The following is a 421,919-nucleotide window of genomic DNA, read 5'->3' as shown; positions in this document are numbered from 1 at the left end:
TGCGTGACCTGCGCCTTCTGCTGACCCACCAGCAGACCACGCCCACGCGGCGCGCCAGCGGCGTCCGCGATCGCGTACGCGGCCTGCTCAGCGGCGTCCGACGTGGTGGCCGACTTGTTGGCGGTCTCCAGTTGGGTCCTGAGCGTGGCCAGGTGCTTCTTCGCCGCCGCCTGGGCGTTGGCGATGCTCTTCTTCGCCCGGTCGAACTGCGCCTTGTCCGGGTACGAGAGGCTGTCGGTGCCCTTGTGGCCGGACGGCTTGATCAGGAACTTCTGCGTACTCGCGTCCTTGCAGTCCCACAGCCGCGCGTCCGTGCTCTTGGTGAAGACGCGCAGATCCAGGCACTTGCCCGTGGAGACGCTCTTCAGGGGCGAGGTGGCGCGGACGTCACCCTTCCACGACTGGCCCTTGGACTTGTAGCAGTCCGAGATCTGGATCTTCGTGCCGTTCGCCGACGCGTTCCCCGCCACGTCCAGGCACTTCTGCGAGCCGACGTTGCGCAGGTGGAGGTTGTCCTCACTGCCCTCGAGCGTCCACTGCTGGGCCGCGCCGCCGTTGCAGGTGTAGATCTGGACCGGCGTGCCGTTGCTCTTCCCACCACCTGCCACATCGAGGCAGCTGCTCTTCGCGCCGGGCACCTGGATCGTCACCTGGCTGTCGCCGATCCAGCCCACACCGCCGGCGGCCCAGTAGTCCTGCCAGCGGGTGTGATAGTCCGCGAGCCACGACTGGCCGACGATCTGCCCCAGGGTGAACGTGCCGTCCTGCAATGCCTTCGTGGCGGTCGCGCCGGCCGCGAGGATCTGCTGCCGCTGCGTGGCCTGTGCGGCGATCTCCTGCTGCCACTCGGCGGATGCCTGCGCCACCTCCTTGCCGAGCACCCGGTTCGGGTCGATCGGGTCGTGCCACGCGCACGACGCGAAGCGGGCCTTCAGGTCCTCGACGGCGATGCGGAACTCCGGCGTGCCCGGTGCCGGTGCCGTGCGGGGGAAGCCGCCGGAGGCGAGAAAGATGCGGGCGTCATCGGCGAACACCCTGGGAACGAAGAACTGGTTGGGTTCGGCCTTCCCGGAGTTCTTCTTCCACAACTTCCACGCCTCCTGCTCCTTCGGCGTCCCACCTGTGGTGTACAGCGGGTCGCCGATCGCGAGCGCGGCGGCCTTCGTCTTGTCGTCAGCGGTCGGCGACGGGTCCCAGAACGGGTTGAGAACCCCCTCCACCGCACTCGAATACGACTGCCACAACCACGGCAACAGCCCGATCCGGTCGTAGATCTTGTCCGCGTCACGCGGTTCGCCGGGGTAGGACTCCAGGCCGCTCGTGGCGCTCGACCACGCGTACCCCTGCTTCTGGACCTTGTCGACCCACTGGTCCGTGAGCGCGTTGTCCGCTCTATAGGCCTGGTGCAGCGGGGTCTTGTCGCTGAAGATGTCCCGTTCGAGCTTCTCGTGAAGCTGATCGGGCGGCAGCGCGATCGCTCCCTGAGCGAGCGCGTACATGTTCGGCCCGCCCTTGCGCAGGGCTTCACCGGCCAGGCACTGGTCCTCACGCAGCCGTTCGGCCGCCTTGGCGTCATAGCCGTCGTACGAGTCGGCCACGAGGTCCACGGGCAGTTCGGCGCTTGGGCCCAGCGGGCCGGGCTGGACGGCCAGGCCACCGAGGACGGCCAAGGCGGTGACGGACGTGACGGCAGAGGTGAGGGCCGCGGATATTCGGGATCTGGGCTTGCACAACCCTGGTCCAAGTCGCAAAGGATCATCCTTCGTAGCGAGCGAGGGCAGGCGGGGGTGACCGCCCAAGGAGGCGGTGGTGTTGAGCTGTTGAGCCGGGTCAGCCCGCTGTCCCGGCGAGGGGACGGCGGGTGCGGTCAGCGGCGACCAAGGCGGCGTTCACAGTGAGCCGGTATCGCGGCATGACGAAACATCCCTCCCCCACGGCGGCACTGTTCCCCCGGCCGCCTACTGATGTGTGCGCGTCTGGTGGAGTGGTCAAGATCCACCGCGTGCGGGAGCACCATAGGCATAGGCCAACTGGTCGATACAAGAGGATATTTCGGCGAAGAGGTCCCATGGCGCGAACATGAGTGCGGGAAGAATGTCGACATCGCGACCCCGCGCCCTGTGTTCATGGTGGGGACAGCCTGTGCGCCGGCTGTGAAGGCCGGTGGAAGGTGCGGTGCCTGTTGGCCGGAAATCGACGGGATGGTCCGCACTCTCCCGGAGGTCCGGCGCGCCGCCCTGCCGTGCCGCTTTCGACTCGTCCTCGTCGTCACACCGGGTGACCCGTACGGTCCACCTTCCGTGCGGGTACACGACTGGACGTACGCACGTCTCCTCTGGTCAACGGCGTAGACCGGTACTGGAAGACGCTGCGCACCATGGCGCCCGCCGAACCCGACGACATCGTCCTCGTCGGCGACACCCACCAGTGGATCTACGACAACCAGGTCACCCCTCGGCAGCCTCGGCGTCCATGTCCTGCGGCCGCTCCTCCCCGGGACTCCCACCTACCCGCACCACCCGGGAATCCTCCGCGACGGCGGCCCCGCCGCCCGCCGTGGTGTGCGTGGTCGGGGGTCGGCCGACGCACCCCGCGCCTCCCACCGCCCGCCCCGTTTCACGCCCCGTCGCGCTCCACCCGTACCCCCTCCGGCACGCCCCGCACCGGCCCCACGTGCCGGCCCAGCCGAAGCGTGGTCAGCCGGGGGAAGGCGCCGAGCGGGCCGAGGTCCTGGCGGGCGTCGTGGACCAGCAGGTATAGGTGGGTCAGACGGTCCGCGACCAGGCCCTCGACGAGCTGGCCGGGGGTCAGCGGTTCGGCGACCTGGATGCGCTCGCGGCCGCCGAGGCGGCGCAGCTCTGCCATCTCCTCCGGGCCGGTCACCGTGAAGTACAGCTCCTCCGGGTCCAGATGGGCGATCACCTCCTCCGCGTACCGCTCGGTCTCGAACCGCCGCCACGCGCCCGCCAGTTCGGCCCGTACGGCGAGCGAGCGCCGGTCCCGCAGCCGGACCAGGTAGTCGATCGACGCGTCGTCCCGTACCCCGGCCGCGGTCGCGGCCAGCAGCAGGGCGCGGTCGTCGGAGACCTTCTCCGGGTCCGGCAGCAGCTCCAGGGCTATCGGCCCGATCCAGCCCAGCCCGCGCGCGCTGTCGAGACTGTCCGGCTGGGCGATGAAACGGGTCCGCTGGCGCACCATCTCCCGTGTCTCCGGGCTCATCTCCGTGGCGTGCTCCAAACACGCGGAGGCCAGCAGCTTGCAGTACTTGGCCTCAGCCGCCGTCAGCCCCGGCCGGGCCGAGACCAGCTCCTCCATCATCTGCGCGCACTCGTCGGGCCGGGCGAGGGAGACCGCCATGCGGATCACCTCGTCCCAGTCGGAACGGTGCGCGTTGTTGACCAGGAAGCGGATGTCGTGCCGCTCCACGGCCTCCTTGGCGCTCAGATAGTCCTGGAAGGTCCGGTGCACGAAGTCGACCACGCCGGGCGTCGGCATCCGCAACAGCCCTGTCCGGTGCAGGAGATGGTCGAACAGCTCACCGGACGTGCCCTGCCGCCCGGCGCTGGGGATGGCCGGCAGATAGAGGTCGAGAATGCTGACCGCCGTGGTCCGGTCCACCTCGGTCAGGTCGTTCAGCAGCATCCAGTGCGCCAGCTTCTGCAGCAGCCGTTCCTTGGCCTCGCGGTCGATCACGATGCCGTCCGCGTCCACCTCGCGTTCCGGGTCGCGGCGCTCCAGCAACATCGCCAGCGCCGCCTTGTACAGGGCCTTGCGGCCCCGCGGCAGGATGCCGCTGCGGTCCCGGTTCAGCGCGCAGATCAGGCTGCACATCAGCGGATTCGTGGCCAGCCCGCGCAGTTCCCTGATGAGCCGCACCGAGTGCAGCAGCCGCTGCTCGTAGCGGGGGAGGCGGGAGTGGTCCGTCCCCGGGTCGGAGGCGGCGGCCGCGTGCCAGGAACGGATGAACCGCGACACCTGGTCGCGAGTCATCGGCGCGAGCGTCAGCTCCGTGAACCCCTGGGCCGCGAGCCACCGTTCACGTACCGCCGTCGGCCGGGACGTCACCACCCAGCGGTTGCCGGGGAACGTGCGCTGCAGCGCGTCGATCTGCCCGCGCACCAGCTCGCGCCGCTCGGCGGGCGCCTCGTCGACGCCGTCGATCAGCATCAGCGCCCGCCCGGAGGAGAGCACCCGTACCGCCCAGCCGCTCGGCTCCGAGCCGGCCATCGGGTGGTGCGCCGCGGACAGGAACTCGGCCGGAGCGGGCACGTCCTGGTCGGAGAAGCGCCGCACCGGCAGGACGAACGGCACCAGCCCGCGCAGCGCCGCCAGCTCGTCGGGCAGCCGGTCGGCGGCCGTCGACACCGCCAGCCACTGGATCAGCGTCGTCTTCCCGGACCCCGCCGTCCCGCGTACCAGCACCTGCGGCTGCCCCGCGAGCGCGTGATCCACCGGCACCGGTACGGGCGGACGTGGCCCGGAACCGTCGAGCGGCCCCGTCGGCTGGTCCTCGTCGGCGATCTCCGCGCCGAGCCCGATGTACGTCGCGTCCAGCGGCCAGCGCCCCGGCGAGTTGATGAAGTCGACGCCGACGATGGTCACCTGGCTGTAGAGCTGGACCAGGCTCGCCAGATATCCGGACTCGAAGCGCGCGTCGACACCGCCGGGCGACGGATGCCGCTCCAGCAGCCGTACGACCTCCTCGATCCGCCGGCTCTGCTCGACCGCCGTCCGGGCCACGAACGTGGACCGCTGGGTGAAGAAGTGCAGGACGTGCACGCTCGCCGTGTCCACCAGCCGGTCGTGGAACCACGACGCGTCCGCCGACAACTCCCGGCAGGCGTCCGGCACATGGCGGCGCAGCCGCCGCGCGAACTCCTCGGGCCCGAGACCGACCGCCTGGACGTCGTCCATGTCCAGCTCGCCCAGCCCGTAGAGGGTCCGCACGACCGCGTCCACGACGGCGGAGTGCTCGTCCTCCGGGTAGCGCTCACGCGGACCGGCCTCCCGCCGGGCGCGGCGTACCAGTTCATCGGTGAGCCGGTGGAGGTCGTCGTGGGAGAGCGCCCGTTTCTCCCCGCCGAAGGACACCAGCCCGGACAGCCGTACGCCCCGCTCGACGAGCCCGGCGCCTGCTCCTTCCCGTACGAACAGCCGCTTGACGAGGGGGGTGACCACGCTCGCCCCGATGCGTAACCCGATGCCGGCAGGATCCATCGTCCCGACCGTAGGGGAGGGGAGAGCGCCGCTCAAGGGGTGCGCCCCGCGGGCCCGTTCGGCGCGTCCGCCCGGCGGCCGCGGCTTCGCGGCGGTGCGCCCGGGGGCGGTGCGCCACGGCCGTGCGTCGGGGGAGCGGTTCCTGCGGCCATGGGCACGGGGGCGGTTGGCACCGGCCGTGCGCCCCGTCGCGCCGGGCCATCGGACCACGGCACGTACCCACGGCATAGTCCCAGGTCCCGCCCGGTAACGGTGCCCGTCGACCAGTGCGCCCGCTCTGCGCCCTTCTGCCGGGCGCGTCGGCGGGTGAGCCTGGGACACACGGGGGCCGGTGCCGCCTCACGGCGGCACCGGACAATACCGCGAAGGAGGCAGGGGCATGCTCGAGGAACTGACGGTCACCGCATGGCAGTACTTCGGGCACGACCGGCTGTACGTGAACCTGCCCGACGGCACGCCCATCGGCTGGGCCGACCGCAGGACCGGCGGCATCACCGTCGTCCACGCCCGCTACCGCGACGACGTGACCGACATGCTGGCCCGCCGCGCGCCCGAGCTGCTGGCCCGCGCACTGCCCGAGGTGCGGATCCACCCGGGGGCGTTCGACGACGAGGCCGACGACCTTGCCGGCGCCGACGCCGCCGAGAGCCGCCCGGTCGCGGGACCGCCGCCCGCCGACCGGGCCGGCAGCACCCCGGAACGGGCCGGGACCGAGCCGCCCGTACGCCCCGGCAGGCGGGACCGGCTGCCCCTGCTGACCCCGGAGAACGACCTCGCCTCCCGCCGCCCCGGCGCGACACTGCGCGAGAACTCCCCGCCGCCCGACGCCGGCACGGCCCCCGACTCGGGCCGCCTCGAACGCCTCAGCTCCCGCATCCTGCGCCGCCGCCCGATGCCCGAGGCACGCCGCAGGGAACTCCTCGGCGAACGCAGATCCGGCGCCGAACTCGGCCGCCTCACCCGCCACGGCTGGCGCGTCCTGCACTCGATCCCGCTCGCCGACGGCACGGACATCGACCACCTGCTGATCGGCCCGGGCGGCGTCTTCACCGTCCGTACCGAATACCACCCGCAGCAGTCCGTACGGGCCGACGACGACACCGTCCGCATCGACGACGGCGACCCGCTCCCGTACATCGCCGAGTGCCGGGCGGAGGCCGCCCTCGTCCGCAAGACCCTGGAGAGCCACTGCGACTTCGCGGTCCGCGTTCAGCCGGTGCTCGTCTTCGTGGACGCGGCGTCCCTCGACGTGGCGGCCACCCAGACCGACGTACGCGTCTACCGCGAACGCCAGGTCTCGGCCCTGGCCCCGCTGTCCGGCGAACTCACCGCACGCGAGGCGGACCGCCTCTACGACGTGGCGCGCCGGGCGGAGGTGTGGGCGGGGAAGTGACGCGGGGCCGGGGGCGGCCGGCGCGGGGACGGCCGCGGCCCGGGCCGCCCCGCCTTGGCAGGCGGCCCGGTGCAGGCGCACGCCTCACCGTTCCGCCTCAGCCAGCCGGGAGGGCGTACAGCCGCTCGGCGTGCATTGTGACGAGCCGCTTGCCCGCCCCGACCACGTACGGGCCAGGCGGGCGTCGCGTGGCCCGGAGGCTCTGCGCCGCGCGGACACCGTGGCGGTCCGGGGCTGGACCCCGCACCTGCGGGACCCGCTGCCGTGCTCGACCCGCCGGCCGAGGCCCACGCGCCGAGGCCCACGCCAGGGGCCGGCGGCTGGTCTCCGTCTGCACCGGCGCGTTCGGCGCCGGCCGCCGTCGGCGTCCTCGACGTGGCCCGGCGCCGCGGAGGGGCGGCGCCGGGCCGGTCGGTCGGGCCGGATCAGACGGCGAGGGTGGTGCCGTCGAAGCGGCTGAGGGTGAGGACCGCGTCCTCCAGCGTGGCCTCCTTGGCCTCGCGCAGCACACCGATGGCGACGTCCTCGCCCAGCCGCATCGACTCGGTGTAGTCGGTGCGCCAGTGCACGCCGGCCATGTTGCGGCCGGAGGCGATGTTGGCGGCGAGCTTGTTGAGCTCGCCGCCGACGGTGAGCCGGCCGGCGTCCGGGCCGGTGTACGGCTCCAGGGCGGTGCCGTCCGTGGTGGGGACGACCGGGTCCGCCAGACTGTGCGACTCGTCGAACCACGCCTTCAGGACGGTCACGCACGCCGCGGCTACCGCGGCATGTCCGGAACCGTACGAGGGATGCACCGGGCTGCCCTCCGGGAACGCCTGCGGCAGCAGGTAGCTGCCGTGCTTCTCGAAGACCCGCTTCACGGCCACGCAGTCCAGCACCCCGGAGTCGATCGGGTACTCGCGCTGCCCGCGCAGCTGCTGGTGGACCCGGCCGCCGAACTCCTCCGGCCGCAGCCGCCGGTGCACGTACCACTTCTGGAACCACACCGCCTTCAGCGCGCGCGTCGCCACCTCGGTCACCAGCGACAGGACGTGCGGTCCGCCGTATGTCCCGAAGCCCACCTGGTTGGCGGAGTAGCGGTACGGATTGCCCGCGTCCACCGGCGCGTTCATGCCCAGCAGGATGAGCGCCGCGTTGAGGTGGGCCTCGTACAGCGCGTCGACGTGCACGTAGTGCGTCAGGTCGCGCGGTGTCTGGATGTACCGGCGGTCGGTGAAGTCCCGCTCGTCCGCCTCCGGTTCGGAGCCGTTCTGCACCTCGAGCCAGTCGCCCCACGTGGTGAGGTGGTCGACCGGACGGACCAGTGTGTCCTGCCGCTGCGAGATCAGCAGCGTGCCGTACGGGATGTCCCTGAGCAGAAACTGCGACAGGTACGGCCCGGCCAGGTCACCCCGGGCGTTACCCCGGAAGAGCGTCTGCGGGGTGACCCGTCCGTCCAGCTTGGGCGCCCGGAAGTCCGCCAGCCCGCTCAGTTCACCGGCCGCTTCTGCGACGAGTTCACTGTCGCCGAAGCGGGTGAACAGCACATCGCGGCACAGCGCCATCCAGTAGAGCTCGACGGCCTCCGCGGAGTTCTGGGCGCTGTCGATGCGCGGGGCGGGCGGCATGGTCAGCGCCTGAGCGTCCGGCCCCTGCGGGTCGAAGGCCGCTCCGGCCTGCGGGTTGACCAGCCTGGCGGTGTCCCCGAGCGGGATCCGCTCGAAATCCTCCTGGGATCCCGTGGCCAGCGCCCGGCGCAGCAGGCGGTACGCGGCCGGATCGACCTCGCCGAACTTGTCGTGAGGTAACGCCTTGGTGTGGTTCGCGATGAACGGGTGGTCCGTCTCCTCCCCGTTGGCGACGTGGACGGGGACCTGGCGGTGGAACTCCGCCTCGGCCGCCCGGACCCGCGCGTCACGCGCCGCGGAACGACGATCACTCATACGAAATACCCCCGGATTTCCTCATGAGCAGTGCGTGGTGTCGCACTCCCTCCCTAAGACACGGAGGACCGCCCCATCGTTGCGGAGATGAGGACGGCCGGTCATATCTGCACATGCGGGATACGGGATTCCCCATGGCCTCGCCCGGGACCGGTCGTGCGCGGCGCCCAGCGCGACCAGCCGGCCGCGGGCCGGACCGGGCCGGGCCGAGACATGCCGCCCCGTGGCGGCGACGGTGGGCTGCGCGAGGACCCGCGCGAGTTCCCGCAGGTCTCCTGCGGTGTACGTGGCCAGGACCCCGCTTACGCCTCGTCCGCAGACCCCGACATGCGCTGGCTCCCGGGGGACGTACGGCTGCACACGCAAGAAGACCCCGGCCTCAGCGTTTCCGCTGGTGACGGGGTCTTTGGGCACCTCATGCAGGGTGCCCCCGGCAGGATTCGAACCTGCGCACACGGCTCCGGAGGCCGTTGCTCTATCCCCTGAGCTACGGGGGCGTGCGCCGCGCTGTTGCGGGGCGACGGGTAGAACCCTACCAGCTCCCGATGGGTCTCCGTGAACAGGTATTTAGAGCCACCGGGCAGGTCCCGAGGGGTGGTCGGCCGATGATCGTCCGGTGATCCACAGCGGACCAAGAAGCCCCCGTACGCGGTCACCCCCGCTCTGCGCCCCCGTGGTGCCTCAGCGTGCCCCCGCTTCGCCCGCACGGGTCGGAAGTGGGGAAAACCCGGACGCGGCGCGGGCGGCGGACCTACTCTCGAGTTGTGTCCGGCGCGTCCGGCCGAGTGCTCGTTGTCGATGACAACCGGGTGATTCGGCAGCTGATCAGGGTCAACCTCGAGCTGGAGGGCTTCGAGGTCGTGACCGCGGCCGATGGTGCCGAGTGTCTGGAAGTCGTGCATCAGGTGCAGCCCGACGTCATCACGCTCGACGTCGTCATGCCCCGCCTCGACGGTCTGCGGACCGCCGCACTGCTGCGGGACGATCCCCGGACCAGCCACATCCCCCTCGCGATCATCAGCGCCTGTACGCAGTACGAGGTCGACAGCGGCGTCGAGGCCGGCGTGGACGCTTTTCTCGCCAAGCCCTTCGAGCCGGCCGAGCTCGTGCGGATCGTGCGGCAGTTGACGCACCCGGAAGCCGGGGAGGACCCGCCGTCCGTAGACGGCAGGCATGGGGCCGGGCGGGCGGGGAGCGCGACGGGCTGACGGCCCCGTCGACGGCCCCTGTCCCTGCCTGCCCCGCACCGAGCCCACCGGCGCCCGAACCCGCCGTTGCCCGCATCGCGAAACCGGTTCGCGAAGTGCCCCCCTTCCTCCCATACGCTTGTCCCGTGACCCCCGCCGAGCTCTCCCGTACCGTGCGGCACGCCGTGTGCCGTGCCGTGGAGGACGGTGTGCTGCGCGTCGACACCCTCGACCACGTTCCCGACCGCGTGAAGATCGAGCGGCCCCGGCCCGGCGGGCGCGGGGACTACGCCACCGGGATCGCGCTGCGCCTCGCGAGCCGGGCCGGGCGGCCCGCGCTGGAGGTGGCCGAGGCGATCCGGCAGCGCGTCGCGGACGAGCCCGGCATCGCGTGCGTCGAGGTCACCGGGCCCGGGTTCCTGAACTTCACGCTCCACGGCAGTGCGCAGGACGAGCTCGTACGGAAGGTCCTGCGCGACGGGCCCGGCTACGGTGCCCCCCGCCGGCCCGGCGGGCCGTTCGCGCACTCCGGCGAGCTGCGCGCCCGCGTCTGGGCCGATGCCCTCGTACGGCTGGGCGCCGAGCCCCGCCCGGGGGAGGCCGTACGGGTCGTGCCCGCCGCCGACCAGGGCCTCTGCGAGCGCCTCGGTACCGACGCCGCCCGCTGGGCCCTGCTCGCCGCCGCCGCGCACGACAGGCCGAAGGCGGGGGCGGACCTGCTCACGCAGCACGAGCGCAATCCCCTCTTCCGCGTGCGCTACGCCCACTCCCGCACCCGCGCCCTCGCCCGTAACGCCGCCGCGCTCGGCTTCGGAGCGTCCCCCGGCGAGCCCCCCGACGCCCCCGACGAGCCCGCCGAGGCCCCCACCGCTCCCGCAGAGCCCGCCGGGACCCCCGGCCTCACGGCTCTCACCAGCCCCCTCGCCGCCGCCCTCGCCGACCATCCCGCCGTCGTCGCCGACGCCGCGCGTCTGCGCGCGCCCGACCGGCTCGTCCGGCATCTGGAGGTCACGGCGGACCACGTCCTCGCCTTCCAGCACTCCGTGCTGCCCGTCGGCGACGAGAAACCCACGGCCGCCCACCGTGCCCGGCTGGCCCTCGCCGAAGCCGTCGGGACGGTGCTCGCCGGTGGCCTGTCCCTGCTCGGCGTCAGCGCGCCCGAATACCTGTGATGTGAGAGAGAACAGATTCCGATGAGCCGATCCGCACACCCCGCCGGCCCCCGCCACGCCGACGTCGTCCCCGAGGGCCACTACACCGCCCCGCCCGCCGACCTCAACGCCCTCGACCCCAAGGTGTGGGCCGACACCGTCACCCGGGACGACGACGGCGTCGTGACCGTCGGCGGGCTCCAAGTGACCCGGCTGGCCGAGGAGTTCGGCACCCCGGCGTACTTCCTCGACGAGGCCGACTTCCGTGCCCGCTGCCGTGCCTGGGCCGACGCCTTCGGCAAGGAAGCGGACGTGTTCTACGCGGGGAAGGCGTTCCTCTCCCGCGCGGTCGTCCGGTGGCTGAAGGAGGAGGGGCTCAACCTCGACGTCTGCTCGGGCGGCGAGCTGATCACCGCCCTCGACGCCGGGATGCCCGCGGAGCGCATCGCCTTCCACGGCAACAACAAGTCGGTGGCGGAGATCCGCCGCGCGGTCGAGGCCGGGGTCGGGCGGATCGTGCTCGACTCGTTCCAGGAGATCGTCCGCGTCGCGCACATCGCGCAGGAGCTGGGGCGGCGGCAGAAGGTCCAGATCCGGGTCACGGTCGGGGTCGAGGCGCACACCCACGAGTTCATCGCGACCGCCCACGAGGACCAGAAGTTCGGCCTCGCGCTGGCCGGCGGGCAGGCGGCGGAGGCCGTGCGGCGCGCGCTGCGGCTCGACGGTCTGGAGCTCATCGGCATCCACTCGCACATCGGCTCGCAGATCTTCGACATGGCCGGTTTCGAGGTCTCGGCCCGCCGCGTCGTCCAGCTGCTGGCCGAGATCCGGGACGAGCACGGTGTCGAGCTGCCCGAGATCGACCTCGGCGGCGGCCTCGGCATCGCCTACACCTCCGAGGACGATCCGCGCGAGCCGCACGAGATCGCCAAGTCGCTCACCGAGATCGTCACCCGTGAGTGCGAGTCGGCGAGCCTGCGCACGCCCCGCATCTCCGTCGAGCCGGGCCGCGCCATCGTCGGCCCGACCGCGTTCACGCTGTACGAGGTCGGCACGGTCAAGCCGCTCGAAGGGCTGCGGACGTACGTGAGCGTCGACGGCGGCATGTCGGACAACATCCGCACCGCGCTGTACGACGCCGAGTACAGCGTCGCCCTGGTGTCCAGGACCTCCGAAGCCGCTCCCATGCTCAGCCGTGTGGTCGGCAAGCACTGTGAGAGTGGCGACATCGTGGTCAAGGACGCGTTCCTGCCGGCCGACCTGGCGCCCGGCGATCTGATCGCCGTGCCGGCCACCGGCGCGTACTGCCGATCCATGGCCAGCAACTACAACCACGCACTTCGCCCGCCTGTCGTCGCCGTCGCGAACGGCGAGGCACGGGTGATCGTCCGGCGTGAGACGGAGGAAGATCTCCTGCGTCTCGACGTCGGATAGTTGAGATAGATGTCTCGTATCGCGGACGAGGTATAGAAACTCTCGTCCGGTAAGTGAGACTGGTCCCCATCGTAGAAGTGATGAGAAGCGAGGTCGGATGATGCGTACGCGTCCGCTGAAGGTGGCGCTGCTGGGCTGTGGAGTGGTCGGCTCAGAGGTGGCGCGCATCATGACGACGCACGCCGACGACCTCGCCGCGCGGATCGGCGCCCCGGTGGAGCTCGCCGGGGTCGCCGTGCGCCGCCCCTCCAAGGTGCGTGAGGGCATCGACCCGGAGCTGGTCACCACGGACGCCACGGCGCTCGTGAAACGCGGGGACATCGACGTCGTCATCGAGGTCATCGGCGGCATCGAGCCGGCCAGGACCCTCATCACCACCGCTTTCGAGCACGGCGCGTCCGTGGTCTCCGCCAACAAGGCGCTGCTCGCGGAGGACGGGGCGTCCCTCTACGCCGCGGCCGAGCAGCACGGCCGCGATCTGTACTTCGAGGCCGCCGTCGCCGGCGCCATCCCGCTGATCAGGCCGCTGCGCGAGTCCCTCGCCGGCGACAAGGTCAACCGCGTGCTCGGCATCGTCAACGGCACGACCAACTTCATCCTCGACCGGATGGACAGCTCCGGGGCCGGTTACACCGAGGCCCTGGACGAGGCCACCGCTCTCGGTTATGCGGAGGCCGACCCGACCGCCGACGTCGAGGGCTTCGACGCCGCCGCCAAGGCCGCCATCCTCGCCGGGATCGCCTTCCACACCCGGGTACGGCTCGACGACGTCCACCGCGAGGGTCTGACCGAGGTGACGTCCGCCGACATGGCGTCCGCGCGGCGCATGGGCTGCACCGTCAAACTGCTCGCCATCTGCGAGCGGGCGGCGGACGGGCAGTCGGTCACCGCCCGCGTGCACCCCGCGATGATCCCGCTCAGCCACCCCCTGGCCTCCGTCCGCGAGGCGTACAACGCCGTCTTCGTCGAGGCCGAGGCCGCCGGCCAGCTGATGTTCTACGGCCCCGGCGCCGGCGGTGCGCCGACCGCGTCGGCCGTGCTCGGCGACCTCGTCGCCGTGTGCCGCAACAAGCTCGCCGAGGCAACGGGGCCCGGCGAGTCCGCGTACACGCAGCTGCCCGTCAGCCCCATGGGCGACGTGGTGACGCGGTACCACATCAGCCTCGACGTGGCCGACAAGCCGGGCGTTCTCGCCCAGGTCGCGACGGTCTTCGCCGAGCACGGCGTATCCATCGATACGGTGCGCCAGCAGGGCAAGGACGGCGAGGCCTCTCTCGTCGTCGTCACCCACCGCGCGCCCGACGCGGCCCTCTCCGGGACCGTCGAGGCGCTGCGCAAGCTCGACACCGTGCGCGGTGTCGCCAGCATCATGCGTGTTGAAGGGGAGTAAGGGACCCATGACCACCAACGGCACCCACCAGTGGCGCGGCATCATCGAGGAGTACCGGGACCGTCTCCCGGTCACGGACACGACGCCGGTCGTCACGCTCCGCGAGGGTGGGACGCCGCTCGTCCCGGCGCAGGTCCTCTCCGAGCGCACGGGCTGCGAAGTGCACCTCAAGGTCGAGGGCGCCAACCCCACCGGCTCCTTCAAGGACCGCGGGATGACCATGGCCATCACCAAGGCCAAGGAGGAGGGCGCGCAGGCCGTCATCTGCGCCTCCACCGGCAACACGTCCGCCTCGGCCGCCGCGTACGCGGTGCGCGCCGGGATGGTCTGCGCCGTCCTCGTGCCGCAGGGCAAGATCGCGCTCGGCAAGATGGGCCAGGCCCTGGTCTACGGCTCGAAGATCCTCCAGGTCGACGGAAACTTCGACGACTGCCTCGACCTGGCCCGCAGCCTCTCCGAGAACTACCCGGTGGCGCTGGTCAATTCGGTCAACCCGTACCGGATCGAGGGCCAGAAGACCGCGTCCTTCGAGATCGTCGACGCGCTCGGCGACGCCCCCGACATCCATGTGCTGCCCGTCGGCAACGCCGGCAACATCACGGCGTACTGGAAGGGGTACAAGGAGTACTCCCGCCCGTCGCCCGCCACCGCCCTTGGCGGAGGCGCTCCGCGCCGCACCCTCCCTGGCATGTCCTCCCGTACGCCCCGGATGTGGGGCTTCCAGGCGTCCGGCTCCGCGCCGATCGTGCGCGGCGAGATCGTCAAGGACCCGTCGACGATCGCCACCGCGATCCGGATCGGCAACCCGGCGTCCTGGACCCAGGCGCTGGCCGCGCGCGAGGAGTCGGGCGGCTTCATCGACGAGGTGACGGACCGTGAGATCCTGCGCGCCTACCGGCTGTTGGCCTCCCAGGAGGGCGTCTTCGTCGAGCCCGCCTCCGCCGCGTCCGTCGCCGGTCTGCTGAAGGCGGTCGAGCAGGGCAAGGTCGACCGCGGTCAGAAGATCGTGTGCACGGTCACGGGCAACGGCCTCAAGGACCCCGACTGGGCGGTCGCCGGAGCGCCCCAGCCGGTCACCGTCCCGGTCGACGCCGCGGCGGCGGCCGAGCGCCTCGGCCTGGCGTAACGGTCCTGCCGGACGTCCCGCCGGCCGGTCCGGGCGCCGGGAAACGCGCCGGTCCGGCCACCGGGAAGTGCGCAACCCGGGCGACGCCACACGTAGGGGCACAGGAGGCTCGCGACACGCATCGTGCGCCTCCTGTGCGCCCTATGTCGCAGGTGAACTTTCCTTCGATAGGCTGTACCCGAACCCGGCCCGGCCGCATATGCGCGGTGTCGTTGCCGTCGCGGTGTTTCCGCCGCCGAGGCCCACGGGTATCCCTGCCTCTCGAACCCATCTTGTACATCCCGCAGTTCAGAACCAAGGAGAGTCGTCGAGCGATGGCCGGTCCAGCGTTCCGCGCCGCCGCCGTCCGGGTGCGCGTCCCCGCAACCAGCGCCAACCTCGGTCCGGGCTTCGACGCCCTCGGGCTGTCGCTCGGTCTGTACGACGACGTGGTCGTCCGGGTCGCGGACTCCGGTCTGCACATCGACATCGCCGGTGAGGGCGCGTCGACCCTGCCCCGCGACGAGAACCACCTGCTCGTACGGGCGCTGCGCACGGCCTTCGACCTGCTCGGCGGTCAGCCGCGCGGCCTCGAGGTCGTCTGCGCCAACCGCATCCCGCACGGCCGCGGCCTCGGCTCCTCCTCCGCCGCCATCTGCGCCGGCATCGTCGCCGCGCGCGCCGTGACGATAGGCGGCGACGCGAAGCTCGACGACGCGGCACTGCTCGAGCTCGCCACCGAGATCGAGGGGCACCCCGACAACGTCGCGGCCTGCCTGCTCGGCGGTTTCACCCTCGCCTGGACCGAATCGGGAGCGGCGCGCGCGATCAGAATGGATCCCGCCGACTCGGTCGTTCCGGTGGTCTTCGTCCCCAGCAATCCGGTGCTCACCGAGACGGCCCGCGGACTGCTGCCGCGCACCGTCCCGCATGTCGACGCCGCCGCCAACGCCGGCCGGGCCGCCCTCCTCGTCGAGGCACTGACCAGGCGTCCCGAACTGCTGCTGCCCGCCACGGAGGACCGTCTCCACCAGGAGTACCGGGCCCCGGCGATGCCGCAGAGCGTCGATCTGGTGAACCGACTGCGCGCCGACGGCATCCCCGCGGTCATCTCCGGCGCGGGCCCCACGGTGCTCGCACTGGCCGAGGACAGTGCGGCCGACAAGGTCGCACGGCTGGCGGGCGAGGGCTGGGCGGCCAACCGGCTCGCCTTCGACGCCGCGGGTGCGAGCGTGCTGCCGCTCGCGCCCTGAAGGGACACACCATCGCCACGATTGCCGGTGAGAGAGAGGGGGAATGTTTGTTGGAGCCGGTAGTGTTAACCTCAAGTCAGCAGCCGTCGTCTACGCGACGCGGTGCTTTGCGTCCCCCATCGGGACCACCATTCTTCCGGGAGCCTCCCCAACTGCCTGAGCAGCCTGCCTGAGCAGTTTCGAGCACGCTCCGGAACCGGCACGACACCCCTCGCTTTTCCAGGAGTGGGCCGAGCAGGGGGACCTCGAGCCGGGCCTTGCACGTATGCATGTATCTCTCCGCCGTCAATTTCCCGGCGGGACCACCGCTCCGGCACGGTCCACACCCAGGACCGACAGCCGGACAGCACAACCGGTCGCCGAGCCAGAAGGCCGACGTCCGCTCCAGGGAAGGACCCTTCGTGAGCGACACCACCGATCTGATGGGCGTGAGTGCCGACAACAACGTCGACAACACCGCGTCCGCCGCAGGTGCTGCCTCCGGCACCACCTCACGGCGCCGCCGCTCCGGCACCGGCCTCGACGGCATGGTCCTGGCCGAGCTGCAGCAGGTCGCGTCCGGCCTCGGCATCAGGGGCACCGCGCGTATGCGCAAGAGCCAGCTGATCGAGGTCATCAAGGAGACGCAGGCCGCAGGGACCTCCCCGGCGAAGAGCGCCGAGGAGGGCACCGACGCCGCGGCCAAGCCGAGGCGCCGCGCCACCTCCAAGGCCCGTACGGGTGACGAAGCCGCTGCTCCCGCCGCCGAGAAGGCGCAGCCCGCCGAGAAGGCCGGCAAGTCCGACAAGGCCGTCGCGCAGCAGCAGATCGACATTCCGGGACAGCCGGCCGGGGGCCCCTCGCAGGCCGCAGGCTCCGGGGGAGACGACCAGCCGGCCGGTGAGCGCCGTCGTCGTCGCGCCACCGCGCAGGCGGGCAGCCCGGACGCCCGTACCGAGGCCCGTGGCGACACCGCCGTCGACGTCAAGACCGACGTCAAGACGGACGTGAAGACCGACGCCAAGGCCGACGCGCAGCCCGAGGCCGCCGTCGACACCGCCGAGGGCCGCCGCGACCGCCAGGACCGCGGTCAGCGCGGAGACCGCGGCGACCGCCAGGACCGCGGCGAGCGTGGAGACCGCGGGGACCGTGGCGAGCGAGGCGAGCGTGGAGACCGTGGCGAGCGCGGTGAGCGCCGCGAGCGCCAGCGTGACCGCCGGGGCAAGGGCGACGACCAGCAGCAGGGCGGCGGCGGCCAGCGCCAGCAGCGCCAGGGCGGCCCGCAGAACACCGGCCCGCAGGACGACTTCGACGAGGACGGCAGCGGCCGTCGCGGCCGTCGCGGCCGCTACCGCGACCGCCGTGGCCGCCGGGGCCGTGACGACTTCCAGGCCGGCGAGCCGCAGGTCTCCGACGACGACGTCCTGATCCCCGTCGCGGGCATCCTGGACATCCTCGACAACTACGCGTTCATCCGGACCTCCGGCTATCTGCCCGGCCCGAACGACGTGTACGTCTCCCTCGCCCAGGTCCGCAAGAACGGCCTGCGCAAGGGCGACCACGTCACCGGCGCCGTGCGCCAGCCGAAGGACGGCGAACGCCGCGAGAAGTTCAACGCGCTGGTGCGCCTGGACTCGCAGAACGGCATGGCGCCCGACTCGGGCCGCGGCCGCCCCGAGTTCAACAAGCTGACCCCGCTGTACCCGCAGGACCGGCTGCGCCTCGAGACCGACCCGGGCGTGCTGACGACCCGGATCATCGACCTCGTGTCGCCGATCGGCAAGGGTCAGCGAGGTCTGATCGTGGCCCCGCCGAAGACCGGCAAGACCATGATCATGCAGGCGGTCGCCAACGCGATCACCACCAACAACCCCGAGTGCCACCTGATGGTCGTCCTGGTCGACGAGCGTCCGGAAGAGGTCACCGACATGCAGCGGTCGGTGAAGGGCGAGGTCATCTCCTCGACCTTCGACCGCCCCGCCGAGGACCACACCACCGTCGCCGAGCTGGCCATCGAGCGGGCCAAGCGCCTCGTCGAGTTGGGTCACGACGTGGTCGTCCTGCTGGACTCGATCACCCGCCTGGGCCGTGCGTACAACCTGGCGGCCCCGGCCTCCGGCCGCATCCTGTCCGGTGGCGTCGACTCGACCGCGCTCTACCCGCCGAAGCGCTTCTTCGGCGCCGCGCGCAACATCGAGGACGGCGGCTCGCTGACCATCCTGGCCACCGCGCTGGTCGACACCGGTTCGCGGATGGACGAGGTGATCTTCGAGGAGTTCAAGGGCACCGGCAACATGGAGCTCAAGCTCGACCGGAAGCTCGCCGACAAGCGCATCTTCCCGGCGGTGGACGTCGACGCGTCCGGCACCCGTAAGGAAGAGATCCTGCTCGGCAGCGACGAGCTCGCCGTCACCTGGAAGCTGCGCCGTGTGCTGCACGCACTCGACCAGCAGCAGGCGATCGAGCTGCTGCTCGACAAGATGAAGCAGACGAAGTCGAACGGCGAGTTCCTGCTGCAGATCCAGAAGACGACTCCGTCCGCCGGCAACGGCAACGACTGAGAGAGCTTCACCACAGCCGCCGGGCCCCGACAGGGCCCGGCGCGGGCTCCCGGGGCCACCTGCTCCACCGGCTGAAGACGCTGGTGGGGCGGGGGAACCGGAGCCGGGGAACGCTCCGTCGGGCCCACCGCGCGTCGCGCGGTGGGCCCGACGCGTTTCTCAAGGTCCTCTCATCCGGCCGTGCGACGCTTCTCGCTGCTCCGACGTCCGGACGACCTTCGGCACCGAACGGCCTTCGACGTCCGGGCGTCCACCGGCGAACCGCGCCTGAGCACCGCCGGCGCGGGTAACCGAGTAGCGAGAGCCGAGGAGAGCATGAGCGAGCAGAGCAGCGGCGGCCGAATACTCCCCCTGCGCCCAGGGGGCGCGGGGGGACCCCCACGCCGCGGGAAGCCCGCCAAGGCGCGCCGGGCATGGACGTTCGTCGCCTGGATCGCGGCCGCCCTGGTGGTCGTCGGCGGCTCCGGGCTGGGTCTGCTCTGGTTCAAGCTCAACGGAAATCTGCAGGGCGTCGACATCAACCGCGTCCTCGGCGCGGACCGGCCGAAGAACGTCGACAACGGCTCCATGGACATCCTCGTCCTCGGCTCCGACTCGCGGGCCGGCGCGAACTCCGAGTACGGCGCCGACGAGGGCGCCGCCCGCTCCGACACCGCGATGGTCGTCCACGTGTACCAGGGCCACAGGACGGCGAGCGTCGTCTCCGTACCGCGCGACACCCTGATCGAGCGGCCCGCGTGCACGGACCGTGAGGGCGCCGAAGTCCCGGGTGAGCAGCGGGCGATGTTCAACACCGCGTACCAGGTCGGCGGCCCGGCCTGCGCGGTGAAGACGGTCGAGGCCATGTCGGGCATCCGCATGGACCACTACATCGAGGTCGACTTCACCGGCTTCACGCAGCTCGTCGACGAGCTCGGCGGCGTCGACATCACCACGACCCGGCCGATCAACGACAGCAAGAGCCGGCTCGACCTGCCGCCCGGCACCCACACCCTGGACGGCGAGCAGGCCCTCGGCCTGGTCCGCACCCGGGGGAGCGTCGGCGACGGCAGCGACCTGGGGCGCATCCAGCTCCAGCAGGCGTTCGTGAAGGCGTTCATCGAGCAGGTCAAGGACGTCGGGGTGTTCAGCAGCCCGAAGAAGCTCCTCGACCTCTCCGACGCGGCCACGAAGGCGATCACGCCCGACTCGGAGCTGGACTCGGTGAACGAGCTGATGGGCTTCGTCAGGGGGCTGGGCTCCCTCGGCGCCGAGGACGTCCACATGGTCACCATGCCGGTGCGCTACGACCCCGACGACCCGAACCGGGTCGTCCCCGTCGAGAGCGGCGCCCGCCAGGTGTGGAACGCGCTCAAGCGGGACCGGCCGATCCCGGCCTCCGCGCTCACGGACTCGGCGGGCGACAAGGGCGATGCCGCGTCCGTCGTCGGGACCGCCGGCCGCACCGCGGGGCAGGGCGCCGGGCAGGGCACAGGGCAGGGTTCGTAGGGCCGGGGGAGCGGGAGGGTGCCGCGAGGGCCCAGGTCATACCCACTCCGGCCGCGAGGAATACTTCCGCCCCTACCCCGGTTTTGGGAGATACGGCCTGTCCTGGCAGACTGGTACGTCGGCCCCGGTTCACGTACGAGCATCCCGCCCGTACGACCCGGCGCCCTCCCGAAACTAGGAGACACCTTGAAGCGCGACATCCACCCCGAGTACGTCGAGACCCAGGTCAGCTGCACCTGCGGTGCGTCGTTCACCACCCGCAGCACCATCGAGAGCGGCAACGTCCGCGCCGAGGTCTGTTCCGAGTGCCACCCGTTCTACACGGGCAAGCAGAAGATCCTCGACACCGGTGGCCGTGTGGCCCGCTTCGAGGCCCGCTTCGGCAAGGCTGCCGGCAACAAGTAGCGAGCCACTGCGCCGGTCTTTGGCCGCCCTCTCCCGGGTGGCCGAGACCGGCGCTTTGTCCGTTCTGCGCACCCCCTCCGCGCAGTCACCGCAGCCACCCTTCGCGTACGAAACCAGGAGCCCCCGATGTTCGAGGCGGTCGAGGAACTGATCGGCGAGCACGCCGATCTGGAGAACAAGCTCGCCGACCCTTCGGTCCACGCCGACCAGGGGAACGCGCGCAAGCTCAACAAGCGCTACGCCGAGCTGACCCCGATCGTCGGCACGTACCGCTCCTGGAAGCAGACCGGTGACGACATCACCACGGCGCGTGAATTCGCCCAGACCGACCCGGACTTCGCCGCCGAGGTGAAGGAGCTGGAGAAGGAGCGCGAGGCGCTCACCGAGAAGCTGCGGCTGCTGCTCGTCCCGCGCGACCCCAGCGACGACAAGGACGTCATCCTCGAGGTCAAGGCCGGCGCGGGCGGCGACGAGTCCGCCCTGTTCGCCGGTGACCTGCTGCGGATGTATCTGCGCTACGCGGAGCGGGTCGGCTGGAAGACCGAGATCATCGACGCGACCGAGTCAGAGCTCGGCGGCTACAAGGACGTCCAGGTCGCGGTCAAGACCAAGGGCGGCCAGGGGGCCACCGAGCCCGGACAGGGCGTCTGGGCGCGGCTGAAGTACGAGGGCGGGGTGCACCGCGTCCAGCGCGTGCCCGCCACCGAGTCCCAGGGCCGTATCCACACCTCCGCGGCCGGTGTGCTCGTCACGCCGGAGGCCGAGGAGATCGACGTCGAGATCCACGCCAACGACCTGCGCGTGGACGTCTACCGCTCGTCGGGCCCCGGCGGCCAGTCCGTCAACACCACCGACTCCGCCGTCCGCATCACGCACCTGCCGACCGGCATCGTCGCCTCCTGCCAGAACGAGAAGAGCCAGCTCCAGAACAAGGAGCAGGCCATGCGTATCCTGCGCTCCAGGCTGCTCGCCGCGGCCCAGGAGGAGGCCGAGTCCAAGGCCGCGGACGCCCGCCGCAGCCAGGTACGGACGGTCGACCGGTCGGAGAAGATCCGGACGTACAACTTCCCGGAAAACCGGATCTCGGACCACCGGGTCGGTTTCAAGGCGTACAACTTGGACCAGGTGCTCGACGGGGACCTGGACGCCGTGATCCAGGCGTGTGTAGACGCGGACTCCGCAGCCAAGCTCGCGGCCGCGCAGTAGCGCGCGACGGGTTTGCAGACGGTCCGCACGAGCGTCACAGGAAGGGTAGGCGCGTGAACCTGTTGCTTGCCGAGGTGGCCCAGGCCACCCAGCGGCTGGCGGACGCCGGCGTGCCGTCTCCGCGTTTCGACGCGGAGGAGCTCGCCGCGTTCGTGCACGGCGTGAAGCGCGGAGAGCTCCACAACGTCAAGGACACCGACTTCGACGCCCGCTACTGGGAGGCCGTCGCCCGCCGTGAGGCCCGCGAACCGCTCCAGCACATCACCGGCCGTGCCTTCTTCCGCTATCTGGAACTCCAGGTCGGCCCCGGCGTCTTCGTCCCCCGCCCCGAGACCGAGTCGGTCGTGGGCTGGGCGATAGAGGCCGTACGCGCCATGGACGTCGTGGAGCCGCTCATCGTCGACCTGTGCTCCGGCTCCGGCGCCATCGCGCTCGCCATGGCCCAGGAGGTCCCGCGCTCGCGCGTGCACGCCGTGGAGCTGTCGGAGGACGCCCTGAGGTGGACCCGGAAGAACGCGGAGGGGTCCAGGGTCGCCGTCCACCAGGGCGACGCCCTCACGGCGCTGCCCGAGCTCGACGGCCAGGTCGACCTGGTGATCTCCAACCCGCCGTACATCCCGCTCACCGAGTGGGAGTACGTCGCGCCCGAGGCCCGCGACCACGACCCGCAGATGGCCCTGTTCTCCGGCGAGGACGGCCTGGACACCATCCGCGGCATCGAACGCACCGCGCACCGGCTGCTGAGGCCCGGCGGGCTCGTCGTCATCGAGCACGCCGACACCCAGGGCGGCCAGGTGCCGTGGATCTTCAACGAGGAATCCGGCTGGGCGGACGCGGCCGACCACCCCGATCTGAACAAGCGGCCGCGGTTCGCCACCGCCCGCAAGGCCATGCCATGACCAAGCACTTGACGAAGCACGTGTACGAGGAGGCCCGCTGATGGCTCGGCGATACGACTGCAACGATGCGACGGATCGCACCACCGGCCTGCGCGAGGCCGCGTCGGCCGTCCGCCGCGGCGAGCTCGTCGTGCTGCCCACCGACACGGTGTACGGGATCGGCGCCGACGCCTTCACCTCCGAGGCCGTCGCCGACCTGCTCGACGCCAAGGGGCGCGGCCGCAACATGCCCACCCCCGTCCTCATCGGCTCCCCGAACACCCTGCACGGGCTGGTCACCGACTTCTCCGAGCAGGCGTGGGAGCTCGTCGACGCCTTCTGGCCCGGCGCGCTGACCCTGGTCGCCAAGCACCAGCCGTCGCTGCAGTGGGACCTCGGCGACACCCGTGGCACCGTCGCGATCCGGATGCCGCTGCACCCGGTCGCGATCGAACTCCTCACCGAGGTCGGCCCGATGGCCGTCTCCAGCGCCAACCTGACGGGACACCCCTCGCCCGAGGACTGCGACGCCGCGCAAGAGATGCTCGGCGACTCCGTCTCCGTCTACCTCGACGGCGGTCCCACCCCCGGCATCGTGCCGTCGTCGATCGTCGACGTCACCGGCAGGGTCCCGGTGCTGCTGCGGGAGGGAGCCCTCTCCGCGGACGAGCTGCGCAAGGTGGTACCAGACCTCGAGGTGGCCAATTGACCGCCCCGCAGGGGCGTGGCATAGCGGAAACCAGCAGTACGGGCAGTACGGCGTCGACCTTCCGCATCCTCCACGTCAGCACCGGCAACGTCTGCCGCTCGCCGATCACCGAGCGGCTGACCCGCCATGCCCTGAGCGACCGCCTCGGCGATCCGCTCACGGGCGGCCTGATCGTGGAGAGCGCCGGCACGTGGGGGCACGAGGGCGCCCCGATGGAGGCCAACGCCGAGGTCGTCCTCGCCGACTTCGGCGCGGACGCGACCGGGTTCGTGGGGCGTGAGCTCCTCGACGAGCACGTCATCCGCGCCGACCTGGTCCTCACGGCGACCCGCGACCACCGGGCGCAGGTCATCTCCATGGGCCACTCGGCGGGCCTGCGGACCTTCACGCTCAAGGAGTTCACCCGCCTGGTCCGCGCCATAGACCCGGCGACGCTCCCGGACCCCCGGGACGAGGGCGTCGTCGAGCGCGCCCGTGCGCTGGTGCGGGCGGCGGCGGCGCTGCGCGGGTGGCTCCTGGCGCCGAGCCCCGACGCGGACGAGGTCTTCGACCCGTACGGGGCGCCGATCACGTTCTTCCGCTCGATCGGCGACGAGATCCACCAGGCCCTGGACCCGGTCGTCACCGCCCTGACGGGCGTCCCGACCCGCCGCTGACCCCCCGCCGTCCACCGGTCTCACCGGGGCGCTGCACCCGCGCCCCTGCGCCTCAATCGCCGGCGGGGCTGGAGCTTGCCGGTCTTGTCGGGGCTCCGCCCCGAGCCCCGCGCCTCGATCGCCGGTGGGGCTGGAGTTGCCCGGCTCGGGCTGGTTGCCGCGCAGCGGCAACTCAAGGGCCTGGGGTCCACCCACCGCCGCCAGGCCGTAGGGGGAGGTTGAGGCCACCGCGCGGCGCGCGGTACCGGTCCGGGCGGAGCCCGGCCCCGCCCCCCGCCCGCAGGGCGTACCGGGGGTGGGAGCCTCTCCGCGGCCGCCAGGCCGCAGGGGGGAGGTCGGGGAACAGGCCCGTGCAGCGGACGCGGCCGGTCGCGCATACACCGCGCGCGCCCCGCCCCGCCCGGTCCTACATTGGAGTGGCCGCACAGGCCCGAGGACCCGGAGCCGTCATGTCCGTAACACGTGCACGTGAAGCGCCCGCCCACCCCGCCCCCGCCCTCGACGCGTTGCGCCGCCAGGACCCCCAGATCGCGGACATCCTCTTCGGCGAGGCGCAGCGTCAGTCCACCACGCTGCAGCTCATCGCCGCGGAGAACTTCACCTCGCCCGCGGTCCTCGCCGCCCTCGGATCGCCGCTCGCGAACAAGTACGCAGAGGGCTATCCCGGCGCCCGCCACCACGGCGGCTGCGAACTCGTCGACGCCGCGGAGCGCATCGCGATCGAGCGGGCCACCGCGCTCTTCGGCGCGGAGCACGCCAACGTGCAGCCCCACTCCGGCTCCTCCGCCGTCCTCGCGGCGTACGCCGCCCTGCTGCGCCCCGGCGACACCGTGCTCGCCATGGGGCTCCCGTACGGCGGTCACCTGACCCACGGCTCGCCCGCGAACTTCTCCGGCCGCTGGTTCGACTTCGTCGGGTACGGCGTCGACGCCGAGTCCGGGCTGGTCGACTACGACCAGGTGCGCGTCCTGGCCCGCCGGCACCGGCCGAAGGCGCTCGTCTGCGGGTCGATCTCGTATCCCCGGCACCTCGACTACGAGCGGTTCCGCGACATCGCGGACGAGGCCGGCGCGTATCTGATCGCCGACGCCGCGCATCCGATCGGCCTGGTCGCCGGCGGCGCCGCGCCCAATCCGGTGCCGTACGCGGATGTGGTGTGCGCCACTACGCACAAGGTGCTGCGCGGCCCGCGGGGCGGGATGATCCTCTGCGGTGCGGAGCTTGCGGAGCGCATCGACCGGGCGGTGTTCCCGTTCACCCAGGGCGGCGCCCAGATGCACACGATCGCCGCGAAGGCCGTCGCGTTCGGCGAGGCGGCGACGCCGGCCTTCACCGCGTACGCGCACCAGGTGGTCGCCAACGCGCGGGAGCTGGCGGCGGCGCTCACGGCCGAGGGGCTGACCGTCCTGACGGACGGCACGGACACCCACATCATCGGCGCCGACCCGGCACCACTGGGCGTCGAGGGCAGGACGGCCCGCGGCAGGCTGGCCGCGGCGGGCATGGTGCTCGACACCTGTGCGCTCCCGTACGGGGACGGCCGCGGCATCCGGCTCGGCACCGCCGCGGTGACCACGCAGGGCATGGGCCGCCCGGAGATGGAGCGGATCGCGGCCCTGTTCACGGCGGCCCTGCGGGACGAGTCCGCGGCGCGCGACATCCGCGCGAAGGTGGCGGAACTCGTCGCGGGACACCCGCCGTTTCCCGGGTAGTCGCATTGGCGTGCTCTTCCTGTGCAACCATCGCGGGCCGGCGCATGTCCTCAAGCATGTGGCCACCACAGCTAAGGTGTGGGGCTGAGATGGCCAGCGATTCCTGTGGGGCAGCCCGTGCGTGATTACCTGCTGACGCTATGTGTCACGGCCGCGGTGACGTATCTGCTCACCGGGCCGGTGAGGAAGTTCGCCATCGCCAGTGGCGCGATGCCGGAGATCCGTGCACGCGACGTGCACCGCGAACCGACGCCGAGGCTCGGCGGGATCGCGATGTTCTTCGGTCTGTGCGCCGGACTGCTGGTCGCGGACCATCTGGAGAATCTGAACAGCGTCTTCGAGCTGTCGAACGAACCGAGGGCGCTGCTGTCCGGCGCCGCCCTGATCTGGATCATCGGCGTGCTGGACGACAAGTTCGAGATCGACGCCCTGATCAAGCTGGGTGGCCAGATGATCGCCGCCGGAGTCATGGTGGTCCAGGGTCTGACGATCCTGTGGATCCCGGTGCCCGGCGTGGGCACGGTCTCGCTGACGAGTTGGCAGGGGACCCTCCTCACGGTCGCCCTGGTCGTCATCACCATCAACGCGGTCAACTTCGTCGACGGGCTGGACGGTCTCGCGGCGGGCATGGTGTGCATCGCCGCGGCGGCGTTCTTCATCTACGCGTACCGGATCTGGGTCAGCTACGGCATCGAGGCCGCCGCCCCCGCCAGCCTGTTCACCGCGATCCTGATGGGCATGTGCCTGGGCTTCCTGCCGCACAACATGCATCCCGCGCGGATCTTCATGGGCGACTCGGGCTCGATGCTCATCGGCCTGGTGCTCGCCGCGGCGGCGATCTCGGTGACGGGCCAGGTCGACATGGACGCCATGAGGATCCACGAGGGCGGTACGCGCGAGGCGACGCACGCGGCGCTGCCGGTCTTCATCCCGCTGCTGCTGCCGTTCACGATCATCGCCATCCCGGTCGCGGACCTGCTGCTGGCGATCGTCCGCCGCACCTGGAAGGGCCAGTCGCCGTTCGCCGCGGACCGCGGTCACCTGCACCACCGGCTCCTGGAGATCGGCCACTCCCACAGCCGGGCCGTGCTGATCATGTACTTCTGGTCGGCGCTGATCGCCTTCGGCGTGGTGGCGTACTCGGTGCACTCGGTGATCTGGATCGTGTTCGTCGTCGTCGGGCTGAGCGCGGTCGGCCTCGTGCTCCTGCTCCTCCCGCGCTTCACCCCTCGCGCCCCCGGCTGGGCGGAGGGCTTCGTCCCGCCCCGCTACCGCCGCAGCCGCCGGGCGGCCGCTGCCGAGCAGCCCGAGCCGGCGGCGTCCGGCGCTGAGGAGCCGCGGGTGCCGGTCGCGGTTGGCGTCAGCGGTGTCAACGGCGCGACGGCCGTCGGAGCGCGCTCCCGCTTCCCTGACCGGGACCGCGCGGGCTCCCGCCGCTGATCCGCGGCCGGTCCGCCTGTACTCCCAAAGAGGCATGTCCGTCGCGGTTGGCTGACGCGGAGCGGACAGAACGGTGCATTACCACGTGAAACCCTTGGTTGTCGTGCACACACGGGCGCGTTCACTCTCATGTGTGAGAGTTGGCACACCACTGGGTAAAGACCTCATCAAATAGTTTGTGATACCGTTCACGAGACCCGGAGACAGCGCCGAAGGACCGTAGTGCGACGGTCCGTTGGCCCCCGAGGCCCATCTCGGGACCGGGCATACGCTCGTCCATGACGACACCACTTTGCCCCCACCAGCAAGCGGAGATGCCGCCATGCCGTCCACCGACGCACGCACCCTTGTTCATGCCGCCGTACCCACCGCTGCCGCCGGCGCTGTTGCCGCCGTCGTCAGCGCCGTGGTCGCGGGTGGCAAGGGCGCGATCGGGGCGATCGTGGCCACGCTGGTGGTGATCCTCTTCATGGGCATCGGGCTGTACGTCCTGCAGCGCGTGGCGAAGTCGCTGCCGCAGCTGTTCCAGGCGATGGGTCTGATGCTCTATACGGCACAGTTGCTGTTGCTGTTCATCTTTGTCGCGATGTTCAAGAACACGACGTTGTTCCACCCCAAGGCCTTCGCCATCACGCTGGTCGCACTGACCCTCGTCTGGATCGGTGCGCAGACCCGCGCACACATGAAGGCCAAGATCCTGTACGTCGAACCCGACTCCTCGACCGGCGGCAAGCCCGGAAACAAGGGGCCGTCATCGTGAGGGGTAGGGCCGGTATAAGGGCGAGTTCGGGATCCTGCTATCGTCCGGTGCCAACTGCGGCATCGCGGGCGCGGGCATCTGAGCTGACGCCTGCTCATTCGCGAGGCTTGATGCCCCACTGCCGCCCCATCATTCGAAACACCAGTCCAGTGCCGACCCGCGGCTGTGTGCCGCGCCGACACAACGAGGTTGCCGTACCTATGCGCCACGCTGAAGGAGCCCGCGGTGAGTGCTGACCCGACGCAGGTGCTCGCCTTCGAGACCGACTGCCACATCTTTGACGGTTGTGGCTTTCCGGCACCGGGCCTGCACTCGTTCCTGTTCGAGCCGCTCTGGGGCGACGGGGACAGCAATCTGTACTTCAACAAGACGATGCTGCTGGCGCTTCTGGGCTCCGTCATCATCGTCGGGTTTTTCTGGGCTGCCTTCCGCAACCCGAAGGTCGTCCCGGGCAAGCTGCAGATGGTCGCCGAGTCCGGTTACGACTTCATCCGCCGCGGTGTCGTCTACGAGACGATCGGCAAGCGTGAGGGCGAGAAGTACGTCCCCTTCGTGGTCGCGCTGTTCTTCTTCGTCTGGATGATGAACCTCTGGTCGATCATTCCGGTTGCGCAGTTCCCGGTGACGTCGATCATCGCTTACCCGATGGTGCTGGCCCTGCTGGTCTACATCACCTGGGTCAGCCTCACGTTCAAGCGTCACGGTTTCGTCGGAGCGTTCAAGAACTTCACCGGCTTCGACAAGTCGCTCGGCCCCGTGGCCTACCTGGCCGCGACGATCGAACTCTTCTCGAACCTCCTGGTCCGTCCCTTCACGCACGCCGTGCGACTCTTCGCGAACATGTTCGCGGGGCACACGCTGCTGCTGCTCTTCACGATCGCCAGCTGGTACCTGCTGAACGGCATCGGGATCGCCTACGCCGGCGTCTCGTTCGTGATGGTCATCGTGATGACGGCCTTCGAGCTCTTCATCCAGGCAGTTCAGGCATACGTCTTCGTGCTCCTGACCTGCACCTACATCCAGGGCGCGCTCGCCGAGCACCACTGAGCCCCCTCGCTGAAACCCAGATTCGTCCGGTGGCCAACCCCCACCGGTCCGTAAAGAGAAGGAAGAACTGGCATGTCTACGACCCTTGCTGCCGTCACCGGTGACCTCGGCTCCGTCGGTTACGGCCTTGCGGCCATCGGCCCCGGCGTCGGCGTCGGCATCATCTTCGGTAACGGCACCCAGGCTCTTGCCCGCCAGCCCGAGGCTGCCGGTCTGATCCGCGCCAACCAGATTCTCGGCTTCGCGTTCTGTGAGGCCCTCGCCCTCATCGGTCTGGTCATGCCGTTCGTCTACTAGGACGAACTGCGACCAGTCGAACCGACGAAAGGCACTGATGTGAACCCCATGGTTCAGCTCGCGGCCGAGGGAGCGGAGAATCCGCTTATCCCGCCGATTCCCGAGCTCGTCATCGGCCTGATCGCCTTCGTCATCGTCTTCGGCTTCCTCGCCAAAAAGCTCCTCCCGAACATCAACAAGGTTCTGGAAGAGCGTCGCGAGGCGATCGAAGGCGGTATCGAGAAGGCCGATGCGGCCAAGACCGAGGCCGAGAGCGTCCTTGAGCAGTACAAGGCGCAGCTCGCCGAGGCCCGTCACGAGGCCGCTCGGCTGCGCCAGGAGGCGACCGAGCAGGGCACCGCGATCATCCAGGAGATGAAGGCGGAAGGCCAGCGGCAGCGTGAGGAGATCATCGCGGCCGGCCACGCCCAGATCGAGGCCGACCGCAAGGCCGCGGCCGCGGCGCTGCGTCAGGACGTGGGCAAGCTCGCCACCGACCTGGCCGGCAAGCTGGTGGGCGAGTCCCTCGAGGACCACGCCCGCCAGAGCCGCACCATCGACCGCTTCCTCGACTCGCTCGAGGACGGCGCTTCGAAGGCCGAGGCAACCCGATGAACGGAGCCAGCCGCGAGGCGCTGGCCGCCGCGCACGAGTCGCTCGACGCGCTGACCGACAACACGTCGGTCGACGTGGCGAAGCTCGCCGGTGAGCTGGCTGCCGTCACCACGCTGCTCGACCGTGAGGTGTCCCTGCGTCGGGTCCTCACGGACCCGGCGCAGGCCGCCGAGGCCAAGGCCGAGCTGGCCGGACGCATCTTCGCCGGTCAGGTCGGCGGCGAGACCGCCGACCTGCTGAAGGGCATGGTCCGGTCCCGCTGGTCGCAGTCGCGCGACCTGGTCGACTCGCTCGAGGAACTGGCGAACACCGCAGACCTCACGGCGGCCCAGCAGACCGGTGCGCTCGACAACGTCGAGGACGAGCTGTTCCGCTTCGGCCGGATCCTTTCGTCCAGCACCGAGCTGCGGTCGGCACTGACCAACCGGTCGGCCACGGTGACCGCCAAGGGCGAGCTGCTGCGCAGCCTGCTCGGCGGCAAGGTCGACCCGGTCACCGAGCGTCTGATCGTCCGTCTCGTCACACAGCCGCGGGGACGTAGCCTGGAGTCGGGACTCGACTCCCTGTCCAAGCTCGCCGCGGCGCGGCGGGACCGGATGGTCGCCGTCGTCACCTCGGCGGTTCCGCTCTCCGAGGCGCAGAAGCAGCGCCTCGGAGCGGGTCTGGCGCGGATTTACGGCCGTGACATGCACCTCAATCTCGAAGTGGACCCGACGGTCCTCGGCGGGATCACGGTGCGGGTCGGCGACGAGATCATCAACGGCACCGTCGCGGAGCGTCTCGAAGAGGCGACCCGCCGGATGGCCGGCTGACGCGCGCAGCGCACCAAAAGAACGCAAGACCAGCGGCCCGGTTGGGCCGTGCAGAGATTGCAGAAGATTCCTGGGGGTCGGCCCCCAGACCCCCAAAGAAACTTCGGGCCCAACAAGGAGAGCAGGGAACCCAGATGGCGGAGCTCACGATCCGGCCGGAGGAGATCCGGGACGCGCTGGAGAACTTTGTCCAGTCGTACCAGCCGGACGCGGCCTCGCGCGAGGAGGTCGGCACGGTCAGCCTGGCCGGCGACGGTATCGCGAAGGTCGAGGGTCTTCCCTCGGCCATGGCGAACGAGCTGCTGAAGTTCGAGGACGGCACCCTCGGTCTCGCCCTCAACCTCGAGGAGCGCGAGATCGGCGCGATCGTCCTCGGCGAGTTCAACGGTATCGAGGAGGGTCAGCCGGTCACCCGCACCGGTGAGGTCCTCTCGGTCGGTGTCGGCGAGGGCTACCTCGGCCGTGTCGTCGACCCCCTCGGCAACCCGATCGACGGTCTCGGCGAGATCGCGACCGACGGCCGTCGCGCCCTCGAGCTGCAGGCCCCGGGCGTCATGGCCCGTAAGTCGGTGCACGAGCCGATGCAGACCGGTTACAAGGCCGTCGACGCCATGGTGCCGATCGGCCGCGGCCAGCGTCAGCTGGTCATCGGCGACCGCCAGACCGGCAAGACCGCACTGGCCGTCGACACGATCATCAACCAGCGCGACAACTGGCGCTCCGGCGACCCGAAGAAGCAGGTTCGCTGCATCTACGTCGCCATCGGCCAGAAGGGCTCGACCATCGCGTCCGTGCGCGGCGCCCTGGAAGAGGCCGGCGCGCTCGAGTACACGACGATCGTCGCCGCCCCGGCGTCCGACCCGGCCGGCTTCAAGTACCTCGCCCCGTACACCGGCTCGGCCATCGGCCAGCACTGGATGTACGACGGCAAGCACGTCCTCATCATCTTCGACGACCTCTCGAAGCAGGCCGACGCCTACCGCGCCGTGTCCCTGCTGCTGCGCCGCCCGCCGGGCCGTGAGGCCTACCCGGGTGACGTCTTCTACCTGCACTCGCGTCTGCTGGAGCGCTGCGCCAAGCTCTCCGACGACATGGGCGCCGGTTCGATGACGGGTCTGCCCATCGTCGAGACCAAGGCGAACGACGTGTCGGCGTTCATCCCGACCAACGTCATCTCCATCACCGACGGTCAGTGCTTCCTGGAGTCCGACCTGTTCAACGCCGGTCAGCGGCCGGCCCTGAACGTCGGCATCTCGGTCTCCCGTGTGGGTGGTTCCGCCCAGCACAAGGCCATGAAGCAGGTCTCCGGCCGACTGCGCGTGGACCTCGCCCAGTACCGCGAGCTGGAGGCGTTCGCCGCCTTCGGTTCCGACCTGGACGCGGCCTCCAAGGCTCAGATGGAGCGCGGCAAGCGCATGGTCGAGCTGCTGAAGCAGGGCCAGTACCAGCCGATGCCCGTCGAGGAGCAGGTCGTCTCCGTCTGGGCCGGTACCACCGGCAAGATGGACGACGTCCCGGTCGCCGACATCCGTCGCTTCGAGTCGGAGCTGCTGGAGCACCTGCGCCGTGAGCGCAAGGAGCTGCTCACCAGCATCGCCGAGGGCGGCAAGATGTCGGACGACACCCTCCAGTCCGTCGCTGACGCCATCGCCGCGTTCAAGAAGCAGTTCGAGACCTCGGACGGCAAGCTTCTGGGCGAGGACGCTCCGGTCAGCACCGCCAAGTAGACGACGGAAGGGACCTGACTCATGGGAGCCCAGCTCCGGGTCTACAAGCGTCGCATCAAATCCGTCACCGCGACCAAGAAGATCACCAAGGCGATGGAGATGATCGCCGCCTCGCGCATCGTCAAGGCGCAGCGCCAGGTGGCGGCCTCCACGCCGTACGCGACCGAGCTCACCCGTGCGGTGACCGCGGTGGCGACGGGGTCGACGACGAATCACGCCCTGACCACAGAGGCTGAGAACCCGACGCGGGCCGCGATCCTGCTCATCACGAGCGACCGCGGTCTGGCCGGCGGCTACTCCGCCAACGCCCTCAAGGCGGCCGAGCAGCTCACCGAGCGGCTCCGCGGCGAGGGCAAGGAGATCGACGCCTACATCGTCGGTCGCAAGGGCGTGTCGTACTACGGCTTCCGTGAGCGCAAGGTCACGGAGTCGTGGACGGGCTTCACCGACAACCCGACGTACGCGGACGCCAAGATGGTCGCGGCCCCGCTGATCGCGGCGATCGAGAAGGACACGGCCGAGGGTGGTGTGGACGAGCTCCACATCGTCTTCACCGAGTTCGTCTCGATGCTGACGCAGACGCCGGTGCAGAACCGGCTGCTGCCCCTCAGCCTCGAGCAGGCGAAGGAGGAGACGGCCAAGAAGGACGAGATCCTTCCGCTGTTCGACTTCGAGCCGTCGGCCGAGGACGTCCTCGACGCCCTCCTGCCGCGCTACGTCGAGAGCCGGATCTACAACGCGCTGCTCCAGGCGGCTGCTTCCAAGCACGCCGCCACCCGCCGCGCGATGAAGTCGGCGACCGACAACGCCGGAGAGCTCATCAAGAGTCTCGGCCGGCTTGCCAACGCGGCCCGCCAGGCCGAAATCACCCAGGAAATCAGCGAGATCGTCGGTGGAGCCAGCGCCCTGGCCGACGCGACCGCGGGGAGTGACAAGTAATGACGACGACAGTTGAGACGGCCGCTGCCACGGGCCGCGTCGCCCGGGTCATCGGCCCGGTCGTCGACGTGGAGTTCCCCGTCGACGCAATGCCGGAGATCTACAACGCGCTGACCGTCCAGGTCGCCGACCCGGCTCTGGAGGGCGCGCTCAAGACGCTGACCCTCGAGGTCGCCCAGCACCTGGGCGACGGTGTGGTCCGTGCGATCTCGATGCAGCCCACCGACGGTCTGGTCCGCCAGGCTCCGGTGACCGACACGGGCAACGGCATCACCGTTCCCGTCGGTGACTTCACCAAGGGCAAGGTGTTCAACACGCTCGGTGAGGTGCTGAACGTCCCCGAGGAGAACGGCAACGCCACCGAGCGCTGGCCGATCCACCGCAAGGCCCCGAGCTTCGACCAGCTCGAGTCGAAGACCGAGATGTTCGAGACCGGCGTCAAGGTCATCGACCTTCTCACCCCGTACGTCAAGGGTGGAAAGATCGGTCTGTTCGGTGGTGCCGGTGTCGGCAAGACCGTGCTGATCCAGGAAATGATCTACCGCGTCGCCAACCTCCACGAGGGTGTGTCGGTGTTCGCGGGCGTCGGTGAGCGTACCCGTGAGGGCAACGACCTCATCGAGGAGATGAGCGAGTCGGGCGTCATCGACAAGACCGCCCTGGTCTTCGGTCAGATGGACGAGCCCCCGGGCACCCGTCTCCGTGTCGCCCTGGCCGGTCTGACCATGGCGGAGTACTTCCGCGATGTGCAGAAGCAGGACGTGCTCTTCTTCATCGACAACATCTTCCGGTACACCCAGGCCGGCTCCGAGGTGTCCACCCTGCTCGGCCGTATGCCGTCCGCGGTGGGTTACCAGCCGAACCTGGCCGACGAGATGGGTCTGCTGCAGGAGCGCATCACGTCGACGCGTGGCCACTCGATCACCTCGATGCAGGCGATCTACGTCCCCGCGGACGACCTGACCGACCCGGCCCCGGCCACCACCTTCGCCCACCTCGACGCGACGACGGTTCTCTCCCGTCCGATCTCCGAGAAGGGCATCTACCCGGCCGTGGACCCGCTGGACTCCACGTCCCGGATCCTGGACCCGCGCTACATCACGCAGGAGCACTACGACACCGCCACGCGGGTCAAGGGGATTCTGCAGAAGTACAAGGACCTCCAGGACATCATCGCGATTCTCGGTATCGACGAGCTGGGCGAGGAGGACAAGCTGGTTGTCCACCGTGCCCGTCGCGTGGAGCGCTTCCTGTCCCAGAACACCCACGTCGCCAAGCAGTTCACCGGCGTGGACGGTTCGGACGTGCCGCTCGACGAGTCGATCTCCGCGTTCAACGCGATCTGCAACGGTGAGTACGACCACTTCCCCGAGCAGGCGTTCTTCATGTGCGGTGGCATCGAGGACCTCAAGGCGAACGCCAAGGAACTCGGCGTCTCCTGAGCCGGCGACTCGGCTGAAGGGGGCGGGCGCGTCCCGCCCCCTTCGGTCCGCCTCTCGCTCCACCTCCGGGGGACCGATCCCCCGACCCCGGTCCTGCGCCGGGGGCGGGCCGGGACGCTTCCGCATCCCGCGCCCCATTAGACTTATGACCCAACACCCGGCATGACCGCCGGGTGGTGACCCGAGGAGCCAACCTTGGCTGCTGAGCTGCACGTCGAGCTGGTCGCCGCGGACCGCAGTGTCTGGTCCGGCGAGGCCACCCTGGTCGTCGCGCGCACCACGTCCGGCGACATCGGCGTCATGCCCGGTCACCAGCCGCTGCTCGGTGTGCTGGAGTCGGGCCCGGTGACCATCCGTACGAGTGAGGGTGGAACTGTCGTCGCCGCGGTGCACGGCGGATTCCTCTCGTTCGCGGACAACAAGCTGTCGCTGCTGGCGGAGATCGCCGAGCTGTCGGACGAGATCGATGTCCAGCGCGCCGAGCGTGCGCTGGAGCGCGCCAAGTCGGACACGGACGCCGCCGCCGAGCGGCGCGCCGACGTCCGTCTGCGTGCGGTGGCGGTGCGCTAGTCGCACCGACTCCGCGGATAGGTTTGTCCCTCAGCCGCGGCCGGCCCGGATCTCCTCCGGGCCGTGCCGCGGCTGAGGCGATGCGGGTGCACGTGATATTCGGTTACGGGACGATGCGAGGAGGTCGGTGGAGATGGTCCTCGCTCTGCTTGTGAGCGGTTGCGTTGTCGCCCTGGTGGTGGTCGGGCTGTTCGTCTTCGGACTGCGCAGGAGGCTGATCCAGCGGTCCGGCGGCACCTTCGACTGCAGCCTCCGCTGGAACATCCCGGAGGGGCAGGACGTCTCCGGCAAGGGCTGGGTGTACGGCGTCGCGCGGTACAACGGGGACCGGGTCGAGTGGTTCCGGATCTTCTCGTACGCCCCGCGCCCCCGTCGTGTCCTGGAGCGCTCGGCGATCGAGGTGCTGGCGCGCCGCACGCCCGAGGGCGAGGAGGAGCTGGCGCTGCCGGCCGGCGCGGTCGTGCTCGCGTGTCTGCACCGCGGGACGCGGCTGGAGCTGGCGATGAGCGAGGACGCGCTGACCGGTTTCCTCGCCTGGCTGGAGGCGGCGCCGCCCGGCCAGAGGGTCAATGTGGCGTGACGACGCCCCCGCCGGACCGGGTGACACAGCCCAGCCGGACCGGGTGACACAGCCCCGCCGGACCGGGTGACGTTGCACCGGGCCGTATGAGCGTGCGTGACGAAGCCCGGGAGAGGTGACTTTCCCGGGCTTCGCCGTCAGTGGGCCCCTGGCTTACTGGAGGCCGCTGTTGATCGCGCCGACCAGCTCGCCGTTGGCCGTGTCACCGCTGAACTCCCAGAAGAACGCGCCTCCGAGTCCCTGGTTGTTCGCCCAGTTCATCTTGGAGGTGACGGTCGCCGGGGTGTCGTAGCTCCACCAGTTGGTGCCGCAGTGCGCGTACGCCGTGCCCGCGACGGTTCCGGTGGCCGGGCAGGTGTTCTTGAGGACCTTGTAGTCCTCGATGCCCGCCTCGTACGTGCCCTGGGCCGCGCCCGTGGCCGTGCCGCCCGGCGCGGACTGGGTCACACCGGTCCAGCCGCGTCCGTAGAAGCCGATGCCGAGCAGCAGCTTCGCCGACGGCACGCCCTTCGACTTGAACTTGGCGATCGCCTCGGCCGAGTTGAAGCCCGCCTGCGGGATGCCCGGGTACGAGGTGAGCGGCGAGTGCGGGGCCGTCGGACCGTCCTTGGCCCAGGCGCCGAAGAAGTCGTACGTCATCACGTTGTACCAGTCGAGGTACTGCGCGGCGCCGCCGTAGTCGGCCGCGTCGATCTTGCCGCCGTTGCTGGCGTCCGCCGTGACCGCCGCCGTGACCAGGTTGTTCGCACCGAACTTGGCACGCATGGCCTGCATCATGTTCTTGAAGGCCGCCGGACCGGAGGTGTCGCAGGTCAGACCGCAGGCGTTCGGGTACTCCCAGTCCAGGTCGATGCCGTCGAAGACATCGGCCCAGCGCGGGTCCTCCACCAGGTCGTAGCAGGACTGGGCGAAGGCGGCCGGGTTCTGCACGGCCTGGCCGAAGCCGCCGGACCAGGTCCAGCCGCCGAACGACCACAGCACCTTGATGTGCGGGTACTGCGCCTTGAGCTTGCGCAGCTGGTTGAAGTTGCCGCGCAGCGGCTGGTCCCAGGTGTCGGCCTTGCCGTCGACGCTCTGGTCCGCGGTGTACGCCTTGTCGTAGTCGGCGTAGGCGTCACCGATGGTGCACTTGCCGCCGCTGACGTTGCCGAAGGCGTAGTTGATGTGCGTGATCTTCGCGGCCGAGCCGGAGGTCACCAGGTTCTTGACGTGGTAGTTGCGCCCGTAGACGCCCCAGTTCGTGAAGTAGCCCAGCTTGACCTTCGAGCCCGGGCCGGGGCCGCCGCCACCGTCGTCGCCGCCGGTGGTGCGGACCGCGACCGCGCCGCTGACCGCTCCGGTCTGGTCCGCGGTGTCGCGGGCCTGGACCGTGTACGAGTAGTCGGTGCCGGCCGTCAGGCCCGTGTTGGTGTACGTGGTGCCGGTCACCGTGGCGACCTTGGCGCCGTCGCGCAGGACGTCGTAGTTCTTGACGCCGTTGTCGTCGGTGGCCGCGCTCCAGCTCAGCCTCACCGAGGTGTCGGTGATGTCGGAGGCCGTGGGGGTGCCGGGGGCGGAGGGCGGGTTGTCACCGGGGACGCTGCCGCCGTCGCAGGAGGCGCCGTTCAGCTTGCAGTTGGACGGCGAGCCGGTGCCGCTGCCGTTGAAGCCGAAGGAGACGGAGGCGCCGGGGGAGAGCGTGCCGTTCCAGCCGCTGTTCTTGGCGGTCCAGTGGTCGCCGGAGTTGGTGACCGTGGCGTCCCAGGCGGAGGTGACCTTGGTGCCGGAGGGGAAGTCCCACTCGACCGCCCAGGAGCTGATCGTCGTGGTGCCGGTGTTCTTCACCGTCCACTTGCCCTCGAAACCGGTGCCCCAGTCGGCGGACTTGACGTACGTGGCGGTCGCCGAGGTGGCCGCCTGCGCCGGTGAGGCGAGGCCCACCATGGCGGCGAGAGGCAGGAGCAACGCGGTCAGGCCGGCGGTGGCCCTGGCTGTGAACCTCGGTCTCGTGCGGGGGGTTGGTGGCGCTTGAGTGCTCAAGGATGCTCCTCGAGTTGAGTGCGGACATGTCAGGGGTGGTCCATGCACTGGCGCACACCGCGTGGCTCGTCGAGGCATGCTGGGTGGAGATTAGGGTGGTCTGGACCAATCGTCAATAGGTCCAGACCAAAGGTGTCGCCCCTGCTGCCCGCTGGAGCGTCAGACGCCCAACTCCTGAGCCAGCACCGCCGCTTGCACTCTGCTGCGCAGCTCCAGCTTCCCCAGCAACCTGCTGACGTGCGTCTTCACCGTGGCCTCGGCCATCGACAGCCGCTCCGCGATCTCCGCGTTCGACAGTCCCTGGCCCAGGCACGACAGCACCTCGCGCTCCCGCCGCGTCAGCGCCTCCAGCACCGCGGGGTCCGCGGCGCCGGCCGACCGTACGGCCCGTGGCGCCGCGAACTCCGCGATCAGCCGCCGGGTCACAGCCGGGGCGATCAGCCCCTCACCGGCCGCCACCGTCCGCACTGCCCGCAGCAGATCACCCGCCTCGGTGTTCTTCAGCAGAAAGCCGGCCGCCCCCGCGCGCAGCGCCCCGAAGACGTACTCGTCCAGGTCGAAGGTGGTCAGCACCAGCACGTCGGCCAGCCCCTCCGCGACCACCTGGCGGGTCGCGGACACCCCGTCCAGCCGGGGCATCTGAACATCCATCAGCACCACGTCCGGGCGCAGTTCGCGGGCGAGGCGCACCGCCTCCTCGCCGTCCGCGGCCTCCCCGGCGACTGCGATGTCCGGCGCGCTCCCCAGGATCAGGACCAGTCCTGCCCGTACCGCGCCCTGGTCCTCCGCGACCAGCACCCGGATCGGCGGCGCGTCGCGCCCGGTGTCCGCTTCCGCCGTCATGCAGAGGGCTCCTCGTCGTTCACCACGGGCAGTACCGCCCGTACGCACCAGATCTTCTCCGGACCGCCGTCGGGGCCCGGGGCCGGGCCCGCCTCGAACGTCCCGTCCAGCAGCGCCACTCGCTCCTCCATGCCCACCAGTCCGGCGCCCGACCCCGGCGCGCGGGGCCCGGGGCGCCGCCCGAACGGGCTGGTCACCGTCACCCGCAGCGCACCGCCCGGCGGCCGGGAGACCTCGACGCGCACCTCGCCGGCCTCCGCGTGCTTGATCGCGTTGGTCAGCGACTCCTGGACGACGCGGTAGGCCGCGAGCTCCACGGGCGCCGGCAGCCGGGTGCCGCTCTCCCGGTCGTCGTGCAGGACGAAGCGCAGCCCGCTCTGCAGGCCGTTCGTCCGTGCCTGCTCCACCAGCGCGTCCAGGCCGGCCAGGGTGGGCGCGGCGGCAGGCTCCATGTCGCCGCTGCTGTCGCGCAGCAGTCCGATCAGCCGGCGCATCTCGGCGAGCCCCTCGACGCTGTTCTCCCGGATCACGGTCAGCGCCTGCCTGCTCGTCGCCCCGTCGTCCAGCGACAGCGCCGCCGTCGAGTGGATCGCGATCGCGGAGAGGTGGCCCGCGACCAGGTCGTGCAGCTCCCGGGCCATCCGGGCGCGCTCGGCCGCGATCGCCTGGGTACGGTCCATCTCCGCCAGCAGCGCGGTCTGCTCGGCCCGCAGCCGCGCCGCGTTCGCCGCCTCCCGGTGGTTGCGCACGATGGCGCCGGTGGTGGCGGGACCGAACGACACCATCGCGGTCACCAGGCCGACCAGCAGGGCGACGGGCTCCCGCAGCCAGGCCAGGAAGCCGATGGTCACCGCGATGGTGATCATCCCGGTGGTGACCGGGATCCGGCGGGCCGACGCGGGAGTGCCGTAGACGACCGCGGCGTACACGACGTCCGCGAACATCAGCAGGGTCACGATGCTGCCCGGCGTGAACGGGTCCAGCACGACCGCGGCGGTGCCGGCGGTCAGGGCCACGGCGGGCTTCGTCCGGCGCAGCAGCTCCAGCCCGGACATCACCGCCAGCGGAAGCAGCGCCACCCAGGCCGGCAGCGGGGCCAGGTGCCCGTTGGTGTGGAGCCCGAGCGCCCACAGCAGCAGGCCCCCGAGCAGGCCGGCGGCCGCGATGAGCACGTCGTCACGGTGGGGGCGGGGGAGCGTCACCCGACCATCAAACACGGCCCCGCCGCCCCGCCGCCTCGGCGTACGGGGTGAGCCCTCAGTACATCCAACGATGCAGTCGCACCTCGTCACCGCCGACGACGAATCCGCCCGCGCCTCACGACACGCTGGAACCGTACGAAGGGAGAGCTGACGTGATCGTCACGCTGATCGTGCTCTGCGAGATCGGCTTCTGGGTGCTGCTGGCCGCCGGCCTCGCCGTCCGCTACCTGCTGAAGATGCCCCGCACCGGCGCCGCGCTGCTGTTGTGCGAACCGCTGCTGGAGGTCCTGCTGCTGGTGGTCACGGCGATCGACCTGAAGAACGGCGCGGATCCGAGCTGGAAGCACGGCCTGGCCGCGCTGTACATCGGCTACACGGCCGGCCACGGCCACCGCACCGTCAAGTGGCTCGACGGCCACGCCGCCCATCGCCTCGCCGGCGGCCCGCCCCCGATGAAGCCGCCGCGCCACGGCATGGCCCGCGCCCGGCACGAGGGCAGGGTCTGGCTCGGCACGCTGGTGGCCGCGGCCGTCGCGACGGCTCTGCTGCAGATCGCGATCTGGTACGTGGGCGACGCGGGGCAGAGCCAGTCGCTGCGGGACTGGATGTACGGCGCGTGGCGCGTGGCCGGCATCCACGGCCTGATCGCGCTGACTTACGCGATCTGGCCGAAGAAGGCCCCGGCCCCCGCCGCCGAGCGCGAACCGGCCCGCGTCGAGCGTGGTTAGCGCTCCCCGCCGGGCACCCACAGCACGTCCCCGACCTCCTTGTTCGCCACCCTGGCCAGGATGAACAGGAGGTCGGAGAGGCGGTTGAGGTACGTCGCCGTCAGCGCGTTCATCGTTTCGCCGTGCACCTCCATGGCCGCCCACGTCGAGCGCTCCGCGCGCCGTACGACGGTGCACGCCTGGTGCAGCAGCGCGGCGCCCGGCGTGCCGCCCGGGAGGATGAAGCTGCGCAGCTTCTCCAGCTGCTCCAGGAAGTGGTCGCAGTCGGCCTCCAGCTTGTCGACGTAGCTCTGCTCGACCCGCAGCGGCGGGTACTCCGGGTTCTCCACGACCGGTGTGGACAGGTCCGCGCCCACGTCGAACAGGTCGTTCTGCACCCGGACGAGGACCTTCACGACCTCCTCGTCCAGCTTTCCCAGCGCGATGGCCGAGCCGATGACCGCGTTGGCCTCGTTGGCGTCGGCGTACGCGGAGATCCGCAGATCGGTCTTGGCGGTGCGGCTCATGTCGCCGAGGGCGGTGGTGCCCTGGTCGCCGGTACGGGTGTAGATACGCGTCAGATTGACCATGCCGCCAGCCTAGTTACGCCACGGCCCGGCGGCGGGCACGTGTGCCGGCCGTCACGGCGTGCGTCGCGGAACCGGCCGTCCCGGGGCCTTCGCGGCCCGTCCCGGTGTGATGTCCGCCATGTGGGACGTGACGCGCATCTCTTAGCGGTCACACGGGCGCCTCACGGACGCTAATCTCCGGCAGAGAGCGCACATGTAAACAGTCGTTAAGGCCCTCGGGGCCGTTAAGGAGTGCCGTAGTGGCCAGGAAGCTCGCCGTCATCGGTGCCGGACTCATGGGTTCCGGAATCGCGCAGGTCTCCGCCCAGGCGGGCTGGGACGTCGTACTGCGTGATGTGACCGACGAGGCTCTGACCCGCGGCAAGGACGGCATCAAGGCGTCCTACGACAGGTTCGTCTCCAAGGGGAGGCTCGAAGCCGCCGACGCCGAGGCGGCGTTGGCGCGCATCACCACCACGACCGACCTGGACGCCGTCGCCGACGCGGACATCGTCGTCGAGGCGGTCTTCGAGAAGCTCGAGGTCAAGCACGAGATCTTCCGCGCGCTCGACAAGCTGGTACGGGACGACGCCGTCCTCGCCTCCAACACCTCCGCCATCCCGATCACCAAGATCGCGGCCGTGACGGAGCGTCCGGAGCGCGTCGTCGGCGCCCACTTCTTCTCGCCCGTACCGATGATGCAGCTCTGCGAGCTGGTGCGCGGCTACAAGACGAGCGACGAAACCCTCGCCACCACGCGGGAGTTCGCCGAGTCGGTCGGCAAGACCTGCATCGTGGTCAACCGTGACGTCGCGGGCTTCGTCACCACCCGCCTCATCTCGGCGCTCGTCGTCGAGGCCGCGAAGCTGTACGAATCGGGCGTCGCGACCGCCGAGGACATCGACATCGCCTGCAAGCTGGGCTTCGGGCACGCCATGGGACCGCTCGCCACCGCCGACCTGACGGGCGTCGACATCCTGCTGCACGCCACGAGCAACATCTACACCGAGTCGCAGGACGAGAAGTTCGCGCCGCCGGAGCTGATGCGCCGGATGGTGGACGCCGGTGACATCGGGCGCAAGAGCGGGCAGGGCTTCTACAAGCACTGACGTCGCCACCGGCGTTATCAACCGGTTCGGTATCACCCGCCGGGGTGAATTCGGTATCGGTTCGCTTACAAGTAGCAACCCCTCCGCCTATGCGGCAGTCAGTTGTTGCAAGACGGAGAAGAGAAGAAGAACAGCCGGCCGCACAGTGGACACGGGTCGACACGGGGCACTGCGAGCAAACTCGGGGAGCGCATATGCACATCAGGGGCGACCATGCCGAGCTGGTCGTCGGGGGCCGCCTCGACGTCCGCAGCGCGGCGGACGCCCGTACGGTCCTGCACTCGGCCGTCGACGACGGCGCCGGCGACCTGGTGCTCGACCTGACCCACCTCGACTCCTGGGACGCCACCGGGCTCGGGGTCATCATGGGCGCGCACCGGCGGGCCGGCCGGTGCGGCCGCCGGCTGGTGCTGCGCGGGGTGCCGCCGCAGATGCAGCGGCTGCTCGTGGCCACCCGGCTGCACCGCATCCTCGCCATCGAGGGCGGCCTCGCGGCGGAGTCGCTGCCGCGGGTCTGACGCCGGCCGCCCGCTCCTGAGCGCGGCAACCGGCGGGGTGCGGATGCCGGGGTGCGGGCGGCGGCGGGTCGGATGAATCGGCCCGACAGGTGCGAGCGGGGCAGCAACCGGGCGAGCCGCGCAATCCTCCCGAGACCGTGACGTCAGGGACCGGGAAGCACCCCGAAGGTTTCGCGATCAGTGGCGAACGTCTAGGGTTCGATCGCCCGCCCTTTCGACACGCCCGTCGACACGCCCCTGAGGCGGGCTCCGGACCGAGGCGGCGAAGCGTGCGGGAAGGCCGGGAGGGCACCGCACGCGGCCTCGGCACCAGGAGCGCAGTGATCTTGGCGGCGGCAGGCCGAGCGAACCTTATCTGGGAGCTTTGACGATGGACAACGACAGCTTCGGCGAGGGCACCGGACCGGCACGGCCGCCACGCGACGCCATCACGCCCGCGCAGGCCACGTCCGCGCCCCGGCGCACCGTCCAACTCGTCTCCGGCGACTTCCTGCTCACCGTCAACCCCGTCGACGGCAGCGAGATCGAACCCTGCCCGCCCGGCGAACAGCCCGGCCGTCCCACCCGCCGCAGCGCCGCCGACCGCGCCGAACTCCTCCGCGCCGCGCAGCCGCCGGTGCCCCCCGGCCCGGCCGCGCCCAGGCCGCCGCTGCTGGAGCGCGACGAGGAGCGGGAACGGCTCGTACGGCTCCTCGGGCGCGGCCGCTCCGTCCGGCTCACCGGCCCGTCCGGCTCCGGCCGCACCGCACTGCTCGACGCCGTCGCCGCGGAGTGCGGCGACTTCGCGCCGGACGGCGTCGTACGCCTCAACGGCTGCCACCGCACCCCCGCCGAGCTGATCCAGGACCTGTTCGCGGTCGTCTACGACGCGCCCGGGCACCGCCCCGACCGGAACGCGCTCGCCGGTTTCGTACGCGACATCGGCGCCGTCGTCGTCCTCGACGACCTCGAGTTCGGCGGCGCGGGCCTCGACGAACTGCTCGTCGCCGCCCCGGAATGCGCCTTCCTCGTGGCCGCCACCCCGGACGTGCCCGCGCCGACCGCCGACTCCCACCTCGAAGAGGTCTTCCTCAGCGGCCTCGGCCGCGCCGCCGCGCTCGACCTGCTCCAGCAGACCGTGGACCGGCCGCTGACCGAGGACGAGTCCAACTGGGCGGGCGACCTCTGGTTCGAGTCGGAGGGCCTGCCGCTGCGGTTCATCCAGGCCGCCGCGCTGCTGCGCCAGTGCGACGAGCTGCGGGCGGACCCGGAGGCATTCGAGGAGTTCGCGCCGTTCGCGGCGGCCGGGGGCAAGGACGTACCCCTGCCGACGCTCGGCGAAGGGGCGGCGCCCGCCGCGCTGCTCGCCTCCCGGCTCAGCGACTCCGCCCGGCGGACCCTGCGCATCGCCGTCGCCCTCGGCGGCGAGATCCCGCACCAGGCGCATCTGCCGGCGCTCGTCGGCGACACCCACGCGGACGCCGCGCTCGGCGAACTGATGAACTGCGGACTGCTCTCCCCGGCCGGCCCGCGCTACCGGCTGGCAGCCGGCGTGATGGCCCAGCTCCGCGAGAAGGGCTACGACGAGGACACGGTGGGCCACGCCCACACCGCCGCCCAGCACTACGCCTGGTGGGCCGGACACCCCTCCGTCACGCCCGAGCGGGCCGTCGCCGAGGCGGACGCCGTCCTGGCCGCGCTCAGCGCGCTGGTGCCGGGCCGGGAGTCGGGCCACCCCAGCACGGCGGTGCTGCTCGCCCGCAGCGCCGCGCCCGCGTTCGCGGCCGGACGGCACTGGACCGGGTGGGAGCGCGCCCTGCGGGTGGGCTCCGAGGCCGCCCGGATCGCCGGAGAGGTCGCCGAAGAGGCGTACTTCCACCACGAGTTGGGCATCCTCGCGCTCTGCACCGGCAGTCTGGACCGGGCCCGTGCGGAACTCGAGACGTCGATAGGCATGCGCGGCGCGCTCGCCGACAAGAGCGGCACCGTCGCGGGGCGCCGGGCGCTCGCCCTCGTCGCCGACCGCGAGTCCGGGCCGGCGCCCGTGCCGCCCGTCGCGCTGGGCGACGGACCCGTCTCTCCCCCTCGGGGAGTGCCGGCGCTGCCGCTGACGCAGCGGCTGTCCGCGCCGGTCGAGGTGGTCTCCTCGGACGGTCCCGCGGAGCGGCCGGGGGAGCGGCGCATGGCCGCCCTGCTCGGCGGCGCCCGCCGCAACCTGGTCGCGGCGGGCGCGGGCACGCTGCTCGCGGCGGTCCTCGGCACGGTGGTCACGCTGGGCATGACCTCCGACCAGGAGGAGCCGCCCGGCGGGGTACGCAACGGCCAGAACGTGAACGAGGACGACGTCGACGTCGACGACGACTGGACCGCGGAGGAGCCCACGGCCGACCCGTCCGACGACCCGTCGGGGGACGAGGACGACCCGAAGAAGCCGACGGACTCCGCGACCCCGACCATCCGGCCGTCCACGACGGACCGCGCCCCGGCCCCGGGACAGAGCCCGTCCCCGAGCCCGACCCGCCCGGGAAGCCCGTCGGAGACGAAGTCTCCACCGAAGTCGACGACGAGCCCCAAGCCACCGACCAGCCCGAAGCCGCCGACGACCCCGCCTGCGGAGTCTCCGGACCCCACGCCCCCGGAGAGCCCGCAGCCGAGCGAAACGGCGACGGACGAGCCCCCGCCCGCGGAGAGCGACACGGCAGCGGCCCCCTCCGGCTCCACGGAGGCGTCCATGACCGGGAGCAGCACGCCGGAGTCCCCGCGCGCGTCGGTCATCTGATGCGCGGGGTCGCTGCGGCGGCTGGATCCCCCACCCCGCCCCTGCCCTGAGTCCTGCGGGACCGAGGGCTGCGCCCCTGACCCCGCAGCGGGCGGCTGCGTGCCGCGCCCGCCCAGGTCCTGCAGCGGTGCGGCCGCACTGCGCCGCGGACCCTGCGGCCCTGCCCCGTGTCCGTGGTCCGTACTCGCGGCGGGCAGCCGCGGTTCCGGGGCCCGGCCGCCGGCCGAAGGCGGGCCCCGGACCTTGCCGCTCCGGGCGTCGGCGGCGCCGCGCCCGGGCGCTTGGACAGCCCTGCTCACGTGGGTGATCCGAGCCTTCCACCGGGTCGGTGCTCCACCATCGGCGCGGGCGACCGCAGCGGACCGGCCGCGCCGGCGCTTTGAGAAGTGCCTCTGTCGTCGCGTGGCACAGCCGCCGGTGGGCCGACCCGAGCCGGCGGAGCCGTGGGCGTGGCCACCTCTCCCCACGACCCCAGTCGCGCGCGGCACCGCACCCGTGGACGGGACCGGCCCCGGGCCAGGGCAGGAGCCCTCGCCGCAGGCCGTCGCGAGGGCACGGCGGGCGCGACGCGGCCCCTGGGCCGGGCACAAGGCGCTCGCCCGGGCCGGCCCGGTGGCGTCAGAACAGACGGAGTTTGTCGTCCTCGATGCCGCGCATCGCGTCGTAGTCGAGGACCACGCAGCCGATGCCCCGGTCCGTCGCCAGGACGCGGGCCTGGGGTTTGATCTCCTGGGCCGCGAAGACGCCCTTCACCGGCGCCAGGTGGGGGTCGCGGTTGAGGAGGTCGAGGTAGCGGGTGAGCTGCTCGACGCCGTCGATCTCGCCGCGGCGCTTGATCTCGACCGCCACCGTCGCGCCGTCGGAGTCCCGGCAGAGGATGTCGACCGGGCCGATGGCCGTGGGGTACTCGCGGCGGATGAGGCTGTATCCCTCGCCAAGTGTCTCGATCCGGTCGGCGAGAAGCTCCTGGAGGTGCGCTTCCACGCCGTCCTTGATGAGTCCGGGATCGACGCCGAGCTCGTGGGACGAGTCGTGGAGGATTTCTTCCATCGTGATGATCAGTTTCTCGCCCGCTTTGTTCACCACGGTCCAGACGCTGTCGTCGCCCTCCTTCAAAGTGCAGGGAGGGGACATCCAGTTCAGCGGTTTGTATGCCCTGTCGTCGGCGTGGATCGAGACGCTGCCGTCCGCCTTGACCAGGATCAAACGAGGGGCGGAGGGCAGGTGGGCGGTGAGCCGGCCGGCGTAGTCCACGGAGCAGCGGGCGATGACGAGACGCATGGTCCGCAACGCTACTCGACTCACGCCACACCGCGCGATTCGCCCCGTAAGCGCCCCTCGTTATTTGGCCGGTTGTGTTCCCAATCTCCTGGTGCGCTCAAGTCGGCGCACTTACCGTGGAAGACGGGAGGTTGTCGGCCGTGCACTCTGCGTCGCCGTACAGCATTGGTATGCCGTCGTTCGGTCTGCTTCCTCCTTCCCTGCCCGTAAGGCCCCGTTTCGCGGGGCCGCGAGAGGAGAACCCATGTCGCTCGACGTCTCACCGGCGCTGTTGGAACAGGCCGAGCGAGGCGAGGTCGACGAAGCAGCTTTCGTCGACTGCGTCCGGACCTCCCTGCCCTACGCATGGGAGATGATCAGTTCTCTGGTGGCTCAGCTGAAGGTGGACGGCGGCGAGTTCGCCGACAACCAGACGCCTCCGCCGGACGAGCAGGCACGTGGTCAGCTGCTGCGCGCACTCGCGAGTGACGCCATTCGCGGAGCGCTTCAGCGGCACTTCGGAGTGCGTCTGGCATTCCAGAACTGCCACCGCGTCGCGGTGTTCCCGCTGGACTCCTCGGTCGACGAGCGGCTCGCCCGCTTCACCTCGATCCGGGGACAGTTGCTCAATCAGTCGCCCGAACTGCGCGACTGCTGAAGTCTTCTGCTGCCGCTCCGCACCGAGGGACCGTCGACCGGTGTCGGAGCGGCGGCACCTGACCTTCGACATGACGAGGCATCCAAGGGATTCAGCCGAGCAGCGGCAGTACCTCCGCGCCCAGCCGTCGTACGTTCTCCTCGGTGGCGGCGAGGTCGCCGGAGCCCTCGGCGAGCAGCGCGAAGCGGGTGATGCCGGTGCGCTCCGCGGTCGCCGCGAGGCGGTCCGCGGCCAGCCGCGGCGGCCCCACCGGATGCAGCGAGCAGAGCAGTTCCGTGTACGCGACGGGGTCGCGCATCGCGCGGTGCCGGCCGTCGACCGTCACATGCGCGTCCAGCCCCTGCTTCAGCCAGCCCGGCATCGCCTTGACGAGGGTCTCCGTGGCCTCGTCGGCGCGGTCGGCGATCTGGACGACGCCGGCCGACACATGGCCGGCCGCCCGGACCCGGTCGGGGCAGTGCCCCGCCGCGAGCGCCTGCCTGCGCCACAGGGCGATCATGTCCGCCTTGTCCTCGTCGCCGCAGTGCATGCCGAGAAGCATCGGCAGCCCGCGCTCCGCCGCCAGCCCGACGCTCTTCGGGGACGTGCACGCGACGACGACCTCGGGTCCGCCCGGCGGCCCGTCGATCAGCTCGTCGGGCCGGGGGACGACCGCGACCTCCCGGAAGGCGAACCGCTCGCCGTCCGCGCCGACCCGTGGCTCGCGCAGCCAGCGCAGCAGCAGGTCCAGGGATTCCGGGAAGCCCTTGTCGTAGGCCGCCGTCCCGGTGCCGAAGACCTCCAGATCGACCCACGGGCCGCCGCGCCCCACCCCGAGCACGAACCGTCCGCCGGAGGTGAGGTGGAGCAGCGCGGTCTGCTCGCCGAGCGCCACGGGGTGCGCGGTCGGCAGCACGCTCACCGCGGTGCCCACCTGGATTCGCCGGGTGCGGCCGAGCAGCAGCGCCGCGAGCGTCACCGCGGACGGGCACACCCCGTACGGTACGAAGTGGTGCTCTGCCAGCCACACCGCGTCCAGCCCCGCTTCCTCCGTCAGCTCGGCGGTGCGCACCGCTCGGTGCAGTGTCTCCCCCTGCCCCTGTCCCGGGAACTGTGCCGCCAGTACGAACGTTCCAACGCGCATCGCCTTCTGCCTCCTTGCGGCCGACGCGTCACTCCCCCACAGGCAACAACGCCTGACACGTGCCAAAGGCACGGCCGCTCGCGAAGTTCTTGCGATTTTCCGGTAACTGCTCCTGATGGGGCGGGCGGCTGCCCCCGCCGTGGGACGGCCACCGGTCCCCGGGACCGTACGCTTGACGGGCAACTGTCCCGTCCCGCCCCGTGAGGTGTCCCGTGTCCCCGCGCCGCAACCGCCCCCGAGGCGGCGAGAAGCCGACTCAGCGAGCAGGCGACACAGCCGACCGGTACGGCGGGTTCGGGAGCAGCGAGTCCTGGCAGGGCGAGGACTGGTCGGTGCGCCACGTCGCCGGGGCAAATGCCGCCGGCAAGAGATACCGGTGCCCTGGATGCGACCAGGAGATCCCCTCCGGCATGCCGCACGTGGTCGCCTGGCCCGACCACGGAGGGGTCGACGACCGGCGCCACTGGCACAAGGCGTGCTGGAACGCGAAGGACCGCCGCACCACGAAGGTGCAGCGGTCCCGGAACGCGCCGCGGTACTGAACCGCGCCGGGCTCACACGTCGCGGCTGCTCATCGTCGCGTACGCCCCGACGAGGGCCGTGAGCGAGACGCCGAGCATGATCCACACGGGCACCCAGCCGGTCGCACCGGATTCCCCGCCGGCCGCCGCCTCGCCGTAGATGCCGATGAGCTGGCTCGGGATCGCCCACTCGAGCAGGAAGTTCTGCACGTCCTCCAGGGACTGCGTGAACATGAACATGGCGGCCACCAGCGGCAGCAGCATCAGACCGATCATGGTGGTGATCGCACCCGCCGAGTGCCGCAGCATCGCGCCCACGGCCAGGGAGAGCAGCCCGAGCGAGGCGATGTAGAGGCCCACGCCGACGGTGGCGCGCAGCCACTCGGCGCCGGTCGGCTCCCCGGCGTCCACCATCGCGTTCTGCATGACGGCCGTCAGCCCGGCCGTCACCGTCGTGAGGGCGAAGACGAGCAGGAAGAACACCATCGCCTTGGCGGCCAGCACCCGGCCCCGGCTCGGGCAGGCCGTCAGCGTGGTGCGGATCATGCCGGTGCCGTACTCGGACGAGATGGTGAGCACGCCCAGGGTCATCACGCAGATGGAGCCGGGCAGTACGCCGAAGAAGCCCATGCCGAGCACGGACTCATCGCCCAGGTCCGCGGACTCCCCGGCCGCGGAGACCAGCGCGGCGACCGCGAGACCGATGCCGAGCACGAGCACGATCATCACGCTCAGCGTCCAGATCGTGGAGCGCACGGAACGGATCTTCGTCCACTCGGAGGCGAGCGCGTCACCGAGGTGGGCCCCGCGCACCGGGATCGGCGAGGCGTACGAACCGGGCTGCTGGTGCGGGGTGCTCATCGGGCGTCCTCGGGCTTGGTCAGGTCGGCGGGGGCGGCGGCCGGGGGAGCGGCGGGGGCGTCCGGAGCGGAGGGCGCCGCCGGCGCCGCGTACGGGTTCTGGCCGGGCTGGGGAGGCGGCGGGGCGTAGAAGCCCTGCTGCGGCACATCGGGGACGTGCGGCTGCGGCGGGACGTACCCCATCGGCGACTGCTGCATCAGGCCCGACTTCTCGTCCGCGGTGGAGCGGTAGTCCACCGCGCCCTGCGTCATCCGCATGTACGCCTCCTCCAGCGAGGCCTGGTGCGGCGAGAGCTCCCACAGCCGGACGTCCGCCTCGTGCGCCACGTCGCTGATGCGCGGCAGCGCCAGCCCGGTCACCCGCAGCGCGCCGTCGGGCTCGGACAGCACCTGGCCGCCCGCCTCGGTCAGCGCCGAGAGCAGTTTCTCGCGCTGCTGGGGCTCCGTCTGCGGCGTGCGCACCCGGGCGAAGTCCGCCGAGTTGTGCGAGATGAAGTCCTTCACGCTCATGTCGGCCATGAGCTGGCCGCGGCCGATCACGATCAGGTGGTCGGCGGTCAGCGCCATCTCGCTCATCAGGTGCGAGGAGACGAAGACCGTCCGGCCCTCGGAGGCCAGCCGCTTCATGAGGTTGCGGACCCACAGGATGCCCTCGGGGTCGAGGCCGTTGACCGGCTCGTCGAAGAGCAGCACCTTCGGGTCGCCCAGCAGTGCGGCGGCGATGCCGAGCCGCTGGCCCATGCCGAGCGAGAAGCCCTTGGACCGCTTGCGGGCGACGTCGTGCAGGCCGACCACGCCGAGCACCTCGTCGACCCGGCGCGCCGGGATGCCGGAGAGCTGCGCGAGCGACAGCAGATGGTTGCGGGCGCTGCGGCCGCCGTGCACGGCCTTGGCGTCGAGCAGGGCGCCGACCTGGCGGGGCGCGTTCGGCAGCTGCCGGAAGGGGCGGCCCTCGATCGTCACCTGCCCCGACGTCGGACGGTCCAGGCCGAGGATCATGCGCATCGTGGTGGACTTGCCGGCGCCGTTGGGGCCGAGGAAGCCGGTGACGGCCCCCGGCCGCACCTGGAAGGAAAGGTTGTACACGGCCGTCTTGGCGCCGTAGCGCTTCGTCAGGCCGACTGCCTCGATCATTCTGCAGCCCCATCGACTTTCGGGTCGTCGGGGCACAGGCAGTGCAGCCGTACGCCCCCGTAAGTGCTAGGAGGATAACCGGGGCACGGCGGTTTCGGCGAAGGCGTAACGATGGGGCCTCGGTCACCCCGGCCGGGAACCGGTCCGCCGGACGGGTCCGCACGTCGCGCGGGCGGCCTACGCGTCGCGCTTCTTCAGTACGAGGAAGCCGCCCGCCAGCGCCGCGACGACCCAGACGACCATGATGCCGAGGCCCGCCCATGGACCGTACGGCGACTCCCCGCTGTTCATCGCGTTCGGGACCACCTGCATGATCTTCGAGCCGGCCTGGTCGGGGAAGTAGCGCGCGACGTCCTTGGCGCCGGGCACCGCGGCGAGGATCTGCGAGACCAGGAAGAAGAACGGCATCAGGATGCCCAGCGACAGCATCGAACTGCGCAGCATCGTGGCGACGCCCATCGAGAAGAGCGCGATCAGGCCCATGTAGAGGCCGCCGCCGACGACGGCCCGCAGCACGTTCTCCTCGCCGATCGACGTGCGGTGCTCACCGAGCAGCGCCTGGCCGAGGAAGAAGGTGAGGAAGCTGGTCGCCATCCCCACCGCCAGCGCCAGCAGCCCCGCCACGGCGATCTTGCTGAAGATGAAGGCGGCGCGCTGCGGCACCGCGGCCAGCGAGGTGCGGATCATGCCGGAGCTGTACTCGGTGCCGACGACGAGCACCCCGAAGACGACCATCGCGAGCTGTCCGAGCACCATCCCGGAGAAGCTGACCAACGTCGGGTCGAAGGTCAGCCGCTCGGCCGGGGGCAGGTCATCGAACGTCGCGTTCATCAGCGCGCACAGGGCCGCGCTCATCGCGACCGTCACGGCGAGCGCGCTGATCAGCGTCCAGCGCGTCGACGCGACCGTACGGATCTTGGTCCACTCGGACCGCAGGACGGCGGGTGTCGAGGCCATCGGTCAGGCTCCCTTGTCGCGCGGGGCCCACTGGGGGGCGCCCTGGCCGGCGGGGTGGGCGGCGGCGTCCGGCGGTGGCACGTGCGCGGTGTCGAAGGCCTCGGGGCCGGAGTGCGCGTGGTACTCCACCGAGCCCGCCGTCATCTGCATGAACGCCTCCTCCAGCGAGGCCCGCTGGGCGCTGAGCTCATGCAGCACGATCCGGTGCTCGGCCGCCAGCTCGCCGAGTTGCTCCGTGCTCGCGCCGTCGATCTCCAGCGTGCCGCTGCCGGTCTCGACGGCCGTCATGCCGGCGGCGTGCAGCAGGTCCCGCAACTGTTCCTGCTGCGGCGAGCGCACCCGGACATAGCTGCGGGAGTTCTCGTGAATGAAATCGGCCATGGAGGTGTCGGCGAGCAGCTTGCCCTGCCCGATGACGATCAAGTGGTCCGCGGTCAGGGCCATTTCACTCATCAAGTGAGAGGAGACGAAGACCGTCCGGCCTTCCTGCGCGAGGGTTTTCATCAGATTGCGGATCCAGTGAATTCCCTCGGGGTCCAGGCCGTTGACCGGTTCGTCGAACATCAGGATCTCCGGATCGCCCAGCAGCGCGGAGGCGATTCCCAGCCGCTGGCCCATCCCCATCGAGAAACCCTTGGACTTCTTCCGCGCCACCGGCGTCAGCCCGACCAGGTCGAGCACCTCACCGACCCGGCGCTCCGGGATCCGGTTCGACTGCGCGAGGCAGAGCAGGTTGTTGTACGCGCTGCGGCCGCCGTGCATCGCCTTGGCGTCGAGCAGCGCGCCGATGTACTTCAGCGGCTCGTCCAGGTCCCGGTAGTGCTTCCCGTCGATCCGGACCCGTCCACCGGTGGGGTTGTCCAGGCCGAGCATCATGCGCATCGTGGTGGACTTGCCCGCGCCGTTGGGGCCGAGGAAGCCGGTCACCACGCCGGGGCGGACCTTGAACGAGAGATGGTCGACGGCGACCTTCGTACCGAAGCGTTTGGTGAGTCCCTCGAGCTCGATCATGCGTTCACGCTACGGGCGCCGCCGGGGCCGCGCCACCCTGTTCCCCCCAACTTGAGGGCCGGTTCCGCGCGGACGCACGGATGCCCGGCGCCGAAAGGCACCGGGCATCCGTGTGAGCGACACGAGCCGGAAGGCGTCAGCGCGTCTGCTGCGCCGGGACGCCGCGGGAGACGGGCTCCTCGTCGGCGGGCGTGCCCGCCGCGGCCACAGCGGCGCCCGTGAGCGTCGCCAGCATCTCGCGGACGTTGGTCAGCTGGGCGTTGATGGAGTCGCGGCGGTTGGTCAGCGCCGCCAGCTCGCGCTCCGATTCGCTGCGGATCCGGTCGGCCTTGGCGTTCGCGTCGGCCACGATGTCCTCGGCCTGGCGCTGCGCCGTCTCCACCGTCTGACGGGCGCGGCGCTCCGCGTCCGTACGCAGCTTCTCCGCCTCGAGGCGCAGCTGCTCGGCACGGTGCTCGATCTCGGCCAGGCGCTTCTCGGCCTTGGCCTGACGCGACGCCAGGTCGCGCTCCGACTGCTCGCGGCGCTTGGCGAGGTTCGTCTCGAAGTCCGCGGCGGCCTGGGCGGCCTTGGCGCGGGTCTCCTCGAAGAGCGCGTCGGCCTCCTCGCGCTTGGACTGCGCGTCCTTCTGCGCCTCGCTGCGCAGCGTCTGCGCCTCGCCCTTGGCCTTGTCGACGATGCGGACGCCCTCGTCCTCGGCCTTGGCCTTGCGCTCGGAGGCGAACGACTCGGCGTCGTTGCGCACCTGCTGGGCGGCGGACTCTGCGAGCTCACGGTGCTGGTCGGCGGCGCGACGGGCCTCCTCGCGCAGGTCCTTCGCCTCCTCCTCCGCGAGACGGAGGATTTTCTCGACACGCGCACCGAGACCGGCGTACGACGGCTCGGCGTCGCTGACCTGGGCCTGGGCGTTCTGCGTCTCGAGGTGGAGCTCCTCGATGCGCTTTTCCAGAGAGGTGATTCGGGCCAGAGCACTATCACGGTCGGCGACGAGTTTGGTAATGCGGTCGTCCACCTGACCGCGGTCGTAACCACGCCGCACGAGCTCGAAGCCGAAGGGGGAGGAAGTGTCGCTCATGGGGTTCCTGTCAATGAGACCGGTGAGGTGTTAGAGGGAATCCTAGGGGTCGAAGCGGCGTGTCATCGAGCGGATGCCGGTTTGATCTGGAGAATGTCCAGCCTTTTGAGTGGCTAGCCGTCGGATGACTTGCCACTCGAACGTGTACCCCCTGCTGACGCACCGGCCTTGACGCCGGTGGAGCCGCCGGCCGGCGTCTTGCCGCCCGACGGGGCCTCGAAGGACTCCAGCGCCTCCAGGACGTCCTGGACCCGCGAGATCTCCGTCTGGATGTCCTCGCGCCTGCGCACCAGCACGTCCAGCTCCCGCTTGCCCTCCTCGACGGTGCGCACCGCCTCGCGGTCGGCCTCCGCCTTGGCGCGCTCGCCCTCGCGGATCAGCTCGGCCTTCTTCTGCTCGGCCTCCTTGAGGAGCCCCTCCGCCTTCTTCACGGCGGCGATCCGCACCTTGCTCGCCTCCGAATTGGCGTCGGCCAGCAGGTCCTTGGCCTTCGCCTCGGCCTCCGCGCGCTGCTCCTCGGCCGCCTTGACCAGATTGTCGACGCGCTCGCCGGCGGTCTTCAACTGCTCCGAGGTCTCCCGGCGGGCACGCTCGTGCAGCTCCTCGACCTCGCTCTCCACACGGGCCCGCAGCTCCTCGCCGCGCTCCCTTATGGCCGTCGCGTCACGCCGGGCGCCCACGAGCAGCTCGTCGGCGTCCGTACGGGCCTTCTCCACCAAGGAGTTGCCCTCGACCGTCGCCTCCGCGACCAGCCGCTCCGCCTCCTTGCGGGCCGCGCCGACCATCGTGTCGGCCTGCTCCTCGGCCTCGGTGGCGGCGCGCAGCGCCTCCTCCTGGGCCTTGGCGATGAGCTGGTCGGCCTGCTCCGCCGCGTCCGCACGGCGCTTGGCGGCCGCCTCCCGCGCCTCGTCGAGCAGCCGGTCCGCCTCCGCGCGGGCCTCGGCGCGCAGCCGCTCGACCGCCGCCTCCGTCTCGGCCCGGTGCCGCTCGGCCTCGGCCCGGATGCGCTCCGCCGCCTGCTGCGCGGATCCCACCGTCTCCGCGGCCTCGGCCCGCAGCCGCTCCGCGTCGCTGTTCGCCTCCGCCCGCAGCCGCTCCGCGTCGCTCGTGGCGTCCGCCAGTAGCCGCTTCGTCTCCGCGGCGGTCTCCGACGTGATCCGCTCCGCCTCGCCGCGCGCCTCGCCGATGAGCTGGTCGGCCTGCTCGGCCGCGTCGGCACGCCGCTTGTCCGCCGCCTGCCGCGCCTCGTCGAGCACCTGCTCGCGGTCGGCCCGCACGGCCGCCCGGAGCTCCTCGATCTCGGCCTCGCCGTCCGCCTTGATCTGCTCGGCCTCGGTGAGCAGCCGGGTCGCCTCGGCGTCGGCCGACGCACGCAGCTCCGCCGCCTCCGAACGCAGCCGCTCGCTCTCGCTCGTGGCCTCGTTGATCAGCAGGTCCGCCTGCGACGCGGCCTCCGAACGGATCCGGTTGGCGTCCTCCCGGGCCTGGGCCCGGGTCCGTGCCGCGTCCTGCTCGGCGGACGCCGCGGCGTCCGCCGCCTCGGTCCGCATCCGCTGCGCGTACTCGGCGGTCTCCGCACGCAGCCGGTCCGCCTCGGTGATGGCCTCCGTGACGGTCCGCTCGGCGAGCGCCTGCGCGGCGTCCGTCTCCTCCTGGGCGCGGGACCGCAGCCGGCCGGCGTCCTCCGCGGCGCGCTCCCGCTCCGCGTACGCGTCGGCGCGGACCCGGTCGGCCTCCTCCTGCGCCTCTGTCCTGGTGCGCTCCGCCGAGTGCTCGGCGGCGCTGCGCAGCCCGGCGATCTCGAGCTCGGCCTGCTCCTGCAGCCCGGCGACGGAGTCCCGCACCTGCTGGGCCGTCTGCTCGGCCGACGACACCATGTCGGTGGCACGCCGGTCGGCCTCCTCGACCAGCCGCTGCGCCTCGGTCTGCGCCTCCTCGACCCGGTTGCGGGCGGACGCGAGGAGCTCCTCGCTCTGCTCGCGGGCCCGTTCGCGCTCCTGGCCGGCCTCCGCGCGCGCCGAATCGAGGGTCTCCTCGGCCTCCCGGCGGCGGCGGGCAGCCTCTTCCTGCGCGGCCGCCAGCGCCTCCGCGGCCTCCGTGCCGACCCGCTCGGCGGCGGCCGCCGCCTCGGCCCGTACCCGGTCCGCGGTCTCCTGGGCCTCCGTCTTGAGCCGCTCGGCCTCCGCGGCGGCGTCGCTGTGCAGCCGTACGGCGACGGCCTCGGCCTCGGCGCGGGCCGCGGACGCGTCGGACGCGGCCTCGGTCCGCAGCCGCTCCGCCTCCTGCTCGGCCTGCTCCTGGAGCGCGCGCAGCCGCTCGCCGGCCTCGGCGCGCAGCCGCTCGGTCTCCTCCGCCGCCTCACGGCGGATCCGCTCGCCCTCGCCGCGGGCCTCGGCCAGCCGCTCCTCCGCGGCGGCGAGCCGTGCCTCCGCCTCGGTGTGCAGCCGGGTCAGTTCCTCGGCCGCCTCCGCCTGGCGGGCCGCTATGCCGCGCTCGGTCTCCTCGCGCAGTTCGGCCGCGGCCGTCTCCGCGGCCGTGCGCACGCCGTCGGCCTGCTCCTCGGCCTCCGCGCGCAGCCGGTCGGCCTCCGCGCGGGTGCGCTCCAGCGTCTCCTCGGCCTGCTTGCGCAGGGTCGTGGCGCGCTCGATGGCCTCCGTACGGACCTTCTCGCTGTCGGCCCCGGCCTTGGAGCGCAGTTCGTCGGCGTCGGTACGCGCCTTGGTCAGCAGCTCCTCCGCGGTGCTCGCTGCCTCCTCGATCTGCTGGACGGCCTCCCGGCGGGCCTCGCCGCGGATCCGCTCGCCCTCGGCGACGGCCTCCGCGCGCAGCTGCTCGGCCTCCCCGCGCAGCCGGCGGGCCTCCTCCTGGAGCTCGACCGTCTTGGCGCGGTACTCCTTGGTGTCGTCCTTGGCGGCGCCCTTGAGCTGGTCGGCCTGTTCCGCGGCCTCGCCGCGCAGCCGGTCCGCCTCCGCCTCGGCCTCGCGCCGGATGCGCTCGGCCTCCTCGCTCGCCGCGCGGGTGGTGGCCCTGGCGTCCTCGGACGCCTTGGTCAGCACCTCCTCCGCGGTGCGGGCGGCCTTCGCGAGCGCCGCGGCGGAGTCCTCCGCGACGGCGGCCCTGGCCTTCTCGGTGGCCGCCTCGACCATCTTCTCGGCCTCGGCGCGGGCGTCGGCGAGCGCCTGCTCCGCCTCGGCCTTGAGGGTCTCGGACTCCTTGGTCGCCTCTTCGACGAGCCGTGCGATCTGCGCCTTGGCCGTACGGGTGCGCTGCTCGTTGACCGACTCGGCCGACGAAAGCTGCTTGGCCGCCGACTCCTTGGCCTCGTTGAGGAGCTTGTCCGACTCGGCGCGCGCCTCGCGCAGCTTCTCCTCGGCCTCCTGCATCCGCTGCTCGGCCGCGCGGCTGAGCTCCGCGGCGTGCTGGCGGGCCTGGTCGGACTCGGCGGTGGTCGACGAACGCAGCTGCTCGGCGTGGGTGGTGGCCTCCTGCGCCTGGCTGGACGCGGCGTTCAGCAGCCGCTCCGCGTCCTTGCGGGCGCGCAGCAGGATCGCCTCCGCCTCGGCGCGGGCGGTCTCCGCCTCCGAGCCGAGCCGCCGGCGGGCCTCCTCGGCGATACGGGCGGCCTCCGCGCGGGCGGCGGCGAGCGACTGCTCGGCCTCCGCGCGGGACTCCTCCAGCAGCCGGTGGGCCTGCGACTCGCTGCGCGCGCGCAACTGCTCGGCCCAGGCGACGTTCTCGTTGACGTGCGACTCGACGGTCTGGCGCCGTTCGGCCAGCTCCTGGTCGAGACGCTGCCTGCGCTGCACCGCCTCGGCGTGCAGCTCGGCCTGGAGCCTGGCCTGGTGCTCGGCGTGCTCCTGCAGGATCCGCTGGGTCTGCGCCCGCACCTCGCGCAGCTCACGCTCGGCGTCCTGGCGGAGCTGGTCGGCCTGGATCTGGGCGTTCCGCAGCAACTGCTCGGCCTGGTAACCGATGTCGGCGCTGTCGTAGGCCGGACGGGAGGCGAGATTGCGCCGTGCCTCATGGAGTTTGGCGCGCAAGACCTCGACCTGGTAACCGAGGTCCTCGGCATGCTGGACGGCCTTCTCCCGCTCGGTCTTCAGCCGGTCCATCTCGGCTTCGAACCGCGAGAGGTGGTCGTCGTCAGCTCGGTGGCTCTCCTGGCGTTCGTAGCCCCGCACTGCGCGGTCCCATCCGTCCCCTGGTCGCAACTGTCTCCAAGCGAGCACCGTTCGCCGGCGAACGGCCCCCCGGGGAATGGTGACAGATCAACGACGGAGACGCGGCACGGCCCCGACCCGGCCCCGGCCCGGAACGGCCTACTCTACCGGGCCGGGAATCCTCAGGTCAGTGCTCCGTTGCAGACGTGACGAGTTCGGTGAGAACGCCGTGGCAGTCCTTGGGGTGGAGGAAGGTGATCCGGGACCCCATGGAGCCGGTCCGCGGCTCGTCGTACAGCACCCGTACGCCCTTGCCGCGGATGTCCTGCGCGTCCCCGTCCACGTCGGCCGTGCCGAAGGCGATGTGGTGGACGCCCTCGCCGTTCTTGGCCAGCCACTTGCCGACCGCGGAGTCCTCGCGGGTGGGCTCGAGCAGCTGGAGGTAGGAGGCGCCGCCGTCGGACGTCTCGTTGATCTTGAGCATGGCCTCCCGCACGCCCTGCTCCTCGTTGATCTCCGAGTGGAACACCTCGAAGCCGTATGTGGCCCGGTAGAACTCGACGGTCCTGTCGAGGTCGAAGCAGGCGATCCCGATGTGGTCGATTCGCGTCAGCATCCGACCAGTGCAGCGCCACCGGGGGTGGTTACGCAACGTGCGCGCCGTCACACCGGTCGGCCGGTGACCCGGAGCAGTACCGCTCAGTACATTTGAGTAAACCCTCGTTCACTCCTCAGCCTCGGCTGAAAGGGGATCGTCCTCATGTCAGGAACGACCGGCACCACCTCCGTGATCGTCGCGGGAGCCCGTACTCCCATGGGCCGTCTGCTCGGCTCCCTCAAGTCCTTCTCCGGTGCCGACCTCGGCGGCTTCGCCATCAAGGCCGCGCTCGACCGGGCGGGCATCGGCGGCGATCAGGTGCAGTATGTGATCATGGGCCAGGTGCTCCAGGCGGGCGCGGGCCAGATCCCGGCACGCCAGGCCGCCGTCAAGGCGGGCATCCCGATGAACGTCCCCGCTCTCACCGTCAACAAGGTGTGCCTGTCGGGCCTCGACGCCATCGCCCTCGCCGACCAGCTGATCCGTGCCGGCGAGTTCGACATCGTCGTCGCCGGCGGCCAGGAGTCCATGACCAACGCGCCGCATCTGCTGCCGAAGTCCCGGGAGGGCTACAAGTACGGCGCGATCGAGATGCTCGACTCGATGGCGCACGACGGCCTGACCGACTCCTTCGAGAACGTCGCCATGGGCGAGTCCACGGAGAAGCACAACACCCGCCTCGGCATCCCCCGCGACGTCCAGGACGAGATCGCCGCGCTCTCCCACCAGCGGGCCGCCGCCGCGCAGAAGAACGGCCTCTTCGAGGCGGAGATCACGCCCGTCGAGATCCCGCAGCGCAAGGGCGACCCGATCCTCTTCGCCAAGGACGAGGGCATCCGCGCCGAGACGACCGCCGAGTCGCTCGGCAGGCTGCGCCCCGCGTTCGCCAAGGACGGCACCATCACCGCCGGCACGTCCTCGCAGATCTCCGACGGCGCCGCGGCCGTCGTCGTGATGAGCAAGGCCAAGGCCGAGGAGCTGGGCCTCGAGTGGATCGCCGAGATCGGCGCCCACGGCAATGTGGCCGGTCCGGACAACTCGCTGCAGTCCCAGCCGTCCAACGCCATCCGGCACGCGCTGAAGAAGGAGAACCTGGACGTCTCCGACCTCGACCTCATCGAGGTCAACGAGGCGTTCGCGGCCGTCGCCCACCAGTCAATGAAGGACCTCGGCGTCACACCGGAAAAGGTGAACGTGAACGGCGGCGCGATCGCGCTCGGCCACCCCATCGGCATGTCCGGCGCGCGCGTGGTGCTCCACCTCGCGCTGGAGCTGAAGCGGCGCGGCGGCGGCGTCGGCGCGGCGGCGCTGTGCGGCGGCGGCGGTCAGGGCGACGCGCTGATCGTCCGCGTCCCGGCCAAGTAGTCCTACAGAAAACGGAGCAGCACGATGGTGGACGTCCCCGAACTCGTCGCCCAGGCACGTGAGGGCAGGCCACGGGCCGTGGCCCGGCTGATCTCACTCGTCGAGGGGGCGTCCCCGCAGCTCCGGGAGGTCATGGCGACGCTGGCGCCGCTGACCGGAGGCGCGTACGTGGTCGGCCTGACGGGCTCGCCCGGCGTCGGCAAGTCCACCTCCACCTCCGCGCTCGTCTCCGCCTACCGCAAGGCCGGGAAGCGGGTCGGCGTCCTGGCCGTCGACCCGTCCTCGCCCTTCTCGGGCGGGGCGCTGCTCGGCGACCGCGTCCGGATGTCGGACCACGCGTCCGACCCGGGCGTCTACATCCGCTCCATGGCCACCCGCGGCCACCTGGGCGGCCTGGCCTGGTCCGCGCCGCAGGCCATCCGCGTCCTCGACGCGGCCGGCTGCGACGTGATCCTCGTCGAGACGGTCGGCGTCGGCCAGTCCGAGGTGGAGATCGCCTCCCAGGCCGACACATCCGTCGTGCTCCTCGCGCCGGGCATGGGCGACGGCATCCAGGCCGCGAAGGCGGGCATCCTGGAGATCGGCGACGTGTACGTCGTGAACAAGGCCGACCGGGACGGTGCGGACGCGACGGCCCGCGAGCTCAACCACATGCTCGGCCTCGGCGAGGCCCGCGGCCCGGGCGACTGGCGTCCACCGATCGTGAAGACGGTCGCCGCGCGGGGCGAGGGCATCGACGAGGTCGTCGAGGCGCTGGAGAAGCACCGGGCGTGGATGGAGGAGCACGGCGTCCTCGCCGAGCGCCGTGCGCGGCGGGCGGCGACGGAGGTCGAGACGATCGCGGTCACAGCCCTGCGGGAGCGCATCGGCGACCTGCACGGCGACCGCCGCCTGGGTGCGCTGGCGGAGCGCATCGTCGCGGGCGAGCTGGACCCGTACCGGGCGGCGGACGAGCTGGTGGCGGGGCTGACGGAGTCGTAGGCGGGGGTCCGCTGCGCGGGGCGTGGTCCCCTGCCCCCTCTTCCCGCTGTACCGGATGTGCGGCTCCTGTACCGGATGTGCGGCTCCGCCGTGTGGCGGGGCAAGCCCCGGGCCCGGTGACCGCCCTGCGGGCGGGCGGGCCGGGCTCCACCCGGGCCCGGTGCCGCGCTCCGCGCGGTGGCCTCACTCTCCCCCTACGGCATGGCGGCCGTCGGAGGTACCCCGCGACATCAGCCTCGCCGGCGTTTGAGGCGCGGGGGTGCGGGGGCGGAGCCCCGGAACGCCGCGCGGAGCGCGGTCCACGCCCCGGCCCCGGCAGCATCAGCCACGCTGGGGGCACTCCCCTACGCCTGGCGGCGTGGGAGGTACCCGCCCACGGCCGCCAGGCGTAGGCGAGATCGAGGCGCGGGGTTCGGGTCGAGCCCCGACAAGACCGTCGTGCCACGCCCCGTCGGCGTTCGGGGCGCACGGGCAGGGGGCCGACGCCCCCGTACGTCCGGCCCGGTCGGCTAGAGCTTGCCGCGGCGGCCACGGAGGTGGTCGGCGACCGGGGTCAGGGACTCCCGCAGGTCGGCCAGGGCCTCCGGCGACAGCAGGTCGATGAAGTGCCTGCGTACCGACGCCACATGGTGCGGCGCGACCTTCTGCATCGTCGCCACGCCCTCGTCGGTGAGCACCGCGTACAGCCCGCGCCGGTCCGACTCGCAGTTCGCGCGCCGTACGAGGCCGGCGTTCTCCATGCGGGTGACCTGGTGCGAGAGGCGGCTCTTGGACTGGAGCGTGGCCGCCGCGAGGTCGCTCATCCGCATCCGCCGGTCAGGGGACTCGGAGAGGTTGACCAGGATCTCGTAGTCGTTGATGGTCAGGCCGAACGGCTGGAGGTCCTTCTCGAGCTGGTGCATCAACAGTTTGTTGACTTCCAGATGCGTGCGCCATGTGCGCTGCTCGTCATCGGTCAGCCAGCGAGTGGCCGTCTCGGTCTCCATGTATGGATTCTACCTAAGAAGTTGAAAAGCGGACGAAGTCAGGGGCTGTGACGTCTGGCACCCCGTACGCCCTGGGGGTGTACGGGGGCGCAGACGTTCGACGTCACACTCCGCAGACTACCGCTCACAGCCCGAAGCGACGCTGGAGGTCCCCCAGCTGGCCGGGAAGGCGTGGTTGCGCACCGGGCCGTCCGCCCGCACCGCCCGCCCCGTGGCCGCCCGGAACGCCCGGCTCCGCACCGACCCGGCCGGTCGGCTGCTCGGGCATCAGCGCCTCGCTGGACTGCAGCAGCACCGTCCCCGCGCCGGCGAACTCGAACTGGTGCTCCTCGCCCGACGCCCCGCCGATCCCGGTCAGCGCCCGCACCCCGCCCATGACCCCGGTCATATAGCCGTGGTCGTAGTGGTGGCAGGGCGACGGGCAGTCCGCCCAGCCCACCAGGGCCTGCGGATCCACCCGGATCGGCGGCTCCATGAAGACCACCGGCCCGTTCGACGCGGCCACGAACTTGCCCGTGCCGATCAGCGTCAGGAACCCCGGCACGATCGACTGCTTCAGCGCCAGCGACGGCTGGTACGCCAGCAGATTGCCGGACCGGATGGTCAGGTTGCCGTCGTCGAGGTCGAAGGAGTTCACGTCGAACGCCCGGTCCGCCAGCAGCATCTTGCCGCTGCCCTCGGCCACCACCCAGTCGCTCGCGTGCAGCGGCGAGTGGAACGACGTCCGCAGCAGCCGGTCGAGACGGCCGTGGCCGATTCCGTTGAAGTCGATCCGCCCGTAGTAGGCGATCATCTTGCCCTTCTGCAGGAACCACTGGGAGCCCTTGAGCTCCACGCAGAAGGTGTACGAGTTGACGTTGTCGTCGCTCGGCAGCGTCATCGGGTCGTAAATCACCGGGGTGTTCACCTGTTTCTTGCGAGGAGGCTCTGGCGTTTACGCCGGGGAGGAATCGCATCCGGTTCAGGGCGCGGAGTGCCCGTAGTGCTGGCGGTGTCGCCGTGGTGATGCGAATGTGTGTGCCTGTGGTCGCTGGTCGGGGTGGTGGGTGGTGGGTGGGGGATCAGGGGGCGTTTGTGCGGCTGTCGTACGTATGGTCCTTCGAAGGGTTTGGGACGGCATTGTGTCCCGGCCGGGCCTTGAGGGAGCTAGATGGCGCAGGGGGCGGCGGGTGCGGGGGCCGGGCATGCCCGGTGTACGTACCGGTTGCGTGTGTCGTCCGCTGCCCGCACCGCCCTGGTGACGGAGTGGGGTCGATGTCGCTGGGTGTGGAACGAGTGTGTTGCCAAGTCCAGGGCTGTACACCTGCACAACAAGGCCACCGGCCGGAAGGCGACGTGCGGCCCGGCTCAGCTTGACAGGATGCTGACCGAGGCCCGTGCCCGTACTCCGTGGCTGCGTGAGGGCTCGTCGGTTCCCCAGCAGCAGACCACCCGTGACTTCGGCCGCTCCCGTGCCAAGGCGCACAAGGACATCAAAGAGCGTCTGCCCATGGCGCGCCGGGCGGGGATGCCCAGGTACAAGAAGAAGCGTGAGGCACTGCCGACGCTCAACTACACCAAGCGCGGGTTCCGGCTGAAGGACAGCCGGCTGCACCTGGCGGGCGGCATCGTCGTGGCGGTGGTGTGGTCGCGGGAACTGCCGGCCGAGCCGTCCTCGGTGCGCGTGTACCAGGACGGCCTCGGGCATTGGTACTGCTCGTTCGTCGTCCCCGCCCACATCCAGCCGCTGCCGCGGACCGGCCGCGCGCTCGGCGTCGACTGGGGCGTGAAGGAGACCGCGACCACCACGTCCGACGCGTACGACCTGCCGCACGCCGGGCATGGCAGGAAGGCCCGGGCGGAGCTGGCCCGGTATGACCGGATGATGGCCCGCCGCAGGCCGAAGAAGGGCCGCCCCGGGTCGAAGGGCCACCGTGAGGCGAAGCGGCTGCGGGCCAAGGCGTACAAGAAGGTAGCGAGGCAGCGTGAGGACACCGGCCGCAAGTGGGCCAGGAAAGTGGTCCGTGACCATGACGCCATCGCCGTGGAGGACTTCCGTCCGAAGTTTCTCGCCAAGAGCACCATGGCCCGCAAGGCCGCTGACGCCGCCATCGGCGCCACCAAGGCCGCTCTGATCACGATGCGCCGCAAGCACGGGCGGGACATCCGCCTCGTACACCCCGCGCACACCACGATGGACTGCGCGCGCTGCGATGCGAGAGCCAAGCACGCACTGCCGCTGGGTGAGCGCACCTACATCTGCATCGCGTGCGGAACCGTGTCCCCACGGGACAAGAACTCCGCACGCGTCATGCTCGTCCGGGCTGGTCTCAACCCGGCTGGTGCCGATGGCGCAAGACCTCCTGGAGCGCAGCTCCAGGAGGCGGCCTGAGCCAGGAATCCCCTTCCCCTCAGGGAGGGGAGGATTCAAAGTCTCTCCTCCGACGCCTGGACGTACACCGCACCGCTGCCGCTCAGCTCGAGCTGGAACGCCTCGCCCGAGCCGCGCCCCACCATGTCGCGCCAGCCGAGCGCCGTGGAGAGCTTGTTCCGTACGTCGCCGTGGTGCGCGACGTACGCCTGCGGGTCCACGTGCACCGGCCGCTGGGGCGTGATCGCCAGCTCGACGACACCGCCGTGGGCCATCACCGCGACCGCGCCGTGCCCCTGGAGGGTCGTGGTGAACAGGCCCTGGCCCGTCACCTGCCCGCGCACCATGCCCATGACCCCGCCCTCGGAGCCCATGAACATCGTGCCCTCGTGGAGGGTGCCGTCGAAGGCGAGCAGCCGGTCGGCCTCCACGTAGAGGGTGTCGCCCGACAGCTGTATGACCTGGATGTGGTGGCCGCCGTGTCCGAACAACACGGTGCCGTATGGGGTCTCCCCAGGGCCGCCGGGCCCGAGGGGAACCTCGACGGTCATCAGTGGTGTCGCCTCGTTCGCCACCCGGCGGCCGATCATCGACGACAGACCGCCCTGGCCGCCGGTCAGGTTCGGGGTGAAGGTGACGTCGCCCTTGTAGGCGAGCATCGCGCCGCGCTGGCTGAACATCTTCTGGCCGGGCATCACGGTCGCCTCGACCATCCTGGAGTTGATCTCGCGGAACGGCATCAGACGTCGCCTCCGAGGGTGTTGCGCTCGCTGGGCTGCACGTAGACCAGCCCGTCGCCCTCGAACCGGATCTGGAACGCCTCGCCGCCGCCCTCGCCGAGGAAGGTGCGGAACGTCACACCGGACTGGAAGTCCTGTCGCAGACTGCCCTGGTGGGCGATGTACGCGCCGGGGTCGACGGAGAGCGGGTACTGCGGCGTCACCCGGAGCACCACGGCCGTGCCGTCGGACATGATCGCCACCTGGCCGGTGCCCTCGACGGTGGTCGTGAACAGGCCGTTGCCGCTCGCGCCGCCGCGCAGCCCCGTGAACGTCGTGCCGGTGCGCAGCGCGCCGTCGGTGCACAGGAGGTTGCTCGACTCGACGTAGAGCGTGTCGCCGTGCAGCTGCACCAGGTTGATCTCGCTCGCCCGGTCGGCGAAGTAGCAGGTGCCCTGCCCCTTCACCTCCATCATGGTCATCTGCTCGCCGGTGAGCCGGCGGGTGACCATGCCGCGGATTCCCTCACCGCCCCCGGTCATCTTCTTGAAGGCCATCTGGCCGTCGTACGCGACCATCGACCCGTTCTTCGCCTTGACGGTGTCGCCGGCCAGGTCGACCGCGAGCACCTTGCTCTCTTGGAGCCGGAACATTGCCACGGACCGACGTTATCGGGTCACAACGGCGCAGGGCAGGGGCCCGGAGGAGGATCCCGACCCTGACAAAGAGTTCGTAAAGTGGGCTGCCACAATGGTCCGAAGTTTGTGCATGCATTCACAAGATCCATGCCGCCGACCCTCCATCCCCAACGAAGGTGAACCGTGGACATCAAGACCGCCGCCTCCCTCCACCGCCTGCGCCTGGTCTCCGCACCGGAGGCCGTCTCGTTCCTCCTGCTGCTCGTCTGCTCGGTGCTCAAGCGCACCACGGACTTCAACGCGGTCCCGGTGATGGGCGCGGTCCACGGCCTGCTCTTCGTCCTGTACGTGCTCTTCTGGCTGGACGCCTGGAACCGCACCAAGTGGGACCTGAAGACCGCGGCGCTCTACTTCGTCCTCTCCGTCCTGCCCTTCGGCGGCTTCTTCGCCGACCGCAGGCTCAGGCGCGAGGCCGACGACGCGGTCGCCGCCTCCCGCGCCCGCCGCGAGGACGCGGTCGAGGCATGATCGTCGCCTTCTCCGTCACGCCCCTGGGGGTGGGCGAGGACGTGGGGGAGTACGTCGCCGACGCGGTCCGCGTCGTGCGCGAGTCGGGGCTGCCCAACCGCACGGACGCGATGTTCACCTCGATCGAGGGCGACTGGGACGAGGTGATGGACGTGGTGAGGCGCGCGGTCGCCGCCGTCGAGGCCCGGGCGCCGCGCGTCTCCCTCGTCCTCAAGGCAGACGTCCGGCCCGGCGTCACCGACGGTCTCACCTCGAAGGTCGACACCGTCGAGCGGCACCTCTCCGCCTGACCGCCGCCGCCGAGCCCCCGGACCCGCACGCACTGCGGGCCCGGGGGCTTTCCCATGGGTCAGGACCCGCCCGGCTGCGGTCCCGCGAGGGCCATGCCCAGCGGCGTCCGCTCGTACAGCGCCTGGTGTCCGTAACGGCGCGAGGCCGGCAGGCCCGCCCGCAGCACCGACAGATGCGCGGACACGGACGAGGCGGTCCCCGAGGAGCTGCGCGGCCGGGCGATGACGCTGCTGACGGCCGGGCTGATGACGGTCCAGGGCGTCGGGATGGCGCCGGCGGGTCTGGCCGCGGAGTTCTGGCCGGTGCACGGCGTCGTCACCGGGGCGGGAGTGCTGGGCACCCTCTGCTCGCTGGTGCTCGTCGTCCAGGCGCGCCGGGTCGGTCAGTCCGGTAGGACCGTCGGATCAGAGGATGGAACGACCGAGGCGCGAGACGGGGCTGACCACCATGTGACCAGTCGGTAAGGTCGGTGCCGTGCCGAAGCCGCTCAGTCTTCCCTTCGATCCCATCGCCCGCGCCGACGAGCTCTGGCAGCAGCGCTGGGGGCCCGTGCCCTCCATGGCGGCGATCACCTCCATCATGCGCGCCCACCAGATCCTGCTCGCCGAGGTCGACGCCGTGGTCAAGCCGTACGGGCTGACCTTCGCCCGCTACGAGGCGCTGGTGCTGCTCACCTTCTCCAAGGCGGGCGAGCTGCCGATGTCCAAGATCGGCGAGCGGCTGATGGTGCACCCCACCTCCGTGACGAACACGGTCGACCGGCTCGTGCGCTCCGGCCTGGTCGACAAGCGCCCCAACCCGAACGACGGCCGCGGCACGCTCGCCTCGATCACGGACAAGGGCCGCGAGGTCGTGGAGGCGGCCACCCGCGACCTGATGGCCATGGACTTCGGCCTGGGCGCGTACGACGCGGAGGAGTGCGCGGAGATCTTCGCGATGCTGCGCCCGCTGCGGGTCGCGGCGGCGGACTTCGAAGAGAAGTAGCCGGCGGATTCCGAGGGGCGGTGCCCGGGCGAAGATCGCCCCTTGCGCCCGGTTACGCTCGAAGCCATGAAAGCGAATGTGCTGACCCGCTACCGGGTGATGGCCTACATCACCGCCGTGTGGCTCCTCGTGTTCACCGGCGCGATCGTCCTGAAGTACGGGTTCGACACCGGCGACACCATGCTGATCTCGCAGATCCACGGTGTGCTCTTCATCATCTACGTGATCTTCGCCTTCGACCTCGGCTCCAAGGCGAAGTGGCCGTTCGGCAAGCTGCTGTGGGTGCTGGCCGCGGGCTGCATCCCGTTCGCCTCGTTCTTCGTCGAGCCGAAGGTGACGCGCGAGGCGCGGGCCCTGATCGCCGGCGAGCCGGCCGCCGCGGCGGCGGGGGCGTAGCAGCCGGGAAAGAGCGCCGCGAGAGGCTCGCGGCGCTTTGCCATCGACATTTACTAGGACGTCCTAGTAAATTTGAGGTATGGACGCTGACGCGATCGAGGAAGGCCGCCGACGCTGGCAGGCCCGTTACGACAAGGCCCGCAAGCGGGACGCAGACTTCACCACCCTCTCCGGGGACGAGGTCGAGCCCGTCTACGGCCCCCGCCCCGGGGACACGTACGACGGATTCGAGCGCATCGGCTGGCCCGGTGAGTACCCCTTCACCCGCGGGCTGCACCCCACCGGCTACCGCGGCCGCACCTGGACCATCCGGCAGTTCGCCGGCTTCGGCAACGCCGAGCAGACCAACGAGCGCTACAAGATGATCCTCGCCGCCGGCGGCGGCGGGCTCTCCGTCGCCTTCGACATGCCCACCCTCATGGGCCGCGACTCCGACGAGCCACGCTCCCTCGGCGAGGTCGGCCACTGCGGTGTGGCCATCGACTCGGCCGCCGACATGGAGCTCCTGTTCAAGGACATCCCGCTCGGCGACGTGACGACGTCGATGACGATCTCCGGACCGGCGGTCCCGGTCTTCTGCATGTACCTGGTCGCCGCGGAGCGCCAGGGCGTCGACCCCGGCGTGCTCAACGGCACGCTGCAGACCGACATCTTCAAGGAGTACATCGCGCAGAAGGAGTGGCTCTTCCAGCCCGAGCCGCACCTGCGCCTCATCGGCGACCTGATGGAGCACTGCGCGCAGGGCATCCCCGCGTACAAGCCCCTGTCGGTCTCCGGCTACCACATTCGCGAGGCCGGTGCGACGGCCGCGCAGGAGCTCGCGTACACCCTCGCGGACGGCTTCGGGTACGTGGAGCTGGGCCTGTCCCGCGGCCTGGACGTCGACACCTTCGCGCCCGGCCTGTCCTTCTTCTTCGACGCGCACCTCGACTTCTTCGAGGAGATCGCCAAGTTCCGTGCCGCACGGCGGATCTGGGCGCGCTGGATGAAGGAGGTGTACGGCGCGCAGACCGACAAGGCGCAGTGGCTGCGCTTCCACACCCAGACCGCCGGTGTCTCCCTCACCGCCCAGCAGCCGTACAACAACGTCGTCCGCACGGCGGTCGAGGCGCTGTCCGCGGTCCTCGGCGGCACCAACTCGCTGCACACCAACGCCCTCGACGAGACCCTCGCCCTCCCCAGCGAGCAGGCCGCCGAAATCGCGCTGCGCACCCAGCAGGTGCTGATGGAGGAGACCGGCGTCGCCAACGTCGCCGACCCGCTGGGCGGTTCCTGGTACGTCGAGCAGCTCACCGACCGCATCGAGGCCGACGCGGAGAAGATCTTCGACCAGATCCGCGAGCGCGGCCGCCGGGCGCACCCCGACGGGCAGCACCCGATCGGTCCGATCACCTCGGGCATTCTGCGCGGCATCGAGGACGGCTGGTTCACCGGCGAGATCGCCGAATCGGCCTTCCGCTACCAGCAGTCCCTCGAGAAGGGTGACAAGAAGGTCGTCGGCGTCAACACCGCCACCGGCTCGGTCACCGGCGACCTGGAGATCCTCCGGGTCAGCCACGAGGTCGAGCGGGAGCAGGTGCGGGTGCTGGCCGAGCGCAAGGCGGCCCGCGACGACGCGCTCGTGCAGTCCTCGCTCCGGGCCATGCTCGCCGCCGCCCGCGACGGCTCGAACATGATCGGCCCGATGCTGGACGCCGTACGGGCGGAGGCCACGCTGGGCGAGATCTGCGGCGTGCTGCGCGACGAGTGGGGCGTCTACACGGAGCCGCCCGGCTTCTGAGCCGGCCCGGCGGACCGGCTGCTTCACTCGCGCTCAGCCGGTCAGGGAGCCCAGCCCCGACACCAGCAGGCCGGTGAAGCGGCGGGCCCACTCCTCGTCCACCGGCTCCGCGCTCACCAGCGCCCGGTGGACGACGGCGCCCGCCACCACGTCGAAGATCAGGTCCGTGTTGCGGGCTGCCGCCTCGGGATCGTCCTCGTAGGGCAGCTCGCCGCGGGCCTGAGCGCGTTCCCGGCCCTCGAGGACGAGGCGCTTCTGCCGCTCGACGATCGCCGTGCGGATACGTCCGCGCAGCGCCTCGTCCGTCGTCGACTCGGCGATGACGCCCATCAGCGCCGTCTTGGTCTCCGGCTGCCCGAGCAGATCCGCGAACTGCAGGACGACGCCCTCGACATCCGCGGCGAGGCTGCCGCAGTCCGGGAGTTCGAGCTCGTCGAAGAGGACCGCGACGGCGTCGACGACCAGTTCGTTCTTGTTCGCCCAGCGGCGGTACAGGGTGGTCTTGGCGACCCCCGCCCGCGTGGCCACGTTCCCCATGGTCAGTCTCGACCAGCCCAGTTCGACGAGGGAGGCGCGGGTCGCCTCCAGGATCGCGGCGTCGGCCTCGGCGCTTCGGGGGCGTCCGGTACGACCCGTACGTGCGGGTTCGGGGCAGGTGCTGCTGGACATGCCCGTGACCATACCGGTCGGTAACGAGAAAGTCGGCTGTGAGGCAGCTCACCGGAAAAGCTCTCACACCGCCAACCGCGCGCCGATACGCTACGGCTCGTAGCGAAAGCCGTAACCGGCTCGACGCGACAGCCACGAGGCGCTGAGGTGGGGACCAGGCGCCGTCTTTTTCACATGGGCGCGCGGAAGGGGGAGGATGTACGCATGCAGCCTAGGAACATGTCCATGAGCGGCGTCGTCGACCTCGCCGCGGTGAAGGCGGCCAATGAGGCCAAGACCAAGGCGGAGCAGGCGAGGGCCGAATCCGCCCGTCAGGGGGGCGGCGGTGCCGTGTCCCCCGCCGCCCTGGTGATCGACACCGACGAGGCGAACTTCGAGCGTGACGTCCTCCAGCGCTCCACCGAGGTCCCGGTCGTCATCGACTTCTGGGCCGAGTGGTGCGAGCCGTGCAAGCAGCTCGGCCCGCTGCTGGAGCGCCTCGCCACGGAGTACAACGGCCGTTTCGTCCTCGCCAAGGTCGACGTCGACGCCAACCAGATGCTGATGCAGCAGTTCGGTATCCAGGGCATCCCCGCGGTGTTCGCGGTGGTGGCCGGCCAGGCGCTGCCCCTCTTCCAGGGTGCGGCCCCCGAGGCCCAGATCCGCCAGACGCTGGACCAGCTCGTGCAGGTGGCCGAGGAGCGCTTCGGCCTGACCGGTGTCGCGGTCGACGCGGCCGGTTCGGACGAGGTGGCCGAGGCCCCGGTGCCGGCCGGCCCGTACGACGCGCTGCTGGAAGCGGCGGTGCAGGCACTGGACGCAGGCGACTTCGGTGGCGCGATCCAGGCGTACAGGAACGTGCTCTCGGACGATCCGGGCAACACGGAGGCCAAGCTCGGCCTCGCGCAGGCCGAACTGCTGGGCCGCGTCAAGGACATGGACCCGGCCCAGGTCCGCCAGGACGCGGCCGGCGATCCCTCCGACGCCGCCGCGCAGATCGCCGCGGCCGACCTGGATCTCGTCGGCGGTCATGTGGAGGACGCCTTCGGCCGGCTCGTCGAGGCGGTGCGGCGCACTGCGGGCGACGAGCGTGACGCGGCGCGGGTGCGGCTGCTGGAACTCTTCGAGGTGGTCGGCCCCGACGACCCGCGGGTGACCGCGGCGCGGCAGGCGCTGGCGCGGGTGCTCTTCTGAGGTCGGGTCGGGGCGGCGCCGGGGGGATCCTGTGGAGTCCCTGATGTTTCACCGGACGCTCAGGGGCGTTTTGTTGACGCTTCATTGACAGCCGTTATGACAAGGGTGTCCTGAGGATGCCGTTCTGACGGATTTGTGGCGGTGGCGCTGACGAGGCGTCACCGCCGCTTTGGCGACACAGTGACACATCGCGGCCCGCCTTTGCCAAAACTTGGCAAACGCCCGGCCGGGTTACTCGGAGTACAGCAAACCCCGAGGTCTGTCCGTAAATCGCCGCCTATCGACCTGTCTGGGTACGGCCCGGGCGGCACCGTGCGTGCTCGCGCGACATCGCGCGGTCGTGGCGGGGTTATCGCGCCATTACTGCCCAGTAACGAACCCCCTTGTGCCGTGGCCTGGAATGGACAACGATCGGCGACGCTCGGTCCAATACCGCACCAGCCCGGCTTCCAGCCGTGCCGCGGCCCCTTGGGTCCCCACCGGGCCGGCCGGTGGCAGTGGCACCGGTCGCGGACAGGGGGGTTCCTGCCACAGGAACGGCAGGGCCTGTCCGATCAGGTTGTGCGTGACGAGTCAGGCGCGACCAGTGGTTGTCGCTCGGGGGTGATCGCCGGTGTCTTTCGGACGCACATCGTGCCCGGGAGAGCGGGCGCTCTCCTTCCCGAGGACGTAGCACTTCTCCCATCCCAGGACGGGCCCACGCCCGGACCGGAGATGTACGTCCGAGAAGGAGGAAAGTCATGGAGTCTATGGCTCGTGGTGGAACCAGATGGAAGCGGTTCGCCCTCGTCATGGTGCCGAGCGTGGCCGCGACGGCCGCGATAGGCGTCGGCCTGGCACAGGGGGCGCTCGCCGCGTCCTTCGCGGTGTCGGGCCAGGAGTTCAAGGTCACGGCCGGAAAGCTCGTCGGTGATGGGTTCGCCCAGTACGGCGGCGTCGACATGGGGTACAAGGACCTCAAGGGTGACGAGAAGGTCGCGCACCCCGTTGCGATCTCGACCTTCAAGAACGCGTCGATCACCAAGATGTGCCAGTCGGTCGTCACCGACGTCCCGTTCGTCGGCAAGGTCACGCTGCGGCTGACCGCCGGCGACAAGGGCACCGACGTCCGGGCAGAGAAGCTCTACCTGGACATCTCCGAGCTGGACGCGAACGCCAAGTTCGAGAACATCGACATCGGCGTCGCGACCAAGGACACGGACAACCCGGCAGGCGGCCCCGGCCCCGCGGGCAAGGGCCCGGCGGTCAAGGACGCCTCGGTCCTGCCCAACGGGTTCGCCCAGCAGGCCGACCGGGCGACCCTGACCGGCGTCAAGCAGAAGGCGTGGGCGACGACCGCCGGCACCTTCGAGCTCAGCGGTCTGAGCATGCGCCTGCACCAGGGCGACGGTCCAAAGGTCGAGTGCTACTGACGGTAGCCCCGTCCGGGCGGGCGGGTGAAACTCTGGCAGCTTCGCCCGCCCGCCACTCTCTTCACACAGCAACGCCAGTACCAGGGAGCTGTTTTCCATGAGCGCCGAGACTGCAGTGGCACAGGGCCAGGACGAGCACTACATCCGCGTCCTTCGGCGGAACTTCCGTATCTGGCGGGGACAGCGGCCGTTCTGGGCGGGTCTGCTGACCCTGCTCGGTGGGATCCCCATCGCCTACATCCCGTACGCGACCTTCAAAATCGGCCACATGAACCTCGCGATGCAGACGACGGCGGGGGCCGGCTCGCTGATCATCGGCGTGCTGCTGGTCACGCTGGGTCTGACGATGTGGTTCCAGCACATCGTACGGGTGTTCGCGGGCGTCGCCACGATTCTCCTGGCGCTGGTCTCCCTGCCGATCGCCAACTTCGGCGGCTTCTTCGTCGGCTTCGCCCTCTCGCTCACCGGCGGCGCCCTCTCGCTGTCGTGGGTGCCGGACAAGACCCCGCGGTCCGCTGCCGAGGCCGAGGAACCGGTCTCGGGCGACGACGCCGACACCCCGGCCGTACCCGAGCAGTGGGACGGCCACGGCACGGACACGCACGAGACATTCATCGAAGGCAACGGCGGGAGGAACAGTGCCGGGTGACGTGACACCACCGCTGACCGCGACCGCGGGCGGCGACGGCTCGCGGGAGAGAAAAGGGCCGCGGCACGCCGCCCCCAGGAAGTCGCTGCTCACCAAGCTCCAGTTGCCCGCGAGCAGGGCGATAGCCCTGGCCGCGATGCCCACCGCCGTCTTCGTCGGCATGGGACTCACGCCCAAGCTCGCCCTGGCCGACGACAAGGAGATCCCCTTCGCGCCCGGCCCGTGTGTGACCCGCTCGGACGAGCCGTCGGAGTCCGCCTCGCCGTCCGCCTCGTCGTCGGCGAAGCCGTCCGCGTCGCCGTCACCGACGGACACAGCCGCACCGGAGCCCACTCCGAGCGCCACGTCCTCGTCCGGACCGGACGGTCAGGCCGAGGAGCCGAAGCCCGCAGAGAGCCCGTCCGCCTCCGCGGCCGGCACGGAGCCGGAGGTGCTCGCGCCCGAGCCGTCCGCGAGCGAGACCAGGAACCCGCTGGACCCGCTGGGCGTGGGCGACAAGGTCAAGGACTTCTTCGACGGCGTCGGCGACACGCTGCGGGGCGAGACGGAGCCGGCGCAGACGCCGTCCCCGAGCGAGACCGCGACGAAGCCGGCCGAGGAGCCGGCGGAGAAGCCCGCGGCCGCGGCGCCCGCCGACGAGCCGGCGGACACGCCGGTGGAGAAGGCCACCGACGCGGTGGACGGCACCGTCGACAAGACCAAGGAAGCGATCAAGGACGCCGCCGAGAAGGCCGGCGCCGAGGTCGAAGAGCTGGACGAGGACGTCAAGGGACTCGACCCCGTCAAGGACGAGGCCATCCCCGACGGCGCCAAGCCCCGCTTCCCGTGCCCGACCCCGGACCCGGACGCCCTGGCGGCCGCCGAGGTCGAACCGGGCCTGCCGCTGCTCCCGGACGAGCCGTGGATTCTCGAGAGCTCGATGCTCACCCTGACGGGCCTGGACTACCACGGCATCGTCGAGGTGAAGACCGGCAGCGGCAAGATCAAGAAGGTCCTGAAGTTCACCGCGACGGGCGTGGACATCAAGGACCTGCACCAGCTCACGGTCGGCCCGGCCGGCACGACCGGGCATGTCGAGGCGCGCAAGGGCTCGACCTCGACCATCCGCGACGGCACGGTGACCATGTACACGGAGGAGCTGAAGGGCAACCTCTTCGGCATCATCCCGATCACCTTCAGCCCCGAGACCCCGCCGCCGGTGAACGTCCCCTTCGCGATGTTCACCAACGTGAAGGTCACCCAGGCCGGCCAGTTCGGCGGGACGCTGACGGTTCCCGGCCTGCACAACTACTTCACCGGCGGCAACGCCTGAACCCAGGACCACCGGGAGCCGCGAAAAGGCTGTGGGTCGCACCCGTTCAGGGGGGTGCGGCCCACAGTCGTCGCCGGGCCCGGCCGTCGCGTACGGGGAAGCCGGACTCAGGTCGTGACCTCGACCCCGTCCGTGTCCCAGGCGCGGGCGAACCCGGTGCCACGTGCCGAAACGGTCACCGTCCCGGCATCGTGGTCGATGTCACCCGCGACCCCACCGGGGGCGACCGGCGGCCATTCCTCATCAAGCAGGTGTATCAACCTCCTGAGGCAGTTGCCCATCGTCCGCATGTGTGTCAGGGGGGTGACACAGTCGCGACGAGAGAGACGAAAGAAGGGCGGCCTCCCTACCCCGCAGGGTCCGGAGGCCGCCCGTGAGGCGACGGAGGGTGTCGTCAGTCGTTGGCCTGGCCGCCCAGGTGGTGGACGCGGACCATGTTCGTCGTGCCGGGGACGCCGGGGGGCGAACCGGCCGTGATGATCATGGTGTCGCCCGCGTTGTAGCGCTGGAGCTTCAGCAGCTCCGCGTCCACCAGGTCGACCATCGCGTCCGTCGTCTCGACGAACGGCACCAGGAAGGACTCCACGCCCCAGCTCAGGGTCAGCTGGTTGCGGGTGGACTCGTCGGTGGTGAAGGCCAGGATCTGCTGCTCGGCGCGGTAGCGGGAGAGGCGGCGGGCCGTGTCGCCGGACTGGGTGAAGGCGATCAGGGCCTTGCCGCCCAGGAAGTCCGCGATCTCGGCGGCCGCGCGGGCGACCGAACCGCCCTGCGTGCGGGGCTTCTTGCCGGGGACCAGCGGCTGGAGGCCCTTGGAGAGGAGCTCCTCCTCCGCCGCGGTGACGATCTTCGACATCGTCTTGACGGTCTCGATCGGGTACGCGCCGACCGACGACTCCGCGGAGAGCATGACCGCGTCCGCGCCGTCCAGGATCGCGTTGGCGACGTCGGACGCCTCCGCGCGGGTCGGGCGGGAGTTGGTGATCATCGACTCCATCATCTGGGTCGCCACGATCACCGGCTTGGCGTTGCGGCGGCACAGCTCGATGAGGCGCTTCTGCACCATCGGGACGCGCTCGAGCGGGTACTCGACGGCGAGGTCGCCGCGCGCCACCATCACCGCGTCGAAGGCCGCGACGACGTCCTGCATGTTGTCGACCGCCTGCGGCTTCTCCACCTTGGCGATGACGGGGACCCGGCGGCCCTCCTCGTCCATCACCTTGTGGACGTCCTTGACGTCGGCCGCGTCGCGGACGAAGGAGAGGGCGACCATGTCGCAGCCCATGCGGAGCGCGAAGCGGAGGTCCTCGACGTCCTTCTCCGACAGGGCGGGGACGTTGACCGCCGCGCCCGGCAGGTTGATGCCCTTGTGGTCGGAGATGACGCCGCCCTCGACGACGATCGTCTTGACGTGGGAGCCGTCGACCTCGACGACGCGCAGTTCGACGTTGCCGTCGTTGATCAGGATCTGGTCGCCCTTGGAGACGTCCTGCGGCAGGCCCTTGTAGGTGGTGCCGCAGATGGACTTGTCGCCGGCGACGTCCTCCGTGGTGATGGTGAACTCGTCGCCGCGGACCAGTTCGACCGGTCCCTCGGCGAAGGTCTCCAGGCGGATCTTGGGGCCCTGTAGGTCGGCGAGCACGCCCACGGCGCGGCCGGTGTCCTCCGACGCACGGCGGACGCGGTGGTACCGCTCCTCGTGGTCGGCATGGGTCCCGTGGCTGAAGTTGAAGCGGGCCACGTTCATACCGGCCTCGATGAGCGCTTTCAGCTGCTCGTATGAGTCGACGGCGGGGCCCAGTGTGCAGACGATTTTGGAACGGCGCATAAGGCGGATCCTATCGGTTTGTTTCCCTGCGGAATATTCCGTCTGGTGGAATGTACAAATGGGCGCCAGCCCGCTCAGGCGTTCATCAATTCACTTCACCAGCTCGAAGGTCTGACGCGCGATCTCGAGCTCCTCGTCCGTCGGGACCACGGCCACCGCCACCCGCGCGCCCACGGGCGAGATCAGCCGTGCCTGGCCCGGTGCCACGGCGTTCAGCGCGGCGTCCAGCGCCAGGCCGAGGCTCTGAAGGCCGGTGATCGCGGCCTCCCGCACGGGCGCCGCGTTCTCCCCGACGCCGGCCGTGAACGCCACCGCGTCCACCCGCCCGAGCACCGCGAAATATGCGCCGATGTACTTCTTCAGCCGGTGGACGTAAATGTCGAACGCCAGTTGTGCGCGCTCGTCGCCCTGCTCCATACGGCGGTGGATCTCCCTCATGTCGTTGTCCCCGCACAGACCCACCAGACCGCTCTTCTTGTTGAGCAGCACGTCGATCTGGTCCGTGCTCATCCCGGCGACCCGCTCGAGGTGGAACGTCACCGCCGGGTCGATGTCCCCGGAGCGCGTACCCATCACGAGGCCCTCCAAGGGCGTCAGCCCCATCGAGGTGTCCACGCACCGGCCGCCGGCCACGGCGGAGGCGGACGCGCCGTTGCCGAGGTGCAGCACGATGACGTTCACCTCCGACGGGTCCTTGCCGAGCAGCGCGGCCGTGGCCCGGGAGACGTACGCGTGCGAGGTGCCGTGGAAGCCGTAGCGGCGGATCCGGTGCGCGTCCGCGGTCTCGACGTCGATCGCGTACCGGGCCGCCGCCTCCGGCATCGTCGTGTGGAAGGCCGTGTCGAAGACCGCGACCTGCGGCAGGTCCGGGCGCAGCGCCCGCGCCGTACGGATGCCGGTGACGTTCGCGGGGTTGTGCAGCGGCGCGACCGGAATGAGCCGCTCGATCTCCGCGAGCACTTCGTCCGTGACGACGGTCGGGGCGCTGAACCGCAGCCCGCCGTGGACGACGCGGTGGCCGATCGCGGCCAGCTCGGGGGAGTCCAGGCCGAGGCCGTCGAGCGCCAGCTCGTCGGCGACCGCCTTGAGCGCCGCCTCGTGGTCGGCGACCGGACCGGAGCGCTCGCGGCGTCCGGAGCCCTTGCCCTCCGGCGGCGTGTGCACCAGGCGGGACGTCGCCTCGCCGATCCGCTCGACCAGCCCGACCGCCAGCCGGGACGAGTCCCGCATGTCGAGCAGCTGGTACTTCACCGACGACGAGCCGGAGTTGAGGACGAGGACGCGGGTGGCGGTCATACGGAGGGCTCCTGGGCCTTCGACGGGTCCTGGGACTGGATCGCGGTGATCGCGACCGTGTTGACGATGTCGCTGACCAGCGCGCCGCGCGACAGGTCGTTGACCGGCTTGCGCAGGCCCTGGAGGACCGGCCCGACCGCGACGGCGCCCGCCGAGCGCTGCACGGCCTTGTACGTGTTGTTGCCGGTGTTCAGGTCCGGGAAGATCAGGACCGTCGCCCGGCCGGCGACCTCCGAGTCCGGCAGCTTGGTCGCCGCGACGGACGGCTCGACGGCCGCGTCGTACTGGATCGGGCCCTCGATCCTCAGATCCGGACGGGCCGCGCGCACCAGCTTGGTCGCCTCCCGCACCTTGTCCACGTCGGCGCCCGACCCCGAGGTGCCCGTCGAGTACGACAGCATCGCGATCCGCGGCTCCACCCCGAACCGGGCCGCCGTCGCGGCCGACTGGACGGCGATGTCGGCGAGCTGCTCGGCGTCCGGGTCCGGGTTGACCGCGCAGTCGCCGTACACGAGGACCTTGTCGGCCAGGCACATGAAGAACACGGACGAGACGATCGACGCCTCGGGCTTGGTCTTGATGATCTCGAACGCGGGGCGGATCGTGGCGGCCGTCGAGTGGACCGAGCCCGACACCATGCCGTCGGCCAGGCCCTCCTGCACCATCAGGGTGCCGAAGTAGTTCACGTCCGCCACCACGTCGTACGCCAGCTCGACGGTCACGCCCCGGTGGGCCCGCAGCCCGGCGTACCGCTCGGCGAGGGACTGGCGCAGCTCGGAGGTCGCGGGGTCGATCAGCTGGGCGGCCGACAGGTCGATGCCGAGGTCGGCGGCCTTCTTGCGGATGGTCTCCGTGTCGCCGAGCAGGGTCAGGTCGCACACGTCCCGGCGGATCAGCACGTCGGCCGCGCGCAGCACGCGCTCCTCGGTCCCCTCGGGCAGCACCACCCGGCGGCGCTCGGCGCGCGCCTGCTCCAGCAGCTCGTGCTCGAACATCATCGGTGTGACCCGGCTGCTGCGGGCCACGGCGAGCCGCGCCAGCAGGTCGGCGGTGTCCACATGGCGCTCGAAGACACCGAGCGCGGTCTCCGCCTTGCGTGGTGTGGAGGCGTTCAACTTGCCCTCCATGGCGAACAGTTCGCCCGCGGTGGGAAAACTGTTGCCCGCCACGGAGACGACCGGGGTGCCGGGGGCGAGACGCGCCGCGAGCGTGAGGATCTCCTCGCTGGGCCGCTCGTTCAGCGTCAGCAGGACGCCCGCGATGGGCGGAGTCCCCGCCGAGTGCGCGGCCAGCGCGCCCACCACCAGGTCTGCGCGGTCGCCCGGCGTCACGACCAGGCAGCCGGGGGTCAGCGCCGGCAGGAAGCTCGGCAGCATCGCCGCGCCGATGACGAAGTCGAGGGCGTCACGCGCCAGGCCGGAGTCGTCGCCGAGCAGGACCGTGCCGCCGAGGGCGTGGGTGATCTGGGCGACCGTGGGCGCGGAGAGCGCGGGGTCGTCGGGGATCACGTAGCAGGGCACCGGGAGGCGGGCCGAGAGCCGCTCGGCTATGCCCGCGCGCTCGTCGGGGGCGACCCGGTTGGCGACCATCGCGAGGACGTTGCAGCCCAGGCCGTCGAAGGCGCGGAAGGCGTTGTGCGTCTCCGCCCGTACGGACAGGGGCGGCTGGTCCTTCCCGCCCACCACCGCGATCACACTGGCGCCGAACTCGTTGGCGAGCCTGGCGTTGAACGCCAGCTCGTCCGGAAGCTGGGTGCCCGCGTAGTCGGTGCCCAGGACGAGGACGACCTCGTACTGCCTGCCCACCGCCAGGAAGCGTTCCACCAGGCGCGCGACCAGTTCGTCCGCGCCCTTCTCCGCCTGGAGCGCGGCCGCCTCGTGGTAGTCCATGCCGTAGACCGAGGCGGGGTCCTGGGAGAGCCGGTAGCGCGCCCGCAGCAGTTCGAAGAGGCGGTCGGGGCCGTCGTGGACGAGGGGGCGGAAGACGCCGACCCGGTCCACCTGGCGGGTCAGGAGCTCCATGACCCCCAGCTCGACCACCTGCCGTCCGTCGCCGCGGTCGATCCCGGTCACGTACACGCTCCGTGTCACGCGTGCTCTCCCGTCCGTGCTCATGACGTTGCCGACGTCCCCGATGCCCCGACGTCCGGAGCCCGGGCGTGCCACCGCCCCGAGCGCTCCGACGCGGCCCGCCCGCGGCGCTCCCCGGGCCGTGGGGCCGGTCGGCGGGACGGGCGCGCCGGAGAGCCGCTCGGGGCGGCAATGCCTCTTGACAATACCTCCGAGGGTGGCTAGGACGCCCGCCGGGCGAGCGGGGCACGGCGGCGGGCGCGGAGTAGCCGGGAGCGCGGCCGCTCCCGGGTGCGTGGGACAATCGGACGTGGCTCACCCGGAGGACCGACGAGCAGGAGAGACGGCACGATGCGCATCGGAGTTCTCACCGCAGGCGGCGACTGCCCAGGTCTGAACGCTGTGATCCGGTCGGTCGTGCACCGCGCCATGACGGGTCACGGCGACGAAGTCATCGGTTTCGAGGACGGCTTCAAGGGCCTCCTCGACGGCCACTACCGTCCGCTCGACCTCAACGCCGTCAGCGGCATCCTCGCCCGCGGCGGCACCATCCTCGGCTCGGCACGCCTGGAGCGCGGCCGGCTGCGCGAAGCGGCGGAGAACGCGGCCGAGTTGGCGAAGCAGCACGGCCTGGACGCGCTCATCCCGATCGGCGGCGAGGGCACGCTCACGGCGTCCCGGATGCTGGCCGACGCCGGGATGCCGGTCGTCGGCGTCCCCAAGACGATCGACAACGACATCTCCTCCACCGACCGCACCTTCGGTTTCGACACCGCGGTCATGGTCGCCACCGAGGCCATCGACCGGCTCAAGACCACCGCCGAGTCGCATCAGCGGGTCATGGTCGTCGAGGTCATGGGCCGGCACGCCGGCTGGATCGCGCTGGAGTCCGGCATGGCGGGCGGCGCGCACGGCATCTGCCTGCCCGAGCGGCCCTTCGACGTGAGCGACGTGATCAAGATGGTCGAGGAGCGGTTCGCCCGCGGCAAGAAGTTCGCCGTCATCTGCGTCGCCGAGGGCGCGCACCCGGCCGAGGGCTCGATGGAGTACGCCAAGGGCGAGATCGACCAGTTCGGCCACGAGCGGTTCCAGGGCATCGGCAACCGGCTCGCCACCGAACTGGAGCGCCGGCTCGGCAAGGAGGCCAAGCCGGTCATCCTCGGCCATGTGCAGCGCGGCGGCACGCCGACGGCGTACGACAGGGTGCTCGCCACGCGCTTCGGCTGGCACGCGGTGGAGGCCGCGCACCGGGGGGAGTTCGGCAGGATGACCGCCCTGCGCGGTACGGACGTGGTGACGGTGCCGCTGGCGGAGGCGGTCACGCGGCTCAAGACCGTCCCGGCGAGCCGGATGGTCGAGGCGGAGTCCGTGTTCTGACAGTGTTCCGCGGCTCCGCACGGGCGCGCGGGCGGTCTCGGGCGGAAGCGGGAGGCCGCCGCGTCAGACCTGACGGCCCGTCGCGGCCCCCCGGCCGCGTGCCAGTTCCCAGAAGTGGTCGACGATCCGGGCCAGGAACTCCCGCCCCGGCTCGCCCGTGTCCTGGGCCGCGTCGCCCCAGCTGAGCGTGGCGACCATCCGGGCCTGGTAGTCGGTGTGGAGTTGCTGGAGCACGTCCTCGATGTGGTCGCGCTCCAGTGGAAGCATCTTGCCGACCGGCCGTACGTACGCCTGCCAGCGCGAGGTCACCGCGCTCTGCAGCAGCTCGGCCAGCTGCCGGTCGAGGCCGGTGGCGGCGAGTAGTTCGCGGGGGGCCAGGCCGAGCGCGCCGGCGAGGGCGGCGGTCTGCCGCTCGTTCCCCCGCCACCGGCCCGACTCCTCCATCTGCAGATACGCGGAGGCGTCCATGCCCACCCGCCGGGCCAGCTCGTCCGGCGCGAGGCCGCGGGCGATCCGGTGTTCGCGCAGGGTCGTCGCGGCGGCCAGCAGCTCACCGGGCGAGCACCACAGGACCCCGGCGAGCGCGGTCAGCTCCCGGGCGTCCGGCGCGGCGTGCCCCCGCTCCCAGGCCGCGACCGTGTCGGGGGTCACCTGCATGCCGTACTGGGCGCGCAGCCCGTACGCCACATGACCGGGCGCCATCCCCAGGGCCTCGCGCAGACGGCGCGCGGCGGGGGCGTTGAAGGGCGGGGAAGGGGTGTGCTGCACGCGCACAACCTAGAGGCGGCGGACCGTCCGTGACTACGGTGCGTACGCATAAAGCCACGATTCGTGGAAACATCCGACTCGGGCACGCCGGGAATATGTCGACGGTGGTTACCGGCCGGTCGGCGGCGGCGATCCCCGGAACGGCCCGCCCGGGTTCAGCGGACCGTGCTGATCCAGCGGTACTGGAGCTCCGGGCGGCCGATCTGGCCGTACTGGGGCGCGCGGACCGCCCGCCCGGCGGTGACCAGGTGTTCCAGATAGCGGCGGGCCGTGATGCGCGCGACGCCGACGGCGGCGGCGGCCTCCGTGGCGGTGAGCCCCTGCGGCGACTCGCGCAGCGTCCGCGTGACCGCTTCCAGCGTCGGGCCGCTGAGGCCCTTGGGGAGCGTCGCGCCGCTGCGGGGGGTGCGCAGGGTGGCGAGCGTGCGGTCGACCTCGTCCTGCCCGCTGGCCTCGCCGGCGGAGGAGCGGAACTCGGCGTACCGCGCGAGCCGGTCGCGCAGGGTGGCGAAGGTGAACGGCTTGAGGACGTACTGCACGACGCCGAGGGACACGCCCTCCCGGACGATGGCCAGGTCGCGGGCGGAGGTGACGGCGATGACGTCCGCCAGATGGCCGGCCGCGCGCAAGGACCGTACGAGCGCCAGGCCGTGGCCGTCCGGGAGGTAGAGGTCGAGCAGCAGCAGATCCACCTCCTTGCGCTCCAGGACCCGTACGGCCTCGGCGCGCGAGTGGGCGATCCCGGCGACCTCGAAGCCGGTGACCCGGCCCACGTACAGGGCGTGCGCGTCGGCGGCGACCGGGTCGTCCTCGACGACCAGCACCTTGATCGTCACGCGGTCACCTCCACGGGTCTCAGCGGCAGACGGACGGTGAACTGGGCGCCGCCGTCCGGGCCCTGGGCCAGCTCGACGGTGCCACGGCCGCGGTGCACCGCCTGCCGCACCAGCGCGAGCCCGAGCCCGCGGCCCGCGCCGTGCGTGGACCAGCCGCGCCGGAACACCTCCGAGGCGTCCTGGGGGTCGACGCCGGCGCCGGTGTCGCCGACCCGCAGCAGCACCTCACCACCGTCGACCCGGGCGGTGACGGTCACCCGCGGGCGCTCGCCGCGGGGCGGCGGCACGTCCTCGGCGCCGGCCGGCGGCTCGGAGGCCGCGTCGACCGCGTTGTCGATCAGGTTGCCCAGGATGGTCACCAGGTCGCGGGACGGGAGGGTGCGGGGGAGGACGCCGTCGTCGATGCGGCTGTCCTCGGTGAGGACCAGCTCCACACCGCGCTCGTTCGCCTGCGCCGCCTTGCCGAGCAGCAGCGCCGCCAGCACCGGTTCGCCGACGGCGTCGACGACGCGGTCGGTCAGGGCCTGGGCGAGCTCCAGCTCCGCGGTGGCGAAGTCGACCGCCTCGTCGGCCCGGCCCAGCTCGATCAGGGAGACGACGGTGTGCAGCCGGTTGGCGGCCTCGTGGGCCTGGGAGCGCAGGGCCTGGGTGAAGCCCCGCTCGGAGTCGAGCTCGCCGGAGAGCGCCTGGAGCTCCGTGTGGTCCCGCAGGGTGACCACCGTGCCGCGCCGTTCGCCGCCCACCACCGGCCGGGTGTTGACGACGACGACCCGGTCCGCGGAGAGATGGACCTCGTCGACCCGCGGCTCGGAGGCCAGCAGCGCACCGGTCAGCGGCGGCGGCAGCCCGAGGTCGGCGACCGGGCGCCCCACCGGGTCCTCGCCCAGCCCGAGCAGCTCCCGCGCGCCGTCGTTGGCGAGCGCGATCCGGCGGCTGCCGTCGAGCATGACGAGTCCTTCCCGTACGGCGTGCAGGGCGGCCTGGTGGTAGTCGTGGACACGGCCGAGCTCGGTCGCGTTCATGCCGTGGGTGTGGCGGCGCAGCCGCGCGTTGATGACGTACGTGCCGAGCCCGCCGAGCGCGAGCGCCGCCCCGGCCATGGCGAGCAGCGCCGTGACCTGGTCGCGTACCTGCTCGGTGATCTCCTCGACGGTGATGCCGGCGCTGACGAGCGCGACGACCTTCCCGCCGTCGTACACCGGGGCCACCGTGCGTACGGACAGGCCGAGCGTCCCCACGTACTGCTCGCTGTAGACCCGGCCGGCCAGCGCGGGCTCGATATGACCGAGGTAGGTGCGTCCGATCCGCTCGGGCACGGGGTGCGTCCAGCGCCGTCCCGCCGGGTCCATGATCACGACGAAGTCCATGTCGGCGTCCTCGCGCAGACCCTCCGCGTACGGCTGGAGCGCCGCCGACGGGTCGGGGGAGCGCACGGCGGCGGCGACCGACGGCGAGCGGGCGGCGGCCGCCGCGGTGGCCCGCGACTGCAGGCGGGCGCTCTCCTCGGCCTGCGACCGGTCGGTCAGATACGCGAAGAGCGCGAAGCCCGCCACGATCGCCGCGACGAGCACGGCCTGCATCGCGAAGAGCTGGGCCGCGAGGCTGCGAGGACGGGGTATGCGCATGGGTTCAGTCTGCCTGGCCGGATTTGTGTGAACGAAAGGAACGCAAGGGTGACCGGCGTCACGCCCCGATGGATAGTCGCTGAGATCCACCGGGACGTGGACGCACAATCCAACGAGGAGGCACCCCGTGGCGACTACAGCCGCAGGCCGGCGAGACCGTACCCATTATCTGTATCTGGCAGTCATCGCCGCGGTGGTGCTCGGCATCATCGTCGGGTTCGCCGCCCCCGGGGTGGCCGTCGAGCTGAAGCCCATCGGCAAGGGCTTCGTGAATCTCATCAAGATGATGATCTCGCCGGTCATCTTCTGCACCATCGTGCTCGGCATCGGCTCGGTGCGGAAGGCGGCCAAGGTCGGCGCGGTCGGCGGACTGGCCCTCGGCTACTTCCTCGTCATGTCGACCGTGGCCCTCGCCATCGGCCTGGTCGTCGGCAACGTGCTGGAGCCGGGCTCCGGTCTCCACCTGACCGACGCGGCACGCGAGGCGGGCGCCGAGCAGGCGGCCGGCGGCGGGGAGAGCACCGCGGACTTCCTGCTGGGCATCATCCCGACGACGCTGGTCTCCGCCTTCACCGAGGGCGAGGTGCTGCAGACGCTGCTCGTCGCGCTGCTGGCCGGCTTCGCGCTCCAGGCCATGGGGTCGGCCGGCGAGCCGGTGCTGCGCGGCATCGGACACATCCAGCGCCTGGTGTTCCGCATCCTGGCCATGATCATGTGGGTCGCGCCGGTCGGAGCGTTCGGCGCCATCGCCGCCGTGGTCGGCGAGACCGGTCTCGACGCGCTGAAGTCGCTGGCCGTCATCATGATCGGCTTCTACGTCACCTGCGCCCTGTTCGTCTTCGTGGTGCTGGGCCTGCTGCTGCGCCTCATCGCCGGGATGAACATCTTCACGCTGCTGAAGTACCTGGGCCGTGAGTTCCTGCTGATCCTGTCCACCTCCTCCTCGGAGTCCGCGCTGCCCCGGCTGATCGCGAAGATGGAGCACATGGGCGTGAGCAAGCCGGTGGTCGGCATCACGGTCCCGACCGGCTACTCCTTCAACCTCGACGGCACCGCGATCTATCTGACGATGGCCTCGCTGTTCATCGCCAACGCGACGGGTGCGCCGCTCAGCGCCTCCGAGCAGATCTCGCTGCTCGTCTTCATGATCATCGCCTCGAAGGGCGCGGCGGGCGTCACCGGAGCGGGCCTCGCGACGCTGGCCGGCGGTCTGCAGTCGCACCGGCCGGACCTGGTCGACGGCGTGGGCCTGATCGTCGGCATCGACCGCTTCATGAGCGAGGCGCGCGCCCTGACGAACTTCGCGGGCAACGCCGTGGCCACCGTCCTGGTCGGCACCTGGACGAAGGAGATCGACAAGGACCGGGCCGCCCAGGTGCTCGCGGGCAAGGTCCCCTTCGACGAGAAGACCCTGGTCGACGACCACGCCGCGCACGGCGGCGACGACGCGGCCGAGGTTCCCGCGCCGCGGGACGACGAGCGCGAGCCCGTGAAGGTCTGACCGTTCCTAGTCAGTGGGCAGGAGTGGGTCTTGGACCCATTCCTGGTCGCTGCGGGCACCCCGAACGGTGTTGGGTGGCCTGGTTCCCCGCTTTCGCGCCGCGTCCGGTGGCACGCATCGTGTGCGTGGTCCGGGGATGCGGGGGCGGGGTCCCTCACGCCCGAGGGTGCCCGGGTCGGCCTGGACGGTCCGATGCCCGTGCACATCGCTTGGGTGTGCACGGGGCGGTGTCGTCCGTCGCCGGATCGGGTGCCCCTGGGCGCGTCTGCCGTAGGGCCCCCGTCCCGCGGGCCCTGGAGGCCCCGTCGAGCCGGGTGCGTGCCAGGTCGCTCACCGGGGCCGGGAGGAGGTCCTCTTGAGGGACAGCGACACGCGCTCGCGGCCGTCGCCGTCCTCCGTCTCGACGCTCAGGACGGTGAAGGCCAACTCCTGGCCCTCACTGATGACATCGGCCGGGGAGTCCACATGGCCCCAGGACACCTCGGGGATGTTCAGCACGGCCACCACGCCGCCCAGTTCCACGAAGGTGACGCCGAAGCCGGCGATGACGGACACCACTCCGGTGACCACGTCGCCCTGTCGGAGCCCGCGCAGAAACGCCCGGCGTTCCTCGCCGCGCAGGGTGAGCACGTCGCGGGCGTCCGCCTGGGCGGGCTCGCTCAGCAGGGGGCGCCATGCCGTGAACAGCCGCAGCAGCGCCCCGCCGTGCTCGGCCCGGCCGGCGGCGCTGACCTCGGCCAGGTCGAGTTCGTTGGCGGCCGTGAGTTCGGCGAGGTCCTTCCGCTGCTGGAGCGTCGGCGCGAAGGTGGAGCCGGTGAAGCGGTTCCGGAACGGGCCGTCCGCCTGGGGCAGCGCCCGGTACGAGACCTTCCGGTCGCAGCCGGCGTAGAAGTGGACCAGCTCCTCCGCCTCCGCGCCGATCACCGCCGACAGCTCGCCGCGCCGCCCGAGCGGCAGCAGCGACTGCGGGAAACCGTCCGTCCCGTAGAACGCGTGGCACAGGCCGGCGAGTCGCAGCGCGGGGCGTGCGCTCCAGCCGTCCAGTCGTGCCCGTACCCGCTCCAGATGGGAGAGCAGCGTCCCGCCCGGATGCTGCAGGTCCTGCGCGCCGCACGCGCGCAGAAGCGCGCGGGCCTCGTCCGTCCCCATTGATGCCCCCGTGGTCAGTGGACACAAGAAACCCCGGTCCGAATTGACGGCCGGGGTATTTCGCTGCGTATATTTGGGGTTTCCGTGTTCGTGAATGCATAACGTCACGGAGAAGTTCAATAAACGTACCTTACCGCGTCAGGAGCTGAATTGTCAACCGAGGAATTGCGACGGGAACAGCAATTCGTCTCCCTCGTGCACGAGCGGCTCGATCAGCTCCGTGGCGAGGCCGAGGCCGCTCTGAGCAGCACGATCGCGCAGGGCGGGACCGGTCGGCAGGCGCGGGTGGAGCGGGACATCGGGGTCGTGGAGCACTCCGCGACACTCGCCGCGCTGAATGCCGCCGACACCGGGCTCTGTTTCGGGCGCATCGACCGGCGGGACGGGGTGACGCATCACATCGGACGTACCGGAATCCGCCGTGACGACGCGGAAAGGACGCCGCTGCTGATCGACTGGCGGGCTCCGGTCGCGCGACCGTTCTATCTCGCCACCGGTTACGAGCCGATGGGGCTGCGCCGCCGCCGGCACATCACCACGCAGGGGCGGACGGTCACCGCGCTGCACGACGAGATCATGGATCTCGCCGACACCACCCGCACCGGACACGAGTCCCACGACGCGGACGAGGTGCTGCTCGCCGCGCTGAACAGCGCCCGAACCGGGCGGATGGGCGACATCGTGTCGACCATCCAGGCCGAGCAGGACCGGATCATCCGCGCCCCGCAGAGCGGCGTGCTCGTCGTGGAGGGCGGGCCGGGGACGGGGAAGACCGCCGTGGCGCTCCACCGGGCCGCGTATCTGCTGTACGCGCACCGGGAGCAGCTCGCCAGGCGCGCGGTGCTGATCGTCGGGCCCAACCCGGCCTTCCTCGGCTACATCGGGGAGGTGCTGCCCTCGCTCGGCGAGACCGGCGTGCTGCTGTCGACGGTCGGCGAACTCTTCCCCGGCGTGCACGCCACCGGCGCCGACACCCCCGCCGCCGCTGCCCTCAAGGGCGGCGCCGCCATGGCAGACGTACTGGCAGAGGCGGTACGGGACCGGCAGCGGGTGCCGGACAAGGACGCGCCGCTCGTCGTCCCGCACGACGACGGCGATCTCGTCATCGACTGGGGCATGGCCGTCGAGGCGCGCCACAAGGCCCGCGAGACCGGGCTGCCGCACAACCTCGCCCGGCCGCATTTCGTGTTCCGGATCATCGACGACCTGACCGCCCAGCTCGCGGACCGTATCGGCGCCGACCCCTATGGCGGCCCCAACTTCCTCGGCCCCGACGACATCGCGCAGCTCGGCAAGGCCGTCGCCGCCAGCGCCGACGTGCACGCCGCGATCGCCACGCTGTGGCCGCCGCTCACCCCGCAGGAGTTCCTCGCGGACTTCCTCGCCGAGCCGGTCCATCTGCCCGAGGAGGAGGCCGCGCTGCTGCGGCGCGAGACGGGCCCGTGGACCCCCGCCGACGTGCCGCTCCTCGACGAGGTCGCGGAACTCCTCGGTGAGGACGACTCCGCCGCCCGCGCCCACGCGGAGGCCGAACGCGCACGGCAGATCGCCTACGCGCAGGGCGTCCTCGACGTCTCGTACGCGTCGCGGACGTACGAGTTCGAGGACAAGGAGGACGAGGACTCGGAGATCCTGGCCGCGCACGACATCATCGACGCCGAGCGGATGGCGGAGCGGCAGGAGGAGGCCGACCACCGCAGCGCCGCGGAACGCGCCGCCGCCGACCGGACCTGGGCCTTCGGGCACATCATCGTCGACGAGGCGCAGGAGCTGTCGCAGATGGCGTGGCGGCTGCTGATGCGGCGCTGCCCCACCCGTTCGATGACGCTGGTCGGCGACCCGGCGCAGACCGGGGACGCGGCGGGCTGCGCCTCGTGGCAGGACATCCTCGAGCCGTACGTCGGCGACCGCTTCGAGCACACGACGCTCCGCGTCAACTACCGCACGCCCGCCGAGATCATGGAACTGGCGGCCGAGGTGCGGCGCGTCGAGGACCCCGGGTTCCGGCCGCCGCGCTCCGTGCGGTCGACGGGCGTCGATCCGTGGCAGGTCGCCGTGGAGCCGGCGGGTCTGGCCGAGACCGTCGCCGCCCGGGTCGCCGGCGCGCCCCACGAGGGCCGGATCGCGGTGATCGCCCCGACCGCGCTGCACACCGCCCTCGCCGACGCCCTCCCGGGCGTGACCGCCACCGGTGAGCCCGACCTGACGCAGCCGGTCGTGCTGCTCGACGCGAGGGCCGCCAAGGGCCTGGAGTTCGACACCGTGATCGTGGTGGAGCCGGAGCTGATCCGCTCCGGCTCCGTACACGGCGTGAACGACCTGTATGTGGCCTACACCCGGGCCACTCAGCGCCTGGGAGTGGTCCGCACCGCCCGGTAGGCGCCGGGGACGGTCACGGGCCGAGGGCCGTGACCGTCCCGGAGCGCCTCACGCCGGGCGGAACCAGACCGTCGCCAGCGGCGGCAGCGTCGGGGCGATCGACGTACGGCGGCCGTGCGACTCGACCTGCTCGGGCTTCAGCGGGTCCGGGTTGAGCACGCCGGAGCCGCCGAAGCGCTCCTCGTCGGTGTTGAGGACCTCGCTCCAGGCGGAGACCGACTCGGGGACGCCGAGGCGGAAGCCGTGCCGCACCACCGGCGAGAAGTTGCTCACCACGAGCAGCGGCGCGCCGTGCCGGTCGAAGCGCAGGAAGGCGAAGACGTTGTCCTCCCAGGCCCCGCCGTCCACCCACGCGAACCCCTCGGGCACGGTGTCCTGCTGCCACAGCGCGGGAGTCGCGCCGTACACCCCGTTCAGCTCGCGCACCAGGTCCCGTACGCCGCGGTGGTCGGGCTCCGCCGAGTACGACGGGTCGAGCAGCCACCAGTCGGGGCCGTGGCCCTCCGACCACTCGGCGCCCTGGGCGAACTCCTGCCCCATGAAGAGGAGTTGCTTGCCCGGGTGGGACCACATGAAGCCCAGGTACGCGCGGTGGTCGGCCCGCTGCTGCCACCAGTCGCCGGGCATCTTGCTCACCAGCGCCCGCTTGCCGTGCACCACCTCGTCGTGCGAGATCGGCAGCACGTAGTTCTCGCTGTAGGCGTACACCATCGAGAACGTCATCTCGTTGTGGTGGTACTTGCGGTGCACCGGCTCCTTGGAGACGTACACCAGCGAGTCGTGCATCCAGCCCATGTTCCACTTCAGGCCGAAGCCGAGCCCGCCGTGGTCCGTCGGCCGGGTCACCCCGTTCCACGCCGTGGACTCCTCGGCGATCGTCACGACACCCGGATTGCGCCGGTAGACGGTGGCGTTCATCTCCTGGAGGAACGCGACGGCGTCCAGATTCTCCCGGCCGCCGTGCTCGTTCGGCGACCACTGGCCGTCCTCGCGGGAGTAGTCGAGGTAGAGCATGGAGGCGACCGCGTCGACCCGCAGCCCGTCGATGTGGAACTCCTCGCACCAGTACGTCGCGTTCGCCACCAGGAAGTTGCGGACCTCCTTGCGCCCGTAGTCGAACTCGAGCGTGCCCCAGTCGGGGTGCGCCGCCCGCGCCGGGTCGCTGTGCTCGTACAGGGGACGGCCGTCGAACTCCGCCAGCGCCCAGTCGTCCCGCGGGAAGTGCGCCGGCACCCAGTCCACCAGCACCCCGATGCCCGCCCGGTGCAGACTGTCCACCAGGTGCCGGAAGTCGTCGGGGGTGCCCATCCGGGACGTCGGCGCGTAGAAACCGGTCACCTGGTAACCCCAGGACCCGCCGAACGGATGCTCGGCCACCGGCATGAACTCCACATGCGTGAAGCCGAGGTCCTTCACGTACTGCGGGAGCTGCACCGCGAGCTGGCGGTACGTCAGCCCCGGCCGCCAGGACGCGAGATGCACCTCGTAGACCGACATCGGAGCCTCGTGGAGCGGCCGGTCGCCACGGTGCGTCATCCACTCCTGGTCGCCCCACTCGTGGTGCGACTCGGTCACGATCGACGCGTTGGCCGGCGGCACCTCGGTACGCCGGGCCATCGGGTCGGCCCGCTGCGTGTACGAGCCGTCCGGGCGCATGATCTCGAACTTGTACAGCGCTCCGTCGCCGATGCCGGGCAGGAACAGCTCCCACACCCCGGTCCCGCCGAGCGAGCGCATCGGGAAGCCGGTGCCGTTCCAGAAGTTGAAGTCGCCGACCACCCGCACGCCGCGGGCGTTCGGCGCCCAGACGGTGAACCGCGTGCCGGTGACCTTCTGGTGGGTCATCGGGTGGGCGCCGAGCGCCGTCCACAGCTCCTCGTGCCGGCCCTCGCCGATCAGATGCAGATCGAGATCGCCGAGCGCGGGCAGGAAGCGGTACGGGTCCTCGACCTCGAAGCCGTCCTCGTGGCCCTCGTAGGTGACGAGAAGGCGGTACTCGGGGGTGGAGGTCAGCGGGAGGACACCGGAGAAGAGGCCGTCGCCGTCGTCGTGCAGCTCGGCCCGCAGGCCCTTGGCGAGAACGGTGACGGTCAGCGCGTGCGGCCGGAGCACCCGCAACTGGACGCCGCCGCGCACCGGGTGGGCGCCGAGCAGGGCGTGCGGGTCGTGATGGCCGCCGCTCAGCAGCCGGGCCCGGTCCTCGTCGCCGAGCGGCTGCGCCGTACGGACCCCGCGCTGCCCGTCCCGCGGCCGGGGCGCACCCGCCGGCGCGGCGGCTGCGGTCCCCTCGACCCGGTCCGCTCCGCCGCCGACTGCACCCGCGGCACCTTCCGCCGCTCCGGCGCCGGCGGCCGTGGACCGGTCGGCCCCGGTCCCGCTCGCGCCGGCGGCTACGGCCTCGGCCGCCGTGCCGGCCGAGGCGCGGCCCGCGCCGGTGGGTGCGTTCTTGCCGGCCGCAGCCGGGCGGCTCGCCCCGGTCTTCCCGGAGCCGGCCCGTGCGGCCTTCGCCCGTGCGGCGCCCTTGCGCGCGGGCTTCCGGCCGGCCCCCGTGGCCGCCCGGCCTGCCCGCTCCGCTTCGGCGGAAGCGGAGCGGGCGGCGCGCGCCGTGTCGGCGGAATCCGTCTCCTCCGAGCTGGGCCCGACCGGCTCCGGCACGGTCGCGACCGCCTCGGCGGTGACGACCGCGGAACCGGCCGTGTCCGCCCGCGCCCGCTTTGTACGGCCGGACCCCCGGGCCCGCCCCGTACCGGCCACCGGCTCGCCGCCGTCCGGCACCGTCCCGGCACGTGCGCGGGTCCCGGCCGCCAGGGAGTCACCGGCCTGGCGCTCCGGGCCCGCTCCCGCCCCGTCCTGCGGGTCGGCGGCATCCGCCGCATCGGCCGCGGCGGTGCCCGCCCGCCCGGCGCGGCGGCGCCGCGTGCCGGACCCGGCCGCCTCCGTGGTGGCGGAGCCGGTCGGCGTGTCGTGTTCGGCGCCGGGCTCGCCCGGCCCGGCGGAGGCGGGGCGTGCTCCCGTGCCGCGCACCGGATCCGGCCCGGCCGGCACGGCGGGGTCGGTTTCTGCGCTGTGCGTCTCGGTCGGCTGGTGCGGGACTTCCGGTCCCGAGGACTTGCGGGACGACGGTCGGGCGGTCACGGATTCTGCCTCCTCAGGCGGCCAACTGCGGTAACGGCGGTAACTGCGGCGGAGCGCGGGCGAACTGACGGCGGGACAGGGCGGGTCGGCCGGTCGGGGACGGGCGGTCGGTCAGTCCGGTGCGGCGAGACGTTCGATCGCGGCCATCGGCACCGGCAGCCAGTCCGGCCGGTGCCGTGCCTCGTAGACGGCCTCGTAGACGGCCTTGTCGGTCTCGTACGCGCGCAGCAGCTCGGGCTCCTTGCGCGGATCGTCGCCGCCGGCCTCGGCGTACCCGTCGCAGTACGCCTCGCGGCACCGCTCGGCCCAGGCCGGGTTCCAGGGCCGGTGGGTGCGGGCCGCGTAGTCGAAGGACCGGAGCATGCCCGCCACGTCCCGTACGGCGGGCTGCGGCCGGCACCGTTCGGTGAGCGGCTTGGCGGGCTCGCCCTCGAAGTCGATGACGGACCACGGGGTGTCCTCGGGGCCCCGCAGTATCTGGCCGAGATGCAGGTCCCCGTGGACCCGTTGGGCGGCCCAGGTGCGGCCGCGCGCGCCGAGCGCCTCGACCGCGTCGAAGGCGGCGCGCAGCCCCGGTACGTACGGCAGCAGTGCCGGCACCGCCTGCGCCGCCGCGTCCAGCCGGCGGACCATGGCCGCCGCCAGCCGCTCGGTGTGCGGGCCGCCGAGCTTGACCGTGGGCAGGGCGTCGGCGAGCGCCGTGTGCACCTCGGCGGTGACCCGGCCCAGCGCGCGGGCCTCGCCGAGGAAGGGCCGGCCGTCCGCCAGGGCCTCGAGCGCCAGCACCCAGCCGTCGCGCGAGCCCGGCAGGAACGGCTGGAGCACGCCCAGGGTGAAAGGTTCCGGCGCGGCCGCCTCGTACCAGGCGACCGGTACCGGCACCCGTCGGCAGCCGGCCCGGGCGAGGGCGAGCGGCAGTTCCAGATCGGGGTTGGGGCCGGGATGGATACGGCGGAAGAGCTTGAGGATGTAGGCGTCGCCGTAGACGAGTGAGGAGTTGGACTGCTCGGCGTCCAGGGGCCGGGCGGCCAGCTCCGCCGGGATCGCGGGCGCGCCGTCGAACCGGTCGAAGCGCAGCGGCCCGAGCGAGCCGGGGGTGCGCAGCCGTTCCAGCAGCAGCTTGGCGAGCCGGGGGTCGCGGGTCCCCTCGTACACGGTCCGCCCGGCCAGCGGTCCTTCGGTGAGATGGCCGATCAGCGCGGGGGCGAGGGCCGGTGGCAGGGTCTCGCGGACGCCGAGAAGCAGCTGGTAGCAGTCGTCGGACGAGGGCGACGGCGATTCTTGCTGCCGGACCCGTACGAGCAGATGCAGCAGTCCGGGACCCGGCCCGTTCATGGGCAGCAGCTCCGTCGCGGAGACGAGCGAGAAGCCTGCGACCGCGCAACCCTTGCCCGCGAACCAGCGCTGGCCGGGCAGCCATCGGCGCAGCAGTGGGGCGAGTGAGGGAAGCAGACCGAGCGGAGTCCGGGTGGATGCAGCCTCCGACATGGGCATCGCGTCCTTTCCCCGGGTACACCACGAATGCGCAAAGTGTCCCGGATTGCAGCTGTGGCTGTCCGGCGGCGCGCGGGGATGAGGGGGGAGTGCCCGGTGCGGGGCGGCGGAAACCGCCCCGCCGGAGTAGGGGGGCGCCTTTCGGACGGGACGGATTCCCCTTGCAGGCACGTCAGGATTTGGTCACGACGGCCTTCGTCTCCCCGATGGCCTTCGCGTCCTTGCGCAGCCGGAACCAGTAGAAGCCGTGCCCCGCGAGGGTCAGCAGATACGGCCACTGCCCGATGGGCGGGAACCGCACGCCGCCGATGAGCTCCACCGGATGCCGTCCGGCGAACGTCCGCAGATCGAGCTCCGTCGGCTGGGCGAACCGCGAGAAGTTGTGGACGCACAGCACCAGGTCGTCGCCGCCCTCCTCCTGGGAGGGCGCCTCCCGCAGGAACGCGAGCACGGCCGGATTGGACGACGGGAGCTCCGTGTAGGACCCGAGCCCGAAGGCCGGATTCTGCTTACGGATCTCGATCATCCGCCGCGTCCAGTGCAGCAGCGACGACGGCGACGACATCGACGCCTCGACGTTGGTGACCTGGTAGCCGTAGACCGGGTCCATGATGGTCGGCAGGTAGAGCCGTCCCGGGTCGCAGGAGGAGAAGCCCGCGTTGCGGTCGGGCGTCCACTGCATCGGGGTGCGGACCGCGTCCCGGTCGCCGAGCCAGATGTTGTCGCCCATCCCGATCTCGTCCCCGTAGTAGAGGATCGGTGAGCCGGGCAGCGACAGCAGCAGCGCGGTGAACAGCTCGATCTGGTTGCGGTCGTTGTCCAGCAGGGGGGCGAGCCGCCGGCGGATGCCGATGTTGGCGCGCATCCGCGGGTCCTTGGCGTACTCCGCGTACATGTAGTCGCGCTCTTCGTCCGTGACCATCTCGAGCGTCAGCTCGTCGTGGTTGCGCAGGAAGATGCCCCACTGGCAGTTCTTCGGGATGGCCGGCGTCTTGGCCAGGATTTCCGAGACCGGGTAGCGGGACTCGCGCCGGACCGCCATGAAGATGCGTGGCATCACCGGGAAGTGGAACGCCATGTGGCACTCGTCGCCGCCGACCCGGTAGTCGCCGAAGTAGTCGACGACGTCCTCCGGCCACTGGTTGGCCTCGGCCAGCAGCACGGTGTCCGGGTAGTGGGTGTCGATCTCCTTGCGCACCCGCCTGAGGAAGGAGTGGGTGCGCGGCAGGTTCTCGCAGTTGGTCCCCTCCTCCTGGTACAGATACGGCACGGCGTCCAGCCGGAAGCCGTCGATGCCCAGGTCCAGCCAGAACCGCAGCGCGGAGATGATCTCCTCCTGCACCGCGGGGTTCTCGTAGTTGAGGTCCGGCTGGTGGGAGAAGAACCGGTGCCAGTAGTACTGCTTGCGCACCGGGTCGAAGGTCCAGTTCGACGCCTCGGTGTCGACGAAGATGATCCGGGCGTCCTGGTACTGCTTGTCGTCGTCGGCCCAGATGTAGTAGTCGCCGTAGGGCCCGTCCGGGTCGGTGCGGGACTCCTGGAACCACGGGTGCTGGTCGCTGGTGTGGTTCATGACGAAGTCGATGATGACGCGCATGCCGCGCTGGTGGGCGGCGTCGACGAACTCGACGAAGTCGGCCAGGTCGCCGAACTCGGGCAGTACGGAGGTGTAGTCGGCGACGTCGTAGCCGCCGTCCCGCAGGGGGGACTTGAAGAACGGCGGCAGCCACAGGCAGTCCACGCCCAGCCACTGCAGATAGTCCAGTTTCGCGGTGATGCCCTTCAGGTCGCCGACGCCGTCGCCGTTGCTGTCCTGGAAGGAGCGGACCAGGACCTCGTAGAAGACGGCCCGCTTGAACCAGTCGGGGTCGCGGTCGCGTGCGGGTGTGTCCTCGAACGTGTCGTGGACGGGCTCATTCACGATCATGATGTGGGTGACCCTCCGGTCGGCTGGGACGGTCGCAGGGTGAGGATGTGCGCGGGCGCGGTACCCGGCTCGAGGCGCACATAATTGGCCCTGCCCCAGTGATAGGTCTCGCCGGTGAGCTCGTCGCGCACCGGTACGGTCTCGTCCCCCTCGAGACCGAGTTGCGGCATGTCCAACGAGACCGTGGCCTCCTGGGTGTGGTGGGGATCGAGGTTGGCGACGACGAGGACGACGTCCGGTCCGGAGCGCTTCGAGTAGGCGATCATCCGGTCGTTGTCGATGTGGTGGAAGTGGACGTCGCGCAGTTGCTGGAGCGCCGGATGGCGGCGCCTGATCCGGTTGAGCGTGGTGATCAGGGGTGTGATCGTGCGGCCCTCCCGTTCGGCCGACTCCCAGTCACGGGGCCTGAGTTGGTACTTCTCCGAGTGTCGGTACTCCTCGCTGCCGACCCGCAGCGGGACGTTCTCGCAGAGTTCGTAGCCCGCGTAGAGACCCCAGGACGGGGACAGCGTCGCGGCGAGCACGGCCCGCACCTCGTAGGCCGGCCGGCCGCCCTCCTGGAGATAGGCGTGCAGGATGTCGGGGGTGTTCACGAAGAAGTTGGGCCGCATGTGGGCGGCGGCCTCGCCGGACAGCTCGGTGACGTACTCGGTGAGCTCGTGCTTGGTGTTGCGCCAGGTGAAGTACGTGTACGACTGCTGGAAGCCGATCGCGCCCAGGGTGTGCATCATGGCCGGCCTGGTGAACGCCTCGGCCAGGAAGATGACGTCGGGGTCGGAGCCGTTGATCTCCGCGATCACCTTCTCCCAGAAGACGACCGGTTTCGTATGCGGATTGTCGACCCGGAAGATCCGTACACCGTGGTCCATCCAGAACCGCAGCACCCGCACCGTCTCGCGGACGATGCCCTCCATGTCCGCGTCGAAGGCGATGGGGTAGATGTCCTGGTACTTCTTCGGCGGGTTCTCCGCGTACGCGATGGTCCCGTCGGCCCGGTGGTGGAACCACTCCGGATGCTCCTTCACCCAGGGGTGGTCGGGGGAGCACTGCAGTGCGAAGTCGAGCGCCACCTCCATCCGCAGCGACCGGGCGGCCGTCACGAAGTGGTCGAAGTCGGCGAGGGTGCCGAGGTCGGGGTGGACGGCGTCGTGCCCGCCGAATGCGGAGCCGATCGCCCAGGGCACGCCGACGTCGTCGGGGCCCGCGGTGAGCGTGTTGTCGGGGCCCTTGCGGTGGGTGGTCCCGATGGGGTGGATCGGCGGCAGATACACCACGTCGAAGCCCATCGCGGCGACGGCGGGCAGCCGCTCCGCGGCGGTGCGGAAGGTGCCGGAGACCGGCGGCTCGCCCTCCTTGACGACGGCGCCCTCGGACCGGGGGAACAGCTCGTACCAGGAGCCGTAGAGCGCCCGTCGCCGCTCCACCAGTAGGGGCAGCGGCGGGGAGGCGCTGACCAGTTCGCGCAGCGGGTGACGGGACAGAGCGGCGTCCGCGTCGGCGGCGAGCGCCGCGGCGAGCCGCGCCTTCGCCGGCCGCGCCGTGTCGCGCAGCGCGTCGACGGCGGCGAGCACGGCCTCCCGGCCGTCCTTCTTGGGCACCCCGGCGGCGGCGCGTTCGTAGAGCTCCGCGCCCTCTGCCAGCACCAGTTCGGTGTCGATCCCGGCGGGGATCTTGATGCCGGCGGTGTGCCGCCAGGTGGCGACGGGATCGCTCCAGGCCTCGACGGTGTAGGTCCAGTGGCCTTCTGCGGCGGGGGTGACCTCCGCTCCCCACCGGTCGGTGCCGGGGGCGAGCTCCCGCATGGGAGTGAAGGGACCGGGGCGGCCCTTCGGGTCGTACAGCACGACATTGGCGGCGACAGCGTCATGGCCCTCGCGGAAGACCGTGGCGGTGACCTGGAAGGTCTCACCCGCCACGGCCTTCGCGGGCCTTCTGCCGCAGTCGACGAGTGGGCGGACGTCCAGGACGGGGATGCGACCGATGAGCGAGTTCACAACATCACCTGAGGGCTGTGCGGGCAGGTCGGATGGAGCGGAATGTCTCGTTTGTGCGGGCCCAGTCTCATTTGACTAGGTTTTATTTGTATCTGCTGAGTCGGTGACTGGCGGGCTGCGGGCATGTCCGCTCCTGTCCGCGTTCACTCGGTTGGACGGTCGGGAGGCCGATCGGGGGGTGCTCTCGCCTGCGTTCCGGGTGAGGCTTACCCACGCCGTTCGGGTGGGCAATCCGGTGATGTGTTAACTACTAGGACGTACGGGGTCGCACAAGACACACGTGAAGGGACCGGCCCGACACGAGGCCGGAACCGGTCTTTTCCGACGGTCGTCGCGCGCCGGGTGCGCCAACGCGCCGGGCGCACGTCAGTGCGCCGTGGTTACGTACGGCGCGGACCGATACCGTCGGAAATGACGGAAAAGGACGCACCGTCGTGCGTCCCCTCGGATGCGTACCTCCCCTGCGAAGGTGGAACTTGTGAAGGCCATTCGTCGATTCACCGTCCGCCCCGTCCTCCCCGAACCGCTCGGGCCGCTCAGCGATCTCGCGCGCAATCTGCGCTGGTCCTGGCACACCGAGACGCGAGAGCTCTTCCGTTGTGTCGATCCCGAGGGGTGGCGGGCCGTCGGCGGCGACCCCGTGCGGCTCCTCGGGAACGTCTCCGCCACCCGCATGGCCGAACTGGCCAAGGACCGGCGGTTCCTCCGCCGGCTCACCGCCGCCGCCGACGACCTCGACGACTATCTGCACGGCCGCAGGTGGTACCAGTCCCACGGCGGTGACAGCGGCCCCGGCACCCCCGCCTTCCCGGCCGCCATCGCCTACTTCTCACCGGAGTTCGGTGTCACCGCCGCCCTGCCGCAGTACTCCGGCGGCCTCGGCATCCTCGCCGGCGACCACCTCAAGGCGGCCAGCGACCTCGGCGTACCGCTCGTCGGCGTCGGCCTGCTCTACCGCCACGGATACTTCCGCCAGTCGCTGTCCCGCGACGGCTGGCAGCAGGAGCACTACCCCGTACTCGACCCGAACGAGCTGCCGGTCGGCCTGCTGCGCGAGGCGGACGGCATCCCGGCCCGGGTGTCCCTCGCGCTGCCCGGCGGCCGCTCGCTGCACGCGCACATCTGGGTCGCCCAGGTCGGCCGCGTACCGCTGCTGATGCTCGACTCCGACATCGAGGACAACGGGCCCGGCGCCCGCGACGTCACCGACCGGCTCTACGGCGGCGGCAGCGAACACCGGCTGCTCCAGGAGATGCTGCTCGGCATCGGCGGCGTCCGGGCCGTCCGCACGTACTGCCGGCTCACCGGCCACGCCGCGCCCGAGGTGTTCCACACCAACGAGGGCCACGCCGGCTTCCTCGGCCTCGAACGCATCCGCGAACTGGGCGGGGCGCCCGAACACGGCGGCAGCGGCCTCGGCTTCGACGCCGCGCTGGAGGCGGTGCGGGCCGGGACCGTCTTCACCACCCACACCCCCGTACCCGCGGGCATCGACCGCTTCGACCGCGAACTCGTGGCACGCCACTTCGCCGAGGGCGCCGAACTGCCGGGCGTGCCCGTCGACAAGGTGCTCCAGCTCGGCATGGAGACCTACCCCGGCGGCGAGCCCGGCCTCTTCAACATGGCGGTGATGGGCCTGCGGCTCGCCCAGCGCGCCAACGGCGTCTCCGAACTGCACGGTGCGGTCAGCCGCAGCATGTTCGCCGGACTCTGGCCGGGATTCGACGCCACGGAAGTGCCCATCACCTCCGTCACCAACGGGGTGCACGCCCCGACCTGGGTGGCGCCCGAGGTGTTCCGCCTCGGCGCCCGCCAGATCGGCGCCGCCCGCGCGGAGGACGCCCTGTCCGTCGGCGGCTCGGGGCGCTGGGACGCCGTCGGCGACATCCCCGACGCCGACATCTGGGAGCTGCGCCGCTCCCTGCGCGAGCAACTGGTCCACGAGGTGCGGGACCGGCTGCGCGCCTCCTGGCGCCAGCGCGGCGCGGGGTCCGCCGAACTCGGCTGGATCGACGGCGTACTCGACCCGGACGTGCTCACCATCGGCTTCGCCCGCCGGGTCCCCTCGTACAAGCGGCTCACCCTGATGCTCCGCGACCGTGAGCGCCTCACCGAGATGCTGCTCCACCCCACCCAGCCGATCCAGATCGTCGTCGCCGGCAAGGCCCACCCGGCCGACGACGGCGGCAAGCGGCTGGTGCGGGAACTGGTCCGCTTCGCCGACGACCCGCGGGTGCGCCACCGCATCGTCTTCCTGCCCGACTACGGCATGGCGATGGCGAAGAAGCTCTATCCCGGCTGCGACGTCTGGCTGAACAACCCGCTGCGCCCCCTGGAGGCCTGCGGCACCAGCGGAATGAAGGCCGCGCTGAACGGGGCGCTCAACCTGTCGGTCCTCGACGGCTGGTGGGACGAGTGGTACGAGCCCGACTACGGCTGGGCGATCCCCACCGCCGACGGCGCGTCCACCGACGAGGACCGCCGCGACGAACTCGAGGCGGCGGCGCTCTACTCACTGATCGAGGACCGGGTCGCCCCCCGCTTCTACGACCGGGGCAGCGGCGGCCTGCCCGACCGCTGGATCGAGATGGTCCGCCGCACCCTCACCACCCTCGGCCCCAAGGTCCTCGCGGGCCGCATGGTGCGCGAGTACGTGGAGCGGCTGTACGCGCCGGCCGCGCAGGCGCACCGGTCCATGGACGCCACCAGCGCCCAGGAACTCGCCGCCTGGAAGTCCCGGGTGCGCGCCGCGTGGCGGCAGGTCGCCGTCGACCACGTGGAGGCCGTCGACCAGGACGCGGCGGCGGGCGCCGCCGCGACGGCCGGTCTCGGCTCGACGCTCACGCTGCGCGTCCAGGCGGCGCTCGGCGAACTGCAGCCGGAGGACGTGGAGGTCCAGGTGGTCGCGGGCCGCGTCGACTCCGACGACGCCATCCGCGACGCCCGCACCTTCCCGCTGAAACCGGCGAGCGGCCCGGACCTGGAGGGCCGCTGGGCGTACGAGGGCCCCCTCGCTCTGGACCGTACCGGCCCCTTCGGCTACACGGTCCGCATCCTCCCCTCCCACCGCCTCATCCCGTCGGGCGCGGACCTCGGTCTGGTCACCGTCCCGACGGAGTCGGCGACGGAGGAGTCGGGCGGCGTGCTGCTGCGGTGACGGTTCCCGGGACGGCGTCTCCCGCCCGGGTGACCGGACAGGGAGACGCCGTCTCCCTGTCCGGACCCGTACGTGTGCGTCCCGGTCCAGCAAGACGGCGGCGCGTGATGCGCCCTCCACGCGTCACGGTGAGGTGGACGACCGGGCCGCAGGGCGCCAGCCGGCCGGCCAGACGACGTCCTGGGCGACGGCCCCCGGCACACCGAGACTGGTCCGGGCCCGCTCGACATAACGGCTCCGCGCGTCCCGGAACTCCTGATACGCCTGGTCCCAGCTCTGTTCGACCTCCATGGCCGTACCCCGGGCCAGGCACTCCAGCCGCCACAGACAGTGGTCCAGGGTCTTGGACGCCGTGTTCGCCTCCGTGTCACCCAGCAGCCCGAGAGTCTCCGACAGGGCGGACCGGCGGGACTCCGACGTGGCGAGTTCCGCCAGGACTTCGGGCGTCGGCTCCAACGGCACGGGGCCGGACACCAGACCGCGCGCGGCAGCGATCCGCTGGTAGCCCGCCGCCAACTCCTTGACGGCGTGGGCGTACTCGGCATAGGCCGCCAAGCGGTGCTCGTCCCACCGCACGGCCTGCTGCCTGCGCCACCTCGTCCGTTCGTTCATGCTGCTCACCAGGAACGACGTGGCAGCGCCGAGGGCGACGCCCACGAGCGGAAGTATCTGGCCGGTCAGACTCACCATGGACCCCGATCAGTAGAGGGCAATCCCCCCATCCTCTCCTCCCAGCGACCACCGGTCACCGCCACACCACCGCCGACGGACCACCGCCGAGGTGGCGTCTCAGCGCCAGAGCAGTCCGATGCAGCCGAGGACGAGGAACACGAGGCCGTGGACGCTCAGGACGGTGCGCATGATCGCCCCGGTGTCGGCCTTCTGCTCGGTCTTCTCCTGCAGGGCCACGCCCCCACCGCCGGACGGCGTTCGGGGCTGCGGCTGGGGGGTGGGGCCGGGGGAGTCCTGGGCGAGCTGGGCGGCCAGGACGATCCGGGCGACGGCGGCGCCCGACGCGAGAGCGGCGGACACGTTCTGCATGCCGACCAGTTGCACCGCCGGATACCCGAGGGCGTGGGCGGTTGCAGCCTGGGAGGCGGCGAACATGGCGTTGGCGCCGGTGTTGGATCCGGTGAGGAATCCGCTGGCCGCCCCGATCCAGGGCGCGAGCAGCAGATAGGCGGGGCCCAGGGCTGCGGCCGCGTGGGCCAGGGCATCGCTCATACCGGTGGCGGTCAGCAGCGTGCCCAGGGCGACGAACACGGCGGTGGTCAGCGCCACCTGCCACCAGCGGGCCACGGCGGTCCGCAGTGCCGGGGCCAGCACGGCCGCCTCTTCGCCCAGCAGCCAGGGAGTCAAGGCGCACGTCACCAGCAGCCAGCCGCCGGGGCCGGCGAGCACGGCCCACCAGCCCTCGTCGATTCCGGCGGCGTCCAACGCGGCACGGCTCACCAGCAGCCCGGCCACAAGGAAGCCGTACGGAGCAAGAGCGCGCCACGCCGACTGCGTTGGTACGGCGCGGTCAGGGGCACTGGCCGGCTCGCGAAGACGGGCGGTCACCAGCAGCACCGAGATCACGGCCAGCGCGCCGAGGACGCCTGCCAGTGGGGGGCCGACGAAGACGTTGACGGCCCAGACCGTCACCCACAGGGTGCCGACTGCCAGCAGCAGGTCGGCGAGTGAGCGCCGCAGCCCGAAGGTGACGGCCAGGGCAGCGGTGGCGCAGATCGCGAACACCGGCGCCGACAGCAGCGCCGAGACGACGCCCAGATGCTGGAAGTCCACACCGCCGAGCTGGGCCGCCACCAGACTGCCGGGTGCAAGCGAGCCCCATGGGACGGTGACCAGGCCCAGCAGACCGACGACGGCTGCCTTCACCGGTGCCAGTCCCAGCTGTCGCAGCAGTGGGATCGCGACCACGACGCCGATACCGAAGCCGGTGAGCGACTCGGCGAACGGCGTCACGCCCAGCATGATCAGCAGCAGGGCGCGGGTCGGCGTGCCGCAGGCTCCGGAGATCCACTCGCCCAGCCGCTGCTGTGCGCCTGTACGAGTCATGAGCTCCGACAGCAGGATCCCGCCGAGGAGGATCGCCGCGAGTTCGACCATGGTGGGGAGCATGTGCGCCCCCGCGCGGCCCAGCATCGCCGGCGCGGTGGGGAAGGCGAAGAGGGCGACGAGGGCTGCGGCGGCGAGGGCCGCGCCACCTGCGTAGAGGGCTTTCACGCGGGCGGCGAGCAGACCGAGGGTCACCAGGATGGGCACGGCGGCCAGCGCGGCGTTCATCGGCCCGCCCCCGCCGGCGCGGCTGCTGCGAGCATGGCCGATACACAGCGGTGCGCGTCCACCAGTGCCCGCGAGGAGCCACCCGGGGACGGGACGTAGTGGTTGTAGAACGTGGCGCCCTCGGTCAGCGGCCCCAGGATCCATATCCGTTCGTCCACCGTGCCGTCCGTGCCGACCGGGTGCTGCTCGGCGGTGATGTCCACGCCGCGGCCGCAAGTGGCGGCTCGGTGGCGGCGGATGCGACCGGTGCCCGCCAGGTCCAGCAGCAGGTCGCTCGCCGTGTCCTGGATGTCGGGCTGCGGGGAGCTGGCGTGGACGAGCCAGTCGGCCGTCGTCGTGTGCGGTCGGCCGAGCCGGGTCGAGGACAGCTCCCACACCTCGGCGTCCTGCTTCCAGACCACCGCCGGCCGCGGGCCGAGCGGGACCGAGACGATTCCGGCGCGCAGCAGAGCGAGGAGTTCCTGGTGCCGCTCCAGCTGCGGACCGGTCACCGACCGGTTCAGCACGCCGGTGAAGGACCCGTAGAACTCCCGATGGGACGCCTCCTGCAGGCCGTGGAAGTCTACGGCGTGACGAAGCGCGTCCCGCTGGCTGCGCAGCACCTCGAGAGCCGCCTTGAGCGGACTGCCCGCAAGGCCCCGGGACGCCTCGCGCAGATCGCTCGCCAGGTGGTTCGCGTACCAGTCCTGGTAGGAGTGGTGGTCCTGCAGCCCGCCGGGCCGGGGGAAGAGGACCTGGTGAGGGTCGAAGTCACCGTAGTGCTGCGCGTGTTCGTCGTCGAGCCGGGCGAGCTCGGTCTCCATCGTGCCCGTGGCGTGCGCCTCACTGAGCACCTTGACGGTGGTCTGTTCGGCTTCGTGGCCGCCGAGGAGGCCGGCTGCGCGGCGGTGGAAGGCGATGCGCATCTCGGTGCACACCAGCGGCAGGAGATCGGCATGCAGGTCCAGAGCACCGCTCTGCGCTGCACTGCGGGCCCGGTCGACACCGGCCGGTGTCAGTACCAGGGACCGGTGGGCGGGGGCCTCGTGGCAGGCCCCCGGCCGGGCCCGGAAGGGCAGACCGGAGCGGGAGAAGAGCACAATGCGGGGCTCGCGCCCGCTGGGCCGGTAGGTGCGGCTGCCGTCCTCGGCGACGGTGTAGGAGCCGCCGCGGCCGAGGGTCAGGGCCGCCAGCGCGTCCATGCCCGACAGGCCGGTCCCGGCAAGTGCCACGCTCTGCCCGGCCGCGATGGCGGCGAGCCGCTTCTGGGGCGGGTAGACGTCCCGCACCCGGCGGTACTCCCCGGGCCGACGGGCGTCGCGGGGCGGCGAGGGAGTGTGGCCGGTCGTCAGGAACACGTGCCGGGTCACGAGGACGACGCCGCCTGTCAACGTGAGTGACCGGGTGCCGTCACCGTCCGCGGCCATCTCGATCGCCGCGGCCCGGTGGAAACGGATGGTCAGGTGCTCGGGGGCACGGTCGAGGAGGTGCTGCAGGTACCAGTTCAGGTAGTCGCCGAGGATGCGGCGTGGCAGGTAGTCGTCGGGGCGCGTCTCACGGCCGTCGCGGCCGAGGGTGTATCCGTCGGCGCCGATACGCAGGCCCCGTTCGCGTACCCAGTCGTACAACGTGGGCCCCGGCCCGGCCACTGCGGCGCCGACGGAGGCTTCTTCGGGGAAGGGGGAGACCTGGCAGCAGATGGTGTTCAGCAGCAGGTAGTCAGGCTGGTCGGCACGGTGGATGCCGCGTCCGTCACACGCCGGGTCGACGATGTCGAGGGTGAACGGACGTCCTGCCCAGGCGCTTCGGGAGGTGAGGGTGACCACGCGTTCCAGCACACTCAGGCCCCGGGAGCCCAGGCCGACGATGCACGCGGACGACGGCTGACGGAGAAAGTCGCTCACGCCTACCACCGGGTCTTCTCGCCGAAGAAGTCATCGATGGCAACCGCTTCGCCGGAGTCCTGGGCGGTGCGATAGACGTGCATGCCCACGGCGAGGTCGAGTACGCCCAGGCCGAAGGGGGAGAAGATCACCGGCTTCTCGGAGTTCACCTCGAGCTCGCCGCGGATGACCTCGGCGAGCGTGCCGTCGATGAAGTCACGGTGCCCGTACTTCTGTTCCGCCAAGTGCGGGGAAGTGTTCGCCGTCATGCAGTGCTCGACGTCGTCGAGAATGTTCTGCGCTCCGGCGATGATCTCCGGCCCGATGTCCCTCAGCGAGACGTTCAGCACGACCTGTCCCGGCCCGAACGTCGCCGTATCGAGAATGTAGGGCTCCCCCGATGTGGTGGCCAGCACCACCACATCGGCATCGGCGAGAGCCGTGCCGAGGTCGGCCTCGAAACGGGCGGTGCAGCCGAGCTCCCCGTCCGCGTAGCCGGTGAACTTCTTCCCGTACTCGGGAATCTGGTCGTGGATGACCAGTTCGCCGATGGACCACTTCTGGGCGGAGAAGAATTCCAGGATGTTCCGGGCGATGATGCCCGCCCCGACAATCGTCATCCGCCGAGCGGTACGTCCACCGCTGAGCTGTTCGGCTGCCAGCACCGCGGAGGCCGCCGTACGCGCCGCGGAGATCTGGGACGCCTCCAGGCACGCGAACGGGTAGCCGGTGGCGTAGTCGTTGAGCAGCAGAGCCGCCGAAGCGCGCGGAATGCCGGACTTGATGTTGGAGGGGAAACTGGAGATCCATTTGATCCCCGCAACGTCGTGCCTGCCGCCGAGGTAGGCGGGCAGCGCGATGATCCGGGAGTCGGGCTTGTCCGGGAACCGCAGGAAGTAGCTGTTGGGGTTGACCGAGTGACCGGCCTGATGGGTGAGGTAGGTGTCGTGGACCTCGGCCACGATCTGCCGACGGGTCCGCTCGATGATGCCGCGGGCCGTCTTGCCCCCGATGACGCTGAATTCAAACATGTCTTTCTCCTCGCGCTCAGGCGGCTCGTTGCTCAGGCGGCCAGATGGCGGCTGATGTCCCAGGGGTGGTCGGGGAAGTGCGCCCAGACCCACAGGTCGTCGTAGATGGTGTTGAGATAGCGCTCGCCGGTGTCGGGGGCGATCGCCACTACGCGCGCCCCCGCCGGCAGGGCGTCCGCCTTGTCGGCGACAGCCGCCAGAACGGACCCGGTCGATCCGCCCAGCGCGATACCGCGACGGGTGGCCAGGCGCCGGCACATGGCGATGGCGTCGGCCTCTGGAACCAGCAGCACCTCGTCGGGGCCCTCGACCCGGCAGATCTCCGGCCGCCGGCTGGTCCCCAGGCCAGGGATGTGCCGCTTGCCGGAGGGGTGCCCGAACGTGACGGATCCGGTGGTGTCGACCGCGATGACTCGCGTGTCCGGGGAGTGCTCACGGAAGTAGTCGAGGCAGCCCATCAGCGTGCCCGTGGTGCCGGCGCCGACGAACAGGTAGTCGACGCCCAGGCCGAGCTTGATGATCGAGGGCGCCGTGCGGTCGTAATGTGCGCGCGGGTTGGCCGGGTTGGCGTACTGGTTCGTCCACACCAGCGACGGGTCCTCCTTCAGCCGGTCACCGATGTAGTCGATACGCGTCTGCAGGAACCCGCCGTTGGCATCGCGCTCGGAGACCATCGTCACCTCCGCGCCGAAAGCCCTCATCAACGCGGCACTCTGCTGGGAGGTGTTCGGGTCGATCACGCAGGTGAAGCGATAGCCGCGCGCCGCGCACACCGATGCCAGGGCTATACCGAGATTGCCGGAAGAGGACTCGATCACATGCCCCCCGGGCCGCAGCAGCCCACGGTTCTCGGCGTCCTCGATCAGCCCGATCGCGGCTTTGGCTTTGATGGAGCCGGCCGGGTTCAACCCCTCCAGCTTGAGGACCAGACTGACGCCTGGGATGAATCCGTCCAGGTCCAGGAAGATGTCGTCCAGGATCAAATCATGGCTGTGCCTGTAAAGCATGGGAATAACCCCCCCGGTGTTCGGGGCGGGTTCAGGTCGACATGCCGTCGGACCGCCCCCTGTGAACGACTGGCACCAGGGCCATTTGCACGTACCTACGACAGGTGATCAACGCACTCGGTCATATTTGGTCAGGTACGCAGGGCCCGTCACCTGGGCTGATGCACCTGACGGCTGACGCCCGAATCGGCGCGGCGACCTCCTGCCGTGGCATGGGGTCCGGAATCCGGACGCCATGCCTGAGGGTCCGAAGCCGGGCGATGCAGGTCAGCCGACCGGCAGGCTCCGTCGCGGGATGGCGGTACTCCACCTCGACGTGCGACATTCTCGGAGTCCGAGATGACTTCTCGTCCAGCAGCCCGCGTGCCACGGTGTTCACGCCGGACCGCGTACAGCACTGGACGGGGCAGCGGTGATTCTGCACGCAGGACCTGTTCCGACGGCGCACGCCGGGTGGCCGCGGGCCTCGCCGACGTCAGCCCTGCGCAGGCACGACTGTGTCACCGCCCCGCCGCGTACCCTTGCGGCGTGACGATGCGCAACACCGTCGATGTGAATGTCGACGCGATGCTCGAAGACCTCAGGACACTCGTCGAGACCGAGTCCCCCTCGCGCGACCTCGACGCCTTGACGGCGTCGGCCAAAGCCGTCGCGGCGATCATCGAGAGCCGCCTCGGCGGGCAGGCCGTCCTCGTCGGAAGTGAGGCCGGGCCGCACGTCCACTGGTCTGGCGGCGGTGAGCCGGCCGTACTGATTCTCGGTCACCACGACACGGTGTTCCCGCTCGGAACCCTTGAACGCCGTCCGTTCACGGTGAAGGACGGGCGGGCGACCGGACCCGGAGTCTTCGACATGCTCGGCGGGCTGGTGCAGGCCGTGCACGGCCTGGCGACGCTGGAGGACCGGTCGGGGGTCGAGATCCTGGTGACCGCCGACGAAGAGGTCGGCTCCCATTCCTCCCGGGCCCTGCTCGAAGAGCGAGCGCTGGCCTGCGGCGCGGTGCTCGTGCTGGAGGGGGCCGCCGACGGCGGAGCGCTGAAGACCGGGCGCAAGGGCTGCGGCTCGTTCAAGGTCTCCGTCACCGGCCGTGCGTCGCACGCGGGCCTCGAGCCCGCGGCCGGGGTGAACGCCCTGGTGGAGGCGGCACACCAGGTGCTGGACATCGCCGCGCTCGGGCGCCCCGAGATCGGGACGACGGTCACTCCGACCGTCGCGACCGCGGGAACGTCGGACAACGTGGTCCCGGCGGAGGCGACCGTCCTCGTCGACGTCCGCGTCGAGTCGGCCGGTGAGAAGGAGCGCGTCGAAGCCGCCTTCGCGGCACTGGCCCCGCATCTCGACGAGGCCCGGATCGCCGTTCAGGGGTGCGTCGGCCGGCCCCCGATGTCCGAGTCGGCGTCGGCCGGGCTTTTCACGCTGGCCAAGCGGCTGCTTCCCGGCATCGAGGGCCGGGCGGTCGGCGGCGGCAGTGACGGCAACTTCACGGCCGCGCTCGGGGTGCCGACGCTCGACGGCCTCGGAGCGGTCGGGGGCGGTGCCCACGCCGACCACGAGTATCTGGTGGTCGACGCGATGGCCGAGCGGGCGCGCCTGGTGGCCGGACTGGTGACGGCCCTGAGCGCTCAGAGGCCCTGACCAGGCCGCTGGACGTGCCGGTGGGTGACCCGACCCGGCGGCGAACTCGACGTACTTGCTGCCGAAACTCTTCGCCACGGCGAGGCCGCGCTCGACGTAGAACTGCTTGCTCCGGGCCACATCCGCGACCCCCAGCAGAAGCACCATCTGGTCGATCCGCCGGGTGGCCGGGCCGGGTGACGGATTCGATGGAAGTCATGATGACGACGCTAGCCGCGGCTTCGGGACCTGCGCTTCTCGAATCCTGACCGGAATCCCGGCAGTGTCCTTCGGCCGCCGGCCGCAGGCCACCGTGATCCGCACGCTGCGCCGGGACGACGGTCCGGGCGGGTGCCCGGTCGCGCAGACGGTATCCGGCGCGGGTCGGCCCGTCGGGTTGACCTTTACGCAGCGTCAACTTCTACCGTTCACGTCATGGAGTGGTCGATCCAGGACATCGCGCGGCGCGCCGGCACCACGAGCCGGACGCTGCGGCACTACGGCGAGCTCGGGCTGCTCGTCCCGAGCCGAATCGGAAGCAACGGCTACCGCTACTACGGCCAGGACGAGCTCGTGCGCCTGCAGCGGATTCTGCTGCTGCGTCAGCTGGGGCTCTCGCTGCCCGCGATCGCCGAGGTGTTAGCGGGGCAGCAGGAGACCGCCGCCGCCCTGCGGACGCACTTGGAGCTGCTGGAACAGGAGCGCGAGCGCATCGGTCGGCAGATCGCCGCGGTGCGGACCACTCTCGACAAGACGACGAGAGGAGAACAGCTCATGCCCGAGGAAGTATTGGACGGCTTCTACCACACCCGGTACGAGCAGGAGGTCACCGAGCGCTGGGGCCGGGACGCGTACGTGAAGGGCGACCGCTGGTGGCGGTCGCTCACGGACGCGGAGAAGCGTGACTTCAAGGATCGGCAGACGGCGATCGCGACGGACTTCGCCGCCGCCTTCGCCGCGGGCAGTGCCCCGGACGACGACGAGGTGCAGGACATCGCCCGGCGCCACTGCGAGTGGCTGTCCGGACCGGTGCGTGTCAGCCGCTCGTACGTCATCGGTCTCGGTGAGATGTATGTCGCCGACCCGCGGTTCGCCGTGCTGTACGACCAGCACGCCGAGGGCGCGGCCGAGTTCGTCCGCGACGCGCTCAAGGTCTACGCGGAGCGGCATCTGACCGACTGAGGAGCCGTGGGCCGGTCCGTGCTCAGCTGCACACGTCTTCTGAGCCGATTTGGCTCGTTGCACCTCGGTGTCCTCGCGCATTTTCGTCTTACGGCACACCGCCAGCAGCACCGCCGTGCGGTTCGGGGGGCAGCCAGTAGGTGATGCGTATCGGCGCCCCATCGATCGTCGGGCGCAGTTCACGCACGCCGTCGCCGAGGTGGTGGGCGTAGGGCTCGCCACGAACCATGCTGTATGTCGCCTACGACACAGTCCGGGTGGACGCGAACTGTCTGACGAGTGGCGGAAGCCGCCCCGGCCGGGGCCGCTCGGCCCACAGGAGTCCGGGGTCGGCGCGCGGAGCGCCGTCGTGGTCGCGGGGTGCCGGCGGAGGTCGGGTCAGTGGTCCGGGAGGTGGGACCAGAAGTGGTCGACGATCTCCTCGACGTAGCGATGGCCGGCCTCGCCCGAGGCCGTGGTGCCGCCGGCTCGGCTGAGGGTGACGGCCATGAGGGTCTGGTACTCCTGTTGCATGGCGCGCAGGGGATCCTGCAGATCGCGGCGTTCCATGGCGACGAGCTTGGCGATGGGCTTGATGTGCGCCTGCCAGCGGGTGGAGACGGCTTCGGTGAGGAGGCGGGCGAGTTCGTCCTCGAGGCCGGTGATGGCGATGAAGTCCCGCGGGGGAAGGCCGAGGAAGCTGCCGAGCGCGGCGGACTGCCGCTTGTCGCCGGTCCACCGGCCGGTTTCTTCCATGTGGTGGTACGCGTCGAGCGTGAGACCGGTGGCGCGCGCCACGTCCTCGGCGGGGAGGCCGCGGGCGAGGCGGTGCTCGCGCAGCGTGCGCGGGTGGCCCATGAGTTCGGCGGGGGCGCACCACAGCGCGCCCGCCAGGGCGGTGAGTTCCTCGGACGTCGGCAGGGCTGCGCCGCGTTCCCATGCGGCGACGTGCTCGGGGGTGATGTGGGTCATGCCGAACGAGGCACGCATGCCGTAGGCGACGTGGCCGGGCGTCATCCCGAGTTTCTCGCGCAGAGTCCGGGCGGCGCGCGCGTTGAAGGGGAGGGGTGGATGCACGGTGTGAGAGTAGGCAGTTACTCGGCGCTACTCCATGGCCGTTGTCGCCTGCATCCCGTTATGCGGAATAGGTCGTCGGCGATTTCGTAGGAACCGACAGGGGTGCTCGGAGAGGGTCAATTTCCGTTCACTGTAGGTCAGTTGCGGATCACGATGTGACCCGTATGATCCGCTCGCGAGGTGTCGCATGTGCGTTCGCACAACAGTGGTGAACGCGCTCTCACCGCGGCGCCCGTCATGCTTCCGCACCCCCACCAGCAGGTCCAGGAGACCCCGTCATGCAGAACAGCGCGACCAGACCGGTCGATTCGCCGCCCGCCGGAACCGGCGGCCCGTTCGACCGGTTCTTCCGCATCACCGAACGCGGCTCGACATACGCCCGCGAGATACGCGGCGGTTTCGCCACGTTCTTCACCATGGCGTACATTCTCGTGCTCAACCCGATCATCCTCGGCAGCGCCGAGGACAAGTTCGGTGAGCAGCTGGACCCGGGCCAACTGGCCACCGCCACCGCACTGGTGGCCGCGGTGATGACTCTGATCATGGGTGTGGGCGGCAATCTGCCGCTCGCCCTCGCCGCGGGCCTCGGCATCAACGCCGTCGTCGCCTTCCAGGTCGCTCCCCTGATGGGCTGGGACGACGCGATGGGCCTCATCGTGCTCGAGGGCCTCCTGATCTGCGTACTGGTCATGACCGGTCTCCGCGAGGCCGTCATGCACGCCATCCCGCAACCGATGAAACAAGCGATCAGTGTCGGCATCGGCCTCTTCATCGCCTTCATCGGCTTCGTGGACGCCGGGTTCGTCACGCGTATCCCGGACGCCGCGAACACCACCGTTCCCGTGCAGCTCGGCACCGGTGCGCTCACCGGCTGGCCGATGCTCGTCTTCTGCGTCGGTGTGCTGCTGACCATCGTGCTGCTGGCCCGCAAGGTCAGAGGCGCGATCCTCATCAGCATCGTCCTGATGACCATGGTCGCCGTCGTCGTCGACGCCCTGGCCGACGTCAAGTCCTGGGGCCTGACCTCGCCGTCCGTGCCCGACGAGCCCTTCGCGGCCCCCGACTTCGGGCTGCTGGGCAACTTCGACCTGTTCGGCTCGTTCGGTCAGGTCAGCGTGCTGACCGTCGTTCTGCTCGTCTTCACCCTGATCCTGTCGGACTTCTTCGACACCATGGGCACCGTCGTCGGCGTCACCGCCGAAGCCGGACTCCTCGACGAGCGGGGGCAGGTGCCGGATCTGGGCCGCGTGCTGCTCATCGACGGTGCGGCCGCCGTCGCGGGTGGCGCCGCGTCCTCGTCGTCGGCCACGACGTACATCGAGTCCGCGGCCGGCGTCGGCGAAGGCGCTCGTACGGGCTTCGCCAACCTCGTCACCGGCGGACTGTTCGCCCTCGCGCTCTTCATCGCGCCCGTCCTCACGATCGTGCCCCTCCAGGCCGCGGCCCCCGCCCTCGTCGCCGTCGGATTCCTGATGATGACGCAGGTCAAGCACATCGACTGGGACCGCTACGAAGTGGCCGTCCCGGCCTTCCTGACCATCGTCGTCATGCCGTTCACCTATTCGATCACCAACGGCATCGGCGCCGGCTTCATCGCCTACGTGGTCATCAAGGCGTGCCTGGGCAAGGCCCGCGAGGTGCACTGGCTGCTGTGGGGCACCGCGGCGCTCTTCCTCGTCTACTTCGCCATCGACCCGGTGGAGCAGCTCCTCGGCATCTGACGGCCGCAGGTCCCGGCCGGGCTCAACGGGCCCGGTCTTCCCGACGGTCCCACCGCAGTGCTCCGCGCATGGCCCCCACCCCGCCACAGGGTCCCGAACGGGCCCCTGGTGAAGGCGGGGGCCATGGCGGACCTGCTCACTTCTCCTGCGTGCCGAGGAACGGTGCGAGCAGCTCGGTGACGTGCTGCTCGATCGCGTCCTTGGTCAGGCCCAGGCCCGACAGGGGGCCCGTGCCGTTCTCCGCCTCCAGCAGGGCCAGCAGGATGTGCTCCGTGCCGATGTAGTTGTGGCCGAGGCGCAGGGCCTCGCGGAAGGTGAGTTCGAGAGCCTTGCGCGCCCGCGCGTCGTACGGGATGACCTCGGGCAGTTCCTCGGCCGGGGCCGGCAGCGCCGTCGTGGCGGAGCCGCGGACCATGTCGAGGGTCACGCCCTGCGCGACGACCGCCCTGGCGGCGAGGCCGTCGGGCTCGGCGAGCAGGCCGAGTGCGAGGTGTTCCGGGCCCACGTGGGCGTTGCCGGCGGAACGGGCCTCGTTCTGCGCGGCCATGACCACGTTCCTGGCGCGGTCGGTGAAGCGTCCGAAGCCCTGGCTCGGGTCGAGGTCCAGCGGCTGGTCGGACTCCTTGGTGACGAAGCGCTTCTGGACGGCCTGCTTGGACACCCCCATGGAACGGCCGATGTCGGTCCAGGAGGCGCCGGAGCGCCGGGCCTGGTCCACGAAGTGGCCGATGAGGTGGTCGGCGACGTCGCCGAGGTGGTCGGCGGCGATGACGGCGTCGGAGAGCTGGTCGAGCGCGTCGGTGTGCGCCTTCTTGATGGCGTCGATCAGATCGTCGAGCCGGACGGGATGAGTCATGCGGACTGGATCTGTCATGCGACAACCTTAGGTTGACGAAGCGCTAATCGTCAACCCGGGGTTGTCGCGTGTGTGTGGTCGTCAGTCTTGACCAGGAGCCCCGCCTCGTACGCCCGTATCGCCGGCTGTGCGCGGCTTCGCAGTCCGAGCCGCCCGGTTCCCGGGGTCGGAAATCCGCTCCCAGGCCCCGAGCGTGACCGTACGGGGCAGGGCCGGTGTCCGTGGGTCGGCGGCGGTGGTCATCGCGTCGCCCCAGACACTCCGTCAGTCGCGGCGGATCAGCTCCGGGTCGACCGTGCGCCCGACCGGAGGCAGGGTCGCCACGGCCGCCACCACGAGGACGCCCGCCACGGCCGACGCGAGCACCGGCACGCCCGCCGTGTCCCACTGGACCTCGCCGCCCGCGTGATCAGGTAGCAGGACTCGGCCAGTTGCGAGGACTTGCCGGAACCGCTCTGGCTGGTGATGGCGGCCACCTCACCGCGGTCCACGGTGAGATGGGCGCCGCGCACGGCCGGGTGCGCGCCGCAGGAGAGGTTCAGGAAGACGGACTTCTTCGGGGTCCCGTTGTAGCGGCTCCAGCTGTAACCCTCGACCTTCACCTGCACGTACACGTTGTGCCCGTCCCGGTGGTCGGTGTCCTTGAGGTTGCCCTTCCACTCGAACGCGCCGTGCTTCGTGCCAGGCCGGGTGGAAGGTGTACTGGCCGCTGTCGAACTCCGCGCCGACTGGTGGTGAGTTTCGGAATGGTCTTCCACGACGCGGCGACCGCAGAGGTCGCTCCGGCAAGTAAGAGGCCGGCGGTGAGGACGCCGATGGCCGACTTGCGCATTGGTGAAGGGGCGCTGCTCGGGAGCCTTGGTGGCGTCCCGGGCAGCGCCCCTGGATCATGCGGGTGGCGTCAGCCTCAGAAGGTGAGCTTGAAGCTGTTGATGTAGCCGGTGTCGTAGCGGGCCACGTCCTGGACCCGGAGCTTCCAGGTGCCGTTGGCGGTCTCGCTGGAGGCGTTGACCGTGTAGGTCTCCTTGACGTCGTTCGCGGAGTCGGAGCCGCTGGAGTTCTTCAGGCGGTACGCCGTGCCGTCGGGGGCGACCAGGTCGATGACGAGGTCGCCGCGCCAGGTGTGCACGATGTCCACGCCGACCTTGAGGGCGGACGGGGCGTTGCCCGTGCGGCCGGTGACGGTGACGGACGAGGTCACCGCGGCGCCGCGGTCCGGGATGGCCACGTCGGTGGTGTTCTCGAAGACCGTGCCGTCGCCCGGGTCGCCGCCGCCGTCACCGGGGCGGGAGCCGACGTTGACGCCGGCCCAGGCGTCGGTCACGGCCTTGACCTCGGCGCTGGCCGCTCCGTACAGCTCCGTCGCGACCGCGAGGGTGCCGGCGCGGGCGCCCGCGTAGTCGGTGCGGGAGCTGAACTTGGTGGTGAGCGCCTTGTACCAGATCAGCGCGGCCTTCGCCCGGCCGATGCCGGTCACCGGCAGACCGTCGGAGGTCGGCGAGTCGTAGCTGACGCCGTTGACGGTCTTGGCGCCGCTGCCCTCGGAGAGCAGGTAGAACCAGTGGTTCGCCGGGCCCGAGGAGTAGTGGACGTCGACGTTGCCGATGCCGGAGTACCAGTAGTCCTTGGAGTTGCCGTCCCGGCTGGGCTTGTCCATGTAGCGCAGCGGGGTGCCGTTGCCGCGGATGTCGATCTTCTCGCCGACGAGGTAGTCGCCCACGTCCTGGGAGTTGTTCGCGCTGAACTCCACGGCCGCGGCGAAGATGTCGCTGGTGGCCTCGTTGAGGCCGCCGGACTCGCCGCTGTAGACCAGGCCGGCCGTGCTGGAGGTGATGCCGTGCGTCATCTCGTGCGCGGCGACGTCGATCGAGGTGAGCGGCTTGGCGTTGCCGTCGCCGTCGCCGTACGTCATGCAGAAGCAGCTGTCCTGCCAGAACGCGTTGACGTAGTTGTTGCCGTAGTGCACACGGGAGTACGCGCCGACGCCGTCACCGCGGATGCCGCTGCGGCCGTACTCGTTCTTGAAGAAGTCCCAGGTGAGGGCCGCGCCGTAGTGGGCGTCGGCGCCGGCGGTCTCCAGGTTCGACGGCGAGCCGTTGCCCCAGATGTCGTCCGGGCCGGAGAAGAGGGTGCCGGTGCCCGACGTGCCGCGGTTGAGGTTGTACGTCTTGTGGCTGCCGCGGGTGGTGTCGGTGAGCGTGTACGAAGGGGCCGTGCCCAGCGTGACCTGGCCGCTGTACTGGGTGTTGCCCGTGCCGTTGTGGACGGCCTGCCACTCGTAGAGCTTCTCGCCGGTGGCCGCGTCGGTCACGACGTGCAGCTCGTTCGGGGTGCCGTCGTGCTGGAGTCCGCCGACGACGGTCTCGTAGGCCAGGGTCGGGCTGCCGGTGCCCATCCAGACGACCTTGCGCGGCGCCCGCTCGGCCTTCGTCGCCTTCGAGCCCTCGGCCTTGGCGGCGCCGAGGGCCTGCTTCTCCGCCGTGCCCGCCGTGACGTCCGCGCGGGTGTCGACGTTCTTCAGGGCGGCGCGGGACGCCTTGGTGACCGCCTCGGTCGCGCCCGTCGCGGACTCGGCGACCACGAGGTCGCCGCCGAGGACCGGCAGGCCCTCGTAGGTGCGCTCGTAGCGGGTGTGCGTGGTGCCGTCGCGGTCCTGGGTGACGTCCCGGACGACGAGCTTCTCCTTCGCGGTCAGGCCGAGTTGCTTCGCGGTGGCGGCCGTGGTGGCGGACGCCTCGCGTATCAGCTCCGCGCGCTGGGAGGGGGACAGACTCTTGGGCAGCGCGCCGGGGTCGGCCTTGCCCGCCTTCGCGGCGGCGGGGGTGGTCGGCTGGGCGGCGGCGGAGGCTCCCGTCTGGAAGCCGACCGCGAGCATGGCGGCTGCGGCGACAAGAGCTCCGGTCGCGGTGGCGCGCCGGCGATGCGTGGGTCTCACGCGGACTCCTTCTGCGAGGGGGGTACCGGTCGGCTGGGTGGGTCGACCGGGCAGAGCATGCGGAGCGGTGGTGCGTGGATCGATGTCTGGATCGGGGGAAGACTGGCAGCCGTGACCGTGCCTGTCAGGAGCGCGACAAGAAGTTGGCCGGAATTCGTCCGTTGCCCGAGAGGTCATGTTCGTTAAGCGGACGTTTCGCGGGCCGTCGTCGCGGGGAGTCGGTCATTCCTCCGGGCCCGCCCCGGAAAGCGAGTGGATGTTCACGCGCAAGTACGCGGCTGTGAACGGGACGTTGAGCGGAAGGTGCTCGGCGGTCCGGAGGGCGTTCCCGGGTGTGGCTCATTCCGTTCCCCGAGCAGCGCGGGGTGCCGGCGTCGATCTCGACGCGGAGTGCGGCGCGCCGCAGCGTTCAAGTGGCCTGGCGGTGCCCCGGTCGGCGCGGGGCGTCACTCCATGAAGGCGTGAGTCCGGGCGGCGGCCTGCGGGCCGCAGCGGGCCGGCAGGGTGATGCGCCAGGACAGCAGGGCCGTCATGGTCACGCAGACGAGATCGAAGACCAGGACCCCCGCGCCGAACCCGCCCCTGGCGATGTACGCGAAGAACGCCACGGTGAAGACGCCTGAGGCCAGGCCGAACGCCGACACCAGAGCCGGGACCGCGTGCCGCACCGGCAGGACTGCCGCCACGGCGAGGGCGGCGGTCACCAGTACGTCCGGGACGACGAAGGCCGCGTCCACGCCTCGTACCAGGAGGTTCAGCAGGGTCCCGAGGGCGATGAGGGCGGCCACGCAGCGGGCGGCGGAGGTGAGGATGGTGCGCACGGATCCTGTCTCCTTCGACGGTGGAGCGGAGGGGCGGCGGCAAGTTGTCTACAGCGTAGACTTACTGCGTGGCAAAATGCCAGGCATGGGCAAGACACGCTTCCTCAATCCGGGACTGATCGTCCGCACCGCCCTGGACGTGGGCGACCGTGGCGGCGGTGCCGACGCCATGACGATGCGCCGGATCGCCGGCGAACTCGGCTGCGACCCCATGGCGCTCTACCGCCACTTCGCCAACCGCGACGCCCTGCTCGACGCGGTCGCCGACCTGGCCCTCTCGGAGGTCGAGGACCCCGACCCGGCGCTTCCGTGGGACGAGCGGGTCGCGGCCACGGCAACCGCCGTACGGGAGGCAGCCGTCCGGCACCCCGGGATCACGGCGCACATGGCCGCGCGCCCGCCGCTGGGGGAACACGGGCGGCGGCTCGCCGCGGGGATGCTGGAGGCGCTCACCACCGCCGGACTGCCGCCCGCCACCGCCGTACGGAGCTTCCAGACGCTCGTCGCCCACCTGGCCTCCTCCCTGGCGATGGCCGTGCAGGCCGGGACGCGGGACCGCCGCTGGGACCAGGTGCGGGACATGGTCGACGCGCTGCCCGGGGCCCGTGCCGCCGGGGACGAACTGTTCGCCGTCGGGGGCGTCGAGCAGTTCCGGTTCGGGCTGCGGCTGTTGCTGGTCGGCATCCGGGCGGAGGCCGCGGCCGCTCGTCAGTCCTGACTCACGGCCCCGGCCGCCGTGTCCGCGAGGACCGGCCCTTCCTCGTACCGGACCGGCGCACGCGGACCCTGGAGCTCAGCTCACCACGCTGTCGCGCCATGCCCGGTGCAGGCCCGCGAACCGGCCCTCGCCGCCGATCAGTTCCTCCGGAGTGCCGTCCTCGACGATCCGGCCGTGCTCCATCACCAGCACCCGGTCCGCGATCTCGACCGTCGACAGCCGGTGCGCGATCACCACCGCCGTACGGCCCTGGAGCACCGTGTCCATCGCCCGCTGCACCGCCCGCTCGCCGGGGATGTCCAGCGAACTCGTCGCCTCGTCGAGGATCAGCACCGCCGGGTCGGCCAGCAGCGCCCGGGCGAAGGCCACCAACTGCCGCTGGCCCGCCGAGATCCGCCCGCCGCGCTTGCGCACGTCCGTGTCGTACCCCTCCGGCAGCGACGCGATGAACTCGTGCGCGCCGATCGCCTTCGCGGCCTGTTCGATGTCCGCCCGCGTCGCCTCCGGCCGGCCGATCGCGATGTTCTCCGCGACCGTCCCGGAGAACAGGAACGCCTCCTGTGTCACCATCACCACGCCGCGCCGCAGTTCGGGCACGGCCAGGTCGCGCAGGTCGGTGCCGTCGAGCAGCACCCGGCCCTCGGTCGGGTCGTAGAACCGGGCCAGCAGCTTGGCCAGCGTCGACTTGCCGGCGCCGGTGGAGCCGACAACCGCGACGGTCTGCCCGGCCGGGACGGTCAGATCGAAGCGGGGCAGCACCTCGCCGCCCGTACGGTAGGCGAAGCGGACCTGCTCGAAGACGACCTCGCGGCCCGGCCTGCCGGAGTCACGCTCGGGCAGCGTGCGGGGCTCGGGCGCCTCCGGCACGGTCGGCGTCTGGGCCAGCAGGCCCGCGATCTTCTCCAGCGAAGCGGCCGCCGACTGGTAGGAGTTGAGGAACATCCCGAGCCGGTCGATCGGGTCGTACAGCCGCCGCAGATACAGCACCGCCGCCGCCAGCACGCCGAGCGCCAGCGTGCCGTCGGCGACCCGGTACGCGCCCCACAGCACGATCGCCGCGACGGCGGTGTTGGCGACGAGCCGGGAGCCGACGACATAGCGGGCCATCTCCAGCAGCGCGTCGCCGTTGCGGCGCTCGTGGTGGTGGTTGAGCACCTCGAAGGCGGCTTCGTTGGCCCGCTCCCGCCGGAAGGCCCGCACCGGGCGGATGCCGTTCATCGTCTCCGCGAACTTGACGATGACCGCCGCGATCGCCGTCGAGCGGTTCATGAACACCGTTTTGGCCCGGCGCTGGTAGAGCCGTACCAGCAGGTAGAGCGGGACGAACGACAGGACGGCCAGGCCGCCGATGCCGAGGTCCAGCCAGAGCAGCATCGCCGAGATGTACACGAAGGCGAGCACCACGCCGATGAGTTCCTGCAGCCCTTCGCTCAGCAGCTCGCGCAGCGACTCGACGTCCGTCGTCGAGCGGGAGATCAGCCGGCCGGAGGTGTACCGCTCGTGGAAGTCGACGCTCAGCGCCTGCGCGTGACGGAAGATCCGGCCGCGCAGATCGAGCAGCACGTCCTGGTTGACCCGGGCGGAGGCGCGGATGAAGGCGTACTGGAACACTCCCGCGGCCACCGAGCACAGTGCGTACCCCGCGCCGACGGCGATCAGCGGGCCGTAGTCGTCCGCGCGCAGCGCGGGGACGCCGCGGTCGATCGCGTACGCCACGAGCAGCGGGCCCGCCTGCACCGCCGCCTGCTGGAGGAGCAGCAGCACGGCGGCGAGCACGACCCGGGCGCGGCGGGGCGCGAGCAGGGAGCGCAGCAGCGCGCCGGTGGCGCCGGGCGGCGCGGGGAGGGCGTCCTTGTCGAACGGGTCCTCGACGGCGGGGGCGTCCTTACGGCCGGGAGCGGTCGCGGGGTCCTGGACGGCGCCGGGGCCGTCCGGCACGGTCTCCGCGGGCGGCGGAGGCGTCGTCGGGGGTGTCGTCGTCACAGTGTGATCCCTTCGGCGTCCGCGCTTCGCTCGGCGTCCGCGCCGGACATCAGCCATGCGTACTCCGCGTTCGTACGCAGCAGTTCCTGGTGCGTGCCCACCGCCGCGATGCGGCCCTGGGACAGCAGGGCGACACGGTCCGCGAGCATCACCGTCGACGGCCGGTGGGCCACCACCAGCGCGGTGGTGTCCGCGAGGACCCGGCGCAGCGCCGCCTCGACCAGCGCCTCCGTGTGCACGTCGAGCGCCGAGAGCGGGTCGTCGAGGACCAGGAAGCGCGGCCGGCCGACGACGGCGCGCGCCAGCGCGAGACGCTGGCGCTGACCGCCGGACAGGCTCAGGCCCTGCTCGCCGACCTGGGTGGCCGCGCCGTGCGGCAGCGCGTCCACGAAACCGGCCTGCGCGATGTCCAGGGCGCGGCGCAGGTCCGTGTCGCCGGCGCCGGCCGGGGCGCCCATCAGGACGTTCTCGGCGACGGTCGCGGAGAACAGCGTCGGCTCCTCGAAGGCGACCGACACCAGCTCCCGCAGCCGCTCGCGCGGGACGGCGGTGATGTCCTGCCCGTCGAGCGTGATCCGGCCGCCGGTCGGCTCGTACAGCCGCGGTACGAGCGCGGTCAGCGTGGTCTTGCCGCTGCCCGTGCCGCCGACCAGGGCCATCGTCTCGCCGGGGCGCACGTGCAGGTCGATCCGGGCGAGGACGGGCTCGCTGTCCTCGGCGGCGTCGGGGTAGCGGAACTCGACGCCGTCGAAACGCAGCCCGCCGTCCGCCCCTGTCCCGGCCGGGGCGGCACCGGCGCGGTGCGTCTCGCGCTCCTCCTCGGAGTCCAGCACCTCGAAGTACCGGTCCGCCGCGGTCGCCGCCTCCTGGCTCATGGCCAGCAGGAAGCCGATCGACTCCACCGGCCAGCGCAGCGCCAGCGCCGTCGACAGGAACGCCACGAGCGTGCCCGCCGAGAGGCCGCCGTCCGCGACCTGGACGGTGCCCAGCACCAGGGCCGCGCCGATGGCCAGTTCGGGAATGATGGTGATCAGCGCCCAGACGCCGCCCAGCAGCCGGGCCTTGCCGAGCTCCGTGCCGTGCAGCCGCTGCGACAGGGCGCGGAACGCCCGGGCCTGACTGCGGTGCCGGCCGAAGCCCTTGATGATCCTGATGCCGAGGACGCTCTCCTCGACGACCGTCGTCAGATCACCCACCTGGTCCTGCGCCTTGCGCGCGACCAGGGAGTACTTCGCCTCGAACAGCGAGCAGACGAGGACCAGCGGCAGGACCGGAACGAGCAGGACCAGTCCGAGCGTCCACTCCTGCCCGAGCAGGATGACGAACCCGACGAGGATCGTGGTGCCGTTGACGAGCAGGAAGGTCAGCGGGAACGCCAGGAACATCCGGAGCAGCATCAGGTCCGTCGTGCCCCGCGACAGCAGCTGGCCCGAGGCCCAGCGGTCGTGGAAGGCCACCGGGAGGCGCTGCAGATGCCGGAACAGGTCGGCCCGCATGGCCGCCTCGACGCCGGCGAGCGGCCGGGCCACCAGCCACCGCCGGAATCCGAACAGGACCGCCTCCGCGACGCCCAGCACCAGCAGGAGGAGCGCGCCGAACCAGACCCCGCCCGGGTCCCGGCCGGCGACGGGGCCGTCGACGATCCACTTCAGCACCAGCGGGATGACAAGGCTCAGGCACGAGGCCACGACGGCGACGAAAGCCGCACTGAACAGGCGCGTACGGACCGGCCGGACATACGGCCACAGCCGCAGGAGCGAACGCACGGCGGAGCGGTCCTCGGTAACGGAATGTGTGGTGGGCATCAGGTGTGAGCCTACGATTCACCACTGACACCGCTCATGTGGTTTTCCGCCGGACGGGGCAGCTTCGGGCCAAGGTCACCCTGGCCGCCACCATGGTCGCAGGCCCTGTCAGTCGTAGACCCGTGTCAGTCGTAGGCCCGTGTCAACCGATCGGCCGATGCCGCTTCGAGCGCGATGGACGATGTCCCGGGCGCCCGCCGCGCGGGAGGCTGCCCGGCATGACGATCGTGGAAGTGAAGGGCCTGCACAAGGCCTACGGCGGCCGCCCCGCCGTCGACGGAGTGGACTTCGCCGTCGAGGAGGGTGAGATCTTCGGGATCCTGGGGCCGAACGGCGCGGGCAAGACCACCACCGTCGAATGCGTCGAGGGGCTGCGGATCCCCGACGCGGGCACGGTCAGGGTCGCCGGGCTCGACCCGGTGGCCGACCACGAGCAGGTCACCCGGCTGCTCGGCGCACAGCTCCAGGAAAGCGAACTGCAGCCCAAGCTGACCGTGCGGGAGGCGCTGGAGCTCTACGCCTCCTTCTACGAACACCCGGCCGACTGGCGGCCGCTGGCCGAACGGCTCGGCCTGGCGGACAGGCTCACCATCCGGTTCGCGAAGCTGTCCGGCGGCCAGAAGCAGCGGCTGTCCATCGCGCTGGCCCTCATCGGCAACCCGCGCGTCGTCGTCCTCGACGAGCTCACCACCGGCCTCGACCCGCGCGCCCGCCGGGACACCTGGCGACTGATCGAGGAGGTGCGGGACTCGGGCGTCACCGTTCTCCTCGTCACGCACTTCATGGAGGAGGCGCAGCGCCTCTGCGACCGGATCGCGGTCATCGACAAGGGCAGGGTCGCCGCGCTCGACACCCCGGCCGGGCTGATCGGCCGGTCCGCCGCGTCGACCGTCATCTCCTTCACGCCGTCCGCCCCGCTCGACGAGCGGGAACTGGCCGCGCTGCCGCACGCCGCCTCCGTCGAGACCAAGGACGGCCGGGTCGTCGTCCACGGCACCGACGAGACCGTCACCGCCGTGACCTCGCTGCTGGCCGGGCGCGGCATCACCGCCGGCCGGCTCCGCGTGTCCGAGACGACCCTGGACGACGCGTTCCTGGACCTCACGGAGGAGAACGCACGATGACCGCCACGACCACCACGAACGCTCCCGCCCGCACGTCCGCGTCCGCCGCCGTGCTGCGGACCGAGGCCCGGCTGTTCCTCCGCGAACCCGGCTCGCTCTTCTGGATCCTGCTCTTCCCGACCCTGCTCATGACGATCCTCGGCCTGATCCCGTCGTTCCGTGAGGCGTCCGACGACATCGGCGGCCGGCGCGTGATCGACCTGTACGTGCCGATCGCGGCGCTGCTCGCCATGATCATGGCCGGACTGCAGGCCATGCCGCCGATCCTCACCGGCTACCGCGAACGCGGCATCCTGCGCCGGATGTCGACCACCCCGGTCCGGCCGGCCGCCCTGCTGACCGCCCAGCTCGTGCTGCACGGCGCGGCCGCCGTCGCCTCCGCCCTTCTCGCGCTGGCCGTGGGCCGCCTCGCCTTCGACGTGCCGCTGCCGGGGCGGCCCGCCGGCTACGCACTGGCCATGCTGCTGACCGCCGGCTGCGCGCTGGCGCTGGGCGCGACGGTCTGCGCGGTGTCCCGCACCCAGAAGATCGCGACCGCCGTCGGCTCGGTGGCCTTCTTCCCGTCCATGTTCACGGCCGGCGTCTGGCTGCCCGTGCAGACCATGCCCGGCACCCTGCAGCGCATCGTGGAGTTCACCCCGCTGGGCGCCGCGTCCCAGGCCCTCGACCGGGCCGCCGCGGGCAGCTGGCCGGCCTGGGCGGATCTGGGCGTCACCGCGCTGTGGACCGTCCTGCTCACGGCGGCGGCCGTCCGCTGGTTCCGCTGGGAGTGAGGGCGTGCCGGTACGCGAGACTTGGCGCATGAAACGGTCCCACACGGCGCCCGAGCGGGAAGCGGCCGTACCGGTCGACGAGCGCTGGACGCAGTTCTACCGCTACGGACCCTTCGCCCTGCTCGCACTCGCCGTCGTGGTCGGCGGCGCGGTCGCCGGCGGATTCATGTCCACCGGCGAGCTGTACGCCGCCGCCGTACTGGCTGTCGCGGCCGCCGCCCTGCAAGGGTGGTGGGCGCTGCGGCCGCCGGACGAGGGCGACCAGGCGCTGCCCGGCCGGATCTACTACGTGCTGCGGGCCGTGCTCGCCTTCGGGCTCACCCTGCTCAACCCGCTCTTCTCCGTCTACGCCGTCGCCGGATACTTCGACACCGGGCATCTGCTGCCCCGCCGATGGGTCTATCCGGGGCTGCTGTTCACGGCGCTCACGATGGCCGGGGGACAGTCGGGCGGACTGCCGCCCGTCTCGGCGTCCCAGGGCATCCTGTTCGGCGGTCTCTACGTCCTCAACGCCGCGCTCTGCGTGCTCTTCACCCGCCTCGGCACCCATGAGGCCGAACGGGCCCAGCAGCGCGTGGCCACCATCCAGGCGCTGGAGGACACCAACGCCCGCCTGGAGCGCGCCCTCGAGGAGAACGCCGGGCTCCACGCACAACTTCTCGTCCAGGCGCGCGAGGCGGGCGTCGCCGACGAACGCGGCCGCCTCGCCGCCGAGATCCACGACACCATCGCGCAGGGCCTGGCCGGCATCATCACCCAGCTCCAGGTCGTCACCTCCACCGACGATCCCGATCTGGCCGCACAGCACCTCGCCCGGGCCTCCGCGCTGGCCCGCCACAGCCTCGGCGAGGCCCGCCGCTCGGTGCAGAACCTCGCGCCGGCGGCGCTGGAGCACGCCGCGCTGCCGGAGGCGCTGAAGAGGACCGTCGCCGAGTGGTCCGAACGCACCGGCGTCCGGGCCCGGTTCGCCGTCACCGGCACCGAGGAGGGCCTGCACGACGAGGTGGCCGCCACCCTGCTGCGGATCGCGGAGGAGGCCCTCGCCAACACCGCAAGGCACGCGGAGGCGACCCGGGCCGGCGTCACCCTGTCCTTCATGGGCGACGAACTCACCCTCGACGTCCGCGACGACGGCCGCGGCTTCGACCCGTCGGCGGTGCCGCCCCGTTCGGGCTCCGGCGGCTTCGGTCTGAACGGTATGCGGGCCCGCGCGGAACGGATCGCGGGCACCGTCACCGTCGAGTCGGAGCCCGGCCAGGGGACCGCCGTCTCGGCTCGCGTACCGTTGGTCCGCCATGGCTGACGAGACCACCGGGACCACCGCGTCCACCGCGTCCACCGAGACGACGACCGGGACCGGGACGACGATCACCCTGATCGTCGTCGACGACCACCCCGTCGTACGGGACGGCCTGCGCGGCATGTTCGACTCCGCGCCCGGCTTCCGCGTCCTCGGCGAGGCGGGCGACGGCGAGTCGGGTGTCGAACTCACGCTCCGCCTCGACCCCGACGTCGTCCTCATGGACCTGCGGATGCCCGGCGGCGGGGGAGTGGCCGCCATCGCGGAGCTGGCCCGCCGCGGCGCCCGGTCCCGGGTCCTGGTGCTCACCACGTACGACACGGACACCGACACGCTGCCCGCCATCGAGGCCGGCGCGACGGGCTACCTCCTCAAGGACGCGCCCCGCGACGAGCTGTTCACGGCGGTCCGGGCCGCCGCGGAGGGCCGTACGGTGCTCTCGCCCGCGGTCGCCTCCCGGCTCGTCTCGCATGTGCGCACGCCCCCCGCACCGGGCGGCGAACAGCTGTCGGCGCGCGAGCGGGAGGTGCTGGCGCTGGTGGCGAAGGGCACCTCCAACCGCGAGATCGCCCGCGAACTGTTCATCAGCGAGGCCACGGTCAAGACCCACCTCACCCACATCTTCGCCAAGCTCGGCGCCAAGGACCGCGCCGCCGCGGTGGCCCTGGCGTACGACCGCGGCATCCTCGGCTGACCGGCCGCATCCCTCAGGGCCCGCACCCGCAGGCCCGTACTGCTCACTCCCGCACCCGCAGCAGCAGCACCGACCGCGCCGGCACCCGCACCGCCGCACCCCCCGTGTGGACCGTGCCCGGCGCGGCCGTCTGCTCCTCCAGCGAGGTGTCGACCACCAGCTCGTACGCCTCGGCCCACGGCGGGCCCGGCAGACGGAAGTCCACCGGCTCCGCGCCCGCGTGCAGGACCGTCAGGAAGCTGTCGTCCGCGACCTGTTCCCCGCGCGCGTCCCGGCCCGGGATGTCCCGCCCGGAGAGGTACAGGGCGAGCGTGGCGGACCGGGCGTACCAGTCGCCCTCGGTCATCTCCCCGCCGTCCGCGGTGAACCAGGCGAGGTCCCGCAGCCCGTCCGCCGCCTGCGGGCGGCCGGAGAAGAAGGCGCGCCTGCGCAGCACCGGATGGGCGTGGCGCAGCGCGAGGAGGCGCCGGGTGAGCTCCAGCAGACCCGCCGGCCCCGGCTCGTCGAGCAGTGACCAGTCCAGCCAGCTGATCTCGTTGTCCTGGCAGTAGGCGTTGTTGCTGCCGTGCTGGGTGCGGCCCATCTCGTCGCCCGCGACGAGCATCGGGACACCCGTCGACAGCAGCAGCGTGGTCAGCAGGTTGCGCAGCTGCCGGCGGCGCAGCGCGTTGACGTCCGGGTCGTCGCTCTCGCCCTCCGCGCCGCAGTTCCAGGACCGGTTGTCGTTCGTCCCGTCCCGGTTGCCCTCGCCGTTGGCCTCGTTGTGCTTGCGCTCGTAACTCACCAGGTCGCGGAGGGTGAAGCCGTCGTGGGCGGTGATGAAGTTGATCGACGCGTACGGCCGCCGGCCGCCCCAGGCGTACAGGTCGCTGGAGCCCGACAGCCGGTAGCCGAGGTCGCGGACGTCGGGGAGGGCGCCGCGCCAGAAGTCCCGTACGGCGTCGCGGTAGCGGTCGTTCCACTCGGTCCACAGCGGCGGGAACGCGCCGACCTGGTAGCCGCCGCTGCCGACGTCCCACGGCTCGGCGATCAGCTTCACCCGCCGCAGCACCGGGTCCTGCGCGATGACGGCGAGAAAGGGGGACAGCATGTCGACGTCGTGCATCGAGCGGGCCAGCGCCGCGGCCAGGTCGAAACGGAAGCCGTCGACGCCCATCTCGGTCACCCAGTAGCGCAGCGAGTCGGTGATGAGCCGCAGCACCTGCGGCTGCACCACGTGCAGGGTGTTGCCGCACCCGGTGTAGTCGGCGTACCGCCGGGCGTCCTGCTGGAGGCGGTAGTAGCCGCGGTTGTCGATGCCGCGCAGGGACAGCATCGGCCCCAGCTCGCCCGCCTCCGCGGTGTGGTTGTAGACCACGTCGAGGATGACCTCGATGCCGGCGGCGTGCAGCGCGCGCACCATCCGCTTGAACTCGCCGACCTGCTGCCCCGCCGTGCCCGACGCCGCGTACGCCGCGTGCGGGGCGAAGTAGCCGATGGAGTTGTAGCCCCAGTAGTTGACGAGCCCGCGCCGCAGCAGATGGTCCTCGTGCGCGAACTGGTGCACCGGCAGCAGCTCCACCGCCGTCACCCCGAGCCGCACCAGGTGCTCGACCGCCGCCGGGTGGGCGAGCCCCGCGTACGTGCCGCGCAGCTCCTCGGGGATGCCCGGGTGGCGCTTGGTGAACCCGCGTACGTGCACTTCGTAGATGACCGAGTCCGCCCACGGCGTCTTGGGCCTGCGGTCGTCCATCCACTCGTCGCCGCCGGCGTCGTCGTGGACGACCACGCCCTTGGGCACGTACGGGGCGGAGTCCCGGTCGTCGCGCACGGTGTCGGCGACATGCTGCTCCGGCCAGTCGCGGACGTGCCCGTACACCTCGGGCGGCAGCCGGAAGTCCCCGTCGACCGCGCGCGCGTACGGATCGAGCAACAGCTTCCCCGGGTTCCAGCGTGCCCCGGTCCAGGGGTCCCAGCGGCCGTGCACCCGGTAGCCGTAGCGCCGGCCGGGGCCGACGCCGGGCACGAAGCCGTGCCAGATCTCGTGGGTCAGTTCGGTGAGCGGCAGCCGGGTCTCCGCCCCGGACTCGTCGAAGAGGCAGAGCTCCACCCCTTCCGCGCCGCCCGCCCACAGGGCGAAGTTGGTCCCCGCGACCCCATCGGGCCCCACCCGGTACCGCGCGCCCAGCGGCGTCGGCGCCCCCGGCCACACCGGTGGCCGGCCACGGGCCGTGTCCGGCCCCGGGCGGCGCGCCGCCTCGCCGGCCACCGCCGAACGGGTGCCGGGCGGTTCGCCCGGCACCTCCTCCCGCACCGTTTCCTGCTCGGCTGCGCTCGACACCTGCCGGCCTCCCGCGGCTCGTCGGGCCCTGCTGGAGGTACTCCCAGGCCCCGGGGCTCCGGTGGGCTGGCCCGCGGCGTCCCGGCCGCGGCACCCCACGCGTGGTCCTCCCACCATTTCTGCCCGCGCCGCCCGACTCCCAACATCGCCCGCCGCCGTCGTTGCCCGCGCGGGGTGGTCGTCGTTGACCGGTACGTGAGACATGTACTGATGCGGGCAGGGCGCAGGGCCGCGGTCGCCCTGGCAGGGGCAGGACTGATCGTGGGCCTCGCCGGCTGCTCCGGCGGGACCCTCGGTGTCGGGGACAAGCCGGGAGTGGAGGACACGATCCGGGTGACCCCCGAGGACGGGGCGAAGAAGGTGCGTCCCGACGACCCCGTCGAGGTGCGGCTGCCGAGCGGCCGGCTGGAGCGGGTCACCGTCACCCGGATCGAGGACGCCACCAGGACCGAGGTGGCGGGGGAGATCTCCGAGAACGGGCTCCGGTGGAGACCCAGGAAGGGAAGCCGGCTGAAGCCCGCCGCCAAGTACAGCGTGGACGTGGTGGCACTGGACGGGCACGGTCGCCGGACCGCCCGCCACACGACGTTCACGACCCTGGTGCCGGAGAGCCGGTTCATCGGCTACTTCAAACCGGAGGACCGCCAGACCGTGGGCACCGGAATGATCGTTTCCTTCGCGTTCAACCGGAAGATCGAGAACCGGGCGGCCGTCGAGCGCGCCATCCGCGTCACCTCCGACCCGCCGGTGGAGGTCGTCGGCCACTGGTTCGGCAAGGAGCGGCTCGACTTCCGGCCCCGTACGTACTGGCAGCCGGGCACCGAGGTCACCGTCGACATGCGGCTGCGCGACGTGGAGGCGGCGCCCGACGTCTACGGCATCCAGCAGAAGACCGTCTCCTTCACCGTCGGCCGGTCCCAGGTGTCCCAGGTCGACGCCGAGGCGCACACCATGCGGGTGGTGCGCGACGGACGGCTGCTGGCGACCCTTCCCGTCACGGCCGGTGCGCCGAAGTCCACGACGTACAACGGGAAGATGGTGGTCACGGAGATGTACGACGTGACCCGGATGGACGGCGCGACGGTCGGCTTCACCAAGAAGGACGGCACGAGCGAGTACGACATCAAGGACGTGCCGCACGCCATCCGGCTGACCACCTCCGGCACCTTCCTGCACGGCAACTACTGGGAGTCCGCCGACACGTTCGGCTCGGCCAACGTCTCGCACGGCTGCGTGGGACTGCGGGACGACAAGGGCGGCAGCAGCGAGTCGCCGGCCGGCTGGTTCTACGACCGGACCCTGATCGGCGACGTGGTGGAGGTCCTGCGCTCCAAGGACAAGACGGTCGCACCGGACAACGGCCTCGGCGGCTGGAACCTGGACTGGCGGCTGTGGAAGGCGGGTTCCGCGCTGCGCTGACCCCCCTGCGGCCCCGCCGCCTCCGTGACCTGACGCCTCCGCGGCCCCCGCCGCTCTCCGACCTGACGCCTCCGCGGCCCCCGCCGCTCTCCGACCTGACGCCCCCGCGGCCCCCGCCGCTCTCCGACCTGACGTCCCCGCAGGTTTGGGACCGAACGGTGACGTCCGGGTGCGCAAGCGGTGACCTGCGGTGTGATTGTCTGGCTCATTGTGCGCGTGTGAGGCGCGCGGGGGCGGGCCATGGCGCTGCCAGGCCGTGCGAGGGGAGATCACGACGGTGAACGGGCAGCCGATATCGGGGGCATCGGCCGGAACCGGACGAGTACGCGGGCGTGGGGGCGCCGCGCTGTCCGGTCTGGTCCTGGGGGCGATGCTGGTACTGACGGCCTGCGGGGGCGGCGGCTCCGGCAGGACGGACGTCGATCCCGGACCGAAGGGCGGCGCCGGGACGGTCGAGAACGCGGCCTCCCAGGCGGTGGTGACCATCATGCCGAAGGACGGCGCGGACGCGGTGGCGACCAGCGGCGCGCTCAGGGTCACCGCGGCGAAGGGCAGGCTGACCACGGTCGTCGTCCAGGACGACAAGGGCACGAAGATCGACGGCAAGCTGTCGGCGGACGGCGCGAGCTGGGAGCCGGTGCACCACCTGGCCGGCTCGACCAAGTACAAGGTGCACGCGATCGCCGAGGACGCGGAGGGCCGGGAGTCCGCCAAGGACACGACCTTCACCACGCTCGTGCCGAAGAACACCTTCATCGGTCACTACACGCCGGAGCACGGCACGACCGTCGGCGTCGGCATGCCGGTCTCCATCAACTTCACCCGCGGCATCACCGAGCCGGAGGCCGTCGAGAAGGCCATCACGGTCACCGCGGAGCCGTCGGTGCCGATCGAGGGCCACTGGTTCGGCAACGACCGTCTCGACTTCCGCCCCGAGAAGTACTGGGCCCCCGGCACCGAGGTGACCGTCAGACTCAACCTGGACGGCGTCGAGGGCCGCCCGGGTGTGTACGGCATGCAGTCCAAGAGCTTCTCGTTCACCATCGGCCGCAGCCAGGTCTCCACCGTCGACGCGAGCGCCAAGACCATGAAGGTCGTCCGCGACGGCAAGGAGATCAAGAGCATCCCGATCACCGCGGGCGCTCCGTCGACCACCACGTACAACGGGCAGATGGTCATCAGTGAGAAGTACAAGGTGACCCGGATGAACGGCGCCACCGTCGGCTTCGGCGGCGAGTACGACATCAAGGACGTGCCGCACGCGATGCGGCTGTCCACCTCGGGCACCTTCATCCACGGCAACTACTGGGCCTCGCCCGGCACGTTCGGCTCCGCGAACGTCAGCCACGGCTGCGTCGGGCTGCGCGACGTGCGCGGCGGGTACGACAAGAACACCCCGTCCGCCTGGTTCTACAACAACTCGATCATCGGCGACGTGGTGATCGTGAAGAACTCCAAGGACAAGCAGATCGCCCCGGACAACGGCCTCAACGGCTGGAACACGCCCTGGTCGGAGTGGACGAAGTAGCACGCCCCGACGGGCCCGGCGCTGTGAGCAACAGCACCGGGCCCGTCCGCGTTAACGCGGACTAACCTCTCCCGCATGACCGTTTCATTCGAAGTCTCCGAAGGCGTCGGCACCATCAGGCTCGACCGCCCCCCGATGAACGCCCTCGACATCGCCGTCCAGGACCGGCTGCGCGAGCTCGCCGAGGAGGCCGGCCGGCGCGACGACGTGCGGGCCGTCATCCTCTACGGCGGCGAGAAGGTGTTCGCGGCGGGCGCGGACATCAAGGAGATGCAGGACATGGACCACACGGCGATGATCGTGCGCTCCCGCGCCCTGCAGGAGTCCTTCACCGCCGTCGCCCGTATCCCCAAGCCCGTCGTCGCGGCCGTCACCGGCTACGCGCTGGGCGGCGGCTGCGAGCTGGCGCTCTGCGCCGACTACCGGATCGCCGCCGACGACGCCAAGCTCGGCCAGCCGGAGATCCTGCTCGGCCTGATCCCCGGCGCGGGCGGCACCCAGCGCCTGTCCCGGCTGATCGGCCCCTCGCGCGCCAAGGACCTGATCTTCACCGGCCGCATGGTGAAGGCCCAAGAGGCCCTCGCCCTCGGCCTGGTGGACCGGGTCGTTCCCGCCGCCGAGGTGTACACGCAGGCGCACGCCTGGGCCGCGGCACTGGCCAAGGGCCCCGCGCTGGCGCTGCGCGCGGCGAAGGAGTCGGTGGACACCGGTCTCGAGACGGACATCGAGACGGGGCTCGCGGTGGAACGGAACTGGTTCGCGGGCCTGTTCGCCACGGAGGACCGGGAGCGGGGGATGCGCAGCTTCGTCGAGGAGGGGCCGGGCAAGGCCACGTTCCTCTGACCCCCTCGGCCGGGCCGCCCGTCGCGTCCGGCCCTGGTTACCTGTGCGTACCGCATGTTCGGAAGGTGACAGCGGTGACTGTCGGGCGCCTGGCAGCGCGTGACAACGTCATCCCTGTCACCGACCGAGGGAGTGCGCGTGAACAAGGGGTACGCGGTCTTCTGCGACGCCGACCGGCACTTCTACGACGCGCCGCACCGCCTGGCGTCCGCGGCGGGAACCACCGGCAGCTCTCTGTACGAGGCGGCGCGGCTGCCGGTCCCCGAGGGCTGGCTCAGCCACCGTACGGGTGACTGGCTCGCCCTGCGGCCCGCGGACCGGGTCCTGCCGTCCCAGGGCTGGAAGATCCACGTCTCCGCCTCCCTCGGCAACGCGGAGTCGGTGCTCGCCAAGGTCCGGACGTACTGCCTGGCGCACGAGGTGGCCTTCAAGTTCGTCCCGAGCCGCTACCTGCTGCACCAGCGCAACGCCAAGTACGCCGACCGGGCGGCGAGCGGCAAGTTCATCACGGTCTACCCGGCGGACGAGGACCGGTGCGGACAGATCGCCGGCGACCTCGCCGCGCTCCTCGAGGGCGAGCCCGGCCCGTACATCCTCAGCGATCTGCGCTGGGGCGCGGGGCCGGTGCACCTGCGCTACGGGAGCTTCACCCGCCGCCACTGCTACGACGAGCGGGGCGAGCTGCGCCCCGCCATCGAGAACGGTGCCGGCACGCTGGTGCCCGACCCCCGTGAACCGGTGTTCCGGATACCCGAGTGGATCACCCCGCCCGGCTATCTGCGGCCCCATGTCGAGGCCCGCGGAGCGGTGGCCGTCACGGACCTGCCGTACGCCGTCGACAAGGCGCTGCACTTCTCCAACGGCGGCGGTGTCTACGAGGCACACCACAAGACCACCGGCACGCGGGTCGTGCTCAAGGAGGCCCGGCCGTACGCCGGCCTCGCCGCCGACGGCGCCGACGCGGTGACCCGCCTGGAACGGGAACACCGTGCGCTGCGGCAGCTGTCGGGGCTCGCCTGCACGCCGGAGGTCGTGGACAGCTTCGTGCTGGGCGAGCACCACTTCCTCGTTCTCGAGCACGTGGCCGGCCGCCCCCTCAACTCCTTCTTCGCCCGCCGGCACCCGCTGATCGAGGCGGACCCGTCACCCGAGCGGCTGGACGAGTACACGCGGTGGGCGATACGGATGCACGGCCTGGTCGAACAGGCGGTGGCCGACGTCCACGCGCGCGGAGTGGTCTTCAACGATCTGCACCTGTTCAACATCATGGTCGCCGAGGACGAGGGTTCCGTCGTACTGCTCGACTTCGAGGCGGCACGCCCCGTGGAGGAGCGCGGCCGGCAGATCGTCGCCCACCCGGCGTTCGTCGCACCCGCCGACCGGCGCGGCATCGATGTGGACCGCTACGCGCTCGCCTGCCTGCGGATCGCCCTGTTCCTGCCGCTCACCAGCCTGCTCGGCGTCGACCGGGAGAAGGCGGCGCACCTGGCCGACCTCGCGGCACGGCACTTCCCGGTCCCCCGCGCCTTCCTCGACGAGGCCGTACGGGAGATCGGACGCGACCCGGCCGGCGGCCCCTCCCGGACAACGGCGAGGCGAACGGGGCGGTTCCTTCCCGTGGAACCTGACGACTGGCCGCGCAGCCGTGACTCGATGGCCGAGGCGATCGCGGCGTCGGCGACGCCCGAGCGCGAGGACCGCTACTTCCCCGGCGACATTGCACAGTTCGCGACCGCGGGCGGTGGAGCGAGCTTCGGCTACGGCACCGCGGGAGTGCTCCACGCGCTGCGCGAGAGCGGCTCCCCGGCCTGCCCCGCCGCCGAGGAGTGGCTGCTGCGCCACGCCAAGGCACCCGACTCGGGTACTCCGCTCGGGTTCTACGACGGCCTCGCCGGCATCGCCTGGACCCTTCACCGGCTCGGACACCCCGGCCCGGCCCTGGAACTCGCCCACCGGATCCTCGAACAGGACTGGTCGGCGCTCTCACCCGACCTGCACAGCGGTACGGCCGGAATCGGCCTCGCCTTCGACGCACTCGCCGCCGCGACCGGGGAGAGCGCCCTGCACGACGCCGCCCTCCACTGCGCGGAGCTGACTGCCCGCCCCGTCCCTGCCGGAGCCGGGACCGGGCGGAGCGCACGGCGCACCGGGCTGCTGCACGGTTCCGCCGGACGGGCGCTGCTCTTCGTACGGCTGCACGAGCGCACCGGGGACACCGGGCTGCTCGACCTGGCGGCCGACGCGCTCACCGACGACCTGTCCCGGTGCGTGCACGGTGCCGCGGGCACCCTTCAGGTGGACGAGGGCTGGCGCACGATGCCCTACCTGGGAGCGGGCAGCGCCGGCATCGGCATGGTGCTCGACGACTACGCGGCCCACCGCCGCGACGAAACCTTCGACCAGGCACGCCGCGAGATCGTCCGGGCCGCGCAGGCCACGTTCTACGCACAGCCCGGCCTCTTCCGCGGCGCCGCCGGCATGGTCCTGCACCTCGCGCGCACCACCACGGGTGGCCCCGGCACCACAGCGGAGGACGTACGCCGTCAGATCCGCTCGCTGGCCTGGCACGCCATGTCCTACCAAGGCCGACTGGCCTTTCCCGGCGAGCAGATGATGCGGCTGTCGATGGACCTGTCCACCGGCACGGCCGGCTGCCTGCTGGCGCTGGCGGCGGCGCTCGGCGACCGCCCGGCGCAGCTGCCGTTCCTGCCGCCGCTGCACCACCCCCAAGAACCGGCCCCGTCACGGGGTCGTCAGTAGCACCGTCCCCAACCGAGAGGAAAGATCATGACACTGCTCGACCTGCAGTCGATGGACACCCCGAAGGAAGAGGCCATCGGCGACGTCGAGACCGGCAGCCGCGCCAGTCTGCTGCTGTGCGGCGACAGCAGCCTCAGCGTGACCACCTGCAACTGACCCGGCGCGGCTCCGCGAGCGGCGACAGTCGCGGCGGAGTCCCGGCGCCCCCGGAGCACGTCTCCGGGGGCGCCGCGGCGTCCGGGACGCCGGGCCACAGCGGCGGACGGTTACGCCCCGCCGGGCCCGGGACGGCCCCGGGGACGTATTCCGGAGCGGGGCGCCGGGACGAGTGCCGGAGAGGAGTGCCGAAGAGGGGTGACGAGGCTGGAGCGGACAGAGCGACCGCGGGGCAGGCGGCGGCGTGACGAGAAAAGGCGGGACCAGGCCCAGCGGGCCGCGAGGCCCTGGCGAAGGAGCCGACCGGAGAAGGACGGTACGGCGCCGGTCGGCGGAGGAGACGCACTCCTGCGCGGCACGGTGCGGCGCACCTGGTTCATCACGACCCTCCTCGGCATCTGCTCGACGGCCGCCGCCGGGTGCGCGCTCGCGGTGCCCGCCGTCATCGGGTACGCGCTGGACCTGATGCTGGACCGACGCCCAGGGGCCGGGCCGTGGCTCGCGCTGAGCGCCGTGCTGCTGGCCGGTGAGGTCCTCCTGGAGGCCGCACGCGTGCTGCTGAGCCAACTGGCGAACGCGCGCGCCACCGCCTGGGTACGCATCCGGGCGTTGACGGGCCTGCTCGGCAGTCCGCTCGAGAGGGCGGCCCCGTACTCTCCCGGTGACGTCGCCGCTCGGCTGTGTGTGAACGCGACGGACAGCGGCGCCGCGCCTGCGGCGCTCGCCACGATCGCTTCCTCACTGCTCGCCCCCGTCGGCGCCCTTGTCGTCCTCGCGCTCATCGATCCGTGGGCCGCCGCTGTCTTCCTGGCCGGTGTTCCGCTGCTGCTTCTGCTGCTGCGTGCCTTCGCCCGTCACTCCTCCGACAGTGTCGGCCGCTACCAGCGGGTGCAGGCGGACATCGCCGCCCGGCTGGCGGAGGCACTGGAGGGCGCCCGTACGGTCGCCGCGGCAGGCACCGTCGAACGCGAGGCCCGGCGCGTCCTCGCCCCACTCGGCGAACTGGCCCTGCACGGACGGCGTATGTGGACCGTCCACGGCCGTGCCGTGGCGCACAGCGGCGTGCTGCTGCCACTGCTCGTCACAGCCGTCCTCGCCGTGGGCGGGATCCGCGTCTCCCAAGGCGCCCTGAGCGTCGGGGAACTGCTGGCAGCCTCGCGCTACGCGGCGCTCGCAGCGGGCGTCGGCGGGGTCGCGTCCCCGCTCGGAGCCCTCGTACGGGCCCGCAGCGCGGCCCGTCGCACGGCCGACCTCGCGGACCTGGAACCGATGTCACACGGCGGCGCGGTCCTGCCGGCCGCCGGAACCGGTGCCCTGGAACTCAGCGGGGTCGGTGTGGTGCGCGGCGGTGTGCCGCTGCTCACGGACGTGTCGCTGAAGGTGCCCGGAGGCGCGACCGCCGCCGTGGTGGGCCGGTCCGGTTCCGGCAAGTCCAGCCTCGCCGCGGTCGCCGGCCGGCTCGAGGACCCGGACGTGGGACAGGTGCTCCTCGACGGCACACCACTGTCCCAGGTGGCGCGGAGTGATCTTCGCGCCTGCGTCGCCTACGCCTTCGCACGACCGGAATTCCACGGCGGCACGGTGGCCGAGGCCGTGGCGGCCGGAGCCGTCTCCACGAGCGGGGAGCAGGTCCGGCACGCCGCAGTCCTCGCGCACGCCGACGACTTCGTACGGCTGCTGCCCCAGGGATACGAGACACCGCTGGCCCAGGCGCCGTTGTCCGGGGGCGAGCGGCAACGGCTCGGACTGGCCCGGGCCTTCGTACGCCGAGGGCGTCTGACGATCCTGGACGACGCGACCTCGAGCCTCGACACGGCCACGGAACGGCAGGTGGAACTCGCACTGTCGCGTTCCTCGCTCACCGGCACGCGGCTGGTCGTCGCGCACCGGGTGTCCACCGCCGCCCGGGCCGACCTGGTGATCTGGCTGGAGGCGGGCCGCGTCCGGCGCGTCGCGCCACACGGCGAGCTGTGGCGGGACCCCGACTACCGTGCGGTGTTCGCCCCCGAGCCCACGCCGGAACAGCCGGCCACCCCGTGTCCGCCGACTCTCGAGGACCCTGCTCCGGCGCCGGATCCGCCCGCCGAGGGAGGCCCCGTGCCTGCGGCGGCTCCGTCGGCCGCGGCTGGGCGCATGCCGACGCCGGGCCCGTCACGACCCTCGGGCGCGACCCCGGTCCCATGGACCGGTGGGCCGCCGGCCGCGTCGGTCGTGCGCCGCGACCGGGGGGCCGGGCGATGAGCCGGTCCGTCGCCCGGCCCGGCCACGGGTCCGCCGTCACGGACCGGGTGGCCGCCCGCCGACTGGCGGGACCGGCCCGTCGTTTCCTCCTGGGCAGGAAGCGGACCCTTTTCGGGCTCGTGGCACTGTCCGCCGCCGAGTCCGTGCAGACCTTCCTCGGTGGCTACTCAGTGGCCAGAGCACTCGACGACGGATTCCTGCGGCGGGACACCCTGACGGGCCTGCTCTGGCTGGCGCTGGCGGCCGGAGTGATCGTGCTCGGCGCCCCCGTGACCCGCGGGGTCTTCGCCCTGCTCGCCGACCTGACGGAGCCGCTGCGCGACGCTCTTGTCCGCCGCGCGGTGGTGCACGCGCTGCGGAAGGCCACCGCCCCCGGCGGCGCGGTCGACGGCACGGCCGTCTCCCGGCTGACCAGCCAGACGGAGATCGCCCGGGACAGTTTCGCGGGGCTTGTGCTCACCGCGCGTTCCTTCGTCTTCGTCGCCGCCGGGGCCGCGGTCGGCCTGCTGTCGCTGGCACCGCAGTTCCTGCTGATCGTGCTGCCGCCGCTGCTGCTGGGAGTCACGCTGTTCGTGATGTCGTTGCTGCCGATGGCCCGCGCCCAGCACCGCTACCTCGACGCCGACGAGGCGATCGGCCGGCACGCGCAGGACGTACGGACGGCCCTGCGCGACATCGTCGCCTGCGGCACGCAGGGGGCGGCAGCGGCGAGGGGACGGATCGACGTCGTCGAGGCCGCCGCCGCGGCACGGTCGATGGCCCGCTGGGCGGCAGTGCGCACGCTCGCCGTGGCCGTGGCCGGTCAACTGCCGGTCTTCCTGCTTCTGGTCTGTACGCCGTGGCTGTTGGCGCAGGGTGTCACGGCGGGAGCGCTGGCGGGGGCCCTCACCTATCTGCTTCAGGCCCTGCTTCCCGCCCTGCACTCACTGATGACCGTGCTGGGCACCGCGGGCGCCCGGCTGCTCGTGGTTCTGGGCCGGCTCACCGAGCCGTTCCCGGACACGGCCGTCGTCCCTCCTGCCACCGCCTCCGAGCCCGGTCCCGCGGCCGGCCGGACAGCGGTGGAGCTGCGGGGCGTCCGGGTCTCCTTCGGGTCGCGGGCGCGTCCCGTCCTGGACGGGCTGGACCTGTCCGTCGCCGAGGGGGAGCACCTCGCGGTGGTCGGGCCGAGCGGCATCGGCAAGTCGACACTGCTCCAGGTGGTGGCCGGCACGCTGGTCCCGTGCGAGGGGTCGGTGCGGCTGGCCGGCCGTTCACCCTTGCCTGCGCCGGCCATGGACCTGACGGGCCTGCGTGCCCTTCTCCCCCCGGACGCGTACGTGTTCACCGGCACGCTCCGGGACAACCTGTGCTACCTGCGCCCGCGGGCCACGGGGGCCGCCGTGGAGGAGACCGTGCGGGCACTGGGGCTGGAGCCGCTGGTGGCCAGGGCCGGCGGCCTGGACGCGATGCTGACGCCGCGGACCCTCTCCCAGGGCGAGCGGCAGCTGATCGCCCTCGGTCGTGCTCATCTCTCGCCGGCGCCCCTGCTGTTGCTCGACGAGGCGACGTCCCACCTCGACCCCTCGACGGAGGCGGTGGTGGAGCGGGCCCTCGCCGCTCGGCACGGGACCCTGGTGGTGGTGGCCCACCGGCTGTCGTCGGCGCTCCGAGCGGACCGCGTCCTCGTCCTCGACGGCACGCGGGCCCGGTACGGAACGCACGAGGAACTGCTCGTGCGTTCCGCTCTGTACCGGGACCTGGTGGGGCACTGGCACGGCACGGACCGATGATCCGGCCCCCCGGGCGGCGGCCGCCGCCCGGGGGGCCCGAGGCGGCCGGTCCGCCGGCCCGGATCAGGTCCAGCCGGCTCCCTGCGCGATCCGGATCGCGTCCACTCGGTTGCGGGCCCCGACCTTGCGGATGACACTCGCCATGTAGTTGCGGACCGTCCCCTGGGACAGGTGCAGCGACGCGGCGACCTCCGCGATCGGCTCGCCCTTGGCGGCCAGCGCCAGTACGCTCAGCTCCCGCTGAGTGAGCGGCATTTCCGCCGCTGCCAGGAAACCTGGGGCGAGCGCCTCGTCCACGAACCGGTCGCCCTTCGCGGCGCGGCGCACTGCGGTGATCAACCGGCTCTTGGAGCCGTCCTTGTCGACGAACCCGAGGGCGCCGGCCTCATGGGCCCTGCGCAGCACCCCCGGCCGCTGTGCGGGGACGAGTGCCACGAGGGCGCTTCCGGCCGTCCGGTCGGCGGCCTCGGCCGGCTCGAGGCACTCGGCGTCGACGACGTACACGTCCGGCACCGGAGTGCCGGGGGCGGGTCTCTGTGGCCAGTGCGCCACCGAGAAGACCTCGAACTCTCCGCCGCAGCGCAGCAGTTCCTCCAGCGCGGCTCGTAACAGCCTGGCTCGGTACACCACGGTCACACGTGTCATTTCCCACCCCTTGCGTATGCCCGCCGCACCTGTCCGGCGTGACGTTCGTGATTCGCCCCTCCTCTGAGTGCCCCCGCGAGGGTCCAGGGAACGGGGCTTTCGGGAGCACAGGGGTGCACGAGGTGGCGGATTGGCCGGATGCGTACCCGGGCCGCTCCGTCGGTGCAGGCCATTGGGGTCCGTCGCGGTCGCGCTCCGTACCGCAAATGGCCTGATACAGAGCCAAGGTGAGCGGTGCACGGGGGGACGGTGGGCCGAAGCCGGTGCGCTGCAGGTGCTGCCGGCGTCACTCTTGAGCGTGGCGTTCACCCAGGTCCGGGCGGATGGGCGGCGTCTTGCGGCGCCTGGGCCGGATGCCGTGCGAGCCGGTCGGACCGTCCTGCTCCGAGGGCGTCCGTACCGCGGGAACGGTCACGCGGACGGGCGGCAGGGGCCATGATGGAGGCATGTCGGGCCTCGAGGGTGTGGGACAACCGCGGCAGCGCGTCGGCGCGACCGCCGCACGGTGGGCATCTGCCGCCGACGATCAACAGGCCCTTCAGGCCCTGGAGTTGTACGGAAATCCGGTCGACGCCGAGGTGCGTCTCCCCTCCCGTCCCGAATCCGCCGCCACCGCGCGTCGGCTCACCCAGTGCGTGGTGGTGCGCCAGTGGTCGCTCCCCGCGCAGACCGGCGAGTACGCGGTGCTGCTCGTCTCCGAACTGGTCGGCAACGCGGTCCGCCACACCGGCGCCCGGGTCTTCGGGTTACGGATGGTGCGCCGCCGCGGCTGGATCCGGGTCGAGGTGCGCGACCCGTCCCGGGGGCTGCCCTGTCTGATGCCCGTCGCCGAGATGGACACGAGCGGCCGCGGCATCTTCCTGGTCGACAAGCTCGCCGACCGGTGGGGTGTGGACCTGCTGCCGCGCGGCAAGACGACCTGGTTCGAGATGCGGATCGCCGAGCGCTGACGGGCCGGCTTCGCTGCGACGCGGTGGTGCGCGGCGCGGTGGGCCCCTGGGTGTGCACCGGGGTGCGGTGGGCCCGGGTGCACAGAAGCCCCCGCACGCCGGGGGGACGGCGCCGGGGGCTTCTGTGTGGAGCGCCGTGGATTCGGGGGGTGTATCCACGGCGGTCTGCGTCGACCTGGCCCGGGTCGAAGAGGAGGTCGTGTCATCGACTATGGCAGACGGACGCCTCATCTCCAAACCCTCTAATCGGATGTTTTCTGAACAACCGGACATCTCTCTGGAGGATCGTAGGTGAGGTGCCCCACTCGCCTGGCAATCCATGCATAAATATCCCGGATGGAGAGTGATCCATCGGTCGGTGGCCGAGAGGTCGATGCGACCGCGCGACCCGCGCGAGTGCCTGAACTGGGTGAATAATTACTTTTCTGCTCTCTGCGCCCTACTGTGCACTTCCGTGAAGACACCCCTGACGAAGCGGACCGCCGCGCTCTTCGCGGGCACCGTCCTCGCGCTGCTCACGGGCTGCGGCCCGGGCGGCCAGGCCGGCGAGGGAACGAAGGACCGCGGCACCCGGGCCGACTCCGCGACCGCCACGCCCCGGCAGGCGGCGGCCGCCGGCGCCCTCCCCGGCATGCCACCGGTCCTCGACCCCGACGACGTCTACGCCGCCGACCGGCCCGGCATGCTCTCACCGGTGGTCGAGGACTTCCCGTCCCGGGTCTATGTGCCGAACACCAACTCCAACACGGTCTCGGTCATCGACCCCAAGACGTACAAGGTCATCGACACCGTCCCGGTCGGGGTGCAGCCGCAGCACGTCGTGCCGTCGTGGGACCTCAAGACGCTGTGGGTCAACAACAACCGCGGCCACACGCTCACCCCGATCGACCCCGCGACGGGCAAGGCGGGCAAGCCGGTCGACGTGCACGACCCGTACAACCTGTACTTCACGCCCAACGGCGAGTACGCCGTCGTCATGGCCTCCCTCGACCGCGAACTCGTCTTCCGCGACCCGCACACCATGGAGATCAAGCACACCGAGCCGGTCTCCTGCTACGGCGTCAACCACGCCGACTTCTCCGCCGACGGCCGGTACTTCATCGTCTCCTGCGAGTTCTCCGCCGAACTCCTCAAGGTCGACACCGAGAAGATGAAGGTGATCGCCCAGCAGAAGCTGCCCTTCGAGGGCGCGATGCCGCAGGACGTGAAACTCTCACCGGACGGCAAGACCTTCTACATCGCCGACATGATGGCCCACGGCGTGTGGGTGCTCGACGGCGAGAAGTTCACCCAGCCCAAGCTGCTCCCCACCGGCAAGGGCGCCCACGGCCTCTACATCGGCCGTGACTCCAAGGAGATGTACATCCCCAACCGCGGCGAGGGCTCCGTCTCGGTCTTCGACTTCGCCAAGGACGATCTGACGAAGAAGTGGTGGCTGCCGGACGGCGGCAGCCCCGACATGGGCGGCGTCTCCGCGGACGGCAAGGTGCTGTGGCTGTCCGGGCGCTACGACGCGGAGGTGTACGCCATCGACATCCGGACCGGCAGGCAGCTGGCCCGCATCCCGGTCGGCAGCGGCCCGCACGGCCTCGCGGTCTACCCCCAGCCGGGCCGCTACTCCCTCGGCCACACCGGAGTCTTCCGCTGACCGCGGCGCCGGTCCTCTCCCAGGCCCTCCCGTTCGGATCTTGCCGGGCTCGCGTGCCCCGGCGCCGCACCTCGCTGCGTTGTCGTCAGTCGCCTACGCTCCGCGTGGACTCCTTCCTCCGCCTTGCGATGTAGGCACCAGACCCCGCTCACTGATCCGGCCGGATCCAAACGACAGACCCTGGCGCCGTGGACCTGGCGCCCAACTCGCCCACGTGCGGGTGACGGTGCGCGGTCCGGCGCCGCGGTAACGGGATGGTGGTCGTCATGATCATCACTCGTCTGCGGCGCCGGGCCGCCGTGCTCGCGCTGTCCGTCGCCACCCTGCTCGTCCCGGCGGCCGTCTCCACCGCCGCCGCGCCTGCCTCGGCCCCCGCCCCCGCCGCCGCGGCTGCGGTCACCTGCCCCGTCGTGGGGGACCGGCTCTACGCGGCCGCGGACCACAGCGTCGACGTCGCCCGGATCACGCCGGAGCCGTCGTACCGCACCAACTGCAAGCAGCTGTACCGGGCCGACGGGCGCGGTCCGGAGATCATCTTCGAGCAGGGCTTCCACCCGAAGGCGCCGCAGGACGGCCAGTACGACATCGAGAAGTACGTCCTGGTCAACCAGCCGTCTCCGTTCGTCTCCACCACGTACGACCACGACCTCTACAAGCAGTGGAAGAGCGCCTGGAACTACTACATCGACGCCCCCGGCGGCATCGACGTCAACGAGACGATCGGCGACACCCACAAGTGGGCCGCACAGGTCGAGGTCGCCTTCCCCGGCGGCATCGCACGGGACTTCGTCGTCGGCGCCTGCCCCGTCGACAAGGAGACCAAGCGCGAGATCATGAGCGAGTGCCGGGACAACCCGAACTACCTGCCCTGGCGCCTCTGACCAGTCTCGCCGTCCGGTGTTTCAGCGGGCAGTGAGGACCGCCTCCGAGGCCACCGGCCGGTAACCGGCCCGCTGGAACGCCCGTACGCTGCGCGCGTTGCCCGGCGACTGCTGGGACCACACCACCGGGCCCGGCGCCGGATGCCGGGCCGCCACCGCGAGCCGGGGCCCGAGGCCCCGGCCGCGCGCCTCCTCGTCGATCTCCACCGCCACCTCCCACCGGCCGGTCAGCCCCCGGCCCAGCACCAGCACCCCGCCGTCCGTCACCCACACCCGCACGTCGCCACGGCGCTTCGACGCGGCCTTGACGCACGGGTGTTCGCGGTCCTCGATCTCCCGCAGCGCGATCTCCGGCGGGCCGGGCAGCGCGTCCGCGACGGTCACCAGGTCGAGGGTGTCCATCCTGCGGCCGGTACGGGCCATCAGCGCGGCGCGGAAGCCCGGATGCATCGCGGCGGCGAGCCGGTCGGAGTCGGTGGCCGCGAGCTCGGCCCGTAGCCACTCGGGGTCCAGCGCGGTGAAGACGACCGAGTGCGCGGTGAACGCCACGACCCCCTCCTCCCGGACATCCGGCCGGCCCACCACCGTCACCTCGCCGTCCGCCGGCGGGAAACGCCCCTCCGCCGCCTCCGGCAGAATCCCCCCAGCGGCTTCGCTCACCACATGCCTCCCCGGGTCGCCCTACCGCCCTCCCCTCCATGATCGCCGACGCGGGCCGATAATCTGAGCCCCGTCAGCAATGCACCAAGAAGGGGTGGACCTGTGGCGGACATCGAGGAAGCACGCAAGGCGTTCGACCGTTACGACGCGGACGGCGACGGCTTCATCACCGCGGCCGAGTACAAGACGGCCATGGCTCAGATGGGCGACTGGAACGTCACCGAGGCGGTGGCCGAGGCCGTGATCGCCGCGCAGGACGCCAACAGCGACAAGCTCCTGTCGTTCGACGAGTTCTGGGCCCACCTCAACAAGGCCTGATCCGCACGCCGCTGCGCAAGAGGGCCCCCGGCGTTCCGTACGCCGGGGGCCCTCCGCATGCCGGGACCGTGATCGGTCAGCACTCGATGATGTTCACCGCGAGCCCGCCCCGCGCCGTCTCCTTGTACTTGACCGACATGTCCGCGCCCGTCTCCTTCATCGTCTTGATGACCTTGTCGAGGGACACCTTGTGGCTGCCGTCGCCGCGCATCGCCATCCGGGCCGCGGTGACGGCCTTGACCGCCGCCATGCCGTTGCGTTCGATGCAGGGGATCTGGACCAGGCCGCCGACCGGGTCGCAGGTGAGGCCGAGGTTGTGCTCCATGCCGATCTCCGCCGCGTTCTCGACCTGCTCGGGGGAGCCGCCGAGGACCTCGGCGAGTGCGCCGGCGGCCATCGAGCAGGCGGAGCCGACCTCGCCCTGGCAGCCGACCTCGGCGCCGGAGATGGAGGCGTTCTCCTTGAAGAGCATGCCGATCGCGCCCGCGGCGAGCAGGAAGTCGACGATGCCCTCCTCGTCGGCGCCCGGGACGAAGTTCATGTAGTAGTGCAGGACCGCCGGGATGATGCCCGCGGCGCCGTTGGTCGGGGCGGTGACGACGCGGCCGCCGGCCGCGTTCTCCTCGTTGACGGCCATCGCGTAGAGCGTGATCCACTCCATGGCCAGCGCCTTCGGGTCGCCCTCGGAGCGCAGCTTGCGGGCCGTGGTCGCGGCGCGGCGGCGGACCTTGAGGCCGCCGGGGAGGATGCCCTCGCGGGCCATGCCGCGCGCCACGCACGCCTGCATGACGCGCCAGATCTCCAGCAGGCCCTCGCGGATCTCGTCCTCGGTGCGCCAGGCCTTCTCGTTCTCCAGCATCAGCGCCGAGATCGACAGGCCCGTCTCCCTGGTGAGCCGCAGGAGCTCGTCGCCGGTGCGGAAGGGGTGCTTCAGGACGGTGTCGTCGGGGACGATCGGGTTGTCGCCCGCCACCCCCTCTTGAGAAAGCACGGTCTCGTCGACGACGAACCCGCCGCCCACCGAGTAGTACGTCTTCTCCAGCAGCGTGGCGCCCTCGGCGTCGCGCGCGGTCACCGTCATGCCGTTGGCGTGGTACGGCAGGGCCTTGCGGCGGTGCAGGACCAGGTCCGCGTCGAAGTCGAAGGCGATCTCGTGGGCGCCGAGCAGATTGAGCCGCCCGTCGGCCTTGATCCGCTCCACCTGCTCGTCGGCGCTCTCGACGTCGACCGTGCGCGGGGAGTTGCCCTCGAGTCCCAGCAGGACGGCCTTCGGCGTGCCGTGGCCGTGGCCGGTCGCGCCCAGGGAGCCGTACAGCTCGGCGCGTATCGAGGCGGTGTGGGCCAGCAGGCCCTCGTTCTTCAGGCGCCGGGCGAACATCCGGGCGGCGCGCATCGGGCCCACCGTGTGGGAGCTGGACGGGCCGATACCGATCGAGAACAGGTCGAAGACCGAGAGGGCCACGGGGAACTCCTTGTGGGGTGGTAGACGCCGTTGTCTGCCGGTGGTGCAGAGGCATTGCGTGGGTGCGTGATGCTGCTGACGTCGGTGCCGACGTGGTGCGGGGCACCGCGCTCACGGTCCAGTGTGCGCGGTGCCCCTTTTGTTTTGCTCCGGGCTGTTACGGGAGATCCGTCACAGACCGGGGTAGAGCGGGTGCTTCGCGGCCAGGGCGGTGACCCGGGCGCTCAGCGCCGGCACGTCGTACGACGGCTTCAGCGCCTCGGCGATGATGTCCGCGACCTCGCGGAAGTCCTCGTCCTGGAAGCCGCGGGTGGCGAGCGCCGGCGTGCCGATCCGCAGACCCGAGGTGACCATCGGCGGCCGCGGGTCGTTCGGGATGGCGTTGCGGTTGACCGTGATGCCGACCTCGTGGAGACGGTCCTCGGCCTGCTGGCCGTCCAGCTCGGAGTTGCGCAGGTCCACCAGGACCAGGTGCACGTCCGTGCCGCCGGACAGGACGGAGACGCCGTGCTCGGCGACGTCCGCCTGGACCAGGCGCTCGGCGAGGACGCGGGCGCCGTCCAGCGTGCGCTGCTGGCGCTCCTTGAAGTCCTCGGAGGCGGCGATCTTGAAGGAGACCGCCTTGGCCGCGATGACGTGCTCCAGCGGGCCGCCCTGCTGACCGGGGAAGACCGCGGAGTTGATCTTCTTGGCGAGCTCCTGCGTCGACAGGATCACACCGCCGCGCGGACCGCCGAGGGTCTTGTGCGTGGTGGTGGTGACGACGTGGGCGTGCGGCACCGGGTTCGGGTGCAGACCCGCGGCGACCAGGCCCGCGAAGTGGGCCATGTCGACCATGAGGTACGCGCCGACCTCGTCGGCGATCCGGCGGAAGGCCGCGAAGTCCAGCTGGCGCGGGTACGCGGACCAGCCGGCCACGATCAGCTTCGGCTTGGACTCCTTGGCGAGCCGCTCGACCTCGGCCATGTCGACCTGGCCGGTGGCGTCGTCGACGTGGTACGCGACCACGTTGTAGAGCTTGCCGGAGAAGTTGATCTTCATGCCGTGGGTCAGGTGACCGCCGTGGGCCAGGTTCAGGCCCATGATCGTGTCGCCCGGCTTCAGCAGCGCGAACATCGCGGCCGCGTTCGCCTGCGCGCCCGAGTGGGGCTGCACATTGGCGTGCTCGGCGCCGAAAAGCGCCTTGATGCGGTCGATCGCGATCTGCTCGACCACGTCGACGTGCTCGCAGCCGCCGTAGTAGCGGCGGCCGGGGTAGCCCTCGGCGTACTTGTTGGTGAGGACGGAGCCCTGGGCCTCCATGACCGCGACCGGAGCGAAGTTCTCCGAGGCGATCATCTCGAGGGTGGACTGCTGACGGTGGAGCTCGGCGTCGACAGCGGCGGCGACGTCCGGGTCCAGCTCGTGGAGAGGGGTGTTGAGAAGCGACATCACTCGGTCCCTAAGGTCTCAGGTCAGCGCTTGGGGCGGCGCTTGGGTCAGCCGGCGAATTCGGTGTACTCGTCCGCGGAGAGCAGGTCGTCCTGCTCCTCGCTGACGCGTACCTTGAACAGCCAGCCGCCCTCGAACGGGGCGGAGTTCACCAGCGACGGGTCGTTCACGACGTCCTCGTTGGCCTCGGTGACCTCACCGCTGACCGGGGAGTACAGGTCGCTGACCGACTTGGTGGACTCGAGCTCGCCGCAGGTCTCACCCGCGGTCACGGTGGCGCCGACCTCGGGGAGCTGGACGTACACCACGTCGCCGAGCGCGTTCGCCGCGTGCTCCGTGATGCCGACCGTCGACACGCCGTCCTCGGCGGCCGACAGCCACTCGTGCTCCTTGCTGTAGCGCAGCTGCTGGGGGTTGCTCATGACCTGAATTCTCCTGTACGCGGGGGAGTGCTGGTGAACGGGGAGAGGGTGCGGACGATCACTTCCGGACCCGGATGATCACTTCTGGCGCTTGTAGAACGGCAGCGCGACGACGTCGTACGGCTCGTGGGTGCCGCGGATGTCGACGCCCACGCCCTGGGTGCCGGGCGCGGCGTGGGCCGCGTCGACGTACGCCATGGCGATCGGCTTGCCGAGGGTGGGGCTCGGGGCGCCCGAGGTGACCTCGCCGACGACCTGCCCGCCGGCGACGACCTGCATCCCGGCGCGCGGGACGCGGCGGCCCTGGGCGATCAGCCCGACGAGCTTGCGCGGCGGTGCCGTCTCGGCGCGCTTCGCGGCGGCCGTGAGCGCCTCACGGCCGACGAAGTCGCCCTCCTTCTCGAACTTCACGACCCGGCCGAGGCCGGCGTCGAACGGGGTGAGCGCGGTCGTCAGCTCGTGCCCGTACAGCGGCATGCCCGCCTCCAGGCGCAGCGTGTCGCGGCAGGAGAGGCCGCAGGGGATCAGACCGGCGGGCGCGCCCGCCCCGGTCAGCGCCTGCCAGAGCTTCTCGGCGTGCTGCGGCTCGACGAACAGCTCGAAGCCGTCCTCACCGGTGTAGCCGGTACGGGCGATCAGCGCCGGGACGCCCGCGACCGTGCCGGGCAGGCCCGCGTAGTACTTCAGACCGTCCAGGTCGGCGTCGGTCAGCGACTGCAGGATGCCGGGGGACTCGGGGCCCTGGACGGCGATCAGCGCGTACGCGTCACGGTCGTCGCGGACGGTGGCGTCGAAGCCCTCGGCGCGCTCGGTGAGGGCGTCGAGCACGATCTGGGCGTTGCCGGCGTTGGCGACGACCATGTACTCGGGGGCCTCGCTCGCGCCGAGGCGGTAGACGATCAGGTCGTCGAGGATGCCGCCGTCGGCCCGGCAGATCATCGTGTACCGGGCGCGGCCGGGGCCGACGGTGGAGATGTTGCCGACCAGTGCGTAGTTCAGCAGGTCGACCGCCTGCGGGCCGCTGACGGTGATCTCGCCCATGTGGGAGAGGTCGAAGAGGCCGGCCTTGGTGCGGACCGCGGTGTGCTCGTCGCGCTCACTGCCGTAGCGCAGCGGCATGTCCCAGCCGGCGAAATCGGTCATGGTCGCGCCCAGCGACCTGTGCAGGGCGTCGAGTGCGGTCAGACGGGGGACGTTGCTCATAGGTGTGGCTCCCAGGGCATGGCTCGAGGACAATCCTCCCCATCTGTCATCGGAACCTGAGAGGTTCGCCCCGACCACGCGTACGGGTAGTCGTGACTTGCACCTTGGGTGGAGCGCGCTCGACGCGGCTCGCTTTTCAGATCTGCCTCATCGCGCGCGGTACGGGGCCTGAGAGATTCAAGGGAGGAACTTGCTCCTTCGGCGCCCGCCACACAGGTGGCAGGGACTCTCCCGCGCGGATTCAAGCGGCCGGTATGGAGTTGGCGCGCACATCATTGCACGCATCGGGGAAGAGTGGAGCGAGAGGCGCCCTGAAATCGCTTGAGCCGCATTACCAATTCTTTACACTTCATGGGCAAGGGTGTGGGACGACCCGAAGGGGGAGGGGATGACGTTGCCGCCGACCGGTGCATACGCCGCCACGACCGCGGGGGTGCCGGCGCCGCCGGGTATGTCCGCCGTCCCGTCCCAGGCGGGGGCCGCGATACCTCTCGCGCCGGTCGCGCCCGCCGCGCCGCCCGTCCTGCGCGATCTGCGCGAGCGCGCCGGGCGCAGTCCGCGCAGCCTGCTCTTCGCCGCCGGCGACGTGGTCGTCGTCTCCGGCCTCCCCGGGAGCGGGAAGTCCACGCTGATGCGGCGTGCGGCGCAGGGCCTCGGCATCGACTCCCAGGACACCCGGGACCGGTGGGACGCCCGTGCGCCCCGCTTCCTGCCGTACGCCGTCTACCGGCCGCTCGTCCGGCTGGCCCACTACGCCGGGCTGTGGCGCGCGCTGCGGTCCGGCGAGAGCGTCGTCGTGCACGACTGCGGTACGCAGGCGTGGGTCCGACGCTGGCTCGCGCGCGAGACGCGGCGGCGGGGCACGTCGCTGCACCTGGTGCTGCTGGACGTGACCCCGCAGGTCGCGAGAGAGGGCCAGCGGGAGCGGGGGCGCGGCGTCTCGGGTTACGCCTTCGCCCGGCACCGCCGCGCCGTGTCCCGCCTGGTCGCGGACGCGGAGGCGGGGCGGCTGCCGTGGGGGTGCGCGTCGGCGGTCCTGCTGGACCGGGAGGCGGCGGGGGTGTTGGGACGGCTGGGGTTCGAGTGACGATGGGGGCGGGCGGCGGTCGGCCGCCCTGTCCCCTCCCGCTCCTTCCCGTAACCGGGCTCTGCCCGGACCCGCGCCCGTACCGCGCACGCGCCCGGCGCTAAGGTCGGCCCCGGCGCACCGCACCGTACGAAGGACGACCCGCATGGAGACACCCGCCCCCGCCTGGCCCGCCAACGAGCTCGAAGAGGTGCTCGCCGCCTCTCTCGGCAACCCCTCGGCCGGAGGCCGCCTCGTCGAGGTGCTCGGGCGCAGCCCGGTATGGATTCCGCTTCCGAACGGCGGCGGGCCCGACAGCCGTGACCTCGATCTGCCGACGATGGACATCGGCGGCGCCGCCTTCGTCCCGGTCTTCAGTTCGGAGCAGCAGTTCCTCCAGTGCGTCGGCGCGCACATGTCGTTCACCGTCGCCCCGGCCAGGGACTTCGCCCGCGGTCTGCCTCCACAGCTCGGCATCGCCGTCAACCCGGGCGGCGCCGTCGGCGTGCCGCTGCCGCCGCCCGCCGTCGCCGAACTGTGCCGGGCCGGGCGGACGCCGCTCGACGGCGCAGCGTCCGGCGGCCGGGTCCGGCTGTTCGAGCCGGACTGGAAGGAGGAGCCGGTCGATTTCCTGTCCGCCGCCGCGGGCGAGTTCGAGAGCACCGGGGTCGTCGTGACCGCCCGCCGCGCGCTCGCCTCCGTCGAGGGCGACGCGCCGGCGCTGTTCATCGGCGTCCAGCTCTCGTCGTGGGAGGGCGCCGACCGCGACGCTCCCATGGACGCCCTCGGTCGGGCCCTCGGCCGGGTCCAGCTCCCGTGGCCCGTCAACCTGGTGCTTCTCGACATTGCGCAGGACCCGGTGGGCGACTGGATGCTGGAGCGCGTACGGCCGTTCTACGAGCGACAGCACGCGTAGTGGCCAAGTCTTTGCCGACACGGCCGATTAAGCTGGTTTGATGGCCTGACCAGCCTGACAGCGGCCGTGCGAAACGGTGCGCGAAACGTTGTGTGAACCGGCGGGCGGGACGGCAGGCGGGACGGTGGGCGAAACGGTGGGAACGAAGAGGGGCGGAACAGGGTGAGTGCGTCAGGCACCGCGGCGGCCGGGCAGGTCGAGCACATGCTGCGCCAGGTGACTCCGGGCCGCTACGACGCGTACGAGGCGCTGCTGCATGCCCTCGCCGAGCCCTCGGGCGGCCGGATCTGGATGCTGCTGTGGCACGGAGAGCCCGGCTCGGCCGACGCCCAGTACGGAAACATGGAGGTCGACGGCGTCTGCTACGCGCCGTGCGTCACCTCCGCCCAGGAACTCGCCGTCTCCGGCTGGAACCGCGCGCACGAGGTCACCGGCGGCCGCGACATCGCCCGCGCCCTCTACCCGGACCGCTGGGGGATCTGGCTCAATCCGCACGCGCCCGGCGGCGGAGTCGGCGTCCCGTGGCTGGATCTGCGCCGTATCGCCACGGGCCTGGACCGGATGCCCGCCGGACCGCTGCGGCTGACCGAGCCCGCGATCGAGATCCCGCAGTTCTACGCCCTGCTGACGCAGAACGCGCACCGCACCTCGGCCGTCCGCTCCCTGCGGCGCGCCTGGGTGCAGCCGTCGATCGGGCCCGCGTACCTCGCGATCGGCCTGGACCTCTACGACGCCGCTCCCCAGTCGGTCGACGCGGTGCACGCGATGATGCGGCAGTCCGTCGCCGCGGTCCCGGACGGCCTGCCGGTGTCGACGGTGGCCATGTCCGACGAGTACGACCCGGTCACCATGTGGATGCGGGTCAACGCGCGCCCCTTCTACGACCGCGACGCCCACGCCGGCGCCCCGGCCGCCGGCGGCGGCTACGGCTATCCGCCGCCGCACACCCGCTGAGCTGCGACGCGGCGGCGGATGTCGGTCAAGAACTCCGCCAGATGTCAAGGGCGTTAACTCGCCGGGTGAGGATGTCCCGTATCTGCCCGGTTTGTTGAGTGTCCGGGTCTCGAGTAGGTATCACCGCTATCCGGACTGTTCTCCCAGGTGTCTCCCGTCTGTAGTGTTCGGCCGTCAAGACCTCTCCCACGGCGGAACCTCGGGGTGGACCCATGCGAATATTCAAGTCCGGAGCTGTCCGGGCGATCACGGCGGCGGTGGCCGTCGGCCTGATCGCCACCGGCTGCGCCAGCGAGCGGAGCGAAGGGGACAAGGGGGGCGACAAGGACACGTTGGTGTTCGCGGGCGCCGGTGACCCCGGTTCCCTCGACCCTGCCCTCGCGAGTGACGGTGAGACCTTCAGGGTCACCCGTCAGGCCTTCGAGGCGCTGCTCGAGCACGAGTCGGGAGGCAGCGAGCTCGTCGGCGGCCTCGCCGAGAAGTGGTCGAGCAACCCCGAAGGCACTGTCTGGACGTTCGACCTGCGCAAGGGTGTGAAGTTCCACGACGGAGAGGCGTTCAACGCCGACGCGGTCTGCGCGAACTACGACCACTGGTTCAACTGGAAGGGCACCTACCAGTCGAGCGCGGTCTCCTACTACTGGCAGACCATCATGGGCGGCTTCGCCAAGAACGAGGACAAGGAAGCGCCCAAGCCGAATTACAAGTCCTGCACGGCCAAGGACGAGAACACGGCGGTCATCGAGGTCAACGAGCCCTCGGCGAACCTGCCCGGCGGCTTCTCCCTCCAGGCGCTGGCGATCCACTCGCCGAAGGCCATCGAGGAGTACGAGAAGCAGGACGCGACCGCCAAGGGCGACGCGATCACGTACCCCAAGTACAGCCAGGAGGCCGGCACGGTCGCCGGCACCGGCCCGTACAAGATCGTGAAGTGGAACAAGGGCAACAAGGAAGTCACCCTTGAGCGCTTCGACGACTACTGGGGCGAGAAGGCCCACATCAAGAACCTGGTCTTCCGCACGATCGACACCGAGGCCGGCCGCCGTCAGGCGCTGCAGGCCGGTGACATCGACGGCTACGACCTGGTCGCGCCCGCCGATGTGAAGACGCTCGAGGACGCGGGCTTCGAGGTCCCGACCCGTGACGTCTTCAACATCTTCTACGTCGGCATGACGCAGTCGAAGAACCCGGCGCTGAAGAAGCTCGAGGTCCGGCAGGCCATCTCGCACGCCATCGACCGCGAGGGCATCGTCAAGACGCAGCTGCCCGAGGGCGGCAAGGCCGCGACCCAGTTCATGCCCGACACGGTCGCCGGCTTCTCCGACAAGGTGAAGACCTACCCGTTCGACACGAACAAGGCGAAGGACCTCCTCAAGAAGGCCGGCGAGGAGAAGCTCAAGATCGAGTTCTGCTACCCGACCGAGGTCACCCGCCCGTACATGCCTGCCCCGCAGGACATGTTCGAGCGTATGAAGGCCGACCTGGAGAAGGCCGGCATCACGGTCACGCCGAAGGCCATGAAGTGGGCCCCGGACTACCTGGACGCCACCGAGGCCGGTTCCTGTGCCCTGCACATGCTCGGCTGGACCGGTGACTTCAACGACGGCTACAACTTCATCGGCACCTGGTTCGCCGGGCCGGACAAGCAGTGGGGCTTCAACGACAAGAAGGTCTTCGAAGCCGTGAACGCCGCCTCGAAGATCACCGACCCCGCGGGTCGCACGGACGCCTACAAGAAGGCCAACGAGGCGATCATGGAGTACGTCCCGGGCATCCCGATCTCGTCCTCCCCGCCGGCCATCGCGTTCGCCAAGAACGTGAACCCGCCGAAGGTCTCCCCGCTGACGCAGGAGAACTTCGCCGAGGTCTCCTTCAAGTAATCGAAACCCATGCGGGTCCGCCCGGCCACAGAACCTCGGTGGCCGGGCGGACCCGCATCGACGCACGTAAGAAAGGGGCATGCGGGGTGCTGCGACTCGTCGTACGAAGACTGCTACAGCTCATACCCACCCTGCTCGGCCTGTCGGTTCTGCTCTTCCTCTGGCTGAACCGGCTGCCCGGCGGACCCGCCTCAGCGATCCTGGGCGAGCGGGCGACCGAAGCCGAAGTGGCGCGCATCAACCGGGCCCTCGGGCTCGACGAGCCCGTCTACGTCCAGTACTGGCGCTTCATCAAGCGCATCTTCGAACTGGACCTGGGTACCTCGGTCCAGACCGGTCAGCCGGTGTGGGAGGAATTCACGACGCGGTTCCCCGCCACGGTGGAACTCAGCATCGCCGCGATCCTCATTGCCATCGTTGTCGGCATCCCGCTCGGCTACCTCGCGGCCAGGCGCCGCGGCGGCTGGCTCGACGTCGCCGCGGTCTCCGGATCGCTGATCGGCATCTGCATCCCGGTGTTCTTCCTCGCCCTGATGCTCAAGGCCGTCTTCGCCGTGGAACTGGGCATCTTCCCGAGCTACGGGCGGCTGTCGACCGGTCTCAACGCCACCGACATCACCGGGTTCGCCATCCTGGACGGTCTGCTGACGGGTGAACTCGACGCCGCCTGGGACGCGATCACCCATCTGATCCTGCCCGCCGTCGCGCTCTCCTCCATCCCGCTCGCCGTCATCGTCCGGATGACCCGCGCCAGCGTCCTGGAAGTGCTCGGCGAGGACTACGTCCGCACCGCCGAGTCGAAGGGCCTCCACAAGAGAGTCGTCCGCGGCCGGCACGTGCTGCGCAACGCGCTGCTGCCGGTGGTCACCGCCGTCGGTCTGCTGACCGGAAGCCTGCTGTCCGGCGCGGTGCTGACCGAGTCGGTCTTCTCCTTCAACGGCATCGGCAACTTCATCCGCACCTCGATCGACGCCCGCGATTACCCGGTGCTCGTCGGGTTCATCCTCTTCATCGCGATGGTGTACGTCCTCATCAACCTGCTGGTCGACCTCGCGTACAGCATCATCGACCCGAGAGTGCGGGTGCACTGACGTGACGACCATGACGAAGAAGGCCGACAAGATCGATCGGCTCGCCGAGTTGATGCAGACGTCGGAGGTCACCAGCGGCGCGAGCCTGTGGCGCGAGGCCATGCGGCGGCTGCGGGCCAGCAAGATGGCGATCATCGGCGCCGTCATCATCGCGCTGTTCGTGCTCCTGGCGCTCATCGGACCGTGGCTCGCCCCGCACAGCCCGTCCGCCCAGCTCTGGCGCAGTGAAGTCTTCGCCAACAAGGGCGAGTTCGTCGGCGCGCGCGGCGAGAACTGGTTCGGCCTCGACCACCTCGGCCGGGACATGTTCTCCCGGATCCTGGTCGGCGCGCGGCAGACCCTGCTGGTCGGCATCGTGTCGATGCTCATCGGTCTGATCGTCGGCGCCCTCGTCGGCGTGCTCTCCGGCGCCGCCGCGACCCTCGGCGGCCGGACCGGGCAGCGCATCGACACCGTGGTCATGCGCTTCACGGACATCATGCTGTCGCTGCCGTCGCTGCTGCTGGCGGTCTCGATCGCCGCGGTGATGGGCCAGTCGCTGACCACCGTGATGATCGCCGTCGGTGTCGTACAGATCCCGATCTTCGCCCGACTGCTGCGCGGTTCGATGCTGGTGCAGGGCGGGAGCGACTACGTCCTCGCGGCCAAGGCGCTCGGCATCCGCAAGAAGCGGATCGTGCTGACGCAGATCCTGCCGAACTCGCTCAGCCCGGTGATCGTCCAGGCGACGCTCAGCCTCGCCACCGCGATCATCGAGGCCGCGGCCCTGTCCTATCTGGGCCTCGGCAACCCCGACCCGGCGACCCCGGAGTGGGGCGTCATGCTCGCCCAGGCCGAACGGTTCTTCGACAACGAGCCCATGATGGCGGCCTACCCCGCCATCGGCATCATCATCACCGCCCTCGGCTTCACCCTGCTCGGCGAGGCCATGCGCGAAGCCCTCGACCCGAAGCTGCGAGGCTGAAGTCCCATGGCACTGCTCTCAGTTGAAGAACTCAGCGTCACCTTCACCGCGAAGGGCCGCAAGGACGCGACGGCCGTGGACGGCGTCTCCTTCGACGTCGACCAGGGCCAGGTCGTGGGCCTCGTCGGCGAGTCCGGCTGCGGCAAGTCCGTCACGTCGCTCGCCCTGATGGGGCTGCTCCCGCGCAAGGGCGTGAAGATCGGCGGACGTGCCGACTTCGACGGCCGGAACCTGCTCGGCATGAACGAGCGCAAGCTGCGCGACATGCGCGGCAGCCAGCTCGCGATGATCTTCCAGGACCCGCTGTCCTCGCTGAACCCGGTCATTCCCATCGGGATCCAGGTCACCGAGATCCTCGAGCGGCACCGCGGCATGAAGGGGGAGGCCGCCCGCAAGGAGGCCGTCAACCTGCTGGACCGGGTCGGCATCCCCGACCCGGACCGCCGGCTCAAGGAGTACCCGCACCAGCTGTCCGGCGGTATGCGCCAGCGCGCGCTCATCGCCATGGCGGTCGCCTGCGCGCCCCGGCTGCTGATCGCGGACGAGCCAACGACCGCGCTGGACGTGACCATCCAGGCGCAGATCCTCGAACTCCTCAAGGAACTGGTCGACGAGGAGGGCACCGCCCTGCTGATGATCACCCACGACCTGGGCGTCGTGGCCGGTCTCTGCGACCAGGTCAACGTCCTGTACGCGGGCCGGGCCGTGGAGTCCGCGGGCCGCCGCGAGCTGTTCGCACACCCCACCCACCCGTACGCGCACGGACTGCTCGGCTCCATCCCGAGGCTCGACGCGCCGCGCGGTGAGGCGCTCACCCCCATCCGCGGATCCATCAACGACCGGATCGCGTGGGCCGACGGCTGCGCCTTCGCGCCCCGCTGCGACCGGTACACGATGGAGTGCCTGACCGGCACACCCGAACTGACCGAACCACGCGCGGCCGGACACCAGGTCCGGTGCGTCAACCCGGTCCTTCCCAAGTCCAAGGCGGAGGTCTCGGCATGAGTCTGCTCGAACTCGACGACGTCAAGGTCCACTTCCCGGTCAAGAAGGGCATCATCTTCGACCGCACGGTCGGCCACGTCTACGCGGTCGACGGCGTCTCGCTCAAGGTCGAGGCCGGCCAGACGTACGGACTGGTGGGCGAGTCGGGCTGCGGCAAGACGACGCTCGGCCGCAGCGTGCTGCGGCTGGTGGACATCACCGACGGCGAGGTCGTCTTCGACGGGACCGACCTGGCGAAGCTGCCCGAGGAGGAGATGCGCCGGTTCCGCCGGCGTCTGCAGATGGTCTTCCAGGACCCGCTCGGCAGCCTCAACCCGCGGCAGAACATCGAGTCGATCCTCAGCGAGGGCATGGCCGCGCACGGGATCGGCAAGGACCAGGACGAGCGCCGGGAGAAGATCAAGGCGATCCTCGCCAAGGTCGGCCTCCCCACCAACGCGCTCTCCCGCTATCCGCACGAGTTCTCCGGCGGTCAGCGCCAGCGCATCGGCATCGCCCGCGCGCTGGTCCTCGAGCCCGACGTGATCATCTGCGACGAGCCGGTCTCCGCGCTCGACGTGTCGGTGCAGGCGCAGGTGATCAACCTGCTGGAGGAGCTCCAGGAGTCGCTGGGCCTGACCTACCTCGTCATCGCCCACGACCTCGCCGTCGTCCGCCACATCTCGGACGTCATCGGCGTCATGTACCTGGGCTCGCTGGTGGAGGAGGCCCCGAGCGACGCGCTGTACGCGGAGCCGAAGCACCCGTACACCAAGGCGCTGATGTCGGCGGTGCCGGTGCCCGACCCGGAGGTCGAGGACCGGCGCGAGCGCATCCTGCTCCAGGGCGACCTGCCCTCCCCGGCGAACCCGCCGACGGGCTGCCGCTTCCACACCCGCTGTCCCTGGGCGCAGGACAAGTGCGCGGTCGAGCGTCCGGTGCTGACGGACGTCGGCGACGGACACAAGGTGGCCTGCCACTTCGCGGCCGAGATCGAGGCCGGCACGATCGGGATGACGCGGGAGACCGGTATCGAGGCCGTCACGCGGACCGAGGAGGTCGCGGCGGAAGGCCCCGACGAGCCGAAGGCGGAGGTGCCGGCGCAGGCGTCCGGCAAGGACGGGTCGGCGGCGACCGCGGTGGCCGCCGACGCGGACACCGACGAGGAGCCCGACGGCGACGGCAGCGACTCGGACGCGGCGGCCGCTTCCGACGAGGACGAGGCCGAGGCCGAGGAGACCGGCCAGACCGCCGCTTCGGCCGAGGACAAGGGCGTGGACGAGGCCGACGAGACGGCTCAGGCCGTCGAGGCCGGCGAGACGGCAGCGGACGGGGGCGACGCTCCGCAGTCGGACGCCTCCGCCAAGGAGTCGAGCACGACCGCCTGACGGACCGCCGCGCGGCTTGGAGCACCGGGCGTTGTAGAACTGTCCGGTGCTCCAAGAACTCTTCACGCCCTCCGTCCAGCATGCGCTCGAGCTCGTCGGGATCTTCGTCTTCGCGATCTCGGGGGCGCTGCTCGCCGTGCGGAAGAACTTCGACGTCTTCGGCATGGCGGTCCTCGCCGAGGTCACGGCGCTCGGCGGCGGTCTGCTGCGTGACCTGATCATCGGGGCCGTGCCGCCCGCCGCCTTCACCGATCTCGGGTACTTCGTCACGCCGCTCGTGGCGACGGGCCTGGTGTTCTTCCTGCATCCGCACGTCGAGCGGATCCAGGTGGCCGTCAACGTCTTCGACGCGGCCGGCCTCGGCCTGTTCTGCGTCTCGGGTGCGACCAAGGCGCACCAGTACGGCCTCGGGCTCACCGCTTCGGCGACCCTGGGGCTCGCCACGGCCGTCGGCGGCGGCGTACTGCGCGACGTGCTCGCCAACGAGGTGCCGTCGCTGCTGCGCTGGGACCGCGACCTGTACGCGGTGCCCGCGATGGTGGGCGCGACGATGGTGGTGCTGTGCATCCGGTTCGACGTGCTGAACCCGGCGACGAGCGGACTGGCCGCGGCGACCGCGTTCCTGCTCCGGCTGCTGGCCATGCGCTACCACTGGCGGGCGCCGAGGGCGTGGAACCGGCGCTCCGAGGCCCGTGACGACGAGCACAAAGCTACCGCTTAGTAGTTGCCTGTTGTACCGTATCGCCCATGGCAGAAGCATTGGTTCGGGCGACCGTCGGCAACAGCGAGTTCGACCGCGACACGGCGGTCTCCCTGCGTGAGGCGGGCGTCTACGACGCGGAGCTCTCCGCGGGCTGGACGATCATCCACGCCGTCAACGGCGGCTATCTGCTGGCGCTCATGGGCCGGGCGCTCGGCGACGCGCTGCCGCACCCCGACCCGTTCTCGGTGTCGGCGCACTACCTCACCGCCTCACAGCCCGGGCCCGCGGTCATCCGCACGGAGACGATACGCACCGGCCGCACGCTCTCCACCGGCCAGGCGTCCCTCTTCCAGTACGCGGAGGACGGCACCGAGGTCGAGCGCATCCGGGTGCTCGCGACGTACGGCGATCTCGACGCCCTCCCCGACGACGTCCGCACCACCGCCGAGCCGCCGGCGATCCCGCCGATCGAGCGCTGCCTCGGGCCGGCCGACGGCCGGCCCGAGATCCCCGGCAGCTCCGCGATCACCGAGCGGCTGGACATCAAGCTGGACCCGGCGACGGTCGGCTGGGCGGTCGGCGCGCCGTCGGGCAAGGGCGAGATGCGCGGCTGGTTCGGTCTGGCGGACGGCCGTGACGCGGACCCGCTGTCGCTGCTGCTGACGGTGGACGCCCTGCCGCCGACCTCGTTCGAGCTGGGCCTCTCCGGCTGGACCCCGACCGTCGAACTGACCACCCACATCCGCTGCCGCCCGGCGCCGGGCCCGCTGCGCGTCTCGATCACGACGCGGAACCTGGCGGGCGGCTTCCTGGAGGAGGACGCGGACGTCTGGGACTCCGCGGACCGCCTGGTCGCCCAGTCCCGCCAGCTGGCCAAGGCTCCCCGGAGCTGACGAGTCCCGCCCCGGGGCGCGGGGTCGGCCGACGCCCCGGGGCGCCGCACCCACCGGCCCGCGCTGCCGGGCCGGTTCACACGTCGCGCCCCAGCCACGCCGCCAGCCGGTCGTAGGCGTCCGCGTCCGCGGGGGCCTCGCGCACGGCCGCGAACGGCACCTCCTCGCCGCGGCGGTCCGCGGGCAGCGCCTGGCCGGCCAGCGGCAGGACCACGAGCGCCAGTTCCTCGTCCAGCGGCTTGCGGTGCCCGAGCGCCTTGGACAGGTCCCAGGTGTGGGCCAGGGTCTCCATGACGTACCCGCCGACCACCGCACCGCCCGGTACGCGGCCCCACGGCACCGTGTACTCCCCGGCGAGTTTCGCGTCGTCCGCCCAGGCCGCGGTCGCCTGTCGCAGGACGTCGTCGAAGGCGGCGCTCCAGCCGTCGTCCGCCACGCCGTCCGCACGGAGGGGCACCGCCATGCCGTCGCCACCCTCCCCGACCACGGCGAACCGGCGGGTGACGCCCACGACATGGGAGATCAGCTGCCGTACGTCGTACTCCGCGCACGGCGTGGGCAGGGCCAGCTCCTCTGGGGCGACGGTCCCCAGGAGGCCCGCGAACTGGGCGGCGGTGCGGGCGTACAGGGGGCGTGGGTCGTTGGTCATCTGCGACTCCTTCGGTCGGTGGCGAGGGTCCGTGCGACGGCTGCGTACGACGGCTGCGTACGACGCGTCCGTGCGGCGGTGACGGGCACCACGATGCCCGGATAACCTGACATCCCCCGTCAGGTTTACCGGAGGGCCCCGTGAAGTCCGACCGGCTGCTGTCGATCCTGCTGCTCCTGCAGACCCGCGGCCTCGTCCCCGCCTCCGCACTCGCCGAGCGGCTCGAGGTGTCCGTACGCACCGTCTACCGGGACGTCGAGGCGCTGTCGGCCGCCGGCGTCCCCGTGTACGCCGAGCGCGGCCGGCACGGCGGCATCGCGCTGCTGCCCGGTTACCGCACCGACGTCACCGGGCTGACGGCGGACGAGTCGCGGGCGCTGTTCGTCCTGGCCGCCCAGGGCGCCCACCGTGCCCTCGGGCTCCATGAGGCGCTGGGCTCCGCGCTGCGCAAGGTCATGGCGGCGCTGCCGGAACCGCACCGGCCCGCCGCCGAGTTGACCAGCCGCCGCGTCCTCGTCGACCCGGACCGGTGGATGGCGGCCCCCGGCGCGGCGGTCGAACTGGACACGCTCAGCGCCGCCGTCTTCGCCGACCGCCGCCTGGTGCTGCGCTACCGCCACAGCGGTACGACGCGGCCGCGCGGGTACACCGTCGACCCGTACGGCCTCGTGGCGAAGGCGGGCGTCTGGTATCTGGTGGCCGACCACCGGGGCGCGCCGCGGCTGTTCCGCGCCGACCGGGTGCGCTCCGCGCGGATGACCGACGAGCCCGTGCGTCGCCGGCCGGGGCTCGAACTGGCCGACGTGTGGGAGGTGTTGCGCCGCCAGGTCGAGGAGCGTCCGGCCGGGATGCGGGCCACCGTCCTGGTGCGGGACGACCGGCTGGACCTGTTCCTGCGCATCCAGGCGGCCCAGGTGGCGGGCACCCCCGAGCCGCGCGGCGACGGCTGGTCGAAGGTGCCACTGCGGCTGCCCGCCGAGGGGGCGGTGCGGTCGCTGCTCGCCTTCGGCGAGAGCGTCGAGGTGCTGGAACCGGCGGCGGCGCGCGAGACCCTCGCGGCGGCGGCCGCCGCCGTCGTGGACCTGTACCGGGGCGGGGGTGCCGGTGCCGTGCCGCCGAGTCCGGCCGGCGCTCACGGGCGCACGGCGGTCAGTCCAGCCAGTGACGGCGCCCCAGGCTGATCAGCCGGAGCTGACGCCGCGCGGTGCGGGCCACCTCTTCCTCGCCCTCCGGGCCCGCCTCCAGGAAGGCGTAGCCCGCGGCCATCATGTGGTCGACGTACACGGCGGCCAGCATCCGCAGGTCCTCCTCCGCCCAGCCGGCCGACTCGGGCTCGTCGGCGAAGGCCTGCGTCACCTCGTCGGTGAACCGCCGCAGCTGCTCGGCTATCGCCGCGCGCACCGGGGCCACGCCGCCGTGCCGTTCGCGGGCGACGAAGCGCACATGGAGCGGCGAGGTGCGGACCAGTTCGGCGATCAGGCCGACCGCGTGGTCGATGCGCTGCTCGTCACCGTCCTCGTGGAGCGCCCGGCCGATCGGTACGTGGAGACTGCCGAGCGTCTCGTCCACCAGCGCCACCCCGAGGTCGGCCATGTCCCTGAAGTGCCGGTAGAACGCGGTCGGTGCGACGCCCACGGTCCGGGTGACCTCCCGCAGCCCCAGGCTGCTCAGGCTCTGGTCCTCCAGCAGCCGGAGCGCCGCGTCGAGCAGGGCCTGGCGGGTCTTCTGCTTCTGGGCCTGCCGGACGCCCACCGTGTGACTCATGACATTCAGTAAACAACCGTTCTCCGGAGAAGGGAAGAGTAGACTCACCAGTCAGTGAACACTCGTACCGACAAGTGTTCACCGAGAAGTCGCCGAAAGGATGACGATGATCGCCCTCGTAGCAGCGCTTCTTCTGATGGGAATCATGCTGGGCGCCGTGGTCCAACTGCCCACGTCCGTCTCGCTGGTGGCCGCGTCCGCCATCGGCTGCTGGCTGCTCGTCTTCGCCGTGCGCGAGCGCGGCCGCGCCCGCCGCGACTGAACCGCCCGCACGATCCTCGTACCGGCACCGGAAGGAGAGACGTCATGCAACTCGCCGAACTCGTACGTCCACCACGCCGCGGCGGCAGCCGCACAGCAGCCGCGTCGCGCACCGAGAACCCCGACGGGACGCCGGCGGCCGCGCACGGCCCGGCCGACCGCCCGTCGAACTCTGCCGAAGGCACCGCGACCGGCGCGGTGGGCAGCGCCGCGGAGGCGCGGCGCAAGGACGCCGACGGCATGGCCGTCGCCGCGTTCGTGCTCGGCCTCGTCGGACTGCTCGCGATGAACATCGTGCTCGGCCCGGCCGCCGTCGTGCTCGCGGCCCTCGCCCTGCGGCGCGGCACCACCCGCCGTGGCCGCGCCCTGTTCGGCCTCGCCCTCGGCGTCGCCGATCTCGTCGTGCTCGCCGTGCTCGTGACCGTCAACGGGGCGGTCGTCTGGAGCTTCGGCGGCTGACGCGGCCCACGCCTGCCGGGACCGAGCCGCTCCCGGCGCGCACCCGGGGTGCGCGTGTGCACCCCTGCGCCGCGTCCGTGCCCCCACCGGGCCTCGTAGAATCGGGGCCACCATGGCTTACCTCGACCACGCCGCGACGACTCCGATGCTGCCGGAGGCGATCGAGGCGATGACCGCCCAGCTCGCCGTCACCGGCAACGCCTCCTCCCTGCACGCCGCCGGGCGCCGGGCCCGCCGTACCGTCGAGGAGGCCCGCGAAGCCCTCGCGGAAGCCCTCGGCGCCAGGCCCAGCGAGGTGGTCTTCACCTCGGGCGGCACCGAGGCCGACAACCTCGCCGTCAAGGGCCTGTACTGGGCCCGCCGCGACGCCGACCCCGCCCGGACCCGCGTCCTCGCCTCCCCCGTCGAACACCACGCCGTCCTCGACGCGGTGGACTGGCTCGGCGAACACGAGGGCGCGACCGTCGAGTACCTGCCGGTCGACCCCTACGGCAGGGTCCACCCCGAGGCGCTGCGCGAGGCAATCGCACGCAACCCGGACGACGTCGCCTTCGCCACCGTCATGTGGGCCAACAACGAGATCGGCACGGTCCTGCCGGCCCGTGAACTCGCCGACGTGGCGGCCGAGTTCGGCGTCCCGCTGCACGCCGACGCGGTCCAGGCGTTCGGCCAGCTCGACATCGGCTTCGCCGCCTCGGGGCTCGCCGCGATGACCGTGTCCGGCCACAAGATCGGCGGCCCGTACGGCATCGGAGCCCTGCTGCTCGGCCGCGAGTACAGCCCGGTCCCAGTGCTGCACGGCGGCGGCCAGGAACGCCACGTACGCTCCGGCACCCTCGACGCGCCCGCCATTGCCGCCTTCGCGGTGGCCGGTCGGCTGGCCGCCGAGCGCCGGGAGGACTTCGCCCGCGACGTCGGCGGGCTGCGCGACGACCTCGTACGCGCCGTGCTCACCGCCGTCCCCGACGCGATCCTCGGCGGCGACCCGGTCGACCGACTGCCCGCCAACGCGCACTTCACCTTCCCCGGCTGCGAGGGCGACTCCCTGCTTCTGCTGCTCGACGCCCAGGGCATCGAATGCTCCACCGGCTCCGCGTGCACCGCGGGCGTCGCCCAGCCGAGCCACGTCCTCCTCGCCACCGGCACCCCGCCCGACCTCGCCCGCGGCACCCTGCGCTTCAGCCTCGGCCACACCTCGACCAAGGCCGACGTGGACGCCGTCGCCCGGGCCATCGGCCCGGCGGTCGAACGGGCGCGCACGGCGGGCCTGGGTTAGCGGCGCCCCTGCCGCGCCCGCGCAGGGGAGGCGGCCGGCTCCGCGGCCCCAGCGGCGTGACGCCGGGCCGGATGCTCAGTCGGGCCCCGCCCAGTCGAAGGTGATGTGCTTGCTGGACTGCCCCTCGCGGCTCCACTGGAACCCATAGGCGTCGGCCCGGTCGGCGGTGGCGCGGCCCCAGGTCGAGACCTGGCCCGGTCCCGTCTCGGAGCCCGGCAGGTTGGTGGTCTGGACGCGAGCGCCCTCCGGGGTGGTCGGGCCGGTGAGCGCCTCGGCGCGAGCCTCGACGCGGCCGGGCACGCCGGCGCTCCAGGAGCCCATGTCGTCGTCGATCCGGAATTCGACGGGGGCGAACTCCATGCCCCGCACCTCCATGTCGGCGACCTTCACGAACTCGCCGGGCCAGCCGCCCGCCCGGCCACCGAAGATGGTCTGCATGGCGGCGCGCTGCCCGTCGTCCGCCCGCTCGTCGAGGAAGAGCGCGGCGTACGAGTCGGAGTGCTCGCCCCAGATGTTGCCGACGAAGGAGCCGAGCATCAGTACGTTGAGGCCGTCGAGGGAGACGTCTCCGTAGCTGCCCTCACGGATGTGCCAGACCAGGACTCCGTCGCAGTCGCCGAACGTGGGCGGCTGCGCGAAGGAGCACGGGCACGGGATGTTGCACTTGCATGTGTCGAACCAGTCGCCCGCGAGGTGCCAACGGGGAACGGTCTGCGGTGTCTGGGCCGTGTCAGTCATGTTCGGACCTCCTCCACCTCCTTTCCATCGTGCACCCGCCATTGCACCCGAGGCCAGGGCCGCGGGTGCAGGGCATGCGGTGGCGTGCTGTCCTGGAAGAAGATCTCCTGTCCTGGCGGCCCCGCTGTGGAGGAGCCTCGTGAACCGCTCCCGGACGACCACCGCGCTTCACCGGCGCATCCCCGACGTGTCGCCGCTGTGCCGGGGGAACCTGCTGCCGCCCCGGATGCTCGTGACCGGCTGGTCCCTGCTCGTGCTGCTCGCCGTCCTCGCATGGGCGCTGACCGTCGGGCAGGCGGGCGACATGGGGATCGAGCCGGGAACGATGGGGCTGGGCATCCCGCTGTTCCTGCTGCTGTGGCTGGTGATGATGGCGGCCATGATGCTGCCGTCGGTCGCTCCGGTGGCGATCACCTGGGCGCGGTGGATCGGCCGGCGCTCGACGGGCCTGGCACGTGCGGCGCGGACGGCCGCGTTCGTCGGGGGCTACCTGTTCGTCTGGACGGCGTTCGGGCTCCTCGCGTACGGGGCCCTCGCCGCCACCGGAGACCTCGTACACGATCACCCCGGCGCGGGGCGCTGGATCGCCTTCACCGCATTCCTGCTGGCCGGGCTCCAGCAGCTCGGGCCGCTGAAGAACGTCTGCCTGCGGCACTGCCGCGCCCCGATGAGCCGGCTGATGGCCTACGCCCAGTTCAGGCCGTGGGCCCGGGACTTCCGCGTGGGGGCGCACCACGGCCTGTACTGCGTGGGCTGCTGCTGGGGCCTGATGGCCGTGCTCGTCCCGCTCGGGGTCATGAACATCGCGGCGATGGCGGCGGTGGCGGCGGTGATCTTCGTCGAGAAGCTGTGGCGGCTGGGGCCCGTGTTCTCGACGGTGGTCGGGGTGGTCTTCCTGGTGCTCGCCGGTCTCGCACCGTTCCAGGACTGGCTGCTGCCGGGGCTGCAGCCGTCGGACGCGCCGATGGGCATGACCATGTCCCTGCACTGACGGGCCCGTAAGCCTCAGGCGCTCGCCTCCGCCGCCTTCGCCGCCTCCGCCGCTTTGCGCGCAGCGGGCATCGCCGCCCTCACCAGCTTCATGTACTTCGGCCAGTCCCAGTGCGGTCCCGGGTCGGTGTGGTCCGTGCCCGGGACCTCGACGTGGCCGATGATGTGCTCGCGGTCGACGGGTATGTCGTAGCGGACGCAGATACCGGCCGTCAGTCTCGCCGACGACCGGTACATCGCGTCCGTGAAGTCCTGTGGTCGGTGCACGAAGCCCTCGTGCTCGATGCCGATGCTCCGCTCGTTGTACGAGCGGTTCCCCGCGTGGAACGCGACGTCCAGCTCGCGGATCATCTGCGCCACATGACCGTCCTTGCGGATCACGTAATGCGTCGCAGCGCCGTGGCCGGGGTCCTTGAAGACCCGCAGGGCCGAGGGATAGCTGCCCTGGACGACATGGATCACCACCATGTCGATGCCGAAGTCGTCGGGGCGGTCGGCGAGCCGCCAGTTCTCCCGCGACGCGGCCGTCCACTCCGCGCCCGCGTGGTCCAGCTCACCCTCCTTGCGCGGCCTGGTCATGCCCGGCAGCCGCCACCAGGCCTGCCGCAGCTCGTCCTGTGCCAGCAGGCCGCCGCCCGCGAGCACCGCGCCGGTGCCGATCAGCACGGCCCGCCGGCTCACGCCGCGACCGCCCTCGCCGTGCTTCTTGTCGCTCCCCATGACGGTGACAACGCTTACTCACGAGCGTTCGGTTCCCCGGGGCCCGTACCCTGGTACCGCTATGACTGAGACCTCCCCGCGCCCCCTCCGCGTCCTTGCCGCCATGTCGGGCGGAGTCGACTCCGCCGTCGCCGCCGCCCGCGCCGCAGAAGCGGGTCACGATGTCACCGGCGTGCACCTGGCCCTCTCCGCGAACCCGCAGTCGTTCCGGACCGGGGCGCGCGGCTGCTGCACCATCGAGGACTCGCGCGACGCCCGCCGCGCCGCGGACGTCATCGGCATCCCGTTCTACGTGTGGGACCTGGCCGAACGCTTCCGGGAGGACGTGGTCGAGGACTTCGTCGCCGAGTACGAGGCGGGCCGCACGCCCAACCCGTGCCTGCGCTGCAACGAGAAGATCAAGTTCGCGGCGCTGCTCGACAAGGCGCTCGCGCTCGGCTTCGACGCCGTGTGCACCGGGCACTACGCCACGGTCGTGACGGGCGAGGACGGCACCCGCGAGCTGCACCGGGCCAGCGACATGGCCAAGGACCAGTCGTACGTCCTGGGCGTGCTCGACGAGAAGCAGCTCGCCCACGCGATGTTCCCGCTCGGCGACACGCTGACCACCAAGGACGAGATCCGGGCCGAGGCCGAGCGGCGCGGGCTGGCGGTCGCCAAGAAGCCCGACAGTCACGACATCTGTTTCATCGCCGACGGCGACACCCAGGGCTTCCTCACGAACCGTCTCGGCCGGGCGGAGGGCGACATCGTCGACGAGGGCGGCGCGAAGCTCGGCACCCACGACGGCGCGTACGGCTTCACCATCGGCCAGCGCAAGGGCCTGCGCATCGGCCACCCCGCCCCCGACGGCAAGCCGCGCTACGTCCTGGACATCTCCCCGGTCGACAACACCGTGACCGTCGGTCCGGCGGAGGCGCTGGACGTCATCGCCCTGACCGCGATCAAGCCCCGCTGGTGCGGCACGGCCCCGACGGGCCCCGGCACGTACACGGCTCAGCTCCGCGCCCACGGCGGCGAGACACCGGTCACGGCGGAGCTCGTCGACGGCTCGGAGCTGCGGGTCTCCTTCGGCGAGCCGGTGCGCGGCGTGGCCCCGGGCCAGGCGATCGTGCTCTACGACGGCACCCGCGTGGTCGGCTCCGCGACGATCGCGACGACGACCCGCCGGGCGGCCGCGGTCGCGTGACCGCGGCACGGACCTGACCAGGGGCGCTTCACCGCGGACGTTCCCGCTCCGGCCACGCGTAGCCCAGCGCCTCGGCATGCTCACGGGAGCCGCCGATGGGCTCCGCGTACGACTTCGGGTCCTCGGCGGCCAAGCGCCGCAGCGCCGCCGCGGCGCGTTCGACGGGGGGTGTGCCGTCGTCGGTAAGACGCCACGTGAACTGCAGCCACGGCCCGTCCCTGTCCTTCTGCCCGGCGGCGAGCCCCGGCCAGAAGGTGAACGACAGGACCGTCGTGTCCGGGTCATGGAAGTCCGTGCCGATCCACCCCTTCGCGGCATCCCACCGGGTGAGGAGATCGCGCTCGCGCAGCCCTGACGCGATCAGCCGGGCCGTGTCCCGGGCACCGTACGGCGGCGTGGACGTGACCGGTCCTCACCCGGAGGTCGCGCAGGCGCCGCGCGGTCTCTTCCGCCGCCCTTGCGGTGTCCGGCTCGGTCAGCACGGACTCGAGCACGTCCCGCGCCGCGTCCCGGGACTCCCGCTTTCGGCAGTGCCGGGAGTGCGGGCGTCCGGAGGGTCGTGGGCCGCGGGTCATGGGCCGAAGAAGCCCGCCAGGGCCGGCGCCAGGACGTGCGGAGCCACTTCATGGGTCTGGCCCGTCAGGGTGCGGTGGCGGCCGCGGGGGAGCGCGCGGGAGACGGCGCGGGCGGCGTCCCGCATACCGGCGGGGCTGGCGCCGCCGTCGACGGCCAACACGGGGACGGAAACCGTGGCGAGCAGGCCCGTCGGCACCATGCCGTCGCCCATCACCTCGTGGTCGTACGCCAGGGTGTGCGCGAGCGCCTCCATGCCGGACCACATCGGCAGCAGCCGCAGCCCGGCCAGCGCCTGCGGCGGCATGCCGACCGCCTCGAGGAACGCGGCGAGCGCGTCGCCCCGCCGGCCCTGGGCCAGCAGCTGCCTCATCCGCCGGACATACCGGCTGTTCCGGTCCCGGGCCGCCGGGTCGGTCTCGAACGGGGGCTCGTAGAGCGAGAGCCGGGTGATCGGCAGCCCCGCCGCCGCGGCGCGCAGGGCGAGCGCGGCGCCGGAGGACGTGCCGTGGACGGCGGCGCTGCCCCCCGTCGCCGCGATGACGGCGGCCAGGTCCTCGATCTCGCGCTCCACCGCGTACGGCAGGAGGTCGCCGCTCGCGCCGCGGCCCCGGCGGTCGTAGGTGAACACCGTGAAGTGCGGCGACAGCAGCTCCGCCAGCGGGGCCTCCGACGCGGACGTGCACAGCGCGCCGCTCACCAGCACCAACGGGGCGCCGTCGCCCCGGTGTTCGTACGCGATGAGGGTGCCGTCCGCGGATTCGGCCTTCTTCACAGCCATGCTCGTGGTGTCCATGAGAGGGGTGACCGGGCCGGTCGCGGGAACTCATCGCTCGCGGCGGAGAAAACTTTCCCGGGGTTGTCGGTGGTCGCCCGTACCGTGGGATCCATGAACATCTGCGTCTTCCTCTCGGCCGCCGACCTCGACGAGTGCTACACCCGCCCCGCACGTGAATTCGCCGAGCTGATCGGCAAGGGCGGGCACACGCTGGTGTGGGGCGGCTCCGAGAGCGGGCTCATGAAAGTCGTGGCGGACGGCGTGCAGGAGGCCGGCGGCCGGCTCGTCGGGGTGTCCGTGGAGTTCCTCCAGGCCAAGGCGCGGGCGAACGCAGACGAGATGGTGGTCGCCAAGGATCTCGCCGAGCGTAAGGCGCTGCTGCTCGCCAAGTCCGACGCGGTCGTGATCCTGGTCGGCGGTACGGGGACGCTCGACGAGGCGACCGAGATCCTGGAGCTGAAGAAGCACGGCCACCACGACAAGCCGGTCGTCCTGCTCAACACCGCCGGGTTCTACGACGGTCTGAAGCAGCAGTTCCAGCGGATGGAGGACGAGGGGTTCCTGCCGCTGCCGCTCACCGAGCTGGTCTTCTTCGCCGAGGACGGCGCGGGCGCGATGGCCTACCTCGAGGAGATGGCCGGCGTGCAGTAGTGCGAGCATGGCGGGCATGACCACGCATCTGATCACCGGCGCAGGATCCGGCATCGGCGCGGCCGTCGCGCGCCGACTGCACGAGCGGGGCGACGACCTCGTCCTCGTGGCGCGCGACGCGGGCCGGGCCAAGGAGTTCGAGGCGCGGTACCCGGGAGCCGGCACCGTCGTCGCCGACCTGGCGAACCCCGACCGGATCTCCTGGGCCCTCGGACACCAGTCCATGCCCGAGAGCGTCGACTCGCTGTTGCACATCGCCGGCATCGTCGACCTCGGCCCGATCGCCGAGCTGCGCCCCAAGACCTGGCACCAGCAGCTCAACGTGAACCTGATCGCCCCGGCCGAGCTGACCCGGCTCTTCCTCCCGCAACTACGGGCCGCCCGGGGCCACGTGGTCTTCGTCAACTCGGGCGCCGGCCTCAACGCCCACGCGGAGTGGGGCGCGTACGCCGCCTCCAAGCACGGCCTCAAGGCGCTCGCCGACTCGCTCCGCCACGAGGAGCACGCGAACGGCGTGCGGGTGACATCCGTCTATCCGGGCCGCACGGCGAGCCCGATGCAGGCCAAGGTCCACTCGCAGGAGGGCAAGGAATACGACCCCGCCCGCTGGATCGACCCCGAGTCGGTCGCCACGGCGATCCTCACGGCCGTCGACCTCCCACGCGACGCCGAGATCAACGACCTGACGGTCCGCCCGGGCCACTGACGCCGCGCCTGCGACGGGCCGTTTCCCCTCCCCGCCCCTTCCCGAACCGGGCTCTGCCCGGACCCGCGCCTCAATCGTCGGCGAGGCTGCCACAGCCAGCCAGCCAGCCAGCCAGCCAGCCAGCCAGCCCGGCCGCGCCGGTCACGCCGCCCGCGCCCCGGTCGCGCCGGTCCGGTCCCGCCGGGCTCGCCCGGCCCACGTACGCTTCCCGCGTGAGCGAGAAGAACGAGTTTCCCTGGGGCCCCGCCACCGGTGTGGGGTCCATGCCCGGCGGTGACGCGCGTGAAGCTGCGAGGACGGTCACCGGGACGTTCGAGCAGTTCGCGCATCTGACCGAGCTGCCCGCCCGTGGACCCGGCGCGGACATGATCGGCCGGACGGTCGGGCTGCTCGTCGAGATGTACGCGCATGTGGAGCCGAGCGGCTGGCGGATCAGCGACCGGCCCGGCCGGGACACCCGCCGCGCCCGGTCCTGGATGGGCGAGGACCTCGACGCGCTGGAGGAGTTCACCCAGGGCTACGAGGGCCCGCTGAAGGTCCAGGCGGTCGGCCCGTGGACGCTCGCCGCCGCGCTGGAACGCCGGGGCGGCGAGGCGGTCCTCGGCGATCACGGCGCCTGCCGTGACCTCACGTCCTCCCTCGCCGAAGGGCTGCGCGACCATCTCGCGGAGGTGCGCCGCCGGGTGCCGGGCGCCCACGTCGTGCTCCAGCTCGACGAGCCGTCCCTGACCGCCGTGCTGAGCGGGCAGGTCAGGACCGCGAGCGGCTACCGCACGTACCGCGCCGTGGACCGGCAGGTCGTCGAGGCCGGGCTGCGGGAGGTCATGGCCGTGGCGGACGGCCCGGTCGTCGTGCACTCCTGCGCGCCCGACGTGCCGTTCGCGCTGCTGCGCCGCGCCGGCGTGCAGGGGATCTCGTTCGACTTCGATCTGCTCACCGAGCGTGACGAGGAGTCGATCGGCGAGGCGGTGGAGGCCGGGACCAAGCTCTTTGCCGGCGTCGTCCCCCCGACCGACGCCGCGGCGGCGGGATTGTCGGTGGGCGCCGATATCGTCAAGGGTGTACGGACACTGTGGCGCAGGCTGGGGCTGAATCCGGGGACTCTCGCCGAGTCGCTGGTGATCACCCCGACGTGCGGGCTCGCGGGCGCCTCGCCCGCGTACGCGCGTGCGGCCCTCGCCCACTGCGTCCGTGCCGCGACATCACTCGCGGACAACCCTGAGTAACGGGTGCGCGGACAACGGGAGGACGAAACGGTGGCCGGCGAACAGCAGACGACCCTGCCCGCACAGGCACGGGAGCAGCACGCGCTCCTCGCGGAGCAGATCGAGGAGCACCGCTTCCGGTACTACGTGAAGGACAGCCCCGTCGTCTCCGACGCGGAGTTCGACAGGCTGCTCCGCGAGCTCGAAGAGCTCGAGGAGCGGTATCCGGAGCTGCGCACGCCCGACTCCCCGACCCAGAAGGTCGCGGGGGACTACGAGACCGAGCTGTCCAAGGTCGAGCACCGCGAGCGGATGCTCTCCCTGGACAACGCGTTCGACGACGAGGAGCTCGCCGCCTGGGCGGACCGCGTCGCCCGCGAGGTGGGCGCCCCCGGGTACCACTTCCTGTGCGAGCTCAAGGTCGACGGCCTCGCGGTCAACCTCACGTACGAGAAGGGCAGGCTGACCCGGGCGGCGACCCGGGGCGACGGCCGCGTCGGTGAGGACATCACTCCGAACGTGCGCACCATCGCCGGCATCCCCGACCGGCTGAAGGGCGAGCGCATCCCCGGCCTCGTGGAGATCCGCGGCGAGGTCTACTTCCCCATGGAGGGGTTCCAGGAGCTCAACGCCCGCCGCGTGGCGGCCGGTGAGCAGCCGTACGCCAACCCGCGCAACTCCGCCTCCGGTTCGCTGCGCCAGAAGGACCCCCGGGTCACCGCCAAGCTGCCGCTCCACATGGTGGTGCACGGCATCGGCGCCCGGCAGGGCCTGACCATCGACCGCCTCTCGCAGGCGTACGACCTGCTGCGCGAGTGGGGCCTGCCCACGGCGAAGCACAACAAGGTGGTCGGCTCCCTGGAGGAGGTGCGCGAGTTCATCGCGTACTTCGGCGAGCACCGGCACTCCGTGGAGCACGAGATCGACGGCGCCGTCGTCAAGCTCGACGAGATCCCGCTGCAGGGCCGCCTCGGCTCCACGGCCCGGGCCCCGCGCTGGGCCATCGCCTGGAAGTACGCGCCGGAGGAGGTCAACACCAAGCTGATCAACATCCGGGTCGGCGTCGGCCGCACCGGCCGTGTCACGCCGTACGCACAGGTGGAGCCGGTGACGGTGGCCGGCTCCGAGGTGGAGTTCGCCACCCTGCACAACCAGGACGTGGTCAAGGCAAAGGGCGTCCTCATCGGCGACACGGTGGTGCTGCGCAAGGCCGGTGACGTCATCCCGGAGATCCTCGGCCCGGTGGTGGACCTGCGGGACGGCAGCGAGCGGGAGTTCGTCATGCCGGCCGAGTGCCCCGAGTGCGGGACGGCGCTGCGCGCGATGAAGGAGGGGGACATCGACCTGCGGTGCCCCAACGCCCGGTCGTGCCCGGCGCAGTTGCGGGAGCGGGTCTCCTATCTCGCCGGCCGGGAGTGCCTGGACATCGACCACTTCGGCGAGGTGGTCGCCGCCGCGCTGACCCGGCCGCTGGAGCCCGCCGAGCCGCCGCTGAGGGACGAGGGCGATCTGTTCGACCTGACCATCGAGCGGTTGCTGCCCATCAAGGCGTACGTCCTCGACCAGGACAGCGGCCTGCCCAAGCGCGACCCCAAGACGGGCGATGAGAAGGTCGCCACGGTCTTCGCGAACAAGCAGGGCGAGCCGAAGACCAACGCGCTCAAGATGCTCGCCGGGATCGAGGCCGCCAAACAGGCGCCGCTGGCCCGGTTCATCAACGGTCTGTCCATCCGTCATGTCGGCCCCGTCGCGGCCCGGACGCTCGCCCGCGAGTTCCGCTCCCTCGAGCGGATCGAGCAGGCGACGGAGGAGGAGCTGGCGGCCACCGAGGGCGTGGGGCCGATCATCGCCGCCGCGCTCAAGCAGTGGTTCGCGGAGGACTGGCACCAGGAGATCCTGCGCAAGTGGCGTGCCGCCGGCGTCCGGTTGGAGGAGGAGTCCGGCGAGGACGAGGGCCCCCGGCCGCTCGCGGGACTGACCGTCGTCGTCACCGGCACGCTCGAGAACCACACCAGGGATGGCGCAAAAGAGGCGCTCCAGGGCCTCGGAGCGAAAGTGGCCGGTTCCGTATCGAAGAAGACGAGCTTCGTGGTGGTCGGTGACAACCCCGGTTCGAAGTACGACAAGGCCATGCAGTTGAAGGTGCCGGTTTTGGACGAGACGGGCTTCGCCGTGCTGCTCGAACAGGGGCCGGACGCGGCTCGTGAGGCTGCTGTGACTGAGGAGACGTGACAAAAGGGGCTCGGACGGGCGCTTCACGGGGGCGCGCGAAGAGCGCCAACACCCCACGAGGGTCGGTATCCGGACGCCGTCCGGGCCTCAGGAACGCCTGGTACGGGTCACCCGTTCAGCGCATACCAGATGGTTAAGGGTGGCCGGGTCGCATTCGGGCAAGAGCTGTAGAGCGCTGCCTGTACGAGCCTCCTGCGGCCTACTGTTGAGATGCGCGCCTGTCGTGCACGGCTGCGTGGTGGGAATTCAGTCGTGGTGGCACGACAACGGGAGCCATCGCGAGGGCAGGCACCGCCGGCTGTGAGAGGGACGGGAATGAAACCGACCGAGAGCGCCGCCCCGGTCTCACGGCCGCGTGCACTGGCGGCCCTGGCGGGCCGGGTCGGCCTGCCCGCCGCCGTTGTCGCGTGTGCCGCGCTCCTGCTCGCCACCGGGGCCGTGCAGACCGTCGCCGAGGGCCACGCGCTCTTCCCCGCGGGAACCGTCGGCTGGTCGCTCGCCCTGCTCACCGGGATCATCGTCGGCCACCTCGTCGCCCTCGGCCGCGACCGCTGGTGGGGCGGCACCGGCTCCGGGGCCGCGCTGACGCTCGCCACGCTGCTGCTGTACGGCTGGGTGCCGGCCGGTCTCGTCAGCCTCGCCGTCGTCGCACTCGTCGGCACGGCCTGCCGCAACCGCTGGCGGCAGGGCGTGCTGCACGGCGCCGTCGACGTCCTCGGCATCGGCGCGGCGGCGCTCGCCCTCGCGCTCTTCGGCGTCGTCCCCAGCGTCGAGCGGCCCTGGGACCCGCTCGGCTGGGAACTCGAGGCCGCGCCCGAGGTGATGGTCGCCGCCGCGTCGTATCTCGGCGTCACCCGGCTGCTGCTCTGGTACGTGCTGGCGCCCCAGGGCGGCGGGCTGCCGACCGTCGCCCGCACGGCCCTGCTCAGACAGGGGCTGGTCGCCGTCGCGCTCGTCGGCATCGCGCCGCTGATCTGCGTCGTCGCCGTCGCCATGCCGCTGCTGCTGCCCCTGTTCGCCGTGGCGCTCATCGCGCTCGACTCGACGCTGTGGATCGCCAGGGCCAGGGCGGAGGAGCAGCTGCGGGACCCGCTCACCGGTCTACCCAACCGCCAGTGGCTGCTCGAACGCACCTGGTCCGCGCTCGAGGACGCGGAGAACAGCGGTGCGCGTGCCGCACTCGTACTGATCGACCTCGATCGTTTCCGGTCGGTCAACGACACCCTCGGTCACCTCGCGGGCGACCGGCTCCTGCTGCAGATCGCCGAACGGCTGCGGCAGGCGCTGCCGCGCGGTGCGGAGGCCGCCCGGCTCGGCGGCGACGAGTTCGCCGTGCTGCTGCCGACGGCGGACTCCACGACCTCCGCCCAGCGCATCGCCCGGCACCTCGTGTCCGAACTGTCCTCGCCCCTCGACCTCGACGGGCTCACCCTCGTCCTGGAGGCCAGCGCCGGACTCGCCGTCTTCCCCGACCACGCGCTCGACGCCGAAGGACTGCTGCGCCGCGCCGACGTGGCGATGTACCAGGCCAAGCGCGACCGCACGGGCGTCGAGGTGTACGAGTCCAAGCGCGACAGCAACACCCCCGACCGGCTGGGGCTGCTCGGCGACCTGCGCCGGGCGCTGGACGCCGGCGACGTGGAGCTCCACTACCAGCCCAAGGTCCGCTTCGACGGGCACGTCGCCGGGCTCGAAGCCCTCGTCCGCTGGGTCCACCCCGAGCGGGGGCGCGTCCCCCCGGACGAGTTCATCGCCATCGCCGAGTCCTCCGGGCTGATGCCGCACCTGACCGAGTACGTCCTGGAGACCGCTCTCGGCCAGGTCGCGAAGTGGCGCGCGCAGGGGCTCGAAGTGCCGGTCGCCGTCAACGTCTCACCGCGCGACGTCCACGCGCCCGGCTTCGCCGGCGCCGTCGCCGCGCGGCTCGCCCGGCACGGGGTCCCGCCGGGCGCGCTCCAGCTGGAGATAACGGAGCACGTGCTGCTGGAGGACCCGCAGCGCGCCGCGGACACGCTGGCCGGTCTCGCCGACCACGGCGTCAAGATGTCGCTCGACGACTTCGGCACGGGCTACTCGTCCCTGGTGCATCTGCGCCGGCTGCCGGTCAGCGAGCTGAAGATCGACCGCTCCTTCGTGGCCCGGCTCGCCTTTGACAACGAGGACGCGGAGATCGTCCGCTGCACCGTCGACCTGGCGCACTCGCTCGGCCTGCTGGTGGTCGCGGAGGGCGTCGAGGACGACGAGACGTGGGAGCGGCTGCGGGACCTGCGCTGCGACGCGGTGCAGGGCTGGCTGGTCGCCGCGGCGATGCCGCCGCAGGAGACGACGGCGTGGCTGCTGGCCCGCGGCGAGCGCGGCTGGCACCGCCCCGCCCTCCCTGCCGGTGAACTCCCCCCGCCCCAGCCGCACGCCGACCGCACCCCGGGCCGCGCGGTGACGTAGCGGCCCTGCCGGGGGCCGTCCCACGGCACGGCTGGGCCGGACTGCCCCTGGCCGGCCGGTCCCGTGCACACGGGTACGAGACCTGTACCGGCCCGGCCGCCGCCGGCTGCGTGTTGGGCCTGCTGTCCTGGTTGGGCCCGCGGCCCCGGGTGGGGCGGACCCCCTGCGCCGGGATCCGGCCCGCCCGGGGGAACACCGGGGAGGCACACCCGGCCGGCCGGTGGCTGACGGGCCGCGGAGGCGCGCTCGGGCTTCGGCCGGGACGGCATCCCACCGCCCCGGCGTCCGGCCGGACCCGCACCCGCCCCCGCTCGGTGCGGGCGGCTGACGCCCGGGAGGGGGCGTGCGTCGGGCTTCGGAGACGGTCGGGGCGCAGGGCGGCGCGGTGCGGAGCGTGGGTTCGCGGGGCTGTCCGGGGAGGGGTGCGAGGGGGCCGGGACCGGTGGCCGGGGAGGGGGAAGGCAAACCGTTTCACGGTCGGCGGCGCCGGCCCCATAGGATTGGGCCAAAACCATCGCACTCACCCCAGAGGATCGCTGCATGCCTGGCATCACGCGCGAGGAGGTCGCCCACCTCGCTCGGCTGGCGCGTCTGGAGCTGTCCGGCGAAGAGCTCGACCACTTCGCCGGACAGCTCGACGACATCATCGGCGCGGTCGCCCGCGTCTCCGAGGTCGCCGACCAAGACGTACCCCCGACCTCCCACCCGCTGCCGCTGACCAATGTCATGCGCGCGGACGAGGTCCGTCCGTCGCTCACCCCCGCGCAGGCACTCTCCGGCGCCCCGGCCCAGGAACAGCAGCGTTTCAAGGTGCCGCAGATCCTGGGGGAGGACTAACCCGTCATGACGGAAAGCATCATCAAGCTCACCGCCGCCGAGATCGCCGCCAGGATCGCCGCCGGCGAACTCACCGCCGTCGAGGTCACCGAGGCGCACCTGGCCCGTATCGAGGCCGTCGACGAGAAGGTCCACGCCTTCCTGCACATCGACCGTGAGGGCGCCCTCGCGCAGGCCCGCGCCGTGGACGAGAAGCGGGCGAAGGGCGAGAAGCTCGGCCCGCTCGCCGGCGTGCCGCTCGCGCTGAAGGACATCTTCACCACCGAGGGCATCCCGACCACCGTCGGTTCGAAGATCCTCGAGGGCTGGATCCCGCCCTACGACGCGACGGTCACCCGGCGGCTCAAGGCCGCCGACGTGGTCATCCTCGGCAAGACCAACATGGACGAGTTCGCCATGGGGTCCTCCACGGAGAACAGCGCGTACGGCCCGACGGGCAACCCCTGGGACCTGACCCGTATCCCGGGCGGCTCCGGCGGTGGCTCCAGCGCCGCGCTCGCCTCTTACGAGGCGGCGCTCGCCATCGGCACGGACACCGGCGGCTCGATCCGCCAGCCCGCCGCCGTCACCGCCACGGTCGGCGTCAAGCCGACGTACGGCGGCGTGTCGCGGTACGGCATGGTCGCGTTCAGCAGCAGCCTCGACCAGGGCGGGCCCTGCGCCCGTACCGTCCTCGACGCCGCCCTGCTCCACGAGGTCATCGCCGGGCACGACCCGCTGGACTCGACGTCCATCGACGCCCCGGTCCCGCCGGTCGTCGAGGCCGCGCGCAACGGCAGCGTCCAGGGGATGCGGGTCGGCATCGTCAAGCAGTTCCGCGGCGAGGGCTACCAGGCCGGTGTCCTGCAGCGCTTCGACGAGTCGGTCGAGCTGCTCAAGGAACTCGGCGCCGAGATCGTCGAGCTGGACTGCCCGTCGTTCGAGCTGGCGCTCTCCGCGTACTACCTCATCGCGCCGTCCGAGTGCTCCTCGAACCTCGCCCGCTTCGACGCCATGCGGTACGGCCTGCGGGTCGGCGACGACGGCACGAAGTCGGCGGAGGACGTCACCGCGCTGACCCGCGAGGCCGGCTTCGGCGACGAGGTCAAGCGCCGCATCATGCTCGGTACGTACGCGCTCAGCTCCGGCTACTACGACGCCTACTACGGCTCCGCGCAGAAGGTCCGCACCCTCATCACCCGGGACTTCGAGAAGGCCTTCGAGCAGGTCGACGTGATCGTCTCCCCGACGACGCCGACCACCGCCTTCCCGATCGGCGAGCGCGCCGACGACCCGATGGCGATGTACCTCGCGGACCTGTGCACCATCCCGACCAACCTGGCCGGCAACGCGGCCATGTCGCTGCCCTGCGGTCTCGCACCGGAGGACGGCCTGCCCGTCGGCCTGCAGATCATCGCCCCGGCCATGAAGGACGACCGGCTGTACAAGGTCGGTGCCGCCGTCGAGGCCGCCTTCGTGGAACGCTGGGGCCACCCGCTGCTCGAGGAGGCTCCGTCGCTATGAGCGCCATGGCAAAAAAGGCCAAGAACTTCAAGAAGTCCAGGACCGGGCTGTACGTGTCGCTGGGCAGCACCGCGTTCGGTGCGATCAGCGTCGCCAAGCAGGCCAAGCTGGCCCGCGAGGACGGTGACATGCTGCGCCTGGCCGACGCCGTCGTGTCCGCCGCGGCGATCGTCACCGGTCTGGCCATCCTCTACCGCGAGCTGAAGCGGCTCGGCGACGACGACGTTCTGCTGGGCTGAGAGGGAAAGTTGCATCGTGACCGTCACTGAACTGGTGTCGTACGAGGACGCCCTCGCGTCCTACGACCCCGTCATGGGCCTCGAGGTCCATGTCGAACTCGGCACAAAGACCAAGATGTTCTGCGGGTGCTCCACCGAGCTGGGCGCCGAGCCCAACTCGCAGACCTGCCCCACCTGCCTCGGCATGCCGGGCTCGCTCCCGGTCGTCAACGCGGTCGCCGTCGAGTCCGCCGTCAAGATCGGCCTCGCCCTGCACTGCGAGATCGCCGAATGGTGCCGTTTCGCCCGGAAGAACTACTTCTATCCGGACATGCCGAAGAACTTCCAGACCTCGCAGTACGACGAGCCGATCGCCTTCAACGGCTATCTGGACGTCCAGCTCGAGGACGGCGAGATCTTCCGTGTGGAGATCGAGCGCGCCCACATGGAGGAGGACACCGGCAAGTCGACCCACGTCGGCGGCTCAGGCGGCCGTATCCACGGCGCGTCCCACTCCCTGCTGGACTACAACCGGGCCGGTATCCCGCTGATCGAGATCGTCACCAAGCCGATCGAGGGCGCCGGCGAGCGCGCCCCCGAGGTCGCCAAGGCGTACGTCGCCGAGCTGCGCGAACTCATCAAGGCGCTCGGGGTGTCCGAGGCCCGGATGGAGATGGGCCAGATGCGCTGCGACGTGAACCTGTCGCTGCGCCCCCACGGCACCGAGAAGTTCGGCACGCGCTCCGAGACGAAGAACGTCAACTCGCTGCGCAGCGTCGAGCGCGCGGCGCGGTACGAGATCCAGCGCCACGGCGCGGTGCTCTCGTCCGGCGGCACGATCGTGCAGGAGACCCGTCACTTCCACGAGGAGGACGGCTCCACCACCTCCGGCCGGGTCAAGGAGGAGGCGGAGGACTACCGTTACTTCCCCGAGCCCGACCTGGTCCCGGTCGCGCCCACGCGCGAGTGGGTCGAGGAGCTGCGCGCCACGCTGCCGGAGCTGCCGCGGGTGCGGCGCAACCGGCTCCGTGAGGAGTGGGGCGTCTCCGAGCACGACATGCAGTCGATCCTCAACGCGGGCGCGGTCGACCTGATCGTCGCCACGATCGAGGCCGGCGCGGCGGCGCCCGCCGCCCGCAAGTGGTGGATGGGCGAACTGGCGCGCAGCGCCAACGAGTCGGGCAAGGCGCTGGACCAGCTCGCGATCACCCCGGTGCAGGTCGCCCGCCTGGCCGCGCTGGTCAAGGAGGGCTCACTCAACGACAAGCTGGCCCGCCAGGTCATCGAGGGCGTGCTCGCCGGCGAGGGCGACCCGGACACGGTCGTCGAGAAGCGCGGCCTCAAGGTCGTCTCCGACGAGGGTGCGCTGGGCACGGCCGTCGACGAGGCCATCGCGGGCAACCCGGCGATCGCGGACAAGATCCGCGGCGGCAAGGTCGCGGCGGCGGGCGCGCTGGTGGGCGCGGTCATGAAGACCACGCGCGGCCAGGCGGACGCGGCTCGCGTCAAGGAGCTGATCCTCGAGAAGCTCGGCGTGACCGAGGGCTGACGGCCTGACGTTCCGCGAGGGGCGGCGCGCACCGAAGGGTGCGCGCCGCCCCTTCGTCGTCACCGTGGCCGGACGCCGGTACACGGCGGCGGCGTTGCGGTGCCGGGGCGCGTTTCTCGTACGGGTGGACGGCACCGTGACCGATCGCCGGGGCGCGCCGTTGTCATCGCATGACCCAAGCACAGCGTGTCCTCGCCGCTCTCGCCCTCGCCACCGGCGCCTCCGCGCTCGCAGCGCCCGCTGCGAGCGCCGCCTCTCCGCTTCCCACCGGGACGCTGTCCGTCATGGACACGGTCGACACCCTCGCGGGCAGCTCCGTCGCCCCGCAGCACCGCGAGCAGATGCCGAGCGCGTCCCAGCAGCTGTCCGGCCTCAACCGGCTGGCCGGGGTGCCCCACGACCTCGACCCGCTGACCGGCCAGCTGGCACCCGTGACGGGCCTGCTCGGGGCGTAGCGCCCGCGACCGGGCGGCGGCCCCGGGGCGGGAGTGGCCGGTCTTGTCGGGGGCTCCGCCCCGAGTCCCGCGCCTCAATCTCCCCCTACGGCCTGGCGGCCGTGGGAGGTGCCCCCAGCGGGGCTGCAGTTGCCTGGTACGCCCGGTCCGGGCAACTCAAGCCCGGCCGGCGTTTGAGGCCACCGCGCGGAGCGCGGTACCGGGCCCGGGCGAGGCCCGGCCCGCCGCCCGTGCCCGGGGCTTGCCCGCCACGCGGCGGAGCCGCACATCCGGTACAGCGGGAAGAGGCGGGCAGAAGACGCCCCCTGGGCCGGCCCGCGGCGTACCCGAGCACGAACACGGCCCCGTGCTCGGCGCGGACGCGGGCCCGGGCGTGCGCCATGGTCAGTGGCGCAGGCCCGGGCCGGCGGCATCGCCGGCAGACGCGTACACGAGCGCCGGGACCGCCGGCAGGCCCGTACGCGGCCCGCGGCCCGGTGGTCGTCAGTGGCGGATTCCCAGGCCCGGGAGCCACAGTTCGCCGCGGTCCTTGCAGCTCACGTCCCGTGCCCGCAGTTCCTCCGGCGCCCTGGTGCCCCGCGCGTACAGCTCGGTGACGACAAGGGCGGCCAGGGCCGCGGCGGACTCGCGTCCCGGGTCGGTGAAGTCGGTCTGCCACCAGCCGCGGTCCCGGCTCTGCCAGCCGCGCGACAGCATCATCCGGGCCCGGTCGTCGTTGTTCTCCCCGTCGCGGTCGTCGATCGAGGCGTGCAGGCCGTCCTCGACGCTGTAGGACACGAGGAGTTGACGCCCCCGGTCCGCGGAGCTGGTCAGGCAGAAGCTGGCCCAGTCGGTCCCCACCTGCACCGCCAGCTGCTCCACCCAGGCGCCCAGGAGCAGCTCCAGCCCGTACTGGAACTGCGTCAGGTCCGCCGCCAGCCGGTTGCCGGGGCCCGCCGTCGGCCGTTCGCCGGGGCCGCTGCGGTCCAACTGCCAGACGTACGGCAGAAACGCCTGGTCGTACGGCTGGCCACCGGACCAGGGGCCGCGCCATTCGAAGGCGCGCCGCTCCTCGGCCTCCAAGGTCAGCGTGTCGTGGACCGACAGCCCCACCTGCTGCGCGTCCCCGGCGAGCAGCAGAATGCGGTGGCCGTCGCGCCAGCGCACGCTCGGGCCGGCCGCGGAGCCGCCGTACAGCGTCGGCTCCCCGATCCGGGCCACGATCGCGTCGTACACCACCTGGAGCGCGCCGCGCCGCCCGGCCGGGGTGGTGCCCGGCTCGTGGACGAGGACGGGCACGGGGGCGCGGCCCAGATGCGGGCCGGGCGCGTCATGGAGCATGCGGGCGAACTCCGCGGCGTCCGCGGGCGTCAGGGCCGTCTCGTGTATCCCCCTGTATTCCATGTCGGCCATCGTGCCAGCCGGCGCCCACAATTCCTCCGGACTTGGGGACCACGGCCGATTCCCGTCGCCCGGGGCCGATCGGGCCCCTGCGGCGGGCCGGGCGCGGGGAAGCGACGCCCGGCGAGGCCCTGACCCGCCGCGTACGCGGAGCGATCGCGCCCCGGGCGGGGAACCGCGGCGGACGCCCGGCCGGACTTCCGCCACGGCCTCTTGGACGTTCACCGCGCGGATGTCACCAGGTCTTCTCACCGCCATCCGCACTGGCTACCGTCCCAGCCGAGCAATGGATCGATGACGATCGTTTGCCGTCGACGGGAGGTCGGTCGTGTCACCGGAGATTTCGCGCAGAAGAGTGCTCGCGCTCGGAACCGGCGCGGTCGGCGCCGCCACGGCAGGTTCGCTGCTGCCGCCGTCCCTGCGGGCCGCGCTCGCCGCCGCACCGCCGAGCGGCGGGCTGCGCGCGGTCAGGCATGTGGTGATCCTCATGCAGGAGAACCGGTCATTCGACCACTACTTCGGGACACTGCGCGGCGTGCGCGGCTTCGGTGACCGCAACGCCGTCGAACTCCCCACCGGCAGGCCCGTCCACGAGCAGCCCGCGCCCGGCGGCGGGACGGTCCTGCCGTTCCCGGTGCGCGACGCCGCGGAGGCCCAGCGGAAGGACCTCCAGTACATCGGCGATCTCGACCACTCGTGGGGCGGCGGCGCCAGGGCGTGGCGCGAGGGCTGGATGGACGGCTGGGTCTCGGCGAAGACCGCCGCGACCATGGCGTACTACGACCGCCGCGACCTGCCACTGCACTACGAGCTCGCGGACACCTTCACCGTCTGCGACGCCTACCACTCGTCCGTCCACACCTCGACGAACCCGAACCGCAACCACCTGTGGAGCGGCTGGACCGGGTACGAGGCCGACGGCAGCCGCGCCGTCACGAACGCGGCGTACGCCGAGGGCACCCACCCCGGCTACCCGTGGCCGACGTACGCGGAGCGCCTGGAGAAGGCGGGGCGGAGCTGGAAGACGTACACGGAGTGGGAGAACTTCACCGACAACAGCATCGAGTTCTTCACGAGCTTCAAGAAGATCGCCCGCAAGGCACTGGCCAGGACCGGTGACGCGGGGGCCGGGGACTTCACGTACCTGGAGGCCTTCTACGCGAAGGTCCGCGCCACCCGGGACCCGGAGGAGCGGGCCGCGCTGCTCGCCGCGCTCGAGGAGGGCGTCGCGACGCTGACGCCCGGCGAGCGGTCGCTGTTCGAGCGCGGACTGCGCCGCGTGGAGAGCGGCGCCCTCGCCGACAACTTCCGCGCCGACGTCGCCGCCGGCCGGCTCCCCGAGGTCTCGTACCTGGTGCCGTCCGCCGTCGACTCCGAGCACCCCGGCGCCTCCTCGCCCGTCGCCTCGGCCTCCCTCATGTACAAGATCCTCGACGCCCTCGCCTCCCACCCCGAGGTCTGGCGCCACACCGTCGTCCTGATCAACTACGACGAGAACGACGGCTTCTTCGACCACGTCCCGCCGCCCGTTCCGCCCGCGGACGACACCGACGAGCGCTGGCAGGGGCTACCGACGGGCCTGGGCATCCGCGTCCCGATGCTCGTCGTCTCCCCCTGGTCCGTCGGCGGCCATGTGTGCTCGGAGGTCTTCGACCACACCTCCGTGATCCGGCTGCTGGAGAAGTGGACCGGTGTCGAGGAGCCCAACATCACGCCGTGGCGGCGTACCGTCACCGGCGACCTGACGTCGGCCTTCGACTTCGGCCGCGCGGCGCCGCAGCCGGAGGTGGAGCGGCCGGGGGAGATCCCGCCGTTCACGGGCCGCTGGCGGCCGCTGCCGCCGGCGGTGCAGTCGATGCCCGTCCAGGAACCCGGCACCCGGCCCGCCCGCCCTCTTCCGTACCAGCCCGACGCCGACGCCGTGGTCTCCGCGGACGCGGTCACCGTCGCGCTCCGCAACAGCGGCCGGGCGAGCGCGCACTTCGCGCTCTACCCGTACGCCGGGGAGTTCGAGGTCCCGCAGCACCGCGATGTAAGGGGCAGCGCTCAATGGAGGGTGCCCCTTACCGGGGACGCCTACCGGTTCACCATCACCGGCCCCAACGGCTTCCGCCGGGAGTTCGCCGGGCCCGCCGGTGGTGCGGCGGAGGTCGCCTCCGCCGTCGACCACCACGACCGCGACCTGCATCTGGCCCTGCGCAACAACGGCGGCACGCCGCTCACCTTCACGGTGCGGCCCCTGGGCTATGTCGAGGAGGCCGATCTGCACGGCTGGACCCGCCGCGTGACGGTCAAGGCGGGCCGCAGCCGCACGGTCGTCCACTCGGCGGCCGACGCCCACGGCTGGTACGACATCGAGGTGACCGCCGAAGGGGTGGAGCCGGGCCGGCAGCCGGACCCGCAGCCGGACCCGCGTCCCGAGCCGGCTTTCCGGCGCCGGCTGATGGGCCACATAGAGAACGGCCGGGCCAGCGTCTCCGGGTGACGAGCGGTGGCCGGGCCGGGCGGCGGGCACGCCATGTGAGTAACACCACGAATGGGACAAATGATCACGATTGGCTGCCAGAGTGTCTCCTTGCAGGTCATGAGTTCTTTGCGGGCTGTTCCCGACCAAAGATCCGCGAACCACCCAGGGAGCCGGTCCGTTGGCAGCAATCGCCCGGTGGTGCGTCAGCCACCGCCTCGTCGTCGTCCTGCTCTGGCTCGTCACCCTGGGCGGCGCCGCGGCCGCGGCGGGCATCGCGGGAACCGCGTACTCCAACGACTACAAGGTCCCGGGCACCGAATCCGGCCGTGCCACCGCCGTGCTCCAGGAGGGCTTCGACGGACGGGGCGGGGACAGCGACACCATCGTCTGGCACACGGACCGGGGCAGCGTCAGGGACCCCGACGTCGAGAAGCGCATGTCGGCGATGCTCGACGACGTCGCCGCACTCGACGGCATCGCCCTCGTCGTGAGCCCGTACGGCAGCGACGGCGCACCGCAGATCAGCTCCGACTCACGGACCGCCTTCGCCCACGTCACCTACGACCACCGGGTCAGGGACATCCCGCCGGCCCAGGCACAGGCCGTCGTGGACACCGCGAAAGCGGCCACCGCCGACGGGCTCGAGGTCGAGGTCGGCGGCGGAGCCGTCGCCATGACGGAGGCTGCCGGCGGCCATCTCGCGGAGACGGTCGGCGTGGCCGTCGCGGGCGTCGTCCTCTTCCTCGTCTTCGGCTCCCTCGCCGCGAGTGCGCTGCCCATCGCCACCGCGCTCGTCTCCGTCGGCACCGCCTACGCGGGCACGGTGCTCCTCGGCCATGTGATGACCGTCGCCGACTTCGCTCCCATGCTGGGCCTGCTGGTCGGCCTCGGCGTCGGCATCGACTACGCGCTGTTCATCGTCACCAGACACCGCCAGGGCCTCAAACGCGGGCTGCCCGTGGACCTGGCCGTGCGCGAGGCCGTGACCACCACAGGCCGTGCCGTCGTCTTCGCGGGCGCCACCGTCTGCATCGCGCTCCTCGGCATGCTGATCCTGCGGCTCGGCTTCCTGAACGGCGTCGCGATCGCCGCCTCCCTCACCGTCGTGCTCACCGTCGCCGCCTCCGTGACGCTGCTGCCCGCCCTGCTGTCGCTGATCGGCACGCGGGCGCTGAGCCGCCGCGAACGGCGCCGGCTGGCCGAGCTGGGGCCGCAGCCCGAGCCGCCGACCGGCTTCGCCGCCCGCTGGTCCGCCTTCGTCGAACGCCGGCCCAAACTGCTGGGCGCCCTCGCCGCGGCCGTCATGCTGGTGCTCGCCCTGCCGACGTTCTCCCTCCACCTCGGCACCTCCGACCAGGGCAACGGCCCCGAGAGCGTTACCACCCGGCAGGCGTACGACCTGCTCGCCGAAGGCTTCGGCCCCGGCGTCAACGGGCCCCTCACGCTCGTCGCCGGACTGGAGGGCCCGGACGACCACGTGGCCATGGACCGGCTCCGCGGCGACCTCCAGGACACCGAGGGCGTCTCCTCCGTCGGCCCGGTCGTCTACAACGGCAGCGGCGACACGGCGCTGCTCTCCGTCGTCCCGGAGACCGCACCCCAGTCGAAGGCGACGAGCGAGCTCGTCGACCGGCTGCGCACCGATGTCCTGCCCGTCGCGGAGAAGGGCACCTCGCTCCAGGTGCACGTCGGCGGCGTCACCGCGAGCTACGACGACTTCGCCGAGGTCATCGTCGGCAAACTGCCGCAGTTCATCGGCGTCGTGATCACCCTCGGGTGCCTGCTGCTGCTTCTCGCCTTCCGCTCCGTCGGCATTCCGCTGAAGGCCGCGGCGATGAACGTGCTCGCCGTCGCGTCCGCCTTCGGCGTCGTCGTGGCGATCTTCCAGTGGGGCTGGGGGAGCGAGCTGCTGGGCCTCGGCAGAGCGGGCCCCATCGAACCGTTCCTGCCCGTGATCATGGTCTCGGTCCTCTTCGGACTCTCCATGGACTACCAGGTCTTCCTGGTCAGCCGGATGTACGAGGAGTGGCTGGAGACCGGCGACAACCGGCGTGCCGTACGGGTCGGACTCGCGGAGACCGGCCGGGTGATCAACTCCGCGGCCGTCATCATGATCTCGGTGTTCCTCGCCTTCGTGCTCAGCGGCGACCGGGTGATCGCCATGTTCGGCATCGGCCTGGCGGCCGCGGTGGCTCTGGACGCGTTCGTCCTGCGCACCCTGCTGGTGCCCGCGCTGATGCACCTGCTCGGCGGGGGGAACTGGTGGCTGCCGCGCGGTCTCGACCGGGTGCTGCCCCGCATCAGCATCGAAAAGCCGGCGTCCCGCGAGGCCGCGCATGCGAGGATCCCGCAGGGGCGCGTGCGCGAGGACGGCGAGCTCGTGCCCTAGCAGCCCGCAGGCCGTCGAAGGAGCAGTGTGTTCGCGACAGACCTCGGCGGCGACGGAGCACAGCTGCGTCCGCTGGAACCCTGGCAGGCACAGGAGTTCTTCGACCACATCGAGCGCGGCCGTGAGTACATCGGCCGCCACGTGGGCCTGCCGGACATCGTCAAGGACGCCGACTCCGCCCGCGGCTTCCTGCGGCGCTTCGCCGACAAGGCGGCCGCGGACACCGGCCGCATCTACGGCATATGGCTGGACGGCATCCTCGTCGGCGGCGTCATGTTCCGCACCATGGACGTGGAGCAGGGCACCTGCGAGGCGGGCTGCTGGCTCGAGCCCTCGGTGTCCGGCCGCGGCCTGGTCACCCGCGCCGTGACGGCCCTCGTCGACTGGGCGGTCGACGTACGCGGCATCCACCGCGTCGAATGGCTCGTCGCCCCCGCCAACCAGCCCAGCATCAACGTCGCCAAGCGCCTCGGCATGACCCACGAGGGCACCCGGCGCGAGGTCTACCTGTACCGCGGCGAGCGCCAGGACGAGCAGATCTGGTCGGTCCTGGCCCCGGAGTGGCGCGAACGGCGGGCGCAGCGGTAGCCGGGGCGGGCCGGCGGCCCGGCACGGTCACCGGTCGACGACGGCCGTCCACGCCTTCCAGCACCCCGTGAGCAGCCGTCGAGGCTCAGCTCGGTCAGGGGCGGAAAACCGCTGGTGGACGGCGGCCTTCGGTGTTGGAATGCGCGGATGGAACCACAGGATCACGCGGACGTTCTCGGCCTCTTCGACCGGCAGTTGCGGCGCGGCGCCGATCCCGGCGAACGGGACGGGGACGTCGTACGGCAGTCCGGTGACGGCGGGGCGTGGAACGGCGTCGTCTGGTCCAAGCTGCGGGCGGAGACGGCCGACGCCGTGATCGAGCGGCAGGTGCGGCACTTCTCCGCGCTCGGCCGGCCCTTCGAGTGGAAGCTGTACAGCTACGACACCCCGACGACCTCGGGGAAAGGCTGCGCGCCGCCGGGTTCGTGCCGGAGGCCGAGGAGACCGTGATGGTCGGCGAGGCGGCGCGGATGGCCGGCGACGTCGAACTGCCCGGCGGCGTACGGCTGGAGCCGGTGACCGGTCCGGCCGGAGTCGAGCTCGTGGTGCGGGTGCACGAACAGGCCTTCGGCACCGGCGGTGAGCGGCTGCGCGAGCAGTTGCTCGTCCAACTGGCCGAGGAATCCGACACGATAGACATCACCCTCGCCCTGGCCGGCGACCTCCCGGTGTGCTCCGCCCGCATGGAGCGGTACCCGGGCACCGACTTCGCCGGCCTCTGGGGCGGCGGCACCCTCGCCGCCTGGCGCGGCCGCGGCATCTACCGCGCCCTGGTCGCCCACCGGGCCCGGCTCGCCGTCGCCAAGGGCGTCCGGTATCTGCAGGTGGACGCCTCCGACGACAGCCGCCCGATCCTCGAACGGCTCGGCTTCACCGCGCTGTGCACCACGACGCCGTACGTCTACCTCCCGTCTTGGCCAGTGCTCCCCCCTTCAGGGCGGGAGTGAAGGCGATCCGTTCGGAGGCCCGGAGTGCTCGGCGTCTCCGTTGTGGCGGTCAGGTGGGGCGCTGATGGTTCTCGATGTACTGCGTGACGGCGGCCGGGGGTGCTCTGCTTCAAGAGCCCTGAACCGCGATCGGGTCCGGGCCCTGGACCCGTACCAGCACGTCACCGGCGGCGGTGCGGTAGTAGAGCACCGACCGTCCCGCGCGCCGGCGGCGCACCATCCCGGCGTCCAGCAGCACCTTGAGATGACGGCCCACCGAGCCGAGGCCCTGGCCCGTCACCGCCACCAGGTGCGTGGTGCTCAGCGGGGCGTCGAGCAGCACCAGCACATCCGCCCGCCCGGCGCCCAGCAGTCTGGCCAGCGCCTCCGGGGCCGCGGCCCGGCCCGGTTCCGCCAGCGCGCCCGAGCACGGGTACACGACGGCGTACCGGTGCACGGCCCCGTCCGGGCCGGGCCGGTCCGTGGAGATCCAGCCCGTGCGCGGCGTGACCGGTACGAACAGCAGTTGCGCGCCCATCAGCCGACGGGGCGGATAGGCGCGGGTGTTGACCTGCAGCCGGTTGCCGCCCAGCCACCGCATCTCCGGATGCATGTCGTCCAGTGCGGCCGCCCAGCCCGCCCGGCTCAACCGGTCGGTGCGCGCCACCACATCGGCCTCGACGACACGCCGCCGCCGCGCCCAGGACGGCGCCACGGTCTCGCGCCACACCCAACGCAGCAGATCCGCGACGCGTTCCGGCAGGTCGTCGCGGCGCAGCACCGCGGGGAGCGGTCCCCGGTGCGCGACCTCCAGGTCGGCGAGGGCGGTGCCGGACGGCGTCTCCCTGAGCCGCGTCAACTCCTGGTCGAACGCCGCCTCGCCCTTCCGCGCCTCACCCTCCGGGGGCGGCACCGGCGTCACGAAGTCGGCGATCCACCGGTGCCTGCCCAGCGCCACCGGCACCAGCAGCGCGGTGACCGGGTCGGCGGCCAGCCGCTCCCGGTACGCCGGCCGGTGGGTGTCCAGCCAGCGGCGCTCCGCGGGGTGGGCGGCGGTGCCGCTCTCCAGCAGCATCAGGGCCGCCGCCGTCTCCAGCAGCGGGGACGCGACGAAGCGGCTGTTCGCGAGCGTGTCCGCGTTGACTTCCCACCAGCCCAACGGTTTCGCCTCCCCGCGAAACATTAACGCCCACGGGGCGGCTCTGCGGAAGCTGCTTCGCATGCGCACGTACCAAGAACTCTTCAGAACCCCGGAGTTCGTCCCGCTGCTCGCGGCGTCCGCCGCGCACGTGGCGGCACTGACGGTGAGCGGCCTCGCCCTGGGCACCCTGGTGTACGACGCGACGGGGTCACCGCTCCTCGCCGCGCTCAGCATGTTCGGCCCGCTGCTGGCGCAGATGACCGGGGCGAGCCTCCTGCTGTCGGCTGCCGACCGCCTGCCGCCGCGCACCGCGACCGTCGGGCTGGCGCTCTGCTTCGCCGCCGGCACCGCGACCCTCGCCCTGCCCGGCCTGCCGATCGCCGCGGTCTTCCTGATCCTCGCGGTGCAGGGCATGCTCGGCTCCATCGGCGGCGGTGTGCGGTACGGGCTCCTCACCGAGATCCTTCCCGCCGACGGCTACCTGCTCGGCCGGTCGGTGCTCAACATGTGCGCGGGCAGCCTGCAGATCTGCGGCTACGCCCTCGGCGGCGTCCTGGTCGCCGTGGTGTCGCCACGCGGCGCGCTGCTCACCGGCGCCGCTCTGTACGTGCTTGCCGCGGCCGTCGCAGGCTGCGGCCTGGCCGGGCGGCCGCCACGCGCCAAGGGCCGTCCGTCGGCCGCGGAGACCTGGCGGACCAACGCCCGTCTGTGGTCGGCGCGCCCCCGGCGCCACATCTACCTCGCCCTGTGGGTGCCCAACGGCCTCGTCGTCGGCGCCGAGTCCCTCTTCGTCTCCTACGCGCCCCGTCACGCCGGTCTGCTGTTCGCCTTCGCCGCGGTGGGCATGCTGGCCGGTGACACCCTGACCGGCCGCTTCCTGCCGGCGCGGTGGCGGGAACGGTTCGGCGCGCCGCCACTGCTGCTGATGCTCGCCTTCCCGTACCTCGTCTTCGCCCTGCGTCCGCCGCTGCCCGTGGCGCTCGCCGCCGTGACCGTGGCGTCGATCGGCTTCTCCGCGAGCCTGCTGCTCCAGGAACGGCTGATAGCCCTGACGCCGGGCGAACTGAGCGGGCACGCCTTCGGGTTGCACTCCTCCGGGATGCTCACCATGCAGGGCGTCGCGGCGGCGATCGCGGGCGGCATCGCGCAGTTCACCTCGCCCGCGACGGCGATGACCGTCATGGCCGCCGCGTCGGCCGCCGTCACCTTCGCTCTGGCCCCCCGCCTCAGGCGCCTCCGGCCGACCGCGGCAGACGTCGCGCCGGGACCGGAGGCGGACATGCAGCCCGCGGACCGGGCCTGAGCTGTCACGTCCGAGGTGGAGCGCCGCGTCCCCGCGCGAAGCGAACCGCCGTGCCGGGCGCCGCCCGTCCGGCGGGGACGGACCGGGGGACCGGTCGGGCCGCCGGCGGGCCCGGACAGGACCCGGTTGCCCACCGCCGCCACCGTCGGGCCGCGCTCCGCCGGTGCCGCGGTCCCCCACGGGGCGTCCGGCGCGTTGCGGGGCCGCGGTGTTCGCCGGGTGGCCGGCGGCTTCGGCCGCGGACGCCGCGACCGGGCTTGCCTGCCGCCGCCTGCCTCCGGGCCGGTCTACGGCCGGGCCGCCGCCCCGCTCCCGTCGCCGTCCCGGCCTTCGTCGTGCGTCCGCCCGGCGCGGGGCGGGTGCGTCGTGGGTCGCGGCGTCCGCCGGCTGACCGGGCCGGGGCTCGCGGTCCGGTGCCCTGCCGCCTTCGGGGGGCGTGTCCGCCGGGATGTCGTCCGCGTCGTGCGTCCGCCCGGGGCCGGGCGGGTTTGGTGCGTCGTCGTCCACGGCGTCCGCCGACAGCCCGGGCGGGGGCTCGCGGTCCGGTGCCCCGTCGCCATCGGCGGAGTCCGCGTCCGGCCGCGACGTCTGCGTGCGGACCGTGACCTTGCCCGAGGAGAGGTCTATCGGGCCGCGGCCCGGGTCCCCGTCCGCCGTGTCGACCCGTGTCAGCGCGAGCCGGTTGCGCTCGTCGTCGGCGTGCTTGCGGCCCGGCGCGAAGATCTCCTCGAAGGCGTTGAACACCGGCCATCACCCCTTATCGCACCTCCAGCTGGAGGATCCTGTCGTCACCCGCCTCGGGCGTGCCCCGGCCGTCCGTCTCGCTGGTGACCAGCCAGAGCCTGTTGCCGCCCGCGGAGACGACCGTGCGCAGGCGGCCGTGCTCCTCCTCCAGGAACGGCTGGGGGTCCGCGGAAGGTTCCGCACCGGCCAGCGGGATGCGCCAGAGCCGCTCGCCCCGCAGCCCCGCCATCCAGATCGAGCCCTGGGCGTAGGCGATGCCGCTCGGAGAGGCTTCCGCCGTCTTCCACTGGGCCACCGGGTCGACGAACCCGGACCCGCCGCCCTTGCCCTCTGCCTCTGGCCAGCCGTAGTTCTTGCCGGGCTCGATCAGATTCAGCTCGTCCCAGGTGTTCTGCCCGAACTCCGCCGCCCACAGGCGCTTCTCGGCGTCCCAGGCGAGCCCCTGCACATTGCGGTGGCCGTACGAGTAGACGACGGAGTCGGCCTCCGGGTTGCCGTGGACCGGCTCCCCGTCCGGGGTCATGCGGAGGATCTTGCCGCCGAGGGACTCCTTGTCCTGGGCCAGTCCCGTGTCGCCCGTCTCGCCCGTGCCCGCGTACAGCATCTTGTCCGGGCCGAAGGCAATCCTGCCGCCGTTGTGGATGACGCCCTTGGGGATGCCGCGCAGCACCGTGTCCGGCGCGCCGAGCTGCTGGCCGGCCGGCTTCTGTTCGTCGTACAGCAGGCGGGCGATGCGGTTGTCGGAGGCGGTGGTGAAGTAGGCGTAGATCTGGTGGTCGGAGGCGAACGAGGGGGACAGGGCAAGGCCCATCAGGCCGCCCTCCCCGCCCGGTTCCACCCCGGGCACGGAACCGACCTCGGTCTTCTTGCCGCTCGCCGCGTCGATCCGGGTGATCGTGCCCTTGTCGCGCGAGGAGACCAGCAGGTCGCCGCCGGGCAGAGCGGCCACGCCCCAGGGCGTGTCCAGATCCTCGGTCAGGGTCGAGACGACCTTCACCGACCCCTTCGCGGGCGGCCCGGCAGGGCTCGGCGCGCTGTTCGGGGCCGTGGCCGACGGGGCGGCGTCCTGGGAGGGGCCGGGCGTCCCGCCGGCCGGGCCGTTCTCCCCGCCGGACGAGCACCCGGCCGCGAAGAGGAGCACGAGGGCGGCCATCACGGCCGTCACTGCAGGACGGTGCACGGTTCTGATCCCTTCGACGGCGGCGGTGCTGCTGCCTTCCTGTTCTTCTTACACCGCGGTCGCCCTCCAGGTTCCCGATCTTGCCGAGAACCCGGCTCACGCGTGAGGAAACCGGGTCGCGTCCGCCGGACCCGCTTCCGCCGGTATCGCACCGCGCCCACCCGGACCCGCCCCGGCCGGCTCAGTCCCACGACCCGCGTGCCGCCGGCAGCCCCGCGATCTCCGCCAAGTCGTACGCCGTCAGTTCCAGCTCCCCGGCGCCCGCGTTCTCGACCGCCCACTCGGGCCGCTTCGTCCCCGGCACCGGCACCACGTGCCGCCCCTGGCCCAGCACCCAGGCCAGCGCCACCCGCGCCGGCGTGGCGCCCCCGCCGTGCCGCTCGGCGATCCGGCGCAGGCCCGCCACCACGGGCTGGTTGGCCGCCATCATCTCGGCCGTGAACCGCGGATGGCGCGCGCGTACGTCGTCGGGCTCGAAGCCCTGGCCGGGCGTGAGCGTCCCGGTCAGATAGCCGTTTCCGAGCGGCATCGCGGCCAGGAACCCCACGCCGCGCGCCTCGCACCAGGGCAGCAGCCGCTCCAGGGCCTCCGGCGACCACACCGACAGCTCCGCCTGCACCGCGCTGACGGGGAACACGTGCTGCATCCGCTCCAGTTGGCGGATCGTTCCCTCGTACAGATGGCCGCCCGACCGGCGGGGCGCCCGCGCACCGACGGCGCACATCCCGAGCGCGCGCACCTTCCCCGCGCCCACCAGTTCGGCCATCGCGCCCCACGTCTCCTCGACGGGGACCTCGGGGTCGGCGCGGTGGAGCTGGTACAGGTCGATCACGTCGGTCTGCAGACGGCGCAGCGAGGCGTCGCAGGCGCGCTTCACATAGCCGGGGCGTCCGTTGGCGACGATGTGCTGGTCACCCACGAGCAGGCCGGCCTTCGTCGAGACGAAGGCGTCCGCGCGCCGCTCCTTGAGCACCCTGCCGAGCAGCAGCTCGTTGGTGAACGGCCCGTACATGTCGGCCGTGTCCAGCAGGGTCGAACCGGCGTCGAGGGCACTGTGGACGGTACGGACAGAGCGGTCGCCACGCTGCTGGGAGCCGCTGTAGCCCCAGCTCATCGGCATGCACCCCAGCCCCACAGCGCCCACTTCGAGGCCCGCCGCACCGATCGCCCTGCGCTCCAACTCCCCGTACCTCTCCCTCGGCCGCCCCCAAAACTAACCAATGATCAGCAGGGGCCTTCGCATAGCCTCCTGAGCATGACTGCTGATGTGTGGCTTCCCATCCCGGCCGACGAGATCGACGGCCTCCCCGCGCCCGCGGAGTCGGGCCTGAACTACCGCTTCTGGGACGGCGGCCCGGACTTCCCGGCCGACCCGGCGGACTGCGCCTTCTACGTCGTTCCGTACCTGAAGGGCATGGAGGTGGCCATACGGCCGCTCGCCGCCATGAGCTCCGTACGGGTCGTCCAGACGCTCTCCGCGGGCATCGACCATGTGGAGCCGGGGCTCGCCTCGCTGCCCGCCGGCGTGCGGCTGTGCAACGCCAAGGGTGTCCACGAGGCGTCGACCGCGGAACTCGCCCTGGCGCTGATCCTGGCCTCCCTGCGCGGCATCCCCGGTTTCGTCCGCGGCCAGGACGCCGAGGACTGGCGTGCGGGCTTCTACCCGGCGCTCGCCGACAAGTCGGTGCTCATCGTCGGGTACGGGTCCATCGGCGCCGCGATCGAGGACCGGCTCGCGCCCTTCGAGTGCGCGCGGGTGGCGCGCGTCGCGCGCTCCGCACGGACAACGGAGCGCGGGGAAGTGCGCGCACTCACCGATCTTCCCGCGCTGCTTCCCGACGCCGACGTCGTGATCCTGTCCACGCCGCTGACCGAGCGGACGAAGGGGCTGGTGGGGGCCGATTTCCTGAGCCGGATGAAGGACGGGGCGCTGCTGGTCAACGTCGCCCGTGGTCCGGTCGTCGACACAAAGGCGCTGATCGCGGAGGTGGAGAGCGGCCGCATCACCGCCGCGCTCGACGTCACCGACCCGGAGCCGCTGCCCGCCGGGCATCCCCTCTGGCATCTTCCGGGTGTGCTGATCAGCCCCCATGTCGGCGGCTCCACCTCGGCGTTCATGCCCCGCGCCAAGCGGCTGCTGGCGGCTCAGATCACCGCGTACGCGGCGGGCGCACCCCTGCGGAATCTCGTCGTGACGACCGGATAACGACCCTCGGACGAACAGTGTCGGGAACGCTCCGCAGTCACTCGAATGCACCGCGTGCCTTAATCGCCCCAGTCGGTCACGCAGAGTAGAGGCGCTATGTCCCTGAGTGACGATATTGGTGTATCGTCCCGACCTGGGGGCTGCACCGGTGAGGGGTGGTGCTGTGGCGCGAACTGATTGCCGATCAGACGTGAGGGGGGCGACGGGCGATGCAGGGCCGATGGACCGAATCGACGCGGCAGGGCGGCCGCCGACGAATCCCGCGGACTCCGCTGTGCGGAGCGACTCCACCATCCGCGATTCCCCGACCCGTGACGACGCCGCCCGTGACGACGCCACCCGCGGCCCCGCCGCCCGCACCTCCGCGGCCGCCCGCTCACCCCTGGACCGCGCGATGACCGCGCCCGGGGCGTTCGTCCTCGGGGACGCGGTGCCGCGCGGCGGCCCGGGGGCTGCCCGTCAGCTCCTCCTGGCGTTCGTCTGCGCCGGTTACGGGGTGGGGGCGGCCTTCGGCTGGGGATCGACCCGACTGGCGCTGGTCATGGGGGACTTCGGGCTCAGCCTCGCCGCCCTGATCGCCGCCGTCTCCTGCCTGCTCTACGCGCGTTCGACGGCCTGCCGCTTCCGGCCCGCGTGGCTGCTGTTCGCGCTGTCCTCGGCGATGGCGTCGGCGGGGAACGCGATCTGGGGCTGGTACGAGGTGGTGCTGGGCCGCCCGGTGCCGAGCCCGTCCGTGGCCGACCTGTTCTTCCTCTGCTTCGCGCCGCCCGCCATCGTCGGGCTCCTGGTGCTCGCCAAACGGCCCGTGTCCAAGGCCGGCTGGGTCTGCCTCGGGCTCGACGCCTGGCTGATCGGCGGCTCGCTGCTCACCCTCTCCTGGAGCCTCGCGCTCGCCCACACCGCCCACGCGCAGGGCGAGAGCGTGGCCCCGGCGGCGCTCTCGCTCGCCTACCCGCTGCTGGACATCGTGCTGGTGAGCATGGTTCTCGCGCTGCACTTCCGCCGCTCGTCGGCCAACCGGTCGGCGGTCAACACGGCCATCGCCGGTCTCGCGCTCACCGTCCTGTGCGACGCCCTGTTCACCTCACCGCTGCTGCGCGAGAGTTACCGCTCCGGCCAGCTGCTCGACGCCGGGTGGTTCGCGGGCTCGCTGCTGCTCGCGTACGCCCCCTGGGGAGCGCGCAGGGTACCGGACGCCGCACGGCCCCCGCTGGGCGTGCGGCATCCGGGCCGGCCCATCACCAGCTCCCTGTCCGCGCTCACTCCGTATCTCGCCGCGGCCGTGTGCACCCTCGGCATCCTGTACAACGTCATCGAGGGCCGCCGGGTCGACCGGGTCGTCGTCCTCACGGGCTGCACCGTCGTCCTCGCCCTCGTCGTACGGCAGGGCATCATGCTGCTCGACAACATCGCCCTCACCCACGAACTGGCCCAGAAGGAGAACCACTTCCGCTCGCTGGTGCAGGGTTCGAGCGACGTCATCATGATCGCCGCGCCCTCCGGGGTGCTGCGGTACGTCTCGCCCGCGGCGGCCGGGGTCTACGGGCGCGAGGCGGAGGAGCTGGTGGGCTCCGAACTGGCCTCCCTCATCCACCCGGACGACCTCGGGCGCGTCGTCCACGAGCTGCGCCGCTTCCTGGCCGCCGAACCGGCCCAGGAGCCGACCACACGCATGGAGTGCCGGTTCAAGTCCGGCTCCGGCGACTGGCTCAACGTGGAGTCGACCGTCAGCCGCCACCAGGGCGGTCTGATCCTCAACAGCCGCGACGTCACGGAACGGGTGCGCCTCCAGGCCCAGCTCCAGCACAACGCGGAGCACGACCCGCTCACCGACCTGCCCAACCGAGCCCTGTTCACCGAGCGGGTCCGGGGCGCCCTCACCGGCCGCAGGGCGGGCGACGAGGGCACCGCCGTGCTCTTCATCGACCTCGACGGCTTCAAGGGCGTCAACGACCGCCTCGGCCACCAGGCGGGCGACGAACTGCTGATCCAGGCGGCCCGGCGGCTCGCCGACTCCGTGCGGGCCGGGGACACGGCCGCCAGACTGGGCGGAGACGAGTTCGCGGCCCTCATCGTCGGCGACGGCTCCGGCGACAGGACCGCCCGCGAGTCGCAGGTGCTGGAGATCGCCGACAGGCTGCGGCTCATGCTCTCCCAGCCGTACCGCATCGACGCCGGCGAGGTGCGCGTCGCCGCCTCCATCGGCGTCGCCTTCGCCGAGCCGGCGATGAGCCCCACCGACCTGATGCGCAACGCGGACCTCGCCATGTACCGGGCCAAGGCCGGCGGCAAGGACCGGGTCGAGCTGTACGCGCCCCAGATGCAGGCCGAGGTGGTCCGCCGCACCGAGCTGGCCGCACGGCTGCGCAGCGCCCTGCACGAGGGCGAGTTCGCGCTGCTGCACCAGCCGGTCGTGAGCCTGGCCACCGGCCGTATCGCGGCGGTCTCGGCGCAGGCCCGCTGGCGCTCCGCCCAGGGCATCCTGTTCACGCCTGCCGAGTTCCTGCGGGTCTCCGAGGAGGGCGACCGCAGCGCCGAACTCGGCCGCTGGCTGCTCGAGGAGGCCGTCGGGCAGGCCGCGGAGCGGCGCCGGCTCGGGCACGGGACAACGGTGTCGGTGCGGCTGTCCGCCCGGCTGCTGCTGGACAGATCCCTGCCGCTCGGCTCCATCGAGGCCCTGCTCACCCGGCACGGCCTGCCGTCCGGGGCACTTGTCATCGAGCTCGCGGACAGCGACCCGCGGATCTCCTTCGACGAACTGGAACAGCGGCTCACCGCGCTGCGCCGGCTGGGCGTACGGATCGCGCTGGACGGTTTCGGCAGCGGCTACGCGGCGATCAACGCGCTCCGCAGACTCCCGGTGGACGTGCTGAAACTGGACAGAGGGCTGGTCGAGGGCGTCGTCGAGTCCGCCAGGCTGCACAAGATCACGAGCGGGCTGCTCCGTATCGCGGGCGACCTCGGAATGCAGTCCGTCGCGGACGGGGTGGACGTCCCCGAGCAGGTGCTGGCGCTGCGCACCATGGGGTGCACGCACGCCCAGGGGATGGCCTTCTCCGGGCCGCTGGACGAGTACCGGCTGAGGCGCGCGCTGGTCAGAGGCGAGTACCCGGTGCCCGCGGCCCTCGCGCTGCCGGTGCTCACTGCAGGCATCATCCCACCCGCCCGGAACGGTTCAAATAGTGAGACTCGCGTCCCACCCACTTGACAGTGGTAGCGCGCCGGGGGGAGGGTCAATGCCATGCGCACCCGAATTCTCGTACTTGGAAAGCGCGTCGGCTAGCAGGGCCGCACAGTCAGCTCTGCGAACACCCCCGACGCGCTCCCCTCGCTTGCCTCACGGCACGAGGGGTTTTTTGTTGCACCGGCACGATGTGAATCCGTACCAGACCCTCGCGAAAACCTCAGCTTCGAGAAGAGAACGCCGATGACCGAGCAGGCCTCCGGGGCCCACCATCCGCAACCGCGGGCCCGTAGCGGCGGACAGCCGTCCGCCACCGTCGAACACGTCACGGGTGCGCAGTCCCTGATTCGCTCTCTCGAGGAAGTAGGGGCCGACACGGTGTTCGGCATCCCGGGCGGCGCCATCCTCCCGGCGTACGACCCGATGATGGACTCCTCGAAGGTCCGCCACGTCCTCGTCCGCCACGAGCAGGGCGCCGGCCACGCAGCCACCGGTTACGCGCAGGCCACCGGCAAGGTCGGCGTCTGCATGGCCACCTCCGGCCCCGGCGCCACCAACCTGGTCACCCCGATCGCCGACGCGCACATGGACTCCGTGCCGCTCGTCGCGATCACCGGTCAGGTCGCCTCCAAGGCGATCGGTACGGACGCCTTCCAGGAGGCGGACATCTGCGGCATCACCATGCCGATCACCAAGCACAACTTCCTGGTGACCCGGGCGCAGGACATCCCGCGCACCATCGCGGAGGCCTTCCACATCGCCTCCACCGGCCGCCCGGGCCCCGTCCTCGTCGACATCGCCAAGGACGCCCTCCAGGCGAAGACCACCTTCAGCTGGCCGCCGCAGACCGATCTGCCCGGCTACCGCCCGGTGACCAAGCCGCACGCCAAGCAGATCCGCGAGGCCGCCAAGCTGATCATCGGCGCCAAGCGCCCGGTCCTGTACGTCGGAGGCGGCGTCCTCAAGGCCGGCGCCACCACCGAGCTGAAGGTTCTCGCCGAGCTCACCGGAGCCCCCGTCACCACCACCCTGATGGCGCTGGGCGCGTTCCCCGACAGCCACCCGCTGCACGTGGGAATGCCGGGCATGCACGGTGCGGTCACCGCCGTCACCGCGCTGCAGAAGGCCGACCTGATCGTCGCCCTCGGAGCCCGTTTCGACGACCGGGTCACCGGCAAGCTGGACAGCTTCGCGCCGTACGCGAAGGTCGTCCACGCCGACATCGACCCGGCCGAGATCGGCAAGAACCGCACCGCCGACGTCCCGATCGTCGGCGACGCCCGCGAGGTCATCGCCGACCTGGTCCAGGCCGTCCAGGCCGAGCACAGCGACGGCAACGCCGGGGACTACAGCGCCTGGTGGAAGGACCTCAACCGCTGGCGCGAGACCTACCCGCTCGGCTACGAGCAGCCGGACGACGGCAGCCTCGCCCCGCAGCAGGTCATCCAGCGCATCGGCGAACTCGCTCCGGACGACACGATCTTCGCGGCGGGCGTCGGCCAGCACCAGATGTGGGCCGCGCACTTCATCAACTACGAGAAGCCGGCCACCTGGCTGAACTCCGGCGGTGCCGGGACGATGGGCTACGCGGTTCCCGCCGCGATGGGCGCCAAGGCCGGCGCACCGGAGCGCACGGTCTGGGCGATCGACGGCGACGGCTGCTTCCAGATGACCAACCAGGAACTGGTCACCTGCGCGCTGAACAACATCCCGATCAAGGTCGCGATCATCAACAACGGCGCCCTCGGGATGGTCCGCCAGTGGCAGACCCTGTTCTACAACCAGCGCTACTCCAACACCGTGCTGCACTCCGGCCCGGACGCCACCGGCCTGGAGAAGAGCGCCGGGACCCGCGTCCCCGACTTCGTCAAGCTGTCGGAGGCCATGGGCTGCCACGCGATCCGCTGCGAGTCCCCGGACGAGCTGGACAAGGTCATCGCCGAGGCCAACGCGATCAACGACCGCCCGGTCGTCATCGACTTCATCGTCCACGAGGACGCCCAGGTGTGGCCCATGGTCGCCGCCGGCACCTCCAACGACGAGGTCATGGCCGCCCGCGGCGTCCGCCCCGACTTCGGCGACAACGAAGACGACTGAGAGAGAGCGACCAGAAACATGTCCAAGCACACGCTCTCGGTCCTGGTCGAGAACACCCCTGGCATTCTCGCCCGGATCGCCGCGCTGTTCTCCCGCCGCGGGTTCAACATCGACTCCCTCGCGGTCGGCGTCACCGAACACCCCGACATCTCCCGCATCACCATCGTGGTGGGCGTCGAGGACCTGCCGCTCGAGCAGGTGACCAAGCAGCTCAACAAGCTCGTCAACGTCCTGAAGATCGTCGAGCTCGAGCCCGGCGCCGCGATCCAGCGCGAGCTCGTGCTGGTGAAGGTCCGCGCCGACAACGAGACCCGCTCGCAGATCGTCGAGATCGTCCAGCTCTTCCGCGCCAAGACCGTCGACGTCTCGCCCGAGGCCGTCACGATCGAGGCCACCGGTTCGAGTGACAAGCTCGAGGCGATGCTGAAGATGCTCGAGCAGTTCGGCATCAAGGAGCTCGTCCAGTCCGGCACGATCGCCATAGGGCGTGGCGCCCGCTCCATCACGGACCGGTCGCTGCGCGCCCTGGACCGTTCCGCATAGCCCTCGCACCGCCCCCGCACCACCCCCGTTCTCGCCTGGCGAGACCGCGAATCTTTTCCCGCCGATCCCGCCGTACGGTGGGACGCAAAGCGTCATTCCAAAGACGTGCACACCAAGGAGACAACCAAGTGGCCGAGCTGTTCTACGACGACGACGCCGACCTGTCCATCATCCAGAACCGCAAGGTCGCGGTCATCGGCTACGGAAGCCAGGGCCACGCCCACGCGCTGTCGCTGCGTGACTCGGGTGTCGACGTCCGCGTCGGTCTGCACGAGGGCTCCAAGTCCAAGGCCAAGGCCGAGGAGCAGGGCCTGCGCGTGGTGACGCCCGCCGAGGCCGCCGCCGAGGCCGACGTCATCATGATCCTGGTCCCGGACCCGATCCAGGCCCAGGTCTACGAGGAGTCCGTCAAGGACAACCTGAAGGACGGCGACGCCCTGTTCTTCGGCCACGGCCTGAACATCCGCTTCGGCTTCATCAAGCCGCCGGCCGGTGTCGACGTCGCCATGGTCGCCCCGAAGGGCCCGGGCCACCTGGTCCGCCGCCAGTACGAGGAGGGCCGCGGCGTCCCGTGCATCGCCGCCGTCGAGCAGGACGCCACCGGCAAGGCCTTCGACCTGGCGCTGTCGTACGCCAAGGGCATCGGCGGCACCCGCGCGGGCGTCATCAAGACGACCTTCAAGGAAGAGACCGAGACGGACCTCTTCGGCGAGCAGGCCGTCCTCTGCGGTGGCACCGCGGCGCTGGTCAAGGCGGGCTTCGAGACCCTGACCGAGGCCGGCTACCAGCCGGAGATCGCGTACTTCGAGTGCCTCCACGAGCTGAAGCTGATCGTGGACCTCATGTACGAGGGCGGCCTGGAGAAGATGCGCTGGTCGGTCTCCGAGACCGCCGAGTGGGGCGACTACGTCACCGGCCCGCGGATCATCACGGAAGACACCAAGGCCGAGATGAAGAAGGTCCTCACCGAGATCCAGGACGGCACCTTCGCCAAGAACTGGATGGACGAGTACCACGGCGGTCTGAAGAAGTACAACGAGTACAAGACCCAGGACTCCGAGCACCTGCTGGAGACCACCGGCAAGGAGCTGCGCAAGCTCATGAGCTGGGTCGACAACGAAGAGGCGTGATCCTTCGGGCGAGGGGGCCGGTCCGCGGCCCCCTCACCCGTACGTCCGGCCGCTTCTCCACTTCGTCCAGCCACGGACGGGTGATCCTGCCGCTGAGGCGCATGACGCGCCGCGGCGCACCACTACACTCATCAACACACGCGTCAGGCCCACAGTGTCGTGCGTCTTCCACGCGGCTGACCCCCTCCACCGCTGCGGCCGTCGGGACGGCCGTCTGCACCGGACATGTGAGGACTCACGTGAGCTCGAAACCTGTCGTACTCATCGCTGAAGAGTTGTCGCCCGCCACCGTCGACGCGCTGGGCCCGGATTTCGAGATCCGGCACTGCAACGGCGCCGACCGCGCGGAGCTCATCCCCGCGATCGCCGACGTGGACGCGATTCTGGTCCGCTCGGCCACCAAGGTCGACGCGGAGGCCATCGCCGCCGCCAAGAAGCTGCGGGTCGTCGCCCGCGCCGGTGTGGGCCTGGACAACGTGGACGTGTCGTCCGCCACCAAGGCCGGCGTGATGGTCGTCAACGCGCCGACGTCCAACATCGTCACCGCCGCCGAGCTCGCCTGCGGCCTGCTCGTCGCCACCGCGCGCAACATCCCCCAGGCCAACACCGCCCTCAAGAACGGCGAGTGGAAGCGCTCGAAGTACACGGGCGTCGAGCTGAGCGAGAAGACCCTCGGCGTCGTCGGCCTCGGCCGGATCGGCGTCCTGGTCGCGCAGCGCATGTCCGCCTTCGGTATGAAGGTCGTCGCCTACGACCCCTATGTGCAGCCCGCGCGCGCCGCGCAGATGGGGGTCAAGCTGCTCACGCTCGACGAGCTGCTCGAGGTCTCCGACTTCATCACCGTCCACCTGCCCAAGACGCCCGAGACGCTCGGTCTGATCGGCGACGAGGCGCTGCACAAGGTCAAGCCGGCCGTCCGCATCGTCAACGCCGCGCGTGGCGGGATCGTCGACGAGGAGGCGCTGTACTCGGCGCTGAAGGAGGGCCGGGTCGCCGGCGCGGGCCTGGACGTGTACGCGAAGGAGCCGTGCACCGACTCCCCGCTCTTCGAGCTCGACCAGGTCGTCTGCACCCCGCACCTGGGCGCTTCCACGGACGAGGCCCAGGAGAAGGCCGGCATCGCCGTCGCCCGCTCGGTCCGTCTCGCCCTCGCCGGTGAGCTGGTCCCCGACGCGGTCAACGTCCAGGGCGGCGTCATCGCCGAGGACGTGCGTCCCGGTCTGCCGCTCGCCGAGAAGCTCGGCCGCATCTTCACCGCCCTCGCGGGCGAGGTGGCGGTCCGTCTCGACGTCGAGGTGTACGGCGAGATCACCCAGCACGACGTCAAGGTGCTGGAGCTGTCCGCGCTCAAGGGCGTCTTCGAGGACGTGGTCGACGAGACGGTGTCCTACGTCAACGCGCCGCTGTTCGCGCAGGAGCGCGGTGTCGAGGTCCGGCTGACGACCAGCTCCGAGTCCCCGGACCACCGCAACGTCGTGACCGTGCGCGGCACGCTCTCGGACGGCGAGGAGGTCGCGGTCTCCGGCACGCTGGCCGGTCCCAAGCACCTCCAGAAGATCGTCGCCATCGGCGAGCACGACGTGGACCTGGCCCTCGCCGACCACATGGTCGTGCTGCGTTACGAGGACCGTCCCGGCGTCGTCGGCACGGTCGGCCGCATCCTCGGCGAGGCCGGTCTGAACATCGCCGGTATGCAGGTGTCCCGCGCGGAGGAGGGCGGCGAGGCGCTCGTCGTCCTCACCGTGGACGACACGGTGCCGGTGCCGGTGCTCGCGGAGATCGCCGAGGAGATCGGCGCCGCCTCGGCCCGCACGGTGAACCTCACGGACTGACCCTTACGCTCCGTCGCCCCGGCCCCCGGCCGCTCGCCCTTGTGGCAGCGACCGGGGGCCTTCGCGTGTCCGGGGTTCGCGCCGCCGCCGCCCGCGGAACAGGAGCCGATGCGGCAAATGGGTAAAATTACTTCAAATCGGGCATAGGCCGTGTGAGGCCGCGGTGCCTTTCGTATGGCCCTGCTCGTTCCGCGGGGTTGCCGGGGGCTGCGCGGCACTCCCGTACGGGCGGCCCGGGTGATGGTCCGCCCATTCGCTCACCTGCACAGGTCAGGAGGGGCACGCGATGGACGCATGGCTGATCTGGTTGATCGTCGCAGCGCTGCTGGCTGTGGCGGAGATCTTCACGCTCACCGCCTCGCTCGGCATGCTGGGCGGGGCCGCGCTGGTCACGGCGGGAGCCGCCGCGATCGGGCTTCCGGTGCCCTGGCAACTCCTGGTCTTCACCGTCGTCGCCACGGCGAGCATGCTCTTCCTGCGTCCCCTCGCACTGCGCCATGTGCTCAAGCCGCAGAAGGAACGATTCGGTGTGGACGCGCTGGTCGGCCGGGGCGCCTATGTCGTCTCCGAGGTGTCGGGCCTGGGCGGCCGGGTCCGTATCGGCGGCGAGGAATGGACCGCCCGCCCGTACGACGAGACGCTGGTGATCCCTCCGGGAACGACCGTCGACGTCATCGAGATCAGCGGCACCACAGCGCTCGTCTACCCCCGGGAGTGACCCATGGAAGCCTCGGCAGCCCTCGTCGCCGGCCTGATCGTCGCCCTGATCGCCGTCTTCACCGTGGTGCGGGCGGTGCGGATCGTGCCGCAGGCCCGCGCCCGCAACGTCGAACGGCTCGGCCGCTACCACCGCACGCTGCAGCCCGGCCTCAACCTCGTCATCCCCTACATCGACCGTGTGCATCCGGTGATCGACCTGCGCGAGCAGGTCGTGTCCTTCCGCCCGCAGCCGGTCATCACCGAGGACAATTTGGTCGTCGAGATCGACACCGTCCTGTACTTCCAGGTCACCGACCCCCGGGCGGCCTTCTACGAGATCGCGAACTTCCTCCAGGCGGTCGAGCAGCTCACCGTCACCACCCTGCGCAACGTCGTCGGGTCCATGGACCTGGAGAAGACCCTGACCTCCCGCGACACCATCAACAACCAGCTCCGCGGCGTGCTCGACGACGCCACCGGCAAGTGGGGGCTGCGGGTCAACCGGGTCGAGATCAAGGCCATCGACCCGCCGCAGTCCATCAAGGACGCGATGCAGAAGCAGATGCGCGCCGAGCGCGACAAGCGCGCCGCGATCCTCGGGGCCGAGGGCCAGCGCCAGTCGCAGATCCTGACCGCCGAGGGCGACAAGCAGTCCGCCGTCCTGCGCGCGGAGGGCAACCGCACGGCCGAGATCCTCAAGGCCGAGGGCCAGTCCCGGGCCATCGACGAGGTGTTCCAGGCCGTGCACCGCAACGACCCCGACCCGAAGCTGCTCGCCTACCAGTACCTCCAGATGCTGCCGCAGATCGCCCAGGGGCAGGGCAGCACCTTCTGGGTGATCCCCAGCGAGGTCACCTCCGCGCTCGAGGGGATCTCCCGCGCCTTCGGCGAAGTGCTCCCGCAGTCGCCTGCCACCCGCGAGACCTCCGCCGACGACCGGTCCGCCCAGGCCGCCGACGACGCGGCGCAGGCCGCGGAGGCCGCCGCCGAAGCACTCGCCGACGCGGCCAGGGCGGACGAGTCCGCGACCGGCCGCCGTCCTCCCGGCCCGCCCGCCGTGCGCTGACAGGCGGCGAACCGGGTCACGGCCGGGCCGGGCACGCGGTCAGGGGGCGACGAACCGTTCGATCCGACCGGCCCGCATCCGCGCGGTCCGGTCGGCGAAGTGGCGCACCAGCGCCACGTCGTGGCAGATGAACAGGTAGCCGAGACCGAGCCTGTCCTGAAGGTCCGCGAGGAGGTTCAAAATCCCGGCGCGCACGGACGGGTCCAGCGCGGAGACCGGCTCGTCGAGGACGAGCAGGCGAGGCTCGCTCGCGAGAGCGCGGGCGATACCGGCCCGCTGGCACTGTCCGCCGGACAGCTCGTACGGCAGCCGGTCGCCGTGCGACGCGTCGAGACCGACCATCGCCAGCAGCTCTGCCACCCGGCCCGGGCCGGACGAGGCGTCCCAGCGTCCCTGGACACGCAGCGGTTCCGCGACCGCGTCGCGGATTCGCTGACGGGGGCTCAGCGACCCGTACGGATCCTGGAACACGGGCTGCATCGCCGGGCGCAGCGGGCGCAGTGCGCGCTCGTCCAGCGAGGTCAGTTCGCGCCCGTCGAACCACACCTCGCCGGCGTCCGGACGGCGCAGTTGCAGCACGGCCGCGGCGGTGGACGACTTGCCGCACCCCGAGGGGCCGACGAGGGCGAGGGTCTCCCCGGCGGCCAGCTCGAAGGAGACGTCGTCGACGGCGAGGGCCGGTCCGTACCGGACGATCAGGCCGCGTACGTCCAGCAGCGCACTCATACCGTCTCCAGGAACAACTCGGCGGGGCGGCCGGGAAGCCGGGCCCAGTGGTGGCAGGAGACCTCCCGGCCGTCCACGGGTCTCGGCTCGGGCCGCTCGGCCCGGCAGCGGCCGTCGGCGAGCGGGCAGCGCGGGGCGAACCCGCACCCGGCGGGAGCCTCCCCGAGCGCGGGGGGCGTCCCGCCGATCGCCGGCAGCCGGCGGCCACGGCCGGGCACGGGTCCGGTGGACGGGAGAGCGGCCAGGAGACCGGCCGTGTACGGGGCGCGCGGCCGGGCGAACACCGCTCCCACGGCTCCGGACTCGACGTGCCGGCCGGCGTACATGACCAGCACCCGGTCGGCGTGCTCTCCGACGCTCTCCAGGTCATGGGTGACCAGGACCAGCGCGGCCCCGGTCGCCTCGCGCTGCTCCCCGAGCACCTGGAGGGTCTGCTGCCGCATGTCCGGGTCGAGAGCGGTGGTGGGCTCGTCGGCGACGACCAGTTCGGGTTCGTTGATCAGGGCCATGGCGATGACGGCCCGCTGGCGCATCCCGCCGGAGAACTCGTGCGGAAAGGCGCGGGCCCGGGCCGCCGGCACGCCGACTCTCTCCAGGGCCGCGGCCGCCATGGACCGGGCGTCCCGGCGGGACAGTCCCCGCACGGACCGTACGGCGGCGGCCAGCTGGTCGCCGACCGGGTGCACCGGCGACAGCGCGGACAGGGAGTCCTGCGGGACGAAGGCGATGCGACGCCCCCACAGCGCGCCGAGCACCGGGGCCTTCGCCCCGACGAGTTCGACGCCGCCCGGGGAGCGGCCGTCCGCGCGCAACCGGACGCTGCCGCGCACCACCGCCTCCCGCGGCGCCATGCCCAGCAGCGCGCGGGCGGTGAGCGACTTCCCGGCGCCCGACTCGCCGACCAGCGCGAGGACCTCGCCCTGCCGGACGTCGAACGACAGCCCGCGTACGGCCTCGCCGCCGTCGAACGCGACGCGCAGGCCGCGCACGGACAACAGCGGTTCCTCCCGTACGGGCGGGCGCTGGTCGGTGTCAGGTGGTCGCACGGGTCAGGGCCTTCCGGGTACGGGTGGTGGTACGGGCGCCGGCCGTCCGCGTGTACGAGGCCAGGGACACCGCCAGCGCGGCCAGTGCGGTGAGCGCCACGGCAGGGGCGAGGGCCGCCCAGGGAGCCCGCTCCAGATAGGCGCGTGACTCCTCCAGCAGCAGCCCCCACTCCGGAGCGGGCGGCTGGGCGCCCAGCCCGAGGAAGCCGAGGGAGGCCAGCGCCAGTGCGACGCCGGGCAGCCGCAGCACCGCGTGCCGGGCCACCGGTCCGGCGACCGAGGGCAGGACGTGCCGGGTCAGGATCCACGCCGGGCCCGCGCCCATCGCCTGCTGGGCGAGGAGGAAGCCGGAGGCCCGTACCTCCTGGACGAGCGCCGCGGCGTGCGCGGCGAGCGGGGGCCACGAGATCAGGGCCACGGCGAGCGCCGCGCCGCCCGGGCCGGGACCGACGACCGCGGCGACCAGGATGCCCGTGATCACCGGGGGCAGGGCGTTGGCGATGTCGGACATGCCTGCGGCCGCGTTCGGGACGAAGCCGAGGGCCGTCGCGGCCACGAAGCTGAGTGCGCAGACCGCGGCGGCGGTGCCCGCGGTCGCGGCCGCGCCGTGCCCGAGCCGGGCCAGGACGTCCCGGCCGAGACCGTCCGTGCCGAGCGGGTGGGTGAGCGAAGGCGCGGCGAGCCGGGCGGCCGTGTCCACGCCGTACGGGTCGCGCAGCAGGCCCCACCCGATCACCGCCAGCAGGACGGCGGCCAGCGCCGCCGGCAGCAGCAACCCGGTCCGTAGCGGCGGGGGAGCGGGCAGCGTCAGACGGGCGTCGCGGAGACCGCGGCCGAGCAGCCGCCGCCGGACGAGGGCCGCGAGCGCGCCCGCCGTCAGCCCGAGGACGAGCAGCGCCAGCACCGAGCCCTGGAGCAGCGGCAGGTCCTGGGACTTGGCGGCGCCCAGCGCCGTACGGCCGATGCCGGGCACCGCGAAGACCGTCTCCACGGCGATCGCGCCACCCGTGAGACCGACGACGACCATGCCGAACTGCGGGACGAGCGGCGGCAGGACGCGCCGGAGGGCGGCCAGGGCGACGAGCGACGGGCGGACGCCCGAGCCGCGCCACAGCTCGGCCCACCGTTCACCGAGTGCGCCGGGCAGCGCGTCGGCGACGAGCCGCCCGAGCAGACCGCCCGCCGGCAGACCCAGCGCGACGGCGGGCAGCACCAGATGGGCCGGGCCCTGCCAGCCGGAGGTCGGCAGCCATCCCAGCCACACCCCGCCCACGATCAGCAGCAGGGTCGCCAGCAGGAACTCGGGGAGTGCGGCGAGCACCGCGGCGACGGCGCCCGAGGTGCCCCGGCCGCGGACCAGGACCGGTGCGCAGGCCGCCGTCGCCACCACCACCGCCACGGCGAGGGCCGCGCCCATCAGCCCCAGCGACACCTGCAGGCCGGCGAGGACGGACGGCAGCACGTCGGTGCCCGACACCCACGAGGCGCCGAGATCACCCCGGACCAGACCGGACGCCCAGCCTCCCAGGAGCGCCAGGGGACCGGCGTCGAGCCCGAGATCGGCGCGGACGGCGGCCAGCGCCTCCGCGGTGGCCTCCTGCTCGGCGGAACGGGCCCGCAGGACGGAGAGCGCCGGGTCCTTGCCGGAGAGCCAGGGCAGCAGACCGACGACCGCGAGGACCGCGGCGAGGCCGGCCGCCCGCGTGGCCCCCGCCCTCACTTGATGTACGTGTCGACGGTGACGAGCTGCCGCTCGCGCGGGTCGTGCGCCGCGCCGACGACCGAGGCCGCGTCACCCTGGATGACCCGCTCGTGCAGCATCGGCACGGCGGCGTCGGTGGCCAGCACCGCCGCCTCCGCCTCGATGACCGCCCTGCGGCGGGCGTCGCCCGCCGTTGTCGTCGTCGCCTTCTCCAGCGCCCTGTCGACGGCCGGGTCGGCGAGCTGCGCGATGTTGAAGGAGCCCTGGGAGGCGAAGTCGCTGTAGAGGTACGCGGCGGGATCGCCGGAGTCGAGGACCGTCGCCCGGGACAGGACGAACGCGTCGAAGGCGCCGGCCAGCGCGTCGGATTCGATGTTGGCGTACTCGCGGACCTCCAGCTCCACCGTGAATCCGGCCTTCCGGAGCTGCTGCTGGAGGGTCTGGGCCACCTCCGGGAGCTCGGCCCGGTCGGTGAAGGTGCCGATGGTGACCGTGGCGCCGTCCGGGTCGCCGGGTGCGGTCCGCCGCGGCGCGGTGCGCAGCCCGTCCGCCCAGGCGAGGGCGGGACCGAGCAGACCGCGGGCGGTATCGGCGCGGCCCTCGTACACGCCCCGGACGATCGAGCCGGCGTCGACGGCCTCCCGCGCGGCGGCGCGCAGCGCCGGGTCCTTGAAGGGGCCCTTTTCGGTGTTGAGGTAGAGGGTGTTGGTGCGCGGCATGGGGACCTCGTGGATCAGGTCCTCGTCGAGCAGCGCGGCCTGCGACACCGGGACGGCCTCCACGATGTCGGCCTCCCCGCTGCGCAGGGCGGCGGCGCGGGCGGTGCCGTCGGGCACGAACCTCACGTCGATGCCCGGCGCCTCGGCCTTCCTGCCCCAGTAGCCGTCGTAGCGGTCGAGGGAGGCCGAGGAGGTGCCGTCGACCTTCGTCAGCCGGAAGGGTCCGGTGCCGGTGCCGACCGGGTCGACGGCCTTCCCCCGGTACGCCTTGGCGGAAAGGATCGACAGCTGGGGGGAGCTGAGCCGCTGGGGGACGAGCGGGTCCTCTGCGGCAGTGGTGACGGTGACGGTCGTCCCCTCCGCCGTGACCGTGAGGTCGACCCCGTCGAGGATGCGCGGCTTGGGGGACGCGGTGGCGGCGCGGGTCAGGGAGCGGCGGACGTCGTGCGCCGTCATCCGGCTGCCGTCGTGGAAGGTGACGCCCTCGCGGAGGGTGAAGACCCAGCTGGTGCCCTTCTGCTGCCACCGGGTGGCGAGGGCGGGAACGGCGTCGCCGTCGGCGTCGAGCGTGACGAGCGTTTCCGCGGTGGACCAGCGCGACAGCTTGAAGGCGTCGTCGGAGAGCGGGGAGAGTCCGGAGCGCGGCGGGTTCATCATCGCGACACGCACGCGCTTGCCCCCTGCTTCCGAGGTGTCGCCGGAGGCGGCGAAGCAGCCGGTCAGCAGAAGGGATGCCGAGGCCAGGGCGGCGGAGGGCAGGAGACGGACGGTCAGGCGGCGCACGGGGGCACCCTTTCGGGCATGGGTTCGACGGGATGCCCGAACTTAGCATAATGATTATTATTTTCAATAACGAGCGCCACGTCAGAGGCGCGCGCTCTTCAGCGCCATGTGCAGCAGCAGCCGGTGCTCGCCGTCGTCGAGGTCCAGACCGGTGAGCTGCTCGACCCGGGAGAGCCGGTAGTAGAGGGTCTGTCGGTGGATCCCCAGTGCCGCCGCCGTCCGCCCGGCCTGGCCTGCGCAGTCGAGGAACACCTCGGCGGTACGGGCCAGTTCGGCGTGCGAGGGCGCCAGCAGCTCCGCCACCGCCGGGTCGTGCAGCACGTCGGCGGGCAGCGCGGTGAGCATCCGGTACGGGCCGAGCCCCGACCACGGGGCGACCGGCCCGAGCCGGGGTTCGGCCAGCGCGGCGCGGGCCGCCGACGCGGCCTCCCGCCAGGCGGCGCCGAGCCCGGCCAGTCCCCGCCGCGCCGAGGCGACTCCGGCTGCGGCCGCCGGTTCCCCGCCCGCCGCGTCGCGCAGCCGGGCGGCCGCCGTCAGCGCCGGGCCCGGAGCGTCCGCGGAGCGCAGCCGCACCAGCGCGGCCAGCGCGGGACCGGGGGCCGGGCCGCCGTGCGGCAGCGGGACCGTGCACAGCGCCGCCGCGCCCGGCAGGGACCGGGTCGAAGGCGCGTCGGACTCCGGCCACGGGGCCACGCACACCACGGTGTGCGGGCCCTCCGCGTCCGGGCCGAGCGCCGACCGCAGCGCGGTGAGGGCCATGTCGTACTGCCAGCCCCGCTCCGCCGTGAGCACCGCCCGCAGCTCCCGCGACAGGTCCGCCCCGGCGCGCTCCTCGTCCGCGAGGAGGGTGCCGATCCGCTCTGTCACCTCCATCGCGGCCGCGAGCTGCTCCGCGGTCGGCCCCGGATCCGTGTCGAGCAGCCACACGTAGCCGAGCGCGACGCCCCGGTGCCGCACCGGCAGACAGATCCGGCCGCGGTTGACGCCCGCCTCCGGGGCGGCGGGGATACGGACCGGGCCGGTCGCGCGGGTGATGCCGAACCCCTCGAACCAGGCGCGGACCGCCGGGGTGGACTTCCTGGTCAGGATCGAGCGGGTGCGGACCGGATCGAGCGTGGTCTCGTCGAAGGCGCTGTCGCTGTCGTGCGCCCCGAAGGCGATCAGCCCGAAGTCGCGGTTCTCCAGGGTCGCCGGCATGGCCAGCAGCGCGGAGATCTCGTCGACGAGGTCCTGGTAGTCGCCTTTCACTCCGCCATTCTCGCACCCTTCAGACATATGTCTGAGATCCCGGACACGGATGCGTGACAGCTGTCGATGGCAGCCGGCCGGGGCCATCCTTAGGTTTCAGGGTGGTTCTCCGTGCTGTTTCCGAATCGTTCGGTTCCGGCCACTTCAACACACCTGTTCCGTGGAGGTGCCCCGTGCTGGGTCCCGTGATCCTCGCCGCTTCGCGCAGCGACAAGATGCGCCGCTTCGTGTCGGCCGCCCCGGGGACCAAGCAGGTCGTCGCCCGGTTCATCGCCGGCGAGACGGTCGAGCAGGTCATTCCGATCGTCCAGGACGCCGCGGCCAAGGGCCTCGAAGTCACCCTCGACGTCGTCGGTGAGGACATCACCACCCCCGAGCAGGCCGCCGCCGCGCGGGACGCCTACCTCGACCTGGTCGAGCACCTGGCCGAGCTCGGCCTCGGCGCCAGGGCCGAGATGTCCGTGAAGCTCTCCATGTTCGGCCAGGCTCTCCCGGGCGGCCACGAGCTGGCGCTCGCCAACGTACGCCCCGTCGTCGAGGCCGCCGCGGCCATCGGCACGACGGTTACGCTGGATGCGGAGGACCACACCACCCTCGACTCGATGTTTGCCATCCACGAGGAGCTCCGCAAGGACTTCCCGCAGACCGGCTGCGTGATCCAGGCCTATCTGTTCCGCACCGAGAACGACGCCCGCCGCCTCGCCCGGGCCGGCAGCCGCGTCCGTATCGTCAAGGGCGCGTACAAGGAGCCCGCCTCCGTCGCGTACCAGGACAAGACCGAGATCGACAAGGCGTACGTCCGCATCCTCAAGATCCTGATGGAGGGCGACGGCTACCCGATGATCGGGTCGCACGACCCCCGTCTGATCGCCATCGCCCAGGAGCTGGCCCACCGCGCCGGCCGCAAGCTCGACGAGTACGAGTTCCAGATGCTGTACGGCATCCGCGGCGACGAGCACCTGCGACTGGCGGCCGAGGGCCACCGGATGCGCGTCTACACCGCGTACGGCACCGACTGGTACGGCTACTTCATGCGCCGCCTCGCGGAGAAGCCGGCCAACCTGCTCTTCTTCGCCCGCTCGATTCTCACCAAGGGCTGAGCCCCTCCCACCCCTCGCTAAGGAGCAACGGAACCCATGGACGCTGTCACCCAGGTCCCCGCCCCGGTCAACGAGCCGGTGCACGGCTACGCCCCCGGCTCGCCCGAGCGCGCCCGTCTCGAGGCCAAGCTCAAGGAGCTGGCCGAGAACCCGATCGAGCTGCCGATGACGATCGGCGGCGTGCGGCGGATGGGCGGCGGCGAGCGCGTCGACGTCGTACAGCCGCACAACCACAAGGCCGTCCTCGGTACCTTCGCCACCGCGACCCAGCAGGACGCGCAGGACGCGATCGACGCCGCCCTCGCGGCCGCGCCGGGCTGGCGCGCCATGTCCTTCGACGACCGCGCCGCGATCATCCTGCGCGCCGCCGAGCTGCTGGCCGGCCCGTGGCGCGAGACGCTGGCCGCCTCCACCATGCTCGGCCAGTCGAAGACCGCCCAGCAGGCCGAGATCGACACCCCCTGCGAGCTCGTCGACTTCTGGCGCTTCAACGTCAAGTACGCCCGTGACCTGCTCGCCGAGCAGCCCGTGGCCAACTCGCCGGGCGTGTGGAACCGCCTCGACCACCGGCCGCTCGAGGGCTTCGTCTACGCGATCACCCCGTTCAACTTCACCGCCATCGCCGGCAACCTGCCGACCGCGCCCGCGCTCATGGGCAACGTCGTCGTCTGGAAGCCGTCCCCGACGCAGACCCACGCCGCCGTGCTGCTGATGCGGCTCCTGGAGGAGGCCGGTCTGCCCAAGGGCGTCATCAACCTGGTGACCGGTGATGGCATCGCCGTCTCCGAGGTGGCCCTCGAGCACCCGATGCTCGCCGGTATCCACTTCACCGGCTCGACCAGGACCTTCCAGCACCTGTGGAAGACGGTCGGCAACAACATCGAGAAGTACCGCTCCTACCCGCGGATCGTCGGCGAGACCGGCGGCAAGGACTTCGTCGTCGCCCACCCGAGCGCCGACCGCGCCGTCCTCAAGACCGCGCTGACCCGCGGCTCGTTCGAGTTCCAGGGCCAGAAGTGCTCCGCGTCCTCGCGGGCGTACGTCCCCGCCTCCATCTGGAACTCCGGCTTCAAGGAGGAGTTCGCCGCCGAGGTCGACGCCATCGCGATGGGTGACGTCACCGACCTGTCGAACTTCATCGGCGCCGTGATCGACGAGCGTGCCTTCGCCAAGAACAAGGCCGCGATCGACCGGGCGAAGGAGGACCCGACCTGCACGATCCTCGCGGGCGGCAGCTACGACGACTCGGTCGGCTACTTCGTCCGCCCGACCGTCATCGAGTGCTCCGACGCCGACAACGAGGTCTTCACGACCGAGTACTTCGGCCCGATCCTCGCCGTCCACGTCTACGAGGACGACAAGTACGAGGAGATGCTGGAGCAGATGGAGTCGGTGTCGGCGTACGCGCTGACCGGCTCGATCATCGCCGGTGACCGGGCCGCCGCGGCCGACGCGATGGAGAAGCTCCGCTACGCGGCGGGCAACTTCTACATCAACGACAAGTCGACCGGCGCCGTCGTCGGCCAGCAGCCCTTCGGCGGCGGCCGTGCCTCCGGCACCAACGACAAGGCGGGCGCCCCGCAGAACCTGATGCGCTGGACGCTGACCCGCGCCATCAAGGAGACGCTGGTCGCACCGACCGACTACACCTACCCGCACATGGGCTGACCGGACGGCCGCCCCCAGTCTCCGCCCCCGTACCGGCCCCCACGCCGGAACGGGGGCGGCTTCGGTCGTCCACGCGAGCAACGGGGTTGACGAGGGCTCAGTTTGCGGCGGCGCGTGCCGGATACCCGGATGGCATGGCTGAGACCAAGAAGAACACGACCAGGGCCCGTACGAGCAGCGCCGGCACGCGAGCACAACAGGCCAAGGACACGGCGGAGGACACCGCCGGGAGCACGGCGCAGGACACCGGCCGGCGGACCGCCGAGTCCGTACGCGGCATCGGCGACGCCACCACCCGGAAGGCCGCGGCCGCCGCGCGGACCGTCCAGCACACGGCCGTCTCCGCGGCCGGGACCGCCGTGGACAAGGCGGGCGTCGTCTGGACCGTCGTCAAGGCCCGCAAGGCCGTCGCGGCCGGGGCGGGCACGGGTGTCGCCACCGTGGTGGCCGGCTCGTACGCGCTCGGCCGCCGGGTCGGGCTGAGGCAGCGCGGCCCGCTGTCCCGCCTGACCGGCGGCAGGCTCTGAGAATCCGGCGCAGTCCTGCGTGGCGGTTTTCCGACAGCGCGGCCGGTCCGAGGGTCAACTCGTTACCGCCCGGCCGGCGTTGCCTGCCACAGTGGCCCGCATGACCGATCACGCGACCGACGCGCTGCGCACGGCCCACACGTATGAGCTCTCCGGGGCGGGCCTCGCCGGCATCCGGACCATGCTGGAGACCGCGTTCGACGGTGACTTCGGCGACGTGGACTGGGCCCACGCCCTGGGCGGTGTCCACGCCTTCGTCCGTGACGGAAAGGGCGTGGCCGCCCACGGCAGCGTGATCATGCGGCGGGTGCTGCACGCCGGCCGGTCCTGCCGGGTCGGGTACGTGGAGGCCGTCGCGGTCCGCGCCGACCGCCGCCGCCAAGGGCTGGGCGGGCGGGTGATGGCGGCCCTCGAGACGGTGATCGACGGGGCGTACGACCTCGGCGCGCTCTCCGCGTCGGAGGACGGGGCCCCGCTCTACCGGGCCCGCGACTGGCAGTTGTGGCAGGGCCGCATCGAGGTCATGGGGCCGCGCGGAACGGTCCGCCTCCCCGAGGAGGAGGACTCGACCTATCTGCGTCCGGCGGCGGGCGCCGGGCTTCCCGGTCCCGCCGCCGGCCCGCTGGTCTTCGACTGGCGGGACGGGGACGTGCTCTGACCGCCCCGGCCCGCCGGCCGCGTCAGACGGCGTCGCCGCTGCTCCTGGCGACGGTGCGCCGGACCCAGTAGGTCATGCCGAACGTACCTGCCAGCAGCACCGGGAACGCCACGGCGAAGTCGAGGCCGCGGCTGTAGTACGCCGTGAGGATCGCGGCCGTGACCACGAGCCGGCCCGCGCTCACCGCCCAGCCCTTCGCGCCGATGTACCAGGAGCGCGCCGGACGGTCCGGCGGCGCGTCGAGCGTGGCGGTCGGTCCCGCGCTCGCCGCCAGAGGCCGTTTGAAGGAGGCGTAGAAGAACCACTCGCCGCACGGCTCCCAGCCTTCCGGGACGAGCCGCCCGAGGTGCGCGTCCACGGTGCGCGGCTGCTGCCGCCGGTCACGGCCGGGACGGGCTCACCCGTACCGCCGCGGCTGGCCGGGGAGGCGCTCATGGAGGAGGAGTGCGCGCTCGTGCATCCCGCCGGACACGCCCAGCCCCAGGCCGCCGCCGACGAGGGCGAGGCATGATCGCGTCTCAGATAGTAGGAAGTCCGAGTAATTGTGGAGACAGACCGGCGGAGCTGTCCTACTTTTGTAGGAGCCGAACGTCTCGCTCGATCCAGCGAATGGCGGTCGTGAGCCCGTGCCCCGTGCAGGCAACCCCTGCGGCACCGCTCCCCGCCCCTTCCGGCGCCTCGAAATCTCTTCTGATCTCAAGGAGTCGATCACCATGACCGCTGTGACCGTCCGCCGAGTCCGTCACGCCTCCCGCACCACCGAGTCCGACCGCAAGAACGCCGCCGCGGCCCTGCAGCGCGCCCTCGACCGCCGGGACAACGGCGGCGCCACCGGCCACTGAGCGCCGGACCCCCGCCCGAGCGGCGCACTCCGCCGCGTCCGAATGCCCCGTCCACATGGTGGACCTCGCATGTCAATGCATGGGACGGGGAGTAGGGTGCCGACATGTCTCGCAGCATCGATCTCGCAGTTGTCCCCGGTGACGGCATCGGCCAGGAAGTAGTGGCGCAGGGCCTGAAGGTCCTTGCCGCGGTCCTGCCCCAGGATGTGAAGCTGGAGACCAAGGAGTACGACCTCGGCGCCCGGCGCTGGCACCGCACCGGGGAGACCCTTCCCGACGCGGAGCTCGACTCCCTCAAGAGCCACGACGCGATCCTCCTCGGCGCCATCGGCGACCCGTCGGTGCCGTCCGGCGTGCTGGAGCGCGGTCTGCTGCTGAAACTGCGGTTCGCCTTCGACCACTACGTCAACCTGCGTCCGTCGAAGCTGTTCCCGAACACGGCCACCCCGCTCGCCGGCCGCCCGGACATCGACTTCGTCGTCGTCCGCGAGGGCACCGAGGGCCCGTACACGGGCAACGGCGGTTCGCTGCGCACCGGCACGCCCGCCGAGGTCGCCACCGAGGTCAGCCTCAACACCGCGTACGGCGTGGAGCGCGTCGTCCGCGACGCGTACGAGCGGGCCAACGCCCGCCCCCGCAAGAAGCTGACGCTCGTCCACAAGAACAACGTGCTCGTGTACGCGGGCCACATGTGGAAGAACATCTTCGACCGGGTCGGCCAGGAGTACCCCGAGGTCACCACCGACTATCTGCACGTCGACGCCGCGACGATCTTCTTCGTCACCCAGCCGGAGCGCTTCGACGTCATCGTCACCGACAACCTCTTCGGCGACATCCTCACCGACCTCGCCGCTGCCGTGACCGGCGGCATCGGCCTGGCCGCCTCCGGGAACATCAACCCGACCGGTGAGTTCCCGTCGATGTTCGAGCCGGTGCACGGCTCGGCGCCGGACATCGCGGGCACCGGCAAGGCCGACCCGACCGCGACCGTCCTCTCCGTCGCCCTGCTGCTGCGGCACCTGGGCTACGAGAGCGAGGCCGTCCGCATCGAGGACACGGTCGCCGCCGACCTGGCGGAGCGGACGCCGGACACGGTCCGCACGACGGACGAGATCGGCGACGCGCTCGCGGTACGAGTAGCGAGCTGACCCGCCGGAACACTGACTCCGGGGTGTCCCCGGACACCCCCAGAAGCCGCCGGGTCGCATTTCACATCGCACCCGGCGGCTTTTCCTGTGCGGCTCCCGGGTGCCACCATCGAACCCTGGGCCGCAATCACGACGTTCCCTGCACGGTCTTTCACGGGCGATAATCGGACGTGGACCGTGGTGGTGCACGGCGATGCTCGGACGTCCAAGCAGTCGGCGTGAGCGCGGTCCGTCACAACAACCGGTGAAGGACACTGCACTCATGACGACGCCCACGATCGAGCTCAAGCCCTCCTCGCACCCGCTGTCCGACGCGGAGCGCGAGGCGATCCTGGCCAACCCGGGATTCGGCCGCCACTTCACCGACCACATGGTGACGATCAAGTGGACGGAGGGGCGCGGCTGGCACGACGGCCAGCTCGTTCCGTACGGGCCGCTGTCCATCGATCCGGCCAACATGACCCTGCACTACGCGCAGGAGATCTTCGAGGGCCTCAAGGCGTACCGCCGCCCCGACGGCTCCGTCGCCACCTTCCGGCCCGAGGCCAACGCCGAGCGCTTCCAGCGTTCCGCCCGCCGGCTGGCGATGCCCGAGCTGCCGGTCGACACCTTCATCGCCGCCTGCGACGCGCTGGTCCAGCAGGACAAGGCGTGGGTTCCGGCGCACGGCGGCGAGGAGTCCCTCTACCTCCGCCCGTTCATGATCGCGAGCGAGGTCGGCCTCGGTGTGAAGCCGGCCAACGAGTACCTCTTCCTCGTCATCGCCTCCCCGGCGGGCGCGTACTTCCCCGGCGGCGTCAAGCCCGTCTCGATCTGGCTCTCCGAGGACCGGGTCCGCGCCGTCCCCGGCGGCATGGGCGACGCCAAGACCGGCGGCAACTACGCCGCGTCCCTGCTGGCCCAGGCCGAGGCCGCGCAGCGGGGCTGCGACCAGGTCGCCTACCTCGACGCCGTGGAGCACAAGTGGGTCGAGGAACTGGGCGGCATGAACCTGTACTTCGTCTACGAGACCGGTTCCGGCGGCGACCTCAGGATCGTCACCCCCGAGCTGACGGGCTCGCTGCTCGCGGGCATCACCCGTGACTCGCTCCTCACCCTGGCCAAGGACCTCGGCTACGGCGCGGAGGAGGGCCGCGTCTCCATCGACCAGTGGCAGGCCGACACCGAGAACGGCACGCTCAAGGAGGTCTTCGCCTGCGGCACGGCCGCGGTGATCACCCCGGTCGGCACGGTCAAGTCCGCGCGCGGCGAGTGGCAGCAGTCGGGCGGGCGGCCGGGTGAGGTCACGATGAGGCTCCGCGCGGCGCTGCTGGACATCCAGACGGGCCGCGCGGAGGACATCCACGGCTGGACGCACGAACTGGCGTGACGGCCTTCCGGGTCCGGGCGGACGCGTTCCTTGTCACGGGGGCGCCGCCGCCGCCCGGACCCCTGCGCCTCAGACGCCGGCGGGGCTGGAGCTGCCCCAGCTGGGCCGGGTGGGAGGCGGCGGTCTTGTCGGGGCGCTGCCCCGAGCCCCGCGCCGCAATCGCCGGCGCGGCTTGAGTTGCCGGGCCACACGTCCCCGCGTCCCCATCGCCGGCGAGGCTTGAGTTGCCCCCATGGGGGGGTGCTGTTTCGCGCAGCGAGGTCAGGCTTGCCCGGCCAGGGCTGGGTTGCCGCACAGCGGCATGTCCAGCCCCGGCCGGGCGGTACTCCCCCCACGCCTGGCGGCCGTGGGACGTGCTCCCACCCGCGGCCGCCAGGCCGTAGGAAGGTTGAGGCCACCGCGCGAAGCGCGGTACCGGGACCCGGGCGGAGTCCGGCCCGCCCACCCAGTGGCACGGGCCCTGGGGCGGAGCCCCGAACGACACCGCGCGAAGCGCGGTGAACGGGTCCGGGCGGAGCCCGGCTTCGGGGCGGGGTGGGGCGAGGGACGGACCCGCCCAGCGGCCCACTCACCCACCTGCCGTCACGACACCGCGGTCCCGGCCCCGGCCACCGATCCCTCTGCCGCAGCCTCGTGCGCAGCCGGACCAGCCGGACCAGCCGGACCAGCCGGCCGCGTCCGGACCGCCGCGTACGCAAGCCCGCCCACCACTCCCGACAGCACGAAGCTGCAGTCCACTCCGCCCGTCAGGGCCAGCAGCGGCCCTTCGTACAGCGGGGTGGAGACCGCCGCGAGGCCGACCGTCGCACCGAGCGCCCACGAGAGCGTGGCGTGCGCGTTCCAGCCCGCGCGGAACCAGTAGACGCCGCCGCGGGCGCGGCGGTTGTAGACCTGGAGGGCCTCCGCGTCGTAGACGCCGCCGCAGCGGACGTGGGCGGTCAGGGTGATCACCGCCCACGGCGTGCCCACCGCGGTGAGCAGCAGCACGAACGAGGTCATGGCCGACTGGGCGTCCCACACGAAGTGGCCGAGGAAGACGAACGCCGTCGCCACCACGGCCACCACCAGGGTCGCCCGGGTGCGGGTGGTGCGCGGCAGGATGGCGTCGAGGTCGAGGCCCATCGAGTACAGCATCAGGCCCGCGTTGCCGACCGACCCGGCCGCCGCGGCGAGCAGCAGCGGGACGAGGTACCAGGCGGGGGACGCGGCGACCAGGGGTCCGGCGTAGTCGAGCCCGGCGCGGGCCGCCAGCGCCGTGTACGTGCCGAAGAGCTGGGGCACGAGCAGCCCGGCCACCAGCCCCACGCAGGTCGCGGCCAGTACCCGCCGCGAGCTGTGGCGCAGCGGCGAGATGTAGCGGGTGTAGTCGCCGAGCAGGGTGATGAAGGCGATCGGCCCGCTCAGCCCGGCGGCCACCGCGGACAGCACCCAGGTCGGCCAGAACGAGCCCAGCAGGTACGGGGTGTCCGGCGGCGCGGCCGTGGTGAGGTCGGGTGCGTAGGCGACGACGCCCAGCAGCAGGAGCGCGGTCATGCCGACGGCGAGAACCTTGCTGAGACGCAGCAGCAGCCGGTATCCGTACACGGCGCAGACGACGGTGCAGGCGGCGAGCAGCGCGTAGACGAGGGTGTGGGCGACGCCGCCGGTGGGGAGGCCGGCGAGCCGCGCCAGCGTGCCGATCACCACGTCGCCGCCGATCCACAGGGTCAGGGCGGTGTAGCCGAGCGAGAGCAGCAGGCCGACGACGGAGCCCACGAGGCGGCCGCGGACGCCGAAGGCCGCGCCGCTGGACGTCGACAGGTTGGTCGCGGTGCGCAGCGAGACGAGGGCCAGCGGGGCGGTGACGGCCACACCGACGAGCGTGCCGGCGACGACGGAGGTGACCGACGGCCACAGGCCGAGCCCGAAGGAGACGGGCAGCCAGCCGAAGACGATCACCCCCAGGCAGAGGTTCGAGCCCAGCAGGATCGAGACGAGATCGCGCGGAGTGCTGGTGCGCTCCGACTCTGGGACGGTGTCGACTCCGCGCTGTTCCACCGGCATGGGCTGCCCTGCCTTCGCAGTTTGAGTGACGCTCTAATTGAACGCTGCTCAATGTGAGTCATGCCTCGCTTGAAGTCAATGCTTGTCGTGGTTCCGTTTCCTGGGTCGACATTGTTAGAGTGGCGCTCAAATCTGGAGGTGTGGTGACGTGCGACTGACCCCGACCGAGCGCGACCGGCTGCTGCTCTTCGGCGCCGCCGAGCTGGCCCGGGCACGCAGAGCCCGGGGCCTGCGGCTCAACGTCCCGGAGGCGACGGCGCTCATCGCGGACACCGTCTGCGAGGCGGCCCGTGACGGCCGCCGGCTGGCCGAGGCCATCGAGGCCGCCCGCTCGGTGCTCGGGCCGGACGACGTCCTTCCGGGCGTCGCGGACGTGGTGACCGAGGTCCATGTGGAGGCCGTCTTCGACGACGGGTCCCGGCTCGCGGTCGTCTCCGACCCGTTCCGCGGCGCGGCGACGGACCCGAGCGCCGCCACCCCCGCTCCCGGCGCGCTGCTCCCCGGCCCCGGTTCCGGCTATGCCGACCTCCCGCCCTCCCTGCGGCTGACCGTGCGCAACACGGCGACCGTGCCCGTCAGCGTCACCTCGCACTTCCACTTCTTCGAGGCGAACCCACGGCTCCGTTTCGACCGCGCCGCGGCGTACGGAATGCGGCTCGCCGTCCCGGCCGGTTCCTCGGTCAGGTTCGACCCGGGCGGCGACGTGGAGGTCGGGCTGCTGCCCATCGGCGGCGAACGGATCGCCATCGGCTTCGCGGGCCTGGTCGACGGCCCGCTGGACGCGCCCGGCACCAAGGAAGAGGCCCTGCGCAGGGCCGTGGCCTGCGGCTATCTCGGAGCGGAGGAGAACTGATGGACCCGTACGAGTACGCATCCGTGCACGGACCCCGGACGGGGGACCGCGTCGTCCTCGGCGACTCCGGGCTCGTCGTCCGGGTCGAGGCCGACGCGCAGAAGCCCGGCGACGAGTTCCTGGCCGGCTTCGGCAAGACCGCCCGCGACGGTCTCCACCTCAAGGCCGCCGCCGTGCGCGAGACCTGCGACGTCGTCATCAGCAACGTCCTGGTGATCGACGCCGTCCAGGGCATTCGCAAGGTGTCCATCGGCATCCGGGAGGGCCGGATCCACGCCGTCGGCCGGGCCGGGAACCCGGACACCCTCGACGGGGTGGACGTCGTCGTCGGCACCGGCACGTCGATCGTCTCCGGCGAGGGGCTGATCGCCACGGCGGGCGCCGTCGACACCCACGTACATCTGCTCTCCCCGCGGATCATGGAGGCGTCGCTCGCCTCCGGCGTCACCACCGTCATCGGCCAGGAGTTCGGCCCGGTGTGGGGTGTCGGCGTCAACTCGCCCTGGGCGCTGAAGCACGCCTTCAACGCCTTCGACGCCTGGCCCGTCAACATCGGGTTCCTGGCGCGCGGTTCGTCCTCCGACCCGGCGCCGCTCGTCGAGGCGCTGGCCGAGGGCGGCGCGTCCGGATTCAAGGTCCACGAGGACATGGGCGCGCACACCCGCGCGCTGGACACCGCGCTGCGGGTCGCCGAGGAGCACGACGTCCAGGTCGCCCTGCACAGCGACGGCCTCAACGAGTGCCTGTCCGTCGAGGACACCCTGCGGGTGCTGGACGGGCGGACGATCCACGCCTTCCACATCGAGGGCTGTGGCGGCGGACACGTGCCGAACGTCCTCAAGATGGCGGGGGTGCCGAACGTCATCGGCTCCTCCACCAACCCCACCCTCCCCTTCGGCCGGGACGCGGTCGCCGAGCACTACGGCATGATCGTCTCCGTCCACGACCTCAAGACCGACCTCCCCGGCGACGCCGCCATGGCCCGCGACCGCATCCGGTCCGGGACGATGGGCGCGGAGGACGTGCTGCACGACCTCGGCGCGATCGGCATCACGTCGTCCGACGCACAGGGCATGGGACGCGCGGGCGAGACCGTACGGCGCACTTTCGCCATGGCCGGGAAGATGAAGGCCGAGCTCGGCCCCATGGACGGCGACGGCGCGCACGACGACAACGCGCGCGTCCTGCGTTACATGGCCAAGCTGACCATCAACCCGGCCCTCGCCCACGGCCTCGCGCACGAGATCGGGTCCATCGAGGTGGGCAAGATGGCCGACATCGTGCTGTGGCGGCCCGAGTTCTTCGGCGCGAAGCCGCAGCTGGTGCTGAAGTCCGGCTTCCCCGCGTACGGGGTGGTCGGCGACCCGAACGCGGCGACGGACACCTGCGAACCGCTCGTGCTGGGGCCCCAGTTCGGCGCGTACGGGGCGACGCCGGCCGACATCTCGGTCGCCTTCGTGGCACAGGCCGCGCTCGACGCCGGCTCCGACCTGATGCCCACGCGGCGCCGCCGCGTCGCCGTGCGCGGCACCCGCGGCATCGGCCCCCGCGACCTGCTGCTCAACTCCCGCCTCGGGGACGTCTCCGTCGACGGGCACACGGGTCTCGTCACCCTCGACGGCGACCCGATCCGCTCCGAGCCCGCCGAGTCGATCTCCCTCAACCGCCTCTACTTCCTCTGAGGAACCCTCGATGACCTTCCGCATGCCCCCCGAGTGGGCCCCGCACGAGCGCACCTGGATGGCCTGGCCCGGCCCCAACCCGACGTTCACCAACGACGCGGAGCTGCTGGAGGCCCGTACGGCCTGGGCGTCGGTGGCCCGCGCGGTGCGGCGCTTCGAGCCGGTGACCGTCGTCGCCGGCACGGGCCAGTCCGGCTCCGCACGCGAACTCCTCGGCCCGGGCATCGACATCGTCGAACGGGACCTGGACGACGCGTGGATGCGCGACATCGGCCCCACCTTCGTCACCGACGGCTCCCGGCTGGCGGCCGTCGACTGGGTGTTCAACGGTTGGGGCGCGGCGGACTGGGCGCGCTGGGAGCACGACTCCAAGATCGCCCGCCATGTCGCGGACCTCGCCGGCGTCCCCGTGCACCCCTCGCCGCTGGTCAACGAGGGCGGCGCGATCCACGTCGACGGCGAGGGCACCGTCCTGCTCACCGACACCGTCCAGCTCGGCCCCGAACGCAACCCCGGCTGGTCCCGCGCGGAGGTCGAGGCGGAGATCCACGCCCGGCTCGGCACGAAGAAGGCCATCTGGCTGCCGCGGGGCCTGAGCGGCGACTACGGGATGTACGGCACCCGCGGCCACGTCGACATCGTCGCGGCCTTCGCCCGCCCGGGCGTCGTCGTCGTCCACACCCAGCCCGACCCGTCCCACCCCGACCACGAGCTGTGCAAGGCCAACGTCGCCCTGCTCGCCGGCCAGACGGACGCCAGGGGGCGCCGCCTGGAGGTCGTCGAGGTCCCCGCCCCGACCGTCCTCGTCGACGACGAGGGCGCATGGGTCGACTACTCGTACATCAACCACTACCTCTGCAACGGCGGCGTGGTGCTGTGCGGCTTCGACGACCCCCGGGACGAGATCGCGGCCGGCATCTTCCGGCGGCTCTTCCCGGAGCGGACGGTGACGCTGGTCGACGCGCGGGCGATCTTCGCGGGCGGCGGCGGCGTCCACTGCATCACCCAGCAGCAGCCCCGGGTCTGACTCCGGGCCACCGGTCCCGCACACGCATCCGGTAGAACGTACCCGTGACCAGCTCCAGCCCCGCCGGCCCCCGGCGCCGCAACCAGTCCGCACCGCCGCGCGAGGCGCTGCTCGCCGCCGCCATGGCCACCATCGCCGAGCGCGGGCTCGACGGGCTGACCATGGCGGGCCTCGGCCGGCAGGTCGGGATGAGCAGCGGGCACCTCCTCTACTACTTCGGCAGCAAGGACGAGCTGCTGCTGCAGACCCTGGAGTGGAGCGAGGGCCGCCTCGGCGCGGAGCGCAGCGCGCTGCTGTCCCGGCAGGCGCCGGCCCGTGAACGGCTCGACGCGTACATCGACCTGTACGTCCCCGACGGTCCGCGCGACCCGCACTGGACGCTCTGGCTCGAGGTCTGGAACCGCTCGCAGAACGCGGACGCCGACATGCACGGCCGCCAGGCCGCGATCGAGGGTGCCTGGCACCGGGACCTGGTCGCGCTCCTCGCGGAGGGCGTCTCCCGCGGCGAGTTCCGCGCGGTGGACCCGGACCGGTTCGCCACGAGACTGCGGGCGCTGCTGGACGGCTTCAGTGTGCATGTCGCCGTGGGCATACCGGGGGCGGGGCGTGAGCGGGTGCTGGCGCATGTGGGGGAGTTCGTGGGGGAGACGCTGGGGTGACGGGCGGCCGCTGCGCGGTGCCTGTTCCCCACCCCGCCCCTTCCCGCTGTACCGGATGTGCGGCTCCGCCGCGTGGCGGGGCAGGCCCCGGACCCCGGTGACCGCCCTGCGGGCGGGCGGGCCGGGCTTCGCCCGGGTCCGGTACCGCGCTCCGCGCTCCGCGCGGTGGCCTCGATCTCCCCCTACGGCCTGGCGGCCGTGGGGGGAGTGCCCCCGGGCCGGGCTTGAGTTGCCCGGCCCAGCGCAGCCTCGCCAACGCTCAAGGTGCCGGACCCGGCACCTTGAACCGCGCAACTCCCGACGTGACCGGTCACATCCAGCCCCGCCGGCGTTTGAGGCGCGGGTCCGGGCAGAGCCCGGTTTCGGGAAGGGGCGGGCGGGGGACAAGCCCCGCGTAGCGGCGCGACCACATCGTGAGACCCGCGTCCACGCCGTGGTGAACCTGTGGCAGACTGCCCCCGTGCTCTCGTTCGCCATGATTATCGGCAACAGCGCGCCGGTCCGCAGTGACCGCTGAACCGTGGACAGCAATCCCGCGGCAGGCGGCACCGTGCCCCAGACCCGCGCGCAGACCTCTCGCACCCGCGAGGGGTTTTTTCGTTTTACGGCCTCACCCACGGCCGAAGGCGAGCGGCGCGCGATGATGGGGGCAAGTGGAGCCAGACATTCCGGAGCCACTCATCCGACAGGAGTCAGGACAGCATGACCACCAACGCAGGCGCCCAGGATCGGCAGGCCGACGACAGTTTCCATGTCTTCGACACGACGCTGCGCGACGGCGCCCAGCGTGAGGGCATCAACCTCACGGTCGCGGACAAGCTGACCATCGCCCGGCACCTGGACGATTTCGGCGTGGGCTTCATCGAGGGCGGCTGGCCGGGGGCGAACCCGCGGGACACCGAGTTCTTCGCCCGCGCCCAGCAGGAGATCACCTTCCGGCACGCGCAGCTCGTCGCGTTCGGCGCGACCCGCCGCCCGGGCGCCAAAGCGAGCGACGACCCCCAGGTCAAGGCGCTCCTGGACTCCGGCGCGCCGGTGGTCACGCTGGTCGCCAAGTCGCACGACCGCCATGTCGAGCTGGCGCTGCGCACCACGCTCGAGGAGAACCTGGAGATGGTCCGCGACACCGTCTCCCACCTGCGCGAGCAGGGCCGCCGCGTGTTCGTGGACTGCGAGCACTTCTTCGACGGCTACCGCGCGAACCCCGAGTACGCCAAGGCCGTCGTGCGGACCGCGCACGAGGCCGGCGCCGACGTCGTCATCCTGTGCGACACCAACGGCGGGATGCTGCCCGCCCAGGTGCAGGCCGTGGTCTCCACCGTCCTCGCCGACACCGGCGCCCGCCTCGGCATCCACGCCCAGGACGACACCGGCTGCGCCGTCGCCAACACCCTGGCCGCCGTCGACGCCGGGGCCACGCACGTCCAGTGCACGGCCAACGGCTACGGCGAGCGGGTCGGCAACGCCAACCTGTTCCCGGTCGTCGCCGCGCTGGAGCTCAAGTACGGCATGAAGGTGCTGCCCGACGGCGCGCTCGCGGACATGACCCGCGTCTCGCACGCCATCGCGGAGGTCGTCAACCTGACGCCCTCCACCCATCAGCCGTACGTGGGTGTCTCCGCCTTCGCCCACAAGGCCGGTCTGCACGCGTCCGCGATCAAGGTCGATCCGGATCTGTACCAGCACATCGACCCCGAGCTCGTCGGGAACACGATGCGGATGCTCGTCTCCGACATGGCGGGCCGCGCCTCGATCGAGCTGAAGGGCAGGGAGCTCGGCATCGACCTCGGCGACGACCGCGAACTGGTCGGCCGGGTCGTCGAGCGGGTCAAGGAGCGCGAGCTCCAGGGCTACACCTACGAGGCCGCCGACGCGTCCTTCGAGCTGCTGCTGCGCGCGGAGGCGGAGGGCAGGGCCCGCCGCTACTACCGCACCGAGTCCTGGCGGGCGATCGTCGAGGACCGCCCCGACGGCACGCACGCCAACGAGGCCACGGTGAAGCTGTGGGCCAAGGGCGAGCGCATCGTCGCGACCGCGGAGGGCAACGGCCCGGTCAACGCCCTGGACCGGGCGATGCGGGTGGGCCTGGAGAAGATCTACCCGCAGCTCGCGAAGTTCGAGCTGATCGACTACAAGGTCCGCATCCTCGAGGGCCGCCACGGCACCGGCTCCACCACCCGCGTGCTCATCACGACCGGCGACGGCACCGGCGAATGGGCCACGGTCGGCGTCGCGGACAACATCATCGCCGCGTCCTGGCAGGCTCTGGAGGACGCGTACACCTACGGTCTGCTGCGCGCCGGCGTCGAACCGACGCAGTAGCCGGCAGCGGGGCGGCCCGGCTCACCGGACCGCCCCGCACCGCAGGCTCTCAGCCCCGCAGCCGCCACTTCTGGTTCGCGGCCCCGGTGCACGACCAGATCTGCGCCCGGGTCCCGTTCGCCGACGCGTGGTCGGAGGCGTCCAGGCACTTGTCCGCCGGGACGTTCACCAGATTCCCTCCTCCAGGCTGTGCTCCGCTTGCGGCGCCTTGCAGGACAAGATGCCACTGCACGTCCGCGAGTGGACGTGCGACTGCGGGACGACCCATGACCGGGACGTGAACGCGGCGAAGAACATTCTGGCCGCCGGGCTGGCGGTGTCTGTCCGTGGAGCTGGTGTACGACCTCAACGGAGTACTCCGGGCGGGCAGTCGGCGACGAAGCAGAAACCCCCACGGCGCGAGCCGTAGGAATCGCCCTCCTTCGCGCATTCAGCTCCTGAACGCACAACTCGCCGATGAAGGCGCCGATTTGGGATTCCGTGGATTTCGGCGCGAAGTATTGACGGCGACATGGCACCGCTGTTGACTCACCGCACATCGCCGGAACCGGTTCCGGCAGCGGTTCCGGTACCGGTACCAGGACTCGACGCGGAGGCCCTTCGATGCGTGTCACCATCGCCGAGGTCGCACGTGAGGCGGGGGTCAGCAAGACCACCGTCTCCCGGGTGCTGAACACCAAGGCCGATGTCGACGCCGGCACGGCCGCCCGTGTTCGTGAAGTGATCGATTCCCTCGGCTATGTGCCGAGTTCCGGCGCGGTCGGTCTGGCCCGCGGCCGCAGCCGTACGGTCGCGATGCTGACGCCGCCGCTCACCTGGCCGTGGATGGGGGAGGTGCTCCAGGGCGTGGTGGACACGGTCGAGGCCGCCGGATACGGCCTGCTGCTGTTCACCTGCAACCGGGGCGCCGAGTCCGTCGACCACTTCGTCAGCCAGGTCTCGGCCCGGGCGTTCGACGGACTCCTGGTCATCGAACCGGAGAACACCCTCGACACCATCACCGCGATGCACCGGCGGGGCCTGCCCGTCGTCCTGATCGACGACCGCGGCCACCACCCCGAGTTCCCGTCCGTCGCCACCACCAACCGGGAGGGCGGGGCGTCGGCCGCCCGCCATCTGCTCGGCGCCGGACGCACCCGGCCCCTCCTCGTCACCGGCCCGGCCGGTTTCGGCTGCGTACGGGACCGGACCGAGGGGTTCGCCGGCGTCCTACCCACGGATCTCGTCGTGGAGGGCGAGTTCACGGAGGCGTCCGGCCGGCACGCCGTCGAGCAGGCACTCGCGGCCGGGCTGTCCTTCGACTCGGTCTTCGCGCACAACGACCTCATCGCGGCGGGCGTGCTGCGCGCCCTGCGCGCCGCCGGCCGTCGCGTCCCCGAGGACATCGCCGTCGTCGGCTTCGACGACATCCCCATGGCCGGGCACACCGCGCCCCCGCTGACCACGGTGCGCCAGCCGATGCGGCGGATGGGCGAAACGGCGGCGGGGCTGCTGCTCGCCCGGCTCGCCGGGGAGGCGATCGGAAACGAGCCGGTCGTGCTGCCCACCGAACTCGTCGTCCGCGGCTCGGCCCCCGGCAGCTGAACCGGCCCCGGCGTCGCGCACAGCGCCGGGTGCCGACAGCGCCGGCCGCACCGCCCCGGCACGCCCCGACCACCCGCACGCCCGCGCGAAAGGCCCTCCCCGGGGTCCCGTGCGCCCCGGCCGTCGACGGCCGCCCGTACACCCCCGCCACCGGCGGGGCCGTCCCGTACAGAAGGAGCCGCACATGCCAGGAACCCGCCGGCCAAGACCACGGCCCGGACCGCGTCGGGCCGGTACGGCCCTGATCGCGGCCACCGCCGTACTCGGCTCGCTGCTCGCCGGAGCACTGCCGAGCGCGGCCGCCACCGCCGCCGACGAGCCGTCGCCGGTGCCCGTCGACCGGTTCGAGGGAGAGGTCCCGTTCGCCGAACCGCCCGCCGAGGGCATCTTCACCTGGGGCAGCGACAGCGACGACCGGCCCACCCTGCAGATCAAGGAGCGGGCCGACGCCCCCGAGGGCGGCAAAGCCCTCGAAGGCAGCTACGACATCAGCGGCTGGGGCGGCCTCAGCCACGAGTACGCCGTCGACGAGCAGCCCCGTGACTGGACCGCGCACAAGGGCGTCCGCTTCTGGTGGTACGGCCAGAACACCGCGCCGCTGCCGCCCGGTTCGGGCAAGCGCGTCAACTTCGAGATCAAGGACGGCGGCACGTCCGGCGGCGCGTCCGAGCTGTGGACGACGTCGTTCACCGACGACTGGGAGGGCTGGCACCTCGTAGAGATCCCGTTCGCCGACTTCGTCTACCGCGCCGACTACCAGCCCGTCGGCGGCATCGACCAGGTCCTCGGCCTGAACGAGATGTGGGGCTGGGCGCTCACCCTCCCCACCGGCGCCCCCGGCGCCTTCGCCATGGACGGCCTGGAGCTGTACGGCAAGGCCGACCCCGCACTCAAGGCCAAGGTCGTCACCGGCGCCGCCGTCCACCCCGTGGACGAGGGCGGCACCGCCCAGGTGAAGATCTCCGTCGCCACCACCGGATCGGGGCCGACCGAGGAGCCCGTCACCGTCGAGTACGCGACGGGCGGCGGCAGCGCCGAGCCCGGCGAGGACTACGAGCCGGTCACCGGTTCCGTCACCTTCCCGGCCGGCACCGCCTCCGGCGCCTCCCGCACGGTCTCCGTCGCCACCACGAAGGACCGGGCCGCCGAGTCCGCGGAGACGATCCCGCTCACCCTGACCGTCACCGGCGCCAAGGCGCCCGCGGAGACCCCCCAGGTCGTCGTCAACGCCCACGGCCTGCCGTACCAGAACCCCAGGCTGCCGGTGAAGAAGCGCGTCGCCGACCTGCTCTCGCGGATGTCGCTCGCCGAGAAGGCCGGTCAGATGACGCAGGCCGAGCGCAACGCCCTCAGGTCGCAGGGCGACATCGCCGCCTACGACCTCGGCTCGCTGCTGTCCGGCGGCGGATCCGTGCCCACCCCGAACACGCCGGAGGCGTGGGCCGGGATGGTCGACGCCTACCAGCTCCGGGCGCAGGCCACCCGCTTCCAGATCCCGCTGATCTACGGCGTGGACGCGGTCCACGGACACAACAACGTCATCGGCTCGACGATCATGCCGCACAACATCGGCATCGGCGCCGGACGCGACCCGAAGCTGGCCGCGCGGACCGGCGCGATCACCGCCAAGGAGGTGCGCGCCACCGGCATCCCGTGGGACTTCGCGCCCTGCCTGTGCGTGACCCGCGACGAGCGCTGGGGCCGCTCCTACGAGGCGTTCGGCGAGGACCCGGCCCTGGTGACCGCCATGGAGACGGTGATCCAGGGCATGCAGGGCGCCCGCAACGGCAAGGACCTGGACCGCAACGACAAGGTGCTCACCAGTGCCAAGCACTTCGTCGGCGACGGCGGCACGGAGTTCGGCTCGTCGACGACCGGCTCGTACACCATCGACCAGGGCGTCACCCGGGTCACCCGCGAGGAGCTGGAGACCGTCCACCTCGCGCCGTTCGCGGAGGCCGTCAAGCGCGGCGCCGGCACGGTCATGCCCTCGTACTCGTCGCTCGACGTCATCGGCGACGGTGCGGGCCCGGTGAAGATGCATGCCCACGCCGAGATGATCAACGGGATCCTCAAGGACCGGATGGGCTTCGACGGCTTCGTCATCAGCGACTGGCAGGCCATCGACCAGATCCCCGGCGACTACCCGAGCGACGTGCGCACCTCCGTCAACGCCGGCCTCGACATGATCATGGTCCCGACCGACTACCAGGACTTCACCAGGACGCTCCAGGACGAGGTCCGCGCCGGGCGCATCGGCGAGGCGCGGATCGACGACGCGGTGTCCCGCATCCTGACCCAGAAGTTCAAGCTGGGCCTCTTCGAGCAGCCCTACGCCGACACCACCCATATCGACGCCATCGGCTCCGCCGAGCACCGTGCGGTGGCCCGTGAGGCCGCCGCCAAGTCCCAGGTGCTGCTGAAGAACGACGGCGGCGTGCTGCCGCTGAAGCAGTCGCAGAAGGTGTACGTCGCCGGGTCCAACGCCGACGACCTCGGCAACCAGGCCGGCGGCTGGACCATCAGCTGGCAGGGCTCCTCCGGCGCGATCACCACCGGCACCACGATCCTCGAGGGCATGAGGAAGGCCGCGCCCGACGCCGTCATCGACTACTCGAAGGACTCCTCCGCCGCCACCGACGGCTACGACGTCGGCGTGGTCGTCGTCGGGGAGACCCCGTACGCGGAGGGCCTGGGCGACGTCGGCAACGGCCACGACCTGGAGCTGACCGCCGCCGACCGGGCGGCCGTCGACACGGTGTGCGCCGCGATGGAGTGCGCCGTCCTGGTCGTCTCCGGCCGTCCGCAGCTGATCGGCGACCGGCTCGACGGAATCGACGCGCTCGTCGCCTCCTGGCTGCCGGGCACCGAGGGCGACGGCGTCGCGGACGTCCTGTACGGCAGGCGGCCCTTCACCGGGCAGCTCCCGGTGACCTGGCCCAGGTCCGAGGCGCAGCTGCCGGTCAACGTCGGCGACGCGGCGTACGACCCGCAGTTCCCGTACGGCTGGGGCCTGACCACGCTGCGGGGAACCCCCGGCGGCGGTGAGCGGACCCTCAAGGCGCTCGCCGTCGCGGCGAAGGTCCTCCAGGCGGCCGGCCAGGGCGGATCGGAGCAGGCGCGGAAGGTGGTCGGCACGGCACGGCTGATCGTCCAGCAGAAGATCGGCCAGGACATCACGGAGGCGTCGGCGAAGCCCTTCGCCGAGGCGGACCACCTGCTGCTCACCGGCCGGCCCTCGGAGGCGGTCGCCAAGCTGACCGCCGCCTACCGGGCGGGCTGACCAGATCCTCGGCGGCGGCGTCCGGCAGGGCGGATGCCGCCGCCGAGTCGTTTCCCGGTCCGGTCGGATGCCCCGATTGGCCCGGTTGGAGTACCTTCGGGGTATGAGGATACGGCCGTTCACGTTGGTGTCGGCCCTCTCGGGGCTGACCCTGTTCCTGCTCCTGATCCTGGCCCCGGCGTCCGGCGCGGCGGTCAAGGCTTCAGGTATTTCGGATGCCGCCGACGCCCTGAAACAGGGCCCGGTCTACGTCCACCCGGCCATGGCCGACGAGATGCCGCGGGCCGAGGCGGACGCTCTGGCGAACCGGATCGAGGAGGCGGACAAGCCGGTCTTCGTGGCGGTGCTGCCGAAGACCGCCGAGTTCCCGCCGGACGACCTGCTGCGCAATCTGCGCACCGAGACCGGCATCACCGGCCTGTACGCCGTGCGCCTCGGCGACGGCTTCGACGCCGGGGCCGATTCCGTCGTGATGCCGGGCCGGGCCGTCGACAATCTGACCAGCGCGGTGAAGGGCGGCGGACCGGTCGACGCGGCCACCCAGCTCGAGAACTTCGTGGACCAGGCCCTGCCGCAGGTCAGGGGCAGCGCACCGGCCTCCTGGAACCCGGGCTCCGGTGACGGCGAGGACTCCGGCGCGGGCGGCCTGATCGTCCTCGGCGGGCTCGCGGCCGCCGGCGGCGCGGGCGCCTACGCGATCGTCCGCGCCAAGCGCCGCCGCAAGGCGGAGGAGGAGCGCGCGGCCCTGGAGCAGCTCCGGGTCGTCGTGGACGAGGACATCACCGCCTTCGGCGAGGAGCTGGACCGGCTGGACTTCCACCCCTCGGAGAAGGGCGCGGACGACGCCATGCGCGGCGACTACGAGCGGGCCCTCGATTCGTACGACACCGCGAAGTCCCGGATGGGCGCCGCGCAGCATCCGGGGGACGTCCGCGGCGTCACCGAGGCGCTGGACGACGGCCGGTTCTCGCTCGCCGTCCTGGCCGCCCGCCGTGAGGGCCGGCCCCTGCCGGAGCGCCGCGCGCCCTGCTTCTTCGACCCGCGCCACGGGCTGTCGGTCAAGGACATCTCGTGGGCCCCGGCCGGCGGCGCGGTCCGTGACGTCCCGGTGTGCGCGGCGGACGCGGCCCGCGTCGAGGAAGGCCGGGACCCGATGGCCCGCACCGTCGAGACCGGCTACGGCCGCCGCCCCTACTGGGAGGCGGGACCGGCGTACGGCCCCTGGGCCGGCGGCTACTTCGGCGGCGGCATCCTTCCCGGCCTGCTGATGGGCACCATGCTCGGCCACATGCTCGCCACCCCCGCCTACGCGGCCGGCTACGGCGCCGGCGAGTTCGGCGGCGGTGAATACGGCGGCGGCGACGTCTCGGGCGGTGACTTCGACGCGTCCGACTTCGGCGGAGGCGGCGGCGGTGACTGGGGTGGCGGCTTCGGCGGCGGAGGTTTCGGCGGCTTCGACGGCGGCGGCTTCTAGAAACGGCTGCCGACAGCCGCGGCCGGCAGGACGCCTGTACGGCAACCGTGTGGGCATACGACGGAACTCCGCTACGGACAGTAGGAATCCATTACGCTCCGTGCTTGGCTCGATCGTATGCGCAACCGAACCAGGCTCAGAGCCTTCGCCGCCGTCTCCGTCACGGCCCTGCTGGCGACGGCCGGACCGCTGTCCGCCACCGCCCAGTCCGCCGCACCCGCCCCCGAGATCGCCCCGCTGCACCGGTCGGCGAACGCCGTGCCGGGGCGCTACATCGTGACCCTCGCAGACACCGCCGACACCGCGGCGATGACGGGGGAGGTCGGCGTCAAGGCGCTCTACACCTACCGGGCGGCGCTGCGCGGGTTCGCGGCCGACCTGACCACCGAGCAGCTGCGGCAGGTCCGGCTGATGCCCGGCGTCGTGGCCGTGGAGGAGGATGCCACCGTCAAGGCCGTCACCGGCGCCCCCGCGTCGCTCGCCCCGGCCGCCTCCTGGGGCCTGGACCGGATCGACCAGCGGGAGCTGCCGCTCGACGGCGACTTCACCACGGCCGGCAACGGCCAGGGCGTCAACGCGTACATCCTCGACACCGGCATCGACTACGCGCACAGCGAGTTCGGCGGCCGGGCCGCGTTCGGTTACGACGCCGTCGGCGACGGGCGCCGCGGCCAGGACTGCCAGGGCCACGGGACCCACGTCGCGGGCACCGTCGGCGGCAGGACGTACGGCGTGGCCACCAAGGCGTCGCTGGTGAGCGTCCGGGTGCTGGACTGCGAGGGCGGCGGCACCGTGTCGGGCGTCATCGCCGGGATGGACTGGGTGGCGGCCAATGCCGTGCAGCCGGCCGTGCTCAACGCCTCGCTCGGCGGCGACAAGTCCACCGCCGTGAACAACGCGGCCGACGCCCTCGCCGACAGCGGCGTCCTCCCCGTCGTCGCGGCCGGCAACGAGGCGCAGAACGCCTGCAACGTCTCGCCCGCCTCCGCGGAGCGGGTGCTCACCGTGGGCGCGACCAACTCCTCGGACCAGGAGACCGACTTCTCCAACTACGGCGCCTGCCTGGCGCTCTACGCCCCCGGGGCCTCGATCGAGTCCGCCAAGCTCGGCGGCGGAAGTGTCGCCCTGAACGGCACCTCGATGGCGTCCCCGCACGTCGCGGGCGTCGCCGCCCTCTACAAGTCGGAGCATCCGACGGCGACCGCGACGGAGGTGGCGGGCTGGCTCGTCGACAAGTCGACCAAGGACGTGGTGACCGGCATCAGCCCCGGCTCGCCCAACCGCCTGCTCCACACCGGCGGACTCTGATCCGCCGCCCCGGCGCCGCCCGGGGCAGGACGCACGCCGGCGGGGCCGGGAGATTCCCGGCCCCGCCGTGGCGGTGCGTGCGTGCGCGCGGTCGGTCGGTCAGGCGGCCGGCGCGGCCTTGATCGCGGAGATGTCGAAGGTCAGCCTGACCTTGTCGCTGACCATCACGCCACCGGCCTCCAGCGCCGCGTTCCAGGTCAGGCCCCAGTCGGAGCGAAGGATCTCGGCGCCGCCCTCGAAGCCGACGCGCTCGTTGCCGTAGACGTCGGTGGCCGCGCCCTGGAACTCGAGGTCGATGGCGAGCGGGCGCGTGACGTCCTTGATCGTCAGGTCGCCGGTGATCCGGTACTTGTCGCCGCCGAGCTGCTCGGCCGCGGTGGAGCGGAACCTCATCTTCGGGAACTTCTCCGCGTCGAAGAAGTCGGCGCCGCGCAGGTGGGCGTCACGGTCGGCCATGCCCGTGTCGACGGACGCGATGTCGACGTCGATGGAGGCGGTGGAGCGGGAGGGGTCCGTGCCGTCGAGGCGCAGGGTGCCCTCGTGCTGGGCGAAGCCGCCGCGGACGTTGGTGACCATGGCGTGCCGGACGGTGAAGCCGATGCTGCTGTGCGCGGGATCGATCGTGTACTCGCCGGTCAGAGCCGCGAGGGCGGGGTCGACGGCGGCGACCGCGGTGGTGACGCTGGCGGTGTCGTTCTTGCGGGTGAAGAGGCCCATGACTGCTCCTTGTGGGGACGGGCGCCGGGGGAGCCCCCCGCGCGGTCGTTCAAGCTTCAACGACTTCGACTGTAGCGGCATTCTGTTCAACATTCAACATCTTCGGAATGTGCCGCATCGTGACGTCGTGCGCCGCTCCTGGAACGCGACGTGCGGGCGTCCGGCCCCCCGGACCGGACGCCCGCACGGGCTTGCTGGGGAATACGAAGGATCAGGACCCGACGCTCACCGTGAACCGCCGCGGGTTTCCGTCGTGCGCCGCACCCGAGACGTCCGGCTGCCCGTCCGGGCGGACGTCGTCGTACGGGAAGGCGTAGCCGATGGGCGCGTGGGTGTGGACGGCGCGCGCCCAGTGGTTGGCAGACGGGTCGCGGTAGTAGTCGGCCGCCGTCGCGCCGTTCGGCTGGTCGGGGTGGGTCAGCAGGGTCGTCCGGTTGAAGGCGGCGGAGATCCGCGCCACCAGCGCCTTCCTGTCGTCCGGGTCGCTCGGGTCGTTGGTGAACGGCCCGTGGTTGCAGGTGAAGACGTCACGCGAGGACGGCTTGGTGAAGGTGTGGCCGCCCTGGAAGGTCAGCATGTCGCCGCTGACCCGCCCGGCGAGCACGCCCCGGCCGCCCTGGAGGTCCACCCGCAGGTCCTCCGAGCGGTACTTCTCCCAGACCCGTTCGATGTAGCCGGCGAAGGCGTCCCGGAACGGCATCTCGTCCGGCCGGTCGAAGTACGGCGCCATGACCGCCTGCGGGGAGGTGACGCGCAGGACCCTGCCGTCGCCGCCGCGGATGACCAGCTTGTCCCAGGGCTGACCGTCCTTCGCCGCCTGGGCGGTGAGATCGTCCGCGATCCGCTCCATGGCCCCCTCCGGCAGTGGGGCGACGGCGTGGGTCGCGTCGCCGGTCAGGGTGAGGCCGATGGGCAGCGCGGTGACGAGGTCGACGTAGCTGATGTTGGCGTAGAGCTGCTGTGCGTTGAAGGTGAACTCGCAGAACGACCAGGTGCGGCCGTAGTTGGGGTCGGCGGGTGTGGCGAAGGCCGGTTCGACCAACGACGGGCCGGGGTTGACGAAGAAGTCCAGCTTCCCGTCGCGCACGAAGTAGACGCGCGCCCCGAACATCCGCGGCAGCGTGAGGACGACGGGCCCCTCGCCGGCGCCCTTCAGCGGGATGGCGCAGTCCACGCCCAGCGGGGTCTGCGGCGCCGGGGGGTTGGCCGGCTTGTGGACGCTGCCGTCGGCGCGCAGCAGCACCCAGTCGCCGGAGCCGTCCTCGTGGCCGGTGACATAGGCGTGCACCGTGCCCGACAGCGACTTGTTCTCCAGGGCCAGCTCGCAGGTGGCGGGCGCGGCGTCCGCGTCGGGGCTGAGAGCGCTTCCCCAGGCGGGATGGGCGAGCGCGGTCGCGGTCGCGGCGGCGCCGGTCAGAAAGAGTCGACGGGATATCACAGGATGAACTCCTGGTGCTGTGGGGGGAGTTGTGGGGGAGTTTCACTGTTGCCATGGGTCCGGCCGACGTCAAGAGATATGACTGAGAGCGCTCTCAGAGTGGCCGCGTCTTCACAAGTCGTCACCACGGACCTGGGTGATCGCCGTCGGCGGTCGGCCCGGTACGGTGGGCCGCCCGCCCGGATTAACCCGAGCAGCGCACACCCCCCGGCGTGGCTGTGACGTGACTCTCGGCCGACCGGCTTGTCGGACCTCAACAAAGCCACACCCGTCTGAGCTGGCGGTTGGCGCTCTGTGCGCAATGGTTCTGTGAAACTCCCACAGGAGAACAGGCAGGAGACTGTACGGAGTCGACGGCGGGGTTTCCTTGGTCGGATCCGTAGGGTTCGATGCATGACCGTTTTGGACGAGACCACCAGCGAGCCGAGCGACGCACGCGGCCGTGTGGCCGAGCTGCACGAGATCCGTGAGCAGGCGCTGCGGGGACCGAGTGAGAAGGCGACCGAGGCGCAGCATGCGAAGGGCAAGCTGACGGCCCGGGAGCGGATCGGGCTGCTGTTGGACGAGGGTTCGTTCCGTGAGGTGGAGCAGCTGCGGCGTCACCGTGCCACCGGGTTCGGTCTCGAGGCGAAGCGGCCGTACACCGACGGTGTCGTCACGGGGTGGGGCACGGTGGAGGGCCGGACGGTCTTCGTGTACGCGCACGACTTCCGGGTCTTCGGCGGTGCGCTGGGCGAGGCGCACGCCACCAAGATCCACAAGATCATGGACATGGCCATCGCGGCGGGTGCGCCGCTGGTGTCGTTGAACGACGGTGCGGGCGCCCGGATCCAGGAGGGTGTCAGCGCGCTCGCGGGCTACGGCGGGATCTTCCAGCGCAACACCCGTGCTTCGGGTGTGATTCCGCAGATCAGCGTGATGCTGGGGCCGTGTGCGGGCGGCGCGGCCTACAGTCCCGCGCTCACCGACTTCGTGTTCATGGTCCGTGAGACGTCGCAGATGTTCATCACCGGTCCGGACGTGGTCAAGGCGGTCACCGGCGAGGAGATCACCCAGAACGGCCTGGGCGGCGCCGACGTCCACGCCGAGACGAGCGGCGTGGCGCACTTCGCGTACGACGACGAGGAGACCTGCATCGCCGAGGTCCGCTTCCTCCTGTCGATGCTCCCCTCGAACAACCGCGAGAACCCGCCCACGGTCTCCTGCGACGACCCGGCGGAGCGCCGCTCGGACGTGCTGCTCGACCTGGTCCCCGCCGACGGCAACCGGCCCTACGACATGGCCAAGGTGATCGAGGAGCTCGTCGACGACGGCGAGTACCTCGAGGTCCACGAGCGCTGGGCCCGCAACATCATCTGCGCCTTCGCCCGCCTCGACGGCCAGGTCGTCGGCATCGTCGCCAACCAGCCGCAGTCCCTCGCCGGCGTGCTCGACATCGAGGCGTCCGAGAAGGCCGCCCGCTTCGTGCAGATGTGCGACGCGTTCAACATCCCGATCCTCACCCTGCTCGACGTGCCCGGTTTCCTGCCCGGCGTCGACCAGGAGCACGGCGGCATCATCCGCCACGGCGCCAAGCTGCTCTACGCGTACTGCAACGCCACCGTCCCCCGTATCTCGCTGATCCTGCGCAAGGCGTACGGCGGCGCCTACATCGTCATGGACTCCCAGTCCATCGGCGCGGACCTCACCTACGCCTGGCCGACGAACGAGATCGCGGTCATGGGCGCGGAGGGCGCGGCGAACGTCATCTTCCGCCGCCAGATCGCCGACGCCGAGGACCCCGACGCCATGCGCGCGCGCATGGTCAAGGAGTACAAGGCCGAACTCATGCACCCGTACTACGCCGCGGAGCGCGGCCTGGTCGACGACGTCATCGACCCGGCCGAGACCCGGTCGGTCCTCATCGCCTCGCTGGCGATGCTGCGCACCAAGCACGCCGACCTGCCGTCCCGCAAGCACGGCAACCCCCCGCAGTGACCCTGCGACTGGACTGGAGCCCGACCATGAGCACTCCTACCGACCCCGCCTCCCTCCTCCGTGTCGAGAAGGGCCAGGCCGACCCCGAGGAACTGGCCGCCATCACCGCGGTCCTGATGGCCCGCGCGGCCGCCCAGCCCGACACGGCCCCGGCCCACCGCGGCCGCACCACGGCCGGCTGGCGCCGTCTGGAGCGCCAGCGCGGCTTCCGGCCCTCCCACAGCTGGCAGGGCTGACGCACCGACCCCGTGAGGCCCCGCACACGACCGTGTGCGGGGTCTTCCGCGTCCCTGCGGCGCAGCGGCCCCCGGAACCCACAGCGCGGCCCCGAACCGCCCCGCCCGCCCAGGGGCAACCGGGGCAACGAAAAGCCCCCGTGGGCTCCACAGGGAGCCCACGGGGGCTTTGTCGCACGAGGGCGGGGCGGGACAGGGGCCCCCGGCCGGCTACCGCAGGCGGGCCATGAGTGCGTGTTCGACGAGGGTGATGAGGGCGCTCTTGGCGTCGGCGCGGTGGCGGGCGTCGGTGGTGATGATGGGGGTGTCGGGGCCGATCTGGAGTGCTTCGCGGACTTCTTCGGGGTTGTAGGGCTGGTGTCCGTCGAAGCCGTTGAGGGCGATGACGAAGGGGAGTCCTGAGTTTTCGAAGTAGTCGACTGCGGGGAAGCAGTCGGCGAGGCGGCGGGTGTCGACGAGGACGACGGCGCCGATGGCGCCGCGGACGAGGTCGTCCCACATGAACCAGAAGCGGTCCTGTCCGGGGGTGCCGAACAGGTAGAGGATGAGGTCCTGGTCGAGCGTGATGCGGCCGAAGTCCATGGCGACGGTGGTGGTCGTCTTGTCGCCGGTGTGGGTGAGGTCGTCGATGCCCGCCGAGGCGGAGGTCATGACGGCTTCGGTACGCAGCGGGTTGATCTCCGAGACGGCGCCGACGAACGTGGTCTTGCCCACGCCGAAGCCGCCCGCCACCACGATCTTCGCGCTGGTGGTTGAGCGGGCAGCACCGCCGCTAGAGCTTGCGAAGTCCACTGAGCACCCTTTCGAGCAGTGTCACATCTGGCTGGCCGCCGGCGGACTCGTCGCCGCCGGGCTGATGAATGGCGACAAGTCCGGCCTCCGCCAGGTCGGCGACGAGGATCCGGGCAACGCCGAGGGGGATGGAGAGAAGTGCCGAGATCTCAGCCACCGACTTGATCTCGAAACACAGCCGGCAGATCCGCTGGTGCTCGGGCAACTGCCCCTGCAGCCTTGACGGATCGGCCGTCGTACTGACCAGCGCCTCGATGGCGAGCTGGTATCGCGGCCGGGTCCGGCCGCCGGTCATGGCGTACGGACGCACCAGCGGGTTGTGCCGGCCGGAACCGCCGGACGACGCGTTGGAGGACTCCTGTGCCCGCCGCGGCGCCCCTGGCCGGTTCCTGTGCTGTCCTCCGGGGCCCTGCGGCCCCGGCTGCTGCTGACCGTACGAGGGGTCGTAGGACGGCTGGTACGGCGACTGCGGCTGCTGGTAGGGCTGCTGGGAGCCCTCTCTGCCGGGCGTCGGAGGAAAGTTGAAGCCGTTGTCTGTGTGCTCACCGTACGGCTGATGACCACCCTCGTAAGGGCGCCCGCCTGGGGGTGTTGCCACGATTTCCTCCTCCGACTGCCTGCCGCCGGTTCCTGTCCCTGTGGAGCCCGCGCCACCGCACCTTAGCGGTGCGGTGGCGTGAAACGCACTGTCTGTCTACTGATCAAGAAGCACGAGCGCTCAGTTGAGCAGGCTTCCCTGGAGCTCCGCGCGCAGGTCCGGGGTGAGGACGCTGCCGGCCCGGTCGACCAGGAGGGCCATCTCGTAGCCCACGAGGCCGATGTCGGCCTCGGGGTGGGCCAGGACGGCCAGCGAGGAGCCGTCGGAGATGGACATGATGAAGAGGAAGCCGCGCTCCATCTCCACCACCGTCTGATTGACGGCGCCGCCTTCGAAGATCCGGGACGCTCCCGCGGTCAGCGAGGTCAGGCCGGAGGCCACGGCCGCCAGCTGATCGGCGCGGTCGCGCGGGAACCCTTCGGACATCGCCAGCAGGAGTCCGTCGGCGGAGACCACCACGGTGTGGGACACCCCGGGGGTGTTGTCCACGAAGTTGGTGATCAACCAGTTCAGATTCTGCGCCGCCTGGCTCATCGGGCTCACACTAACGCTCCTGGTTGTAGGTACTGCCCGGGCCGCGGCCCGGTCCGTTCGTGTCCGTTCCCGCGCTGCGTCCCTGCTGGACACCGCGCCGCAGGTTGCTCAACCTGCCGCGCACGTCCTCAGGGGCACGGGAGACCTGCGGGCCGCCCTGCGGGGTCTGCTCGGCCGTGCCCTCGATCAGGTTGGCCTTGGGCACCCGCCGGGGAAGGCCGGACGAGGTGACCCCGCCCGCCTTCGGGTCGCGGAGCTTCTCCGCCCGCTGCCAGCGCTCGTCGTTGGCCGAACGCCAGGAGTCGGGCTCGGAGCCCGCGTCGCCGTCGCCGTCGCCGAGGCCGCCCGCGTCGCCGTCGCTGCCTTCCGCCGCCTGCCCGTTCTGCTCCGCGGACGGAGCCTGCTCGGGGGCCTGCTGCTGCCACTGCGGCTGCTGAGGCTGCGGCGGCTGGTGCTGCGACTGCTGTGCCGACGGCGCCTGGCTGCTGCCACGCCGCGGAAGGCCCGCATCCGTCAGCGCGTGACTGCTGCTCGGAGACGGTCCCGGACGGTCGAAGCCTACGCGTTCCGAGCCGTTCGCGGGAGCGCCGGGCGAAGATTCCGCTTCGGTCCGGTACTCCGGCTCGTACGCGTCCTGATAGCTGCTCTGGTCGGGCCACCCGCCCTGCTGGGACTGGGTGTTGTACTGGCCGTCGTACTGCGGCTCGGTGCTCTGCGGCTCCTGGTATGTGGCTTCCGCATATGCGCTCTGGCCGTCCTGGCCGCCGCTGTGCTCCGGGTAGCCGCCGGCAGCCGGCCGGTACGCCTCCTGATAGCCGCCCTGGTACTGGTCGTAACCGGACTGCTGGTTCTGGTCGTACGCCGGCTGCTGGTCCTGCGCGTAGCCCTGGCCGTACTCCTGGCCGTACTCGGAGCCGTAGTCCTGCTGCGGCTGCTGCGGGGACTCCTGCTGGTCGTAGGACGTCTTGTCCCGGTACAGCGGCCGCTCGCCGCCCTGTGCCTGGGCCTCCAGGGCCGCACGGCGCTCCTCGCGCATCAGGGAGCGGCCCACGGGGTCGAGCTGCGAGGCGTCCTCGGAGGGCTGCTCGTAGCGCGAGTCGTCGAAGCCGAGCTCCGCCGCGGTGCGCATCGGCGCCGCCTCGAAGGTCGGCGGCTCGTACGCCTGCTGCTCAGGGATGATCTGCGAGACCGTGAAGTCGTCCTCGGGCAGCGCCTCGCCACCGCCACCGTGGGTGATGGCGTCGGGGAGCATGACCAGCGAGGTGGTGCCGGCCTGCTCGCCGGAGGGGCGCAGCTGGACGCGGATGCCGTGCCGGTCGGCCAGCCGGCCGACCACGAACAGGCCCATGCGCTGGGAGACCGCGGCGTCCACGGTCGGCGGGTTGGCCAGCTTGTGGTTGATGTCCGCGAAGTCCTCGGCGGTGAGGCCGATGCCCTTGTCGTGGATCTCGACCATCACACGGCCGTCGGGCAGCCGGGTCGCGGTGACGCGGACCTTGGTCTGCGGGGAGGAGAACGTGGTGGCGTTCTCCAGCAGCTCGGCCAGCAGGTGCACGAGGTCGGTCACGGCCTGGCCGTGGATCTCGGTCTCCGGTACGCCGGTGAGCTCGATGCGCTCGTAGGACTCCACCTCGGAGGAGGCGGCGCGCAGCACGTCCACCAGCGGGACGGGCTGGTTCCAGCGGCGGCCGGGCTCCTCGCCGGCGAGGATGAGGAGGTTCTCGCCGTTGCGGCGCATGCGGGTCGCCAGGTGGTCCAGCTTGAAGAGGTTCTCCAGCTGGTCCGGGTCGGCCTCGTTGTTCTCCAGGTCGGTGATCAGGGTCAGCTGGCCCTCGATCAGTGACTGGTTGCGCTGGGACAGGTTGGTGAAGATCGCGTTGACGTTGCCCCGGAGCATGGCCTGCTCGGCGGCGAGCCGGACGGCCTCGCGGTGCACCTGGTCGAAGGCGCGGGCGACCTCGCCGATCTCGTCCTGGGTGTTGATCGGGATGGGCTGGACGCGGGTGTCGACCCGGCCCGGCTCGGTGCGGGAGAGCTGGTCGACGAGCATCGGCAGCCGCTGCTCGGCGATGCTGAAGGCGGCGGTGCGCAGCTGGCGCATCGAGCGGCTCATCTGGCGGGCCATGAGGCCGGCCAGGATGAAGGCGGCGAGCAGGGCGACGACGACGATGGCGCCGGTGGTGATGGCGTCGTTGCGGGCGTCGTCGGAGATCTGGGCGGCCTCTTCCACGGCCCGGTCCACGAGATCGTTCTCGATCTCCGTGTAGCCCTCGAACTTGGCGGTCGCGGCGCCCATCCAGGTCTGCGGGGTGACGTCCCGCTCGGCCAGCTTGTCGGGGGCCGTGCCGGAGCCGATCGCGGTGGCCATGCCGGTGAAGACGGAGCCGTCGGCGCCCTTGGGCGGGTTCAGACCAGCGGCCGCCAGGCGCTTGCCGCCCTCGGTGGCCTTGCCCGTCATGACTTCCTTGAGCCGCACGGTGTCGGCCTCCGTACCGCCGGAGACGTACTCGCCGATCGCGATCTGCTCGAGGTAGTTGTACGAGTTGAAGGCGATCGTCTGCTTCGCGAGGACCTTCTCGTCCTTGCTCGGCCGCACCAGCAGGTGCAGACCGATGGAGCGCTGGAGCGAGGCGGCGGCCTTGGCGAGCTGGACCGCGTAGACGGTACGGCCGTAGCTGGTGACGTTGCCGGTGCCGAGGCCGAGCTCGTTGGCGAACTCCATCAGCACATGCTGGATCTGGACGTAGCCCTCTTCGGTCTTCACCGGGTCGAGGGCCTTGGTGTAGGCCGCCTTGCGCAGGTCGGCGAGCTTCGGCTCCTCCTGCTTGAACAGCTGGAGACGGCGCTCGAGGCCCTGCCCGTCGGGCATGTCCTCGATGGCCTCGTCGAACTTGACCCGGGCCGCGTCGGTGTTCTTGTAGGCGTCGGTGACGACCGAGGCCTGGCGGTCGTCCTCGCTGGTCGCCAGCAGCAGGGGCTGAGCGGTCAGATCGCGCTCGTTGAGGAGGGCCTGGCCGTACTCGGCGGCGGCGCGCACGATCAGCGCCGTCTTCTCCGCGTCCTGCGCCTCGCTCCAGGTGTCGATCGACTGCTTGACCTGGAAGCCGCCCATCATCAGCCCGACGATCACGGGTATGAGGAGGATCGCGTTCAGTCGGGTGGGCACCCGCCAGTTGCGCGGGGACAGACGGCTGGATTCACCGCCGGAACCGCCGACGGCCGGGGACGTGCCGGAAGCTCCCACCGCGTCCGCAGGCGACGCCACGGTGCGCGGCGGCGGGGTGAAGTTGCCCCGTGCCTGTTGCTCTGCGGAGCTCGTATTGCTTCGCCTCACTCGACCAACAACCTCTCGGCGTCGGCACCTACGCTGTGCCGTGTTTCGTTCAGAGCCGTACTACTCGGCAGTTCGAGGAATTCCAGCACGTCGAGCGGCTCCCATCCAAACACTCGGAATCAGTGATTCCGAGTGACCCATGCCCCTCATAAAACGGGCATAAAGAACGAGCCCCGGCAAAAGGCGAGGCTCAGGTGAGCGCAGTGGTACCGCGCGTGTGCGTCGGGTGTCCATTGCACCGGAATTCTCTGTCGAAATGTTATGAACACGGAGGCGGGCCGTGTCAAAAGACACAGCCCGCCCCAGCGCCAACTACGACAACCGCCGTATTGCGCTGTCTACTTGGCCAAACTACTTGAGCCGGGCCATGAGTGCGTGTTCGACGAGGGTGATGAGGGCGCTCTTGGCGTCGGCGCGGTGGCGGGCGTCGGTGGTGATGATGGGGGTGTCGGGGCCGATCTGGAGTGCTTCGCGGACTTCTTCGGGGTTGTAGGGCTGGTGTCCGTCGAAGCCGTTGAGGGCGATGACGAAGGGGAGTCCTGAGTTTTCGAAGTAGTCGACTGCGGGGAAGCAGTCGGCGAGGCGGCGGGTGTCGACGAGGACGACGGCGCCGATGGCGCCGCGGACGAGGTCGTCCCACATGAACCAGAAGCGGTCCTGTCCGGGGGTGCCGAACAGGTAGAGGATGAGGTCCTGGTCGAGCGTGATGCGGCCGAAGTCCATGGCGACGGTGGTGGTCGTCTTGTCGCCGGTGTGGGTGAGGTCGTCGATGCCCGCCGAGGCGGAGGTCATGACGGCTTCGGTACGCAGCGGGTTGATCTCCGAGACGGCGCCGACGAACGTGGTCTTGCCCACGCCGAAGCCGCCCGCCACCACGATCTTCGCGCTGGTGGTCGACCGCGCCGCACCGCCGCTAGAGCTTCCGAAGTCCACTGAGCACCCTTTCGAGCAGTGTCACATCCGGCGTCCCGCCGGCCTCTCCATTGCCCGGCTGGTGAATGGCCACCATGCCGGCCTCCGCCAGGTCCGCGACGAGGATCCGCGCGACACCGAGCGGCATCGACAGCAGCGCCGAGATCTCGGCGACCGACTTGACCTCCCGGCACAGATGGCAGATCCGCTGGTGCTCGGGAAGCAACCCGGCGAGCAGAGCCGGGTCGGCCGTGGTGCTGACCAGCGCCTCTATGGCGAGCTGGTAGCGCGGCCGGGTCCGTCCGCCGGTCATGGCGTACGGACGCACCAGCGGCTGGTCGCCCTCGTCCCCGTACGCGTCTACCGACGTGCCGTACGGATCGTGAGAGGCGGGTGGCGGGGTCATGAATCCTCCGGGCGTGACAGCAAGTGGTCGGCTGTGCCGTCTGGTTGGGCCGGTGGGGGGCCGTGGGCGGCCGTGCTGGGACGGTGCGGTGGCGGACGGCGAGCCGTTGCGTGGGGTACGGCTCGCGCTCGGGGATCAGTGGAGCAGGCTTCCCTGGAGCTCGGCGCGCAGGTCCGGCGTGAGGACGCTGCCGGCCCGGTCGACCAGGAGAGCCATCTCGTAGCCCACGAGGCCGATGTCGCAGTCCGGGTGCGCGAGCACGGCCAGCGAGGACCCGTCGGACACGGACATCAGGAACAGGAAACCCCGTTCCATCTCGACGACGGTCTGGCTCACCGGACCGCCCTCGAAGATCCGGGACGCCCCCGCGGTCAGCGACGTCAGACCGGAGGCCACGGCCGCCAGCTGATCGGCGCGGTCGCGCGGGAAACCTTCGGACATCGCCAGCAGAAGACCGTCGGCGGAGACCACCACCGTGTGCGACACCCCTGGGGTGTTGTCCACGAAGTTGGTGATCAACCAGTTCAGATTCTGCGCCGCCTGGCTCATCGGGCTCACTAAAGCTCCTGCTGGTGAGAGGGGCCGAGGTCGAAGCTTCCGGTCGTCGAGCTGTTCTGCTGACGGCCTTGCTGGATACCTCGGCGGAGATTGGTCAGCCGACCGCGCACGTCATCGGGCGCACGCGAGACCTGCGGACCGGCCTGGTGGTTCTGCTCCTGAGCGGTTCCCGCCACAAGGTTGGCGCGGGGGACCCGCCGGGGCAGACCCGAGGTGGTGACGCCGCCGGCCGCGGGCTTCTTCACCCGCTCGGCCTGACGTACCAACTCGTCGTTGGGCGAGGAGCGCCAGGCACCGCTCGCGGGTGAAGCGCCTGCCGGGGTCCCCGGGTTCGGCGCGGGACTGCGCTGCGGCATCGGCTGAGCGGGACGCTCGGCCGATGCCTGGGGCGCCTGCGGCGGCTCGGCGGGCCGTTCGCCGCCGCCCTGCGGACCACGGAACCAGTTGGTCTCCAGTGTGTCGTACAGCGGGGTGCGGCCGTCACCCGGACCGGCCGGCGGCAGCGCCTCCGGCTGGTGCGGAGCGGGCAGCCCGGCCGCCGGACGCGGCGGCGCGAAGCTGGACTCGTCCCGCCGCTGCGGAGCGGGCGGCTGCGGCGCCCCGAGGTCGGGGCGGGCGAACTGGGCCGTGGACGCCGGGTCCTGCGCGTCCTGACGGCCGTACTGACCGGGGCCCGCCGGGTTCGGCGCGCCGCCGTACACGTCGGGGCGTACGAACTGCCCCGGCGCGGCCGGACGGTCGGCCCGCGGCGGAGGGGCGTTGAAGTCGGGCCGCGCGAACTCGGCCGTCGAGCCGGGGCCGCGGTTGCTGTCGTGGTCCTCGTGACCGCGCGGCATGTCCGCCGACGGGCGCTGCTGCTGCGACCCCTGGTCGCTGCCCCAGCTGGTCGTCTGCGGGCGCTGCGGCCGCGGCGGGACGGGCACGTCACGCCGCGGGGCACTCGGCCCACCGGGCAGCTCGGCGCGCGGGCCACCGGGCGCCGGCAGCTGCCGGTCACGGTCGCTCCCGGCGGGTCCGCTCTTCTGGAAACCGTCCTGGGGGGCCTCGTTACGGGCCGGGGCGCCGCCCTGCGCAAGGCCGGCGCCGAAGAGGCCACCACCCTGACGCGAGGAGTCCTGCGGCGAGCCCTGGCTGTGCCGGCCCTGACCCTGGCCCTGCGCAGGCCGGCTCTGGCCGAACTGGCCCGGTCCCTGCGGGTTCTGGCCCTGCTGGCCCTGCTGTCCTTGTCCCTGCTGGGCCTGGACCGGGCGTCCCGCACCGTCGCGGGCGGGCAGCGCGGCACGCGGCGCCGAACCGGCACCCACCTGACCGCGCGGCGCACCGGCGCCGAGCAGACCGCCGGGCGTGCCGCCCGAGCCGGTGGGAGCACCGCCGGGCTGGCCGCCGTTGCCGCCGCCGAGACCCGGGCGGCCGCCGCCGGCGGCGCCGGGACGGCCGGGCAGACCGGCCGGAGCACCGCCGCCGACCGGCGGAGCGGCGCCCTGGCCGCCCGCACCGGGCTTCGCCGGAGCCTTCTTGCCGCCGTGCGCGACGTCGACGGGGAGCATGACCAGTGCGGTCGTGCCACCGGAGTCGGACGGACGCAGCTGGATACGGATGCCGTGCCGCAGCGACAGGCGGCCGACCACGAACAGACCCATGCGGCGCGAGACCGACACGTCCACGGTGGGCGGGGACGCCAGCCGCTCGTTGATCGCGGCGAGGTCCTCCGGGGAGAGGCCGATGCCGGTGTCGTGGATCTCGACCAGGACACGGCCGTCGGGCAGCGCGTGACCGGTGACGCGGACCTTGGTCTGCGGCGAGGAGAACGAGGTCGCGTTCTCCAGCAGCTCCGCGAGCAGGTGCACGAGGTCGTTGACGACGCGGCCCGCGACCTCGGTGGCGGGCACCGAGGCCAGCTCGATGCGCTCGTACTGCTCCACCTCTGAGGCGGCGGCACGGAGCACGTCGACCAGCGGCACGGGGCGGGTCCAGCGGCGGCCCGGCTCCTCACCGGCGAGGACGAGAAGGTTCTCGCCGTTCCGGCGCATACGGGTCGCGAGGTGGTCCAGCTTGAACAGCGAGGACAGCTGGTCCGGGTCGGCCTCGCGCGACTCCAGCTCGGAGATGAGCGAGAGCTGGCGCTGGATGAGACCCTGGCTGCGGCGCGAGAGGTTGGTGAACATCGCGTTGACGTTGCCTCGCAGCAGCGCCTGCTCGGCGGCGAGACGGACCGCCTCACGGTGCACGTCGTCGAAGGCCGCGGCCACCTTGCCGATCTCGTCGCGCGAGTGGACGCCGACGGACTCGACGGAGGTGTCGACGTCCTGCGGGTCGGACTCCGAGAGCTGCTTGACCAGCTCGGGCAGCCGGTCCTGGGCGACCTTGGTCGCCGTGTCCTGCAGCCGCCGCAGCGAGCGGATCATGGAGCGGGCCACGACGAAGGCGCCGACGAGGGACACACCGAGGACGATCAGGATCAGCGCACCGTTGATGATCGCGTCCTGCTGGGACGCCTCGCGCAGCTTGCGCGCCTCGGCCTCCATCTGGCCGAGCAGCGTCTGCTCGATGGTCTTCATCGCGTTGATGCGGACCGAGTAGTCGTCGGTCCAGTCCAGGTGGGAACGCTCGGGCAGCTCCTTCAGAGCGCCCTCCGTGTTCAGGACCCGCTTCGCGTACTGCTCGGCCGCGGTGATCGTCGGGTTCTCGTTCTCCAGCGGAGCCATCAGCTCCTGGGAGTCACCGCCGATGGCCTCGTAGATGGAGCCGAAGGTCCGGAGCTCGGCCTCGCCGTTCTCGAGGGCCGCCTGGCCGTAGAGGCGGTCGTTCTCGGAGAGCGTGGGGGCCTTGGAGTCACTGCCGCCGGGCAGGGCCGCGGCGATGATCGCCCGCTGGATCGACGCGTACTCCTTGGCCGACGAGAAGGCCGCGAGCGCGCGGGTCCGCTTGATCATCTCCGGGTTGCTGGTCGCCTGCGCCATGTCCGCGGAGAGGCTCAGCAGCGACTCGATCAGACGGCTGTAGCTCTCCACCGTCTGGGACTTCGGGATGGTCCCCTTGTAGGCGCTGGTCCTGATGTTCTTCAGGTTGTTGACCTGGACCGCGATCTGGTTGGCGTTGGCGCGGATCGACTCCAGCGCCTGATCGTCGTCCTTGTTCGGGATCGAGCGGGTGGCGTCGAGGAACGCCTTGCGGGCACGGTCGGTCTGGGTGCGCGGGCCGGAGACCTTGAAGTCGGTCTCGACGGCGCCGTTGACCAGCGGACCGGCGGACAGGTCGCGCTCCTGCTGGAGCGCGTGCGCCAGCTCGGTCGCTTCCGTCGTCATCTTGGTGAGCAGCTGCATGTGATCCAGCTGCTTCATGTCGTCCATGGACTCGTTGATACGGAGTCCACCCAGCGTGGTCGCCGCGACCACCGGCAGCGTCAGCAGCGACACCAGTCGCGTGCTGATCCGCCAGTTGCGCAGCGCTATTCGCGAACCGGTGTCCGTGGGGCCCTTCGACTGGGCCGGGGAGCCCGCCGTGTCGGAGGGCGCCTTCGCGCCGGACGTCTTGCTGCCGGAAGCACGCGCGCCGGCGCGGCCTGAGCGCTCACCGCCGTCACCGGGCGCGGTGGGTCCCTGGTTGTGGGTGTGCTGGGGTGAGGCGCCGCGGTCGGTCCCGCCGCGCGGCTCCTGTTCTGATGCAGCTTCCCCTTGGCCCTGGTGGGCCTGGGGACGCCCCATGCCATCCCTCTTGAAACGTCCCTGCACTAGCGTCGCAACCTCTGGACCAGGCGTCCCTCCGCTTGTACGGCGGGACGGTGTCGGCGTCTTGGGGCATTGGATCGAGCCCCATGGTGGTCGTGATGGACCGGCGCTGCTCCCCCTTTCCCGCCGCAACTCGGCGCTGCGTTGCGCCCATGCGCGCCGGCTCTGAAACCTGCGGCGGTCCGTGGAATTCCAGCACAGTGCAGGATCTCCAACAAGGGCCCCGTACCGGGCTGTGACCTGGATGACACCGTGTAAGCACTGGGTCACAAGTCGTAGAAGCCGTTCTCGGAGAAACCGGACTTTACGCTACGAGTCGCTTACGGGTAGGGGGTGTCCCAGTCGCGATGATCAGGAGCGGAATGATGGCTTCAGGTGTGTAATGCCCGATTCCGCATCGAAGATCGGGAGTCCGGATTGCCGGGATTGCCCGTCCTGTGGTGAGGAAACTCACACGTTGATCGTTGAGTCTTCCAGGCTTTCGACGGGAATTCGGTGTTTAGCCTGACGCTTTACAAGGCTGGGCACTCCGTCAACCGCGCCGCTCCGGCGGCGCCGCACCCGACAAGGTCGAGACACCACACATGAAGACGACGACGATGTTCCGCAACATAGCCAACCCCCGGCGCACCACCCTCGCGCACCTCGAGAACGCGAAGGAACTCCAGACGCCGGAGCAGCCGGAGCACTCCCTCGATCTTCCCACCCAGACCGCGAACCCCCGCCGCACCATTCTCATGGACGCGCCTGTTTCTTCTTCTTGAGGCTCGGTTCACCTCCGGGGCGCTCGGTGCGTGTCGACGGTCGATCATGCTCGGTCCCTCGTTCCTCGGGACCTCCGCGTGTTCTCCCTTTCGGCACCCGCGCGCCCCTTCGGCTCACTCGCCCGCGGGGTCGGGCCGGTTGTGAGCGCGGCCTCACGGGAGTGGCCCGGTCGTCTGTGCGGCCCCGGCCCGGTCGCAGGCGCGGCGCCAGGGCCGGGGGCAGGCATGGCCCGTGATGGATGTGGCCCCTCCGGGCGCAGGCGCCCCTGGGGATCGGCGGCCATGCGTACGAAGACGGTCCCCTCACCGCGTTAGCCTGGAGCGTCAGTCTCCGGCCAGCGACCAAGTGAAGTGAGGGGCGACAGCACCCGTGCGCATCGCCAGGTTCTCCATCGACGGCAATGTCGCCTTCGGCGCGGTCGAGGACGGGCCCGACGGCCTCGTTCTCGACATCATCAAGGGCATTCCGTACGCCGACTTCGAGCTCTCCGGCACCAAGGTCCCGCTGAGCAAGGTCCGGCTGCTCCCGCCCGTGCTGCCCAACAAGGTCGTGGCCATCGGCCGCAACTACGCGGCGCACGCGGCGGAGCTCGGCAACGAGGTCCCCGACGTACCCGTCGCCTTCTTCAAGCCCACCACGTCGGTGATCGGCTCCGGTGACGCCATCGAGTACCCCTCGTTCTCCAACGAGCTGCACCACGAGGCCGAGCTCGCCGTCGTCATCGGCCGTATGTGCCGCGAGGTGCCGCGCGAACGCGTCAAGGACGTGATCTTCGGCTACACCTGCGCCAACGACGTCACCGCACGCGACGCGCAGGAGCGCGAGAAGCAGTGGGCCAGGGCCAAGGGCTTCGACACCTCGTGCCCGCTCGGCCCCTGGGTGGAGACCGGACTCGACCCCGCCGACGTGACCATCCAGTGCACGGTCAACGGCGAACAGCGCCAACTGGGGCGCACCAGCGAGATGGTCCAGTCCGTCGAGGACCTGATCGTGCACATCACCGAGGCCATGACGCTGCTCCCGGGCGACGTCGTCCTCACGGGCACCCCCGCGGGGGTGGGCCCGATCAACGTCGGCGACGAGGTCGCCGTCACCATCGAAGGTATCGGCACTCTCACCAACAAGGTGATCAAGCGTGGCTAACGGCTCCGTCCGCGTACGTTTCTGTCCCTCCCCGACCGGCAACCCCCACGTGGGCCTGGTCCGCACCGCGCTGTTCAACTGGGCCTACGCCCGGCACACCGGCGGCACCATGGTCTTCCGCATCGAGGACACCGACGCGGCCCGCGACTCGGAGGAGTCGTACGAGCAGCTCCTCGACTCGATGCGCTGGCTCGGCCTCGACTGGGACGAGGGCCCCGAGGTCGGCGGCCCGCACGGCCCCTACCGCCAGTCGCAGCGGATGGACATCTACCAGGACGTGGCGCAGAAGCTGCTCGCCGGCGGATACGCCTACCACTGCTACTGCACCGCCCTGGAGCTCGAGGCCCGCCGCGACGCCGCCCGCGCCGCCGGCCGGCCGTCCGGCTACGACGGCAAGTGCCGCACGCTGAGCGCCGAGCAGAAGGCGGCGTACGACGCCGAGGGCCGCGACTCGATCGTCCGCTTCAAGATGCCCGAGGAGCCGATCACCTTCACCGACCTGGTGCGCGGCGAGCTGACCTTCACCCCGGAGAACGTCCCGGACTACGGCATCGTCCGCGCCAACGGCGCCCCCCTGTACACGCTGGTCAACCCGGTCGACGACGCGCTGATGGAGATCACCCACGTCCTGCGCGGCGAGGACCTGCTCTCCTCCACCCCCCGCCAGATCGCGCTCTACAAGGCGCTGATCGAGCTCGGCGTCGCCAAGGAGATCCCTTCCTTCGGCCACCTTCCGTACGTCATGGGCGAGGGCAACAAGAAGCTCTCCAAGCGCGACCCGCAGGCGTCCCTCAACCTCTACCGGGAGCGCGGCTTCCTCCCCGAGGGCCTGCTCAACTACCTGTCGCTGCTCGGCTGGTCCTTCTCCGCCGACCAGGACATCTTCACCATCCCCGAGATGGTGGCGAAGTTCGACCTGCCGGACGTCAACGCCAACCCGGCACGCTTCGACCTCAAGAAGGCCGAGGCGATCAACGCCGACCACATCCGGATGCTGGACGTGAAGGCGTTCACCGAGGCATGCGAGCCCTGGCTGCGGACCCCGCACGCCAACTGGGCGCCGGAGAACTTCGACCGCGCCGCGTGGGAGGCCATCGCCCCGCACGCGCAGACCCGGCTGACGGTCCTCTCCGACATCACGGCGAACGTCGACTTCCTCTTCCTGGACGAGCCCGTCGAGGACGAGGCGTCCTGGACGAAGGCGATGAAGGGCGACCCGGTGGCCCTTCTCACCACCGCCCGCGCCAAGCTCGAGGCCGCAGACTGGACCAGCCCCGAGTCCCTCAAGGAGGCCGTCCTGGCCGCCGGCGAGGAGCACGGCCTGAAGCTCGGCAAGGCCCAGGCCCCGGTCCGCGTCGCGGTCACCGGCCGCACGGTCGGCCTGCCGCTCTTCGAGTCCCTGGAAATCCTGGGCAAGGACAAGACGCTGGCCCGCATCGACACGGCCCTGGCGAAGCTCGCCGCGTAATCCCGCATCCCGCGTCCCTCAGGGGCGGCAGCCGAATCCCGCTGCCGCCCCTGAGGCGTTGTACCGCGGGCTCTCTCGCCTACGGCGCCAGGGGCAGCCCGTCGCCGGTCCCCGGAGCTCCCTGGAACACGGCTGTGGCCGCCCCCCCCGAAGGGGACGGCCACAGGGTTCGCGCATGCGCGGTCTCTTGCTTGCTGAGCCCGATCGTGGCAGGACGGCTACGAGGTCAAGCCGACGGCCACGAGTGTCGACGGGAGTGCCGGATCTCGGTCATCCGGGCCGGTGCGTGATCGGTCCGGCAGCGGTCACAGCGGCAAGGAGGCCACCGCCCTGAATCGGCGGGCCGCCTCCTGTCCACGTCGGCTCTGAACGTCTGACGGGTCCGCCCGACCCGCTCCCCTGCCGGTGTGACCCGGTACGTCTCGATGGTTCCGCAGTCTTGATCTCCCGGATCGCGAGCGGCGTGCACCCGATGGGTCGAGCCGTGCCTGGTGCCGACCGACTCAGGCAGGAGTTCGGGATCGCTCGGGGGACAGCCCGTAAGACGCTGGTCCTGCTCGCTGAAGAGGGTTATGCCCGGACAGTCGTCGGCAAGGGGTCGTTCGTGATCGAGCGCGCGACCGAGGGGCCTTCTACAAGCGGGCCGGCGGCCAGCGATTGAGCAAGCGGCGCGACAGGAAGCGATGGTTCAGCAGCCTGATGCGTACGGGACCATGGCCCGGACGGCATCGACACGGAGGTCCAGCTCCGCCGGTCCTCGGCACCTGGGCCGCGTCGGGCCTCAGTGGCGTGCCTTCAAGTGTCTGTCGAGGCGCTGAAGATCGTGCCAGGCCGTGGCATCGGTGCCGTCGCCGAAGGCGTAGTGCAGCGCGGGACGTGCGGCCGGGCCGAGGCGCGTCGGGCGCGGCAACGGGGCGGATTCGGCGTGGCTGCGGCCGATGCCGTGTACGGCGTCGGGGCCGAACGTGAACGAGACCGGGACCGGTAGCGGCTCGTGACGGGGCGGGGTGGTGAGGTCGGCGCGGGCCGTGCGCAGGTGGGTGAGCACCGAGACGAGCCCGTGGCGTACGGCCAGGGTCTCGGCCAGCTCCGGGAGGGCGTCGAGCAGCGGAGGCCGGTCCGGTGTGTGGCCGACGGCGAGCGAGATGTGCTCCTCGACCCCGGCCGGCGTGCGGACGACACGACAGGTGGCGACAGCCGGCCTCCCGGGCGCGCCGACGGCGACGATCCAGGTCGGGGCGGATCGCCGGGCGCGGGTGCGGGCCAGTTCGGTCAGCTGCCGCGTCGACCAGGGCAGAGCGACCGGCTCGGCGCTCGACCACCCGGCGGGCGGCGCTCCGGTGAGGGCCCGCCATGCTGCTTCCAGTGCCCCGCCGAGGCGAAGGCCGCCGGTGGCGGGGTGGGTGGTGCGGATGGACAGGTGGAGTTGCTGCTCCGCCGGCTCGACGGACCGGGCACGGAAGCCGTCGGCGATCGGCGTACTGCCATCCCCGCCGGTGACCGGCCCGAAGCGGCCCTCATGCCAGGACAGGACCGCGCCGGTGAGCCCGTCGTAGTACGCCCGATCGACGTCACGGACCACCCATCGCGCCGGGACGTCGGCCATCAGCGTGCGGAGGGGAAAGGTCAGGCGGGTACTGGGCGGGGTGACGATCTGGAGCTCGCGCCCCGACGGGACAGTGGTCCGCAGCAGATCGGTGAGCCAGGTCGTCGCCGCGATCACAGGCCGGTCCTGCATGATCACGACTGCACGGTCGGTGAGCACGTCGACGCCGAACGGCTCGGCGTCGTCGCCGTTCCCCGCGTCCGTGCCGGGGATGCTCACCACACCGGTATGCGCGGCCTCGGCCGGCCATGTGGCCCCGCCCAGCAGCGACGTCAGCCGCCCGGCCACCGACCCTGCAAGCCGTCCCGCTTCCGCGACTGTGGTGGCCGCCCGCACCTCGGTCCACCACACGGGCGCGTCGACTGCTACCTCGGCGCCCAGCAACCGCCGTACCTCACCCGGCACTTGCACGAACAGCGGCACCTCCACCGCCGCTACCGCCCCGCCGTCCTGCGCGTACAGCCGAACGACGGCCCCATCACCACCGCTTCCCACCCGCAGCCCGGGCCCACCGGCATACAGCCCGGCGAGCACGCTCCGGGCGTCGGGCATGGCGGGGGTGAGGGCGACGACGTCGTGGGTCATGTACTGCTTTCCGGTGGGAGAGACGGTGCCCGAGGCTCACTTCCTGCCCCACGGCACAACGAGAGGCTTGCGGCACCACCACCAACCGTATTCATCGGTATCGACGAAGGTCTCTGAGATTCCCGCCTCGTTCACCCAGGAACCCAGCGTGAGGACGGCATCGCGATATCCAGGGGCCTGGGACACGTAGTAGCGGGGGCTTCCGAAACGAATTCTGGGTGGCGCAGGATCACTCGGTCGGACAAGTGCCCATCAGCTCCAGCCGATCCAGTCATTCATGCATCTTCGACTCTCTTCAGATCCGCAACGGGGATTTGTACCGAGGCTGGACTTTCATGGTTCAGTTGGAGAACCACGTGACTCGGGAGTCTTGAGAGCAGGTCTTTGCATTGAATTGACTTCAGGTCGGGCGCCGACCGTGGAGCGTGACGCGTGCTCGTATATACGAGGACGATTTCCTGACTTTCGGTGTGCACTGCCTCTGCGCCTGGAACCAGGAAGAGGGTCGCATCCAGGAGGGCGTTCCGTACAGCAGCGTCATCCGTGTAACCCGTAGCTGCAAGCTGAATCGCATAATCCACCGCATCAGTGGGGTCAGGCATGCCGAGGCTGGCAGGCGACGGGCGGTAGTTCGGATTTCTCTTAAATTCGCCTGTCATATGTCCGAGATCGTCGACTTTCCATGCGCCGATAATTCCGTAAGGGGGGATCTTTGCCCCTGAGTCGAAAAACGGGTCAATGGCGTAAACCCAGGAACCCGGACGAGATGCCGCCTCTCGGCGCGCTGCGTCGGTCACTGGCGGTATCGTCGTCCGCGGGTCAGTCATTTTTGCGCCTTCTGTGTCGCCTGCCAAGATCTCGCTGTTCGGCCACATAGGACAGTCGTTCGTAATCTGCGGTCGACACAGCATCGAAGATGTCCACTGTTGCGAGGCGCCCTGTGTCCGACCATCGTTGAGCTCTCCTGCCGCCCCCCATTTCTAGGGCCATCCTACTAGGGTAGACGTCCCGACAGGCCCCCTCGATCGCTGGCTTTAGCCCATCGCGTTCGAGATCGGTTCGCACTTGAGCCAACGCCTCGAACAAGTTCCAGGCCGTATGCTCTGATGAGCCTTCCTGGTAAGTGACCTGGATGGTGTAGTCGGCTCCGGAGCATGTGACGGTAAGCGTTCCCGTCAAGGTGTCGCAATCGGAGACGAGGGCGATTGTCTTGTCGTACAAGACTTCTGCGCTACTGGACACGATCGGCCTCGGGGCGATAGTGGGGGTTCGGGATGAAATCTCCAAGCTCACCTGTCGCATAGTTATATGGGGAGGCGCCCTTGATGTATTCGGGTCGAATTCCTCCAGGGAATGCCACCTCTTCCTCGTATGAGAGTGGGTGATCACCCATTGACGAGTTTACATCGATTCCTCCTGGTGCCTCGATCTCGTATGTGTATTTCCCTCCGAACTCGTCGCCTATATCGTCGCGGTAGGACGTGCTGACAAAAGCTGAAGCATCGCTCTCCTCGACGTACTCCTTGAGATCCACGCGCGAGGGGTCAAGGGGCTCGAACCCGCTCTCAAATACCTCCTCTGGGGTGCGGTTGTCACTGCGATACAACGGCATGTCGTCCGTGCGCCATACGGCAGGCATTCCCAGGCCGTCCAGGTCGACGGTGCGATCTGTGGCCGCGACCATACGTTCTGGTTGGCCCTCGGGCACTCCGGTCATCGAAGGCTCAGCCGGACCGTTGCCACCGTTGCCTTGGTGCGTCCCATCGGGAAGGTCGGCACGGTGGGCAGTCGAACCGCCTTGCTCCGCACCCGAGTGACTTGCCTGCCCTGAGCTGTCGGCTGCATGTCCGGAGGCGCGTGCCTCGCTGGTGTGCTGGTGGGCACCACTCCCGTCGCCCGCGGAATGGTGCGGCGTGTCATGGATTGCCGGAGGCTGCTTGCTGCCGCCTGCCTCTGCGTGGCCTTCGGGAGCGCGGGCGCCGACGCCGACCAGTCCGTTCCTGCGTGGCGTCTCGACCGATGGAGCCCGGTCGGCGGCTGCCAATTCGGATGGCGCTGGTGTGGTGTCGGGGACGCCCTTGCTGCCGGGGACGAACTCGCCGTCTTGGATGCGGAGCTGCGCGCCGTTCGGGTATTCGATGACGCTGTAGGCGGCGTCCGAGGCCGCCGCCGCGTCGGTGGCGCCACGGATCCCTGCGGTGAGTTCGGCGACCCTGGGAAGGCCACGGGCCGCCACGCCGGCCGTCTTGGCCGCCGCGCCGATCGGGTCCAGGACCTCGCCGATCTTGGCCGCGGCGCCCGCGACGCGGGAGGCCGTGCCGGCCTTGCCGGCCGCAGAGCCGGCCTTCGATGCCGCGCCGAGGGGCCCGGCGCCGAGGGTGAGGCCGTTGAAGATGACCGTCCCCATCGCCTTGCCGGGATTGGAGTCCCAGTCGTCCCAGCCGACGAACGCCTTGGCGAACTCCTTGGCGTACGGCTTGCTGTCGTCCATCAGCTTCTTCTGCGCCGGGGCGATGTCGTCGCGGTCCCCGTTCGGGTCGAGGAGGTAGCCCTCCGCGCCCACGATCACCCGCAGCAGCCCCTCACGGGCGGCGCCACCTTCCTCGCCGGGGCTGAAGAGGTCGATCAGACCCTCGACCGAGCCCGCGGCGTTGTCCCACATGCTGATCCCGGCCTGCTGCAGGTGGTAGTCGATACCGAACGGATAGATCTCGCGGTGCTCCGGACGGCCCCACGGCAGCGAGTCGGCCTCGGTCAGTAGCTCGGCGCTGAACCCGTACGCGTTCTCCTGCCCCCGGCTGCCGTCGTTGACCTGCCACTGCGTGCCGCCGTGCACCAGCGCGGTGATCTTGTCGGCGCAGCCGACCTCGGCCGCCTGGAACGCGGCGACGGCTGTGTTCACGCCGTCCCAGATCCCCTGGTGCTCGTCGACCTTGGCCTGGTCCTTGCGCCAGTTGCCCAGCGGCCCGTCATCGTGCCGGACCGACTCGACGAACCTCGTCGCCTGGAAGCGCAGCAGGTCCAGTTGTTTGACGATCTCCACGACCTCCAGGGCGTACGTCTCCAGCGCCCCGGCCACCGTCTCCAACCGATCGGCGAAGCGGCCCGAGCCCTCCTGCACAGCCTGCGTCGTCGAGAACAACTGCCCGGACTCCGGGGCACGGTACGAAGAGGCCAGATTCTGGAAGCGCGTGTGGACGTCACCGCCGCCGTCGCGTACCGCCTTCGCCGCCTGCCGCAGCGCGATGATCTCCCGCCCCAGCCCGGGCAGATCCCCGGTGAAGACCGGTATCCTCTCCGGACTGATCACCTCTCGCCCGCCCTGCTCCGGGCAGCCTGCAGCAGCGCCGTCACATCAGGAGCGAGCATCGCCTGCCGCTGCGCGTTCCACGCCTGCTCGAGATTCCCGGCGATGTACGCGTTGGTGGCCTCGACGGCCCCGTTCGCCGAGTTGCTCGCACGCAGAGGGAGGAACGCCACGTCCGCCTCGGTTCCCTCGGCGAATTGGCCCAGCGCGGCAGCCACCAGCCCGCCGGCCCTGCCGCCCGACCCTGTGCTGCCCTCGCCGACGGCCAGCGTGCCGGCCGACTCCATGGCGCCTTGCACGCTCGTCCCGTACAGCTTGATCCCGGCGTTCATACCGTCAGCGGCTTCCCGCACCTGCGAGATCACCGACTGCACCCCGCCGGGCGCGATGTCCCACCCCGTCACAACAACCCCCCGTGCGTCTTCGGCCGATCCGACCGTCATCGACCAGGTCGCCATCACGGCGCGAACGGCGACAAGATCTCCATCTTTACCAGCCGGACGGGGGCGGTAGCGATGCGATTCCGGTCAAAGCGACTATGGTCACGGCCTGTTGAGCCCTTGAGGTCAAGGTCGGGCTGTCGCGCCGGACGGCTCTCCCGTAGGCCGAAGCCGCTGTCTCATACACCGACGACAACGGCCACGTTGATCACCAGGTGCCGGTTCGACACGACGTAGGTGATCAGCCCGCCCGTGAAGAGGGCGGACCAGCTGTTGTCCCGATTGCTGCGTGCGCCGCAACCGAACGGATTGAGAGCCAGTCTCTTCTCCAGCTCATCAAGGGCGGTCCGCTGAGTGGCGGGCAATGCCGCCTTCCGTCGCGCGTCACGACCCACGGCCGGACCGGGGCCGTCGCCTGCCCGCGCCGCAGGAGCTTCGTTGAGCGAGCGCCCCGCCGAAACCCGCTGCCGCCCCTGAGGCGTTGTCCGCGTCTGGGACTAGTGTTCGCGGTGATTCCGAACGAAAACGGCTCCCTGGGGGACACCTTCATGCCCATGCGCGCGCCCGACTTCTCCTGGCACTTCACGCCGGGCAACCGGTTCGAGGACGAGGGCGGACAGAGCGGCACCATGTCCCTGGTCCCCGCCGGTGAACTGTGGCTCCCCACGGGCAGGGTCGTGGCCTGCGACCCCTTTGTCGCGCTCGGCACCGGTGAGTCGGAGCCGTTCACGGCGGACGTCGCGCCGGGCCGGTACCGCGTCGAGTGCGCCGTGGCCACGATCAACGAGGCCGAGGAGGAGCCCGCCGACGGCGAGCCGCCGCATCTGCGGATCGCCGCCGCCCGGCTGGTGATCAAGGAGACGCCCGCCGTGTCCTGGGAGATCGCCCACCAGGCCGGCCAGGACCCGGCGGAGCTGGCCGACGACGAGTTCTTCGCCTACGGGGTCGACGCCGGCACCGGCTGCTTCTACGACGCGGCCTGCGACGAGTCCTTCCCCGACTGCGCGGGCGACAAGGGCCCCCTCTGGGACGCCTTCGACGCGGGCGGCGACTCCTACCTCGGCCCGCACACGATCACCGCTCCCGACACGGGCCACCAGCTCGTCGCCTTCATGTCCGGCTGGGGCGACGGCGCCTACCCGACCTGGATCGGGCGCGACGCGGACGGGGCCGTCACCTGCTTCGTCACGGACTTCTTCGTCGTCCCCTCCGAGCACGACGTCCCCTGACGCGCCCGTGGCGTGACGTGACGCGCCGTTCCCGAGCCCGGTCCCGCCGAGTAATCTCGGCGGCATGCCGATCCGCGCCGTGCTCTGGGACATCGACGACACGATCTTCGACTACGCGGGCGCCGACCGGACCGGCATGAGCAGGCATCTGGAGAACGAGGGCCTGCCCGACGGGTACGCGACCGCCGAAGAGGCACTCGACGCGTGGAAACGGATCACCGACGTCCACTGGGCCCGGGTCGCCGAGGGCCTCACCGACTTCCAGGGGCAGCGGCGGGACCGGGTGCGGGACTTCCTCGGCCGGGAGATGACCGACGCGGAGGCCGACGAGTGGTTCGGGCGGCACGTGGTGCACTACGAGGCGGCGTGGTCGCTCTTCCCCGACGCCGTGCCCGTACTGGACCTCCTCGCCCATGACTATCGTCACGGCGTCCTGTCCAATTCGAGCATCCGCCAGCAGGAGCGCAAGCTGCGCACCCTGGGTGTGCGGGACCGTTTCGAGGCCGTCGTGTGCGCCGTCGAGATCGGGATCTCGAAGCCGGAGGCCGGCGCCTTTCTGGCCGCCTGCGAGGCCATGGAACTGGCTCCCGCCGAGGTGGCGTACGTGGGGGACCAGCCCGACATCGACGCCCGCGGCGCCGTCGAGGCGGGACTCGCCGGCATCTGGCTCGATCGCGGCGGGCTCGGCGGCCGCCCGGAGCTGGTCCGGATCACCGGCCTCGACGAGCTCCCCGCGCTGCTGCGCGGGGATACCCGTTTTGGAGCGCCGTCCACATTCGGGTAATGTTCTTCCTGCGCCAAGGGGAGCGGGCAGAAGCCCGGGAGCCGGAAGCGCAGACCGAACAAAACCCCCGCTCGGGGGTTGAGTTTTGGTGGCCTATGGTGTAATTGGCAGCACGACTGATTCTGGTTCAGTTAGTCTAGGTTCGAGTCCTGGTAGGCCAGCTCGCAGAGCTTATCTGCAACGCCCCCGTTGTGTAGCGGCCTAGCACGCTGCCCTCTCAAGGCAGTAGCGCCGGTTCGAATCCGGTCGGGGGTACAGATCCATCCCGCGAAGTCCTCAGGGTCGCACCCGATGGCGTCACGGTGACAACATCCGGCTACCACCGGGTGAGGATCGCTAGGGCCCCCGTTGTGTAGCGGCCTAGCACGCCGCCCTCTCAAGGCGGTAGCGCCGGTTCGAATCCGGTCGGGGGTACTGGTCTAAACCACCATGGGCTATGGTGTAATTGGCAGCACGAGTGATTCTGGTTCATTTAGTCTAGGTTCGAGTCCTGGTAGCCCAGCGCGTCGCAGGATGCATGCCCCCGTTGTGTAGCGGCCTAGCACGCCGCCCTCTCAAGGCGGTAGCGCCGGTTCGAATCCGGTCGGGGGTACAGAGTCCGAAGGGGCCTTCCGAGCAGTCGGAAGGCCCCTTCGGCGTTCGCCGGCCGCCTCGCCCATCTGCCGTGAGCACGGGGGCAGTTCGATGATCGGGACCCCGCGCCGGCAGCGACGGGCGCGGCACCACCATGGCCAAGGAGGACACTGCCTCGACGTGGGCGTCGAGGCAGTGTCCCTCATCACGAGCGGCCGGGGCACTCCCACGGCGTACACCCTGGTCCGCCAGGGCTCCGTACTCCGCGGCTTCGCCGCGACTCTCGGCTGCCGCGGCGGGCCGTGCATGCCCACCCCGGTCGTCGTCCAGCAGGTCGTGAAGCTCCGTGCGGCCTCCGACTGGCTAGGCGATGCCATAGCGCCGGGCGGTCTCCGCCTCCAGGGCGAGGCGTCGCAGGTTGAGCAGCAGCGGGTCGTACAGCACCTGTGCCACCACTGCCGTCTCCACCTGCTCGGCGCCTTCCGGTACGTCCTCCAACCGGTCCATGTCGTGGACGGCGATCTGCTCCATCCGGCGCGCGTACGGCAGCAGTTCGGCGGCGGAGAGCGGATATCCGAGCCCGCTCAGCGTCGCGAGCGACGTGACGAGGGCACGGTAGACGGGGGAGAGGTCGCCGATCTCGCGGGCGCTCTCCCATCCCAGGTCCTCCAGCAGTCGCTCGACCTCCTGCCGGGCCTTCGCGGACGCGGCGTCGTCCACGGGCGTCTCCGGCGGCTGCGGCAGTGCCCATGTCGCCGCGCCGAGCCGCATCGTGAGCCCCAGTGACTCGTCGTCGACGTGGGCGAGGACCTGCCGGGCGGTGGCCACCGGCACCCCGCCGACTTGGATCATCGCCCGCACCAGCCGCAGCCGGCGTAGATGCGTCTCGTCGTACTCGGCCTGGGTGGCGGTGACGCGCCGGCCCGGCGGCAGCAGGTGCTCGCGCAGGTAGTACTTGATCGTCGCGGTGGAGACCCCGCTCAGTCTGCTCAGTTCCGAGAGCCGCATCCCCTTGCATCCTTACGTCGGAGAGTGGCACTATCCAATCATGGGTAGTGCCACTATCCAATACGTCTGGGGGTCACCATGCGCAGCAAGACGCTGCCCGGCCGCACCACGGCCGCGGCATCCGGCGACGTCGTCGTCTTTCTCATCGGCATGCGGATCAATCACCTGTGGGCTGTGCACCGTTGGCTGCCGGTGTTCTTCGCGATGCCGATGATGCTCGCGGAGTTGAGCCGTGACCGCTCGCTCGGGCTCCTGCACCACATCTTGCTGACCGGCTCGCCGCGTACGTACTACGTGGTCCAGTACTGGGAGTCGAAGGAGAAACTGCTGGCCTACGCGGCCGCCCCCGACAAGCGCCACCGCCCCTGGTGGGGACGCGTCAATCGGCTCGCCCGCAAGGGCGGGCTGCACGTGGGTATCTGGCACGAGACGTACGTCGTACCGGAGGGGTCGTACGAGGCGATCTACGGGGACATGCCGCCCTTCGGCCTCGGCAGGGCGCACGGCACCGCCGCCCTGCGCGACGGTGTGCAGGCGCAGGACCGGCTACGGACGGCGGGCTGACACGGCTGCGGCCGGGCCCGCGGTCCGGGCCCGGCCGCTGTGGTGGCGGGTCTCACACGGTCAGCGGCACCGGATGGATCTCGTCCGCCGGGTGTCCCGTGCGCTCGTGGATGCGCTGCACGGCATCCGCCGACGGCGCCTCGGACAGGCAGTAGACGGTGCCCGTCTCCGGGTCCGCCCACGCCTGCTTGAAGTGCACACGCTCCTCGCCCTCGATCGCCAGATCCGCGTTGTGCGCCTCCATCAGCTGCTCGCCGGTGATGCCCTTCATCCCGCGGTGTACGTCCATGAACTCGGTCATCGGTCCCGCACCTCCGTCGCTCGCCTCGTTGCTTCGAGCACTGTCTTCCATGGTGCACCTGACGGGCCCGGTACACGTCCGGCCGGCCCCTGCGGCGTTGAAGGGGCCGGCCGGTGTGACGTACGAAGGGGCAGGTCAGCCGCTGCGGCGCAGCGCCTCGCTCAGCCGGCCGGCGGCGTCGATGACGGCCTGGGCGTGCATCCGGCCCGGGTGGCGGCTCAGGCGCTCGATCGGTCCGGAGACCGAGACGGCGGCGACCACGCGGTTCGAGGGCCCGCGGACCGGCGCGGACACCGAGGCCACGCCCGGCTCCCGCTCGCCGATCGACTGGGCCCAGCCCCGGCGCCGTACGCCGGAGAGGGCGGTCGCCGTGAAGCGCGCGCCCTGCAGTCCGCGGTGGAGGCGCTCCGGCTCCTCCCAGGCCATCAGGATCTGGGCCGAGGAGCCCGCCTTCATCGTGAGCGTGGAGCCGACCGGTACGGTGTCCCGCAGTCCGGACAGCCGCTCGGCCGCCGCCACGCAGATGCGCATGTCGCCCTGCCTGCGGTAGAGCTGCGCGCTCTCGCCGGTCACGTCGCGCAGATGCGTGAGTACCGGCCCGGCCGTGGCCAGCAGCCGGTCCTCACCGGCCGCGGCGGCGAGCTCCGCGAGCCGCGGACCGAGGATGAAACGGCCCTGCATGTCGCGCGCCACCATACGGTGGTGCTCCAGTGCCACTGCGAGGCGATGTGCTGTAGGTCGTGCGAGTCCCGTGGCCGCGACCAGCCCCGCGAGGGTGGCCGGACCGGACTCCAGGGCGCTCAAGACAAGGGCTGCCTTGTCGAGGACGCCGACGCCGCTAGAGTTGTCCATGCAACGATACTCGCGTCTCACTCTGTGAAACGCAAGTTCAATTTGCTCGAGAACTTGCCACGCTGTAGTGGCGGCCCGCGGACCAACGGGCACTGCACAAGATCTCTAGTTGCGTCGGCGGCACAGCCGGCCGGAGGGAAAGCGATGGGTAGGACACTCGCGGAGAAGGTCTGGGACGACCATGTCGTCCGGCGCGCCGAGGGCGAGCCCGACCTCCTCTTCATCGATCTGCATCTGCTGCACGAGGTGACCAGCCCCCAGGCCTTCGACGGTCTGCGGAAGAACGGCCGGCAGGTGCGCCGCCTCGACCTCACCATCGCGACCGAGGACCACAACACCCCGACCCTCGACATCGACAAGCCCATCGCCGACCCCGTCTCCCGCGCCCAGCTGGAGACGCTGCGCAAGAACTGCGCGGACTTCGGCGTACGGCTGCACCCCCTGGGCGACGTCGAGCAGGGCGTGGTGCACGTCGTCGGCCCCCAGCTGGGTCTGACCCAGCCCGGCACGACCGTCGTCTGCGGCGACTCCCACACCTCGACGCACGGCGCGTTCGGCGCGCTGGCGTTCGGTATCGGCACCTCCCAGGTCGAGCACGTACTGGCGACCCAGACGCTCCCGCTGGCCCGCCCGAAGACCATGGCGATCACCGTCGAGGGCGAACTGCCCGACGACGTCACCGCCAAGGACCTGATCCTCGCCATCATCGCCAAGATCGGCACCGGCGGCGGCCAGGGCTACATCCTCGAGTACCGCGGATCGGCCATCGAGAAGCTGTCGATGGAAGCGCGGATGACCATCTGCAACATGTCGATCGAGGCCGGCGCCCGCGCGGGCATGATCGCCCCGGACCGCACCACCTTCGACTATCTGCAGGGCCGCGACCACGCCCCGAAGGGCGAGGAGTGGGACGCGGCGGTCGAGTACTGGAAGACGCTGCGCACCGACGACGACGCCGTCTTCGACGCCGAGGTCTTCATCGACGCCGCCGAACTGGCCCCGTTCGTCACCTGGGGCACCAACCCCGGCCAGGGCGCGCCCCTGTCGGCGCACGTCCCCGACCCGGCTTCGTACCAGGACGCTTCCGAGCGCCTCGCCGCGGAAAACGCCCTGAAGTACATGGGGTTGACCGCCGGGCAGCCGCTGCGCGACATCAAGGTCGACACCGTCTTCGTAGGCTCCTGCACCAACGGCCGCATCGAGGACCTGCGCTCGGCCGCCGGCATCCTGGGCGGCCGCAAAGTCGCGAAAGGCGTACGCATGCTCGTCGTCCCCGGCTCCGTCCGGGTCGCGCTGCAGGCCGTGGAGGAGGGCCTGGACAAGGTCTTCAAGGACGCCGGCGCCGAATGGCGGCACGCGGGCTGCTCCATGTGCCTGGGCATGAACCCCGACCAACTGGCTCCCGGTGAGCGCTCCGCCTCCACCTCGAACCGCAACTTCGAAGGCAGGCAGGGCAAGGGCGGCCGTACGCACCTCGTCTCGCCGCAGGTCGCCGCCGCCACCGCGGTCCTCGGTCACCTCGCCTCGCCCGCCGACCTGTCCGAAACCCCCGCCCCCGCCGGAGTCTGAACACGATGGAAGCCTTCACCGCACACACCGGCCGGGCCGTTCCGCTGCGCCGCAGCAACGTCGACACCGACCAGATCATCCCCGCGCACTGGCTGAAGAAGGTCACCCGCGACGGCTTCGAGGACGGTCTCTTCGAGGCCTGGCGCAAGGACGCCGACTTCGTCCTCAACCGCCCCGAGCGCAAGGGCGCCTCGGTGCTCGTCGCCGGCCCCGACTTCGGCACCGGCTCTTCGCGTGAGCACGCCGTCTGGGCCCTGCAGAACTACGGCTTCAAGACGGTCGTCTCCTCCCGGTTCGCCGACATCTTCCGCGGCAACTCCCTCAAGAACGGCCTGCTGACGGTGGTTCTCGAGCAGTCCGTCGTGGACGCCCTGTGGGAGCTGACCGAGAACGACCCGAGTGTCGAGATCACCGTGGACCTGGAGAAGCGACAGGTCCTCGCGCCCGGAGTCACCGCGGACTTCGAGCTCGACGAGAACGCCCGCTGGCGGCTGCTGAACGGTCTGGACGACATCAGCCTCACCCTTCAGAACGAAGCGGACATCGCGGCGTACGAGGCGGGCCGACCGGCCTTCAAGCCTCGGACGATTGAGGTCTGAGCAGCGCTTTTCCCGAACTGCGCCCCCCGCCTTCCGGCGGGGGGCGCAGTCGTATGTTGATGTCCTGTCGGGCGACAACTCGCCCCAGATGGCACAATCGGTGCATGGAACGCGACAGCCAACTCGAGCTCTGCGCGGAAGTCGCGGCCCGATTGAAGGAAGCGCACACGAAGGTGCGTGAACTGCAAGTGTCCGAGGGCGTGAAGATGGCGCTCTCCCGGAAGCTGCTGGTCGTCACGGCGGCCACGAAGCACGATCTCCCGGATGCGGCAAGGCGTCTGGACCGGTTGATGAAGGACCTCGACGAGGGCCGTTTCCCTGAAGGTGACTGACCTGAAGAACTCCGCCAAGGTCGACTTCGTTGCGGCACTAGGGTGATTAGCCCGTTTCGTGTTTGATTTGCGGTATATATCTGCCTAACGTGCGAAAAAGCCAGGACGCCATCGTTCCGGCCAAATGTCTCCGAAGGGGAAGACGTGAACAAGGCGCAGCTCGTAGAAGCGATTGCCGACAAGCTCGGCGGCCGGCAGCAGGCCGCGGACGCTGTCGACGCGGTGCTTGACGCGATCGTCCGCGCAACGGTCGCCGGAGACCGGGTGTCGGTCACCGGCTTCGGCTCGTTCGAGAAGGTCGACCGCCCCGCCCGTTACGCCCGCAACCCGCAGACGGGTGAGCGGGTGCGGGTCAAGAAGACGTCCGTCCCCCGGTTCCGCGCCGGGCAGGGCTTCAAGGACCTGGTGAGCGGCTCGAAGAAGCTGCCCAAGGGCGGCGAGGTCGCCGTCAAGAAGGCGCCCAAGGGCAGCCTCTCCGGCCCGCCCCCCACCATCGCCAAGTCGGCGGCCAAGAAGGCCGCTGCGAAGCGGACCGCGGCCAAGAAGACCACCGCGGCCGGCAAGAAGACGGCCGCGAAGAAGACGACCGCGGCCGGCAAGAAGACCACCGCGAAGAAGACGACCGCCAAGACTACGGCGGCCGCGAAGAAGGCGACCCCGGCGAACGCCACCGCCAAGAAGGCCACGGCGAAGAAGACCGCCCCGGCCAAGAAGGCCACGGCGAAGAAGGCGCCGGCCAAGAAGGCCACGTCGCGCAAGACCACTGCCAAGAAGACCACGGCGAGGAAGAAGTAGCAGCGCGGGCGCCGACGCCCCAAGAAGTAAGCGGCACAAGGCCGCACAGCCACTCACGCGCCGGGCCGGTCTCCTTCCGGGAGACCGGCCCGCGGCGTGCCCGGTCGCGGCCGGCTCAGAACGTGTACAGCGTCACCAGCGTGATGCGGCGGCTCTCGCCCTCGCCCTCGGTCTCGATCCGCACCCGCTGCCCCGGCCGCAGCAGCCGCAGGCCGCCCGCGTCGAAGGCCGCCGCGTCGAACTCGACCGGGGTGCCGTCGTCCAGCAGCACGCTTCCGCTGCGGGTCTCCGGGTCGTATGTGTACGAGGTCGCCTGCATGCCCGCCAGCCTAGTGGTCCGAAGGACGGGCCCCGCGGGGACCGGCCACCGCGGCCCCTCCGTCCGGTGCCGCGCCGGCGCCTGCCGTGAGGCGCCGCGCCGTGTACGGGCCCACGCCCAGCGCGAGCGCGGCCGCGAGATCGTCCGCGGTGTCCACGTCCTGGCGTACGGAATCGACGTCGCCGGACACGATTTCCGCCGCGCCGGAAGTCAAATGCGCACGGCGTGAAGAGCCGCCGAAAGCGGGCCGCAATTCACTGCCCGGCCGGGCGCAGAGCAAAGTCGTGCCGATTCCGGCGGCGTCCGTCAGAAATGCCCGGGAAAATGCCGAAGCAGCCGCCAGCACCCGGCCCAATTCGGCGCTGCGCAATGCGGGCAGGTCGGCGTTGAGCGCCGCGACCGCCGCGGAGGAACGCGCGCCACGCACCGCCCGGGCGCCGTGCGCCAGCGCCGCGTTGAGGCCGGCCGCGGGGGAGTCCGGCACGATCCGCGCCCCCAGCGCGCCCAGCTCGGCCGCCGCGGCCGTGTCGTCCGTGACGACCAACACATCCCGCACGGCCGGGCACGCCAGCGCCGCCGCCACGGTGTCCTGGGCGAAGGCGAGGGCGAGGCGGGGCCGTAGCCTGCCGTCCGCCGCCCCTGCCAGTCTGCTCTTCGCCAGGGCCAGTGGTTTCAGCGGCACGACCAGGGACCAGAGCAGGGCGGGCACGGGGACCGGCTTCGGGTTCAGGACGAGCTCCGGGTCCATGCGCATCGCGCCCATTGTCGCCCGAACCGGAGAAGGTCCCGGGGGAGGGGCGGCGGCCGAGGCGTACCGTGTTCTCGACAGACCAGAGGCCTGGGGCGACACTTGACCCCCGGCAGCCAGGCAATGGCCCGGTCGTAAGAGGAAGGTGTCCGAGTGTCCCGCCGTAGAATCGGCTTCTGGTACCGCCTGGCCGCGGTCATCGCAAAGCCGCCGCTGTTGCTTCTGTTCAAGCGGGACTGGCGGGGAATGGAACACATTCCGGCCGAGGGCGGATTCATCACAGCCATCAATCACAACTCGTACCTCGACATGTTCTCGTACGGCCACTTCCAGTACAACAGCGGACGGGTTCCGCGCTTCCTGGCCAAGGCCGCGCTCTTCAAGACGCCCGTGGTCGGCGTTCTGCTGCGGGGGACCCGCCAGATCCCCGTCTACCGTGAGTCCACCAACGCCGTGGGCGCCTTCCGCGCCGCCGTCGAGGCCGTCGAGCGCGGCGAGTGCGTCGCCTTCTACCCCGAGGGCACTCTCACCCGCGACCCCGCCATGTGGCCGATGACCGCGAAGACCGGTGTGGCGCGGGCCGCGCTGCAGACCCGGGCGCCCGTCATCCCCGTCGCCCAGTGGGGGGCCAACTTGGCGATGCCGCCGTACGCCAAGGAGAACAAGGTGCGGTTCTTCCCGCGCAAGACACTTCAGGTGCAGGCCGGCCCACCGGTCGACCTCGCCCGCTTCTACGGCCTGGAGCCCACGCCCGACGTCCTCAAGGAAGCCACCGAGGCCATCATGGCCGCGGTGACCCGCGAGCTCGAGGACCTGCGCGGCGAGAAGGCGCCGTCGAGCCCGTTCGACCTGCGCGAAGTCCGCGCGGAGCAGCGCCGCAAGGCCGCCGGGGAGGAAGCGAAGTGACACAGTCCGTCAAGGCGGCCGTCTTCGGAACGGGTTCGTGGGGCACGGCGTTCGGCATGGTGCTCGCCGACGCCGGCTGCGAGGTGACCCTCTGGGGCCGCCGCGCGAACCTGGTCGACGCGGTCAACACGACCCGTACCAACCCGGACTATCTGCCCGGGATCGAACTCCCGGAGAACCTTCGGGCCACCACCGACGCGGCAGAGGCGCTGCACGGCGCGGACTTCACCGTCCTCGCCGTCCCGTCCCAGACGCTGCGCGCCAACCTCGCCCTCTGGGCGCCGAAGCTGCCCGCCGGCACCGTGCTCGTCTCGCTGATGAAGGGCGTCGAACTCGGCACCGCCAAGCGGATGAGCGAGGTCGTCGAGGAGGTCGCGCAGGTGCCGGGCGAGCGCGTGGCCGTCGTCACCGGCCCCAACCTCGCCAAGGAGATCGCCCAGCGCCGGCCCGCGGCCGCCGTGGTCGCCTGCCGTGACGAGGCGGTCGCCCAGCGCCTCCAGACCGCCTGCCACACGCCGTACTTCCGCCCCTACACCAACACCGACGTCGTCGGCTGCGAACTGGGCGGCGCCGTCAAGAACGTCATCGGACTCGCCGTGGGCATCGCCGACGGCATGGGGCTCGGCGACAACGCCAAGGGCTCGCTGATCACCCGCGGCCTCGCGGAGACCACCCGCCTCGGCCTCGCCATGGGCGCCGACCCCCTCACCTTCTCCGGACTCGCCGGGCTCGGCGACCTGGTGGCCACCTGCTCCTCGCCGCTGTCCCGCAACCACACCTTCGGCACCAACCTGGGCCGCGGGATGACGCTCGAGCAGACCATCGCGGTCACCAAGCAGACCGCGGAGGGGGTCAAGTCCTGCGAGTCGGTGCTCGACCTGGCCCGCCGGCACGGTGTCGACATGCCCATCACCGAGACGGTCGTCGGGATCGTCCACGAGGGGAAGCCGCCGGTCGTTGCTCTCAAGGAGTTGATGTCCCGCGCCGCCAAGCCCGAGCGACGCTGACGTCGTTCGGACCAGCGGGTAGTCTCATCGCGATATGAGCACCGAGAACCTCCCCCAGAGCCCCGAGCAGCCGCTCCGCAAGCCGCGCGTGGCGGTCGTCTTCGGCGGCCGCAGCTCCGAACACGGGATCTCCGTGGTCACCGCGGGCGCGGTGCTGCGGGCCGTCGACCGGACCAAGTACGACGTCCTGCCGATCGGCATCACCGCCGACGGCCGATGGGCGCTCACCGCCGACGAACCGGACCGCATGGCGATCACCGACCGCCGCACGCCGAACGTCGACGAGCTCGCGGAGTCCGACGAGGGCGGCGTGGTGCTCTCCGTCGACCCCGGCAGCCGCGAGGTCGTGTACAGCGAGCCGGGCTCGGTGCCCAAGGTGCTGGGCGAGGTCGACGTCGTCTTCCCGATGCTGCACGGCCCGTACGGCGAGGACGGCACCCTCCAGGGCCTGCTGGAGCTCTCCGGCGTCCCGTACGTCGGCTCCGGCGTGCTCGCCTCGGCCGTCGGCCAGGACAAGGAGTACATGAAGCGCGTCTTCGTCTCCTTCGGCCTGCCGGTCGGCCCGTACGAGGTGATCCGGCCGCGCGAGTGGGCGAACGACCCGGCCGCGGCCCGGAAGAAGATCGTCGACTTCGCCGGCGAGCACGGCTGGCCGCTGTTCATCAAGCCCGCCCGCGGCGGCTCCTCCATGGGCATCACCAAGGTCGACTCCCTCGCCGGTCTCGACGACGCGATCGCCGAGGCGCAGCGCCACGACCCCAAGATCCTGGTGGAGTCGCTGCTGCGCGGCCGCGAGATCGAGTGCGGCGTCCTCGAGTTCGAGGACGGTCCGCGCGCCAGCGTGCCGGCCGAGATCCCGCCGGTCACGTCGCACGACTTCTACGACTTCGAGGCCAAGTACATCGACTCGGCGGCCGGCCTGGTGCCCGCGCCGCTGACCGAGGAGCAGACGGCCGAGGTGCAGCGGCTGGCGGTCGCGGCGTTCGACGCGGCCTCGTGCGAGGGCCTGGTCCGCGCGGACTTCTTCCTCACCGAGGACGGCGAGTTCGTCATCAACGAGATCAACACCATGCCGGGCTTCACTCCCATCTCCATGTATCCGCGGATGTGGCAGGAGAGCGGGGTGGCCTACCCCGAGCTGGTGGACCGGCTGATCCAGGCCGCGCTCACCCGCTCGACGGGCCTGCGGTAGACCGTTGCCCGCGGCAGGCGGGCGCGGATCAAAGCGAGGCCGGGACCGTCTTCTTGACGGGCCCGGCCAGCTCCGTCAGCGGGCCGAGGTCGTGCATGTACTGGGTGCCCAGCGTGACCTCCACGTAGGTCTCGCGGTACGTGGTGGTGAACCGGGGGCCGGCGTCGCGCTCCTCCAGCAGCCAGTTGACCCCGTCCACATCGACCCCCTGGCCCTGCGGATCGCTCATCCCCTCCGGCCGGGGCACGCCGCAGCGCAGTACGATCGCGGCGTCGCCCCAGCCGGCGGTGAGTTCGGACGACGGCTCGGGGTCGTCGCGGTCCTGCCCGCCCACCGACTGCGGCAGCTCGCCGTCCAGTGCGCGGCACAGGGCTGCTTCCGCGGCCGGGGGGCTGGGAACCGCGATCGGCGCCGAGGCGTCCGTGGAGGAGCAGCCCGCGGCGGCGATCAGCACGGCGACAGCGGACAGGAACAGGGGCCGGCGGCGGAAGGACGTCACCGGCCAAGCGTAGACGGGGGCTACAGGTGCACGACGGGGCAGGTCAGGGTCCGGGTGATGCCGTCCACTTGCTGGACCTTGGCGACCACCATGCGTCCCAGCGCGTCGACGGTGTCGGCCTGCGCGCGCACGATCACGTCGTACGGGCCGGTCACATCCTCGGCCTGGATCACGCCGGGGATCTTCGCGATGGTCTCGGCGACCGTCGACGCCTTGCCCACTTCGGTCTGGATGAGGATGTACGCCTGTACCACGGAGCCTCCAGCTCGGCACGAGGATCATGTCCCCTACCGTCGGTGGGGAGATCCCGGGAAGAGGGGTCGCCACGGTATCGCGTCGCCGCGGGCCGCGGGGAGACCCTCGCGGCGGGCGGTGCCCGCAGTGTGGCGTACGGCGAACAGAAGTTGACGTGTCTCTTGACGGTACCGACAGCGGTGGCGGCCCGCGAGCGCGCAAGCAGCGCGTGGCGTCCACGACAAGGAGAGGTGACTCGGTGAAGGGAACTGTGGGCGAGTTGGGGGAGTTCGGCCTCATCAGAGAGCTCACCTCCAAGCTCACCACCACCCCCGCGGTACGGATCGGGCCCGGCGACGACGCCGCGGTCGTGGCCGCGCCCGACCGGCGGGTCGTGGCCAGCACGGACATCCTGCTGGAGGGGCGGCACTTCCGCCGCGACTGGTCCACCGCGTACGACGTGGGACGCAAGGCCGCCGCGCAGAACCTGGCGGACATCGCCGCCATGGGCGCGGTCCCGACCGCCCTGCTCCTCGGGCTCGTCGTCCCGGCCGAACTCCCGGTGACCTGGGCCACCGAGCTGATGGACGGCATCCGCGACGAGTGCCAGGTCGCCGGGGCGGCCGTCGTCGGCGGCGATGTCGTGCGCGGTGACACCATCACCATCGCGATCACCGCCCTCGGGGACCTGCGCAACCACGAACCGGTGACCCGCGGGGGCGCGCAGCCCGGCGATGTCGTCGCCTACACGGGCTGGTTGGGCTGGTCCGCGGCCGGCCACGCGGTCCTCTCACGAGGCTTCCGCTCCCCGCGCGCCTTCGTGGAGGCCCATCGCCGGCCGGAGCCGCCGTACCACGCGGGCCCCGCCGCCGCCGGGCTCGGCGCCACCGCCATGTGCGACATCAGTGACGGACTCGTCGCCGACCTCGGGCACATCGCGGAGGCGAGCAAGGTCCGGATCGATCTGCGGTCCGGGCTGATAGACATCCCCTCGCAGATGAACGACATCGGCCAGGCCGTCGGCGTCGACCCGCTCCAGTGGGTGCTGACCGGGGGAGAGGACCACGCGATCGTGGCCACCTTCCCGCCGGACGCCAAGCTGCCCGCCCGCTGGAAGATCATCGGCGAGGTGCTCAACCCGTCCGCGCTGCCGCAGGTGACCGTCGACGGGGCGCCCTGGACCAACAAGGGCGGCTGGGACCACTTCGGGGACATCGAGGACGGCGAGTAGATTCCCCGGTATGGACATACCCCCTCGCGTGCTCACCGTCGCCGGTTCCGACTCCGGCGGCGGTGCCGGCATCCAGGCCGACCTCAAGACCATGCTGGCCCTCGGGGTGCACGGCATGAGCGTGCTGACCGCGGTCACCGCGCAGAACTCCCTGGGGGTCCAGGGCGCGTGGGAGCTGCCCGCGGAGGCGGTCCGCGCCCAGTACCGCAGCGTCGTCGACGACATCGGCGTCCAGGCCGTGAAGACCGGCATGCTCTCCTCGGCCGAACTCGTCGAGACCGTCGCCGAACTGCTCGCCGGCACGGACGCGCCCGTCGTCGTGGACCCGGTGGGCGTCTCCAAGCACGGCGACCCGCTGCTCGCGGCCTCCGCGCTCGACGCGGTACGGACGAAGCTGCTCCCCACGGCCACCGTGGCCACGCCCAATCTGGACGAGGTGGCCCAGCTGACCGGGATCGAGGTCCGGGGCGAGACGGACATGCGCCGCGCCGCGGACGCCGTCCTCGGCTTCGGGCCGCGCTGGGCCCTGATCAAGGGCGGTCATCTGTCCGGCGACGCGGTGGACCTGCTCACGGACGGCGGCGTGGAGCTGTGGCTGCGCGCCACCCGGCACGACAACCGCCATACGCACGGGACGGGCTGCACGCTCGCGTCCGCGGTGGCGTCGGGCCTCGCGAAGGGCCTGACGGTGCCGGCGGCGGTCCGGACGGCCAAGGACTACGTCACCGGGGCGATCGGGGCCGGGTTCGCGCTGGGCGCCGGCATCGGGCCGGTCGACCACGGCTGGCGCTTCCGGGCGCCGTAGCGTCCCCCCTCGGGGCGGGACGGGAAAGGCGAAAGCCGGCCCACCGAGGTGGACCGGCTTTCAAGGCAACCGCAGGGGCTGCGCTACGACGAAGCGTCGGCGGGATCTTCCCCGCTGACGCGGGGGAGCATCACTTAGCGCGAGACCTTGCCGGCCTTGATGCACGAGGTGCAGACGTTGAGCCGCTTCGGCGTCCGACCGACCACTGCACGCACACGCTGGATGTTGGGGTTCCAGCGACGAGACGTACGGCGGTGCGAGTGCGAAATGTTGTTGCCGAAGCCCGGCCCCTTGCCGCAGACGTCGCAGTTGGCAGCCACGGGTCACTCCAAAGACTTCAGATGCACTTACAGTGAATTCCGGCGCGCCGGAATCAGAGATCTGAAGTGGCTTGCCGGGGGAATGGCCCGATTCTCATCGGGCAACTGGAGCAGCATACATCCACTGTCTCCGAGACACGAAACCAGCATCCGCAGGCCGGCTCCGGCCCGCCCCCGACCCGCTGCCGGACCCGGCCCCGGTCTACGCTGCGGGACGACCCGCGGCCCCACGGCGCCCGCAGCCCCGTGCGGCCCACCGGGGCCGGCCCGGCCGCACGAGGAGGATCACCCGGTGCCGCAGAGTCTCGACGCATCGGCCGTACGCGCCTGGTGCTCACTGGCGCTGGAGTCCCTGGGCCGGGAGCGCGAGGAGATCGACGCGATCAACGTGTACCCCGTCGCGGACGGGGACACCGGCACGAATCTGTATCTGACCGTCGAATCCGCCAACCAGGCCGTGGAAGCGGTGTTCGCCGCGCACGAGACCGGCGGCTCCGCGCCCGCCCTCGCCGATGTGATCCGGGCGATGGCCCACGGCGCCCTCATCGGCGCCCGCGGGAACTCGGGGACGATCCTGGCCCAGCTCCTGCGCGGCATGGCCGAGCGGATCGGCGACGGCGACCACCTCGCCGGGGCCCTGCGGCGGGCCGCGGAACTGGCCCGCGAGGCGGTCGCGCACCCCGTGGAGGGCACCATCCTCAGCGTCGCCGGGGCGGCGGCGGACGCGGCGGGAGCCGCGGACCCCGCCCCCGCCGACGCCGTACGCGCGGCATACGCCGGCGCCCGCGCCGCGCTGGACGCCACCCCGCGGCAGCTCGCCGTACTGGACCGCGCGGGGGTCGTGGACGCCGGCGGGCGCGGTCTGCTGATGGTCCTCGGCGCCCTGGTCCACGCGGTCTGCGGTGAGGCGCCGCGGGTCCCCGCGCTCCTCCACAGCCGGCCCGCCCGGCCGGACCCACAGGACCCGCCGGCCACCGGCTCCTGCGCCGACGGCGGCCCGGCCTTCGAGGTGATCTACCTTCTGGAGGCGGACGACGCGGCCGTCGCCCGGCTCCGCGCCCGGCTCGACGGCCTCGGCGACTCCCTCGTCGTCGTCGGCGGCGACGGGCTGTGGAACGTCCACGTCCATGTGGACGACGCCGGTGCGGCGGTGGAGGCGGGCGTCGAGGCGGGACGCCCGTACCGGATCCGCATCACGCACTTCGACACCGCCGCCGAGGCGGGTCCGGACCCGCGTGAGCAGGCGCAGCGGGCCGTCGTCGCCGTGGTGCAGGGCGAAGGGCTCGCGGCGCTGTGCGGCGAGGCCGGCGCGACCACGGTCCTCACCCGCGCCGGGGAGCCGCCCGCCAGCGGGGAGCTCGTCGAGGCGATCCGCCGGGCGCACGCCCGCGAGGTGGTCCTCCTCCCCAACGACACGGCCCTGCGCCACACGGCCGCCGCGGCCGCCGAACAGGCCCGCGCGGAGGGCGTCCGCGTCGCCCTCATCCCCACCCGCTCCGCGGTCCAGGGCATCGCCGCCCTCGCGGTCCACGCCCCGGACCGCCGCTTCGACGAGGACGTCGTCGCCATGACGGCCGCCGCCGGCGCGACGCGCTACGCCGAACTCGCCGTGGCGGAACGCCAGTCGTGGACCTCGGCGGGCGTCTGCCAGGCCGGCGACGTACTCGGCCTGATCGACGGCGACGTCGCGGTGATCGGCACGGACGTCACGGAGACGGCCCTCACCCTGCTGGACCGCATGCTCTCCTCCGGCGGCGAACTGGTCACCCTGGTCCTCGGCGGGACGTCCCCGCAGGGCCTGTCGGCCCGTCTGGAGTCCCATGTCCGCGAGGGGTACCTGGCGGTGGACACGGTCACGTACGAGGGCGGCGACCGGGCGACGCCGCTGCTGATCGGCGTCGAGTAGCCCGCCGGCACGGGGGCGGTCCCCGCGGACGACCGCGGCCCCGGCCCGTGATTCGTCCACAGGCGCGCGACGAGTGTCGGTGGCGTGGTGTGCAATGGAACGCGTGCCCGCGCTCGACGAACCCCTCAAGAAGACGCTCGGAGCCGCCACCGCGAAGGTGATGGCCGAGCATCTCGATCTGCACACCCTCGGTGACCTGCTGCACCACTACCCGCGGCGGTACGCGGAGCGTGGCGAGCTGACCTCCCTCTCGGAGCTGCCGCTCGACGAGCACGTCACGGTGGTGGCGCAGGTCGCCGACGCCCGTGTCCACACCTTCAACCAGGGCCGCGGCCGGCGGCTGGAGGTGACGATCACCGACGGCAGCGGCCGGCTCCAACTGGTCTTCTTCGGCAAGGGCGTCCACAAGCCGCACAAGGACCTGCTGCCGGGCACCCGCGCGATGTTCGCCGGCAAGGTGTCCGTCTTCAACCGCAAGCTCCAGCTGTCCCATCCGGCGTACGAGCCGCTGAGCGGCGGCGCGAGCGCGGCCGACGCGGTGGACGCCTTCGCCCATCAGCTCATCCCGATCTACCCGGCCTGCAAGCAGCTCGAGTCCTGGAAGATCTCCAAGGCGATCGACGCGGTGCTGGACCGGGCCGGCGAGGCCGTGGACCCGCTGCCGCCCGCGCTGCGCGAGGGCCGGGGCATGGCGACTCTGCCGGACGCCCTGCGCAAGATCCACCGGCCGCGCACCAAGGCGGACATCGAGACGGCCAGGCAGCGGCTCAAGTGGGACGAGGCGTTCGTCCTCCAGGTCGCCCTCGCCCGCAGGCGGTACGCCGACACCCAGCTGCCCGCCGTGGCCCGCCGACCCGTCCCCGGCGGACTCCTCGACGCGTTCGACGGCAGACTGCCCTTCACGCTCACCGAAGGCCAGCAGTCGGTCAGCAAGGAGATCTTCGACGACCTGGCGACCGAGCACCCGATGCACCGGCTCCTCCAGGGCGAGGTCGGCTCAGGCAAGACGCTGGTCGCCCTGCGGGCCATGCTCGCCGTCGTCGACGCGGGCGGCCAGGCCGCGATGCTCGCGCCCACCGAGGTCCTCGCCCAGCAGCACCACCGCTCGATCACCGAGATGATGGGCGAGCTCGCGGAGGGCGGGATGCTCGGCGGCGCCGAGCAGGGCACCAAGGTCGTGCTGCTGACCGGCTCCATGGGCGCCGCGGCCCGCCGGCAGGCGCTGCTCGACCTGGTGACCGGTGAGGCGGGCCTGGTCATCGGCACCCACGCCCTGATCGAGGACAAGGTCCAGTTCCACGACCTGGGCCTCGTCGTGGTCGACGAGCAGCACCGCTTCGGCGTGGAGCAGCGAGACGCCCTGCGCTCCAAGGGCAAGCAGCCGCCGCACCTGCTGGTCATGACCGCCACCCCCATCCCGCGCACGGTCGCGATGACCGTCTTCGGCGACCTGGAGACCTCCGTCCTGGACCAGCTGCCGGCGGGCCGCTCGCCGATCGCCAGCCATGTGGTGCCGGCCGCCGACAAGCCGCACTTCCTCGCCCGCGCGTGGGAGCGCGTGCGCGAAGAGGTGGAGAACGGCCACCAGGCGTATGTGGTGTGCCCCCGCATCGGCGACGACGACGAGCCGAAGAAGAAGACGGCGGAGGACGAGGCGGAGAAACGCCCGCCGCTCGCCGTCGTCGAGGTCGCCGACCAGCTCGCGAAGGGGCCGCTGAGCGGGCTGCGCGTCGAGGTGCTGCACGGGCGGATGCAGCCCGACGACAAGGACGCCGTGATGCGCCGCTTCGCCGCGGGCGAGGTGGACGTCCTGGTCGCCACCACCGTCATCGAGGTCGGGGTCAACGTCCCCAACGCCACCGCCATGGTGATCATGGACGCCGACCGGTTCGGCGTCTCGCAGCTCCACCAGCTGCGCGGCCGCGTCGGCCGCGGCTCGGCGCCCGGCCTGTGCCTGCTGGTCAGCGAGATGCCGGAGGCGAGCCCCGCGCGTCAGCGGCTGGCCGCCGTCGCCGCGACGCTCGACGGCTTCGAGCTCTCCCGCATCGACCTCGAACAGCGCCGCGAGGGCGATGTGCTGGGCCAGGCCCAGTCCGGGGTGCGCTCCTCGCTGCGGATGCTCGCCGTGATCGAGGACGAGGAGGTCATCGCGGCGGCCCGTGAGGAGGCGGTCGCCGTCGTCGCCGCCGACCCGGAGCTGGCGCACCTGCCCGAACTGCGCGTCGCGCTGGAGGCGCTTCTCGACACGGAGCGGGAGCAGTATCTCGACAAGGGCTGAGAGACTGGGCACGTCAGCCCGTACTCACGACCGGGCGCCGTCGGCTCCCGCACGTACGCCCTTCCCCCGCACCAGAGGCAAGCCCGCACAGAGAGGCAGAGAGGCCCTCCATGACCCGCGTGATCGCCGGCACCGCCGGCGGACGCCGCCTCGCCGTCCCGCCCGGCACCGGCACCCGCCCCACGTCCGACCGCGCCCGGGAGGGACTGTTCTCCAGCTGGGAGGCCCAGCTCGGCACCATCGCGGGCGCCCGCGTCGCCGATCTGTACGCGGGCTCCGGCGCCGTCGGCCTGGAGGCGCTGTCCCGTGGCGCGTCCCACGCCCTGCTGGTCGAGGCGGACGCCCGCGCGGCCCGCGTCGTACGGGAGAACGTACGGGCGCTCGGGCTGCCCGGCGCGGAGGTCCGTACCGGCAAAGCGGAACAGATCGTCACAGGACCGGCGCCGGAAACCCCCTACGACGTGGTCTTCCTCGACCCGCCGTACGCCGTCACAGATGACGATCTTCGCGAGATCCTGCTCACACTCCGTCTTCAGGGCTGGCTCACGGACGATGCGCTCGTCACCGTGGAGCGCAGCACCAGAGGCGGAGAATTCAAGTGGCCCATGGGCTTCACTCCACTGCGGTCCCGTCGCTACGGCGAGGGAACGCTTTGGTACGGTCGCGCCGCCACGTGCGAAGACGCACCATGACCGGACCGGAGAGCGAGGGACTTCAGTTGCGCCGCGCAGTCTGTCCCGGGTCGTTCGACCCCATCACCAACGGACACCTCGACATCATCGCCCGCGCCTCCAAGCTGTACGACGTCGTACATGTCGCGGTGATGATCAACAAGTCGAAGCAGGGTCTGTTCACGGTCGACGAGCGGATGGAAATGATCCGCGAGGTCACCCGCGACTACGGGAACGTCGTGGTGGAGTCCCATCACGGCCTCCTCGTCGACTTCTGCAAGGAGCGCGACATCCCCGCGATCGTCAAGGGGCTCCGCGCGGTCAGCGACTTCGACTACGAGCTGCAGATGGCCCAGATGAACAACGGGCTCTCGGGGGTGGAGACGCTGTTCGTCCCCACCAACCCGACCTACAGCTTCCTCTCCTCCAGCCTGGTCAAGGAGGTCGCGGCCTGGGGCGGCGACGTCTCCCATCTGCTGCCGGCGACGGTCCACCGGGCGCTCGTCCAGCGCCTCGCGGAGAAGGGCTGACGGACAATCCGCCATCCGGTGCCGGGCGGCCGCGGACTGGCCGTACAGTCGTGCCCGTCCGTCTCCAATCCGCAGTAGAGAGTGGCGAACCACGGTGGACGTGCAGAAGAAGCTCGACGAGATCGTCGAAGTGGTCCAGGGCGCCCGCTCCATGCCCATGTCGGCGTCCTGCGTGGTCAACCGCGCCGAGCTGCTCGCCATGCTCGAAGAGGTGCGCGACGCGCTTCCCGGCTCGCTCGCCCAGGCCCAGGAACTCATCGGCGGCCGCGAGGAGCTGGTCGAGCAGGCCCGCCGCGAGGCCGAGCAGATCATCCGGTCCGCCCGCGCCGAGGTCGGGTCCCTGGTCTCCGACACCCACGTCGCCCGGCAGTCCCAGGACGAGGCCGACCGCATCCTCTCCGAGGCCCGCCGCGAGGCCGACGAGATCCGCGCCGAGGCCGACGACTACGTCGACTCCAAGCTCGCCAACTTCGAGGTCGTCCTCACCAAGACCATCGGCTCCGTCGACCGCGGTCGCGAGAAGCTCCTCGGCCGTGGCCCGGGCCTCGACGCGCAGGGCTACGCCGACGAGGACGCGCCGGAGCCGAGCGACGACCCGCAGACGCTCATCCAGCGCGCCGACCAGTACGTCGACACCAAGCTCGGCGCCTTCGAGGCCGTGCTCTCCAAGACCCTGGACGCCGTCGGCCGGGGCCGGCAGAAGCTGCACGGACGCATCGCCACGGACGATCTCGGCGCGCACATGGCCGCCCAGGACGCCGCGGGCCACCAGCACACCAGCGACGCGGACTACCTCGCCGGCCTCGCGGAGATCGCCGAGCCGGCCCCCGAGCGCGAGCGCCAGGACGCGTACGCCTACCGGCAGCCCGAGCCGCCCGCCCAGCCCGACCCGTACCCGTACCAGCCGCAGGAGGCGTACGCGGGCTACCAGCAGCCCGACCCGTACCCGGCGGGCGGCTACGGCGGCCAGGACCAGGCATACGGCCAGGAGGCGTCGTACGGCAGCTACCAGCACCAGGACGCGTACGGCTACGGACAGCCCCAGCCGCCCGTCCCGCCGCAGCCGCCCGCGCCCCCGCAGCACCAGCCACAGGCGCAGCAGGGCGCCGCGCTGGACGAGACCAGTCTGTTCGACACCGGCATGATCGACCTGGATCAGCTGAACCGCTACGAGCAGGGGCGCTGAACGGCCCGGATTGGGTCTATCGCGGCAGTTGAAGTACCCTGGTCCTTCGGTCGCGCGTAGTTCCGCGATCCCGGCTGCCCGCTTCGCACCACGAACCGGGACGGCCCTCCCCACGAACCGAAAGCAGGAAGTCCCCTGAGCACGCGCCTCGACCATCGCAACCCCCTCGTGTTCGACACGCACGAGCTGGGGCGGCGGCCCGGTGCGCTCCAGCGGATCTCCCGCACGGTCGACGCTCCCAAGGACCTCGGCATCGCCGATGTCGTCGGCGTGCCGGAAGGCGCGCCGGTGGAGCTGGACCTCCGCCTCGAGTCCGTCATGGAAGGTGTGCTCGTCACAGGCACCACCCGTGCGAGCGCCGAGGGGGAGTGCGTAAGGTGTCTGGAGCCGCTGCGCCATGAGGTCGCCGCGGACTTCCAGGAGCTGTTCACGTACCCCGACGCCGACGACAGGGGCCGCACCGCGGAGCCCGTCGACGGCGAAGAGGACGAGGACAGGCTCTTCATCGAGGACGGCCTGTTCGACCTCGAGCCCGTGCTGCGTGATGCGGTGGTGCTCGCACTGCCGATGCAGCCGGTGTGCCGGGAGACCTGCGAAGGCCTGTGCCCCCAGTGCGGGGTCAGGCTGGACGAGAACCCGGACCACCACCACGACGCCGTCGACATCCGTTGGGCGGCACTGCAGGGACTCGCCGAGACCATTCAGGACGGCGAGAAGGACAACATGGGCGGCGCCGAAGCGGGCGTCGACGAGAAGCAGGAGAAGTAGCCGTGGCTGTTCCGAAGCGGAAGATGTCGCGCAGCAACACGCGCCACCGCCGGTCGCAGTGGAAGGCTGCGGTCCCCACCCTGGTTTCGTGTGAGCGTTGCCAGGAGCCGAAGCAGCAGCACATCGCGTGCCCCAGCTGCGGCACCTACAACAAGCGCCAGGTCCTCGAGGTCTGAGCGGCCGGTGAGAGGCGCGATGTCTGAGTCCAGCAAGACGGACAATGCCTCGTCCCACACGCTTCTGGAAGGGCGGCTCGGGTATCAGCTCGAGTCCGCCCTTCTGGTGCGTGCGCTGACCCACCGTTCGTACGCGTACGAGAACGGCGGTCTGCCCACCAACGAGCGTCTCGAGTTCCTCGGGGACTCCGTGCTCGGCCTGGTGGTCACCGACACGCTGTACCGCACCCACCCCGACCTGCCCGAGGGACAGCTGGCCAAGCTGCGGGCCGCGGTGGTCAATTCGCGTGCGCTGGCGGAGGTCGGCCGCGGTCTGGAACTCGGCTCCTTCATCCGGCTCGGCCGTGGTGAAGAGGGCACGGGTGGCCGGGACAAGGCATCCATCCTCGCCGACACCCTTGAAGCGGTGATCGGCGCGGTCTATCTCGACCAGGGCCTCGACGCGGCGTCCGAGCTGGTGCACCGGCTCTTCGACCCGCTGATCGAGAAGTCCTCCAACCTCGGTGCGGGCCTGGACTGGAAGACCAGTCTCCAGGAGCTCACCGCGGCCGAGGGTCTCGGCGTACCGGAGTACCTGGTCACAGAGACAGGCCCGGACCACGAGAAGACCTTCACTGCTGCCGCCCGCGTCGGTGGTGTCTCGTACGGCACCGGCACCGGCCGCAGCAAGAAGGAAGCGGAACAGCAGGCGGCGGAGTCCGCGTGGCGGGAGATCCGTACCGCCGCGGACCAGCGCGCGGCAGCGGCCCCGGCCGCGGCCGCCCCGCCCGCCGACGACGAAGGGGACGCCGACGCGGACGTCGACGCCCCTTCCGAACCGGCACCGGCGGACCGGGCCTCGGCCTGACGCCCGGCGCTCCGCCGACCGACAGCAGTATCTGTGCGGCCCCCGCCCTCCCGGCGGGGGCCGCACAGCTCTCCACCCCTTTTCCGCCCGCCGCCGCCCCGGCGGTACGCTGCGGGCGTCACCCGAGTGAGCCGCGGAAGGAGACCCGTGCCCGAGCTGCCCGAGGTCGAAGTCGTACGCCGTGGCCTGCAGACCTGGGTCAGCGGACGCACGATCGCCGAGGTCGAGGTGCTGCACCCGCGGGCGATCCGCCGGCATGTCGCCGGCGCGGAGGATTTCGCGGCGCGGCTGCGGGACCGGACCGTCGGCGATGTCAGCCGGCGCGGCAAGTACCTCTGGCTGCCCCTCGCGGACACCGACACCTCGGTCCTCGGCCACCTCGGCATGAGCGGCCAGCTCCTCGTGCAGCCGCAGAGCGCCGCCGACGAGAAGCACCTGCGCGTCCGTGTCCGCTTCGCCGACCCGCTCGGCACCGAGCTGCGCTTCGTGGACCAGCGCACCTTCGGCGGTCTGTCCCTGCACGAGAACGCGCCGGACGGCCTGCCCGACGTCCTCGCCCACATCGCCCGCGACCCGCTCGACCCGCTCTTCGACGACGCGGTGTTCCACGCGGCGATCCGGGCCCGGCGGACCACCGTGAAGCGTGCCCTGCTCGACCAGTCGCTGATCAGCGGCGTCGGCAACATCTACGCCGACGAGGCCCTCTGGAGGGCGAAGCTCCACTACGACCGCCCGACCTCGACGCTCACCCGCCCCCGCTCCGCCGAACTCCTCGGCCACGTCCGCGACGTCATGACGGCCGCCCTCGCGGTCGGCGGCACCAGCTTCGACAGCCTGTACGTCAACGTGAACGGCGAATCCGGCTACTTCGACCGCTCCCTCGACGCGTACGGCCGCGAGGGCGAACCCTGCCGCCGCTGCGGCACCCCGATGCGCCGCCGCCCCTGGATGAACCGGTCCAGCTACTTCTGCCCCCGCTGCCAGCGGCTGCCGCGCATCGCGTCCTGACCGCCCGCCGGGCGCCGCACATGAGCAGGCCCCGGACACCTGAGTGTCCGGGGCCTGCTCACGGAAAGCGGATGCGGTTCAGTAGCCGAAGTTCTGTGTCCACCACGGGCCGCCGTCGGCCATGTGCACACCGACGCCCATCGTCGTGAAGTCGCAGTTCAGGATGTTCGCGCGGTGGCCCTCGCTGTTCATCCACGAAGCCATGACGGCCTCGGCGTCGGACTGGCCGCGGGCTATGTTCTCGCCGCCGAGACCGCTGACGCCGGCCTGGTCGGCACGGTCCCAGGGCGTCTCGCCGTCCGGGTTGGTGTGGTCGAAGAAGCCGCGCGCCGCCATGTCCCTGCTGTGCGCGCGGGCCAGGTCGGACATCGCCCCGACGGCCTTCACCGGGCTGCAGCCCACCTTCGCGCGCTCCGCGTTGACGAGGTCGAACACGTCGGCCTCCGCTGCGGCGGCCGACGACGTGGCCGGGGCGGCCGTACGCGACGGGGCCGCGGTGCGCTCCGGGGCGCGGGTGACCTCGCGGGTCGGCTCGCGCGTCGGCTTCTTCGCCTCGGGAGTCCGGGTCGTCTCCTTGGACGGCGCGGCCGGTGCGGAGGTCGTCGGCTTCGCGGGCGCCTCGGGCTTCTCGGCCGTCTTCGACGGCTTCGGGGAGGCCGTCTTGGACGGAGTCTTCGACGGTGCCTTGGACGGGGCCTTCGACGGTGCGACGCCGCGGTTCTGCGGGGTCGACGGACTCGCCGTCGGCTCGGCGCTCGCGTCGCCCTGCGCCTGGAGCCTCGACGGCACCTCGCTGCGCATCTCGGTCTGCAGGTCGGCGCCCGCGCCCACGGTGTACTTGTCCTCACCGCCGGGCAGGACGCCGGTGGTCACGACGACGGCGCCGACGGCCACGGCGGCGGAAACACCGAGCAGCCCGGTGCGTACGGGCAGACCTGCCCGCTTCTTCCGGCGTGCACCGCCCCGGTGCACCCCTGCCGAGCCCGCCGCGCGGTCGGTTGCGGCCGGCGCGGGGGCTGAGCGTCGATGGCGACCCATCTGCTGTGCCTTCCTGGTGCGCGACGTCGAGCGTCAAACGGACTCACCCGTACGAGTGAGAGCTGATTGCGTCCGGACTGTACGCCATGACGCCCGGGGCGGAAGTGATGCAGAAGCGATTGGCCGGTTACCGTGCAGCCATGAACGACACCGCACGGCTGACCGCCTGGGTACGCGGCCGAGTACAGGGCGTGGGCTTCCGCTGGTTCACCAGGGCAAACGCTCTGGAGATCGGGGGGCTCACCGGTTTCGCCCTGAATCTTGAGGACGGCAGGGTGCAAGTCGTGGCGGAGGGGGCACGTGAGAATTGCCACCGTTTGCTCGAGTGGCTTCGCTCCGACGACACACCCGGCCGCGTCGACGGCGTCACTGAGATCTGGGACACGCCCAGGGGCGGTTACGAGGACTTCGCCATCCGGTGACGGGTGGAGCGGCAGGGCCGCCGGGAGGCGTCCGCGGAGGGTGCCGAGAGCACGGGTCGGGAACGGAAAATCCCTGGTGGTTGCCAAGAAGAGGCTTGCCGTGCCAGGCTGCGCCAGGAAAGATGATCGTCACGCCCCCAGGGCCCCGCAGGTCAGGCACCGCCGCACTCTTCAGCGGCTGGACGCCCCCGGGCCGCCCGTCGATACGGGGCGTGATCGTGTTGACCGTCAAACTTTTTGGTGAGACTCTGGAAGCCCCGCGCACCTCAGCTGTTTGGCAGTAGGAAACGCGGCACGACAAGCAGTACAACGAAGACTGCCGAGCACCGCGGGTGCGAATCCCTCACGACCCACACCGCTTCGGTCGGTCACTCAGTGTGGAGGACCATCCATCATGGCAAAGGCGCTTCTCGGTTACGTCGGCGGTTCCGACCCGCGACTCCTCGCCGAGATGCGACGGCTGCAGCAGCGCGTCCAGGACCTCGAATCCGAGCTTGTACGGATCCAGTCCGAGAACGACGCGCTCAACGCCGCTGTCGCTCAGCACCCCGAAGAGTCGCTGCTCGACGACATCGACATCGATGTATCCCGGGCGGAACCCGCGCTCACCTGAGCACGGCGTCCGACAGAGTCATCGCGCAGCAAGATATGCAAGGGACGCCCTCGGCGTCCCTTCTTTCTTTTCGCCCCCGTATGCCCTTTTCCGCCCCCGTATGCCGAAGTGGCTTCTTCAACATCTGATGTGCCCTGCGCCTTCAGGGGCGAAACCGCAAGTGAAAGGTAGAGTCCGGCGGCGTGCACCTCAAGGCCATGACCCTGCGCGGTTTCAAGTCCTTCGCCTCGGCCACCACCCTGCGGTTCGAGCCGGGGATCACCTGCGTCGTGGGGCCCAACGGCTCCGGCAAGTCGAACGTCGTGGACGCGCTGTCCTGGGTCATGGGCGAGCAGGGCGCCAAGTCGCTGCGCGGCGGGAAGATGGAGGACGTCATCTTCGCCGGGACGACCGGCCGGCCGCCGCTCGGCCGCGCCGAGGTCTCCCTCACCATCGACAACTCCGACGGCGCCCTGCCCATCGAGTACGCCGAGGTCACCATCACGCGGATCATGTTCCGCAACGGCGGCAGCGAGTACCAGATCAACGGTGACACCTGTCGGCTCCTCGACATCCAGGAACTGCTGTCCGACTCCGGTATCGGCCGCGAGATGCACGTCATCGTCGGTCAGGGCCAGCTCGACTCCGTGCTCCACGCGGACCCGATGGGGCGACGGGCCTTCATCGAGGAGGCCGCCGGTGTCCTCAAGCACCGCAAGCGCAAGGAGAAGGCGCTGCGGAAACTGGACGCCATGCGGGCCAACCTCGCCCGTGTCCAGGACCTCACCGACGAACTGCGCCGCCAGCTCAAGCCGCTCGGCCGGCAGGCGGCGGTGGCCAGGCGCGCCGCCGTCATCCAGGCCGACCTGCGCGACGCCCGGCTCAGGCTGCTCGCCGACGATCTCGTACGGATGCGGGAGGCGCTGCGCGGCGAGATCGCCGACGAGGCCGCGCTCAAGCAGCGCAAAGAGGCCGCGGAGGCGGAGCTCAAGGCGGCCCTGACCCGCGAGGCGGACCTCGAGGACGAGGTGCGGCGGCTCGCGCCCCGGCTCCAGCGCGCCCAGCAGACCTGGTACGAACTGTCGCAGCTCGCCGAACGGGTGCGCGGCACGATCTCGCTGGCCGACGCCCGCGTGAAGAGCGCCACCGCCCTGCCCGTGGAGGAGCGGCGCGGCCGCGACCCCGAGGACATGGAGCGCGAGGCCGCCCGGATCCGCGAGCAGGAGGCGGAGCTCGAAGCGGCGCTGGAAGCGGCGCAGCATGCTCTTGAGGACACCGTCGCGCACCGCGCCGAACTGGAGCGCGAGCTGATCGTCGAGGAGCGGCGCCTCAAGGACGTGGCGCGGGCCATCGCCGACCGCCGCGAAGGTCTCGCCCGGCTGAGCGGCCAGGTCAGCGCCGCCCGTTCGCGCGCCGCGTCGGCCCAGGCCGAGATCGACCGGCTGGCCGCCGCCCGTGACGAGGCCCGGGAGCGGGCCGTCGCCGCGCAGGAGGAGTACGAGCAGCTCAAGGCCGACGTCGACGCACTCGACGCCGACGACTCGGAGCTCGCCGGACGCCACGAGGAGGCGAAGCGCGAACTGGCCGACGCGGAGTCCGCGCTGAGCACCGCCCGCGAGGCGCTCACCACGGCGGAACGCAAGCGCGCGGCCGTGGCCGCCCGCCGCGAGGCGCTCGCGCTGGGCCTGCGGCGCAAGGACGGGACCGGTGCGCTCCTCGACGCCGGTGACCGGCTCTCCGGCCTGCTCGGTCCGGCCGCCGCGCTGCTCACCGTGACGCCCGGCTACGAGATCCCGGTGGCCGCCGCGCTGGGCGCCGCGGCGGACGCGGTGGCCGTCGCAGACCCGTCCACGGCGGCCGAGGCGATCCGCCTGCTCCGTAAGCAGGACGCCGGTCGCGCGGCCCTGATCCTCGCCTCGGCGGACGCCGGGGACGCGGCAGTCGCCACCGACGTGGAGACGGCCGGCGCCGGGATCGAGGCCGTGGTGGGGCTGGTGCGCGGGCCCGCCGAACTGATGCCCGCCGTACGACGGCTGCTGCGCGGGACGGTGGTCGTGGGAACGCTCGAGGACGCGGAGGACCTGGTGTACGCGCGGCCCGGGCTCACCGCCGTGACCGCCGAGGGGGACGTGCTCGGCGCCCACTTCGCGCAGGGCGGGTCCGCCGGGGCCCCCAGCCTCCTCGAGGTGCAGGCCTCCGTCGACGAGGCGGCGGCCGAGCTCGAGGAGCTTGCCGCCGCGTGCGACGAACTGGCCGCCGCCCAGCAGCAGGCCGCCGCACGCCGCGCCGAGTGCGCCGCGCTCGTGGAGGAGCTGGGGGAGCGGCGGCGCGCCGCCGACCGGGAGAAGTCGGCCGTCTCCGGGCGGCTCGGCCGGCTGTCCGGTCAGGCCAAGGGCGCGGCGGGCGAGGCCGAGCGGACCGCGGCGGCCGCGGCGCGCGCACAGGAGGCCCTGGAGCGGGCGACCGAGGAGGCGGAGGAGCTGGCCGAGCGGCTGCTCGTCGCCGAGGAGGCTCCGGTCGAGGAGGAGCCCGACACCCATGTGCGCGACCGGCTCGCCGCCGACGGCGCCAACGCCCGCCAGACGGAGATGGAGGCCCGCCTCCAGGTCCGTACGCACGAGGAGCGCGTCAAGGGGCTCGCGGGACGCGCGGACGCGCTGGACCGCGGCGCCCGCGCCGAGCGCGAGGCGCGGGCGCGCGCGGAGCAGCGGCGCGCCCGGATGCGGCACGAGGCCGAGGTCGCGGCGGCCGTCGCCGCCGGCGCCCGGCAGCTGCTGGCCCACGTCGAGGTGTCGCTGGTGCGGGCCGAGGCGGAGCGGTCGGCGGCCGAGGCCGCCAAGGGCGAGCGGGAGCGGGAGCTGACCGCGGCCCGCGCCGCCGGCCGTGACCTCAAGGCCGAGCTCGACAAACTGACCGACTCGGTGCACCGCGGCGAGGTACTGGGCGCGGAGAAGCGGCTGAGGATCGAGCAGTTGGAGACGAAGGCCCTGGAGGAGCTGGGGGTCGAGCCGGCCGGGCTGGTGTCCGACTACGGCCCCGACCAGCTCGTTCCGCCGTCGCCGCCGGCGGAGGGCGAGGAACTGCCGGAGGATCCTGAGGACCCCAGGAACCAGCCGCGGCGTTTCGTCCGCTCGGAACAGGAAAAGCGCCTCAAGTCGGCCGAACGGGCGTATCAACAGCTCGGAAAGGTGAATCCGCTCGCCCTGGAGGAGTTCGCGGCGCTGGAGGAGCGCCACCAGTTCCTGTCGGAGCAGCTCGAGGACCTGAAGAAGACCCGCGCCGACCTTCTCCAGGTGGTGAAGGAGGTGGACGAACGCGTCGAGCAGGTCTTCACCGAGGCGTTCCGGGACACGGCCCGCGAGTTCGAGGGGGTCTTCTCCCGGCTCTTCCCCGGCGGGGAGGGGCGGCTCGTGCTGACCGACCCGGACAACATGCTCACCACGGGCGTGGACGTCGAGGCGCGGCCGCCCGGCAAGAAGGTCAAGCGGCTGTCGCTGCTGTCGGGCGGGGAGCGGTCGCTGACCGCCGTGGCGCTGCTGGTGTCGATCTTCAAGGCCCGGCCGAGCCCGTTCTATGTGATGGACGAGGTCGAGGCGGCTCTCGACGACACGAACCTCCAGCGGCTGATCCGGATCATGCAGGAGCTCCAGGAGAGCTCTCAGCTGATCGTGATCACGCACCAGAAGCGGACGATGGAGGTCGCGGACGCGCTGTACGGCGTCTCCATGCAGGGCGACGGCGTCTCCAAGGTCATCAGTCAGCGCCTCCGCTGAGGGTCTACGCAGCCCTACAACTCTTCAAGGCTTGAACGCAAGTCGACTCACGCTCACCTGATACTGATTTCAGAAGAGGTCTTGACTTCGAAACTTGAAGGAATAGTCTCTGCAACGTTCCTTTTGCCTTCAAGTGGTGCCCCCCCGGAAGTCGTGCGCCACTGGGAAGGCTCGCCCCGCACGCCCGGCGACGCTGCCGGACGCCCTCAGGAGTACACGTGACCAGCACCGCGCAGCCGCCACCGGCATCGGGAGCCCGCTCGGCCCACCCGGACCACCTCGGGCATGTCATCTTCATCACGGCCGCCGCCGCGATGGGCGGCTTCCTCTTCGGTTACGACAGCTCAGTGATCAACGGTGCCGTCGAAGCGATCCGCGACCGCTACGAGATCGGTTCCGGAACGCTCGCCCAGGTCATCGCCGTCGCCCTGATCGGCTGTGCCGTCGGCGCCGCCACCGCCGGCCGGCTCGCCGACCGCATCGGACGCATCCGCTGCATGCAGATCGCGGCCGTGCTCTTCACCGCGAGCGCCCTCGGCTCCGCGCTGCCGTTCTCGCTGTGGGACCTCGCCCTGTGGCGGACCGTCGGCGGCTTCGCGATCGGCATGGCCTCCGTCATCGGCCCCGCCTACATCGCCGAGGTCTCCCCGCCCGCCTACCGCGGACGGCTCGCCTCCTTCCAGCAGGCCGCGATCGTCATCGGCATCGCCGTCTCCCAGCTGGTGAACTACGGCATCCTGCAGCTCGCCGACGGCAAGCAGCGCGGCGAGATCGGCGGCCTCGAGGCCTGGCAGTGGATGCTCGGCGTGGAGGTCGTCCCCGCCGTCCTGTACGGACTGCTGTCCTTCGCGATCCCCGAGTCGCCCCGCTTCCTCATCTCCGTCGGCAAGGTGGACCGGGCACGGCGGGTCCTCTCCGAGGTCGAGGGCAAGAACGTCGACCTCGACGCCCGCGTCACCGAGATCGACCGCGCGATGCGCCGCGAGCACAAGTCCTCCTTCCGGGACCTGCTGGGCAGCCGCTTCGGCTTCCTGCCCATCGTCTGGATCGGCATCGGGCTGTCGGTCTTCCAGCAGCTCGTCGGCATCAACGTCGCCTTCTACTACTCGGCGACCCTGTGGCAGTCGGTGGGCGTCAATCCGTCCAGCTCGTTCTTGTACTCGTTCACCACGTCGATCATCAACATCGTCGGCACCGTGATCGCGATGGTGCTGGTCGACCGGATCGGCCGCCGGCCGCTCGCGCTCATCGGCTCCACCGGTATGGCGATCGCACTGGCCCTGGAGGCATGGGCCTTCTCCGCCGACCTCGTCGGCGGCAAGCTGCCGGAGACCCAGGGCATCGTGGCCCTGGTCGCGGCCCACGCCTTCGTGCTCTTCTTCGCGCTCTCGTGGGGCGTCGTGGTCTGGGTCCTCCTCGGTGAGATGTTCCCGAACCGCATCCGCGCCGCCGCCCTCGGCGTCGCCGCCTCCGCCCAGTGGATCGCGAACTGGACCATCACCGCGAGCTTCCCGAGCCTCGCGGACTGGAACCTCTCCGGCACCTATGTGATCTACACGTTCTTCGCCGTGCTCTCGATCCCCTTCGTACTGAGGTACGTCAAGGAGACGAAGGGCAAGGCGTTGGAGGAGATGGGCTAATCCCCGCTGCCCCTCTCCTCGTCACGGAAACTGCCCCGGCTCAGCGCGTGAGCCGGGGCAGCACCCGTTCGCACAGCAGCCGGAGGCTGCGCAGGCCCTCGGCCGGCGGCATGCCGCCGCACAGCGGATGCAGCACCAGGCTCTGCGCGCCCAGCCCCACGCACTCGTCCGGCGTCACGATCCGGTACACCCCCTCGCTCCGCAGCTCCCCGACCGTCTGCGCGACGGAGCGCACCGCGGAGCGGATGCCCCGCGACTGCCAGGAGGCGTAGGTCCGTGCCTCGTGCAGGAAGTGCTCCCCGTACAGCGTCCACGCGCGGTCGGGGTCCTCCGAGAGGTGCAGCAGCGGCGTCTTGCCCGCCGGCATCACACAAAAACCGCCGGTCCCGTACGCGGCCCGCCGCTCCTCGTAGTACGCCTCGAGCTCCGGCAGATGGGCGCTGGGGAAGAACGGCAGACCGAAACGGGCGGCCCTGCGCGCCGCCGCCCGCGAGGACCCGCCGACCAGCAGCGTCGGATGCGGCCGGCTGTACGGGCGCGGGGTGACCCGCACGGTGCGGCCCCGGAAGGTGAACCTCTCGCCGGTCCAGGCCGCCAGCAGGGTCTCCAGCAGCTCGTCCTGCAGCGCCCCGCGCCGGCTCCACTCCACGCCCAGCTGCGCGTACTCCTCGGGCCGGTAGCCGATGCCCGCGACCGTCACCAGCCGGCCCTCGCCGACCAGGTCCAGCACGGCGAGATCCTCGGCCAGCCGCAGCGGGTCGTGCAGCGGTCCGATGATCGCGGACACGGTGACCGCGATACGGCGGGTGGCGCCGAGGACCGCGCCGGCGAAGGTCAGCGGAGACGGCAGCCAGTTGTCGGCTGCGCCGTGGTGCTCCTCGGTCTGGACCGTGTCGACGCCGTGGCCGTCGGCGTACGCCGCCATCTCCAGCGCCGCGCGATAGCGGGCCGTGAGGGTCTTCGGCGTCGCGGCGGGGCCGGCCAGGTTGAACCGGACCACCGTGAAGGCCATGGGACGTCCCCCTCCGCCGGGTGTGGGCAGGCGCAGGGGCACGGTAGCTGACAGGGCGTCAGATGGACAGGGGTGCGGCGTCCCGCCCGTGCACAAGGGGTGTGCCGACCCACCGAATGGACCGGCACACCCCTTGGGTGCGCGCTGGCGCGCCTGACGCCGTCCGCATCCTGGGGACGCGTTGTGACTCCGCCCCGAGGGCTTCTCGCCGGGATGCACCGGACGGCGGACCAGCCCGGCCCGCAGGGGCTTGTGCCCCTGTCAGGAGAACGAAGAGCGCCCTGGGAGGTCACGCATACTGGATGAACCATGGAAATCGTCATCCTTGCCGTAGTCATCGCCCTGGTCGCGATCGGCGCGATCAGCGGCCTCGTGGTCAGCAGCCGCAAGAAGAAGCAGCTGCCCCCGCAGGCGCCGCCGAGCTCGCCGACCATCACTGCTCCGCCCGCCGAACCGCATGTCGGCGACGAGGCGGAGACACCGCGGGAGGAACCCCGCCGCACCATCGAGGAGGTCGACCTCCCGACGGCCGAGGAGGCCGTCGAAACGCCCGTGGCCGTCGAGGACCCGGTCGTCGCCGAGGCCCCCGCGCCCGCCGTCGAGATCCCGGAGCCGACCGCCGGCCGGCTCGTACGGCTCCGTGCCCGTCTCGCCCGCTCCCAGAACACCCTCGGCAAGGGGCTCCTCACGCTCCTTTCGCGCGAGCACCTCGACGAGGACACCTGGGAAGAGATCGAGGACACCCTGCTCACCGCCGACGTCGGCGTCGCTCCCACCCAGGAGCTCGTCGAGCGACTGCGCGAGCGGGTGAAGGTCCTCGGCACGCGTACGCCCGAGGAGCTGCGCACCCTGCTCCGCGAGGAGCTGCTGCACCTCATCGGCACCGAAGCCGACCGTGCGGTCAAGACCGAGAGCGGCCTCGACACCCCCGGCGTCGTCATGGTCGTCGGTGTCAACGGCACCGGGAAGACCACCACCACGGGCAAGCTCGCCCGTGTCCTGGTCGCGGACGGCCGCTCCGTCGTGCTGGGAGCCGCGGACACCTTCCGCGCCGCCGCCGCCGACCAGCTCCAGACCTGGGGCGAGCGTGTCGGCGCCCGCACCGTACGGGGACCGGAGGGCGGCGACCCGGCCTCGGTCGCCTTCGACGCGGTCAAGGAGGGCATCGCGGAGGGCGCGGACGTCGTGCTCATCGACACGGCCGGCCGGCTGCACACCAAGACCGGGCTGATGGACGAGCTCGGCAAGGTCAAGCGGGTCGTCGAGAAGCACGGACCGCTGGACGAGATCCTGCTCGTCCTGGACGCCACCACCGGTCAGAACGGCCTGGTGCAGGCGCGGGTCTTCGCCGAGGTCGTGGACATCACCGGCATCGTGCTGACCAAGCTGGACGGCACCGCCAAGGGCGGCATCGTCGTCGCGGTCCAGCGCGAGCTGGGCGTGCCCGTCAAGCTCGTCGGTCTGGGCGAGGGCGCGGACGACCTGGCGCCGTTCGAGCCCGAGGCGTTCGTCGACGCGCTGATCGGCGACTGACGCGCGGGGCGCACTCCGCAGTGAAAGCGCCTCACGGAAAGCGCCCGGCCACCGGAAGGCGGCCGGGCGCTTCCGCGTACGAGGGGGCGCGGGGAGTCAGGACCGGCTGCGGTGGCAGATGTACGCCAGCGTGCCGAGCAGCAGCCGGGCCTCGGGCGGGGCGGTCGCCGTGTCGAGGGACGGGGGCCGCAGCCAGCGGACCGGGCCCAGACCGCCGCGGTCCGACGGCGGTGCGGTGATGTGCTCGCCGGGGCCCAGGCAGCGCAGGTCCAGATCGGCGTCGTCCCAGCCCATCCGGTACAGCAGCCGGGGCAGTTCCGCCGCCGCGCCGGGCGCGACGAAGAACTGGCAGCGGCCGTCCGGTGTGGCGCAGACGGGCCCGAGCGGCAGGCCCATGCGCTCCATCCGCACCAGCGCGCGGCGGCCGGCCACGGCGGCCACGTCGAGGATGTCGAAGGTCCGGCCGACGGGCAGCAGCAGCGAGGCCCCGGGCACGTCGGCCCACGCCTTGCCCGCCTCGTCGAGCGTGGCGCCGGCCGGGACCTCGAGCGCGAAGTCGAACGGGTGGGCGCCGGGGGCGGCGCAGCGGTCGTCCCCGCAGGAGCACTTGCCGGAGGCGGCGCGTGCGCCGGGAATCACCGCCCAGCCCCACAGGCCGGTGTACTCGGCCACCGCGGTGGCCTCTGTCGTGCGCCCGCGGCGCCGGGAGCCCGTCCGGATCTGTCCGATCCCACGAGTGCCGCCGATCGTGAAGCCCATGCCCCCTCCAACGGGTCGTAGGCACCGGTGGTTACGACCCGGAGCTCCCCTGTGACTCTCCGTATCTCCTGCCCGGAGTGCCGACGGCGCGAGGTGGTGCGTGGGGGAGTGCGGGGCGCGGCACGTGCCCGTGCGCACTGCGCTCCAACGACTCCTGATCGTCGTATGTCAAGTGAATCGTGCCTGCCCGTAAGTGGGTTCACTCGGAGGGGTGGCGAATGGTGGCGTTTCTGCAATCCCACTCGCTGAGGCCGTGATCGTAGGATTACCGTCGGTACATCAACCTGCAATTGCAGTCTGCTTCCGGGTATGCCGGAGGCAATGCGGTTTCCTGTTCGACGGGTGCAAGACCGTTACGGCAGGTTGCAATCGGCGTCATTCTGGTAGGGGTTCGGGCAATGAGGCTTCGACGGACGGGGGGCACTCCAGTGAGCGGCAGCGGCGCAGACGGTACGAACGCCGGCAAGCGCCCGAACGAGCAGTTGAGTTCGTGGTTCCTGCGCAGCGGCTGGTCGAAGGGCGAACTCGCGCGCCAGGTGAACCGCCGGGCACGGCAGATGGGCGCCCACCACATCAGCACGGACACCTCCCGGGTGCGCCGCTGGCTGGACGGCGAGCAGCCGCGCGAGCCGATCCCCCGCATCCTCTCCGAGCTCTTCTCCGAACGCTTCGGCAGCGTCGTCGCCGTCGAGGATCTCGGACTGCGCACCGTGCACCAGTCACCGTCGGTGTCCGGCGTGGACCTCCCCTGGGCCGGGGACCGGACCGTCACCCTGCTCAGCGAGTTCTCCAGAAGCGACCTGATGCTGGCGCGCCGCGGGTTCCTGGGCAGCTCGCTCTCCATCGCCGCGGGCGCCGCCCTCGTGGAGCCGATGCAGCGCTGGCTGGTTCCTGTGCCGGGGGCCGAGGCGGGCGAGCCGCCCGTGCCCGTGCGGCGGGGCTCGCGTCTCTCCCAGCCCGAGCTGGAACTGCTCGAGGCCACCACCGCCATGTTCCGCCAGTGGGACGCCCAGTGCGGCGGCGGCCTGCGCCGCAAGGCGGTCGTCGGCCAGCTCCACGAGGTCACCGACCTCCTCCAGGAGCCGCAGCCCTCCGCCACCCGGCGCCGCCTCTTCAGGAACGCGGCCGAACTGGCCGAGCTCGCCGGGTGGATGAGCTACGACGTGGGCCTCCAGCCCACCGCCCAGAAGTACTTCGTCCTCGCCCTGCACGCCTCCAAGGAGGCGGGCGACAAGCCGCTCGGCTCGTACATCCTGTCCTCGATGAGCCGCCAGATGATCCACCTCGGCCGCCCCGACGACGCCCTCGAGCTCGTCCACCTCGCCCAGTACGGCAGCCGCGACTGCGCCACCGCTCGCACCCAGGCCATGCTGTATGCGATGGAGGCCCGCGCCTACGCGAACATGGGCCAGCCCAGCAAGTGCCGGCGGGCGGTCCGGATGGCCGAGGACACCTTCGCCGACGTCGGCCTCGACGGTGAGCCCGAGCCCGACTGGATCCGTTTCTTCTCGGAGGCGGAGCTCCACGGCGAGAACTCCCACTCCTACCGGGACCTGGCCTATGTGGCCGGCCGCAGCCCCACCTACGCCTCCCTCGCCGAGCCGGTCATGGAGCGTGCCGTCGAACTCTTCGGCCGGGATCACGAGCACCAGCGGTCGTACGCACTCAACCTGGTCGGCATGGCCACGGTCCACCTGCTGAAGAAGGAACCGGAACAGGCCACCGACTTCGCCGGCCGGGCTCTCAAGATCGCCAAGCGGGTCCGCTCCGAGCGGGTCAACACCCGGCTGCGCAAGACGGTCGACACGGCCGCCAGGGACTTCGGCGATGTCGCCGAAGTCGCCCAGTTCACGGACTATCTGACCGCCCAGCTGCCGGAGACCGCGGAAGCGGTCTGACCGGCAGCCGGCCCCGGCCGCCGGCCACGACACCTGCCCCGAACAGCCCGACTCGGCTCCCCCCGTTGCCAAGTCACCGGGTGGGTGTCGTGGCCGGTTCATGCTGTGCGCAGAGGATACGCCCGGTGACGTGGGGTGATCACTGCGTTCATGACGGCGTAACACGCCGGACCTCTTCGTCACCGCCACGAAACATCGTGCGGCATCTGTGGAAACGGCACTCCGCCAGTCTCATGCGGCATAACGGCCCCGCCCACAGTCCGCCGAGGCTCCGCCCGCACGCGGCCGCACGACGACGAGGAGACGCCGATGCCCCCAGGCATCTCGACCCTTGCCGCAGACGCTCCAGAGCTGTCTGCCGCCAACACAGGGTTCATGCTCATCTGTTCCGCCCTGGTGATGCTCATGACACCGGGACTGGCCTTCTTCTACGGAGGCATGGTCCGCGTCAAAAGCACCCTGAACATGCTGATGATGAGCTTCATCAGCCTCGGGATCGTCACCATCCTGTGGGTGCTCTACGGCTTCAGCATGGCCTTCGGCACCGACATCGGCTCCGTCGTCGGATGGAGCTCGGACTACGTCGGCCTCAGCAACATCGGCGTCAACGAGCTGTGGGACGGCTACACCATCCCCGTCTTCGTCTTCGCGGTGTTCCAGCTGATGTTCGCGATCATCACACCGGCGCTGATCAGCGGCGCCCTGGCCGATCGCGTCAAGTTCACCGCCTGGGCGCTGTTCATCACCCTGTGGGTCACCGTCGTCTACTTCCCGGTCGCGCACTGGGTGTGGGGCTCCGGCGGCTGGCTCTTCGAGATGGGCGTCATCGACTTCGCCGGCGGCACGGCCGTCCACATCAACGCCGGCGCCGCGGCCCTCGGCGTCATCCTGGTCATCGGCAAGCGCGTCGGCTTCAAGAAGGACCCGATGCGTCCGCACAGCCTCCCGCTGGTCATGCTGGGCGCGGCGCTCCTGTGGTTCGGCTGGTTCGGCTTCAACGCCGGTTCGTGGCTCGGCAACGACGACGGCGTGGGCGCCGTGATGTTCGTCAACACCCAGGTCGCCACCGCCGCCGCCATGCTCGCCTGGCTGCTCTACGAGAAGATCCGCCACGGCGCCTTCACCACCCTCGGCGCCGCCTCCGGCGCGGTCGCCGGCCTCGTCGCCATCACCCCGGCCGGCGGTTCCGTCTCGCCGCTCGGCGCGATCGCCGTCGGCGCCGTCTCCGGTCTGCTCTGCGCCATGGCCGTGGGCCTCAAGTTCAAGTTCGGCTACGACGACTCCCTCGACGTCGTCGGTGTCCACCTCGTCGGCGGTGTGGTCGGCTCCCTGCTGGTCGGCTTCTTCGCCACCGGCGGCGTCCAGTCCGACGCCAAGGGCCTCTTCTACGGCGGCGGCCTCGACCAGCTCGGCAAGCAGGCCGTCGGGGTCTTCGCCGTCCTCGCCTACTCTCTGGTCGTCTCCGCCGTCCTCGCCCTCGTCCTCGACAAGACCATCGGCATGCGGGTCGACGAGGACGTCGAGGTCTCCGGCATCGATCAGGACGAGCACGCGGAGACCGCGTACGACTTCAGCGGAGCGGGCGGCGGCGCCGGCTCCCGCAAGGCCGTGCCCGCGACGGGCGAGACCGCGACAGCCGCAGCGAACAAGAAGGTGGACGCATGAAGCTCATCACCGCAGTCGTGAAGCCGCACCGGCTGGACGAGATCAAGGAGGCCCTCCAGGCCTTCGGCGTCCAGGGGCTCACGGTCACGGAGGCCAGCGGCTACGGCCGGCAGCGCGGCCACACCGAGGTCTACCGGGGCGCCGAGTACACCGTCGACCTCGTCCCCAAGATCCGCATCGAGGTGCTGGTCGAGGACGACGACGCCGAACAGCTCGTGGACGTGATCGTCAAAGCCGCCCGCACCGGGAAGATCGGCGACGGCAAGGTCTGGAGCGTCCCGGTCGACACGGCGGTCCGGGTCCGCACCGGCGAGCGCGGCCCCGACGCCCTCTGAACCGTTCCGCACGAGGTGAGCGAGCCACAGGGAGTCCGAGCGCCCGGAGGCGAGCGAACACGAAACACAAAGGGAGCTGCTGGGTGACCCTCGACGTGACCAACGAAGCGGAAGACACGGGACCCAGCGGCTATGCGGCGGCCCGGCTGCTCCTTCTCAACGAGAAGGAGCGGTCCGGGCCGCCGCGCCGTGCGGCCCTCGCCGAGCTCACCGACGAATGGCTGTCCGCGCTGTTCGCCACGGCCGCGCGGGAACAGGGCGTACGGGGCGCCGCCCTCGTCGCCGTCGGCGGCTACGGCCGCGGGGAACTCTCCCCGCGCAGCGACCTCGACCTCCTGCTGCTCCACGACGGCAGCGCGTCCCCCGCCGCCGTCGCCGCGATCGCCGACCGTATCTGGTATCCCGTCTGGGACCTGGGCCTGGCCCTCGACCACTCCGTACGCACCCCCGCGGAGGCCCGCAAGACCGCCGGCGAGGACCTCAAGGTTCAGCTCGGGCTGCTCGACGCCCGGCCCGTCGCCGGCGACCTCGGGCTCGTCGCCTCCCTGCGCACCGCCGTCCTCGCGGACTGGCGCAACCAGGCGCCCCGGCGGCTGCCCGAGCTCGACGAACTCTGCCGGGAGCGGGCCGTCCGCCAGGGCGAACTGCAGTACCTCCTCGAACCCGACCTCAAGGAGGCCCGCGGCGGACTGCGCGACGTCACCGCGCTGCGCGCCGTCGCCGCCTCCTGGCTCGCCGACGCCCCCCGCGAAGGACTCGCGGAGGCCCGTCGCACCCTGCTCGACGTACGCGACGCACTCCACCTGACCACCGGCCGCGCCACCGACCGCCTCGCCCTCCAGGAACAGGACCAGGTCGCCGCCGAACTCGGCCTCCTCGACGCCGACGCGCTGCTGCGCCAGGTGTACGAGGCCGCCCGGACCGTCTCGTACGCCACCGACGTCACCTGGCGCGAGGTGGGCCGGGTGCTGCGCTCGCGCGCCGTGCGGCCGAGGCTGCGGGCGATGCTCGGGGGCCGGGCGCCGCAGCAGGAACGCACCCCGCTGGCGGAAGGCGTCGTCGAACTCGACGGCGAGGCGGTGCTCGCCCGCACCGCACGGCCCGAACGCGACCCGGTGCTCCCGCTCCGCGCCGCCGCCGCGGCGGCCCAGGCGGGCCTGCCGATCTCCCGGCACGCCGTCCGGCGCCTCGGCGAGGCCATGGCCGACCGGCCGCTGCCGGTGCCGTGGCCCGCGGAGGCCCGCGAGGAGCTCGTCACCCTGCTCGGCGCCGGGGAGCCGGCCGTCGCCGTGTGGGAGGCCCTGGAGGCGGAGGGCCTGATCACCCGGCTCGTCCCCGACTGGGAACGTGTCCGGTGCCGGCCGCAGCGCAACGCCGTGCACACCTGGACCGTCGACCGGCACCTCGTGGAGACCGCGGTCAAGGCGTCCGAACTCACCCGCCACGTCGGCCGCCCCGACCTGCTGCTGGTCGCCGCCCTGCTGCACGACATCGGCAAGGGCTGGCCCGGGGACCACTCCGTCGCCGGCGAGACCATCGCCCGCGACGTCGCCGCCCGGATCGGTTTCGACCGCACCGACGTCGACGTCCTCGCCACCCTCGTACGCCACCACCTGCTGCTCATCGACACGGCGACCCGGCGCGACCTCGACGACCCCGCGACCGTCGACTCCGTCGCCTCGGTCGTCGGCTCCGCCTCCACCCTGGAGCTGCTGCACGCCCTGACCGAGGCGGACGCGCTGGCGACCGGCCCGGCGGCCTGGTCCTCCTGGCGCGGCTCGCTCGTCGCGGATCTCGTCCGGCGCGTGGCCGCCGTACTCGCCGGAGACGTCCTGGCCGAACCCGACCAGACAGCTCCCAGCGCCGAACAGGAACGCCTCGCGGTCGAGGCGCTGCGCACCGGCGAGCCCGTGCTCGCCCTGCACGCCCAGCCCGAGGCCCCCGCCGAGGACGGCGGACCGGAACCCGTGGGCGTCGAACTGCTCATCGCCCTGCCCGACCAGGCGGGTGTGCTGCCCGCGGTCGCCGGCGTCCTCGCGCTGCACCGGCTCACCGTCCGCGCGGCGGACCTGCGGGCGGTCGAGCTGCCGAGCGAGGTGGGCGACGGGGCCGTCCTCGTACTGGACTGGCGCGTCGCGGCCGAGTACGGCTCACTGCCGCAGGCCGCCCGGCTCCGCACGGACCTGGTGCGCGCACTCGACGGCTCCCTGGACATCCGCGGCCGCCTCGCCGAACGCGAGGCCGCCTACCCGCGGCGGCGCGGCGTGAAGGCCCCGCCGCCGCGCGTGACGGTCGCGCCGGCCGGGTCCCGCCTCGCCACGGTCATCGAGGTCCGCGCCCACGACGCCCCCGGCCTGCTGCACCGGATCGGGCGGGCGCTGGAGGGGGCGGACGTCCGGGTCCGCAGCGCCCACGTCTCGACGCTCGGCGCGAACGCCGTCGACACCCTCTACGTCACGGACGGGAACGGGGCCCCGCTGGGCGACGCGGAGGCGGCGGCGCTGGCGAAGAGCGTGGAGGAGGCGCTGCGGTGAGAGCGTGACGGGCGGCGCGCCCGCCCGCTGCCCGCGCCCCGTCCGCCCCGTTGTGGCGGGCGGGGGCAGGAATGTTCCGGGGCCCGATACCCTTGGGGCGTCCACCAGGCCCCGACCCGAGGAATCGCGACCACCGTGTTCGATACGCTTTCCGACCGCCTCAGCGCGACTTTCAAAAACCTCCGGGGCAAGGGACGCCTGTCAGAGGCAGACATCGACGGCGCGGCCCGGGAAATCCGTATCGCCCTGCTCGAGGCCGACGTGGCGCTCCCGGTCGTCCGGGAATTCATCAAGCAGGTCAAGACCCGCGCCCTCGGCGCGGAGGTCTCCAAGGCGCTGAATCCCAGCCAGCAGGTCATCAAGATCGTCAACGAAGAGCTGGTCACGATCCTCGGCGGTGAGACCCGCCGGCTGCGGTTCGCCAAGACCGCGCCGACCGTGATCATGCTCGCCGGTCTGCAGGGCGCCGGTAAGACCACCCTCGCGGGAAAGCTGGGCCTGTGGCTCAAGGGCCAGGGCCACTCGCCGCTGCTCGTCGCCTGTGACCTCCAGCGCCCCAACGCGGTCAACCAGCTCTCGGTCGTCGCGGAGCGCGCCGGCGTCGCGGTGTACGCGCCCGAGCCGGGCAACGGCGTCGGCGACCCGGTGCGGGTCGCGAAGGACTCGATCGAGTACGCGCGGACCCGTCAGTACGACATCGTGATCGTCGACACCGCCGGCCGCCTGGGCATCGACCAGGAGCTGATGCAGCAGGCCGCGGACATCAGGGACGCGGTCTCGCCCGACGAGATCCTCTTCGTCGTCGACGCCATGATCGGTCAGGACGCCGTCAACACCGCGGAGGCCTTCCGCGACGGTGTCGGCTTCGACGGCGTGGTGCTGTCCAAGCTGGACGGCGACGCCCGAGGCGGTGCCGCGCTCTCCATCGCGCACGTCACCGGCAAGAACGTCATGTTCGCCTCCAACGGCGAGAAGCTGGACGACTTCGACGCGTTCCACCCGGACCGCATGGCGTCCCGCATCCTCGGCATGGGCGACATGCTCTCGCTGATCGAGAAGGCCGAGCAGACCTTCAGCCAGGAAGAGGCCGCCAAAATGGCCTCGAAGCTGGCGAGCAGCAAGGGCAAGGAGTTCACGCTCGACGACTTCCTGGCCCAGATGGAACAGGTCAGGAAGATGGGCAGCATCAGCAAGCTGCTCGGAATGCTGCCCGGCATGGCGCAGATGAAGGACCAGATCAACAACATCGACGAGCGTGACGTGGACCGTACGGCCGCGATCATCAAGTCGATGACGCCGGGTGAGCGCGACGACCCGACGATCATCAACGGCTCGCGCCGCGCCCGTATCGCCAAGGGTTCCGGTGTCGAGGTCAGCGCGGTGAAGGGCCTGGTGGAGCGGTTCTTCGAGGCGCGCAAGATGATGTCGCGGATGGCGCAGGGCGGCGGGATGCCCGGCATGCCGGGGATGCCCGGCATGGGCGGCGGGCCCGGTCGTCAGAAGAAGCAGCAGAAGCAGGCCAAGGGCAAGCGCAAGAGCGGCAACCCGATGAAGCGCAAGGCCGAGGAGCAGGCAGCGGCCGCGCGCCGGGAGCAGGCGGCGGCGCAGGGCGGCGCCTTCGGGCTGCCGGCCGAGCCCGAGAAGGACTTCGAGCTGCCCGACGAGTTCAAGAAGTTCATGGGCTGACGCCCGGCCGCGCAGGGGCCCGCGACCGTCACGGTCGCGGGCCCCTGCCGTGTCCGGGGTCAGGGCGTGCGGGCGATCAGATAGCGGAAGACATTGGGCATCCAGACGGTGCCGTCGGGCCGCCGGTGGTCGTGGAGCGCCTCGGCGATCTCCTTCCCGACCTGGGCCGGATCGCTCTCCCGCACCGCCGCGTCGTACAGACCGGTCGACAGCAGTCCCCGTACCGCGCTGTCCGTGTCGGCGTAGCCGAAGGGGCAGGCGACCCGGCCCGAGCCGTCCGGATTGAGTCCGGCGCGCCCGGCCACGTCCTCCAGGGCGTCGCGATGCGCGGTGCGCCGCCGCTCGCCGGCCACGCGCAGCACCCCCGAGGTGGCGCACCGCTCCGGCGGCCCCCACGCGGTGAGCACCACGTGGCTCCGGCGCTCGGCGAGGCCGATCGCGTCCCGCAGCGCCTGCTCCAGCCGCCCCGCGTCGCCCGTGCCGGCTCCGATCGGCTGGAACGCGGTGATGAGGTTGTACGCGGGCCGGCCGGGCCCCGCCGCGGCGGTGGCGTCGCCGTCGAGCAGCCGGGCCGTCGGGCTCCCGTCCATGCGTTCCCGCGCGAGGGCGAGCCGGTCACCGTCCGTGTCGACACCCGTCACGCTCGCCCCGCGGGCCCTCGCCATCAGCAGGGCGAGTCCGGAGCCGCAGCCGAGACTCAGGAGCTGCGTGCCCGCGCCGACCTCGAGACGTGCGTAGACCGCCTCGTAGAGCGGCACCAGCATGCGTTCCTGGATCTCGGCCCAGTCCCGGGCGCGTGTGCTTGTCTCCGCCGAGGGTGCCGACGCCTTGTGGGGTCGGTGCTGGACGAGCGTGGATGTCATCGAAAGCGCCCCAATCCGCCGAGAGGTGATGTGCCCTTGAGTCAGCCCCCGTGTGCGTACGCTCCGCGCTTCCCCGTATGCCAGAGAACTCCGCGGGCGTCCCCACGTCCAGAGGTTGCGCGGCACTGCTTCTGCGCCGGGGCGTGAGCCCCGGACAACCTGGCCGATTCACGCACAGGTCCGCTGTCGCCGTACGATGCCCGCCATGGCTAAGGCACCCGTTCTCACGCCCCGGTCCGAAGACTTCCCGCGGTGGTACCAGGACCTGATCAACAAGGCCGAACTGGCGGACAACGGACCGGTGCGCGGCACCATGGTCATCCGACCGTACGGCTACGGCCTGTGGGAGCGGATGCAGCAGGAGATGGACGCCCGCATCAAGGACGCGGGTGCGTCGAACGCCTACTTCCCGCTCTTCATCCCTCAGTCTTACCTGACTCGCGAGGCTGAGCACGTCGAGGGCTTCGCGCCCGAGCTCGCGGTGGTGACGCACGGCGGGGGCAAGGAGCTCGACGAGCCGGTCGTGGTGCGGCCCACGTCCGAGACGATCATCAACGACTACTTCTCCAAGTGGGTGCAGAGCTACCGGGACCTGCCCCTGCTGATCAACCAGTGGGCGAACGTCGTCCGTTGGGAGATGCGCCCGCGGGTCTTCCTGCGGACGACCGAATTCCTCTGGCAGGAGGGCCACACCGCCCACGCCACCTATGAGGACGCCAGGGACTACGCCGCCCACATCCACCGGAACGTCTACGCGGACTTCATGGTGAACGTCCTCGGCATCGACGTGCTCCTCGGGCGCAAGACGCCCCGCGAGCGGTTCGCCGGGGCGATCAACACCCTCACCCTGGAGGGGATGATGGGGGACGGCAAGGCCCTGCAGATGGGCACGAGCCATGAGCTCGGCACCAACTTCGCCAAGGCGTTCAACACCCGCTACCTCTCCGGGGACGGGCAGCAGGAGCTCGTCTGGCAGACCTCCTGGGGGACGTCCACCCGCATGGTCGGCGGGCTGATCATGTCGCACGGCGACGACAACGGGCTGCGGGTGCCGCCGCGGCTCGCGGCCGTGCAGGTGGTGGTCATGGCCATCAAGGGCGACGAGGCGGTCGCCCGGGTGCGGGAGGTCGGCGCGGCGCTCAAGGCCGCGGGCCTGCGGGTGCAGATCGACGACAGAGTGGACACGCCGTTCGGCCGCCGCGCCGTCGACTGGGAGCTCAAGGGCGTGCCGGTACGGGTCGAGATCGGGCCGCGGGACCTGGAGGCGGGCACCGCGATGCTGGCCCGCCGCATCCCTGGGGGCACCTCCCGGGCCGGAGGCTCCGGGGGAGGCAAGGAGCCGGTGGGCATCGATTCGCTCGCCGCGCTGCTGCCGAAGATCCTCGAGGACGACCAGGCCCTGCTGCTCGAGCAGTCCCGGGTGCGGCGCGAGTCGCGTACCAGCGACGTCGCCACGATCGAGGAGGCGGCAGAGGCCGCGGCCGCCGGCGGGTGGGCGCGTATCCCGTGGGCGGTGCTCGGCCAGGAGGGTGAGGCGCGGCTCGCCGAGCAGGGGGTCTCGGTGCGCTGTCTCGTCGCGGAGGACGGGTCGGTGCCCGACGCGGACGACGCTCCCGGTACTGTCGCCGTCGTGGCGCGGGCGTACTGACCCCGCACGCCGGAGGCAGGGACGCCGGGCCGCTACGTACCGCCTTGGTGCGAGCCGCGCGGATTCTCCGCAGATCGGCGCACCCGACCGCGTCAGGGCGCATCAACGGCAAGTGACGGGAACTGACGGGTACGTGCAAAATATTTGGGATGGCCCGGAATGGAACCCCATGGCCCTCCGGCTCGTTATCACGACGTGAGCACGACACCACCTGTTCTCGCCGCAGAGCTGGCACAGGCGTGGGCCGACATTCAGCGGCACCACCCCGAGCTGCCGGATCTTGCCGCGCCCGAATCCCTGATCGGAGAGTCCTCGTCCGCCTGCGGCGCCGAGCTCTCCTTCGAGCGACTGCTCCATGAGGCAGTCCACGGCATCGCCGCCGCGCGAGGCGTCCGCGACACCTCGCGTGCCGGCCGCTACCACAACCGCCGCTTCCTCGCGATCGCCGAGGAGATGGGCCTCGACCACGTGGAAGAGCCGCACCCCAGCAGTGGTTTCTCGCTGGTCGCGCTCAACCCGGAGGCGAAACGGCGGTACCGCCCCACGATCGAGCGGCTGCAGCGCGCCCTCAAGGCGCACACGGTCGCGACGGCCTCCGACACCAAGCGCACCTTCCGCGGGCCGGCCGCACGGCACGGCTCCTCGGGCGGCGGCGTGCGGGTGAAGGCCGTCTGCGACTGCGGCCGCAATGTCAGAGTCGTCCCCTCGGTCCTCGCCCAGGCGCCGATCGTCTGCGGGGGCTGCGGAAAGCCGTTCCGGATCCCGGAGACGGTGGGCGCGGCCGGCTGAAGCCTCCGCGCCCACGGGCCCGCAGACGGCCGGTGAGACCGGCCGTCTGCCGGTCCGGGCTGCTCGATGTCCCGGCGGGTGCGGAGCCGTCGCGGGCGTGTGGCACAATGGCTAGCTGTACTCGACAGCCGCACAGGAACCCTCTCGCCTCCGGCTGACGCGTCCATCGGGCATCCCGAGTACCGCAACCCCACGTGGCATCTCGTGTGCCCAACCACGTCAAGACCAGGAGACACCACTCCCGTGGCAGTCAAGATCAAGCTGAAGCGTCTCGGCAAGATTCGCCAGCCCCACTACCGCATCGTCGTCGCCGACTCCCGTACCCGCCGTGACGGCCGGGCCATCGAGGAGATCGGTCTGTACCACCCGACGTACAACCCGTCGCGCATCGAGGTCGACTCGGAGCGCGCTCAGTACTGGCTGTCCGTCGGCGCCCAGCCGACCGAGCCCGTCCTCGCCATCCTGAAGCTCACCGGCGACTGGCAGAAGGTCAAGGGCCTGCCCGCCCCGGAGAAGCCGCTGCTGGCCCCGGCGGCCAAGGAGGACAAGCGCGCCTCCTTCGACGCCTTCGCCAAGGCTCTCGAGGGTGACGACGCCAAGGGTGAGGCCATCACCCCGAAGGCGAAGAAGGCCGACAAGAAGGCGGACGAGGCCGAGGTCGCGTCCACCGAGTCGACCGAGGCCTGAGCATGCTCGAGGAGGCTCTCGAGCACCTCGTGAAGGGCATCGTCGACAACCCGGACGACGTGCAGGTCGCTTCGCGCAACCTGCGCCGCGGGCGTGTGCTCGAGGTCCGGGTCCACCCCGACGACCTCGGTAAGGTGATCGGCCGCAACGGCCGCACCGCACGCGCTCTGCGTACCGTCGTGGGCGCCATCGGTGGCCGTGGAATCCGCGTCGACCTCGTCGACGTGGACCAGGTCCACTGAACAAGTTGGCTGTTTTCGCTTAGTTGCGCCGGCTCGGGCCGGGGAGGGCCGTCGGCCCTCCCCGGCCCGTAGTCGTATCGAAGGAGACATTCAGGTGCAGCTGGTAGTGGCGCGGATCGGCCGGGCCCACGGGATCAAGGGCGAAGTCACCGTCGAGGTGCGCACGGACGAGCCGGAGCTGCGGCTCGGGCCCGGCGCCGTGCTGGCCACCGACCCGGCCGCAGTCGGGCCGTTGACCATCGAGAGCGGCAGGGTGCACAGCGGACGGCTGCTGCTGCGCTTCGAGGGCGTGGCCGACCGCACCGCGGCGGAGGCGCTGCGCAACACCCTGCTCATCGCCGAGGTCGACCCGGAGGAACTGCCGGAGGAGCCCGACGAGTACTACGACCACCAGCTGATGGACCTGGACGTGGTGCTCGCGGACGGCACGGAGGTCGGCCGGATCACCGAGATCAGCCATCTGCCGTCGCAGGACCTGTTCATCGTCGAACGGCCCGACGGCAGCGAGGTGATGATCCCGTTCGTCCAGGAGATCGTCACCGAGATCGACCTGGAGGAGCAGCGGGCCGTGATCGACCCGCCGCGCGGGCTCCTCGACGAGGGCGAGGCAGAGGTCGCCTCCAGCCGCGACGCCGCGGAGGACGGGTCCTGATGCGGCTCGACGTCGTCACGATCTTCCCCGAGTACCTGGAACCGCTGAACGTCTCGCTGGTCGGCAAGGCCCGCGCCCGCGGACAGCTCGGCGTCCACGTCCACGACCTGCGCGAGTGGACGTACGACCGGCACAACACCGTCGACGACACCCCGTACGGCGGCGGGCCCGGCATGGTCATGAAGACGGAGCCGTGGGGCGAGGCCCTCGACGACGTCCTGGCGAGCGGCTACGAGTCGGGCGCCCACGGCCCCGCGCTGGTGGTCCCCACCCCCAGCGGACGTCCCTTCACCCAGGAACTGGCCGTGGAGCTCTCCGAGCGCCCCTGGCTGATCTTCACCCCCGCGCGCTACGAGGGCATCGACCGCCGGGTCGTGGACGAGTACGCGACCCGGATGCCGGTCTTCGAGGTGTCCATCGGGGACTACGTGCTGGCCGGCGGCGAGGCGGCCGTGCTGGTCGTCACCGAGGCCGTCGCACGTCTGCTGCCGGGCGTGCTCGGCAACGCCGAGTCCCACCGGGACGACTCCTTCGCACCGGGCGCGATGGCGAACCTGCTGGAGGGCCCCGTCTACACCAAGCCCCCCGTGTGGCGCGGGCGCGAGATCCCCGAGGTGCTGGTCAGCGGCCACCACGGCAGGATCGCGCGCTGGCGGCGGGACGAGGCGCTGACCCGTACGGCCCGCAACCGGCCCGACCTGATCGAGCGCTGCGACCCGGCGGCCTTCGACAAGAAGGACCGGGAGACCCTGTCGATCCTCGGCTGGGCGCCGGAGCCGGGCGGCCGATTTTGGCGCAGGCCGCAGACCGTGGAAGAATGAGCCGCTGCTGTACGTCCGGCCGGCGCCCCTGCCACAGGGGGAACGACGCCCGCCCGGCGCGCGAGCACCCTTTTCTCATCACGACATTCCGCTGATGACCTGTGGCATCGGCGAGGAAGCAGACCACCATGGCTCACCTGCTCGACAGCGTCAACGCGGCTTCGCTGCGCAGCGACGTCCCGGCCTTCCGTCCCGGTGACACCGTGAACGTCCACGTTCGCGTCATCGAGGGCAACCGCTCCCGTATCCAGCAGTTCAAGGGCGTCGTCATCCGCCGCCAGGGCGCGGGCGTGAGCGAGACCTTCACGGTCCGCAAGGTCTCCTTCTCCGTCGGCGTCGAGCGCACCTTCCCGGTGCACAGCCCGATCTTCGAGAAGATCGAGCTCGTCACCCGCGGTGACGTCCGTCGCGCCAAGCTGTACTACCTCCGTGAGCTGCGCGGCAAGGCCGCGAAGATCAAGGAGAAGCGCGACTGACGAGCCTGAGCTCACAGCCGCGACGACGCTTCGGATCCACCGGTCACAGGGCGGCCGGATAAGCTCTGGCACCGATGGACACCCAAGCACCGCACACGGAGCGCGATCGCTCTTCCACCCCCGGGGACGGGGACGGGGAAGAGGGATCGCGCTCCGTGCGTCGTTCCCGCGCCTCCCGTTTTTCCCGGCGTTTCCGGCTTTTCCGGGGCGGTGCCGGCCGTGGGCCGATGTCGCTGCGTACGGCCGGCTGGATCGGAGCCGCCTGCGCGGTCTTCGTGCTGCTGCTGAACCACTTCCTGATCCAGCCCTTCCAGATCCCCAGCGGCTCCATGGAGCCGACGCTCCAGGTCGGGGACCGGGTGCTGGTGAACAAGCTGGCGTACGGTTCCGGGGCGGAGCCCCGGCGCGGAGACGTGATCGTCTTCGACGGCGCGGGCTCCTTCGTACCGGAGGAACTGACTGAAAATCCGGTCAGTTCCGTAGTACGAGAGGGGCTCGCCGTATTCGGACTCGCCGAGCCGGCCGAGACCGATTTCGTGAAACGGGTGGTGGGCGTGGGTCGTGACCGCGTTGTCTGCTGCGACGAGGGGGGCAGGGTCGAGGTGAACGGGGTACCGGTCGAAGAGACGTATCTGCACCCCGACGGCGTGCCGTCGGAGGTGGCGTTCGACATCGTCGTCCCCGAGGGGACGCTCTGGGTCATGGGCGACCACCGCAGCAACTCGAGCGACTCCAGGGACCACCTCGGCCGGCCCGGCGGCGGGATGGTGCCCGTGGACATGGTGATCGGCCGGGTCGACTGGATCGGCTGGCCCGTCGGCCGCTGGTCCGGCATCGAGACGACGGAGGCGTACTCCGGCGTCCCCGACGCGCCCCCGGGCGGCGCCCATGGGTAAACGCGGGCGCAGCCCCAGCCACCGGGCGGACACCCGGCTGCCGACCGGGACCCGGCCCACCGATGGGGCCCGGTCGCTGCCCGGCCGGGCCGAGCGGCGCCGGCTGGCACAGAAGGTCAGGCGCAAGCGCCGCCGTTCCGCGGTGAAGGAGATACCTGTCCTGATCACGGTCGCGCTGCTCATAGCCCTGGTGCTGAAGACGTTCCTGGTGCAGGCCTTCGTGATCCCGTCGGGCTCCATGGAGCAGACGATCAGGATCGAGGACCGGGTGCTGGTCGACAAACTCACCCCGTGGTTCGGTTCGAAGCCGGAGCGGGGCGACGTCGTCGTGTTCAAGGACCCCGGGGGCTGGCTGCCGCCGGAGGAGACGCCGGCACAGGACGATCCGGTCGTGATCAAGCAGGCCAAGCAGCTGCTGACCTTCATCGGGCTGCTGCCGTCGGACGACGAACGGGACCTCATCAAGCGGGTGGTGGCCGTCGGCGGGGACCGGGTCGTCTGCTGCGACAAGGACCGCAGGGTCACCGTCAACGGTGTGGCGCTGAACGAACCCTATCTGCATCCGGACGACGTTCCCTCGTCGATGCGGTTCGACGTGAAGGTGCCCGCCGGGCGGCTCTTCGTGATGGGGGACCACCGGTCGAACTCCGCCGATTCGCGTTTCCACCTCGACGAGGAGGGCAGTGGAACGGTCGCGGAGGACCGCGTCGTCGGCAGGGCGGTCGTGATCGCCTGGCCGCTGGACCACTGGCGGCAGCTGGAGGAGCCGGAGACGTACGCATCCGTGCCCAACGCGCGCGCCGGGACGACGGCGGCACAGTCGCCGTCGAATAGTCTGTCCTCCCAGGACCACAACGGAATGGTCCTGCTCCCGACCCCTGCGGAACTCCCGCTCGTTATGGGAGTGGTGGGCCTGTACCTGATTCGGCACAGGCGGTTCGCACGGCGTGAGGAGTGGATGTGGGGGACGTGGCGGTCGGCGCACGGTCCGGGCATGACGATCCCGAGGAGAGGCGCGGGCTTCCCGAGACGCCCCCGGGGGTGACGGACGACCCACCGCCGCCGACCGGCGGCGACGGTGGCGGTGGCGATGGCGGCGACAGTGACGGCGACTCCCCGGAGGGCAGCGGTACGGACCGGAAGAAGCAGAAGTCCTTCTGGAAGGAACTGCCGCTCCTCGTCGGTATCGCACTGCTTCTCGCGCTGCTGATCAAGACCTTCCTGGTGCAGGCGTTCTCGATCCCGTCGGAATCGATGATGAACACCCTGCAGCGGGGCGACCGGGTGCTGGTGGACAAGCTCACCCCGTGGTTCGGCTCCGAGCCCGAGCGCGGCGAGGTCGTCGTCTTCCACGACCCCGGCGGCTGGCTGGAGGGCGAGCCCATCCCGGAGCCGAACGTCGTGCAGCGGTTCCTGAGCTTCATCGGCCTGATGCCGTCCGCGGAGGACAAGGACCTGATCAAGCGGACGATCGCGGTCGGCGGCGACACGGTGGAGTGCAAGAAGGGCGGCCCGGTCAAGGTCAACGGCGAGGCGCTCGACGAGCCGTACGTCTTCCCCGGCAGCTCGGCCTGCGACGACATGCCGTTCGGGCCCTTCAAGGTGCCGGACGACAAGATCTGGGTGATGGGTGACAACCGCCAGAACTCGCAGGACTCGCGCTACCACATGGAGGACGTGAACCAGGGCTTCGTCCCGGTCGACAAGGTCGTGGGCCGCGCCGTGGTGGTCGCCTGGCCGCTGGACCGCTGGTCCACCCTGCCGGTGCCGGACACCTTCGACCGTCCCGCGATCGGCGCCGCGGCCGCGGCGCTGCCCGCCGCCCCCGCGGCGCTCGGTCTGGTCGGCGCGGTGCCCGTGGTGCTGTGGCGCAGGAGGCTGACCGCCGGGCGTACCGCCGGGTAGGGTGCCGCCCAGATCGCCGACTCCCCGGGTGCCGGACTCCCGGGGGTCGTATCTCCGAGGTGGGGAGCGCAGTGATGGGCGGAACAGGACGAGACGACGGCCACGGCCGGCTGGGCAGTGCGCTGTCGGGGCTGGCCGTGGCCGTCGGCTGTGTGCTCTTCCTCGGTGGGTTCGTCTGGGGCGCTCTCGTCTACCAGCCGTACACCGTGCCGACGGAGTCGATGGCGCCGACCGTGCAGGCGGGTGACCGGGTGCTGGCCGAGCGCATCGACGGCGACGAGGTGCGCCGCGGGGACGTCGTCGTCTTCCGCGACAAGCAGTGGGGCGACGTGCCCATGATCAAACGGGTCGTGGGCGTGGGCGGCGACGAGATCGCGTGCTGCGACGGGGACGGCCGGCTGACGATCAACGGCAAGGCCGTCGAAGAACCGTATCTGCTGCAGACCGACCAGCCCGCGTCGCAGCAGTTCACGGCGACCGTGCCGGAGGGGCAGCTCTTCCTTCTCGGTGACGAGCGCCTCGGCTCGCTCGACTCCCGGTCGCACCTCCAGGAGCCGGGTCACGGCTCCGTGTCCCGCTCCGCCGTCTCCGCCCGGGTCGACGCCGTGGCCTGGCCCCTGGACGGCGGGATCGTCGAGCGCCCCGAGAGCTTCGCCGGCCTGCCGGGAGGGGTGTCGCGGCCCGGACCGGTCAAGCTCATGGCCGGATCGGCGGTGGCCGGCGCCCTGCTGATCGTCGGCGGGGCGGCGTACGGGCCGGTGGCGGCCCGCACGGGGCGCAAACGGCGCGCCAGGGCGGTCTCCGGTGTCGCCTGACACTCCGCTCTCCCGGCTGCGCAAGGTCTCCAGGGTCGTGCTCCTCGACCCTCGGGACCGCATCCTCCTCCTGCACGGGTACGAGCCGGCCGACCCGGCCGACGACTGGTGGTTCACCCCCGGCGGCGGCCTGGAGGGCGACGAGACCCGGGAGCAGGCGGCGCTGCGGGAGCTCGCGGAGGAGACCGGGATCATCGAGGTGGAACTGGGGCCGGTGCTGTGGCATCGGCACTGCTCGTTCCCCTTCGACGGCCGGCGCTGGGACCAGGACGAGTGGTACTTCCTGGGGCGTACGGACCGGACGGCGACGGCGCCCGCCGGGCTCACGGAGCTGGAGCGAAGGAGCGTCCGCGGTCTGAGGTGGTGGACCTCCGCCGAACTGTCGGCGGCGCGTGAGACGGTGTACCCGACCAGGCTCGCCGAGCTGCTGCGCACGCTGCTCGACGAGGGACCTCCCAGTGCGCCGGTGGTCCTGGACCCGGAAATCGTCTGAGGACCCAGGGTCACTGGCGCACAATGGGGGGACGCAAGGCTGAAGGGGAACATGCCATGAGCGCCGAGGACCTCGAGAAGTACGAGACCGAGATGGAGCTGAAGCTCTACCGGGAGTACCGAGATGTCGTCGGGCTGTTCAAATACGTGATCGAGACCGAGCGGCGCTTCTACCTCACCAACGATTACGAGATGCAGGTGCACTCGGTTCAGGGCGAGGTCTTCTTCGAGGTCTCGATGGCCGACGCATGGGTCTGGGACATGTACCGGCCGGCCAGGTTCGTCAAGCAGGTCCGGGTCCTCACCTTCAAGGACGTCAATATCGAGGAGCTGAACAAGAGCGACCTCGAACTTCCGGGGAGCTGAATCCGGGGCCGTGTCCGGAGCCGGATCCGGGCTGTGCCCGGGGCCAAATCCACTCCCGCGAGTGACGCGGTCGTCCACAGTCCGAGGGTTGTCCACAGTTCTCGACCAAGATCCACATTGACGGGTCGCACGCGTCAGAGTCGGTGCCGGAGGTGGTGCCGAAATGAACGCGACGGGGGCACTGGGACGGTACGGAGAGGACCTGGCCGCACGGCTGCTGACCAGGTCCGGCATGCGTCTGCTGGCGCGAAACTGGCGCTGCGGACGGGCCGGGGAGATCGACATCGTCGCCCGGGACGGCGACACGGTGGTGGTCTGCGAGGTCAAGACCCGCAGAGCCGGAGCCTATGAGCATCCGATGGCCGCGATCACGCCGGTGAAGGCCCGGCGCCTTCGACGGCTCGCCGAGTGCTGGGTGGAGCGGCACGGCGGCGCGCCGCCGGGCGGAGTGCGCATCGACCTCGTGGGCGTGATGCTGCCCAGGCGCGGCGCCGCTGTCGTCGAACATGCCCGCGGGGTGGCGTGATGGGGTTCGCGCGAGCGTGTTCCGTGGCCCTGGTGGGTGTCGAGGGCGTGGTCGTCGAGGTCCAGGCGGGCCTGGAGCCGGGCGTCGCCGCCTTCACGCTGGTGGGCCTGCCCGACAAGAGCCTGGTCGAGAGCCGCGACCGGGTCAGGGCGGCCGTGGTGAACTCGGGAGCCGAGTGGCCGCAGAAGAAGCTCACCGTGGGGCTCAGCCCGGCGTCCGTGCCGAAGGGCGGCAGCGGTTTCGACCTCGCGGTGGCCTGCGCGGTCCTGGGCGCGGCCGAGCGGATCGACGCGCGGCAGATCGCCGACCTCGTGCTCATCGGTGAGCTCGGGCTCGACGGACGGGTCAGACCGGTGCGCGGAGTGCTCCCCGCGGTGCTCGCGGCGGCGGAAGCCGGGTACGAACACGTGGTCGTGCCCGAACGGACCGCCGGCGAGGCATCGCTCGTACCCGGGATCTCGGTCCTCGGCGTGCGCAGCCTGCGCCAGCTCATCGCCGTGCTCGCCGACGAGCCGGTACCGGACGAGGAGCCCGTCGAGGAAGGCAGACCCGACGCCATGCTGGCGGGCCTGCTGGTGCCGGGCGCGGGCGTCGGCACGGGACTGTCGGCCGCTCCCGGCGAAGGGCCGGACCTCGCCGATGTCGCGGGCCAGCACCGGGCGCGCACCGGACTGGAGGTCGCGGCGGCCGGCGGCCATCATCTGCTGCTCTCCGGCCCGCCCGGCGCGGGCAAGACCATGCTGGCCGAGCGGCTGCCCGGTGTACTGCCGCCGCTGACCCGCCGGGAATCACTCGAAGTGACGGCGGTGCACTCGGTGGCGGGCATCCTGCCGCCGGGCGAGCCGCTGGTGCGCACCGCGCCGTACTGCGCCCCGCACCACTCGGCGACGATGCAGTCGCTGGTGGGCGGCGGCAACGGCCTGCCGAAACCGGGCGCCGTCTCGCTCGCCCACCGGGGCCTGCTCTTCCTGGACGAGGCCCCGGAATTCTCCGGTAAGGCGCTGGACGCGCTGCGGCAGCCACTGGAGTCCGGCCATGTCGTCGTGGCCAGGAGCGGGGGAGTGGTGCGCCTGCCGGCGAGGTTCCTGCTGATACTGGCCGCCAACCCCTGTCCCTGCGGCCGGCACACCCTCCACGGGGTCGGCTGCGAATGCTCGGTCGCGGCCATCCGGCGCTACCAGGCCCGGCTGTCGGGGCCGCTGCTGGACCGTGTCGACCTGCGGATCGAGGTCGAGCCGGTGAGCCGGTCCGACCTCCTCGGCCAGGGCGGCCGCGGCGAGTCCACGAGTGTTGTCGCGGACCGGGTACGAGAGGCGAGGGACCGCGCCGCGGCCCGGCTGGAGGGCACACCGTGGAGCGTCAACAGCGAGGTCCCCGGCCATGAACTGCGGACCCGCTGGACCGTGGCCCCCGGCGCCCTGGCAGCCGCCGAGCGGGACGTGGAGCGCGGCATCCTCACGGCCCGCGGCCTCGACCGGGTGCTGCGGGTCGCCTGGACCGTCGCCGATCTGGCCGGGCGGGACCGTCCGGAACCGTGTGACGTGGCGCTGGCGCTGGAGCTGCGGACCGGCATCGCGAGAGGCGTACCGGCGGGAGCGGCCGCGAGGTCCGGAGGCGGGTCATGACGGCGCCGGCGGTCGCCCAGGGGCCGCCGGACGTACGGGAGCGGACGGCCCGGGCGGCCCTGACGCGCATCCTGGAACCGGGCGACGAACACGGCGGACGGTGGCTGCGCGAGTTCGGCGCCCAGGAGCTGCTGGACCGGCTGACATCGGAGGACTGCCCGGCCGACGCCTTGCCCGGCGTCAGCGAGCGGCGGGCGCAGGGGCTGCGGGCCCGTGCCGTCGGGGTGGAGCCGGAGCGAGACCTGGAGGCGATCCGGGCGGCCGGCGGCCGGTTCGTGGTGCCCGGCGACACCGAGTGGCCGAGCCAGCTCGACGACCTCCGCGACGCGAGACCCGTCGGTCTGTGGGTCCGGGGCCGGCCGGACCTGAGGATGTGGGCGCTGCGCTCGGTCGCGGTGGTCGGGGCGCGGGCCTGCACACCGTACGGGGCGCACATGGCGGCCGCTCTCGGCTCCGGTCTCGCGGAGCGCGGCTGGGTCGTGGTGTCGGGGGCGGCGTTCGGCGTGGACGGGTCCGCGCACCGCGGCGCGCTGGCCGCGGGGGGCGCCACGGTTGCGGTCCTCGCCTGCGGCGTCGACGTGGCCTATCCCCGCGGTCACGGCCAATTGATCGGACGCATCGTCGAACAGGGGCTCGTCGTCGGGGAGTTGCCGCCCGGTGATCATCCGACGGCCAGCAGATTCGTCATGCGCAACCGCGTCATCGCCGCGTTGACGAGAGGCACCGTCGTGGTCGAGGCCGAGTACCGCAGCGGCTCGCTGGTCACCGCGCGCGGCGCCCAGCGGCTGGGCCGCTGCACGATGGGCGTGCCCGGCCCTGCCACCAGCGGTCTGTCGGCCGGTGTCCACGAACTGCTGCGCGGAGAGGGCGTGCTGGTCACCGACGCGGCGGAAGTGGTCGAACTCGTCGGCGACATGGGCGAGCTGGCCCCGCCGCGCAGCGGCCCGGTGGTGCCCAGGGACCTGCTGGACCCGGCCGGCAGACGGGTGCTCGAGGCACTGCCGGCCGGGGGCGCACTCGCCGTCCGGGACGCCGCCCGTGGCGCCGGTACGACCGTGGACGAGGCCCTCGGCAAGCTGTACGAACTGCATTCACTCGGATTCGTGGAACGCGAGGGTGAGGGATGGCGGCTGACGCGCGGACCCCGCCCTGGTTCGAACGCACGGCGAGGCGGTGCTTGACCTCGGGCATTCGGGTGAAAAGGTGAAGCCGATGACCTCTGAGGGCCGGTCGGCGGGACCTGAGGGGCCGGTGCGCTGGGCATCGGCCCCGGTTCGAAGGTGTGGACGAGGGCGAATACCCGAGCAGGTTCCTGTCGCCCGCCTTCGCCCACCGCGACCGTCCAGTCACGCTACGCTCACCGGATTCCGGGCCCAGGCGGCCCCTCCCCGCTCCCCTCACAGCAGAACGGCTCAAGGCAACGCATGCCCCAGCACACCTCCGGGTCTGACCGCGCGGCAGCGCCACCCGCTGCCCGTGGCGCCGTGCGGCCCGCCGCACCCTCGTCGCTCGAGGAGTTGTGGCGGTCGTACAAGGCCACGGGTGACGACCGGCTGCGGGAACAGCTGATCCTGCACTACTCACCGCTGGTCAAATACGTCGCAGGCCGGGTGAGTGTGGGCCTGCCGTCCAACGTCGAGCAGGCGGACTTCGTCTCCTCCGGGGTCTTCGGACTCATCGACGCGATCGAGAAGTTCGACATCGACCGCTCGATCAAGTTCGAGACGTACGCCATCACCCGGATCCGCGGCGCGATGATCGACGAACTGCGCGCGCTGGACTGGATCCCGCGGTCGGTGCGGCAGAAGGCGCGGGCCGTCGAGCGGGCGTACGCGACGCTCGAGGCGCAGTTGCGGCGTACTCCTTCCGAGTGCGAGGTCGCCGCGGAGATGGGCGTCGCTGTCGAGGAACTACACGCTGTTTTCAGCCAGTTGTCGCTCGCCAACGTGGTGGCCCTGGAGGAGCTGCTGCACGGCGGCGGCGAGGGCGGCGAGAGCCTCAGCCTCATGGACACGCTCGAGGACACCGCGGCCGACAACCCGGTGGAGGTGGCGGAGGACCGCGAACTGCGCAGGCTTCTCGCCCGTGCCATCAACACCCTGCCCGACCGCGAGAAGACCGTTGTCACGCTCTACTACTACGAGGGCCTCACCCTGGCCGAGATCGGGCATGTCCTCGGCGTCACGGAGAGCAGGGTCAGCCAGATCCACACCAAGTCGGTGCTGCAACTGCGGGCGAAGCTGGCCGACGTGGGACGGTGACCGGCCGGTGACTCTGGGATCGCCGGCGCGGCATCCGTAAAGTGGGGGCGTGCCAAGGATTCGAGCGGCCTCCGTGGCCGAGCACCGGACGATGCAGCGAAGCGCCCTGCTGGACGCCGCGCGCTCCCTCCTGTCCGAAGGCGGTACGGAGGCGCTGACCTTCCCCGCCCTCGCGGAGCGCACCGGCCTGGCGAGGTCCTCCGTGTACGAGTACTTCCGCTCGCGTGCCGCGGTCGTCGAAGAGCTCTGCGCGGTGGACTTCCCGGTCTGGGCGGCCGAGGTGGAGGCCGCCATGGGACGGGCCGAGACGCCGGAGGGCAAGGTCGAGGCGTATGTGCGCAGCCAGCTCGAGCTGGTCGGGGACCGGCGGCACCGGGCCGTCGTCGCGATCTCGGCCAGCGAGCTGGAGGCGGGCGCCCGCGAGAAGATCCGGGCCGCGCACGGCGGTCTGATCGCGATGATCGTCGAGGCGCTCGGCGAACTGGGCCAGGAACGGCCCCGGCTGACCGCGATGCTGCTGCAGGGCGTCGTGGACGCGGCGGTCCGCCGTATCGAGCTCGGCGCGGCCGAGGAGCCCGACGCCATCGCGGAAGCGGCGGTCGCGATGGTGCTCCGGGGCGTACGGGGCTGACCGGCGGTGTCCTCGCGGCGCCGGCAACGGCTCTGCCCGGTCGCCGCAGGGCGTGACGCGCCGCCAGGCAGACGAGCAGCAGCAGCCCGGCGTGCACCGCTCCGGCGGCTCCGCCGGTTCCTGCGGCGGCCGCCGGACGTGCGACGAGCCCCGGCCGAGCGTCCGCGGCTCGCGCCGTCGTCGGTTCCGGTACGCCGAAGACCGGGAGCAGCCGGGAGGGCGGCCGGCGCAGCATCCAGGGCGGCAGCAGCGTCAGCGGGTCCAGATACGCGGCGCCGCGGCGCAGCCCCCAGTGCAGACATCCCGCGCAGTGCGAGGCCCCCGGCTCCACGACGGCGACCGTCTGGCCGGCCCGCACCTCGGCGCCCTCCTCGACCAGCGGACGGACCGGTTCGTACGTGGTGCGCAGCGGCGGGTCACCCGTACCGGTGAGATTGATCGACACCACGCCCCGGCCCGCCACGGACCCGGCGAAGGAGACCGTGCCCGCGGCGGCGGCTCGTACGGGGGCGCCGGCCGCCGCTGCCAGGTCCACACCGCGGTGCCCCGGCCCGTACGGAGAGCTGGGCGGCTCCCACCCACGCACCACCACCGGCCGTGGCGCCCCGACGGGCCAGCTCCGCGCCTCGCCGTCGGCGGCCCGGGCCGCCGACGCGGGCAGGGCGGCGAGCAGCAGCACGACGAGCAGCACCACCCGCCAGGCCACGGCCCGAGCCACGACCACCACCCGAGCCCTCGCTGTCACGCCCACGCAAAACGTACGGTTCATGGACGGAACCGTCCCGCAGACCGCGCTCCGCCCGCTGATCATGGTCCGGTTCTGTGGACAACGGTCCCGTTGTGGACAGCGCCGTCACCCGGTAGGTCGGCGGTCCCGTACACTTCTTCTGGCGATCCGGGTCACCGGGTCGACTTCGCACGCCCCGCCACCACACCCTCACCCGGTCTGGTGGCCGCGCTCCTCGGTCCCTTGTGGCACGGCGCGTCGGGGCGTCAGGACATAACCGAGAAAAACAAGGAGATACGGCCATGGCCGTCGTCACGATGCGGGAGCTGCTGGAAAGCGGCGTCCACTTCGGTCACCAGACCCGTCGTTGGAACCCGAAGATGAAGCGATTCATCTTCACGGAGCGCAACGGCATCTACATCATCGACCTGCTCCAGTCGCTGTCGTACATCGACCGCGCCTACGAGTTCGTCAAGGAGACCGTCGCCCACGGCGGCTCCATCATGTTCGTCGGCACCAAGAAGCAGGCCCAGGAGGCCATCGCCGAGCAGGCGACGCGCGTCGGGATGCCGTACGTCAACCAGCGTTGGCTGGGCGGCATGCTCACCAACTTCTCCACCGTCTACAAGCGTCTGCAGCGCCTCAAGGAGCTCGAGCAGATCGACTTCGAGGATGTGGCCGCCTCCGGCCTCACCAAGAAGGAGCTCCTGGTCCTCTCGCGCGAGAAGGCGAAGCTGGAGAAGACCCTTGGTGGTATCCGCGAGATGCAGAAGGTGCCGAGCGCCGTCTGGATCGTCGACACCAAGAAGGAGCACATCGCCGTCGGTGAGGCGCGCAAGCTCCACATCCCGGTCGTCGCGATCCTCGACACCAACTGCGACCCGGACGAGGTCGACTACAAGATCCCGGGCAACGACGACGCGATCCGCTCCGTCACCCTGCTCACCCGCGTGATCGCCGACGCCGTCGCCGAGGGCCTCATCGCCCGTTCCGGCGCCGCCACCGGCGACTCCAAGCCGGGCGAGAAGGCCGCCGGCGAGCCCCTCGCCGAGTGGGAGCGTGACCTCCTCGAGGGCGAGAAGAAGGCCGACGGCGACGAGGCCGCCACCGAGGGCGAGTCCGCCGAGGCGCCTGCCGCCGAGGCCCCCGCCGCTGAGGCCCCGGCCGCTGAGGCTCCCGCTGCCGAGGCCCCGGCCGCCGAGGCCGAGAAGCCGGCCGCGGACGCCGAGCAGGCCTGACCTCACCGGTTCGGTAGTTGACGGCGGGGGCGGTGCCAGCAGGCACCGGCCCCGCCGCTCACCCGTAGATCTTCGACTTTCGACCTTCGAGAGAGATTCAAGGACATGGCGAACTACACCGCCGCTGACGTGAAGAAGCTCCGCGAGCTCACCGGCGCCGGCATGATGGACTGCAAGAAGGCGCTGGACGAGGCCGACGGCAGCGTCGACAAGGCCGTCGAGGCCCTGCGCATCAAGGGCCAGAAGGGCGTCGCCAAGCGCGAGGGCCGCTCCGCCGAGAACGGCGCCGTCGTCTCCCTGATCGCCGACGACAACACCTCCGGTGTGCTCGTCGAGCTGAAGTGCGAGACGGACTTCGTCGCCAAGGGTGACAAGTTCCAGGCCGTCGCCGGCGCGCTCGCCGCGCACGTCGCCAAGACCGCCCCGGCCGACCTCGAGGCGCTGCTTGCCTCCGAGATCGAGGCCGGCAAGACCGTCCAGGCGTACGTCGACGAGGCCAACGCCAACCTCGGCGAGAAGATCGTCCTGGACCGCTTCGCGCAGTTCTCCGGCGCCTACGTCGCGGCCTACATGCACCGCACCATGCCCGACCTGCCCCCGCAGATCGGTGTCCTGGTCGAGCTCGACAAGGCCGACGCGGACCTCGCCAAGGGCGTCGCGCAGCACATCGCCGCCTTCGCCCCGAAGTACCTCTCCCGCGAGGACGTCCCGGCCGAGGTCGTCGAGTCCGAGCGTCGCGTCGCCGAGGAGACCACGCGCGCCGAGGGCAAGCCCGAGGCCGCGCTCCCGAAGATCGTCGAGGGTCGCGTCAACGGCTTCTTCAAGGAGGCCACCCTCCTCGGCCAGCCGTACGCGCTGGACAACAAGAAGACGGTTCAGCAGGTGCTGAACGAGGCCGGTGTCACCCTGAAGCGCTTCAGCCGCATCAAGGTCGGCATCTGAGTCCGTACGCGACGGACACCGGACCCCGGTAGGGTCTGAAGCAGTCGTCGGCGTACGCGCCCGGCGATCGCAGATCTGACGAGGAGGCCATTGCCGTACGGGAAACCGCAAGGACCCACTGGCAATGGCCTTCTTCGTATGTGCACGAGGAGATCCCCATGAATCAGGGCGCCGCACAGAGCGACGACAACCACGGCAAAAAGTCCGGCCGCTTCATGCTGAAGCTGTCCGGTGAGGCGTTCGCCGGTGGCGGAGGCCTGGGCGTCGACCCCGACGTCGTACACGCCATCGCCCGCGAGATCGCCGCGGTCGTACGCGACGGAGCGGAGATCGCGGTCGTCATCGGCGGAGGCAACTTCTTCCGCGGGGCCGAGCTGCAGCAGCGCGGCATGGACCGGGCCCGCTCCGACTACATGGGCATGCTCGGCACGGTCATGAACTGCCTCGCCCTCCAGGACTTCCTGGAGAAGGAAGGCATCGACTCCCGCGTCCAGACCGCCATCACCATGGGCCAGGTCGCGGAGCCGTACATCCCGCTCCGCGCCGTGCGCCACCTGGAGAAGGGCCGTGTGGTCATCTTCGGCGCCGGTATGGGCATGCCGTACTTCTCCACCGACACCACCGCCGCGCAGCGGGCCCTGGAGATCGACGCCGAGGCCCTGCTCATGGGCAAGAACGGCGTCGACGGGGTCTACGACTCCGACCCCAAGACCAACGCGGACGCGGTGAAGTTCGACGCGCTGGAGTACGGCGAGGTGCTGTCGCGCAACCTCAAGGTCGCCGACGCCACCGCGATCACCCTCTGCCGCGACAACGCCCTGCCGATCCTCGTCTTCGAACTCCTCGCCGAAGGCAATATCGCCAGGGCCGTCAAGGGTGAGAAGATCGGCACGCTCGTGAGCGACCGGGGCACCCGGGCCTGATCCGGGGCGTCCCAAGAGGGATGGACAAAGTCCTGCCGGTCGGACACCGTGCAGGCAACACGCGACGCAGGTTCCGCCGGCCCAGTGGTACGAGCCGGGCCTACCTCAAGACACGCAGGAGCAAGTGGTGATCGAAGAGACCCTCCTCGAGGCCGAGGAGAAGATGGAGAAGGCCGTCCTGGTCGCCAAGGATGACTTCGCCGCGATCCGCACCGGACGTGCGCACCCGGCGATGTTCAACAAGATCGTGGCGGACTACTACGGTGCCCTGACCCCGATCAACCAGCTGGCCTCGTTCTCCGTTCCCGAGCCGCGGATGGCCGTCGTCACGCCGTTCGACAAGACCGCGCTGCGCAACATCGAGCAGGCGATCCGCGACTCGGACCTCGGCGTCAACCCGAGCAACGACGGCAACATCATCCGCGTGGTGTTCCCGGAGCTGACCCAGGACCGCCGCAAGGAATACATCAAGGTCGCCAAGACCAAGGCCGAGGACGCCAAGATCTCGATCCGCTCCGTGCGCCGCAAGGCCAAGGAGACCATCGACAAGCTGATCAAGGACGGCGAGGTCGGCGAGGACGAGGGCCGCCGTGCGGAGAAGGAGCTCGACGACACCACCGCGAAGTACGTGGCGCAGGTGGACGAGCTGCTGAAGCACAAGGAAGCCGAGCTGCTCGAGGTCTGATGAACGACTCTTCCTGGGGGGCCTCGCACGGCGCCGGATACGCCGGCGCCTGGCCGCCGCCCGAGCAGGGGCCCCTCCCGGCGGGTCCCGCCCACGATGGGCACGACGCGCGGTATACATCTGAGACGCGGCCCATGCCCATCGTGCCGGACTTCCCCGGCGCAGGCAGAGACGCCGACAACCGTCGCGGCGCAGACCGCGAGGACCGTGACCGGGGGGCCGCTCGACTGGGCGGCCCCCTGTTCCGTGACGAAACGCCGCAGGAGCCCATGCCCACCCCGCCGCCGCCGGGCGAGCCCACCCCCCAGCCGCCCTCGCGGCCCGAGCCCCCGCAGAAGAAGCGGGCCGGCCGGGATCTGCGTGCGGCGATAGGGGTCGGCGTCGGCCTCGGCGCGGTGATCGTCCTCTCGCTCTTCTTCGTGAAGGCCGTCTTCGTCGGTGTGATCGCCGTCGCCGTCGTCGTCGGTCTGTGGGAGCTGACCTCCCGCCTCGAGGAGCGCAAGCAGATCAAGGCGCCCCTCGTCCCGCTCGCGGTGGGCGGCGCGGCGATGGTCGTCGCCGGTTACGTCCGCGGCGCGGAGGGCGCCTGGGTCGCGATGGCGCTCACCTCCCTCGCGGTCCTGGTCTGGCGGATGACCGAACCGCCGGAGGGCTATCTGCGGGATGTCACCGCCGGCATCTTCGCGGCGTTCTACGTCCCCTTCCTGGCCACCTTCGTCGCGCTGATGCTGGCGGCGGACGACGGCCCGGAGCGGGTGATCACGTTCCTGCTGCTGACCGTGGTCAGCGACACCGGCGCGTACGCGGTCGGCTGGCGCTTCGGCCGGACCAAGCTCGCGCCGCGCATCAGCCCCGGCAAGACCCGCGAGGGGCTGCTCGGCGCGGTGTCGTTCGCGATGGCCGCGGGGGCGCTGTGCATGCAGTTCCTCGTCGGCGGCGGCACCTGGTGGCAGGGGCTGCTCCTCGGCCTCGCGGTCGCGGTCAGCGCCACGCTCGGCGACCTGGGCGAGTCGATGATCAAGCGGGACCTCGGCATCAAGGACATGGGCACGCTGCTCCCCGGGCACGGCGGGATGATGGACCGCCTGGACTCCCTCCTGCCGACGGCCCCGGTGGTGTGGCTGCTGCTGGTCCTGTTCGTCGGAAGCGGTTGACAGACAGCAGGTACGCTGGAAGGGCCCGCGCGAGCCGGGAGCCGTCGTGGCCGACGGCGTCCAGGTCACCGCGGGCCCTTCTACGTGGTCCCTGCTGCCGCAGGGACGGTCCTGTGAGGTCTCCTGGCTTCGGCATCGCGTTGCCGTGCTCCCCGCCGACGCGGGGACGCCAGACCTCGTCGTCCTGAGGAGACGCTCAATCGTGGCCCGTCCAGTTCCCGGAGAACTCACCTTCGTCGCCCCCCGCGGAGCCAAGAAGCCGCCGCGGCACCTCGCCGACCTCACGCCCGCGGAGCGCAAGGAGGCCGTCGCCGCCATCGGCGAGAAGCCGTTCCGCGCCAAGCAGCTGTCCCAGCACTACTTCGCGCGGTACGCGCACGATCCGGCGCAGTGGACCGACATCCCCGCCGCGGCCCGCGAGAAGCTCGCCGGAGAGCTGCTGCCCGACCTGATGTCCGTCGTACGGCACATCTCCTGCGACGACGACACCACCCGCAAGACGCTCTGGCGCCTGCACGACGGCACCCTCGTCGAGTCCGTGCTGATGCGCTACCCGGACCGCGTCACCATGTGCATCTCCTCGCAGGCCGGCTGCGGGATGAACTGCCCCTTCTGCGCCACCGGGCAGGCCGGTCTCGACCGGAACCTGTCGACCGCCGAGATCGTGCACCAGATCGTCGACGGCATGCGGGCACTGCGCGACGGAGAGGTCCCCGGAGGCCCGGCCCGGCTGTCGAACATCGTCTTCATGGGCATGGGCGAGCCGCTCGCCAACTACAAGCGGGTCGTCGGAGCCGTGCGCCGCCTCACCGACCCCGAGCCGGACGGCCTCGGGCTCTCGCAGCGCGGCATCACCGTCTCGACCGTCGGCCTGGTGCCGGCGATGCTCCGCTTCGCCGACGAGGGCTTCAAGTGCCGCCTCGCGGTGTCGCTGCACGCCCCGGACGACGAGCTGCGCGACACCCTGGTCCCCGTCAACACCCGCTGGAAGGTCCGCGAGGTCCTCGACGCCGCCTGGGAGTACGCGGAGAAGTCCGGCCGCCGGATCTCCATCGAGTACGCGCTGATCCGCGACATCAACGACCAGGCGTGGCGCGGTGACCTCCTCGGCCGACTGCTCAAGGGCAAGCGGGTCCACGTCAACCTGATCCCGCTCAACCCGACGCCCGGCTCGAAGTGGACGGCCTCGCGCCCCGAGGACGAGAAGGCGTTCGTGGAGGCCATCGCCGCGCACGGCGTGCCGGTCACCGTCCGGGACACCCGCGGTCAGGAGATCGACGGCGCCTGCGGGCAGCTGGCGGCGCAGGAGCGGTGACCTCAGGGCCGTCGGCCATGGCTGATACTGTGCCCTGTGTATTCGCACAAATGAACAACGAAACATTCCGACAGGGGAGCGCACCACAGCGCTGAGAGTGCGGCAGGCCGTCACGGCCACGGGCCGCAGACCCTCGGACCTGATCCGGGTCATACCGGCGTAGGGAGTCAGCATCATCATGAACAGCCAGCTTCGGCGTGCCGTCGGCACGGCACTCGTCGGCGCCCTCGGCATCACGACGCTCGCCGCCTGCGGAGGGGAGTCCAAGGACTCCGGATCCGGCGGCGGGAGCGAGTCGAAGACCGTCACCCTCGTCAGCCACGATTCCTTCGCCGCGTCAGAGGCGGTGCTCAAGGAGTTCACCCGGCAGACCGGCTACACGGTCAAGGTGCTCAAGAGCGGCGACGCCGGCACCGCCCTCAACAAGGAGATCCTCACCAAGGGCTCCCCGCAGGGCGACGTCTTCTTCGGCGTCGACAACACCCTCCTCTCCCGCGCTCTCGACAACGACCTCTTCACGCCCCACGAGGCCAAGGGCCTCGACCGGGTCGCCGAAGAGGTGCAGCTCGACGCCGACAAGCACCGTGTGACGCCCGTCGACACCGGCGACATCTGCGTCAACTACGACAAGAAGTTCTTCGCCGACAAGAAGCTCGCGCCGCCGAAGACCTTCGCCGACCTGGCGAAGCCCGAGTACAAGAACATGCTCGTCGTCGAGAACGCCGCCACGTCCTCCCCCGGCCTCGGCTTCCTCCTCGGCACCGTCGGCGCGTACGGCGAGTCCGGCTGGCAGGGCTACTGGAAGAAGCTCAAGGACAACGGCGTCAAGGTCGTCGACGGCTGGGAGCAGGCGTACAACGAGGAGTTCTCCGGCTCTGCCGGGGGCAAGAAGGCGGGGGCCGACCGCCCGCTCGTCGTCTCGTACGCCTCCAGCCCGCCCGTCGAGGTCCTCTACTCCGACCCTTCCCCAAGCTCTTCGAGCAGGGGATACCCCATGCCTGCCGAGGCGCCGACCGGTGTGGCCAGCGGCACCTGCTTCCGCCAGATCGAGTTCGCCGGCCTGCTCAAGGGCGCGGCGAACGAGGCGGGCGGCAAGGCGCTGCTGGACTTCCTGATCAGCAGGAAGTTCCAGGAGGACATGCCGCTGAACATGTTCGTCAACCCGGTGGTCGAGGACGCGAAGCTGCCCGAGCTGTTCACCGAGCACGGCGCCGTGATCGAGAAGCCCGAGACCGTCGCCGCGGACACCATCGCGAAGAACCGTGAGCAGTGGGTCCGGTCGTGGTCCTCGCTCGTCGTGAAGTAAGGACGTCCCTGCGCGGGAACGCGGCACGGCTCGGCCTGATGGCCGGCCCTGTCGCGTTCTTCGCCGTCTTCTTCGCCTACCCGGTCTCCGCGATCGTCGGACGGGGTCTTCACGCCGACGGCGCCTGGCAGTTCGGCCGGTTCGGCGAGGTCCTCGGCCGGCCGGACATCCTGTCGGTGCTGTGGTTCACCACCTGGCAGGCGCTCGCCTCCACGGCGCTGACCCTGCTGATCGCGCTCCCCGGCGCGTACGCGTTCGCCCGCCTCGACTTCCCGGGGAAGCGGCTGCTGCGCGCCGTGGTCACCGTGCCGTTCGTGCTGCCGACGGTCGTCGTCGGCACGGCCTTCCTGGCGCTGCTGGGCCGCGGCGGACTCCTCGACGAACTGTGGGGCGTCCGGCTGGACACCACCGTGTGGGCCATCCTCCTCGCGCACGTCTTCTTCAACTACGCCGTGGTGGTCCGCACCGTCGGCGGCCTCTGGTCGCAGCTCGACCCGCGCCAGGAGGAGGCCGCCCGGGTCCTCGGCGCCGGCCGCTTCGCCGCCTGGCGGCGGGTGACGCTCCCCGCTCTCGTACCGTCACTGGCCGCCGCCGCCCTGATGGTCTTCCTCTTCACCTTCACCTCGTTCGGCATCGTGCAGATCCTCGGCGGCCCGTCCTTCTCCACCCTGGAGGTGGAGATCTACCGGCAGACCGCCGACTTCCTGGACCTGACGACGGCGGCCGTGCTGACGATGGTGCAGTTCATGGCGGTCGGTGTGGTTCTCGCCGTGCACGCCTGGACCGTACGGCGGCGCGAGAGCGCCCTGCGGCTCGCCGACCCCGCCCGCACCGCGCGACGGCCGCGCGGCGCGGCCCAGTGGACCCTGCTCGGCGGTGTGCTGGCCACCGTGGCCGCCCTGCTGCTGGCGCCGCTCGCGGTGCTGGTGGAGCGTTCCTTCGACACCCCGGCCGGCTACGGGCTCGACTACTACCGGGAGCTGACCACCGTCGACCCGGCCGGCGGCGCCTTCCTCGTGCCGCCGATCGACGCCGTGTGGAACTCGCTCCGGTACGCCCTGGCCGCCACGGCCATCGCGGTCGCGGTCGGCGGGCTCGCCGCGGCGGCGCTCACCCGCAGAGCCGGCCGGCTGTTCCGCGGCTTCGACGCCCTGCTGATGCTGCCGCTCGGCGTCTCCGCCGTGACCGTGGGCTTCGGCTTCCTCATCACCCTCGACGAACCGCCGCTCGACCTGCGCGCCTCCTGGATCCTGGTGCCCCTCGCGCAGGCACTCGTCGGCGTGCCGTTCGTCGTCCGCACCATGCTGCCGGTGCTGCGCGCCGTGGACGAACGGCTGCGGGAGGCCGCCGCCGTCCTCGGCGCGTCCCCGCTGCGGGCCTGGCGCGAGGTCGACCTGCCGCTGGTGCGCAGGGCGCTGCTGGTGGCCGCCGGGTTCGCGTTCGCCGTATCCCTCGGCGAGTTCGGTGCCACCGTCTTCATCGCACGGCCCGACAACCCGACGCTGCCCGTCGCCGTCGCCCGCCTGCTCGGCCGGCCCGGCGAGTTCAACTACGGGCAGGCGATGGCGCTGAGCACGATCCTGATGGTGGTGTGCGCGGTGGCGCTGCTCCTGCTCGAACGCGTCCGCACCCAGTCCACGACCGAGGAGTTCTGATGACATTGCTGGAACTCCGGGGCGTGAGCGTACGGTTCGGGTCCCGGACCGCGCTCGACACGGTGGATCTGAAGGTCGCCGAGCACGAGATCGTGTGCCTGCTCGGGCCGAGCGGCAGCGGCAAGTCGACGCTGCTGCGGGCGGTCGCCGGGCTCCAGGACATCAACGCGGGCCGGGTCCTGCTCGGCGGCGCAGACCAGGCGGGGGTGCCGGTGCACCGCCGCGGGGTCGGGCTCATGTTCCAGGACCACCAGCTCTTCCCGCAGCGGGACGTCGGCGGCAACGTCGCGTTCGGGCTGCGGATGCACGGTGCCGGGCGCGGCGAACAGGCCCGCCGGACGGACGAGTTGCTGGAGCTCGTCGGCCTGCCCGGCGCGCACAGGCGCTCCGTCGCGGCGCTCTCCGGCGGCGAGCAGCAGCGGGTCGCCCTCGCCAGGGCGCTGGCGCCCGAGCCGAGGATCCTGATGCTCGACGAACCGCTCGGGCAACTCGACCGCGGGCTGCGGGAACGGCTCGTCGTCGAACTGCGCGGGCTGTTCGGGCGGTTGGGCACGACGGTGCTCGCCGTCACCCACGACCAGGGCGAGGCCTTCGCGCTCGCCGACCGTGTCGCGGTCATGCGCGACGGGCGGATCGCGCAGGCGGGGACTCCGCTGGAGGTCTGGCAGCGGCCCGCGTCGGAGTTCGTCGCCCGCTTCCTCGGCTTCGACAACGTGGTGGCCGCGACGGTCGTCGGCACGGCCGCCGACACGGTGTGGGGCAAGATCCCCGTGCCGGACGGCTCACCACAGGGCGCGCGCACGGTCCTCGTACGGCCCGACGGCGTACGGCTCACCGATCCCACGCAGGGCCTGCGGTGCACGGTCGGGTCCCGCACCTTCCGCGGCAGCCACGTCGCGGTGCGGCTGCGGCCGGACGACGGGCCTGAACTGGAGGCGGAGTGCTCGCTGGTCCAGGCGCCGGCCGAGGGCGACACGGTGGGCGTGGTGTTCGCCGCCGACGACGTGGTGGTCCTCGGGGCGGACGGGCCTTAGGCGGGCTGTTCGGGGACGGGCGTGGCGTCGAGCAGCCGGCGCAGGGCGCCCGGCGCCTCCTCGACCGAGTCGACGAGCGCGATCCGCGATTCCATCGACCGGCCGCGCGCCAGTGACCGCAGCAGCGGCCAGGCGGGCAGATGCTCCGTCCAGTGGGACCGGTTCACCAGCACCATGGGGGTCGGCTCGCCGCGGGACTCGTAGTAGTTCGGGGTCGCGTTGTCGAAGATCTCCTGCAGGGTGCCGGCGGCGCCCGGCAGGAAGATCACACCCTGGTTGGACCGGGCCAGCAGACCGTCCTCGCGGGTGGCGTTGGCGAAGTACTTGGCGAGGTGACTCGCGAAGGCGTTCGGCGGCTCGTGACCGTAGAACCAGGTCGGGATGCCGACCGAGTCGCCGCCCTGCGGCCAGCGGTGACGCACCTCGAAAGCGGCCTGCGCCCAGTCGGTCACCGACGGCGCGAACGACGGCGACTTGGCGAGCAGCAGCAGCGCGTCCTCCAGCATCCCGTCCGGGTGCGGAGCCGCGTACGCGCCGAGGTTGGCGGCCTCCATCGCGCCGGGTCCGCCGCCGGTGGCGACCGTGAACCCGGCACGGGACAGCTCGCGGCCGAGCCGTGCGGCGCCGGCGTACGCGTCCGTGCCGCGGCCCATCGCGTGCCCGCCCATGACGCCCACGACGCCCTGGCCGGCGAGGAGTTCGTCGAGCGCGTCGGAGATCGCGTCGTCGTGGACGGCGCGGAGCATCGAGGCGAAGATGTCGCCGTCGGCCTTGGTCCGCTGGAACCATGCGTAGGCGAGGGCGTCGGGCGTCGCCTCGTAACCGCCGTCCGCGAGGCCGGTGAAGAGGTCCCCGGGGGAGTACAGCCCGCCGCGGTACGGGTCGAAGGGCAGATCGGGCACGGGCGGGAAGACCAGCGCGCCGTCCGCGCGGACCTTGGCGGCGGCGTCCGGCTCCATCCGGCAGCCGAGGAACACCGCGGCGGTCGTCTCCGCGCGGAGCAGGTCGGCGGTGCGGGTGGTCAGGTCGAGGGACTGCAGCCGGTACCCGACGAGCGAACCGAGGGCGGCGACCTGGTCGAACTCGTCGAGGGACTCGATCTCGCGGTCGGGAGGGGTGGCCGTCATGCGCCCACGATAGGCGGCGGGCGGTCTTGTCCCCCACCCCGCCCCTTCCCGAACCGGGGGCCACCCCCGGGCCCCTGCGCCTCAATCGCCGGCGGGGCTGGATGTGCCCGGTTCCGTGCCGGGGCCGTTGCCTTGAGCTTTGCCGGGGCCGGGGGCCGGCCCGGTTGTCGGGGCTCCGGCCCGAGTCCCGCGCCTCAATCGCCGGCGGGGCTTGAGCGGTCGGTTCCGTACCGGTCCGGTGCCTTGAGTGTTGGTGGGCTCCGCCCGGACCCGCGCCTCAAACGCCGGGGGGCCGGATGTGCCCGGTTCAGTCGCCGGCGGGGCTGATTTCGGGAGCGAAATCCAGCCCGGCCGGGATTGAGGCCACCGCGCGGAGCGCGGTACCGGGTCCGGGGCTTGCCCCCACGCGGCGGAGCCGCACATCGATACAGCGGGAGGGGCCGGGGTGGGGAGGACGCCCCGCGCAGCGGTTCGGCCGAAACGGTTCAGCGGTTCAGCGGCGCCGCCGCCAGCGCCCCCACCGTGAGGGTCAGCGGGACGAAGACCGTCACGAGGACGCCCGCCCGCAGCGCCGCCGCCTGCCGCAGGAGCGTCGCCGGGGCGCCCAGCGTGTCCAGCGCCGTCGTGGTCTCGGCGCGGGCCGCCCGGGCGTCGAGGGCGGACGTCAGGAGCGTCGCCGCCGTGCAGGCGACGACGAGTGTCGCGCCGAGCGCCGTCATAGGGCCCCAGGGCCGCGGGGCGGAGCCGTACGCCGCCGTGGTCGCGACCGCGCCGGAGGCCACCGCGCACAGCACGCCGAGCGGCCGGCCGATGCGCCGGGACTCGTGCATGAGGAGGCGGCCGGCCAGCAGGCGGGTCGCGCCGGGGCGGGTGGACTGGAGGAGGCGGCCGCAGAGGTGCGTGACGGCCGGGCCGGCGAGCCAGAGACCGAGGGCGGTGAGCGTCCAGCCCGCCAGCACTCCGGCCGGCCGTCCGTCGGCGCGGACGGCGCTCGTGTACGTCTCGACGGCCAGGCCGACCGCGACGAGCGCGACGCCCCACGGCAGCCCGGCCGGGGTGGCGTCCGGCTCCTCGGCGTCGGGCGACGTGGCGCCCGGCCGCAGGACCGCCGCGGCCGCCGCGGTGGCCAGCAGCGGCACCAGCGCCAGGAGTGTGAGCGCGGCGGGCAGCGGCAGCGGCAGGTCCGCGGCGAGGAGTTCGGCCGCGGCCCCGTCGAACGGCAGCCCCGACAGGTCGCCCCGCAGATGCAGGAAGAACAGCAGCGCGACCATGCTGCCGAGCGTGCAGGACAGCGCGGTGGACGCGACGGCGAGCGCGGTGAGGCGGAGGGGCCCGAGCCCGACGGCGGACAGCCCGGGCCGCGGCCGGGTCCCCGGGTCCGTACGGGCCACGGCCACCGCGAGGTACACCGTCGCGGCGAGCGGCAGGCCGCACCACAGCAGGCGCGTCACGGCGGCCGGGTCGCCGGGGTGCGACAGCGCGTACATCAGCGTGCACAGCAGCAGGAAGCCGACACCCGCCGATGCCCCCGCCACCACCAGACGGCGCAGGAGTACCAGCGGATGCGCCCCGCGGGCTAGACGGAGAGCGAGCACGCGGCGGCCCGGCCTTCCGCGTCCGCGCCTGCCGGGGAGCCCACGCGCCGCCCGTCGGCGAGCGTGATCGTACGGTCGGCGAGCGCCGCGACGTCCGCGTCGTGCGTGGCGATGACCATGGTGATCCGGTGCGAGCGGACGGCGGCGGCGAGCGTACGCAGGACGTGCGCCCGGTCGATGCTGTGCAGCGGCGCCGTCGGCTCGTCGGCGAAGAGCACGGACGGGGTGGTGACCAGGGCCCGCGCGACGGCGACGCGCTGCTGCTCGGCCCGGAGCAGGGCGCGGGGGCGCTTGCTCGCGCAGGGGCCGATGTCCAGCCGCTCCATCCACTCCATCGCCGTCGTCTTCGCGGCCCGCCGGGAGACGCCCGCGAGCAGCAGCGGCAGGGCGGCGTTCTCCCAGGCCTTCAGTTCCGGTACGAGCGTCGGCTCCGGATCGATCCAGCCGAAACGGTCGCGCCGCAGCCGCTCGCGCACCATCGGCGGCATGGTGTGCACGGGGGTGCTGTTGAACCAGACCTCGCCCTGCTGCGGGACGAGCCGCCCGGACAGGCACTGCAGGAGCGTGGTCTTGCCGCTGCCGCGCGCACCGTGCACGGCGAGGATCTCGCCGTCCCGCACGCCCAGCGACACGCCGACGAGGGCCGGGGAGCCGCGGTGGGCGTGGTGCAGGGCGCGAGCCCAGATCACATCGTTGTCCGGCGGGGCCACCATGACGTACACCTCGGTTCTGATCACATATCCGGCCCCCCGTACGGGGGAACGAAGACAGGGCCGATCGGTCACTGGGCACGCTAAGGAGTCACTGCCGGGCTCCGGGGAAGCACGCGGCCCGGGCGCCGTCCATCTCACTCGGATGGAGGCACCCGGGCCGCGGCCGGGGGAGAGCGGGGTGGGGCCGGACGGGTCCGGCCCCGGCGGGGCTAGAGCTTGGTCCACGCCTCGGTGAGGACGCCGCGCAGTATCTGCTCGATCTCGTCGAACGTCGACTGGTCGGAGATCAGCGGCGGTGCGAGCTGGACGACCGGGTCGCCACGGTCGTCGGCCCGGCAGTACAGGCCGTTGTCGTACAGCGCCTTGGAGAGGAAGCCGTACAGGACGCGCTCGGTCTCCTCGTCGTTGAAGGACTCCTTGGTGACCTTGTCCTTCACCAGCTCGATGCCGTAGAAGAAGCCGTTGCCGCGGACGTCGCCGACGATCGGCAGGTCGTGCAGCTTCTGCAGCGTGGAGAGGAAGTTGCCCTCGTTGTCGAGGACGTGCTGGTTGAGGCCCTCGCGCTCGAAGATGTCGAGGTTGGCGAGGCCCACGGCCGCGGAGACCGGGTGGCCGCCGAAGGTGTAGCCGTGCAGGAAGGTGTTGTCGCCCTTGTAGAACGGCTCCGCGAGGCGGTCGGAGACGATGCAGGCGCCGATCGGGGAGTAGCCGGACGTCATGCCCTTGGCGCAGGTGATCATGTCCGGCACGTAGTCGAACTTGTCACAGGCGAACATCGTGCCGAGCCGGCCGAAGGCGCAGATGACCTCGTCGGAGACGAGCAGCACGTCGTACTGGTCGCAGATCTCGCGGACCCGGCGGAAGTACCCGGGCGGCGGCGGGAAGCAGCCGCCGGCGTTCTGCACCGGCTCGAGGAAGACCGCGGCGACGGTCTCGGGGCCCTCGAAGAGGATCTGCTGCTCGATCTGGTCGGCGGCCCAGCGGCCGAAGGCCTCGGGGTCGTCGCCGTAGATCGGGGCGCGGTAGATGTTGGTGTTCGGCACCTTGTGAGCGCCGGGGACCAGCGGCTCGAAGGGGGCCTTGAGGGCCGGCAGGCCGGTGATGGACAGGGCGCCCTGCGGGGTGCCGTGGTAGGCGACCGCGCGCGAGATGACCTTGTACTTGGTCGGCTTGCCCTGCAGCTTGAAGTACTGCTTGGCGAGCTTCCAGGCGGTCTCGACGGCCTCGCCGCCGCCGGTGGTGAAGAAGACCTTGTTGAGGTCGCCCGGCGCGTGGTGGGCGAGACGCTCCGCGAGCTCGACCGCCTTGGGGTGCGCGTAGGACCAGACGGGGAAGAACGCGAGCTCCTGCGCCTGCTTGTAGGCGGTCTCCGCGAGCTCGTGGCGGCCGTGGCCCGCGTTGACCACGAAGAGGCCGGAGAGGCCGTCGAGGTAGCGCTTGCCCTTGTCGTCGTAGATGTAGGTGCCCTCGCCACGCACGATGGTGGGCACGGGTGCGTGCTCGTACGACGACATGCGGGTGAAGTGCATCCACAGGTGGTCGTAGGCGGTCTTGGAGAGGTCCTTGCTCACGGCTATCGGGTTCCCCACATATAGGTCTGCTTCTTGAGCTTGAGGTAGACGAAGCTCTCGGTGGAGCGCACGCCGGGGAGCGCGCGGATCCGTTTGTTGATCACTTCGAGGAGGTGGTCGTCGTCCTCGCAGACGATCTCCACCATCAGGTCGAAGGAGCCCGCGGTCATCACCACGTACTCGCACTCGGCCATGGCCGTCAGCGCGTCCGCCACGGGATCGACGTCGCCCTCGACCGTGATGCCGACCATCGCCTGGCGTCGCAGGCCCACGGTGAGCGGGTCGGTGACGGCGACGATCTGCATGACGCCCTGGTCGAGCAGCTTCTGGACGCGCTGCCGCACGGCCGCTTCGGACAGGCCGACGGCCTTGCCGATCGCGGCGTACGGACGGCGACCGTCCTCCTGGAGCTGTTCGATGATCGCGAGGGAGACCGCGTCGATCGTCGGAGTCGACGAACCGCTCACGGTCGGGTTCCTGGAGTCTGCGCTACGACTGGCCACGACCACACTGTGCACCGCGACTCGTCTGTCTGGCAAGCCCGGAGCGATGAAATTCGTTGTTGAGAGGGTCAAACTTCACTGAATCCGAAGTTGGAGCGTGGTGGGCCTGTTGAAAAGCTCAGCGGAGCGATTAGGGTGGGTGTCTCACCCATCGGACACGACAGGAGGGGTGGCAACAGTGACCACCGAGCTGCGTCGACTGCGCAACTACATCAACGGGGAGTTCAAGGACGCCGCCGACGGCCGGACGATCGACATCGTCAACCCCGTCACCGGCGAGGTGTACGCCACGTCGCCGCTCTCCGGCCAGGCCGACGTCGACGCCGCCATGGACGCTGCCGCGGCCGCCTTCCCCGCCTGGCGCGACACCACGCCCGCCGAGCGCCAGAAGGTGCTGCTCAAGATCGCCGACGCGTTCGAGGAGCGGGCCGAGGACCTGATCGCGGCCGAGTCGGAGAACACCGGCAAGCCGATCGGGCTCACCCGCACCGAAGAGATCCCGCCGATGGTGGACCAGATCCGCTTCTTCGCGGGCGCCGCGCGCATGCTGGAGGGCCGCTCCGCGGGCGAGTACATGGAGGGTCTGACCTCCATCGTCCGGCGCGAGCCGGTCGGCGTCTGCGCGCAGGTCGCGCCGTGGAACTACCCGATGATGATGGCCGTCTGGAAGTTCGCCCCGGCGCTCGCCGCGGGCAACACCGTCGTGCTGAAGCCCTCGGACACCACGCCCGCGTCGACGGTCCTGATGGCCGAGATCATCGGCGCGATCGCGCCCAAGGGCGTCTTCAACGTCGTCTGCGGCGACCGCGACACCGGCCGCACGATGGTCGAGCACCCGACCCCCGCGATGGCCTCCATCACCGGCTCCGTACGCGCGGGCATCCAGGTCGCGGCGTCCGCGGCCAAGGACGTCAAGCGCGTCCACCTGGAGCTCGGCGGCAAGGCGCCGGTCGTGGTCTTCGAGGACACCGACATCGCCAAGGCCGTCGAGGACATCTCCGTGGCCGGCTTCTTCAACGCCGGTCAGGACTGCACCGCGGCGACCCGGGTGCTGGTGCACGAGTCGATCCACGACGAGTTCGTGTCCGCGCTGGCCAAGGCCGCGGCGGAGACGAAGACGGGCGCCCCGGACGACGAGGACGTGCTCTACGGCCCGCTGAACAACGCCAACCAGCTGAAGCAGGTCACCGGCTTCATCGACCGGCTGCCGGCGCACGCCAAGGTCGAGGCCGGCGGTCAGCGGGTCGGCGACAAGGGCTTCTTCTACGCCCCGACCGTCGTCTCCGGCCTCAAGCAGGACGACGAGATCATCCAGAACGAGGTCTTCGGCCCGGTCATCACCGTCCAGTCCTTCACCGACGAGGCGCAGGCCCTCGAGTGGGCGAACGACGTGGAGTACGCGCTGGCGTCCTCGGTGTGGACCAAGGACCACGCGCGGGCGATGCGCATGTCCAAGTCCCTCGACTTCGGCTGCGTCTGGATCAACACCCACATCCCGCTGGTGGCGGAGATGCCGCACGGCGGCTTCAAGAAGTCCGGCTACGGCAAGGACCTCTCGGCGTACGGCTTCGACGACTACACGCGCGTCAAGCACGTGATGACGTCCCTCGACGGCTGACCCGTCCTCTTCTCCGCAAGGAGAAACGCTGCGCGCCCGGTGCTCTGTGCACCGGGCGCGCAGCCGTTCTCGCGACCGTGGCGGAAAGGCGACGCTCCGTCAACTTTCCGGCGCAGACTGGGCTCATGAGCGACGACCGGATGAGCGCGACTGTCACCTACGGCCTGCTCGCCGCCTGGGCGCTGCACGACCTGGAGGAGCTGACCACCGGGCCGCGGTGGCTCCGTCGAAACGTCCCCGTGCTGCGGGAACGGTTCCCGCAGGTCCCCGAGCGGCTGTGGCGGGCCGCGGAGACGGTCGACGAGCGCGAATTCACGGCGGCGGTGGGAGTGATGGCCCTGATGGTCGGTGCCGCGTCCGTGGCCGGGCACCGCAGCGGCGGCCGGTCGGCCTTCTACCAGGGCGCGGTCGACGGTTTCGGGCTGCACGGCCTTGTCCACATCGCCCAGGCGGCCGCCGTGCGCGGCTACACCCCCGGCTCGGTGACCTCCCCGCTGATCGTGGTGCCGTTCGCGCTCTGGGCCAGGGGGCGGCTGCGGCGGGCCGGGGTGCTGCGGCCCGCCCGGGCGCGGGAGGTCGCGGTGGGACTGGCGGCGGCCGCGGGCGTGACCGCGGCCGCCCATCTGGTCGCCCGGCGGATCAGCGGCGTCCGACCGCTGTGACCATGGTTTTGAACGTGTTCACTTCTGCCGTAGGCTGCCCGTATGAGCGAGAGAGCAGCCCTCTTGCGGGGGATACGCGTGTGGTTGGGCTTCTTCGTGGTGTGTCTGGTGCTCAGTGGGGTGACCGCCTTTCCGCTGGTGACGGAGATGCGGTGGCTGGAGGGCCTGTTGAAGTCCTCCGCCTCGCCCGTACCCGAGCAACTGCCCGCCGCCATGGAGTGGATCGAGCGGGTACGGGAAGGGCTCGAGGCGACTGAGGAGAAGTACCCGTTCGTGCTCTACGGCACGGACTGGCTCGCCTTCGCCCATCTGGTGATCGCCGTCGCCTTCTACGGGCCCTACCGCGACCCCGTCCGCAACATCTGGGTGGTGGAGTTCGGCATGATCGCCTGCGCCGGGATCATCCCGCTCGCCCTGATCTGCGGCCCGATCCGGGGCATCCCCTTCTGGTGGTCGGTGATCGACATGTCCTTCGGCGTCTTCGGCGTGATCCCGCTGTATCTCGTCCGCCGCAGGATCAAGCGTCTCGAGGCGCTGACGGCGCCGGCCCCCGCACGGGAACCGGCACCGTCGGCGGCCTGACATCGCGGCCAGGGGCCGGCGGTTACGGCTTGCGGCCCACCGCGCCGAACTGCGCCACCTCCGCCGCCTCGGGCGCGCCCCAGCGCGCGCACGAGACGATGCCCGGCTCGACGATCTCCAGACCGTCCAGGAAGGAGGCGAACTCCGCGCGGCTGCGGGCGGTGATGGGCGGGGTCGCGTTCTCGTTCCAGAACGCCATCGCGTCCGCGTTGCCCTCGCCGCCGAGCTCCAGTGTCGGGTGGGTGAGGACAAGATGGCTGCCGGACGGCAGCGCGTCCATCAGCGTACGGACGATCGACCGGGCCTTGTCGGTGTCGAGCACGAAGTTCAGGATGCCGAGCATCATCAGGGCGACGGGGCGGCTCAGGTCGAGCGCCTGGGCGGCGGAGCGCAGGATGCTGTCGGGGTCGTGGGCGTCCGCGTCCACGTACTCCGTCACGCCCTCAGGGGTGCCCGCCAGCAGGGCGCGCGCGTGGGTCAGCACGATCGGATCGTTGTCCACGTAGACGATCCGCGCGTCGGGCGCGATGCGCTGTGCCACCTCGTGCGTGTTGTCGGCGGTCGGCAGGCCCGTGCCGATGTCGAGGAACTGCCCGACCCCCGCCTCGCCCGCCAGGTACGACACGGACCGGCCGAGGAACGCACGGTCGGCGCGGGCCACTTCGGCGATGCTCGGGAACATGCCGGCGACCTGCGCGCCGACCTCCTGGTCCACCGCGTAGTTGTCCTTGCCGCCCAGCCAGTAGTTCCAGACACGGGCGTTGTGCGCCATGTCGGTGCGGATCCGGTCTCTCAACTGCGGAATCCCTTCAAGGAGCGCGAGTCGTCCAGGACGGCCCTGAGGGCGTCGACCCGGTTCGTGGTGATCGAGTCGACGCCGCAGCCGACCAGTCGCCGCATCGTACGACGGGTGTCCGCCGTCCACGCGGAGAGCAGCAGACCGTCCCGGTGCACCCGGTCCGCCAACTCGGGCCCCACCAGGCCGAATCGGTAGTTCAGCCAGCGCGGTCTCACGGCGTCCAGCAGCGCGGGACGCGGCGGGGCCAGCGTCGTCCACGTCATCGCGATCTCCGCCGAGGCGTCGGCCGCCCGCACCGCCAGCATCGTCGCGGGACCCGCGCAGTAGTAGACGTGCTCTCCGGCGCCGCAGTCGCGGACGGTGTCCACCACCCCGCGCACCGACTCCGGTGTCGCGCCCGGCAGATCGATCATCAGCCGGCGCCCGCCGAGCACGGTCAGCGCCTCGCGCAGCGTCGGCACGCCGCCGTGGGTGAGGGAATCGACCTCGGCCTTCGTGAGCCGCGCCAGCGGCCGGTCATGCCCCCACAGCCGCTTGAGCGTCGCGTCGTGCAGCAGCACGGGCACGCCGTCGCGGGTGAGCCGCACATCGATCTCGACCGCGTCCCCGCCGCGTTCGAGGGCCGAGCGCAGCGAGGGCAGGGTGTTCTCACGGAACCGGTACGGGTCGCCCCGGTGGGCGACCGCCGTCACCGCGCGCATGTCAGCGGGCGAGCCACTCGTCGGTGTACGTGTCGATCTCCGCGGCGATCCGCGCCTTGCCGGCCGGGTCGAGGAACGACGCCTCCACCGCGTTCTTCGCGAGGGCGGCGACGCCGCGCTCGTCCAGCTCCAGCAGGCGGGCGGCGACCGCGTACTCGCTGTTGAGGTCGGTGCCGAACATCGGCGGGTCGTCGCTGTTGATCGTCACCAGGACACCGGCGGCGACCATCTCCCTGATCGGGTGCTCGTCGAGACGGGCGACCGCCCGGGTGGCGATGTTGGAGGTGGGGCACACCTCCAGCGGGATGCGGTGCTCGGCGAGATACGCCAGCAGCCGGGGGTCCTGCACCGAGGTGGTGCCGTGCCCGATGCGCTCGGCGCCCAGCTCGTTCAGCGCGTCCCAGACGGTCTGCGGACCGGTCGTCTCACCGGCGTGCGGCACCGAGTGCAGTCCGGCGGCGATCGCGCGGTCGAAGTACGGCTTGAACTGGGGGCGCGGCACCCCGATCTCCGGGCCGCCGAGGCCGAACGAGACCAGGCCCTCGGGGCGCAGGTCGACGGCGAGCCGGGCGGTCTCCTCCGCGGCCTCGAGACCGGCCTCGCCGGGAATGTCGAAGCACCAGCGCAGGACCACCCCCAGCTCGGTCTCCGCAGCCCTGCGGGCGTCCTCGACGGCGGCCATGAAGGCCTTCTCCTCGATGCCGCGGCGGGTGGAGCTGAAGGGCGTGATGGTCAGCTCGGCGTACCGGATGTTCTGTCGTGCCATGTCACGGGCGACCTCGAAGGTGAGCAGCCGCACGTCGTCCGGGGTGCGGATCAGGTCCACGACCGTCAGATAGACCTCGATGAAGTGCGCGAAGTCGGTGAACGTGAAGTAGTCCGCGAGCGCCTCGGGGTCGGCGGGCACCTTCGAGTCCGGGTGGTTCGCCGCCAGTTCGGCGACGATCCGGGGAGAAGCGGAACCGACATGATGCACATGCAGCTCGGCCTTGGGCAGCCCTGCGATGAAGGGGTGCAGATCGGTCATCGGTTCCTCCAAGTGGGACGTGCCGCTCCTGCTCACGGGCAGGTCCTGGGTGCCGGGCGGTGCTCTGCCCGGGGATCATCGTAGGCGGCCCTCCGGAGGGTGAGGTCAAGGCCGTAGCATGGCCGGACCACCGATGGGGGAGAAGCATGTCCGACAACCAGGTCCAGCCGCCCGGCGGGCCGCAGCCGCACGACCCGTGGGCTCCGCCGGAGAACAGCAGCGCAGCCGGCGGCGTACCCCTGGACAAGCCGGCGGCGACCCCGCCGCCGAGCGTGCACGACCAGCAGACGGTCATCTCGATGCCGGGCGCCGACGGCACCGGTTCGGTACCGCCGCCGCCCGTCGCACCCGGCGGCCCCGCCCCGGCCCAGCCCCCCGCGGGCGCCTACGGCTACCCGGCCGCGCCGGGAATGCCGCAGCCTCCGGCCGCCGGCGGCTACGGCGTCCCCGACCCCTACGGCGCGGGCTACCCGGGCTACCCCGGCTACGGCCAGACCGCCGGGTGGCAGCAGCAGCCGGCCAACGGCATGGGCATCACCGCGATGGTGCTCGGCATCCTCGCGGTCACCATCGGCTGGTGCTACGGCATTCCAGCGCTGATCCTGGGCACGCTCGCCCTGATCTTCGGGATCCTGGGCCGCAAGCGCGCCAAGCGGGGCGAGGCGAACAACGGCGGCATGGCGCTGGCCGGCATCATCATGGGCGCGATCGGCCTGGTGATCTTCCTGCTCTTCGCCGTCGGCATCGGCCTGTTCATCGCGAACGTGGACAAGCTCGAGGACGACTACAACGAGGACTCCTACAACGACGATCCCTTCCGCTCGAGCCTGGTCGTCGACGTCACCCGCTGACGCCGCCCCGCAGCTCCTCGCGCGCCTCCATCAGCGCGAATCCCAGCAGGTTCAGCCCGCGCCAGCGCGCCGGGTCCTGCGCCCGCTCGTCGTCCGAGGCCAGTCCGATGCCCCACACGCGGTCCATGGGACTGGCCTCCACGAGCACCCGGTCCCCCGTGGCCAGCAGGAAGTCGCGCAGCGCCGCGTCCTGCCCGAACTTGTGCACACTGCCCGCCCGCACGACGGCGAACCGCTCGCGCTCCCATATGGAGTCGTCGAAGCCGCGCACCAGCCGCCCCGCCTTCTTGGCCTCCGCCGGCGTCCGCGCGGCCAGCGCCGCCCGCTCCGCCTCGGCGTCGCCGAACAGCCGGGCCTTGGCCGCCATCATCCAGTGCTCCGCCGTCTCGTACCGCACGCCGTCCACCTCGAACGGCGACGGCCACCACTGACTGAGGCAGCCCGCACCGGGCGTGCCGTCCCGGCGTGCCCGGTGGCCCCAGAAGTGCAGGTACTTCACCCGCTGCCCCTCGGCCGTCCGCCTGACCAGCTCGTCGATCCCCATGACACACGAGTGTGGCAGCCGCCACTGACACCTCGTCCTGCCGAAGGCGCGTCGACGCGACACATGGTCGACCGATTCCGTCGCGTAATCAAATGGCAACAACGGAATCCCTTGTTGCGTGGGTCACCTTCTGTCAGGATCGGCACTCAATTCGAGCTGGGACTACGGAGAGCGCTATGGGCAACCGCTACCGGACACAGGACCGCTTCGCGGCCGGCGCGCAGTACATCGGCGGCAGGCTGCGCCCCGGCACCTCGGGACGCACACAGGACATCGTCGACCCGGCCACGGGCGAGACGGTCCACACCTACGAACTGGCGGGCACCGCGGACGTGGACGCGGCCGTCGCCGCCGCCCGTGACGCGCTGCCCGGCTGGGCCGCGGCCACGCCGGCCGAGCGCTCCGACGCCCTGCACCGCTTCGCGGGGGTGCTCGCCGGCCAGGCCGACGACTTCGCCGGCGCCGAATCGCTCCAGTGCGGCAAGCCGCTGCGCCTGACCACCGAATTCGACGTCCCCGGCAGCGTCGACAACACCGCCTTCTTCGCCGGTGCGGCCCGCCACCTCCAGGGGCAGTCCGCCGGCGAGTACAGCGCGGACCACACCTCGTACGTACGGCGCGAGCCGATCGGCACGGTCGGCTCCATCGCCCCGTGGAACTACCCGCTCCAGATGGCCGCGTGGAAGGTCCTGCCGGCCATCGCCGCCGGCAACACCATCGTCCTCAAGCCCGCCGAGATCACCCCGCTCACCTCGCTGATGTTCGCCCAGGCGGCCACCGAGGCGGGCATCCCCGACGGCGTCGTCAACATCGTCAGCGGCGCGGGCAGGGACGCCGGTGAACACCTCGTCGGCCACCCGGACATCGCCATGACGTCCTTCACCGGCTCGACCGCCGTCGGCAAACGCGTCGCGCGCGTCGCCACGGAGACCGTCAAACGCCTCCACCTCGAACTCGGCGGCAAGGCCCCCTTCGTGGTCTTCGACGACGCCGACCTCGAGGCCGCCGCGCACGGGGCGGTCGCCGGATCGCTGATCAACACCGGCCAGGACTGCACCGCCGCCACCCGCGCCTACGTCCAGCGGCCCCTGTACGACGCGTTCGTCGGCGCCGTCGCCGACCTGATGGAGACGGTCCGGCTCGGCGACCCGTTCGACCCGGCCACCGACCTCGGCCCGCTCGTCTCCCACGCGCAGCGCGACCGCGTCGCCGGCTTCGTCGACCGGGCCCGCGGCTACGCCACCGTCGTCACCGGCGGCGAGGCCCCCGGGGGCGACCTGAAGGGCGGCGCCTTCTACCGGCCCACCCTCGTCACCGGCGCCGCGCAGGACAGCGAGATCGTGCAGTCCGAGATCTTCGGCCCCGTCCTCGTCGTGCTCCCCTTCGACACCGACGACGAGGGCATCGCGCTCGCCAACGACACGCCCTACGGACTGGCCGCCTCGGCCTGGACCAGGGACGTCTACCGTGCCGGGCGCGCCACCCGCGAGATCAGGGCCGGCTGCGTGTGGGTCAACGACCACATTCCGATCATCAGCGAGATGCCGCACGGCGGATACCGGGCCAGTGGCTTCGGAAAGGACATGTCGGCGTACTCCTTCGAGGAGTACACGCAGGTCAAGCATGTGATGTACGACAACACCGCCATCGTCCGCAAGGACTGGCACCGCACCATCTTCCAAGGCCGATAGCCGGCGGCCGCGCCTTCGGCGGCCATCCACCCGAAAGGGCAGAGCGTCATGGAGCAGTACGAGACCGAGCGCCTCTCAGCGGCCCAGCTGGCGGCCGTGCGGCGCAGCATGACCAGCGGACGCGGGGCGCTGTCCCGCCGCTCGCTGCTGCGCGCCTCGGGCGCCGGCGTGTTCGCCGTCGGCGGCGCGGGAATCCTGAGCGGCTGCGGCATCCCGCCCGCCAAGCGGGAAGGCGGGGCGGCCGACTCCGACGACCACTCGGACAAGGAGAAACTGGTCAACTTCTCCAACTGGACCGAGTACATGGACACCAGCGAGGACGGCAAGAGCCGCCCCACCCTCGAGGCGTTCACGAAGCGCACCGGGATCAAGGTCAAGTACACCGAGGACATCAACGACAACGTCGAGTTCTTCGGCAAGATCCAGCCGCAGCTGGCGGCCGGCCAGGACACCGGCCGCGATCTGATCAACGTCACCGACTGGCTGGCCGCCCGGATGATCCGGCTCGGCTGGGCACAGAAGCTCGACCCCTCGCTGCTGCCGCACGCCTACGCCAACCTCTCCTCCCAGTTCCGCACCGTGGACTGGGACCCGGGCCGGGCCTACTCGTACCCGTGGACCGGCATCCCGTGCGTCATCGCCTACAACTCCAAGGCGACCCGCGGCCGCAAGGTCGACTCCGTCACCCAGCTCCTCGACGACCCGACGCTCAAGGGCCGGGTCGGGTTCCTCACCGAGATGCGCGACACGGTCGGCATGACCATGCTCGACCAGGGCAAGGACCCCGCCGCCTTCACCGACGCCGACTTCGACGCCGCCGTCGGCCGGCTGCAGAAGGGCGTCGACAAGAAGCAGATCCGCCGCTTCACCGGCAACGACTACACGGCGGACCTGGCCAAGGGCGACATCGCCGCCTGTCTCGCCTGGGCCGGCGACGTCATCCAGCTCCAGGCCGACAACCCGGACATCAAGTACGCCATCCCCGCCGCCGGTTACGTCACGGCCACCGACAACCTGCTGGTCCCGGCGCAGGCCAGGCACCGCGAGAACGCCACCCGGCTGATCGACTACTACTACGAGCTGCCCGTCGCCGCGCAGCTCGCCGCGTACATCAACTATGTGTGTCCGGTCGCCGGAGTCGGCGCCGAACTCGCCAAGATCGACCCCGAGCTGGCAGAGAACCCGCTGATCATCCCCGACGAGGCCATGGCCGCGGGGTCCCACTCGTTCCGCTCGCTCTCCGCCAAGGAAGAGACGGCGTACGAGGAGAAGTTCGCCAAGCTCATCGGCGCCTGACCGTCCCCTTCCCCCGAGACACCTGGGATCGCGACCCATGACTGACAAGCAAGCGGGCGGCGACGTCCGCCTCTCCGGGATCAGCAAGACCTACGGCTCCTTCACGGCCGTCCACCCCCTGGACCTGACCGTCCCGCAGGGCTCGTTCTTCGCCCTGCTCGGCGCCTCCGGCTGCGGCAAGACCACCACGCTGCGGATGATCGCCGGACTGGAGGACCCCACGACGGGCACCGTCCGGCTCGGCGACAAGGACGTCACCGCCCTCCCGCCGCACAAACGCCCCGTCAACACGGTCTTCCAGAGCTACGCGCTCTTCCCCCACCTGAACATCTACGACAACGTCGCCTTCGGCCTGCGCCGCCGCGGCGTCAAGTCCGTGAAGAAGCAGGTCGACGACATGCTGGAGCTCGTCCAGCTCGGCGACTTCGCCCGGCGCAAGCCGCACCAGCTCTCCGGCGGCCAGCAGCAGCGCGTCGCCGTTGCCCGCGCCCTCATCAACCACCCGCAGGTCCTGCTGCTCGACGAACCGCTGGGCGCCCTCGACCTCAAACTGCGCCGCCAGATGCAGCTCGAGCTCAAGCGCATCCAGACCGAGGTCGGGATCACCTTCGTGCACGTCACCCACGACCAGGAGGAGGCCATGACCATGGCTGACACGGTCGCCGTGATGAACGGGGGCAGGGTCGAGCAGCTCGGCGCGCCCGCGGAGCTGTACGAGAACCCGCGGACCACGTTCGTCGCCAACTTCCTCGGCACCTCCAACCTGATCGAGGCCGAGGTCGTCCAGAACTCCGGCGGCGAGGTCGTCGTCACCGCCGGCGGCGGCAAGCTCCGGCTGCCGACCGGACGCTGCCCCGACGAGACGCCCGCGGGCGGCAGGCTTCTCGTCGGCATCCGGCCGGAGAAGATCTCCCTCACCCCCGCCGCCGACGCGGACGCCGTCCCCGCCGGCCGCAACTCCGTCACCGGCCGGATCCTCGACTCCTCCTTCATCGGCGTCTCCACCCAGTACGTCGTGGAGAGCCCCGCAGGCAAGGGACTCGAGGTCTACGCACAGAACGTCGAGCACCGGGCCGGCCTCGAACCCGGCGCGGAGGTCGTCCTGCACTGGAACCCGGAGCACACCTTCGGCCTGGACGCCGCCCAGGCCATCGACGCCGGTGTGGAGACCGTGGGGGAGACGGCATGACCGTCACCGAGGCGCCGCCCACCACTCCGGCGCCGGAGCAGCCGCCCGTCCACCGGACCCCGGTGCGCCGCCGACTGGTCCCGTACTGGCTGCTGCTGCCCGGCATCCTGTGGCTCGTCGTCTTCTTCGCGCTGCCGCTCGTCTACCAGGCGTCGACATCCGTGCAGACGGGCTCCCTGGAAGAGGGCTACGAGGTCACCTGGCACTTCGCCACCTACTGGGACGCGCTGAGCGAGTACTACCCGCAGTTCCTGCGCTCGCTGCTCTACGCGGGCACCGCCACCGTTCTGTGCCTGATGCTCGGCTACCCGCTCGCGTATCTGATCGCGTTCCGGGCCGGCCGCTGGCGCAATGTGCTGCTGGTACTGGTCATCGCCCCCTTCTTCACCAGCTTCCTGATCCGCACGCTCGCCTGGAAGACGATCCTCGCGGACGGCGGCCCCGTGGTCGACGTCCTGAACACGGTCGGCTTCCTCGACGTCACCGGCTGGCTCGGCATGACCGCCGGCGACCGGGTGCTCGCCACGCCGCTCGCGGTGGTCACCGGTCTGACGTACAACTTCCTGCCGTTCATGATCCTGCCGCTCTACACCTCGCTGGAGCGGATCGACCCCCGGCTCCACGAGGCGGCCGGCGACCTGTACGCCACGCCGTCCACCACCTTCCGCAAGGTGACCCTGCCGCTGTCCATGCCGGGCGTGGTCTCCGGGACGCTGCTGACGTTCATCCCGGCGAGCGGCGACTACGTCAACGCCCAGCTGCTGGGCTCCACCGACACCCGCATGATCGGAAACGTCATCCAGTCGCAGTTCCTGCGCGTCCTCGACTACCCGACGGCGGCGGCGCTGTCGTTCATCCTGATGGCGGCCGTCCTGCTCACCGTGACCGTCTACATCCGCCGGGCCGGAACGGAGGACCTGGTCTGATGCCATGGCTCAAGCGCAACCTCGTCGTCATCGCGGGCCTGCTCACGCTGGCCTATCTGATCCTGCCGAACATCGTCGTGATGGTGTTCTCCTTCAACAAGCCGGCCGGGCGCTTCAACTACGCCTGGCGGGAGTTCTCCACCGACGCGTGGCGCGACCCGTGCGGAGTCGCCGACCTCTGCGGCTCTCTCACCCTGTCCCTGCAGATCGCCCTGTGGGCGACGATCGGGGCCACCGTCCTCGGCGGGATGATCGCCTTCGCGCTGGTCCGCTACCGCTTCCGGGCCCGCGGCACGATCAACTCGCTGATCTTCCTGCCGATGGCGATGCCCGAGGTGGTCATGGCCGCCTCGCTGCTCACCCTCTTCCTCAACATGGGCGCGGAGCTGGGCTTCTGGACCATCCTCATCGCCCACACCATGTTCTGTCTGAGCTTCGTCGTGGTGGCGGTGAAGGCGCGTGTCATGTCGATGGACCCGAAGCTGGAGGAAGCGGCGCGCGACCTGTACGCCGGACCGGTGCAGACGTTCCTGCGCGTCACCCTCCCGATCGCCGCCCCCGGCATCGCGGCGGGCGCGATGCTGGCCTTCGCCCTGTCCTTCGACGACTTCATCATCACCAACTTCAACTCGGGCAGCACCGTCACCTTCCCCATGTTCGTGTGGGGTTCGGCCCAGCGCGGCACACCCGTCCAGATCAACGTCATCGGCACGGCCATGTTCGCCGTCGCCGTGCTGATCGTGGCCGGCGCCCAGATCGTCACCGACCGCCGCAGGAAACGCGCACTCTCGCAGTAGCACGAAGGAGTGGGAACCATGGCCCCAGCAGCCATGAGCACGGCCCGATCACTCTCCGACGCCCGGCCGGCGCCCTTCTGGCTCGAGGACCCGGGCAAGCCCGACCCGCAGCCCGCCCTCGCCGGCGACGAGCGGTGCGACCTCCTCGTCGTCGGCGGCGGCTACAGCGGTCTGTGGACCGCGCTGCTCGCCAAGGAACGCGACCCCGCGCGGGACGTCGTCCTGATCGAGGGCCGGGAGGCGGGCTGGGCCGCCTCCGGCCGCAACGGCGGCTTCTGCGCCGCCTCCCTCACCCACGGCCTGGGCAACGGCCTCGCCCGCTGGCCGGACGAGCTGGCGAAGCTGGAGGAGCTCGGCGCGCGCAACCTCGGCGCCATCGAGGAGACCGTCGCGCGCTACGGAATCGACTGCGACTTCGAACGCACCGGCGAGATCGACGTGGCCACCGAGCCGCACCAGCTCGCCGAACTCCACGAGACGCACGAACAGGCCACCCGGCTCGGCTTCACCGGCCTCGAACTCCTCGACGCGGACGCCGTACGGGCCGAGGTCGACTCGCCGACCTTCCTCGGCGGACTCTGGGACCGCCGGGGCGTCGCGATGCTGCATCCGGCGAAGCTTGCCTGGGGCCTGAAGCAGACCTGTCTCGACCTCGGCGTCCGCATCTACGAGAACACTCCCGGCCTGCAGCTCGCCGCCAGTGGCCCCGGGATGGTCGTGCGCACTCCGTACGGCCGGGTCCTCGCCCACCGGGTCGCCCTCGGCACCAACGTCTTCCCCTCGCTGATCCGGCGCGTCCGGGCCTACACCGTCCCCGTCTACGACTACGCCCTGATGACCGAGCCGCTCAGCGCAGCCCAACTCGCCTCCGTGGGCTGGAAACGCCGGCAGGGGCTCGGCGACAGCGCCAACCAGTTCCACTACTTCCGCATCACCGCCGACCACCGCATCCTGTGGGGCGGCTACGACGCGGTCTACCCCTTCGGCGGCAGGGTCAGCGCCGAGATGGACCACCGGCCCGAGACGTATCTCAGACTCGCGTCGCACTTCTTCCGCTGCTTCCCCCAGCTCGAAGGACTCCGCTTCAGCCACGCCTGGGGAGGCGCCATCGACACCTGTACGCGCTTTGCCGCCTTCTTCGGCACCGCGCACGCCGGCAAGGTCGCCTACGCGGCCGGCTTCACGGGCCTGGGCGTCGGCGCGACCCGGTTCGGCGCCGACGTGATGCTCGACCTGCTGTCCGGCGAACGGACCGAGCGGACGGAACTCGAAATGGTCCGCAGCAAGCCGCTCCCGTTCCCGCCGGAGCCGGTGGCCTGGGCCGGCATCGGTCTCACCAAGTGGTCCATGGCCAGGGCGGACGCCAACGGCGGCCGGCGCAATCTGTGGCTGCGGACGATGGACCGCCTCGGTCTCGGCTTCGACAGCTGACCATCATGACCCGCGCGGCTCTGGGGCAAGGATCGCGATGGAATGGCTGGTGGCGGTGGCGCCGGACCCGGACGCCTGCATACAGGAGTGGGAGCGGAACCAGCACGGGATCGCCCTGCTGCCCGCCGGCCGGCGCTGGGACGTGCTGATCCTCCCGGGCGGACTGGCCTGTCCCACGCTGGACGTGCTGACCCGGCTGGTCGACCGGCCGGGCCCGGTCCTGGCCGGCTTCGGCGAGTCCCGCATGGGCTTCTTCGTACCGCCGGGCACCGCCGGACGGTGGCTCGGCACGGGAGTGCGGACCGCGGGGCACGGCACCTGGATCGTCGTGCCGTACCCGGGCCGGTCGGCCGGGGGAGCGCGCTGGCTGATCGCCCCGGACGGGTCCGGGACCCTCCCCGACCCGTCGCTGCTGGGGCTCGCGATGCACGAGGCGGCCGGGCCGGCGCGCGGACAGGAGGGCTGAGCGGCCGTCGTACGGGCGCGGGGCAGTGCCAGAGGTCTTGACAACCCGATTGGTCTGGACCATGTTGTGGGCCGCCGCACCCAATCCCCCCGCGCCCGGAGGCTGTTGTGCACCACACCAGACTTACGGCTGCCCTCACGGCAGCCGTCCTCGCCGTCACCGGCCTCGTCGCCACCGCGGACAGCGCGGCAGCGGCGGACGCCGAACTCGCCCGCAACGGAGGCTTCGAGGCCGGACTGACCGGCTGGAGCTGTACGGCCGGCAGCGGCGTCGCCGTCTCCTCACCCACCCACGGCGGCGCGTCCGCCCTCAAGGCCACCCCCGCCGGCAGCGACAACGCCAAATGCACGCAGGCCGTCACCGTGAAACCGAACTCCGACTACACGCTCAGCGGCTGGGTCCAGGGCAGCTACGTCCACCTCGGCGCGTCCGGCACCGGCACCACCGACGTCTCCACCTGGACGCCGTCCGCCCCCGGCTGGCAGAAGCTGACGACCTCCTTCCGCACCGGCCCGTCGACCACCTCCGTGACCATCCACACCCACGGCTGGTACGGCACCCCCGCCTACCACGCCGACGACATCTCGCTGTTCGGCCCCGGCGGCGACCCCGCCACCGTCCCCGCCGCGCCCACCGGCCTGCGCGCCGGCAGCCCCGGCTCCACCTCCATGCCGCTGACCTGGAACTCCTCGTCCGGCGCGACCGGTTACCACGTCTACCGCGACGGCACACGGGTCGCCACCACCGCAGGCACGTCCACCACCGTCACCGGACTCACCGCCGCCACGACGTACGCCTTCGAGGTCTCCGCCGCCAACGACGCGGGCGAGTCCCCCAAGTCCCCCGCCGTGAGCGCCACGACCACCTCGGGCGGCGGCGGCAGCGGCGGCGACCTGCCCGAACACGCCCTCGTCGGCTATCTGCACGCCAGTTTCGCCAACGGCTCCGGCTACACCCGCATGGCCGACGTGCCCGACTCGTGGGACGTCATCAACCTGGCCTTCGGCGAACCCACCTCGGTCACCTCCGGCGACATCCGCTTCCGGCTCTGCCCGGCCGCCGAATGCCCGAACGTCGAGTCGGAGGCCGAGTTCAAGGCCGCCGTCAAGGCCAAGCAGGCCGCCGGCAAGAAGGTGCTCATCTCCATCGGCGGCGCCAACGGCCAGGTCCAGCTCTCCACCACGGCCACCCGCGACGCCTTCGTCACCTCCGTGTCGAAGATCATCGACGACTACGGCCTCGACGGCCTCGACATCGACTTCGAAGGCCACTCGCTGTCGCTGAACACCGGCGACACCGACTTCCGCAACCCGACCTCACCGGTGATCGTCAACCTGATCTCCGCTCTCAAGACCCTCAAGGCCAGGTACGGCCCGGACTTCGTGCTCACCATGGCGCCCGAGACCTTCTTCGTGCAGCTCGGCTACCAGTTCTACGGTTCCGGGCCCTGGGGCGGTCAGGACCCGCGCGCCGGCGCGTACCTGCCGGTCATCCATGCCCTACGCGACGACCTCACCCTGCTGCACGTCCAGGACTACAACTCCGGCCCGATCATGGGCCTGGACAACCAGTACCACTCCATGGGCGGCGCGGACTTCCACATCGCCATGACCGACATGCTGCTCACCGGCTTCCCAGTGGCCGGCGACCAGTCGAGGTTCTTCCCCGCGCTCCGTCCCGAGCAGGTCGCCATCGGCCTGCCGGCCTCCACCCAGGCGGGCAACGGCCACACCCCGCCCGCCGAGGTGAACAAGGCGCTGGACTGCCTCACCAGAATGACGAACTGCGGCGCGTACGCCACCCACGGCACCTGGCCCGCCCTGCGCGGACTGATGACCTGGTCCATCAATTGGGACCGCTTCAACCAGTACGCGTTCTCGAAGAACTTCGACGCATACGCCTGGCGCTGACGCCGACGAAGGGCAGCACCGCCCCGAACAGGCAGAGACTCCCCACCACGTCCAGCGGCCAGTGATAGCCGCGCAGCACCAGGCCGATGCCCGTCGCCACCGTCAGCACCACGGCGACGGGCATCGCCCACCTCCGCCGCAGATACGGCGTGACCAGCAGCGCCGCCGTGCCGTACGCGACCATCGCCGTCGCCGTGTGACCCGACGGATACCAGCCGGTGCCCGGCTCCAGCGGGGCAGGGCGCGCGATCAGCAGCTTCAGCGGAACGACGAGCGCGGGCACCGCCGCCATCACGGCCACGGCCGTCAGCGCCACCCGCCACTGCCGCCGGTCACGCACCAGGACGTATCCGACCGCCGCGGCCAGCACAGGCAGCGCGACGGCCATGTTCCCGAGATCCGCGAACAGCTCCGCGACGGCGGCCGGCCCGGCGCCGAACAGGGCCCGGCCCAGCGCCACGTCCGCGGTCGACAACGGCCCCTCGACCGCCACCTGCCAGGTGACCGTCACGAAGAGGACCACGCACAGGCCGACGGCGGTGCGGGAACGCCGAGAGGCCGGCCACCTCGGAACAGGGGGGGTGGTTCCGAAGTGGCCGGCCGGACCGGTTTGCCGCACGCCCCGGGGGGTTTGGGGCGGGCGGCGATCCGATCGGTGAGGAGTTCCGGAGCCTGAAGCTCCAGTGGTGTGCGCGAGGGCACGACCAGGTCGGGGCTGGGGAGGCTCCGGCCTGGAGTCGCCCGCAGTCTCCTGCGAGCGGGGTGTTTCTCTCATCTGCGGAAACCGTACGCCAGGGGGAAGGAGACCGACAGTCGGATCCCCATCCCGCCATCGGCCCCCCACAGAGTCTTCACAGAGCGCTTCCTGCGTCGCCGGTCAGACGCGGGCGAACGCCTGCTCGAGAATGTCGAGACCCTCGTTCAGCAGGTCCTCGCCGATCACCAGCGGCGGGAGGAAACGCAGCACATTGCCGTACGTGCCGCAGGTGAGGACGAGCAGGCCCTCCGCGTGGCACGCCTTGGCGAGCGCGCCGGCCGCCTCCGGGTTCGGCTCCTTCGTCGCCGGGTCCTTCACCAGCTCGATCGCGATCATCGCACCGCGGCCGCGGATGTCACCGACGATCTCGTACTTCTCCTGCATCGCGGCCAGGCGGCCCTTCATGACCTCCTCGATGCGCTTCGCCCTGGCGTTGAGGTCGAGCTCCTTCATCGTCTCGATCGAGCCGAGCGCACCGGCGCAGGCCACCGGGTTGCCGCCGTACGTGCCGCCCAGGCCGCCGGCGTGCGCCGCGTCCATGATCTCGGCGCGGCCGGTCACCGCGGCGAGCGGCAGACCACCGGCGATGCCCTTCGCCGTGGTGATCAGGTCCGGGACGATGCCCTCGTCCTCACAGGCGAACCACTGGCCGGTCCGGCAGAAACCGGACTGGATCTCGTCGGCGACGAACACGATGCCGTTGTCGTTCGCGAACTTCACGACCGCCGGCAGGAAGCCCTTCGCCGGCTCGATGAAGCCGCCCTCGCCGAGCACCGGCTCGATGATGATCGCGGCGACGTTCTCCGGGCCGATCTGCTTGGTGATCTGGTCGATCGCCTGGGCCGCTGCCTCCGGGCCGCAGTTCTCCGGGCCGGTCGGCCAGCGGTAGCCGTACGCCACCGGCACGCGGTAGACCTCGGGCGCGAACGGTCCGAAGCCGTGCTTGTACGGCATGTTCTTCGCCGTCAGCGCCATCGTGAGGTTCGTGCGGCCGTGGTAGCCGTGGTCGAACACCACGACCGCCTGGCGCTTGGTGTGCGCCCGCGCGATCTTGACGGCGTTCTCGACCGCCTCGGCGCCCGAGTTGAACAGCGCCGACTTCTTGGCGTGGTCGCCCGGCGTCAGCTCGGCGAGCCGCTCGCACACCTCCACGTAGCCCTCGTACGGCGTCACCATGAAGCAGGTGTGCGTGAAGTCCTGCAGCTGGGCGCTCGCCCGGCGTACGACGGCCTCCGCGGAGGCGCCGACCGAGGTCACGGCGATGCCGGAGCCGAAGTCGATCAGGCGGTTGCCGTCGACGTCCTCGATGATCCCGCCGCCGGCCCGCGCCGTGAACACGGGCAGCACGGACCCCACACCACCGGCGACCGTCGCGGTGCGGCGGGCCTGCAGCTCGATCGACTTCGGACCGGGGATGGCGGTGACGACGCGGCGCTCCTGCGGGATTGCGGTCATGCGGGGCTCCTGGGGGTGTATCCGGACGCTTGATGTCTTTCTCCGCAGGCTAGGTGCGCGGCGCGACGCCGGGCATGCGCCGATCGGGAGTGTTGCGGGTGCGTCGTTGTCCGCGGCGGCCATACGGGGTCGGCGGGGCGCCGTTTCCCGGGCCGGCCGGTGGGGGTGGTGCCCCCGGGGGTGGCGGTCCGGCCCCGTCGGCGGTGGGGCGTGCCCCGGGGGTGGCCCGGTCGGTGGGTGCGGCGTGCCCGGGGGCGTGGCTGCGCCGGTGTGCGGTCGTCGGCCGGGGCTGCCGCCCTGTGTTCCTTCGGGCGGTTCCTCGGTTGGTGGGCCGGCAGGGTGGCCACCCGCGCGGCGCGCTTTTGTCGGGGTTCCGGGCGGCACCCGGACACCGAACGTCCCGGACCGGGCCACGACCAGGCACGTGATCCGGACCCGCGGGGCCACGCCCCGACCCGCCGCGGTCGGAAACGTGAACCGGTCTGCCGCCCGCCCAAGGGCTCACGCACTAGATTGGCCGTGCACAGATGCGGGGCCTGGCTGGTCAGGGGGCAGCGGTTTCATGGAATCCGAAGGCACATTCGACGCACGGGGTACGCACGCCGGTCGCGTGCCGCGTCCTGCCGGTCCACCGGCGGAGCCGTCCGTGCCGCCCGGCGCTCCCGCGCTGCCGGGCCACGCGCCGTCGACCCGTCCCGCCGTGCTCGACTGGCTGCGGACGCCGCGACCCCAGGCGGAGCCCGGCGTCTGGCGGTTCGGGCACCGGGCGCGGCCCGAGGAGGAGCCGGAGCCGGTCCCGGCGCGGCGGCTGATCTCGGGTGCGCTGATCTCGCTGCTCACCGGCTGGCTGCTGTGGTCGCTGCTGTGGAACGGCTATCTGGGCCGCTACTGGCTCTGGCCCCTGCTCGTGCTCACCCCGGACTCGTGGCGCGACGACGCGACGACATGGGGCAACGCCAGCTACGTGTACTACGCGATCATCGGCGGCGGCATGCTGCTGTTCTTCGCGCGGATCGGCAACGTGCCGGAGATCTGGCGGCGTTACGTGGTGCGCCGGGACAAGCCCGCCCCCGTGGCGCCCCCGGCGCCCGGCGCCGACCCCGCCGACTGGCCCGAGTTGCGTGCCGCGGGGCTCGGGGAGGTGGCCGGGCGGCTCGCGGAGGCGACGCGGGCCGGGAGCCTCGGGGATGTGGACTACGCGCGGATCCGCCGCGCCTGGCAGGGCGTGCACGCACGGCCCGAGCGGCTCGCCGCCTTCGTGGACACCGTGCGCCGGCACGGGCCCGCCGCCTGCGCGCACCCGTCGGGGCTGCGGGACCTGCCGGTGCGGACCGCGACGCACGACCTGGCCACCGGGCAGGTCAAGATCGGCACGGTCGTCGACGACGGACGCAATCCGTATGCACGCCGCACCACGGGCGTCGCTCTGGAGCCGGCCCTGCTCGGCACGTCACTGCTGGCCGTCGGCCCGTCCGGCTCGGGCAAGAGCGTGCGACTCGTACGCCCGGTGATCGAGTCCCTGTGTCTGCTGGCGCTCGCCAACCGCGCCGCCGTCGTCGCGGTGACCGCCCACGGCAACGCGGTCGTCCCCGACGGGGACTTCGACCTGGTGATCGCCGTCGGGCAGCCGGGGAACACGCACGACCTCGATCTGTACGGCGGCGCGGAGGACCCCGACGAGGCCGCCCGGGTGCTCGCGGAGGCGCTCGTAGGGGATCTGTCCGCCGGGCTGCCCGGCGGGGACAGCCGCCGGGCCGCGACCGCGCTGGCCCAGCTGATCGGGCCCTACCGGTGCGTGCACGGACACTTCCCGGCCGTCCCCGAGCTGCGGGAACTGCTCGGCGGCGCACCCGCCGCGCTCGGCGCGCTGCGGACGGCCCTGGAAGAGGCGGGCGAGGCGTCGCAGCTGCGCGAACTGGACGCCAGGGAACGGCAGTCGGCCCGCGGCGACGACATCGGGGTGCTGCTGTCCGAGCGGATCGCCTTCCTCGACCGGCCCGCGTTCGCCGGGTCCTTCCGTACGGACGGCGGCGGGCGGACGTTCTCCCTGCGGGCCGTCGAGCACCCCATGCGGGTCCGCGTGGACCTTCCCGAGCGCGGCCACGCGGAGGCGTCGCGGATCATCGCCCGGCTGGTGCTCGCCCAGTTCACCGAGGCCGCGCTCACCCGCTCCGACCGCTCGCTCTTCGCCTGCCTGGTGCTCGACGACGCGACCAGCACGGTGACCGCCGACTCGGTGCGCGCGCTGCAGCGGCTGCGTTCCGCGCACGCCGGTGTCGTCCTCGCGCTGCGCACCCTGGAGGACGTGCCGGAGCCGCTGCGCGGTCCGCTGCTCGGCTCGGTCGGCTGCCGGATGGCGTTCGCGGGGCTGGCCCCGTGGGACGGCGGCCGGTTCGCAGAGAGCTGGGGCACCGAGTGGGTCCAGACCCGGGACGTCACCAACCGGCAGATCATCGCCGACGAGCCGCTCACCAAGGCGCTGCACATGATGCGCCGCCTGGTCACCGGCAGGGCGCCCACCGCGGAAGCGGTCACCGTACGGGAGGTGGAACGCGCCCGCTGGTCGGCGTCGGACCTGGCCCACGCCGTGCCCGCCGGTCACGCCGTGCTGTCGCTGACGACCGTACGGGGCGAGCACGCGCCGCCGCTGCTGGTCGATCTGCGGACCTGAGCCGCGGGGACGCCGAGCGGACGCCGCGGGAAACCGGCACTGCGACACCCTGGCAGAATCGAGGTATGCCGTTCATACGGGACGGCGAAATCAGCACCCGCCGCCCCCTGCCCCGAAGGGCCCCTGGTCCCATGCCGCCGACCCTCGCCTCGCTCGTCCAGCACTCGGCGCTCAAGCTCACCGTGCGCGCCGGGGAGGACCGGCTCGAGACACCCGTGCGGTGGGCCCACGTCAGCGAGCTCACCGACCCCGTGCCGTACATGGAGGGCGGGGAGCTGCTGCTGGTCACGGCCATGAAGTTGGACGCTGAGGACCACGAGGCCATGCGCCGCTACGTGCGCAGACTGGTGGGCGCCGGGGTGGTCGGACTGGGCTTCGCGGTCGGCGTGTACTACGACGACATTCCCGAGGCGCTCGTCGAGGCGGCCAGGCAGGAGGGACTGCCGCTGCTCGCCGTGCCCCGCCGCACGCCGTTCATCGCGATCAGCAAAGCCGTGTCCGCGGCGATCGCCGCCGACCAGTACCGGGCGGTGACCGCCGGGTTCGAGGCGCAGCGGGAGCTGACCCGGGCCGCGCTCACCGAAGGGCCCGGCGCGGTCGTCGGACGGCTCGCCGCGCACATCGACGGCTGGGCGGCGCTGTACGACGCGTCCGGCGCGGTCGTCGCCGCGGCCCCCGACTGGGCCGCCCGGCGCGCGGCCCGGCTCACCGCCGACGTCGAGCGGCTGCGCGAACGGGCCGCGCCCGCGAGCGCCGTCGTCGGCGGCACGGAGGACGACGACCGGGTCGAGCTCCAGTCCCTCGGCACGGGCCGCCGGGTCCGCGGCGCGCTCGCCGTCGGCACCGGCGCCCCGCTCGGTACCGCGGAGCGCTACGCGGTGCACTCCGCGGTCGCGCTCCTCACCCTGACCACCGAGCGGTCCCGGGCGATGCAGGCCGCCGAACAGCGCCTCGGTGCCGCGGTGCTGCGCATGATGCTGTCCGGGCAGCCCGACCACGCCCGGGCCGTCGCCGGCGATCTGTACGGCGGGCTCCTCGACGCCCCGTTCCGGCTGCTGATCGCCGAAGCCGGCGGCGACCCGGACCCGGCCGCGGGCGACCGCCCCGCCGCGTTGAGCGCCTTCGCCGAGGCCGTCGAGTCGGCGGCCGCGCGGGCCGGGGAGACCGTTCTCGCGGTCCCCGACGGGGTCGAGGACCGGATGGTCGTCCTGGCCGTGGACGGAGGGGCGGTGGCCACCGCGTGCGTGGGCAGCTACGCGGCCAGGGACGCGGAGGAGGCCGAACTGTACGTCGGGCTCTCCGCGCCGACCGGTCCGACCGCGGCCGCCGGCGCCTACAAGCAGGCCGAGCAGGCGCTCTCCGTGGCCCGCCGAAGGGGGCGCGCCCTCGTCGAGCACGAGGAGCTGGCCGCCGGGTCCATCGTGCCGCTGCTCGGAGACGACGCGGTGCGCGCGTTCGCGGACGGCATACTGCGCGCGCTGCGCGACCACGACGCGACCGGCCGGGGCGACCTGGTCGCCTCGCTGCGGGCCTGGCTGTCCCGTCACGGCCAGTGGGACGCCGCCGCGGCCGACCTCGGCGTCCACCGCCACACGCTGCGCTACCGGATGCGCCGGGTGGAGGAGATCCTCGGCCGCTCGCTCGACGACCCGGACGTGCGCATGGAGCTCTGGCTCGCGCTCAAGGCGACGGGCGAGCCGCCGTCGAAGCCGCGCCCCGCCTCATGACCTGCGGCCGAAGAACTCGATCTCGGCGACCGCCAGCCGCCTGCCCCTTAATCTCCTGCGCATGACAAGCCCCGCAGCCGAGTCGACACCCGGCGGACGCGTTCCCGCACCGGTCCCGACAGCGGCCCCCTCGGCCCCCGCCCGCCGCCGGATCTCCGGCGCCGTCTGGGCCGCGCTCGCCATCGTCTACGTCGTCTGGGGCTCCACCTACCTCGGCATCCGCATCGTCGTCGAGACGATGCCGCCGTTCGCCTCGGCGGCGGCCCGGTTCGTCGTCGCCGGACTGATCCTCGGAGCCCTCGTCGCCTGGCGGCGCGGCCCCGCGGCGCTCAAGGTCACGAAGAAGCAGCTCGCCTCCGCGGCCGTCGTCGGCCTGCTGCTGCTCCTCGGCGGCAACGGCCTGGTCGTCCTCGCGGAGACGTCCATCCCGTCCGGGCTCGCCGCGCTGCTGATCGCCGTGGTCCCCGCCTGGGTCGTCGTCCTGCGCCGGGCGTCCGGCGAGCGTCCCGGCCTCGGCGCGTACGCGGGCGTCGCCCTCGGCCTGGCCGGACTGGCCGTGCTGACCCTGCCCGGGCTCAGCGGCGACGTGCGCATCGCGGGAGTCCTGACCGTGATCGTGGCCACCGTGATGTGGTCGGTGGGCTCGTTCTCGTCGTCCCGCATCCCAATGCCGGCCGACCCCTTCGCGGCCAGCGCCTACGAGATGGTGGCCGGCGGCATCGGCTGCGCCCTCGTCGCGCTCGGCCGGGGCGAGCACCACGGCTTCGTTCCCGGCGACGTCTCCACCCGCTCCTGGGCCGCGCTCGCCTACCTCGTCGTCTTCGGCTCCCTGCTCGCGTTCACCGCGTACGCCCGGCTGCTGCACACCGCGCCGCTGTCGCTCGTCGCCACATACGCGTACGTCAATCCGGTGGTCGCCGTACTGCTCGGCGCGCTGGTGCTCGGCGAGCGGCTGACCTGGCCGATCGCGGTGGGCGGCGCCGTCGTCGTGGCCGGCGTCTGCCTGATCGTGTCCACCGAACGCCGCCGCTGACCGCGCCCGGCGGGCGGCCGCCGCGGGGTGGCCGCCGTACCGCCGGGGCCGCCCCGCCACCACCGACGCGCCAAAGAGGCCAGGCGGGACACGCGACTACTCCACGCCGGACAAACGACCGGACGGACCGGCGGCCCTACCGTGTGGAGAGAACGACCGAGAGCAAACCCCACTACTTCGGAAGGGCCGGGACCCGCATGACTTCCACCCACGCCTTCTGGCTCGCCGGCCGCCAGGCCACCGGCGAGACCGCCTTCGACGTCACCTCCCCGTGGGACGGCCGCCTCGTCGGCCGGGTCTCCGTACCGACCGAGGCCCAGGTGGAGGAGGCCGTCGCCGCGGCGTACGCCGTGCGCGACGAGTTCGCCGCGACGCCCGCCCACGTCCGCGCCGCCGCCCTCGACCATGTGTCGAAGCGCCTGGTCGAGCGAACCGAAGAGCTCGCGCAGCTGATCTCCGCCGAGAACGGCAAGCCGATCAAGTGGGCCCGTGGCGAGGTCGGCCGTGCCGTCTCCGTCTTCCGGTTCGCCGCCGAGGAGGCCCGCCGCTTCAACGGCGGCGACGCGCAGCGGCTCGACACCGACGCCGGCGGCCAGGGGCGGCTGGCCCTGACCCGCCGCTTCCCCAAGGGCGTCGTGCTCGGCATCGCGCCGTTCAACTTCCCGCTCAATCTCTGCGCCCACAAGATCGCCCCGGCGATCGCCGTCGGCGCGCCGATCATCCTCAAGCCGGCCCCGGCGACCCCGCTGTCCGGCCTGATCCTCGGCGAGCTGCTCGCCGAGACCGAGCTGCCCGCCGGCTCCTGGTCCGTGCTGACGGTCCCGAACGAGCAGATGCCCGCCCTCGTGCAGGACGAGCGCCTGCCGGTCATCTCCTTCACCGGCTCCGACAAGGTCGGCTACGCGATCATGGACTCGGTGCCGCGCAAGCACTGCACCCTGGAGCTCGGCGGCAACGGCGCGGCCGTCGTCCTCGCCGACTTCGCGTCCGAGCAGGACCTGGACTGGGCGGCGACCCGTATCGCCACCTTCTCCAACTACCAGGGCGGCCAGTCCTGCATCTCCGTGCAGCGCGTGATCGCCGACGCGACGGTGTACGACCGGCTGCTGCCGAAGATCGTCGCCGCCGTCGACGCCCAGGTCACCGGCGACCCGTCCGACGCCGCCACCGACGTCGGCCCGCTGGTCAGCGAGGACGCGGCGAAGCGCGTGGAGTCCTGGGTGGACGAGGCCGTCCGGGGCGGCGCGAAGCTGCTCACCGGCGGCAAGCGCGACGGCGCCGCCTACGCGCCGACCGTCCTGACCGACGTCCCCGCCGACACCACCCTCGCCTGCGAGGAGGTCTTCGGCCCGGTCCTGACCGTGACCAGGGTCGACGGCGAGGCCGAGGCGTTCGCGGCGGTCAACGACTCCAAGTACGGCCTCCAGGCGGGCGTGTTCACCCACGACGTCCGGACCGCCTTCCGCGCGCACCGCGCCCTCGAGGTCGGCGGCGTGATCGTCGGCGACGTCCCGTCCTACCGCGCCGACCAGATGCCCTACGGCGGCGCCAAGCAGTCCGGCGTCGGCCGCGAGGGCGTCGCGTTCGCGATGGACGACTACACGTACGAGCGGGTGCTGGTCCTCACCGGCCTGGCGCTGTAACGCCCGTACACCACGACCGACGGCCGGAGCCCACTGTGCGGGGGCTCCGGCCGTCTTCGTGCCTACCTGTCCGAGCCGGGCGCGTCAGCCACCGCTTCTCTCGACCCAGCGGGCAATCCGCGCAGCCGCTTCGTCGGGGACCTGGATGTGGCCCCCGTAGCGGTACCGCACGTACTTTGCCGACGGGTATGCCGTACGCCAGGCCCGGACGGCCGACGGCGGCGTCACCGGGTCCTCGGTGTTGGCGGCCGGCAACCGGCGCGGCGTGTCCGCCGGCTCCGGCAGGGTCCGGCTGGTTCCGTCGACCGGGCCGGGGGCTGCCGAGCACGGGCAGTGCATGCGCGTCAGCGCGTCGGCGAGCGGCCTGCCCACAGGGGCGCCCGTGCCGTGTCCCCAGCCGCGATGGGCCGGGCACACGTTGGCCAGGTAGCCGACGAACTCGCCCAGGCCGCCCTCGCCTGACGGGGCGCGCCGTCCCTCGCGGCGACCAGCCGGTCCGCGCCCTTGAGGAGTCCGGCGTGCGTGGCGCGGTCGGCGGTCTCGGCGGGCCGGGGACACGACGTCGGCGCGGCCAGGACGAGGCGGTGCAGGGGGCAGCTGTCCCGGTTGGATGCGGACCTGCTCGGCCCACGACATGACCGGCGGCGCGGCCGGCCAAGTCGTGGGCCGGGCCGAGGAGTCGGCCGGCGGGCCGGTCACCCCGGCGAACTCGGCCTCGTTGAAGTCCCCGATCCCGTACGGCTTCCGGCCGGATCTGGTGTTCTGCCCCCAGGGCCGGTCCAAGGGACCTGGATAGTCTCCGGGGATGGATCTGCGGCTGGCTGCCTACGCGGTGTGCATCGAGGGCGGGCGGGTGCTGCTCGCCCATGCGGTGCAGCCGGACGGAGAGAGGACCTGGACCCTTCCCGGCGGCAGGGTCGAGCACGGGGAGGATCCGTTCGGCACGGTGGTCCGAGAGGTCGCCGAGGAGACCGGCTTGGACGCCGTGGTCGAACGCCTGCTGGGCGTGGACTCACGGGTGATCCCCGCGGCGGAACGCCGCGTGCGCGGCCGGCCCGAGCTCCACAACGTCGGCGTCTTCTACCAGGTCCGCATCACCGGTGGCCGGCTCCGGCCCGAGCCGAACGGCGAGACCGCCGAGTCGGTCTGGACTCCGATCCCCGACGTCGCCCGCCTCGGCCGGTCGTCGCTGCTCGATGTCGGTCTCGCCCTCGCGCGGACCGTTCCGCCAACCGGCCACGTCCCTCCCGTACCGGTCGGCGGCCTGATCCGCCACTGAGGGCGGGTTCGCCGGGAAGGCGATGTTCATCTGCCGCTTCGGCTGCCCCCGCGCCGCTGGACCGGTTTCCTCGAACGGGCCGGGTTCCGCGGCGTCGAGGCGCGTGTCCTCGATGCCGCCGGAGCCCCGCCGCACCGGGACGCTGCTCGTCACTGCCCGGTGCTAGCGGGTGACGACGTTGAACACCGGGTAGACCTGCGGCTCCACTTCCGGGAGACCCAGCTCCCGGAGGACGGGGACGAGGGTATCGCCGAACTGCCGGAACGCCTCCTCGGACTCCCAGACGTCCACCACGAGCCAGCCGTTGGCGGTGGGGGCGGCGGTGTGGGAGATGAGACCGGCCACCGGCCAGTCGGCGGGGCTCTTGACCGGACCGGGGCGGCCGGCCACCTTCTCCACGCTCTGCTCGTACTGGGCCTGGGTCATCCCCGGCATGTCGATGACCGCGATGATTGCCATGATGGGTTCCTTTGTTCAGAGGCACTGGGTCGTCCGGCCAGTCGACCACCGTGGCCGGCCGTCTGCGCGCCGGCCTGAGCCGGTCAGGGTGCGGCAGCCCGTGCGGCAGCCCCGTCCGGGCTCGGGCCCGAGCCCGGACGGGACCGCGACGCGCCGGGAACGCGCGCCCGGGCAAACGCGCCGGCCACCGCCGGCCCCGTTGCTCCCGCTGCCGTACGCGGGCTGGTGGAGGTGCCCCGAATCGGGTACTACGAACGAGTAGCACCGTCCGGTACACGCCCTGGGCGGTCCCCGATTCGCGGCGAGGTGAGCCTCATGTCCGCTCCCACGGACAAGCCCCTGCACAAGCCCCAGACCCCGAAGATCAGTGAGCGCGAAGCGCGAGAGGTCGCGGAGGCGGCGCGCGAACAGGACTGGCGCAAGCCGAGTTTCGCCAAGGAGCTGTTCCTCGGACGTTTCCGGCTCGACCTGATCCACCCTCATCCCATGCCGACCGGCGAGGCCACCCGGCGCGGCGAGGAGTTCCTCGCGAAGCTGCGCGAGTTCTGCGAGACGAAGATCGACGGCGCGCTCATCGAGCGGGAGGCCCGGATCCCCGACGAGGTGATCAACGGCCTGCGCGAACTCGGCGCGCTCGGTATGAAGATCGACCCCAAGTACGGGGGCCTCGGCCTCACCCAGGTGTACTACAACAAGGCGCTCGCCCTCGTCGGCTCGGCGAACCCGGCGATCGGCGCGCTGCTGTCCGCGCACCAGTCGATCGGTGTGCCGCAGCCGCTGAAGCAGTTCGGCACCGACGAGCAGAAGGAGAAGTATCTGCCGCGTCTCGCCCGCAGCGACATCTCCGCGTTTCTGCTCACCGAGCCCGACGTCGGCTCCGACCCGGCCCGCCTCGCCACCACCGCCGTGCCGGACGGCGAGGACTACGTCCTGGACGGCGTCAAGCTGTGGACGACCAACGGCGTCGTCGCCGACCTCCTCGTCGTCATGGCCCGCGTGCCGAAGTCGGAGGGGCACAAGGGAGGCATCACCGCGTTCGTCGTCGAGGCCGACAGCGAGGGCATCACCGTCGAGAACCGCAACGCCTTCATGGGGCTGCGCGGCCTGGAGAACGGCGTCACCCGCTTTCACCGGGTGCGGGTGCCGGCGGCGAACCGCATCGGCCCCGAGGGCGCGGGTCTGAAGATCGCGCTGACCACGCTCAACACCGGCCGGCTCTCGCTGCCCGCGATGTGCGTCGGCGCCGGCAAGTGGTGTCTGAAGATCGCCCGGGAGTGGTCGGAGGTACGCGAGCAGTGGGGCAAGCCCGTCGCGAAGCACGAGGCCGTCGGCGCCAAGATCTCCTTCATCGCCGCGACCACCTTCGCCCTGGAGGCCGTTGTCGACCTGGCCTCCCAGATGGCCGACGAGGACCGCAACGACATCCGTATCGAGGCAGCGCTCGCCAAGCTGTACGGGTCCGAGATGGGCTGTCTGATGGCCGACGAGCTGGTTCAGATCCGCGGCGGCCGCGGCTTCGAGACGGCGGACTCCCTGGCGGCCCGCGGCGAACGGGCCGTGCCCGCCGAGCAGTTGCTGCGCGACCTGCGGATCAACCGGATCTTCGAGGGCTCGACCGAGATCATGCATCTGCTCATCGCCCGTGAGGCGGTCGACGCGCACCTCGCCGTCGCAGGCGACATCATCGACCCGGACAAGCCGATGTCCGCGAAGGCGAAGGCGGGCGCCAACGCGGCCGCCTTCTACGCCCGCTGGCTGCCCAAGCTCGTCACCGGGCCCGGCCAACTGCCCCGCACGTACGCCGAGTTCCACCCCGCCGGCCACCAGGACCTGTCCGCGCATCTGCGGTACGTGGAGCGCAGCTCCCGCAAGCTGGCCCGCTCCACCTTCTACGCCATGTCCCGCTGGCAGGGGCGGATGGAGACCAAGCAGGGCTTCCTCGGCCGGATCGTCGACATCGGCGCCGAGCTGTTCGCGATGAGCGCCGCCTGCGTCCGCGCGGACATGCTCCGGGCGTCCGGGGAGCACGGCCGCGAGGCGTACCAGCTCGCCGACGCCTTCTGCCACCAGGCGAGGATCCGCGTCGAGGAACTGTTCGACCGGCTCTGGTCCAACACCGACGACCTGGACCGCAAGGTCGTCAAGGGCGTCCTGTCCGGCACGTACGCCTGGCTGGAGGAAGGCGTGATCGACGCCAGCGGCGAAGGCCCGTGGATCGCCGACGCCACCCCCGGCCCGACGGTGAAGGAGAACGTGCACCGCCCGATCCGCTGAGCTTCGGCGGTGTGCGCGGTACTCCCTGTCCGGGCGGACAGGGAGTACGGCCACAATGGGGGGATGAGCGACAGCCCATCACCCCTCGCAGACCCGCATCTCGTCTTCGACGCAGCCGAAGGCCGCCGGGACATCGTCGTCCTCGGCTCCACCGGGTCCATCGGTACGCAGGCCATCGACCTGGTCCTGCGCAACCCCGACCGTTTCCGTGTCACCGCCCTGTCCGCCGCCGGCGGGCGGGTCGGCCTGCTCGCCGAGCAGGCGTACCGGCTGCGCGCGGGCACGGTCGCGGTGGCCCGCGAGGACGCCGTGCCCGCGCTGCGGGAGGCGCTCGCCGCGCAGTACGGCGCCGAGCCGCTGCCCGAGATCCTGGCCGGACCGGACGCCGCGACCGAGCTCGCCGCCTCCCCGTGCCACACGGTGCTCAACGGCATCACGGGCTCCATCGGTCTCGCCCCCACGCTCGCCGCCCTCGAAGCCGGCCGTACGCTCGCGCTGGCCAACAAGGAGTCGCTCATCGTCGGCGGGCCGCTGGTCAAGGCGCTCGCCAAGCCCGGGCAGATCATCCCCGTCGACTCCGAGCACGCCGCGCTCTTCCAGGCGCTCGCCGCCGGCACCCGCGCCGACGTCCGCAAGCTGGTCGTGACGGCCTCCGGCGGTCCCTTCCGCGGCCGCAGCAGGGCCGAGCTGGCGAACGTCACCCGTGAGGACGCCCTCGCCCACCCGACCTGGGCCATGGGCCCGGTGATCACGGTCAACAGCGCGACCCTGGTCAACAAGGGACTCGAGGTGATCGAGGCGCATCTGCTCTACGACATCCCCTTCGACCGCATCGAGGTCGTCGTCCACCCCCAGTCGTACGTTCACTCGATGGTGGAGTTCATGGACGGCTCGACGCTCGCCCAGGCCACCCCGCCCGACATGCGCGGCCCGATCGCCATCGGCGTCGGCTGGCCCGAGCGGGTGCCGGACGCGGCCCCCGCCTTCGACTGGTCCACGGCCTCCACGTGGGAGTTCTTCCCGCTGGACGACGAGGCGTTCCCGTCGGTGGGGCTGGCCCGGCACGTGGGCGAGCTGGGCGGCACGGCCCCGGCGGTGTTCAATGCCGCGAACGAGGAGTGCGTCGGGGCGTTCCTCGCCGGACGGCTGCCGTTCAACGCCATCATGGATACGGTCACCGAGGTGGTCGCCGAGCACGGGACCCCGGCTCCGGGAACCTCACTGACGGTGGCGGACGTCCTGGAAGCGGAGACCTGGGCCAGGGCCAGGGCCCGTGAAACGGCAGCGAAGGCGACGGCGGAGGCTCGCGCATGACGATTCTGTTGACCATTCTGGGCATCGCGCTCTTCGCGGTCGGGCTGCTCTTCTCCATCGCCTGGCACGAGCTCGGCCACCTCTCCACGGCCAAGCTCTTCGGTATCCGGGTGCCCCAGTACATGGTCGGCTTCGGCCCCACGCTCTGGTCACGGCACAAGGGCGAGACCGAGTACGGGATCAAGGCCATCCCCATGGGCGGCTACATCCGCATGATCGGGATGTTCCCGCCCGGTCAGGACGGGCGGATCGAGGCCCGCTCCACCTCGCCGTGGCGCGGCATGATCGAGGACGCCCGCTCCGCCGCGTACGAGGAGCTGAAGCCGGGCGACGAGACGCGGCTGTTCTACACGCGCAAGCCGTGGAAACGCGTCATCGTGATGTTCGCGGGCCCGTTCATGAACCTGATCCTCGCCGTGGCGATCTTCCTCGGCGTGATGATGACCTTCGGCTCGCCGACGCAGACCACCGAGGTCGCCGGCGTGCAGAAATGCGTCATCGCGCAGAGCGAGAAGCGCGACACCTGCGCGAAGGGCGACCCCCGGTCTCCGGCGGCCGCCGCCGGGCTGCGGGAGGGCGACAGGATCGTCGCGTTCAACGGCAAGCCCGTCGAGGACTGGTCCACGCTGTCGACCCGTATCCGGGAGACGATCGGCCCCGCCACGATCACCGTCGAGCGCGGCGGCACGGAGCAGGTCCTTGAGGCCACGCTCATCGAGAACACGGTGGCGAAGAAGGACGAGGACGGGGAGGTCGTCCCCGAGGAGTTCGTCCCGGCCGGCTACCTCGGCTTCGCCGCGAAGACGGAGATCCTTCCGCTGTCGTTCGGCGACTCCGTCGAGCGCATGGGCGGCATGATCGAGAACGGCGTCGAGGCGGTCGTCGCCCTGCCGTCCAAGGTCCCCGACCTGTGGGACGCCGCCTTCGGCGAGGGCGAGCGCAAGGACGACTCCCCGGTCGGGGTGGTCGGCGCCGCGCGCCTCAGTGGTGAGGTGCTCAATCTGGACGTGCCGACGACGAACATCGTCGCGACGTTCCTGATGCTGCTGGCCGGCTTCAACCTCTCGCTCTTCCTCTTCAACATGCTGCCGCTGCTGCCCCTGGACGGCGGGCACATCGCGGGAGCGCTGTGGGAGTCCCTGCGGCGGAACGTCGCCAAGGTCTTCCGGCGCCCCGACCCGGGACCGTTCGACGTGGCGAAGCTCATGCCGGTCGCCTATGTGGTGGCGGGCATCTTCATCTGCTTCACCCTGCTCGTGCTGGTGGCGGACATCGTCAACCCGGTGAAGATCAGCTGATCCGATCTTCCGCAGGACCCCGACGGCCGGACATCCTTTGTGTCCGGCCGTCACCTTTGGGTGGACATCGGTGTGCGATGTGCTCCGGCGAACGCCAGTGCCGTAATCTCGGGTGCTGGAGCCCGCCGATCTCGGGACCTCGATCCACACCTTGGGGTTGCACAGCAGATGACTGCAATTTCTCTCGGAATTCCGTCCGTTCCGACGAAGCTCGCCGACCGCAGGGTCAGCCGGAAGATTCAGGTCGGCTCGGTCGCCGTCGGCGGTGACGCGCCTGTTTCCGTGCAGTCGATGACGACGACCAGGACGTCCGACATCGGTGCCACGCTGCAGCAGATCGCGGAGCTCACGGCGTCCGGCTGCCAGATCGTGCGGGTTGCCTGTCCGACCCAGGACGACGCCGACGCACTGGCCACCATCGCCAGGAAGTCGCAGATCCCGGTGATCGCGGACATCCACTTCCAGCCGAAGTACGTCTTCGCGGCGATCGACGCGGGCTGCGCGGCGGTCCGGGTCAACCCGGGCAACATCAAGCAGTTCGACGACAAGGTCAAGGAGATCGCCAAGGCCGCCCGCGAGACGAGCACCCCGATCCGGATCGGTGTGAACGCGGGTTCCCTCGACCGCCGGCTGCTGGAGAAGTACGGCCGGGCGACGCCGGAGGCGCTCGTCGAGTCGGCGCTGTGGGAGGCCTCCCTCTTCGAGGAGCACGGCTTCCACGACATCAAGATCTCGGTCAAGCACAACGACCCGGTCGTCATGGTCAACGCCTACCGTCAGCTCGCCGCCCAGAGCGACTACCCGCTGCACCTCGGCGTCACCGAGGCGGGCCCCGCCTTCCAGGGTACCATCAAGTCCGCCGTCGCCTTCGGCGCGCTGCTCGCCGAGGGCATCGGCGACACGATCCGGGTCTCCCTGTCGGCACCGCCGGCCGAGGAGGTCAAGGTCGGCATCCAGATCCTGGAGTCCCTCAACCTCCGCCAGCGCCGCCTGGAGATCGTCTCCTGCCCGTCCTGCGGCCGCGCCCAGGTCGACGTGTACAAGCTCGCCGACGAGGTCACCGCCGGCCTGGAGGGCATGGAGGTGCCCCTGCGGGTCGCCGTCATGGGCTGCGTCGTCAACGGACCCGGCGAGGCCCGCGAGGCCGACCTCGGTGTGGCCTCCGGCAACGGCAAGGGGCAGATCTTCGTCAAGGGCGAGGTCATCAAGACCGTGCCCGAGTCGAAGATCGTCGAGACCCTGATCGAAGAGGCGATGAAGATCGCCGAGCAGATGGAGAAGGACGGCGTCGCCTCCGGTACGCCGGACGTCGTCGCGGTGGGCGAGCCCGGCGCCTGACCGGCCGCCCCGGGGAGCCCGGCTGATCCCGACGCCGCACCCGCGCGCGGCTGAACCGCCGGCCCCCGGAAGCTCGTCCAGGACCCCGCCGACCCCGCCGGTCGGTGGGGTCCTTCCGTGCCCGCGCCACCCCCCGGACCAGCCGGGTAGAGTGCCAAGACCAGCAAACCGTGTGATGAGGCGCCCTCGTGTTGACGCAGACCACCACCCGGGTCCTCGACCCCGGCGAACTCGGCGCAGCGCTCGCCATCCTCGAGAGCGAGCCCGTGACGAATGCTTTCGTCACGTCCCGCGTCCAGGTCGCCGGGCTCGACCCGTGGCGACTCGGCGGTGAGATGTGGGGCTGGTACGCGGACGGGCACCTGCGCTCCCTGTGCTACTCCGGCGCCAACCTCGTCCCCATCTGCACCACCCCGGAGGCCGTGCGCGCCTTCGCCGACCGCGCCCGCCGGGCGGGGCGCCGCTGCTCGTCCATCGTCGGCCCCGCGGAGCCCACCGCCCAGCTGTGGCGGCTGCTCGAACCGAGCTGGGGCCCGGCCAGGGACGTACGCCCCAACCAGCCGCTGATGGTCACCGACCGGGTGCCGGCGGACATCGAGCCCGATCCGCACGTCCGCCGGATCCGCAAGGACGAGATGGACGTGATCATGCCCGCGTGCGTGGCCATGTTCACCGAGGAGGTCGGCGTCTCCCCGATGGCCGGCGACGGCGGACTCCTCTACCAGGCGCGGGTCGCCGAACTCGTCGGCACCGGCCGGTCCTTCGCCCGCATCGACGACGGCAAGGTCGTCTTCAAGGCCGAGATCGGCGCCGCCACCGACCGGGCCTGCCAGATCCAGGGCGTCTGGGTCGCCCCCGAATACCGGGGCCGCGGACTCTCCGAGACCGGCATGGCGGCCGTTCTGCGCTACGCGCTGGCGGACGTGTCACCGGTCGTCAGCCTGTACGTGAACGACTACAACACCGCCGCCAGGGCCTCGTACCGGCGGGTCGGATTCCGTGAGGTCGGCGCCTTCATGAGCGTGCTGTTCTGATTCCCGCACACCCGTCACCGGTCCGCCCGTGCGATGCCCGCGGGCCCGTACGCGGCGACGACGACAAGTAGGGTTCGGCTCATGCCAGCACTCACCGGGGACGGCGGCGTCCACGGCCCCGACGCCGTGGTCGGACCGCTCGACCTCGCCGCGCGGGTCGACGAGGCGCTCGCCGTGCAGGCGCTCGCCTTCGGCCTCACCGAGGACGAGATCGACATCCGCCGGTACATCGTGCTGCGCCATCTGCAGAACCCCGGCGCCCGCGCGCTCGGCGCCACGACCGCCGACGGCCGGCTCGTCGGATTCGTCTACGGAATGCCCAACGACCGCGCCCACTGGTGGTCCACCGTCGTCGAGCCGTATCTGCGCCGGACCGGGACCGAGAACTGGCTGGACGACTCCTTCGTCATCACCGAGCTCCACGTCCACCCCGGCTTCCAGGGGCGCGGCGTCGGACGCGAACTGATCACCGTCCTCACGGACGCCGCGGACCAGCCCCGCTCCATCCTCTCCGCGATCGACACCGAGAGCCCAGCCCGCGCGCTGTACCGCAGACTCGGGTACCAGGACCTCGCGGGCCAGGTGCTCTTCCCCAGCGCGCCCAGCCCGTACGCCGTGATGGGCGCCCCGCTGCCGCTGCGGCGGGGGAGCGGCACGGGGAACTGATTTCCGCCTGCCGGTGCGCCCCGGCTAACCTCCTGCACATCACACGTTCCGAGCAGGAGTTCACCATGGCCCAGGTCCAGCGCATGTCCCGTCTGATGGTCAAGACATTGCGCGACGACCCTGCGGACGCAGAGACGCTCAGCCACAAGCTCCTCGTCCGCGCCGGTTACGTCCGCCGCAACGCCGCGGGCATCTGGTCCTGGCTGCCGCTCGGCAAGCGCGTCCTGGAGAACGTCACCCGCGTCGTACGCGAGGAGATGGACGCGATCGGCGCGCAGGAGGTGATGCTCCCGGCGCTGCTGCCCAAGGAGCCGTACGAGGCGACGGGCCGCTGGGAGGAGTACGGGGCCGAGCTGTTCCGCCTGAAGGACCGCAAGGGCGCCGACTACCTGCTCGGCCCGACCCACGAAGAGATCTTCACCCAGTTGGTCAAGGACCAGTGCACGTCCTACAAGGACCTGCCGGTGGTCCTCTACCAGATCCAGACCAAGTACCGCGACGAGGCGCGTCCGCGCTCGGGCATCCTGCGCGGCCGCGAGTTCCTGATGAAGGACTCGTACTCCTTCGACACCAGCGACGAGGGCCTCGCCGCGTCGTACGCGCTGCACCGCGAGGCGTACATCAAGATCTTCGAGCGCCTCGGCCTCGAGCACAAGATCGTCTCCGCGGTCTCCGGAGCGATGGGCGGCTCGGCCTCCGAGGAGTTCCTGGCGCCCGCCGCGGCGGGTGAGGACACGTTCGTCTACTGCCCCTCCTGCGACTACGCGGCCAACACCGAGGCCGTCACCTTCGCGCTCGCCCCGGCCGAGGGAGCGGAGCACGGTCCCGTCGAGGAGCTGGACACCCCGGACACCCCGACCATCGAGACGCTCGCCGACCACCTGGGCGTACCGGCCTCCGCGACCCTGAAGAACCTGCTGGTCAAGGTCGACGGCGAGATCGTCGCGGTCGGCGTTCCCGGCAACCGCGAGGTCGACCTCGGCAAGCTGGGCGACCACCTGGCCCCGGCCACCGTCGAGCTGGTCACCGCGGAGGACTTCGTCGGCCGCCCCGACCTGGTGCGCGGCTACGTCGGCCCGCAGGGACTGGAGAAGGTCCGCTACATCGCCGACCCGCGCGTCGCACCCGGCACGGCGTGGATCACCGGCGCCAACGTGGAGGGCAAGCACGCGAGGAACGTCGTCGCGGGCCGGGACTTCGAGGTCGACGAGTACCTCGACGTCGTGGTCGTCGAGGCGGGCGACCCCTGCCCGTCGTGCGGCACAGGGCTGAAGCTCGACCGCGCGATCGAGATCGGCCACATCTTCCAGCTCGGCCGCAAGTACGCCGACGCCTTCCAGCTCGACGTGCTCGGCCAGAACGGCAAGCCGGTCCGCGTGACCATGGGCTCCTACGGCGTCGGCGTCTCGCGCGCGGTCGCCGCCCTGGCTGAGCAGTCGGCCGACGACAAGGGTCTGTGCTGGCCCGCCGAGATCGCCCCGGCGGACGTGCACGTCGTCGCCGCGGGCAAGGCGCTCCAGACCGAGCTCGCCCTCGACGTCGCGAACCAGCTGGGCGAGGCGGGCCTGCGGGTCCTCGTCGACGACCGCGCCGGTGTCTCGCCGGGCGTGAAGTTCACGGACGCGGAGCTGATCGGCGTCCCCAAGATCCTGGTGGCGGGCCGCCGTTCGGCCGAGGGCGTGGTGGAACTGAAGGACCGCCGGACGGGTGAGCGCGAGGAGCTGCCGGTGGCGGAAGCGGTGGCGCGCCTGCGCGCCTGACGCCGTGCCGGGGGGCCTGTTCCCCTCTGGAACCGGGCTCCGCCCGGACCCGCGCCTCAATCGCCGGCGGGGCTGGGTGTGGCCGGTCTTGTCGGGGCTCCGCCCCGAACCCCGCGCCTCAAACTCCCCCTACGGCCTGGCGGCCGTGGGAGGTGCCCCCAGCGAGGCTGGAGTTGCCCGGCTGGGCTGGGTGCCGCGCAGCGGCATTTCCAGCCCGGCCGGCGATTGAGGCCACCGCGCGGAGCGCGGTCCGGGGTCCGAGGCTTGCCCCGGTTCGGGAAGGGGCGGGTAGGGGAACAGCCCCGCGCAGCGGCCACCGCCACCGTCCCCGCTACAGCCAGCCCGCGAACTCCAGCGCCAGTTCGCCCTCCGCGCGCCGCCCCGCGGCCACCGCGCGGGTTCCCGACTCCACCGCCCGGAACAGCGTCCAGCCGCGCAGCCGTTCGCGGTCGACCTCCAGGGAGTCCGCGAGCTTGTTGACGCGGCGGCGTGCCGCCGACGGGCCCGCGGAGGAGGCGATGAGGTCCTCGACCCGGTCGCGCACCAACCGCGCCAGGTCGTAGGCGCGTTCGCCGACCAGTGGCTCCGGTCCGACCGCCAGCCATGGCACGCGGTCACCGGAAAGCACCTTGCCCTGACGGAAGTTGCCGTGCAGCAGCAACTCCTCGGGCGGCAGCGCGACCAGTTCGTCCCGGGCCGCCAGCGCCGCCGCGACGAGCGGCTCGACGGACGCGCGCATCGTCTCGGCCTGCCGCCCGGTGCGCCGCGTCACCGTCTCGAAGCCGTGGCCGGCCGGCGGCTCCACCCACAGCCGGCGCACCGTGCCCGCCGCCTCCAGCAGCGCCTTGGCCTCCGGCAGCGAACGGAGCGAGACCTCGGGGTGCAGCCGTTCCAGCAGCAACTCCTGGTCGGTGGCGTCCAGCAGCCGCACCGCGCCCCAGCCGTTCCACTGCTCCAGTGCCGCCCGCTCGAGGGCCGGGGCGGCGGACGGCGGGGCGAGCTTCAGGGCCGCGGGGGTGCCGTCCGGCTGCCGTGCGAGGAGGACCAGGCCGCTCCGGCCGCCCGGCGCGACGGCCCGCTCGACGTCCAGCTTCCGCCGGTCCACCGCCTCCTGGACGGTTTCGGGCAGCCGGGCCAGCCACTCGTCGTCCTCACCGAGTGCCCGGACCAGCCGCTGCGGCGGTTCGAAAGCCATACGTCCGTGGTTCCCTTTCCCCGTCTTCCCCGTCAGTTCCGGTCGGCCCGCTCGGCGAGCCCAGGAAAGGCTACGCCGCTGCCGCGCCAGCGCACGGCGCGGACCGCCGCCTCGCGCAGCGCGCCGACGGCCTCCAGCCGCAGAGCCCCTTCCGCGGCCCGTACGAGATCGGAGTAGACGCCGGCCACGCGTTCCTCCAGCACGGCGGCGAGCCGTATCGCCGCGGCGGCGTCCGGCACGGCAAAGGGCAGGTCGTAGCCGGCGGCGGCCACTACGGGCTTCCCGCCGAGGTCGCGCACGGTGCGCGCCAGCGCGTCCCGCCGCGAGCGGTGCGCGGCGTGGGCGGCGGCGGCCTCGTTCTCCCGGTCGTCGCCGACCCGGCCGCCGACCACCCCGTAGCCGTAGACCGCGGCGTGCTCCGCCGCCAGCGCGGCCTGCAGGGCGTCCAGCCGGGCCGTCACGTCGTCGCGCGCGTCCACCGTGCTCATCGGCCGTCACCCTTCGTCAGCAAGTACGCATGCGCGGCGCCCGCAGCGGCGACGGAGGCGAGCAGGCGGGCGAGTTCGGGCCCGGCGCCGGCGAGGGCGGTGATGTGGCCGGCGGAGGTCCGGCGCTCGGCGGCGGCCAGCGCCTTCAGGGCGGCGGCGGGCTCGTCTCGAGCCGGGGTGGCCGCCGCGGCGGACGCGGAACCCGAAGGCGAGGGGGAGGGGGAAGGAGACGACGCCGGTCCCGCCAGCGCCACCACATGCGCCGCGACCTCCGCCCGCAGCGGCGTCAACCGGTCCGCGAGCGCGGGATGACGGGCGATCACGGCGTCGTACTCGTCCCGCAGCGCGGTGCTCGTGCGCGCCTGGCGCGCACGGAGCGCGGCCTCGGCGCGCGCCGCGTCGGGGGATCGCCCCGGCGTGCGCCGGGAGGCGGGCGCATCGTTCGAACAGCCCGTCAACAGGCCCGCCGCTGCCGCCCCCGTCGCCAGAAGCGCACGTCTTCGTGTCGTCCCCGTGCGCCCCACGCGTGTCTCCTCGGGTTCGCAGTGATCATCGCCGCAGGCGAGCGTACCCGCGGGCCGGACGGGTGGACGGCAACACCCCCCGCGACCGGATACCCTTTCTTCGACACGCGACGATCCCACAACAGCACACGCGGCCGAGGAGTCACCCGGATGAGCACCACCCAGAGCGACAGGCTGCGCGGGCTGCTGGAGCCGCTCGTCAGCGCCGCGGGACTGGATCTGGAAGAGATCGAGGTCTCCCGTGCGGGCCGGCGCCGGATGCTGAGGATCACCGTGGACTCCGACGACGGCGTCGAACTGGACGCCTGTGCCGAGCTGAGCCGCGCCCTCTCCGAGAAGCTCGACGAGACGGACGCGATGGGCGAGGGCGAGTACGTCCTCGAAGTCAGCTCCCCCGGCGCCGACCGCCCCCTGACCCAGCACCGCCACTACGTGCGCGCCACCGGCCGGCTGGTCAAGCTGCAGCTGCACGAGAGCGGGGAGCTGGTGGCCCGCATCCTCACCGTGGACGACGAGGGGCTCGATCTCGAGGTGCCGGGTGTGAAGGGGCGCAAGCCCACCACCCGCCGGGTCGCCTTCGACGAGATCGCCAAGGCGCGCGTGGAGATCGAGTTCAACCGCAAGGACAAGAAGGAAGAGGAGGCGTAGCCGTGGACATCGACGTGAAGCTCCTGAAGGGCTTGGCACAGGAGAAGGAGATCGCTTTCGATCTGCTGGTCGAGGCCATCGAGTCGGCTCTCCTCATCGCGTACCACCGCACCGAGGGCAGCCGCCGCCACGCCCGCGTGGTGCTCAGCCGGGACACCGGTCATGTGACCGTGTGGGCCAAGGAGGACCCGGCCGACCTGGAGGAGGGGCAGGAGCCCAAGGAGTTCGACGACACCCCGTCGGACTTCGGCCGGATCGCCGCCACCACCGCCCGCCAGGTCATCCAGCAGCGGCTGCGTGACGCGGAGAACGACGTCACGTTCGGTGAGTACGCCCGCCGTGAGGGCGACGTCGTCGCCGGCATGGTGCAGCAGGGCAAGGACCCGAAGAACGTACTGGTCAGGCTGGACGACAAGCTCGAGGCCATCCTGCCGGTGCAGGAGCAGGTGCCGGGCGAGGAGTACACCCACGGGCTGCGGCTGCGCACCTATGTGGTCCGGGTGGCGAAGGGCGTGCGCGGTCCGTCCGTCACTCTTTCGCGTACGCACCCGAACCTGGTGAAGAAGCTCTTCGCGCTCGAGGTCCCGGAGATCGCGGACGGCAGCGTCGAGATCGCCGCGATCGCGCGTGAGGCCGGTCACCGCACCAAGATCGCTGTCCGTTCCACCCGCTCCGGGCTGAACGCCAAGGGCGCCTGCATCGGCCCGATGGGCGGCAGGGTGCGCAATGTCATGGCCGAGCTGCTCGGCGAGAAGATCGACATCGTGGACTGGTCCGACGACCCGGCCGAGATGGTGGCGAACGCCCTGTCGCCGGCGCGTGTCAGCAAGGTGGAGATCGTCGACCTCGGCGCGCGCTCCGCCCGGGTGACCGTTCCGGACTACCAGCTGTCCCTGGCGATCGGCAAGGAGGGGCAGAACGCCCGCCTGGCCGCCCGTCTCACGGGCTGGCGCATCGACATCCGCCCGGACACCGAGCTGAACGACGACGAGCGCTGAGCGGCGGCCAGGGGCCCGGCGACCGGGCCGAGGAATGGCCGGGGGCGGAATCCTGTTGCAACGGTGACGGGCGCCGTCCAGGCTGACCACGATCAGGACAACGACCGTTCGATTCTTGCCCCCAAGGGGTGAGGTCGGTGCGGGGAGGTAGACTTAACCGTGTCTGGCCGGACGCGTGCCCGCGTATGCCCTGAGCGAACCTGTGTGGGATGCCGGGAGCGAGCGGCCAAGAGCGATCTGCTGCGCATCGTGATGATCGAGGGTGAATGCGTCCCCGATGATCGCGGTACGCTGCCCGGCCGGGGTGCGTACGTGCACCCCGCCTTGGTCTGTCTCGACCTGGCGGTCCGCCGCCGGGCGTTCCCGAGGGCCTTCCGGGTCCAGGGACCGCTCGAGACCGCCGCGGTGCGGCGGTATGTCGAGCAGGCAGCACCGTAAGAGAAGAAGTACGGCACGGATACCCCGTGCGGTCAGGTACCTCGCGAGTCGGAAGTAGGTCGAGATTGCGATGAGCACTCGATGAGTACGCGATGAGTACGCCCATGAAGTAGCGACGGTCCGGCGGTAACCCGGACCTAAAAGGAGCGAAGTGGCTAAGGTCCGGGTATACGAACTCGCCAAGGAGTTCGGCGTAGAGAGCAAGGTCGTCATGGCCAAGCTCCAAGAACTCGGTGAATTCGTCCGTTCGGCGTCCTCGACGATCGAGGCGCCGGTTGTACGCAAGTTGACTGACGCGCTGCAGGGGCCCGGCGGCAACGCCGGCAAGTCCGCAGCAAAGCCTGGCGCGCCCCGCAAGGCGACGCCCTCGAAGCCCGCAGCGCCCTCCGCGGCGCAGCCCGGGGACACCTCCCCGGCGCAGGCGACACGTCCCGCTGCCCCCAAGCCCGGCGCACCGGCCCCCAAGCCGGCCCCGGCGAGCAGCACCCCTCCCGCGGCGCCGGCCTCCGGCCAGCGTCCGACGCCGGGTCCCAAGCCCGCACCGGCCAAGCCGGCTCCGGCGGCTCCGGTGCCCGCTGCCGAGTTCTCGGCCCCGGCTCCCGCCCAGCCCGCCGCACCGCAGGCCCCGCGTCCCGCGGGTGCCACCCCCGGTCCGCGCCCTGCCCGTCCGGCTCCGGCCGGTGGCCAGCGTGACGGCGGTCAGCGTGACGGCGGCCGTGGTGGCGAGCGCGGCGGCGAGCGTCCGGCGCGTCCCGCCGGCGGCCAGGGCGCCCCGCGCCCCGGTGGCCGTCCGTCGGGTCCCCGTCCGGGCAACAACCCGTTCACGTCCGGTGGCTCCACCGGCATGGCGCGCCCGCAGGCGCCCCGCCCCGGTGGCGCACGCCCCGGTCCCGGCGGCGGTTCCGCTCCGGGTGCTCCCCGTCCGCAGGGCGGTCCCGGCGGCGCTCCGCGTCCGCAGGGCCAGGGCGGCGCCCGTCCGACCCCGGGCGGCATGCCCCGTCCGCAGGCGCCCCGTCCCGGCGGCGGCCCCGCGGGCAACCGTCCGAACCCCGGCATGATGCCGCAGCGTCCTGCTGCCGGTCCCCGTCCTGGTGGCGGTCCCGGTGGCGGCGGTCGCGGTCCCGGCGGCGGTGGCGGCGCAGGCCGTCCCGGTGGCGGTGGCGGTCGTCCCGGTGGCGGCGGCTTCGCAGGCCGTCCCGCCGGTCCCGGTGGCGGCGGTCGTCCCGGTGGTGGCGGCGGCTTCGCCGGTCGTCCCGGCGGTCCCGGTGGTGGCGGCGGCTTCGGCGGTCGTCCCGGCTTCGGCGGTCGTCCCGGCGGCCCCGGCGGCCGTGGTGGCACGCAGGGCGCCTTCGGTCGTCCCGGCGGCCCGGCGCGCCGTGGCCGCAAGTCGAAGCGGCAGAGGCGCCAGGAGTACGAGGCCATGCAGGCCCCGTCGGTCGGCGGTGTGATGCTGCCTCGCGGCAACGGCGAGACCATTCGCCTGTCGCGCGGTGCCTCGCTCACCGACTTCGCGGAGAAGATCAACGCCAACCCGGCGTCGCTCGTCGCGGTCATGATGAACCTCGGCGAGATGGTCACCGCGACCCAGTCCGTCTCGGACGAGACGCTGGCGCTGCTCGGCGACGAGATGAACTACACCGTCCAGATCGTCAGCCCGGAGGAGGAGGACCGCGAGCTTCTCGAGTCCTTCGACATCGAGTTCGGCGAGGACGAGGGCGGCGACGAGGCGCTGGTCTCGCGTCCGCCGGTGGTGACCGTCATGGGTCACGTCGACCACGGTAAGACCCGACTGCTGGACGCGATCCGCAAGACGAACGTCGTCGCGGGCGAGGCCGGCGGCATTACGCAGCACATCGGTGCGTACCAGGTCGCGACCGAGGTCAACGGCGAAGAGCGGGCCATCACCTTCATCGACACCCCGGGTCACGAGGCGTTCACCGCCATGCGTGCCCGTGGTGCGAAGTCCACCGACATCGCGATCCTCGTGGTCGCGGCGAACGACGGTGTGATGCCCCAGACGATCGAGGCGCTGAACCACGCCAAGGCGGCCGAGGTGCCGATCGTGGTCGCGGTCAACAAGATCGACGTCGAGGGCGCCGACCCGACCAAGGTGCGCGGTCAGCTCACCGAGTTCGGTCTGGTGGCGGAGGAGTACGGCGGCGACACCATGTTCGTCGACATCTCCGCCAAGCAGGGTCTGAACATCGACTCCCTGCTGGAGGCCGTGGTCCTCACCGCGGACGCCTCGCTCGACCTGCGGGCCAACCCGGAGCAGGACGCGCAGGGCATCGCGATCGAGGCCCACCTGGACAAGGGCCGCGGCGCCGTCGCGACCGTCCTCGTCCAGCGAGGCACGCTGCGCGTCGGTGACACGATGGTCGCCGGTGACGCGTACGGCCGTGTCCGCGCCATGCTCGACGACAAGGGCGAGAACGTGGAGATCGCGGGTCCCTCGACCCCGGTCCTCGTGCTCGGTCTCACCAATGTCCCGGGCGCGGGCGACAACTTCCTGGTCGTCGACGAGGACCGTACGGCCCGTCAGATCGCCGAGAAGCGTGCCGCCCGTGAGCGCAACGCCGCGTTCGCCAAGCGCACCCGCCGGGTGTCCCTCGAGGACCTCGACAAGGTGCTCAAGGCGGGCGAGGTCCAGCAGCTCAACCTCATCATCAAGGGCGACGCGTCCGGTTCGGTGGAGGCTCTCGAGTCCTCGCTGCTCCAGCTCGACGTCGGCGAAGAGGTCGACATCCGCGTGCTGCACCGCGGCGTGGGTGCGGTCACCGAGTCGGACATCGACCTGGCGATGGGCTCCGACGCCATCGTCATCGGCTTCAACGTCCGCGCGGCCGGCCGTGCCTCGCAGATGGCGGACCGTGAGGGCGTCGACGTCCGGTACTACTCGGTGATCTACCAGGCCATCGAGGAGATCGAGGCGGCCCTCAAGGGCATGCTCAAGCCGGAGTACGAAGAGGTCGAGCTCGGTACGGCGGAGATCCGCGAGGTCTTCCGCTCGTCCAAGCTGGGCAACATCGCGGGTGTTCTCATCCGGTCCGGCGAGGTCAAGCGCAACACCAAGGCCCGGCTCATCCGCGACGGCAAGGTCATCGCGGAAAGCCTCAACATCGAGGGTCTGCGCCGCTTCAAGGACGACGTCACCGAGATCCGCGAAGGCTACGAGGGCGGTATCAACCTCGGAAACTTCAACGACATCAAGGTCGACGACGTCATCGCGACGTACGAGATGCGCGAGAAGCCGCGAGGCTGATCCACGGGCGTCCCGGCCGGGGCCGGTCGGCGGAAGTATTTCCGTCGATCGGCCCCGGCGTTGCGTGTACCGTTTGGGTGTCCCTGCCAATCAACCGCGGCGGGGCCCCAGACCCCGAACCGGCGGGACATCCGGACATACATGTATGTGGGGACACTGTCCTTCGACCTGCTTCTCGGCGACGTACGGTCGCTGAAGGAGAAGCGTTCCGTGGTCCGCCCCATCGTCGCCGAGCTCCAGCGGAAGTACGCCGTGAGCGTGGCGGAGGTGGGCGACCAGGATCTCCATCGCCGGGCCGAGATCGGCCTGGCCGTGGTGTCCGGCGACACCGGGCACCTCACTGACGTACTCGACCGGTGCGAGCGCCTCGTCGCCGCCCGGCCCGAGGTGGAGCTGCTGTCGGTTCGGCGCAGACTCCACAGCGACGAAGACTGAATGCAAGGCAAAGAAGGAGACGGACCAGTGGCCGACAACGCGCGGGCGAAGAAGCTGGCGGACCTCATCCGGGAGGTGGTCGCGGAGAAGCTGCAGCGTGGCATCAAGGACCCCCGCCTGGGTTCGCACGTGACCATCACGGACACCCGCGTCACCGGCGACCTGCGGGAGGCCACGGTCTTCTACACGGTCTACGGCGACGACGAGGACCGGGCCAGTGCCGCCGCGGGCCTGCAGAGCGCGAAGGGCGTCCTGCGCTCCGCGGTCGGCGCGGCGGCGGGCACCAAGTTCACGCCGACCCTGACCTTCGTGGCCGACGCGCTCCCGGAGAACGCCAAGACGATCGAGGACCTCCTCGACAAGGCGCGTGCCTCGGACGCCAAGGTCCGCGAGGTGTCCTCCGGCGCCGCGTACGCCGGCGAGCCCGACCCGTACCGCAAGCCCGAGACCGACGACACGTCCGCCGACGCGGGTGGGGACGAAGCCTCGGAATGACGCAGCGCACCGTCACGCCCGACGGACTTGTCATCGTCGACAAGCCGTCGGGCTTCACTTCGCACGACGTCGTCGCCAAGATGCGCGGGATCGCCAGGACCCGGCGCGTCGGACACGCGGGGACGCTCGACCCCATGGCCACCGGTGTGCTCGTGCTCGGCGTCGAGAAGGCCACCAAGCTGCTCGGCCATCTCGCGCTGACCGAGAAGGAGTACCTCGGCACCATCAGGCTGGGGCAGAACACCGTCACCGACGACGCGGAGGGCGAGGTCACCTCGTCCGCCGACGCCACCGCGGTCACCCGCGAGGCGATCGACGCGGGCGTCGCCGAACTCACCGGCGACATCATGCAGGTGCCGTCCAAGGTCAGCGCCATCAAGATCGACGGCAAGCGGTCGTACGCACGGGTGCGCGGCGGCGAGGACTTCGAGATCCCCGCCCGGCCGGTGACCGTCTCCGCCTTCCGCGTGTACGACGTGCGCGCGACGACCACGGACGACGGGCTCCCCGTCGTCGACCTGGTCGTGTCCGTGGTCTGCTCCTCCGGCACCTACATCCGGGCGCTCGCCCGCGACCTCGGCGCCGGTCTGGGCGTCGGCGGGCATCTGACGGCGCTGCGGCGCACCCGGGTCGGCCCGTATGGCCTGGACGCGGCGAAGACGCTGGACCAGCTCCAGGAGGAGCTCACGGTCATGCCGATCGCCGAGGCCGCCGCCGCGGCGTTCCCCCGCTGGGACGTGGACGAGCGGCGGGCCAAGCTGCTCACCAACGGTGTACGGCTCGACATGCCGGCCCACGACCGTGCGCCGGTCGCGGTCTTCGGGCCGGACGGCCGCTTCCTCGCCCTCGTGGAGGAGCGCGGCGGCAAGGCCAAGAGCCTCGCCGTCTTCGGCTGACGCGCCGTCTTCGGCCGGCGCGTCAGCGGCCGTCCCGTGACACCCGTCCCGTGACATCCGCGCCGTGACGTCTGTTGCGGGACGGCCGGCCCCCACCGGCCGCCCCGCGATCCCCCTCCGTTCCCCCGCAGAGGGTCTGTCCATCGCGGACCCCGTATTCACCCGATCGAGCAGGCGCTCGGAGTGAACGGGGGTGCACTGGGGGGCGCGTTCGTGATGCGGACTTCTCCCGCTGATCATCTTCGACCTAACGTCGTCGGCATGGGACGCGCTGGCCTGGCAAGTTTGGTACGGATCTGCGATCAGGCCGGTCGGACGTACGGCACCGGTTTCGTCGCCGACGACCTCGGCACGGTCGTGACCGGCCTCCATGTGGTCGACGCGCTGCCCCGTCCCCTCCTGCTGCCGCTGGACGGCGACGGGCCCACCGTCGAGGCCGACACCGTCACCCTGTTGCCCGAGAGCGGCCTCGCCCTCGTGCACACGGACGGACTGCGGTGTCCGCCGCTGCCCATCGGCGCACGCGAACGCGTGGAGCCGGGCACGTATGTGCGCCTCGCGGCGGGCGGCTGGCGAGAGGCGCGGGTGCTCGCCGCCGACCGGGGCGTGCTGGAACTCGCCATCGGCACCGACGGCAGCGACGCCCTCCGCTCGGCGGGCACCGCCACCGGCGGGCCGGTGCTCGACGCGGTGACGGGCGCCGTCCTGGCCGTGCTCGGCCCCCCGCCCCCGTCCGACGCCCCCACCGCGGCCGTCGCACGGCCCCTGGGCACGGCCCGGTCCGCACCGCACGCCGCCCTCCTGCGGCGGAACGCGGCCATCGCCCCCGCGTACGGGCAGGACCTGAATCTCGCGGCGGTCCTCGAACTGACCGCCGTCACGCTCGGCCGGGCGGCCGCCCCCGACGGCGACCGGCCGCAGCCCGTGCGGCGGCCCGAGGTGGAGCACGAGTTCGCGGCGTTCACCGAACGGGGCGGCGCCCCGGTGCTCGGTCTCGCCGGCGCCCCCGGGACCGGCCGGACGACCGAACTGCGCGCCCTCGCCGCCCGCCGCGCCCACGGCCGTGAACCGGCCCCCACCCTCTGGCTGCGCGGTGCCGACCTGCGCACCGGGGACACGTCCGTCGCCGACGCCGTGGCCCGCGGCCTGCGCGGCGCCGCCCGCGTCCTCGCCGTACCGGAGCGGCCCCTGAGCCCGGACCTCGTCGCCCGGCTGGCCGCCGAGGCGGGGCGGCCCCTGCTCGTCGTCCTGGACGGTCTCGAGGAGACGGCTCCGGACGTGGCACGGAGCCTGCCGGAGTGGACGCCGGCCACGACCGAGTGGCTGCGCTCCACCGGAACCGCGCTCGTGGTGTCCTGCCGCCCCGAGCAGTGGGACGAGGCCGGGGCGCTCTACCCGGCCGGCGCGCTGCACCGCCCGGCGGCGGACTCCGCACGTGCCGCCGGCGGACCGCACGCGGCGGCCGAGCCGCCGACCCCGCCCGCGCTGCGCCTCGGGGACCTCACCGCCGAACAGGCCCGGCAGGCGCGCGAACGGTACGGCATCGGGCCCGGCGCGGTCGCGGCCGTGGACGAACGGCATCCGCTGACCCTCCGGCTGCTCGCGGAGGTGCGCGGGGCCGTGCCCGGCGCACCTCCCGGCAGGCCGGGACGGCAGGACGTCTACGCCGCGTACCTGGACCTGCTCTGCCTCCGGGTCGCGGTCCGGATCACCGCCCGGGCCGGCACGCCGAGCCGGGGCGCGGCCGTCCGCAGGCTCGCCGCCGCGGTCGCCGGCCGGGCGCACGAGGCCGCCCGGCGCTGCCTGGGCCCCGGGCACGGACAGCTCGACCGGGCGGTGTTCGAGGAGCTCTTCCCCTGGGCGGGCGGCTGGGCGCCCGCCGTCCTCGCCGAAGGACTGCTGGTCCCGGCCGGCGACGGCTACCGCTTCGCCCACGAGGACCTGTCCGACTGGATCCAGGGCGGGCACCTCGACCTCGACGCGGCACTGCGCGCCCTCGCACACGGCGCACCCGGCGAGGACGGCCACGTCGTAGCCCGCCATCGCATCGGCCCCGTCGTCCACGGACTGCTGCGGCTCGGGCGCGAGTGCGGCGCGCACCGACTGGTCCCCAGGCTCCTGGGCCTCGTCGACGCGCTCGACGACCCGTGCACCCCGGAAGCCCGCTGGTGGGCGTCCGCGCTCCTGCGCGAGGTGCTGGGACGCGTATCGGACGCCGAGCCGTACCTGCCGGTCCTGCGCCGCCTCACGGCACGGCCGGACGGCGAGTACGCACCCGGCTTCTGGGCCCGGCTGCCGCTCGGCGACCCGAGCAGGCTCGACCTTCTGCGGCGGCTCGTCCCCACCGACCCGGCCCCACCGCTCTCCGCGACCGGCGCCCCGGCCGCGCCCCGGTATCTGGAGCTCGCCGACGCACGGCTGACGGCCGACCCCCGGGCCGTGCAGCCGCTGCTGTGCCAGTGGTTCGACGACGAGACACCACTGACCGCGGGGCCCGGCGCCGCCGTACGCCCCACGGTGGGCGCCGCCGCGCAGGCACTGCTCTACGCCCGGCGAGGGCTCGCCCCCCACCATCTGACCGAAGCCCTCGCCGCCACCCCGCACCCCCGGGCCGCCGAACTGCTGCGCGCGCTCGCCGAGGACGAACCGGCCGCGATGTGCCGGGCCGTCGACCGCTGGGCCCGTGACCCGCGGCCCGCGCGACGGGCGGCGGCCGCCGCCCACGTCCCGCTGATCAGGCCCACCGGGGAAGCCGACCGGGGACTGCTCCGGCGCGCCGCACTCGCCCTGCTCGCGGGCACCCGCGACGCCTACGGGCCCGCGCTCACCGTCCTCGTCCGCGACCCGGTCAGCAGGCCGCGCCACCTGGAACGGGCCCTGCACCTCGTCGCGACGGGCGACCCCAGGCTGCCCGTCGGCGCGCTCACCGACGCCGTGGCCACCCATCCCGGCCCCGTCCTCGCCGCGCTCCGGGCCCGACTGCTGCGGCCGGGCCCCGTGGCCGACGCGGAGGAGATCTTCACCACACTCGCCGCGGCCGCCACCACCCCCGCCACCGCCCGCCGGGCCGCCGCCCTCGTGTGCGAGTACGTCGACCACCGCCCCGACGGCGCGGCGCACGCCGCGGCCTACGTCCACCACCGCCTCGAGCACGCGCCCGACGGACGCGACGTGCTCTTCCCCCTCGTCACCCACCTCGTACGCGGCCGTCCGGCCCGCGTACGCAGCGCCCTCGCCCCCGTCCTCGCCGCGTCCGGCAGCCCCGCGTCCCGGCCGCTGCGGGCCGAGCTGCTCGACGTACTGCTGCGGTACGAGCAGTACGAGGCCCGCGACCTCGCCGTCCTCGACGCCCTGCTGCACGCCGCCGCGCACAGCAGCGCCGCACAGGACGAGGAACGCACCCGGGCGCTGGTGTGCCGCACCGGTCTGCTGCTGGTCCGGACCGCCAAGGGCGCCGCCTGCTTCGACCGGCGGCTGACCGAGCTCGCCGGCGAGGTGCCCGCCTTCGCCGCGCTGATCGACCGCTGGCCGGCCGCCGATCCGCAGGAATGGGCCGCCGTGACGGCCTGCCGGTCCCTCGGCGCCCGGGCCGGTCCGGTGCCGATGCCGACCGGGAGCGCGGGGCATGGCAGTCTTAGACCTGCGTAATCGGCAATCACGTACACGGGTTCGGGCGAGGAGCGGTCACAGTGCAGCGCTGGCGTGGCTTGGAGGACATCCCCCAGGACTGGGGACGCAGCGTCGTCACCATCGGCTCCTACGACGGTGTGCACCGCGGACACCAGCTGATCATCGGGCGTGCCGTGGAGCGGGCGCGCGAGTTGGGCGTGCCCTCCGTCGTCGTGACCTTCGACCCGCACCCCAGCGAGGTCGTCCGCCCCGGCAGCCACCCGCCGCTCCTCGCGCCCCACCACCGGCGCGCCGACCTGATGGCCGAACTCGGCGTGGACGCGGTCCTCGTGCTCCCCTTCACCGCCGAGTTCTCGAAGCTCTCACCGGCCGACTTCATCGTGAAGGTCCTCGTCGACAAGCTGCACGCGCGCGCCGTCATCGAAGGCCCCAACTTCCGCTTCGGCCACCGGGCGGCCGGCAACGTCGACTTCCTCGCCGAGCTCGGCGCGACGTACGACTACGACGTCGAGGTCGTCGACCTGTACGTGCGCGGCGAGGCCGGCGGCGGCGAGCCGTTCTCCTCGACCCTGACGCGCCGGCTGATCGCCGAGGGCGACATCGAGGGCGCCGCCGAGATCCTCGGCCGCCCGCACCGCGTCGAGGGCGTCGTGGTGCGCGGCGCCCAGCGCGGGCGCGAACTCGGCTTCCCGACGGCGAACGTCGAGACTTTGCCGCACACCGCGATCCCGGCGGACGGCGTGTACGCGGGCTGGCTGACGGCCGCCGGCGAGCGCATGCCGGCCGCGATCTCCGTCGGCACGAACCCGCAGTTCGACGGCACCGAGCGCACGGTCGAGGCGTACGCGATCGACCGCGTCGGGCTCGATCTGTACGGGCTGCACGTGACGGTGGACTTCCTGTCGTACGTGCGCGGGCAGGAGAAGTTCGACACGATCGAGTCGCTGCTGGTGGCGATCGGGGACGACGTGAAGAAGTGCCGCGAGCTGACGGCGGCGTACGACGCGTCTCGCTGACGCGTCCGGGCGCGGCCGGATCCGGTTGCGTTTCCGGGCGCGGTCCCGGGTCACATGCCCGGCGTGGCCCGGCCCGGGTTGTCAGCCGCGGCCCGTGGTGTTGAGGCGGGCGGCCTGGCGGGTCAGGTGGTTGCGTTCGGGGAGGGTGGGCGCCTTCTGCGCCGCCTCCGCGTAGAGGCGGGCCGCCGTCGGGAGGTCGCCGTCGCGTTCGTGGAGGTATGCGGCCACCGCGGTGTGGCGGGGCAGGGAGTCGTCCAGCGTCGCGAGCGCCGCGAGGCCGGCGCGCGGCCCGTCGGCCTCGCCGACGGCCACCGCGCGGTTGAGGCGGACGACCGGGCTGTCGGTCAGGCGTGTGAGTTCGTCGTACCACTCGACGATCTGCACCCAGTCGGTCTCCTCGGCGGTGGGCGCGTCGGCGTGGAGCGCCGCGATGGCGGCCTGGGCCTGGAACTCGCCCAGCCGGTCGCGGGCGAGGGCCGCCTGAAGGATCTCGACGCCCTCGGCGATCAACGTCGTGTCCCACCGCCCGCGGTCCTGTTCGGCGAGCGGCACCAGGCTGCCGTCCGGCGCGGTCCGGGCGGCGCGCCGGGCGTGGTGGAGCAGCATGAGGGCGAGCAGCCCCGCCACCTCGCCGTAGAAGATGCGGCGGGCGTCGATCGCGGCCGCGAGCTGCCGGGTGAGCCGGATGGCCTCGGCGGCGAGGTCGACGTCGCCGGAGTAGCCCTCGTTGAAGACCAGATAGAGCACGCGCAGCACGGTGGCGACGTCGCCGGGCTCGTCGAACCGCACACCGGAGACGGTGCGCTTGGCCCGGCTGATGCGCTGCGCCATGGTCGCCTCGGGCACCAGATAGGCCCGGGCGATCTGCCGCGTGGTGAGCCCCCCGACGGCGCGCAGCGTGAGCGCGACCGCGGACGACGGCGTCAGGGACGGGTGGGCGCACAGGAAGTAGAGCTGGAGCGTGTCGTCCACCGCGGGCGTGGGCCCTGGCGCCGGTTCCTCGTCGACGAGGTCCTCACGCCGGCGGCGGGCGGCCTCCGCGCGGGTCGCGTCGAGGAACCGGCGCCAGGCCACGGTGACCAGCCAGCCCTTCGGGTCCCGCGGGGGCTCGGCCGGCCAGACGCGGACCGCCTCGACCAGGGCGTCCTGGACGGCGTCCTCGGCCGCCGCGAAGTCGGCTCCGCGGCGGACGAGGATTCCGAGCACGCTCGGTGTGAGGCTCCGCAGAAGGACCTCGTTCACGTCAGTGGCACTCCGCGATGTTGGGCTGCGCGGCCAGGAACGGGCGCAGCTCGAGCCACTCGTGGATCGGCTTCCCGCCCGCCCCCGGGGCGGCCGACAGCTCCCCGGCCAGCTCGACGGCGCGCTCGTAGCTGTCGACGTCGATCACCATCCAGCCGGCGATGAGGTCCTTGGTCTCGGCGAACGGGCCGTCGGTGACCGGCGGGCGGCCCTCGCCGTCGTACCGGACGAACGTCCCCTCCGGGGCGAGCGCCTGGCCGTCGACGTACTCGCCGGTCGCCTCGAGCCGGGACGCGAAGTCCTTCATGTACTGCACGTGGGCCGAGATCTCCTCGGGCGTCCACTTGTCCATGGGGACGTCGTTGGCCGGGGCCGGCGCGCCGCGGTAGTGCTTCAGCAGCAGGTACTTGGCCATGATGTTTCTCCTCTGTGCTGGTTGCGACCCATTCTCGTCGCGTTCACAGCGGGGACGGAGCCGGTCGCCGGTTCTCGACATCGCCGCCGGGTTTTTCCTGGAGATCTTTTCGAGCCGGATCCTCAGGGGGACGCCGTGGCCCAGTGGCAGGCGACCTGGGGGGCGTGCGCGTTCGGCAGGACCGGCAGGTCGCGGGTGCGGCACAGGTCGGCGACGCCCGTCCGGTCCGCCTCGCCCGCCGCGAGGACCTGGCAGCGCGCGTGGAATCGGCAGCCCCCCGGGATGCGGGACGGGTCCGGCGGCTCGCCGGTGAGGACCACCGGGTCGCCCTCCGACTCCGGCAGGACCGAAAGCAGCGCCTGGGTGTACGGATGCCGCGGCGACGTCAGGACGTCCTCCACCGGCCCGGACTCCACGATCCGTCCGAGGTACATCACCGCCACCCGGTCCGCGATGTTCCACGCGAGGCCCAGGTCGTGGGTGACGACGAGCGCGGACAGGCCCAGTTCGTCCCGCAGACGCAGCAGCAGCGCCAGGATCTCGCCGCGTACGGACGCGTCGAGCGAGGCCACCGGCTCGTCGGCGACGATCAGTTCCGGCTCGAGGACCAGCGCGCCCGCGATGACGACGCGCTGCCGCTGACCGCCGGACAGCTCGTGCGGGTAGCGCAGGAAGAAGCGCTCCGGCGGGCGCAGACCGGCCCGGGACAGCGCCTCGGCGACCGCCGCGCGCTCGTCGCCCGCGTAACCGTGGATCCGCAGGCCCTCGGCCACGGCGTCGTAGACGGTGTGGCGCGGGTTGAGCGATCCGCTCGGGTCCTGGAGCACGAGCTGCACCCGCTTGCGGTACGCCTTCAGCGCGCGGGAGCCTTGGCCGAGGGGTTCCCCGCCGAAGGTGACGCGTCCGGAGGTGGGTGTCACCAGGCCGAGGAGCGAGCGGGCCAGGGTGGTCTTGCCGCAGCCGGACTCACCGACGAGGGCGACGATCTCGCCGGAGCCGATGTCGAGGTCGACGCCGTCGACGGCCCGCGCGGACGGGTCGCCCCGGCGGCCGGGGAAGGTGACGTGCAGGCCGGCGGCCGACAGCAGGGGAGAGGTGGTCACGAGGGGCTCCTGTGTCACAGCTGCTTCTCCGTCCGGGGGTTCGCGCCGGCTGCGGCCCCCACCAGCACGCAGGCCGCCCGGTGTCCCTCGGCCGTCGTGACGAGTTCCTGGTCCTGTTCGGAGCAGGTGTCGAGGGCGACCGGGCAGCGCGGGTGGAAGGTGCAGCCGCTCGGCAGCGACGACGGGTCCGGCGGGTCGCCGGGGAGACCGCGCGGGGCCCGGCGCGACGCGGGGTCGCCGATACGGGGAAACGCGGCGGACAGCGCCCGCCCGTAGGGATGCTCGGCGCGGTCGTACACCGTGCGGGCCGGGCCCTCCTCGACGACGCGGCCCGCGTACATCACCGCGAGGCGGTCGCAGGTGTCGGCGAGCACCCCCAGGTCGTGACTGATCATCAACAGGCTGATGTCCTGCTCGGCGACCAGCTGTTCGATGAGCCGCAGGATCTGCGCCTGGATCATGACGTCGAGCGCGGTCGTCGGCTCGTCGGCGACGATCAGCCGCGGATCGCAGGCGAGGGCCATGGCGATCATGACGCGCTGCCGCTGTCCGCCGGACAGCTCGTGCGGGTAGGCGTCGGCGCGGGCCGCGGGCAGCCCCACGTGCTGGAGCAGCTCGCCGACGCGCCGCTTCGCCTCCGCGGGAGTGGACCTGCGGTGCAGCAGGATCGGCTCGGAGATCTGGTCGCCGACCCGGTGCACCGCGTTGAGCGAGTGCATCGCGCCCTGGAAGACGATGGACGCGCCCGCCCACCGTACGGCCCGCAGCCGGCCCCACTTCATGGCGAGCACGTCCTCGCCGTCGAGCAGGATCTCGCCGGTCAGCTTCGCGGAGGCGGGCAGCAGCCGCAGCAGCGCCAGGGCCAGCGTCGACTTGCCGCAGCCGGACTCGCCGGCGACGCCGAGCTTCTGCCCGGCGGCCAGGGACAGGTCGACGCCGCGCACGGCGGGCACCGCCCGGGTCCCGGAGCCGTAGGTCACATGCAGGTCCTTGACCTCGAGCTGGCTCAACGTGCCACTCCCAGCTTCGGGTTGAGTACGGACTCGATGGCCCGCCCGCACAGGGTGAAGGCGAGCGCCACGAGTGCGATGGCGATTCCGGGCGGCGCGAGGTACGACCAGTGGCCGGAGGACACCGCGCCCGCCTCCCGCGCGTCCTGGAGCATGCCGCCCCAGGAGACGACGGTCGGGTCGCCCAGGCCGAGGAAGGCGAGCGTCGCCTCGGTCAGGATCGCGCTGGAGATGCCGAGCGTGGTCTGCGCGAGCACCAGCGGCATCACGTTCGGCAGGACGTGGCGCTTCATGATGTGACCGTGTCCGCCGCCGAGGGCCTTGGCGCGCTCGATGTAGGGCCGGGACTCCACGGCGATGGTCTGCGCCCGGACGAGCCGTGCCGTGGTGGGCCAGCTGGCGACCCCGATGGCGATGATCACCGTCCAGATGTTGCGGGACATCACCGTCGCCAGCACGATCGCCAGCACCAGCGTGGGCATGACCAGGAACCAGTCCGTGATCCGCATCAGCACGGTGGACAGCCAGCCGCCGTAGTGGCCCGCGATGATCCCGACCAGCGTGCCGATCGCCACGGACAGGGCGGCGGCGAGCAGTCCGACGGTGAGCGAGATACGGGCTCCCCACACCAGCAGTCCGAGCAGTGAACGGCCGAACTGGTCGGTGCCGAGGGGGAATTCACCGCTCGGTTTCTCCATGGCCGTGCCGGGCGCGTTGGTGACGCTCTGCACGTCGCCGCCGACGAGGAGCGGCGCCGTGAGAGCCGTCAGCGCGATGAGCGCCAGTGCCGCGAGGCCGAAGAGCCCGGCGCGGTGGCCCCGGTACGAGCGCCAGAAGCGGGCCACGGAGTGGCGGCGCCGCTCCCGGGCCAGGGACCTCGCGGTCCGGGCGGGCCCGGCGTCCGGGCCGGTGCCCGGCGCGGGCGGTGTCGTCTTCGTCGGCGGCGTCGGTGTCGTCGTCATCGGCCCACCCGGGGATCGAGCAGCGGATACAGCAGGTCGGCGAGGAGGTTCATCACGATCATCGCGCCGGCGAAGACCACGAAGAGCCCCTGCACCAGCGGCAGGTCGGGCACGCTGAGCGCCTGGTAGAACAGCCCGCCGAGACCCGGCCAGGAGAACACCGTCTCCACGAGGATCGAACCGGCGGCCACATGGCCCAGGTTGATGAAGACCATGGTGACGGTCGGCAGCAGCGCGTTCGGCACCGCGTGCCGGCGGCGCACCATGTCGTCGCGCAGCCCCTTGGCCCGCGCCGTCGTCAGATAGTCGCTGCCCATCTCGTCGAGCAGCGACGAGCGCATGACCAGCAGCGTCTGCGCGTATCCCACGGCGACCAGGGTGAGGACCGGCAGCACCATGTGGTGCGCCACGTCGAGTACGTACGCGAAGCCGGTCTCGTCGCCCGACTCCATGCCGCCGGTCGGGAACATCCCGGGAAGGGGGCCGACGCCGACCGAGAAGGTGATGATGAGCAGCAGCCCGAGCCAGAAGCCCGGCACGGACCACAGGGTCAGCGCCAGGCCCGTGTTGAGCTTGTCGCCGAGGCTGCCGTGCCGCCAGGCGGAACGGGTGCCCAGCCAGAGGCCGATCGCCGAGTAGATGACGACCGCGACCCCGGTGAGCAGCAGCGTCGCCGGGATCTTCTGGACGATCAGATCGCCGACGGGGGCGTGGAACTGGTACGACATGCCGAGGTCGCCCGTCAGGGCGCTCCCGCAGTAGTCGGTGAACTGCTGCCACATCGGCTTGTCCAGCCCGAACTGCCGCCGCAGCGTGGCCATCTGCTCCGCCGACGTCGGCGCGCCGTGGGTCATGGCCTTCACCGGGTCACCGGGGATGATCCGGAAGAGGAAGAAGCTGGTGACCAGGACGGCGAGCAGCGAGACCGCCGCGCCGCCGAGCTTGCCCGCCACGTACTGGAGATAGGCGCGTACGTTCTCGCTCGCGGCGCGGGCCTCGTGGGCCCGCGCCACAGCGGTCGTGCCGGTCGTGCTTGTCGTGCTCATCGACTATTCACGGTCTTCCGCGGTGGAACGGCGACGCATCGCGACGAACAGCCCGAGGGCGGCGGCGAGGACGACGGCCGCGCCGACGCCGACCGCCACACCGGTGGAGGAGCCGGTGTCCGAGCTGCCGCCGGCCGCGGCCGGCTCGGCCGACCACCAGCTCCAGTAGCCGTCCTGACCGTAGATGTTGCCGGCCGCCTCCGGCATCGTCGTGATGGACTTGATCTGGTCCGTACGGTACGCCTCGACGGCGTTCGGGTACGCGAGGACATTCATGTAGCCCGTGTCGTACAGCCGTGACTGCATCTGCTTGACCAGATCGGCGCGCTTGGCCGGGTCGTACTCGACGGCCTGCTTCGCGTACAGGTCGTCGAACTGCTTGTCGCAGATGAAGTTGTCCGTCGCGCCGGTGTCCTTGGGTGTGGCGGGCAGGGCCGCGCAGGTGTGGATCGACAGGACGAAGTCCGGGTCGGGGTTGACGGACCAGCCGTCGAAGGCCAGGTCGTAGTCGCCCTTGAGCCACGGGTCGGACACGTTGTCGAGGCACTCGACCTTCAGCCCGATGCCGAGCTCGCCCCACCACTCCTGGAGGTACTTGCCGATCGCCTTGTCGTTCGGGTCCGTGGCGTGGCACAGGATGCGGAAGTCGAGCGCCTTGCCGTCCTTGCCGACGCGCTTGCCGCTGCCGTTCTTCTTGTAGCCGGCCTCGTCGAGGAGCCGGGCGGCCTCCGCCGGGTCGTAGCCGATCTTCTGGCCCGCCTCGGGCTGCCAGAAGTACGACCCGAAGCGCGGCGGGATGTACCCCTCGCCCTCGACGGCGTGGCCCTGGAAGACCTTGTCGACGATGGTCGCGCGGTCGGTGGCGTGGAACAGCGCCTTGCGCACCGCCGGGTCGAGCAGTGCCTTGTGGCCGTTGCCGAACTTCTTGCCGTCCTTGGACTGCGCGCCCGGGTTGGTGGCGAGCGCGAAGAAGCGGCGGCCGGGAGCGTCGTTGACCTTGATGTTCTCGGCGCTCTTCAGGGCGTTCGCCTGCGCCGGGGTCAGCCCCTGGACGAACGACACCTCGCCCTTCTGGAGGGCGGCGACCGCGGCGTCACCGTCCTTGTAGTACTTGAAGACCAGCTCGTCGAACTTGGGCGTCCCGCGCCAGAAGGTCTTGTTCGGCGCCAGCTTCACGTACTGGTCGACCTTGAAGTCCGTGATGACGAACGGGCCGTTGCCCACGATCGGGAACTGCTTGTCGTTGTTGAACTCCGAGAAGTCGCCGACCTTCTCCCAGACGTGCTTCGGCACGATCGGCACGTCCAGCGCCGTCATCGTGGCCTGGGGCTTCTTCAGCTCGACGACGAGCGTTCTCGGGTCGGGGGCGGTGACCTTCTTGAAGTTGGCGGTGAAGCTGCCGTTGGCGGTGGCGGCGTTCGGGTCGCTCATCATCTTGTTGAACGTCCACGCCGCGTCCTCGGCGGTCGCCTGCTTGCCGTCCGACCACTTGGAGTCGTCGCGGATGGTGTACGTCCACGTCAGCTTGTCCGGCGAGGACTTCCACTCGGTGGCGAGACCCGGGACGGTGTGGCCGTCCTTGGGGTCGTAGTTCGTCAGATAGTCGTAGGTCAGACGGTGGATGGAGGTGCTCACCAGCCGCTGGGCCAGGAACGGGCTCAGCGAGTCGATGCTCTGCGACACGGCGACGGTGAGGACCTGCTTGCCGTCGTCGGCGGCGGCCTGCGCCTGCGCTTGGGCCTGCGTCCGGGGCTGTGCCTGGGCCTGGGGGACCACGGCGCCTGCCGTCACCAGTGCGGAGGCCACGGCGCCAGTGGCGAGGACCAATCGGAAGCGGGGACGTTGCCGGGTGCTCTGGGGTGATGCCGTTGTGACCATGGACAGTGACCTCGCGTCATTACTCGCACGGAGAGGGCGGGTTGGTGATCTCTGGTTCGCCAGCTGGTGAAGCGAAGGTCTATCAGGGCGGTCATGCCGCGTCAACGGCCCCTCAAACACCGTGTGGGCTGCGGGAATACGACGAGGGCCCGCACCGGTGAGTCGGTGCGGGCCCTCATTGGTTCAGACCTCTGTCGCGTTACTGCTGAGGGGCTGGCGGCGGCTGCGGGGGCTGCTGCTGCGGCCAGCCGGCGGGCGGGAACTGACCGGGCGGAACCTGCGCCTGCGCCTCGGGCCCGGCGGCCCCGGGGGACTGCGGACCGGCCGGGGCGGCCGGGTGGGCCTGGTGGGCCGGGGGCTGCTGCTGCCAGGCCTGGCCCTGCGGCGGGTATCCCTGCTGGGGCCCGCCGTACGGAGGCTGGGGCTGCTGAGGGTGCTGCGGCTGGGGCGGGTACGGCTGTCCGGGGCCCTGCTGTCCTGGCTGCGGCTGTCCGGGTACGGGCTGCCCCGGCTGCGGCTGGCCCTGCCACGGTCCCTGGCCGTGGCCCGGCATCGGCGGGGCGGCCTGCGGCGGCGGGTTGCCGTTCGCCGTCCAGAGCCCCTGCTGCTGCTGGGCGCGTACGAAGTCCTCGGCGATCAGCGCGGACAGGTTGAAGTACGCCTCACGCGTCTTCGGCCGCATCATGTCGAGGTCGACCTCCGCGCCCGCCGCGAGGTGCTCGTCGAACGGCACGACCACGACACCGCGGCAGCGCGTCTGGAAGTGCTGCACGATGTCGTCCACCTTGATCATCTTGCCGGTCTCGCGGACCCCGGAGATGACCGTGATCGAACGCTGCACCAACTCGGCGTACCCGTGGGCGGACAGCCAGTCCAGCGTGGTCGACGCGCTGCTCGCGCCGTCGACGGACGGCGTCGAGATGATGATCAGCTGGTCGGCCAGGTCCAGCACCCCGCGCATCGCGCTGTAGAGCAGGCCCGTGCCCGAGTCGGTGAGGATGATCGGGTACTGCTTGCCCAGCACGTCGATCGCGCGCCGGTAGTCCTCGTCGTTGAACGTCGTCGAGACGGCCGGGTCCACGTCGTTGGCGATGATCTCCAGACCCGAGGGCGCCTGCGAGGTGAAGCGGCGGATGTCCATGTACGAGTTGAGGTACGGGATCGCCTGGACCAGGTCACGGATGGTGGCCCCGGTCTCACGGCGCACCCGGCGGCCCAGCGTGCCGGCGTCCGGGTTGGCGTCGATCGCGAGGATCTTGTCCTGCCGCTCCGTGGCGAGCGTCGAACCCAGCGCCGTGGTGGTCGTCGTCTTGCCGACACCGCCCTTGAGGGAGATGACCGCGATCCGGTAGCAGGACAGCACCGGCGTACGGATCAGCTCCAGCTTCCGCTGCCGCTCGGCCTCCTCCTTCTTGCCGCCGAGCTTGAAGCGGTTGGCGCCGGAGGGATTGCGGCTCGACTTGGGCTTCGGCTTGTTGTTGCGCAGCAGCCGGTCGGAGGACAGCTCGACGGCCGCCGTGTAGCCGAGCGGAGCGCCCGGCACCGAACGCTCGCGCTGGTCGTGCGTGACCGGCGTGGGCCAGGCCCCAGCGGTACGCGGGTCGACGGGCGGACCGGGCTGCTGGGGGTACGCGTACCCGGGCTGGTTCTGGTTCTGGGGACCGCCCTGCTGTGGGGGCGCCTGCTGCGGCTGGACCTGGGGCGGCTGGCCGTGCGGCGGTTGGGGCTGGGGCTGCTGTGCGTGCGGCGGCTGGCCGGCCTGTGGGGGGAGCGGCGCGGGCGCGCCGGGGCCGGGCTGTCCGGGGTGCGGCTGGTCCGGCTGGGGAAAGCCGTAACCGCCTTGGGGAGCCTGACCGGGTGCGCCGGGCGCGGGCTGCGCGTGCGGCCGGCCCTGCTGCGGGAAGCCGTATCCGCCGCCCTGGGGCTGAGGCTGGGGCTGTCCAGGGGCGCCCTGCTGGGGGAACCCGTATCCGCCCTGGGCCGCCTGGCCGGGGGCGCCCTGCTGCGGGAAGCCGTACCCGCCCTGCGGCGCAGGTGCGGGTGCCGGAGCAGTGGCAGGGGTAGGGGCAGGGGCGGCGGGGTAGGCGGGCTGTCCGGGCTGCGGTTGTCCCGGCTGCGGGTAGCCGTAGCCCGCCGGCTGCCCCGGTGCCTGCGCGGACGGGTCCGCGCCAGGCGCCTGGGACGCCGGCCACTGCGGTGCCGCCGCCGGTGCGGCCGGCTGGAACTCGGGCGGGAGCGGCGGCAGTCCGCCGCCCTGTGCGGTCGGCGCCCAGGGCTGACCGGTCGCCGGGGAGTCCTGCGGCTCTGCGGGAGCCGGCGGGGCGCTGTCCGCGGCGGCCGCCGGGGCGGGCGCGGCGTCGGAGGGCTCGTCGTCCGCGGACGGGCCGGTGTCCCGGGGCGCGTCGGCGCGGTCGTCGGAGTCGGTGCTGTCGGTGCTGTCGGTGCCGGCGTCCGGGCCGTCGGCGGAGTCCTCGGCAGACGTGCCGGCGGGCGCGGGCTCTTCGGCCGCGCTGCCGGACGTACTGTCGCCGGGCTCGGCGTCACCGTCCGCGTCACCGTCCTCCGGGGCGGCGTCGTCCGCCGCGGTCGTCGGCGCGGGGAGCTCAGGGCCCGGTTCCGACTCCTCTCGGGGCGCGGACGCGTCGGACTCGGCGGAGGTGCCGTCCGCCCCGCCCGCCTCCGCCGCGGTCCGCTCGGCGATCTCACGCTGCAGCGCGGCGGGGGAGAACCGCATGGTGGCGCCGCTCTCCACATCGCCGCCGCCCCCGAAGGACTGCCACGACAGCTCCGGCTCGTCCGGCTCGGCGGAAGCGGCCGCGGGCTCCGGAGCAGCGGCCGGCCCGGACGCCTGCGCGTCGTCCGGTGCGGGCGAGGGCGCCGGCACGACCGGGGCCGCGGCGGGCGCCGGTTCCTGCGGCGCGGACGGTGCGGGCGCGGACGGTGCGGGCGCGGACGCTGGGGGCGCGGACGCTGGGGGCGCGGACGGTGCGGGCGTGGCCGCCCAGTTGGGCTCGTAACCGCTCCCCGCGGGCAGCCCCGGCACGGCCACGGGCGCACCCTGCGGCGGGGGCGGCGTGGGCGCCTGCCCGGAGCCCGCGCCAGAGGTGTCGCCCGACGCGTTCTGCGTGTACCAGGCAGGCGGGGTGTAGTCGATGGTGAACTCACCCGTCATCTCTGCGGGCTCCGCGTCGGACTCGTCGACGGGAATGTTCCAGCCCCCGTGGATGTCGTCCCGATCGCCGTTCACTTTGCCTCCTGGTGTGGTCGAGCACCCTTGTGCCGTCGTGGGTGGGGGCCACCGCCTTCTTCGGATCGGCCCGGCTCTCCCCCTGGGACGCGGCCGGTACGCCCGCAGGTTCTTCCGCCGTGCCCCGACCCACCCTAATCGCCGACCACACCACTACGGCAGGCCCGTCCTGGCGTCGGCTACTGTCCCCTACATCACGCCTTGCCCCCAGGTGACCCGGGTACACCGGAGCGTAAGAAATCCGCCAGGGCAAACCGGCACAACCCCGAACGGAACCGCCCCGCTCAGTCCATCCGCCGGGCGCTGCCCAACAATCCGGTCTCGGCGTCGGTGGCCTGTGTCATGACGAATTGACGGTCCCTCGGCGTGCACCAGAGGGTCACTCCGTCGGCGAGCGTGGAGAGCGCTTCCGTCTCCGCCTGTGGCAGATGCATGATGCGACCGATATGCCGTGCCTCGTCGGGTGAGACGCGCTGGACGCCGACCAGGCCGGACTTTTCCATCAGCCGAGGTGCGACCGGGCTCAGATAAGGCAACAGGGTCAGTACCGACTGCCACGGACCTGAGATGACACGCCCCCGCGGCGGCCGCATTCCGCAGTCACGCACCACGACCACGGGACTCCCGGCCGACGGGCCCTGCGGCGGCACCCGGCCCACATCGTGGAGCGAGATGCACTGCTGGCCACCCCCGGCGGCCTGCGCCAGCGTGGTCCACGCCGGCGCCCGTCCCGTCTCGACGGTGACCCTGGCGCCTGTGGCGGCAGCGCGCAGGGCGAGGATCTGTGCCGTCCACAGACCGCCGATCAGCGTGACGTCGTACGGGGTGGGGCGATTGATGCCCAGGACGGCAGGCTTGCCCTCGGCGTCGACACCGATGACCATGCCGTCGTCCCCGACCGGAAGAGTGAGGGCGGCAAGTTGGTCCACGGACATCGCATGCCGGTCCCTGCGGGGGCCGACGAGACCGAAACCGATGCGCGGCTTGGCGGCGGGTGCGGACATCAGCGGGCTCCCCCGAGCGGCAGTGTGGCGAGCATGCCGGGCAGTTGCTCGCGGTCGAGTCGCACCAGACCGGTCCTGACCCCACGGGCCGCCCGCTCCAGTTCGTGACGTGCGGCGACCAGTTCCTCGTCGCTGCGCCCGGTGATCCGGACATGCCCGGTGACCGTCACGCCCTGCCGGTCGCCCTGTCCCAGCGTCAGACTGAACGTCGTCGCCAGTGCGGGAATCGAGGTGAGCAGGGCCACCAGCTGAGGCATGGAGGCTCCACCGCCGCCGAGCCCGGGCCAGCGGCCCACCCAGTACGTCGTGTGCCTGCGGTCGTCGATGCGCCAGGTGCGGGAGGTCTCCTGGGTGCGCCGGGCGGGCACTTCGGCCCGGCCCGCCTGTGCGATGGCCATGGGGCTGGCACAGGACGAGGTGGCGATGGCCGACGTGAGCTCCTGCTCGGTCAGCACGGTCGTCCGGAAACCTGCGCCCGTGAGACGGCTCGCCAGCTGGTCCGCCGCGCGCACCACGCACTTCTGCGCACCTTCGAGGCCGCCGCCACGGGCGGCGACCGCCTCCGGGCACAGTTCGGGGTCGAGCTTCAGGGCGATCCAGGTGATCCGCAGCGCCGGCGATCCGGTCTGAGCCTGCAGCGGCGCGTAGTTGCGTGCCGCGATGGACTGCTGAGGCAGGTGGGGGGCGGGCGCGGGCTGGGTGTGCTGGACGATCTGGGCGGACTCCAGCCGGATGCCGTCCACCTCCATGATCTCTCCGACCACGGCCATGGGGAGAGGCCGGGCGGTGCGCTCCGGGCGCAGCGCCGTCGTGTCCGTCTCGACCTGGAGCACGGCGGTCAGGAACGTGCCGTCGCCGATCATCCCGACCGGACGCCGGTCACGGTCGCTGTACGTGTAGGTGCGCAGGGCCGGGTCGCACTCCACGACCGGCGCCAGTCCCGGCTCGGTGTCCGGGGGGATGACCAGAGACTTCGCCCGCCGCGTGCGCGCGCGCAGGGCGAACACGGTGGAAAGCCATTCGGGCAGCGAGCGGCGGTGCCTGCGCACCACCGCGAGCAGCACCAGCAGGGCCGCGAGCACGCCCGCCGGGACGAGCAGGAGCGGGTCGGCGATCCAGGCCACCAGCATCACGGCGGCGGCTATCTCGATCAATACGAGCTGTTGCAGTCGGAACGTGCCGAAGTGGCCGGGCCGCGCCCGCAGACGAGGGGCGCCGGTGCCCGCGGAGGAAGGAGCCGGCGGTGCTGACGAGCGTCTGCGGGCCGCGGGCCGCGCGCGCGTCGCGGAAGCCGTCATGTGGGCACCCCCCGGTTCATTAGGCCCCGATTCATCCCGATCACCCCTGTCCAGCCCTGCACAGCAAGGCTTCCGGCGGCTGGATCACCCTACCCGCCCCACGAGCACCATCGATCAACAGGCATAGTAGGGGGCCGGTCCGACACGCAGGGCCCGGGGACCGTGCTCACCACAAGGGCCCCGCGGGGAGACAGTGCCTTCTTTACCAATGGGGACTCATGGCATCACGGCGGGATGAGCTCAACGCATACACCTTTGCGAAGAAGCGCACGGTGGCGGCATTCCTCCAACCCTCCCCCTCCGGCACGGAAGAGGGCGCCCCCAGGCCGCTGCGCGCAATCGTGCCGAGTCTGATCGTGGGTGTGCTGATCGTGGCCGGTTTCGGCGCCTTCGGCATGTTCAAGCCCAAGGCCCCCAAGGACTGGGCGGCGCCGGGCACCAGGGTGATTGTGGGCAAGGACTCCACCACCCGTTACGTGGTGCTCCAGACCGGCAAGGGCAAGAGCAAGAAGGTGCTGCTCCACCCGGTGCTGAATCTGGCCTCCGCACGGCTGTTGCTGACGCCCGATCAGTTCAAGGTCATCCAGGTCGCCGACGACGTCCTCGACTCGGGCAAGCCGCCCAGGGGCCCGATCCTCGGCATCCCGTACGCCCCCGACCGTCTGCCCAGCGAGAAGGAGGCGGCCAAGGCCAAGCGCTGGGCGGTGTGCGAGCAGCCGGGCGCCGGCAAGGGCGCGTCAGCGCAGAAGGCGACATTCATCTTCGCCGAGCGCGACCTGGAGAGGACCGAGGGCAAGGGCAGGCTTCAGGGAGGCCAGGTCCTTTACGTCGAGGGCAAGAGCGGGCGCTACCTCGTCGACGCGGCGGGAACCAAGTACCTGGTGCGCGGGACGAAGACCGATGCGGACCTCCTCACTCGCGCGCTCGTCGGCGACCGCACCGAACCGCAGCCGGTCACGGAGGACTGGCTGGCGACTCTGCACGACGGCAGCCCGGTCGACTTCCCCGTGATCCCCGGTGAGGTGGGCGCACCGGCCGGTGTCGGCGGCGGGCTGACCGCCGAGCAGGACCGGGTGGGCGTGGTGCTCCAGGCTCAGACGGGCGCCGGGCCGCGGCACTACGTCGTCCTCGAGGGCAAGGTGCAGCCGGTGTCGGACTTCACCGCGTGGCTCCTGATCAACTCCCCGCAGACCGACAGCCTGGACATGGGCGGGCGGGCCACGGTCGTCGACGCCGCATCCTTCACCCCGGAGCCGGACGTCTTCGCCGCCGAGAAGCGCTGGCCGGAGAAGAAGTCCGAGCACGTCAACTCCGCGACCGGGGGCCGCGACACCGTGTGCAACGTGCTGCGGAAAGTGGACAATAAGGGTCGTACGACGCTGTCCACCTGGGCAGGGTCCGCCTATCCGGCGGAGATCACCGCGGGCGGCACGAGCACCTACGTCACCCCCGGCTCCGGAATGCTCTACACCCAGGTGCAGGGCCGGCAGACGAAGCCGGACGGGTCGCTCTTCCTGGTGACGGACACCGGACTGCGCTACGCGGTCCAGGCGAACGGTGACAGTGACTCCGAACGGTCGGACATCGGCGCAGGGGGGCAGGGAGACCAGCAGGACGGTCGTCCCGAGCCCAGCCAGGCGCAGATCCGCCTCGGATACGGCAGGATCGTCCCTTCGCTGGTCCCCATCGTGTGGTCGGAATTCCTGTCCAAGGGGCCGCGTCTGGACACCAACAGCGCACGCCAGCCGCAGGGTTCGTAAGGAGTGCCGATGCCGTATCCGCGTAAGCGAGCCGCGGCGGCCGCCGCCGTGTTGCTCACCGCACTGTCCGTCGCGCCCTCGGCCGCCGTGGCCGCCGAAGGGCCGGAGGGCGCCGCGCTCGACGGCAGTGGCGAGTGCACCTTCCCGATGAAGGAGCAGATCGCGGACACTCCGTGGCCCCTCCAGCGGGTTCTGCTCGACGAGTTGTGGCAGGACACCAAGGGCAAGGGTGTCCGCGTCGCCGTCATCGACACCGGGGTCGACAACGACAACGTCCAGTTGAAGCCGGCCGTCGACGCCTCCGCGGGCAAGGACCTTCTCAAGCCCGACAAGAACAACAGCGACGAGAAGCGCGGCAAGACCGACGGAACCGTGGACCTGGTGGGCCACGGCACCAAGGTCGCGGGCATCATCGCCGCGCGCCCCCGTAAGGGGACCGGCTTCGTCGGGATCGCGCCCGAGTCCACCATCATCCCGATCCGCCAGAACGACGAGAACAACAGCGGCAACGACCTGACGATGGCCACGGCGATCGACCACGCCGTCGCCAAGGGCGCCGACGTCATCAACATCTCCCAGGACACCACCAAGCCGCTCGGAGCCGACTCGGCGCTCAACAAGGCGGTGCAGCGGGCGATAGGCGCGGGCGTCGTGGTCGTCGCCTCCGCGGGCAACGACGGCATGGACGGCAAGGTCAAGAACACCTATCCCGCCGCGTTCCCGGGCGTGCTGGCCGTGGCCTCCTCCGACCGCAACAACGAGCGCGCGCCGTTCTCCCAGGCCGGCGCCTTCGTCGGCGTGGCGGCGCCCGGTGTGGACATCGTCTCCACGGTTCCTGGCAACGGGCAGTGTGTCGACAACGGCACCAGCTTCTCCGCGCCGTATGTCGCCGGGGTCGCGGCCCTGCTGACGGCCAAGCACCCGAAGTGGACGCCGGCCCAGATCATCGCCGAGATCGAGCAGACCGCCACCCGCAGCATCAACGGTCGCGACAACTTCGTCGGCTGGGGCGTGGTCGACCCGGTACGCGCCCTCAGCGGCGACGAAAAGCCTCAGGCGGCCCCGCGCGCCGACCCCGGCCCGGCCGCACCGCCCGCGCCGGAACCGGCGCATCTGGCGATGACGGAGACCGTGCAGGAACGCAACGAACGCTATGCAACCTATGCGCTGGGAATCTGCGTCGTACTGGTGACGGTGATCGCCGGCACGGCGACGGTCATCAGGGACACTGCGCGGAAACGGGCACGCTGAAGCAAGTAACCGTAAAACACTTTGCAGTTGGAACCGTCATATCAAGTGGATAGACTGACGGTCGGACCATTGGTCCGGGTCACGGGGGCGGCATCCGAACGGCTTCCGTCTACAGTCACTGTCGCAGGAAGAAGGGGCACGATGTCGGACAAGAACCTCGACGTAACCACCGGTGATATCACCGAACTCAGTGGCAAGATCCAGAACTTCCAGATCGAGCTGGGCAACCGGATCACCTCCCTGAACCGGGTGGTCGACACCATCCAGGCGGGCTGGAAGGGTGCGGCGAGCCAGCAGTACGACGCGGTGCAGACGCGTGTGAACCGCCGTCTGAGCAGCCTGCAGCAGAGCCTCGAGAACCTCGAGCGAATGGTGAAGATCAGCGCCGACGGCTTCGACGAGGAGGAGCGCAAGCGCATGTCGTCCTTCGCCGGCATGGAGAACGCGAAGGGCAACAGCAGCGCCATCCTCGACGTCTGATCCAGGCAGTCCGACCGCCTGAACCCATTTCGTTGAACTTCGCTACTAGGAGCACACCATGACCACTGCCGTCAATTACGACACAGTGACCCAGGCCGCGCGCGACACGCTCAAGACCGCCTCGGACCTGGACGCGGAACTCCGCACCCTGCTGGGACACGTCAACCGCGTCGCCGGTTCGTGGCAGGGTGAGGCCAAGGAGGCCTACGTGGCCATCCAGCGCCAGCTGGCCTCCGACATGGAAGGCATGAACCAGGACCTGCAGACGATCGCCCGCCTGCTCGGCGACGCTGTTGTCGGCTACCAGGACACCGACAAGGGCAACGCCGCCCGCTTCCGCATGATGATGGGCTGAGCGAACCGTCTCCCGTACGCGAGGGGGCTGCCCGCCGACGGCGGGCAGCCCCCTCGCGTCGTCACGGCTACTTGAGGTCGAACTCCCCGTCCCGTGCGCCCAGCACGAACGCTCGCCACTCGGCTTCCGTGTAGCGCAGCACGGTGTCGTGGTCGAGTGACGACCGCATCGCCACCGCGCCGTTCGGCAGGTGGGCGATCTCCACCCGCTCCTCGTCCGGACTCGTGCCGGGAGCGCCGACCCACTCCACCCCGGAGATGTCGAGGGCGTACAGCTCGTCCTTCTGGCGTTCCTTCTCGACTGCGTCAGCCATCGGCGCGGTCCCTCCCATGGGTTGGCCTACGAGGTGCAGAGGGCCACACTACTGCGTGCGCCCCGGCGGTCTTGTCGACCGCCGGGGCGCTGTGCATCGACCCGTTCACTGACCGGGGAACCAGCCGAGCTGCACCAGCGGATTGCCTCGCTTGCGCGACACGAACGTGCCGCGACCGGGAGGCATCGGGCGGGCGCGCACGTTGCCCATGATGTCGCCCTCGCTCGGGTTGCCGGACAGGACCACGCCCTGGGCGCCCAGTTCCTTCATCCGCTGCATGAACGGCTCGAACATGGCCCGGGACGCGCCGGCCGCGTTGCGCGCGACGATGAAGCGGACACCGACATCGCGCGCGTACGGCAGCTGCTCGGCCAGCGACGCCAGCGGGTTCGCCGAGTTGGTCGCGACCAGCTCGTAGTCGTCGATCAGGACGAACAGTTGTGGCCCCGACCACCAACTGCGGTCGCGCAGTTGCTGCGGTGTGATGTCCGGTTTCGGCGCGCGCCGCTGCATCACCGTGGAGATCGCTTCCATGTGCATCTCCATGGCCGACGCCATCGGCGCGTACTCGAGCAGGTGGGTCCCCGGGACCGCCTCCAGCATGGTGCGCCGGTAGTCACCCACGACGATCCGAGCCTGTTCGGGCGTGTACCGCTCGCAGATCTGCTTGGCGACCAGCCGCAGCAGATTCGTCTTCCCGGACTCGCTCTCGCCGAACACCATCAGGAACGGGTCCGTCTCGAAATCGACGAACACCGGTTCCAGGTTTGTCTCGTCGATGCCGATCGCGATGCCGTGCTGCGGGTACTCGAAGCCCTTCGGCAGCTGCTCCGCGAGGAGCCGGCGGGGCAGCAGCCGGATCGCCGGTGCGGGCGGACCCGACCAGTGGCCCTTGACGGACTCGACGAACGCCCCAGCGCCCTCGGCCAGATCGGCGGAGCTGCTCATCGAGTCGATCCGCGGCAGCGCGGCCATGAAGTGCAGTTTCTCCGGCACCTGGCCGCGGCCCGGCACCCCGGCCGGGACGTTCGCCGCGACCTTGCGGTCGAACTCGGAGTCCATGACATCACCCAGGCGAAGCTCGAGCCGGCCGAGCATCTGGTCCTTGAGTGCCGCCCGCACCTCCATGTAACGGGCGGCCGTGATGACGACGTGGATGCCGTAGCCGAGACCACGAGCGGCGAGGTCCGAGACGATCGGCTCCAGCATCTCGTAGTCGTTCTTGAAGCCGCCCCAGCCGTCGATGACCAGGAAGACGTCCCCCCAGGCCTCGCCGGGCAGCTCGCCCGCCGCCCGCTTGCGCCGGTACGTCTGCATGGAGTCGATGCCGTTGGCGCGGAAGAACTCTTCACGCCGGTTCAGCACACCCAGGACCTCGGCGACGGCACGCCGCACCCGCTCCGGGTCGAGGCGTGAGGCGACGCCACCGACGTGCGGCAGGTCGCTGAGGGACGACAGGCCGCCACCACCGAAGTCGAGTGCGTAGAACTGGACTTCGCTCGGCGTATGGGTGAGCGCGAAGGAGGAGATCAGCGTCCGCATCAGCGTCGACTTGCCGGACTGCGGACCGCCCACGACCATCATGTGGCCGGCCGCGCCGGAGAAGTCCCGGTACAGCACTTCGCGACGCTGCTCGAACGGCTTGTCGATCAGACCCAGCGGGACGACGAGACCGCCGGGCCGGGTGTACTCGGTGGCACTCAGCCCGCGATCCGGGGTCGGAGCGAGGCCGGGCAGCAGCTGGTCGAGGGTCGGCGCCTGGTCCAGCGGCGGCAGCCACACCTGATGCGCCGGCACGCCCTGGCCCTCCAGCCGGCGCACGATCACATCGAGGACCGTGTCGGAGAGGGCATCGTCCGGGGTGGTCGGTCCGTTGTCCGCCGCCGGGTCCGGAGCCGCGTACACGACCGGTACGGGTGTCGCGGTGAACACGGCGGGCCGTCGCTCGATGGGCAGCGGGCCCATCGACAGGTCGGGCCCGCCGGTGCGGTACGTACCCGAGACGTACGCCGCCTTGAAGCGGGTCATCTCCTCCGTACCGAACTTCAGATAGCCCGAACCCGGCACGGAGGGCAGGTGGTAGGCGTCGGGGACGCCGATCGCCGTGCGCGACTCGGCCGCCGAGAAGGTGCGCAGACCGATCCGGTACGACAGATAGGTGTCGAGGCCGCGCAGCTTGCCCTCCTCGAGGCGCTGCGACGCGAGAAGCAGATGCACACCCAGCGAACGGCCGATGCGGCCGATCTGGATGAACATGTCGATGAAGTCGGGCTTGGCCGTGAGGAGTTCGGAGAACTCGTCCAGGACCAGCACGAGCGACGCGAGGGGCTCCAGGGCGGCACCGGCCGCACGGGCCTTCTCGTAGTCGTGGATGTTGGCGTAGTTGCCCGACTTGTGCAGCAGTTCCTGGCGGCGCTGCAGCTCACCGCGGATCGCGTCGCCCATGCGGTCGACCAGTGTCAGGTCGTCCGACAGGTTGGTTATGACGGCCGCGACGTGCGGCATCTGCGACATTCCCGCGAACGTCGCACCACCCTTGAAGTCCGCGAGGACGAAGTTGAGCGTCTCGGAGGAGTGCGTCACGGCGAGGCCGAGCACCAGGGTCCGCAGCAGTTCCGACTTGCCGGAACCGGTCGCGCCGACGCACAGACCGTGCGGGCCCATGCCCTCCTGCGCGGCCTCCTTGAGGTCCAGCATGACCGGCTGGCCGTCCTCGCCGACACCGATCGGCACCCGCAGCCGCTCGGCCACCGAACGGGGACGCCAGGTGCGGGCCACATCGACCCCGGCGGCGTCGCCGAGGTTCAGCAGATCCGTGAAGTCCAGGTTGGCGAGCAGCGGTTCGTCGTCGTCACCACCCCCCATCCGCAGTGGGGCAAGCTGGCGGGCCAGTGCCTCCGCCGCGGGCAGCGAGATGCCGTCGGGCACCCCCTCGTACGCGACCCGGGAGCCCGACTCCAGCCGGAGCCTGCCCGGGCGCACCACGATGGACAGCCCGCCGCGCGGCTCGTCGAGGTCGCCGGGGACGACCTCGACGATGGTGACGCCCTGCAGCCCTTCGGCCGCCGCGAACAGCGAGTCCGGCGGCACCATCCCGCCGTCGAGGACCACGACGATGTGCGGCTGGTCCATCACGGGCTGGTTCTCACGGCTGAAACGAGGCCGGCCGTCGAGCCGGCTGTGCAGCAGCTGCTCCAGCTCTCCGAGGTCGTCGCCGAACAGGCGCTTGGTGCCCGCGCCGTCCACCTGGCCGGGAACCTGGGTGTGCGGCAGCCACTTCGTCCAGTCCCACCGTGCGACCGCGCCCGGCGCGGTCACCACCGCCAGCATCAGGTCCTCGGGCGAGTGCAGCGTCACCAGCTGGGCGACGAGCGCGCGGGTCGTGGACTGCGCCGACTCGGGCTCGCCGGAGACGGTCACGTGGTAGAAGGCGCGCATCGAGACAGCCATCGGCAGTCCGTCCAACGAGCCGTGCGTCGCCAGGAACTGCTGCATCGCACCGGCCGCGAGCGGCTCCAGCTCATCGACCGGCGCCGTGTCAGGAGCTATCAGCGGTGTCGCGAGCTGCTGGGCTCCGAGGCCGACGCGGACCTGCGCGAAGTCCTTGTCACCCACGCGCCGTTCCCAGAGCCGCGACCCCTCGGCGACCACCGACCACAACTGCTCGGGGGAAGGGTGCAGATACAGCTGGGCATCACGCTGCTTACGGGCGGTCCTGCGCACGGTACGCCGGGTCTGCGCGAGGTATTTGAGGTAGTCGCGGCGGACATCTGCCATTTGCCCCTGCGTACCCCGGCGGTGCCTGACGACCTGTGCGATGACCATCGCCAGCGTCGACACCAGCATCAGCACACCCATGATGCGCATGAAGGGCGGTGCCTGCGGCGAGAAGAAGAAGACCACGGACGAGCCCATGCCGAGCACCGGCAGGACCTGCATCAGCATGCCCTCCTGCTGGCCGCGCGGAAGTTCCGGAGGCGCCTCCAGCATCAGTTCCTCGACGGGAACTTCGGGCGGCAGGGACCTCGGCGGGCGTTTCACGACGATCTGGCTCACCGGAGCATCAATCCCTCGAGACGGACGGAAGAACGGATGGGCACCTTCCGCCACCGACGTCCCGGAACCGGGTGATCGGCGCGCTCCCCTCCGCGCGACGGTGATCCTACTTGCAGACCCGTTCGGCGTGTCCCGGTAGGGTGGCGCGCGCATCGTGCGCAACCGCGAATCAGGGGGTCCACACACGTGAGTACGACCGCAGCGACCGGCTTCTGCCGCGTCACAGTGGTGGCGCCGGACAGCCGTATCGATGTCGCCCTCCCCGAGGACATCGCCGTCGCCGACGTCTACCCGGAGATTCTGCGCCTGACCGGTCAGACCCAGGCCGCCGGCGCGCCCACGGGGTATCACCTGGTCCGCCGGGACGGCACGGTCCTCGAGGGCGCCCGCTCCCTCGCCGCCCAACAGGTGCTCGACGGCGAGGTGCTGAGCCTGCGCCCCTTCGCCGAGTCGCTGCCCCCGGCGGTCTTCGACGACGTCTCGGACGCGGTGGCATCGGCCGTGGTGCGCGACCGTCATCTGTGGAGCGACGACCTGCTGCGCGGCGCCGGTCTCGTCGGTGGTGTGGTCCTGCTGGTCCTGATGGGCTTCGTGCTGTGGTTCGCCGATCCGGTCCGCCACGACATGCACGGCCTGCCCGGCATCATCGCGGGCGCCGCCGGTGTGCTCCTCACCGCCTTCGCGGGCGTACGGGCACGGGTCTACGGGGACCGTGCCACGGCCGTCGCACTCGGGCTGGGGGCGCTGCCGCTTCTGCTGATCGCGGGCTCCGGGATCATCGGCCCGGACGCGGGCCACGGCCCCGGCCGACTGCAGTTCCTGCTCGGCTGTGTGGCCGTGCTGATCGCCTCGGTGGCGCTCGTCGCCCTGACCCCGAGTGGTGACGCCCCCTTCGTCGCCGCCACCTTCCTCGCGGCCACCGGCACCGTCGCCACCTTCGTGGCGATCACGGCCGATTCCTCAGCGACCGGGACAGCGGCCGTCGTCGTACCGGTCGGCATCGGCCTGGTCGCCTTCCTGCCGGGCCTGTCCGCACGCTTCGCCCGGCTGCCCATCGGCTACGCCGCTCCCCGCAGCGCCGCCGACGACTTCGACAGCGACGCCTACGCCGACCCCGACGCGACGCCCGAGGCGGAGCCGGTCGACGCCGAGCGGATCGCCGCCCAGGCGCGCCGGGGTCACGAGATGCTGCTCGGCCTGGTCGGCGGCTGCGCCGCGGTCGTCGTCGGCTGCGCCGCCGTGCTCGGCTTCTCCAGCAATGTCTGGGGTCAGTGCCTGGCCTTGGCCGCCGGTCTCGCGATGCTTCTGCGTGCCCGCCTCTTCCGCTACACGTCCCAGGTCGCCTGCACCCTGGTCGCCGGCATCGCCGCCATCGGCCTGCTCGTCCTCGGCGTCTCGCTGAACCCGCCGGTCGACCTGGTGAAGGACTTGCTGATGTACGGCGACCGGGCCGGCCTGGACATCCGTACGATCTGGCTCACGGCCGCGGTGGCAGCGGGCGCCGCCCTGGTCACGGCGATCGGTCTCGTCATCCCGAAGAAGGGCCTGTCACCCTTCTGGGGCCGACTCCTCGACATCGCCGAGGGCGCGGTGCTCCTCTCCCTGGTCCCGCTCTGCCTGGCCGTGCTCGACGTCTACGGCGCGGCCCGGTCGCTCACCAGCTAGTGCCCCTCCCGGCAACCTTTGGCCGGTCGCGGCACCAGCCGCCGGGTCCCCGGCCGGACGGGCTCCGGCGGACTGGTACGCTGTGTGACGGCCGTCTGTGTACGCGCCCCGGATCACCCCGGGTGCAGCGCCCATCGGCCTTCGCCTCCGAGTCACGGAAGCTCCCCTGAGACAGAGACCAGGGGCACTCGCGGGCGCATCGAAACACCAAGAGGAGTACCGAGTGTCTCTCGACGCCGCTACGAAGAAGCAGCTCATCGACGAGTTCGGCACCAAGGAGGGCGACACCGGTTCCCCCGAGGTGCAGGTCGCGATGCTCTCCCGCCGTATCTCGGACCTGACCGAGCACCTCAAGACGCACAAGCACGACCACCACTCCCGTCGTGGTCTGCTGATCCTGGTCGGTCAGCGCCGCCGTCTGCTGCAGTACCTGGCCAAGAAGGACATCCAGCGCTTCCGTACGCTGGTCGACCGGCTCGGTATCCGCCGCGGTGCGGCCGGCGCCAAGTAAGTCGCCGTGAAGGGAGCGGTTCCCACGATGGGGCCGCTCCCTTTGCTGTACTCGCCGGACCTTCCGCACCCGCAGTACCCGTCGCACACGCCGCTGTACGTGCGCGATGGGCCGGACGCCAATTAGTCTGGTCGCACAACGACACACTCATGAGCGAGAGGCCGCCTCCTCGCCGCCGGTCCTCGGTAGTGGCCCCCGGACAACATCCCCGGGTGCTTCGATCGAAGACCGGCCCGCACACAGGGCGCGCTTCTCCGCTCCGTCCCCGGCCACACGGGCCGGCGGGCAAAAGACGATACGTAGGAGAAACCGCTGGTGGAGAACGAGACCCACTACGCCGAGGCCGTCATCGACAATGGCACCTTCGGTACCCGCACCATCCGCTTCGAGACGGGCCGCCTTGCCAAGCAGGCCGCCGGTTCCGCCGTGGCGTACCTGGACGACGACACCATGGTGCTGTCGGCCACCACCGCTTCCAAGAAGCCCAAGGACCAGCTCGACTTCTTCCCCCTCACGGTGGACGTCGAGGAGCGGATGTACGCAGCCGGCAAGATCCCCGGCTCGTTCTTCCGCCGTGAGGGCCGGCCCTCCGAGGACGCGATCCTCACCTGCCGCCTGATCGACCGGCCGCTGCGCCCCTCCTTCAAGAAGGGCCTGCGCAACGAGATCCAGATCGTCGAGACGATCATGGCTCTCAACCCCGACCACCTGTACGACGTGGTCGCGATCAACGCCGCCTCCTGCTCCACGCAGCTGGCCGGCCTGCCCTTCTCCGGCCCGATCGGCGGCACCCGTGTCGCGCTGATCAAGGGCCAGTGGGTCGCCTTCCCGACGCACACCGAGCTCGAGGACGCCGTCTTCGACATGGTGGTCGCCGGTCGCGTCCTGGAGGACGGCGACGTCGCGATCATGATGGTCGAGGCCGAGGCCACCGAGAAGACGATCGAGCTCGTCAAGGGCGGCGCGGAAGCGCCGACCGAGGAGATCGTCGCCGCCGGTCTCGAGGCCGCGAAGCCCTTCATCAAGGTCCTGTGCAAGGCGCAGTCGGACCTCGCCGCCAAGGCTGCCAAGCCCACCGGCGAGTTCCCCGTCTTCCTCGACTACCAGGACGACGTCCTGGAGGCGCTCACCGCCGCGGTCAGGAGCGAGCTCGCCCAGGCGCTCACCATCGCGGGCAAGCAGGAGCGCGAGACCGAGCTCGACCGCATCAAGGAGCTCGCCGCCGAGAAGCTCCTCCCGGCCTTCGAGGGCCGCGAGAAGGAGATCTCGGGCGCCTACCGCGCGCTGACCAAGAAGCTGGTCCGCGAGCGGATCATCAAGGACAAGGTCCGCATCGACGGCCGCGGCATCACGGACATCCGTACGCTGGCCGCCGAGGTCGAGGCGATCCCGCGCGTGCACGGCTCCGCGCTGTTCGAGCGTGGCGAGACCCAGATCCTGGGCGTCACCACCCTGAACATGCTCCGCATGGAGCAGATGCTGGACACCCTTTCCCCGGTGACCCGCAAGCGCTACATGCACAACTACAACTTCCCGCCGTACTCCGTCGGTGAGACCGGCCGCGTGGGCTCGCCCAAGCGCCGCGAGATCGGCCACGGCGCGCTCGCCGAGCGCGCCATGGTGCCGGTGCTGCCGACGCGCGAGGAGTTCCCGTACGCGATCCGCCAGGTGTCCGAGGCTCTCGGTTCCAACGGCTCGACGTCCATGGGCTCGGTCTGCGCCTCCACCATGTCGCTGCTGAACGCCGGTGTGCCGCTCAAGGCCCCCGTCGCCGGTATCGCCATGGGCCTGATCTCCGAGGAGATCGACGGCAAGACGCACTACGTGGCCCTCACCGACATCCTCGGTGCCGAGGACGCGTTCGGTGACATGGACTTCAAGGTCGCCGGTACGAAGACCTTCGTCACCGCGCTCCAGCTCGACACCAAGCTCGACGGCATCCCCGCCTCGGTCCTGGCCGCCGCGCTGAAGCAGGCCCGCGACGCCCGCCTCCACATCCTCGATGTGATGAACGAGGCCATCGACGTCCCGGACGAGATGTCCCCCAACGCCCCGCGGATCATCACCGTCAAGATCCCCGTGGACAAGATCGGTGAGGTCATCGGCCCCAAGGGCAAGATGATCAACCAGATCCAGGAGGACACCGGCGCCGACATCACGATCGAGGACGACGGCACCATCTACATCGGTGCCCAGCAGGGTTCGCAGGCCGAGGCCGCCCGCGCCACGATCAACGGCATCGCCAACCCGACCATGCCGGAGGTCGGCGAGCGCTACCTGGGCACCGTCGTGAAGACGACGACCTTCGGTGCGTTCGTGTCCCTGCTCCCGGGCAAGGACGGTCTGCTGCACATCTCGCAGATCCGCAAGCTCGCCGGCGGCAAGCGCGTGGAGAACGTCGAGGACGTGCTCGCCGTGGGCTCCAAGGTCCAGGTCGAGATCGCCGAGATCGACTCGCGCGGCAAGCTCTCCCTCATCCCCGTGGTCGAGGGCGAAGAGGGCGACGACGCAAAGGACGACACCGACCAGTGACGTCCCGTAGTTCGCAGGCGACGGCCCGCACCTCCTCGGAGGCGCGGGCCGTCGCCCGTACCCAAACACTCCTCAAGGGCAAGGACGGCATCGGCACCGTCCGGCGCACCACCCTCCCCGGCGGGCTGCGCGTGGTCACCGAGACCCTGCCCTCCGTACGGTCCGCCACCTTCGGCATCTGGGCGCACGTCGGCTCGCGCGACGAGACGCCGTCGCTCGGCGGCGCCACGCACTACCTCGAGCACCTCCTCTTCAAGGGCACGAAGAAGCGTTCCGCGCTGGACATCTCCGCCGCCCTCGACGCGGTCGGCGGCGAGATGAACGCCTTCACCGCCAAGGAGTACACCTGCTACTACGCGCGGGTGCTCGACACCGATCTGCCGCTCGCCATCGACGTCGTGTGCGACATGCTCACCGGCTCGCTGATCCTCCAGGAGGACGTCGACGCCGAGCGCGGCGTCATCCTCGAAGAGATCGCGATGACCGAGGACGACCCAGGCGACTGCGTCCACGACCTGTTCGCGCAGACCATGTTCGGCGACACCCCCCTGGGCCGCCCGGTCCTCGGCACCGTCGACACGGTGAACGCGCTGACCGCTGACCGCGTCCGCCGCTTCTACAAGAAGCACTACGACCCGACCCACCTGGTCGTCGCCGCGGCCGGCAACATCGATCACGCCACGGTCGTCCGCCAGGTCCGCCGCGCCTTCGAGAAGGCCGGCGCGCTCTCCCGTACGGACGCCGTGCCCACCGCGCCCCGCTCCGGGAACCGCGTACTGCGCACGGCGGGCAAGGTCGACCTGCTCAGCCGCAGGACGGAGCAGGCGCACGTGGTGCTCGGCATGCCGGGCCTCGCCCGCACCGACGACCGCCGCTGGGCCCTCGGCGTCCTGAACACGGCGCTCGGCGGCGGCATGTCCTCACGCCTCTTCCAGGAGGTCCGGGAGAAGCGCGGCCTCGCCTACAGCGTGTACTCGTACACCTCGGGCTTCGCGGACACCGGCCTCTTCGGCGTGTACGCGGGCTGCCGGCCCAGCCAGGTCCACGACGTGCTCAAGATCTGCCGCGGCGAGCTCGACCGGGTCGCCTCGGAAGGGCTGCCCGACGAGGAGATCGGCCGCGCGATCGGTCAGCTCTCCGGGTCCACGGTCCTCGGTCTGGAGGACACGGGCGCGCTGATGAACCGCATCGGCAAGAGCGAGCTGTGCTGGGGCTCCCAGATGTCGGTCGACGAGATGCTCGCCCGGATCTCGGCGGTCACCCCCGACGAGGTGCGCGCGGTGGCCGCGGACGTACTGGGGCAGCGTCCGTCGCTGTCGGTCATCGGCCCGCTCAAGGACAAGCAGGCGGACCGCCTCCACGAAGCGGTCTCCTAACCCCTAAGGAAACGAAGCGATGAGCAAGCTGCGTGTGGCCGTTCTCGGCGCCAAGGGCCGTATCGGCTCCGAGGCGGTACGAGCGGTCGAGGCCGCCGAGGACATGGAACTCGTCGCGGCGCTCGGCCGCGGCGACGAGCTCGAGTCCCTCGTGGAGTCCGGCGCCCAGGTCGTCGTCGAACTCACCACCCCGGCGTCCGTCATGGACAACCTGGACTTCTGCGTACGCCACGGAATGCACGCGGTCGTCGGGACGACGGGCTGGACGGACGACCGGCTCGCGCGGCTGAACACCGCGCTCGCGGCCTCCCCGCGGACCGGTGTGCTCATCGCGCCCAACTTTTCCATCGGCGCCGTCCTCACCATGAAGTTCGCCCAGCAGGCCGCTCGTTACTACGAGTCGGTCGAGGTCGTCGAGCTGCACCACCCGAACAAGGCGGACGCCCCCTCCGGCACCGCCACCCGCACGGCGCAGCTCATCGCGGCCGCCCGCGCGGAGGCCGGCTGCGCGCCGCAGCCCGACGCCACGGTCACCGCACTGGACGGCGCGCGGGGCGCGGACGTCGACGGCGTCCCGGTGCACGCGGTACGGCTGCGCGGTCTGCTGGCCCACCAGGAGGTCCTGCTCGGCGGCGAGGGCGAGACGCTCACGATCCGCCACGACTCCCTGCACCACAGCAGCTTCATGCCCGGCATCCTGCTCGGCGTCCGCCGTGTGGTGTCCGCTCCCGGCCTCACGTTCGGCCTGGAGAACTTCCTCGACCTCGGCTGAGGCGGACCATGCGCGCAAAGATCACGTACTTCGTCACGGCTGCCGTCCTGGTCGTCTACTTCGTCCTGGTCGGCAGCCGGGGCGTGATGCTGCTGAAGCAGGGCACCGCGCTCACGGTCACGTTCGGGCTCGCCGTGCTGATCCTGCCGGTGATCGGCGGCTGGTTCCTGTGGAAGAACACCCAGTTCGTCAGCCGGGCCAACCGGCTGGCCGCGGAGCTGGAGGCGGAGGGCGGGCTGCCGGTCGACGAGCTGGTCCGGACGCCCGGCGGGCGCATCGACCGTGATTCGGCGGACGCCGTCTTCGCCAAGCGGCGTGCGGAGACCGAGGACTCACCCGGCGACTGGCGCTGCTGGTTCCGGCTGGCCGTCGCCTATCACGACGCGCGTGACACCCCGCGGGCCCGGCGGGCGATGCAGCGGGCGATCGCCCTGCACGACGGCAGGCCCGTCCCGAGCTGACGCCGTCGGCCGGGGAGGCCCCGGGGCGGGCGCCGGTCAGCTGTTGCGGTACTCGGCGCCCCACGCCTCGATGGTGTCCGCGGCGCGGTCGAAAGCCTCGGGGCGCGACAGGAAGTCGGCGTTGTGGTCGGTGAGCAGGGTGACCGGCTCGCCCTGCCGGGCCAGCACCAGTGCCTGCCCCTGCACCGTCCGCGGCAGCCCGAGCCAGCGCACGGGCTGCTGCACCGTGCGGAGCTCAGAGGTGCGACGCCACTGCGTCGTGCTCGTCACGAAGAAGGCGACGCGCCGCAGTCCGTGCCGGCTGACCCAGACACCCATGCGCAGCAGCCTCAGCGCGGCCACGATCACCGTGAAGCCCAGCAGGAAGCACGCACCGGCAGCGGGCATGGCCCCGGCGAAGGCGATGATCATCGCCGCGATCAGCACGAACGAGGCGAGCAGCAGCAGCAGTGCGGCGGCCCCCACCCGCCACGGCCCGGGGCGGTACGGTCGCCGCCACTGGTCGTGATCGTCGAAAGGCAGCGCGACGTCGTCCGTCTGCGTGTCAAAAGCACGGTCGGCCGTCAGGAAGGGCAGGGGCACGACTGATCCTCACTCACCAGCACACTCGGTTGGGCTGTGCCCGGGTGAGGCTACCGAGGCGGCCGGTTGCCTACCACCCCAGGGGGGCCATGGGGGTTGTCCCGGGAGCCGTCGCACGACGCCGGCGGCGTGCGACGGACCGTCAACGGCTCGTCCGTCTCATGGAGAGGTCAGCGGCGCTGGGACGCTTCGGAGGTCTGGGAGTGCCCCGACGTCCGGTCCGTCTCCAGAGCGGGCAGTCCGAAGAGCAGCGACCCGGCCAGCCCGCCCACGACGATCAGCCCGACGAGCCCACGGCCCAGGAGCTGTGAACGGCTGGGACGGACGCGGGGCGGGGGAGTGACGTTGCTGCGGAAGGCGTCGGCCTCGGAGACGAATGCGAAGGGGACGGCTTCTCGCCGGTGGAACATCAGGTGATTCTCCTCGGGAGATCGTGACGCGTGCGACTACTACAGATACAGACGTACGAACGCGCTGGTTGGTGCCATTTCCGCGCAAAGAGCGCCGCGGAATCTGGTCTAGAGTGGTCGCCGCCCGGAGCGCAGCCATTGGAAGGACCCGTCGGTGACCGACACACCCCTGACTGACAAACCGAAGTTCCGCAGCGACGTCACCGTCGAACTGGTGAAGCACACTGCGAGCGACTCGGACGTCCTGTGGGCGGCTCGTGTCTCGACCGCGGGCGAGCAGTCCCTCGACGAGCTCTCGAAGGACGCCGAGCGCTCCAAGGGGCTCATCAACTACCTGATGCGGGACCGCCACGGCAGCCCCTTCGAGCACAACTCGATGACCTTCTTCATCAGCGCCCCGATCTTCGTCTTCCGCGAGTTCATGCGGCACCGGGTGGGTTGGTCGTACAACGAGGAGTCCGGCCGGTACCGGCAGCTCGATCCCGTCTTCTACGTCCCGGGCGAGGACCGGAAGCTCGTGCAGCAGGGGCGTCCCGGCAAGTACGAATTCGTCCAGGGCGACCCGAAGCAGCACCAGGTGGTCACCGAGGCCATGGAGGACGCGTACCAGAGGTCGTACGCGCACTACCTCGCGATGCTCGAAGCGGGCGTCGCCCGCGAGGTCGCCCGGGCCGTCCTCCCCGTCGGCATGTACTCCTCGATGTACGCGACGTGCAACGCCCGGTCGCTGATGCACTTCCTCGGGCTGCGCACCCAGCACGAGCTGGCGAAGGTCCCGTCCTTCCCACAACGTGAGATCGAGATGGTCGGCGAGCAGATGGAGCAGCACTGGGCGAAGCTCATGCCGCTCACGTACGCCGCGTTCAACGCCAACGGACGAATCGCCCCATAGGGCACAGGCGCGCCCGGCCCTCTAGGGCACAGATGTACGGCGGGCGCGGCGAAGTGTCCGTATTGCGGCGTTTCGAGAAGTTCATCTAGGCTGATCAAACGGACCCGGCACTGCTTGAACCCCCGAGCAGGCAGTGCCGGGCTCCGCATGCCACGTCGTACGTCACGTCCCCCGAGGGGACATCCGGCGCTGAGCAGCGAGTAGCGTGTTACCCATGGCTCCGATCTCCACTCCGCAGACCCCCTTCGGGCGGGTCCTCACCGCCATGGTCACGCCTTTCACGGCGGACGGCGCACTTGACGTCTCGGGCGCCCAGCAGCTGGCCGCCCATCTCGTGGACGCAGGCAACGACGGCCTGATCGTCAACGGCACCACCGGCGAGTCGCCCACCACCAGCGACGCGGAGAAAGACCAGCTCGTACGGGCGGTCCTGGAAGCGGTCGGAGACCGGGCCCACGTGGTCGCCGGAATCGGCACCAACGACACCCGCCACAGCATCGAGCTCGCCCGCGCCGCCGAGCGCGCCGGCGCACACGGCCTGCTCGCGGTGACCCCCTACTACAACAAGCCCCCGCAGGAGGGCCTGCTCCGTCACTTCACGGCCATCGCCGACGCGACCGAGCTGCCCGTGATGCTCTACGACATCCCCGGCCGCAGCGGTGTGCCCATCGACACCGAGACGATCGTCCGGCTGGCCGACCACCCGCGGGTCGTCGCCAACAAGGACGCCAAGGGCGACCTGGGCCGCGCCAGCTGGGCCATCGCCCGCAGCGGTCTCGCCTGGTACTCCGGCGACGACATGCTCAACCTGCCGCTGCTCTCCGTCGGCGCCTGTGGGTTCGTCTCCGTCGTGGGCCACGTCGTCACCCCCGAGCTGCGCGCACTGCTGGACGCGTACCGGGGCGGAGACGTCCAGAAGGCGACGGAGATCCACCAGAAGCTGCTCCCGGTGTTCACCGGCATGTTCCGCACCCAGGGCGTCATCACCACCAAGGCGGCGCTGACCCTCCAGGGGCTGCCCGCCGGCCCGCTGCGGCTGCCCCTCGTCGAGCTGTCCCCCGAGGAGACCGCGCAACTCAAGCTCGACCTGGCGGCCGGCGGCGTCCAGCTCTGACCAGACTTCACAACTGAATAGGCGAAGACCGGCCGACGCGACACCGGGCGACCCTCAGCGGTCGGCCGACGGACCCGGCCGGACAAGACAACAGCAAGTGGCATGAATGTCATGTACGCCACGTGCCCCATGGCCGGAGGCGTACATGGTGAGGAGAGTCTTTTGAGTCATCCGCATCCTGAACTCGGCGCCCCGCCCCAACTGGCGAAGGGCGGCCTGCGCGTCACCCCGCTCGGCGGTCTCGGTGAGATCGGCCGGAACATGACCGTCTTCGAGTACGACGGACGGCTGCTCATCGTCGACTGCGGAGTCCTCTTCCCCGAGGAGGAGCAGCCCGGCATCGACCTGATCCTGCCGGACTTCACCACCATCAGGGACCGCCTCGACGACATCGACGGCATCGTGCTCACGCACGGCCACGAGGACCACATCGGCGGCGTCCCCTTCCTGCTCCGCCTGAAGCCGGACATCCCGCTGATCGGCTCCAAGCTGACCCTCGCGCTGATCGAGGCCAAGCTCCAGGAGCACCGCATCCGCCCGTACACCCTCGAAGTGACCGAGGGCCACCGCGAGCGCATCGGTCCTTTCGACTGCGAGTTCATCGCGGTCAACCACTCCATCCCGGACGCGCTGGCCGTGGCCATCCGCACGCCCGCGGGCCTGGCGGTGCACACCGGTGACTTCAAGATGGACCAGCTGCCGCTGGACCGGCGCCTCACCGACCTGCACGCCTTCGCGCGGCTGAGCGAGGAGGGCATCGATCTGCTGCTCTCGGACTCGACGAACGCCGAGGTCCCCGGGTTCGTGCCGCCGGAGCGCGACATCTCCAACGTGCTGCGCACCGTCTTCGCCAACGCGCAGAAGCGCATCATCGTGGCCAGCTTCGCCAGCCACGTCCACCGTATCCAGCAGATCCTGGACGCCGCTCATGAGTACGGAAGGCGCGTCGCCTTCGTCGGGCGTTCGATGGTCCGCAACATGGGCATCGCCCGTGACCTGGGGTATCTGCGGGTTCCGGCCGGACTCGTCGTCGACGTCAAGACCCTTGACGACCTGCCCGACCACCAGGTCGTGCTCGTCTGCACCGGTTCCCAGGGCGAGCCGATGGCCGCCCTCTCCCGGATGGCCAACCGCGACCACCAGATCCGGATCGTCCCGGGCGACACGGTCATCCTGGCCTCGTCCCTCATCCCGGGCAACGAGAACGCGGTCTACCGCGTGATCAACGGCCTGACCCGCTGGGGCGCGAACGTCGTCCACAAGGGCAACGCCAAGGTGCATGTCTCCGGCCACGCGTCGGCCGGCGAGCTGCTGTACTTCTACAACATCTGCAAACCGAAGAACCTGATGCCGGTCCACGGCGAATGGCGACATCTGCGCGCCAACGCGGAGCTCGGCGCCCTGACGGGCGTCCCCAAGGACCACATCGTCATCGCGGAGGACGGCGTCGTCGTCGACCTCGTCGACGGCAAGGCCAGAATCGTCGGCAAGGTCCAGGCCGGCTATGTGTACGTCGACGGCCTGTCCGTCGGTGACGTCACGGAGCCCGCGCTCAAGGACCGTCGCATCCTCGGGGAAGAGGGCATCATCTCCGTCTTCCTCGTCGTCGACAGCACGACGGGCAAGGTCGTCGGCGGACCCAACATCCATGCGAGAGGGTCCGGTATCGACGACGCGGCGTTCTCGGCGGTCATGCCCAAGATCGAGGACGCGATCGCCAGGTCGGCCTCCGACGGCGTCGCCGAGCCCCACCAACTGCAGCAGTTGGTCCGCCGCACGGTGGGCAAGTGGGTCTCCGACACCTACCGCCGGCGTCCGATGATCCTCCCGGTCGTGGTCGAGGTCTGACGCGACTCGGGCGCTGCTCGAAGCTGCTCGGCGCTGCTCAGACAGCGCCAACACCGGAGCGGGGCCCCCGATTTGCATCGGGGCACCCCGCTCCAGTACGTTTACGTCTCCGCCCGGACGGGAACCCCGCACACTTATATGTGCTTCGTGGTGCCCGGAGGGGGCGGGGAATTCCGACTCAGAATCTCTGATAAAGTCGGAGCCGCCGGAAAGGGAAACGCGAAAGCGGAAACCTGAAAGGCAAAGCAGAACCCCGCCGGCCGGGAATCGGACACGAAAGAGTCTGATAGAGTCGGAAACGCAAGACCGAAGGGAAGCGCCCGGAGGAAAGCCCACAGGGAGACCTGAGGGTGAGTACAAAGGAAGCGTCCGTTCCTTGAGAACTCAACAGTGTGCCAAAAATCAACGCCAGATATGTTGATACCCCGTCCATCTTCGGATGGTCGAGGTTCCT

At 71.5% G+C, this 421,919-nt stretch carries 356 protein-coding genes, 6 tRNA genes, 10 pseudogenes and 2 riboswitches; of the genes and pseudogenes, 240 read left to right on the top strand and 132 right to left on the bottom strand.

The genetic code is table 11. From position 1 onward, the window contains the following. Together ACFYOP_RS11690 and ACFYOP_RS11685 are read right to left on the bottom strand one after the other, a co-directional pair. The coding region (locus ACFYOP_RS11690) for a ricin-type beta-trefoil lectin domain protein (RefSeq protein ID WP_388451335.1) at positions 1–1,670 on the bottom strand (1,670 nt) is incomplete at its 3' end. Positions 1,671–2,616: 946 nt separating this feature from the next. After that, positions 2,617–5,217: an NACHT domain-containing protein gene (locus ACFYOP_RS11685; protein ID WP_356892591.1), complete on the bottom strand. Its 2,601-nt coding sequence runs from the start codon at positions 5,215–5,217 to the stop codon at positions 2,617–2,619. A 379-nt stretch (positions 5,218–5,596) separates the two neighbouring features. Here ACFYOP_RS11685 and ACFYOP_RS11680 point away from each other — a divergent pair, with 379 nt between their 5' ends. After that, positions 5,597–6,610 (top strand): nuclease-related domain-containing protein, encoded by a 1,014-nt coding sequence (locus ACFYOP_RS11680; RefSeq protein WP_356892593.1) that lies wholly within the window; start codon positions 5,597–5,599, stop codon positions 6,608–6,610. A 425-nt stretch (positions 6,611–7,035) separates the two neighbouring features. Here the strand turns inward: ACFYOP_RS11680 and ACFYOP_RS11675 are convergent, their stop codons facing one another. Next, positions 7,036–8,532: a vanadium-dependent haloperoxidase gene (locus tag ACFYOP_RS11675; protein ID WP_356892595.1), complete on the bottom strand. Its 1,497-nt coding sequence runs from the start codon at positions 8,530–8,532 to the stop codon at positions 7,036–7,038. Between the two features lie 425 nt (positions 8,533–8,957). Then, a tRNA-Arg gene (locus ACFYOP_RS11670) sits at positions 8,958–9,029 on the bottom strand. A gap of 219 nt (positions 9,030–9,248) precedes the next feature. Here ACFYOP_RS11670 and ACFYOP_RS11665 point away from each other — a divergent pair. From ACFYOP_RS11665 to ACFYOP_RS11545, 25 genes are all read left to right on the top strand, one after another. After that, positions 9,249–9,740 (top strand): response regulator, encoded by a 492-nt coding sequence (locus ACFYOP_RS11665; RefSeq protein WP_356892597.1) that lies wholly within the window; start codon positions 9,249–9,251, stop codon positions 9,738–9,740. A gap of 125 nt (positions 9,741–9,865) precedes the next feature. Next, positions 9,866–10,891, top strand: a complete 1,026-nt coding sequence (gene nrtL / locus ACFYOP_RS11660; protein WP_356892599.1) for an ArgS-related anticodon-binding protein NrtL — start codon at positions 9,866–9,868, stop codon at positions 10,889–10,891. 21 nt (positions 10,892–10,912) lie between these two features. Next, positions 10,913–12,304, top strand: a complete 1,392-nt coding sequence (gene lysA, locus ACFYOP_RS11655) for a diaminopimelate decarboxylase (protein ID WP_356892604.1) — start codon at positions 10,913–10,915, stop codon at positions 12,302–12,304. Between the two features lie 100 nt (positions 12,305–12,404). After that, positions 12,405–13,694: a homoserine dehydrogenase gene (locus ACFYOP_RS11650; RefSeq protein WP_356892947.1), complete on the top strand. Its 1,290-nt coding sequence runs from the start codon at positions 12,405–12,407 to the stop codon at positions 13,692–13,694. A 7-nt stretch (positions 13,695–13,701) separates the two neighbouring features. Then, positions 13,702–14,820 carry a threonine synthase gene (thrC, locus tag ACFYOP_RS11645; RefSeq protein WP_356892606.1) on the top strand — a complete coding sequence of 373 codons (1,119 nt, stop codon included), beginning with the start codon at positions 13,702–13,704 and terminating at the stop codon, positions 14,818–14,820. Between the two features lie 314 nt (positions 14,821–15,134). After that, positions 15,135–16,052 carry a homoserine kinase gene (gene thrB / locus ACFYOP_RS11640; RefSeq protein WP_356892608.1) on the top strand — a complete coding sequence of 306 codons (918 nt, stop codon included), beginning with the start codon at positions 15,135–15,137 and terminating at the stop codon, positions 16,050–16,052. A 401-nt stretch (positions 16,053–16,453) separates the two neighbouring features. Next, on the top strand, positions 16,454–18,592 hold the full coding sequence (rho, locus tag ACFYOP_RS11635; RefSeq protein WP_356892610.1) for a transcription termination factor Rho: 2,139 nt from the start codon (positions 16,454–16,456) through the stop codon (positions 18,590–18,592). Between the two features lie 315 nt (positions 18,593–18,907). After that, entirely contained in the window at positions 18,908–20,080 is a 1,173-nt protein-coding gene (locus tag ACFYOP_RS11630) for an LCP family protein (RefSeq protein ID WP_356892612.1), read from the top strand. 186 nt (positions 20,081–20,266) lie between these two features. After that, positions 20,267–20,485 carry a 50S ribosomal protein L31 gene (gene rpmE, locus ACFYOP_RS11625; protein WP_356892614.1) on the top strand — a complete coding sequence of 73 codons (219 nt, stop codon included), beginning with the start codon at positions 20,267–20,269 and terminating at the stop codon, positions 20,483–20,485. 126 nt (positions 20,486–20,611) lie between these two features. After that, positions 20,612–21,691 (top strand): peptide chain release factor 1, encoded by a 1,080-nt coding sequence (gene prfA / locus ACFYOP_RS11620; RefSeq protein WP_356892616.1) that lies wholly within the window; start codon positions 20,612–20,614, stop codon positions 21,689–21,691. Between the two features lie 53 nt (positions 21,692–21,744). Further along, complete coding sequence (prmC, locus tag ACFYOP_RS11615; protein WP_356892619.1) at positions 21,745–22,590, top strand: peptide chain release factor N(5)-glutamine methyltransferase; 846 nt, start codon at positions 21,745–21,747, stop codon at positions 22,588–22,590. A 40-nt stretch (positions 22,591–22,630) separates the two neighbouring features. Further along, entirely contained in the window at positions 22,631–23,278 is a 648-nt protein-coding gene (locus ACFYOP_RS11610; protein WP_356892621.1) for an L-threonylcarbamoyladenylate synthase, read from the top strand. Then, the gene (locus tag ACFYOP_RS11605) at positions 23,275–23,934 is read left to right on the top strand and encodes a protein-tyrosine-phosphatase (protein ID WP_356892623.1); all 660 of its coding nucleotides are present in this window, start codon (positions 23,275–23,277) and stop codon (positions 23,932–23,934) included. The genes ACFYOP_RS11610 and ACFYOP_RS11605 overlap by 4 nt, the downstream gene beginning before the upstream one ends. Positions 23,935–24,383: 449 nt before the next feature. Beyond that, positions 24,384–25,646, top strand: coding sequence for a serine hydroxymethyltransferase (gene glyA / locus ACFYOP_RS11600; RefSeq protein WP_356892625.1), 1,263 nt, complete (start codon positions 24,384–24,386; stop codon positions 25,644–25,646). Between the two features lie 117 nt (positions 25,647–25,763). Next, positions 25,764–27,086: an MraY family glycosyltransferase gene (locus tag ACFYOP_RS11595; protein WP_356892627.1), complete on the top strand. Its 1,323-nt coding sequence runs from the start codon at positions 25,764–25,766 to the stop codon at positions 27,084–27,086. A gap of 322 nt (positions 27,087–27,408) precedes the next feature. After that, the gene (locus ACFYOP_RS11590; protein ID WP_356892629.1) at positions 27,409–27,846 is read left to right on the top strand and encodes a hypothetical protein; all 438 of its coding nucleotides are present in this window, start codon (positions 27,409–27,411) and stop codon (positions 27,844–27,846) included. Positions 27,847–28,071: 225 nt separating this feature from the next. Further along, complete coding sequence (gene atpB / locus ACFYOP_RS11585; RefSeq protein ID WP_356892631.1) at positions 28,072–28,893, top strand: F0F1 ATP synthase subunit A; 822 nt, start codon at positions 28,072–28,074, stop codon at positions 28,891–28,893. Positions 28,894–28,965: 72 nt separating this feature from the next. Then, the gene (atpE, locus tag ACFYOP_RS11580) at positions 28,966–29,190 is read left to right on the top strand and encodes an ATP synthase F0 subunit C (RefSeq protein ID WP_356892633.1); all 225 of its coding nucleotides are present in this window, start codon (positions 28,966–28,968) and stop codon (positions 29,188–29,190) included. Positions 29,191–29,229: 39 nt separating this feature from the next. Continuing rightward, positions 29,230–29,784, top strand: coding sequence for a F0F1 ATP synthase subunit B (locus ACFYOP_RS11575; RefSeq protein WP_264247214.1), 555 nt, complete (start codon positions 29,230–29,232; stop codon positions 29,782–29,784). After that, entirely contained in the window at positions 29,781–30,596 is an 816-nt protein-coding gene (locus ACFYOP_RS11570; RefSeq protein WP_356892635.1) for a F0F1 ATP synthase subunit delta, read from the top strand. Before ACFYOP_RS11575 ends, ACFYOP_RS11570 begins: the two co-directional genes overlap by 4 nt. A gap of 134 nt (positions 30,597–30,730) precedes the next feature. Next, positions 30,731–32,323 (top strand): F0F1 ATP synthase subunit alpha, encoded by a 1,593-nt coding sequence (gene atpA, locus ACFYOP_RS11565; RefSeq protein WP_356892637.1) that lies wholly within the window; start codon positions 30,731–30,733, stop codon positions 32,321–32,323. A 21-nt stretch (positions 32,324–32,344) separates the two neighbouring features. Then, positions 32,345–33,262 carry a F0F1 ATP synthase subunit gamma gene (locus ACFYOP_RS11560; protein WP_356892639.1) on the top strand — a complete coding sequence of 306 codons (918 nt, stop codon included), beginning with the start codon at positions 32,345–32,347 and terminating at the stop codon, positions 33,260–33,262. After that, entirely contained in the window at positions 33,262–34,704 is a 1,443-nt protein-coding gene (gene atpD, locus ACFYOP_RS11555) for a F0F1 ATP synthase subunit beta (protein WP_356892641.1), read from the top strand. The genes ACFYOP_RS11560 and atpD overlap by 1 nt, the downstream gene beginning before the upstream one ends. A gap of 195 nt (positions 34,705–34,899) precedes the next feature. Then, a complete protein-coding gene (locus ACFYOP_RS11550) occupies positions 34,900–35,274 on the top strand; it encodes a F0F1 ATP synthase subunit epsilon (protein WP_356892643.1) in 375 nt (124 codons plus the stop codon). A gap of 133 nt (positions 35,275–35,407) precedes the next feature. Beyond that, positions 35,408–35,854 carry a DUF2550 domain-containing protein gene (locus ACFYOP_RS11545; RefSeq protein WP_356892645.1) on the top strand — a complete coding sequence of 149 codons (447 nt, stop codon included), beginning with the start codon at positions 35,408–35,410 and terminating at the stop codon, positions 35,852–35,854. Between the two features lie 153 nt (positions 35,855–36,007). Here the strand turns inward: ACFYOP_RS11545 and ACFYOP_RS11540 are convergent, their stop codons facing one another. The 3 genes from ACFYOP_RS11540 to ACFYOP_RS11530 all read right to left on the bottom strand — a co-directional run bounded on the left by ACFYOP_RS11540 (position 36,008) and on the right by ACFYOP_RS11530 (position 39,918). Then, entirely contained in the window at positions 36,008–37,777 is a 1,770-nt protein-coding gene (locus tag ACFYOP_RS11540; RefSeq protein WP_356892949.1) for a glycoside hydrolase family 18 chitinase, read from the bottom strand. Positions 37,778–38,032: 255 nt separating this feature from the next. Further along, positions 38,033–38,716 (bottom strand): response regulator transcription factor, encoded by a 684-nt coding sequence (locus ACFYOP_RS11535; RefSeq protein WP_356892647.1) that lies wholly within the window; start codon positions 38,714–38,716, stop codon positions 38,033–38,035. Then, a complete protein-coding gene (locus ACFYOP_RS11530; RefSeq protein ID WP_356892649.1) occupies positions 38,713–39,918 on the bottom strand; it encodes a histidine kinase in 1,206 nt (401 codons plus the stop codon). Before ACFYOP_RS11530 ends, ACFYOP_RS11535 begins: the two co-directional genes overlap by 4 nt. 152 nt (positions 39,919–40,070) lie before the next feature. Between ACFYOP_RS11530 and ACFYOP_RS11525 the strand changes: the two genes are divergently transcribed. Then, positions 40,071–40,646: a hypothetical protein gene (locus ACFYOP_RS11525; RefSeq protein ID WP_356892651.1), complete on the top strand. Its 576-nt coding sequence runs from the start codon at positions 40,071–40,073 to the stop codon at positions 40,644–40,646. Here ACFYOP_RS11525 and ACFYOP_RS11520 read toward each other — a convergent pair. After that, a complete protein-coding gene (locus tag ACFYOP_RS11520) occupies positions 40,643–41,215 on the bottom strand; it encodes a cob(I)yrinic acid a,c-diamide adenosyltransferase (RefSeq protein ID WP_356892653.1) in 573 nt (190 codons plus the stop codon). The genes ACFYOP_RS11525 and ACFYOP_RS11520 overlap by 4 nt on opposite strands. Positions 41,216–41,454: 239 nt before the next feature. Here ACFYOP_RS11520 and ACFYOP_RS11515 point away from each other — a divergent pair, with 239 nt between their 5' ends. The 3 genes from ACFYOP_RS11515 to ACFYOP_RS11505 all read left to right on the top strand — a co-directional run bounded on the left by ACFYOP_RS11515 (position 41,455) and on the right by ACFYOP_RS11505 (position 45,579). Continuing rightward, positions 41,455–42,303 (top strand): 3-hydroxyacyl-CoA dehydrogenase family protein, encoded by an 849-nt coding sequence (locus tag ACFYOP_RS11515; protein WP_356892655.1) that lies wholly within the window; start codon positions 41,455–41,457, stop codon positions 42,301–42,303. 194 nt (positions 42,304–42,497) lie between these two features. Further along, on the top strand, positions 42,498–42,821 hold the full coding sequence (locus ACFYOP_RS11510) for an STAS domain-containing protein (RefSeq protein WP_018845393.1): 324 nt from the start codon (positions 42,498–42,500) through the stop codon (positions 42,819–42,821). Between the two features lie 370 nt (positions 42,822–43,191). After that, positions 43,192–45,579 carry an ATP-binding protein gene (locus ACFYOP_RS11505; protein ID WP_356892657.1) on the top strand — a complete coding sequence of 796 codons (2,388 nt, stop codon included), beginning with the start codon at positions 43,192–43,194 and terminating at the stop codon, positions 45,577–45,579. A 618-nt stretch (positions 45,580–46,197) separates the two neighbouring features. On the opposite strand, the gene nucS is transcribed toward ACFYOP_RS11505, so the two are convergent. After that, positions 46,198–46,860 (bottom strand): endonuclease NucS, encoded by a 663-nt coding sequence (gene nucS / locus ACFYOP_RS11500; protein WP_356892659.1) that lies wholly within the window; start codon positions 46,858–46,860, stop codon positions 46,198–46,200. A gap of 244 nt (positions 46,861–47,104) precedes the next feature. Here nucS and ACFYOP_RS11495 point away from each other — a divergent pair, with 244 nt between their 5' ends. Further along, positions 47,105–47,497 carry an SCO5389 family protein gene (locus ACFYOP_RS11495; RefSeq protein ID WP_100109179.1) on the top strand — a complete coding sequence of 131 codons (393 nt, stop codon included), beginning with the start codon at positions 47,105–47,107 and terminating at the stop codon, positions 47,495–47,497. A 91-nt stretch (positions 47,498–47,588) separates the two neighbouring features. Here the strand turns inward: ACFYOP_RS11495 and ACFYOP_RS11490 are convergent, their stop codons facing one another. Further along, a complete protein-coding gene (locus ACFYOP_RS11490; protein ID WP_356892662.1) occupies positions 47,589–48,620 on the bottom strand; it encodes an LLM class flavin-dependent oxidoreductase in 1,032 nt (343 codons plus the stop codon). A gap of 212 nt (positions 48,621–48,832) precedes the next feature. Here ACFYOP_RS11490 and ACFYOP_RS11485 point away from each other — a divergent pair, with 212 nt between their 5' ends. Then, positions 48,833–49,162: an ATP/GTP-binding protein gene (locus ACFYOP_RS11485; RefSeq protein ID WP_356892664.1), complete on the top strand. Its 330-nt coding sequence runs from the start codon at positions 48,833–48,835 to the stop codon at positions 49,160–49,162. 12 nt (positions 49,163–49,174) lie between these two features. On the opposite strand, the gene ACFYOP_RS11480 is transcribed toward ACFYOP_RS11485, so the two are convergent. The 7 genes from ACFYOP_RS11480 to mce all read right to left on the bottom strand — a co-directional run bounded on the left by ACFYOP_RS11480 (position 49,175) and on the right by mce (position 58,954). Continuing rightward, entirely contained in the window at positions 49,175–50,002 is an 828-nt protein-coding gene (locus tag ACFYOP_RS11480; RefSeq protein WP_356892666.1) for an ABC transporter permease, read from the bottom strand. Then, entirely contained in the window at positions 49,999–51,135 is a 1,137-nt protein-coding gene (locus ACFYOP_RS11475) for an ABC transporter ATP-binding protein (protein ID WP_356892668.1), read from the bottom strand. Before ACFYOP_RS11475 ends, ACFYOP_RS11480 begins: the two co-directional genes overlap by 4 nt. 177 nt (positions 51,136–51,312) lie before the next feature. Next, positions 51,313–52,092, bottom strand: a complete 780-nt coding sequence (locus tag ACFYOP_RS11470) for an ABC transporter permease (protein ID WP_356892670.1) — start codon at positions 52,090–52,092, stop codon at positions 51,313–51,315. A gap of 3 nt (positions 52,093–52,095) precedes the next feature. Continuing rightward, positions 52,096–53,103: an ATP-binding cassette domain-containing protein gene (locus tag ACFYOP_RS11465; RefSeq protein ID WP_356892672.1), complete on the bottom strand. Its 1,008-nt coding sequence runs from the start codon at positions 53,101–53,103 to the stop codon at positions 52,096–52,098. 136 nt (positions 53,104–53,239) lie between these two features. Beyond that, positions 53,240–54,178: a cellulose-binding protein gene (locus tag ACFYOP_RS11460; RefSeq protein ID WP_356892674.1), complete on the bottom strand. Its 939-nt coding sequence runs from the start codon at positions 54,176–54,178 to the stop codon at positions 53,240–53,242. Positions 54,179–54,291: 113 nt separating this feature from the next. Then, on the bottom strand, positions 54,292–58,359 hold the full coding sequence (scy, locus tag ACFYOP_RS11455) for a polarized growth protein Scy (protein WP_356892676.1): 4,068 nt from the start codon (positions 58,357–58,359) through the stop codon (positions 54,292–54,294). Positions 58,360–58,525: 166 nt separating this feature from the next. Continuing rightward, positions 58,526–58,954 carry a methylmalonyl-CoA epimerase gene (gene mce, locus ACFYOP_RS11450; RefSeq protein ID WP_356892678.1) on the bottom strand — a complete coding sequence of 143 codons (429 nt, stop codon included), beginning with the start codon at positions 58,952–58,954 and terminating at the stop codon, positions 58,526–58,528. 144 nt (positions 58,955–59,098) lie between these two features. Between mce and ACFYOP_RS11445 the strand changes: the two genes are divergently transcribed. Beyond that, positions 59,099–60,301 carry an acetyl-CoA C-acetyltransferase gene (locus ACFYOP_RS11445; protein WP_356892680.1) on the top strand — a complete coding sequence of 401 codons (1,203 nt, stop codon included), beginning with the start codon at positions 59,099–59,101 and terminating at the stop codon, positions 60,299–60,301. 24 nt (positions 60,302–60,325) lie between these two features. Then, positions 60,326–61,282, top strand: a complete 957-nt coding sequence (gene meaB / locus ACFYOP_RS11440; RefSeq protein ID WP_356892682.1) for a methylmalonyl Co-A mutase-associated GTPase MeaB — start codon at positions 60,326–60,328, stop codon at positions 61,280–61,282. Positions 61,283–61,791: 509 nt separating this feature from the next. Here meaB and ACFYOP_RS11435 read toward each other — a convergent pair. Together ACFYOP_RS11435 and ACFYOP_RS11430 are read right to left on the bottom strand one after the other, a co-directional pair. Further along, positions 61,792–62,268 carry a MarR family transcriptional regulator gene (locus ACFYOP_RS11435; RefSeq protein ID WP_356892684.1) on the bottom strand — a complete coding sequence of 159 codons (477 nt, stop codon included), beginning with the start codon at positions 62,266–62,268 and terminating at the stop codon, positions 61,792–61,794. A 124-nt stretch (positions 62,269–62,392) separates the two neighbouring features. Continuing rightward, a complete protein-coding gene (locus ACFYOP_RS11430; protein ID WP_356892686.1) occupies positions 62,393–63,175 on the bottom strand; it encodes an AIM24 family protein in 783 nt (260 codons plus the stop codon). Between the two features lie 243 nt (positions 63,176–63,418). On the opposite strand from ACFYOP_RS11430, the gene ACFYOP_RS11425 reads away from it, so the two are divergent. Continuing rightward, positions 63,419–64,639 carry a transposase gene (locus ACFYOP_RS11425; RefSeq protein ID WP_356892688.1) on the top strand — a complete coding sequence of 407 codons (1,221 nt, stop codon included), beginning with the start codon at positions 63,419–63,421 and terminating at the stop codon, positions 64,637–64,639. A gap of 35 nt (positions 64,640–64,674) precedes the next feature. Here the strand turns inward: ACFYOP_RS11425 and ACFYOP_RS11420 are convergent, their stop codons facing one another. Together ACFYOP_RS11420 and ACFYOP_RS11415 are read right to left on the bottom strand one after the other, a co-directional pair. Next, complete coding sequence (locus ACFYOP_RS11420) at positions 64,675–65,358, bottom strand: AIM24 family protein (protein ID WP_356892690.1); 684 nt, start codon at positions 65,356–65,358, stop codon at positions 64,675–64,677. Then, complete coding sequence (locus ACFYOP_RS11415) at positions 65,358–65,990, bottom strand: AIM24 family protein (protein ID WP_356892951.1); 633 nt, start codon at positions 65,988–65,990, stop codon at positions 65,358–65,360. Before ACFYOP_RS11415 ends, ACFYOP_RS11420 begins: the two co-directional genes overlap by 1 nt. Before the next feature lie 168 nt (positions 65,991–66,158). Between ACFYOP_RS11415 and ACFYOP_RS11410 the strand changes: the two genes are divergently transcribed. Together ACFYOP_RS11410 and ACFYOP_RS11405 are read left to right on the top strand one after the other, a co-directional pair. Continuing rightward, a complete protein-coding gene (locus tag ACFYOP_RS11410) occupies positions 66,159–66,503 on the top strand; it encodes a DUF3817 domain-containing protein (RefSeq protein ID WP_356892692.1) in 345 nt (114 codons plus the stop codon). Next, a complete protein-coding gene (locus tag ACFYOP_RS11405) occupies positions 66,500–66,793 on the top strand; it encodes an MTH1187 family thiamine-binding protein (RefSeq protein WP_356892694.1) in 294 nt (97 codons plus the stop codon). The genes ACFYOP_RS11410 and ACFYOP_RS11405 overlap by 4 nt, the downstream gene beginning before the upstream one ends. Positions 66,794–66,852: 59 nt before the next feature. On the opposite strand, the pseudogene ACFYOP_RS11400 reads toward ACFYOP_RS11405, so the two are convergent. Then, positions 66,853–66,987, bottom strand: a pseudogene (locus ACFYOP_RS11400) (transcriptional regulator); the annotation flags it as partial. Here ACFYOP_RS11400 and ACFYOP_RS11395 point away from each other — a divergent pair. The 4 genes and pseudogenes from ACFYOP_RS11395 to ACFYOP_RS11380 all read left to right on the top strand — a co-directional run. Next, positions 66,986–67,258 (top strand): annotated as a pseudogene (locus ACFYOP_RS11395) (MFS transporter); the annotation flags it as partial. The pseudogenes ACFYOP_RS11400 and ACFYOP_RS11395 sit on opposite strands and share 2 nt — an antisense overlap. A gap of 10 nt (positions 67,259–67,268) precedes the next feature. After that, on the top strand, positions 67,269–67,778 hold the full coding sequence (locus tag ACFYOP_RS11390) for a MarR family transcriptional regulator (protein ID WP_356892696.1): 510 nt from the start codon (positions 67,269–67,271) through the stop codon (positions 67,776–67,778). 66 nt (positions 67,779–67,844) lie between these two features. Further along, positions 67,845–68,174 (top strand): DUF3817 domain-containing protein, encoded by a 330-nt coding sequence (locus tag ACFYOP_RS11385; protein ID WP_356892698.1) that lies wholly within the window; start codon positions 67,845–67,847, stop codon positions 68,172–68,174. Between the two features lie 79 nt (positions 68,175–68,253). Beyond that, positions 68,254–69,954: a methylmalonyl-CoA mutase family protein gene (locus ACFYOP_RS11380; protein WP_356892700.1), complete on the top strand. Its 1,701-nt coding sequence runs from the start codon at positions 68,254–68,256 to the stop codon at positions 69,952–69,954. A gap of 33 nt (positions 69,955–69,987) precedes the next feature. Here ACFYOP_RS11380 and ACFYOP_RS11375 read toward each other — a convergent pair whose 3' ends face one another. Beyond that, positions 69,988–70,623 carry a TetR/AcrR family transcriptional regulator gene (locus ACFYOP_RS11375; protein WP_388451315.1) on the bottom strand — a complete coding sequence of 212 codons (636 nt, stop codon included), beginning with the start codon at positions 70,621–70,623 and terminating at the stop codon, positions 69,988–69,990. 204 nt (positions 70,624–70,827) lie between these two features. Between ACFYOP_RS11375 and ACFYOP_RS11370 the strand changes: the two genes are divergently transcribed. From ACFYOP_RS11370 to ACFYOP_RS11355, 4 genes are all read left to right on the top strand, one after another. Further along, positions 70,828–71,796 (top strand): tetratricopeptide repeat protein, encoded by a 969-nt coding sequence (locus tag ACFYOP_RS11370; protein WP_356892704.1) that lies wholly within the window; start codon positions 70,828–70,830, stop codon positions 71,794–71,796. A gap of 740 nt (positions 71,797–72,536) precedes the next feature. Continuing rightward, positions 72,537–73,208, top strand: coding sequence for a DUF6230 family protein (locus ACFYOP_RS11365; protein ID WP_356892706.1), 672 nt, complete (start codon positions 72,537–72,539; stop codon positions 73,206–73,208). A gap of 97 nt (positions 73,209–73,305) precedes the next feature. After that, a complete protein-coding gene (locus ACFYOP_RS11360; protein ID WP_356892708.1) occupies positions 73,306–73,857 on the top strand; it encodes a DUF6114 domain-containing protein in 552 nt (183 codons plus the stop codon). A gap of 1 nt (position 73,858) precedes the next feature. Continuing rightward, entirely contained in the window at positions 73,859–75,169 is a 1,311-nt protein-coding gene (locus ACFYOP_RS11355; RefSeq protein ID WP_356892710.1) for a hypothetical protein, read from the top strand. Between the two features lie 394 nt (positions 75,170–75,563). Here ACFYOP_RS11355 and pyk read toward each other — a convergent pair whose 3' ends face one another. The 3 genes from pyk to pta all read right to left on the bottom strand — a co-directional run bounded on the left by pyk (position 75,564) and on the right by pta (position 80,380). Next, entirely contained in the window at positions 75,564–76,994 is a 1,431-nt protein-coding gene (gene pyk, locus ACFYOP_RS11350) for a pyruvate kinase (protein WP_356892712.1), read from the bottom strand. Positions 76,995–77,084: 90 nt separating this feature from the next. Continuing rightward, positions 77,085–78,290 carry an acetate kinase gene (locus tag ACFYOP_RS11345; protein WP_356892714.1) on the bottom strand — a complete coding sequence of 402 codons (1,206 nt, stop codon included), beginning with the start codon at positions 78,288–78,290 and terminating at the stop codon, positions 77,085–77,087. Then, positions 78,287–80,380 carry a phosphate acetyltransferase gene (gene pta / locus ACFYOP_RS11340; protein ID WP_356892716.1) on the bottom strand — a complete coding sequence of 698 codons (2,094 nt, stop codon included), beginning with the start codon at positions 80,378–80,380 and terminating at the stop codon, positions 78,287–78,289. The genes ACFYOP_RS11345 and pta overlap by 4 nt, the downstream gene beginning before the upstream one ends. Before the next feature lie 330 nt (positions 80,381–80,710). Between pta and ACFYOP_RS11335 the strand changes: the two genes are divergently transcribed. Beyond that, positions 80,711–81,736 carry an ATP-dependent 6-phosphofructokinase gene (locus ACFYOP_RS11335; RefSeq protein ID WP_356892718.1) on the top strand — a complete coding sequence of 342 codons (1,026 nt, stop codon included), beginning with the start codon at positions 80,711–80,713 and terminating at the stop codon, positions 81,734–81,736. 63 nt (positions 81,737–81,799) lie between these two features. Here the strand turns inward: ACFYOP_RS11335 and ACFYOP_RS11330 are convergent, their stop codons facing one another. The 3 genes from ACFYOP_RS11330 to ACFYOP_RS11320 all read right to left on the bottom strand — a co-directional run bounded on the left by ACFYOP_RS11330 (position 81,800) and on the right by ACFYOP_RS11320 (position 84,965). Continuing rightward, positions 81,800–82,438 carry a helix-turn-helix domain-containing protein gene (locus ACFYOP_RS11330; RefSeq protein ID WP_388451346.1) on the bottom strand — a complete coding sequence of 213 codons (639 nt, stop codon included), beginning with the start codon at positions 82,436–82,438 and terminating at the stop codon, positions 81,800–81,802. 221 nt (positions 82,439–82,659) lie between these two features. Continuing rightward, positions 82,660–83,340 (bottom strand): response regulator, encoded by a 681-nt coding sequence (locus ACFYOP_RS11325; RefSeq protein WP_356892722.1) that lies wholly within the window; start codon positions 83,338–83,340, stop codon positions 82,660–82,662. Then, entirely contained in the window at positions 83,337–84,965 is a 1,629-nt protein-coding gene (locus tag ACFYOP_RS11320) for an ATP-binding protein (RefSeq protein WP_356892724.1), read from the bottom strand. The genes ACFYOP_RS11325 and ACFYOP_RS11320 overlap by 4 nt, the downstream gene beginning before the upstream one ends. A gap of 127 nt (positions 84,966–85,092) precedes the next feature. Here ACFYOP_RS11320 and ACFYOP_RS11315 point away from each other — a divergent pair, with 127 nt between their 5' ends. After that, a complete protein-coding gene (locus ACFYOP_RS11315; RefSeq protein ID WP_356892726.1) occupies positions 85,093–86,466 on the top strand; it encodes a cation:dicarboxylate symporter family transporter in 1,374 nt (457 codons plus the stop codon). A gap of 6 nt (positions 86,467–86,472) precedes the next feature. Here ACFYOP_RS11315 and ACFYOP_RS11310 read toward each other — a convergent pair. After that, positions 86,473–86,736 (bottom strand): annotated as a pseudogene (locus ACFYOP_RS11310) (IS200/IS605 family accessory protein TnpB-related protein); the annotation flags it as partial. Between the two features lie 60 nt (positions 86,737–86,796). Beyond that, positions 86,797–87,615 (bottom strand): DUF6817 domain-containing protein, encoded by an 819-nt coding sequence (locus ACFYOP_RS11305; RefSeq protein WP_356892728.1) that lies wholly within the window; start codon positions 87,613–87,615, stop codon positions 86,797–86,799. 150 nt (positions 87,616–87,765) lie between these two features. Here ACFYOP_RS11305 and ACFYOP_RS11300 point away from each other — a divergent pair, with 150 nt between their 5' ends. Then, positions 87,766–89,994 (top strand): UvrD-helicase domain-containing protein, encoded by a 2,229-nt coding sequence (locus ACFYOP_RS11300; RefSeq protein ID WP_356892730.1) that lies wholly within the window; start codon positions 87,766–87,768, stop codon positions 89,992–89,994. Positions 89,995–90,042: 48 nt separating this feature from the next. Here ACFYOP_RS11300 and glgB read toward each other — a convergent pair whose 3' ends face one another. From glgB to ACFYOP_RS11280, 4 genes are all read right to left on the bottom strand, one after another. Next, complete coding sequence (gene glgB, locus ACFYOP_RS11295; protein WP_388451344.1) at positions 90,043–93,039, bottom strand: 1,4-alpha-glucan branching enzyme; 2,997 nt, start codon at positions 93,037–93,039, stop codon at positions 90,043–90,045. 201 nt (positions 93,040–93,240) lie between these two features. Then, entirely contained in the window at positions 93,241–94,617 is a 1,377-nt protein-coding gene (locus ACFYOP_RS11290) for a maltokinase (RefSeq protein ID WP_356892734.1), read from the bottom strand. Between the two features lie 178 nt (positions 94,618–94,795). After that, positions 94,796–96,550 (bottom strand): maltose alpha-D-glucosyltransferase, encoded by a 1,755-nt coding sequence (gene treS / locus ACFYOP_RS11285; RefSeq protein WP_356892736.1) that lies wholly within the window; start codon positions 96,548–96,550, stop codon positions 94,796–94,798. Then, a complete protein-coding gene (locus ACFYOP_RS11280) occupies positions 96,547–98,544 on the bottom strand; it encodes an alpha-1,4-glucan--maltose-1-phosphate maltosyltransferase (RefSeq protein WP_356892738.1) in 1,998 nt (665 codons plus the stop codon). The genes treS and ACFYOP_RS11280 overlap by 4 nt, the downstream gene beginning before the upstream one ends. 478 nt (positions 98,545–99,022) lie before the next feature. Between ACFYOP_RS11280 and glgP the strand changes: the two genes are divergently transcribed. Continuing rightward, on the top strand, positions 99,023–101,701 hold the full coding sequence (gene glgP / locus ACFYOP_RS11275) for an alpha-glucan family phosphorylase (protein ID WP_356892740.1): 2,679 nt from the start codon (positions 99,023–99,025) through the stop codon (positions 101,699–101,701). A 123-nt stretch (positions 101,702–101,824) separates the two neighbouring features. Here glgP and ACFYOP_RS11270 read toward each other — a convergent pair whose 3' ends face one another. The 5 genes from ACFYOP_RS11270 to sbnA all read right to left on the bottom strand — a co-directional run bounded on the left by ACFYOP_RS11270 (position 101,825) and on the right by sbnA (position 107,887). Further along, a complete protein-coding gene (locus ACFYOP_RS11270; protein ID WP_356892742.1) occupies positions 101,825–102,391 on the bottom strand; it encodes a hypothetical protein in 567 nt (188 codons plus the stop codon). Between the two features lie 99 nt (positions 102,392–102,490). After that, on the bottom strand, positions 102,491–103,987 hold the full coding sequence (locus ACFYOP_RS11265; protein ID WP_356892744.1) for an L-lactate permease: 1,497 nt from the start codon (positions 103,985–103,987) through the stop codon (positions 102,491–102,493). After that, a complete protein-coding gene (locus ACFYOP_RS11260) occupies positions 103,984–105,870 on the bottom strand; it encodes an FAD/NAD(P)-binding protein (RefSeq protein WP_356892746.1) in 1,887 nt (628 codons plus the stop codon). The genes ACFYOP_RS11265 and ACFYOP_RS11260 overlap by 4 nt, the downstream gene beginning before the upstream one ends. 2 nt (positions 105,871–105,872) lie before the next feature. After that, positions 105,873–106,880 (bottom strand): 2,3-diaminopropionate biosynthesis protein SbnB, encoded by a 1,008-nt coding sequence (sbnB, locus tag ACFYOP_RS11255; protein ID WP_356892748.1) that lies wholly within the window; start codon positions 106,878–106,880, stop codon positions 105,873–105,875. Positions 106,881–106,912: 32 nt separating this feature from the next. Beyond that, the gene (sbnA, locus tag ACFYOP_RS11250; RefSeq protein ID WP_356892750.1) at positions 106,913–107,887 is read right to left on the bottom strand and encodes a 2,3-diaminopropionate biosynthesis protein SbnA; all 975 of its coding nucleotides are present in this window, start codon (positions 107,885–107,887) and stop codon (positions 106,913–106,915) included. Positions 107,888–108,421: 534 nt separating this feature from the next. On the opposite strand from sbnA, the gene ACFYOP_RS11245 reads away from it, so the two are divergent. Then, positions 108,422–109,522 (top strand): M20 family metallopeptidase, encoded by a 1,101-nt coding sequence (locus tag ACFYOP_RS11245; RefSeq protein ID WP_356892953.1) that lies wholly within the window; start codon positions 108,422–108,424, stop codon positions 109,520–109,522. Positions 109,523–109,549: 27 nt separating this feature from the next. On the opposite strand, the pseudogene ACFYOP_RS11240 reads toward ACFYOP_RS11245, so the two are convergent. Further along, a pseudogene (locus ACFYOP_RS11240) lies at positions 109,550–109,696 on the bottom strand (glyoxalase); the annotation flags it as partial. Positions 109,697–109,936: 240 nt separating this feature from the next. On the opposite strand from ACFYOP_RS11240, the gene ACFYOP_RS11235 reads away from it, so the two are divergent. Beyond that, the gene (locus ACFYOP_RS11235; protein WP_356892752.1) at positions 109,937–110,683 is read left to right on the top strand and encodes a TipAS antibiotic-recognition domain-containing protein; all 747 of its coding nucleotides are present in this window, start codon (positions 109,937–109,939) and stop codon (positions 110,681–110,683) included. An 88-nt stretch (positions 110,684–110,771) separates the two neighbouring features. Here ACFYOP_RS11235 and ACFYOP_RS11230 read toward each other — a convergent pair whose 3' ends face one another. Together ACFYOP_RS11230 and ACFYOP_RS11225 are read right to left on the bottom strand one after the other, a co-directional pair. Further along, complete coding sequence (locus ACFYOP_RS11230; RefSeq protein ID WP_356892754.1) at positions 110,772–110,912, bottom strand: hypothetical protein; 141 nt, start codon at positions 110,910–110,912, stop codon at positions 110,772–110,774. Positions 110,913–111,061: 149 nt separating this feature from the next. Then, complete coding sequence (locus tag ACFYOP_RS11225; RefSeq protein WP_356892756.1) at positions 111,062–111,739, bottom strand: helix-turn-helix transcriptional regulator; 678 nt, start codon at positions 111,737–111,739, stop codon at positions 111,062–111,064. 278 nt (positions 111,740–112,017) lie between these two features. Here ACFYOP_RS11225 and ACFYOP_RS11220 point away from each other — a divergent pair, with 278 nt between their 5' ends. Next, positions 112,018–113,460 carry an NCS2 family permease gene (locus ACFYOP_RS11220; RefSeq protein ID WP_356892758.1) on the top strand — a complete coding sequence of 481 codons (1,443 nt, stop codon included), beginning with the start codon at positions 112,018–112,020 and terminating at the stop codon, positions 113,458–113,460. A gap of 136 nt (positions 113,461–113,596) precedes the next feature. Here the strand turns inward: ACFYOP_RS11220 and ACFYOP_RS11215 are convergent, their stop codons facing one another. The 4 genes from ACFYOP_RS11215 to ACFYOP_RS11200 all read right to left on the bottom strand — a co-directional run bounded on the left by ACFYOP_RS11215 (position 113,597) and on the right by ACFYOP_RS11200 (position 118,072). Beyond that, complete coding sequence (locus ACFYOP_RS11215; RefSeq protein WP_356892760.1) at positions 113,597–114,334, bottom strand: Clp protease N-terminal domain-containing protein; 738 nt, start codon at positions 114,332–114,334, stop codon at positions 113,597–113,599. 260 nt (positions 114,335–114,594) lie between these two features. Beyond that, positions 114,595–115,074 (bottom strand): hypothetical protein, encoded by a 480-nt coding sequence (locus tag ACFYOP_RS11210; RefSeq protein WP_356892762.1) that lies wholly within the window; start codon positions 115,072–115,074, stop codon positions 114,595–114,597. A 149-nt stretch (positions 115,075–115,223) separates the two neighbouring features. Beyond that, positions 115,224–117,251: a M4 family metallopeptidase gene (locus tag ACFYOP_RS11205; protein ID WP_356892764.1), complete on the bottom strand. Its 2,028-nt coding sequence runs from the start codon at positions 117,249–117,251 to the stop codon at positions 115,224–115,226. A 446-nt stretch (positions 117,252–117,697) separates the two neighbouring features. Then, positions 117,698–118,072, bottom strand: coding sequence for a hypothetical protein (locus ACFYOP_RS11200; protein WP_356892766.1), 375 nt, complete (start codon positions 118,070–118,072; stop codon positions 117,698–117,700). An 85-nt stretch (positions 118,073–118,157) separates the two neighbouring features. Between ACFYOP_RS11200 and ACFYOP_RS11195 the strand changes: the two genes are divergently transcribed. Beyond that, complete coding sequence (locus tag ACFYOP_RS11195) at positions 118,158–118,790, top strand: TetR/AcrR family transcriptional regulator C-terminal domain-containing protein (RefSeq protein WP_356892768.1); 633 nt, start codon at positions 118,158–118,160, stop codon at positions 118,788–118,790. A gap of 75 nt (positions 118,791–118,865) precedes the next feature. Here the strand turns inward: ACFYOP_RS11195 and ACFYOP_RS11190 are convergent, their stop codons facing one another. Then, the gene (locus ACFYOP_RS11190) at positions 118,866–120,773 is read right to left on the bottom strand and encodes an ABC transporter ATP-binding protein (protein WP_388451304.1); all 1,908 of its coding nucleotides are present in this window, start codon (positions 120,771–120,773) and stop codon (positions 118,866–118,868) included. Next, positions 120,770–122,578 carry an ABC transporter ATP-binding protein gene (locus ACFYOP_RS11185; protein WP_356892770.1) on the bottom strand — a complete coding sequence of 603 codons (1,809 nt, stop codon included), beginning with the start codon at positions 122,576–122,578 and terminating at the stop codon, positions 120,770–120,772. Before ACFYOP_RS11185 ends, ACFYOP_RS11190 begins: the two co-directional genes overlap by 4 nt. 218 nt (positions 122,579–122,796) lie before the next feature. On the opposite strand from ACFYOP_RS11185, the gene ACFYOP_RS11180 reads away from it, so the two are divergent. Genes ACFYOP_RS11180 through ACFYOP_RS11165 form a run of 4 tightly spaced genes read left to right on the top strand, consistent with a single transcriptional unit; the run spans position 122,797 to position 126,469 of the window. Continuing rightward, a complete protein-coding gene (locus ACFYOP_RS11180) occupies positions 122,797–123,702 on the top strand; it encodes an ABC transporter ATP-binding protein (RefSeq protein ID WP_356892772.1) in 906 nt (301 codons plus the stop codon). Further along, positions 123,699–124,475, top strand: a complete 777-nt coding sequence (locus tag ACFYOP_RS11175; RefSeq protein ID WP_356892774.1) for an ABC transporter permease — start codon at positions 123,699–123,701, stop codon at positions 124,473–124,475. Before ACFYOP_RS11180 ends, ACFYOP_RS11175 begins: the two co-directional genes overlap by 4 nt. Before the next feature lie 28 nt (positions 124,476–124,503). After that, positions 124,504–125,778 (top strand): sensor histidine kinase, encoded by a 1,275-nt coding sequence (locus ACFYOP_RS11170; RefSeq protein WP_356892775.1) that lies wholly within the window; start codon positions 124,504–124,506, stop codon positions 125,776–125,778. Beyond that, the gene (locus ACFYOP_RS11165) at positions 125,771–126,469 is read left to right on the top strand and encodes a response regulator transcription factor (RefSeq protein WP_356892777.1); all 699 of its coding nucleotides are present in this window, start codon (positions 125,771–125,773) and stop codon (positions 126,467–126,469) included. Before ACFYOP_RS11170 ends, ACFYOP_RS11165 begins: the two co-directional genes overlap by 8 nt. A gap of 43 nt (positions 126,470–126,512) precedes the next feature. Here ACFYOP_RS11165 and glgX read toward each other — a convergent pair whose 3' ends face one another. Then, a complete protein-coding gene (gene glgX / locus ACFYOP_RS11160) occupies positions 126,513–128,789 on the bottom strand; it encodes a glycogen debranching protein GlgX (RefSeq protein WP_356892779.1) in 2,277 nt (758 codons plus the stop codon). Between the two features lie 195 nt (positions 128,790–128,984). Here glgX and ACFYOP_RS11155 point away from each other — a divergent pair, with 195 nt between their 5' ends. The 7 genes from ACFYOP_RS11155 to ACFYOP_RS11125 all read left to right on the top strand — a co-directional run bounded on the left by ACFYOP_RS11155 (position 128,985) and on the right by ACFYOP_RS11125 (position 139,508). Next, positions 128,985–130,208, top strand: coding sequence for an Ig-like domain-containing protein (locus ACFYOP_RS11155; RefSeq protein WP_356892781.1), 1,224 nt, complete (start codon positions 128,985–128,987; stop codon positions 130,206–130,208). Positions 130,209–130,485: 277 nt separating this feature from the next. Further along, the gene (locus ACFYOP_RS11150; RefSeq protein WP_356892783.1) at positions 130,486–131,736 is read left to right on the top strand and encodes an Ig-like domain-containing protein; all 1,251 of its coding nucleotides are present in this window, start codon (positions 130,486–130,488) and stop codon (positions 131,734–131,736) included. A 75-nt stretch (positions 131,737–131,811) separates the two neighbouring features. Beyond that, positions 131,812–132,579, top strand: a complete 768-nt coding sequence (locus ACFYOP_RS11145) for an enoyl-CoA hydratase/isomerase family protein (protein WP_356892785.1) — start codon at positions 131,812–131,814, stop codon at positions 132,577–132,579. Between the two features lie 138 nt (positions 132,580–132,717). Next, positions 132,718–135,339, top strand: coding sequence for a class III lanthionine synthetase LanKC (gene lanKC / locus ACFYOP_RS11140; RefSeq protein WP_356892787.1), 2,622 nt, complete (start codon positions 132,718–132,720; stop codon positions 135,337–135,339). Positions 135,340–135,366: 27 nt separating this feature from the next. Continuing rightward, a complete protein-coding gene (locus ACFYOP_RS11135; protein WP_356892789.1) occupies positions 135,367–135,495 on the top strand; it encodes a SapB/AmfS family lanthipeptide in 129 nt (42 codons plus the stop codon). A 360-nt stretch (positions 135,496–135,855) separates the two neighbouring features. Beyond that, positions 135,856–137,736, top strand: a complete 1,881-nt coding sequence (locus ACFYOP_RS11130; RefSeq protein ID WP_356892791.1) for an ABC transporter ATP-binding protein — start codon at positions 135,856–135,858, stop codon at positions 137,734–137,736. Then, positions 137,733–139,508, top strand: coding sequence for an ABC transporter ATP-binding protein (locus ACFYOP_RS11125; protein ID WP_356892793.1), 1,776 nt, complete (start codon positions 137,733–137,735; stop codon positions 139,506–139,508). Before ACFYOP_RS11130 ends, ACFYOP_RS11125 begins: the two co-directional genes overlap by 4 nt. Before the next feature lie 63 nt (positions 139,509–139,571). Here the strand turns inward: ACFYOP_RS11125 and ACFYOP_RS11120 are convergent, their stop codons facing one another. Further along, complete coding sequence (locus tag ACFYOP_RS11120; protein ID WP_356892795.1) at positions 139,572–140,153, bottom strand: DNA-binding response regulator; 582 nt, start codon at positions 140,151–140,153, stop codon at positions 139,572–139,574. Between the two features lie 446 nt (positions 140,154–140,599). On the opposite strand from ACFYOP_RS11120, the gene ACFYOP_RS11115 reads away from it, so the two are divergent. The 3 genes from ACFYOP_RS11115 to ACFYOP_RS11105 all read left to right on the top strand — a co-directional run bounded on the left by ACFYOP_RS11115 (position 140,600) and on the right by ACFYOP_RS11105 (position 143,632). After that, positions 140,600–141,103, top strand: coding sequence for an ATP-binding protein (locus ACFYOP_RS11115; protein ID WP_356892797.1), 504 nt, complete (start codon positions 140,600–140,602; stop codon positions 141,101–141,103). Between the two features lie 454 nt (positions 141,104–141,557). Next, on the top strand, positions 141,558–142,751 hold the full coding sequence (locus tag ACFYOP_RS11110; protein ID WP_356892799.1) for a hypothetical protein: 1,194 nt from the start codon (positions 141,558–141,560) through the stop codon (positions 142,749–142,751). Between the two features lie 266 nt (positions 142,752–143,017). Further along, complete coding sequence (locus ACFYOP_RS11105) at positions 143,018–143,632, top strand: ADP-ribosyltransferase (RefSeq protein WP_356892801.1); 615 nt, start codon at positions 143,018–143,020, stop codon at positions 143,630–143,632. 21 nt (positions 143,633–143,653) lie between these two features. On the opposite strand, the gene ACFYOP_RS11100 is transcribed toward ACFYOP_RS11105, so the two are convergent. Further along, complete coding sequence (locus tag ACFYOP_RS11100) at positions 143,654–144,292, bottom strand: GNAT family N-acetyltransferase (protein ID WP_356892803.1); 639 nt, start codon at positions 144,290–144,292, stop codon at positions 143,654–143,656. Between the two features lie 102 nt (positions 144,293–144,394). Between ACFYOP_RS11100 and ACFYOP_RS11095 the strand changes: the two genes are divergently transcribed. Beyond that, entirely contained in the window at positions 144,395–144,610 is a 216-nt protein-coding gene (locus ACFYOP_RS11095) for an EF-hand domain-containing protein (RefSeq protein WP_356892805.1), read from the top strand. A gap of 76 nt (positions 144,611–144,686) precedes the next feature. Here ACFYOP_RS11095 and ACFYOP_RS11090 read toward each other — a convergent pair whose 3' ends face one another. From ACFYOP_RS11090 to gcvT, 4 genes are all read right to left on the bottom strand, one after another. Continuing rightward, positions 144,687–146,072 carry an L-serine ammonia-lyase gene (locus ACFYOP_RS11090; RefSeq protein ID WP_356892807.1) on the bottom strand — a complete coding sequence of 462 codons (1,386 nt, stop codon included), beginning with the start codon at positions 146,070–146,072 and terminating at the stop codon, positions 144,687–144,689. A gap of 171 nt (positions 146,073–146,243) precedes the next feature. After that, positions 146,244–147,503, bottom strand: a complete 1,260-nt coding sequence (glyA, locus tag ACFYOP_RS11085; RefSeq protein ID WP_356892809.1) for a serine hydroxymethyltransferase — start codon at positions 147,501–147,503, stop codon at positions 146,244–146,246. A gap of 47 nt (positions 147,504–147,550) precedes the next feature. Continuing rightward, positions 147,551–147,925, bottom strand: a complete 375-nt coding sequence (gene gcvH / locus ACFYOP_RS11080) for a glycine cleavage system protein GcvH (protein ID WP_356892811.1) — start codon at positions 147,923–147,925, stop codon at positions 147,551–147,553. Positions 147,926–148,003: 78 nt separating this feature from the next. Further along, positions 148,004–149,128, bottom strand: coding sequence for a glycine cleavage system aminomethyltransferase GcvT (gene gcvT / locus ACFYOP_RS11075; RefSeq protein WP_356892813.1), 1,125 nt, complete (start codon positions 149,126–149,128; stop codon positions 148,004–148,006). 147 nt (positions 149,129–149,275) lie between these two features. Continuing rightward, positions 149,276–149,372, bottom strand: a riboswitch (glycine riboswitch). A 144-nt stretch (positions 149,373–149,516) separates the two neighbouring features. On the opposite strand from gcvT, the gene ACFYOP_RS11070 reads away from it, so the two are divergent. The 10 genes from ACFYOP_RS11070 (at position 149,517) to ACFYOP_RS11025 (ending at position 159,967) form a co-directional block, all read left to right on the top strand. Further along, positions 149,517–150,215 (top strand): AAA family ATPase, encoded by a 699-nt coding sequence (locus ACFYOP_RS11070; protein WP_388451294.1) that lies wholly within the window; start codon positions 149,517–149,519, stop codon positions 150,213–150,215. Positions 150,216–150,360: 145 nt separating this feature from the next. After that, positions 150,361–151,110, top strand: coding sequence for an enhanced serine sensitivity protein SseB (locus ACFYOP_RS11065; protein ID WP_356892817.1), 750 nt, complete (start codon positions 150,361–150,363; stop codon positions 151,108–151,110). A 162-nt stretch (positions 151,111–151,272) separates the two neighbouring features. After that, positions 151,273–152,064 carry an enhanced serine sensitivity protein SseB C-terminal domain-containing protein gene (locus ACFYOP_RS11060; RefSeq protein WP_356892819.1) on the top strand — a complete coding sequence of 264 codons (792 nt, stop codon included), beginning with the start codon at positions 151,273–151,275 and terminating at the stop codon, positions 152,062–152,064. Positions 152,065–152,276: 212 nt separating this feature from the next. Continuing rightward, complete coding sequence (locus tag ACFYOP_RS11055) at positions 152,277–153,944, top strand: ABC transporter substrate-binding protein (RefSeq protein ID WP_356892821.1); 1,668 nt, start codon at positions 152,277–152,279, stop codon at positions 153,942–153,944. 86 nt (positions 153,945–154,030) lie between these two features. Further along, positions 154,031–155,035 (top strand): ABC transporter permease, encoded by a 1,005-nt coding sequence (locus ACFYOP_RS11050; protein WP_356892823.1) that lies wholly within the window; start codon positions 154,031–154,033, stop codon positions 155,033–155,035. Between the two features lie 10 nt (positions 155,036–155,045). Beyond that, positions 155,046–155,999 (top strand): ABC transporter permease, encoded by a 954-nt coding sequence (locus ACFYOP_RS11045; protein ID WP_356892957.1) that lies wholly within the window; start codon positions 155,046–155,048, stop codon positions 155,997–155,999. Positions 156,000–156,005: 6 nt separating this feature from the next. Beyond that, entirely contained in the window at positions 156,006–157,004 is a 999-nt protein-coding gene (locus ACFYOP_RS11040) for an ABC transporter ATP-binding protein (RefSeq protein ID WP_356892825.1), read from the top strand. Further along, entirely contained in the window at positions 157,001–158,371 is a 1,371-nt protein-coding gene (locus ACFYOP_RS11035) for a dipeptide ABC transporter ATP-binding protein (RefSeq protein WP_356892826.1), read from the top strand. Before ACFYOP_RS11040 ends, ACFYOP_RS11035 begins: the two co-directional genes overlap by 4 nt. 46 nt (positions 158,372–158,417) lie before the next feature. Then, complete coding sequence (locus ACFYOP_RS11030; protein WP_356892828.1) at positions 158,418–159,092, top strand: trimeric intracellular cation channel family protein; 675 nt, start codon at positions 158,418–158,420, stop codon at positions 159,090–159,092. Between the two features lie 26 nt (positions 159,093–159,118). Then, positions 159,119–159,967, top strand: coding sequence for a thioesterase family protein (locus ACFYOP_RS11025; RefSeq protein ID WP_356892830.1), 849 nt, complete (start codon positions 159,119–159,121; stop codon positions 159,965–159,967). A gap of 76 nt (positions 159,968–160,043) precedes the next feature. Here ACFYOP_RS11025 and ACFYOP_RS11020 read toward each other — a convergent pair whose 3' ends face one another. Continuing rightward, positions 160,044–160,616, bottom strand: a complete 573-nt coding sequence (locus ACFYOP_RS11020; protein WP_356892832.1) for a TIGR03086 family metal-binding protein — start codon at positions 160,614–160,616, stop codon at positions 160,044–160,046. A 140-nt stretch (positions 160,617–160,756) separates the two neighbouring features. Here ACFYOP_RS11020 and ACFYOP_RS11015 point away from each other — a divergent pair, with 140 nt between their 5' ends. After that, positions 160,757–161,797 (top strand): YafY family protein, encoded by a 1,041-nt coding sequence (locus tag ACFYOP_RS11015; protein WP_356892834.1) that lies wholly within the window; start codon positions 160,757–160,759, stop codon positions 161,795–161,797. Here ACFYOP_RS11015 and ACFYOP_RS11010 read toward each other — a convergent pair. After that, complete coding sequence (locus ACFYOP_RS11010) at positions 161,766–162,380, bottom strand: TetR family transcriptional regulator (RefSeq protein WP_356892835.1); 615 nt, start codon at positions 162,378–162,380, stop codon at positions 161,766–161,768. The genes ACFYOP_RS11015 and ACFYOP_RS11010 overlap by 32 nt on opposite strands. Positions 162,381–162,480: 100 nt before the next feature. Between ACFYOP_RS11010 and ACFYOP_RS11005 the strand changes: the two genes are divergently transcribed. The 3 genes from ACFYOP_RS11005 (at position 162,481) to ACFYOP_RS10995 (ending at position 164,376) form a co-directional block, all read left to right on the top strand. Beyond that, entirely contained in the window at positions 162,481–162,642 is a 162-nt protein-coding gene (locus tag ACFYOP_RS11005) for a hypothetical protein (RefSeq protein ID WP_388451349.1), read from the top strand. A gap of 44 nt (positions 162,643–162,686) precedes the next feature. Continuing rightward, a complete protein-coding gene (locus ACFYOP_RS11000; RefSeq protein ID WP_356892839.1) occupies positions 162,687–163,100 on the top strand; it encodes a hypothetical protein in 414 nt (137 codons plus the stop codon). A gap of 112 nt (positions 163,101–163,212) precedes the next feature. After that, on the top strand, positions 163,213–164,376 hold the full coding sequence (locus ACFYOP_RS10995; RefSeq protein ID WP_356892841.1) for a cysteine desulfurase family protein: 1,164 nt from the start codon (positions 163,213–163,215) through the stop codon (positions 164,374–164,376). Positions 164,377–164,451: 75 nt separating this feature from the next. On the opposite strand, the gene ACFYOP_RS10990 is transcribed toward ACFYOP_RS10995, so the two are convergent. Next, positions 164,452–165,114, bottom strand: a complete 663-nt coding sequence (locus tag ACFYOP_RS10990) for a DUF1326 domain-containing protein (protein WP_356892843.1) — start codon at positions 165,112–165,114, stop codon at positions 164,452–164,454. 226 nt (positions 165,115–165,340) lie between these two features. Between ACFYOP_RS10990 and ACFYOP_RS10985 the strand changes: the two genes are divergently transcribed. Beyond that, positions 165,341–166,105: a DUF2182 domain-containing protein gene (locus ACFYOP_RS10985; protein ID WP_356892959.1), complete on the top strand. Its 765-nt coding sequence runs from the start codon at positions 165,341–165,343 to the stop codon at positions 166,103–166,105. 14 nt (positions 166,106–166,119) lie between these two features. On the opposite strand, the gene ACFYOP_RS10980 is transcribed toward ACFYOP_RS10985, so the two are convergent. Beyond that, positions 166,120–166,824, bottom strand: a complete 705-nt coding sequence (locus ACFYOP_RS10980) for an N-acetylmuramoyl-L-alanine amidase (protein WP_356892845.1) — start codon at positions 166,822–166,824, stop codon at positions 166,120–166,122. A gap of 61 nt (positions 166,825–166,885) precedes the next feature. Here ACFYOP_RS10980 and mnmA point away from each other — a divergent pair, with 61 nt between their 5' ends. Then, positions 166,886–168,013, top strand: a complete 1,128-nt coding sequence (mnmA, locus tag ACFYOP_RS10975) for a tRNA 2-thiouridine(34) synthase MnmA (protein WP_356892847.1) — start codon at positions 166,886–166,888, stop codon at positions 168,011–168,013. A 571-nt stretch (positions 168,014–168,584) separates the two neighbouring features. Here mnmA and ACFYOP_RS10970 read toward each other — a convergent pair. Continuing rightward, positions 168,585–169,367, bottom strand: a complete 783-nt coding sequence (locus ACFYOP_RS10970) for an alpha/beta fold hydrolase (protein WP_356892849.1) — start codon at positions 169,365–169,367, stop codon at positions 168,585–168,587. Between the two features lie 108 nt (positions 169,368–169,475). On the opposite strand from ACFYOP_RS10970, the gene ACFYOP_RS10965 reads away from it, so the two are divergent. The 10 genes from ACFYOP_RS10965 (at position 169,476) to ACFYOP_RS10920 (ending at position 181,162) form a co-directional block, all read left to right on the top strand. Next, the gene (locus ACFYOP_RS10965; RefSeq protein WP_356892851.1) at positions 169,476–170,015 is read left to right on the top strand and encodes a TIGR00730 family Rossman fold protein; all 540 of its coding nucleotides are present in this window, start codon (positions 169,476–169,478) and stop codon (positions 170,013–170,015) included. A 16-nt stretch (positions 170,016–170,031) separates the two neighbouring features. After that, positions 170,032–170,721 carry an SDR family oxidoreductase gene (locus ACFYOP_RS10960; RefSeq protein ID WP_356892853.1) on the top strand — a complete coding sequence of 230 codons (690 nt, stop codon included), beginning with the start codon at positions 170,032–170,034 and terminating at the stop codon, positions 170,719–170,721. Between the two features lie 212 nt (positions 170,722–170,933). Next, positions 170,934–171,947 (top strand): methionine synthase, encoded by a 1,014-nt coding sequence (locus ACFYOP_RS10955; RefSeq protein ID WP_356892855.1) that lies wholly within the window; start codon positions 170,934–170,936, stop codon positions 171,945–171,947. A gap of 30 nt (positions 171,948–171,977) precedes the next feature. After that, a complete protein-coding gene (gene ligA, locus ACFYOP_RS10950) occupies positions 171,978–174,158 on the top strand; it encodes an NAD-dependent DNA ligase LigA (protein WP_356892857.1) in 2,181 nt (726 codons plus the stop codon). A 315-nt stretch (positions 174,159–174,473) separates the two neighbouring features. Further along, positions 174,474–176,600, top strand: coding sequence for a bifunctional diguanylate cyclase/phosphodiesterase (locus tag ACFYOP_RS10945; protein ID WP_356892859.1), 2,127 nt, complete (start codon positions 174,474–174,476; stop codon positions 176,598–176,600). A gap of 540 nt (positions 176,601–177,140) precedes the next feature. After that, a complete protein-coding gene (gene gatC / locus ACFYOP_RS10940; protein ID WP_356892861.1) occupies positions 177,141–177,437 on the top strand; it encodes an Asp-tRNA(Asn)/Glu-tRNA(Gln) amidotransferase subunit GatC in 297 nt (98 codons plus the stop codon). Between the two features lie 6 nt (positions 177,438–177,443). Further along, the gene (gene gatA / locus ACFYOP_RS10935; RefSeq protein ID WP_356892863.1) at positions 177,444–178,940 is read left to right on the top strand and encodes an Asp-tRNA(Asn)/Glu-tRNA(Gln) amidotransferase subunit GatA; all 1,497 of its coding nucleotides are present in this window, start codon (positions 177,444–177,446) and stop codon (positions 178,938–178,940) included. Continuing rightward, positions 178,937–179,179 (top strand): hypothetical protein, encoded by a 243-nt coding sequence (locus ACFYOP_RS10930; protein WP_356892865.1) that lies wholly within the window; start codon positions 178,937–178,939, stop codon positions 179,177–179,179. The genes gatA and ACFYOP_RS10930 overlap by 4 nt, the downstream gene beginning before the upstream one ends. Positions 179,180–179,192: 13 nt before the next feature. Further along, positions 179,193–180,707, top strand: a complete 1,515-nt coding sequence (gatB, locus tag ACFYOP_RS10925; protein WP_356892961.1) for an Asp-tRNA(Asn)/Glu-tRNA(Gln) amidotransferase subunit GatB — start codon at positions 179,193–179,195, stop codon at positions 180,705–180,707. A 170-nt stretch (positions 180,708–180,877) separates the two neighbouring features. Then, positions 180,878–181,162, top strand: coding sequence for a hypothetical protein (locus ACFYOP_RS10920; protein ID WP_356892867.1), 285 nt, complete (start codon positions 180,878–180,880; stop codon positions 181,160–181,162). 483 nt (positions 181,163–181,645) lie between these two features. On the opposite strand, the gene ACFYOP_RS10915 is transcribed toward ACFYOP_RS10920, so the two are convergent. Then, positions 181,646–182,545 carry a hypothetical protein gene (locus ACFYOP_RS10915; protein WP_356892869.1) on the bottom strand — a complete coding sequence of 300 codons (900 nt, stop codon included), beginning with the start codon at positions 182,543–182,545 and terminating at the stop codon, positions 181,646–181,648. A 325-nt stretch (positions 182,546–182,870) separates the two neighbouring features. Here ACFYOP_RS10915 and ACFYOP_RS10910 point away from each other — a divergent pair, with 325 nt between their 5' ends. The 4 genes and pseudogenes from ACFYOP_RS10910 to ACFYOP_RS10895 all read left to right on the top strand — a co-directional run bounded on the left by ACFYOP_RS10910 (position 182,871) and on the right by ACFYOP_RS10895 (position 188,933). Then, complete coding sequence (locus tag ACFYOP_RS10910) at positions 182,871–185,027, top strand: phosphocholine-specific phospholipase C (protein WP_356892871.1); 2,157 nt, start codon at positions 182,871–182,873, stop codon at positions 185,025–185,027. A gap of 160 nt (positions 185,028–185,187) precedes the next feature. Continuing rightward, positions 185,188–187,398: an MMPL family transporter gene (locus ACFYOP_RS10905; protein WP_356892873.1), complete on the top strand. Its 2,211-nt coding sequence runs from the start codon at positions 185,188–185,190 to the stop codon at positions 187,396–187,398. 27 nt (positions 187,399–187,425) lie between these two features. Next, a complete protein-coding gene (locus ACFYOP_RS10900) occupies positions 187,426–187,986 on the top strand; it encodes a GNAT family protein (RefSeq protein ID WP_356892875.1) in 561 nt (186 codons plus the stop codon). 147 nt (positions 187,987–188,133) lie between these two features. Then, positions 188,134–188,933 (top strand): annotated as a pseudogene (locus tag ACFYOP_RS10895) (GNAT family N-acetyltransferase). A 109-nt stretch (positions 188,934–189,042) separates the two neighbouring features. On the opposite strand, the gene ACFYOP_RS10890 reads toward ACFYOP_RS10895, so the two are convergent. Further along, complete coding sequence (locus tag ACFYOP_RS10890; protein ID WP_356892877.1) at positions 189,043–190,071, bottom strand: winged helix-turn-helix domain-containing protein; 1,029 nt, start codon at positions 190,069–190,071, stop codon at positions 189,043–189,045. Positions 190,072–190,132: 61 nt separating this feature from the next. Here ACFYOP_RS10890 and ACFYOP_RS10885 point away from each other — a divergent pair, with 61 nt between their 5' ends. Further along, a complete protein-coding gene (locus ACFYOP_RS10885) occupies positions 190,133–191,356 on the top strand; it encodes an MFS transporter (RefSeq protein WP_356892879.1) in 1,224 nt (407 codons plus the stop codon). Between the two features lie 609 nt (positions 191,357–191,965). On the opposite strand, the pseudogene ACFYOP_RS10880 reads toward ACFYOP_RS10885, so the two are convergent. The 3 genes and pseudogenes from ACFYOP_RS10880 to ACFYOP_RS10870 form a co-directional block, all read right to left on the bottom strand. Next, positions 191,966–192,100: pseudogene (locus ACFYOP_RS10880) on the bottom strand (DUF6191 domain-containing protein); the annotation flags it as partial. A 13-nt stretch (positions 192,101–192,113) separates the two neighbouring features. Next, on the bottom strand, positions 192,114–193,253 hold the full coding sequence (locus ACFYOP_RS10875) for a PQQ-dependent sugar dehydrogenase (RefSeq protein ID WP_356892963.1): 1,140 nt from the start codon (positions 193,251–193,253) through the stop codon (positions 192,114–192,116). Positions 193,254–193,461: 208 nt separating this feature from the next. Next, positions 193,462–194,460 (bottom strand): aldo/keto reductase, encoded by a 999-nt coding sequence (locus ACFYOP_RS10870; protein ID WP_356892881.1) that lies wholly within the window; start codon positions 194,458–194,460, stop codon positions 193,462–193,464. 75 nt (positions 194,461–194,535) lie between these two features. Here ACFYOP_RS10870 and ACFYOP_RS10865 point away from each other — a divergent pair, with 75 nt between their 5' ends. The 8 genes from ACFYOP_RS10865 to ACFYOP_RS10830 all read left to right on the top strand — a co-directional run bounded on the left by ACFYOP_RS10865 (position 194,536) and on the right by ACFYOP_RS10830 (position 206,037). Then, positions 194,536–195,486 (top strand): 2-hydroxyacid dehydrogenase, encoded by a 951-nt coding sequence (locus ACFYOP_RS10865; RefSeq protein ID WP_356892883.1) that lies wholly within the window; start codon positions 194,536–194,538, stop codon positions 195,484–195,486. Between the two features lie 394 nt (positions 195,487–195,880). Beyond that, the gene (locus tag ACFYOP_RS10860; protein WP_356892965.1) at positions 195,881–198,694 is read left to right on the top strand and encodes an EAL domain-containing protein; all 2,814 of its coding nucleotides are present in this window, start codon (positions 195,881–195,883) and stop codon (positions 198,692–198,694) included. 219 nt (positions 198,695–198,913) lie between these two features. After that, positions 198,914–200,767 carry an acetolactate synthase large subunit gene (locus ACFYOP_RS10855; protein WP_356892885.1) on the top strand — a complete coding sequence of 618 codons (1,854 nt, stop codon included), beginning with the start codon at positions 198,914–198,916 and terminating at the stop codon, positions 200,765–200,767. 18 nt (positions 200,768–200,785) lie between these two features. Further along, on the top strand, positions 200,786–201,310 hold the full coding sequence (gene ilvN, locus ACFYOP_RS10850; protein WP_100109313.1) for an acetolactate synthase small subunit: 525 nt from the start codon (positions 200,786–200,788) through the stop codon (positions 201,308–201,310). Positions 201,311–201,387: 77 nt separating this feature from the next. Then, complete coding sequence (ilvC, locus tag ACFYOP_RS10845) at positions 201,388–202,440, top strand: ketol-acid reductoisomerase (RefSeq protein ID WP_356892887.1); 1,053 nt, start codon at positions 201,388–201,390, stop codon at positions 202,438–202,440. A 239-nt stretch (positions 202,441–202,679) separates the two neighbouring features. Then, entirely contained in the window at positions 202,680–204,272 is a 1,593-nt protein-coding gene (gene serA, locus ACFYOP_RS10840) for a phosphoglycerate dehydrogenase (RefSeq protein WP_356892889.1), read from the top strand. 286 nt (positions 204,273–204,558) lie between these two features. After that, positions 204,559–204,990, top strand: a complete 432-nt coding sequence (locus tag ACFYOP_RS10835; RefSeq protein WP_356892891.1) for an NfeD family protein — start codon at positions 204,559–204,561, stop codon at positions 204,988–204,990. Between the two features lie 3 nt (positions 204,991–204,993). Beyond that, the gene (locus ACFYOP_RS10830) at positions 204,994–206,037 is read left to right on the top strand and encodes an SPFH domain-containing protein (protein WP_356892893.1); all 1,044 of its coding nucleotides are present in this window, start codon (positions 204,994–204,996) and stop codon (positions 206,035–206,037) included. Positions 206,038–206,076: 39 nt separating this feature from the next. Here the strand turns inward: ACFYOP_RS10830 and ACFYOP_RS10825 are convergent, their stop codons facing one another. From ACFYOP_RS10825 to ACFYOP_RS10805, 5 genes are all read right to left on the bottom strand, one after another. After that, positions 206,077–206,763: a dipeptide/oligopeptide/nickel ABC transporter ATP-binding protein gene (locus ACFYOP_RS10825; protein ID WP_356892895.1), complete on the bottom strand. Its 687-nt coding sequence runs from the start codon at positions 206,761–206,763 to the stop codon at positions 206,077–206,079. Beyond that, on the bottom strand, positions 206,760–207,809 hold the full coding sequence (locus tag ACFYOP_RS10820) for an ABC transporter ATP-binding protein (RefSeq protein ID WP_356892897.1): 1,050 nt from the start codon (positions 207,807–207,809) through the stop codon (positions 206,760–206,762). The genes ACFYOP_RS10825 and ACFYOP_RS10820 overlap by 4 nt, the downstream gene beginning before the upstream one ends. Then, entirely contained in the window at positions 207,796–209,529 is a 1,734-nt protein-coding gene (locus ACFYOP_RS10815; protein ID WP_356892899.1) for an ABC transporter permease subunit, read from the bottom strand. Before ACFYOP_RS10815 ends, ACFYOP_RS10820 begins: the two co-directional genes overlap by 14 nt. Then, positions 209,526–211,013: an ABC transporter substrate-binding protein gene (locus tag ACFYOP_RS10810; protein ID WP_356892901.1), complete on the bottom strand. Its 1,488-nt coding sequence runs from the start codon at positions 211,011–211,013 to the stop codon at positions 209,526–209,528. The genes ACFYOP_RS10815 and ACFYOP_RS10810 overlap by 4 nt, the downstream gene beginning before the upstream one ends. An 81-nt stretch (positions 211,014–211,094) precedes the next feature. Then, positions 211,095–212,288 (bottom strand): helix-turn-helix domain-containing protein, encoded by a 1,194-nt coding sequence (locus ACFYOP_RS10805; RefSeq protein ID WP_356892903.1) that lies wholly within the window; start codon positions 212,286–212,288, stop codon positions 211,095–211,097. A gap of 146 nt (positions 212,289–212,434) precedes the next feature. Here ACFYOP_RS10805 and ACFYOP_RS10800 point away from each other — a divergent pair, with 146 nt between their 5' ends. From ACFYOP_RS10800 to ACFYOP_RS10785, 4 genes are all read left to right on the top strand, one after another. Further along, positions 212,435–213,361: a proline dehydrogenase family protein gene (locus ACFYOP_RS10800; RefSeq protein ID WP_356892905.1), complete on the top strand. Its 927-nt coding sequence runs from the start codon at positions 212,435–212,437 to the stop codon at positions 213,359–213,361. Between the two features lie 36 nt (positions 213,362–213,397). Then, positions 213,398–215,029 (top strand): L-glutamate gamma-semialdehyde dehydrogenase, encoded by a 1,632-nt coding sequence (gene pruA / locus ACFYOP_RS10795; RefSeq protein ID WP_356892907.1) that lies wholly within the window; start codon positions 213,398–213,400, stop codon positions 215,027–215,029. Positions 215,030–215,163: 134 nt separating this feature from the next. Next, positions 215,164–215,556, top strand: coding sequence for a hypothetical protein (locus tag ACFYOP_RS10790; RefSeq protein ID WP_356892909.1), 393 nt, complete (start codon positions 215,164–215,166; stop codon positions 215,554–215,556). 100 nt (positions 215,557–215,656) lie between these two features. Beyond that, positions 215,657–216,214 carry a GNAT family N-acetyltransferase gene (locus ACFYOP_RS10785; RefSeq protein ID WP_356892911.1) on the top strand — a complete coding sequence of 186 codons (558 nt, stop codon included), beginning with the start codon at positions 215,657–215,659 and terminating at the stop codon, positions 216,212–216,214. A gap of 22 nt (positions 216,215–216,236) precedes the next feature. Here ACFYOP_RS10785 and ACFYOP_RS10780 read toward each other — a convergent pair whose 3' ends face one another. After that, the gene (locus ACFYOP_RS10780) at positions 216,237–216,572 is read right to left on the bottom strand and encodes a hypothetical protein (RefSeq protein WP_356892913.1); all 336 of its coding nucleotides are present in this window, start codon (positions 216,570–216,572) and stop codon (positions 216,237–216,239) included. Here ACFYOP_RS10780 and ACFYOP_RS10775 point away from each other — a divergent pair. The 4 genes from ACFYOP_RS10775 (at position 216,561) to ACFYOP_RS10760 (ending at position 219,573) form a co-directional block, all read left to right on the top strand. Next, positions 216,561–216,725, top strand: coding sequence for a hypothetical protein (locus ACFYOP_RS10775; protein ID WP_356892915.1), 165 nt, complete (start codon positions 216,561–216,563; stop codon positions 216,723–216,725). The genes ACFYOP_RS10780 and ACFYOP_RS10775 overlap by 12 nt on opposite strands. Positions 216,726–216,927: 202 nt before the next feature. After that, positions 216,928–217,056 carry a hypothetical protein gene (locus ACFYOP_RS10770; RefSeq protein WP_356892917.1) on the top strand — a complete coding sequence of 43 codons (129 nt, stop codon included), beginning with the start codon at positions 216,928–216,930 and terminating at the stop codon, positions 217,054–217,056. 104 nt (positions 217,057–217,160) lie between these two features. After that, positions 217,161–218,204 (top strand): 3-isopropylmalate dehydrogenase, encoded by a 1,044-nt coding sequence (locus tag ACFYOP_RS10765; protein WP_356892919.1) that lies wholly within the window; start codon positions 217,161–217,163, stop codon positions 218,202–218,204. A gap of 262 nt (positions 218,205–218,466) precedes the next feature. Continuing rightward, a complete protein-coding gene (locus tag ACFYOP_RS10760) occupies positions 218,467–219,573 on the top strand; it encodes a branched-chain amino acid aminotransferase (protein WP_356892921.1) in 1,107 nt (368 codons plus the stop codon). Between the two features lie 582 nt (positions 219,574–220,155). Here ACFYOP_RS10760 and ACFYOP_RS10755 read toward each other — a convergent pair. After that, positions 220,156–221,616 (bottom strand): cytosine permease, encoded by a 1,461-nt coding sequence (locus ACFYOP_RS10755; RefSeq protein ID WP_356892923.1) that lies wholly within the window; start codon positions 221,614–221,616, stop codon positions 220,156–220,158. Positions 221,617–221,764: 148 nt separating this feature from the next. On the opposite strand from ACFYOP_RS10755, the gene ureA reads away from it, so the two are divergent. The 5 genes from ureA (at position 221,765) to cimA (ending at position 228,159) form a co-directional block, all read left to right on the top strand. After that, positions 221,765–222,469, top strand: coding sequence for an urease subunit gamma (gene ureA / locus ACFYOP_RS10750; protein ID WP_356892925.1), 705 nt, complete (start codon positions 221,765–221,767; stop codon positions 222,467–222,469). Then, the gene (locus tag ACFYOP_RS10745; protein WP_356892927.1) at positions 222,469–224,151 is read left to right on the top strand and encodes an urease subunit alpha; all 1,683 of its coding nucleotides are present in this window, start codon (positions 222,469–222,471) and stop codon (positions 224,149–224,151) included. The genes ureA and ACFYOP_RS10745 overlap by 1 nt, the downstream gene beginning before the upstream one ends. Positions 224,152–224,161: 10 nt before the next feature. Beyond that, entirely contained in the window at positions 224,162–225,178 is a 1,017-nt protein-coding gene (locus tag ACFYOP_RS10740) for an agmatine deiminase family protein (protein WP_356892929.1), read from the top strand. A gap of 107 nt (positions 225,179–225,285) precedes the next feature. Next, positions 225,286–225,837 (top strand): TetR/AcrR family transcriptional regulator, encoded by a 552-nt coding sequence (locus tag ACFYOP_RS10735; RefSeq protein WP_356892967.1) that lies wholly within the window; start codon positions 225,286–225,288, stop codon positions 225,835–225,837. Positions 225,838–226,539: 702 nt separating this feature from the next. Beyond that, the gene (cimA, locus tag ACFYOP_RS10730) at positions 226,540–228,159 is read left to right on the top strand and encodes a citramalate synthase (protein ID WP_356892931.1); all 1,620 of its coding nucleotides are present in this window, start codon (positions 226,540–226,542) and stop codon (positions 228,157–228,159) included. A 49-nt stretch (positions 228,160–228,208) separates the two neighbouring features. On the opposite strand, the pseudogene ACFYOP_RS10725 reads toward cimA, so the two are convergent. Beyond that, a pseudogene (locus tag ACFYOP_RS10725) lies at positions 228,209–228,337 on the bottom strand (RICIN domain-containing protein); the annotation flags it as partial. On the opposite strand from ACFYOP_RS10725, the pseudogene ACFYOP_RS10720 reads away from it, so the two are divergent. The 5 genes and pseudogenes from ACFYOP_RS10720 to ACFYOP_RS10700 form a co-directional block, all read left to right on the top strand. After that, a pseudogene (locus ACFYOP_RS10720) lies at positions 228,335–228,568 on the top strand (zinc ribbon domain-containing protein); the annotation flags it as partial. The pseudogenes ACFYOP_RS10725 and ACFYOP_RS10720 overlap by 3 nt on opposite strands. Positions 228,569–228,762: 194 nt before the next feature. Beyond that, positions 228,763–229,743 carry a LacI family DNA-binding transcriptional regulator gene (locus ACFYOP_RS10715; RefSeq protein ID WP_356892933.1) on the top strand — a complete coding sequence of 327 codons (981 nt, stop codon included), beginning with the start codon at positions 228,763–228,765 and terminating at the stop codon, positions 229,741–229,743. Between the two features lie 184 nt (positions 229,744–229,927). Next, positions 229,928–233,026: a glycoside hydrolase family 3 N-terminal domain-containing protein gene (locus ACFYOP_RS10710; protein WP_356892935.1), complete on the top strand. Its 3,099-nt coding sequence runs from the start codon at positions 229,928–229,930 to the stop codon at positions 233,024–233,026. Positions 233,027–233,129: 103 nt separating this feature from the next. Continuing rightward, positions 233,130–234,500 carry a hypothetical protein gene (locus ACFYOP_RS10705; protein WP_356892937.1) on the top strand — a complete coding sequence of 457 codons (1,371 nt, stop codon included), beginning with the start codon at positions 233,130–233,132 and terminating at the stop codon, positions 234,498–234,500. Between the two features lie 117 nt (positions 234,501–234,617). Next, positions 234,618–235,808 (top strand): S8 family peptidase, encoded by a 1,191-nt coding sequence (locus tag ACFYOP_RS10700; protein WP_356892939.1) that lies wholly within the window; start codon positions 234,618–234,620, stop codon positions 235,806–235,808. 99 nt (positions 235,809–235,907) lie between these two features. On the opposite strand, the gene ACFYOP_RS10695 is transcribed toward ACFYOP_RS10700, so the two are convergent. Together ACFYOP_RS10695 and ACFYOP_RS10690 are read right to left on the bottom strand one after the other, a co-directional pair. Beyond that, the gene (locus ACFYOP_RS10695) at positions 235,908–236,525 is read right to left on the bottom strand and encodes a YceI family protein (RefSeq protein WP_356892941.1); all 618 of its coding nucleotides are present in this window, start codon (positions 236,523–236,525) and stop codon (positions 235,908–235,910) included. Positions 236,526–236,736: 211 nt separating this feature from the next. Further along, positions 236,737–237,963 carry a glycoside hydrolase family 64 protein gene (locus ACFYOP_RS10690; RefSeq protein ID WP_356892943.1) on the bottom strand — a complete coding sequence of 409 codons (1,227 nt, stop codon included), beginning with the start codon at positions 237,961–237,963 and terminating at the stop codon, positions 236,737–236,739. 393 nt (positions 237,964–238,356) lie between these two features. On the opposite strand from ACFYOP_RS10690, the gene ACFYOP_RS10685 reads away from it, so the two are divergent. After that, positions 238,357–239,940 carry an acyl-CoA carboxylase subunit beta gene (locus ACFYOP_RS10685; RefSeq protein ID WP_388451274.1) on the top strand — a complete coding sequence of 528 codons (1,584 nt, stop codon included), beginning with the start codon at positions 238,357–238,359 and terminating at the stop codon, positions 239,938–239,940. Positions 239,941–239,966: 26 nt separating this feature from the next. Then, complete coding sequence (locus ACFYOP_RS10680; protein WP_356895525.1) at positions 239,967–240,176, top strand: acyl-CoA carboxylase subunit epsilon; 210 nt, start codon at positions 239,967–239,969, stop codon at positions 240,174–240,176. 210 nt (positions 240,177–240,386) lie between these two features. Here the strand turns inward: ACFYOP_RS10680 and ACFYOP_RS10675 are convergent, their stop codons facing one another. From ACFYOP_RS10675 to ACFYOP_RS10640, 8 genes are all read right to left on the bottom strand, one after another. Next, positions 240,387–240,968, bottom strand: coding sequence for an ATP/GTP-binding protein (locus ACFYOP_RS10675; protein WP_050791473.1), 582 nt, complete (start codon positions 240,966–240,968; stop codon positions 240,387–240,389). After that, on the bottom strand, positions 240,949–241,566 hold the full coding sequence (locus ACFYOP_RS10670; protein ID WP_356895527.1) for a DUF742 domain-containing protein: 618 nt from the start codon (positions 241,564–241,566) through the stop codon (positions 240,949–240,951). Before ACFYOP_RS10670 ends, ACFYOP_RS10675 begins: the two co-directional genes overlap by 20 nt. A 120-nt stretch (positions 241,567–241,686) precedes the next feature. After that, positions 241,687–242,100 (bottom strand): roadblock/LC7 domain-containing protein, encoded by a 414-nt coding sequence (locus ACFYOP_RS10665; RefSeq protein ID WP_005311461.1) that lies wholly within the window; start codon positions 242,098–242,100, stop codon positions 241,687–241,689. Positions 242,101–242,110: 10 nt separating this feature from the next. Continuing rightward, entirely contained in the window at positions 242,111–245,434 is a 3,324-nt protein-coding gene (locus tag ACFYOP_RS10660) for a nitrate- and nitrite sensing domain-containing protein (RefSeq protein WP_356895530.1), read from the bottom strand. A gap of 351 nt (positions 245,435–245,785) precedes the next feature. Then, complete coding sequence (locus tag ACFYOP_RS10655; protein ID WP_356895532.1) at positions 245,786–246,367, bottom strand: ATP/GTP-binding protein; 582 nt, start codon at positions 246,365–246,367, stop codon at positions 245,786–245,788. Further along, positions 246,348–246,752 (bottom strand): DUF742 domain-containing protein, encoded by a 405-nt coding sequence (locus ACFYOP_RS10650; protein WP_005311458.1) that lies wholly within the window; start codon positions 246,750–246,752, stop codon positions 246,348–246,350. Before ACFYOP_RS10650 ends, ACFYOP_RS10655 begins: the two co-directional genes overlap by 20 nt. A gap of 135 nt (positions 246,753–246,887) precedes the next feature. Then, on the bottom strand, positions 246,888–247,301 hold the full coding sequence (locus ACFYOP_RS10645) for a roadblock/LC7 domain-containing protein (RefSeq protein WP_005311457.1): 414 nt from the start codon (positions 247,299–247,301) through the stop codon (positions 246,888–246,890). 8 nt (positions 247,302–247,309) lie between these two features. Further along, entirely contained in the window at positions 247,310–251,014 is a 3,705-nt protein-coding gene (locus ACFYOP_RS10640; RefSeq protein ID WP_356895534.1) for a nitrate- and nitrite sensing domain-containing protein, read from the bottom strand. 608 nt (positions 251,015–251,622) lie between these two features. On the opposite strand from ACFYOP_RS10640, the gene ACFYOP_RS10635 reads away from it, so the two are divergent. The 4 genes from ACFYOP_RS10635 (at position 251,623) to ACFYOP_RS10620 (ending at position 255,075) form a co-directional block, all read left to right on the top strand. Beyond that, positions 251,623–251,802 carry a hypothetical protein gene (locus tag ACFYOP_RS10635; RefSeq protein WP_356895536.1) on the top strand — a complete coding sequence of 60 codons (180 nt, stop codon included), beginning with the start codon at positions 251,623–251,625 and terminating at the stop codon, positions 251,800–251,802. A 370-nt stretch (positions 251,803–252,172) separates the two neighbouring features. Beyond that, the gene (locus ACFYOP_RS10630; RefSeq protein ID WP_356895538.1) at positions 252,173–252,946 is read left to right on the top strand and encodes a fumarylacetoacetate hydrolase family protein; all 774 of its coding nucleotides are present in this window, start codon (positions 252,173–252,175) and stop codon (positions 252,944–252,946) included. Continuing rightward, positions 252,939–254,414, top strand: coding sequence for a glutamate--tRNA ligase (gltX, locus tag ACFYOP_RS10625; RefSeq protein WP_356895540.1), 1,476 nt, complete (start codon positions 252,939–252,941; stop codon positions 254,412–254,414). Before ACFYOP_RS10630 ends, gltX begins: the two co-directional genes overlap by 8 nt. 439 nt (positions 254,415–254,853) lie before the next feature. Beyond that, a complete protein-coding gene (locus tag ACFYOP_RS10620) occupies positions 254,854–255,075 on the top strand; it encodes a GntR family transcriptional regulator (RefSeq protein WP_356895542.1) in 222 nt (73 codons plus the stop codon). Between the two features lie 120 nt (positions 255,076–255,195). On the opposite strand, the gene ACFYOP_RS10615 is transcribed toward ACFYOP_RS10620, so the two are convergent. The 5 genes from ACFYOP_RS10615 to ACFYOP_RS10595 all read right to left on the bottom strand — a co-directional run bounded on the left by ACFYOP_RS10615 (position 255,196) and on the right by ACFYOP_RS10595 (position 260,747). Continuing rightward, on the bottom strand, positions 255,196–256,605 hold the full coding sequence (locus tag ACFYOP_RS10615; protein ID WP_356895544.1) for a DUF6177 family protein: 1,410 nt from the start codon (positions 256,603–256,605) through the stop codon (positions 255,196–255,198). Between the two features lie 275 nt (positions 256,606–256,880). Continuing rightward, the gene (locus ACFYOP_RS10610; RefSeq protein WP_356895546.1) at positions 256,881–257,402 is read right to left on the bottom strand and encodes a type VII secretion system-associated protein; all 522 of its coding nucleotides are present in this window, start codon (positions 257,400–257,402) and stop codon (positions 256,881–256,883) included. A 434-nt stretch (positions 257,403–257,836) separates the two neighbouring features. Continuing rightward, positions 257,837–259,915 (bottom strand): hypothetical protein, encoded by a 2,079-nt coding sequence (locus tag ACFYOP_RS10605; protein ID WP_356895548.1) that lies wholly within the window; start codon positions 259,913–259,915, stop codon positions 257,837–257,839. Continuing rightward, the gene (locus ACFYOP_RS10600) at positions 259,912–260,316 is read right to left on the bottom strand and encodes a DUF6507 family protein (RefSeq protein WP_356895550.1); all 405 of its coding nucleotides are present in this window, start codon (positions 260,314–260,316) and stop codon (positions 259,912–259,914) included. The genes ACFYOP_RS10605 and ACFYOP_RS10600 overlap by 4 nt, the downstream gene beginning before the upstream one ends. Before the next feature lie 215 nt (positions 260,317–260,531). Further along, positions 260,532–260,747, bottom strand: a complete 216-nt coding sequence (locus ACFYOP_RS10595) for a hypothetical protein (protein WP_356895552.1) — start codon at positions 260,745–260,747, stop codon at positions 260,532–260,534. Between the two features lie 153 nt (positions 260,748–260,900). Here ACFYOP_RS10595 and ACFYOP_RS10590 point away from each other — a divergent pair, with 153 nt between their 5' ends. The 7 genes from ACFYOP_RS10590 to ACFYOP_RS10560 all read left to right on the top strand — a co-directional run bounded on the left by ACFYOP_RS10590 (position 260,901) and on the right by ACFYOP_RS10560 (position 262,957). Beyond that, positions 260,901–261,581 (top strand): DUF4241 domain-containing protein, encoded by a 681-nt coding sequence (locus ACFYOP_RS10590; RefSeq protein WP_356895775.1) that lies wholly within the window; start codon positions 260,901–260,903, stop codon positions 261,579–261,581. Between the two features lie 64 nt (positions 261,582–261,645). Further along, the gene (locus tag ACFYOP_RS10585) at positions 261,646–262,365 is read left to right on the top strand and encodes an HAD family hydrolase (protein WP_356895554.1); all 720 of its coding nucleotides are present in this window, start codon (positions 261,646–261,648) and stop codon (positions 262,363–262,365) included. A gap of 89 nt (positions 262,366–262,454) precedes the next feature. Then, positions 262,455–262,526: transfer RNA gene (locus tag ACFYOP_RS10580), tRNA-Gln, on the top strand. A 21-nt stretch (positions 262,527–262,547) separates the two neighbouring features. Beyond that, positions 262,548–262,620: transfer RNA gene (locus ACFYOP_RS10575), tRNA-Glu, on the top strand. 86 nt (positions 262,621–262,706) lie between these two features. Then, positions 262,707–262,779: transfer RNA gene (locus ACFYOP_RS10570), tRNA-Glu, on the top strand. A 16-nt stretch (positions 262,780–262,795) separates the two neighbouring features. Continuing rightward, positions 262,796–262,867, top strand: a tRNA-Gln gene (locus ACFYOP_RS10565). 17 nt (positions 262,868–262,884) lie between these two features. Next, a tRNA-Glu gene (locus ACFYOP_RS10560) sits at positions 262,885–262,957 on the top strand. Positions 262,958–263,301: 344 nt separating this feature from the next. Here ACFYOP_RS10560 and ACFYOP_RS10555 read toward each other — a convergent pair. Beyond that, on the bottom strand, positions 263,302–263,946 hold the full coding sequence (locus ACFYOP_RS10555; protein WP_356895556.1) for a MerR family transcriptional regulator: 645 nt from the start codon (positions 263,944–263,946) through the stop codon (positions 263,302–263,304). Between the two features lie 78 nt (positions 263,947–264,024). Between ACFYOP_RS10555 and ACFYOP_RS10550 the strand changes: the two genes are divergently transcribed. Next, entirely contained in the window at positions 264,025–264,510 is a 486-nt protein-coding gene (locus ACFYOP_RS10550; protein WP_356895558.1) for a DUF4188 domain-containing protein, read from the top strand. Positions 264,511–264,562: 52 nt separating this feature from the next. On the opposite strand, the gene ACFYOP_RS10545 is transcribed toward ACFYOP_RS10550, so the two are convergent. Both ACFYOP_RS10545 and ndgR read right to left on the bottom strand, forming a co-directional pair. Continuing rightward, entirely contained in the window at positions 264,563–264,811 is a 249-nt protein-coding gene (locus ACFYOP_RS10545) for an SCO4226 family nickel-binding protein (protein ID WP_356895560.1), read from the bottom strand. Positions 264,812–264,946: 135 nt separating this feature from the next. Further along, a complete protein-coding gene (ndgR, locus tag ACFYOP_RS10540) occupies positions 264,947–265,663 on the bottom strand; it encodes an IclR family transcriptional regulator NdgR (protein WP_215097107.1) in 717 nt (238 codons plus the stop codon). A 144-nt stretch (positions 265,664–265,807) separates the two neighbouring features. Here ndgR and leuC point away from each other — a divergent pair, with 144 nt between their 5' ends. The 4 genes from leuC (at position 265,808) to ACFYOP_RS10520 (ending at position 268,958) form a co-directional block, all read left to right on the top strand. After that, positions 265,808–267,232, top strand: a complete 1,425-nt coding sequence (gene leuC, locus ACFYOP_RS10535; RefSeq protein ID WP_356895562.1) for a 3-isopropylmalate dehydratase large subunit — start codon at positions 265,808–265,810, stop codon at positions 267,230–267,232. Between the two features lie 5 nt (positions 267,233–267,237). Further along, positions 267,238–267,831, top strand: coding sequence for a 3-isopropylmalate dehydratase small subunit (leuD, locus tag ACFYOP_RS10530; protein WP_356895564.1), 594 nt, complete (start codon positions 267,238–267,240; stop codon positions 267,829–267,831). Between the two features lie 104 nt (positions 267,832–267,935). Further along, entirely contained in the window at positions 267,936–268,163 is a 228-nt protein-coding gene (locus tag ACFYOP_RS10525) for a hypothetical protein (protein ID WP_356895566.1), read from the top strand. A gap of 144 nt (positions 268,164–268,307) precedes the next feature. Further along, positions 268,308–268,958: an HU family DNA-binding protein gene (locus tag ACFYOP_RS10520; RefSeq protein ID WP_356895568.1), complete on the top strand. Its 651-nt coding sequence runs from the start codon at positions 268,308–268,310 to the stop codon at positions 268,956–268,958. Positions 268,959–269,073: 115 nt separating this feature from the next. Here ACFYOP_RS10520 and ACFYOP_RS10515 read toward each other — a convergent pair whose 3' ends face one another. Together ACFYOP_RS10515 and cofC are read right to left on the bottom strand one after the other, a co-directional pair. After that, on the bottom strand, positions 269,074–269,277 hold the full coding sequence (locus ACFYOP_RS10515; RefSeq protein WP_264247461.1) for a hypothetical protein: 204 nt from the start codon (positions 269,275–269,277) through the stop codon (positions 269,074–269,076). A gap of 10 nt (positions 269,278–269,287) precedes the next feature. Then, complete coding sequence (gene cofC, locus ACFYOP_RS10510; RefSeq protein ID WP_388451264.1) at positions 269,288–270,031, bottom strand: 2-phospho-L-lactate guanylyltransferase; 744 nt, start codon at positions 270,029–270,031, stop codon at positions 269,288–269,290. Between the two features lie 147 nt (positions 270,032–270,178). On the opposite strand from cofC, the gene ACFYOP_RS10505 reads away from it, so the two are divergent. The 3 genes from ACFYOP_RS10505 to ACFYOP_RS10495 are packed head-to-tail and all read left to right on the top strand — an operon-like array spanning position 270,179 to position 273,130. After that, on the top strand, positions 270,179–270,931 hold the full coding sequence (locus ACFYOP_RS10505; protein ID WP_356895570.1) for a lysophospholipid acyltransferase family protein: 753 nt from the start codon (positions 270,179–270,181) through the stop codon (positions 270,929–270,931). Continuing rightward, complete coding sequence (locus tag ACFYOP_RS10500) at positions 270,928–271,938, top strand: NAD(P)H-dependent glycerol-3-phosphate dehydrogenase (RefSeq protein WP_356895572.1); 1,011 nt, start codon at positions 270,928–270,930, stop codon at positions 271,936–271,938. The genes ACFYOP_RS10505 and ACFYOP_RS10500 overlap by 4 nt, the downstream gene beginning before the upstream one ends. A gap of 34 nt (positions 271,939–271,972) precedes the next feature. Continuing rightward, positions 271,973–273,130 (top strand): D-alanine--D-alanine ligase family protein, encoded by a 1,158-nt coding sequence (locus ACFYOP_RS10495; protein WP_356895574.1) that lies wholly within the window; start codon positions 271,973–271,975, stop codon positions 273,128–273,130. 28 nt (positions 273,131–273,158) lie between these two features. Here ACFYOP_RS10495 and ACFYOP_RS10490 read toward each other — a convergent pair whose 3' ends face one another. Then, positions 273,159–273,629, bottom strand: coding sequence for a DUF3515 domain-containing protein (locus ACFYOP_RS10490; RefSeq protein WP_356895576.1), 471 nt, complete (start codon positions 273,627–273,629; stop codon positions 273,159–273,161). Positions 273,630–273,649: 20 nt separating this feature from the next. Further along, on the bottom strand, positions 273,650–273,883 hold the full coding sequence (locus ACFYOP_RS10485) for an Lrp/AsnC ligand binding domain-containing protein (protein ID WP_326785316.1): 234 nt from the start codon (positions 273,881–273,883) through the stop codon (positions 273,650–273,652). A 239-nt stretch (positions 273,884–274,122) separates the two neighbouring features. On the opposite strand from ACFYOP_RS10485, the gene ACFYOP_RS10480 reads away from it, so the two are divergent. Together ACFYOP_RS10480 and thiD are read left to right on the top strand one after the other, a co-directional pair. Further along, positions 274,123–275,094, top strand: a complete 972-nt coding sequence (locus tag ACFYOP_RS10480; RefSeq protein ID WP_356895578.1) for a thiamine-phosphate kinase — start codon at positions 274,123–274,125, stop codon at positions 275,092–275,094. Between the two features lie 10 nt (positions 275,095–275,104). Continuing rightward, positions 275,105–275,899, top strand: a complete 795-nt coding sequence (thiD, locus tag ACFYOP_RS10475) for a bifunctional hydroxymethylpyrimidine kinase/phosphomethylpyrimidine kinase (protein ID WP_356895580.1) — start codon at positions 275,105–275,107, stop codon at positions 275,897–275,899. Between the two features lie 134 nt (positions 275,900–276,033). On the opposite strand, the gene rpmB is transcribed toward thiD, so the two are convergent. Continuing rightward, positions 276,034–276,219, bottom strand: a complete 186-nt coding sequence (gene rpmB / locus ACFYOP_RS10470) for a 50S ribosomal protein L28 (protein ID WP_003957616.1) — start codon at positions 276,217–276,219, stop codon at positions 276,034–276,036. A gap of 292 nt (positions 276,220–276,511) precedes the next feature. Here rpmB and ACFYOP_RS10465 point away from each other — a divergent pair, with 292 nt between their 5' ends. The 9 genes from ACFYOP_RS10465 to mutM all read left to right on the top strand — a co-directional run bounded on the left by ACFYOP_RS10465 (position 276,512) and on the right by mutM (position 285,589). After that, positions 276,512–278,125, top strand: coding sequence for a DAK2 domain-containing protein (locus tag ACFYOP_RS10465; RefSeq protein WP_356895582.1), 1,614 nt, complete (start codon positions 276,512–276,514; stop codon positions 278,123–278,125). 94 nt (positions 278,126–278,219) lie between these two features. Beyond that, the gene (gene recG / locus ACFYOP_RS10460) at positions 278,220–280,403 is read left to right on the top strand and encodes an ATP-dependent DNA helicase RecG (RefSeq protein WP_356895584.1); all 2,184 of its coding nucleotides are present in this window, start codon (positions 278,220–278,222) and stop codon (positions 280,401–280,403) included. Positions 280,404–280,513: 110 nt separating this feature from the next. After that, positions 280,514–281,095, top strand: coding sequence for a 16S rRNA (guanine(966)-N(2))-methyltransferase RsmD (gene rsmD, locus ACFYOP_RS10455; RefSeq protein WP_356895586.1), 582 nt, complete (start codon positions 280,514–280,516; stop codon positions 281,093–281,095). Positions 281,096–281,121: 26 nt separating this feature from the next. Next, positions 281,122–281,604 carry a pantetheine-phosphate adenylyltransferase gene (gene coaD, locus ACFYOP_RS10450; protein WP_356895778.1) on the top strand — a complete coding sequence of 161 codons (483 nt, stop codon included), beginning with the start codon at positions 281,122–281,124 and terminating at the stop codon, positions 281,602–281,604. Between the two features lie 94 nt (positions 281,605–281,698). Next, entirely contained in the window at positions 281,699–282,790 is a 1,092-nt protein-coding gene (locus tag ACFYOP_RS10445; RefSeq protein ID WP_356895588.1) for an ATP synthase F0 subunit B, read from the top strand. A 135-nt stretch (positions 282,791–282,925) separates the two neighbouring features. Then, positions 282,926–283,558: a DUF177 domain-containing protein gene (locus tag ACFYOP_RS10440; protein ID WP_356895780.1), complete on the top strand. Its 633-nt coding sequence runs from the start codon at positions 282,926–282,928 to the stop codon at positions 283,556–283,558. 2 nt (positions 283,559–283,560) lie between these two features. Continuing rightward, a complete protein-coding gene (rpmF, locus tag ACFYOP_RS10435; RefSeq protein WP_026165248.1) occupies positions 283,561–283,734 on the top strand; it encodes a 50S ribosomal protein L32 in 174 nt (57 codons plus the stop codon). Positions 283,735–283,753: 19 nt separating this feature from the next. Further along, positions 283,754–284,581, top strand: a complete 828-nt coding sequence (rnc, locus tag ACFYOP_RS10430) for a ribonuclease III (protein WP_356895590.1) — start codon at positions 283,754–283,756, stop codon at positions 284,579–284,581. Positions 284,582–284,728: 147 nt separating this feature from the next. Beyond that, a complete protein-coding gene (gene mutM, locus ACFYOP_RS10425; protein ID WP_356895592.1) occupies positions 284,729–285,589 on the top strand; it encodes a bifunctional DNA-formamidopyrimidine glycosylase/DNA-(apurinic or apyrimidinic site) lyase in 861 nt (286 codons plus the stop codon). Between the two features lie 78 nt (positions 285,590–285,667). Here the strand turns inward: mutM and ACFYOP_RS10420 are convergent, their stop codons facing one another. Continuing rightward, positions 285,668–286,627 (bottom strand): CAP domain-containing protein, encoded by a 960-nt coding sequence (locus ACFYOP_RS10420; protein ID WP_356895594.1) that lies wholly within the window; start codon positions 286,625–286,627, stop codon positions 285,668–285,670. Positions 286,628–286,767: 140 nt separating this feature from the next. Between ACFYOP_RS10420 and ACFYOP_RS10415 the strand changes: the two genes are divergently transcribed. The 4 genes from ACFYOP_RS10415 to ACFYOP_RS10400 all read left to right on the top strand — a co-directional run bounded on the left by ACFYOP_RS10415 (position 286,768) and on the right by ACFYOP_RS10400 (position 293,054). After that, positions 286,768–287,049, top strand: coding sequence for an acylphosphatase (locus ACFYOP_RS10415; protein WP_356895596.1), 282 nt, complete (start codon positions 286,768–286,770; stop codon positions 287,047–287,049). 394 nt (positions 287,050–287,443) lie between these two features. Next, the gene (locus tag ACFYOP_RS10410; RefSeq protein WP_356895598.1) at positions 287,444–287,662 is read left to right on the top strand and encodes a hypothetical protein; all 219 of its coding nucleotides are present in this window, start codon (positions 287,444–287,446) and stop codon (positions 287,660–287,662) included. Between the two features lie 182 nt (positions 287,663–287,844). After that, positions 287,845–291,414, top strand: a complete 3,570-nt coding sequence (smc, locus tag ACFYOP_RS10405; RefSeq protein WP_356895600.1) for a chromosome segregation protein SMC — start codon at positions 287,845–287,847, stop codon at positions 291,412–291,414. A 218-nt stretch (positions 291,415–291,632) separates the two neighbouring features. After that, positions 291,633–293,054: a sugar porter family MFS transporter gene (locus ACFYOP_RS10400; RefSeq protein WP_356895602.1), complete on the top strand. Its 1,422-nt coding sequence runs from the start codon at positions 291,633–291,635 to the stop codon at positions 293,052–293,054. A 40-nt stretch (positions 293,055–293,094) separates the two neighbouring features. Here ACFYOP_RS10400 and ACFYOP_RS10395 read toward each other — a convergent pair whose 3' ends face one another. After that, on the bottom strand, positions 293,095–294,066 hold the full coding sequence (locus tag ACFYOP_RS10395; RefSeq protein WP_356895604.1) for an LLM class flavin-dependent oxidoreductase: 972 nt from the start codon (positions 294,064–294,066) through the stop codon (positions 293,095–293,097). Between the two features lie 309 nt (positions 294,067–294,375). Here ACFYOP_RS10395 and ftsY point away from each other — a divergent pair, with 309 nt between their 5' ends. Further along, complete coding sequence (gene ftsY / locus ACFYOP_RS10390) at positions 294,376–295,599, top strand: signal recognition particle-docking protein FtsY (protein ID WP_356895606.1); 1,224 nt, start codon at positions 294,376–294,378, stop codon at positions 295,597–295,599. Positions 295,600–295,695: 96 nt separating this feature from the next. Here the strand turns inward: ftsY and ACFYOP_RS10385 are convergent, their stop codons facing one another. Beyond that, positions 295,696–296,358, bottom strand: coding sequence for a bifunctional DNA primase/polymerase (locus tag ACFYOP_RS10385; protein WP_356895608.1), 663 nt, complete (start codon positions 296,356–296,358; stop codon positions 295,696–295,698). A 428-nt stretch (positions 296,359–296,786) separates the two neighbouring features. Between ACFYOP_RS10385 and ACFYOP_RS10380 the strand changes: the two genes are divergently transcribed. The 5 genes from ACFYOP_RS10380 (at position 296,787) to ffh (ending at position 304,476) form a co-directional block, all read left to right on the top strand. Next, entirely contained in the window at positions 296,787–298,256 is a 1,470-nt protein-coding gene (locus ACFYOP_RS10380) for a hypothetical protein (protein WP_356895610.1), read from the top strand. A 309-nt stretch (positions 298,257–298,565) separates the two neighbouring features. Next, the gene (locus ACFYOP_RS10375) at positions 298,566–299,921 is read left to right on the top strand and encodes an ammonium transporter (protein WP_356895612.1); all 1,356 of its coding nucleotides are present in this window, start codon (positions 298,566–298,568) and stop codon (positions 299,919–299,921) included. Next, the gene (locus tag ACFYOP_RS10370) at positions 299,918–300,256 is read left to right on the top strand and encodes a P-II family nitrogen regulator (protein ID WP_005311372.1); all 339 of its coding nucleotides are present in this window, start codon (positions 299,918–299,920) and stop codon (positions 300,254–300,256) included. The genes ACFYOP_RS10375 and ACFYOP_RS10370 overlap by 4 nt, the downstream gene beginning before the upstream one ends. 83 nt (positions 300,257–300,339) lie before the next feature. Continuing rightward, complete coding sequence (locus ACFYOP_RS10365; RefSeq protein WP_356895614.1) at positions 300,340–302,790, top strand: [protein-PII] uridylyltransferase; 2,451 nt, start codon at positions 300,340–300,342, stop codon at positions 302,788–302,790. A gap of 135 nt (positions 302,791–302,925) precedes the next feature. Next, a complete protein-coding gene (ffh, locus tag ACFYOP_RS10360) occupies positions 302,926–304,476 on the top strand; it encodes a signal recognition particle protein (protein WP_356895616.1) in 1,551 nt (516 codons plus the stop codon). 59 nt (positions 304,477–304,535) lie between these two features. Here ffh and ACFYOP_RS10355 read toward each other — a convergent pair whose 3' ends face one another. Beyond that, positions 304,536–305,339: a class I SAM-dependent methyltransferase gene (locus tag ACFYOP_RS10355; protein ID WP_356895618.1), complete on the bottom strand. Its 804-nt coding sequence runs from the start codon at positions 305,337–305,339 to the stop codon at positions 304,536–304,538. A gap of 205 nt (positions 305,340–305,544) precedes the next feature. Between ACFYOP_RS10355 and proS the strand changes: the two genes are divergently transcribed. The 18 genes and pseudogenes from proS (at position 305,545) to ACFYOP_RS10265 (ending at position 320,171) form a co-directional block, all read left to right on the top strand. After that, a complete protein-coding gene (gene proS / locus ACFYOP_RS10350) occupies positions 305,545–306,987 on the top strand; it encodes a proline--tRNA ligase (RefSeq protein ID WP_356895620.1) in 1,443 nt (480 codons plus the stop codon). A 195-nt stretch (positions 306,988–307,182) separates the two neighbouring features. After that, complete coding sequence (locus ACFYOP_RS10345; RefSeq protein ID WP_356895622.1) at positions 307,183–307,776, top strand: hypothetical protein; 594 nt, start codon at positions 307,183–307,185, stop codon at positions 307,774–307,776. A 243-nt stretch (positions 307,777–308,019) separates the two neighbouring features. Continuing rightward, positions 308,020–308,463: a 30S ribosomal protein S16 gene (rpsP, locus tag ACFYOP_RS10340; RefSeq protein WP_356895624.1), complete on the top strand. Its 444-nt coding sequence runs from the start codon at positions 308,020–308,022 to the stop codon at positions 308,461–308,463. Positions 308,464–308,465: 2 nt separating this feature from the next. Next, entirely contained in the window at positions 308,466–308,705 is a 240-nt protein-coding gene (locus tag ACFYOP_RS10335) for an RNA-binding protein (RefSeq protein ID WP_018850017.1), read from the top strand. 94 nt (positions 308,706–308,799) lie between these two features. After that, positions 308,800–309,357, top strand: a complete 558-nt coding sequence (gene rimM / locus ACFYOP_RS10330) for a ribosome maturation factor RimM (protein ID WP_356895626.1) — start codon at positions 308,800–308,802, stop codon at positions 309,355–309,357. Further along, the gene (gene trmD, locus ACFYOP_RS10325) at positions 309,357–310,178 is read left to right on the top strand and encodes a tRNA (guanosine(37)-N1)-methyltransferase TrmD (RefSeq protein WP_356895628.1); all 822 of its coding nucleotides are present in this window, start codon (positions 309,357–309,359) and stop codon (positions 310,176–310,178) included. Before rimM ends, trmD begins: the two co-directional genes overlap by 1 nt. Before the next feature lie 128 nt (positions 310,179–310,306). Then, positions 310,307–310,654, top strand: a complete 348-nt coding sequence (rplS, locus tag ACFYOP_RS10320; protein WP_356895630.1) for a 50S ribosomal protein L19 — start codon at positions 310,307–310,309, stop codon at positions 310,652–310,654. A 74-nt stretch (positions 310,655–310,728) separates the two neighbouring features. After that, positions 310,729–311,550 carry a signal peptidase I gene (lepB, locus tag ACFYOP_RS10315; protein ID WP_356895632.1) on the top strand — a complete coding sequence of 274 codons (822 nt, stop codon included), beginning with the start codon at positions 310,729–310,731 and terminating at the stop codon, positions 311,548–311,550. Further along, positions 311,543–312,545 (top strand): annotated as a pseudogene (lepB, locus tag ACFYOP_RS10310) (signal peptidase I); the annotation flags it as partial. The gene lepB (ACFYOP_RS10315) and the pseudogene lepB (ACFYOP_RS10310), both read left to right, overlap by 8 nt. Continuing rightward, entirely contained in the window at positions 312,520–313,455 is a 936-nt protein-coding gene (gene lepB / locus ACFYOP_RS10305; protein ID WP_356895782.1) for a signal peptidase I, read from the top strand. The pseudogene lepB (ACFYOP_RS10310) and the gene lepB (ACFYOP_RS10305), both read left to right, overlap by 26 nt. A gap of 74 nt (positions 313,456–313,529) precedes the next feature. Beyond that, positions 313,530–314,270, top strand: a complete 741-nt coding sequence (gene lepB, locus ACFYOP_RS10300) for a signal peptidase I (RefSeq protein ID WP_356895634.1) — start codon at positions 313,530–313,532, stop codon at positions 314,268–314,270. Beyond that, positions 314,260–314,763 carry an NUDIX hydrolase gene (locus tag ACFYOP_RS10295; RefSeq protein WP_356895636.1) on the top strand — a complete coding sequence of 168 codons (504 nt, stop codon included), beginning with the start codon at positions 314,260–314,262 and terminating at the stop codon, positions 314,761–314,763. Before lepB (ACFYOP_RS10300) ends, ACFYOP_RS10295 begins: the two co-directional genes overlap by 11 nt. A 56-nt stretch (positions 314,764–314,819) precedes the next feature. Further along, positions 314,820–315,128 (top strand): DUF2469 domain-containing protein, encoded by a 309-nt coding sequence (locus tag ACFYOP_RS10290; protein WP_005311352.1) that lies wholly within the window; start codon positions 314,820–314,822, stop codon positions 315,126–315,128. 163 nt (positions 315,129–315,291) lie between these two features. Beyond that, positions 315,292–315,654, top strand: a complete 363-nt coding sequence (locus ACFYOP_RS10285; RefSeq protein ID WP_356895638.1) for a YraN family protein — start codon at positions 315,292–315,294, stop codon at positions 315,652–315,654. Further along, positions 315,654–317,279, top strand: a complete 1,626-nt coding sequence (locus ACFYOP_RS10280) for a YifB family Mg chelatase-like AAA ATPase (RefSeq protein ID WP_356895640.1) — start codon at positions 315,654–315,656, stop codon at positions 317,277–317,279. Before ACFYOP_RS10285 ends, ACFYOP_RS10280 begins: the two co-directional genes overlap by 1 nt. After that, positions 317,276–318,460, top strand: coding sequence for a DNA-processing protein DprA (dprA, locus tag ACFYOP_RS10275; protein ID WP_356895642.1), 1,185 nt, complete (start codon positions 317,276–317,278; stop codon positions 318,458–318,460). The genes ACFYOP_RS10280 and dprA overlap by 4 nt, the downstream gene beginning before the upstream one ends. Positions 318,461–318,703: 243 nt before the next feature. Then, on the top strand, positions 318,704–319,540 hold the full coding sequence (whiG, locus tag ACFYOP_RS10270) for an RNA polymerase sigma factor WhiG (protein ID WP_356895644.1): 837 nt from the start codon (positions 318,704–318,706) through the stop codon (positions 319,538–319,540). A gap of 73 nt (positions 319,541–319,613) precedes the next feature. Next, the gene (locus tag ACFYOP_RS10265) at positions 319,614–320,171 is read left to right on the top strand and encodes a TetR/AcrR family transcriptional regulator (RefSeq protein WP_356895784.1); all 558 of its coding nucleotides are present in this window, start codon (positions 319,614–319,616) and stop codon (positions 320,169–320,171) included. Between the two features lie 181 nt (positions 320,172–320,352). On the opposite strand, the pseudogene ACFYOP_RS10260 reads toward ACFYOP_RS10265, so the two are convergent. Then, positions 320,353–320,940, bottom strand: a pseudogene (locus ACFYOP_RS10260) (peptidoglycan DD-metalloendopeptidase family protein); the annotation flags it as partial. A gap of 260 nt (positions 320,941–321,200) precedes the next feature. Between ACFYOP_RS10260 and rpsB the strand changes: the two are divergent. The 9 genes from rpsB to ACFYOP_RS10215 all read left to right on the top strand — a co-directional run bounded on the left by rpsB (position 321,201) and on the right by ACFYOP_RS10215 (position 331,150). After that, positions 321,201–322,136, top strand: coding sequence for a 30S ribosomal protein S2 (gene rpsB / locus ACFYOP_RS10255; protein ID WP_356895646.1), 936 nt, complete (start codon positions 321,201–321,203; stop codon positions 322,134–322,136). Between the two features lie 105 nt (positions 322,137–322,241). Continuing rightward, positions 322,242–323,078, top strand: coding sequence for a translation elongation factor Ts (gene tsf / locus ACFYOP_RS10250; RefSeq protein WP_356895648.1), 837 nt, complete (start codon positions 322,242–322,244; stop codon positions 323,076–323,078). A gap of 158 nt (positions 323,079–323,236) precedes the next feature. Beyond that, complete coding sequence (gene pyrH / locus ACFYOP_RS10245; protein WP_037776247.1) at positions 323,237–324,001, top strand: UMP kinase; 765 nt, start codon at positions 323,237–323,239, stop codon at positions 323,999–324,001. A gap of 127 nt (positions 324,002–324,128) precedes the next feature. Beyond that, positions 324,129–324,686, top strand: a complete 558-nt coding sequence (frr, locus tag ACFYOP_RS10240) for a ribosome recycling factor (RefSeq protein ID WP_005311329.1) — start codon at positions 324,129–324,131, stop codon at positions 324,684–324,686. Next, positions 324,686–325,840 (top strand): phosphatidate cytidylyltransferase, encoded by a 1,155-nt coding sequence (locus tag ACFYOP_RS10235; protein ID WP_356895651.1) that lies wholly within the window; start codon positions 324,686–324,688, stop codon positions 325,838–325,840. Before frr ends, ACFYOP_RS10235 begins: the two co-directional genes overlap by 1 nt. Before the next feature lie 202 nt (positions 325,841–326,042). Then, positions 326,043–327,155 (top strand): 23S rRNA (adenine(2503)-C(2))-methyltransferase RlmN, encoded by a 1,113-nt coding sequence (gene rlmN / locus ACFYOP_RS10230; protein WP_356895653.1) that lies wholly within the window; start codon positions 326,043–326,045, stop codon positions 327,153–327,155. Between the two features lie 62 nt (positions 327,156–327,217). Beyond that, positions 327,218–327,338: riboswitch (TPP riboswitch) on the top strand. Then, complete coding sequence (locus ACFYOP_RS10225; protein ID WP_356895655.1) at positions 327,334–328,461, top strand: thiamine ABC transporter substrate-binding protein; 1,128 nt, start codon at positions 327,334–327,336, stop codon at positions 328,459–328,461. Its footprint overlaps the riboswitch before it by 5 nt. Positions 328,462–328,499: 38 nt before the next feature. Further along, positions 328,500–330,116, top strand: coding sequence for an iron ABC transporter permease (locus tag ACFYOP_RS10220; RefSeq protein ID WP_356895657.1), 1,617 nt, complete (start codon positions 328,500–328,502; stop codon positions 330,114–330,116). Further along, positions 330,116–331,150 carry an ABC transporter ATP-binding protein gene (locus ACFYOP_RS10215; RefSeq protein ID WP_356895659.1) on the top strand — a complete coding sequence of 345 codons (1,035 nt, stop codon included), beginning with the start codon at positions 330,116–330,118 and terminating at the stop codon, positions 331,148–331,150. Before ACFYOP_RS10220 ends, ACFYOP_RS10215 begins: the two co-directional genes overlap by 1 nt. On the opposite strand, the gene ACFYOP_RS10210 is transcribed toward ACFYOP_RS10215, so the two are convergent. The 5 genes from ACFYOP_RS10210 to ACFYOP_RS10190 form a co-directional block, all read right to left on the bottom strand. After that, positions 331,147–332,277 carry an LOG family protein gene (locus tag ACFYOP_RS10210; RefSeq protein ID WP_356895661.1) on the bottom strand — a complete coding sequence of 377 codons (1,131 nt, stop codon included), beginning with the start codon at positions 332,275–332,277 and terminating at the stop codon, positions 331,147–331,149. The genes ACFYOP_RS10215 and ACFYOP_RS10210 overlap by 4 nt on opposite strands. 485 nt (positions 332,278–332,762) lie before the next feature. Next, positions 332,763–333,872, bottom strand: a complete 1,110-nt coding sequence (locus tag ACFYOP_RS10205; protein ID WP_356895663.1) for a hypothetical protein — start codon at positions 333,870–333,872, stop codon at positions 332,763–332,765. Beyond that, entirely contained in the window at positions 333,854–334,585 is a 732-nt protein-coding gene (locus tag ACFYOP_RS10200) for an ATP-binding cassette domain-containing protein (protein WP_356895786.1), read from the bottom strand. Before ACFYOP_RS10200 ends, ACFYOP_RS10205 begins: the two co-directional genes overlap by 19 nt. A gap of 209 nt (positions 334,586–334,794) precedes the next feature. After that, positions 334,795–336,174, bottom strand: a complete 1,380-nt coding sequence (locus ACFYOP_RS10195) for an aspartate aminotransferase family protein (protein ID WP_356895664.1) — start codon at positions 336,172–336,174, stop codon at positions 334,795–334,797. Next, positions 336,159–336,674, bottom strand: coding sequence for an Lrp/AsnC family transcriptional regulator (locus tag ACFYOP_RS10190; protein WP_356895666.1), 516 nt, complete (start codon positions 336,672–336,674; stop codon positions 336,159–336,161). Before ACFYOP_RS10190 ends, ACFYOP_RS10195 begins: the two co-directional genes overlap by 16 nt. Positions 336,675–336,837: 163 nt before the next feature. Between ACFYOP_RS10190 and ACFYOP_RS10185 the strand changes: the two genes are divergently transcribed. The 3 genes from ACFYOP_RS10185 (at position 336,838) to ACFYOP_RS10175 (ending at position 339,521) form a co-directional block, all read left to right on the top strand. Next, positions 336,838–338,277: a gamma-aminobutyraldehyde dehydrogenase gene (locus tag ACFYOP_RS10185; RefSeq protein WP_356895668.1), complete on the top strand. Its 1,440-nt coding sequence runs from the start codon at positions 336,838–336,840 to the stop codon at positions 338,275–338,277. Positions 338,278–338,402: 125 nt separating this feature from the next. Beyond that, the gene (locus ACFYOP_RS10180) at positions 338,403–338,939 is read left to right on the top strand and encodes an HXXEE domain-containing protein (protein ID WP_356895670.1); all 537 of its coding nucleotides are present in this window, start codon (positions 338,403–338,405) and stop codon (positions 338,937–338,939) included. Positions 338,940–338,981: 42 nt separating this feature from the next. Beyond that, positions 338,982–339,521, top strand: coding sequence for a hypothetical protein (locus ACFYOP_RS10175; protein WP_356895672.1), 540 nt, complete (start codon positions 338,982–338,984; stop codon positions 339,519–339,521). Between the two features lie 22 nt (positions 339,522–339,543). Here ACFYOP_RS10175 and ACFYOP_RS10170 read toward each other — a convergent pair whose 3' ends face one another. Genes ACFYOP_RS10170 through ACFYOP_RS10160 form a run of 3 tightly spaced genes read right to left on the bottom strand, consistent with a single transcriptional unit; the run spans position 339,544 to position 342,048 of the window. Further along, positions 339,544–340,293 (bottom strand): SAM-dependent methyltransferase, encoded by a 750-nt coding sequence (locus ACFYOP_RS10170; protein ID WP_356895788.1) that lies wholly within the window; start codon positions 340,291–340,293, stop codon positions 339,544–339,546. A gap of 20 nt (positions 340,294–340,313) precedes the next feature. Further along, entirely contained in the window at positions 340,314–341,021 is a 708-nt protein-coding gene (locus ACFYOP_RS10165; RefSeq protein WP_356895674.1) for a glycerophosphodiester phosphodiesterase, read from the bottom strand. 1 nt (position 341,022) lies between these two features. Further along, entirely contained in the window at positions 341,023–342,048 is a 1,026-nt protein-coding gene (locus ACFYOP_RS10160) for an adenosine deaminase (RefSeq protein WP_356895676.1), read from the bottom strand. Between the two features lie 146 nt (positions 342,049–342,194). Here ACFYOP_RS10160 and ACFYOP_RS10155 point away from each other — a divergent pair, with 146 nt between their 5' ends. Further along, complete coding sequence (locus tag ACFYOP_RS10155) at positions 342,195–342,899, top strand: DUF4190 domain-containing protein (protein ID WP_356895678.1); 705 nt, start codon at positions 342,195–342,197, stop codon at positions 342,897–342,899. Here the strand turns inward: ACFYOP_RS10155 and ACFYOP_RS10150 are convergent. Then, positions 342,889–343,443, bottom strand: coding sequence for an NADAR family protein (locus ACFYOP_RS10150; RefSeq protein WP_356895680.1), 555 nt, complete (start codon positions 343,441–343,443; stop codon positions 342,889–342,891). The two genes, ACFYOP_RS10155 and ACFYOP_RS10150, sit on opposite strands and share 11 nt — an antisense overlap. Positions 343,444–343,619: 176 nt before the next feature. Here ACFYOP_RS10150 and ACFYOP_RS10145 point away from each other — a divergent pair, with 176 nt between their 5' ends. The 8 genes from ACFYOP_RS10145 to ACFYOP_RS10110 all read left to right on the top strand — a co-directional run bounded on the left by ACFYOP_RS10145 (position 343,620) and on the right by ACFYOP_RS10110 (position 353,149). Continuing rightward, positions 343,620–345,134, top strand: a complete 1,515-nt coding sequence (locus ACFYOP_RS10145; RefSeq protein ID WP_356895682.1) for a gamma-aminobutyraldehyde dehydrogenase — start codon at positions 343,620–343,622, stop codon at positions 345,132–345,134. Positions 345,135–345,182: 48 nt separating this feature from the next. Further along, positions 345,183–346,430 carry a spermidine/putrescine ABC transporter substrate-binding protein gene (locus ACFYOP_RS10140; protein WP_356895684.1) on the top strand — a complete coding sequence of 416 codons (1,248 nt, stop codon included), beginning with the start codon at positions 345,183–345,185 and terminating at the stop codon, positions 346,428–346,430. 37 nt (positions 346,431–346,467) lie between these two features. Further along, the gene (locus ACFYOP_RS10135; protein ID WP_356895686.1) at positions 346,468–347,619 is read left to right on the top strand and encodes an ABC transporter ATP-binding protein; all 1,152 of its coding nucleotides are present in this window, start codon (positions 346,468–346,470) and stop codon (positions 347,617–347,619) included. Further along, positions 347,616–348,545 (top strand): ABC transporter permease, encoded by a 930-nt coding sequence (locus tag ACFYOP_RS10130; RefSeq protein ID WP_356895688.1) that lies wholly within the window; start codon positions 347,616–347,618, stop codon positions 348,543–348,545. The genes ACFYOP_RS10135 and ACFYOP_RS10130 overlap by 4 nt, the downstream gene beginning before the upstream one ends. Beyond that, entirely contained in the window at positions 348,545–349,342 is a 798-nt protein-coding gene (locus ACFYOP_RS10125) for an ABC transporter permease (RefSeq protein WP_356895690.1), read from the top strand. Before ACFYOP_RS10130 ends, ACFYOP_RS10125 begins: the two co-directional genes overlap by 1 nt. An 18-nt stretch (positions 349,343–349,360) precedes the next feature. Further along, on the top strand, positions 349,361–350,773 hold the full coding sequence (locus ACFYOP_RS10120; RefSeq protein ID WP_356895692.1) for an FAD-dependent oxidoreductase: 1,413 nt from the start codon (positions 349,361–349,363) through the stop codon (positions 350,771–350,773). Positions 350,774–350,810: 37 nt separating this feature from the next. After that, on the top strand, positions 350,811–351,239 hold the full coding sequence (locus tag ACFYOP_RS10115) for a hypothetical protein (protein ID WP_356895694.1): 429 nt from the start codon (positions 350,811–350,813) through the stop codon (positions 351,237–351,239). Positions 351,240–351,346: 107 nt separating this feature from the next. After that, the gene (locus ACFYOP_RS10110) at positions 351,347–353,149 is read left to right on the top strand and encodes a glycoside hydrolase family 18 protein (RefSeq protein WP_356895696.1); all 1,803 of its coding nucleotides are present in this window, start codon (positions 351,347–351,349) and stop codon (positions 353,147–353,149) included. Here the strand turns inward: ACFYOP_RS10110 and ACFYOP_RS10105 are convergent. Both ACFYOP_RS10105 and gabT read right to left on the bottom strand, forming a co-directional pair. Next, positions 353,100–353,660, bottom strand: coding sequence for a phosphatase PAP2 family protein (locus ACFYOP_RS10105; RefSeq protein WP_388451237.1), 561 nt, complete (start codon positions 353,658–353,660; stop codon positions 353,100–353,102). The two genes, ACFYOP_RS10110 and ACFYOP_RS10105, sit on opposite strands and share 50 nt — an antisense overlap. A 366-nt stretch (positions 353,661–354,026) precedes the next feature. Beyond that, positions 354,027–355,361 (bottom strand): 4-aminobutyrate--2-oxoglutarate transaminase, encoded by a 1,335-nt coding sequence (gene gabT / locus ACFYOP_RS10100; RefSeq protein ID WP_356895700.1) that lies wholly within the window; start codon positions 355,359–355,361, stop codon positions 354,027–354,029. Between the two features lie 562 nt (positions 355,362–355,923). Between gabT and ACFYOP_RS10095 the strand changes: the two genes are divergently transcribed. The 4 genes from ACFYOP_RS10095 to ACFYOP_RS10080 all read left to right on the top strand — a co-directional run bounded on the left by ACFYOP_RS10095 (position 355,924) and on the right by ACFYOP_RS10080 (position 362,435). Then, complete coding sequence (locus ACFYOP_RS10095) at positions 355,924–358,032, top strand: ATP-binding protein (RefSeq protein ID WP_356895702.1); 2,109 nt, start codon at positions 355,924–355,926, stop codon at positions 358,030–358,032. Between the two features lie 131 nt (positions 358,033–358,163). Next, the gene (locus ACFYOP_RS10090) at positions 358,164–359,759 is read left to right on the top strand and encodes a PucR family transcriptional regulator (RefSeq protein ID WP_356895704.1); all 1,596 of its coding nucleotides are present in this window, start codon (positions 358,164–358,166) and stop codon (positions 359,757–359,759) included. Positions 359,760–359,820: 61 nt separating this feature from the next. Next, positions 359,821–360,792, top strand: a complete 972-nt coding sequence (locus ACFYOP_RS10085; RefSeq protein WP_356895706.1) for an EamA family transporter — start codon at positions 359,821–359,823, stop codon at positions 360,790–360,792. Positions 360,793–360,989: 197 nt separating this feature from the next. Next, positions 360,990–362,435 (top strand): aldehyde dehydrogenase family protein, encoded by a 1,446-nt coding sequence (locus tag ACFYOP_RS10080; protein WP_356895708.1) that lies wholly within the window; start codon positions 360,990–360,992, stop codon positions 362,433–362,435. Between the two features lie 84 nt (positions 362,436–362,519). Here the strand turns inward: ACFYOP_RS10080 and ACFYOP_RS10075 are convergent, their stop codons facing one another. Next, positions 362,520–362,774, bottom strand: coding sequence for an alpha/beta fold hydrolase (locus tag ACFYOP_RS10075; protein ID WP_388451337.1), 255 nt, complete (start codon positions 362,772–362,774; stop codon positions 362,520–362,522). A 466-nt stretch (positions 362,775–363,240) separates the two neighbouring features. On the opposite strand from ACFYOP_RS10075, the gene ACFYOP_RS10070 reads away from it, so the two are divergent. After that, positions 363,241–363,714: an NUDIX domain-containing protein gene (locus ACFYOP_RS10070; RefSeq protein ID WP_356895710.1), complete on the top strand. Its 474-nt coding sequence runs from the start codon at positions 363,241–363,243 to the stop codon at positions 363,712–363,714. 162 nt (positions 363,715–363,876) lie between these two features. On the opposite strand, the gene ACFYOP_RS10065 is transcribed toward ACFYOP_RS10070, so the two are convergent. After that, the gene (locus ACFYOP_RS10065; protein ID WP_356895712.1) at positions 363,877–364,173 is read right to left on the bottom strand and encodes a hypothetical protein; all 297 of its coding nucleotides are present in this window, start codon (positions 364,171–364,173) and stop codon (positions 363,877–363,879) included. Positions 364,174–364,488: 315 nt separating this feature from the next. On the opposite strand from ACFYOP_RS10065, the gene ACFYOP_RS10060 reads away from it, so the two are divergent. From ACFYOP_RS10060 to ACFYOP_RS10030, 7 genes are all read left to right on the top strand, one after another. Continuing rightward, positions 364,489–366,447, top strand: a complete 1,959-nt coding sequence (locus tag ACFYOP_RS10060; RefSeq protein ID WP_356895713.1) for an acyl-CoA dehydrogenase family protein — start codon at positions 364,489–364,491, stop codon at positions 366,445–366,447. Between the two features lie 63 nt (positions 366,448–366,510). After that, positions 366,511–367,761 (top strand): 1-deoxy-D-xylulose-5-phosphate reductoisomerase, encoded by a 1,251-nt coding sequence (gene dxr / locus ACFYOP_RS10055; RefSeq protein ID WP_356895715.1) that lies wholly within the window; start codon positions 366,511–366,513, stop codon positions 367,759–367,761. Continuing rightward, positions 367,758–369,059: a site-2 protease family protein gene (locus ACFYOP_RS10050; RefSeq protein ID WP_356895717.1), complete on the top strand. Its 1,302-nt coding sequence runs from the start codon at positions 367,758–367,760 to the stop codon at positions 369,057–369,059. The genes dxr and ACFYOP_RS10050 overlap by 4 nt, the downstream gene beginning before the upstream one ends. A gap of 168 nt (positions 369,060–369,227) precedes the next feature. Continuing rightward, a complete protein-coding gene (gene ispG / locus ACFYOP_RS10045) occupies positions 369,228–370,397 on the top strand; it encodes a flavodoxin-dependent (E)-4-hydroxy-3-methylbut-2-enyl-diphosphate synthase (RefSeq protein WP_356895719.1) in 1,170 nt (389 codons plus the stop codon). A 191-nt stretch (positions 370,398–370,588) separates the two neighbouring features. Then, entirely contained in the window at positions 370,589–371,431 is an 843-nt protein-coding gene (locus tag ACFYOP_RS10040; RefSeq protein ID WP_356895792.1) for a GNAT family N-acetyltransferase, read from the top strand. An 81-nt stretch (positions 371,432–371,512) separates the two neighbouring features. Beyond that, positions 371,513–372,097, top strand: coding sequence for a GNAT family N-acetyltransferase (locus ACFYOP_RS10035; RefSeq protein WP_356895721.1), 585 nt, complete (start codon positions 371,513–371,515; stop codon positions 372,095–372,097). Positions 372,098–372,162: 65 nt separating this feature from the next. Beyond that, positions 372,163–373,857 (top strand): proline--tRNA ligase, encoded by a 1,695-nt coding sequence (locus ACFYOP_RS10030; RefSeq protein ID WP_356895723.1) that lies wholly within the window; start codon positions 372,163–372,165, stop codon positions 373,855–373,857. A gap of 331 nt (positions 373,858–374,188) precedes the next feature. On the opposite strand, the gene ACFYOP_RS10025 is transcribed toward ACFYOP_RS10030, so the two are convergent. Genes ACFYOP_RS10025 through ACFYOP_RS10015 form a run of 3 tightly spaced genes read right to left on the bottom strand, consistent with a single transcriptional unit; the run spans position 374,189 to position 376,064 of the window. After that, positions 374,189–375,052: an aminoglycoside phosphotransferase family protein gene (locus ACFYOP_RS10025; RefSeq protein WP_356895725.1), complete on the bottom strand. Its 864-nt coding sequence runs from the start codon at positions 375,050–375,052 to the stop codon at positions 374,189–374,191. Positions 375,053–375,084: 32 nt separating this feature from the next. Then, the gene (locus tag ACFYOP_RS10020; protein ID WP_356895727.1) at positions 375,085–375,540 is read right to left on the bottom strand and encodes a ferritin-like domain-containing protein; all 456 of its coding nucleotides are present in this window, start codon (positions 375,538–375,540) and stop codon (positions 375,085–375,087) included. Next, on the bottom strand, positions 375,537–376,064 hold the full coding sequence (locus tag ACFYOP_RS10015; protein WP_356895729.1) for a hypothetical protein: 528 nt from the start codon (positions 376,062–376,064) through the stop codon (positions 375,537–375,539). Before ACFYOP_RS10015 ends, ACFYOP_RS10020 begins: the two co-directional genes overlap by 4 nt. 150 nt (positions 376,065–376,214) lie before the next feature. On the opposite strand from ACFYOP_RS10015, the gene rimP reads away from it, so the two are divergent. The 9 genes from rimP (at position 376,215) to ACFYOP_RS09970 (ending at position 387,882) form a co-directional block, all read left to right on the top strand. Then, complete coding sequence (gene rimP, locus ACFYOP_RS10010; protein ID WP_356895731.1) at positions 376,215–376,712, top strand: ribosome maturation factor RimP; 498 nt, start codon at positions 376,215–376,217, stop codon at positions 376,710–376,712. Positions 376,713–376,714: 2 nt separating this feature from the next. Then, positions 376,715–377,710, top strand: coding sequence for a transcription termination factor NusA (gene nusA / locus ACFYOP_RS10005; RefSeq protein ID WP_356895733.1), 996 nt, complete (start codon positions 376,715–376,717; stop codon positions 377,708–377,710). A 159-nt stretch (positions 377,711–377,869) separates the two neighbouring features. Beyond that, positions 377,870–378,148: a YlxR family protein gene (locus tag ACFYOP_RS10000; RefSeq protein WP_356895735.1), complete on the top strand. Its 279-nt coding sequence runs from the start codon at positions 377,870–377,872 to the stop codon at positions 378,146–378,148. 151 nt (positions 378,149–378,299) lie between these two features. Beyond that, the gene (gene infB, locus ACFYOP_RS09995) at positions 378,300–381,410 is read left to right on the top strand and encodes a translation initiation factor IF-2 (RefSeq protein WP_356895737.1); all 3,111 of its coding nucleotides are present in this window, start codon (positions 378,300–378,302) and stop codon (positions 381,408–381,410) included. A gap of 141 nt (positions 381,411–381,551) precedes the next feature. Then, on the top strand, positions 381,552–381,845 hold the full coding sequence (locus ACFYOP_RS09990) for a DUF503 domain-containing protein (protein ID WP_329462723.1): 294 nt from the start codon (positions 381,552–381,554) through the stop codon (positions 381,843–381,845). Positions 381,846–381,872: 27 nt separating this feature from the next. Next, complete coding sequence (gene rbfA, locus ACFYOP_RS09985) at positions 381,873–382,340, top strand: 30S ribosome-binding factor RbfA (protein WP_356895739.1); 468 nt, start codon at positions 381,873–381,875, stop codon at positions 382,338–382,340. Further along, positions 382,337–383,236, top strand: a complete 900-nt coding sequence (gene truB, locus ACFYOP_RS09980) for a tRNA pseudouridine(55) synthase TruB (RefSeq protein ID WP_356895741.1) — start codon at positions 382,337–382,339, stop codon at positions 383,234–383,236. Before rbfA ends, truB begins: the two co-directional genes overlap by 4 nt. Positions 383,237–383,497: 261 nt before the next feature. After that, positions 383,498–386,884 carry a serine protease gene (locus tag ACFYOP_RS09975; protein WP_356895743.1) on the top strand — a complete coding sequence of 1,129 codons (3,387 nt, stop codon included), beginning with the start codon at positions 383,498–383,500 and terminating at the stop codon, positions 386,882–386,884. A gap of 41 nt (positions 386,885–386,925) precedes the next feature. Next, positions 386,926–387,882, top strand: a complete 957-nt coding sequence (locus ACFYOP_RS09970) for a bifunctional riboflavin kinase/FAD synthetase (protein WP_356895745.1) — start codon at positions 386,926–386,928, stop codon at positions 387,880–387,882. Positions 387,883–387,963: 81 nt separating this feature from the next. Here the strand turns inward: ACFYOP_RS09970 and ACFYOP_RS09965 are convergent, their stop codons facing one another. From ACFYOP_RS09965 to eccE, 10 genes are all read right to left on the bottom strand, one after another. Then, entirely contained in the window at positions 387,964–389,124 is a 1,161-nt protein-coding gene (locus tag ACFYOP_RS09965; RefSeq protein ID WP_356895747.1) for a DUF6596 domain-containing protein, read from the bottom strand. A 1-nt stretch (position 389,125) separates the two neighbouring features. Continuing rightward, on the bottom strand, positions 389,126–389,539 hold the full coding sequence (locus tag ACFYOP_RS09960; RefSeq protein WP_356895749.1) for a YciI family protein: 414 nt from the start codon (positions 389,537–389,539) through the stop codon (positions 389,126–389,128). Positions 389,540–389,661: 122 nt separating this feature from the next. Then, a complete protein-coding gene (locus ACFYOP_RS09955) occupies positions 389,662–390,642 on the bottom strand; it encodes an ABC transporter ATP-binding protein (protein ID WP_356895751.1) in 981 nt (326 codons plus the stop codon). A 14-nt stretch (positions 390,643–390,656) separates the two neighbouring features. Next, positions 390,657–391,652, bottom strand: a complete 996-nt coding sequence (locus ACFYOP_RS09950) for an ABC transporter ATP-binding protein (protein ID WP_356895753.1) — start codon at positions 391,650–391,652, stop codon at positions 390,657–390,659. Next, positions 391,649–392,614 (bottom strand): ABC transporter permease, encoded by a 966-nt coding sequence (locus ACFYOP_RS09945; protein WP_356895755.1) that lies wholly within the window; start codon positions 392,612–392,614, stop codon positions 391,649–391,651. The genes ACFYOP_RS09950 and ACFYOP_RS09945 overlap by 4 nt, the downstream gene beginning before the upstream one ends. After that, on the bottom strand, positions 392,611–393,660 hold the full coding sequence (locus ACFYOP_RS09940; protein WP_356895757.1) for an ABC transporter permease: 1,050 nt from the start codon (positions 393,658–393,660) through the stop codon (positions 392,611–392,613). The genes ACFYOP_RS09945 and ACFYOP_RS09940 overlap by 4 nt, the downstream gene beginning before the upstream one ends. 3 nt (positions 393,661–393,663) lie before the next feature. After that, positions 393,664–395,538, bottom strand: coding sequence for an ABC transporter substrate-binding protein (locus ACFYOP_RS09935; RefSeq protein ID WP_356895759.1), 1,875 nt, complete (start codon positions 395,536–395,538; stop codon positions 393,664–393,666). 199 nt (positions 395,539–395,737) lie between these two features. Further along, positions 395,738–398,785 carry an SCO5717 family growth-regulating ATPase gene (locus tag ACFYOP_RS09930; RefSeq protein ID WP_356895761.1) on the bottom strand — a complete coding sequence of 1,016 codons (3,048 nt, stop codon included), beginning with the start codon at positions 398,783–398,785 and terminating at the stop codon, positions 395,738–395,740. Between the two features lie 284 nt (positions 398,786–399,069). Continuing rightward, the gene (locus ACFYOP_RS09925; RefSeq protein ID WP_356895763.1) at positions 399,070–399,789 is read right to left on the bottom strand and encodes a hypothetical protein; all 720 of its coding nucleotides are present in this window, start codon (positions 399,787–399,789) and stop codon (positions 399,070–399,072) included. After that, positions 399,789–401,087 carry a type VII secretion protein EccE gene (gene eccE / locus ACFYOP_RS09920; protein WP_356895765.1) on the bottom strand — a complete coding sequence of 433 codons (1,299 nt, stop codon included), beginning with the start codon at positions 401,085–401,087 and terminating at the stop codon, positions 399,789–399,791. Before eccE ends, ACFYOP_RS09925 begins: the two co-directional genes overlap by 1 nt. 218 nt (positions 401,088–401,305) lie before the next feature. Between eccE and eccB the strand changes: the two genes are divergently transcribed. The 4 genes from eccB (at position 401,306) to ACFYOP_RS09900 (ending at position 404,933) form a co-directional block, all read left to right on the top strand. After that, positions 401,306–402,847 (top strand): type VII secretion protein EccB, encoded by a 1,542-nt coding sequence (gene eccB, locus ACFYOP_RS09915; RefSeq protein WP_356895767.1) that lies wholly within the window; start codon positions 401,306–401,308, stop codon positions 402,845–402,847. A gap of 9 nt (positions 402,848–402,856) precedes the next feature. Continuing rightward, on the top strand, positions 402,857–404,098 hold the full coding sequence (gene mycP / locus ACFYOP_RS09910; RefSeq protein WP_356895769.1) for a type VII secretion-associated serine protease mycosin: 1,242 nt from the start codon (positions 402,857–402,859) through the stop codon (positions 404,096–404,098). A gap of 141 nt (positions 404,099–404,239) precedes the next feature. Beyond that, on the top strand, positions 404,240–404,578 hold the full coding sequence (locus tag ACFYOP_RS09905; protein ID WP_356895771.1) for a WXG100 family type VII secretion target: 339 nt from the start codon (positions 404,240–404,242) through the stop codon (positions 404,576–404,578). Between the two features lie 58 nt (positions 404,579–404,636). Next, positions 404,637–404,933, top strand: coding sequence for a WXG100 family type VII secretion target (locus ACFYOP_RS09900; RefSeq protein ID WP_356895773.1), 297 nt, complete (start codon positions 404,637–404,639; stop codon positions 404,931–404,933). A 67-nt stretch (positions 404,934–405,000) separates the two neighbouring features. On the opposite strand, the gene ACFYOP_RS09895 is transcribed toward ACFYOP_RS09900, so the two are convergent. Then, complete coding sequence (locus ACFYOP_RS09895) at positions 405,001–405,246, bottom strand: DUF397 domain-containing protein (protein WP_356899570.1); 246 nt, start codon at positions 405,244–405,246, stop codon at positions 405,001–405,003. 105 nt (positions 405,247–405,351) lie between these two features. Continuing rightward, positions 405,352–409,302 (bottom strand): type VII secretion protein EccCa, encoded by a 3,951-nt coding sequence (eccCa, locus tag ACFYOP_RS09890; RefSeq protein ID WP_356899569.1) that lies wholly within the window; start codon positions 409,300–409,302, stop codon positions 405,352–405,354. Between the two features lie 186 nt (positions 409,303–409,488). Between eccCa and eccD the strand changes: the two genes are divergently transcribed. From eccD to ACFYOP_RS09860, 6 genes are all read left to right on the top strand, one after another. Further along, positions 409,489–410,967, top strand: coding sequence for a type VII secretion integral membrane protein EccD (gene eccD / locus ACFYOP_RS09885; RefSeq protein ID WP_356899568.1), 1,479 nt, complete (start codon positions 409,489–409,491; stop codon positions 410,965–410,967). A gap of 223 nt (positions 410,968–411,190) precedes the next feature. Then, positions 411,191–411,478, top strand: coding sequence for a 30S ribosomal protein S15 (gene rpsO / locus ACFYOP_RS09880; RefSeq protein WP_356899567.1), 288 nt, complete (start codon positions 411,191–411,193; stop codon positions 411,476–411,478). A gap of 315 nt (positions 411,479–411,793) precedes the next feature. Then, positions 411,794–414,010 carry a polyribonucleotide nucleotidyltransferase gene (locus tag ACFYOP_RS09875; RefSeq protein WP_356899566.1) on the top strand — a complete coding sequence of 739 codons (2,217 nt, stop codon included), beginning with the start codon at positions 411,794–411,796 and terminating at the stop codon, positions 414,008–414,010. Then, positions 414,007–415,386, top strand: a complete 1,380-nt coding sequence (locus ACFYOP_RS09870; RefSeq protein WP_356899565.1) for a pitrilysin family protein — start codon at positions 414,007–414,009, stop codon at positions 415,384–415,386. The genes ACFYOP_RS09875 and ACFYOP_RS09870 overlap by 4 nt, the downstream gene beginning before the upstream one ends. Before the next feature lie 19 nt (positions 415,387–415,405). Continuing rightward, on the top strand, positions 415,406–416,158 hold the full coding sequence (gene dapB / locus ACFYOP_RS09865; RefSeq protein ID WP_356899564.1) for a 4-hydroxy-tetrahydrodipicolinate reductase: 753 nt from the start codon (positions 415,406–415,408) through the stop codon (positions 416,156–416,158). 8 nt (positions 416,159–416,166) lie between these two features. Next, positions 416,167–416,619 (top strand): tetratricopeptide repeat protein, encoded by a 453-nt coding sequence (locus ACFYOP_RS09860; protein ID WP_356899563.1) that lies wholly within the window; start codon positions 416,167–416,169, stop codon positions 416,617–416,619. A gap of 36 nt (positions 416,620–416,655) precedes the next feature. Here the strand turns inward: ACFYOP_RS09860 and ACFYOP_RS09855 are convergent, their stop codons facing one another. Both ACFYOP_RS09855 and ACFYOP_RS09850 read right to left on the bottom strand, forming a co-directional pair. Next, the gene (locus ACFYOP_RS09855) at positions 416,656–417,201 is read right to left on the bottom strand and encodes a hypothetical protein (protein ID WP_356899562.1); all 546 of its coding nucleotides are present in this window, start codon (positions 417,199–417,201) and stop codon (positions 416,656–416,658) included. Positions 417,202–417,371: 170 nt separating this feature from the next. Then, complete coding sequence (locus ACFYOP_RS09850) at positions 417,372–417,611, bottom strand: hypothetical protein (protein ID WP_356899561.1); 240 nt, start codon at positions 417,609–417,611, stop codon at positions 417,372–417,374. Positions 417,612–417,765: 154 nt separating this feature from the next. Here ACFYOP_RS09850 and thyX point away from each other — a divergent pair, with 154 nt between their 5' ends. From thyX to ACFYOP_RS09835, 3 genes are all read left to right on the top strand, one after another. Continuing rightward, a complete protein-coding gene (gene thyX, locus ACFYOP_RS09845; RefSeq protein ID WP_356899560.1) occupies positions 417,766–418,503 on the top strand; it encodes an FAD-dependent thymidylate synthase in 738 nt (245 codons plus the stop codon). 214 nt (positions 418,504–418,717) lie between these two features. Continuing rightward, positions 418,718–419,617 carry a 4-hydroxy-tetrahydrodipicolinate synthase gene (dapA, locus tag ACFYOP_RS09840; protein ID WP_356899559.1) on the top strand — a complete coding sequence of 300 codons (900 nt, stop codon included), beginning with the start codon at positions 418,718–418,720 and terminating at the stop codon, positions 419,615–419,617. A 162-nt stretch (positions 419,618–419,779) separates the two neighbouring features. Next, positions 419,780–421,465, top strand: coding sequence for a ribonuclease J (locus tag ACFYOP_RS09835; protein ID WP_356899558.1), 1,686 nt, complete (start codon positions 419,780–419,782; stop codon positions 421,463–421,465). Positions 421,466–421,919: the final 454 nt, after the last annotated feature.

The organism is Streptomyces sp. NPDC006294, from assembly GCF_042870895.1.
Lineage (GTDB): Bacteria > Actinomycetota > Actinomycetes > Streptomycetales > Streptomycetaceae > Streptomyces.
This window is presented reverse-complemented; position numbering and strand designations above follow the sequence as displayed.

Coding starts and splice junctions, on each gene's coding strand:
- ACFYOP_RS11685 (WP_356892591.1), bottom strand. CDS start 5,217: ATGGATCCTGCCGGCATCGGGTTACGCATCGGGGCGAGCGTGGTCACC.
- ACFYOP_RS11680 (WP_356892593.1), top strand. CDS start 5,597: ATGCTCGAGGAACTGACGGTCACCGCATGGCAGTACTTCGGGCACGAC.
- ACFYOP_RS11675 (WP_356892595.1), bottom strand. CDS start 8,532: ATGAGTGATCGTCGTTCCGCGGCGCGTGACGCGCGGGTCCGGGCGGCC.
- lysA (WP_356892604.1), top strand. CDS start 10,913: ATGAGCCGATCCGCACACCCCGCCGGCCCCCGCCACGCCGACGTCGTC.
- ACFYOP_RS11650 (WP_356892947.1), top strand. CDS start 12,405: ATGCGTACGCGTCCGCTGAAGGTGGCGCTGCTGGGCTGTGGAGTGGTC.
- thrC (WP_356892606.1), top strand. CDS start 13,702: ATGACCACCAACGGCACCCACCAGTGGCGCGGCATCATCGAGGAGTAC.
- thrB (WP_356892608.1), top strand. CDS start 15,135: ATGGCCGGTCCAGCGTTCCGCGCCGCCGCCGTCCGGGTGCGCGTCCCC.
- ACFYOP_RS11630 (WP_356892612.1), top strand. CDS start 18,908: ATGAGCGAGCAGAGCAGCGGCGGCCGAATACTCCCCCTGCGCCCAGGG.
- prfA (WP_356892616.1), top strand. CDS start 20,612: ATGTTCGAGGCGGTCGAGGAACTGATCGGCGAGCACGCCGATCTGGAG.
- ACFYOP_RS11610 (WP_356892621.1), top strand. CDS start 22,631: ATGGCTCGGCGATACGACTGCAACGATGCGACGGATCGCACCACCGGC.
- glyA (WP_356892625.1), top strand. CDS start 24,384: ATGTCCGTAACACGTGCACGTGAAGCGCCCGCCCACCCCGCCCCCGCC.
- ACFYOP_RS11590 (WP_356892629.1), top strand. CDS start 27,409: ATGCCGTCCACCGACGCACGCACCCTTGTTCATGCCGCCGTACCCACC.
- atpE (WP_356892633.1), top strand. CDS start 28,966: ATGTCTACGACCCTTGCTGCCGTCACCGGTGACCTCGGCTCCGTCGGT.
- ACFYOP_RS11570 (WP_356892635.1), top strand. CDS start 29,781: ATGAACGGAGCCAGCCGCGAGGCGCTGGCCGCCGCGCACGAGTCGCTC.
- atpA (WP_356892637.1), top strand. CDS start 30,731: ATGGCGGAGCTCACGATCCGGCCGGAGGAGATCCGGGACGCGCTGGAG.
- ACFYOP_RS11560 (WP_356892639.1), top strand. CDS start 32,345: ATGGGAGCCCAGCTCCGGGTCTACAAGCGTCGCATCAAATCCGTCACC.
- atpD (WP_356892641.1), top strand. CDS start 33,262: ATGACGACGACAGTTGAGACGGCCGCTGCCACGGGCCGCGTCGCCCGG.
- ACFYOP_RS11545 (WP_356892645.1), top strand. CDS start 35,408: ATGGTCCTCGCTCTGCTTGTGAGCGGTTGCGTTGTCGCCCTGGTGGTG.
- ACFYOP_RS11540 (WP_356892949.1), bottom strand. CDS start 37,777: ATGGTGGGCCTCGCCTCACCGGCGCAGGCGGCCACCTCGGCGACCGCC.
- ACFYOP_RS11535 (WP_356892647.1), bottom strand. CDS start 38,716: ATGACGGCGGAAGCGGACACCGGGCGCGACGCGCCGCCGATCCGGGTG.
- ACFYOP_RS11520 (WP_356892653.1), bottom strand. CDS start 41,215: ATGGTCAATCTGACGCGTATCTACACCCGTACCGGCGACCAGGGCACC.
- ACFYOP_RS11510 (WP_018845393.1), top strand. CDS start 42,498: ATGCACATCAGGGGCGACCATGCCGAGCTGGTCGTCGGGGGCCGCCTC.
- ACFYOP_RS11505 (WP_356892657.1), top strand. CDS start 43,192: ATGGACAACGACAGCTTCGGCGAGGGCACCGGACCGGCACGGCCGCCA.
- nucS (WP_356892659.1), bottom strand. CDS start 46,860: ATGCGTCTCGTCATCGCCCGCTGCTCCGTGGACTACGCCGGCCGGCTC.
- ACFYOP_RS11495 (WP_100109179.1), top strand. CDS start 47,105: ATGTCGCTCGACGTCTCACCGGCGCTGTTGGAACAGGCCGAGCGAGGC.
- ACFYOP_RS11490 (WP_356892662.1), bottom strand. CDS start 48,620: ATGCGCGTTGGAACGTTCGTACTGGCGGCACAGTTCCCGGGACAGGGG.
- ACFYOP_RS11480 (WP_356892666.1), bottom strand. CDS start 50,002: ATGAGCACCCCGCACCAGCAGCCCGGTTCGTACGCCTCGCCGATCCCG.
- ACFYOP_RS11475 (WP_356892668.1), bottom strand. CDS start 51,135: ATGATCGAGGCAGTCGGCCTGACGAAGCGCTACGGCGCCAAGACGGCC.
- ACFYOP_RS11470 (WP_356892670.1), bottom strand. CDS start 52,092: ATGGCCTCGACACCCGCCGTCCTGCGGTCCGAGTGGACCAAGATCCGT.
- ACFYOP_RS11465 (WP_356892672.1), bottom strand. CDS start 53,103: ATGATCGAGCTCGAGGGACTCACCAAACGCTTCGGTACGAAGGTCGCC.
- ACFYOP_RS11460 (WP_356892674.1), bottom strand. CDS start 54,178: ATGAGCGACACTTCCTCCCCCTTCGGCTTCGAGCTCGTGCGGCGTGGT.
- mce (WP_356892678.1), bottom strand. CDS start 58,954: ATGCTGACGCGAATCGACCACATCGGGATCGCCTGCTTCGACCTCGAC.
- ACFYOP_RS11445 (WP_356892680.1), top strand. CDS start 59,099: ATGTCAGGAACGACCGGCACCACCTCCGTGATCGTCGCGGGAGCCCGT.
- meaB (WP_356892682.1), top strand. CDS start 60,326: ATGGTGGACGTCCCCGAACTCGTCGCCCAGGCACGTGAGGGCAGGCCA.
- ACFYOP_RS11435 (WP_356892684.1), bottom strand. CDS start 62,268: ATGGAGACCGAGACGGCCACTCGCTGGCTGACCGATGACGAGCAGCGC.
- ACFYOP_RS11425 (WP_356892688.1), top strand. CDS start 63,419: ATGGCGCAGGGGGCGGCGGGTGCGGGGGCCGGGCATGCCCGGTGTACG.
- ACFYOP_RS11420 (WP_356892690.1), bottom strand. CDS start 65,358: ATGCCGTTCCGCGAGATCAACTCCAGGATGGTCGAGGCGACCGTGATG.
- ACFYOP_RS11415 (WP_356892951.1), bottom strand. CDS start 65,990: ATGTTCCGGCTCCAAGAGAGCAAGGTGCTCGCGGTCGACCTGGCCGGC.
- ACFYOP_RS11405 (WP_356892694.1), top strand. CDS start 66,500: ATGATCGTCGCCTTCTCCGTCACGCCCCTGGGGGTGGGCGAGGACGTG.
- ACFYOP_RS11385 (WP_356892698.1), top strand. CDS start 67,845: ATGAAAGCGAATGTGCTGACCCGCTACCGGGTGATGGCCTACATCACC.
- ACFYOP_RS11380 (WP_356892700.1), top strand. CDS start 68,254: ATGGACGCTGACGCGATCGAGGAAGGCCGCCGACGCTGGCAGGCCCGT.
- ACFYOP_RS11375 (WP_388451315.1), bottom strand. CDS start 70,623: ATGTCCAGCAGCACCTGCCCCGAACCCGCACGTACGGGTCGTACCGGA.
- ACFYOP_RS11370 (WP_356892704.1), top strand. CDS start 70,828: ATGCAGCCTAGGAACATGTCCATGAGCGGCGTCGTCGACCTCGCCGCG.
- ACFYOP_RS11365 (WP_356892706.1), top strand. CDS start 72,537: ATGGAGTCTATGGCTCGTGGTGGAACCAGATGGAAGCGGTTCGCCCTC.
- ACFYOP_RS11360 (WP_356892708.1), top strand. CDS start 73,306: ATGAGCGCCGAGACTGCAGTGGCACAGGGCCAGGACGAGCACTACATC.
- pyk (WP_356892712.1), bottom strand. CDS start 76,994: ATGCGCCGTTCCAAAATCGTCTGCACACTGGGCCCCGCCGTCGACTCA.
- ACFYOP_RS11345 (WP_356892714.1), bottom strand. CDS start 78,290: ATGACCGCCACCCGCGTCCTCGTCCTCAACTCCGGCTCGTCGTCGGTG.
- ACFYOP_RS11335 (WP_356892718.1), top strand. CDS start 80,711: ATGCGCATCGGAGTTCTCACCGCAGGCGGCGACTGCCCAGGTCTGAAC.
- ACFYOP_RS11330 (WP_388451346.1), bottom strand. CDS start 82,438: ATGGCGCCCGGTCATGTGGCGTACGGGCTGCGCGCCCAGTACGGCATG.
- ACFYOP_RS11320 (WP_356892724.1), bottom strand. CDS start 84,965: ATGCGCATACCCCGTCCTCGCAGCCTCGCGGCCCAGCTCTTCGCGATG.
- ACFYOP_RS11305 (WP_356892728.1), bottom strand. CDS start 87,615: ATGGGGACGGACGAGGCCCGCGCGCTTCTGCGCGCGTGCGGCGCGCAG.
- ACFYOP_RS11290 (WP_356892734.1), bottom strand. CDS start 94,617: ATGTCGGAGGCTGCATCCACCCGGACTCCGCTCGGTCTGCTTCCCTCA.
- treS (WP_356892736.1), bottom strand. CDS start 96,550: ATGATCGTGAATGAGCCCGTCCACGACACGTTCGAGGACACACCCGCA.
- ACFYOP_RS11270 (WP_356892742.1), bottom strand. CDS start 102,391: ATGGTGAGTCTGACCGGCCAGATACTTCCGCTCGTGGGCGTCGCCCTC.
- ACFYOP_RS11265 (WP_356892744.1), bottom strand. CDS start 103,987: ATGAACGCCGCGCTGGCCGCCGTGCCCATCCTGGTGACCCTCGGTCTG.
- sbnB (WP_356892748.1), bottom strand. CDS start 106,880: ATGTTTGAATTCAGCGTCATCGGGGGCAAGACGGCCCGCGGCATCATC.
- sbnA (WP_356892750.1), bottom strand. CDS start 107,887: ATGCTTTACAGGCACAGCCATGATTTGATCCTGGACGACATCTTCCTG.
- ACFYOP_RS11245 (WP_356892953.1), top strand. CDS start 108,422: ATGCGCAACACCGTCGATGTGAATGTCGACGCGATGCTCGAAGACCTC.
- ACFYOP_RS11235 (WP_356892752.1), top strand. CDS start 109,937: ATGGAGTGGTCGATCCAGGACATCGCGCGGCGCGCCGGCACCACGAGC.
- ACFYOP_RS11230 (WP_356892754.1), bottom strand. CDS start 110,912: ATGGTTCGTGGCGAGCCCTACGCCCACCACCTCGGCGACGGCGTGCGT.
- ACFYOP_RS11220 (WP_356892758.1), top strand. CDS start 112,018: ATGCAGAACAGCGCGACCAGACCGGTCGATTCGCCGCCCGCCGGAACC.
- ACFYOP_RS11215 (WP_356892760.1), bottom strand. CDS start 114,334: ATGACAGATCCAGTCCGCATGACTCATCCCGTCCGGCTCGACGATCTG.
- ACFYOP_RS11195 (WP_356892768.1), top strand. CDS start 118,158: ATGGGCAAGACACGCTTCCTCAATCCGGGACTGATCGTCCGCACCGCC.
- ACFYOP_RS11185 (WP_356892770.1), bottom strand. CDS start 122,578: ATGCCCACCACACATTCCGTTACCGAGGACCGCTCCGCCGTGCGTTCG.
- ACFYOP_RS11180 (WP_356892772.1), top strand. CDS start 122,797: ATGACGATCGTGGAAGTGAAGGGCCTGCACAAGGCCTACGGCGGCCGC.
- ACFYOP_RS11175 (WP_356892774.1), top strand. CDS start 123,699: ATGACCGCCACGACCACCACGAACGCTCCCGCCCGCACGTCCGCGTCC.
- ACFYOP_RS11170 (WP_356892775.1), top strand. CDS start 124,504: ATGAAACGGTCCCACACGGCGCCCGAGCGGGAAGCGGCCGTACCGGTC.
- ACFYOP_RS11165 (WP_356892777.1), top strand. CDS start 125,771: ATGGCTGACGAGACCACCGGGACCACCGCGTCCACCGCGTCCACCGAG.
- ACFYOP_RS11145 (WP_356892785.1), top strand. CDS start 131,812: ATGACCGTTTCATTCGAAGTCTCCGAAGGCGTCGGCACCATCAGGCTC.
- ACFYOP_RS11135 (WP_356892789.1), top strand. CDS start 135,367: ATGACACTGCTCGACCTGCAGTCGATGGACACCCCGAAGGAAGAGGCC.
- ACFYOP_RS11125 (WP_356892793.1), top strand. CDS start 137,733: ATGAGCCGGTCCGTCGCCCGGCCCGGCCACGGGTCCGCCGTCACGGAC.
- ACFYOP_RS11120 (WP_356892795.1), bottom strand. CDS start 140,153: ATGACACGTGTGACCGTGGTGTACCGAGCCAGGCTGTTACGAGCCGCG.
- ACFYOP_RS11115 (WP_356892797.1), top strand. CDS start 140,600: ATGTCGGGCCTCGAGGGTGTGGGACAACCGCGGCAGCGCGTCGGCGCG.
- ACFYOP_RS11105 (WP_356892801.1), top strand. CDS start 143,018: ATGATCATCACTCGTCTGCGGCGCCGGGCCGCCGTGCTCGCGCTGTCC.
- glyA (WP_356892809.1), bottom strand. CDS start 147,503: ATGTCGCTTCTCAACACCCCTCTCCACGAGCTGGACCCGGACGTCGCC.
- gcvH (WP_356892811.1), bottom strand. CDS start 147,925: ATGAGCAACCCCCAGCAGCTGCGCTACAGCAAGGAGCACGAGTGGCTG.
- gcvT (WP_356892813.1), bottom strand. CDS start 149,128: ATGAGCAACGTCCCCCGTCTGACCGCACTCGACGCCCTGCACAGGTCG.
- ACFYOP_RS11070 (WP_388451294.1), top strand. CDS start 149,517: ATGACGTTGCCGCCGACCGGTGCATACGCCGCCACGACCGCGGGGGTG.
- ACFYOP_RS11065 (WP_356892817.1), top strand. CDS start 150,361: ATGGAGACACCCGCCCCCGCCTGGCCCGCCAACGAGCTCGAAGAGGTG.
- ACFYOP_RS11055 (WP_356892821.1), top strand. CDS start 152,277: ATGCGAATATTCAAGTCCGGAGCTGTCCGGGCGATCACGGCGGCGGTG.
- ACFYOP_RS11045 (WP_356892957.1), top strand. CDS start 155,046: ATGACGAAGAAGGCCGACAAGATCGATCGGCTCGCCGAGTTGATGCAG.
- ACFYOP_RS11040 (WP_356892825.1), top strand. CDS start 156,006: ATGGCACTGCTCTCAGTTGAAGAACTCAGCGTCACCTTCACCGCGAAG.
- ACFYOP_RS11035 (WP_356892826.1), top strand. CDS start 157,001: ATGAGTCTGCTCGAACTCGACGACGTCAAGGTCCACTTCCCGGTCAAG.
- ACFYOP_RS11025 (WP_356892830.1), top strand. CDS start 159,119: ATGGCAGAAGCATTGGTTCGGGCGACCGTCGGCAACAGCGAGTTCGAC.
- ACFYOP_RS11020 (WP_356892832.1), bottom strand. CDS start 160,616: ATGACCAACGACCCACGCCCCCTGTACGCCCGCACCGCCGCCCAGTTC.
- ACFYOP_RS11010 (WP_356892835.1), bottom strand. CDS start 162,380: ATGAGTCACACGGTGGGCGTCCGGCAGGCCCAGAAGCAGAAGACCCGC.
- ACFYOP_RS11005 (WP_388451349.1), top strand. CDS start 162,481: ATGACGATGATCGCCCTCGTAGCAGCGCTTCTTCTGATGGGAATCATG.
- ACFYOP_RS11000 (WP_356892839.1), top strand. CDS start 162,687: ATGCAACTCGCCGAACTCGTACGTCCACCACGCCGCGGCGGCAGCCGC.
- ACFYOP_RS10995 (WP_356892841.1), top strand. CDS start 163,213: ATGGCTTACCTCGACCACGCCGCGACGACTCCGATGCTGCCGGAGGCG.
- ACFYOP_RS10990 (WP_356892843.1), bottom strand. CDS start 165,114: ATGACTGACACGGCCCAGACACCGCAGACCGTTCCCCGTTGGCACCTC.
- ACFYOP_RS10985 (WP_356892959.1), top strand. CDS start 165,341: ATGCTCGTGACCGGCTGGTCCCTGCTCGTGCTGCTCGCCGTCCTCGCA.
- ACFYOP_RS10980 (WP_356892845.1), bottom strand. CDS start 166,824: ATGGGGAGCGACAAGAAGCACGGCGAGGGCGGTCGCGGCGTGAGCCGG.
- mnmA (WP_356892847.1), top strand. CDS start 166,886: ATGACTGAGACCTCCCCGCGCCCCCTCCGCGTCCTTGCCGCCATGTCG.
- ACFYOP_RS10970 (WP_356892849.1), bottom strand. CDS start 169,367: ATGGCTGTGAAGAAGGCCGAATCCGCGGACGGCACCCTCATCGCGTAC.
- ACFYOP_RS10965 (WP_356892851.1), top strand. CDS start 169,476: ATGAACATCTGCGTCTTCCTCTCGGCCGCCGACCTCGACGAGTGCTAC.
- ACFYOP_RS10960 (WP_356892853.1), top strand. CDS start 170,032: ATGACCACGCATCTGATCACCGGCGCAGGATCCGGCATCGGCGCGGCC.
- ACFYOP_RS10945 (WP_356892859.1), top strand. CDS start 174,474: ATGAAACCGACCGAGAGCGCCGCCCCGGTCTCACGGCCGCGTGCACTG.
- gatC (WP_356892861.1), top strand. CDS start 177,141: ATGCCTGGCATCACGCGCGAGGAGGTCGCCCACCTCGCTCGGCTGGCG.
- gatA (WP_356892863.1), top strand. CDS start 177,444: ATGACGGAAAGCATCATCAAGCTCACCGCCGCCGAGATCGCCGCCAGG.
- ACFYOP_RS10930 (WP_356892865.1), top strand. CDS start 178,937: ATGAGCGCCATGGCAAAAAAGGCCAAGAACTTCAAGAAGTCCAGGACC.
- ACFYOP_RS10920 (WP_356892867.1), top strand. CDS start 180,878: ATGACCCAAGCACAGCGTGTCCTCGCCGCTCTCGCCCTCGCCACCGGC.
- ACFYOP_RS10915 (WP_356892869.1), bottom strand. CDS start 182,545: ATGGAATACAGGGGGATACACGAGACGGCCCTGACGCCCGCGGACGCC.
- ACFYOP_RS10885 (WP_356892879.1), top strand. CDS start 190,133: ATGCGCACGTACCAAGAACTCTTCAGAACCCCGGAGTTCGTCCCGCTG.
- ACFYOP_RS10875 (WP_356892963.1), bottom strand. CDS start 193,253: ATGGCCGCCCTCGTGCTCCTCTTCGCGGCCGGGTGCTCGTCCGGCGGG.
- ACFYOP_RS10865 (WP_356892883.1), top strand. CDS start 194,536: ATGACTGCTGATGTGTGGCTTCCCATCCCGGCCGACGAGATCGACGGC.
- ACFYOP_RS10860 (WP_356892965.1), top strand. CDS start 195,881: ATGACCGCGCCCGGGGCGTTCGTCCTCGGGGACGCGGTGCCGCGCGGC.
- ACFYOP_RS10855 (WP_356892885.1), top strand. CDS start 198,914: ATGACCGAGCAGGCCTCCGGGGCCCACCATCCGCAACCGCGGGCCCGT.
- ilvN (WP_100109313.1), top strand. CDS start 200,786: ATGTCCAAGCACACGCTCTCGGTCCTGGTCGAGAACACCCCTGGCATT.
- ACFYOP_RS10835 (WP_356892891.1), top strand. CDS start 204,559: ATGGACGCATGGCTGATCTGGTTGATCGTCGCAGCGCTGCTGGCTGTG.
- ACFYOP_RS10830 (WP_356892893.1), top strand. CDS start 204,994: ATGGAAGCCTCGGCAGCCCTCGTCGCCGGCCTGATCGTCGCCCTGATC.
- ACFYOP_RS10825 (WP_356892895.1), bottom strand. CDS start 206,763: ATGAGTGCGCTGCTGGACGTACGCGGCCTGATCGTCCGGTACGGACCG.
- ACFYOP_RS10805 (WP_356892903.1), bottom strand. CDS start 212,288: ATGTCTGAAGGGTGCGAGAATGGCGGAGTGAAAGGCGACTACCAGGAC.
- pruA (WP_356892907.1), top strand. CDS start 213,398: ATGGACGCTGTCACCCAGGTCCCCGCCCCGGTCAACGAGCCGGTGCAC.
- ACFYOP_RS10790 (WP_356892909.1), top strand. CDS start 215,164: ATGGCTGAGACCAAGAAGAACACGACCAGGGCCCGTACGAGCAGCGCC.
- ACFYOP_RS10785 (WP_356892911.1), top strand. CDS start 215,657: ATGACCGATCACGCGACCGACGCGCTGCGCACGGCCCACACGTATGAG.
- ACFYOP_RS10770 (WP_356892917.1), top strand. CDS start 216,928: ATGACCGCTGTGACCGTCCGCCGAGTCCGTCACGCCTCCCGCACCACC.
- ACFYOP_RS10765 (WP_356892919.1), top strand. CDS start 217,161: ATGTCTCGCAGCATCGATCTCGCAGTTGTCCCCGGTGACGGCATCGGC.
- ACFYOP_RS10760 (WP_356892921.1), top strand. CDS start 218,467: ATGACGACGCCCACGATCGAGCTCAAGCCCTCCTCGCACCCGCTGTCC.
- ACFYOP_RS10755 (WP_356892923.1), bottom strand. CDS start 221,616: ATGCCGGTGGAACAGCGCGGAGTCGACACCGTCCCAGAGTCGGAGCGC.
- ACFYOP_RS10745 (WP_356892927.1), top strand. CDS start 222,469: ATGGACCCGTACGAGTACGCATCCGTGCACGGACCCCGGACGGGGGAC.
- ACFYOP_RS10740 (WP_356892929.1), top strand. CDS start 224,162: ATGACCTTCCGCATGCCCCCCGAGTGGGCCCCGCACGAGCGCACCTGG.
- cimA (WP_356892931.1), top strand. CDS start 226,540: ATGACCACCAACGCAGGCGCCCAGGATCGGCAGGCCGACGACAGTTTC.
- ACFYOP_RS10715 (WP_356892933.1), top strand. CDS start 228,763: ATGCGTGTCACCATCGCCGAGGTCGCACGTGAGGCGGGGGTCAGCAAG.
- ACFYOP_RS10710 (WP_356892935.1), top strand. CDS start 229,928: ATGCCAGGAACCCGCCGGCCAAGACCACGGCCCGGACCGCGTCGGGCC.
- ACFYOP_RS10705 (WP_356892937.1), top strand. CDS start 233,130: ATGAGGATACGGCCGTTCACGTTGGTGTCGGCCCTCTCGGGGCTGACC.
- ACFYOP_RS10700 (WP_356892939.1), top strand. CDS start 234,618: ATGCGCAACCGAACCAGGCTCAGAGCCTTCGCCGCCGTCTCCGTCACG.
- ACFYOP_RS10695 (WP_356892941.1), bottom strand. CDS start 236,525: ATGGGCCTCTTCACCCGCAAGAACGACACCGCCAGCGTCACCACCGCG.
- ACFYOP_RS10685 (WP_388451274.1), top strand. CDS start 238,357: ATGACCGTTTTGGACGAGACCACCAGCGAGCCGAGCGACGCACGCGGC.
- ACFYOP_RS10680 (WP_356895525.1), top strand. CDS start 239,967: ATGAGCACTCCTACCGACCCCGCCTCCCTCCTCCGTGTCGAGAAGGGC.
- ACFYOP_RS10665 (WP_005311461.1), bottom strand. CDS start 242,100: ATGAGCCAGGCGGCGCAGAATCTGAACTGGTTGATCACCAACTTCGTG.
- ACFYOP_RS10650 (WP_005311458.1), bottom strand. CDS start 246,752: ATGACCCCGCCACCCGCCTCTCACGATCCGTACGGCACGTCGGTAGAC.
- ACFYOP_RS10645 (WP_005311457.1), bottom strand. CDS start 247,301: ATGAGCCAGGCGGCGCAGAATCTGAACTGGTTGATCACCAACTTCGTG.
- ACFYOP_RS10640 (WP_356895534.1), bottom strand. CDS start 251,014: ATGGGGCGTCCCCAGGCCCACCAGGGCCAAGGGGAAGCTGCATCAGAA.
- ACFYOP_RS10635 (WP_356895536.1), top strand. CDS start 251,623: ATGAAGACGACGACGATGTTCCGCAACATAGCCAACCCCCGGCGCACC.
- ACFYOP_RS10615 (WP_356895544.1), bottom strand. CDS start 256,605: ATGACCCACGACGTCGTCGCCCTCACCCCCGCCATGCCCGACGCCCGG.
- ACFYOP_RS10590 (WP_356895775.1), top strand. CDS start 260,901: ATGCCCATGCGCGCGCCCGACTTCTCCTGGCACTTCACGCCGGGCAAC.
- ACFYOP_RS10585 (WP_356895554.1), top strand. CDS start 261,646: ATGCCGATCCGCGCCGTGCTCTGGGACATCGACGACACGATCTTCGAC.
- ACFYOP_RS10555 (WP_356895556.1), bottom strand. CDS start 263,946: ATGCGGCTCTCGGAACTGAGCAGACTGAGCGGGGTCTCCACCGCGACG.
- ACFYOP_RS10550 (WP_356895558.1), top strand. CDS start 264,025: ATGCGCAGCAAGACGCTGCCCGGCCGCACCACGGCCGCGGCATCCGGC.
- ACFYOP_RS10545 (WP_356895560.1), bottom strand. CDS start 264,811: ATGACCGAGTTCATGGACGTACACCGCGGGATGAAGGGCATCACCGGC.
- ndgR (WP_215097107.1), bottom strand. CDS start 265,663: ATGGACAACTCTAGCGGCGTCGGCGTCCTCGACAAGGCAGCCCTTGTC.
- leuC (WP_356895562.1), top strand. CDS start 265,808: ATGGGTAGGACACTCGCGGAGAAGGTCTGGGACGACCATGTCGTCCGG.
- leuD (WP_356895564.1), top strand. CDS start 267,238: ATGGAAGCCTTCACCGCACACACCGGCCGGGCCGTTCCGCTGCGCCGC.
- ACFYOP_RS10525 (WP_356895566.1), top strand. CDS start 267,936: ATGGAACGCGACAGCCAACTCGAGCTCTGCGCGGAAGTCGCGGCCCGA.
- ACFYOP_RS10515 (WP_264247461.1), bottom strand. CDS start 269,277: ATGCAGGCGACCTCGTACACATACGACCCGGAGACCCGCAGCGGAAGC.
- cofC (WP_388451264.1), bottom strand. CDS start 270,031: ATGCGCATGGACCCGGAGCTCGTCCTGAACCCGAAGCCGGTCCCCGTG.
- ACFYOP_RS10495 (WP_356895574.1), top strand. CDS start 271,973: ATGAGCACCGAGAACCTCCCCCAGAGCCCCGAGCAGCCGCTCCGCAAG.
- thiD (WP_356895580.1), top strand. CDS start 275,105: ATGGACATACCCCCTCGCGTGCTCACCGTCGCCGGTTCCGACTCCGGC.
- recG (WP_356895584.1), top strand. CDS start 278,220: ATGGAACGCGTGCCCGCGCTCGACGAACCCCTCAAGAAGACGCTCGGA.
- rsmD (WP_356895586.1), top strand. CDS start 280,514: ATGACCCGCGTGATCGCCGGCACCGCCGGCGGACGCCGCCTCGCCGTC.
- rnc (WP_356895590.1), top strand. CDS start 283,754: ATGTCTGAGTCCAGCAAGACGGACAATGCCTCGTCCCACACGCTTCTG.
- ACFYOP_RS10420 (WP_356895594.1), bottom strand. CDS start 286,627: ATGGGTCGCCATCGACGCTCAGCCCCCGCGCCGGCCGCAACCGACCGC.
- ACFYOP_RS10415 (WP_356895596.1), top strand. CDS start 286,768: ATGAACGACACCGCACGGCTGACCGCCTGGGTACGCGGCCGAGTACAG.
- ACFYOP_RS10410 (WP_356895598.1), top strand. CDS start 287,444: ATGGCAAAGGCGCTTCTCGGTTACGTCGGCGGTTCCGACCCGCGACTC.
- ACFYOP_RS10395 (WP_356895604.1), bottom strand. CDS start 294,066: ATGGCCTTCACGGTGGTCCGGTTCAACCTGGCCGGCCCCGCCGCGACG.
- ftsY (WP_356895606.1), top strand. CDS start 294,376: ATGGAAATCGTCATCCTTGCCGTAGTCATCGCCCTGGTCGCGATCGGC.
- ACFYOP_RS10385 (WP_356895608.1), bottom strand. CDS start 296,358: ATGGGCTTCACGATCGGCGGCACTCGTGGGATCGGACAGATCCGGACG.
- ACFYOP_RS10375 (WP_356895612.1), top strand. CDS start 298,566: ATGCCCCCAGGCATCTCGACCCTTGCCGCAGACGCTCCAGAGCTGTCT.
- ACFYOP_RS10370 (WP_005311372.1), top strand. CDS start 299,918: ATGAAGCTCATCACCGCAGTCGTGAAGCCGCACCGGCTGGACGAGATC.
- ACFYOP_RS10355 (WP_356895618.1), bottom strand. CDS start 305,339: ATGACATCCACGCTCGTCCAGCACCGACCCCACAAGGCGTCGGCACCC.
- proS (WP_356895620.1), top strand. CDS start 305,545: ATGGCTAAGGCACCCGTTCTCACGCCCCGGTCCGAAGACTTCCCGCGG.
- ACFYOP_RS10335 (WP_018850017.1), top strand. CDS start 308,466: ATGCTCGAGGAGGCTCTCGAGCACCTCGTGAAGGGCATCGTCGACAAC.
- trmD (WP_356895628.1), top strand. CDS start 309,357: ATGCGGCTCGACGTCGTCACGATCTTCCCCGAGTACCTGGAACCGCTG.
- rplS (WP_356895630.1), top strand. CDS start 310,307: ATGGCTCACCTGCTCGACAGCGTCAACGCGGCTTCGCTGCGCAGCGAC.
- lepB (WP_356895632.1), top strand. CDS start 310,729: ATGGACACCCAAGCACCGCACACGGAGCGCGATCGCTCTTCCACCCCC.
- lepB (WP_356895634.1), top strand. CDS start 313,530: ATGGGCGGAACAGGACGAGACGACGGCCACGGCCGGCTGGGCAGTGCG.
- ACFYOP_RS10290 (WP_005311352.1), top strand. CDS start 314,820: ATGAGCGCCGAGGACCTCGAGAAGTACGAGACCGAGATGGAGCTGAAG.
- ACFYOP_RS10285 (WP_356895638.1), top strand. CDS start 315,292: ATGAACGCGACGGGGGCACTGGGACGGTACGGAGAGGACCTGGCCGCA.
- ACFYOP_RS10280 (WP_356895640.1), top strand. CDS start 315,654: ATGGGGTTCGCGCGAGCGTGTTCCGTGGCCCTGGTGGGTGTCGAGGGC.
- dprA (WP_356895642.1), top strand. CDS start 317,276: ATGACGGCGCCGGCGGTCGCCCAGGGGCCGCCGGACGTACGGGAGCGG.
- whiG (WP_356895644.1), top strand. CDS start 318,704: ATGCCCCAGCACACCTCCGGGTCTGACCGCGCGGCAGCGCCACCCGCT.
- rpsB (WP_356895646.1), top strand. CDS start 321,201: ATGGCCGTCGTCACGATGCGGGAGCTGCTGGAAAGCGGCGTCCACTTC.
- tsf (WP_356895648.1), top strand. CDS start 322,242: ATGGCGAACTACACCGCCGCTGACGTGAAGAAGCTCCGCGAGCTCACC.
- pyrH (WP_037776247.1), top strand. CDS start 323,237: ATGAATCAGGGCGCCGCACAGAGCGACGACAACCACGGCAAAAAGTCC.
- ACFYOP_RS10235 (WP_356895651.1), top strand. CDS start 324,686: ATGAACGACTCTTCCTGGGGGGCCTCGCACGGCGCCGGATACGCCGGC.
- ACFYOP_RS10225 (WP_356895655.1), top strand. CDS start 327,334: ATGAACAGCCAGCTTCGGCGTGCCGTCGGCACGGCACTCGTCGGCGCC.
- ACFYOP_RS10220 (WP_356895657.1), top strand. CDS start 328,500: ATGGCCGGCCCTGTCGCGTTCTTCGCCGTCTTCTTCGCCTACCCGGTC.
- ACFYOP_RS10215 (WP_356895659.1), top strand. CDS start 330,116: ATGACATTGCTGGAACTCCGGGGCGTGAGCGTACGGTTCGGGTCCCGG.
- ACFYOP_RS10210 (WP_356895661.1), bottom strand. CDS start 332,277: ATGACGGCCACCCCTCCCGACCGCGAGATCGAGTCCCTCGACGAGTTC.
- ACFYOP_RS10200 (WP_356895786.1), bottom strand. CDS start 334,585: ATGGTGGCCCCGCCGGACAACGATGTGATCTGGGCTCGCGCCCTGCAC.
- ACFYOP_RS10180 (WP_356895670.1), top strand. CDS start 338,403: ATGAGCGACGACCGGATGAGCGCGACTGTCACCTACGGCCTGCTCGCC.
- ACFYOP_RS10175 (WP_356895672.1), top strand. CDS start 338,982: ATGAGCGAGAGAGCAGCCCTCTTGCGGGGGATACGCGTGTGGTTGGGC.
- ACFYOP_RS10170 (WP_356895788.1), bottom strand. CDS start 340,293: ATGGCGCACAACGCCCGTGTCTGGAACTACTGGCTGGGCGGCAAGGAC.
- ACFYOP_RS10165 (WP_356895674.1), bottom strand. CDS start 341,021: ATGCGCGCGGTGACGGCGGTCGCCCACCGGGGCGACCCGTACCGGTTC.
- ACFYOP_RS10160 (WP_356895676.1), bottom strand. CDS start 342,048: ATGACCGATCTGCACCCCTTCATCGCAGGGCTGCCCAAGGCCGAGCTG.
- ACFYOP_RS10155 (WP_356895678.1), top strand. CDS start 342,195: ATGTCCGACAACCAGGTCCAGCCGCCCGGCGGGCCGCAGCCGCACGAC.
- ACFYOP_RS10150 (WP_356895680.1), bottom strand. CDS start 343,443: ATGGGGATCGACGAGCTGGTCAGGCGGACGGCCGAGGGGCAGCGGGTG.
- ACFYOP_RS10145 (WP_356895682.1), top strand. CDS start 343,620: ATGGGCAACCGCTACCGGACACAGGACCGCTTCGCGGCCGGCGCGCAG.
- ACFYOP_RS10140 (WP_356895684.1), top strand. CDS start 345,183: ATGGAGCAGTACGAGACCGAGCGCCTCTCAGCGGCCCAGCTGGCGGCC.
- ACFYOP_RS10135 (WP_356895686.1), top strand. CDS start 346,468: ATGACTGACAAGCAAGCGGGCGGCGACGTCCGCCTCTCCGGGATCAGC.
- ACFYOP_RS10130 (WP_356895688.1), top strand. CDS start 347,616: ATGACCGTCACCGAGGCGCCGCCCACCACTCCGGCGCCGGAGCAGCCG.
- ACFYOP_RS10125 (WP_356895690.1), top strand. CDS start 348,545: ATGCCATGGCTCAAGCGCAACCTCGTCGTCATCGCGGGCCTGCTCACG.
- ACFYOP_RS10120 (WP_356895692.1), top strand. CDS start 349,361: ATGGCCCCAGCAGCCATGAGCACGGCCCGATCACTCTCCGACGCCCGG.
- ACFYOP_RS10115 (WP_356895694.1), top strand. CDS start 350,811: ATGGAATGGCTGGTGGCGGTGGCGCCGGACCCGGACGCCTGCATACAG.
- gabT (WP_356895700.1), bottom strand. CDS start 355,361: ATGACCGCAATCCCGCAGGAGCGCCGCGTCGTCACCGCCATCCCCGGT.
- ACFYOP_RS10095 (WP_356895702.1), top strand. CDS start 355,924: ATGGAATCCGAAGGCACATTCGACGCACGGGGTACGCACGCCGGTCGC.
- ACFYOP_RS10090 (WP_356895704.1), top strand. CDS start 358,164: ATGCCGCCGACCCTCGCCTCGCTCGTCCAGCACTCGGCGCTCAAGCTC.
- ACFYOP_RS10085 (WP_356895706.1), top strand. CDS start 359,821: ATGACAAGCCCCGCAGCCGAGTCGACACCCGGCGGACGCGTTCCCGCA.
- ACFYOP_RS10080 (WP_356895708.1), top strand. CDS start 360,990: ATGACTTCCACCCACGCCTTCTGGCTCGCCGGCCGCCAGGCCACCGGC.
- ACFYOP_RS10075 (WP_388451337.1), bottom strand. CDS start 362,774: ATGCACTGCCCGTGCTCGGCAGCCCCCGGCCCGGTCGACGGAACCAGC.
- ACFYOP_RS10070 (WP_356895710.1), top strand. CDS start 363,241: ATGGATCTGCGGCTGGCTGCCTACGCGGTGTGCATCGAGGGCGGGCGG.
- ACFYOP_RS10065 (WP_356895712.1), bottom strand. CDS start 364,173: ATGGCAATCATCGCGGTCATCGACATGCCGGGGATGACCCAGGCCCAG.
- ACFYOP_RS10060 (WP_356895713.1), top strand. CDS start 364,489: ATGTCCGCTCCCACGGACAAGCCCCTGCACAAGCCCCAGACCCCGAAG.
- dxr (WP_356895715.1), top strand. CDS start 366,511: ATGAGCGACAGCCCATCACCCCTCGCAGACCCGCATCTCGTCTTCGAC.
- ACFYOP_RS10050 (WP_356895717.1), top strand. CDS start 367,758: ATGACGATTCTGTTGACCATTCTGGGCATCGCGCTCTTCGCGGTCGGG.
- ispG (WP_356895719.1), top strand. CDS start 369,228: ATGACTGCAATTTCTCTCGGAATTCCGTCCGTTCCGACGAAGCTCGCC.
- ACFYOP_RS10035 (WP_356895721.1), top strand. CDS start 371,513: ATGCCAGCACTCACCGGGGACGGCGGCGTCCACGGCCCCGACGCCGTG.
- ACFYOP_RS10030 (WP_356895723.1), top strand. CDS start 372,163: ATGGCCCAGGTCCAGCGCATGTCCCGTCTGATGGTCAAGACATTGCGC.
- ACFYOP_RS10025 (WP_356895725.1), bottom strand. CDS start 375,052: ATGGCTTTCGAACCGCCGCAGCGGCTGGTCCGGGCACTCGGTGAGGAC.
- ACFYOP_RS10020 (WP_356895727.1), bottom strand. CDS start 375,540: ATGAGCACGGTGGACGCGCGCGACGACGTGACGGCCCGGCTGGACGCC.
- rimP (WP_356895731.1), top strand. CDS start 376,215: ATGAGCACCACCCAGAGCGACAGGCTGCGCGGGCTGCTGGAGCCGCTC.
- ACFYOP_RS09990 (WP_329462723.1), top strand. CDS start 381,552: ATGTATGTGGGGACACTGTCCTTCGACCTGCTTCTCGGCGACGTACGG.
- truB (WP_356895741.1), top strand. CDS start 382,337: ATGACGCAGCGCACCGTCACGCCCGACGGACTTGTCATCGTCGACAAG.
- ACFYOP_RS09975 (WP_356895743.1), top strand. CDS start 383,498: ATGGGACGCGCTGGCCTGGCAAGTTTGGTACGGATCTGCGATCAGGCC.
- ACFYOP_RS09960 (WP_356895749.1), bottom strand. CDS start 389,539: ATGGCCAAGTACCTGCTGCTGAAGCACTACCGCGGCGCGCCGGCCCCG.
- ACFYOP_RS09945 (WP_356895755.1), bottom strand. CDS start 392,614: ATGACGACGACACCGACGCCGCCGACGAAGACGACACCGCCCGCGCCG.
- ACFYOP_RS09940 (WP_356895757.1), bottom strand. CDS start 393,660: ATGAGCACGACAAGCACGACCGGCACGACCGCTGTGGCGCGGGCCCAC.
- ACFYOP_RS09935 (WP_356895759.1), bottom strand. CDS start 395,538: ATGGTCACAACGGCATCACCCCAGAGCACCCGGCAACGTCCCCGCTTC.
- ACFYOP_RS09925 (WP_356895763.1), bottom strand. CDS start 399,789: ATGTCCGCACCCGCCGCCAAGCCGCGCATCGGTTTCGGTCTCGTCGGC.
- eccE (WP_356895765.1), bottom strand. CDS start 401,087: ATGACGGCTTCCGCGACGCGCGCGCGGCCCGCGGCCCGCAGACGCTCG.
- eccB (WP_356895767.1), top strand. CDS start 401,306: ATGGCATCACGGCGGGATGAGCTCAACGCATACACCTTTGCGAAGAAG.
- mycP (WP_356895769.1), top strand. CDS start 402,857: ATGCCGTATCCGCGTAAGCGAGCCGCGGCGGCCGCCGCCGTGTTGCTC.
- ACFYOP_RS09905 (WP_356895771.1), top strand. CDS start 404,240: ATGTCGGACAAGAACCTCGACGTAACCACCGGTGATATCACCGAACTC.
- ACFYOP_RS09900 (WP_356895773.1), top strand. CDS start 404,637: ATGACCACTGCCGTCAATTACGACACAGTGACCCAGGCCGCGCGCGAC.
- ACFYOP_RS09895 (WP_356899570.1), bottom strand. CDS start 405,246: ATGGCTGACGCAGTCGAGAAGGAACGCCAGAAGGACGAGCTGTACGCC.
- dapB (WP_356899564.1), top strand. CDS start 415,406: ATGAGCAAGCTGCGTGTGGCCGTTCTCGGCGCCAAGGGCCGTATCGGC.
- ACFYOP_RS09860 (WP_356899563.1), top strand. CDS start 416,167: ATGCGCGCAAAGATCACGTACTTCGTCACGGCTGCCGTCCTGGTCGTC.
- ACFYOP_RS09850 (WP_356899561.1), bottom strand. CDS start 417,611: ATGTTCCACCGGCGAGAAGCCGTCCCCTTCGCATTCGTCTCCGAGGCC.
- dapA (WP_356899559.1), top strand. CDS start 418,718: ATGGCTCCGATCTCCACTCCGCAGACCCCCTTCGGGCGGGTCCTCACC.